Source organism: Candidatus Thiodiazotropha sp. CDECU1, assembly GCF_963455295.1.
Classification (GTDB): domain Bacteria; phylum Pseudomonadota; class Gammaproteobacteria; order Chromatiales; family Chromatiaceae; genus Thiodiazotropha.
In genome coordinates this window covers 2,882,065-3,343,437 of sequence record NZ_OY734020.1, presented here as the reverse complement: position 1 = coordinate 3,343,437, position 461,373 = coordinate 2,882,065, and the positions used below count along the sequence as shown (strand labels likewise).

Below are 461,373 nucleotides of genomic sequence, written 5' to 3'. Positions count from 1 at the left end.
ACTTCCTCCAGCTCTTCTTCGGCTGGGAGGCGGTGGGCCTGGTCTCCTATCTGCTGATCGGTTTCTGGTCGGTGCGGCCGACGGCGATCTTCGCCAATCTGAAGGCCTTTTTGGTCAACCGGGTGGGTGACTTCGGCTTCATCCTCGGTATCGCCGCCATCGCTATGTACACCAACAGCCTCGACTACGCCGAGGTGTTTGCCAAGGCGCCGGGACTGGCCGATACCCAGATCCAGATCTGGGGCGACAGCAACTGGTCGCTGATGTCGGTGATCGGCATTCTGCTGTTCATCGGCGCCATGGGTAAGTCGGCCCAGGTGCCATTGCATGTCTGGCTGCCCGACTCCATGGAGGGTCCCACCCCCATCTCCGCCCTGATCCATGCCGCGACCATGGTCACCGCCGGTATCTTCATGGTGGCACGTATGTCGCCCCTGTATGAACTGTCCGAGACGGCCCTTAGCTTCGTCCTGGTGATCGGTGCCACCACCGCCTTCTTCACCGGCCTTATTGGCATCGTGCAGAACGACATCAAGCGGGTGGTGGCCTATTCGACCCTGTCGCAACTCGGCTACATGATGGTCGCCCTGGGCGCCTCGGCCTACGCCGCCGGTATCTTTCATCTGATGACCCACGCCTTCTTCAAGGCGCTGCTGTTCCTGGCCGCCGGTTCGGTGATCATCGGTATGCACCATGATCAGGACATCCGCAACATGGGCGGGGTGCGCAAATATATGCCGGTCACCTACTGGACTTCGTTACTGGGCTCCCTGGCGCTGATCGGTTTTCCCTTCTTTTCCGGTTTCTTCTCCAAGGACGCCATCATCGAGGCGGTGCACCACTCCACCATCGGTGGTTCGACCTATGCCTATGTGCTGGTGCTGGCCGGTGTCTTTGTCACCGCCCTCTACAGTTTCCGCATGTTCTTTCTGGTCTTCCATGGGGAGGGCCCCAGGGACGAGCACGCCAAGGCGCATCTGCACGAATCGCCCAAGGTGGTGACAATACCGCTGATCCTGCTGGCGATTCCCTCGGTGATCCTCGGCTACCTGACCATCGATTCGATGCTGTTTGGCGACTGGTTCAAGGATGTGCTGTATGTCCTGCCCGAGCACGATACCCTGGCGGCCGTACAGGCGGTGGTGCATAGCGGCAATGGCATGCTGGCACATACCTATGCGAGCCCTGCATTCTATCTGGCCATGGCCGGCTTGGGTTTGGCCTTTTACATCTACATGATAAACCCGTCCATCGCCGACAAGGTCAAATCGGTGGCTTCACCGATCTATACCCTGCTGGATAAGAAGTACTGGTTCGACGAGGCCTACCAGGCAGTCTTCGCCGCCGGTAGCCGTGGGCTGGGCAAGTTTCTCTGGTTGGTGGGTGATCGTGGCCTGATCGACGGGCTGGCGGTCAACGGTTCCGCCTACTCGGTGGGTTGGATCGCTTCGGTGGTGCGCCATCTGCAGAGCGGCTACCTCTATCACTACGCCATTGCCATGATTCTGGGTCTGCTGTTGCTGTTGACCTGGTTCGTTTTTATTTAAAGGGTGTCTAGCATGATTGCCGATTGGCCCATCTTAACGCTTACGGTCTGGCTTCCGATCATCGGGGGTCTCATGGTGCTTGCCAGTGGCGACCGTGAGACAAACGCCACCAAATGGACCGCCCTGATCGTCGCCATCCTGACCTTCATCGTCAGTCTGCCGCTCTGGTTCGCCTTCGACAGTTCCACCTCGGCGATGCAGTTCGTGGAACGGGTTCCCTGGGTACCGAGCTTCGATATCGAGTACTACATGGGTGTGGATGGTATCTCCATGCCGCTGATCATCCTCACCACCTTCATCACCCCGTTGGTGGTGATCGCCGGTTGGGAGGTGATCAAGTACCGTCCTTCCCAATATATGGCCGCCTTCCTGATTATGGAGGGGGTGATGGTCGGTGTCTTCTCGGCACTGGATGCGATGCTCTTCTATGTCTTCTGGGAGGCGATGTTGATTCCGATGTTTCTCATCATCGGGGTCTGGGGGGGAGCGAACCGGGTCTACGCCACCATCAAGTTCTTCCTCTATACCTTCCTTGGCTCGGTGTTCATGCTGGTCGCCCTGATCTACATGTACTTCCAGTCAGGCAACTTCGATATCCTCGGTTTCCACACCCTCAAACTCGATCTGACCGAGCAGATACTGATCTTTATCGCCTTCCTCCTGGCGTTTGCGGTCAAGGTGCCCATGTGGCCGGTGCACACCTGGTTGCCGGATGCCCATGTGGAGGCCCCCACAGGCGGTTCGGTTATCCTGGCGGCGATCATGCTGAAGATCGGCGGATACGGTTTCCTGCGTTTCAGCCTGCCGATTACACCTGACGCCAGCCATACCCTGGATTGGCTGATCATCGGCATGTCCCTGATCGCGGTGGTCTATATCGGCTTTGTCGCCCTGATCCAGCAGGATATGAAGAAACTGATCGCCTACTCATCGATTGCCCACATGGGCTTCGTCACCCTGGGCTTCTTCATCGTCTTCATCATCAGCCAGAACAACGCCGGCAGCGGCGCGGCCCTGGGTATGGAAGGGGGCATGGTGCAGATGGTCTCCCACGGTTTTATCTCGGCAGCCCTGTTCCTCTGTGTCGGAGTGCTCTATGACCGGCTGCATAGTCGTGAGATCAAGGATTATGGCGGGGTGGTGAATACCATGCCCGTTTTCGGCGCCTTCATGGTCTTCTTCGCCATGGCCAACGCGGGCCTGCCCGGGACCTCAGGTTTCGTCGGCGAGTTTATGGTCATCCTGGCCAGTTTCCGCGCCGATTTCTGGTATGCCTTCCTCGCGGCCACCACCCTGATCATTGGCGCAGCCTATACCCTGTGGATGGTCAAACGGGTGGTCTTCGGCGATGTCGCCAACGAAGGCGTGGCGGCGCTGGAGGATATAAACCAACGTGAATATATCGTGCTGGGCACGCTGGCGGCGGCGGTGCTGCTGCTGGGTCTGTGGCCGGCACCCCTGGTTGAGGTAATGGATGCCTCCGTCAACAATCTGCTGCAGCATATTGCAGTGTCGAAACTTTAACTGACGGAGCCCGACTCGGTAGCGATCAAATGCAATTCGATTCAACACAACTGATCCCGGTCCTGCCGGAAATCTCCCTGCTGACCCTGGCCTGCGTGGTGCTGGTGGTGGACCTGTTCATTCGCGATTCGCAGCGTATCGTCAGTTACGGTATCGCCCAGGCCGGTCTGTTCCTCACAGCCGTCGTTACCCTGGCTGTCTCCCAACCCAGTACACAGATAGTCTTCGACGGCAGTTATATTCGTGACCCGATGAGCGACCTGTTGAAACTGGGGATCCTGGTTGTCAGTTTTCTCGCCTTTCTGTATGCCAAGGACTATCTGCGCGACCGGGATCTGTTCAAGGGTGAATTCTATACCCTGGGTCTGTTTGCGGTACTGGGTATGATGATCATGACCTCCGCCAACAGCTTTCTGAGCATCTACCTGGGGCTCGAGCTGCTGGCGCTCTGTCTCTATGCACTGGTGGCCTTCAACAGGAATTCACCCCAGGGAGCCGAGGCGGCAATGAAATATTTTGTCCTCGGCGCACTCGCTTCCGGCATGCTGCTGTATGGTATCTCCATGATCTATGGCGCCACCGGTACGCTACGCTTCGATGAGCTGTCGCAAGTGGTGGATAAGGGAGACATGAACCAGCTGGTGATGGTGTTTGGTATCGTCTTCCTGGTTATCGGCCTGGCCTTCAAGCTGGGTGCGGTTCCCTTTCATATGTGGGTACCCGATGTCTATCATGGTGCCCCAACGGCGGTTACCCTGTTTATCGGCAGCGCACCGAAGATTGCCGCATTCGCCCTGGCCATGCGCCTGTTGGTGGATGGGTTGGCCGAGCTTCACGGCGGTTGGGAGGGTTGGCAGGGGATGTTGATCATCCTGGCGGTACTCTCAATGGCCATCGGTAACCTGATTGCCATTGCCCAGACCAACATCAAACGCATGTTGGCCTATTCCACTATTTCCCACGTGGGTTTTATCCTGCTCGGTATCCTGGCTGGCACCAAAGAGGGGTATACCGCGGCGATGTTCTATACCCTGGTCTATGCGCTGATGTCTGCGGGTGGTTTCGGGGTGGTAATCGCCCTCAGCCGCAAGGGCTTCGAGGCCGAAAACCTGGATGACTTCAAAGGACTCAATCAGCGCAACCCCTGGTTTGCCGGCATGATGCTGTTGCTGATGTTCTCCATGGCCGGGGTGCCACCCACGGTCGGTTTCTTCGCCAAGTTGTTTGTGCTCGACGCTGTAGTCTCGGTGAGCCTGACCTGGCTGGCACTGGTGGGTGTCTTCTTCTCCATCATCGGTGCCTTCTATTACATCCGTGTTATAAAGCTGATCTACTTCGACCAGCCAGTGGATGATTCGCCCTTGACGATGGGCGTGGATACCCAGGTGGTACTGTCGCTGAATGGCCTGGCAATGCTGATTCTCGGCCTGTTCCCCGCCGGATTACTCTCACTCTGCAGCAGTGCTATCGGCAACTGAGATTTGTGCCGGAAAGGACTTGTCATCTGACTGTAAGACGGGTAGTATGCCCCCTCCTTGATGCGGGGTGGAGCAGTCTGGTAGCTCGTCGGGCTCATAACCCGAAGGTCGTTGGTTCAAATCCAGCCCCCGCTACCACATAAAAAATAGGAAAGCCAGGCACCAGCGAGCGCCTGGCTTTTTTATTTCTTTCGACCCCATCTCAATTGCCTAGCTTTGACCCATCTAGTCTTCAGCAAACTCGACTAAGTCACCGACCGGGCGCTCGAACAGCTTATCCATGGTTGCTATGTCTACTCTAGTGGCTGTCTTCTTGTGGAACAGGGTGTTGCCGCGCGGTTCCGCCTTCCTAGAGCTTAATATCCAGGATTGATGAACGGCCGTGAACTATATCAAAAACAACAATACGATCGTTGTTGGTGTCAGCGATGTAGAGTCTACCCTCATGTAAAGCCAATCCCCCCGGTTCGTTTAGCTGGAGTTGACCATCCACAGTACTCAAGAAACCTGGTTTGCCGTCTCCTATTATCGATTTCAATAGTGATGACTCAAGATCAAGCTTTTTGATTTTGTGGTTATAGGTGTCGGCCAGGTAGATGGATGCTGTGTCATCAACCGATATGCCGAGTACATGCTGTAACTTTGCACTCTCCAGGTCGCCATCCCTATCGCCAAAATCGAATAATCCGGTGCCTACCAGTGTTTCAACCATTTCATCCTGCAGATTGATCCGCCGAACTGACGAGGCCTCTGAGTCTGCAATATATAACCAATTACCATGAATACTTAATCCGCTCGGTTGGCTGAAAGTGGCCTGCTCCGCTTCACCATCGACGATTCCTTCACGTCCCGAACCGGCGTAGTTGCCAAGTTGTTTGCTGTTGATGTTGTAGACCCAGATCTGGTGGCTACCAGCCATCGCGATGAACAATCTGTCATCCAAAAGTGCGAGTGCCCAAGGTGAGGCCATGCCGATTGATGTAGCATGATATTGACCACTGCGTTTACGCTCCAGTGAGCCATTGCCTGCGATGGTGTCGACGGTTTTTTTGTTCAGGTCAATCAGTCTGAGCAGGTGGTTGCCAGTGTCCGCTATATAGATGCTATTGTCGTCAATGACCAGGCCTTGAGGTGAATTGAAGCTTGCTTTGTCAAAGTTACCATCCTGGCTGCCAAGGGCACCGGAGCCGATGATATGCTTAATTTTGCCACTGTGGTCGGTGACAATGACTCGATTATGGAGTGAATCGCTAATGACTATATGGTCAGGTGATAGCGCAATCTTTCCTGGTGCCGACAACAGCTTGGTTTCACTCTCTTCCCGTTCAAGTCGTAGTGGTATGGGTGAATGGTTGAGAACAGATTTGTGCTGTTCGAGTAGCTCGGCAATTTTTTGGTCTATCTGATCATATCGTCCTTCCCCTACCACTTTACCGAGTACCTCTCCCTTGGGGTCGATAAGTACCCGTGTAGGCCAGGCACGCATGCCGTAAACGGTCGCGAGTAATCCGTCGATATCGTTGACGACCGGATGTTCAATGTCATACCGGGTTACTATTTTCCTCAGTGTTTCAAGGTTTTTTTCGTTATCGAACTTAGGGGTATGGACACCGATGACCAACAACTGATGGCCATACTTTTGTTCGAGCTTTTTCAGATCCGCTAGCACATGGATGCAGTTGATGCAGCCATAAGTCCAGAAGTCGAGAATTACAACCTTACCCAATATATCATCGAATGTCAGAGGGCGTTCAACGTTCAGCCATGGCATTCCCGGGGCAAATTCGCTGTGTCGATCAATAGTCCTGTCGTTTGCCTTCTGCTGCTGTTCCTGTTGCGATGTTTCCGATGAGCAACTGTTGGTTAAGAGCGGCAACAGCAACAGCAGGAAAAGCCGTAAATCACGAAAAATAGATTCAGATATTTTACAACTCATAGTCATTTTGTTTCCAAACTCCAGGACCCTTATTTCAAGTAGAGCATAGGAAGGTTGGTATGTCTGTGAGAGAAATAAATTTGTTATGAAATTGTTATATTTAGTTAGCTATAACAGGTTTAAAACAGTCAATCCATGACTTGAAAAAGGTTTTTATGGTGATTGACTTGAGAACAAATTCTGCAAAGTGATTGAGTTGTGATGGCCGCAGGTGTATGCGCCGGGTTGCCACACCTTGAACAGGTAAATGTCTGTAGTTTCAGTATCTGCTGCGCCATCTGTGACCACTCCATGATAGTGATGGCTTGCCTGTCACATATATCTTGGCAAATAGCGCATCCTGTACAAGCCTGGGGCTTGATTCTGTACGATGCCTTATCATCCCCAGCTGTGAGTTCGATTGCATTGTGAGGGCAGGTGTTGACACAGGCGTCGCAGCCATCGCAATTGTTACTGTCGATTTTCGGTACATAGGGCCAGATCGATGACTCGCCCTGGTTGGGCAACAGCTCTCCGGGTGGTGGGTGAACGTCAGCTTCCTGCTCATTCAGTTTGAAGAGTGCGGATGTCGAGTCAATACCGCTGTCGAGCATCTCTGTCAAGAAAGCTCGCCGGCTGAGACTGGGCGATGGCGTTTTTTCATCCAGCCGCGATTGGATGCGTTGCCACTGTTTGCCCTCTATTTGGTGATATACAATGACCGGGTTTTGTTCCTCAATGAGTGCGCGATTGATCTGTTCAATACGCTCAAAGAGGGTGGTGCAGTGGCCACGTTGGCACTCGGCACAGCTGCCGGTTGTGGTAACCCATGTATAATATCCTTGCCGGTAGAGTTTGAGTATATCGCTCAGCCCAATGAGGTGGATGCAAGGTAGAGTGCTTTTGTTATCGCTTATCCCTGACTGCTCACATGCACAGAGTGCGACCTTTTCCTGTCCCAGGTCACCTATGAGTATGTCATACTGGATCGTGATCGCTCTCTGCGGACAGACGGGGACGCACAATCCACAGCCGTCACAAAGTGTTGTATCGAACTGCAATGCTTCATCATCCAGGAACCAGGCCTGCCTGGGACAGACATCTACACAAGATTTGCAGCTTGCGACCTCTATCAGGGTATGCACGCAACGATCCGAGATTACCGTCGGCAGTCTCTCTTCATGTCGTATGCGATTGATCAGTTCCTTTAGATGAGCCATGATCCTAAGCGCGAAATTCGGTTAGTGAATATCTACTGAATTACAATTATCAGATATAAGACAGAGATTGTCTCGTTGCCTTGATCTTCATCCCGGGAATGTTATTACTCCTTTTAGTATATAGCTATGTTAATGGGAAGCTGACAAGGCCTTTAGGATTGATTGAGGTCACGGTATGTCACCAAGGGTTGATTTGGATAGTGAGATGAGCCGGTTATGACATAACGGTATTCCAATCTATACTGCCGGGCCGATGCCGGGCATATAACTCAGAGGTACCTCCTGACTGACCGGCTTTGGCTTCATCCGCTCTGCTATCTCTTCCTGAGACGGCCTGGGTTGGTTGGTAGTCTTGGCTATAAGATCCCTCAGCTCCTCGCAATATGCCGCTGTCAATAAAGCAATACCTGAGAAATAGGGTGTGGCAGAACGATGTGCCACTCTTGTTGCAAATTGATCGAGCCAACGCAACAGGTGTTCATCCATGAAACGTGCTATAGCTTCCAGCTGTTTCAGGGGGTCGGCAATGGAAAACAGATGGGAGATGAACTGAAGTTGCAGCACCAGATCATCGTCTGGCCGGATACGCCAGTTTTCCGCCATCAGGCCATAATTTTCATACCAGGCTCTCACCTGAAACATACTTACCTGACATGTCAGCTTCTCTTCATCAATCCACACCGACTCCAGTGGTGATGCCTGCAGACTATGATTCAGATAGATGTCTGCAAAGTCGGCCGCCAGCATATCGAGAAACTCATCATCGAAGGTTTCCGGCAACGTCTCAACCACTCGGGCCATAAACTGAGTTGCAATATTGCCCTCTTCGCTTACCAGTTTAAGGCCCAGAGAGTTGGGAAATCCGCAGCTGACCAACGCCTCGAGGAGTTCGCTATCCGGCTCCTTGGCATGCAGCTGGACGAACATCTGCAGGTCATCGGCAACAGCAAGAAAAAAGCTTGTGATCTGCTCGTCGTTTGAGTTGTCGTTCTGTTCATCTGACAGATTCATTACTTGACCTTTCCTTTACTGTGCGCCACAAAACCGATGGAGGGCTTTGTCAACTCTATGTTAGCCATGTTCTTGACTTGCTTTGACACATCATCATTAGGTCCTACGGCTGCCGTCTGTAAACTGCCTCTCCAGATCTCATCGATGGAACCGATGTCCAGTACCCGCATCATGCAGGCCATGACACAATAGGGCTTGCGCCCCGCCTCGATCTCGTCTACACACATATTGCACTTTTTGACAATGTTGTCGCCTGGATCAAACTGTGGCGCACCAAAAGGACAGGCGGCTTCGCAACGCCGGCAGCCGATACACAGCGTGGAATCGATATCGACTATGCCATCTGCCTTACGTTTGAATATTGCACCAGTGGGGCAGGTGGGCAGGCAGGCGGGTGATTCACAATGGTTGCAGGACATGTTGACCTTGTAGGCATAGACGTCAGGGTAGTGACCTCCCTCGATATATTGAACCCGTCTGAATCTGGGCCCTGCGGCAAGTCCGTTTTTGTCTTTACAGGCGATTTCACATGCCCGGCAGCCGATGCAATCAACATTATTATGTACGAACCCCAACTGTTTGTCGGGCACTACCGGTGTATATGTTTCGCGTTTACGACGCTTTACTGCGGCTTTTATCCTGGTGCTGTCTTTTTTGCTTGTCATCGCTCTCTCCTCCAGGATTAAAGATCACGCCTAAAGACATGTGCTCGTGAAGTGGACAGCTGGTCCCAGCCGGGCCGATGCTCCAGATCTGTTTTCTTGATATTGCACAGTACGGTGTTGTAGGCGAATGATCCGGCAGGGCTGGGCTCATCCAGGGTTAACATGTCCGGATTTCCCGCCCGGTCAACGCCGTTTTCATCCAGATCAATCCACACCCCCTCGTGCAGTACCGCCACTCCCGGCATACAGCGTTCTGTAACATAGGTCGGTACCACAACCCGGCCACGCTTGTTCCAGATCTCAACCGTATCGCCGGTTTTGATGCCGAGTTTTTTAGCGTCCGAGGCGTTCACGGTCACTTCCTGTTCATAGGTCTCACGTAACCAGCTGCAGTTGTTGAATATGGAGTGGGTTCTCCAGCGTGGATGGGGCGAGATCAGATGAAATGGAAATTCACTGGTCTTTGGGCTGTTCAACGACTCCCAGGGCTCGATCCATTTAGGTATATAAGGGATCTCATAGCCATACATGGTTTTTTTCCAGTCGGTGATCTGTGCCAGTTGTGAGGCAAGAATTTCGATCTTGCCGGAGGGAGTCTGGAACGCTTTCCCATTCTCTATCTGCTCCCTGAAGGCGACGTGCGGTTGGTCGAGTTTGAATTTATAGACGCCTCGCTGTTTGAACTCATCCCAGGACATGTCCACATGCTGGTGAGCGATGACTTTCTGCTCCCACCACTCCCTGAGATAGGCTTCATCCACATTATCGTTGATATGGAAATAGTCCCTGTTTGCCTTTGGATTGAAGGCCTGGCCGAACACATCGCCACCGATTCTATAGGCAAGTTCCGTGAAGACCTGGAAATCGGTCTTCGACTCTCCCATCGGTTCTATGACCTTGGGGCGATGTATATAGTAGTGGCCTTTATACCAGGGCAGCGCCACATCATGCCGCTCAAAGTGCGTGGCAATGGGCAGCAGGATATCGGCATACAGTCCGGATGGGGTGATGGTCGAGTCCATGCAGACCACCAGTTCCAGCTTATTGATTGCCTCAATCTCTTTATTGATGTTGGTAAGCTGATTGAACCAATCGGACCCCTGCCAAAAGATGCCCTTGATATTGGGGATCTGTCCGTCCGTTTTGTCCTCTCGGGGCCAAAGCCCGATCTCTTCCCTTTTTACATTGGGATAGTTGAGGACGCAGTGAGCCCATCGATCTGATTTGATGGACTGAAACCAGATATTGGCGTATTGATCATAAGGGTAGGCCACCGCTTCTGCATGCCAGGCCTTGCCGACACCTTCAGCGCACCCACCCAGTATGCCGATATTACCTGTCATCGCCTGCAGGGCTGCGGCCATGCGGTTGTACTGCTCGCCATAGGCGTTTCTGCCCGGCGCCCAGGATGCCTTCAGTGCGGCAGGCTTGGTGCGGGCATACATATCCGCCAGTTTGATGATGTCTTTGGCCGACACACCGCAGATTTTCGATGCCCATTCCGGGGTTTTAGGCTCATTGTCGTATTTACCCAGAATATAGTCCTTGAAGTTCTCCTTATCCTTTGCCCATTCAGGCATGGTTCCGGCGTCCATGCCTTGGCAGAACTTATTGATAAAGTCCTGATCATGCAGGTTGTTGGTGAAGATATAGTGGGCCATGCCCGCCATCATTGCCGCGTCGGTATTGGGTCGGATGGGAATCCACCAGGCGTCGTAAGCGGCTGCAGAATCGGTGTATTGCGGATCGATCAACACAAACTTGCAACCGCGCTGTTTAGCCATGCGCATATACATGAAGGTGTTGCCGCCGTGGAAGGTGTAGGCGGGATTCCATCCCCACATGATCATTAGTTTCGAATGGGCGAAAGTATCATCTTCATTGCCATCTTCAATGGTGCCGAAGGTCATCCGCGAACTGAAGGTGGTTCCCTGGTAAGAGGGAACCGACCAGGAGTTTGTGCGACAGCCAAACATCCCCAGGAAGCGGCCCAGCAAGCCCTCGATCTGATCGGATTTATGCAGCACTCCATATGAGGCTCCGGCATAACTCTGATCCACCAGGGCAGTCGGACCATATGTGTCTTTGATCTCGACCATCTTGTTGGCCACATAACTCAGGGCTTCATCCCATGAGATGCGCTTGAATTTACCCTCACCCCGTTTGCCAACCCGCATCATCGGGTAGAGCAGGCGTTCAGCGGAATAGAGACGTTGCCTATAGGAGCGTCCACGCAGGCAGGCCCGCAGTTGTGGTTCTTCGTTACTATCCTTGCCGAAGTGGCCATCCCGCTGGTAGCGACCATCATCTGTGGAAAGACGCACAATTACATCTTTCCACTTGTGAGCGACCAGCATATGCCGCGAGCCACAGTTATGGGCGCAACTGGTCACCACTGTTTCGAGTTGATCGTCTGTCGGATAAGGTTCATAGGCAAATGCCTTGGCCTCCTTGGCGGTCTTCAGTTCCACCAAACCTCCGGCAGCCAAAGATGCGCTACCCACCGCTGCGGATTTCAAGAATGAACGCCGTGAAAGGTTCAATCGCTCATTCAGACTCTGTGTCAGTTTTTCTATACTCATCCGTTCCTCACACTGTCAGCTGTTGCTAGTTCGCAGCCTGCTGGATATCTTTGCGGAACCTGGGTTCCGATTCGGTTGGTCTATCTTTGGCCCAATCTGGAGTGACACTCGCCATGCCTTTCCAGGGATGTCGGGGGTAGGGGTAAGCAATGCGGTACCACTGACGACCGCCATGACAGCCATAGCATATGTCCGAATTCGCTTTACCCGCAGCCTCGATGGCCTCGGCTTTCAAATAGTTGACCTGGTGCCGCTCAGTGCGGATATAGGAGTGACAAAGAAGACAGTTGTTTTGATAGTTCTTGCGTGACTCCATCCAAGGAGCGGGAAGGCCCATCAGCTCGTAGGCATTGGCACCGTGACACATCAGGCAAATGTCCGGATTGACCGACTTGCGGAGTGTCATATCACGGTTGCTATGGTCTGGCGGGTTCACCGCCTCTTCTCTTAAATCGTTGCCCTGATGGCAGGTATTACATTTTAAGTCCATCAGCTCCGTTGCCAGCGGTGTCACCAGATGGCGGCGATGAAATGTCTCCTGTTCACCTTCATAGGTCGGTAGAGTTTGATACCAAGCCAGTGCCTCAGTCGAGGTGTTGCCAGCCGGTGCCTGAGCAAGCACCTTCCTGTCCAGAATCTCTTGATGGCAGCTGACACACTGTTCATCTTTTGCATTTTCTATATCAGGTTTGAAATGGATAGGGTGCCAACGTGATCGTTCATAATCCTCAGGACCAAGGTCACGGGCTAAAACCAGATCGGTCGATAGCAGCATCGACAATAACAGCGGAATAAAGGTCCTGATACATAAAATCATTACATCTTCCTCAGCTGATGCCCTAATAGAAAATATAAAGTTGGGAAGTTTTTTGGATTTGAGCGCGTCCCTGCGCTCTAGGAAGTGGTATTACCAGGTATTCCAGTTACCTATAGTCAATTAACGCCAACCACTCATTCCTGACATGCCGCCCATGCCGCCCATGCCTGACATGCCGCTCATGCCGCCCATGCCTGACATGCCACTCATGCCGCCCATGCCTGACATACCGCCCATCCCGGACATACCGCCCATGCCTGACATACCACTCATTCCTGACATGCCGCTAGCTGGATAGAAGAAGATCTGTCCCTGGGGGGTTATCTTGAAGTATCCGGACATGCCGCTCATGCCGCCCATGCCACTCATACCGGACATGCCGCCCATGCCGCTCATACCGGACATGCCGCCCATGCCACCCATACCGGACATGCCGCCCATGCCGCTCATACCGGACATGCCGCCCATGCCTCCCATACCGGACATGCCGCCCATGCCGGACATACCGCCCATACCGGACATACCGCCCATGCCGCTCATACCGGACATGCCTGAAGGTAACCATACCCATTGGCCGCCCATGCCGCTCATACCGGACATACCGCCCATGCCGCTCATACCGGACATGCCGCCCATGCCGCCCATACCGGACATGCCGCCCATACCGGACATACCGCCCATACCGGACATACCGCCCATACCGGACATACCGCCCATGCCGCTCATACCGGACATGCCGCCCATGCCGGACATGCCACTCATACCGGACATGCCACTAGCTGGATAGAAAAAGATCTGTCCCTGGGGGGTTATCTTGAAGTATCCGGACATGCCGCTCATGCCGCTCATGCCGCCCATGCCACTCATACCGGACATGCCGCCCATGCCGCTCATACCGGACATGCCGCCCATGCCACCCATACCGGACATGCCGCCCATGCCACCCATACCGGACATACCGCCCATGCCACCCATACCGGACATGCCACCCATGCCGGACATACCGTCCATGCCTGACATGCCACTCATGCCTGCGCTAGCGAGTGGGGCAACAGCAAGCGCCACGACCATCCCCATCGCTTTGATCACTCCTTTCAGATTTGGCATTCGAATAATTTTCATAATTTTTCGCCTCACTTTGTAGTAAATTTGATTACCCTACATAGACCCGTTCACTGCTCTTTATTTGTCACTTCAAGTGAACTCGGCCCCATTTAGATCCAACACTACTGATGCCATTGACGAATATCGTAAGGACCTCTCATACCCGGGCGGGTGAAAGGTGTGTACCAGTTACCCTGGTTGTCTAGGAAATAGAGACTCCTGGGATAGGGCTGTCGGACGCCAGTCAAGGCTGATTGATACCACGCCTTATCACGCGTTGATTGTTTAACGACCGGTGCATTCACGGGCCGTTTGGAAGGCTCTACACCAGCTACGGGATAGCCAGCCATGAGCTGTAACGGAAGTAAAACGAACAAACCGGTGCTGGCAGTAGCAAACAACCGCATCCCAAAACCCTCCTCAATTCGTCATTGTTATCAGTACGGGTTGGCGGAAGTTACAACGCAAGCGTTATGCCAGAGAGTTGTTTTGAGATATTTTTTATTGATTTATAAGGTTTTTTACGGTTGTGGGCCTATTTCCCTTTTTGTCGTTGAATCAGTTAGTCTGACGATTTGTCATGCGTTACAGCGCCGTGCCGAATTTGTTCCAGTTGCAATATCGGGCAGGGATCAGTTTGAGAGAGAATTTAGATATTATTTTCATTCGGTTAGAGGCTATTTAGAAATTGAATTTATAGATCCGGATGCAATTTTCATCGACTGACATTTCGTCATACCTCTGTTATCAGGTATTTGTCGCCAGATAGAAACCAGGGGGAGGAAGGGTGATTATCGCCCTTCACTCCCCAAGTTTGTCACAGGTTGTCTGTATCCATCACTACTCAATCAGGACCACCGCTGCGTCAGAAACACGCACAGCCAGTTGGTGCCGTAACGAATAGGGTGCCGATTCTTCAACAATACTAATCAGATAGATACGATTTATCTTACGTATGCGGCCTACCTGAAGCCCCTCTGTGCCAGAGTTGCTGAGCCACTGTTTTGCAATATCCTGCGCTTCGGACCATTGATCCACCGGCAGTGAGCCGGCGGTGAGTTGAAAATGATCAATTCGGCAATCCATTTGACGGTCATAGCCAGCGTCTGCCGACTGCTGCTTTTGGGTAGTTAAATCCACCGGACGGAACAGTAATGCACCCTGTTGATCCCGCTCGATGTGCCAGTAATCAAAACCGGTAAGGTCTCTTGGCAGTTCATCTGGTGTCTCGAGTGGATCGCTGGTGGATGGCCGTGGTGGTTTTTGGGTGGTTTCGGATATTGCCTTGGCAGTTTCAGGAATCAAAATTAATGTGTTATCCGCATCCCACTTGACCTGCCATCCTCGACCACGCAATGCATCCCCAAACTTACGCATATCCGATGCTTCAGTAACTACTGACTGAATGTCAGTAGCAGCCTCTTTTTTAGGTTGCCGATAGATAACGCTGCCATCCGCAGCGGTGTATTCCTGCCATCCCTGCTGGAGCAGGGAATCACGTAGTGATTCCCCAAGTGTATTGATCGGTTCCGCTAAGCCCGCGATTGGTAACCATAAAAAGCACCACAACAACTGAGCAGTGATGTGGAAATCGGAAATCTTGCTGTTTTTTCTCATTTGCTGCACTCCTCCGGATGGTATGGCGATCAGATTCCCAATTTATGAGCAAAACATAAGCCAAAATCCGAAATACAAGACATCGAGGATAAAAATTATGATTGGAATCAGCCCTGAAACATGACAAATTGTCAGAAAAAAGAGTTTTTTTTACTATTAAACTCAAATCAGCAGATCCTGAATAACTTAGTTGGTACAAGTGATGAAGTGGATAACCAACAGCCTGAATAGAAAATTCATCTTGGGCACCACATCAGGTCTTGCCATAAGCTCCCTGGTGTTTCTGTTGCTCTACATTCCGCTCTACCAGTCAGAGCTGGAGGGGGCAAGGGCGGATGCCGCCAACCAGGTCAACAATCTGCTGCAGGTTTCCTTGGAAAACGCCATGCTCAAGCGGGATCTTCCCGGGTTGAGCGAGATGGTCAACAAGCTGGGGGAGCAAGAGGGTATAATTGCGGTTTTTATCACAAATCCGGCTGGTGAGATCCGTTTCAGTAGCCGAGAAGGGGATTTTGGCAGGCAGCTGGAAAATCCCTACCAGGCCAAGGTACAAACAACCCATTTCGTGCAGGGTGAAGCACAGCAGGAGCTTCTGCGCAGTATCAATCCAGTACACAACAAGCCAGCCTGTAAAGAGTGTCACGGGACGGCTGAACAGAATCCGATCAACGGCATTCTCTATGTCGACTACGATGCTACACCCCTCAGGAGCAAAGTAGGCAATACCACCCTGATGCTGATGGGTGCTGGCTCCCTGATCGTGATTCTCAATCTGGCAGGAGGCTGGTGGTTCATACACACCAATATTCTCAGGCCTGTCAAACAGCTAACTAATGCAAGCCGGGACTTGACGGGTGGAAATTTACAGACCCGAGTTGCGATGCAGGGATCTGATGAACTATCCCGGCTTGGGGATACCTTCGATCTGATGACAGAGCGATTACGGGAGAAGTTGCTGGAGTTGGAGGAGCAGAGGGGATTCCTACAGGCACTGGTTGACGCCATACCGGACGGTATCAGGATCATTGATGAAAATTTCAGGGTCATACTGGTCAACAAAGCCTATTGCGAGCAACACAGACTGGAGAGCATGTCGGATGTGGGTGCCACCTGTTATGGGATCACGCACAATACCTGCAAGCCCTGTCCACCGACCCTGATTAACTGTCCGGTTCACGAAATATCGCATATCAAAAAACCGATCAAAGTGATGCATCAACACCACCGGTCCGATCGCACTACCTTCGAGGTCGAGATTTTTGCAGCACCCATGACAATCAAACAAGGCGGAGAGGAAAAGACCCTGATTGTTGAATCGATTCGCGATCTTGCAAAAGCGGTTAAATATTCACAGGAACAGAAACTCTCTGAATTGGGGCGTCTGGCCACAGGCGTGGCGCATGAGATTCACAATCCTCTGGCCTCGCTGAAGTTGGCGATGGACGCCACGAAGAATGAGATTGTTGCCAACAAAAGCTACACTGATTACATCAAGAAAAATTTCGAACTGATAGATGACCAGATCAGTTCATGCATCGAGATCACCGGCAAATTGTTGAAACTCGGTGCGCTGCCCCAGGAAAACCTTGAACTGGTCAATGTCAAGACTGCACTCCATGATACGCTGACACTGATAAGATGGCAGGCTGATCAGTCGAATATTACGCTTGAAGAGAATTATGAGGATGAGATGCTGCGGGTCCTGGCTTCAGACAGTGAAATCAGGATGGTAGCCCTCAATTTGGCGCAGAATGCATTTCACGCCATGCCAGATGGTGGCATCTTGACCGTTTCCTGCTCTGTTGAGGGGGATATGATCCAGGTTGTTTTCTCTGACACCGGTGCGGGAATTCGACCCAAGGATCTCCCCTATATCTTTGATCCGTTTTTCACTCGTCGTGCTGACGACGTCCCAGGGACAGGTTTAGGTCTCTCGATCTGTATGGCGATCGTTGAAAAGTATGGTGGGACCATGAATGTGGCCAGTGAGGTATCTGTTGGGAGTGTATTCACCGTAGCACTGCCGAATGCCCGGAATGAACTGGGGAGGAATAGATGAAAGCCAAAATAGTTGTTGTAGAGGACGACGATACGCTCAGAACCCTCATCATACAACACCTTTCAAAATTGGATTATGAGGTGGAAGGTCTGAGTCGCTGGGACAGCGTAATGGACTATCTGGAAAAGTATGAGCCAGCATTGATTCTTACTGATGCACGCTTACCTGATGCCAACAGTCTTGAGTATATTGAAAATCTGTCTGTTAACTACCCAGTGATCGTTCTGACCGCTTTTGGATCGGTACGCGATGCCGTGAATGCTATAAAAGCGGGAGCGGTGGATTACATTCTAAAGCCTGTCAGCCTGGATACACTGACAATTACTGTCGAGAGGGCGCTCGATAATGCAGCTCTGCGTAGAGACCATATGTTCTGCAAAAGACAGTTGGAGCAGAGCATTCAGCGCAATTCCTCATTGGTGGGTAACAGTACTGTCATGATTGAACTGAATCGGATGATCGGTGCCGTGGCGCCTAATGATATTACGGTACTGATACAGGGTGAGAGTGGTTCTGGTAAAGAGTTGGTGGCGCGTGCCATTCATGCGCATAGTCATCGTAAGAAACATAACTACGTTGCCGTCGACTGCTGCACACTACAAGAAAGTCTTTTCGAATCCGAGTTGTTCGGGCATGAGAAAGGCGCTTTTACAGGTGCTGACAAACAGAAAAATGGTCTGATCGAAGGGGCAGAGGGTGGCACTCTGTTTCTGGATGAAATCGGTGAAATAAACAGTAGCGGACAGGCCAAGCTTTTGCGTGTACTTGAAACGGGTCAATACCGAAGACTGGGCAGTACCAAGGATCTGACCGCAAATGTCAGAATTGTCGCAGCCACAAATCGTGATCTGGAAGTCATGTCATCTGAGGGTAACTTTCGTTCCGATCTGTTTTTCCGACTCAATGCATTCAACATCACCATACCGTCATTGCGGGACAGGCGTGACGATATACCTGAGTTGGCAGAACATTTTGTGAAAAATCACAATTTCTCAACACGCGTCAACAAGAGCCTGTCATCATCCGCGGTTCGATCACTGGTATCCTACGATTGGCCAGGTAACGTTAGGGAGTTAAAGAATGTGATTGAAAGAGCGATCATTCTCTCTGGTGACCGGCAGACAATCAAACCTGAGCATTTTTCATTTAGCCGGGTGCTTGGCAAGAGTGAGGGTGTAGTGACCATGAGCTTTGATCACGACCCTTCAATGGAGGAACTGGAAGCGCACTACTTGTCCTATCAGCTAAAGAAATACTCCGGGCGTAGGGGTAAAGTGGCCGAAGTGATGGGTATCAGTGAGCGCAGTATCTATCGTATGATTAAACGTTACTCGCTAGATGAGAATAATTACAAAGCAAGCTGAATGATGCGGCTACTGCTTGGCAAGCCAAGCTGCAATTATATGCATCTCTTCGTCACTGACAGCGCTCATGATACCTTTCATGACGATCGACATGCTGTTGGTCCTGCTGCCGTTTTTCAAGTCCCTCAGCTGATTGTAAATGTAAGCCTTGTTTTGTCCTGCAATGATTGGGTAGTAGGGAGTTGTCGGGGTGCGGCCATCGACCCCATGACAGCCTGCGCACGCTTTCGCAAAGTAGAGGTTGGCACTATCGATGTCCACATCTTCTGCATGAGCACTGGCTACCGCTATGGAGCTAATGAGTATAAATATAAATCTAACAAACTGGTTTGATTTTCTCATATCAACCTCTGAGACTAACGATAATCTGTCGAGTTGCTACACTTAATCGAACTCTGTTTCGTCGCTTTGAAACATTCTCGCGACTTCAAAACGAAGGCGCTTGTCAATACCTATTCCCTGCCAACCATGGCTATCGTTCAATACACCCAATGCCAGCGGCAGTCCCTTGTTGTCTCTGATCAGTAAGGTTTCAGTGGTACCATCAGAAACCTGGTTGACGATTTGACGTCCATACTGATCCTGGTAATCCACATCGCCCTCCAAGTCCCATAATTCACTCTGTTCATTATCAAGGGTTACCACTGCCAATGGACGTCCATCCATCATGTGAATGAACTGATGGATCTCATCCATGGTGTGAAGTCTGGATTCCTCAATAGGATCTTCGCTAAACTTCAATGTGTACTCAGGCATACGCTATCCTTGTTCGGTAACAAAGTGTGAGATTGTCATGACAGATCATAAACCCAAGGTCAAAAAAAGAGCGGGGAAGGTAGTTCACAGTGCTGTCTCGTTGCATGCCCGGGAAAAGGCAGAAGAGATTCGTGGCCGCTATCCTAGCGTGATTGATTACCAGACTGTGCTTAATATGCTCGAGGATCGCAAGTCCGTTCGTTACCCGGTGAAGATCAGGTTCGTCTCCGAGGGTATCGATCCCGGCATGTTTGCCAGGACAGAGCCGGTCTCTGAAAACCCTGAAGACGGCTACATTATCCTGATGCATAACTATTTTGAAAATCGACACGACGTTCTACCTATGCTTATTCTCTATCAGTTGGTACTGGTCAACTATGGTGATCTTGCCACTGCCAACGATGCAGAAATATTTGGTGCTACTATCCTCGGCATGGAGCGCGATGCCTATTACCAACAGGTCGCTGCTTTGGTTGATGCCGTCTGGGCCGGCTGACTCAAATCGCTGCACCAATTGGCTCGCTTTGGCTGAAAAAGTCATTCAGGTAGCGTTGCAAGCCATTTTGCCAGCACGGAAATCTCTTCATCGCTGATCAGGTGCATGACATTTGTCATGGCGACAGAATGTGCGTTCGACCGTGAACCGCTCTTAATATCCTTCATTTGTGCCAATAGATAGGCCTCAGCTTGCCCGGCTAACCTTGGATACTCATCCATAATCGGCTCTTTGCCCTGCTCTCCATGACAGGCAATACAGGTACGCTCGTAATACAGTGTCGCCGCATCCAGGGCCTGCGCCCTAACCGGTAATATAGTGATGGCGATAAATAGTGTTAGATTGATCAATCTGATTTGACTTATCATGCTGATATTCCCAAAAATTAGCTGCCTATGATTCACTCATGATCTACCTCAGCCTGTTTTGGACCATGGTGCATCCTTTCATGGTCCGCATTGGTCATCCCCTTGGGCAGATTGGGTGCCGGTTCCGGCCGCAGCTGGGCAAAGCCTGAGTTTCTGTTGTCTTGTTCAACATCGTGTGGGTTGTGGCATTCGGTACAGACCCACCAGCGTTTTTTACCCCCCTTGTCCCACATGCCGATTCGCTTGCCGTGAATCCCATTCCGCCAGGCACGATAGACCTGGCCATGGCATTTGCCGCATAGCTTCTGGGGCTGGTTGAAACTGATTGCGTAACCGAAATTGTCAATCAGTTTGGTACGCTCCACCAGATGATGACAATCCAGGCACCAGATGCCCCCTTTGCCATGTTTCAGGTTCATGGCATCGGGAACCGTATCCAGATGCATCTTCAGCGGTCGAGGCGTCTTGGTATGTGGTATAGGTACATAACTGCCGTCATGACAGGCCATGCTGCATATTGTCAGCAGTTTGTTTCTGTCGAGTTGTGGTTCACGGGGTTTTACGACCGCCTCTTCGTGTGTGTAGTCCCCTTCCACCTCCATATCACCCATAGGAATAGTGCCTTCGAATGGATCACCCCACCAGAGAACGCCCCCGGTAGTGGACGAACATTTAACATTCATCAGTTCAGGGCCGATTTCCTGAACCCTGACCTGTGACATACCATCCCGGCTCTCAAAACACTCCTGCTTGGCCTGTGTCTCTGTGGCGATTACCGGATTGGTGGATACAAAAAACAGCAGGCAAAAACCCAAGAGTGACTGATGATTTCGATAGCATGTCATGGTTTTTCTCCAAATCGATATTGCCTGTTCAAATCAAGCTTCATTCACTCAGATAGTCGCTTCGGCCTGCTGCTCTGCTATTGGTTGCTTATTTGTTTTGGTTTGGTATCGGACATCTCCCAGCAGTACGGCAACCGCACCTTTCAACATGAAGGTAAGCAGGAAGAAACCGATTGCCCAGATACCACCCACCACCATCAGTTCGATAGGGCTGGGGATGTACTCTGCAAACTCACCAACAGGGGTGGGGATTACACCAGGCAGCATCAAGCCCATGCCTTTTTCGATCCAGATGCCGATGAATGCGGCAATGCAGATAAACGGTAGCAACTTCAGGTTCTTCCTGATCCTCGGAATCAACAACAGTATGAAGGATCCCACCATCAGGGAGAGTGCAGTCCAAAAGTAGGGTACCAGGCTGTTAAGGCCATTGTGTCCGAACATCAGATATTGCAACCCCAGGGAGTGCTCGGTAGCGGGGTAGAGTTCGGTCACTATCTCCGACATCGTCAGAAACAGGGCGATACCCAGGCACCAGACAACGATCTGGGAGAGCAGATGAAAGGCCTCATCGGCTATTTTCATGGGGGTAAACCGACGCACCAGCAGAAACACCACGATGATCAGTGAAGGACCGGCGGCAAAAGCAGTGGTGATGAACTTGATCGGCATCATGGAATGGAACCACATGGGACGTGCCGGCATGGTATTGATCAGGAATGCGGTAACCGTATGAATACTCAGTGCCCAGACAATAGCGATATAGACAATCGGAAGATAAAAAGCCTTATTGACTTCGCCGCCGCTGTATTTTTTATACAGGTAGTAGTATCCGCCGATGATGTTAAGCAGCAGATAGCCGTTGAGTACAATCACATCCCAGGTCAAAATGGCGTGGGGCCAGTTGAAGATGCCGATGACTGGCAGGATATGCCATAGCCTGTCCGGTCTTCCCATATGCGCAATCACAAACAGCAGACACATCACTACGGCAGCGATGGCGATCATCTCACCCAGCACCACGATCCGGTGCAGCTCTTTGTGCTTATAGACATAGGCGGGAAAAACCACTGTCACCGCTGCTGCCGCCACACCCACCATGAAAACAAAATTTGCCAGGTAGAATCCCCAACTGACCTGGTCGTTGAGATTGGTGACAATCATGCCATTGGCAATCTGTACATACTCTCCGTAGCCCCAGAGCATTATGAAAAAAAGCAGGAACAGCATCCAGGCCCAGAACAGGATACCGCCGCTAAAGCCAGCCTTGAGGTAATCGAACACGAACTGAAGAAATCGCATTACGGGATCTCCAATTAATCCATGAAATAGAAAAACTTTGGATAGGTGTTGAGGTCGGCACGGAGACGAAACACCTTCTTATTGGCCAGCACAGTGCGGATCTCACTCTCCGGATCCAACAGGTTGCCGAACTTGCGGGCACCGACAGGGCAGACCTCGACACAGGCAGTCCAGCGGCCCTTACGGGTGCGTTGAACACAGAAGGAGCACTTCTCGACAACCCCTTTCATACGTGGACGATTGCCGAGATAGTGGGTGACAGGATTCATCTCTTCCTTAGGCAGATTGGGCTCGCCCCAGTTGAAGCGTCTTGCCCAGTAGGGACAGGCGCCGATACACATTCGGCAGCCGATACACCAGTTGTAATCAATGACAACGATACCGTCCGGATCCCGATATGTGGTGCGCACCGGACAGACCTTGACGCATGGCGGTTTCTCACACTGCATGCACTGCATGGGAAAATAGAAGGCATCCTTTTCCGGAACCTGTTCCGGCTCGTAATAATGTTGGCCTTCCAGTACCACCCCTGCAGGTTTGTAGGCGTTACCGCCCACCTGTACGCCAAAGGATTCCGGATAGCCGTGTTGATCCCTGTCGGCTTTGGAAAACTTTCCCTTCTCCATACGTAGCACCCGAATCCATTCGATCTGTTGTTCATCCCCACGGGACTGGTTATTCTCAGCCACACAGGCCTTAACGCATCGACGACAACCGATACACTTCTGAATATTCAAGGCATAACCGAATAGCACCCCCTCCATGGACGGGGAGCCATCGACTGTGACCTGTTTGCCAAACTCCTCGGAATATCTGGTTTCAAGGCGCTCGATGGCCTCCTGTTTCTCCTCGTCCGTCATCAGTCGATAGTTCTTTTGGAAATGCTCCTCCCAGGTAATATTCGCTTTTGCGGGTTTCGGGTCTGAGAGCAACATTGCCGCACCGGAGAGTGATGCCACTGTATAGTTTCCCGCACTGCGCAGGAAATCCCGGCGAGTGGTGAGTTTGTTATCTTTTGTTTTGCTCGGATCTTGTTTGGGCATGGCTGTCCTCTGATCGAGTGACTTTTTTTCAAATAGGCTTGAACAATCTCATGCTGTTCAGGTTTTGTGATCGTAGTTATTGATTAATGACTGCACCATGGCCTTCTTCTCCAGGTCGGTCATCACCACATATTCCCATTCTCTGAGTTCCGCTTCACCTTGCAGGGCATCTCGCCTGTATTTCTGTTTCAATTCGGGAGTGGGAACTCCATCGACAACAGTCTTGGCCAAGCCTGCAGTACCGGTGACACTCACAGCACCGATGGCTGCCTGCTTGAAGAGTCGTCTACGGGTGGGATTGGGTTCATCTGAAGCCTTCAGATTGGGCTTTTGCTGTTTTTTATAATCAACAAACAACCACTGCCCTAATTGAATGAGCCATCGTTTAATCATCTAGTTCACCCCATGGCCTGTGTCAGTTATCGATCGATTCCGTCATACGGATTTATGCCAGCCGGTTGATAGTATTGATTGCCAATAAGAAAGCCTGATTGGTACAACAGGCTGTTTTCTAGGTTTTTTATGGCAAACGCGCTAACGGATTCATGTAAAATAGCAATCCTTATGCCAGTTATGGAAATGAGTGGATATCCCCTTGAGTGCCATGAAAAAAATATAAGACTCGGGGAAGCTGATCGGCCCAAGAACATGACAAATTGTCGTGCCAATCCATGAGTGAATGGGTAACTAACTGTTACCAAAAGAAAAAAAATATGCCAATTTGGCGGGCCGGAAATTAGATATAAAACATTTGGTTGGAAGAGTGCAGAGCCGTAATCTGGCGGCGTTGTAGTATAAAGTTTGATACAGCCGAAAAAACTCCCTGACAGCCGCCACCAACATCCCTGTGCCTCGAGGCAGTAGTTATGCTGAGTGCCATCTCTTGGTAACGGACTGTTGAAGGCAACCCATGGCATAGGCTGCCTGTATCTCAGAAACAGGTCAATTTGTCATGTATGCGATGATTTCAAACAGAAGAGTATCAATAGTGGTCAGTTGTGACTGGTCGTCTGTATCCGTGGGATTGACTTGAGAATCAATCTATCTTGGAACGAATAATATCGATCCTGGTGTTTTCATCGGCCTTTATCCCGAGTGGCAGGGGTCGCTGAAACGGGATCTGGGGAACAACCGCTGGGATTGTAAGTGATTGATGACACATTAACCCGAGTTGAGAATCGGAACCAATATTTAAGCCTATGACTGTATAGATAATTTCGCTCCTGAACTGGTTGAATGTGACAAAATGCCTGCTGCAAAAGGCAGTTGCGTCTGAGGGAGCTATGTAACTGATAGTCATCAGTTTTATCCAGTCCGTCGAGAGTGACTTCTGGGCCTTGATTCGCTGCTGATTTTCTAAAGTTTTGAACGCCAAGTGCCGATAGATTAATTACTGTAAATCAACTATATACCTGATATTCCGGAGGGAAGTCGGTTTATTAAGATGTGATCGCGGAAAAGGGATGTCTACCGCTTAGGAAATCCTGACGGTGTTTAGGTTAATTCTCCATGCCCCATAACGAAACGCATCACCAACCCCAGAACTGTATTCGAGTATTGTTGGTTGACGATGATCTAGACGCAGCGGAGGAGACTGCCAAGATACTCTGTGGCATAGATTTCCCACAACAGATCGAATATAAGATTGTGGAGCTCTTGGCGGAGGCCCTCGTCGAGATCAGTCAGTCCATATATGACATCATTCTGCTGGATATAGGTCTGGCGGATATGCCGACGCCTGCCGCCATTCACTCCCTGCGTAATGCCTTCGCCTATGCACCCATCATTGCCACATCAAAATATGACGATCCGGAACTAGCCGCCATGTGGGTGGGAGAGGGGGCGGATGATTGCCTCTTCATGGGTGTGGTGACGGAGAAAATGCTTGCTCGGGTCGTAAATTATGCGATTAAGCGTTCTCACACCTATGGTGAACTGCACTACCGCAGTCGTACTCACCATATACTCAATAAGCTTCTGGGCCTCTCGTTGAAGGAAAAGCCTTTTGACCAACTGCTTAAGGAGTGTCTAGAAGTAATCCTCTCCGCCCCGTTCACAGAGATGCTGCATAAGGGCGGTATATTTATAGTTGAAAATAGCAGTAAACAGCTCAAATTGAGGGCTCATGTGAATCTTGATCAGGAAATTGTTGGGCTTTGCCATCAGGTTCCCTTCGGTCATTGTCTTTGTGGCCGTGCCGCACAAACGGGAGAACTTGTGTTTGCCGACTGCGTAGATGATCGGCATGAGAACCAAATGCCGGGTATGCAACCTCATGGTCATTACTGTGCACCCATTGTATCCCAGGGGGAAGTGCTGGGTGTGCTGGTACTCTATCTCAATGAGGGGCATATACGCAGAGATGATGATGAGATCTTTTTGCATGGTGTGGTCGATACCCTTGCGGGTATTATCGAACGGGCGCGTACAAGTGATCGGTTGGCGTGGGCGAATGAGCAGAACAGTCGTCTACTCTCTGCTTTGACCTCGATTCTTATCGGTGTTGATAACCAGGATTGTATTACTCATTGGAACGAAGAGGCGGCAAAGACCTTTAATCTGGAGGCCGAGCAGGTGCTGGGTAAGCCAATTATCTCCAGCCGCATTGGATGGGACTGGGAGCAGGTTTCAGACAACATTCTCAAGTGCCAAAATGACTGTGAACAGAACAATCGCTTCGAGGTGCGATTTAAACCGGAGAATGGCACCAATCGTTTATTGTCAGTCTGTGCAACCCCATTTATTGGTGAGAGTAGTAACCGTGATGGCTATCTCTTGATCATCGATGACGTTACCGAGCAGAGACAACACGACTCGGAGTTGCAGCAGATGCAGAAGTTACAATCGATTGGTCAACTTGCGGCGGGTATCGCTCATGAGATCAACACGCCGATCCAGTATGTCGGTGATAATGTGCACTTTCTACAGGAAGCATTTGAGGATTTAACAGACATTATCAGCGGCGAACGCGATGTGGTAGAGGCAGCACGTAGCGGTAGCGTCACCGTGGATGACTTCAAGAAACTGGACGAACAGATCGAAGAGATTGATTTGGAGTATATGCAAGAGGAGATCCCCAACGCGATAAAGCAGACCCTGGATGGAGTGGATCGTGTCGCTACAATAGTACGAGCAATGAAAGAGTTCTCACACCCGGGTTCGGATGAAAAGACTCTGACTGATATCAATAAAGCGGTGGACAGTACCGCAACTGTGGCGAGAAATGTCTGGAAGTATCATGCGGAGATGCAACTGGAGCTCGACGCTTCTCTGCCTCAAGTCTCCTGTATCCCCGGACCAATAAACGAAGTGATACTGAATATTATTGTCAATGCCGCACATGCAATCGCGGAGAGAATGAATGCCAGCGGTGAGAAGGGACTAATTCGCATTACCACGGGATGTGAAGGTGATTGGGGCGTGATCCGCATCGCCGACAGTGGTACCGGTATCCCTGAAGCGGCGCAGGAGCATGTGTTCGATCCTTTCTTTACTACCAAGGATGTCGGTCGTGGTACGGGACAGGGACTCTCACTGAGCCACAAGATCATTGTTGATCAGCACGATGGTGAACTGAGCTTCGAGACAGAGGAGGGTGTGGGTACAACTTTTATTATTAAACTGCCACTACAGGACAAGACATCTTGAGCGATTCAAACGATAAAAAAAAGATTCTGTTCGTCGATGACGAGCCGAATGTATTGTCCGGCCTCCGGCGTACACTGCGAACTCAGCGCAAGGTGTGGGAAATGGAGTTTGTCGCCAGCGGTCAAGATGCATTGGCAAAAGCAGCCGAATCCAGTTTCGATGCGGTGGTCACCGATATGCGAATGCCAGGTATGGATGGGGCCGAATTACTAAATCGTATCGCGAAAAACCATCCAGATACGATTCGCGTGGTACTCTCTGGCCAGTCTGATCAAGAGTCGGTGATGAAGACAGTGGGCCCGGCCCATCAGTATCTGAATAAACCTTGTGAGATCGATGCCCTGAAGACGACCTTGGCGCGTGCATTTTCACTGCGTGATCTTCTTGGTGAGAGTCGTCTCAAATCATTGGTGTCCGGTATGCGTAAGCTGCCAAGCCTGCCTGCACTCTACAATGAATTGATGATCATTATTCAGGACCCTAATGCTTCCGTCGCCGATGTGGGGAGGTTGGTAGCTAAAGATCCAGCCATGACGGTAAAGATTCTGCAGCTTGTCAACTCGGCCTTTTTTGGACTTGGCCGCCATATCTCCAATCCAGTGGATGCAGCCTCTTTGTTGGGGCTTGAGATACTTAAGCCCCTGGTGTTGTCGATTGGTATATTCAAACAGTTCGAGGCAGACAAACTCGATGTTAAGGGGTTTTCGTTGGATGCACTTTGGCTGCATAGTTCGCGGGTTGGTTCACTTGCCAAGCTGATCGCAAAAAAAGAGGGAATGGAAGCTTCCACTGTGGAGGACAGTCTGCTTGCCGGCATGCTGCACGATATCGGCAAGTTGATATTGGTAGTCAATCAACCTACCGAGTACTCACAATTGATGGAAATGCAGCTGGTCACGCTGGATCAGCGAGTCACCGCTGAGAAACAGGTATTTGGTACCACGCATGGGGTGGTAGGCGCATACCTTCTTGGACTGTGGGGATTACCTCAGTCAGTTGTGGAGGCAGTAGCGTTGCACAATCAGCCTGCAGCGCAGGGAGAGCGAGTATTCAGTGTCCTCAGCGTGGTTCATATAGCGAATGCACTGATGCATGTCGTGGACGAGGGGGCTGTGTTAGACGATTTACTGGATCTCGATTACACAGACTCCATCAAGCTGGCCGACCGTATCGATAGTTGGAAGGCGTTGACTGACAGCGCAGACTTCAAGAGTGATTAATCCCGTTCTGGTTAGTAAGCTCGGATATCAGTAGACTTGAACAGTATCGCCTCGAACTCATCGGGCACCACCGGTTTACTGAATAGGTAACCCTGATACCCATCGCACTGGCGCGCTTTCAGGAATCTTAGCTGCTCTTCCGTTTCCACCCCTTCAGCGATGGAACTGAAACCAAGGCGCCATGACATGGCGAGAATGGTTTCGACGATGGCATCGTCGTTGGGATCGATGCCGATGTCGCGTATGAAGGAGCGGTCTATTTTCACTACATCCACCGGCAACATTTTCAGGTAGGCAAGGGAAGAGTAACCGGTTCCGAAATCATCAATGGAAATATGGATTCCAAGTCGCTTCAGCTCCTCCATTTTCTTGCGTACATCATGGATATCCTCAACCAACGAGCTTTCAGTCAATTCGAGTTCCAGCCTGGTGGGATCTGCCTGCGTCGCTGCCAACGTTGTTTTGACCTGTTGAATGAAGTCCTTTTGTTGAAACTGTTTGGGACTGATATTGACTGAGATCCTGCCGAATGGCTTTCCATTGAAACGTCGCTCCCATACTTTGATCTGCGAACAGGCCTCGTGCAGTACCCACTCGCCCAATTGCAATATCAGACCGCTCTCTTCCGCAATGGTGATGAACTCACCCGGTAACAGCAGGCCCCGGGTTGGATGTTGCCAACGAATCAAGGCCTCTGCACCTAATATCTCCTCTTTCCTGGAGATTGTTATCTTAGGTTGATAGTGCAACACCATCTGATCCTGGGTGATGGCGCTGTGCAGGGCATTTTCCAGGTCCAGCCTTTCGGCGGCTAGCATCTGCATACTGGGTAGAAAGAAGCGGAAGTTGTTTCGACCGTGTTCCTTAGCCTGGTACATGGCGGCATCGGCTTGTTTGAGGATCTCACTGGCATCTTGCGAGTCGGGCGTTATCAGGGCAATGCCGATACTGGGAGTAGAGTGCAAGGTGTGATTGCCGATCTTATAGGGTTGGGAAAGGGTGTCCTGTATCTTTTCCGCCACATTCTGTGCTTCGATAGCAATAACCTCTGGATCGGTGTGCAGATCAGCCAACAGGATGATGAACTCGTCACCACCGAGTCTGGCAACCGTATCTTCCGCACGCAGCAGGAAGCGTTGTCGCTCTGATACCCGTTTCAGCAACTCGTCGCCTATACTGTGGCCCAGTGAATCGTTTATGTTTTTAAAACGATCCAAGTCGAGAAAAAGAATAGCCCCTGTGAGTTTGTGCCGCTTGGCGCTCTCCAGCCGTTGCTCCAGGCGATCCATGAAAAGCGCCCGGTTCGGCAGGTCTGTTAGAATGTCGTGTAGCGCCGAATAGTGCATCTTATCCGATTGGATACGCAGCAGCCGGATTCCGAGAAACAGGCCGATCATGCCAAGTATCCATAATCCCCCATGCCAGCCCACGATATTCAGTACACGTGCATCTGCGTTGGCTTGCAATAGATCCAGCGGAATACGCACACTGATACCGCCCATGATCTCTCCCGGTCGAGCACTCTCCTCTGGATGACAGGCCATACAGGATGCCTTCGCCAGTCTGGGTTTGATCATACGTAGATAGGGCTTGCCGTCGATCAATGTCTCTTCACTCCACTCAGGCAGGCCGCTACGCAGCTTTTTCAGGCCTCTCAGTTCCCAGCTGTCAGGTGCATTGAGAGGCCTGAGTGGATTCTCTTTAGTTGCATGGCCACGGATGCCATCCGGTGAAAGTATGGCCTCCTGGTCATGAACCAGGCGGGTGAAATAGGAGGAGTTAACCAGTGTCAGTACACGCCCGTCATTGGTGGTCACGTCCCGATCGGGTAGATGGGCTAGGTAGGGGTTGGGAGTGATCCCTTGGTCCACGGGCATATACACGCCGCCGACCCGGGAGACCACGCTACGATAGATCAGGTCTTTTTCGATGGCGCCACGTGCCTGGGCATTGGCCCGCTCAGGCACCATGCGTTGATTCTGTTTTAGATTCCATTCAAGCGAGAAGACGAAAACCGCACTCCACAGCAGGGCTGCCAGATATGTCCATAGGCTTAAGTTTTTGTTGTTAAACTTAAATCCCTGCTTCATATGGTGCCTGTCATTGCCTTGGTCCGTCCCTAGGGGATATCCGTAATCAATTTTTTAGGGTAACGGCAATCACACACGACACTTAAGGGATTGGCTGCTAGTTAATGGCAGGTATTTATCTTGAGTTGTTGCTTGATCCCGCTTGTTTACTGTTAGTTATTGAATTTGCAGGGATATGTGAGATTAGTGAGGGTCCTGGATGCTGGCGCTGCAGTGACATCCAGGCTCATCGATGACAGCCGGACAAGCCCGGCCATAGGGTTAAGAAAATGGTAATCAGAATCAATCGTATTTAATGTACTTGAAACGAGGATCATCCGGGGTGCCTTCTAGGGCGCCCCCATCGAGACCGGGCTGCCACATGATGACCTCTTCGATTTTGCGCGCCAGTTCGAAATCCTTGTTGGTGATGCCTTTGGCCGAGTGGGTGACCAGTTTGACGATGACGAAGGCATAGGAGACCGCCAGGTCCGGGTGGTGGAAAGCGGCCTCCGCCAGGTGGCCAACGGTATTCACCACCATCATGCTACCTTTCCAGCCACTGGTTTTGTATTTTCGCCTGATCCATCCCTTCTCCAGATACCAATGGGGTAACTCCGCTTTGAGACGCGCCTCGACCTCTTCATCAGTGTAGGTCTCATCGTGCTTGGGTTTTTGCAGTGCCACGGTCAACCTCCTGTCATATCTGTAATGATCACGCTCGTTATTGAGACTGTAGAACAAGATGGATTGGGTTTAACACTGAGGATTTGCGGGTTGTTCAAGAAGAAAAGCCAACCACATTGCTGTGGTTGGCTTTATCTTTGGCATTGCTCCTTTACAGCTTTAGTGTTCAGGAGCGATAAGGTTTACATCATACCTTTCTCTTTCCAGAACTTGATGGCGCCAGGATGCCAGGGAGTAACAACCCCCTGAGTCCCGGTGTCGAGGCTCATGTGCTTGAAGGTCTTTTTCTGTGCCTTCATGTGAGCCAGGCCTTCGTCGGTATACATGATTGAAAGCATATTGTAGACGGTGTCATCTGAGACCTTGGAATTGGCTACCCAAAGGGCTGAGTCCTGGAACGAGGGAGATTCAGTATCAACGCCACGATAGGTGCCGGCGGGTACGGCCAACTGGGAGAAGTAGGGGTATTTCTCGAAGAAGCCACTATCCTGAGCATCCTTACCCACATTGACCAATTCAATGTCATTGGTTTGGGCTGCCATGATTACAGCGCCACTGGGAAAGGCCGTGAACAGCCAGAAGGCATCCAGCTGATTATTACCGAATGCCTGTGCTGCGTCGTTATAACCCATGGCATTACGTTCGACACTATCCCATACGCCCATGTGGGTGAAGAAAAGCTCGCAGTTAGCGAAGGCGCCTGAACCGGCGTTACCAACACCGACCTTTTTGCCTACAAGATCCTTGGTGCTTTTGATGCCGGAACCCTTACGCGTCACCAGCTGGGCCGGTGCGCCGTAGAGCCATGCAACAGCCATGACATCCTCATACTTCCTGGTATCGTTTTTCATCTGTCCGTTGCGACCGAGGTAGACGTGGCCGGAATAGACCACACCCATCTGGGCCTTGCCCGAGTTTACCTTGCGCAGGTTTTCAACCGATCCGGCCGAGGACTGTGCCTTGACACGGAAGTCTTTCGAGGCCTTTATAGGTTTGTAAACCTGGACAGCGTTGGCGACGACCTGGAAGGTTCCGCCTGCCGGGCCACCACTGAAAACCACCCTCTCTTTGGCTGCCGCTGTGACAGGTATCATCATGCTGGCAGTGAGCAGGGCCGTTCCGGCGGCCAGGATTGATCTGCGTGTGATATTCATTAAGTATCCTCCGAGTTTTATGTTTTAAGTGAGAGATAGACTTCGCTGATTCATCGCGATAGTCGGAATATCAGCAAAAGCCAGGCCAGAGAAGATGTTGTTTTTTTACTTCAATCTAAGTTAATGATTGAATGAATAAATTACAAAATCTATCTATTGAGGGGTTTTCCTGGAGTGGGTGGAAATCCACCCATTTGCCATGCAGATTAGTGTGACATTCTGCCAAAAACCCTAGCTTATAATTTATTTATATCTGTGTTTGTCCAGGCCATATTTCTGCATCTTGTCATAAAGGGTTTTTCTCGGCAATCCGAGCAGCTCCATGGTCTGTTTTATCACCCCGTCAGATTCGGATAGGGCCTGCTCGATCATCGCCCGTTCAAAGGCCTCAACATGTTCAGGTAGGGTCATGGGGACGCAAGGAGACATAGCAGAGTTATCATCCAGTTGGAGGCCGCACTCATCGCCAAGCAGTACGAAGCGCTCTGCGGCATTGCGTAGTTCTCTCACATTACCAGGCCAATTGAAGGCCATCAGTTTCTGACTGATATTGTCCGGCATTGCAGGTGCTACCTTACCATAGCGTGCGGCAGCAACCAGTAGAAAGTGCTGGAACAGTAGAGGGATGTCTTCACGACGTTCGCGTAATGGCGGGAGTTCCAGGGTTACAACGTTTAATCGATAGTAGAGATCCTCCCTGAACTCACCCCGTTCAGCTGCGGCTTTAAGATCAACCTTGGTGGCTGCAATGATTCGGATATCCAGATCGATGCTCTCATTGGATCCTACCCGTTCCAGGGATCGTTCCTGTAGTACACGCAATAGTCGGACCTGTGCTGACAGGGGCATGGATTCAAGTTCATCCAGAAAAACACTACCATGATTGGCATATTCGAATTTTCCAATGCGTCGAGTTTCCGCACCGGTGAAGGCGCCCTTTTCGTGACCGAAGAGTTCACTTTCGATCAGATTTTCCGGGATGGCACCGCAGTTCACGGCTACAAAATTTTTATCTCTTCTTTTGCTGTGTTCATGAAGGGAACGTGCCACCAGCTCCTTACCGGTTCCCGTCTCGCCCATCAGCAAAATATCAGCAGCGGTATCAGCAAGTTGATAGATGGTGTTTTTCAGTGCCTTAATAGCCGGTGTCTTACCAATGATGCGAGGCCCTAGGGAGTTTTCCGCATCCAACTCGTTTTTTAATGTTCGGTTTTCAAGGATGAGTCTGCGTTTTTCCAGGGCCCTGCGCACAGTTTCCACCAATCGCTCTGCGGAAAAGGGTTTCTCAATAAAGTCATAGGCACCTTTCTGCATGGCATCCACCGCCATGGAAATGTCCCCATGACCCGTAATCAATATGATGGGCAGGGTTGTATCCACTTGTTGGAGTCTCTGCAGCAGCGTAAGGCCATCAATACCCGGCAATCGAATGTCACTGACCACGATGCCGCTGGTCTGATCATCGATCAGCTGCAGAACATCCTCGGCCTTTTCAAAAACCTGAACCTGGAAACCGGCCAGTTCAAGGGTCTGCTCATTGGCCAAGCGGAGATCGATTTCATCATCGATAAAATAGACATCAGGTCTGGTACTCATATTCCTTCATCCGAATCAGGTAGTGTTATGGTGAAGCGTGCACCACTTGGCTTTAAATTATTAACCGCTAATCCGCCATTCATGCTATCGATGATTCTGGCTGATATCGAAAGCCCAAGTCCAAGCCCAGATTCTCGTGTGGTGTAGAAGGGTTCAAAGATCATTTCAAGCTTCTGTTCATCGATTCCCGGTCCTGTATCATCCACATGAATCATAATCTGCCCTGTATCCTGCTCGGTAGTGATAGTAATGGTGCCTGGAGAATGAGTGCCGATCGCATAAATGGCATTGTTGATGAGGTTAATCAATACCTGCTCCAGTTGGATAATATCAACATGGGCAATGATGCTGCTGTCCACATTTTCAGTGTCGATGGAGATCGCCAACTGTTTAATCTGCGGCCGGGAAATCTCGATGGCAGTTTGTATGATTGGAGCGATATTGACTGATTCAAGCTGACCACTCGATTTACGGGAGAAAAATTTCAGTTGGGAGCTGATTCTTGACATGCGATCTGTCAGTTGGGCAATCCGCTGCAGGTTGTCATCCGCCTTCTCATGTTTATTGATGGATAGAAATTTACGTGCATTGTCAGCATAGCTGCGGATTGCCGCAAGTGGATTGTTAAGCTCATGGCTTATGCTGGCTGACATCTGGCCCAGGACGGCTAGCTTAGCGGTTTGAATCAGTTCCCCTTGTGTTTCACGCAGTGTCTTTTCAGTCTGCTTGTGTTCGTCAATTTCATTCTGCAGGTCGGTGGTTCTGAGCGAGACTTTCTTTTCCAGTTGTTTATGCGCTTCTTGATGAATTCGTTCACGCACTTGATGTCGTCTGATCCATTGCCAGACAAGCAGGCTGATCAGTAGCAAGGATAGAGCAATCAGCAGTATGGTGAATGCATTGATTAGACTTTGTTGCCTCAAATCCTCCAAGGGGGTCAGAATGCGAACTGACCAGCCTGCCGCCTGCATATCATAAAAGCTTGAAAGATATTCATCTGTTGTGTCTCCCGTATCGATCTGAATAATTAGGCTACTGTCAGATATCGTTGCCATATTCTTCAGCTTCAGTGCTTGGATATCCGAATCCTCGTAACGACGGCTTGCCTTGATGCGTTCCAGGGCTTTAGGGGGTAGAGGTACAATGCTCTTGTACAGCCAATCCAGGTTCGTGGTAATAAATATAATTCCATCCGGATCGCTGACAATGAACTGGGAATGTCTCTCGGACCAGTATTTTTCAATCTGCGAAAGATCCATCTTAACCACGATGACCCCGATCTTCTCAGCGTTGTATGTAACTGGGTAAGAGAAGTAATAACCGCGTTTCTTGGAAGTTGTCCCAAGGGCGAAGTAACGGCCGACTTTGCCCTCCATGGCTTCAGAGAAATAGGGGCGAAAACTGAAATTCTTTCCAACGAAGGGATTTTCATCAGCCCAATTGCTGGCTGCCAGGGTTAAGCCGGTTCTATCCATCAGATAGGTGTCGGAAGCACTGGTGATCTCATTAATCTCCCGCAGTAAGAGATTGACCACCTCCACCAGGGAGTCATTTTTCGGATCATTCAGCAGCTCAACCAACAGTGAATTTTTGGCCACTAACTGAGGCGTGAATTGATATCGGGAGAGTTGCGAATCAAGATGACTGGCGAACTGTTCAAGTTGCTGCCGGTTAGCGAAGCTCAGGGTGCGTAATTCGTTGCTCCAGATGACCCGATGGGAAACCCAAAACGTTACTGCAAGGGTGCCAATGATAATGATTCCAATCAAATAGCGATTTTTAAAAATCTCGGACATGGAAATGGGCCGGCTCGTTTATTCTTGGATGGTTGTCTGAATGGAATCAATCAGACATTCTAATCTGTAAGCATATGACATGGTACAGATTATTGAGATCCAGGGGAGCGGTTGGGCGACCAATTGCCAGACCTTAAAAAAATGACCGGGATCGCCGGGAGGGATAGCAATCGGGTCTATCAGGTATGCGAGCCCGGCCTTGCTGATGCAACGGCCGGGCCCGGCAGGTTAGGGTTGGTGGGGAGTGTTATGAATACGCGCGGGATACTAGGATCCGCACAGATATCAGCTCAGGTAGGCCTTGGCTTCCTCACCGGGATCGGGGAGTCCGGCGATGCGCCAGATGCTCAGGCAGCTACCGAACAGGCTGTGCACCTTCCAGCGCGGGATGCCGGTGGCGCGGCAGACCAGGCGCATGTTTGGCAGGGAGCCCAGGCTCAGGTAGCGATCACGGATATGCCGCAGCAGTTGCCAGTGCTGCTCGCTCAGATTGTCGACTCCCTCCTGCTGGGCCATATCCTGGGCAAGCTGTTCGGTCCATGTCAGGTGATCGATGAGAAATCCCTCCTCATCGAACAGCAGGGGCGGTGAAGCGGTGTTGGCGGATTGGGTTGCAGTCTGGGTCATTACCAGGCCTCCTCGTGTATTTAAAAATAAAAAATTGATTGCTGACTAGTATGGTTCGTAGTTTGAACTTAGGAAAAATGATAAATATTGATTTTGTATCACGAAAAATGATTAAGGGGCCTGATTCAGGGCCAAATCCTCTCCAGTACACGATTTATGCGGCCGAACAGAGATCAACAGGTTGATAAACCACAATAATTACCACGATGAACTATCTGGGAATTACGGTTATACATGCCCATATATAGAGTCAAGCAAGTTGATCAGGTAGGAGGCGTTAGTAATGGAGAAGTGGTTGGAAGGCAAGGTTGTGGAAAAACGGCACTGGAGTGACAAACTCTACTCCATTCGTCTCAAGGCGCCCGTGGATGGCTTTACTGCCGGGCAGTTCACCCGCCTGGCCCTGGAGATCGACGGGGAGCGTGTGGCGCGGCCCTACTCCTTCGTCAATCCGCCCCAGGATGAGCTGTTGGAAGTCCATTTCAACGAGGTGGAGAACGGCCCCTTGAGTCCTCGACTGGCGGCGCTGGAGCCGGGTGACCGGGTCTGGGTCTCAGCCAGGGCAAATGGCTTTTTCACCCTCGAGCAACTGCCCCAGAGCGAAAATCTCTGGATGATCGCCACGGGGACTGCGCTGGGGGTCTATCTCTCCATTCTGCGTACCGAGCTCCCATGGCAGCGATTCCAGCAGATCGTCCTGGTACACAATGTCCGTTACAAGGATCAACTCAGCTATGGTGAGGAGATCGCCACCCTGAAACAGGATTACGGCGAGCGCTTCCGCTATCTGCCGATCACCAGTCAGGAGCAGTTGCAGGACGCCCTGCAGGGGCGCATTCTCGCTGCCCTGGAGGATGGTCGTCTGGAGAGGCATGCCGGTGTCGAACTGACGCCGCAGAAGTCGCATGTGATGCTCTGCGGCAACATGGGCATGATCCGGGAGGTCTCAGCAGCCCTGGAGGCCCGTGGCATGCGTAAACATCGCAAGAAGGAGCCGGGGCACTTCACCACCGAGAAGTATCACTGATCTTTGAATAGGGCATTGATGCCGTAGGGCGGTGAGCGCCAATATTGAGGCGGTGCGCTGACCTGGTCACCCAGGGTGGCGGCGGCATGCCAGGGCCAGCGGGGGTTGTAGAGTATGCCCCGCGCCAGGGCCACCAGATCGGCCTGTTGCGTGGCGACAATGGTTTCCGCCTGCTCCGGCTCGGTGATCAGCCCCACCGCAATGGTGGGCAGGCCGCTCTCCCTGCGAATCTGTTCAGCGAAAGGGACCTGAAAGCCGGGGGCGGCGGAAATCTGCTGCAAGGGGGAGAGACCGCCGCTGGAGACATGAATGAAGGCGCAATCCCGCTGTTTCAACGCCTGGGCAAGGGCCAGGCTCTGCTCCATATCCCAGCCCCCCTCTACCCAGTCCGTGGCGGAGATACGCATGCCCACCGGCACTTTGGGAGGGAGTGCCTCCCGCACCGCCTGGAAAACCTCCAGGGGAAAGCGCAGACGGTTCTCCAGGGAGCCTCCATAGTTATCGTCACGCCGGTTGGAGAGTGGCGACAGAAACTGATGCAGCAGATAACCGTGGGCGGCATGGATTTCAATCACCTCTATGCCCAGTCGATGGGCGCGGGCGGCGGCGGTGACGAAGGCCCGGCGTATCTCGCGCATACTCTCCAGATCCAACCCGGCAGGCGAGCGTTCCTCCTCACCCCAAGCCAGGGGGGAGGGGGCGCAGGTTTGCCATCCTCCCTGTCCCAGGGGCAGTTGACTACCGCCCATCCAGGGTACAGCGGTGGAGGCCTTGCGTCCCGCATGGGCCAACTGGATGGCGATGGGCATGTTCGAATAGGCGCGCACTCCCTTGATTACCCGTCCCAGGGCGTTTTCGGTCTCATCCGACCAGAGACCGAGATCGCTGGGCGAGATGCGCCCCTGGGGTGTGATCGCGGTGGCCTCGATGAAGAGCAGGGCGGCGCCGGAGAGGGCAAGATGGCCGAGGTGGATCAGGTGCCAGTCGGTGGCCTGACCTTCAACTGCCGAATATTGGCACATGGGGGCGATAACGATACGGTTATCCAGGTTTTGTCCACCCAGGCTATAGGGGGTAAAGAGTTGGCTCATTCTGTCTGCTCTGTTGATGACAAATACTCACCAAGCACTCTACCCAGGAACCTGACAGGTGCCAAGAGATGCTCCCTTTGTTCATGGTGTCAGTTTTAGAATTCTGGCGGATAGGCATAAAAAGGAAATATGTCTGTCACATTGGGTGGATATGCTCCCACGGAACCAAGAAAAACGACCTATGGAGATTCGAATGAAGTTAACTGTCCTTGCCGCCTCACTCTGCCTTTCCTTTGCCGGTGCCCTGATTGCAGACGATGGGAAAATATCCGACCTCAATCTAAGCGTAGTCGGCCAATACCATACCGGGGTATTTGATGATGGGGCTGCGGAGATTGTTGCACACGATCCCCGTAATCAACGCCTGTTTGCTATCAATGCAAGTGCGCCGAGTGTGGATGTTCTGGATATCAATGATCCAATCAACCCGCAGCTGATCAGCACCATAGACGTGACTCAACTGGGCGCCGGCGCCAACAGTGTTGCCGTCCACAAAGGGATAGTTGCCGTTGCCATCGAGGCCGACGACAAACAGGCGCCGGGGCTTGTGGCATTCTACGATGCCCTCGACCTTACCCTGATCGATACAGTCCCTGTGGGTGCGCTTCCCGACATGGTGATCTTTACGCCTAACGGGAAATATCTACTGGTGGCCAACGAGGGTGAACCCAATGACGACTACAGCGTCGACCCTGAGGGCTCCATCAGCATCATCGATCTCAAGCACGGTGTGGCCCACGCCAAGGTGCGGACTGCCGACTTCAGCAAATTCAACGATCAAGTGGATGCACTGAGGGAGCAGGGTATTCGCATCTTCGGTCCCGGCGCCAGCGTGGCCCAGGACCTGGAGCCGGAATACATCACCGTATCGAAGAACTCACGCCGAGCCTGGGTCAGCCTGCAGGAGGCCAATGCCCTGGCTGTGATCGATATCCGTCGCGCAAAGGTAAAACGTTTGCTTCCCTTGGGCACCAAGGACCACAGCCTGCCGGAAAACGCCCTGGATGTTAGCAACAGGGACGACATGATCAACATCGCCAACTGGCCGATCAAGGGCATGTACCAGCCCGACGCCATCACCAGCTACAAATTCCGTGGCCGCACCTTCATCGTCACCGCCAACGAGGGTGACAGCCGTGACTATGACGGTTTCAGCGAAGAGGAGAGAGTAAAGGATCTGGTTCTCGATCCTGTCTCCTTTCCCGATGCGGTAACACTGCAGGCAGATGAGAACCTGGGTCGACTCAAGACAACCACCGTCAATGGTGATAGCGACGGTGACGGAGATTACGACGAGATCTACAGCTATGGCGCCCGCTCTTTCTCCATCCGCAATGCCCGCGGAAGGCTCGTCTACGACTCAGCGGACGATTTCGAGCGCATCACCGCCGAACTGCTGCCCGAAGACTTCAACAGCAACAACGACGCGAACGACTCCTTCGACAGCCGTTCCGATGACAAGGGACCGGAGCCGGAGGGCGTCACCGTCGGCAAGATCGAAGATCGCACCTTCGCCTTTATCGGACTCGAGCGGGTCGGCGGCATCATGGTCTACGACATCACAAACCCACACCAGGTGCGTTTCGTCGAATACCTCAACAACCGGGACTTCAGCGTGGATGCGGAACTCCCCGACGGCAGCACCAACCCCCTGGTCGGCGACCTTGGCCCCGAAGGGATAACCTTCATCGCCGAGGACGACAGCCCGGTTGACTCACCCTTGCTGGTGGTCGGCAACGAGGTCAGCGGCACCACGACAATCTACTCCATCGACGTTAGCGAAGACGAGGACGAAGATGATAGTGAGGATAAAAAATAGAGTACAACCACGACATATCCCATCCCCCAACCCCTGAATAACAGCCATCCACCCCCCTCTCCCCTCGCGGGAGAGGGGCCGGGGGAGAGGGGGATAAATCAAATGCATCCCCACTATGCAATCATGTGTGCGTAATTGCACCGGCATTTCACAACGAATACGCTTTCTCCCGGCCTGACACGCCGGATTTACAAAACCCCTGTTCAATGGGCGCAAACTGCCAACCAAACATCGCAACCCATATTGGTGGCTAAGAGCCTCTGGGCCTGCTGCCTGCACAACTGACGGGCTAGATACAGACATAAGACGCTTTTCCCGATATATCCGAAAATATTTTTTTACATATCCTGGTCGCATAGACTTGGCGACTGGTAATAACATGATTTTTGGTATAAAAATATGATAACAGGGAGGTTATATCTCTTCTTTATCACCTCCCATCTGCATCTAGATATAAGGCAATTCGCCCGTTTGTACGGGTACAAATGGCCTGCTAACCAGCGTAAATTGCGGGATAGTGGGAAGGTTGCACGTTGAAGTGGGTGTAATGAGGGGATATAAGGCAGTGTGCCTTTGAATACATGTTAGATTTTTGGAGAAATAATAAAAATGGAATATCTTTCAGTTTTAGGATTTTCAGAGTTTGATCAGCTTATGCTTTTGGTTTGCCATGTTTTTTCAATGATTGGCAGTTTGGCTCATATTTTTGTACTTGATAATGATTATTCTCATTCACCGAGGTTTAAAGACGGCAGAAAAATGAAAATATCAGAGTTTATAAACCCCTTCCTTGAAAGTGGTGGTCGTGGTTGGTGGGTTGTTGGTAGATTTATTATCGGTGCAATCATTGGTTTAGTTATAGCGCTATATTTCGTTGGCGCATTAACTCCAAATGCTTCCACGGTTGCAAGGGTTTTAGCTTTATGTGTTTTTGCCGGTTATCTGGCTCCGCAAATTTGGTTTTCACAAGAAAAAATAGTCATGAAGATAATCAATAAAAAAATTAAAGAACTAGATAAATTGAATGACTAATAATCTAACAAGTACAGGCAAGGGAAGTCAAAAAGTTACGCTCGTTCCTCGCTACACTTTTTGCCTCCCCTGCTGTAGGCGTTATGCAAATAAAATTAATTCCAAAGGAGCTTGCTAATGTCTTGGGATAGATTTCACTATTTATGCAGGAAGTATGAACAATCTAATCTTAATGGAACTGATTTCTCCAATACCGTTAACTCTATTGAGAGCCAAGAATCTACTGATTTATATGGCAGTCCCATAGAAAGTAATTCACTTGCTAATGAAATACTAAATACATTAAAAACATCAAAAGACCCCAGCTTAGTTAAGAATGCATCATCTGTATATGCAAAACTAAACTTCTCTTGCTGCATAGAAGAACCTATTCGCTTAAAACGAACAACAACATACTTGGTTCTTTTAACATTGATTTATTTATTTTTATCTACAATCTACCAGATATTTGTAGCGCCAGCTTTCTTATCCATGTTCGAGACACTTGAGGTTACTCCTCCTCAAACATTCAATTGGTATATTAATTATTCTTCATACTTAAGCACAATAATAATTATATTTTTAATATTACTAATATTCATAACCCATCAAATTAAACAATTATTTATGCTAAAAGTTTCCAAATCCAGCTCTTCTCTTTATAATCTATTGATCCCCTATACTATAAAAGATTGCTATATATCCATAATAGAAATAGTTACACAACCTGCATATAAATGCTTTTCTGAAAAACAGACTACTTTAAGTAAGATAGGTGCCCATCTACAGGAAGTTGAAGATTCTGGATCGAACACTATTCCAGAGATAGAAAATTTACTTAAAATAGAAAGCAGGAAACTCAGTGACAAAGCGGAAAGATTTATACTTATAATTATGTCTTTAATTTCTATAGTTATAGTAACATCAATAATAATATTTATAATTGGTGCCTATGCACCAATATTCATTATGGAGGATGCATTATGAATGCATATCGTGGATTTACTTTAATAGAGCTAATGGTGGTGGTTTCAATAATTGGAATTCTAGCAACCATTTCTATTCCACAATATCACAATTACATACAACGAAGCGAAATGGTTGAAGCTCTAAGTATGGCGAGCAATATTCGTGAAAAAATCACTAAATATTACTTAAAAAATCTTTCGTTTCCTTCAAATAATAGTGAAGCAGGTGTTCCGGAACCTAAATTTTTAATTGGTAATAGAATAACTAAAGTAGCTGTAGAGAATGGAGCTATACACATAACCCTTGGAAACAAAGCATCCAAGCCTCTCCAGGGTAAAACCCTATCATTTCGTCCAGCTATAGTTATAGACAGCCCTACCAGTCCTATTTCGTGGCTCTGCGGCTTTGATTATGCAGTTAAAGGAATGAAAGCAATTGGTGAAAATAAAACTGACCTAGACAACACAAGCTTGCCATCATCATGTAGAAAAGAAAATGCATAACAAGTCATTTAACACGGACCAACTAACCCGCCGCTACGCTATGCAATAAACCAGACACCCATTCCTAAAATATAACAGACAACAGAACGAGATGCTTGTGCCATCTAGTTACCCGCACTAAAGTCTTACGTCTTTTTCTGAGAAAACCACTTGATGGGTGTTAGTGCAATAAACCAGACACCCATTCCTAAAATATAACAGACAACAGAACGAGATGCTTGTGCCATCTAGTTACCCGCACTAAAGTCTTACGTCTTTTTCTGAGAAAACCACTTGATGGGTGTTAGTGATATGGGACTAAATATAGAAAACACGCAGAGTCGGCCGCAGTGATACCTCAACTTGCGCTGATGCAGTTGGTTTTGGATCGGTGAGTATTATTTAAGTGAGCAATAGACGCACAGCCCCGAGATTCGGCGTGCGCCGATACTCCAATTTCCGGCAGGTGGCCATGAGCCTGTGACTCATGCCGACCAGCCCCTTGAAGCGGCTCTCGAAATGCTGGGTCATGTAGAGCCAATGCTTGGTATCGATCTGTAACCGCTCAAGTATGGGCGGTTGGTTGTCAGCTATATAGCCGCGCTTGTTTTCCAGGATGGCGCGCCCTGTCCAATCGACCAGCGCAAGATAGTCAGTGAGCCGAAACGGCAGGCCCTTGGGCATGTCCTGGCGAGGGTAACCGACAAAGGGCGCCAGGCCGTAGGGTGTTTCATTATTGTCTGTGCGATCCTGATTGTGCTTGAGTTGATCTGTCCGTTCTGCAATGGAGGTGTAGTCGGATTCCTCCGGGGTCTGTGCCACCCCTGCCCTGACCGGATTGAGGTCCACATAGGCCATACAGGCCATCAGGGCCTTTTCATCCAGCAGGGCCTGGGATTTGTAGCGGCCCTCCCAGTAGCGTCCGGTGCAGTCGTCCTCTTGGTTGGCCTGACGGGCAATCGGTTCGTTGAGACAGCGCATGAACCAGCTGATGTCTTGCAGCCGTTTGCGCCATTTTGTCAGTAGTTCCGACACCGTTTCCTGCTCTGCACGGGTAATGGTGTCCTGAGAGAGATAACGTTGGACGAGTACAGGCAGCGAGAAGAGACGCTCCCAGCGTGTGATCACCTCCTGCTCGCTCCACTCGGCGGCACGTTCAGTATCGACGTGGAGGATGACATGGTAGTGATTCGACATCACGGCATAGGCGCAGAGGTCGATGGCGAAGATCTCCGCCAGCTGTTTCATGCGATCGACGATCCATTGGCGCCGATGTTCATAGCTTTTGCCGGTATGGGTGTCCACACCGCAGAGGAAGGCGCGGCGCACGCAGCGGGAGACGCAGTGGTAATAGGGGGTTTCTTCCAGTAGAACAAGGGCTTTCCTTGGCTTGGGCATCGTATCACTCCTTGATAGCTGATGTGGGTTAGAGATTGCCAGACTTTACGGTTTTTGGCAAATTATGGATGGATGTCCTATTTAAATCCCAGGCCGTAGAGTGTTTCATTATCGTCGAGAGGTTTCTGAACGCGTTTGAGTTGATCTGTCCGCTCTGCAATGGAGGTGTAGTCGGATTCCTCCGGGGTCTGTGCCACCCCTGCCCTGACCGGATTGAGGTCCACATAGGCCATACAGGCCATCAGGGCCTTTTCATCCAGCAGGGCCTGGGATTTGTAGCGGCCCTCCCAGTAGCGACCGGTGCAGTCGTCCTCTTGGTTGGCCTGACGGGCAATCGGTTCGTTGAGACAGCGCATGAACCAGCTGATGTCTTGCAGCCGTTTGCGCCATTTTGTCAGCAGTTCCGAAACCGTTTCCTGCTCTACACGGGTAATGGCGTCTTGAGAGAGATAACGCTGCACGAGCACTGGGAGCGAGAAGAGACGCTCCCAGCGTGTGATCACCTCCTGCTCGCTCCACTCGGCGGCACGTTCAGTATCGACGTGGAGGATGACATGGTAGTGATTCGACATCACGGCATAGGCGCAGAGGTCGATGGCGAAAACATCCGCCAGCAGTTTCATACGATCGACGATCCATTGGCGGCGATGTTCATAGCTTTTGCCGGTATGGGTGTCCACACCGCAGAGGAAGGCGCGGCGCACACAGCGGGAGACGCAGTGGTAATAGGGGGTTTCTTCCAGTAGAACAAGGGCTTTCCTTGGCTTGGGCATCGTATCACTCCTTGATAGCTGATGTGGGTTAGAGATTGCCAGACTTTACGGTTTTTGGCAAATTATGGATGGATGTCCTATTTATTCTTACGGTTTTTGGCAAATTATGGATGGATGTCCTATTTATTCATCCTATTTATTCACTCTGTAATAGCGAGTAAAATCAGTATTATCGACAGACCAGAAGAGATAAAAAATCGACTGGAAATTGGGCATTGGGAGAGCGATTCTATTGAATCCAAGGGTAGGAAGAGTGGGCTTAATGTACTACTCGAACGTAGCTCAAGACTCGCGCAGATTACGAAACTCTCATCAAAGAAATCCATAGACACTTTTCATGCAATTGAAAAAAGACTCTCCATTTTTCCAGATAAATATATTAAGTCTATTACGTATGATAATGGCCCTGAAAACGCCAGGCACCTTCAAGTGAATGAAGCTTTTAAGTGTGACTCATATTTCTGTCAGCCATACCATAGCTGGGAGAAAGGAGCGGTCGAACAGATAAACGGGTTAATACGTCGATATCTCCCAAAGGGTACTGATTTTTCTCAAATACATTACTCCAAGATAAAGGAGGTAGAATCAGCATTAAATAACCGTCCAAGGAAATGTTTAAACTTCAAGACACCAATAGAAGTCTATACTGAAAAGTGTGGTGTACTTTCACCTTGAAGCTGGGTTACGGTTTTTGGCAAATTATGGATGGATGTCCTATTTATTTCAATTATGGATGGATGTCCTATTTATTTCTTTATTTTTTAAAAACAGCAACTTGGAACACGTCTTTGGCGAGGTCTATGGTGATTGTGGTAATATTTTTCATGGTATGGGCTCCGTTGGTTTTGGTCGACCTGTCACTTTAGCGAGATTTCAGCTTAAGGTGGAGGAGTCCATACCATTGAGACACGGGGTCTCGTTAATAAAGCTGTTAGAAGGATAGGTTATGGGTAAAGATGAAATCGTTGCAATAGCAGTTCGATTGTTTTCAGTAGCTCTTGCAATATACGGCCTGAAAAACTTACCTGGCATGGTTGCTTATTTTAACCAGGAAGAAATGCAGGGAGCGGTATATGCGTTTACGGGGATAACAGTTCTAATATTTGTTATTGCATTATTACTATGGCATTTCCCACTGTCTGTCGCGAAGAAAATAATTCCAAAAAACAATTCAACTATCAAAGCTACCGAATGGAATAGTAATGAGTTATTGATCTGCGGCCTCATAATCTTAGGAGTATATTTTCTCTTTTATGTGGTATCTGATGCAATTTATTGGTTTTACGTTTGGAAATACTCAATATCATTTGAGGGTTCACGTATAGAGTTAAATATTGATCAAGTTGCAAGTATTTACGCAACAATAGGAGAGTTTGTGGTCGTGATTATACTATTACTAGGTTCTAGTGGAATTGCCAATTTAATTATGAAGTTGCGACATGCAGGAATAAATCCTTCTAACCAGTCAAATCCAGCCGTTGCCAAAAAGAAATAAACCAGACACCCATTCCTAAAATATAACAGACAACAGAACGAGATGCTTGTGCCATCTAGGTACCCGCACTAAAGTCTTACGTCTTTTTCTGATAAAACCACTTGATGGGTGTTAGTGATATGCGACGAGATATAGAAAACACGCAGAGTAGGCCGCAGTGATACCTCAGCTTGCGCTGATGCAGTTGGTTTTGGATCGGTGAGTATTATTTAAGTGAGCAATAGACGCACAGCCCCGAGATTCGGCGTGCGTCGATACTCCAATTTCCGGCAGGTGGCCATGAGCCTGTGACTCATGCCGACCAGCCCCTTGAAGCGGCTCTCGAAATGCTGGGTCATGTAGAGCCAATGCTTGGTATCGATCTGTAACCGCTCAAGTATGGGCGGTTGGTTGTCATCTATATAGCCGCGCTTGTTTTCCAGGATGGCACGCCCTGTCCAATCGACCAGCGCAAGATAGTCAGTTAGCCGAAACGGCAGGCCCTTGGGCATATCCTGGCGAGGGTAGCCGACGAAGGGCGCTAGGCCGTCGGGTGATTCATTATCGTCGAGAGGTTTCTGAACGCGTTTGAGTTGATCTGTCCGTTCTGCAATGGAGGTGTATTCCGATGTCTCCGGTGACTGTGCCAGCCCTGCCCTGACCGGATTGAGGTCCACATAGGCCATGCAGGCCATCAGCGCCTTTTCATCCAGCAGGGCCTGGGATTTGTAGCGGCCCTCCCAGTAGCGACCGGTGCAATCGTCCTCTTGGTTGGCTTGGCGGGCAATCGGTTAGTTGAGACAGCGCATGAACCAGCTGATGTCGTGCAGCCGTTTGCGCCATTTTGTCAGTAGTTCCGACACCGTTTCCTGCTCTGCACGGGTAATGGTGTCCTGAGAGAGATAACGTTGGACGAGTACAGGCAGCGAGAAGAGACGCTCCCAGCGTGTGATCACCTCCTGCTCACTCCACTCGACTGCTCGTTCTGTATCCACATGGAGGATGACATGGTAGTGATTCGACATCACGGCATAGGCGCAGAGGTCGATGGCGAAAACATCAGTCAGCAGTTTCATGCGATCGACGATCCACTGGCGCCGATGTTTATAACTTTTGCCGGTATGGGCATCCACACCGCAGAGGAAGGCGCGGCGCACGCAGCGGGAGACGCAGTGGTAATAGGGGGTTTCTTCCAGTAGAACAAGGGCTTTCCTTGGCTTGGGCATCGTATCACTCCTTGATAGCTGATGTGGGTTAGAGATTGCCAGACTTTACGGTTTTTGGCAAATTATGGATGGATGTCCTATTTATTCCCAGCTCGGGTGAGTGCTGTCGTTAGGAGTAAAAACAACGAGGAAATCACATGAAAAAAGAAGTATTGCTATCGGCTGCGCTTATAAGCCATTTATTGTTCGGTATCGCGCAAGCCGAAGATGATACTCGGCAACTGGTAGAGCTACCAGAAATGATGCAACAGCACATGATGTCAAATATGCGAGATCACTTGGTTGCAATAAATGAAATACTCGCAAATATGGCAAATGATGAACTCGACAAAGCGGCAGAAATAGCTGAATCACGTTTGGGTATGAGTTCTTTAGAATCCCATGGCGCTAGCCACATGGCTAAGTTCATGCCAGAGGGTATGCGTCATGCTGGTACAAGTATGCATAAAGCTGCAAGTCGTTTCGCAATAAAAGCACAAGAAGGAGAGGCTTTGCCTGCTTATAAAGCACTCTCTGAGGTAACGGCAGCTTGTGTTGCGTGCCATGCCGGCTATCGAATCCGATGAGTCAAATATCGCCTAACAAGCGACTGTGGCGTCAACCCTGCGATTAATGATCAGTAAGCCCAAGCAACTTGGTCCCTTACCATGGCATTCAACATGGTTACAAACTTACACATGCATGCCGTCAGAGCAACCTTCTTATGCTTGCCTTGATCAACGAGTTGTCGATAAAAAGCACGTAGGATTGGATTGCATTGGGTGGCACTTAATGTGGCCATATAAAGCGTTGTGCGAACACCAGCTCTACCGCCTTTGATGCGCCGCTTACCACGTGACTTTCCACTATCTCGGTTGATCGGTGCAACACCGACCAGGGCCGCTACCTGTTTGTTGCTTAGTGAGCCTAACTCTGGGAGATCGGCTAAAAGTGTATAGGCCAGCGTATCACCGACACCTGGCGCAGGAGTAAAGGAGACCCACATAAATCTTCTCGGCAGCAGGAGAAGAGCTGACACCGAGGCCAGCGTGCGGTGTTGCGTAGTTATTGTCTTGTCATGGCTTAGTGGGTATCAACCAGTTGGGTAATAGAGGCTTGAAGCGGCGGTCCAATAGATGGGTGTCCTCGAATATTCCCTCTCGAATACTATACTAGGATTGAATCTCCTGCGTGTTATTGCCATTTGTTCACCTGTTTATCGTCTGGAGTAATAATATCAACCCTAATCAGGTGGCCAAAATAACTATGCCACTACAGTGCAAGTGTTTTTTGACATAACCATGGGCTTTAATGGATATGTTAGGGCGTAAAAAATCATGATCTATGTAATCATAATATTTGGTTTACTGATACTTTTGGCCGGTATGATCATTTTGATCAATCCGGAAACCCTGTTAGGGCCAATCAGGGATAACTCCGACAAGCCTTTGCTTCAAGTAGTTGCCGTGGTTGTAAGATTGATCCTCGGTATCTTATTGGTATCCGAATCAGAATCATCCGGATATCCGATAGCCATCGAGATTCTCGGTTGGTTAGCAATTGTTGCTGCCATAACGCTAGCTTTGATGGGTCGCGAAAATTTCAAACGATTAATGTCATGGGCTCTTTCATTGATTGAGCCGTACGGACGTGTCGGGGGTGTTTTGGCGTCACTATTTGGGGCGTTTATTGTTTACGCTTTCATTTAGAGTTGATCATCGCAATCCTAACAATGTGTAAAGGAATACAATGAGTGCCTATATACCTGTAATTATTTGGCTTATCAGCGCAGTTATTTGCATCTACATCGCAAGAATACGTCATGTAAAGCCATCTTTTCCTCGGAATCTTGCTGTGGTTCTATTGGGGCCCTTTGCAATCCCCCTGGTGTTCCTTGCGAAACCGGAGGCAAGACTAGAATCAAAACAGTAATAGACGCAGATCTTTACAGTAGCGATGCCAATCAATACTCAGTTCCCGAGGATGACGAGCTGCCTCCAGGGATTGGACTGCTCTATCGTCTGCACGGTGTGGAGCAAGCACTGGCGAACTGGAACAGGCGCCAGACCGGTCCGGTCATTATTTAAGCTGAGTCTTTATGGCTGTGTACGGGTTGTTTTAGCAGTTCCGACGAGAGCCCCGCTGCTTGGAATTCTGCTGCAAGACTTCTGTTCCATGATGGTTGCAATATAATCAGCCCGCTGTCGGCGGAAGTACGTAGAATAAGATGGAAAAGAAGTGGAGCAGGCTACCAGCCATCACAAACAGATGCCACACCGCATGGTGGTAGGCGAGGCGTTTCCAGAGGTAGAAAACCACCCCCAGGGAGTAGCAGAGCCCGCCGGCCAGCAGCAGAACCAATCCGCCGGTGGCCACGTTATCGATCAACGGTTTGATGGCGATTATGGCCAACCAGCCAAGCCCAAGATAGAGGCTCAGAGATAGCCATTTGATACGCTGTTTGACAAGCGTCTCAAGTAGCACACCGAGGATGGCAAAACCCCACACCAGCCCAAACAGGGTCCAGCCCCACTCTCCGCGTAAATTGACCAGGGTATAGGGCGTATAGGTACCGGCGATGAGCATAAAGATGGCTGCATGATCGATGCGCTGCAGCACCCGCTTCACTCTCGGCTGGGGGATGCCATGGTAAAGAGTCGAGGCGGTATAGAGCAGAATAAGGGTGGCCCCATAGATACTGCTGCTGGTGATATGCCAGGCATTACCATATAGCGAGGCGAAGGCCACCAGAACCACAAGACCGGCAATGCTCAGTACAATCCCGATGCCATGGGTGACGGCATGGGCTATCTCCTCCCCAAGGCTGTAGGCGCTATCACTCAATTGGTTCACCATGGCCTCTCTCCTGGCTGCGTAAAGCGGCAAAGTGAGTCGATCCATACATTGCACGGTTGCCCGGTTTGCCCAGCCATCGCATTAGCGACTTTCTTAGTAGTTTTAAGTGTTGAGTCTTTAATTATTAATGGATGGGTTCGCTTCTTTCATGACTCTTTTGATTCTCTCATCATAATTCTTTTGCCACAGAAGACGCAACAAATGACCAAGGAACGAGAAGCGTGGTCTGGATAACTCAATGTTCAACACTAAAAAAACTTCTCAGTAACTTTCACGATTCTCATGTTCCCCTTCCCATGGCTGAGCCTGACAGGTGATCAGGCAGATTTGATATAGGTTCCCATCAGTACCGCCTCACCGATGACATGTCCTTTCATAGCGAGTTCCACCTCGACCTTGGTCGGTTTATCGAGACCTTGTAATACGCTGTCCAGGGCATAGAGTTTATGAAAGTAGCGATGACGGCCGATCGGTGGACAGGGGCCACCATAGCCGGTTCGGTTCCAGTCATTGATACCTTCACCGGTCCCGCTTGGAAGGGCGGCAGGCTTGATCGCTGTTGTCAACTCGCGGGTTTCGGGTGGCAGGTTGTAGAGCACCCAATGGACCCAGACCATTTTCGGCGCCATGGGATCGGGGGCGTCAGGATCGTCAACGATCAGCACCAGGCTTCGGGTATTCTCCGGCACCCCGCCCCATGCCAGCTGGGGCGATAGGTCGGCGCCTTGGCAGGTGTATTCGACGGGTATTCCATCACCGTCGGAGAATGCGTTGGAGATCAGAGTGAATGGCATTGCCATCTCCTTATGTCAATTCATGCTGGTGGGAATAAGTGTAGCCAATTCCCCTGGTAATGGGTACGCGTGGCGCGTTCAGATCTCTTCGGTGTCGGTGTCGGTGTCGGTGTCGGTTTCGGTATCACTGGCGATTGTCTGGGGGTTTGGGTGCCGGGTCCTCCATGCGACAACAGCAGGCAGGAGAGCCCCATCTATACCGATGGTGATCGACAGTATCCTCTATGGTCGCCCGATGGCAGCTGGATTACTGGGCCCTGTCTGACGCAGAGCAATATATCAATTAGATTGATATAACAAAATGCTCTATGCTCCGCTTTTCACTGATGTAAAAATATACAACTGTATTACTTAGGATTGGAGAAGGGGATTCGAGAGAGATGCCAATTGATTGTCAACCATCCGATGATTCAGTGGATTTTATAGAGCTTGACGAACTGCAGAACCAAGCGGACACTCCTTTGGGCGTGGCCTATATGGTCGGACGCCTGGATCGGGCATTGAGACGGAGTTTCCGCAAGGCGCTTGACCCGATGGGACTGACGATAGGGCAATATACCGCTCTCTCAGTTTTTTGCAGCAGCGGGAAGCTTTCCAACGCCAAGTTGGCCGAACGCACCATGGTTTCCCCTCAGGCTGCCAACGAGCTGATAAAGGGGATGGAGAAGAACGGTTGGATCATACGTAAACCCGATCCCAATCATGGACGCATCATCCATATCAGTCTGACCTCAGAGGGTAAGCGTCTGCTAGCCCGTTGCAACCAGGTGATCTCCCAGCTGGAGCGACAGATGCTTCACGGTCTCAATGACAAAGAGATCAAAGCACTACATGGGAAACTACGCAATGCTGTCGGTATATTGAGAGACCTCTAGGGCCTATCGGATTAGTGTTAACAGGCCCTAGTCCAAACAATCATCATTATTGGATCAAGAGATCACAGCTCGACTGATTCCCTCCATTCGTTGTCTTTGATTCTACATTCCGACATAGCATCTAATCCTCCCTTCCCCTATAGCATTGGTCAGTGGTGATGTGTATGGCACTTATCGGATAAACCAATTAGCGAGTCGTGGATACTAAGAGATTTGGTGAAGAGGTGTTTTGTCCTTGGTGTCGCTGGGTTTTAGACTTGTAAGTAGTTTATTTGTGTTTGCTACTCTCGAATGTGACTTGTGCTGTTTGGGCGCAGACGCTGACCGGTGGCTTGAAAGGCTTTGAAGGACAATCGGAGGCTTTTCACCAGCCGGTCAGCATCTGCATCGGGATGTTCCATATTTCTAACGAATCCATAGAAATATGAAATCTTGTCCACCCTTGTCTTTATAGCAAGAATTAAAGTCCCATCAAGGGCAGAAATGTAAAATTGTTATTATTACCAATGCCGTTGACAATCGGAATTATGTGGGATTTTGCGAAATGGCGCTGTCTGTCCGGTTTATGTGACGGTGATTTAACCCTTGCGACGGGGCCGTAGAGCAGTGTTGCTCACTATCTCGTATCCGGGATCCGAGCATTATCAGGCCGCTTCCTATCTCCTTTTCAAGCCTTTGAAGTAAGGAGTAGCGGTTTCGATACATGGATCGTTTCTTTGAGACGATGTTGCTCAAAGGTTTTCTTGGTGGTTTTAAGGGAAGTTCAAAAAAGGCATCATTACAGCGGATGCCGCTGCGATCAGACCAGACTTCATCATAGTTAACACTCGGTTCACTCATTTTGTCTTTCAAACAGTAAAAAGGATGCCTATGTTGCCTATGGGATTCAGACACGGCATATATTCTATTCACTCCAGACAATCGGCACAGCATCTGAAAAACCTCAATCATCAGGTCCCGCGGCCTGATGCCATAGGTTTTTTTTGTCATCTCCCGGTAGAGGTCTGTGATACCCTTCATACGCCGACCTTGTATGGCACCAATGATGGCGCAGACTTGTCCCTGTTTGTTTTTGTGAAACGAGAAGGCTATCGTGAAGACCCGATCATGACCGATAAATAGATTAAGGGTGATCATGCCCTCCCTCATGAATAGGTCATTTTTGTCAATTACTATACTAAGTCTAGGGTATATTTGGTGTCCATCTACGAGGACATGTTGACGGTTTGCTTTGTAATCAATCTCATACTTGAGCTCGGATAGGGTTACGAAGTGGTTATAGAGATGGTTGACTCTTGACGATATATTCCAACTCGAGCATTGATAGGGCCATAAGACACTAGGAATGGCTTCCGGGTGAGTCCTGATTAAGCTCTTGAATTGAGATAGTGTATCCCGCTCCATACGATAGATATCTTTGGAATTGAGGAGTGCCATGAAAAAGTAGAGACCGCGTCCTACGATAGGACCATATTTGAGGGGACTTAATTTTGCTTTTCGATGCTCTGGCCCAACAGTGATCTTTGAAGATGACTGCAAGATAAGAGATAACTGTTGCAACATTATTTCTGAATCCATTCAGCCGCATACCTTAGTATAATCATTCAATTCCTTATAGCACGGTATGCGTAAACTGAACTATGATACTCGCTATTTATGTGAATGAGTGCAAAATATCTGGTTTGTTAACATTTCGACTAAGGCCTGTTTTCAGTGGTTGATGCCAGCACCGGATGGTGGGTTCAGTTTGAGCAAAGTCGGAACTCCATAGCAAAAAAAATACAAAACGATGTTTAAAATATACAGTGACCATTTTTAGGAGTGTTTCCATGTATTTTGGATCGATTCGGATGCGCATAGCACTTTCCTGCTGTCTATCGATTTTTCTTTGCCAATCAGGTAAGGCCTTCGGTATCGATGCTGGTTACATAGATGCCGTCGAGGCTGATGTAGCAGAATTCACCACCAATGAGTTCAATCCGCCTGCCGACTCCAGCTGGTTGGGCAGTGCAGATAGTGAATCAACCAAGCTGATGGATTTGAATGGCTTTTCAGATCATTTACAGAACAAGTCTCCCGGTAGTTATATTTTCTATAAGAAGCTACCCGGCGAATACAAGGAGCGATTACTTAAGGACTATCTGGCAACAGGAGACCTGGAACGCGTCAAGCAGGATATCTTCAAATATACCCGTGAAGTGAAAAAGTAAGTCCCTGGGTGAGATAATCAGCTTGAATAAGTTATGGAGCGGAGTATGACAAAAAACAATCTCTCTTTGAATATCAGTGTCTTTGTATTCCTGTTTCTCGGATGGTATTCGGTCCAAACCCAGGCGGATGTGGATAGAAACCTTGCTTATCCGGCGGCCGATGCAGAACTGGATGCGGAAGATATTGCCAAGCAGGTCTATTTCGCCAATCACTTCTATGCCTTTTCTAACTTTTCCATCAAGCGCCGTGGTCGTACCCTTAGTGTACTGGTAAATAAGGCAGAAAATGGCAGCCCAATAACCATCGCAGTGGAGCGCCATCTGAACAATAATTATGACCAGGATGATGCCATCCGCTCCCGCGATCTGGCGATCTTCCACTCAGGAAATCTGCGTGGTACTGGCATGCTGGTCACTGAATACAAGAATGAAAAGAAGAGCAAGGATTATATGGTATGGCTCCCCAGATTGCGCAAGATCAGACGCTTCGCCCAGCCGCGTCAGGAAGATGCCTGGGGTGGCAGTGTCTTTACCTTTGGTGATGTGACACTGCGTAAGCCTGAGGATGAGACACATGAGCTGTTGGGCAGGAAAAAGATGCGCACCTGCCTAGGTATGATGGATGAGCTGGAAGGAAAATTATTTCGTTATACTGAACGTGTACCAGAGCGCAGCTGTCGTCAACTGGACAGAGAAGTCTTTGGGCTGAAGAGTACAACTAAATTTAAGAATTGGTGGTACGATTATCGGATCAGTTATGTGGATACAAATAGCTTTGCCGATTATCGGACTCTCTATTATAAGAATAATAGACTGATCAAGATTATCGACAGGGATTGGGGACTGGTAAATACAGAAGGGGAGGGTGACCCGAGAGCATTGTTCTGGAAGTATTGGTATGGCATCGATCTCAGAACAGGTCTGGAGAGCTTGGCCGTAATACCACGCAAAGTGGTAGAGATAAACAGCAATCGCAAAAATAGTTTCTGGACAGAGAGAACACTGCGCAAAATCAAACGCTAGGCCCGAGCATATCGAATAATAGATTTATGCGGCGACAAGCCTGCGTTTTGACGATTGTTGCTTTAATTGACGTGTCAATATGACTATCGCCAGTCTTCTCTTATTGTGTTGGGAAAAGTATTACTTCAACTCGCCTCACCACCTTTCTTGCGTCGATGCTCTCCAACCATGACGAGCCACTTTGGACTGACCCGACTGCCGTCACTTGAAATCGGTCATCAGCAATGCCGCGCAGTGTGAAATACTTTTTTACGGCCTCCGCTCGCTTTAATGAGAGGCGATAGTTGTAGTTTCCATTACCTTGAGAGTCAGCATAACCGGTGATTTTCAGGAAGCTGCTCGTCTCAAGCAACATTTTGTCACGGATCGATTTCAGCAGAGGTTGATATTCAGATGGTATGGCGGCTTTATTGAAGTCGAAATAGACTATGTAGCGTGTGGCCAGTTCAATATTCTCGTACGAGCTGACATCTGATTGTCCCACTTGCAATGATGATTCCTCAGCGACTAATGTATCACTTGCCTCGATTTCATCTTTCTGCTTCTTAACTTCAACCGTTTCTGCTTGTGGGGGTAATGGGGAAGTCTCCATATTTGACTTTTCATTAACTACCGTCAACGACTCCTTGGATAGATCTGAGGCTGGGTCTTTCTTGGGCGCCAATTCGGGTGGGCTATCCTGTGTTCCATTTTGTGGACTGATTAACTGTGGCTCCTGGTCATGTAAAAATGCTTTTAATTGATCGGGAACTTGTCTCATCATGAGCATTGCAATCAAACCGACGGTGACCCAAATGATCACATGCATGATTGATTTGAGTAAGGAATTTTTCTTGATTGTTGTTTGTTGAGGATGATCAGAGCCTTCACTGCGGGTTAAGATGATTTCAGGACAGTCATCAACCAATACTGAAGGTATTCGAAGGTTCTCGTCGACATTGATATTGTGTGTTGTATTCAGTATTGAAGCAGGCGGGAGTCTGTTTGTGGTTGTCGTGGAAGCATTACGATTTTGATTCCAGCCAGATGGCATCGACCGCTTTCCGCTGGACATAAACCATACTCCACCCCATCGATGATCACGATCTTCCGTAACTTGACTATTATCCAAATGGGTGGGTGATTGATAGATGGTTTCTTCAGCAGAGAAGGAAGATCTTTCCCGCTGATTGTCAGGAAAGAAGGATGTCATATCTACTGACTCCATTGAGCCATGCCAGATCTCGTCGGCATTGGGAAGCGTAAGTGCAGGTTCGTTATCCTGTTTGGTAGATTCTATCGTTGGTTCATCAAAAGGAAGCTGGTCGATGTCTGATGTGTCATCCTCTACTAATGCAGTGATGTCGGTGTCAATGTCAACAGGGTCTTCATCTCGCCATAGAAACCACTCGGAATCGGGTGATTCAAGCTTGGTATCGCTGTCGGGTGGAGCTAGATCGTTAGCTGGAGTTGGTTTTTCACTGATTGTACGGGGATGGTTATTGTAATCTGCCAGTTGTCCCTGATCCCAATGCTTGCCTTCATGGGTGGGTATCGCAACAGTCGCTTGATGGCCAACTGCATGGCTCAATACCTGCTGTTTTTGTTCATGATATTTACTAACAAAGTTTTGGAAGCTCTCCTCGCCGGCCAGAGTAATGCGCTCTTGATCAATCAATTCCTCTATGACCGTCAATGCATCTTCGTCGATCAGCTGATGTTTTTCTTCAAGATAGGCAAAGAGTAATAAATGACTCATCAAGTGGTTGATGTTTCTCGGTACACCTTGCGCCGCTAGGTGGAAGAGCCGGAAAATCTCATCCTCGATCTTGGGATCATCCTGCCAGTCAACGAGTTTCATTCGATGGGTAATATACTCTCTGGTCTGTTCTGGTGTCAGCGGCTCGATCTGGCAATTCGCAATGAGTCTCTGTTGGATATGTTCCATGTCAGGGCCGAGTAAGAGTCGCCGCAACTCATCATGGCCGACCAGTACTATTTGCAATAGGGAGTACTTCCCCTTTTGCAGGTTGGAAAGCAGTCGTAACTCCTCTAACCCGTTTACAGAGAGGTTTTGAGCCTCATCGAGAAACAGCACTGAGCGTTTTCCCTGCTCGTGCAAATCGGAGAGGTATTTGTTGATATTGGTGAGGAGTGTTGCCTTATTATAAGTCTCGGCAGGTAGTCCAAATTCGAGCGCCACCTTTCTCAGGAGTTCTTCCGCATGCAGTTGGCTGGTTACAAGGTTGAGGCAGTGGTATTTGGCTTTATCGAGTTCCGATATGACATCTCTGATCAATGTTGTCTTACCGGAACCAGGCTGTCCGGTTATCATGACAAAACCTTCACCCTGTTGCAGGGCATAGGCTAGATGAGCGGAGGCACGCAGATAATTATTATGGGCATAGCGGAACTTCTCGTCCGCACTCAATCTGAAGGGTGTATCTTTGAAGCCAAAAAAAGACTCATACATTTCGCTGGATTTCCACGAATGTTCCATCATTCTGCCAACCTGTGAGTCTACGTCATAGTGCAGATGCTTGAAAAGACCATGCCTGAGGAAAATTATAATTGGAATGTTAAATATATGCAGCGTTTTATGCAGCACATAAAGCTGCTGGTGCTGAGATGAGAAAGTATTATCAAGCGAGTCAAAGCGCTAGATCCCTAATCATAGTGATATATTTTGAGGTAAATCCCAAAAGTTGCGGTTATATAGAGGACGTTCAGTAGAGCCACAGATGTGACCAGGTGTACATGAAGAGAGTGTGTCAGTTAGGATTCAATAGTGTGATCACCTTCACAACATCTCAAGTACCCACTCTCCGGCAGCAGGGAATCGACAACAGACATATAACATTTATTTTTTTGCTTCTGCACCGTCAGATACTAATGTCGGTCTCCAGGTAGAGGGATTAGATCACTGCAAAGTGACGGTCTGTGTCAAGAGCAAATCAGTAGATTTCAATTCACCACTTCAGGTGATCAAAATGTCATTTCTTCACAATCTCCCTATAGAAATTCGCCTCTAAATCCTGGTCGGCTGATGCTGCTGGTGGCGCTCTTCGTCGAGCAGATGGTAATCTGGGTGCACCCAGGAGTCGACCCAGGAGATCGAGGCGAATATCAGGAGACGTCAAGCCGGGGCCAAATTTTTCCTCAACCGTACATACTAACCACCCGCTTACCCTAGCATGGATGGGCTGAAAATCACCCTATCCATCCAGGCGAGCACAACAAATCGACCAACCATAGGCCTCTAAAATGAATCCTCAATCCTATACAACCCTTAATCTCGAGTTGATCGAACCGGGCACCTATCTGCTGACCCTGAACAGGCCCGCCAGCCTGAATGCCCTAAACTCAGAAACCTTCAATGAGTTTGCCCTTGCACTGGAGGTTGTCGCGGACGATGTTGAGGCACGGGTGCTGTTGATCACCGGCGCGGGGGAGAAGGCATTTGTCGCTGGAGCCGATATCAGTGAGATGCAGGAAATGTCCCCTGTGGAGGGGATGGGGTTTTCCCAGACCGCCATGAATCTGTTTCGCCGCCTGGAGCTGTTGCCAATTCCGGTGATCGCCGTCGTCAACGGCTACTGTCTTGGTGGCGGTTGCGAACTGGCCATTGCCTGCGACTGGATCATCGCCTCGGAAAATGCGGTGTTCGGCCAGCCGGAGGTGAACCTGGGGATTACCCCGGGATTCGGTGGCACCCAGAGACTCGCCAGGCTCATCGGTCCCGCCAGGGCGATGGAGATGATTGTCAGCGGTCGTCATGTCAAGGCGGACGAGGCCCTGGCCTGGGGGCTGGTCAACCATGTCTATCCCCAGGATCGGCTGATGCAGGAGGCCCTTGCCATGGCTGAGCAGATTCTCCAAAAAGGTCCCTTGGCGGTTCGTTTGAGCAAACAGGCCATCGTCAGGGGCCAGGGCCTCGACCTGGACAGTGCCTGTCAGATCGAGAGCCAGTCCTTCGGTCTCTGCTTCTCCTCGGACGACCAGAAGGAGGGCATGGCGGCCTTTCTGGAAAAACGCAAACCCGAATTCAAAGGGGCGTAAAAATCCGCAAATCAACGTGTATGAATACAAATATTGTGTAGGGTGCGGCTTGCCGCACCGTTAAACCAAATGGATAGATCTGTGATGATGAAAGTATGATGGTGCGGCAAGCCGCACCCTACATATATAGAGTCATTAGCATCTATTTGCGGACAGTATTCTTTTTACAATCCTAGAAGATCCGGTTCAGGCCGTTGAGGGCCGCGACCCGGTAGGCCTCTGCCATGGTTGGATAGTTGAAGGTGTGTTCTGCGAAATAGAGCAGGCTGTTGGCCTCTCCCGGCTGGGCCATGATGGCCTGTCCGATGTGGACGATCTCGGACGCCCCTTCACCGAAGCAGTGGATACCAAGGATCTCCAGGGTCTCGCGGTGGAACAGCAGTTTCAGCATACCCACTTCGTGACCGGTGATCTGTGCCCGGGCAATGGTGCGGAAGCTGGCATGACCCACCTCATAGGGGACCTTTTGCGCAGTCAGTTCCCGCTCGGTGCGGCCGATTGAGCTGATTTCCGGCAGGGTGTAGATCCCCGCGGGAAAGTCATCGATGAGTTGCCAGTCGGCACTGCCGGTGGCGATTTGGGCGCCGACGAAGCGGCCCTGATCATAACTGGCGCTGGCCAGGGCAGGGGGGCCGACCACATCACCCACGGCATAGATATGGGGCTGAGAGGTGGCATAGGTCTTGTCAATCTCGATCTGACCTCGATGATTGACAGAGACACCGATCTCGTCCAGTCCCATGGCCTCGGTGTTGCCGCTGCGACCGTTGGCCCACAACAACACATCGGTCTTGAATTTTTTACCCGATTTGCAATGTAGCACCACCCCGTCATCCTGGGCCTCCACCCGCTCATACTCCTCATCGTGGCGGATCACCGTTCCTTGATTACGCATGTGGTAGCTAAGGGCATCGGTGATCTCATCATCCAGAAACGAGAGCAGGCGGTCGCGGGTGTTGACCAGATTCATCTTCACATCGAGATTGCTGAAAATGGAGGCGTACTCACAGCCGATTACCCCGGCGCCGTAGATGGTGATCGAGTCGGGAGTGCGGTCGAGACGGAGTACCGAGTCGCTGTCGAGTACGTTCGGATGGCTGAAGTCAACATCATCAGGGTGATAGGGCCGCGAACCGGTGGCGATGACAAAATGTTCCGCCTCGATCTCTTCGATACCGCCACCTTCCTGTAACACCTCAACCAGATTGGGGCCGCTGAAACGAGCGCGTCCATGGATCACATCCACCCGGTTGCGGGCATAGTGGCGCAGACGACTGCGCACCTGCTCGCTGATCACCCTGCCGGCGGCCTGAATCAAATCAGAATACTCAACCTGAACCTGGTCATGGGTGTGCTGAAACAGCGGATTGCGTCGAAAGTCCCGTAACATTTGGATATTGTGCCGCAGCGCCTTGGAGGGAATTGTACCCCAGTGGGTACAGCCGCCGCCGACCTTGTCGAAGGACTCGATGATCGCCACACGCTTGCCTGTTTTCACCAGTTTCATGGCGGCGCCTTCGCCACCAGGACCGCTGCCGATCACTACTACATCATATCGCTTGGCGCTCATTGACTCCCCATATCTCTGTTCTGGTTGGTTTAACAGGGCGCAGTTTAGCAGAAATCGATGGTGCATGGCGCAGGTGACGGGAATGAATGTGATGGATGGTGAAAGCTGAAAGGGTGAACTGAGAGAAGCGCTGATATCTGGAGTCGCATGCGGTTGAGCTTGTGGAACGTAGGGGGATAGTGACCGACTGCACCAGGAATCGTTCTAATGAATGTCGATAAGCAGGGAGTCTATGGATTCCTATATCAAGATAGCTATGGTTGAATGTGACGATAGCAGGCAACTTGAACGTTTTTTGCCGTGCAAAGTGCCTGTCACTTATGATGCCATGCCATTGGATGAAACAGCATGAATACGATTGAAGAAATATGGAATCATTACCACTCAAATCTGCTCGCTTTTATACAAAAGCGGGTCAATGATAAGACAGCGGCTGAAGATATTCTTCAGGATATCTTTGTCCGGATTCAATCGCGGATCGACACCCTTGAAAACCGGAGCAAGCTTGAAAGCTGGCTCTATCAAATAACAAGAAATGCCATCATTGATTTCTATCGTTCCCGGAAGCCTCTTGAAGAGCTGCCGGAGTAGCTAGAACAACCGCAGTTCAGCTCTCCAAGATCGAAGGGAGGACCCAAAAAGAGATAGCGGAAAAAGAAAGTATTTCACTTTCCAGGGCAAAGTCGCGTGTACAACGAGGCAGAGTGCTGTTGAAAACCATGCTTCATGACTGCTGTAAATTGGTAATTAACGCTATGAACCAAATAGTTGATTATGAGAAGAAAGATAACAACTGCAGGCAGTGTTAAAATGTTTCACTGATTTTGCGTCTTTCTCGTGATGTCTCCGTCTACCCGTATAGGAAGCAGAAATTGCTTTGTTTCAATTTCAATCATTAAAGGAGACACAGATGAAACAACTCAACAACGACGAAGTCTGCGAAGCGATACGTAGTCAATACGGCTACACAGCAGAGGGTTGCTGTGGAGGGCCGGCCCCGGAAGATGCAGACGCCTGCTGCGTGGCGGATGCTGAGGCAAAGGCGACAGGTGACGACGGCTGTGGTTGCAGCGCAGCACCGTCAAGTGATAACAACAGCGCACAAGGGGAATGTTGTAGCGCCACGGCACTTTTGATGGATGAGACTTCATAAGCACATTGCTGCAATTATGGGTCATTTACAGATGTTCACAGTTTGTTTTTGGCGTGTTCGGGGTATTTATTGGGCAACTGATATTATCGATTCATCAAAACAGGAAGTATGCCGCCATGTGACTACGGTTAACAAGCCATTCGAGCGGGACAGTCTGCGTCGTCACTTCGGCTGCCCCACATTTGTCTATATAAGATAATTCGATAGTCGAACTACTCAACTTACAATCCTTACAAGAAGTAGATTCCCAATAGTTCACCTACCAACAATTATAAAGCCGATTTATGAATAATAATAAACTGTTATTTATGTGTAACTCAGTGCGCTATTTAACATAGATCAAGGATGATGCCGACAGATCGTGTAAAGAGTCTATTGGTGATATGCGACCCGGTCAGTTCGACTATGTCTCAAAGGAAGTGCATATGTGTTGTCAAAAAATATATTATCTCATCCTGTTATGTCTATCTCTTTGTTTTCCAATCGGTGGTAGCGCAGAACCCATAGAGGATTATGCAGAGGCCATTAATCAGGCGGGACGCCAGCGCATGCTAAGTCAAAGGATGGTTAAGGCATTCGTCCAGATCGGTCAGCAGATTTTATTCGCCAATCCAAGAGAGCAATTGAATTCAGCCATTCGACTCTATCAAAAACAGTTGAACAACTTGAAGTCCTTTGCGAGTTCGGTAAATACAAAGCAAGCCTTAATGGAAGCGGAGAGTGTATGGGAACGTTACAGGCGTGTTGCGGGTGGGGCTGTCAATATAAAGAATGCAATAAAGTTGAACGGATTGAGTGAAGAGTTGCTTCAGGCGAGTCAGCAAGTCGTGCAGGCGCTGGTACAGGAGGCTGGAACGGAAAAGGCGCATATTGTCGACATTTCCGGACGACAAAGAATGTTGTCCCAACGGATGGCGAAATACTATCTATTCCTCTCTTGGGGAGTGGAAGATCCACAATTTCATAGTGAATTCAAGAAAGCAGAATTGGAATATTCCCAAGCATTAGCGGAATTAAACGGCTCATCCCTGAATACAGTGGAGATCAAGGAGGTTCTCGACAAAGTGAATAAACAGTGGCGTTTTTTCCAACTGACGAAAATAATGGATAAGGGTCAATATCTTCCATCAGTGGTTGCACGTACCACGGAGAAACTTTTACAAGATATGAATCAGGCTACTGGGATGTATGCGAAAGTATCAGTTATGTAACAATAGATGAGTTGGATGTATACGAGATAAAGGTGCGACACTCGGGTGTCGAGATGAATGTGAGTGATACGATCTGAAAGGCAAGTTGAAACTGACAGGTAGAAGCGTTCTAAATTGAAACCGTATCGGAGATTTTCGACTTGTTTAACCGATAAGCCGTGGGTACAGAAAAAGGTGAAATATTTTTATTATCAGACCATCCTTGTGAATTAACTGATTAAATCTTTGCCATACGGTGCCGCTCTATATCCATACAAAAATAGGTATTAATAGATGCGTTTTATAAGGGTCCGGGCCTATAGGAGCGAAAAACGAACTGTCCTGTAACGATTTCCAGGACAGACCTCTTAACATAGGAGTTAAGTGTGCCCCCTCAATTGCTGTGTGCACCGCCGATCATATCCAACTCGATATGAATGCCATGATAAACGACGGATGAGCAAGATGTGAGATCACTTTTCCACGATGTATCAGGAAAAATATTATGAAGATCACAGGTTATCTATTAACCCTCAGCCTAAGTATAATATTCAGCCTCTCATTTCCCACCTATGCAGCTGAAGTCGATCTGGCCGAAGCAGTAAACAAGGCAGGCAAGCAGCGAATGCTCTCGCAAAGAATCGCTAAGGCTTACTTTTTTCTAGGCGGACATGTGAGACGCGACAAGGCAAAACAACAGCTGCAAAGCAGTATTATCGAATTCAAAAAAAATCACTCTGAGTTAAAATCTGAAATAAAAAGCCAGGATGTGCAGAAGGTACTGGCTTTGCTGGATATTGTAATCGATGACTATGCCAAATTGGTAGGTCTCCCTTACAATCAGGATAATGCAACCATGGTACTTGACCTGAGCGAGACTATTTTAGAAGTCAGCCAGGATGTCGTGATGAAGATCGAGGCACTTTCCAAACTGGAAAAACCGAAGGTCGTCAACATTTCCGGCAGGCAGCGTATGCTCTCTCAACGCATTGCAAAATACTACATTGCCTATCAATTGGGTTTCCAAGATCAGGATTCAATCAATCAACTTAATAATGCAGTTAATGATTTTGAATCAGCAATGGTTATCCTGAAGACCGAAAATATCAATACTTCTGAGATCACTGCGGAGCTCATCAGTGTTACCCGCCTTTGGCGGGTTATCCGTCCATTTTTCCTGGATGTTGAGAAAGGGGGGTTGCCCGTCACCATATTTGCGACCACTGACCGTATCATGGACTACATGAACACCATTACCGGTATGTACGTGAACGCCACTGGCTAGCAAGGTTGGGAAGATTTATACCCTCCCTTCAATCTAAAATACCTGAGGTACTGGGTAACGCTTAGCTCGGTAAGACTTATGCAACGATGAGTGTTGTCGTTAGGTGATTTCGGTGTCTTCGGGATCTGTATATCGGTTAACAGCGGATACAGTTCATCTTACCCACGCACTGAGCACACTATGAGCAGTACGTATTAATCAGTGTCTACTATTTATGGGTACGACTAACTGTCTTGCCAAATATCTTTGCGCGATCATTGATTGACCCGCGCACCGGTTTTGGGTATTCCTTTCGATTTTTGATTGGTTTATAAGGGCCTGCTTTATTTTTAGCGTAGTTTGAAAAATATTTAAATGGCACCCATGAAAACACGGACAGCTCTTTTTTTCGATCACCGATATTGGAGATCGCGAATATTTCGGCATACTTTAGTTTAGTGGCGCTCATGTATAAATGAACATTCTCAGGTTTTTGCTGTATCCCCTTCCATGACAGCTGTTTCACTCCTAATACATCGGCAGTGAAAGGTATACGTCTAAGGCCTGATACATTCAGTTCGTAGAAGAACTTTTTCGAGTATCCTCCACAGAGTTTGGTCATATCCATTGATATGATGTATCCGCTGCCTAAAGCAGAGCTTTGATGACGTTCAACCATCTTGACCACCTTCCCGGTTCTGCACCATTCCATGAATTCTGTCTTTATTTGGCCTTTAGACCTATAATTCTTGGGCAGAAAGCCACCTGCATCCTCAAATTCACCTGGATTTCTGTTGGCAGTGCGATAAATCAACATCTTTGAAATACCTCTCCTTTAATTTAGTTTGCACCCACGGCCGGAGTAGGTGCCGGTATTACCATCCACATCACTCCATGAGCCGCTGACGATGCCGCTGGCTTTGTTCAGGGTGCCGGTAATGGTGGCGTCGACCACGTTGCCATCCATGATCTGTGCAAGCAGCGAGGTACCGGTGAGTGAGCCGGTAAAAGAAACGGTCTCGTTCTGTGTGCCATCCGAAGCATATACTGTATGCGCTATTCCCGTTACGTTGTCATTACTGTCGACATCGAAGGTGAACAGTCCGTTGGAGGTAACCGGCGAACTCACGTTGGATGAGAAGCTGCCGGTAAAGCGATAAGTGGCGTTTGCAGCACCTCCGATACGGCTGCCTGAGAAGGTGCCGGATTCCGCTGTAGCGGAGAGATTCCAGTTCCCGGCGAGGGTGTTGGGGCTGTTGAATTGACCGCTGAATGTGGCGCCGGAGGAGACATCGCCGCTGATGAAGGTGGCGCTCTGGTCGTAGCTCACCGAGGTGGACCCCGTCAGGACAAGCAGGCCATCGAAGGCACTGTAGGCAAATCCGGAAAGCAGGCCGTTGGAGGCATCGACCAAAACCCCGAAGGGACCACTGTCATCGCCCCCGAATGTGCCGCTATAGGCGCCGGCCCTGACGCAGCGCAGGGTCGATTCCAGGTGGCTCCGGGCCGTGGTGGCGTTGGGTAGTGTGTGGCTGGTGCCGTCAGCGGATGCCGTGTCGGAGATGATGGAGGAGAGTTCCGACTGCAGATTCGCGGTGGTGAAGTCAACCGCCGACCAGTTTTCGGCAACAGTCTGCACTGCCGACGATATGTTGATGCCGTTACTGGAATCGCCATCGTCATCGAGCATCAGCAGAAAGCGGACCAGGTTCAACACCTCGGTGGAACTACTGCTGCCCCCTGCAACCAGGTCGACCGGTGTAAGGACTGACCTGCCGGTGGCGCTCCCCAGGGTGACGTTGCCCAGATTGAAACTGACCTGTTGGCCCACCTCATAGATGAAACTACCGTCACTGCCCGTTGTGCCGCTCTGCGCACCCGAGGTATAGGTGATACCGGAAACGTTGTTGTCCTTGAACACGCCGGTTGCCGTTGTGGGATTGGAACTGCCACCACCACCGCCGCCGCCACCACAGGCAGCCAGCAAAAAGATTGACAAAAGTAATATCAGCTTTGTGGTAAATAGGGTTGTTCTAAAAGCCATAACCATCCTCCCGTTTTTTTCTACTATTCATATGGATAAGGATCTCGATGAGATACCATCATGACTGATCACTAAAGGATTCCCCCTGGTCAGTTAGTTGAGTGTAGTGTATGGAGTGGCTTTTGGATTAACGTGACGTCCGTAAAGATTGATCCAGGTCAATTAATCTGATCCCCTTTGATTCTGCTCTTTCAATGGTCTCGATGGATTTTCAGACTTGCTCGATATCACTGACTTCGCGGCAGCGAACTTGCTACCGGGTCACTACCTTATAAATCCTGTGGTGCTCATTTGCTGTTACTGATTACTATAATGAAACAACAGACAACATTCAGAAAAACGAGGTATAAAAATGATCAAATTCGTTATGTGCTTGACTCGACATCCTGATATGACGCGTGAGGAATTCAAGGATTACTGGATGAACAGACATGGCCCGTTCTTCATGAGCAACGCTGAAGCGATGGGCGCCAGAAAGTATGTGCAGGCTCACACGTTAGAGACCCCTTTGAACGAAGGTCTGAGAACGTCCAGGGGAATGCTGCCTGAATATGACGGCACTGCGGAGGTGTGGTTTGATTCGGAACAGGCACTTATGGAGGGGTTGAGTTCACCGCAAGGGCAGAAACTTGCGCCTGCGCTTACGAAAATGTCAAAGCAGTGGCGATTATTAAACTACAAGCACAATTATCAAAGTACAGATATTTTTGCGTTGTAAATGATCAAAGCCCTCATCACAATGATTTTGTTGTTATCGTCCTTCAGTATCTCTGCCGAAAGGCCCGATGGTTCTGTCTATCTTAATGGAGAGGGGAACGAAAGGGGTGTTAGCCGTATTTACCTGTTGGGCCACAGCATGGGAAGCCGTATGTCGAGTGCGTTTGTGTCGACGAATCCAGGTCATGATCTGGCTGGGCTGATTGTCATAGTTGCCAAATCTTGATAAAGAAAACAATTTCAACTAATAGATACCAGGTTGAAATACTCGAGTAAAAAAGTGAGTTATTCGAAAAAACTGGTAAGATAGTGATAAATAGTATAAAAAATAATTAAACAGGGAGGTTGCATACCTCAATCCCAGTCTCCCACATACATTTCAGAGTTAACTTGTACGATCTTTCCGCATAGGTACATCGTGCATACAGAAGGATGAGAATTTGTAGTCAGTTTATTCGTCAAGATAGTAATGTGTGAGGACTATGAGCTGCCTCTTATTTACATAAAAGTGATATATTTCAATAAGTTTAGAGAGCTATTTGTATGCAAAAGTGCTTCGTGATTTCCCCTTTCAAAGAGCCATTCAACGACTATTATAAAAAAATCTATAAGCCTGCTATAGAAAAAGCAGATCTTAAGGCTGAGCGAGGTGACGAAGTCTATAGTTCAAGAGCAATCATTGATGATATTTTTAACTCTATTATTGAAAGTGAAGTGGTGTTATGCGATGTAACAGGTATAAATCCAAACGTTATCTATGAATTGGGAGTGGCACACGCATTAAAAAAACCAGCCATAATATTGACGCAGAGTGTTGACCATGTTCCTTTCGATTTTCGTCATCTTAGGGTGATTTCATATGACACAAAACAGGTAAAGTGGGATATTTCCCTAGGTGATGAAATATCAAAAACAATTCTCTCTCTAAGAAGCGATCCTAAAAATGGTCTTGCATGGAATCCTCAGATAGACATCGATTCTGATTACGTGATGACTAATAAGGATCAAAATAATGAAGTAGATCAATGTTCCGCTGATTGGAAAATATATAAGAGAAAGAGTCGTAGAGAGGGTTCTGATATTTTTTCCGCTGATTCTTCTGATCTATATTTTCTTCTGTTATCAGTTCAGGATTGTGAGAGAAGTAGGATTCTCGTTGAAGATGTTCGAGCTGCAGATTTCTCAACTATTGCTATAGAGGCAATGTACGACTTAATGGGTACTTGGGATTTACTCATAAAGTTTCGCTCATCTATTGATCCAAATGAATTCAAAGAGAAGGTTCTTGAGAAGTTGATCGCGTCTAAAATGATGCAAGAATCTGAAGAAGAGATATTTGGTCATCGAAGGATGATCAATGTGGTTTCACAATCAATGGATCTAGCAGGCCTTCTAGAACCACGAGAAAATGAAACTATTTATCATACATTGTTACCCACAAGTGAAGAATATGATAGGTATAGAGCTTCTAGAGCTTTTTTGTTCTTAGAAGCACTCGGAAACCCAAAAGATGAACAGCGCAAGAATTATATACGTGAACTGTCGAAGGCAATGAATGGAAAATTAGGTGGTGATATAATTGAATCCGTTTGTGAAGGTGAGTCAGAAATTGTAATTGAGACCTTTTCAAGCTGTTCCCAGTCGAACCACATAAATCATGTAAATAAATCCGTCGAACGAGTGCTAACAACCCACGGGCTACAAAAATATACACTGACTTGCTATTTCTATGATGAAAATGGTCTTTTATCTCGCACATGAATATAAGCAGAGGCAATCTAGTGAAACAATTATTTTGCACTATTAATGATTCAAGCTCTGAATATGTATGGAATACATGGAGCGATGAAGCAAAATCTATGTTGAAGAATATGACTAACGAATTGTCAGGTATTGTAACGAAGGTAGAGCAAATTGAGCCCTCCGAACAGTATGGGTTAAGCTATATAGCTAATACTATAATGACCCCAAATTTAAATTCTTCTATTAAAGAAATTGCAAATTGCCTCTACATGTTTAAACCTAGTGAGGAAATTGTCTTATTACAAGACTTATTATTTGACGATTTTGGAGCATCAGAATTACACGCCTTATTCTCTTTGTTGTCTGCTGAGCTATGTAAAGATCGAAGTTGTACAATTTCTTTTCATTCACCAATAGAATCAGAAACAGCAGACCAAGGATTCCCTGTTCATGCGGATTTATTCTGCTCTCGTGTGTTATTCAATGTCATTAGTTTTATGGATGATAATGATGGTGGCGATATATTATTGTTGAGCAATCAGCAGTTACAAAAAGCAATGAAGGATTGCGAGGACATGCCAGCACGTGCTAAAAATATTATTATCAAACTCCTGACCAATAGATCACATAAAGATAAATTTAATGAGGTATTTGATTTAATGTATAGGCAGGATTCCTGGTCATATGAGCTCATTCAAAAAATTGATGAGAGGCTAATGCGAATTCCTACAAAAGTGGGGATGGGGTATCTTATTATCGATGGGTTGTGGTTACATGGACGATCAGCGATTCGAGGACCTGTCCACTCAAAAAGATTGCAAAGATTGGTATTCGACAATAAAACCACGTTGTCGTTTCCATATGTCAATCTTAGTGCAGCTGATAATGAGTATATTGACGAACTGTTGAAGAAAACACATAGGTTAAACAAAAAATCTAAGAGTAAAAGTCTTAGTTTTAAAGCAAAAAGCATCCTGCCGAATAGCAATATTAACTAACGATGAAATAATACGATAGTACGGAAAGCTCACAAAACAATCAGGTAATGGGTAATTGATGTTGCCAATACAATAGCTTTGTCAGCGGCTATCCACTACAAATAGCAGTAGTATTATGGCTTCTAAAACAAGTCTAAGAGTCGACAAAAGAATCGATGACGCCTATTTAGGTCTATGGCTATCCATACTAATAATGATATTTCCAATATTGTAAAATTAACCGATTTTATGATATCGATACAACTGAGATACTAAGTATTCATTATGGACTATGAGAGAAACGAAATATTTACTGTCAAACCCCAGAAAGCAATCGAGATAGCCCAAACCATGTTTGTCCAGAATGGCTATGAAATCGTGGATATTTCTGACTCAACAATTTCAGTCGAACACAAGGGTGGATTCATAAGAACACAGTCAGGAAACGCCATTTACGGCGCCTCTCCTATTAAGGTTTCCGTTTCAGGGAATCGCCTCTATGTCAGCGCCGGGTATGAAGGAATAGGCAAGGCAAAGCAATTTATTACAAGGCTTCTTATTGGATTGGCCATTGTTCTTGCACTCGGTATGGGAATCCCATTTGCGATCCTGTTTGAGGAGAGATGGCCCCTGCTGCTGGCGCTTGGCTTGGGTGTCGGCATTCCGTTGATCCAGCTCCCGATCCATCTCTACGTGACACCCGTGATAATGAGGAAGCGGGCGGATAAGGCCCTGGATACACTGATTCACAACATCACCATGCTGGCTCGTGGTTGATAAACCTTCATTTTATGACTTATCTTTCGGTCGATAGCAGTTTGCTCGACAACAGGCACATGGATTGTGATAATTATTAACAGCCGGGATCAGGGATAGTTCATACTGCAATGAACTATTGAACGTAATGTAGATATAGGATATTCAAGGATGAACCACACGCCCAAAAAACAACCATTTGCCCTACTGATTGTATCTCTTGTCCTGCTTGCCGCGGTTCTATCTTCCAATGCTGACGAAACTATAGAAGACAAGATTTATATTTCAGAATCGGAGAGCAAATTAAACGCTGTAATTGAGGGTGCGAACAGTACATCCATAAGGTTGAGGCCCAAAGAGAGTGTGTTAAAGGCAGACTCGAATGGTCACTTAGGCGCCGTACTGACCAATGACCGCTTCTATGTGGTGTCAACGACTTCTGGGTCATGGAAAGAGTTCCGCCTAAAACCGGAAGAGGCAGAAGTTGCGACTTTATCCTTATCCCCCTATATCGCTTTACTGGCGACTGGTGATCGTGCAATAGGCTACAATATTTCAACCAACAGCTATTTTGAAACCAGGCTGCCGATTCGCGAGGAGCTGATAGCCGCGGAATCGGGGAGATATGTGGCGGTTGTGGCAACGACGGGTAAGTTGTTCGGTATTAGAAAGGGTTCTTCATCCTTTACCGAAATCCGCATTGGAGTTCGTGAAATCGTTGAAGATATCGAGGTGACAGCAAATAAAGTGGTTGTTCGAACCTCCGATCGTTTACTAAGCTTCGTCGCTGATGATCCGATGTGGACGGAACACAGGTTAAACTAGAAGATCAGTGCTGAATAAATTGCCGCTATCCCTATTAAGATATAGCTGAGCTTTCAAACCCGTTCGACTACATTTCTATTTTTGGTTCACTATTGTTGCCGCTGTAATTCCTCTCGCCTCGCTTTGTCTGCCTGCAACAATGTTTGTTCCACACCTTGTGCTTTATCCAAAGTATCCTTGTATCCCTGAAAAACGCCAGGGTCGGTTTTCATGGGTTTATTGTTGTTCTCGTCTGATGAGCAGCTGGCAGTTAAACCTATGATCGAGACGATGAATAGGGTTTTTAGGGATAACGTGGGTAGTCTCATGGGCGTTCCTCGCATAACTTCTGGTAAGAAGATATCAAACCAGTCCCATCATGCAAGCGGAATGACAGCAATAATCGGCGATGAGGGGGAGTTGTAATTAGCCTCTGATATGCTCGATACAGGCATCCACACACTGCTTGTTCATGAGGATCTTCTTGTGCCCCAGCCCTTCGGTGGTCAGGAGCTGAATCTGCGGGGCTATTTGCTTGAGTTTCAGGGCGTGTTGGTAGGGGACATGGGTGTCTTGCTTGTCATGTATCAACAGCAGGTCGCCTGTTACTTTGTTGATGGTATTCACCGGTGAGAGATCCATCCAATCCCAGGGTTTGTCGAAATGATGGGCAAAGCGCTGGTTTGCTGTTTGACGCATGGCCTCGATGACGCCATCGCTGATTGCGAATGCCTTTGCGAACTGTTGCGAAATCCACAGGGTGTCGGTGAAGCAGCTGAAGAGTATGACCTTGTCCGAGGGTATCTGGTGACGGTCGATGGCAAGCAGGGCGATGCCGCAGCCGAAGGAGTGACCGATCACGGCACTGATCGGCGCCTCTCTCTCCACGATACCGGCAATGGTCTTGCTGGCCATCAACATGTTGGTGCGTATTCCCGATGAGTCGCCATGGGCAGGGGCGTCAAAGGCGATGGCGCGATAACCGGCTGCCACCAGAGCTTCGATAAGGGCGAAGAATTGGGTGCCGCGTCCCCCCCAGCCATGGCAGAGCAATACGCTGGGACCCTCTCCCCAGGTGCGCACCGCGATCTGTTCGCCATGAATTTCATACATGGTCAAACGGGCACTTTCACGAATCTTCAACTCCCTGCGCGGTATGGGAAACCTGGGTGGTGTCATGAACAGGCGCAGTGCCAAGACACCGGCCAGTCTGGGTGAAACCCTTCCTGTCACGTGGAAGGTCAGTTTTGCAGCATTCATGAACAGGCGTACGCCCAAGGGAAGTTGATGGTTGGTAAATGGGTTGTTTTTGACGACCAGGCCGTCACTGCTTTCGTTCATGAGTGTTCCCAGATCATTTGTCTTGTTCCACTGAAGTGCAGTATGCCGACTACAATGCATATCAACGAACTCAAGATTAGAAAAATATCGACCACCTGGGGCATGAATAAAGCCAGTGGCAACAGCATCATACCGCGTACAAGATAGATTGCGGTGATTATGACCAGGACTGATCTGAGCCAAGGTGGGCGACGTACCAGGCCAGCGCCGGCGAAGGCATACAGGCTCCATAGCATCAGCACAAGGGCAATCAGGGCGGTGATGGATCCCGCTATGGGTGAGCCCTGTTCCGCGAGTTGGGCAAACCCCTCTCCTGCGCCGAAAAAGCGGTACCAGGACGGACCGCCGACAATGATTGCGAGGTGCAGGAAAGCGGCTAGCAGGCTCATGCTACCGCCCCATATTAAAGGCTTGTTCAGTGCAGCCACTGATGTTCCATTTCTATACATGCGCCCATCTGCTCGAAGATTTGGTAGAGACCGAAGAAGGTCCGGTCGAAATAGATGAACTCGTTGGCGAGATCGTTGATCTTGTGAACTTTGCTGAGCTGTTTGAATGCAGCCCAACCCTCGGCGGTGTATGAGGCCTGCTGATTGGTGAAATCGAATCGTCCCGCCTTGAAGGGCTTGGTCAGCCAGTCACCGAAAGGCTGCAGGACTTGGTCGTAAAAGGATTGTTGTTCATCCCCCGACATTTCCGCAACCATGCCGAGTTGTTGGTAGGTCGAGATCACTTTTTCCGCATTCCGTTCCATGTAGGCATGCAACAATACCGGTATCAGGTTTACGAAATCCGACGAGTAGTAGCGGACACAACCAAAGTCCAGCAGGCCCAGGGTGCCGTCCTTGGCAAACAGGTAGTTGCCAGGATTGGGGTCGGCATGCAGGGCGTGCAGCCCGTAGAAGGAGTTGACGAATATATCGTATAACCGCTGCCCGAAGTGATCGCGCGCCTGCTGACTGGGATCGGTGCCTAACCAGGCCTCCAGATGAAGACCCCGCAACCGCTCGGTGGTCAGGATGCGCTTCGATGAGTAATCCTTGTAGACCGCCGGAATAATCACCCCAGGCAGTTGCAGTCGGCTTTTGAACCATTCGGTGTTTTCTGCCTCATGCAGGTAGTCCACTTCCTCATGCAGGCGCTGTTCAATCTCGTCGATGGAAGAGAGGAGCAGCTTGGCGTAGCGGGTGCGCCTGATGATGCTGCGCAGCAGTTGCAGGTCACTTTCGATGGTGACATCGATGCCGGGATATTGCAGCTTAACCGCCAGATCCTGGTCCTGACTGCCGACCGCGGCATGGACCTGCCCCAGGCTGGCAGCGGCAAAGGCGTTTGGGTCAAAGCGCGTGAATAGATCCTCGGGTGGCTTGTTGAACTCCTGCAGGATCAGTTTACGAATCAATGGTCGACCCAACGGGGGTACCTGGTGGTAAGACTTGCCCATCTCCTGACGAAACCAGTCAGGCATGAGATTGCTCTCCATGCTCAACATCTGGGCAATCTTCAGGGCGCTACCGCGCAGGCGGGAGAAGGCCTCGAACAGGATCCGCGCCGTTTCCTCATCGAGCTGCTGTTGTCGGTCAAGGCGCACCGACTCGCTCAGGAAGGGGCGTTTGGCGGCATGGGTGAGGCGCCTGCTTCCCGCCTTGAGTATGGCACTGCCGGCAATGCTGCTTCGGGCAAATTTGCCACTGGGGATAGAGTCACCCATTATCACCCTCCATGAAGCGACGTTTGGCCTGTTTCCAGGGGGCGGTATAGTCGCCCAGTTTCTCCAGATGGCGGCTTATCTGGCTGCGAAACATGAAAGAGAAGAGATCCAGGGCCTTGCCGATCATCGCTGTCTGCAACACCATTGCAATAATCTCCACGCTCCGATCAACCAGTTGAGTGGTATTGGCGTAATCCTCCGAGTCATCATGCAGCCAAAAGGCGAGGATGCCGGTGAAATAGTCCCAGTAGAGGGGGGCCAGCAGCTCCCGGTAGGGCTGGTCGGGGATCTCACCCACCTCGATCGCGGCATCGATCATATCCTCCACCATGCGATTGAATCGGCGCCGTGTCTCGGCCAGGTTGACGGCACCCGCGACGGGTGCGGAAAAGGTCAGGGTAAAGACCTCGGAGAGGAAATCCCGGTCCGGTAGCCAGAGGGCAAGCTCGGTCTCTGTCAGTTGCTGCAGCTGTTCCCTTAGGGTGTATTCATGAAAGTCATCGATCTGTTTCAGCGCTTCCGCCACCGCATGCTGTTTCTCCTCACAGTAGCCGTAGAGGAGACTCTCCTTGGTGGGAAAGTAGTTATAGATGGTGGCGTCACCCACCTCTGCGCGACGTGCGATTTCTCGCATAGAGGCGGATTTAAAGCCTTTTTCACTGACCACATCCGCGGCCGCCTTTAAAATGCGTTTGCGGGTCAAGGCCTTCTCTTGTTTGCTGACTTTCATGGTTAATAAGCCTTTAAAGTGAAAACGCTCTACAATAATTAAAAAATATACCTAATTAATGCGAAAATCAAGTAAAGCGCGCGTATCAAATGCCATTTCAACCTGTCGGCACCAGATGTCTATCAGTGACGCATCAGACCTGGCTATAGTTGTTCATCGAGTGCCCTTTCGTAGAGGGTGCGCAATCGCCGGTTGAAATCGTTGATCCTGTATTTCAACCAGTTGGCGTTATACCGCATGCCGCGCACAGAGTAGCTGCTGATCGATTCGTGATGGGTGGCGATTTCGGTGAGGGCCTCGCAAAGGCGTTCGCAGCGCCGGTTGAACTCGGTGAACTCATCGCAGTAGTGGTGCAGATCATCGGTGAGTGAATGCGGTTTCTTTTGTAATCCCTTAAACATGAGGCTATTTCCATTAATTCGACATGGCCGGGCGCGATCTGCCCGCCGCTACGGTTTGGATGTGAGACTGCTTCGGTTAGGTCTCCGGGTAGAGGTCCGGTCGTAATTCGTGTCGGGTAAGCTTGCCGTTGGAGTGGTGTTCCAGCAGGAGTACCAGACGTCCGCTGGGTTTACGGAAACCGGAGGCGATCTGGGTCAGATAGACATAGTTGGTTCCCGCCAGAAATGCCAATCGCCTGGCTGCGTCGCGACCTTCCGTTTCGATATACGTCTTCATATCCATGACAGGATTATGGTAGCGTCATGCTAATAAAATAGCAAGTTGCTCATGGCTGAAGTTATAGCAAATTGCTATGATTCTGGGATGGTAAATATCAGGACTATTCGCAAGGAGAATTTACTGGCACAGATAGCCCGTTTTGGTTCCCAGCGGGCGTTTGCGGATAAGGCGGGGTTGGCGCCTGCCCACGTCAGTCAGTTGGTCACCGATCGGAGAAATATGGGCGATGAAGTGGCGCGGCGGATCGAAAAAAATCTGAACCTGACGGATGGCTATATGGACTTACAACACCAGCAACGTAGCTATCCGCTTCACCTGCCCGCCAGCGGCCATAACCGCATTGCCGAGAATGATAGCGAGGCGCTCCAAGCCTTGTTGCTGAAGGTCGATCAGATGCAACAGCGGCTGACAGCCAAGACGAGAAAGGTCATTCTCAGGATCGAACGTGCCGCCATGGAGGGCCGGCTCTCAGATGCGGACTGGGAGATATTGGAGCGACTGGTAGACAGGTTTGAAAAAGAACTTTGAGTATTTTTTATGCCAGGGTTTCGAAAGGCTGGACGATCACCGTATCGCCGCATTCAATCCCGTCACAATCCTCCGGCAGTAGAATAAAACAGTTGCCTCGACTCATGGAGGTGAGGATGCCCGAGCCCTGACGGCCGACTGTATCGACTTGGTATGAGCCGTCCTCAAGACGCTGCATGAGTCCGCGAACGAATTCGTATCTGCCTGCTTTCTTACGGATGTTTTGCCCACTCAAGGCTTGTAGGGTAAATGGAGTATAGGGTGTTCCGGTGGCGAGATAGTGGAGTGCGGGCAGCACAAACTGGTAGAAGGTGACCATCACCGCCACAGGATTGCCAGGCAGACCGAAGAAGTTGCTGTCACCCAGTTTGCCGAACGCCAGGGGTCTTCCCGGCTTCATGGCGATCTTCCAGAACTGCATATCCCCAAGTTGTTGCAGGATCGTCTTGGTGTAGTCGGCTTCACCCACCGATACGCCCCCGGATGTGACCACCATGTCCGCTGCTTCGGCGGCTCTGTCGAAAGCCTGTCGCAGGGCGTCGGGGTCGTCACCTACCACCCCCAGGTCGAGTAGCTCCACATCAGCCTTCTGCAACATGCCATGCAGGGAGTAGCGGTTGCTGTCGTAGACCTCTCCTGCCGCGAGGGGCTCACCGATGGAACGCAGTTCATCGCCGGTGGAAAAGAAGGCCACACGGGGGCGTCTGCGTATTGTGACTTCTGCAAAACCGAGGGAGGCGAGGATACCCAGATCCGCGGGGGTCAAACGCCTGCCGGGTTTGAGCACCACGCTTCCTTGTGCGATGTCCTCGCCCGCCAGACGGACATTCTGTCCCGGGTGCTGGCCCTGAGAGATACGCACCAGTGACTCATTGACGAGGGTGGTCTGTTCCTGCATCACAACGGTATCGGTACCCGCAGGCATGGGGGCGCCAGTCATGATGCGAATGCACTCACCTTCACCACAGGATTGGTCAAACGGGGCGCCTGCGACTGCGGTACCTATCAGGTTGAAGTCCCGATAGGCCTGTTGCGGAAGATCGCTGCCTGCCATGGCATAACCATCCATGGCCGAGTTGGTATGACCGGGAACATCAATGGGCGAGACGATATCCTGCGCCAGGACAGCGTTCAGGGCATCCCGCAGTGGCAGCCTTAAATTCGTCTCAATGGGGGTGATGTTTGCGAGGATCGCCTCCCGGGCCGCGGCGACGGTGAGGGTTGACGGTGCCTCCGGGTCAGCACAACTGACGCTGGAGCCGCTGGCTTGGTCGGTCATTTAATCCGTTCTCTCCATATCGATGCATGTATTCACGTATGAACCCGGCTATTTCCTGCGGATCGTTTAGATTCAGTATCGGCAGGTGATGAGGGACACCGGGGATTGCCTCATCGGTGGCGAGCGCGATGATGTAGGGGTCAGTATGACACAAAAGGGGTTTGCCCAGGATAGGGCGGTAGAGCTCTATTTTATAGATCGCCTCGTTCTTGAACCCTTCCACCAGCACCAGATCCAGGTTGTTTGTGTCGAGATAGTCGAGCATCTGTGCCAGGCCGGGCTCCGGGAGTCTGGTATCGGATTCAGTGATCAAGGCCATGCGCCCGCGGGCGCTTACCAACATCTGGCTGGCCCCCGCCGTACGCAGCTCGTAACTGTCCTTGCTGGGATGATCAATCTCAAACAGGTGGCTGGCGTGTTTCACCACCGCGATACGCAGGTCCTGCTGTTTCAGGATCGGTATCAGCCCGGTCAACAGGGTGGTCTTACCGGTGCCGCTGAAGGCACTGAAACCCAATAACGGGACAGGATAGTCGATCATGCTACGCTCCCCTGGAGGTTGTCCCGCTCCTGCAGGGTATTGATATTGATGAAGGTGCGGGGGATATCGGAAAGGTCGGCATGGGCGACCCGATGCTGCTCGTACCAGAGGTCGATCTTACGGTCGCCCCCGTCCAGATAGCGCTGCAGACTGTCGGCCAATCGCTTGGGGATCAATGCGTAGACCGGTTGCAGACGTTTACCGTCATGGGCCACCGCGATCTCCGCATCTGCTGCTTGACGTGCCTTGCGCAGGCGCTCGACCAGGTCGGGTGGGACCAGGGGGCCGTCACAGGGGAGGGTGAGCATATCCTCGGTCTCGATCAGCTGCATGGCGGCGATAAAACCGGCCAGAGGCCCCTGATAATTGAGCAGTGAATCGGTAAATACCGGATAACCGAGCAGCTTATATCGATCCTGGTTGCGATTGGCATTGATCAGAATCGCATCGACCTGAGGTGCGATGGCTGTAGCGACATGTTGCACCAGCGGTTTGCCGTTCAGCTCTATCAGGCCTTTGTCCTCACCCCCCATGCGTCGACCACGCCCACCGGCGAGAATGACCGCGGTGACCGCTGGATAACCGCTCATGCCGTGCTCCTCAGGTTGCTATCTGTCTGGTTTGTTGGAATCGACATCAGCTTACTCTCCTCAATCTTCACCAAACGACCCTCATATAGATGCAGGTGGCGGTCAATCATTGCAGAGAAGTGGAGTGGATCATGGCTCGCGAGTAACAGGGCAATACCCTGTTTTTTGAAGGATTCAAGCAGATCCAGGGTACGCTCTCTCGCCTCCTGATCCAGGTTCGCAGTCGGTTCGTCCAGCAATAGGATTCGGGGATTTCTCAACCATGCCCTTGCCAGGGAGACCCGTTGTCGTTCGCCCCCGGAGAGTGACTTGGCGGGTGTGTCGTGCAGGTGGTGCAGTTCCGCCCAGTCCATGGCTGCATCGATCATACGATTGCGTAAAGGTTTATCCAAACCGGTGGTAAGGGCATAACCAAGATTGTATCTGACCGAGCCGTCGAACATATAGGGTTGCTGATGCAGATAGAGAATCTGTTTATGCAGATCACCCTTGCATCGGCGCCAGGATCTGGGTGAGTCAGATGCAATGGTAATCTGGCTGGTGTCCGGCCTTTCCAGCCCGGCAAGGATGCGCAGCAGGGTTGTCTTGCCGGCACCGTTAGCACCGCTCAACAGGGTGCACTCTCCCGCTTGCAGGGTCAGTTCGATACCGTCGAGCACCTCTCTCCTGCCAAAGCGTTTGTGCATCGTGGAAACATTGAGAATGACCGAATCGCTCATGTGGCAGGATGCCCCTTACCCTGGATATGTTGCAGCAAGGTATTGAGTGAGAAGGCGAGGGTCAATAGCACCAGGCCCAGGGCGATGCCTTGGGCAAACTCACCCTTGCTCGATTCCAGGGCGATGGCAGTGGGTATGTTGCGGGTGTAGTGCAGGATGTTGCCTCCGAGCATCATCGATGCGCCGACTTCGGCAATGATGCGGCCGAAAGCTGCCAGCAGTGCCGCCATGAGTCCGAAGCGTGCCTCTCGCATGATGGTCAACAGGGCCCGTGCCGGATTGGCGCCGAGGGTACGGGCGGTCTCCCAGGCGCGCACGTCTGAGGCCTGCAGCGCCGAATGCCCCATCGCCACCAGTATCGGGAAGGCGAGTGCTATCTGCCCCAATACCATGGCGGTTTGGGTGAACAGCAGTTTCCACTCACCCAATGGCCCCTGCCTGGAGAGCAGAATGAAGAAGGTCAGGCCCACCACCACGGCTGGGACAGAGAGGAATGTGGAGTTGACCGATATCAGCAGGCGACGCCCGGGAAAGCGCTTATAGGTCAGGAGGAACGCCACCAGCAGAGCCGGTGGTGTGGCAACCAGTATGGCGACGCCGGAGACGCGAAACGAAATCGCGATGATCTCCCACAACTCCCGGTTACCACTGACCAGGAGGTTTAACGCCGCTAAGGTGGTGTCGCCGAGTGATTCCATCAATAGGGTCGATCGAATGAGGCAAACGCTCCGGCATCGGCGGATGGGGTGAAGAGTTGATTCTCACCGATGCGAAAGTTGCCGATTCGCTCCTGACCGTCGGGTGATATCAGCCATTTGATCAAGGCATTGGCCCCAGCCAGATTGATATCGGGGTAGCGCTGGGGATTGACCGCGATGATGCCATAGGGATTGAACAGCAGCGGGTCGCCCTGAAAACCGATTTTCAGCGGCGACTTGGCCTGATAGGCCAGCCACGTGCCCCTGTCGGTCAGGGTGTAGGCATCCATTTCCGAGGCGATCTGCAATACCTTACCCATCCCCTGGCCCACTTCGAGATACCATTTGCCGGCCGGTTGGATAGCGCTTTTTTTCCAAAGTCCAAGCTCTTTTTTATGCGTACCCGAATCGTCTCCACGGGAGATGAAACTGGCCTCATGTGCGGCGATGCTCTGCAGTGCGCTGATGACATTCTCTGTTTTGGCAATACCGGCCGGATCATTCGCAGGTCCTACCAGGATAAAGTCGTTATACATCACTCCATAGCGCTTTACACCATGGCCCTCATGGACAAATGTATCCTCTGCCGCGCGGGCATGGACCAGCACCACATCCACATCGCCATCTCTTCCCATACGCAATGCCTTGCCCGTGCCGACTGCGATCACGTGGATCGGATAGCCGGTCGCTGCGGTGAATGCGGGTAGAATTTCGGCGAGCAGACCCGAGTTGTCGGTACTGGTTGTTGTTGCCAAGCGAATGGTCTGTTTTTGAACACTCTCCGCATAACTGTACCCAGTAGTTAGCAAAATACTAATGCAAACTATGCGAACCAGATGGGTAAAAAGACGCTTAAACATAGGGTAATTGCCTCAGTTTGTTGTTTTATCGTATCTATCGTCTGCAAAAGAGGTGCCATAATAAGTCATGGCCCGTCACAATGGCCAAATGCAGTAGTATGTGGATTTCTTTTGTCTACTATGTGAATGTTATCGGGAATAAAGAGACGTAATTGGCGTTCAAAAGCCAGTGGGAATTCCTAAAGAAGGAGGAGAGCCGTCTATTGTGCGACAAATGGTCGCAAAACGGCGGCACTAGGTTTAGTCATTTTGACCCATAATTGACCTGATCTCGCAGTACATATTTCAGGTATTGAGCAGCATGAAGACTGGAACAATACAATGAATACAAACGCAGAAGAACTAGCGGAGAGTATCGAGCGTAAACAGACCACCGGCAAGGAGGGATCCGCCGTGCGTATGGCATCCGTGCTCATCGTGGATGATGAGCCGGGAATACGCAGTTTTCTACAGAAGGGATTGCGCAAATACTTTGGACTGGTGGAAACGGCGGAAGATGTGGCAACCGCCGAAGAGCTCAGACGACACTGCCATTTTGATCTCATCATTACCGATATACGGCTCCCTGGACAGACCGGCGGCGTCGAATGGGTGAAGGAGTTGCGGGCCCAGGGGGGCGCCACCGGGGTGATCTTCATGACTGCCCATGCGGATATGGAGACGGCGATAGCCGCCCTGCGTGCCGGTGCCGAGGACTTTATCCTCAAGCCCTTTCGTATGGAGCAGATGATAGCGGCTGTGGAACGCTATCTTGTGCGGCAAAAGATGCAGCGCGAAAACTTCGTCCTGAAACGCCAGGTGGAGCAGATCTACGACAGCGCCGGGATGGTGGGAAAGTGTCAGCAGATGCAGTCCCTGTGCGGTGTCATCAAAAGGGTCGCGCCCATGCCCTCCACGGTGCTTGTCGAAGGTGAATCGGGTACCGGTAAGGAGCTGGCGGCCCGGGCGATACATGAGATGAGTGGTAGATCGGGGAGCTTTGTGCCGGTCAATTGCGGCGCCATGACCGCGGAACTGCTGGAGAGCGAACTCTTCGGTCATGTCAAAGGTGCCTTTACGGGTGCCCATCTTTCCAGGGACGGCCTCTTCACCTACGCCAGCGGCGGTACCCTGTTTCTGGATGAGATCGGAGAGATGCCGCTGAGCATGCAGGCACATCTGCTGCGTGCCCTGGAGGAGCGTACCATCCGTCCGGTGGGTTCCAACCGTGAGGTGCCGGTGGATGTGCGGATCATCGCCGCCAGTAATCGTGACCTTGAACAGGAAGTGCGCCAGGGTAAATTCCGTGAAGATCTCTACTATCGTCTGAACGTCCTCTCTCTACGCATACCGGCATTGCGTGAACGTAAAGAGGATATTCCCCTGTTGGTGGAACACTTCGTCGAGATCCTGTCGGCGGAACTGGGTATAGCGCCGCCACACCTGGGGGAGAGCGAACTGGTCAGATTGCTCGACTATGACTGGCCGGGCAATGTACGTGAACTGAAGAATGTGATCGAACGATGCCTGTTGCTCAACAAGTCTCCCAGTCTCTGCTTGCTGGGTTCCGAGGCGGTGGGGAGTCAGGCAACAGCCTTTGATCCGAGCAAGACCATGCTGCTCGAGGCGATCGAGAAACAACATATCCTAAAGGTTCTGGATCTTGAAGGCGGCAACAAATCCGCGGCGGCCCGGGTGCTTGGTATATCGCGCAAGACTTTGGAGCGAAAGACCCAGGCCTGGGGCGTCAACTAGGGCCTGTAAACAGGCCCTGAAATACGTTGATGTCGCTATTCAGGATCATCGATGCAATACGCAGCAGCTTGCGTTACAAGCTGCTGGTCCTGGTACTGTTTCCTATTCTCCTGATCATGCCTATCGCCCTGGGGCTGGCCATCTACTGGGGATCCCAGTTCAGTTACGAGCAGCTGTTCATCAAGGTCAACACCGATCTTTCTGTGGCGGAAGACAATTTTTACCGCCTGCAGGAGGACTATCTGAATACCCTGGGCCGTCTGGCGGAATCCCATGCCTTCTACACTGCTCTCGAGTCGAGGAGCGGCCAGGTAGTGAATCAGCAGTTGGAAGAGTTGCAGAGGGCAGCCGGTTTCAGTTATCTGCATCTGCTTGGGGTCCAGGGTAGGCATATGTTCCTGCCCTATGGTGCAGCTGAAAAACGCACTCATCCATCAGCCTCCCTATTGGCGGCGTTGCAGGGCAACCCCCGGGTGGAGATAGAGATCTTCAGCGCCGAGGCACTGGATGAACAGTCTCCCGGTCTGGCCAAGCAGATCGAGCTCTCGCTCCTGGATACGCCCAGGGCAAGACCCACCCAGCAGCGTGTGGAGGATCGCGGCATGATGATTCGTGCCCTCTATCCGGTTAAAAACTCCCGCGGACAGGTGGTCGCCGTGCTGGATGGCGGGGTGTTGTTGAATGCCAATTTCAAGTTCGTCGATACCATACGCGACCTGGTGTACGGTCCGGGCAGTCTGCCCAAGGGGAGCATCGGCACGGTGACCGTGTTCCTCAACGATGTGAGGATCACAACCAACGTGCCCCGAAGCCCCAACCAGCGGGCCCTGGGTACCCGGGTCTCCGATGAGGTGCGTACTCAGGTGTTGGATCATGGTGAGAAATGGATAGACCGGGCCTTTGTGGTCAACGATTGGTATATATCCGCCTATCAACCGATCATCGATGTGAATGGTGAACGGGTGGGCATGCTCTACGCCGGTTTCCTGGAGTCCCCCTCGCGCAACGCCCTGTGGCAGGCACTGGGTGTTCTGATCCTGCTGTTTCTGGCACTGATGCTGTTTTCATCGATTCTATCCATCAGTGGCGCCAAGTCGATCTTCAAACCCCTGGAGATGATGATGGCGGTGGTTCGCGCTACCCGTGAGGGTTATACCAAACGCATCGGCAAGATCTCATCCATGGATGAGATCGGTGTCCTGGCCAACGAGTTCGACCTCCTGCTCGACCTGCTGCAGGAGCGCAATCTGCAGGTGCAGCAGTGGGCCGACCAGTTGGAAGAGAAGGTGGATGAACGCACTGCGGAACTGAAGCTGAAGAATGAGAAACTGTTGACCACCATCCAAATCCTGCGTGAAACACGGGCCCAATTGATCGCTGCGGAAAAGCTTGCGGCATTGGGTGAACTGACCGCGGGGGTTGCCCATGAAATCAACAACCCCACGGCGGTCATGCTGGGGAATCTGGACCTGCTGGTGGAAGAGCTGGGGGATAGCGCGGCACCGGTAAAGGGTGAGATCGACCTGATCATCGAGCAGATCTTTCGCATCAAGGATATCATCAACAATCTATTGCAATATGCCCGTCCCGATCAGATTACCGAAGCCCTGTCGGTGATCGATGTCAACGAGGTGATACAACACACCTTGGCGCTGGTACGTTATCTGCGGAAACAGAAACAGTTTGAGATACGCCTGGACCTGAAGGCGACACGGCCGATCAAGGTCAACCCCCATGAGTTACAGCAGGTCCTGGTCAATCTGTTCGTGAATGCCGCGCATGCATTGGATAAGCGCGCGGGAATCATATCCCTTGGCACAGAAGACTGGGATGAGAAGGGTGTGGTGATCAAGATTGAGGACAATGGTGTCGGCATCGAAGAGGAGCAGATAGATCTGATATTCAATCCTTTCCACACCAGCAAACGTGTGGGTGAGGGTACCGGTCTGGGGCTGTCGGTCAGCTACGGATTGATAAAGAAGTATGGCGGGGATATCACCGTCAGTTCGGGTCAGGGTGAGGGATCTCTGTTCAGCGTCTGGCTGCTTCAGGAACCGGATTTGGTGGAAGAGGAGTCGGCACTGATGGAACAGTTACAATCGACGCAGGCAGCGGAGTCGTCATTCAGTCAAAGTAAGAGGAGAGCCTGATTGGGTAGCTGAGAACCATCATGGTTCTCCCATAAGCCAGCTACTGTAAGTGTTGATAAAGAGTTTTAGATTACGATGTCCATGTGGGTTTTAGTCGATGTCCAGCGTGTTATGGTGGGGCAGGGCCCCACCCTACACATTGGGGTAGAACGTAGGGTGGGGCCCTGCCCCACCAAATAAGGCTAAATTGAATTATGATCAATAGAGAAGAATGAACAGCCCGGAACTAAAACAACTGATAAAAACCCTGGCATTTGCTACTCAAAAGCATCGTCATCAGCGCCGTAAGGATATCGAGGCATCGCCCTATATCAATCATCCAATTACTCTGGTGGACATCCTTGTCAACGAGGGTGAAATAACTGATCTCGATACCCTGCTTGCCGCCTTGCTACACGACACCATCGAGGATACCGATGCCACCGTGGAGGAGATCCAGGCCGAATTCGGGCCCACCATCGCCAGCCTGGTGATGGAGGTGACCGATGACGGAACCTTGCCGCAGCTTGAGCGAAAGGCGTTGCAGATCAAACATGCACCGGACCTCACATACAAGGCAAAACTGATCAAACTCGCGGACAAGATCGCCAATCTGCGTGACATCGACAGAAGTCCCCCTGCCGGTTGGTCATTGCAGAGAAGCCAGACCTATTTCGACTGGGCCAAGCAGGTGATAGACGGCATACGAGGCAGCCATGAAATCCTCGAGACCCTCTTCGATGAGGTCTACAAAAAGAGGCCAAAGTGATAAGTTTGCAAATACACGCAACTGTTTTTATGTAGGGTGCGGCTAGCCGCACCATTTCCTCTAGCGTGTAGCCCAGCCCCACCAATCACCCCCCTATATATTTTCTAGTTCCAACGCAGTAGCGTGGGAACGAGTGTAAACAATCGAATGTATATATGGTGCGGCACACCGCACCCTACATTCTATTGGTTTTTCATCCGCGACAATCCAGCTAAAGTAGTGTGCTTACTCACGCCACCAAAGGAGATAACAGAAAATGAGTGAAGAACGAAAATTTATACCATTGAACATCGCGCTGCTGACCGTCTCTGACACAAGAACGGAAGCGGATGACAAATCTGGTCTCAAACTCAAGGGCCTGCTGGAGGATGCCGGGCACAGGTTGGCGGACAAGGTGATCGTTCCTGATGATATCTATCGCATCCGCGAAGTGGTTTCAAAATGGATCGCGGATGGCGATGTGCAGGTGGTGATCACCACCGGCGGCACCGGTCTCACGGGACGGGATGGCACACCGGAGGCGGTAACCCCGTTACTGGACAAGGTCATCGATGGCTTTGGCGAGATGTTCCGGGTGCTCTCCTATGAGACCATCGGCACCTCGACCCTGCAATCGAGGACGATTGCAGGTGTTGCCAATGGCACCTTTATCTTCTGCCTGCCAGGATCGACCGGCGCCTGTATGGATGGCTGGGGCAAGCTGATCTCGGCCCAGCTCGACTACAGAACGCGCCCCTGCAATCTGGTGGAGTTGATGCCGAGGCTGCATGAGAAATAGAAGCGTAGGGTGCGGCTTGCCGCACCGGGTATCTAAAGGTATAAAACTGCTATTTCACCTAATTTCCTTGCGGTTTATTGCTGGATGTTCTAAAAAGAAAGCCGGTTCAATTTCTCCTCGGTCACAGGGATGCTATTTCGAATGGAACACAAGAACAGGGTTGATCTAACGATACTGTATTCGCACGAGGATATCTCAAATCATGGGTCTGCGGAAAATCCTCTTATTTATGAGGCATACCGAACCACTATAACTGATTCATACAACAAATTAGATGGATGAATAACCAATATTAAAAATAGTTAAAAAATAGGGGACATCAACATGAAGTACCGTAGACAGTCATTAACATTCCTCTTGGATCGCATATCTCTCTCTCCTGCACTGCTCTTGGTTTTAACTATTGTCACTACATTACATTTAGGTGGGTGTGCTTCGACTAAAGAGACGGCTGTCGCATTTACTCCGACGATTGTCGAGCCCTCAAAGACTGTTATCTACGTTTATCGCGAATCCCGTTTTGTGGGAGCTGTAAACAAGGCGGAAATTTTCATCAACAATCAGTATGCCGGCCAACTCATCAATGGTAGTTATTGCACCTTTGTTACCGATCCGGGCTCCATTGAAATCAAGGCCCTCGAAAAAATACCGGAGATAATGGTTCTGCGTAGCTTGCTCAGTAAATTAGCGGGAAAACAGCCTCTCTTTGAATTTACAGCAGAACCTGATCGGGATTACTTTCTTGAATTTAACGTTGCCGGGTACAAGGTCAAGGAGGTTTTAGAAGACAAGGCTGTGGTTAAAATGGGTGGCTTGCAACCCGCGAAATTCAGCCCTGATCAGATAAAAAATGACGGGGGACGCTCAGGAATAGTAACAGATGTCCAAGGCTCTGGGCCGAAGTACCGAAAGTAGGCTGGAGATGCAGGACCAATATAATTCTTAGCATGCTAGAAAGAATACAAATCTCAAGCAGGTGAAAAAACTGAAACTAACTGTTGTATAACAATAGTCTCCATATATTCACGTTTACACGACGTGCTTGTGACTGGACGATTGCATTACAAAACATGGATGATCCTATCAAGAACAAACTCAATATATTGTCGGTCATTAAACATGCCATAAGTATTCCTATTCTAAGGTGGAAGACCTTATCTATGGCCCTGCTGCCATCAGGCATAGCAATGCTTGCACTCGATCTTATTTATGAGTATGGGTTTGTGCCCCATAACACTGTCACCGGTATCATCTATTTCCTTATATCCGGTATTTTACTTGTCATCTTTGCAATTACCTGCCATAGAAATATTCTTTTAGGTACAGGATCAACAACGAAATACGGAGTTTTGAAATGGAATTATAGAGAGTGGCGCTATGCAGGCTGGGCATTCATTGCATACTTTTATTTATATGTTTTCGCAGTGTTGGGAATGTTTTTAGCTGGTTCACTTACAGCACTTGTACCAGGCTGTAATAACTCTTATTATTTCATGGCATTATTGGGTATCACTGTGTTGCCCGGTATTTATGTGTTTGCAAGATTGAGTATTCTCTTTCCAGCTACTGCAATTGAACATGTAACAACTTGGAACTGGGCGTGGGATGTAACAGAAGGCAATGGATGGCGCCTTGTTATTATCGTTGGCTTTTTTCCGGCAATACTTTCTCTTGTGCCAATGTTTCTATCTGGGATAAATATTGTTTTGGATATTGTACTGCTTATTGCCAGCTTGATGCTGTTGGCAATAGAGATAATAGCGCTATCCGTTTCTTTTGATGAGCTAACTAAGGATCATGAACCATATATTACAACAACTGGCTAATTTAGACTTCAAGGGAGAAGACAATGATGAATAAGATAATACTAGTTCTCACGTTATCACTACTAACTCCATTGACTTCTTTTGCTGAAAACAATGACGCCATCTCGATAGTTACACGAGGACTCGAAGCGTATACCAAGGGTGGTGCAAAGGCAGCCATCGAGAGCTGGATAAAGGATAGCGGGCTTGAAGGCAGTAAAGAGGCGTTGGCTCAAGCAAATGTGCTTAGGCAGGTAGAGGATTATTATGGAGAATACGTAGGGTACGATATTGTAAAAGATCATCAGCTATCCAAGCGAGTGCACATGATAGTATTCGTGATGAATTACACTAAAGGACCATTGTTTGGGCGCTTTCAGTCGTACCGGTCCAATTCTGGTAAATGGGTGGCAACTGAGTTCAAATTTCATACTGAGGCAGTAATGGTTTTGCCAAAATCCATTGTTTTCGGAGAGTGAAATATAATAGTAATTAAATATGCTTTTAAACCTATTGACATCGATCAGTCGAATCGCAGCCGCCCTCATAGTCATTCTCGGCTTGCTATGGCTGCTTCTCGCTAGACCCAGTATTTCCTTCAAAGATGCATCAAAGGCCTCCCCTCAGCTGGTTGACCAACCTGCACTGAAAAAACACATATTGATGTTGTCCGAGGAGCTGGCACCAAGAGATTACACACATCCAGACAACCTGAACAAGGTAGCGAATTACATTGCGGATTCACTAAGATCCTCAGGTGCGCGCGTCAGTGAACAACTATTCGAGGTTGATGGGGTTGAGTACAAAAATATCATTGGGGAATATGGGCCACCGGACCAGGAAATCATCGTCATCGGTGCTCACTACGATGCCAAGGGGGAATTTCCGGGCGCGGATGATAACGCCAGCGGTGTGGCGGGGTTGCTCGAAATCGGCAGATTGCTCGCAGAAAAAGAGCTTAAAACAAGGATCGCACTGGTAGCGTTCACTCTGGAAGAGCCGCCTTTTTTCCGATCGGACAATATGGGTAGTGCGGTATATGCGAGGTCTCTCGCTGAGACTGGTGCTGCGGTCAAATTGATGATTGCGCTGGAGATGATTGGCTATTATTCGGAGGCAAAGGGAAGTCAAGACTACCCCATGCTGTTGTTGAACCTCTACTATCCCAGGATCGGAAACTATATTGCCGTGGTCGATAAAATGTTGTCTACCCAGGCCCAGCGAATGAAAACGGCTATGGCTCAGGTCATCGACCTTCCTGTGTATTCGATTAACGCCCCCACATTCATTCCGGGTGTGGATTTTTCAGATCACTTGAACTTCTGGCGCTATGGGTATCCGGCTGTGATGGTTACCGATACCGCATTTTATAGAAATCGAGCTTACCATTCGGAAGCTGATACAGCCGCGCGTCTTGACTATGGGAAGATGGCACAAGTCGTATACGGGGTTTTCGATTACGTGCTTAAACTTAGTGATGAAATTGAAAAATAGTCGTGGAGCACATTCGTACCTCACATCCTATATCTGACTGAACATGGTCATGAAGAAGAAGTAGACGACGAAGAGACCGCCAACGATAAGCCAAATCCTGTTCCACCTTTTATGGCGCAGTTTGAACTTGGTGGTCTGATCGTCGATGAGGGATCTGTCAGTTTCATCCAATTCTGGATCGATCCACACCCGGGTATGGTTCAGGTCATCCGCCTCGACGGCGGCGATGGCCTTATTCAGTTCGATACGATAGATATGGTTGTCCAGATCAACCAGGTTGTTATGCAGCATATTATGCAGATGCATCTGGCCCGCATCGATATCGTTGAAGCGGGCGATATAGCGTATTTGCGATCCGTGAGTGGCCGCTTGGGTGTTTGGCAGCTCATCCTTGACCAGGACGCGCACAAAATCCTGGTGTTCCGGGTGGGTCTCGAGGGTTAGATAGCCGGTCTTCATTGGTTAATCAGTTTACTCAGTTAACCCAACCATTATACAAGTTATGCTCTGCAGTTTTGAGTTTTGAGTTTTGAGTTTTGAGTTTTGAGTTTTGAGTTTTGAGTTTTGAGTTTTGAGTTTTGAGTTTTGAGTTTTGAGTTTTGAGTTTTGAGTAGATATTTCTTCGTGTGATTTTGTACTCTTATCGCAGTGGAATTGATAAGCGGCAAAGAAAAATAATCGTGGCCGAATAACTAAAAACTCAAAACTAAGAATTCAAAACTTCCCGGCAGCTTGCGATTTGCGCGCACTTTTCCAAGATTGGTTATTCTGGGTATTCAGGTGGGTTTGGGTAGATTACTCGTCCCCCCATACCAGCTCTCCCGCTTCTCGCAGGTCGTAACCGGTCAGTTGTTTGGCCATCACCGTGCATTCGGCTGAACGCAGGCGTCCGATGAGATCCTGGAACAGGCGCCGAAACCAGATGCTGCGGGGCAGGGTCAGGTCGAAGGACTCCCAGCCGAAGGGAATAAAACCCAGTCCATACTCATTGGCGGCGGCCCGTGCTCCCGGGGCCACATCCGCATGATCCATGGCGATGCTGGCGGCCGCCTCCCGTTCCGACAGGGCGGTGGTGACGCAATTCAACCTCTCCGTGCTGGTGCCGTAATCGCTGAGCACCTCCATCAGAAAACGTTGTGCACCGGCACCGCTCTGGCGCATGGTCCAACGATATCCCTGGTCGAAGAGGTGTTCCGGCTGCAGCCCCTGTTGTTCGATCTTGCGCTTCACCATCAATCCCTGTTCACGGCGAAACAAACGTATCAGCACCCAATGGCGAAACTGAGGATATTGACGCAGCAGCGCCGGATGGCGTGTATGGCTCTCCTGATTCGGTCCCCAGTGGATCCCGCAGGCGTCGATGCGGTTGGCCTGCAGCAGTTCCAGACCAAGGCGGGTGCCCGTGGGGGAGTAACTGATCAGGGCATGGGAGCCGGTCTCCTCGGCAAAGGTCATGATCAGGCGATAGAGCAGGGGATCGTCACTGCCGGCTATCACCAGCCTGTTGGTCATCAGGCCGCCGTGGGCGGAGTCGAGCATCCAGCGATCCACCAGCTCTCTCGGGAACAACCATTTGCCGGTGATCTTGGTGGCGGGGATACGCTCTTCGTTGACCAGGGAATAGATCTTCTTCTCATTCAGATGAAGATACTCCGCCACCTGTTTGACGTTCATGAAGACATGTTGATCCTGGGTCATCACTGCTACCATAACCTATCCCCCTTATCGGCTTTTGCTCTGACTGGCATGTCGTGACCCGGTGCTGCGGGGGCGAACCTCCGGCACTGCATCGAAACTTATCTGTTCCGCCCCGTTGTAGACCAGGAAGTGTCTGCCCTTGGCTCGGGCGATCAGGGTGACGCCGACCTTTTTCGCCAGTTCCAATCCCATCTGTGTTATGCCTGAGCGGGAGAGCAGGATCGGGATCCCCATCTGGGCGACCTTGATCACCATCTCCGAGGTGAGCCGACCGGTGGTATAGAAGAGCTTGTCGCTGCCGTCGGTCCCCTCGAGCCACATGTGACCGGCGATGGCATCGACCGCGTTATGCCGGCCCACATCCTCGATGAAGAGATGGATCTGCTCCTCACTGCAGAGGGCACATCCGTGCACCGCCCCCGCCCGTTGGTAGACTTGATTGTGTTCGTTCAGGGTGTGCAGGAGTCGGTATATCTCGGATTGGCGTATGCTTCTCCGTGGCAGCTCGATCTTATCCAGATCATCCATCAGGTCGCCGAACACCGTCCCCTGACCGCAACCGGTAGTGACCGTCTTGCGTGCCATCTTCTCCTTCAATCCCTGCACCCCCTGATAGGTGGTGATGGCGACGGAATCGGTCTCCCAATCGACCTGTATCGCCTTGATCTGCTCGATATCCTCCACCAGTCGTTGATTGCGCAGCCATCCCAGTACCAACATCTCCGGGCGGGTGCCCAGGGTCATCAGGGTCACCAGCTCCTGCTTGTCCAGATAGAGGGTGAGCGCGCGTTCCGCGGCCACATGGCCGTTTCTGATATCGCCATACTCATCAACCGCAACAGCCTCTACCGCGGCAGCCAGTCCCTCATCGCTCATGAGGGGTCGTTTTTGATGGTAGAGGGTATCCATGGGTATGGCCTATCCGCCGGTTACGTTCATATGGCGGAACAGCACCGGTTTGGCGTTTAGATCAAACTCGTGTCCCTTGGGTTTGATCGCCATGGAGTCGATGATCGCCTGGCGTAACGGTTCATCATCCAGCGGGTTGGCCCGCACCACGCGGCGCAGATCCACCGAGTGCTCCTGGCCGAGGCAGAGCAACAGACGCCCTTCGGCGGTGAGGCGTACACGGTTGCAGTGATCACAGAAGTTGTGGCTGTGGGGTGAGATGAAACCGACCCGGGTGTCACTGTCGTTGATACGGTAATAGCGGGCAGGCCCGCCGGTTGATTCGGTGGTGGCGATCAGGTCGTAATGGGGCTGCAGATCATGTAGTACCTCTTGACTGGAGTAGTAGAGCTCCCCCCGATCGTGATCCCCGGTCTCCCCCAGGGGCATCTCCTCGATAAAGCTGATATCCATGCCCCGTTGTTCGGCAAATGCGACCAGCGCGGGGATTTCGTCATGGTTGCGGTGTTTCATGATCACCGAGTTGATCTTGACCCGTTTGAAGCCGGCCTCGAGGGCGGCATCGATACCGGCCAGGGTACGCTTCACATCGCCGATCCTGGTGATCCTCTTGAAGCGCTCCTGCTGCAGGGAATCGAGGCTGATATTGACCCGGGTCACCCCGGCCTTTTGCAACGCCTTGGCATAGCGTCCCAGCAGGGTGCCGTTGGTGGTCAGGGTGAAGTCTTCCAATCCGTCCAACCCACCGAGGGCCTCGAACAGCTGCATGATGCCGCGCCGGGTCAAAGGCTCACCCCCGGTGATGCGTATTTTTCTCACCCCCATATCGACGAAGGATTTGCCGACCCGGTAGAGCTCTTCCAGGGTCAATAACTGGGATCGGGGTACGAACTGCATATCTTCCGACATGCAGTAGACACAACGCAGGTCGCAGCGGTCGGTGACCGAGATGCGCAGATAGTTGACCTGTCGATCGAAGCGATCCACGAGGGGGGATTGGGTCTGATTTTCCGGGCTCTCTCTATTCACACGCGACCTCACAGGCTGGTTATCCAGTTCGATACGCAAATACCGTACCCACTGATTTGAACAGGATTGTTGATGGACGGGTAAATACTCGGGTTTCGATCAAGGTTTGATACCTGTTCATCAGCGGGTCCATGGCAAACCCCTTGGTTACCAGGGTCTGGAGCCATTAGCGTTGGAAATGGAGGGGATTGGCCGGGGAAACAGAACAGTCCATCTCCGATCCCGAGGATGGAAAGGGATAGGCATCAGTGGGGACGATTATCTAAGCCTGATGCCCCGTGGGGGTGACAAATGGTGTGAAATGTCCCACTTCAGTGAGACTAAACGGGACATTTTGCCCTGTTTTTCTCCTCTTCCGTTTTTAAGACTATTTTCCCATTGCGACTCTTGTCTGATTTTTCTGCCCCGGCAGGGGTTTGGTATGCAACTTGCGGTAGCACAATTGGATAAGCTCAGGGTATTGAACCATGACAGCGACCAATAACGACCAGGCGAAGGCTGATAACCCTTCGAAATTCAATGTTTCTGTGATCATGCAGCAATCACCCAGCGATTCTCAATGGCTTGAGAACAACTGGGAGGCGGTTGGCATCATCAGCGACCTGGTCGAGGAGCGGGGCGACAGGGCCGCACCGAGCCTGATTCACCAGGAGGGTTCGGTGAATCGCTATCTCTATTCCGGTTTCACCCTGCGCCTGCATGAAGATGAGTGTGAAAGCTACTACTACAATCTGCTCTCGATTCAGCCCCACTGTTATGTGGTGGCGAATCTGGATGACCAGGGCAAGCCGGAGCCCTTCCTGGTCAGTCTCAGTTACGACGAGGCCCATGCCTACCTGGAAGGGGATGACGCGGTCTATACCGTGCCCCTGCCGGCCGAGCTCTATCGGTGGACAGAGGCCTTCGTGCTGAATCACTACGTGCCGCAGAAGCGCACCAAGCGCAAGCGCACCGACTGGAAATCGTCGACTCCGGGACCGGATGATCATGAAGCCTGAGGATTCGCCGGAGACAACCGTTCAGAGCGATGAGGGTTTCTACCGTCGCTGGTCCGAGAAAAAACAGGCCGCCCAGCAACCTGTGGTGGAACAGGAAGAACCGGTCGACGAGGAACAGCAGCCCAGCGACGCGGATATGCCGCCACTGGAGAGTCTGAATGAAGACTCCGACTACAGCGGTTTTCTCTCCCCCAAGGTATCCGAGCAGCTGCGCCAACTGGCCTTGGACAAGCTTTTCCACAGTGCCGCCTTCAATGTCTGCGACGGTCTGGATGACTACGCGGAGGATTTCACCAGTTTTGAGAAGTTGGGCAATGTGATGACCGCGGATCTGCGCCACAGGCTTGAGCAGGAAGCACTGAAAAAACAGGCCGAAGAGGATGAGCTGGCCCAGGCCCAGGCATTGGATAGGGATGGCGACGACCCTATGCCCAGCCGGGCGGTAGCTGCGGACGATGAGGCCGGTGATGAGCCGGCACCTCCCCTGACCGGGCAGCAAGAGGATCCAAGTGATGAGGTTGAAACATGAGTGAATCGAAGATATCCCCTGATACGATGGCCAACCGCCGGGCCCGGGACCAGGCACTGCATGCCATGCAGGGAATCCCTGTGGAGCCGACCAGTCTGGTGAACTATCAGTCCCGGGGTCGGGTGGCGGTAATCGGTGATCAAACGGCGCTGGAGATTGCGCCGCGGCTCAATGACAGACTGAGTCCGATCGTGGTCCTGACCGAAGGTGCGGAGGAGCCGGGAGCCCCGGTGGTGCCGGTGGGTGGCCGCACCCTGCGGTTAGAGGGTTATCTGGGTGACTTCAAGATACACCTGGGCGAAGCGGGCCGCGCCAATGGGGAGACCCTGGCGGTGGATCTGATTCTCGATCTCTCCCGGCAGCCGTTGATGAGCCGGGGTATGAACCCGCCCGGTTACTACCACTCCAGTATCGAGGAGGATCAGCTCGCAGCGGTGCTCGAAGAAGTGGCTCAGATGACCGGTAATTTCGAGAAGCCCCGCTATTTCGACTACGATCCGGCGATCTGTGCCCATGGTCGTTCGGGTAACACCGCCTGCACCCGCTGTATCGATGCCTGCCCCGCAGATGCGATCACCGGCCTGGCGGAAACCATCGAAGTGAACAGCTACCTCTGCCAGGGAGGGGGGGCATGCGCCAGTGTCTGCCCCAGCGGCGCGATTCGCTATGTCTATCCCTCGGTCAAAGACAACCTGCAGCGACTGCGCAAGCTACTGTCCATCTATCGGGAGCAGGGGGGCAGCTCCCCGGTGGTGGTGTTTCACGCTGCATCGGATCAAGTGTTGCCGGATGATATCCCCGCCCATTATTTACCGGTGATGGTGGAGGAGCTGGCCAGCATCGGCATGGATGTCTGGCTGACTTCCCTGGCCTATGGCGCCAGGCAGGTATTGTTGGCGGACGGCGGTGGGATACCGCCATCCGTGATGGGTGCTCTGCAGGAACAGTTGAGCATCAGTGGTGAAATCCTCACTGCCATGGGTTATCCCCAGGCATCGATTCGACTCATAGAGCATACGGAACTCGTGGAGGAGGCGGGGGATGGGATGCCCGAGATCGAGGCAGCGGCCTACTCGGGGATCGGCAGCAAACGTCAATCGATCTATCTCGCTCTCGATCATCTGTATGCCCAGGCAGAGCGGTCAAAACCCATGGCCAACCTCCCTACGGGTGCCCCCTTCGGTACGGTCTACGTGGAAGAGAAGGCCTGTACCCTGTGTATGTCCTGTGTCGGGGCCTGTCCCGGCAAGGCGCTGCAGAGCGGCAGCGAGGGTCTGCCACAGCTGCAATTCATCGAGGCCAACTGTCTGCAGTGCGGACTCTGTACCCGCACCTGTCCCGAGGATGCCATCTGGATTACCCCGCGCCTGTTGTTCGAGTCAGAGAGTCGCACCCAGACGCGCACCCTGCGGGAAGAGGAACCCTTTCGCTGTACATCCTGCGGTAAACCCTTCGCAACCCGTTCCGTGATCGACAAGATGCGCAGCAAGCTCAAGGATCACTATATGTTCCAGAGTGAAAGGGCACTCAAGCGCCTGACCCTGTGTGACGCCTGCCGGGTGGTGGATATCGTGCAGGACTCGGAAGCCATGGGGGGTGACCTGGATGGCCGGTTTCGACAGTAGCGCCGCATTTTGACCCCTTGTCAGATACAGGCCGGCACCGTTTGACAGGTGGGGAGGGCGGAGACTTGGTCGATATCAGTCCAATTTGTCATTTATTTCCCACCAGAGCTGGTCCATTGCTTGCAAACACTATTCAGCTGAGGAGAGTGTGATGACCGATTTGAACCAAGCTGTTCAACCCGACAATGAGTATCCAAAGAGCCAGCAGCCTGATGCAACGGCTGAGGCGGCTCAAGGCGTCGACCTGGACCAGGAACAGCACTATCGGATCGGTGCCTACGGCATGCTGGCGCAACTGTTGCGACAGGCCCCGGATCAATCGATGCTCGACCAGGTCGCCGGTTTCGCAGGCATAGAGCCAACCAAGGATGAGTTGGCATTGGCGATGTCGATGTTGGGACTCTCCGCTTCGGACTCTAAACCGCAAGCGGTGGATGTGGAGTTTCACGATCTGTTCATCGGCATGGGTCGCGGCGAGCTGGTGCCCTATGGCTCCTGGTATCTCACCGGCTTCCTGATGGAGAAGCCCCTGGGAAAGCTGCGGGACGACCTGGCCATGTTGGGATTCCAGCGCCAGGAGGGTGTTACCGAACCGGAGGATCATGTTGCCGCGCTGTGCGAAGTGATGGCGATGTTGATCACTGAGGGGGTCAGTTTCCAGCAGCAATCACACTTCTACGAATCACACATGGCTGGTTGGCTGGAGCGTTTTTTCGCTGATTTGAGTGAGGCGAAAACCGCTGTCTTCTATCGTGCGGTGGGGCGTTTCGGCGCCGCATTCGCAGCGATGGAGAAACGTTATCTGAGTATGCCTGTGTAACCTATTTTATCGATGATGCCATGACTGAACTGTGAATCCGACCGGAGGATGATTTCATGAAAAAACAGCATAAGCAGAAACCAGATCCGAAACGCAGGGCGTTTCTGCGTAGCACTGCGAGTGCCGGTGTTGGTGTCGCCGTCGCAGCCAGCCTGCCCGGTCTGACGACAGCTTCCGTGGATGAAACCGATAGCGAAACGCCAAAGGCGAAGAAGGGCTACCGTCTGACACCTCACATTGCGGCCTACTACAAGTCCACCCTGAGCTGAGTTTTTAGAGGATATCTGAATGAAACTGCATAAAACCTCCGATCTGGTGAACCACAGCAGTAGTGATTCGGTTTCACCCGAGAGAGCGTCCGCCGGTCAGAGCATGAGCCGTCGCGACTTTCTACGCAACTCCAGCCTGGTGGCAGGTGGCGCCGCATTGGCCAGCGGATTTACCCCGGGCATGATGAAAAAAGCCGAGGCGGCGACAACCGAAAAGGGCCAGGCGGAACAGATCAAGACCATCTGCACCCACTGTTCGGTGGGTTGCGGCATCATCGCCGAGGTCGAGAACGGTGTCTGGACCGGCCAGGAGCCGGCCTTCGATCATCCCTTCAACCTGGGTGCCCACTGCGCCAAGGGCGCCTCGGTGCGGGAGCACGGACATGGTGAGCGACGCCTGAAGTATCCCACCAAGCTGGTGGACGGCAAATGGAAACGCATCTCCTGGGAGCAGGCGATCAACGAGATCGGCGACAAGATGCTCGAGGTGCGCGAGCAGTCGAGCCCCGATTCGGTCTACTGGCTGGGATCGGCCAAGCACAATAACGAACAGGCCTACCTGTTCCGCAAGTTCGCGGCCTTCTGGGGCACCAACAATGTGGACCACCAGGCCCGCATCTGTCACTCCACCACCGTTGCCGGGGTTGCCAATACCTGGGGCTACGGCGCCATGACCAACTCCTACAACGACATCCATAACTCCAAGTCGATTCTGATCATCGGTGGTAATCCGGCGGAGGCCCATCCGGTCTCCCTGCAGCATGTGTTCAAGGCGAAGGAACAGAACAATGCCCAATTGATCGTTATCGATCCGCGTTTCACCCGCACCGCCGCCCATGCCAATCAGTTCCTGAGGCTGCGCCCAGGTACCGACGTGCCCGTCATCTGGGGCATGCTCTGGCACATATTCAAGAACGGCTGGGAGGACAAGGAGTTCATCCGGCAACGGGTCTACGGTCTGGAGGAGGTGAAGAAGGAGATCGCCAAGTGGACACCCGAAGAGGTGGAGCGTGTCTCCGGTGTCCCCGAGAACCAGGTCTATGCCGCCGCCAAGACCATGGCGGACAACCGCCCCGGCACCTTCATCTGGTGCATGGGCGGTACCCAGCATACGATCGGCAACAACAACACCCGCGCCTACTGCGTCTTCCAGCTGGCCCTGGGCAACATGGGTACCTCCGGCGGCGGCACCAATATCTTCCGCGGCCACGACAATGTACAGGGGGCCACCGACTTCGGCGTGCTATCCCATACCCTGCCGGGCTACTACGGTCTGTCGAAGGGTGCCTGGGGGCATTGGTCCAAGGTCTGGGGTGTGGATTACGACTGGGTGGCCGGCCGCTTCGATCCGGGCAGTTATGAACAATCCAAGGGCAAGGATGTGTCGCCCATGAATACCAAGGGTATCCCTGTCTCCCGCTGGATAGATGGTGTATTGGAAGAGAAGGGAAACATTGCCCAGAAGGATAACGTTCGGGTGATGGTCTTATGGGGGCATGCGCCCAACAGCCAGACCCGCGGCCCGGAGATGAAGAAGGCCATGGAGAAGCTGGATATGATGGTGATCATCGATCCCTATCCCACGGTCTCCGCGGTGATGCACGACCGGACCGACGGGGTCTATCTGTTGCCCGCCGCCACTCAGTTCGAGACCTATGGATCGGTCACCGCATCCAACCGCTCACTGCAGTGGCGGGACAAGGTCATCGAGCCCATATTCGAGTCCCTGCCGGATCACACCATCATGTATCGCCTGGCGAACAAGCTCGGTTTCGCCGATGAGCTGTTCAAGAATATCAAGGTGGAGAACGACGAACCCCTGATCGAGGATATCACCCGCGAGTTCAACAACGGTATGTGGACCATCGGTTATACCGGCCAGAGCCCCGAGCGGATGAAGAAACAGCAGCAGAACTGGGGTACCTTCGACTACACCAGCCTGTTGGCGGAGGGCGGTGCCTGCGACGGTGAGTACTACGGTCTGCCCTGGCCCTGTTGGGGCACCGCGGAGATGGCTCATCCGGGGACACCCAATCTCTACGATACCAGCAAGCCCGTGGCCAAGGGCGGTCTCAACTTCCGCGCCCGATTCGGTGTCGAGCGCAATGGTGAAAACCTCCTGGCCGAGGGATCCTACCCGGTGGGCAACGAGATCAAGAACGGTCATCCGGAATTCACCGCCGACCTGTTGAAGAAACTGGGCTGGTGGGATGACCTGACCCCGGAAGAGAAGCAACTGGCGGAGGGCAAGAACTGGAAGACCGACCGTTCCGGCGGTATCCAGCGAGTCGCCATCAAGCATGGCTGCGCGCCCTTTGGTAACGCCAAGGCCCGGGCCATGGTCTGGACCTTCCCCGATCCGGTGCCGGTACATCGGGAACCCCTGTACACCAACCGGCGTGATCTGGTGGAGAAGTATCCCACCTATGAGGATCGCAAGTCCTTCTATCGCCTGCCGACCCGTTACGCTTCGATTCAGGCCAAGGACTACTCCAAGGATTTTCCCATCATCCTCACCTCGGGGCGTCTGGTGGAGTATGAGGGTGGCGGTGATGAGTCCCGCTCCAATCCCTGGTTGGCGGAGCTGCAGCAGGATATGTTTATCGAGATGCATCCGCGGGATGCCAACAATGCCGGTGTCAGTGACGGGGAGGATGTCTGGGTGGAGGGCGCCGAGGGCGCCCGCATCAAAGTCAAGGCGATGGTGACCCGGCGGGTTGCTGCCGGTGTGGCCTTCATGCCGTTCCATTTCGGCGGCCACTTCCTGGGTAAGGATCTGCGCAGTAAGTATCCCGAGGGTGCGGATCCCTATGTTCTGGGCGAAGCCTGTAACACGGCCATGACCTATGGCTATGACTCGGTGACGCAGATGCAGGAGACCAAATGCAGTCTCTGTCGCATCAGTAAAGCGTAAACGAGTTTTAAACAGAGGATATCAACATGGCACGAATGAAATTCTATTGCGATCCTGAGCGTTGTATCGAGTGCAATGCCTGCGTTACCGCCTGTAAGAACGAGAACGAGGTTCCATGGGGCGTCAACCGCCGCCGGGTGGTGACCATCAACGATGGTGACGAAGGTGAACGCTCGTTGTCGGTGGCCTGTATGCACTGCTCGGATGCTCCCTGCGCCACGGTCTGTCCGGTGGACTGCTTCTATACCACCCAGGACGGGGTCGTTCTCCACGACAAGGATATCTGCATCGGCTGCGGCTACTGCTTCTACGCCTGTCCCTTCGGCGCACCTCAGTTTCCCGAGGATGGGGCGTTCGCCACCCGGGGCAAGATGGACAAATGCACCTTCTGCGCCGGTGGACCGGAGGCCGACAACAGCTCCGACGAGCACAGAAAGTATGGCTCAAACCGTCTCGCCGAAGGCAAGCTGCCGTTATGTGCGGAGATGTGCTCCACCAAGGCTCTGTTGGCCGGAGACTCGGATACGATTTCAGACATCTATCGCAAACGCGTCATCAATCGCAGTGCGAGTGTGATGGCGCGGGGTGTCTCCTATCGCGATGCCTCTTTCCGCGCACCCTCCAGTGGTGCCGGCAAGAGCAGCGCCAAAGAGTGAAGCAGCGCAATAGGGAGAGTTGGTTCGCTATGAACAGGTTCTGCAACCTATCTGCAGCTGGTCAGGGCAGTAACACCGCAGCATGGTTGTTGCTGTTGTGGTTGATTGTCCTGCCACTGCATAGCTTTGCCGAGTCCAAGGAGTCGAGAGGCCTGCCTTCAGTAGCGGTACTCAATCCCGCTGCGGAGTTGTGGCGGGATGTGCGCCAGCGGGATATGCCCGCATCCGGTACCACCCAGGTAAGGGGTGTGGACACGGGTGTGCTGATCAATGCCAATGGGGACAAGTGGCGAAAATTCCGTATGCAGCAGTTGATACCCATAGGTGGATACCTGTTGCTGGGCATAGGTATAGGTTTAATCCTTTTCTACCTGATCCGCGGCAAAGTGAAGATTGTCGGTGGAGAGTCGGACAGGAAGCTGCCCCGCTATACCAGTTATGAACGCTTGATCCACTGGTTTATGGCATCGATTTTCCTGTTTCTCGCCATTACCGGTCTGATCATTTTGTTCGGTCGACCAGTGTTGATTCCCCTCTTCGGCAAGGAGATCTTCTCGGTTATCGCATCGGCCAGCAAAGAGGGGCACAATCTGATGGGGCCCCTGTTTATGATTGCCCTGATCCTGGTGTTTATAAAATTCGTTCGCCGCAACATCTATCAGAAGGGGGATATGAGTTGGCTGTTGCGGGGGGGTGGCATCATCGGTAAAAAACATGTTCCGTCCAACTTTTTCAATATGGGCGAGAAGAGCATGTTCTGGATGCTGATAATCGTGGGTTCAGTGATTGTGGTGTCCGGTCTGGTATTGGTATTTCCCATATTCGGTCAGAGTCGGGAGTGGATGGAGCTGGCCCATGTGGGTCACGCCATCGGTGCGATTCTCATGATCGGTGTGATACTTGGTCATATCTATATCGGCAGCATCGGTATGCAGGGCGCCATCGAAGGTATGAAGTCAGGATACTGCGACCTGAATTGGGCCAAGGAGCATCACGATCTGTGGGCGACACAGATGGAAAAGCGGGGAGAGGCGATAGCCAACGAAGAAGTGAACCGGTTCAGCGACACCGATACCAACAGATCCCTCGGTCGAGAGCTTGGGGAGGCAGGCAAATGATCGCCCAGTTCATCGACGGGCCCTTGTGGATCTTTTCCCTGGGCGTGTTTGTGATCGGTGTTGTATGGCGTATCTTGATGATTCTCATGGCGGGCAATAGGACGGACCTTGCGACGCCAAAAGGCAGTGCAGCATCCGGCGCCATGCGGACTATCGTCAGCCGTTCCCTGTATGAGCGCACTGCCGCCACCCGTGGCAGACTGCTGCAGATCGCCGGCTATCTGTTCCACCTTGGGCTGTTTGCGCTGCTCTTCTTCGCCCAACCCCATATCGATTTCTACGCCGAGAGGATCACCGGATTCAGTTGGCCGGCCATGCCCCATTGGGCCTTTATCCTCTCCGCCGAACTGGCGTTTCTGGGCCTGCTGCTGTTATGGATCCATCGTCTGCTCAGTCCGGTGACGAGACTGCTCTCGGACCTGGATGATCATGTGGGGAGTGTCCTGGTATTTCTGGTGATGCTGACAGGCTGCCTGGCATTGGCGCAATCCTTCGAGGCGCTGCGCCTGATCCATCTGCTACTGGCCGAGTTGCTGCTGATCTATTTTCCATTCAGCAAGCTGATGCATACCTTTACCTTCGTTATGAGTCGCGGCTATACCGGCGCAACCATGGGACGCAAAGGTATCAACGCATAGGGGGCGGCATGAGTGAACAGTTTGAGCAGGGTGTAGAGGCGTTACGTCAACAGATCGATTCCCGCATCTCATCCTACTTCTCCAGTTGTGTCCACTGCGGGCTTTGCGCCGAGGCCTGTCTCTTCTATACGGAGACACATGATCCCCGCTATACGCCGATCTACAAACTCGAGCCGATGAAGAAGCTTTGGCGGCGCGAGCATACCTTCTGGGGTAAGTTGGGTTCAGTGTTCGGTCTGAGTGAGCCTGTAACCGAAAAAGATTTCGCCGATTGGGAGACCCTGGTCTACGACAGCTGCACCATGTGTGGTCGCTGTTCCATGATCTGCCCGGTGGGTAACGACATCACCTACATGATTCGTAAACAGCGGGAAGGCTTCTCCGTCGCGGGCTATGCGCCGGACGGCATGAAAGAGGCGACCAAGCGGGCGCTGAAGATCGGCAGTCCCATGGGAGTTACCTTCAGGACACTCCAGGCTGCCCTGGCCCATGTGGAGAAGGATAGCGGGTTGAAAATACCGGTGGACAAAAAGGGCGCCGACTACATGGTTCTCTTCTCCTCCATGGAGGTGGTCAATTTTCCGGAATTTATCGAGAGTATCGCGCGTATCTTCGATGCAGCGGGAGTCTCCTGGACAATCAACAGCAATGCCTTCGAGGCCACCAACAGCGGCATCCAGATCGGCAACAAGGAGGCAGCAGCGGAACTTGTGAATCGGGTTGTGATCGCCGCGGAAGAGTTGGGTGTCAAGACTGTCATCAGTCCCGAATGTGGCCACGCCTATACCGCTATTCGTTGGGAAGGACCGAACCTGATCGGTCGTCCATACTCCTTCGAGGTGGTGCATATCCTGGAGTTGCTGGAACAGTTAAAGGCGGAGGGACGCCTGCAGTTGGAGGGTAAGGATACAACCCCCATGACCCTGCATGATCCCTGTCAGATCGTGCGTCGCGGTGGTGTCGTCAACCAGCCACGGGAATTGCTCAACAGTGTGGCGGAAAACTTTGTCGAGATGAAGGACCATGGGGTGATGAACTGGTGCTGTGGCGGCGGTGGTGGCGTGAGTGCCAACGAGCGCGCCGAGCCGTTGCGCCTGCGAGTCTTCGAGCGTAAGAAACAGCAGTTACAGGAGACAGGAGTCAATACCATGGTCACGGCATGCGCCAATTGCCGTATCATCCTGGAAGAGGGGATAGAGCATAACGAAATGGATACCCAGGTGATCAGCCTGACCGAACTGGTGGCCGAGCATCTGGTTGCCAAGCCTAAGAAAAATTAAAAAGTCCGCAAATGAACGCAAATGAACGCTAATAAAATGCATTAATTTAAAAAGTCTGTAGGGTGCGGCTTGCCGCACCAGCTCTTTTGCGCAAGAAACGCACAATTGCTTGAGAGGAAAAATTACAGGCGCTGTATTGTTCTGCCAGGCAGGCCATAATCTCTCAAATCTGTTTACTATATGAGGCAATGTTTGGTGGGGCAGCTGTTGTTGACCTCAACATCGGTTAGCTCGATATAGGCTGTCTGGTTGGCGACGGCGAATGCGGCACAGTTGTCGGTCGCTGTCGATGAGGAATTGGTACTGAATCAGTCATAAGCTGACCTTTCCCAAGATCGGTATCCTTGAAATTCAGCAATAGGGAGTCAGTTGGATAGAGATCGTCTGTGCATGCGAAATGCCCTTTTTTAAAGGGTTATAGATATTCAATATGTGCTGTAATTAATGTGTCTTACACAATATGGGACTGCCCGGGTATTGTGCTGCTTGATGCTCCGGATGCCCTACACTCAAAATCCCAAATCTAACAACATCCTGGAGGTCCTTATGCCCTCTTTTATAAGAAGACTGATTTTCGCCATGCTGCTGCTTGGCTTTTATGCGCCACAGATCAATGCCGGCACCCCTGCGCCTGACGGCGTCAAACTGTATATCATTTCACCCATGAATGGTGAACAGGGAAGTGGTCCTGTTACTGTCCGTTTCGGTTTACGGGGGATGGGTGTCGCGCCCGCCGGGGTCGAGCGTGAAAAGACCGGACATCACCATCTGCTCATCGATGTAAACGAGATGCCGGCAATGGATAAACCCTTGCCTTCAGATGATAATCATCGCCATTTCGGTGGTGGCCAGACAGAGGTGACGCTCGATCTGGAAAAGGGCACCCACACTCTGCAGCTGGTGCTGGGTGATAAGGATCATATCCCCTTCGATCCGCCCATCGTCTCTGACAAGATCACCATCATGGTGAAATGAATGTAATAGGTAGGGTGGGGCCCTGCCCCACCATCAATGATGTTGAATCGGTCCCCGCTTGCGCAGATATTCAATCGCAATGCCCACCAATAATCCCAGCGCAACATTGAACAGCAGGCAGACAAGGCCGGTGATGATAATGACTGGCAAATTCTCCCGTGATCCATGCATCAGCTCTTTGCTCATAGCCAGATCGATACCGGCAAAGACCAATAGTGCGCCAACCGCCGCGAGGGGTATAAGTAGCAGGAGTTGTAACGCATTCGGTCCCAACAGGAGTCCGATCGACAGACAGGTGATACCGAAAATGGCAGGTGCCAATCCAGTGCGGGCACCGAAGCGGTGCTGCACCACCAGGCCGCCTGCGCCATGGCACATGGGAAAGGCGCCGAGTGGGGCCAGTAGCAGATTGAGCACGCCGGTGCTCATGCCAAGTTGATTCGGCGTGATCGATCTGTCCTGATCGACGAACAGGTGCCTTGCGATGGCGGCGGTTACGATCATTGCATTGGTCAGGGTCAGGGCGAGCTGTGGCAGCAGAATCGTTTCAGCCGATTTCCAGCCATCCGACCAGTCGAAGCTGACCCACTGGGGCAGATAGAATCCAATTGCTATCTCTGGAATTTGCACGGGTTGGCCAACGGCACTCCATACGGATGTGCCGAGAATGACCAGGATGGCACTGAAGGATTTGAAACGCGTTGGCAGCAGCAGGAGTAAAAGCACCATCGCCGCCAGGCCGGTAAGGGGATCCTGCAGCATCAGTTTTGCACCGGCCCATGCGAGGATCAGGCCGATACCTAGTTGTATCCCGCTGAGTACAGCCTGAGGTAATTTTTTGCCCAAATAGGAGGCAACGCCGGTGACGGTAAGCAAGAGAACCGTAATACCCAACAGCAGGCCGCTGGCGGCAATGGTGCCGGCACTGAGATTTTCTGCGATGACAACCGCAGCCACCGCTTTCATCGGCTGTACCGGGATCGGGCGGCGATAGATCGCCGCTACCGCAAGGGCGAACAGCCCGAAGCCGATAAACAATCCGGATGGATCGATCAGTTGCAGAGTGAGCACCGCAATTACGATGGGCAGGAAGGTGCCGAGGTCGGCAAAGGCGCCGGAGAATTCTCCAACTATCTGTTTTGTTGTATATTTATTCAAGGTCTTCTTATCGTAAACATATTATTATCATTGCATCACAAAAATGTAATCGTAGCAGTTGTGTGACTGAAACATAGCCTCATCAGAATGGCGCCGACTCAGGAAGAGTGGGGCGCAACGAAATGGACTGAATAAGCGCCGCATAAACACCGGAAGCTGTTGGCTGCAAAATGTCCGTCTAAGGCCAGTTCAAAGCTTCCCTCAAATACTAGATGAGGATGATCGTAAATGTTTCAACGCAAACTATTGACTATCGCGCTTGCGGCAACCGTGATGCTTACCGGTTCGGCAATTGCGGGTGGTATTAAAAGCTATAATTTCAAACCCCTTGAAGAGTCCGCCAATGCTGCTGACTGGGACGCAACCGCTCCCTGGAAAGTGCCAAAGGGCTTTAAGCAGTGGGTTGTTTCTGACGAGACCAATCTGAATATCTACGATAACGGACGTGATGACTGGCATGACATGAATACGGTCAATGAGACCGGACCCATGAAGGGCCGTTTCATGTACCGGACCCACGAACTGCGCAGCCCTGCCAACCAGCCGGAAGGCGGCTCTGTGAGTGTGGTTGATCTGCAGACCGGTGAAACCCGTCTGTTGGCCCAGGATCCCGGCTACGACGCCCTGGACGGTATCCGCTGGACACCTTGGGGCACTCTCCTGTTCGCAGAAGAGATCACTGGCGGTCGCCTGCTTGAGATCTACCTGGAAGACGATCTGATGACCGCCAAAGAGGTTGTCGACAGACCGGCTGTGGGTCGTCTTGCCCATGAAGGTATAGATCTCGACAGTGATGGTAATGTCTATGTGGTGGATGAGCATCGCGGCCGTACCTCGGGCTGCAGCGGTGTAGTCCCTTGTGGCGGTGGCGTCTATAAGTTCGTACCCGATGCTGCCGGTGATCTTTCGGCTGGATCTCTGTATGCGTTGAAGGTGAATGGTGCAGATGGTGTTGGCCAGGGCGAGTGGGTCGGTCCCATCGATCCTATGACCGCTCGTGAGTCCGGTAGCGCCGCCGGTGGCCAGAGCTACCAGCGTCCTGAGGATCTGGAAGTGATCGGAAATACCCTCTATGTGGCCATCACCGAAGGCCCGAGAGATACCAAGACCGATGAGAGCGGTGCGCTTGTTTTCACTTCGGAGCTCTACGAAGGTCGTGTCATCGCCATCAACCTCAACAGCATGATGGTAACCGACTTCGTCAAGCCGGGTGTGAATGTGCCGAAGGAGATCGGTAAGCCGGGTGAAGCGGGTCATCAGACAGGTTTCGACAGTGTGGACAACCTTGCTGAAGCGCCGAATGGTGACCTGGTGATGATCGAGGACAACAAGCCGTCCGATATCTGGTTCGCCAGTCAGGTGAGCAACGAGTTCGGTGCATCCCGCTATGTCTCCCTGTTCGCTTCCCTTTCCGACCCTGGCGCAGAGGGTACCGGTATCTATTTCAGCCCGGCGGACCGCAACATCCTGTATGTCAACATCCAGCATTCGGCTAACGACGACGGCGACGGCACCTGGGCCATCAGCCGTGAAGACCGTAAGGAGAACTACGCCGAGGACGACGACCGCGAGAACGATGGCCGTAAAAGAGATAGATAAGAGCAATTGACAGGGATGTGAATTCTTAATGGATTAAGAAACTCCCTTATCGAGGTGGCCTTCGGGCCGCCTTTTTTGCTTACTTAACTGTAAATAGACGTGAAACAACGCGAATACGCGCAAATATTAGCTGGACGATTAAAAAATCCGCTTATTAATAGTGACAGTCCAAGTTGGAATGAAGTCATGTAGCTAATCTTTTAGATTGCCCAGAGAATATGTGGGTAGACTTGACTGACCTCGTCGCACCGACTGACCTCGTCGCACCGACTGACCTCGTCATTCCGGCGCATGCCGGAATCCAGATGCACCACACGATTGTCGAGCGTCTGTTTTTCAAAAAAGAAAATATCTTAATAGACCAGGTCTGGATACAAATCACGCCAGCGAGGATTAAGTTCTTCAATCGTCTCATGCATCTCATACCAGACTAAAGTATGCACGATATATTTACTGGTAAAGCCTTCAACTAGATTATTCTTATGTTCCCAAATCCTCATTTGCAGGTTAGATGTAACACTCGTGTATAGGGTTCCATTCCACCTCCCTTGCCTAATCCCTGGATTCCGGCATGCGCCGGAATGACGCGGTTCTAAAAATGATGTGGTTCTAAAAATGGCGTGGTTCTAAAAATGACGTGGTTCTAAAAATGACATGATCAAAAAAATGACGTAGTCATAAGATATCAGCCTGTTTGTTACTTAGTAGCTTCAGTTATTCATAACTGACAATCAATAAGACATTCACTAATGAATCGTATTTTGTTATTTTATTTCAATAAGTTAATGTCTTTTATCATGTACTGCCGCCAACGAATTTTTCAAAGGAATTATATATATTACGTAGATTCGCGGTGATTTGCGTCCATTTGCGGATTATCTCTTCTCTGTTCTTCCTCCCTGATCTGAATTTCATATTTCTGTCATAAAGATATGGTACTTAGCCAATGCAGCAGCAGTCCGGCCATTGTGTCGATGGGCTTCCGATTGCGGTACCTGTATGCTGCGGCATATATTGATAAACAAAAACCTGAACATAATTTCTTACCGAGGGTTTCCTTTTGAAAGCGAAGATTGGCATAAACGGCTTTGGCCGCATGGGGCGTCTCGCGTTGCGAGCCGGATGGGATGCAGGATCATTGGAATTCTGCCGTATCAACGAGATTGCCGGCGATGCCAGCTGCGCGGCCCATCTGCTGCAGTTCGACTCGGTGCATGGCACCTGGGATGTGAATTGCGCTGCCCATGGCAGTGAGATCGTTGTCGGGGATAGTCGCTTGGCCTACAACGCGAATCAGGATATTGCCGCCACAGACTGGTCCGACTGCGATATCGTCATCGAGGCCACCGGCAAACACCATAAGAAACCGGACTCCCTGCAGGCCTATTTCGATCAAGGGGTGAAGAAGGTCATCGTTGCCGCTCCAACCGAGGGAGCATTGAACATCGTCTACGGCATCAACGACGACCGCTATGAGCCGGACAGGCACCACCTGATCACAGCAGCATCCTGCACCACCAACTGCCTGGCGCCTGTGGTGAAGGTGATGCACGAACAGGTCGGCATCCTGCAAGGCTGCATGACCACCATCCATGACATCACCAATACCCAGATCATCGTCGACAAGGGACACAAGGACCTGCGCCGGGCCCGCGCCTGCGGCCAGTCCCTGATCCCCACAACCACCGGCTCGGCGAAGGCGATCACCAAGATCTTCCCCGAGCTGGAGGGCAAGCTCAACGGCCATGCGGTGCGGGTGCCGTTGCTCAACGGTTCCTTGACCGACTTTGTTTTTCAGGCCGCCAGGGAGGTGACGGCGGAGGAGATCAACGGCTACTTCAAGGCGGCGGCGGAAGGTGAGCTGAAGAGTATCCTGGGCTACGAGGAGCGTCCCCTGGTCTCCGTCGACTATGTCAACGAAGCCCGCTCCTCCGTGATCGACGCCCCGTCCACCATGGTGGTGGATGGCTCTTTGGTCAAAATCTACGCCTGGTATGACAACGAGTGGGGCTATGTCAATCGCCTGGTCGATCTGACCCGCAAGGTGGTGGAACACCTGTAATGGATCAGGGTCTGCGCAACTACCTGGTGGTTACCGGGGGCTACTGGGCCTTCACCATCACCGACGGCGCCATCCGCATGCTGGTGGTGCTCTATTTCCACCTGCTGGGTTATTCGCCCTTCGAAGTGGCGATGCTGTTTCTCTTCTATGAGTTCTTCGGCATCGTCACCAATCTGGTGGGCGGCTGGCTGGGTGCGCGTATCGGCCTCAACCTGACCATGCATATCGGTATGGGGCTGCAGGTTGTGGCACTGGCATTACTCACCGTCCCCGATCCCTGGCTCTCCGTGGCCTATGTGATGTTTGCCCAGGCCCTGTCGGGGATCGCCAAGGACCTGAACAAGATGTCGGCAAAGGCATCCGTCAAGACCATGGTCAAAGACGGCAGCGAGACCACCCTGTTCAAGTGGGTGGCGGTGTTGACCGGCTCCAAGAATGCCCTCAAGGGCGGTGGTTACTTCATCGGTGCGGCGTTGTTGGAACTGATCGGTTTCCGTGGTGCCTTGGCCGTTCTGGCGGTGATGTTGCTGCTGGTCCTGATTGTTACCGCCATACTCCTGCCCACCGGCCTGGGTAAGATGAAGTCGAAACCCAAATTCACCCAGGTCTTTTCCAACATCCCGGCCATCAACTGGCTGGCAGCGGCCCGCTTCTTTCTCTTCGGTTCCCGGGATGTCTGGTTCGTGGTAGGTCTGCCGGTGTTTCTCTACCAAGTGCTCGGCTGGTCATTCACCCAGGTGGGGGGGTACCTGGCGCTCTGGATCATCGGCTACGGCCTGGTTCAGGCCAGTGTTCCCAGGCTGGTCCGGCGCAGCCATCACGGGCAGGGTCCGGGCGGAGGTACGGCAAGATTTTGGGCATTCCTGCTGGCCCTGTTTCCGATTGCCATCGCGTTGGGATTGCACATGGGATGGCCCGCCGACACTGTGCTGGTGATCGGCCTGATCCTGTTCGGTGTGGTCTTCGCCGTTAACTCCGCAGTCCACTCCTACCTCATCCTGGCCTACTCCGATCATGATAAGGTGGCCATGAATGTGGGCTTCTACTACATGGCCAATGCCGGCGGGCGCTTGCTGGGTACAGTGCTCTCAGGGCTGATCTATCAGCTCGACGGCCTTACCGGTTGTCTCTGGTGGTCGGCCGGGTTCGTACTGGTGGCGGCTCTGCTTTCGTTCGGCTTGCCGGAGGTCAAGCGGGAAGCGGTGACCCAGGAGTAGTGGTAGACTGGAAGCTCGGTTGAACGTTTGGTTATCTCTCATCGGATAATCAGCCAAGGGAAATTGCTTTGCTCTATACGCAAAGCTAAAGGAGACACAACAGTGTCAAGACAATCCTGGCTGCTCGCCGTCTTAGTGCTAACCATCCTTTCAACCAGCGTCAAAGCCGTCCACCTCAATACAGACGGCAGCGGTCAAATCGCGCTGCTGCCGTACTACACCGTCAACAACAACTTCATCACCAACCTCACCATCACCAATACCACGGAGCTTTATAAGGCGGTCAAGGTCAGGTTCCATGAATCGCGTATCGGTGCCGAGTATGGTGTTTGGACAGGTGTCCCGGTCATCGGCTTCTCCGCCATGGCGGCGGATCTGGGGCCATCCCAATTGGGTGAGGTGGTTGAGCTCTACCGTAGTGTCAACCGCAATTGATCCCGAAAAATTCAGATCAAAGTGTGACCATAATCCAAAGTCGTTTGCTGGCGGAATCTAAAGTACTCGGATGTGAGCAATAATTGATATCACGTCACTACTTGGTCATTGGTGTTTTACACTGATTATCTGGATGCCCTGTGCATTTTCGTTATGGCTTTGGTCTAAGATTCGTAATATGCAGATTGCATACCATGAACTTGATAGTAAGTAGATTCAAATAGGGGCAGATTAAAATGAGCCCAATTTTTCCATATGCCAATATTGTCGCTGCTGTGCACGCTCTGCTTTTGGCCTGGACAGGACCCATAGGCTAGTGATTGTGAAGCTATCCGTCGCAACATGGATGGTGGCCGTGGCCGCCACGGCTCAGAGAGTTACGATAACCCAGGGCATAAAGGCATATGTCTCGCTCATTTTATTACTATCTATTTCCGCTTGTTCCGATACCCCAAAAATCGTCCAGTACCCGGACTCTTACACCGGACATGGTGAAAACGAAGTCTATGTGGTCAGTCACGCATGGCATACCGGCTTTGTGATTCCCTCAACCAAGGTTTATGAGGCTGTTCCCTCATTGGAAGATAGATTTGGAGGTAGTGCCAATATCGAGTTCGGCTGGGGTGACAAGAAATTCTATCAGGCCAAGGAAATAACCGCTGGCTTGAAAATAAGAGCAATATTATGGCCAACTGAAACAGTGGTTCATGCAGTGGCAGTGCCGGGAAATGTGAGGGATTATTTCGCTAATAGCCAAATGGAACTGCTGTGTTTGAGTGATAAAGAGCTTACATCATTGGTAGACTTCGTTTCTAACAGCTTCAGAAAAAACAGATCGGGTGAGGTGGAACAGCTTAGCAAAGGTATTTACGGGGATAGTCAGTTCTACAAGGGAGCTGGCAACTACCATCTGTTGAACACATGTAATGAATGGACGGCAAAAGGCATAAAAAGTATTGGAATGGATATTTTTCCCGCCACCAAGTTCACGGCTGAAAGTATCATGACCTACCTTAGTGAGCACAATGTAAAGCGTAACAATAGAACAGTGTCGGGGATTGCCTCTGGGTGTGGGTTTAAGTAGGAGACTGGTAACGACTCCCCCCCGGGTGGAATCATCCCGCGTTGGTCGCCCCACAGCTATCAGAAACTCGCTGTAAACCCATCCCTGGGCGCTTGATGTCCGCGTCCCTGCGGACAACAGTTTCTGATAGCTGTGGGGCAACCAATGCTTACTTTGGTTATTCTTCGTACTTGGGCTGAATAGTTACAATTGGAGAAGCTGTTATTTTGGGTTGGCCTGATCCTCCGGCTGCAGATTTTTCTCATTGCAATGACTTGCAATTATCGCTTTCGCGGCGATTTTCAGGCGCACAGCCTCTGCCCAATCGTTTCCTTTTGGTACCAGTGGCGGCGCTACAATGATCCGCACTGCGCCATGCTGGGGAAAATTGGAATCGGACTGCAGGATGGCGCGGGTGCCCCTGATGGTGACCGGTACAACAGGTACCCCGCTTTGCACCGCTGCCACAAAGGCGCCCATGTGAAACGGCAACAGACCGGGTTCGGTACGGAAGGTGCCTTCGGGGTAGAAGGCCAGGGAGCGGCCGGCACCGATTTTGTCTGTGACCTCCTTGATTGCGTCGATGCTGCGACGCGTATCGAACCGCTCCACGAAGAGGGTGTCGAGCCGTTGCAGAAACAGCCTTGAGTGGAACCTCTCCGCCAACTCCTGTTTGGCCACATAGATAAAATCCCGGGGTATGCCATCGATCAGCGCCAGGGTATCGAGATAGCTGGCATGGTTGGCCACCAGGATGATGGGTCGGTCGGTGGATGGCAGATGCTCAAGACCCTCTACCTCCAGTGGCGTGGCGGTAAGGCCGCGCAGGATACGAATCGCCCAACGGATCAGACGCCAGCGCCAGGTGAGGCGCGGTAACAGCACCACGGAAAGCCATACCAGTGGGACCAGGGTATAGAAGGTGATCCAGGCATAGGCTGCAAAGAGGTAGCGTGCCGCACCCTGATGGATGCCGCGGAGCCGTTTTGCCGCGCCCGATAGCAGCAGGCTCAACACCTGCAGTGGCAGTGGGCGCTGGCCGCGTCCCAGGCGTCCCTGTTCATAGAGGGTGCGCACGGTGCCCCGCCGCAGTTTACCGCTGGAGGTTTTAAGCACTGTGTGCGGGGGCACCAATAGCAGATCATCCGGCGGTATCCCCAACAGATCGGTGGTCCGTTCCCGGATTATCTGCAGGAGTGCCAGTTTGCGTTCCTGGTCCGTCTCTCGACTCTCTGCCACAACGATCAGGCGTTCACTGCCGGTGGTGGGGTCGTTGCTGGGAAACACTGCCACGCAGCCCTTGCGTATACCCTGCAGCTCGCCTAGCTGCTGCTCCAGTTCGTAGGGGTAGATATTGCGTCCGCCACGGATGATCATCTCCTTGATGCGTCCCGTGATATAGATCTCCCCATCGGCGATGTAGGCCCGATCACCCGTATCCAGCCAGCCGTCGCGGTACAAGCGTGCCGTGGCTTGCGGATTGTCGAAATAACCGCTGGTGGCGGAGGGTCCCTGGAACTCCAACCGCCCCTCTCTGCGCTCGGGCAGAGGATTGGCGCTGCTATCCACTACCTGAACCCTGTAATCGGGCAAGGGTTGCCCGCAGGCTACGATATTGAGTGGATCAGGATCGCCCTCTGCCGCCGGTAGGGCCTCGCCGTTGAGCATGAAGCGTTCTCTGTTAACCCGGTCGATGACGGGTCCTCGCATTGGTGGTGGGAAGGCCAGGCCCACGGCCACCTCCGCCAGGCCATACACCGGGGCCAGGGCGCCTGCGTTCAGTCCGTATGGTGCAAAGCGCTGGGCAAATCCTTGCAGGGTGGCGGCGGTGACAGGCTCGGCGCCGTTGAAGGCGAAGCGCCAGGAGCTGAGATCGAGCCCGGCTATCTCCTCCTCGGGCACTTTGCTGAGACAAAGCTCGTAGCCGAAGTTGGGGGAGGCGGAGAGGGTTCCCCGGTGACGGTGGATGGCCCATAACCAGCGGGAGGGACGCGCCAGGAAGCGCAATGGGGACATCACCACCAGCGGCATCCCGTAGTAGAGACTGCCGAGCCAGGCACCGATCAGGCCCATGTCGTGGTAGAGAGGCAGCCAGCTTATGAAGACATCCTCGGGGGTGACCTTAACCGCTTCACCCATGGCGCGGATATTGGCCAACAGATCGGCGTGGCTGAGCACAACACCCTTGGGATCTCCGGTACTGCCCGAGGTGTATTGCAGAAAGGCGATATCCTCCCCATTCCTGGCGACGGATGGGGGTGTGCTCGGTCCGCTGTCGAGCTCGGCCCAGTCGAGGATATGTTGCAGGGAGGGCACTTGGGTCCTGAGCAACTGGGCGACCCTGTGCGCCTTCTGGAAGGTGATCAGTATGCGTACTCCTGCGTTCTGCAGGATACGTCCGTGGCGGCGTAGATGTTCCTCCAGCTGGGAGGGACGGGTGGGGGGGTAGATGGGCACCGGTACGGCCCCTGCCAACAGGATGCCGAAGAAGCTGAAGAAATAGCTCTCGCCGGTGGGTAGCATCAGCGCCACCCGGTCGCCCGGTCTTACCGATCGCTCCCATAAGCTCGTCGCCACCCGGGCTGCGCCCAGCCAAAGATCCTGGTAGCTCAGCTCATCGGGATCTTCATGGCTGCCATAGTGCAGTATATGTGCCCGTTGCGGCTGGTGATCCAGATGCCAGGCCAATACCTCCATCAGGGTCGAGGCCGCAGACGGAAGGGCGGCGACGCCACCAGGGAGTACCTGCCTAGTGGTGGTTTCTTCAGCTTCCGCTATGCCGGTTGTCTGCGCCAGTAGCGCCAACAGCGCACGGGGTGTTTCAGCGAGTAGTGCCTCGTCCGGCATGAGGATTGTGAATCGCTTGTTGATACGGGCCACCAACTCAGTCCGTGCAAGGCTGTCCAGGCCCAGGTCGTACTCCAGACGGCAGTCCAGATTCAACCCTTGCCGGTAGTGGCTGTTCGTGGGCATCTCATCGATCAATCCTTGAATCACACCCAATAGATCATCCGCCGTGATCTCGGTTTTTCGGGTATCCATCTCTTCAGGGAGTCGATTACCCATAGGTTTGTATCCTATAACCGTGCTTCACATAAGCTGTGACAACATAAAAGTATTTTAGGCGCACACGAATGGTATGTGATCATCCGGTGTTGCCAGTCATTTTTCTCAGGATGCAGATGCTTTACCCCGACTTCACTCCTACTTTGAAGTCTAGAAGAAAAAACAATTCCTCATACCCGTCCGGATGTGAGAGAAACCAGGCATTAACCCTATCGCCGAGGCCGTCGTTGGTATCGGTTACATCTTTTCTTCCGCACCGGAGAAGATCGCTTGTGCTACGATTTTTGCCACCCTGGTCAGGCTTTGGATGTGTATACTAGGGCCTGTTAACACTAATCCAATGCGCCCTGTTGAACCTGAAAAAGCGCCAATCAAGGCGCGAGGAGAGAAGTTTGGTCACTCCAAATGAACGACGAGCAACGCTGAGTGGCGCTTTTTCAGGTGCAACCCGAAGGGCTGGGGCTGTTTTTGCGCCCAGCAGCGTTATCATTCGCTCATGTAGCCGTGCTACACGACGCTCATTCTGCCTTGCTGGACACAAAAACAGCCCCAGCAGGACGTATTGGATTAGTGTTAACAGGCCCTAGGGCCTGTAACCATAGTTTCATGAAGCCTGATTGATACCGATGAATAAAAACAACTTCCCCTTTGTCGCCTTGGGTATCGGCCTGATTTTACTGCTGGTTGTGATGAAAGGGGGTGAAACCCGGGTTGATGGGGCTACGGCCATCCCCCTGTTGACGCTTCTCGTGGTGAGTGAGTTTGCTTTTTTTGTCACCGCCATCGGGGCCTATATAGGGATCAAACAGATTCTGGCGGTTGGATTGAAACCGCTGTATGCAGTTGTCACACTGCTATGCATGCTCCTGTCCGTCGGCTTTTTGTGGCATGGAATAGAGCTATGGCCCTTCACTACCTGACAGCTCTTGCCGGAGTTTGTCCCTGACCGCCATCAGTACCTTGCCAAAGGTGTTGTGGCCGCGTCCGTCACGGCCACAGCCCCAGAAGTAGTCGAATTGGCTGTTCTCGATGATCTTCTGCTCGTCGGTGGCTATCAATCTATTGGCCGCTTCCGCGTGGGTGCGGCATTTTATATAGATGCCGCGGGTCATGATCACTTCCTTCATCTTTTGCCAATCATTGCGTATGAGTTTTTTGTTTTGCTCAGCGAGTTTTTTTGCCTTCGCCGGATGGTCTGATTCCCGAATCGCATCGCGCAACTCGCCCGGCTCAAATTTCATGCCCTGGTAGTAGTGTTCCACGGAGGGCCAGGTGTCACCGTCAAGGTCAAATCCATATTTTGAGTAGCTGGAGAGTATATCGAGTGGGTCAGTGCGGGATACATAAAGCGGTGAGGATTCAGACCTTGAGAAAATCATCAGTTAACACCAGTAACCTTAGAATGAGTTATCATTGTCTCTCAACCTGACTCAGTATCCAAGTCGTGAAAAGAAGGGTTGATCGGCATGATGTTTTTCGGATCTAAGGATTATGGATTTTAGACAGAGGCTTGAATGCGTAGCGGGAAAAATCGACAACTATAAGGTTGAGGTATATGGGCTCAGGGATGCAGGGGTCTGGTATCAGCTTGGATTTGGTCTCCTGCTACTAATTCTGTTCCCCGTGCTCATTGTCGAACTGTTGCTTGTATTGTTGATTGGTAAGGATATCGGAGTTTTTGTACCGGCGACGGTTGTCGAGCCGCCCGTCTTGATCGAAGCTGAAGTACCTGAATCTCTGCGGGACCTGATACCCTTGGCCAGGAAGTTCGGAATCGGCTGTGACGCGGATAGGGGGGATATCATGAAAGCCGCTTCACTCGAGGAGCTTTCTGAATTAGAGAGTCGTGTCATGCCGCGACAGCAGGAGATTACAGACTGGTTGGATACATACCCAGAAACTGAGATCTCTGATACAGCGGCATTCTTCCTCTATCTGGGATCTGCTTGTGATGAGGTGCCACTGTATAGAGCCGAACAGGAACAAGGACAGATACAAGAAGAGTAGACGGCGCTCAATGCCATGGATTCGCGGCCAACAATCCGTCTCGCTCCTCTTGTCGAGATACTCATGGTTTAGCGCTGTTTGATGGTACCTCGCTTATCTTCAACTCTATTGTCGGATAGAACTGCCTGAAACGGTTTTTGAGATCGTCAGGTCTGGAAAGGATATTTCCGGTCGCTATACCATCGTCCTCATAGTCGGGGTGGTCACTAATCGCATAGCGGACCACATCGTCTATGAGGGTGTATATGAAGGTCAGGATCTCTGGATTGAATATGTCGTTATGACCTGCCATTACCGTTTTATCCGTCTTAATAAACTGGAGTGGATATTTCTCAGGGAGAGGGCCGATAGCCGGGTGCCCATCGAGCGTTGTCAATCCTTTTGGCACACACGCGTCCGGTAGCTCTTCGCAGCTGTGCAGAGTCGGTTCCGGTATCTCGCTGGAGGTATCCATTTTCAATCGGTGAGTCAAATAGGGTGCAAAGTTACCGGTGGTTGTGGCGTCGAGATGTTCTTCCCGCAGTATCAACGATTCCTGAGTCAGACGGTCGTGGTAGTAGGATCGTTGCAGATCCATCTGACGCCAGGTAAACAGCAGGCCGATGGTCTGGCCGACAGGAAAGACGTAGTGGGTTGCCCAATCCGCGTCAGTGCTGATTGAATAAAAGAGGGGATTGCTCGGGCCGGTGATTTTATTTTTTACCGCCGCCTCGACCATGTTCAATGTCTGGTTCGCTTCTATCGCCGGATTGAGCACGATTACCGCATCCCCAATCGTTCCGCCAGGTTCCTGTCCCTGTCTGTCATTGATTATGATTTCCGAGATGATTTCTGTTGCTGCGCTAACCGCAATCGCACCGCCGAAACTGTGTCCCACAATCGCCAATACATTAGTTGGATCTTTATGGTCGATCTTAGCCAGCTCCAGGAGTAGCTGAGTTACCCCACCCTTGCCGACCTCCTGTGCCACTGCCTTACGATCCCAGAACGTCACTTCCTTGAGCAGGGGCATTTCGATGCTGAGCCCCCGCCATCCTATGTAGACACCGACCAGGCGCCTGTTTATCAGCTGTGCGGAGGCTGATAACACTTCCAGGGTTTTTTTGAAGTCCCTGAGATTCTCATCACTTTCGTCGGCATTGTGTTTCCAGCCGTGAATGAAAACGATGGTCACTACGCCGTTCGTCTCCCGGCGCTCCTCTATTTTTGATATAACCTCGTGTATCCATTCATCATTGAAGGCATTGCCACGCTCGGTATATTCGGCGAACGCCAGATCATAATTCGGATACTCCTGATAATAACTCTGCTTGCAATCGCTGCTATTCGGATTGTTGCAGTTGCCTTCTTTCCATTCTTTGGAATGATAGGGGTTGGTGGTGGTGCACCCCGAAATTAATAACACGAGAATCAACAAACCGATCGGGCTCGATCTATTTACGCTACGCTGCTCCATCTCGATACCTCCCTGTAAATATATAATTTATAGTTGAAGTCGATGTTGGATTGGCTGTCTATACGACTACTGTGGTAACTGTAGGTCACAATTACCAGGCTTTCAAAGAAACGATTCCTGTCAGTTTGGCTGAATGGTCGATTGCAATAACACGATCAATTCAGTGGGCCCGTGCACTCCATATGCCAGGGTCTGCTGAATGTCCGCCGACTTGGAAGGTCCTGATATGAGCAGTGCATTGGTCGGCATCTGTTGCGCCCACTCTTCGGCCTCGACCGCCTCGGCAAAGTTGTTGTAAAGCTTTTCGCTATCCACCACAACGAAATGTACCGGCGGTACCAGGGACCAGGTGCGGGGTTCGAATTCGTCAGGCCATAGGATCAGGCTTCCGGTCTCTGCTATGGCGGCCCTGGCTGATGTGACTGCCGCATCGGTGTGAAAGAAGATCTCTTCTTTCCACTCATCCACCGGCCTCTCGTCACAAACAAGTTCGGGGAGAAGGGTATCTCCCCAGGCAGCCTCGATCCCTTGCGCCAGCGGCCCCTGTTTTGCGTATAGCAGGTTGTTGATCTGTTTATCCGCGAGCAAGCTTTTCAAGCTGTCGGTCCAGTTCTCTGGGTCGACCACATGGACCTCGGCACGCACTGATTCGAGCATCGATTTGAATTGGGCGATGCGTGCTGCCATCGGCCAGGTCGGATTGTCTATGTCTACGGGTTGACTCGGGGTGTCAAAGCTTGGCTGTTTCATGCGCAAACGTTGCAGAATGGCCTGTTTGGCGCTAGTGGTCATTGAATCCCTCCTCCCGCGCTCGCTCATGCAGGGTCTTGGGGGCGATACGTGGCGCCTCGCGCACCTGGGTCCAGGGGCCCAAACCCATGGGCAGTATCTTGCGTATACGGGTGGCAAAGGTGGTTGCCAGGCGATACAGACGCGGATTGCGATGCAGCCAGCTCCACCCTTGCCAAATCGTGGCTTCCATGAACTTGCGGCCGCTGCCCTGTCCATGGGTGGTGCCGTCCCGGTCTGCCCGATTGCGCTCGTATCGCAGCCGATTCAGGAGTTTGGGTATCGGAATCCGCACCGGGCAGACCTCGGCACAGGCGCCACAGAGGGTGGAGGCGACAGGCAGTTCCCCCAGATCATCCGCTCCCGCCTTCTGCGGTTCGAGAATCGAGCCGATGGGTCCGGGTATGGTGGTGCCGTAGGCATGGCCGCCGATGCGGGTATAGATGGGGCAGTGGTTCATGCAGGCACCACAGCGGATGCAACGCAGGGTGTTGACCAACTCGCTGTCTTCATAGATACGCGAGCGGCCATTGTCGAGCAGGATCAGATGGACCTCTTTGGGCCCATCCTTCTCTCCCGGCTTACGCGGGGAGTTGATCATGTTGAAGTAGGTGGTGATATGCTGCCCGGTGGCGCTGCGGGTGAGCAGTTTCAGCAGGGGAGGGATGTGGGCCATTTTCTCCACCACCTTTTCGATACCGGTGACTGCGATATGCACCGGCGGCACGGTGGTGCACATGCGCCCGTTGCCCTCGTTCTCCACCAGACAGAGGGTGCCGCTTTCGGCAACCGCAAAGTTGACCCCGGAGAGGCCCACCCTGGCGGCATAGAATTTCTTGCGCAGAATGCCCCGGGCGTTACGGGTCAGGGTGTCCACGTCATCGCTATAGGGGATGTCGGGAAACTTTTCATTGAACAGCTGGGCGATATCCTGGCGGGTCTTGTGGATGGCCGGCGCAACGATGTGTGAGGGGGGCTCGCCGGCAAGCTGCAGGATGTACTCACCCAGGTCCGACTCCAGGCACTCGATGCCGTGGGATTCCAGATACTGGTTCAGCGCCATCTCTTCCGAGACCATGGATTTACCCTTGATCAGCAGTTCGGCCTCATGGGCCCGCATGATGCCAAGGACGATCTCATTCGCCGCATCCACACTCTCGGCCCAGTGCACATGGATGCCGTTGCTGGTGCAGCGCTGTTCCAGCTGCTCCAACAGTTGCGGCAGTTTTGACAGGGAGTTGGCACGGATCTGGGCACCTCGCAGGCGCAGTTTCTCCAGGGCGTCGGCGTCGGGGAAACAGGCCTTGCGACTGGCCATCAATCCATCCATGGCGGAACGCAAGCTCGCTTTGAGCTGTGCATTGGCCAGGGCCTGTTCGACCCGGATATGAAAATCAGCGCTCTGTTGCATCGGTGCGTTCCCAGATGAAGCTGGCGATATGCTGGCTCTCGATCGATTCCTGCCGGTGTTCCAGATGACCGCCGATATTCATCAGGCAGCCACAATCTCCGCTGACCAAAACATCCGCCCCGGTGGCGGTTATGGCATTCGCCTTGTCATTCACCATCTCGGCGGAGATGGCCGGTTGCTTGACCGCAAAGGTGCCACCGAAGCCGCAGCACTCCGCTTTGCGTGCCTGCTCCACGAGCTCCACGTTCGACAGCTGCTGCAGGAGGACCTCATGTTCTTCCGCGACACCCATTTCGCGGCGTGCCGAGCAGGAGGTGTGGAGGGCGACTTTGACCGGTGAACCCAGATCCTTCAAGTCGATCTTGAGGACGTGCAGTAAAAACTCGGTAAGTTCGTAGACCCGTGCAGCGAAGGCCTCGACCCGGCTCTTTTCCTCGCTCTTCTCGAACATCCCGGGATAGTGGTAACGCAGCATCCCGGCGCAGGAGCCGGAGGCTACCACGATGGGATGGTCTTCACTGAAGCATGCCAGCTGTTGCAGCGCCACCGCTTTCGCCTCGCTGCGATAGCCGCTGTTCCAGGCCGGTTGTCCGCAGCAGGTCTGGTCCTGGGGAAAGATCACTTCCACACCCTCCCTGCGCATCAGCTGCATGCCGGCAAGCCCGGCTTCGGGGTAGAACAGATCCATCAGGCAGGTGGCGAAGAAATAGACCTTCTCGGGTTTGGCCGGGTATTGCTTTTGCTCTAACATCTCATCTCCCGGGAGTGGCTTTTCTCCATCCTATGACCTATGCAACTTCGAAAAAGCCATATTGGGTGGGCTTAGAATCTCTTTATAGTTAAACCCGGAATACAAATAAAGCCTACATTTTATCTGTCTAACGAGGCGCAACAATAGCTCGTCACTGTACTGCGGCCGCCAAACTCAAGCGTAATATGGCAGTTACTGAGAATCCATCAGGAGCTGTAAGAACAACCGTATCCAGATAGTAAAGATCAGTACATAGCTGAGAATGAAGGCATTTTTACGATGCAGGATATTGTTCGTACCCATATGTATCCATGCATGGAGGAAGCGACTGGCGATATATGCCCAGGCTATAGCTATATATGCCACGTCAGTCCGATTTTGCTGCAGAATAAGGATGAGAGAGAGATAGAACAGCAATGGGGTCTCTAGCAGATTATCGAAATGCTGGTTGATTTTGAGCAGATATTCAGGTTGTTTACCACCGCGATTGTATTTGAAATAGGAGATTCGCAATGAACCTTCGCGTACCGCCCTGTAGCGTGCGACAAGCATTGCGATGCCAACCAGGCCAGTGAACAGTACCAGGATTATCATGGGGTAGAGTATGTGATGCTGATTCATGTGCACTATCCTTGACAGCAGGGTGTGTCGTTTCGCCAATCCGGTTATCTTGAGGGCTATAGGTCTGTTCCAGGATAGTAGCGGGCATTAAAATATGATCAAGATCATATTTAACAACGAGGTTAAACTGCCTAACCATGCCTTACTCACCACAACATAAAGAAGAGAGTCGACTGCGGATACTCGAGAGCGCGGCCAAAAGCTTTCTGCACAAGGGTTATGAGCAAACGGGTATCAATGATGTCATGCGCGATGCGGGTATGACCCGTGGTGCCTTTTATGCCCATTTCAGCAGTAAGAGCGAACTCTATGATAAGGCGATGCTCTATGCAGCGGCACATGGCCGCTTGGCGTCACACAAAAATAGCGGGCAAAGGGGGTCTGAGTGGCTCATGACCATGCTTGAGGGCTATTTGAGTCTGGATCATCTGGCGGGGGAAGAGACGCCATGCCCATTGGCATTTCTTGTCACCGATATCGCCAACAGGGAGCCGCAAGTTCGTCAGACCTACACGCGCATATATCGGCGTATGAATAGCCTGATCGAACGTTACCGGGATAATCCGTCAAATCAGCAGAATGAGGAAGTCCTCGCCCTGACTGCCTTAATGGTTGGCGGTGTGGCCCTGAGTCGTGTGGTGGACGACGAGCGGCTTGCTGAAAGGATATTGACCAGCTGCCGGCAGACAGCGGCCGAATTATTGGATATTCAATAGAACATAATCCTGCTCAGCAATATCTTCTTAACTTTGTTAACATATTCGTCACAAAATTAAAAAACAACAGCCGCCCGGCAAACCCCAGACAGCTATTGGTTGTATGTCGGGCTAAACGACAACCAAGAACCTGAAGGATGGATCTGCAGGTTACCCATACCTGCAATACGCTATGTATATCTGCTTAATAAGCGTGCACGGTCTTATTCGAGGACACGACCTGGAGCTTGGACGCGATGCCGACACCGGGGGACAAACCAAGTACGTGGTCGATCTGGCCAAGGCACTGGCGGAGTTGGACGCGGTCACCCAGGTAGACCTGGTGACACGACGGGTGGTGGATCCGGACATCAGCGACGACTATGCCGAGCTGATCGAACCCATCTCTTCCAAGGCGAGAATCGTACGCGTCGATGCGGGTCCCGATGGCTATCTGATGAAAGAGACCCTGTGGGATCATCTCGACAGCTTCATGGATAACCTGCTCAACTGGCTCAACGATCAACCGCGTATGCCGGACATCGTCCACAGCCACTATGCCGACGCAGGCTATGTGGGGGTCCGGCTTTCTCACCTGCTGGGTGTCCCCCTGGTGCATACCGGCCACTCCCTGGGGCGTGACAAACGCCATCAACTGCTGGCTAAGGGACTGTCGGGGCGTGAGATCGATCAGCGCTACAACATGGATCGGCGCATCGAGGCGGAAGAGGAGTTGTTGGCGAATGCGGACCTGGTAATCACCAGCACCCATAATGAGATAGATGAGCAGTACAGTCTCTACAACTACTATCAGCCGGATAATATGGCGGTCATTCCGCCGGGTACGGATCTGACCCAGTTTTACCCGCCTGAAACGACCGCCAATGAGATTCCCTTTGCCAAGAGCCTGGGCCGCTTTCTACAGCAGCCGGATAAACCGATCATCCTTGCATTGTCACGCCCGGATGAACGCAAGAACATCCTCACCCTGCTGGAGGTCTATGGCGAATCCAGCCAACTGCAGAATGCGGCCAATCTGGTGATCGTGGCAGGCAATCGCGACGATATCCGGGATATGGAGAGTGGCCCGCAATCGGTGATGACCGAACTGTTGATGATGATCGACCTCTACGACCTGTACGGTCATGTGGCGATTCCGAAGCGCCACCTGGCCAAAGAGGTGTCGGACATCTACCGCCTGGCCGCGTTGTCAAAAGGGGTTTTTGTCAACCCGGCATTGACCGAACCCTTTGGCCTGACCCTGCTCGAGGCGGCGGCCAGCGGTCTGCCGTTGATTGCGACGGAGAATGGTGGGCCGGTGGATATCATCGGTAACTGTAACAACGGATTGCTGGTGGACCCTTTGGACAAGAAGGCCATTCGCAGCAGCCTGTTGAAGATATTGCACGACAATACGCTCTGGCAGAAGTTTTCCCGCAACGGTTTGAACGGGGTGCGCAAACACTACTCCTGGAAGGCCCATGCCCAGAAATATTTTTCCAGGATCGAACCGCTCCCGGCCGGGTACGATCGATTGCCCACCAAGCCGCCAAAACATGTCAAGCATCGTTATCGGGATCGCGCCATCTTTACCGATCTCGATCAAAATCTCCTCGGCAATCCCTCCGGCTTGAAAAAGTTTATCGAGGTTGTACGGCAAAACAGAAAATGCGCCACATTCGGCATCGCCACCGGCCGGCGCCTGGACGATGCCCTGACGGTGATGAAGAAGTTTTCCATACCCATCCCCGATGTATTGATCACCAGCCTGGGTACCAAGATTCACTATACCCAGGGCCTCTCCATCGATGACTTCTGGATAGAGCATATCGATCATCTGTGGCAACCGAAGAGTGTGCGCCGGGTGATGGCGAACCTGCCGGGGATCAAGGCGCAGTCGAAGCGGGAGCAGAGCTACTTCAAGATTGCCTATCACTACGATCCCAACAAGGCGCCCTCGGTGGATGAGATCAACACCCTGCTGCACAAGGAGGAGCTGACCTGTAATGTGATTCACGCCTTCGGCCAGTTCCTGGATATCCTGCCTTCACGCGCCTCCAAGGGGCAGGCGCTGCGCTACGTGGCCCAGCGCCTGGATATTCCGCTGGAAAACATTCTGGTGGCGGGTGGTTCAGGCGCCGATGAGGACATGATGCGGGGCAACACCCTGGCGGTGGTGGTGGCCAACCGTCATCATGAAGAGCTGTCCCACATGGTCGACCACGAACGCATCTACCTGGCCAATAGCTCCCACGCCTTGGGCATCCTGGAAGCCATCGATCATTACGATTTTTTTCAACGCTGTAACGTTCCGGAAGAGCAAGAAGAGCAAGAAGAGCAATGAGTGAAAGGTTATTAGTCTGCACAGATCTAGATCGAACCCTTATTCCCAATGGCCCGCAACCCGAGTCGGAGCAGGCCAGGGTAAGATTCAAACAGCTGTGTGACAGCGATGAGGTGCTGCTTGCCTATGTCAGTGGCAGGGATCAGTCGCTGGTGAGAGACGCAATCGCCGATTATACATTGCCGCAGCCGGACTATGTCATCGGTGATGTGGGCACCTCTCTCTACCATGTGGAGTCCGTGGATGATTGGCGTCATCAAGCGAATTGGCATCAACACATCAGTCAAGACTGGAACGGCAGGTCGCACCAGGATCTGAAACAGCTGTTTTCCGATATCCCAGGCCTTCGTCTGCAGGAGGATGAAAAACAGAACCGCTTCAAATTGAGTTACTACCTCTCACCTGACCAGGACCAGCAGCCGATACTCGAAGAGATGGGGTTGCGCCTGCAACGGGAGACGGTGGCCGCGAGCCTGGTCTGGAGTATCGATGAGACAGCCAACATGGGCTTGCTCGATGTGCTGCCTGAGCGGGCGACCAAGTACCACGCCATCGATTTTCTCAGGGAGTCCCTGGGCTATGGGCTGAATGAAACGGTCTTTTCCGGAGACAGCGGGAACGACATGGAGGTGCTGGTCAGCCCGATTCCCGCGGTACTGGTAGCGAATGCCCAGGCCGAAGTCAGACAGCAGGCGCAGCAGTCGGTGGACGCGAATGGCAATGGTGGCAGCCTCTACATGGCCAAGGGGGGATTCATGGCCATGAACGGGAACTACAGCGCCGGCATTATCGAAGGGGCCGCTCACTACCATCCGCAGTTGATCGCCCGGCTGTTGGCCGTGTGAGTCGGCAGGGTCATGAACAGACACGCCATTGCGGTCTTTGGTGAAGTGCTCTTCGACTGCTTTCCCGAGGGAGAACAGGTTTTGGGTGGCGCACCGTTCAATGTCGCCTGGCATCTTCAGGCATTTGGCCGTTCGCCGTTGTTTATAAGCCGTATCGGCAGGGATGACGAGGGTGATGTCATTCTGCGGTCCATGGACCAGTGGGGGATGCAGACTGAATACCTGCAACGGGATGAGCAGCACCTCACGGGACGGGTAGCGATTACCCTTGAAGCGGGGGAGCCCAGTTATGAGATTGTGGCCGATGTGGCCTATGACTTCATCGATGCGGCCAGTTTAGGGGAGGTTCAGGCGACCACTCTCTATCATGGCAGTCTGGGTTTGCGAAATCCGGTTGCCAGGGAGGCGCTGCACAGGTTGAAGGCAAACCACCCCCAACGCATCTTCATGGATGTCAATCTGCGTGACCCCTGGTGGCAGCGGGAGTCTGTGTTGAACTGGGTGGCCGAGGCCGACTGGGTCAAGCTTAATGAGGACGAACTGCTACAGCTCCATGGTGAGAGCGATGATCTGTTGACCACAGCAACCAGCTTCAGGCGTCAGTACAAGCTTGAGGGATTGGTGGTGACCCTTGGGGCGCGAGGGGTGCTGGCGGTGACCGCCGATGGCCGCTCCGCTCGGATTGAACCCGAGGTCAATCTGAACCTGGTCGACACGGTCGGAGCGGGGGACGCCCTGACCTCCGTGCTGATCCTGGGCCTGGAACTCGATTGGCCTTTACAACTGACCCTGGAACGTGCCCAGGGCTTCGCTTCGGCCATCGTGGGACAGCGTGGGGCCGTCGTCGATGATCCCGCCTTTTATCAAAGCTATATCGACGCCTGGCAGCTTGCCTGATCCCTCAGTTAGATTACAGTCTTGTGAAAATTACAGTGTCATATTGATGCGTGGCAGGGGTGAGTCTCAGTCTCAGCTCATGTCGCGGTGTGAACTGTATTCAAGATATAATCAGTGCATACGGATTAAGATGTGAGGTATCAATTACGAGGAGATACTAAATGGATAATTTGTATTACTCTCCAAGTGAAAAGATGGTCTTTTGGATCGCGGGTTACGTAGATTTTACAGGCACTTATCGAAATATACCGAATGTGATGGAGTATGCAGAGCAGTTTCAAAGAAAATTTGCAGCCAAAGAGGTTAAAACAAAAATAATAAAAAGTGCTGGTAACAAGGGAAAGCGTCTGTTTTTTGCATCGATCGACAGCCAACCGGTTGGTGCTTTTAATATTGGTGAACGACGCAATATGGATGAATGGCTCAGTCAGTAGCCTATCCAGTCGATACTGAATTGTAATACTTTGCTGTCAAGTCATATGTGGAAGGTTTAATGTCTGCATGCCCCGAAATCAGAAATGATACTTACCGGCTCTTCATATTATCTAATGACCTTGACACATAACATGATCTACACTGATGTCTCTTTTGATAAGAGGTTGATGGTTTATATTTGTTTATATTGATTGCAGCTAGATGAGTAATCATAAATCTTGGTTCTCGTGCCATTCGGCTCTGTCTGTCAAAAACTGTTTTCTTGCTAGTGTGTGATGACATGAAGAAGTGGTAATCGAAGCTATCGATTATCAAGCAATCAGCACTGTCTGTAACAGGAAGTTAATGACAAATTAATTAAACATATGGCGACGTCCACAAAAGCGCTCTTATCTTGGCTTTATCTAGTCACGACGGGACTTATTGCAGAGAAAATATGGGTATTGCCAGAGCAGTCAAGGGAGTCGAATCTGCCGGTGGTAACAGACAGTTTCGATGTTGCTCAATATACAGCTGGAGAATCAATTGAGGAACTCCTTAACCGCATCGATGCGGCCCTGTACAAAGCGAAGCAAAAGGGTCGCAATTGTGTCGTCAAGGCGGATTACCCCAGTACTGCATAGGCCTGCTTCTTGTATTCAGCTCGAGGTTACCGAACTATAATCTCTCCTCAACCCATATCTATCTTCTCTCGCTTAAGCGTGTAAACTCCTACAACTGGCAGCCGATACGGTATGTAGTCCATTTTCCAGGTTCGCAATCATGTATGAACAGGTCTCCCACTCCCTGCTGAATCAGATTCTCGACGAGATCAAGCCCGAGATCCGGGAGCGGGATCTGCGCCATTTCTATACCCGTCTCGGCGCCAATTTCTATGTCATCCACCAGCTGTTTCACTATCTCTACGGCAAGCGGGAGGACTTCAAGGAGCAGATGATCCACCTGGTGGAGGTGATGGCGACCCGTTACATCCAGCGGCATATCGCACTCAAGCAGCTCGACAGCGAAAGGGAGAAAGACCACAACTGGTTCCTCAGTCAGGAGTGGGTCGGCATGGCGCTGTATGCGGATGGTTTTGCCGATGATCTGCTGGGTGTGGAGAGCAAGCTGCCCTATCTGCAGGAGTTGGGCATCAATATGGTGCATGTCATGCCGGTCATGGTCTGCCCCGAGGGGGCCAGTGACGGCGGCTATGCGGTGAGTGACTTTCGCAACATCGACCCCCGGGTCGGCAACCTGGACGCCATCAATATCCTCTCTGCATCCGCGCGTAAACGGGGCATGCTGCTGATACTGGACATGGTGCTGAACCATACCTCGGATGAACATGAATGGGTGCAGCGGGCGCGCGCCGGTGAAAAGCGCTACCAGGACTATTTCTATATCTTCGACAACCGGGATGTGCCGGATATGTTCGAGGAGAACATGCCGGAGATCTTCCCTGAAACCTCTCCCGGCAATTTCACCTGGGATGAGACCATGCAGAAGTGGGTGATGACCGTCTTCAACCACTACCAGTGGGATCTCAACTACAGCAATCCCGCGGTGTTTATCGAGATGCTCGATAACAATCTGTTCTGGGCCAACCAGGGGGCGGATATCCTGCGCCTGGATGCGGTGGCATTCTTATGGAAAAAGATCGGCACCACCTCTCAGAACGAGCGCGAGGCGCACCTGATCCTGCAATTGATGAAGGATTGTTGCCAGGTGACCGCGCCGGGCGTGCTGTTCATCGCCGAGGCGATCGTGGCGCCGGTGGAGATCACAAAATATTTCGGTGAGGATGCGGTGATCGCCAAGGAGTGCGAGATCGCCTATAACGCCACCTTCATGGCGCTGTTGTGGGATGCGGTCGCCACCAAGAACACGCAGCTGCTCCGACAGGGTATTCAGAGCCTGCCCACCAAGCTGGATCGCGCCACCTGGCTCAACTACCTACGCTGTCATGACGATATCGGGCTGGGTTTCGACGATGCCGATATCGTGCGCGCCGGCTATCAGCCCGCTGCCCATCGCCAGTTCCTGGTGGACTATTTCACCGGTCAATATGCCGATTCCCCGGCCAGGGGTCAGCCGTTCGGGGTCAATCACAAGACCGGGGATGCGCGCATATCCGGCTCACTGGCCTCCCTGGTGGGGCTGGAGAGCGCCATCGACAGCAATGACGATGAGGCAATCGAGCGCTCGATAAAGATGATTCTGCTGGTGCACAGTATGATCTGCTCCTTTGGCGGCATACCCCTGATCTACTATGGCGATGAGATCGGCACCCTCAATGACCGCAGTTACCTGGAGGACGAGAACAAGGCCGGCGACAATCGCTGGTTGCAAAGACCGAAAATAGATTGGGAGAGGGCGGAGCGTCGGCATCAGCACGGCACCCCGGAGCAGCGGATATTCAGCGCCCTGAAGAAGATGATCGCCGCACGCAAGGGTATCCCGGCATTTGCCGACTTCAACAACCGGGAGCTGGTGGATGTGGAGAACCCCCACCTGTTCGTGTTTTGGCGCACCGACCCGTTTATGCCCCTGGGGTCGGTACTGGTGGTGTGCAACTTCGATGATTCACCCCAATACATGGAACTCTCCGCATTGGGCAACCGGGGCATGTTCGAGTATGGCAATCTTAAGGATATCTATTCAGGGGAGTCGCCCCGGCTGTTCAAGGACCAACTGGTTGTGCCACCATTCCACTTCTACTGGCTGACGGATGAGCGTCCGGATGTGGGATTTTAATTCAAATTCTTCGTCCGTGATCCATTTGTGAGATTTCCGTGAACCTTTCTCCATCGGTGTATGATGGAATCAGCATCAACACACGGGAAAATTGATTCTATGCAGCGCAAAGTACTTATCGTTGAAGACGAGCCCGATATCGCTCATCTGGTACAGACTCACCTGAACGATATCGGTTGTGAAGCCGACATCGCCGGCAATGGCGCCGCGGCGATGGGTCTGTTCAACAAGGGCGGCTACCAGCTGGTGGTCCTCGATCTGATGCTACCCGACACGGACGGTCTGACCCTGTGTCGTAAGATGCGTAGCGCGGGTGACTATGTGGCGATTCTCATGCTGACCGCAAAATCCACCGAACTCGACCGGGTGGTGGGGCTCGAGATGGGGGCGGACGACTATCTCACAAAGCCCTTCAGCGTGCCGGAACTCCTGGCGCGGATAAAGGCCCTGTTTCGGCGTATGGAGGCGTTGCAGAACAGTGGTGGCGAGAGTGGTGGTGAAGAGGTGATCGAGCGGGGCGGTCTGAGTATCGATGTGGCCAAACGGATCGTGAAGGTCGATGGCAAGTTGGCTGACCTGACGGCCAGGGAGTTCGACCTGCTGCTCTTTTTCGCCCGCCAGCCCGGGCGTGTCTTCAGTCGTATTCAACTGCTGGATAAGGTCTGGGGATATAACCATGACGGCTACGAACATACCGTGAACTCCCACATCAACCGCTTGCGGGCCAAGATCGAGGAGGATCCCGCCGCCCCCCGCTATGTACTCACGGTATGGGGTGTGGGCTACAAGTTCAGCGAGGATCAGGAATGAATCCGCCGCGCCGCCACTCATGACTCAACGATAGATCAGTCATATGTTGCATACACTCTACGCCCGTCTCTCGCTTGCCCTTATCGGTCTGTTCATGGTGACCGGGCTGCTCTACACCTTGATCACCTCGGCAATGACCGAGAGCTATCTGCAGGAGATCACCCAGCACTTCAATCGCGATCTTGCCAGCAGAATCGTTGCGGACCGGCTGCTGGTCATCGACGGCGAGATGGATGACAAGGCGCTGAAAAAGACCTTCAGCGTCTACATGGACATCAATCCCAGTATAGAGATCTACCTGCTGGACGAAGAGGGAAAGATCCTCGCCTTCTCCGCCGATCCGGGAAAGGTGAAACGTAAACGGGTCGATCTGCAACCCATTCAGGCCTTCATGGACGGGGAGGGCTTTCCTCTGCTGGGGGATGATCCCCGCTCCCATGAACGACGCAAGGCCTTCTCGGTGACACCAGTACCCGCCGGTGACATGCCGGCGGGCTACCTCTATGTAGTATTGAGAGGGGAGGAGTATGACAATGCGGAACAGGCGGTGCAGGAGAGCTATGCCCTGCGCTACAGCGCCAGCGCCGTGGCGGTGAGCCTGGGATTCGGACTCCTCACCGGCCTGCTGCTGTTCCATTGGCTGACCCGGCGCGTGCAACGCCTCTCCCAGGTCATGTCCTCCTTCCAGCAAAGCAACTTCACCGAGCACGAGCAGTTCGCCAAGGCCTACACGGGACCCGGTGGCGATGAGGTGGACCGCCTGGGCGAGGCTTTCGACGAAATGGCGAACCGCATCATCGATCAATGGGGCCAACTCAAGCAGCAGGATCGCCTGCGCAGAGAGCTGGTGGCCCAGGTCTCCCACGACCTGCGCACCCCACTCGCCGCGCTGCACGGTTACCTGGAAACGGTCAACATGAAGGCCGAGGACCTGGACGAGGCCCGCCGGGACGAATACCTGGCCATCGCCCTCAACCAGAGCGAACGCCTGAAACGCATGGTGGAAGACCTGTTCGAACTGGCCAGCCTGGATGCCCGGGAGACCCAACCGGTCTGCGAACCCATGCCCCTGGCGGAGCTGGTGCAGGATGTGATTCAGAAATTCCAACTCCGCGCCCAGCAGGCAGGGGTCGCCCTGGCCTGGCAGATCCCTGAATCCCCACCCTTCGTCAACGCCGACTACGCCCTCACCGAACGGGTCCTGGACAACCTCATCGGCAACGCCCTGGATCACGTGGAGCAGGGCGGCACCATCAAACTGGCGATCACCCGGCAAGACCAGGAGGCGGTGGTCAGCGTCACCGACAGCGGCAAAGGCATCGATGAAGAAGATCTACCCCACATCTTCGAACCCTTCTACAAAAACCGCCAGGCAGGCAAAGAGGGCGGCCATGCCGGACTAGGCTTGGCCATTGCTCAGCGCATGGTTGCGCTGCAGGGGGGGGAGATAAGTGTGGCCAATGGTGAGGGGGGTGGGGCTTGTTTTAGTTTTACCTTGCCGCTTACCGGGTCGTGATCTCATCCATACCTGAGTGATGTCTTTAAAGACCCGCTATTTATATTACAGTGTTAAAGGTGTGATTCACGCCACACTCTCATGTAGTTATTTTCTGAAATGAACTACTAGTCATCGATTACCTGTTCCATTGCCTGAGTAATTATCGTTAGTCTCTAACCACCCAAGGATGGGGTGTCAAAAAAGGTAATAAGGACATGATAAAGATCCAGAATAATTTTTTACTCAGTGTAACGACATGGTTGTTTTGATCACCTGATTATAGATGGATATTGCAGCATGAGTGGTGACAGATGGGTAAATGGGCCGAAGATTTTCATAATATATGAATGGTGGAATAGCGCGCATTTGTGTATGCGGCATTTCTTAGTGCGGCGGCCAATAGTGAAATAAAATATTGTTATCTGTTGAATGGCGTGCGCATGTGTAGTTAGGTTATGCATTCCAGCAAGGTTCTAAAAAGGGTTGTTTCAGGGAGCACTAAGCTGAAAAGGATTTAGTGGAGTGTTTGCAATTGTCAGTAAACGGTTTAAGTTAATTCAGGGATGATTTAAATATGTCTTCTAATATTCCTATCAATGGTTATTATCTAAGAAATATAGCCAAGTGCCTTAGCGGGTACTCCGTCCACTAATCAAACTATTTCACTTAATGTAGGATTTTTATACATAGGTGTTGTAGTGCGCTTACGATTGTAAATAATTTTATTTGGAGTCAATGTCTATCTGTTTCATGGGGTAGTGCTACTGATAAACAGGTATGGGCATTTTTGAATTGTATATATTTTGGAACAGTTAATGTGGTGTATGGATACATACAAGGGGAATCATATGATAAACATTCGTATTGCAGTCTTACTGGTACTATTATCCTGGGGGTCTTCCCAGGCTGCCACGGTCTCACTATACCCTGACAGCTCTACAGTAAATGTCGGCGATCTGTTATCAATCGATATTATCGGTAGTGAATTTATAGAACTTAATAGTGGATTAATCGATCTAGGGATGGATGCCGGTCTTCAAGTACACTCAGTTACTATTAATCCATATTGGGATCTTGCCGATTCCGGTTATGCTCAATCGCCTGCTATATGGTCCGATATCCAGTTTGATACATTATTGAATCCGCCAGTTAGTGGTGATGTTACAATAGGGACGGTCGTATTTGAAGCGCTGTCACCAGGCCACTCGGTCCTTTCAATTCTCAATAGTTCTGAGTTTTATAGCCCCTTTGACACTATTGTGCCTGACGCTAGTGATAGCCAAGTTTCAATCGCAGCTGTGCCGTTACCGCCGGCAGCCTTGTTGTTTGTGTTTGGTTTGGTGTGGATGTTTCGCTTATCGGGATCAGGCATTACTCGTTCCTAAAAAAATTCACTGTGTAACCAAGCATGACTTCATACTCATCAAGCGGATTTCAATTGGCTACATCAGACATGTATACGTAAAACACTTTTATTAGTGATAGGGAAAATTGTATGGATAGGGATACTCACAAGACATCGAATCGTTATTATTGGAACATTAAGGAGTTGGTGGCTTTCAGCCTTTTTACCCTTGGTTTCCTTAACCTGCCGCTTTATGCCTACGAATGCACCTATGATGAAGTAACAGTGAGTCCAACGGATTCCTATCTGACCTGCATAACGACCTGTCCAACCCAATTGCATTGGGTTCCGCCAAACAATATGCTCTCCTGTAATTTTCTGCATCAACAGAATTGGTGTCGTAGATACTGTGCTGATGCGGAAGAGGATGTTTGTGATGGTAATCCGGTTAAATTGTCCAGTGGGGCAAAACTCCAGTTTGAGACTGACTACCAAGGCACAGGTGAATTTCCACTGACATTAAAGCGTAACTACAGCTCTGGTTGGACCATGCCAGACGGTAGCTGGGGTGAAGGGTGGCTAGGAACAGATTCCGCTCGAATAGTCAGTGTCACAAACGCTAACGAGGGAGATACCTACACAGTAGTACGGCCAAATGGCGACTACTTGAAGTTTACATGGATCAGTGGGGGTGGAGGTACAACACAGCCGATAAAGCCGGATACCAAGGCATCTCTGACCCTATATAATTATCAGGATAGTCATATCTGGGTGTTGAGACTTCCCGACGGCATCCACGAAGTCTACGATTTCGACCAGCAAGCATTTATTGATGACCAGCGTTATACCTCCCGGCTGTTGTGGAAGAAGTGGCGTGGTGGATTGCAGCACGTCTATGCTTATGATAGTGATGGTCGGCTGGATACAATCACCCACACCAATGGCCAGCAACTACAGTTTCTTTATGACACGCATGGCCGGGTAGAGCAGGTTACTGCACCGGATGGACGGGCCTTTAACTATGGCTATGATACGACGGGTAATCTGGTTAGCGTTACCTATCCAGGTGCTGCCTCTGAAAGTGCCAGTGATACGGCTACCAAAACCTATCTTTACGAGGATTCCAGACATCCCCACCATTTGACAGGCATTCTCGATGAAAGCGGACAGCGTTTCGCAACCTATGCCTATGATGGTGAGGGTCGTACCATACTCAGCGAGCATGGCAATGGGGTTGAGCGTTTCGAGGTATTGCGATACGGCGAAAGCGTGCGTACACGTAATGCGCTTGGCAAAGAGACTGTCTATCGTTTCGGCACAAGCGGCAGCGGTGCGAGCACCATGCGTCAACTTCTGGAAGTGGATGGCGAAGCTACAGCTAGTTGTGCCGCATCGAACAGTAGCTATTTTTATGATGCGAATGGCAATAAGGACCTGATAAAAGACGAAAACGATTACTACACCGATCTCGACTATGACAGCAGAGGACAACTTATTCGCCGTACCGAAGCTTTGGTCATGGTGGATGACAACCTTGAACCAGTTCCCGAGACGCGAGTTGTCGAAATCGACTGGCTACCTGCGCCAGCCCTCAATCTACCGAGTGAACGACGTGAACCCGGTAAAACGACAAACTACAGTTATCAGAACGACCGTCTGACCAGCCGTATTGAAACGGATACCAGTCAACATACAGAACCCTACAGCACAAATGGCAACACCCGTGCCTGGACCTACAGCTATACATTTCACGATGTCGATGAACGCCAAATCGAGTCCCTGAGCATAGACGGGCCACTGCTGGGGGTAAGTGATTCTACAAGCTACAATTTCGATGCCCTGGGGAACCTCACAAGACTTGCCAATCCCTTGGGACATGTGATTCAACACAGCGCTCATACTGCACAGGGTCGTCCCGGTCGGGTAACCGATGCCAATGGGTTGATCACGGAGATGAGCTATAATGCCCTGGGCCTGCTGACTGAAGCTCGTGTTCTCACCCAGCAAGGCGCTGCAATAACCCACTTTACCTACCATCCAAACCGTCTGATAAGCCGGGTCACACTACCGGACGACAGTTACCTGTCATTTGAATATAACACTGCTCATCATCTCATAGCGATTGTCAACAACCAGGGCGAACGCATTGAGTACACACCCAGTCTCTTGGATGGTAAATGGACCGAACAGATCGTCCATTCCGGTGATGGAACGATTACCCAGACCAAGCGACGGGTGTACGATGAACTGGGCCGTGTTATCCGCCTGTTGGGAGCAGACACGCAGCAGACTGATTATCAATATGATCCCGCGGGCAATCGCATCAGCCAAACCGAACAGGGCGACGTCACCACGGCGGAGACTCTATTAAACCACGACGGTCTCAAGCGCCTCACTACCTTGACCAATCCCCTGCAACATCTTATTCAGTTCGAGTACGATGCCCAGGGCAACGTCAGTGCCGTTACCGATCAACGGGCCAATACCACAGGTTACGTTTATGACGGCTTCGATAACCTGATCCAGCAAACCAGCCCGGATAGTGGTACAACAACTTACTATTACGACGAGGCGGGTAACCGCTCCCGCCAGGTGGACGCACGCGGTGTGGAGATCATCTATGATTACGATCTGCTGAACCGGGTAACCGGTATCCGTTATCCCACCGACCCCGAGCAAAACGTCAGCTTTACCTATGACGAGGGGAGCAACGGCCTGGGTCGTTTAACGGCCATCAATGACCCCAGTGGTGTCACACGCCTGGCCTATGACGAACGTGGCAACATAGCGACCCACAGCCATACCCGTAACGGGGAAGTGTTGACCCTAGAGTATCGCTATGATCTGGCCAACAACCTGATTCAACAAACCTATCCCAGTGGTCGTATCCTTACCTACACCCGAGACGAGCAGGGCCGCATTGCAGCCATCACCACCCAGGTGGATGGAAGTACCCCAGAGCAAACCGTGGTCAGTGATGTGCTCTACCAGCCTTATGGACCCCTTGCCGGGCTTAGTTATGGCAACGGACTCACTTTCACTATTGATTACGACCTGGACGGTCGAATTACCGGCATGGAAACCCGAAACGGTCTCCTGATCCAGTCGGGATTCAGTTATGACTACAACCGTGTCAACGACATTACCGTGATTCTTGATGATATTACCCAGGAAAACCAGAGCTTCGACTATGACCTATTGCACCGGTTGACCCAGGCAAGCGGGCGCTATGGAACCGAAGGGTATGACTACGACCCGGTTCAAAACCGAACGCTCTTGCAACAGGATTCGGCCACCACGACCTACCTCTATGCCACTGACAGCAACCGACTGACCGGTATCAACAACGGTAACATCGGTCATGATGAAGCGGGCAATCGGATATCCCAGGGCCACAAAACCTTTACCTATGCCAGTAACGGCCGTCTGAGCGAGGTCAAGACCAGCGGGGCCAGTCTGGGGCGTTACCAGTATGATACATTGGGTCAGCGGCGTGAAAAGATCCTGGGCACCGGTCCGCAGACTCGCTATGTCTATGATTGGTATGGACGCCTGGTGAGCGAGATTCGTAACGGTCAGGTGACCGAGTATCTCTATCTGGATCAGCAGCCCATCGCAATCACCAAGGGAGGATTCATGGGATCGGCAGGTGATTGGGATAATGATGGCATACCCGATGATGAAGATAACTGCAGTGTCCTGGAAAACCCTGCCCAAATAGACAGTGATGGAGACGGCTACGGCAACCGTTGCGATACAGATCTGAATAACGACGGCATAGTCGACAATGCTGATCTGACGCTTTATCTGCAGACCCACAATACGAGATTGGTTGGCGGTCGGGATAATGGCAGACAATATAACCCGATGATGGACTTCAACAACGACCAAGCCATCAATGGATTGGACCTCTGGATCTTGAAGACCTGGTATTTCAGTAGTGAAGGCGCTGGACCAGGGGCACTGGATCAGACGGATGACCCGCAATTGGCATATATCCATTTTGAGCACCGTGGTGCGCCGGTTGCGGTGAGTGATGAGGCGGGAGAGGTGGTCTGGCAGGCCCATTACCAGCCGTTTGGTGAAGTGGAAGAGTTGACGGATGTGGATGGCGATGGGGAAGCATATACCTTGAACCTGCGTTATCCTGGGCAGTATTACGACGAGGAATCCGGGAGCTATTACAATTACTTCAGAGACTATGACCCTGCCACTGGAAGATATCTTCAATCTGATCCGATAGGCCTTAAAGGTGGCTTTAATACCTATGCTTATGTCTATCAGAACCCAATGATATGGACAGATCGTTTTGGTCTTTTTGGTGATGGCAGAACATATGGACCAGAACATAATTCACAAGGACATTGGGGGCATAGTGACTTCACTGATAGTAATAGATTTGACTATACACGAGAAGATCATGATCCTAGGACTCAGCCACTACCGACTTGGGATAATCCCACATTTGACCCTTCTTCTCATTTCAGACCAAGAGACAAAAGTTTGATAAAAGATCTGGGTGAAGCAATAGATAATTGTGATAAAGATATGTTCGAACGATATATGCATCAATTACAAGATACATACTCTCATTATGACGCAGGATATAGATGGCCATGGACATTGGGACATGCCTTTGGTGGCCAATGGCCTGACCGTAATGGACGGGCATGGCAAAATGCAGAAAAAGAAACAAAATATTGGGTAGAAGAATGGGATAAGAACTGTCCGTGTGTCAAGTAAATAAATATGAATCAAGTGAATGATCCAAAAGATATTGTGATAACTGTATTAGTTACTTTATTCAGAATAGGTGGTGTGCTATCAGGAATGGTCGTAGTGCTACTAGGCATAATGTTCATCATTGGCGGTCCTGATGGAAATGCACCCCTGGAATCACGGATAATTGGTGGCTTTTATTTTTTGTTTGGGCTTATTTGTATATTATGCTCAATCGCTAAGGTACGAATAATTCTACAAAATACAGTAAAGTTTATCGTCGTATATGCACTACTTACACTTCCCTTAGCATATATGCTAATAAAAGATCATGACGCAATTTCTAGAGTGCCTGGCCCCTTTATTGCTTATGCTTGTTCAATTGTTGTTTTTGTTTTGATTAAGTATTTCACGAAAGAAAAGGATGTTTATTCAGGTACGTAACCGTTGACTGTAGAGCGCAAAATTACCTGGGCAGTATCATGATCGGGAGTCGGGGTATTATTACAACTACTTTAGGGATTATTATATATAAGTATTTATTATATATAATATATATAAGGACAGTTAATATATACTAGTGTTTACCCACTTTGTACTTTTGTTGGATGACTCTGCCGGCAATCTTGTCAGACGTGTCGATGGACAGGTCGGTGGCGATACCGACAGCGGCCACGATGAGATCCTTGGGGTCCGATGCTGAAAGGAGGATTTCCCAACCGTAGCCGAAGCCTTTTTCCAGCCATCCGGTGTTGGGTTTACGCGACTTCAATTCAGCGAGTGCCGCGGTATAGGTCTTGTGTGCCTTCCTGCCGTCTTTTACCTTCGAGGCGAGTTCTATCGTCTTTTCGACGATCTTGAATTATGTATATATGGACTATGTATATATGTGTATATATGGACAGTCACCATTTGAAAAGAGCATTCAAGTGAGTTAAAGTCAGCCGGTACAAGGAATGTACTCAAAGCCATGGAGCCGGCCATGACGATATCGCGCAAGCAACAGATCTGTCTTGAAGAAACCCCCTATTACCACTGTGTATCGCGCTGTGTGCGCCGCGCCTACCTGTGCGGAGCGGATGAGTTAACCGGCCGTAGCTACGAACACCGTAGAGACTGGATAGTGGAAAAACTGAAGCAGCTGGATGGGGTATTCGCAGTCTCCATCTGTGCTTATGCCGTGATGCACAATCACACCCATACGGTGCTGAAGATCGACCGGGAAGCTGCTTTAAACTGGCATGATGAAGAAGTAATAGCCCGATGGACCAAGCTCTACAAACCAAGCCCTATCGTAGGCCGCTATCTGAGTGGCATAAAGCTAACAAAGGCCGAACTGGATGTGGTTGCCGAAGATATCGAAAAGTGGCGGCACAGACTCTACGATGTCAGCTGGTTCATGCGCAATCTCAATGAAAGTATCGCAAGACAGGCCAATGAAGAGGACAATTGTACAGGGAAGTTTTGGGAAGGCCGGTTCAAAAGCCAGGCCCTGCTTGACGATGCAGCCCTATTGACCTGCATGAGTTACGTTGACCTCAACCCGATACGGGCAAAGATAGCCGATCGACCGGAAGCATCAGACTTCACCTCCATCCAGGAGCGCATCAGGCATTATCAAAAAGCACGTGAGCAAAGAGGGAATCATGCAGAAGCCGCAACCACAGCACCAGCGCATCTAGTGCCGTTTGTGGGTGGCGAGCACCAAGACAAACCCACAGGCTTAAACTTTAGCCTGCCAGACTACCTGGCACTGACCGACTGGGCAGGACGAGCCATCAGAGATGATAAATCCGGTGCCATCCCCTCAGAACTGACACCAATCCTGGAGCGCTTGAATATCGCCCCGGAAGCCTGGCTGGATAGCGTCAAAAATTATGGCAAAAACTACAACACAGTCATCGGAACAAGGGAAGGGATCAAGCGGTTCACGCAAGCCATAGGTAGAGGTAGAAAGTGGTTCTGCGCAAGTGGGTTTTCGTTGCAGATCTATCAGACATCGCCTGCCTGATACCTTTCAAACACAGCCTGGGTCATGTAAGCCAATCAACGCGTATTGGCAGGAGTCTTCTTATTCCTTGTTCGGGAAAACCACATCTAGGCCACTCAATTAGAAGATGATGATCGGTTAAACCTCCTGGGTTAGTCGATGGCGGCAATAATTTTATTCCAACAGAAACAAATGGGAACTTGGGAGTCTATTTTCTTCTTTCAAATGATGCCTGTCCTGGTTACTCGGGAAGCTGCTTTGAACTGGTGTGATGATGAAGTCATTGCCCGATGGACCCAGCTCTACAAGCCAAGCCCTATCGTAGGCCGCTATTTGACTGGCATAAAGCTAACAAAGGCCGAATTGGATGTGGTTGCCGAGGATATCGAAAAGTGGCGCCACAGACTCTACGATATCAGCTGGTTCATGCGCAATCTCAATGAAAGTATCGCAAGGCAGGCCAATGAAGAGGACAACTGCACAGGTAAATTCTGGGAAGGCCGGTTCAAAAGCCAGGCCCTGCTTGACGATGCCGCCCTATTGACCTGCATGAGTTACGTTGATCTCAACCCGATCCGGGCAAAGATAGCCGATCGACCGGAAGCATCAGACTTCACCTCCATTCAGGATCGCATCAGACATTATCAAAAAACACTTGAGCAAAGAGGGAATCATGCAGAAACCGCAACCACAGCACCAGCGCATTTAGCGCCGTTTGTGGGTGGCGAGCATCAAGACAAACCCACAGGCTTGAACTTTAGCCTGCCAGACTACCTGGCACTGACCGACTGGGCAGGACGAGCCATCAGAGAAGATAAATCAGGTGCCATTCCTTCAGAACTGGCGCCAATCCTGGAGCGCTTGAATATCGACCCGGAAGCCTGGCTGGATAGCGTCAAAAACTATGGTAAAAACTACAACACAGTCATAGGAACAAGGGAAGGGATCAAGCAGTTCACGCAAGCCATAGGTAGCGGTAGAAAGTGGTTCTGCGCGAGTGGGTATTCGTTGCAGATCTATCAGACATCGCCTGCCTGATATCATTCAAACCCAGTCTGGGTCATGTATGCCAATCAAAGCGTATTGGCAGGAAGCTTCTTGTGCCTTGTTCGGGAAATCCTCATCTAGACCACTCAATTTGAAGATGATAATCGGTTAAACCTCCTGGATTAGCCGATGGCGGCCATAATTTTATTCCAACAGAAACAAATGGAAGCTGGGGAGTCCATTTTCTTCTTTCAAATGATGCCTTTCCTGATTAATGCTTTGACCAAAACGGGGTTAGAATACCTTATAACCCAGATAATGCTTCTCATAGTACAGGTGAAATTGTTATATGATTGATGTGCAGGAAAATGAAGTTCGACGAATTTGTAAAGAATTACTATCAGATTGTTATTTAACAATTGATTTTAATTCGATTCCATTTTCTGTAACTCTTGTGTTTATCTCAAATATTGAAAGAAAAAAAGTAGTAGTACAGTGTAATGCTATATCTTCATTTAGACTAGATAAAAATGCCGATGAATATCCTTTTTATTCAATATTTGAAACTAATTTAGATAAAAAAGATGGAGAGTGGATTATACATATACTACCTGAGATTGATCTGACCATAGTAAGTACTAAAATTACAATGTCTACAGGTGAATTGTCAGATAGCCAACTGATAGAGTATGGACTGCTAAAAAAAAGATTAGTAGAGTTAATTTATCTACTCGTGGCGGGGCCGTCTGGTCAGCGAGTTCCGCGACGACAGTGTTACCTAGTATCTGTTTCTGGAGGAGAAGCCGATAGAGGTCGTCACTGGTGGGTTTTTTTAGAGTATAGAGAAAGGACACTCTGAACCTTCCTTTATGCTACCATTTATCAAATCGTGATCTCATTTATAATTTGTGAAGTCTTTGAAGATCCGCTATTTATATTACAGTGTTAAAGGTGTGATTCACGCCACACTCTCATGTAGTCATTTTCTGAAAGGCGTTGCCGCTACTCGATTACCTGTTCCATTGCCTGAGTAAAAATAGTTAGTCTCTAACCACCCAAGGATGGGCTGTAACAAAAAGGTCATAAGGACATGAAAGACTCCACGGTTATTGTTTACTCGATGCTATTTTTCTTTACACTTTCAATGCAAGGATGCGGCGGCAGTGGTGGTTCCTCTGAAAATCCAACAGATGCAGGGGATCAGACTGCCAGCGATGAAGTTGTTGACAATGCTTCAGATAATTATACAGGTAGTGAGGGCCAGGCATTTATCGATGAGAATAACGCCAAGGACCTTGCCGTAACTGCTGTTTCCGGAATCATCCATGCGGTTGAGGAAAGCGATTATGCGTTTCCGATGCAATCCGCAGGGAAAAATCTCATCTCAAGCGCTTCAATTAATATGATGGGAACAGCTGATGCAAGTTCTGAAATGTGCATACATGGTGGCGAGGCGATTGTGGAGTATGATGATGACACCGGGCATATACATACATTCCATTTAACCAATTGCAGCTATGGTCAAGGAATTCATACCTATACCTTTACAGGTGTGATGTATCACTATGTATATGGTGATGACGTCTTAAGTCCATTTACTTTGATACATGATGGTTTAATAACCACCAGTGATGGAGTAACACGGGATATTTACCGTGTCTATGGTTGCGGTGATCAGAGGCAAAATTGCAATAATATTTCTGATTACATGGGTGACGATGGTCGTGCGTATCGTGTGACCGATGCTGAGGTTTCTGAGGATGGTAACTCAACTTATACGGCCTCTGGCAGAATTTACGATCCGAATTATGGTTACGTCGATGTGACCACCGAAATTCCCTTCACACTGGATTGTCCTAATGATCATCCGGGCTCTGGCAGGCTGCGTTTTACGGGCGCTAGTCAATCATCAGGGACCATTGAGTTTATTAGTTGTGATGAATATGTACTTACTACCAGTAACGGGACCTCGAATACTTATACATGGTGACCTGTCGAGTGTTTTCTGACACACATTGCATAGTCATTACAATAGCTGTCCGGTATCAAATGCATATGTCAAATGATACCTTGGAATAAGAGGTCAACATGAAGATTTATAAGCCTCGAAACAGGGAAGTAGGCCAGGCGATGCCCCTTGGTATAGCCTTTCTCATGTCTTCAATATTATTGTGCCTGGTGCTTTTCAATACCGGTCAGACGGCCTCAGAAAGATCGCGTCTTATCAATACAGCGGATGCGGCAGTCTATAGTGGCCTCATATGGCAGGCACGTGCCCTCAACTTCCAGGCCTATACCAATCGGGCAATGGTGGCCAATCAGGTCTCGATTGGGCAATTGGTGAGTCTGACCTCCTGGACACAATATGCGCATGTCCTTGCTCGGAATATCGATTACATAACTGAGTATTTCCCGGTTGTCGAGCCATACATCGAGGCAGCGGAGAGGATAACTGAATCAATCGATGATGTTATGGTGAATGTAGCTGAGACCTTTATCCCGGTCATCGACAGCATTAATGGTATATTGACCAGGATTCAGCAGGCAGTCTATGTGGCGAGCTTTGCTGCAACGCCTGCCATTGTAAGAGAGGTGGTCGAGGAAAATGATGAGCGTTACAACGTAACTACAGATTATGCGGTAATTGGTTTGGGCGAAAACATTGTCGCGTGGCAAAACCTGGTAAGGCACTATGAAGATGAGGATGGATTGCAGCGAAAAGCGGATGTTGTCAATCGGTCAAAAGATGAATTCACCAACGGAAGAGATCTTGGAACAAGTCAACTGCTACCTGAAACGCCAGATGTACTGAATCTTGGTGCAACGCGATTATGGTTAAGAAAAGAGGGTAGAACAAACTTGATATCAGAAGCCGAAGGCGGTTCTACACAATGGGAGTGGAAGGGTAAGGATACGTTTTCCCTGCATAGAGAAGACCTGAGGTTAACCCGTAGAGGTCCAAGGTGGGTTCATCGTGAAATTCCTCTGGGCTGGGGGTCTCGCTATGTCAACGGTGATTTTGAATGTGAACTAGAACAAGAAACAGGACGTTCGTGGCCGTGGCGCAATTCCTATGACGGCTGTCCGCGATATACCCGTGAAAATAGGCGGGCCGAGATGATGGCCAACCGGGCACAGGAAGAGCTGGATGCCGAGTATAACGGTATACGTGCCTACAATGACTTGAGAAACTTGAGTCGGCAGAATAGAGACCCCCGAGTAGCATTGCGCTTGGAAGTGGAACTACCCCAATCCGATATCAGAACTGCATCGAAGATCGATGGTTTGGGATCCGATTCCGTACCTGAAGAAGAATTGAGGAACGGAATTGGCGAAGGGGTGTTTGGCACTGAAGATCAGATGGCGGGTGAAGGTATGGCAGTAATCGCCAGTGGCGAGCTCTTCTTTCATCCTCCCGATGATTATATTCCAGCAAGAAGGCGAGGACGATATGAAATCGCAAATCTTTTCAGCCCCTATTGGGAAGTGCGTCTGACTGATACACCTATGGAACGAGTATTCATGTCCTGGGCATTACGAGATGAAAACCTGTTGACCGATGGTGCATCTGGCATATCGGCGGGTATCGAGCACTACTTTCACGAAAGGCAGGAGGAACTCACCCGGTTGAGAGATTTGGAACTCTCTCTCCAGGATCAGATGAATAATACAGTGGATGCAGACAGACGTGCAGAGTTGGAAGCTGAACTTGTTTCGGTCAATGATCAGATTTCACACCTGGAATCAACCACAAGTAACCCCCAGATGCTGCCCGAAGGCCTGCAACAAGAGATGAATCAGGGCACCGCACAAGCGGCGCAAGTTCAAGTCGACCAGTATGCGCAGTTGACCCAAGAGTATGCCGAGGAAGCGGGAGAAGTGACAATCGATCAATTTGAAGATGAGGTAGTTGATCAGATAACGGGACAGATGCAAGAGACGCTTGAAGCGGCTGTAGATAATGCCGTGGAGAGTGTGCGGAACTCATTATGGTAGTTTGGTTTCTATCAGAGATTTATAAGATCCTGTAAAGCATGGATCCGTCACCGATGAACCATGTGTTGGTCAAACAGCATCGGTTGAATTAGGAGTACCGGATGCAGATCAAAGGGAACTTGATCCGGCTGTTCAAGAGGCAGTGCGGTGTTGCAATGACAGAGCTACTGGTGTCACTACCGGCTCTGCTACTGATGGGCCTGGGTAGCCTTCAGACCGCCCTGCTGTTCGACGCCAAAATCATCATCAACAGCGCCACTTTCGAAGCGGCCCGCAAAGGTGCCGTCAACCATGCCCAGAGTGATGCCATGCGCCAGGAACTGGGCCTGCGTCTGGCCTCCCTGTTCGGCGGCGACGGCAGCGCAGAGAGGGCCATGTCAGCCATCACCCGCGCCAGCCTCGACGTGCAGGACAGTCGCTTCACCGAGATCGAAATCATCAACCCCACCATCGAGGCCTTCGATGAGTTCGGTCGTAATATCGTTGATCCCCGTAGTGGTGATGCCCACTTTGGCATCCCCAACAGTCACCTGCGCTGGCGCGATCCTGAGCCCGGCAGCAGCGGGGTCAACATCCAGGACGCCAACCTTTTGAAGATCAAGGTCACCTACGGCTACCAACTCAAGGTGCCGCTGATGGACCGGGTCATCCCCGCCGTGATGCAATTCTTCGATCCAGATAATTTCACCTACTATAACGCCCGGCGCTTACCGATCACCTCGGTGGCGACGGTACGCATGCAGTCGGATGCCTGGCGGGATGAGAACAATGTCCATATGGAGCCACCGGGTAGTGGCGGTACCCCGCCATCCGCAGAGGATGATTCGGAGTCAAGTGGTGCCACCCCAACTGACGAAGCGGGTCAGGGTGGTGACGATGAGGAGATGGATGATAGGGCTGATACAGAGGATACAGAAGATACGAATCCCCCATCATCTGGCGATACCCAAGCTGGTGACAATAGCGACAACAGTGATGGCGATGATCTGCCGCCAATCAGTGATAACGATGATCTGCCACCGATCAGTGATGGAGACGATCTCCCGTCAATCAGCGATGGTGATGATCACGGTCCAGCCATTTGTGAAATACCCGAGACACCTGAGGATGAAACCTTCAGCCCCACCTCTCAGACCAGCGGCATCGCCGGCAGCCACGAAGGCAATCCGATCCATGTGGTCACCGGCAATAAATACCAGCAAGAGCCTGATCTCAGCCCCTTGCCCGGCTCTCTGGGTCTGCTATTCAAGCGCCACTACAACAGCCACAGCAAATACAAAGGTCCCCTGGGCTACGGCTGGAGCCACAGCTACGACCTGAGTCTCCAATCGGAAGGTGAGGGCTACCGCTTGCGCCAGAGTGACGGCCGGGTGATCCATTTCCAACCCACTGAAAGCACAGATATGTTCACAGCCCCCCGCATCAGCGACGGCTGGCTGCGGGTCAATGAGCAACAGCTCACCTGGCACTGGCGGGATGGGCGGCAGCTCCAGTTCAGCCCGACGGGCCAGCTACAGCGTCTCGTACTGGCCAACGGTCAGACCCTGAGCCTCTTCTACAACCCTCAAGGGAAGCTCTTCCTGGTGCGTGATCCCCAAGGCCGGGAATTGAGCATGGATCACTACCCCAATGGCCGTCTCAAGGCCATGTATGATCCGAGTGGCAAGGCAACTCGCTACCGCTATGATGAGGTTGGCAACCTGCAACAGGTCACCAGCCACGACGGCGCCACCCGGGTCTACCATTACACTGATCCCCACGACAGCCACAACCTCACTGGCATCACCGATGAGCGGGGTGTGCGCTACGCCACCTGGGCCTACGACGCCAAGGATCGGGCGATCCTCTCCACCCATGCCGATCAGGTGGGCCAGATCAAACTCGACTTCAGTACCCCCGGCGAAACAAAAGTCACCGACAGCCAGGGCAAGGTCAGTACCTACAAGACTGAGATCAGAAACGGCGTGGCCCTGGTCACCGCCATTCATGGGCCCGGCTGCACCAGCTGTGGCCAAGGCAATATAAGCTACCGCTACAACGAGGGTTACCAGATCATCGCAAAGACCAACAGTGAGGGTACTACCCTGCACTACACACGCGATGAAAGGGGGCGTGTCACAGCGCTGACCAAATCGGTCGATGGCAAAGAGCAGCGGGTGGCAAGCATCAAGTATCTTGCGGAGCGGGATCTGCCGATCGAGATCAGTGTGCCGAGTGTAAAATCCGGTGCCGATTTTGTCAGGGAAATAGACTACAACGCTCAGGGTAGCCCGGAGAAAGTCCAGGAGAGCGGCTTTACCCCGCTGCCTGAAGGGGGATTCAAGCCGATTACACGTGCTGTGCAACTGGATTACGATAGTAAAGCACAGATGCACGCAATCGATGGTGTCTTGAGCCAGATAGAGGGCATCACCCAGATCGAAAGAGATTCCCTGGGACGCATGAAGACAATAACCAACCATGACGGCACCACCCAGCAGGTTTCATACAACGCATATGGCAAGATCGATGAGATAGTGTTTGACAGAGAGCATCCGGTAACGGTCTCCTACACAGCCGATCTCGCCATTGCATCGATAGAAAGTCAGGCTGGAACATTCAGCTATGAATACGATGCCGCGGGTAATCCGTTGCGCTACACAACCCCGGACGGAACCGAACTCCATATGGAATACGACCCGGCGGGGCGGATGATCAAGCGTTATAACGACCGCCTGGAAACCCGTTTCAAATGGACCGAGGACAACAGAATCGAGCAAAAATCCTGGCATGTCGAAGGGAGGCCCGTCTCCACGCTGAACTATCTTTATGACGATCAGAAACGCTTGCTCGCCCTGAAGAACCAGTCCGGCGAGATTGTTCGCCAGTTCGAGTATGAGGCAGGAAAAAAACTACCCAGAAGCATACAAGCGCCAGGCAAGCTGACCACCATCGAATACGACGACTTCGGCAAACTCAAGCGGCTCAAAACCTCGGATGGCTTAGTCCGGCGCTATGCCAGCGAAAGTCACGGCAAACTGATTGCCGTCACCAATGCACGCGGCAACACCACTCGCTACCGGTACGACGATTTCGGGCGGGTGATATTCACGCAAAGCCCGGACAAGGGGCTAATCACCTATCAATATGACGAAAAAGACAGACTGATCGCCAAAACCGACGCGGCGGGGCAGCGGGTAGGGTTTACATACAATACCGTTGGTAAACTGGCGAAGGTACGCTACCCGGACGAAGAGGTGACCCTGACCTACGGCCAAGGTCAGCTGCAATCCCTCAATCGCCACAAAGGCCACGAACAGTGGCAATATGATCCAAGTGGCCGCATGACTGTCTATACCCGAACCTATGCAGAACATGAATACACCACACGCTACTGGTATGACGAGGCGGGCCGTCTCGAAAAGGTTGGACTGCCGGGTGGGAAAAAGCTCAAATACCGTCAAGACTTGGCAAAAGATGAGATGAACCTGTCCCTTGACGGATGGTTCCGGGATACAGATATCCTCACAATAGAGGAGAACAGCAATGGATCGCGTCAAATGCGCTTCGGCAACGACGTGATCACAACCTACCGTTTTAATGGCGCGAAACTCAACAGCCTGCATACCGAAGGCATCTACGACTATCGCTACCAATACAACGACAGCGGCGCCATAATCGGCATCGACGATGGGGAACAGGCCTATGCCCGCTATCGCTACGATGACGCAGGCCGCCTCGACTTTGCCATGATGCCCTTCGGGCTCTACGGTTACCGCTACGATGAAAACGGTAATCGCACCGAAAAAATAGTCAATGGCACCCACATGCACTACCGTTATGCGGATCACAGCAACCATATAAGAAAGGCATCGCTCAATAGCCATGCGATACCGATGGTCCACGATAGCAGGGGCAACATCCACCAGAGCGCGGATGCCAAGATAGGCTATACCGCCAACGGCCAGCCCGAGCATATCTCGGTGGCGGACAAATTGATCGCCAGCTACAGCTACAACAGTCGCGCCGAACGAACCAGTAAGACAGTCTATGGCGAGGCCGGTCCGGTCACCACCCACTACCTCTACGAAAACAAGCGCCTGATCGCCGAGATGGACGAGCAGGGAGAGATCGTCCGCCAATACCTCTACCTGGGCTGGCAACCGGTGGCCCTGCTGGAAGGGGGAGAGATCTACACCATCCATAGCAACCACCTGAGTGCGCCGGTGGCGGTGAGCGACGCCAAGGGCCGGCTCGTCTGGCGCGCCCACTACGCCCCCTTCGGTCGCGCCCACATAGAGGACGACCCGGACGGTGACCAAGTGGCGTTCCAGCTCAACCTGCGGCTCCCCGGTCAATACGAAGACACCGAGACCGGGCTCCACTACAACTACTATCGCTACTACGACCCTGAGACAGGCCGCTACCTCAGCAGCGACCCGCTGGATCTGAACGCTGGTATGAACACTTACGCCTACGCAGCCAACGACCCGGTGCAAAACATCGACCCCACCGGCTTGCTGCTGTTCGCTTTCGACGGCACCGGCAACACCAATAACCGGAATGTTCTGAATGATCCCGACAGTCCGGGTGACATCTCCAACGTGGTGCGGTTCGCCGAGAGCTACCGCAGCGCCCCCGGTGAACTGCCTGCCACCCCCTACATCGACTGGGATGGCAGCACGGCATCCAGCCGGGATTTCTACTACATTACCGGCGCCGGCGTGGACGACCCGAATTTTGGCAGTGCGCCATCACCAGATGCAGCATTAGGCGTCAGCCTGCAACAGAGGGTCGCCCACATGGCCGACTATCTGGTGCAGTATATCGAACAGATGGAAGACCAGGGTGCCACCGACCCGGTGGAGATCGACATCGTCGGCTTCTCCCGCGGTGCGGCGGAGGCCCGCATGTTCGCCAATGTGGTGGATGACATCATTCGGGTCGCCCAGTCCGGCGCCGATTTCAGCGATCCGACAGCTGCCGAAGAACTCCGATATATCTACGAAAACCTGAGACGGGAACAGGATCCATTCATTGATACTGACACCGGATCAGCCATCGATGCCGACATGAACCGGCTGAGAGCGGCCCTCGACTACCTCAACCGGGACTGCAACGCGAGGATCGACCTTAACCTCAACTTCATCGGCCTGTTCGACACCGTGCCACACTATGGGGTTTTACAGAGCAACGATCTGCAGCAGTTGCGCCTGGGCATACCGGCAAGTGCCGACCATGCCGCCCACGCCGTGGCGGCCAACGAACACCGGTCCGACTTCGCGGGGGTCTCCATACACGATTCCCCGGCGACGGCCAACAGCGCCACCCGCATCGAGCGTGGCTTCATCGGCGCCCACTCGGATATCGGTGGTGGCTACGCGGAGGGCGACCTGTCGGATGTGGCGTTTATGTGGATGGTGCAGCAGGCGGAGAGTGCAGGGGTGGAGATGGATAGAAGCTATATATCTGGAATAGACTGGGATGTCGTGACCAATCCTATCGTCCATGACAGTGTGGATGTCTGTCCGTCATCACTACACTGTTTCTCCGGTCCCGATCGGACGTTTATGTACGCCAACAGCAGTGATATCGTCAACCAGCAGACATGGTCGGGTGCGGCCGGAGATGACAGCATGGACTATGCGGAGTCCCAACCGTTATTTGATGAGCAGTTTATGGAGGATGTTCCCTGTGGAGTAAGTGGGTATAGCACCTGCCGCGAAAAGGGGGTGGGTGAAGGTGGTGATCGAACTAAAGTAGGTGCAATCATCCTCGAAGATGTCAGCAACCCGACGGAAGCAATTGATACCTATAATGAATGGTTGTCCGTACACTATGGTCTTGACCTAGACATTAACCACAGCGATTTACGCCAATGAACATTGAACTGAGTGTCATGCACACCTACAGGTGGTACTTTCTATTCGGTATCACACTATTGAGTGCGCTCAGCATTATAACCTTGACCGGATGTACGAAGTTTTTATATTCGGTAAGGATGGCCAACTATGGGGATTATGGCGTCATGGTACTTTCGCCGGAGACAACAGTGGGTACCAGTCGAATACGGACGGGAATTCCGGGGGTTAGAGCCGATAAAATAGTCAAAGGCCGCTTTCCCGATCAACCACACTCTATACCGGACCGGGTTGTGGTGGAGTGGCAGTTGGCGGAGTTGAGTGATTGCAAAAGGATTATTACGCATAAGTCATTTGAATATAAAACAACGGATGAAAAAATATATACGCGAAAAGCAGGTTGTACTTGGACGCCCCTGAAAGACAAGGTCTTTCGCAAAGTATTTGATCTGAAGGAGATTCAAAAAAGCGAGCACGCAAAACGTGCGGGAGAGCGTATTCGTTTTGGCAGCAAGCGTGTCATGACCATTATGTTTATTTTTCGGGATGAGGAGGTGGAATTGCGTGTGGGTGGATTCGCAAGCAACCAACTTAGCTGATTGAATCAATAGTTATGTATGGTGTAAATCAGCCAATCCCAGGCATCAGTATGGCCTCCGCATATTTACTGGAAGTCTGGCTAATAAGTCGTATCTTAAATCAGTACGGCAAGCAGAATTAACTATCTGTTTTGAGAGTGTCGTAGTAATTGACTGAGGCTGTCTAGGGATGTAGTACCAGTCGGAGACATGTAATTTAGTATTTTTGAAAGGATTCATCATGTTATACAAATATCCAAGGTTTCTAATAATAATCCTCCTATCTGTGCTTTTTGTTTCATGTGGTGGTGGCTCTAGCTCCAGCCCGCAAGCACCTGTCACAAACAATGAAGAGAATGATACAGATAATACAGTTGTAGTGACGCCCCCTATTGGAGAGGAGATTACAGATATTCCTGCTGCAGGTCCGCCATCTGGTGAAGATGCGAATTTAATCCTGGGTCCACGTTATGGTGATGAACTTTCACTCTATCACGCTATATTAGTGATGAAAGTGCTCAGATTGATTAGTTTTGCTGAAAACGGATTTGCTGGACAGAGTGTCGGGATAGTTGTGCCGGGTATGACAGACTATTATGAAAAAATGGGATTAGATAACACGGTACCTAATGGTGAGAGCGTGCCTTGCTTTCGGGGTGGTGAGACGAATGGCACTAAATCAGTATCCTGGAATAACGGTGGTCACAGCTATCCCGCACAATACCTATCAACCAGGGGGTACAATAGCTGTAGGTATAGCGGATTGAATTTTGGGCGTTTTGAGCTTTATGACGGATTTGTACACCAATCCGGATCTGCTATGGATAGCGGTAGGCCTCATGGGATTCGATCCGGGAATATATATGCTGAACAATTGAAAATCACAGATATGCAAGAAGATGTCTCGATTACCCTTGATGGTAATATGACGTTCAATTTAGACAACACTATACCTTATACGATGGAAATAACAGAGATAGCAATGTCTATTCGTGAGGATAATAATTCTATGGTAAGTGCCGAGCCATATATCGAAGATATACTGGTGCACGATGGCTCAATTACTTTTGAGCAGTTGGTGCACGAAACCGATACCGGGACAAGTTATGTTATGGGAGTGAAAGAAGCATCTTTATTGATCAGTGTCGCAAACAATAATCATCAAAATATAGTCCTGTCAGTAACAACTGAAAACCCCGCAAGCAGCGATATAGTTTACAGTTTAAGGATTAAGAGGGGCGGGCATTCTGCGGTATCAAGGCCAACGGACCACGCTATTCTGATTGATCGTATAATCCCGTCATCTCAAACACCATATGTATATAATGTCTCAATAGATTTTAATCATAATGGTGTGATTGATAGAGAGGGTGTCTATCCACAAGAGTATTACGAGGAAGAGCCCCTTTTTCGAGATAGATGGGGTTATATATTAGGGTTGTAATCAAAATCAATACTGCAAAACACCTTGCTTAGGTGTCGATTGAGTGCTTTGGGTCAAACAGCACTAGGTTAACGCCTTCAACAGAACAAGGCCCCCAGTCAATGTGAGCCACATAATCACATTGCGGGGGATCTTCCGAAAAAGTGAACTGGTCGCTAATGGTCCGGTTTCTAGTGTTTACCCACTTTGTACTTTTGTTGGATGACTCTGCCGGCAATCTTGTCAGACGTGTCGATGGATAGGTCGGTGGCGATACCGACAGCGGCTACGATGAGATCCTTGGGGTCCGATGCTGAAAGGAGGATTTCCCAACCGTAGCCGAAGCCTTTTTCCAGCCATCCGGTGTTGGGTTTTCGCGATTTCAATTCAGCGAGTGCCGCGGTATAGGTCTTGTGTGCCTTCCTGCCGTCTTTTACCTTCGAGGCGAGTTCTATCGTCTTTTCGACGATCTTGTGCACTGCCTTTTCGAGCTTCTCGACCTGGCCTTTCCGTTTCGGCTTGAGCTGTTTTAGTTTTTCAGTCTCGGACAAGACCTTTTCCAGCTTTTTGGACAGTTCGTGCGACTTGACATCGATACCGTTGAGCTTGTCGTGAAACTGCCCATTCATCCTGTCGCATTCCGATATGGTTGACTGACTCGTGCCGAAAATCGTCCTTACGGCTTCGTAGTTCAACTCCGTCGCCATGACCGTCGCCTTCGATCTTCCTGGACCAACCTTCTTGCCCTTGATGATGTCCAGATAGCGGGCCTGGAGTTTCTCCAGCGACTTGATGATCTTTTTCTGCACCGTGTCGGCCGAAATAGCCAGGTTGTAAATATCCTTGCCCAGCCCAACCGATGATTTCAGGATGCCGATGATGCCCAATGTCAGGCTGGCCCAAGTCCCTACCGCTGCCGCGCCTCCCGATGCGACGGTAGCCACTGTCGAACCGATGGTCATGCCGACGCCGGTCGCCAGCCCGGCCGTACCGGCGGTGAGCTTCGCGCCGGCAACGATCTTGTATTTCCGGTACTCGGCTTTGGTCCGGGTTAGGGCCATCCACTCCTTTTCGGCTTGGCGAGCCGCCATGCTCGAGGCGGCGCGTGTGTACCCTTTGACTGTCTCCTGAAACTTATCCAGGATCTTGAGCATCTTCTCCATATCGTCGATCTTGGCCGCGTCAACCGCCTGGGGATCGAACTTTTTCACCACGTTGCCAATGTTCCTGACGACGTTTCCGGTCATATAGGCGCGGATCTTGTCCTGCAACTTCTGATACAGAAGTGGATCTTTTTTGAAAGCCGCCTGAAGCTGGGGATTGCTGGGAAATGTCACTTCGACCAAAATCTTGTCGATAGTCAACATCTTGGGCTTAAACTGCTCCTTGACCCGTGGCCATAGGTCCATCTGGAAGATCACGATACCGGACATAGACACCCCCTGTCGCTAAAAGGTCGAGGATAGAAAGATCATAGCCTGGAAGCCTCCTCGGGGACAGTTCTCTATTTTCAGGCAAGTTGTTATGTGGAGGATCCCGTTTGATTACATTAATTATAACCGGGTGGATTCGTTTTGAAATGAATCCGGCCGATCTTGGGGGTAGCACGATAATCAGCGTTTGGTCCTCTCCCGGATACTGGTGTGCAATATGTGGTCGACAACGACTTTCATGGTTGGACCTGTTCACAACTCTTAATATACGACACCCTTGGTGATAGAGCTTATCGGCTCAGGTGCCCTACAGGGATGAAACACGAATAGACGTCTACAATCTCATTGAGAGATTGTACTCGCGAACAGGCTTAACACGCATTTGTGATTAATTAATATGGACGGTCAAACAGTCGGGTTTATCGGTGGGGCATTAGGGGCGATCATTGGGTTGATGGGTGGAGCGGTCGGTACCTACTTTAGTATTACCAACACAGAGAGCCCCGCAGAGAGGGCCTTCATGATCCGAGTGTCGGTCTATGCATGGATCGCAATCATCATATTCCTGGCCTTGCTTCTATTATTGCCGAAACCATATAACTTCTACATGTGGGGGGTGTATGGTGTCTTTCTGCCATGGGGTATTCACTACATCAATAAAAATGTAAAGGCCATCCGCGAGGCGGAACAAAGCCATAACAATCTGTGATTTACCACGAGCCTGGGCTCGTCAAGTTGGCTCACAGGGCCAGGTGGTGGTTAAACGATGGGTTTTTGCCGGAACAGAAACCCTGTGATGCTTTTGTGATAACTCCGTGATTCCCTGCGGAAAATCCGCCCCTATACTTTGATCCATAAGCGATCGGGTTCATAGGTGTAATTGAAGATTTCCCCGTTTTTTCCCCTGTCTATGGTGGTGAATCTCAGCTTAGAATTCCTGTCAGATGTCCTATGCGATCCCTGTATTTCGGGGTCGTGCGTGTGAGGAGAAGAGTGATGAAGCGAAGAAGTTTGATTAAGCTGTTGGGTGCGGCGGCCTTGTTGCCGGTCGTGGGTCAGTCGGTATTAGCCAGACAGGATGAGAAGATGACGCAGATAGAAAAGTTGGATCTGACCGATGCACAATGGCGGGAGAGATTGACCCCTGAGCAGTATCATATCCTGCGGGAAGAGGGTACGGAGCGGCCGGGGACCAGTGAGTTGTTGAACGAGAAGCGTGAGGGTGTCTTCGCCTGCGCGGGTTGCGACAACCATCTGTTTGCCTCGTCCACCAAGTATGAGAGCGGCACCGGGTGGCCGAGCTTTTTCGATTATCTGCCTGGCGCCCTGGGTACCAAGAAGGATTACAAGCTGATCTGGCCCCGTACCGAGTACCATTGCGCCCGCTGTGGCGGTCACCATGGGCATGTGTTCAATGACGGGCCGGAACCCACCGGGCTGCGCTACTGCAACAACGGCATCGCCCTGAAATTCATACCCGCGAAAGCATGAACGGCTGGCGCGGCATGTTGCTGGGGGGTGGGCTGTTGATGGCCATTGTCACTCAGCCTCTCCAGGCCTTGACCCTGCAGAGTCCTGTGGAGCGGGTCAACCTGCTGGAGCTCTACACCTCCCATGGCTGCAGCAGTTGTCCCCCTGCGGATGCCTGGCTGCGGAAACTGGAGAGCCATCCGGGGTTGTGGCAGAGGCTGATCCCGGTGGCATTCCATGTGGACTACTGGGACAACCTTGGCTGGCCGGACCGGTTTGCCTCTCCTGCCTTCAGCAAAATGCAGCGGGATCATCAGAGACAGGGGGCCATCCGTTCTGTCTATACCCCGGGTTTTGTCCTTAACGGACGGGAGTGGCGTCAGTGGTTCTACCGGCCTCAACTCGACCTGCAAGCCAGTGAAGAGGTTGGTGCTCTGACCCTGCAGGTGGAACCCGGGACAGGGGCCACACTCCAGTTCTCACCCGAGCCCCATCTAAATGGAGTCAAACTGGAGGCCCATTTCGCGATCCTCGGGTTCGGCCTCTCCAGCCCCATTGGCGGGGGTGAAAACCACGGCAAGACCCTTAAGGAGAGTTTCGTCGTGCTGAGCCACACTCAAACGCCGCCGCAGCAGGGAGAGTGGCGGTTTCCCTGGCCACAACTCTCGGTCAACGATGCAGAGCGGCTGGCCGTGGTTGCCTGGCTCAGTCGTCCAGGCAACAGCGAGCAGGTACAGGCAGCAGGCGGTTGGCTCCCCTAGGTTTTCTCATCATGCCGTAATTGCGCAGGCTTGCGGCCTGTGCTATTCTTCGCGTCGAATTTGCGGTTGTGGATCGGCCTGAAACGCCTTGATCTGCCGCAATAACTATAATAAAGCCCCGACAGCGGGGTTTTTTTGTTTTCGAGCAAATACCCTGGCAGGGATCTGTATCCACCCGGGTATCGGTAATCGAAGACATCGGATGGGCCATGTGCCCATTTTTTATGCGGTGAAGAAATGCGATCGGCTCCGGAAAAATTGAAGTCACTGGTCCGTGCTGAAGTAGAGCTGCTGGGCTATGAGTTGGTTGGCTTGGAGATGACAGGGCAGGGCAAAGGCGGCGCACTGCTGCGGGTCTACATCGATCATGCCGATGGCATCGGTGTTGATGACTGTGTACAGGTCAGTCACCAGATCAGCGGCGTGCTGGACGTGGAGGACCCGATCAAGGAGCAGTACCAGCTTGAGGTCTCTTCACCAGGCTTGGATCGCCCCCTGTTTGAGCGTGAGCATTTTGAGCGATTCCAGGGAAACAAGGTGCGGGTTAAGACCCACACCAAAATTGAAGGTCGTCACCGTTTTAGCGGTGTACTTCGGGGCGTGGCCGAGAATCAGGTTCTGATCGAGGAAGATGGGAAAGTCCATGGGATAACGATTGACCTGATCGATTCGGCACGTTTGATACCGGATATTTAAATTGGGAAACAATTGATGAGTAAAGAGATATTGCTGGTCGTAGATGCGGTTTCCAATGAGAAGGATGTCGGAAAAAGGATCATCTTTGAGGCCATTGAAGCTGCTTTGGCATCCGCCACCCGTAAGCGTAACGGTGATGATATTCTGGTGCGTGTGGCAATCGACAGGACCACTGGCGATTACGACACCTTTCGTCGTTGGGAAGTGGTAGAGGCCTATTCGGAAGATGAGCCGGATGCGCCGCTGCGCCAAGTTATCCTGGATGTGGCAAAAGAGGAAAATCCCGATATCCAAGTCGGTGATTTCGTCGAAGAGCCGATCGAATCCATAGAGTTCGGTCGCATCGCCGCCCAGGCCGCCAAGCAGGTGATCGTACAAAAGGTACGGGAAGCCGAGAGGGCGAAGGTGGTCGAGGCCTATCAAGGGCGCGAAGGGGAGCTGGTTACCGGCGTCGTCAAGCGTATCGATCGCGGCAATATCTTTCTTGACCTGGGAGGCAATGCGGAGGCCTTCATCGGGCGTGAACATATGATTCCCAAGGAGTCGATCCGGGTGGGTGACCGTATCCGCGGATACCTCTATGAAATTCGCTCTGAGCCCCGGGGTCCGCAACTTTTCATCAGCCGTACCATGCCGGAACTGTTGATCGAGCTGTTCAAGCTTGAGGTGCCGGAAGTGGGTGAGGGGCTGATCGAGATCAAGAGCGCCGCCCGTGATCCCGGCCTGCGTGCCAAGATCGCGGTCAAGGCACACGATCAGCGTATCGATCCCGTGGGGGCCTGTGTCGGTATGCGTGGCTCAAGGGTACAGGCGGTCTCCAATGAACTGAACGGGGAACGTGTCGACATCATTCTCTGGAATGAGAACCCGGCACAGTATGTGATCAATGCCATGTCACCGGCGGACGTGGTCTCCATCGTCGTGGATGAAGACTCTCACACCATGGATGTGGCGGTGAGTGAAGAGAATCTCTCCCAGGCGATCGGTCGCGGCGGGCAGAACGTCCGCTTGGCAAGTCAGTTGTCCGGCTGGGAATTGAATGTAATGGATGAAGCCCAGGCGGCGGAGAAGAGTGAATCCGAAGCCAAGGGTTTCATGGATAACTTCATGGAGCAGCTGGACGTGGACGAGGATGTGGCTGCAATACTGGTGCAGGAAGGATTTACCAGTGTTGACGAGGTCGCCTACGTCCCGATCGAGGAGATGCTCACCATTGAAGAGTTTGACGAGGATCTGATCAACGAGCTGCGCAACCGGGCGAAGGATTTTCTGTTGACCCGGGCTATCGCCAATGAAGAGGCGTTTCGCGAACCCGCTGATGATCTATTGACCATGCAGGGCATGGACAAGCAGCTCGCGTTTAAACTAGCAGGTAAAGGTGTTGTCACCATGGAGGATCTGGCTGAACAGTCCATCGATGATCTGATGGAGATCGATGGTATGGATGAGGATCGCGCAGGAGAGCTGATCATGACAGCCCGTGCACCTTGGTTTGAAGAAGCGAAATAAGTGGTTGTGAATCCTTACACCGCATGAGAGTCCGGTATGTAGGTATAAATTTAGGAATAGATGGATAAGGCAAATACAAGAGGCCTGATGTATGAGTGAAGTAACGGTAGCACAACTTGCAAATGTCGTTGGTATCCCTGCCGATCGCTTGATGGAACAGCTGGAGGATGCGGGTATCCAGGCCAAAACGCCTGACGATAGGATATCCGATGAGGAAAAAGCCAAGCTGTTGCACTATCTGCGTGAAAGTCATGGCAAGCAAAAGAGTGCCGGTGTGACAGCACCAAGCAAGGTAACTTTACGTCGTAAAACCGTCAGTGAATTACGTCAGCCCACAGCTTCACGCAGTACCATGAGTCGCACATCGTCGACACCTGCCAAGACGGTCAGTGTGGAGGTGCGTAAAAAACGTACCTACGTCAAACGCGGCAACGTGGAAACTGACGAACGTAAGTCAAAAGAGGCGGAAGAGGCGCGTAAGGCCCTCGACGAGCAGGCAAGGGAAAGGGCTGCCGTGGAGGCTGAAATCGAAGCGCGCAAGGCTGCCGAGGCGGCAAAAAGGGCTGAAGAGGAAGCGGCCAAGAAGGCTGAAGAGGAGGCTGTGCAGAAGGCAGCTGAAGAGGAGGCTGCACGTAAGGCGGTGGAAGCGGAATTACTCAAAGCAGAAGAGCCTGCCAAGGCAGAGCCGGAAAAACCTGCGCCCAAACCGGAGTCCGGACGCGGCAAGAAGGGTCGTAAAGAGAGCAAGCGTGAGGGTAAGGAGCTCGAGGGAGAGCAGCGCTTGGAGCGTAAAGAGCTGCATGTGGCTGATGGCGCGAAGGGACGGCGTAAGAAAAAACCCGCCAAGCAGAGAAGAGCCACTGCCGCGGCCGGCAGTGACGCACAACACGCTTTTCAACGGCCCACCAGCCCGGTTGTCCACGAAGTCAAGATACCTGAAAGCATCACCGTGGCCGAGTTGGCCCAGCGGATGTCCATCAAGGCCGCCGAAGTCATCAAGGTGTTAATGAAAATGGGCATGATGGTGACCATCAATCAACCCCTGGATCGTGACACGGCAATTCTCGTGGTTGAGGAGATGGGGCATGTGCCGGTTCATCAGCGCGACGAAGATGTTGAAGCCGATCTGCTGAGCATGGAGGAGGAAGAGACGGTAGGTGAGGCTGTCGCTCGACCGCCTGTGGTCACTATCATGGGACATGTGGATCATGGCAAGACCTCACTCCTTGATTATATTCGCACCAGCCGTGTCGCGGCGGGTGAAGCGGGTGGTATCACCCAGCACATCGGTGCCTACCACGTGGATACCGACAAGGGCACTGTCTCCTTCCTGGATACCCCGGGACACGCCGCCTTTACCGCGATGCGTGCCCGTGGCGCCAAAGTGACTGACATCGTTATTCTGGTGGTATCGGCAGACGATGGTGTGATGCCCCAGACCAAGGAGGCGATTCAACATGCCAAGGCAGCACAAGTACCGCTGATTGTCGCCATCAACAAGATCGACAAAGAGGAGGCGAATCCCGACCGGGTCACTCAGGAGCTCTCCCAGGAGGAGGTGATACCTGAGGATTGGGGTGGTGACACCATGTTCGTGAAAGTCTCCGCCAAGACAGGCGAAGGTATTGACGAACTACTCGATGCCGTACTGCTGCAGGCCGAGGTGCTGGAACTGAAGGCGGTACAGGATGGCAACGCCACGGGATCGATCGTGGAATCCTCCCTGGACAAGGGCCGGGGGCCGGTTGCCACCGTGCTGGTACAGTCGGGTACGTTGAATCGTGGCGATGTCATCGTATCAGGTAAGGAGTATGGTCGCGTACGCGCCATGTTCGATGAGAACGGGCGTGCCATCAAAACGGCGGGGCCTTCCATACCGGTGGTGGTGCTCGGCCTCTCAGGCACCCCGGAAGCGGGCGATGATGTACGCGTGGTCAGCGATGAGCGACGTGCTCGGGAGATCGCCGAACTGCGCCATGACAAGCAGCGGGATACCCGTCTGGCGGCGCAGAAGGCAGCGAAACTGGACGAGATGTTCACCCAGATGGAAGAGGGTGAGACCCAGACCCTGAATGTGATCGTCAAGGCAGACGTACAAGGCAGTGTCGAGGCATTGAAAGAGGCATTGACCAACACCTCCACCGACGAGGTGAAGGTGGGCGTGGTCGCTTCGGGTGTCGGTGGAATCAACGAATCCGATGCCAACCTGGCGGTGACATCCAATGCCATCATTATCGGTTTCAATGTGCGTGCCGATGCAGGTGCGCGCCGGGTGGTTGAAGAGCAAGGCATCGACATGCGCTACTACGGCATCATCTACGAGATCATCGATGATGTGAAAAAGGCCATTTCGGGCATGCTCTCGCCGGAGATTCGCGAGGAGATCATCGGCCTGGCCGAGGTGCGCGATGTGTTCCGCAACTCCAAGCTTGGCGCGATCGCCGGTTGCATGGTCATCGAAGGTATGGTGAAACGCAACAACCCGATACGTGTATTGCGTGACAACGTGGTGATTTACGAGGGCGCCTTGGAGTCCCTGCGCCGCTTCAAGGATGATGTGGCTGAAGTGAAAAACGGCATGGAGTGCGGTATCGGTGTAAAGAACTACAACGATGTGCAGGTGGGTGACCAGATCGAGGTCTTCGAACGTACTGAAGTGATGCGGAACGTATAATTACTATGCCGCGTGATTTTAAACGAACAGACCGTATCGGTGCGGAACTGCAGCGGGAGTTGGCGGGGCTGATCAGGCAAGAGGTCAAGGACCCGGCTCTGGGACTGGTTACTGTCCAGGAAGCCCGGGTGGTTCGGGATCTCTCCCAGGCGAAGATTTTCTTCACCACCATGTCTGCGTCGCTTACTCAGAAAGAGAGCGTCGAACACCTGAACCAAATGGCCGGTCATCTGCGCTGGTTGTTGGGTCAGCACATGAAATTGCGTTCGATACCGAAGTTGAGCTTTGTCTACGATACCTCTGTGGAACAGGGGGAGCATCTATCCACCTTGATTGATCAAGCGGTGAAGGAAAACCACACCGACCTGGATTAATCCTATCTCACGAATTAGCGATAATTAGAGTAAATGTATGGGACGTCGTCGCAACAGAGGGCGCAATATCAGTGGTGTATTGCTGCTCGACAAACCTGCAGGTATGACATCGAACAAGGCCTTACAGGAGGTGAAGTTTCTGTATAAGGCCGCAAAGGCCGGACATACGGGCAGCCTCGATCCACTCGCCACCGGTCTGTTGCCGATCTGCTTTGGCGAGGCCACAAAGCTCTCTGCGTTTCTCCTGGATGCGGATAAGCACTACCGGGTGAGAGTCAAGCTGGGAGAGACCAGAACCACCGCCGATGCCGAAGGTGAGGTGTTGGAACAGGCCGATCCGAGTGGTGTCACGGAAACGATGTTGCGGGATACCCTGACTGACTTTCTGGGAGAGCAGCAACAGCTGCCGCCCATGTACTCCGCCATCAAGCATCAGGGCGAACGACTCTACAAGCTGGCGCGTAAAGGGCTGGAGGTCGAGCGCGAACCCCGTGCCATCAATATCCACGCATTGCAGTTGCTCGATTTCTCCCTGCCCGAGTTTGAGATGGATGTGCACTGTTCAAAGGGTACCTATGTACGTACCCTCGCCGAGGATATCGGTAAACAGCTGGGTTGCGGCGCCTATGTCAGTGGTCTGCGGCGTACCGGGGTCGGGCCCTACGACGATCAGTCGATGGTGACCCTGGATGAGGTGCGGCAGGCCTTCTCCGACAAGCTGTTTCAGGAGATGGATGATTGGCTGCTGCCCTTGGAGAGCGCATTGGCCGAGTGGCCCCAGGTGGAGCTGTCTGCGGATGCCACCTTTTACATGAAACAGGGCCAACCGATCCTGGTCCCGAATGCCCCCACCAGTGGTTGGGTGCGTCTCTATACCAATCAGACCGATTTTATCGGTGTTGGCCAGATTCTCGATGATGGCCGCGTGGCGCCGAAAAGGCTCATGCAGGTAACAAATTGAATTGCAGAAAGAAACTCTTCACAAACAGTGGATATTGGGTTGCTGTGGCGGCCCAGAACGCGCATACTACGCGATCTTTCCAGGCACAGCCTGGATAAAAACGATTTTTACACCGGTCCGGCCTGCCTGAACTCATTGTCGGGTAGGCCTTGAACAGGGCCAGTTTCATCGACGTAACCAAGAGGAGAAACGTCATGTCAATGAGTGCAGCAGAAAAGAAATCAGTCATCGAAGCCTACCAACGGGCCCCTGGAGATACAGGCTCCCCGGAAGTACAGGTCGCCCTGATGACCAGCCGCATTACTCAGCTCACAGAGCACTTCAAAGAACACAAACAGGATCACCACTCCCGTCAAGGTCTGGTGCGTCTCGTTAACTCCCGTCGCAAGCTTTTGGACTATCTGAAAAGTGAGGACCAAGAGCGTTACAAAGAGCTGATCAGCAGTCTTGGTCTGCGTCGCTAATCCGTCCTGCAACTTCAATTATCCAAGGATTCCAAAGTGACATTAATTAAAAAAGAATTTCAATGGGGAGACAATAAGGTCTCCATCGAAACCGGTGAGATAGCAAGGCAGGCCGATGGCGCAGTCATGGTTAACGTGGATGACACCGTGGTCCAGGTAACCGTGGTTGAAGCGCAGAGCAGAATCCCGCGGGACTTTTTTCCATTGACCGTGGACTATCAAGAGAAGACCTATGCCGCCGGCATGATCCCCGGCGGTTTTTTTCGCCGTGAAGGTCGTCCGAGCGAAAAGGAGATTCTCACCGCAAGACTCATCGATCGCCCGATTCGCCCGCTGTTCCCAAAAGGGTTCACCAGCGAGGTTCAGGTCATTATCACTGTGATGTCCCTGAACCCGGCGGTAGATCCCGAGATACCCTCACTGATCGGTACTTCCGCGGCCCTCGCGATCTCCGGTCTGCCCTTTCAGGGTCCGGTGGGCGCTGCCCGTGTCGGCTATAAGGATGGCGAGTACATTCTGAATACCGCCACCACCGGCATCAATCCCGATTCCGATCTGGACCTGATTGTCGCGGGTACGGAAGAGGCTGTATTGATGGTTGAATCCGAGGCGAATCAGCTCTCGGAAGAGGTCATGCTGGGTGCGGTATTGTTCGGTCATGAAAAGTCTCAGATCGTCATCCAGGCGATCAAAGAGCTGGCAGCCGAGGTCAACAAACCGGCAGCCGAGTTTGCAGCGCCGGAACAGGATGCGGATCTTACCGCCGCGATCGAGGCCGAGGCCGCCCAGGGCATCGGAGATGCCTATCGCATTGCCGACAAGCTTGATCGCTATGGGGCCATCGACGAAGTCGTGGCGGCGACGGTGGCGAAGCTCTGCCCGGAAGATGAGGCGGAGCCACGCTGGAGTGCCGACGATGTCAAAGGGGCCCTCGAGAAGCTGAAAAAGCGCCTTGTCCGGGGCCGTGTCCTGGATGGGGAACCCCGTATCGATGGGCGTGACACGCGTACGGTTCGTCCTATCGCGGTGCGTACCGGTGTTTTGCCAAGAACCCACGGCTCCGCCCTGTTCACCCGTGGCGAGACCCAGGCCCTGGTGGTTACCACCTTGGGCACGGAGCGCGATTCCCAGATCATCGATGCACTGGAAGGCTCCCGTCGTGAGCACTTCATGCTGCACTATAACTTTCCCCCATTCTGTGTGGGTGAGACAGGGCGTGTCGGTAGTCCGAAGCGACGTGAAATCGGTCACGGCCGTCTGGCCAAGCGCGGTGTGCTTGCCTGTATGCCCACCATCGGCGATTTCCCCTACGCGATTCGCGTGGTCTCGGAGATCACGGAGTCCAACGGCTCCTCCTCCATGGCTTCCGTGTGCGGCACCAGTCTGGCATTGATGGATGCGGGTGTGCCGATCAAGGCGCCTGTGGCCGGCGTGGCCATGGGTCTGATCAAAGAGGGAGACAAGTTCGCGGTATTGACCGACATCATGGGTGACGAGGATCACCTGGGCGATATGGACTTCAAAGTGGCCGGTACCGAGGATGGCATCAATGCCCTGCAGATGGATATCAAGATCAACGGTATCACCAAGGAGATCATGGAGATCGCCCTGGATCAGGCCAAAGAGGGACGTCTGCACATCCTTGGCGAGATGAACAGCGTCATCAACGCCCATCGTGACGAGATGTCTGAGCATGCCCCACGCATCATCGAGTTCAAGATCAATCCGGACAAGATACGCGATGTCATCGGCAAGGGTGGCGTGACCATCCGCTCCATCACCGAAGAGACGGGCGCCACTGTCGATATCACCGATGACGGTGTGGTCAAGATCTTCTCGGTGGATAAATCCGCCGGTGAGGAGGCGCGCAAGCGTGTGGAACTGATCACTGCCGATGTGGAGGTCGGTACCATCTATGAGGGCAAGGTAGCCAAGCTGATGGATTTCGGCGCCTTCGTCACCATCCTGCCCGGCAAGGATGGGCTGGTCCATATCTCACAGATCTCCAACGAACGTGTGGAGAAGGTCAGCGACAAGCTCTCCGAGGGGGATATGGTGAAGGTCAAGGTGCTCGAGGTGGATAAACAGGGCCGTATTCGTCTCAGCATGAAGGCGGTTGAAGAGGCCTGATCCGTACCAGGCAATAAAAAAGGGGCCGATCAGGCCCCTTTTTTTATGCTCGATGATTTAGATCCAAGCCTAAATCGTCTTGTATTCCTAATTCAGCCAATAATCCCAGATGATGAACATCAGTATCCCGCCGAGACTGCTCGAGATCAGGATGCTGCCCATGCCTACGAGCATCTCTGTCCCGGAGATAAACCAGGGCTGATCGGACCAGCGGTTGTGGACATGTGCCCTGTAGTGCCTGTCGAAGAGATATTTCCAACCAACCAGGTAATCGATATAGGTGGGATTCTTAAAGGGTCTCAAGGTGTGTGTGTCGCTGCGCATGGTCTTTTCCCCGCAATGGGTGCAGTTACCCTCAATGTGTCAACGACTCAAGAATGCCACGCTTATATTGCAGAATTATGACTGTTGCATGAATAATTTTCGGGAAGGATCTGCGAGGGGCGACACAGGTCGCTGAAGCAAAAACAGACCAAACTTGTCGGGTAATTGAATCCGATCCTCGATAGACCTCGTATAGATGTTTGAAAGCAGCAAATTACACTTTCCAACAACTTGACTATAAGAGGAATATTACAATGAAAATTCTATTAGCAACCGCAGCCATGATTTTGTCCGGCAACCTCTACGCCACCTCCTATGACGATCTGTACGGGGTCATCGGCAACAGTCACGACAGCTATATCGGACTGTCTAGCTCGAACACACTGCCGACGGCCATGCAACCCGGTATTGGTGATCAGTATGGGAGCTCCTTCCTCTACTCGGAAGGTTTCTCAAATGGCGTCCACAAGGAACAGCCTGGGTTCGGCGATGCATATGCAAGCACCCTGATCGATGTTGGTGCACAGGTAGATTGGTAGTGAGTAGTTCCTTTGGGCGGGGCCCTTTGCCCCGCCCAAAGCCTGGTCCCTGGTGGGATCACTGAAATTGTCCTACAGATTTAACAAGTTGAAATAATAGAAAAATACTAGCTGAAATGGGAGAAATCAGACTAGTGACAAAGGGGCAACAAAAGATCTAAACGCCGGTTCAACAGCAAATTGTTGAATTTACCTCTATGAATTGAATCCAATTTCCAATAACTGACGTAAAGGTTGTATAGGTGCGACTAACTCGCCATAAGGGATAAGGCTCAGTCGATTAGGTTGCTTGGTCCATATTTGATCAGATTGAGGTGATCTGTGCCGCCAATACTCCTGCCATTTCCAGCACTACTGATACTGCTGGTGCTCACATCCTGCGCCACCCTTGATCATCAGGCCGAACAGAACCGGCTCCTCCCCCAGGGCGATATGGCGGCAGTGCGGAGTGAGTCGATGAAATTGATATCCCGGTTGTTGGAGGAAGAGATAGTACCGGGATTGAGTATTGCTCTGGTCGACGGGCAAGGCCCGGTTTGGCTTGAAGGGTTCGGTGTCGCTAACAGCCGTACCGGAGCAGGGGTTGATATCGATACCCTGTTCAGGGTTGGGTCACTAACCAAGCCTGTCACTGCGATTGCTGTGCTGCAACTTGTTGCAGAAGACAAGATCGACCTGGATCTTGCGTTGCAGGACCAGCTGTCAGGTTTTTCCATACGTCATCACCAGCAAGATTCAACACCCCTGACACCCCGGCAACTGCTGTGCCATCGCAGTGGACTCCCCAGCGACCTGCGCAAAGGGATGTACACGGACACGCCCTTTACCCAAGTGACGACCCTGCTGCATGAAGAGTATGCCGCCTACGACCCGGACAGGATCTATAGCTATTCGAATATCGGTTATGACCTGTTGGGACACCTGATACAGGAGCGTTCAGGCCAGCGCTATGCAGACTTCATCCAGCGCGCCCTGTTTACCCCGCTGGGTATGCATAGCAGTGGTTTTGAGCTTTCAGCGGAGTTGAAGGCCAGACTATCTGAAGGACACCTGGACGGCAGCAGCAGGCCTCAACCACCCCTTAGAGATACTCCGGCACTGGGCCTCTATACCACTGGCGAGGATCTTGGGTTGCTGATGACCGCCCTGCTTGGATCCCATATCCCCGGTCTGCCGGATTCACTGTTAAAGCAGATGTTTCAGCCACAGACGGCGGCCGACCAGGTTTCATTGGGTGTATCACCGGGGTTCGGCTGGTTTATCGATCATCATCCTGTGGTTGGAAAGCGTGTCCGTCATGGTGGCACTACCCTGTTGTTCGGTGCTGAAATGATGTTGTTGCCGGAACATGGCTTGGGTATTGCTGTATTGGCCAATGGTGCCGATAGCAATCGGGTCGCAAAGGAGTTGGCGGCAGCCATTATTGTATTGGCGGCCTCTACACACGGTGTACTTCCCGAACAGTCGCAGCGCCGGATTGCCCATCACCGTCCTGCCAGCTATGACACTCCTCAGGGTGCCTACGCAACCGACCTGGGGCTGTTAATGGTCGATGCCGAACAACCAAGGCTGTGTGCCTGTATTATCGAACGCATTCTCGATCTGGTGCGCTTCGAGGATGGCAGTTTGGGGCTTACGCCGGAGAGTATCAGGCAATTGCCGGATGGTTACCGTGTGTTGGGCGATCTGCGATTACGTGAACGTGAGATCAATGGCATGGATGTGCTGGTGGCGGATCGGAACGGTAATGAGATCTTGTTGGGCAACAGGATCGAAACCGATCAATGGGAATCGGTATGGAGAAAACGATTAGGCAGCTATCGCACCATCAATCCGGATGGAGAGTTCTCGATTCAGGATCTTAAATTGAGTGATCAGGATGGTGTGCTCTGTCTCCACTATCGCGCACCCCATCTGAGTGACAACCTGATCAGAGTGCCATTGCAACCCGTATCTCCGACAGAGGCGGTGGTACAGGGATTTGGTCGCGGCGGTGGAGAGACGGTGCAGATAGTTGAGGTCAATGGCAAACAGTGTCTGAAGTTTTCCGGTTATATGGGAGAGCCGGAGGGACAGGAATAGGTGGATCTGTGTACAGTTTAAGCGCCCATCGTCAGACAGATTTAGACAATCTGTTTCAACTGAGTGCAGGGGTGTCAATAACACGGAGCAGGCAAGAGGAGTGTTTATTCCTCTTGCCGCCATGGCGCCAGGCCAGTAATCTTGTGGCTAGGGCCTGTTAACACTAATCCAATGCACTCTGTTGTGCCTGAAAAAGCGCCAATCAAGGCGCGAGGAGAGAAGTTTGGTGACTCCAAATGAACGACGAGCAACGCTGAGTGGCGCTTTTTCAGGCGTAACCCGAAGGGCTGGGGCTGTTTTTGCGCCCAGCGGCGTTATCATTCGCTCATGTAGTCGGGCTACACCACGCTCATTCTGCCTTGCTGGGCGCAAAAACAGTCCCAGCAGAGTGCATTGGATTAGTGTTAACAGGCCCTAGTTCACATCCCTTGGGGGGGTTCATGGCGCAGGGAGACACCGATCCACAGGAAGCCATACGCTTACGCAATCAGGAACTCGAAGGATTGCTTGCCGCTTGTGCCCTGAATGATCGCAAGGCATTTTCGCGTCTATATAGCATCACTTCGGCGAAACTATATGGCGTTGTGCTGCGTATATTGAATAGAGAGGATTTGGCGCAAGACTGTTTGCAGGACGCCTACATCAAGGTTTGGAACAATGCGGGAAATTATCGCTCGCATTTGGCAGCGCCCTTGACCTGGATGTCCGCGATAGCGAGAAACCAAGCCTTGGATCTGCTGCGCAAGCGTAAACGGGAGATCACGGAGAGCGACGACAAGGGTTTCCCGGAGCAGGTCGACGACAATCCGCTGCCGCTGGATGGACTTAGTCAAAGCGATGATGGAAGGCGTCTGGAGAAATGTCTGCAAGCCTTGAAAGAGCAGCAGCGACAGGTTATTGCTTTGGCCTATTTCAAGGGACTGACCCACGACGAACTGGCGGCCTATACAGAAACACCGCTGGGTACGATCAAGACATGGATACGTCGAGGTCTGGATCAATTGAGGAGGTGTCTTGATCATGATGCCTGAAAACGAACTTAAAGAGCTTAATGTCCTTGCGGGAGAGTATGTACTGGGTACCTTGCAAGGTCAGGAGCGTATCGATTTCGAACGCCGTCTGCAGACGGATATACAGCTGCAGGACGAGGTTGATGCCTGGCACCGCCGCCTATCACCGATGTTGGATAGCATCGAACCCGTTACACCACCAGAGGCCGTATGGGATCAAATCTCGAAACGAATAGAACCGGCTGAAACCAGAGTCGAGGCCACAACCGGATTTTGGAACAATCTCAGTTTCTGGCGCAATCTGGGCATGATCACAGCCAGCTTGGTTTTGGTCCTGGGTGCGGCACTATTGACCACCCGTCAGCAGGCGGTGGAGATGGATAGTATAATGGTGGTCCTCAACGATCAGTCAAAGCCTGGTTGGCTGGTGGGTGCCATGCACCACGAACCCTATCTGAAAGTGAAGGCTGTAGAGCCGACCCCACTACCGAAGGGCAAGGTCTGCCAGTTGTGGATAGAGGACGAGCAGGGTCATCTTCACCCTTTGGGCCTGTTGCCGCATGACGGCAGTATGCAGATGGATCTGCCGATCACCCTAAGCGATCAGCATCGCTTCAAGGTCTCTATAGAACAGACGGATCAGTTGCCGAAGCAGAAGCCGAGCAATGAAATTGTGTTCGAAGGCAGTCTGACGGAGATCTGATTGGTGGATCTCCGCCGGATCGGGCATCACTATCCGTCAAGATTCAGCTGACTCCCGGCTGCATTCGTCGGCAAATTCCCATATTATCAGTTTGGTATTATCTTTCATTAATGGCATACGCTTGACTGTATACGCTATGAATATTATCTGTTTCATGGCGTAGTTGTTGACACCCAATGTTCATCAGGCGGAGTCATAATGAATAGACATAACGCACTGAAATGAAAGAACTAATAAGAACTAGTGGATATGTGGAGCGTTAAAGATCTGAGACTTGATCTGGATTCCTATCGGGGCCGCTATACTCTGTTTTCCGTCTTGGTTGGCATGGCCTTGGTCACCTTTGCCTATCTCGGCTGGAACCTGGTAAATAGCACCAGTCAAAAACAGATTGACAATATAACTGCCAGAACAGTTGCTGCTGGTGTCTTGGTGGATGCCCAAATGCAACTCAATCGCCTGGAAAATGGCCTGCATAGAATTCTCAACGAGCCGTTAAAAATCAACTTGTCTCAAACAGAGAAAAGCTTACACAATCTGGATCAAGTACTCCTCGATTTAGTGGATTCCCTGCAGGTTCTGCCATCTGATGAGGGTGCACTGGCTGAGGGTCTGCTGGAGGAAAACCTTGTACTGGAGCGGGAGGTGCAAAATCTGATCGATGTGCGACGTGATGTGGAGAGCTGGTTTCCCGCCATGAATTTAATGCTGGAGGAGATGTACCCGCACAACAAGGGGATTCTCAGCGAACTTCAACTGCTACGCCAGGAGGTGGATTTGGGATTTCCCCTGGATCAGCAAGTGGATGCAATTAATGAGATTGCCACTTTGCAACGGCTATGGATGGGTATCACTGGCGAATTACGTCTCATGGTGGCTAATCAGTTTGGCCTGTTTGCCTCCAATCAGGATATCGAGCCGCAAGGGCGGAACGATACTATTAATGATTTTGGCGAACAATTCATCGTGCATGTAGAGAATCTGGAGAGCTATTTTGATCGCAATGAACAGGGATTCATTCTCTACCAGAGTCTGCTGGATATAAAGTCCCATTACAAATCATGGATGATGAACTACCAACAGGTATTGCAGTTCATGGATAAGCCAACCTGGCGCATGGATCTGCATATTGTGCGTGAAACGATCACCCCGCTTCTGGACCGAATACGTCAACGCTTTTCGCATATCGACCTTACCCTCGACACTCAGTCAGCGGATGGCATCACTCAGCTTACGACAACTGCAAAACAGCTGTCGTTATCGATTTTGGGGATGGCGATGTTGGGTTTGTTGATGCTGTTTCTAGCCTTTCAGTTCATCAAGCGAAATCTGTTGTTGCCTATCGGTCAGACGGTGGCGGCTTTAAAGCAGGAAGCGAGCGGGGGTTTGGAATCGAATGTGCCACCGAATAGCGGTTTGAGGGAGATACAGGACTTGGTGGATGCCTTCAGTGATATGCGTAATCAGGTGCATAATCGCCAACGCCATCTCGACCATGTGGCGCATCACGATGCCCTGACCCAGCTGCCTAACCGGGTACTGTTTCACGATCGACTTGAACATGCATTGGCGATTGCGCTCAGGGGGGATGGTCTGATCGGGCTGATGTTTCTCGATCTGGACCGCTTTAAACAAGTCAATGACAGTCTGGGGCATTTGGCCGGGGATGAGTTGTTGAAACAGATCGCTGAACGCCTGATATCCTTGGTACGAAGCTCTGATACCGTAGCAAGGTTGAGCGGCGACGAATTTGCTATTTTGATTGAGGGTATATCGAGTCGCGAAGACATGGTGCCCCTGGCCGAGAAGATATTGCATGCGGTTGAGCAGCCGGTTGTTGTGGCCGGGCAGGAGTTACGTATCTCTACATCCATTGGCATAGCGATGGCGCCTTTTGATGATGTTTCCGCTGACTATCTTATCCGCGATGCCGATACCGCCATGTATGAGGCGAAGCGACATGGACGCGCTGCCTATCGCTTTTTTAACGATGAAATGACACAACGGGCGACCAAGGGACTTAAACAGGAACATAAGGTTCGCCAGGCTGTGGAGGCGGGACAGTTCCGCTACCACTTCCAACCCATCCTTGAGTCGGTTAGTGGCAGGCTTTTATGTTATGAGGCGCTGCTACGATGGCATCACCCACAGCGTGGAATCCTTACTCCGGAACACTTTTTATCGGTACTTGATGATACAGGTCTGATCACGACGCTCTTCGAGCCGCTTTTAGAAGAAGCGATTCTCTTTCAGGCAGAACAGGACGAAGTGGGAGACAAGGTGACCATCTCCATCAACCTCTCCGCCAGGCTGCTGAATGACCCGGTTTTTTGTCGTAATCTGCTTGAGAACCTGGTTGCAGGAAAGATAGCGCCGCGCAGTCTGATCCTGGAGATAACCGAAGACACCCTTACTCAGGAGCTGGCTGAAGCTGACCAATTCCTGCAGCAGGCAAAGTTGCTGGGGGTCAGGATCGCATTGGACGATTTCGGCACGGGCCAGGCCTCACTCAGCCATCTACGCCAGTTTCCATTTGACCTACTGAAGATTGACCGGGAGTTTATCCATGGTGTCGTCGCGGATAGCAACGATGCCAGCCTGGTGCGAGCGATGATTCAGTTGGCGCATGCCTTCAATATCGCTGTGATTGCGGAAGGGGTCGAGAATGAGAGCCAGCTGAGCTTTCTTCAGCAACAGGATTGCGATTATATCCAGGGATATCTGCTCGGTACTCCCAGGCATAGGCTGCAACCCCCTGAGTCGCTACAAGCCGCGCTGTTGTTTGAAACCTAGGCGATCTCCTCTGCTATCCCATATTTCGGGCTATACAGGGCCTTGACACGGCACATAAAGTGCCGTAGATTTCGCGCTCCACTTTGCATGCGGCATCCGACGCTGGATTCCCGGCAGAGACCTGTCCCCATCGTCTAGAGGCCTAGGACACTGGCCTTTCACGCCGGTAACAGGGGTTCGACTCCCCTTGGGGACGCCATATTCCATACTGGTCGTCTGGCCCGGAATCCAAGTTGCCAGTCCGGTGACAGTTACTTCGATTTTTCCATCATGTTATCGATGATACTCTCACACTCGAACCAGTCCTCAACATCGTGGCCCGGTGCGAAGTTGCGTTGTTCGGCCCGATAGTAAGCCATGGTCGCGATCATCTCATAACGCTCCCTTGGGCTGATAGCGGCGCTGGTGCTGCTCTTTTTCGTGGTTTTCTTGGCGGTCGATTTCTTCGCCACTACTTTTTTCTTTGCTGCCTTTTTCTTACTCACCTTGGCCTTGGTCTTTTTCTTAGTTGTGGTGCTCTTTTCATCTTTGCTGGCCACGTTATTTCTCCCCATTGATCGAATAATAAATTGTAGTTTAATAAGTGTGCGTGACAGTCTCGCTACAGCTGCTTTATATGCGATTCACTATTGGGTTGTCTAGCTATTTCTAGGTGATCACGCTGGGTTTTGTGCGTCCTGTTCTTTTTTCAATTTCGGCCAGGTTCAGGGCGATATCCACCAGGGCGGTCATCACCGACTCGGTGGACTGTAGCTGTTTGGACGGGTCCTCCTCGTAGGCCTCCAGATAGACCCGCAAGGTCGCTCCCTCAGTGCCGGTTCCGGAGAGGCGGAAGACAATTCTCGAACCATCGGCGAAACCCACGCGAATGCCCTGGCGTTCCGAGACGCTGCCGTCCACGGGATCTGTGTAGGCGAAGTCATCGGCATATTCAATGGGATAGCCGTTCAGCGACTGACCGGGCAGTGTTGCCAGCTTATCCCGCAATGACGCCATCAGTGCTTCGGCATCTGTCTTGTCAATGGCTTCGTAGTCGTAGCGCGTATAGTAGTTCCTGCCGAAGGCCTTCCAGTGATCGGTGACGATCTTCTCCACAGACTGCTGTTTGACTGCCAGTAGATTGAGCCAGAACAGCACTGCCCAGAGACCGTCTTTTTCGCGGATATGATCAGAGCCGGTACCAAAGCTCTCCTCACCGCAGAGGGTGATTTTTCGAGCATCCAGCAGATTACCGAAAAATTTCCAGCCGGTGGGGGTTTCGTAGCAGGGGAGGCCAAGCTTGTCCGCCACCCGGTCCGCCGCCTGGCTGGTGGGCATGGATCGCGCCACGCCGCTGATACCGCCGGAATAGCCCTTGATCAGATGGGCATTGGCCACCATGATCGCCAGGCTGTCGCTTGGGGTGACAAAAAAATTGCAGCCTAGAATCATGTTCCTGTCACCATCACCGTCCGAGGCAGCAGCGAAGTTGACCGCATGGGCCCCTTTGGTGAGGGCAACGAGCTGATGCGCATGCACCAGGTTGGGATCGGGGTGACCGCCGCCGAAATCGGTCTTGGGTGTGCCGTTGATCACTGTTCCGGGTTCAGCGCCCAGTCTTCCCTCGAGAATCTCCGTGGCGTAGGGACCGGTAATCGCATGCATGGCGTCGAAGCGCATGGAAAACATGCCGGATTCGAAGAGCATCCTGATTCGATTAAAGTCGAATAGCGCCATCATCAGATCGGCATAGTCCTTGACCGGGTCTATGATTTCGATCTGGGTCTCACCCAGGGTGATGCTCCCCAGGATATCCAGGTCGATGGGTTTACTCTGAGCGATTTGATATTCGGCAATTTCAGTTGTCCGCTGGAAAATCGCATCAGTGACCGATTCCGGAGCGGGCCCACCGTTGGGGGTGTTGAATTTTATGCCGAAGTCTTCATCGGGACCACCAGGATTATGACTGGCGGAAAGGATGATGCCTCCATCCGTTTTATAGTGACGAATGAGGCAGGAGGCAGCGGGAGTAGAGAGCAGGCCACCTCTGCCGACCAAGACCTTCTTCACCCCATTGCCGCTGGCCATGCGCAGAATGACCTGGATCGCTTCCCGATTGTAGTAGCGACCGTCCCCGCCAAGCACAAGGGTGCCTCCCTTGAGGTCCACTTGAGTATCAAAAATGGCTTGGACAAAGTTCTCTAGATAGTGAGGTGTTTGAAAAACTTTGACTTTTTTTCTGAGGCCTGATGTGCCTGGGCGCTGATCATCGAAGGGTTGGGTAATGATTGTGTCAATATTCATTTGCTGCTCGTTTCGGCCGTCGTCGATTTTTTCTATATGTTGCGTTATTCGTACCCATATGTGAACCCCGGTTGACAACAGATGCCATTCTTCAGGTGATCTGGGTGCGTAAGTGGTATTAGTGTGTGAAAGTACATATAATCAATGGGTTATAGGGCTTTATTGGATCGGTGTTCAGTTCGGGATATAGGCAACTGAATTAGGCTGTTAAGGGGTTGGATGGGGATTCCTTGTTTGTGAGCGCTATTTCTCGACTTCTTGATTTATCCTGCGTATCTTATTTCGAACCTTGATCCAGGATGTTGCAGACATTCTAAATACAGATTGGTTTATACCAGATTTCGATTGATGAAGGATGTGAAAAATGATCATCAAAAAGCTGAATCATTTAGTCATGGAGCAGATCACTGGGGACAACTCCATTGTATTTGGTTGTCTTGCGTGTGGCATGGTCATAGCTGTGAATTCAAGCGCTGTCCATGCGGCCGATTGGGTAATCTCACCAAGTATCGGACTGAGTCATATATACACTGACAATGTAAATCTGACGAATGAGGATCCGGTCAGCGACAACGTCACGGTATTGAGTCCTACCTTGTCGATTCTCAAGGAGGGGGGCAGGGCATCATTGGATTTCAACTATGCACCTCAATACCGCCATTACAGGGATGGGACCTCCGATAATGAGGTTGTTCATTTTATGCGTACTGAGGGTAATGTTGAACTTGCTGAGAACCACCTGTTCATTGATGGTTGGTTGAGGGCTGATAGAACCAATATCACCAGTACCGGAAGAACGAGCATCGATGGCATAACCGGTGCCGAGGATGATACCGATTACTACACCCTGGGCATAAGTCCCTATTTGACTGGCAGATTAGGTAACTTTAGCGTGGTAGAGGCCAGGTTGACCGGAGATAAGGTCAACTATTCCGAAGAATTAGATAACGATAGTACCGGTAAGCGGGCAGAGATCGCCTTCGGTAGCGGTAGCATGTTTACAAACCAGATATGGGAACTGTTACTCCAACAGAGTGATGTGGAATATCAGAATCTGGATGTGAATAATGAAACCCAGATTATTCGTGCCGAATATATCCAGAAACTGACCCAGCAATGGGCGCTCTCTTTCTCCGTGGGTTACGAAAATTATGAATTGGCGGTAACCGAGGATAGAGATGACACAACATGGAGTGTGGGAGCGATTTACACCCCCAATCCGAGAACCAGTATCGCACTGGGTGTGGGTGAACGCTCATTTGGCGATGACTACTATTTTGATTTCAGTCATCGCTCAAGTAGAACCATATGGACAGCCAGGTATGAGCAGGATTTCATCAGTGCCCGAGAAGAACTGAGGACACAACCCCTGTTTGAACGTGTGGACGCATTCGGAGAAATGGTTAGGGATCCCATACTGGAATCATTTCCCGTCACGACCCGTGGTGCTTACAGTCCTACTATTACCGAGGATTACTACGAGAGTAAAAGGTTTTCAACCGAGTTCACCTATCAGACGGGTAGAACCTCTATCGGTTTGCAGGCCGTACTCCAGGAGCGTATCTATGATCGTGAAGGAAGAGACACGGAAGATATCGAAGTCGGGTTGTTGATTCAGCGCAGACTTTCACGGCTGATGAGCGGTTACATTCACGTTATAGGCGCCGATCATGAACAGGAGACCTTGACCTATGATCAATTGTCGACCTCCCTCGGCGTGAATTATCAGATCGGCCAAGACAGTAGAATTTCTCTGAGTCTTGCCCATTACGAGCGGGAAGCTGAGATGGATGACAACAGTTACGAAGAGAATAGAGCGAGTATCGGTTTCGTAACAGAGCTCTAATTTCACCAGAGGGCTTGAAAACGGCCTTTGAATCCCCATATCAAGCGATGGTTGATAGCTAACCAATTATCCTATCGTTAATCTAATCCGTTGGAGACCTAAGCTAAAGATGACTGTCGAAGCCCATAAGGAAACCCTTGAATTCCAAGCAGAAGTTAGCCAGGTACTCAACCTGGTAATCCGTTCGCTGTACAGCAACAAAGAGATATTTCTACGCGAGCTGGTCTCGAACGCCTCCGACGCAGCGGAGAAATTGAGATTCGAAGCCCTGACCGACGAAGCCCTGTTCGAGAACGATCCTGAACTCAGGGTCAGGGTGACTCTCGACCCAGAGGCGGGAACCGTCACTATCTCCGATAACGGTATCGGCATGAGCCGGCAGGAGGTGGCTGAAACCATCGGTACCATTGCCAGCTCGGGTACGCGTAAGTTCTTCGAAGCCATGTCCGGGGACCAGACCAAGGACAGCGAGTTGATTGGCCAGTTCGGGGTGGGCTTCTATTCCGCCTTCATCGTTGCCGATAAGGTGACACTGCTGACCCGTCGCGCCGGTTTGGGAGAGGAGCATGGGGTGCGCTGGGAATCTGGCGGGGAGGGTTCCTTCACCATCGAAAACCTGGATAAAAAGAGCCGCGGCACGGACGTTATTCTCCACCTGCGCGAGGATGAAAAGGAGTTCCTGGAGAGCTATCGACTGCGCTCCATCATCTCCAAGTTCTCCGACCACATTACCATTCCGGTGGAGATGGAGAAGGAGCATTACGCCGAAGACGAGGAGAAACCGGAGGCACCGGAGTTCGAGCGGGTCAATAAAGGCACAGCCCTTTGGATGCGCAATCGAAACGATATCTCCGAAGAGGAGTACCATGAGTTTTACAAGCACGTCTCTCACGACTTCGAGGACCCGCTGACCTATGTGCATAACAGGGTAGAGGGTAACAATGAATACACTGCTCTGTTGTATATACCTCAGCGGGCCCCTTTCGATCTCTGGGACCGGGATCAGAAGCATGGTGTGAAACTCTTCGTGCGGCGCGTGTTTATCATGGACGAGGCGGATAAGCTCATGCCCCGCTATCTACGCTTCGTGAAAGGCGTGGTGGATTCGGATGACCTGCCCCTCAATGTATCCCGTGAAATTCTGCAACATAACCGCAAGATCGACACCATTCGACAGGCCAATGTAAAACGTATTATGTCGGCATTGGAGAAGCTGGCGGAAGCGGATAAGGAGAAGTATCAGACCTTCTGGGATCAATTCGGCAAGGTGTTGAAGGAGGGCCCTGCAGAAGACTACGCCAATCGGGAGCGGATTGCCGGTTTGTTGCGATTCGCCAGCACCCATAACGAGACTGACGAAAAGAGTGTCTCATTGGCGGACTATGTTTCCCGCATGCAAGAGGGTCAAGATAAAATCTACTATATCACCGCCGATACCGCGGCGGCGGCGCGCTTCAGTCCACATCTTGAAGTACTCAAGAAGAAGGATGTTGAAGTATTGTTGCTGTCAGACCGGGTCGATGAATGGCTGGTGACAAGCCTGACAGAGTTTGACGGTAAAACCCTGCAATCGGTGGCCAAAGGCGCCCTTGACTTGGGGGACCTGGAAGACAAGGAAGAGAAGGAGAACAGCGAAAAAGAGTCGGAGGAGCACAAGGCGCTGTTGCAGCGCATGCAGGAGGTGCTGGGTGAGACGGTCAAGGAGATTCGTATCAGCCAACGCCTCACCGACTCTCCCGCCTGTCTGGTGGTGGAGGAGCACGATATGAGTGCCAATCTGGCCAGGGTCCTCAAATCAGTCGGACAGGACGCGCCTCAAACCAAGCCGATCATGGAGATCAATGCCTCTCATCCGCTGGTTGAGCGTCTGGAAACCGAACAGGATGGTGATAAATTCGGCGATCTGACCAAGGTGCTCTTCGATCAGGCTCAGCTTGCTGAAGGCGGGCAGTTGGATGATCCCGCAGCTTTTGTGCGGCGTCTCAATAGTTTAATGCTAAAGCTCGCATCGGGTTGATAGTATGTAGGGGAGATTTTTTCTTATCTCTTTGGATCGAAGGAGGAGGGACTCTCCTTCATAAACACCCTGTATCCACCTATTGATAGCCTCAACTGGTTCAAGCTGCCAGGGCGTGGCACACTGCCCCAATTCTTATAACAAACCAAAGGAGTATCATTATGCGCGTCATACTGCTCGGTGGGCCGGGAGCCGGTAAAGGCACTCAGGCCAACTACATCAAAGAGAAGTATCAGATCCCCCAAATCTCCACTGGCGATATGCTGCGGGCACACGTCAAGGCGGGAACAGAGCTTGGTGCTGCCGCCAAAAAGATCATGGATGAGGGTGGTTTGGTTTCCGATGACATCATCATGGGCATGGTCAAGGAGCGCATTGCCGAGGATGACTGCAAAAACGGCTATCTGTTTGACGGCTTTCCACGCACCATACCTCAGGCAGAGTCACTTAAAGAGGCAGGCGTGCCTATCGATGCCGTGGTAGAGATCGATGTGCCCGATGAGGAGATCATCAAGCGTATGTCCGGACGACGGGTGCATCTCGCCTCCGGTCGAACCTATCATGTTATCTATAACCCTCCAAAATCTGAGGGTAAAGATGACGTAACCGGTGAAGATCTCATTCAACGGGATGATGACCAGGAAGAGACAGTCAAAGCGCGCTTGAAGGTCTATCACGATCAGACCGAGCCGCTAATTAGCTTCTACTCCAAAGTTGCAGAGTCAGGTGGCTGCAAGTATTTGAAAATCAATGGGGTAGGTGGTGTGGATGAGATTCGGGAGCAGATTTTTCAAGGCCTGGGATAGGGCGATACGAAAGGTTTTCTGAGTCCGGTCATCAGCAAGGCTGCTCATGGGAGCGGCCTTTCAGAGAACTCAACTCATGCCTATACAACTCAGATTATTGTTATACCGGCAGCAGATTTTGAGTGACTCGATAGTATCGTCTGTTTGATTATTCCGAGAAGAATTAAATCGGCTATTCTGATAATATCCCATCAATTTTTTAGATTTCAGCAAGGGGCCGGAAAGTGGCAGTAGTAGAACTGACAAAAGATAACTTCGAATCGACAATTACAGAGAACGATTTTGTCATCATTGACTTTTGGGCTCCCTGGTGTGGGCCCTGCAGGTCTTTTGCGCCAACTTACGAGTCGGTGTCAGAGGATCACGATAATATCGTTTTCGGTAAGGTCAATACCGAGGAAGAGCAGGAACTGGCGATGCATTTTCAGGTGCGCTCGATTCCAACGCTGATGATTTTTCGTGACAATATCATCATTTTCTCCCAACCAGGCGCCCTACCGGAATCCGCCTTTCGTGAATTATTGGGTAAAGCAGGCGAGCTGGACATGAACGAGGTTCGCGCGCAAATCGAAGCGGATCAACAGAAGGGACAAAATGCCTGACTGAGTGTCTTACCGCATCCCGGGTGGTGGGATTTGGATAAGGTATACCGGCAATCAGCGCATCAGGAGACTTTAAGCCGCGCTGTGGAATGGTGAAAAGGGCTTCGCAAGTTGCATGGCGTCGCCCTGACCTGCTTTTTTGTTTGGTAACCCTGGATGAAGTTATCAATCCAGGGTTTTCTATTATTGACCCCGCACTTTTATATACCGGGTTGATAACTCGACCATCTACCGCCTCGCTTATACTATTGTCTACCCAGAGAAGAGGAAGTTGAATCCATTCATGTATAGAGCCAGTTACCCATGGAACATACGCAAGATGTTGAGCGCGAGACCAAGCGTGGGAATGGTGCTGGATCTGAGTGAGGAAAACTATGCATCGTTGATGCGCTTGGCACCGGCACTTGCCGAGATGTCAGGCAAGTATCAATCCAACCTTGCGCGGGGCATGGATCTCCACCTCGAGGCCCTGGAACAGACCCCCTATACCACGCTTGTCCACTTAACCTACTATTTCAGCCATGTTGTAGGTGACTACCCCGACCCTGATGCAACGCTTAGGGTCTATCACGATTCCAGGCAGATCGATGTGATGGATCTTAGACAGTCGAGTCTGCCCCTGCATCGATGGGGGGGCAATCCCACCCTCGAGCAACGTTGGCGAATCAACCTGTTTCTCTCCAAATGGTTGCACTATTGTGTTGCGCAAGGCCATGGATTTGATCTCAAAAATCACATGGTTACGGGTGAAATGCTGCTACCGGAATATAGTTGACAGAAGTGCTGAGGATTGAATATCTAATGACTTAGGGTACTCGCCGTAACCGGCGGTTTGGGGTACATTAGTACCGATATGTCGGTCTGCCGGGATGCTCTGGATGAGATAAAAGGAATGCAATTCCGGTTCGCAGAAATACACAAGAGGGACCTCATGAGATACAGAAATGATAAAAGTTCTACTGGTTGATGATCACGAACTGATTAGAACCGGTGTAAAAGGCATTTTGGACAAAGCACCCGATATCGATGTCACTGGAGAAGCGTCAAGCGGAGAAGAGGCGATTGAGCTGCTGCATCAGACTTCTCCGGACGTTGTGTTGATGGACGTCAACATGCCGGGTATGGGCGGTATTGAAGCGACCCGCAGGCTGTTGCGCATCAAACCTGACCTGAAGGTGATTGCCCTAACCGTTCTTGATGAAGATCCCTTTCCCTCGCGCCTGCATGAGGTGGGTGCCATGGGCTTTCTCACCAAGGGGTGCCCAGCCGATGAGATGCTGCGTGCCCTTAGGGCTGTGCATGGTGGTCATCACTACATCGCATCCGATGTGGCCAGGAAACATACCCTTACCGAGTGGCAGGGAAGCTCAGAGAATCCGTTCAAGGCCTTGTCATCCAGGGAAGTGCAGGTATTGCTACAGATACTCGAGGGACATAAGAACCTGGAAATATCCGATATCCTTTCCCTCAGTCCGAAAACCGTCAGCACCTATCGGCAACGTATTTACGATAAACTCGATATTAAAAATGATGTGGAATTGACGCGCCTTGCGTATCGACATGGAATCCTGAAAGACAGCGAAAACAACTCATGATCTTCGATGCCAAGTGTCGTAGTTGCCCGCGCTTGGTTGATTTTCTTGGCCAGGTGAAGGTCGATTATCCCGATTATCATGCCGCTCCAGTGGCCCCATTCGGTGCTGCCGATGCACAATTGCTGGTCGTCGGTCTGGCGCCTGGTATGCATGGCGCCAACGCTACCGGTCGACCATTTACCGGTGATCACGCCGGCATCCTGCTATATGACACGCTCTACGAATTCGGTTTTTCCAATCAACCCGAGGCCGTTTCCCGAAACGATGGACTAAAGCTGCATAACTGCCGCATCACCAATGCGGTGAAGTGTCTGCCGCCTCAAAACAAACCCGTGGGCAGTGAAATCAATAGTTGTAACGGCTTTCTGCGGAATGAATTGGATGCAATGCCGCACAACAGTATTGTCATCAGCCTGGGCTCGATTGCCCACCAGGCTGTAATCAAGGCCCTGGGGCTCAGGCAGAAGAGCTTCCCATTTGCTCACGCTACAGAACATCAGCTGAGTGAACGGCAGCTGATGATCGACTCCTATCATTGCAGTCGCTACAACACCCAGACCCGCAGGCTTACCCCAGCCATGTTTCAAAAGATCTTTCGGCGTGCCCGGGAACTGCTCGAGAGTCGATAGTCGATTCTGCGGAATAACCCCCCTATTTCTGACCCCATTGATTTCCGGCTGCCTGTCGTCATAAGGATAAAGCTTGGTAATATCATAAACAGATTAGTGTTAACACTTAGGGCCTGTTAACACTAATCCAATGCACTCTGTTGTGCCTGAAAAAGCGCCAATCAAGGCGCGAGGAGAGAAGTTTGGTGACTCCAAATGAACGACGAGCAACGCTGAGTGGCGCTTTTTCAGGCGCACCCCAAGGGCACTTCCTTCGGGGCGCAACCCGAAGGGCTGGGGCTGTTTTTGCGCCCAGCGGCGTTATCATTCGCTCATGTAGCGGTGCTACACCACGCTCATTCTGCCTTGCTGGGCGCAAAAACAGTCCCAGCAGAGTGCACTGGATTAATGTTAACAGGCCCTAGTACTGAATCATGCAGCAGAGGGAATTTGATCACACCGGCTATCTCAAGACCCTGACCACCAGGCCAGGTGTCTATCGCATGCTCAATGTGGAGGGCAAGGTACTCTATGTGGGCAAGGCCAAGAATCTGAAAAAACGGGTCTCCAGCTATTTTACCCGCAGCCTCAATCGACGCATTCAGAGCATGGTGGGGCAGATTGCCAATATCGAGGTCATCGTCACCCATACTGAAGCCGAAGCGCTGCTGCTGGAAAATCACCTCATCAAGTCTCTCAAGCCTAAATACAATGTGCTGTTACGGGACGACAAGAGTTACCCCTATATCTATCTTTCCACAGATCATACCTACCCGGCACTCTCGTTCCGGCGCGGTGCACGACGGGGCAAGGGTCGCTATTTCGGTCCCTATCCCAGTGCTGCATCGACCCGGGAGACCCTGCAGGTGTTGCAAAAGATTTTTCCCGTGCGTCAATGCGAGGAGAGTTTTTTTCGCAATCGCTCCAGGGCCTGTCTGCAATATCAGATTAAGCGCTGCAGCGGGCCCTGTGTCGGACTGACATCTGCTGAGGCCTATGCGGAGGATGTGCAGCATGCGGTGCTCTTTCTGGAAGGCAAAACAAGCCAGGTGATCGACGAGCTGGTGACGCTCATGGAGTGTGCCTCCCAGCAACTGGATTTTGAACAAGCGGCTATCTATCGGGATCAAATCAAACATTTAAGGCGAATCCATGAGCGGCAATATGTGAGTGGCGAGGGGGGGGACCTGGATATCGTTGCCCTGGCCAAGCAGGGAGGGAGTGTCTGTATCCAGGTGTTTTATATTCGCGCTGGTCGCAATCTCGGGAATAAGTCGTTCTATCCATCCGCACCCCGGGATGCTACCGAAGAGACCATCCTGCAGGCCTTTGTCTCCCAATACTATCTGGAAAAACCGGTTCCCAATGAGATCATCATCAATCAGCAGTTGGCGGAGCAGGGACTGCTGCAGGAGGTGCTCAGCAGACAGGCCGATCATCGGGTCCGTATCAGCAGCAGGGTACGTGGGGAGCGTGCCCGTTGGTTGAAAATGGCCCAGGGGAATGCGGAAATGGCCCTGCAGGCCAGACTCAGTGCCCAGGCCGGTATGGAAGAGCGCCTGCAGGCCTTGCAGCAGGCCTTGCAATTGCCGGCAATCCCGGAGCGGATGGAGTGCTTTGACATCAGCCACACCCGGGGTGAGTCGACGGTGGCATCCTGTGTGGTCTTCAATGAGCAGGGGCCGTTGAAGTCCGACTACCGGCGTTTCAATATCGAAGGCATCACCCCGGGGGATGATTACGCTGCCATGGCTCAGGCCCTTGAACGTCGCTATCGTAGGGTCAAGAAAGGGGAGGTGGCACTGCCTGATATACTGCTCATCGATGGGGGCAAGGGCCAGATCGGCGCTGTACATGATCGATTGCAGGATCTCGGTATCTCAGGGTTGACCCTGTTAGGGGTGGCTAAAGGTGTGGAACGAAAGGCGGGTATGGAACAGCTGTTCTTGTTGGGGCGCAGGGCACCCATTATACTGCCTGCTGATTCACCGGCACTGCATTTAATCCAACAGATTCGGGATGAAGCCCATCGATTTGCCATTACGGCCCATCGGCAGCGGCGTTCCAAGACCCGAAATCGCTCAGTTCTGGAACAGATACCCGGTATTGGTCCCAAGCGTAGACAGAGGTTGATGAAACAGTTTGGTGGTCTGCAGGAGCTGTCGAGGGCAGGTATAGAGGATATTGCCAGTGTCGAAGGTGTCAGTACAGCCTTGGCGGAGCAGATCTATCACGCATTTCATGATAAGGGCTAGTGATCAAAATGTGGAATATTCCTAACATTCTCACTCTGTTGCGAATCGTCTTGATCCCGGTATTCGTGCTGCTTTTCTATCTCCCCGTGGAGTGGGCCCGGCTCAGTTGTGCCCTGGTATTCTCCATCGCGGCGGTTACAGACTGGTTCGATGGCTATCTGGCCAGGCGTTGGGGCCAGGTATCTCCGTTTGGCGCCTTTCTCGATCCAGTGGCGGACAAGCTGATGGTGGCTGTCTCCCTGTTACTGCTTGTGCAGTCGGAACCAACCCCGGCATTCGCCATTCCGGCAGCAGTGATCATCGGCCGGGAGATCACCATTTCAGCCTTGCGCGAATGGATGGCCGAGCTCGGTGCCAGGGCAATGGTTGCGGTGTCGTTGATCGGGAAATTCAAGACCGCGGTGCAGATGATTGCCATCCTGCTGCTCATCTATAAAGAGCCCTTGTGGAACATACCCGTCTATACAGTCGGCTTCGTACTGCTCTATATAGCTGCCATACTCACCCTTTGGTCGATGGTGATCTATATTCGGGGTGCCCTGCCCAGCCTGCTGGGAGAGCGCCAGCTCGGTGGCTCGTTGGAGCGGAAATAGACATCCCCCCAGGGCCCAAAGAAGCTGAAAATGCCCCGGGTTGTGCATTTCCCAGGCAACGACTAAGGACAGGTTCCCAACCCGGTGAACTGCTAAGCTTAACAATATGAAACAGGAGTTTTGAGGAGGTTAATAATGAAAGGCTTGCTTTATTCAATCAGCGTGTTCTGCCTGACTCTGGCCGCTACCCAGCTCTATGCCCAACCTCCCGGCTACTATCATCCAGGTATGCCATCCAGCCGGGCCGCTGAAGCACCATCCTCTTTCCATGTACAACGACGGGTCAGATTCAGCCAGGATCAGGATGATTCGGGCTACCATCTGCGCATCTTCCTGCAAGGTTATTCACCCGAAGCCATTCAGGTGAGTGTGGAGGGTCGCTCCCTCCTGGTGCAGAACAAAGAGGCCCATCGGGTGGAGAATCGCAGCGAGCGCGGTCATAGCTTCGTCTCTTCCTCCTCCTCAATGCGGCGTCGATTCAGACTCCCATGGGATGCGGATGTGAGCGGCATGCAAAGGACCGAGAAAGAGTCTGAGATCGTCATCACGCTACCCTACCGGACAAATCCATAAATCCCGCCCAAAAGGCCCTGGCTGCCACTCTGCAGGGGTAGGAAAAGGTTGACAGACGAGGATCTGTAGCTACAATACGCCCTTCCTGAATTAAGCGGGAATAGCTCAGTTGGTAGAGCACAACCTTGCCAAGGTTGGGGTCGCGAGTTCGAGTCTCGTTTCCCGCTCCAAACGCTAAAAAGGCCTCGACACCACCGGGGCCTTTTTTGTGTAAGCATGCTTTGATTGAATCAGGGTTCGCTTTAATAAAATTCGATTCATCAACGATCGGTGATAGAATTAACAATTTGGGCTGAGTGGCAGAGTGGTTATGCAGCGGCCTGCAAAGCCGTGGACCTCGGTTCGATTCCGGGCTCAGCCTCCATCTCCTTGCCGTAACAGCTATCAAAACAGAACCACTCCGCCCGGGTGGCGAAATTGGTAGACGCAAGAGACTTAAAATCTCTCGACCTTAGGGTCGTGCCGGTTCGATTCCGGCCCCGGGCACCATCTAGTCATCCAATACCATCCAATAAAGTCCAGTTATCATCCTATGTACCAGTATTTACAGGCTTTATGAGTCTGTGTTGGTCCAATGTTGTCCATTGTAATCCAATTAATTAGGGGGTATCTTTGGGGGTATGATATTTAGCTCGCATAGACATACCCCCTAATGGCACGCCAAAGAACCTTCGGGAAATTACCAGAAACCAAGATTAGATCCGCTAAGGGTAAGGCCAGGCCTTATAAGTTGTCAGACGGCGGTGGCCTTTATTTACTCGTCAATCCAGACAATTCCAAGTATTGGCGGCTTAAGTACCGCATTGATGGTAAAGAAAAAGTTTTATCCTTGGGGGTATATCCGGTTGTAACCGCTGCTATGGCCCGTGATGAGGCTCTTGAAGCAAAGCGGAAACTGAAGAAAAGTGAAGACCCAGTGCATAGCCGAAGGATGGAGAGGATGGCTCGTTTAGGAAATTCATTCTACTCCGTTGCTGAGGAGTGGTTTTCAAAACAGAAGGGGCGCTGGACTTCTAATCATGCTAATCGTGTGTGGACCTCACTGGAGCAGGATGTCTTTCCAACCTTAGGCGGCCGGCCTATAGGAGATATCAAGACACTTGAATGTCTAGCTGTGATTCGAGCTGTAGAGGATAGGGGGGCTATTGATGTTGCAGGGCGAATCAAACAACGGATGAGCAGTGTCTTTCGATATGCCGTCCAGACAGCAAGAATTGAGTTCAATCCGGCAGATCAGCTTCACGGTGTCATTGCCACCAAAAAGGTCACACACCGGGCCTCATTGAAATCTGAGGCGCTTCCAGACTTCTTGAGGGCGCTGGATCGCTTCTCAGGTCAGGAACTCACCCGATTGGCCCTGAAATTACTTCTGCTGACCTTTGTCCGGCCTGGTGAACTCCGAGGCGCGAGATGGGATGAGATCCATACCAGATCCAAGCAGTGGCGTATACCAGCCGAGCGGATGAAGATGAAAGAGGAGCACATTATCCCTCTATCCAGCCAGGCCATTGATGTTCTCAAGCAGCTTAAGAAGCTCACAGGGAAATATGATCTGATTTTCCCAGGGGTGAGGAGTATTCGTCGACCGATGTCGGAAAACACGCTCACGAATGCGATCAGGAAAAGACTCGGTTTCAACGCCACGGCTCACGGCTTTAGGTCCACCGCCTCAACTGCTTTGAATGAGGCAGGTTTCAAACCTGATGTGATAGAGAGACAGCTGGCACACGCTGAGAGAAACAAAGTCAGAGCAGCCTATAACCGCTCCCAGTATGTCAAGGAGCGTTCAGAGATGATGCAGTGGTGGGCCGATTACCTGGAAGGCTTGAAGGGTGGGGCGGATGTGGTACCTATTAAATCTAGGCCGCGAAGCCAATGAAATATACCAAAGAAATATCAGATAGAGCTTCCTCTCTCCGAAAAGACTGGGAAAAGAGAAAGGATATAAGGCTAATAGCACTTGATGCTGCCTGGATGTATAGAGAGCAGCTTATGTATCTTGCTCAGCCCAATAGCCCGGATTTCGCGGTTTTTATTTTCAGTACTGCAGTCGCAGGGGCATCTCATTTAGTTTGTGTGCCGGACAAAGTGAATGTGGCCAGAATGAGAACGATAAGCCAAGAGGCCTCATCTCTCATTGATAGCCTCCAGAATGATACCTTATCTATGTTGTTACTCGGTGGGCCAGATGATCCTGATTATTATGAAAATTCTATTGTTCTGAATGACTTGCTGAGCAAGATACAATTTTATGCTGCTGAACTGTCAAGAGATGAGGCATTCTTAAGCCAGTGGTTTGTTAACACATCCCAAAAAGCGACTACAACACAAACATTTTCAATGTATATATGGCAACAACTGAATAGGCACTGTTCTGTTGATGTAAAAAAGTCACCAGTTGACAAATATTGCTGCGAAATAATTCGCGAAGTTTCCCGAGATTTACAGCTCAAATACCCAAATCTACCTGCAATAGAAGTACCGAATGAGAAGGCAATCAGAGGGTATTTTTCATACTCCAGGATTTAATTAAATAATCCTGCACATCAGATAATCCCATAAGGCTAATCTGTTTCTATCGTGCTAGTTCGCACTTAGTTAGATAGAGATAGTCAAATGAAGCAATACCTCTCCGTCAAAGACGTGTCACGCCGTTATGGTGTTGGTGTGTCCACTGTTTGGCAGTGGGTGAAAGATGGCCTGCTGCCTGCTCCTGTTAGATTTGGCCAGCGTTGCACTCGCTGGGACTGTGATGCTCTCAATGAGCATGACCAGAAAGTCAAAACTGCTGCTTGATTGGGGGTGATCTGATGAATGCGAAGATTACCCCGCCCGGTGTTGGCAGCGCCGGGGGAGCAGTTGAAGATGGGTTTGGAAACCTCGCCAAAGATTATAGCACTCCACGATTCTTTAATCACGATGCATCAAATGAAATCGACCGCCTTATCCAGGAAAACAAAAGACTCCAGGAAGAAGTTCATGATTTGAAGTCGGTGATCATGGGATTGCTCTCTGAGAATGATCAGGGAGTGTCATCATGAGCAAGGTCAATGTCTGGTGGCCGATGTACCCCGCCGACTTCACCATCGATACAGCCTATCTCACTAATGAAGAGGTTGGTGCTTACGTCAAGTTGTTAAACGCTGCGTGGCGACAGGATGGTTCAATTTCTAGCGACCAGAAGCAGCTTGCCAGGCTTGTTGGTGTGTCCCCTCAGAAGTGGAAGAAAATGAGCGGATCACTGCAATCATTTTTCACCGAAAATGGCGGAAAGTGGCGTAGTGACTGGCTTTCAGCGGAACTGGCGAAAGCTAAGTCAAACAGCGAGAAGAAAAGTCAGAACGCTAAAAAGCGGTGGCAAGATCGTAGTGAAATGGGTATGCAAATGCATAGCAAAAGCAATGCAAATGCATCCGATGAATCTATGCAAATGCAATGCCCTTCACCTTCACCTTCACCAATTTCTAGCCGTATAGAGGGGGCATCTCATAAAGATACACAAATCGATTTTGATGAAATAGCAGTAGGTAGTTTGGGGGGTGTTGCATGATTCGACTCAACACCACCGAAGATTATCTCGATCGGGCATTCAAAGACGCCGGAATCGTTGAACTCCGCCACCACAATGGACAGCACTGGGTCACGGGCTGGTTTGATCGTCCTGAAGCACTGTTACAGGTAGCCAGACAACGCTCTCGAGTGGGTAATCTCTATATCAGCCTGAACGCACCTAAACCCAGGTTCGTAAGCAACTCCATGGAGGGGAAGCCGGTTAGGGATGCTGATATCGGCTGGATAGTCCGGCTCCCCTTCGATTTCGACCCTGAAAGATCCACAGGTTGCTGTTCGACTGATGAGGAACTGGCCTTAGCCTGTGATAGACGAGATAGGTTTGTCGAGGCAATGGTCGGCCTTGGCTGGCCTATGCCGTTAAGGGCGAAGTCAGGGAACGGCTATCATGCTCTCTACCGCACCCGGCTGCCGGTGAATGACGAAACCAAGCAGATGCTAAAAGCCATCTACTACGGTCTTCATACTGAATTCGATACACCGGAAGTATCCTTTGACAGGTCGGTGCGAAATGCAGGGCGCATCTTCCGGCTCTATGGCTCAGTCAACCGCAAAGGCCCCAATACACCAGATAGACCACATAGGCAGTCAACCGTGTGGATTCCGAGAGATTGGCAACAGGTCAGCCAAAAACAGCTAGAAACCCTTGCGAATACTTACGAAAAACGCACACAGAGCCGCCCTGAGCAACGATCACCCCAAACCCGGCCCACCCCCAGGGGTACGGGTGACTATGCGAGCCTAGACGTCGTTTCCTGGTTTGAGTCTCACGGGCTTTATATCCGCCACATGGAAGGTAATAAGCATGCAGTGATATGTCCCTGGCAACATGAGCACACAACCGAATCACCCCCCCACGGCGGTGATGCCGTCATTTACGATACTGGCTATAAATGGCCGGGATTCAATTGTCTCCACAAGCACTGTGAAGAGCGCCGAATCTTGGATGTCATTACCTTACTCGGTGATGCGGATCAGTTCTGCACCCAATCCTGGAGAGCGGCACGATGAAGACACTGCGACCATTCCAGGAAGCGGTCATTGATGAACTCCGCTCCGGGTTTATTCAAAGTCATAAACGCCAATTACTTGCTCTAGCTACCGGGTCGGGGAAAACAGTCGTCGCAAGTCACCTAATCCACTGAGCAACCGAGATGTATCATAAATCACTATTCACCGTTGACCGCATCGAACTGGTTGACCAAGCTATCAACCATTTGAGTTCTATGGGACTGCAGGTTGGTGTGTATCAGGGTGAAAATAACCTAGTTCAAGCCTGAGATGAGGTAGTAGTCGCCAGTATCCAGACAATCCACTCAAGTGGTGTGATTCCATCAGGATTTGTGATTATCGATGAGGCCGAAATGCTCCTATGTCTCGGCGTGACACCCTGATAAATTATGCTGATGTCATGGAACTTAATACAATCTATTTGGCTGATATGGAGAATGCTAAATTTGTACCAGTTGTGGAAAGTTTAATCAACATGACTGCAAGAATAAGGCGTTGGCTTGAGTGATAAATCCCCCAGCAATGTCCCGTGTCGCAGTGAATTAGCGGCGATTGGGTCTTATTCTATACCTACCACTTTGTAAGAAGTGAAAGGCTCCTTCGGGGGCCTTTTTTATGTACTATTGACCTAACAGCGAAGCCTAGCGAAGAGGATTGGTTAGAGATTCGCTCATACCCGATTACATGTAAGCATGAACCTCCAATCACTAAATGGTGTTGAAGGTTAACCAAAATTGTCACTTGTTGAATGTGGCACTAGCCAAATATCAATTACTCAGGAACTGCGTGTTAGCAGCTTATTTACGCAGAACTTTTACCACCTTATCAATAGTTTTTTCGAAATCATCAGAGTCGATGGGGATTTTTGCAATCACTCTTGACCTTATCTGACTTGCCAAGTCATGCTTATCCGGGGCCCAATCCCCATACACAAAATCATCTAATGAGACTGGGATAAGGATTTCACAGCCGCCTTCTCTTGCTTCTCTCTCTAATACGTGCTCAAGCTCATTTAATACTCCTGGTCTAGTTAATGACTCTTTAGAGCACAATAACAAAACCCTATCGTATTCGTTTACACCATCATGCATCACCCTATGAAGTTTTGCGCCAGGGTCAGCATCATCCGGGAAAAACCATGTTTTTACACCTTTAGATTTTAAAGAACTATTTGTTTTTTCTGCTGCACTTTCATCAGGGCCACCATAGGATATAAAAACTGTCTTGTGCATTTTATTCTCGTCGACAATTTCAATTAGCGAATTTTCTTGACTAAATATTTCAAAAACCACATCTGGTGGTACTATCATTTTGTTTGTATACAAGATAGTACGCGGAGCATAGCTCATTTGATTGGTATCAATTGCTTGTGACAATGGATCGAGAACGGTATCTATTTTTATATATATAGATCCTTTAAGCTCTTCGAACCATTTATTCATTAATTTAGCTACAGTAGGAAGCTCACCGCGCGCACCCATATTTTCAATTGCGATTGCTCGTTGCATCACACCAGAACGAGGATCTTGCGCGACCATTGGCCAAACATTGGCCACAATACTTCCTTTTTCTTCACTTAGTGTTATCTCATTGTTTAGTACTACAGCAGATGGAAATCTTCGTTGAAGAAATGCATTTCCATTTTTATGCAATTTTGGCATATTTTATTCCAGCTTGGGGTGCTAACGCTCAGCGAACCGGCGTTGGCACGTCAGCGCCTGAGTCCGAGCCACGCTGCTGGTTGAGCGACTGATTTTAATTAGCATTTACTGATACCAATTAGTATAAATGCGGTCCCAAACAAGAAGGCCCATATTGGTATTGCGCGTAACATGATTATTTGAGCCTTAATCTTTCCTGGAAAGTCTTTAGTGCCACCTGCAATAGCTTGCTTCCATAAGCCTTTTATATTGAAAAATCTTGTATCTGTGTCCATTTCTATAGGCGATGTAAGCCTCCACATTACAAAGTGGTAAATATGAGCAATTGCCAAGCAGGACCACATTACAACTGGCAATATTTCCACGCCTAGTATTTTCGGATCTAAAGATGTAGACATAACTAGAACAAAAGCAAGTGACGTACTTAAAAGTACATTTCTTCGATACTGCTGAGCATCCTTTGTAAAGTCCGGTGGATCAGAAACATTAAGTTGCATTTGACCTTTTACATCTTCCAACTTTCCCGACATATTAATGACCTTATGTGTTACTTGTTGCCTAACCGCCTTAATCACCTGCAATTATAAGCTGCTTTTCAAGCAACGCTTATAATTGTTTGAGTTAATTTTCTTGTTAGCCCTGAATGCCATATTTATGCGCTAAATAAGCATTGCGTAATATTCTTTTATGTCCAGTACTAGCAAATATATGACTAGAAGTGTCATTTCCGTTTACATCGACTAGTTTAATACCATCATATAGCTTCATAAACCATATAGACATTTCAGGATAGTCTTTGCCTTGACGACCAATATAAGAAAAGCCGTTGTCAGCAAGGTTTGCTGTTACTACACCTAACTTTGATTCTCCAATAAACTGATTATAAAAGTTGTTGTAACCATGGTCTGTAACAGCGACTGCATTAACAAAGAATTCCAAGCCTAAAACAACATTGAAGTGATGATAGAGAAGGCCTTGTGCTATATATTCAAAAAGCCTGATAATGAATTTTTGTTCTATAGGCAATTGCATATTGTATGTATATAGTCCGTTTTCGTTCTGTGTCCATCTTTTAGATATTTTACTACTTAAATGGCGTTTAAGCTTTAAATTCTTTTTTAGCCTTTTTTCTGCTGATAATGTAAATATTTCTCTAGCTGAGGAATGGTTAGAACCGAAAGGAAGAACTGATGTTAAATAATGCTCAATTCTTGATTTCTGGTTATTACATGTAGAGCAAGATGGCACTTTAGGAAGATTTGCTCTTCTATTTATACCAAAGAACTCACGTGCTATGACATGATCAGCAGTAGATGATGGTCTTTCTGCGCAATAGACACATAACTTTTTTTTGTATTTCTTTGACATTTTCCTTTTGGCCTAACCACAGCCGTAACCGGCGCATATATTATAGGCACTGCGAACTAAAAATGCGTCCGCATTTACGGCATTGTTAGCAATATCTTGCTTCAAGGCTGGCTCTCCCTACAGGTTTTTGTTCAAGACCCTCATATTCCACTAAAGGATAATATTTTCTCGGCGAGATATATTTTGAATACCCATCTGGAATATTCTTAATGAGATTGTATTTTGTTATCAGCTTATCGTTATCTAACACAACCTTTGAGCCTTTTTCCCAATCCATACCAATATCAGACACTGAATTCCAGAAAAGCAACATTTGCTCCTGAGTTGAAAGCTGTGCTCTCATGGTTTTTATGTATTGATATTTCTCAATATAGCTGAGCGTTTCTGTATTTTGCGCGTTTATGTAGTTAACTGATTGAAAAAGATGCCTATAATAATGCCCCAACCTTGATTGGTGGCCGTCGAATATTTTGTAATGAAATGCATTTTTATCTACTGATTGCCGCCGTTCTTCAAAATTCTTAAAGAGATCGTTCAGAAATGATTCATTGAATTTTGATCCAAGGCGACTAGACAAGATAGATTTCGAGACATCTCCTACGGCACCATAGAAGAACGCCAAGTAGGCAATATTTGACGCATGAATGGTATCTACAGAGTGCGTTTTACATACAACAAGAGCAATATCGTAACTTTCGTACAGCTCACGCAGCAAGGTAATAAATACCTTTTTACCAGTCCTGTCTTCGATTTGGATTTGACCTGAGTTTTCCCTATGGATTGCTATTGAGGCTGTCGGAAAACCCCATAATCCGATAAAATCACATAGACAATAACGGTGCATGGAGAAAGGAAGATGGCACGTTATAAGGATTACAACTACGATCAGATGAAAATGCTGCCCGTGTCCTATGAGAAACAAATCCTGCCGGGCAGTTTCGAATACTCCCTCTCCTACCTGATCGATAACGAGCTTGATATAAGCGCATTTGACCAACAGTATCAAAACGACAGCACAGGCCGGCCTGCCTATGATCCCAAACTGCTGTTAAAGATCATCATTCTTGCCTATTCCAAGGGCATTACCAGCAGCCGTCAGATCGAACGCCTATGTCGCGAGAATATCGTGTTCATGGCGCTGTCGGCAGACCTGCAACCCGACCACAGTACAGTAGCAGATTTCATCTCCCGCGCCCCTGATACGATAGCCGACCTGTTTGGACAAGTCGTATTGGTGTGTGATCGGTTAGGCCTGATCGGTAAAGAGATGTTCGCCGTTGATGGCTGCAAGCTGCCCTCAAACGCGTCCAAGAGCTGGAGCGGCACACATGCTGAACTGAAGAAGAAACGACAGAAGATCGATCGCGCGGTGCGACGCATGCTGCAACGCCATCGTGAGCAGGATACAGCGGAACAACAACCGGATATCTACGAGCGAGAGCAAGAGCAGATCAAAAAGCTGCGAGCAGCCTCACGTAAGATCAAACAGCACCTGGACACCGAGCCCGAGCGCAAGGGCACAAGCGGGAAGAGGGTCAAAAGCAACATCACCGACAACGAAAGCGCCAAGATGAAGACCAGCCACGGGGTTATCCAGGGCTACACCGGCGTTGCCGCCGCCGACAGTCTACACCAGGTGGTCGTGCACGCCGAAGCCTTTGGGCAAGGCCAGGAACATGGTCTGCTCAAGCCCGTAATAGAAGGGATCAGGGAGACCTTCAAAGAGAGCAGCCCCAAAGAAGAGAGGAAACTGCAAAAGACCAAGATCACTGCCGACTCGGGATACCACAACCGGGATACCCTGGAATACCTGGAAGCCGAAGGCATAGACGGCTATCTGGCGGACACCGGCTTTCGCGCCCGCGACCCCCGGTTCAAGGATCACAAGGCATCGAAAGAGAGAAACAAGCGTAAAGAGAAGGAACGGTTCAGCCAGAGCGAGTTTAAGGTTGACCGCAATAACGAGACTTGCCGGTGTCCTGCCGGAAAGGCAATGTGGCTAAAAGCCCGTCGGGCAAGAATCGGCCATCACCTGTTCATGCAGTTCCAGGGCTACGAACAAGACTGCGACAACTGCGGCTTGAGGAAACGCTGCCTGAGAAACGAGGCCCAGCATACACCAAGGCAGATCAATGTCACACTGGATATCACGCAGGAACAGAAGGCGGGAATCCTCGAACGGATGAAGCGTAAGATCGATAGCCCAAGAGGCCGCCATATCTACAGTCAACGATTAGGTACGGTTGAACCGGTGTTTGGCCATCTCACTGATGCCATTGGGATCAATCGGTTCAGCTATAGAGGCAAAAGGAAAGTTGACGGTCAATGGAAATTGATGATGATGTTACACAATATCCTGAAGATCCACCGGTATGGATGGGAATGGACTTAGAATCGAGAATGAAACAAAGTTTGGTGCAACAATTAAAGAAGTTGATTAATCAGTAAAACAATGAAAAAGCTTTGTCAAAAATTGATCATAGGGAAATCTATTTTCCGAAATCAGGTTTTTCGACAGGCTCATTAGTTGAAAAAACCTATTCTCAATCTGCTGTTTAATGAATGCTTGCTTCGACTCAATAAGACTCGTTAACAGCAAGAGTACGCCCGCTAACGCAAAGAATGGGCCCACGACTCCCCCCACTAGACTTCCATAACTTGCGAAGATTTCAGGTGAAATTGATTCATCAATATCGATCGGTGTTGTTTTAAGAAGGAATAAAAAGAAAGCAGCAACACCTACGGCGATGCCAAAATAAATAGAGAAAAATGCAAACTTTCGTGCGTTCAATTTTTTATTGCTGACTTGTGATTATATTGCCGGCTCTTTAATTATCATTTTATACCACAACTCCACCAGGGGTACCGACTTCATGCCCTGGACTGTAAAGTATCTTATCTTAGTGTCAGATATACACTATCTACCCCTTGTGGTGTATGCTCAATTAAACAGATGTAATGAATTATTTGTTCGGTAAAAAGGAGCAATCATGGCTATGTGGTATCAACCGCCTTTCACAATCAGACAGCTTAAGGCCGCCCGAGGCTCTCTGGGGTGGGGACTAAGACAAACAGCCAAAGCCGGCAAGACGACTCCCCAGTCGCTTTGTAAGTTCGAGAACGGCGCAACTGTTCACCGATCTGTGTTAGAACCTGTCAGAGAAGCTTTAGAGAGTGAAGGAATCATATTCACCGAAGGCACAGAGAACAGCGCTCCAGGGATCGCGTTCAAGCACTGAATCAGAAAACACATGCGTTACAGTTTGTTGACACGATAAAAAAGGGGCTGAGTAATTACAGAGCCAGCAAGAAACCCGTCTCATACATGCGTGTGATTTACTTGCTCCTATAAAAAGGGACATGGTTGCACGCCTGTGTTGATTTCTGTAGTCCCTAAAAGTGAGGCAGGCTGATAAAATACCAAACGATGGGTTGTATATGGGTTTCTTTGACACGGTCTCAGAGTGTTTGATAACTGGTGACATGGTACGTTAAAGGCACAGCAAGGCCCTGTATTGCAGTGAATTTGCAGCAATTAGGTCTTACCCTATACTTACCCATTGACGAGAAGAGATAGCCCCCTTAGCGGGGCTATTCCGTGGGTGTATGGCGGTGTTTTTTTTAGTTCTATCTTCTATACAGCTAACCAAAGCCATTGCATTGAGAACAGCTCTTACTTTCGATTCTTTCAGTTCCACTACAGTTAGGACATTCTTTCCACTTATCATCATGATATAAATTCGAATGTTCCTCTACACCGTTCCCCTTCAGTACTGTTGTAGCATTGTTGTCCAGTATATCCAACATCGCTAGTGACCAAGCCGCATTTGCTACATCTAGCGGAAGGTTATTCCTTCTTACTAACCATATAATTATCCCCGTTCAAATAAATACTAGAGTCTAGAATGTCGCCCCTAATACCGCTCTAGTCATTGGTAGCTCTATCCCCCATTCCCCGGCTAGGTAGTAAGTCCACATCACGACAACAGCTATACCGATAGCAGTCAGTATTCTGAAAATTAGATACCTAATTCTTTCTACCATATCAGCCTTAGCTTCTTGTCTTCTTTCATCGACTAAAGCCTTATAAGCGGTATACATTGCTGAATATGAAACTCTGATATTTTCTAGATGGGGCTTAACTAAACGGTGTTTAGTATGTTCTAAAATGCGGTGCTCATCATCGCCATTATTAGTCATATCATGAGCATCTTTAGCAGTAGTTTCTAGGATAGTAACAATTTGGGTATGGAGTTGACTGGGTTCAGTTAATGATATGTCCCGATGAATCCAATCCCTGCTATTAATTTTTTTAATCCAATTATCTTTAAACATCTGTAAAATCCTATACTTTGTGCTGAAATCAAACCATGATTAATAAATACTACACAATACACATGGGAAGACCCAGAGGGCAATGGTGGCGGCGAGGACTGCCAACAAGCAGGTTGGAGGCAATCAAAATGCCTCTGCAAAATTGCAGACCCACTCCAGAAAACAAGCGATGGTATTAATGTAGATATCTAAATACTTATTATATAAGGGTAAGCAAATATTTTTTAAACGGAATCTGTATATATTTAATATCTTAATTTATACACTAAATAAAATCGTAAGGAACATAAATATGTTCAAAATATTGGGAATGACTTTCATATTTTATGGGCTTTACGTCCTCTTCACTGGTATTGATGCATTTGCGAAAGGCTATGGATTATTAATATTAATCCAAGCATCTGTTGCTTCATTTGTTGTTCTATTTGTGGGCTGGTGGTTTGTTAGTATACATGATGAACACATGATGTATTTAAAGCACAAGCGTGTTCAAGCATTAGTGGAAAGTAAGACACAAGCCATTCCCAGTAATCTTGTTATGTACTTGCGGCCTTTCGATTCTACTAATAAGTATTTTATCAACACAGAATGGATGAATATGTTCTCGGAAGTTGGATTTAGTTATGATGCGTCAGATGATATTGAAATGTTAATTTCTAAATCGCTACAAAGAAAATATGAATTTGTTGCACTAGGAAAGCCTGGCGAACATAGAGGGGCAGGTAGGATTCTAGTAGACGAAAATGAATGGAAAGCACAAGTTGAAAGACTTTCAATTGGTTCACTTTTTATTTTAATTATACCATCATATAAAGAAGGAACATTATGGGAAATAGAAATGATAATTAATAATGATTTGTTGTATAAGACTATATTTATAATCCCTCCTTTAGATGGAGTATTTTATACTTTCAAATCTAATGTAGAGTATTTGTCAAGGAAAAAGACGCAACAAGCTTGTGAAGAATTAGGGTTAAGACTTCCAATGACAGAACAAGTAGGGGGGATTTATAAAGTTGCGAAGAAAAATGGTCAAGATAAGCTTATTATAAAAAAATTTCCTAAGATATCTATTAAGCAATGGAGGAATACTATAATAGAAATATCAAATGATTAACTTAATCACGACAAAATATTGGAATATATATGGAAATAGAAGTTTGGGCTCTAGTTGTATCTTTTATTGCACTATTTGTATCTATAGGAATCCCAATATGGCAATGGAAAGTTAGCAACAAACAAAAGGAAGAAAATAAACGAACGGTGCTTCTGCAAAGAATACTTGAGGTAAAGACTATTCAGTACTTCAATTATATAGAATTACATAACCTATTGAGTGCATATGGAAAAGATATGAATATTGAAAAAAAAGAATTACTTAACAATACACTATTAAAAATGAAAAGAGAGGTCGATGAAATAGAGGGTCTACACGTTCACTGGTCTAACTACAACGATGGCAAGTCTCTATCAGAAATAGAGCAGGAAATATCGATAGTAGATTTGATGGTTAGTGAAGCAACAAGTATGACAAAAATTATTGAAACAGATCGAGATAATTTTGAGAAAAGAACAAACGTTTAAATTGATGATGGTAGTAGTTTCTGAATGAAGCGAGTAGTTTGGATAGGTAGAAACAGCATTCCTTCCATAGGTAAGAAGATCTCAACGGTGATATATTGCCATCTATAATGTTACATTAGTGGTTTCTAAAAGAATCAAGTAATTTGGAAAGATACGATACTGCGACTCTCTCATGTCTATGCCTATGGTTAGCATAATTCTTATCCTCATTTATTAGTGATTCTACATCTTCGTCATCTGAGATGTGATACCTCAATAACCATTTTAAAAAGTGGCCTTCTGGTTTTCCATGCCAGTAGTCTATTGTGAAGGTCTCGAGCTCTGTTTCTTTTACTACATCAATATAAGGTAGTGTCCCATTTCTAATCTTGGAAAAGCTACTTGGGAACATAACTTTGATAACGGACAAATACACAGCAATGACGTCATAATCACGCACAAGGCGACCTTCTGTTATGTTGTATAGTATCGCAAAGTTAGTAAGGCTACGCTCGATTTCACGAAATGACATATCATAGTGATCAATCAGTTGTGAAAATAAATCTACAGAGAGGCCGTCGTTGTCAGTGCTAAAATCATACCCCATTTTCGTTAAGCAGTGAGTTAAATAATATCTAGCATCATTACTATGTTGTTCTTTAGCTTTTGGTAGGCCTGTCCAAATATGAATGAATTTTTGTAGATATTTAGTTGAATCAATTCCTGAGCCATAGCGTGACTTGATTATTTCGGACATTTGGTCTTTATTCATAACAAGAATAAAAACAATATTAGGAATTGAAAATATATGCTTTATTTTTTCTAATAAATCTAAAGCAAAGGAAGGTTTACACCTATCAAGTTCATCAACGATGAATATCAGCTTAGTATTTTTATCTAGCGTATTAACAATTTTTTCAAGAACGATTTTAAAATGTTCAATTGCTGACTTATCTTTCTCTATATTGTCAATGCGTTCAGTTATATATTTGTCGGTAATGCTAGTGGCTTCTCCTTCTACGCCTGCGCTTTCTAATGCAGTATCATCTAGTACTCCGGCAGTGGCAGCCCTTAGACCAATGCGAATACTAGCCTTACCTATTGCTTTTAATACACCGACAGCTTTTGAATTGAATTCATCTTTGATCTCATTATCGAGATTTTCGATTAACACATTTATTTCACCTATGAGAGCTAAAAGAGGATCTTCAAAAAAATCATTCTTAAACGCATCAAAATAAATACTTTCCAGATTCTGATCATGAAGCATACCTCTCCACATTTTTACAAATGTGGTTTTGCCTTCACCCCAAGGAGCATCTAAGCCAACTACTAATTCATCATCTGTATTGCGGATAATTTCTGTTAGTTTCTTCGCATATTCAGCCCGGTTGAATATATCCCTTTCAGGTGTAAATCCATTAAAATCATTAATATCAACTCCGGGTGGAATTATTTTCATAGTTTATTTCAACTCCAAAAGTTTGGTCTAAAAGCATAAAAAACATGCAATAAATCAATGAGTAAAAAATAGTGTTTTACAAGATAATTTAGGTAATAGTATTGAGTGTGGCTTTGAATTACCGTCTTCAAAATGTGACTGGACAGCACCAGATAACATATCAGCAAACTGAACCGATTTCGAAGAGGCACTATCAAGGGGCATGGTGATAAGTGTTGTGGAAGAATTACAATCAAACCATATTGTAGTTTGCAGATAATCGTGTAGGCTATTTCCACTTTCAACTTTAATAGACCTAGGGTCAGGGGAAAAAGTCACTTGTTCAAAATTAATCATATCCTCGATTAGAAGTAACCGTATCATGTAATTATAAAGCTTATTACAGTCACCTCTGATGTGAGGTTGTACGTTTTTCTTTTCTACGGTGATTGTCTTTAGGTAAATATCAGGTTCTTTTGAACATAGGCTATGAGCCCTGGTAGCAAAACTAACTCTCTCGGTCTTATTCATAAAAAGCAGGGACACCCGTAAAAATTTTGCTAAAAAGTTACGGTCACGATAGGATTTAAAGCGCTCATCGAAAACAACAAGGAGGTTGTGATGACACGTGCACGAGAAACCCTAATCAGCCTGGAAGCCACCCCTTACTACCACTGTATCTCCCGCTGCGTACGCCGTGCCTGGCTATGCGGAGCAGATCCCTATACCGGCCAAAGCTTTGAGCATCGACGCCAATGGGTGCTGGATCGAATGAGAGAATTGGTGGAAATCTTCGCCATCGACATCTGCGCCTACGCCATCATGTCCAATCACTACCATGTTGTACTGCATGTGGACGCAGAGAGGGCCAAAGGGTGGACGGATAAGCAAGTCATTGAACAATGGATGCGGTTATATAAAGGCCATATGCTGGCAGATCGCTATCTGGCTGGTGACATGATGAGCAGAGCGGAATGGGCAGCACTCTCAGAGTTGATTGAAAAGTGGCGATTGCGCCTTTACGATATCAGCTGGTTCATGCGCTGCATGAACGAATACCTGGCCCAGCATGCCAATGCGGAGGACCAGTGCAAAGGCAGGTTCTGGGAAGGTCGTTTCAAGAGCCAGGCCCTGCTTGATGAAGGAGCACTGTTGACCTGCATGAGCTATGTGGACCTCAATCCCATTCGGGCCGGATTGGCAAAGACACCGGAGCGCTCGGACTTCACCTCAATCCAAGAGCGTATCGAGGCCTATGCTGAACGTCAGAACAGACACAAAGCCAAACAGGTACGAAAACAACCGACAACCCTTCATCCGTTTAAAAGAGCGAGAGGTAAGAAGACCGCGAAACATATCGAATTTGACCTCAAAGACTACCTGCACCTCGTAGATTGGACAGGACGCGCCATACGAGAAGACAAAAAAGGCGCAATCCCAAGTGATCTCGCACCTCTCCTGGAGAGAATCGGCTTGAATCCGGATGCCTGGCTAAAAAGCGTCAGTCACTATAACCGAAATTACTTCTCGGTATTGGGTGCAATCGATCGAATCAAAGCCTTTGCTCATGAACAGGAAAAAAATTGGCACCGAGGCCAACGGGCAGTTTTACGGAATTATCGTCTCGTTATGGCTTAATGATTATCAATAGATGCATTGTTATCGAGGCAGGAATTATTACATTAACGGGTTACAACTAACGGGTGTCCCGCCATATCCCACGGGTGTCCCGCCATATCCCATCGGCATTGGCTAACGGTAAAGGTTATTTTGGAAGCTCTCGATAAAGAGGCTGATTGGACTACCCAATTACAAGGCTCTTGGGTGACTCCATCAGGTGATAGTAAATCTTAGTGCTGATCTGCTCTAAGGGCTCCGCCCTGGCCGCGGGGCCATCCCGCCCTCGCCGGGTGGCAGATGGGCCAGCGAACTGTCCCATCCACAACAGGATATTCAACCCCTCCGGTTCAAGGACTACTCGCCGCCAGCGGCTGCGTTCCTCCTTGAGCCGAATGCCGTTTTGAAGTAGTGAAAAACAATAATGGGAGCAGCGTAGGTAAGTTCGCTACTGATCAGCGAGGCGAATTGGTGGGGCGTAACTTATTGAATTCATTGCGATGTTAATGGCCTGATCTGCGTAGCAGGCGAGTTCAGCATCCGGAAAAGTATAGATTTTATATCAGAGTTGATATTTATACTGGTATTGATATAAAATTTAAAAAATTAACGATGTAAGGTGATTTAGTGGCTGATATCGGCGATAAAAGTGTAGATGTTGATATGCAAGAGCGCTCGTCTTTGATGACTGAGCTCCAGGGTTATATTAGTCACCTGGAAGGAACACAGGCAGAAAAGGCTAACTCCTTGGCCATAACTCAGCCTAGGCTTAATGACTTGCTACGTGGCAGGGTAGAAAAATTTAGCCTAGATGCGCTGACAACAATTGCTGCACGTGCTGGCTTGCATGTCAGTGTAAGAGTTAGGCAGGTTAAGCCTCTTGAAGAATCAGGCGGTCCTTCCTTAACTCCAGGCCTAAGATTGAGCACTTCGCCTTTTCCGGTCAGAGAAGCTGAGCTTGGCAACCTAAGTCCTGGGCAAGCAACTGTCGTCTTTCGCGAGCTTTTAAGGTGCGAAGCATTTGCTACTGGCTTAAGTCCGAAGAATGTAGTGGTGTCTCTCAAAATCTCGATAAAAGACGGAGGCATTGATGCAAAAATTGGTGGCCTTGAAAGCTCAAACTCTTTATTTCTGAAAGAAGGAGAGGTTCATTATCAGATAAAAACTGGTAGTTCATTCAAGCCTTGGCAGCCTTCTAGCTTAAAAAAAGAATTGTTCGGAGAAAAGCGTAAACCTAATAAGCGTAACTTAGCGCCTGCTATCAAGGACTGCCTTGATGCTGAAGGTTGCTATACGATTGCAACATTCGGACATGATTTGCAACCCCACCAACACACAGCAGCAAAAAAAGAATTAGTCTCACTATTACAACAATGCGGCTATAAAAGCCCATCAGTAGAAGTAATGGGGCAAGGTCAGCTTGCTGGAGAGGTAGAGAAATATCCCTCTCTTTGTTTGAGCCTCTTTGGTTTCTCTGACGATGCAGTATATACGCTGAACGACTGGAAGGCAGAGGCTCTCATGCAGAATACTCTGCACCTTTCAGAGTCCCATGAAAAGATTATTAACGAGATACGCAGAACCGTACTTGATAATGACTTGCAATATGTGCGCGTTGTAGGTGAGCCAGGAATTGGTAAAACACGTGGCGTTCTTGAGGCAGTCTCTCATGCCGAAATAGCACCTACCGTGGTATATGTGCCAACAGGAGATGACTTTCAAAAAAGCAGATTGTTTAAAGAGTTAATTCGATCTGATAGGCCATACGCTATAACGGTAGTTATCGATGATTGCGAGGACATAGATCGCGCTTCGATATGGTCGAGCTTAAAGGGAAAACCTGAAATAAAATTGATCACTATCGATCACGGCCCTGCTCGATCTAACGATGTTGCAATGAGGACGATACATTTTCCAGTACTCCCAGATGAACAAGTTAAAGAAATTCTCACAGAGTACATTGGGAAGAGCTATGACGTGCAAAAGTGGGCTGAAGTTTGCGGAGGTTCACCAAGGGTAGCTCATGCTGTAGGTGAAAACCTAAAAAACTATCCAGAAGACATACTGCGACCACCTGCCACGGTCCCCCTATGGGAGCGATTTATAAAGGGAAGTAAAGCAGATAGTACTGAAGCTTCGCAGTATGGTGTTGTTCTCCGACATGTTGCGCTATTTCAAAAATTTGGTTTTGAAGCGCCTGTCAGCGATGAAGGTAGATTTATCGCTAGCCTGGTTCAGTCTGTAGACCCTTCTATCACATGGGGTCGATTCCAGGCGATTATTCAACACTTCAGGGCGAGGAGGATTTTGCAAGGAAATCATACGTTATTTCTAGTACCTAAGGCATTGCATATTTACCTCTGGAGAGACTTTTGGGACAACCATGGTCGAGGCTTTGATTTTTCTGATTTTCTGGAATCGCTGCCGTCGAGTATGCGTGATTGGTTTTTTAGCTTGTTCATATATGCGGATGAGCCACCAGCGGCAAAAGCTGTAGTTAAATCAGTATTAGGGCATGAAGGCCCCTTTGAGGATAAGAGTTTTTTAAGCTCTGAGTTTGGGCCGCGATTCATAAGATATCTTGCTGAAGCAGACCCAGAATCTACTCTTCAACTAATCGAGCGTACTTACGGTGATTGGCCGAATGACGCTTTGCTTAATTGGCAGACCGGCAGGCAAGACATTGTCTGGGCGTTAGAAATAATCGCCGTTTGGGAACATTTGTTCCAACGTGCCGCTACTGTTTTAATTCAAATGGCGCTTGCAGAAAATGCAACCAATTCAAATAATTCTAAAGGAACGCTAATAGGATTGTTTACGATTGGGCTTGGTTGGGCTCCAACCCAGGCTCCACCTGCCTTAAGGTTTCCTCTATTAAGGGCGATGCTTCAGAATACTGATGCTGATTGCCAAAAGTTAGGGCTTGAAATGGCAAAGGGCTGGTTATCGACATATGGAGGCTCTCGTGTTATCGGCCCCGAACATCAAGGGCTTAAGCCAACAATCGAGTTTTGGCGCCCTAGTGTTTATGGCGAAGTATTTGATGCTTGGCGCGACGTTTGGCGACTACTCATTGGCGAAATGTCTGGGCGCAATAAGGAGGATCGTCAACGTTATGCAGACACTTTAATAGAGTCAGCACATGGCCTGATGTCTTATGACGCCCTATCTAGCGAGATCATTGATACTCTGTTTTTACTCGTAGCAGACGAAGATTTGAATCGTAAAACACTAACCCATTTTGTTATCCGTTACTTGGGGCGGCGTGGAGAAAAGACGGATGAAAAAATTCTTGAAAGAATAATCGATCTCAACGAAAAATTGACTGGTTCAAGTCTATGGGATCGTATTGAAAGGTATGTGTTGCATAGTAACTGGGGCGAAGACTACATGCATGAGGGTGAAGAGCTAGTTGAGTCTGATGGCCCTAAGAAACAAGTTAAAGAGATAGCGGCAAAATTACTGGACGAAGAAAAAACATTTGCAGACAGCGTAGGCGCTCTGCTGCGGTCATCGGGCCATCGGCTGGCCAACCTAGGATATGAGTGCGGCCTAATTGCATTATCTGAACAGCTCGACCAAGTTATATTACAAGCTTTGTCAGGCTCCGAAAGAGACTCTAATGGAGAATTTATTGGGGGTTATCTAGCTGGCGTTAGAGAGATTGATGAGGGGCGGTGGGAGGGAATTACACGCCAACTCCTGATGCAGGATGAAACAAGAGATATTGGTGTTGAGTGCGTGTGGAGGTCTGGTCTATCTGAAAACCTAATTCAGGATATGCAACGGTTTTACATGGAAGATAAGCTGTCATCAAATGCGTTTAGTAGATTTTCGTTGCGTCTGGTATCACAAAAAATACCTGAACATACTTTTAAGTCAATGATAGAAACCCTGCTATCAAGGATTGATGATGGGGCAGCTCAGGCAGTCGTATTTCTAGTTTACGAATATTACTTCGAGCACAAGAAAGCCGAACCTTTTCCACAGGATTTGGTTTATAGGGTTCTAACGTGCCAAGTTCACGAAAATCAGAAGCACGACACTATGTATGGGTATTACTGGTATCAAGTTGGAGAAGAGTATATCGCTCAATATCCTGATGATTCGTTAAAGCTATTGGAAGCGCTACTGAGCAATTTTTCAAATTGGGATTTAAATCAAGGCAGGGATGATATTGAGAAGTTGGCGTCAAAGATAGTTGAAGATATGCCGGATCAATCATGGCAGATAATCTCAAAGTTTTTAGAGGGCAACGACACAAGATGCTTCCAGATTAATCATTGGCTTGGAGACCCCGCTTTTGAAGACAGGGGTGGTCATGGGCCAATTCGCCACATACCCGCTGAAAATATTATTGAGTGGATAAAAAATGATCCGGAAAATCGAGTTTGGAAAATTTGTCATGCACTTCCAAAAACGCTAGATGACGAATCCAATTTGACAGCGATTTTCATTGAGGAGTTTGCTGATGATCCGGATGTGGCAGGCAGCATCATGTCTCATTTTTATACTGGTGGCTGGAGTGGACCTGAGAGCGCCTATTTAGAGAATAAGCGGAATAAAGCACGTCATTGGAGTGGCAATACAGAATCAATCAAGATACGGCTATGGCTTGATAGGTATATTGATAGCCTTACTAGGCGAATAGATTCAGCAAGAATACAGGAAGAGCGAGAATTTTAACGCTGATAGCGGGTTGAATTTTGATTTATGTCAGATACTGATCTAGCAATAAATATACTTGGTGAAGAAAAAGTCTGCTGTTTAAGGAGCCTTTTTGAGGTACTGGATGGACTCCCGCCACAGGTGGGCAGGTTGAGATATCGAGCGGATAATAAATCAATGCTTGATACTCTCGATAATTTGGAATCCAGTGCACAGTTAATTAGGAGGGATGAGAAATCCGAGCATTACCGCTTGTCGCCTTATGCATTACCCTTGATTCAAAGTAAAAAATCAAAAAACCTAATTTCGCTGATGGAAGATATCTATGGTGTGCTTAAAGACATCTACATGGAGCGACTAACCGAGCCAGTTACATATAAGGAAATATCTAACCGACTGGACGCGTCTCCCCCGGAGCTAAGAGAAGCTGTTTACTATATGTGTGAAGCTCATGATGTTTGGTGCGGGAAGGATGGTAAGTTTCCATTTTCTGATGATTCGCATATCAATATATCTGAGTCTGTAATAAAGAAAGAAAAATTTATAAGCATATTGGAAGACTACTATCGCTGGAATGTTATTCCTACTGACAATCAAAATACCAATACCCCGCTCACCCCTTTTTTGAATAAGACTGATAGGAGTGAGCCCTTATTGCTTCATATTAAGAATAAGGCGTTTGATCATCCTGTTGTTGCAACCATCATCCTTTTTGGTACGGTACTGGCATTCTCTGTGGCTATCGTAAAAAATATTGCTGATATATTTGGGTGGTTAAGATAGATCGAAGTGCCCCAAAAAACTGAGCAATAAAGACGCTGAGGATAGCCGGATATAAGTTTAGATCGCAAACATAATGGACGGTAGTTCCCATACATATCCCTATGATTGAAATTCGAGTAATCACTAACTGAGTTCGAAGCGGATAAAAGACAAGTTGGGAGCCAATATCTCGCTTTAATTAGTGTTATTTCGCAACGAAGGACACGAATCTGAAATTATTTCGGTGCGGGTTCAAATCCCAAATATTAGGCTCAAATCTGTCGGTATTTATGACGGTATATCGGCAAAATTGAACCGATAAAATTAATTTAAAACAAATAGTTAGGATTTGATTCAATACCGGCCCCGCACCATCCACACCTGACCTTTTCAACTAAACCCAGCTGAACATCACTTAATCCATCAAATGGATTCAATATTCTCGGGCGAGTTGTTTTTAGGACTGTTCACCCTGCGGCTGACTGGATAAAGATGTATGTTATCCATCTCATTTGCTGACAACAGGGGTTTCAGGATTGCCGGATCTTGGGTCCCCTTATCGAGCCAGGCGTCATAATTGTCAGGGGAGAGTATCACCGGCATTCTGTCGTGGATGGTTGTGATCTCACCCCTGGCCTCGGTGACGATGATGGTACAGGAGTCGATCTCTTCACCCTGGGGTCCTTGCCAGTGTTCATACAGCCCGGCAAAGGCGAAGGGTTTGCCATCGTCGGATGTGATGCAGTAGGGTTGTTTCCCCTGGCTTGTCGCTTTCCACTCGAAGAATCCACTCGCGGGTATCAGGCATCTGCGATGCTTGAAGGCTGACCGGAATGAAGGTTTGCTCTCGACGGTCTCCGCCCTGGCATTGATGGTGTGGTATGCGAACTTCTTGTCTTTTGCCCAGGAGGGAATCAATCCCCAATGCAGCCTGACCAATTCCCTGTTTGCACCGGCTGATTTGATGGCTGCAATTTGCTGCGAGGGGGCGATATTGTAGTCAGCGCTGAGCTGCGGTGCGGACGCTAAGCCAAACGCTTCAAGCATATCTTCTGCTGTTACATCGAGATAGAACCTGCCGCACATAGATACACCATTGTCTCAGTGGATGGTTATACAGGATGCCGGTGTATCCCTGTTTAAACTGTGGAACCACTGGCGTGGATTTCAGTTAAGATCATGTAGCCGTTACGGTGGGGCATGGCCACACCCTGCATCCTGTCCCCCCAATATCCTATACCAATGGGTAGGGTGGGGCCATGCCCCACCGATCAAGGTTATTACTGGTGATACTATTTATAATAGAGTGGAGAGATCCCAGAGCCACTCAAACCATACATAAATAGAGGCTATGCAATTGATAGCTGACTATGACTAATCATCAGTTATCGATTTATTTATCAGAGGGGTTAGAGGCAGGCTCATGCAGGTAGAATTCCACCACAGCATCGATGAGTTGGAGCAGAGCGAATGGGATGCGTTGGTAGTCGACGCCAATCCCTTTCTGAAATACGCCTTTCATGCCGCGCTGGAGCATCATGACTGTGTGGGCAGCAAGTTCGGCTGGACACCCTGCCATTTGGTGATTCGGCAAGATGCACGGATGGTCGGACTGTCACCCCTCTACATCAAGAGCAACTCCTATGGGGAGTTTGTCTTCGACCATGCATGGGCGGATGCCTATCAGCGAAGCGGCCGGCGCTACTATCCCAAACTGGTGAGTGCGATTCCCTATACCCCCGCTTATGGTGAACGCCTGCTGGTCGATCCGAATGCGGATGTCATAGGGATACGTAAGCTGATGATATCAGCCACCAGGGAGATGGCGAAGGAGTCAGGCCTGTCATCAATGCACTGGCTCTTTACCACCGAGGAAGAGGGGGCGGTGTTGAAATCCATGGGCATGCTGGAGCGCCTGGGTGTGCAGTTTCACTGGCGCAACCAGGGGTATGAGAGTTTTGACCACTTTCTTGCCCAATTGACAGCCAAGCGGAGAAAAAACATCAGGCAGGAGCGTCGCAAGGTGGCGGATACCGGTATCCGGTTTAGGGTGCTGCATGGTAATGAGGTCAGCGATGATGAGTGGCAGCTGTTTGCCGACTTCTATACCAAGACCTTCGAGGAGCGCTACAGCCTGGCCACATTGAATGCGGGTTTTTTCCGTGAAGTGGGCCGCACCATGGGAGAGCAGGTAGTCCTGATCCTTGCCTATGAGGATCAGGCCTGTATTGCCGGGGCACTGCTATACCGTAGTCAGTCGGTACTCTATGGCCGTCACTGGGGGGCTTCCCGGCATCACGACAGTCTTCACTTTGAAACCTGTTACTACCAGGGGATAGAGTATGCGATCAGACATAAACTGCAGCGGTTCGAGCCGGGGGCACAGGGGGAGCACAAGATCTGGCGCGGATTTCTGCCTGCCAGGACACGCTCCTACCACTGGATCGGTGATCCGGAATTCAGTTTCGCCATACAGGAGTTTCTCTCCAGAGAGACGCCTGCGATCAAAAATTATCAGCAAAACCTGCTTTCAAGCTCGCCTTTTAGGGAAAATTCCCTGCCTATTTAATCATAACGAATTGAAAATAAAGCAATAATAATAAATACCCTAAATTTTACGAAATTTTTTCATGATAAAAGTTGACTAATTTACTTAGTTACTCTAGTCTAATTACCAAGTGATTTACTGGGTAATGCAATTTATACCACTGGAGAAAACCAATGAGATTGTCAACTAAAGGTCGTTATGCGGTCACCGCTATGCTGGATCTTGCACTGAACGGTAAAAATGGTCCGGTTACGCTGGCTGAGATTTCCGAAAACCAGGGTATCTCTCTCTCCTATCTGGAACAGCTGTTTGCCGCCCTGAGAAACAAGGATCTGGTAAGAGGTGTCCGGGGACCTGGTGGCGGATACTATCTGGGTAAAACTGCCGATGAGATATCCATTGCCAACATTATCTGTGCAGTGGATGAGTGGGTGGAGTTCACCCGCTGTGGCGGCAGGCAAAACTGCAGCGGCGGCGCCCGTTGCCTGACCCACACCCTGTGGGATGATCTCAGCAGTGAGATCTTCAATTTCCTGGCAAACATCTCTCTGGGTGATCTGGTGCGCAGAAACCTGAACAAGAGTGAAGAGAGTGAGGAGAGCGAGGAAGAGCAGCCACCACTGAGTGTGGTAGGCGATTCCAACTCAAGCTCACAAGCAGCCTGATTCGCAAGATGGCTTGGCAGATTGCGGGGTGGGGGCCTGGTTGGCCTGCCACCCCGCCGTCTATTGGGGCAGGAGCATATAACTTACTGGCTGAATAAGTTATGATTCACGGTTTTTCAGCCAGCTACTTCCGTGCAGACACTTATATCCATTGCCGACTTCATTCGCTGGGGTGCCAGTCGCTTCAGTGAGGCGGGTCTGTTTTTCGGTCACGGCACCGATAATGCCCTGGATGAGGCCGCGGCGCTGGTGCTGGGGGCCCTTCACCTCCCCCCTGATCTCCCTGCAAGCTGGTTTGGCAGCCGCTTGACCGCCCCTGAGCGTCAAAGGGTGCTGGATCTGATTCAGCGCCGGATCGATGAACGCAGGCCACTCCCTTACCTGTTGGGGGAGGCCTGGTTTGCAGGCATGAGGTTTCATGTCAACGAACAGGTATTGATACCCCGTTCACCCATCGCAGAGCTGATAGAAGCCGGGTTCGCGCCTTGGCTGGAGCCTTCCCCGGCGCCGCAGATCCTTGATCTCTGCTGTGGCAGCGGCTGTATCGGTATCGCCGCGGCCGCCTATCTTCCCGAAAGCAGGGTCGATCTGGTGGATATATCTGCCGATGTACTCCAGGTGGCAGAGCAGAATATTGCTGAATATGGCCTGCAGGAGCGGGTCACCAGCTATCCTTCGGACCTGTTCGAGGCATTACCGGATAATCGGTATGACCTGATCGTATCCAATCCTCCCTATGTAGGTCTGGCCGAGATGGAGGAGTTACCCCATGAGTACCGGCATGAGCCGGTATTGGCACTGCAGGCGAATGAAAATGGACTGGAGATTGTCCAACGGATACTGAAGCAGGCCAAGCGGTACCTCACCCCCCGGGGTATTTTGATTGTGGAGGTCGGCAATAGCGCCCGGTTGCTGGTGGACCGCTATCCGCAGATGCCGTTTGTCTGGCTCGATTTCGAGCGCGGCGGCGAGGGTGTGTTTCTGCTATCGGCGGCTGATCTGGCAGAATAGGTGAGAGTGTACGATCATAGAGAATGAAAAGAGATTAACAGCAAATGAGCTTACAACGTGCGCGCAGTGCGGAAGAGTATGTGGAGTGGGTCAAGCAGGCCGTATTCGAGGTGGACGATCTTCGAGACTGCTATGACTATCAGATGGATGAGATGGGCCGATATCCATCATTCCTGGAACCACTGGAGGAGGGCATCAAGACACTCTACCGGCAGATGCAGGAGGGCGAATACGGTTTCGGCCGTGAGGACCTCTCGTTCATGTCAGTGGTGAATCGGCATAGCGATGATATCCCCTTCGCCATATTGTTGCGCCAGATCAACGAAACCCACCGTAAGGGTATAGATGTGGAGGTTGAGTAGCCTATTGGTTACCACCTGTTCATCGATAACCAAATTTAATTAGAGAAAATCAATCCATGGATCATTCGACACAATTCGATCTCGAGCTGATCGCCAAATATGATCAGAGTGGCCCGCGCTACACCTCTTATCCCACCGCGGTCCAGTTTCATGACGGTTTTAACGAAGACGAATACAAGCGGGTCGCGAGAGAGAGCAACCAGACCGGTAATCCTCTGTCGCTCTATTTCCATATACCCTTTTGTGACACGGTCTGCTTCTACTGTGCCTGTAACAAGGTGGCCACCAAGGATCGCAGCATGGCTGCCGGCTATCTTGAACGGATCTATAAAGAGTTGCGCATGCAGTCCGAGTTGTTCGACTCATCGAGAGTGGTGACCCAACTCCACTGGGGTGGGGGTACACCCACCTTTATCAGCCAGGATGAGATGCGCAAACTGGTTGCTCAGACACGCAGAGCCTTCACCCTGCTGGATGATGATAGTGGTGAATATTCCATAGAGATTGATCCCAGGGAGGCGCAAGGGGATACCATCAAACTGCTCAGGGAGTTGGGATTCAACCGCATGAGCCTGGGGGTGCAGGATTTCGATCCGAAGGTACAGAAAGCAGTCAACCGGATTCAGAGTAAGGAGGAGACACTGGGCGTGCTGCAAAAAGCGCGGGACGAAGGCTTTCGCTCTACCAGCATCGATCTCATCTATGGACTCCCTTTTCAGAGTGTTGAGAGCTTCTCCAGCACCCTCGACCAGATACTCGAGGTCGATCCCGACCGCCTCTCGGTGTTCAACTATGCCCACCTTCCTGAGCGTTTCAAACCGCAGCGGCGCATCAATGAGGATGAGCTGCCGCCCCCCCAGGAGAAGCTGGATATCCTGCAGATGACCATAGACAAGCTGTCGGCAGCAGGTTACGTCTACGTCGGCATGGACCATTTCGCCAAGCCGAATGATGAGCTGGTGCTGGCGCAGCAGGATGGCACCCTGTATCGGAATTTCCAGGGCTATTCGACCCATGCCGATTGCGACCTGGTCGGCCTGGGAGCCACATCGATCGGCATGGTTGGTCCGAGCTATGCGCAAAACATGCGCAGTCTGGATGAGTATTACCAGCGTATCGACAGTGACAGACTGGCGGTCTTCCGTGGCGTGGAATTGACCAGCGACGATCTGTTGCGCCGGGATGTGATTACCCGTCTTATATGCCACTTTTCCCTGTCCCTGGCAGATGTTGAAAGGCGTTGGGGTATCGTGTTCAAGGAGTACTTTGGCAACGAAATCGAATCCTTGCAGGGGATGGCCGCGGATGGCCTGCTAAGCATCGATGATAGTGAGATCAAGGTTATGCCGAGGGGGCGCCTGTTGATCAGAAACATCTGTATGCAGTTTGATGCCTACCTCAGCAGCAAGCAGTCTCAAGGAAGTTTCTCCAAGGTGATCTGAGCGAATTATATGCTCCATGGTGGGGCAGGGCCCCACCCTACACTACGCAAAACTTCAGAATTCCCATAGGGTATAGGGTGCGACTTGTCGCATCGCTACGGGTGAGTGATAAGGTGTAGGGTGCGACTTGCCGTACCGTTGCAGGTAAGCTGAATCAGCTGCGATCAAGCATTGTTTATTGATTCGGAATCAGCGCCTTTCGCGCCTTTGGATTGCCTTGTGCCGCGGCCTGTTGAATCCAATGCATGGCCTGGCGCTCGCTCTTTTGAACACCCAAGCCATAGTAGAAAAGATAGCCCAGGGCATATTGGGCCTTGTCGTTACCGGCGGCGGCCAGGGGGAAGATCAATTGAAAAACCTTCTTGTAGGCCTTGATGTTATATGCCTTGTGGGCCTCTGTGAGAATGGCAGCGGTTTCGTCCATTTCACTGTCAGGGGTGGTGCTGCAGCCATTCAATGCAATCAGTCCTGGTAGCAGGCCGAGTAAGAACAGGGTCAATTTCAGTTGTGGATGGATTTTCATGACATCAGCCTACCAGTTGATTGAGGTCGAAGATAGGGAGCAGTATGGCCAGCACGATAACCAGTACAATACCCCCCATCACCAGGATCAGGATGGGTTCGAAAAGCCCTTGAATGGTCGAGACCAGGGTCTCGATCTCCCGCTCCTGGATATCCGCCGATCGTTCCAACATCCCTTCCAGGTTACCACTCGATTCACCGCTCGCAAGCAGACTGAGGGTCATGGGTGGGAAGTAGCCGGTCTTATCCAAGGCCTGGTAGAGGCTGGTACCCTCGCGTACCCGTAAGGTGGCTTCCTCAACGGCGTTGCGCATGGGCATGTTGGTCAATACCTGGGATGCGATACGCATCGAGTCCAGGATCGGTACGCTGCTGGCCGCCATGATACTCAAGGTTCGGGAAAAGCGGGCGGCATTGGAGGTGCGAACCAGGCGTCCCACCAGGGGGATGCGTAACATGGTTTTGTGCCACCAGCGTTTGGGGCCGGGTTTTCTCAACAGATAGCTGAATAAAAGTCCGAACAGCAGAACCAGGACAAAGATATAGATGCCGTAGCTGCGAAACACATCACTGGTAGTCATCAGGGCCCGGGTAATCCAGGGCAGTTCCGCCTGCATGGTTTCGAACACCCGTGTAACCTGGGGCACGATGTAGGTCAACAGGCCGACCACGATGAGAAAAGAGACGATAGTCAACAGTGCCGGATAGAACAGGGCGAAGATGGTCTTCTGGCGCATCTGCTGGCGCTGCTCGGTATAGTCGGCAAGACGTTCCAGTACCAGCTCCAGGTGTCCCGATTGCTCCCCTGAGGAGACGGTCTTGATATAGAGTTCGGGAAAGGTCTTGGGAAATTCATTCAAGCCATCCGCCAGGGTGCGACCCTCCAATACCTTGGCTCTGACCGCCAGCAGGGTGCGTTCCACGTGACGCTTGTCGGATTGGGATGCGGTTGTCTTGAGAACATGTTCCAAAGGCAGGCCGGACCTTAACAGGGTCGCCATTTGACGGGTGATCAGTGCCAGCTCCATGGCGTTGATCTGGCGTTGGAAGAGGCTGCTTTTTCGAGCCTGGGTGGCGCCGCTGGCCACATCGATGCTGAGGGGTGTAAGGCCCGACTCCCGCAGTTGCTGACGTACCTGTCTCGGGCTGTCACCCTCCAGTACGCCGCGTCGCTCCTTCCCTGTCGGGTCGAGTGCTACGTATTCAAAGGCGTCCAAGGTTGATCAACCCTCCTGGGTTACGCGAATGATCTCGTCGATCGTGGTATCGCCGTTGAGTACACGCTTCATGCCGTCCTTACGAATACTCTCGCTCATGGTTCGGGCATGCTCCAGCATTTCGATTTCACCGCTGCCCTTATGGATCAGGTTGCGCAGGGTCTCATCGATGGTAATCAGCTCATAGATGCCGGTTCTTCCCATGTAGCCGTGCTGGTGACACTTCTCGCAACCATTAGGCGTAAACAGGGTCACCTCTTCGGTTGTGGGGCGTCCCAACACCTTCAACTCCTCTTCGCTGGCGGTATAGGGTGACTTGCAGTGGGGACAGAGGGTGCGCACCAGGCGCTGCGCAAGTACCCCGATCAAGCTCGATGAGAGCAGAAAGGGTTCCACACCCATGTCGCGCAGACGGGTGATACTGCCGATGGCGGTATTGGTATGCAGACTCGACATCACCAGATGGCCGGTCAAACTGGCTTGTACCGCGATCTGGGCGGTTTCAAGGTCGCGGATCTCACCCACCATCACCACGTCCGGATCCTGACGTAATATGGCCCGTAAGCCGCGGGCGAAGGTGAGATCTACCTTGTTGTTGACCTGGGTCTGTCCAATGCCATCGAGGTAATACTCAATGGGATCTTCCACGGTAACGATATTCCGGCTCTGGGTGTTGAGTCGGCTCAAGGCCGCATACAGGGTAGTGGTCTTACCCGAGCCGGTGGGGCCGGTGACCAGAAAGATGCCGTGAGGACGTTTGATGATGCCCGGATCGACCTGGATCAGCAGCTCCTTTGCCATACCGAGCTGTTCCAGGTCGAGGCGACCCGCCTGCTTGTCCAGCAGACGTAAAACCACCCGTTCGCCATAACTGGAGGGGAGGGTGGAGACACGAACGTCCACCGGGCGATTACCTACCTTGAGTGAGATACGTCCGTCCTGGGGGATGCGCTTTTCGGCGATATCCAGTTGCGCCATGACCTTGATGCGCGAGACCAGAAAAGAGGCCACGGTGCGCGGCGGGGTGAGGACTTCGCGCAATACACCGTCCACACGGAAACGCACCACCAGGCGGTTTTCGTAGGGTTCGATATGGATATCCGAGGCCTGTTCCTTGATCGCTTCGGTAAACAGGGCATTGATCAATCTGATGATCGGGGCATCGTCGTCACTCTCAAGCAGATCTTCCGGCTGGTTTAACGCCCGCGCTGCATTGTCCAGGTCGATGTCGTCACCCATGGTCTCCATGATCTGACTCGACTGTTTCGAACCCGATTCATAGATCAGGGTGAGCTGTTTCTCCAGTGCCTCCTCTTCGACCTGGGTATAGATCAAGGGCTTTGAGAAGAGTCGGCGTACCTCATTCAGTACTTTCAGGGAGACGCCAGGTTTGTGTATCAGCTGCAGCTCATCCAGCTCATCGTCCTTGACGATGACGACACCATGTCGACGGGCAAAGGCATAGGGCAGTTGTATCGGTGTCTGGGTGACCTCATCCAGCAGCACCGATTCAACGTCGAGTTCGTCGACCATTTGCGATGAGGGTGTGAGGTTATCAGACATACGCCTTACCTCGCCGATCAGAGTTCGGGTTCCAGCTCTTCATCATCAAATGGGGGCGCGAGGGTGCCGAAGCGTGCTGGTAGTACCGGCGTCTCCTCATCCGACATCAGATTAACGCCCTGCTGCTTCATCTTGAGTTGCTGGGCGCGGAAGAAGTTGTACTTTTCGCTGGCAATCTGGGTGTTGACGGCATCATCCCGGATCACAACCGGACGTAGAAAGACCATCAGATTCCGTTTTACCTTGCTGGTTCTAGTGGAGCGAAACAGTGCTCCCAGGATAGGCACATCGCCCAGTATCGGCACCTTCTCTTCGACCTGTTGCAGATCCTCCTCGATCAATCCACCCAACACGATGGTATTACCATCATCAACCATGACCACTGTCTTGATGGTGCGTTTGTTGGTGACGATATCGCTGGTTCCGGTACTGGCAGAGCTATTGATACTGGAGATCTCCTGTTCGATCTCCAACTGGATCGAGTTGCCTTCGTTGATCTGCGGCTTTACCCTCAGGGTCAGGCCCACATCCTCCCGCTGAACGGTCTGGAAAGGGTTTACCGAGCTGCTGGTACCGCCGGTGGAACTAAAAGAGCCGGTGATAAAGGGCACGTTCTGACCGATCACGATCTCCGCTTCCTGGTTGTCCAGGGTGGTGATACTGGGTGTGGAGAGGATGTTGGTGGTGGAATCACTCTCCAGGGCCTGGATCAGGGCAGCGAAATTCAACCTGTCACTGTTGAATCTTCCAAAGCCGAGTGAGGTGCCTGGGCCGAGGGAAACCCCGCTTCCCGCTGCCGCAGCGGTGGCGATGTCCGAAATGGCCGGAGAGCCCAGGTTGATGACACCGATGGGCCCTTTGTCATCCGGTGTGCCGTCGACGATCCACTGCACCCCCAGCTGCTTTGCCTTGTCGTAGGAGACTTCCGCGATGATCGCCTCCACCAGGACCTGGGCGCGGCGGATATCGAGTTTACGGATAATCGCCTGCAGGGATCTGAACTGATCCGGCGGGGCGGTGATGATCAAGGCATTCGCAGCCTCGTCCGCCTGGATATTGGTCGGAACCTTGGGCTTACCCTTGGCGGTTTTGCCGCCTGCCTGTTCGCTCTTTTCCAGGTTTTCGCTGACACCGGTCAATACCTGTACCAGGTCGACGGCATTGGCATACTTCAGATAGATAACCTGGGCATTGCCTGCATTGTCGAACGGGGTATCCAGATGTTCGATGATCACCCGTGAGCGTAGCCTTGCCGTTGGATCACCGCTGATTAGAACGCTATTGGTGCGTTCATCGGCAACCAGTTTCGTCGCATTCTTTCTTGCCCCTTTGGCGGCCGGGGTCTGCAAGCCGTTGAGAATACGCACCACCTCGGCAGCGGATGCATGCTGCAGGGTGATCACCTCGATGGAGCTGTCGCTCACCTTGTCGATCTGATCGATTATCTTCATCAACCGGTCAACATTCTGACGCCGATCGGAGATGATCAGGACATTGGTGTCCGGATACGCGGCGAGATGACCCTCCTGGGGTATCAAGGGTCTCAGGATCGGTACCAGCTGCGCAGAGGTGACGTTCTTGACCTGGATGATACGGGTGACGATCTGATCCCCAGGAAGCTGGCCGAGTGCATTGACGGTGGGGATCCCACCCTGTTTGGCCTTCACATCGGGGACCACCTTGATCACATCCCCGCTGGGGATGGTGGAGAAACCATGCACTTCGAGTATGGAGAGAAAGACCTGATAGAACTCTTCCCGAGCCATGGGATGGGCCGAGATCACAGTCACTTTTCCCTTCACCCTGGGGTCGATGACGAAATTCTTACCAGTGTGTTCCGACACCGTCTTGATCAGTGCCTCGATATCGGCATTGTTCAGATTAAGGGTAATCTGCTCTGCATGGCCGAGCGGGATCCAGGCAAGATTAAGCATGGCAACGGTGTACAGCATAAGGGCCAGGCGTGAGATCGGGCCGGTGCGCGGGAGCTGTCTATCCATGAAAAGGGTTGGAAAAATACTCATAGTTGAATCGGTTCCATCGAAGTCTCGCACCCGAATCGTGGCACCTGCTGGTGGGAGATTTGGGGCAGTCTAATATGTTGATGGTGAAAATCTTTATTCATCATGGGTTTATGTTAAATATATAATGCATTATATATTAGCAGATGATGGGGCGTTGGCATACAGGCCTGTATTGGCCTGGTTAGTCGCTCCCGATCACAGAAAACATCTATAGACTACCGCTGAAACTGATACGATAACTACCATCAGGTTGGCTTTTTGCAACGGCCTTCAAAGCGTTGCTCAAACCGGGGTCAGACCCCGCGCCAGGTTTGATGGCGCCGCTCAGATTATAGTTTCCCTCGTTTGTGAGACTCAGTTCACCATCCACCGAGGTGCCTCCGCCCAGATCATTGATCTTGATATTTATATTGCCGTTATCGTCGGTTTTCACATCAGCTTTAAGATTGCCCTCTTTAAGACTGAATGGACTCAGCAGTGCGGGATTGAGCCACTGGATCTCTCCTTCTGCCGAGGTGACACGCTGTGTCTCTATGGCGATATGATCAAGATCGAGATCAACCTCACCATCAACACTGATCTGATTGAGCTTCGCCAGCTTGGCGATCATAGATGCCGGCAGTTGTCCCTCTACACTATTCAATAGCAAACTACCGCCAAGGGTGCGGGCTAAATTGACATCGACCTTGTGATTCATGTGCCGCAATTCAAGGTCGAAACCGATTCTACCGAGTAACAGGCCGCTGGGGGTGAAGCGCCATTTCAATTTGTCGAGGGGGGTTCCCTGGTAGTTAATGGCCTCCATTTTGCCTCGCCAGAGGCTCCCTTTGATACTGGTGTAGGAAAAGGGTAGTTTGCCGTTATCGGCCAGGGCCCAGCCCACGATGTGTTGTGCCGGTATCTCCACAAGCAGAAAAATCAGGTAACCACCCAGACCGATCAATAGATAACTCCACCAGCGCATCAGGATTCTCCCTCCCGCTGCAGCACCAGTCGTGCATTGACCAACCCCGATTTTTCTTGCCTGTCGATGGTCAGGGAGTCGATCTCGATGGCATGGGTCTGGGTCAGTTCTCCCAGCCATTTTAGGATGGTGTCGAATGGGGCCTGCTCGACCCACAATTGAACCCCATTGTCTCCCTGGGGTTTGATGCGCTGGATCTGCTGTCTGAGTTGAATCTTCTTTGCCGTTCTGTCGACCAATGTGAGCAGTGCTTCGTTGCTGCTGGCGCCACGACCCTTCTGTTCACTGCGCAGGCGCTTGACCAGACCGAGATTGTCCTGCATCCAGCTCAGGGTGACTTGCTGACTCTCCACCAACAGGGACTGCTTTTCCAGTGCCTGATTGAATGGCCGCCACATAAGCAGATAGACCAGTAGCAGTAAGATGGCTGCTGCACCGATGATCATGGCCATGTGCTCCTGGGGCGTTTTTGACTGCCACCACTCTTTCATGGACTTACTCCAGTGATTCGAATATGGGATGTGACCTGGTTTCCGGTGGCATTGGCCGAACGGATCTCTACCGCCAGTTTTTTGGCCTCGATGGTCTGTTTCAAATTCTCCAATGCCTGCAGCTCTTTGATGGTTAATTGCAGATCGAGCTTTCCATCCCGGAAGCTGATGCTTTCCAGGGTGGTATTGGGACTGCTTTTAATCACCGAAGCGGCAGGTACGAAAAGGCTGGCAAATTGAATGAAACTGCCGGACTCTCCGCGGCGCAGTTGCTTCAACTTCTGCTCCATCTGTACCTTGGGATCGACAACCCGTTTTACCTCTGGGAAGGCCTGTTGAAAGGTCTCTCTTATCTGCTTTTGCAGTGCAATGCTCTGTTGTTTGTTTTCGCGATATTCCTGAACGCTCAACAGCAGGCTGAGACCAATGAATATCGCCGCCAACACGGCAGCGGGAAGCCATCGCTTCCATTGCAGAGTCAGCTTGTCAACCCGTAGATAGTCGCCCTGGAGGAGATTGATCTGCTGTTTTTCGAAGAGATTGTCAGCCAGGAGGGCGGTCAGTTCGGTGGGTGAATCGAGTTGCCTGGTGTTGACTTCGTAGTCACCGTCAAGCTGGGATAGATCGATCAAATCCTGTGTGTCACGGAGATGGTAGAGATCGATTTTGCCGGGGGGTTGCACGCCCTCTTGTTGGAGCGCCAGTCTGAGCGTCGCCTCGCCGTTGATGGCGTCGACACTGAAGCCAGTCTCCCCATTGGTGCGGACATTCAGAATATGATTGTCCTGATAGAGGGTCCAGGCGTCACTCTCGTGGGGTAGTGAGAGCAGGTCGACGTAGATACCGATAGGCTGGATACCCGCTGTTTCAAGCATCCCCAACCAGTGTTCGAGCCTCTGTTTGGCGATCACCAGGACCGGGGTAATGTTCTCTTTGTTCATATTGCCGGCGGCAAAGTGAAGCTGAGCGATATCCTCGGTGAGTTCGTTCTCAAGCGAGAATGGGATCGCCTGAATAAGGCGTTGACGATTTTTGGTAGGGATCCTTACCTCTGTGATGAGCAGCTCGGTGGCGGGAATGATAACCAGGGTGCGCCTGCCCTTGGCCAGTTTCGCGGCTTCCACCAGGGTGCCTTCGGCTGGTTGCGGATTGATGCTGCCTTTGACCACCCAACTGACATTGCTGCAGTCACTGTCATGGCACTGAATTATCATGCGCTCAGCCATTAGAAAGCTCCGAGGGTACGGGAGATGACAATTACATCCTCATCACCCTTATACAACAGACTTACCAGTCGTTGGCTACTGCTTTCCATTCGAACAACCGTCTCCATTTGAAAATATTGACTCTCAACTGAGATTAGCGAGGTTATTTGATCAGATTTTACTTTATTTTCGTCCAAAAGTGCTTTTAGTTTTTGCACAAATGCATTTGGTTGCGTGAACGGTTCCTCTTCTCGCTCGCTTATCAACTGTTCTGCATCGGCTTGGTTCAGGTTTTCGGCCAATGCTTGAATGATTAGCGCATCTGCGGTATTGACATTGATCTTGGTCTGCTCGGGCAGGGTGGTGATATATGGGGCCAGCTTCTCATAGACCTCCCGGTCCACGCCCTTTATCAGCCTTAGTTCGGTTGGACTTGCCATGAACCCGTTCGCGGTACGGTAGGGTTGATCCAGATCGAGATACTCCAGATCTTCCGCGCCGTCAGGGTAGAGCGACTTGATATCCTCATCAAGCCAGTCGGCGGTTGCTTGAGCAATCGACTCCGGTAGCTCCAAGATCGCCAGTAATCGCTGGAACAGGGCCAGATTGTCATTCGCTACCTGTTTATCCGCATCACTGGCGTCTTCGTTCAAGTAGAGGTTGTTGAGGTTGAATCTGGCCTGTAGGCAAGTTGTAACGGCTTGTACCTGGCCACCCTCGACCGGGGTTGGTGGAAGCTCTTGGGCCCAGTCCTCATCAAGACCGTCATAGTTCCCGTCCTGCTTTTTGTTGTTCAGATCCCGGATCAGCATGCCACGTGACCAGGCTTCACTACCCAGGGTATAAAGATAGCCCTGGTCGGCAGCGAAAATATTACTGCTGCGGCGAATGTTCAACTGCAGTTCATGAGTCATGGCCACGGCGGCGATGGATGCTATCGAGACAATCACGATGGCGGTGATCAGGGCGACACCCCTTTCATGAATCGAACTGCGAATCGGTATACCTGACATTTGATTTTATTCGTCCGCTACCGGGATCGCCCGTGCCGCTCGAAACAGACGCCGAATCGTACCCCAGTCCTTGAGTTCCAGCTTGAGTTCGATGGAGACCGGTAGTGTGCTTGGATCTTCATCCTGGCCACCGCTTGTCCGGGGTGGCCATTCCCGTTTCTCCTGCAGCGCCTTATCGTAGAAAACCAATTCCAGGGATGCGATATCTCCGATCAGTTTCTGTCGGTAAGGTTCGCTCTCCTGTGATCTGTCCAGGGTTGGCCAGGTGAGTCTGTAGAGGGTGTTCTCCTCAAAGGTATAGCCGACACGCTGTAGATTGCTGCGTGGCAATTGCATCGGATTGGAAAAGCCGTCCCGCGTCAGCTCCAGCAGGATGTCTGAAATACCGCCACTCTTCAGGGCAGGCTGTTGATCACCGTATTCATCCCGCACCGGTCGAGCCACTAACTGCTCAATATCTCTCTGCATGAGATTGAGCCCGAGTTGAAGCTTGGAGATGCGTTGACTGTATTGACTGGTCTGATGCTCAGTGTCGAGGACAACCTTGAGGCCCGTATAGACGAATGTAGCCAGAATCGCGAAAATCATCATGGCGATCAGTAATTCGAGCAGAGTGAAGCCATGACAACGGGGAGGGTGATTTGGCATAACCCTATTCATATCGGTTGGGAGATAAAACTCACAAGCCGCGTTACAGCATCATCATCACCCCGCTCGCGAAATACAGCGATTTCCACCTTGCGTACGCGATCATCCGGGGTTTTGCTGACGCTTCTCTGCCAATGCCATTTGTGCAGACCCATCTCTTCGTCACCCTGCTTCTTGCCGATTGCCAGCCATTCGCTATTGATCTGCAGTTCGGTGATCTGGTTCATGGCTACCCAGTGTGCCAGGGTTTTATCTCTTAAGTAGCCAACGTTGACAGACTGGTTGGCAGCAACCGTGATGATTGAGGCGAAAGCAATAGCCAGGATGGCCAAGGCAATCAGGATCTCCAGGAGGGTAAATCCCTTTGATCTCAAGATGGTGGGCCGGGTCACACCGGTCCGGGGAAGGTCAATAGGGTGCGACATGATCAAGCACACGCTCCCCCATTTCGGTTCCGGTCAGCCGATAGTAACTATCGATCAGATCCGAACTGAGCTTTAATTCAAAGGGGGTCATCTCGCCGCTGTTGAGTAATATGATTTCGGGTACGTTCTCCTCTTCATCCTCACCCACTTGCTGGGTGGAGGCAATACTGAAGAGCATGCCTTCGGGCAACTGGCGTGAACGAAAAAGGTTATCGTCCATTGGTTGCCATACCCCCTCTTCCAAGCGCAGGAATCCATACTCCTCCTCACCGATATCGACCCCAATCAATACCGATCTCAGCAGGGCCTCTTCACTTGCCAGCCCGATCAGGCTGGATAGTCGCTGGGCCTCGGTCTTCAGCAGGTCCTCTGGAGTATTGCTTCTGAAAGAGAGGGTGACGTAGTTGATCAGGATACCGATGATGATGACCACTACCATCACCTCAATGAGCGTAAACCCTCGCTGGATGGAGCATGAGAAGGGTGAGGATTTAGCGCTCACTCCAGATTCCAGTTCCCAAGATCGTCATCGGCGGATTGGGGATCGAGCCCCGCCGAGTAGATATCGATCGTACTGTGTGTGCCCGGGCTGAGATACAGATAGGGATTGTTCCAGGGATCCATGGGCAACCGATCCAGGTAACCACCCTCTTTCCAATTCCTCGGTTCTGGGGAATCGGTTGGCTTGTTTACCAGGGCCTCGAGACCTTGGTCGGTTGTGGGATAGGTCATATTGTCAAGCCGATAGAGATTGAGTGCCGCTTCCAGGGCACGGATATCGCTTTTTGCCTTGGTGATTCGGGCCTGTTCCGGCCTATCCATGATTTTAGGGACAACAATTGCCGCGAGGATACTGAGTATGACCACGACGACCATCACTTCTATCAGGGTGAAACCTTTGTTTTTAAAACGATTTCCCTTTTTTCGTCTGGTCTCGGCGTGAGCCGGACAGGTGGATATTATTGTGTGTGCTGCTTTTTTCATAATGGTTTCGAACCCGTAGTATTTATCTCTGTTTGATGCTGGGCTATTATCGAGGGAATCTGCTATGGAATCTAGATTCATCTGCAAATCCGCCCCAAAGGGGTGATTCAGTTCACCATCCCATATAATATTGAGTATCCGTTGCTTACCCTAATCATCACAGTATTTGATAACCTATTGAATGACAAGGATTTCATCTAATCGTGCAGGATAGCTTTAAGTGAATGTGGTTACAGGTATTCAGGATAGTACGTACATCAATGTGGGTAAAAGTTCATTCTGCATGAAAGCGTAGGAATCTCCAGAGAGGATTAGCTGCTTGAGTATTGGAATCATCGGTTACGCCATATCGGCCACTCTTTTCCTGCTCTTCAGCGTGATGCTTGTTACCAGCTGGCGTGGACGAATAGAGGGAATCTATTTATTGACCGCTTCTGTGACGACAGCCTGCTGGGCGCTGAGCGCTGTTGCACTGCAGGTGGATGAATCCGAACTCACGCGAGCTACCTACCAAGTTGCTGAGATAGCAAGGAACATTGCGTGGTTTGCTTTCCTGTTTCGCCTCTTGGGGAACCTGGATAAGTCAAGCGGTTACCTGCGGCGGGAATTGGCCTTTATTCCACTTGTTATGCTCTTCAGCTCCATCATCTTGATATTGATCGAGCCGTTGACACAATTCATTCCCGCGCTGGGCGCAAGAGAGCGCTTTGCGAGCTTACCCTTAATTGGCTATCTCGGATTTGCCATCACCGGCTTGACTCTGATCGAACAGCTCTATCGCAGCACAAGGCCGGATATGCGCTGGGCTGTCAAATATCTCTATCTCGGAATGGGCGTCCTGTTTGTCTACGATTTTTTCCTCTACGCAGAGGCTTTGATGTTTAACAAGGTGGACGCTACGTTGTGGCAGGCGAGGGGCTTGACTAGCGCACTGGCCGTACCTTTCGTGGCGATTGCAGCAACCAGAAATCCCAGTTGGTCTGTGCGCGTCTTTGTCTCTAAGCAGGTGGTATTTCATGCTACCACTATCATAGCCGCAGGGGCCTATTTGGTGATCATGGCGGCAGTGGGTTATTACATCCGCTTTTACGGTGGGAGTTGGGGCAAAGCAACACAGATCGCCTTTGTCTTCGCGGCAGTCGTGTTTCTCGCTACCATATTATTCTCAGGGAATCTGCGCTCAAAGGTTAAGGTATTTGTCAACAAACACTTCTTCAGCTACAAGTATGACTGGCGGGATGAGTGGTTGCGGGTGGTTCAGACCCTCTCCGATGGTAGAGGTGGTAAGGCGATTCGCGTTCGGGTTATCCAGGCGCTCTCTGATTCGATCGATGCGGGTGGGGGTTATCTCTGGATGACGGACAATGTTGGCAGCTACCAGTGTGTCAGTCACTGGCAGACGTCGCCGATAACTATCTCATTTGATACTGATGACCCGTTAGTGACCTACTTCTCCAAGAGCGACTGGATCATCGATTTCGATGAATACAGAAAATTTCCAGAACGATATGAAGGTCTGAAACTGGGTGCTGAGATTGTTGCAATCGAAGGGGCCTGGTTAATCGTACCCATCAAACACCACGAGCAACTGCTTGGTTTTGTCTTGTTGACACAATCAAATCTATCCAAGTCGATCAATTGGGAGGATCGGGATCTGATCAAGGCTTCGGCAAAACAGGCCGCTAGTTATCTGGCGTTGCTGCAAACCTCGGAGGCATTGAATCAGGCTAATCAATTTGAAGCATTCAACAGGCTTTCAGCATTTGTGGTGCATGACCTGAAAAACCTGATCGCTCAATTGGAGTTGGTGGTGAAGAATGCCGAACGGCATAGAAATAATCCTGAATTCATGGATGATGCGGTTAAAACCATTGGCAATGCAGTCAGTAAAATGGGACGATTACTTACCCAGTTGAGACAAGGAAGATTCGAGTCAACGAAGACAAAGCAGTTTTATGTGGAAGAGTCAGTTGCGCAGGCAGTGAATGAGCTGTATGCATATTTACCCAAGCCGCGACTTAGTATCAATGCCAATTACCTGGAAATCATCGCCGACAAGGATCGCTTTACAGCCATTATGGTGCATATGATAAAAAATGCACAAGAGGCGTCGCAGGAGGATGGTCGGGTCGATGTAACGGTAGATCGTATCGAAGATAGTGCAGTTATTACGATTGAGGATAGTGGGATCGGCATGGACGAATCGTTCATCAAGGAAAAGTTGTTTCGCCCGTTTCAAACAACAAAAGGAAATGCAGGGATGGGGATTGGGGTTTATGAAACCAAGGAATACGTTAATTCCCTGAATGGCAGTATCAAGGTAGATAGCAGTATGGGAACTGGGACTAAATTCGAGATAATTATACCGCTTGAGGTCGCAAGACAGGCAACGGACACACACATATCTACCAGAGCAGAGGCGTAGTTGTGGCTAAAGCTAATAAAGATCTGAAATCACTTATAATAGTTGAGGATGATCCCGGGTTGCAAAGCCAACTCAAATGGAGTTTTGACGGTTATGATGTGCATATCGTCGGCGATAGGGTGAGCGCAATAAACTGTGTTCGCAAAACATCGGCACCTGTAGTTACCCTTGATCTCGGATTACCACCTGATCCCACCAATGTCAGCGAGGGATTTGCGGCATTGCAAGAGATTTTGAATTTAGTTCCACAAACAAAAGTCATTGTAGTCACTGGTAATGATGATCGTGAGAATGCGCTCAAGTCAATTGAATTGGGTGCCTACGACTTTTATCAAAAACCGATAGATCCTGATGTGTTGCGGGTTATTATCGAGCGTGCATTTAATGTTTATAGCCTGGAGGATGAGAACCGCAGGTTGCATAACATTCAGCGCAATTCACCGCTCGACGGTGTCATAGCAAATAGTCCGGAAATGCTGGAAATTTGCAGAATAATCGAAAAGATCAGCCCAACAGACATTACGGCATTACTTCTGGGCGATAGCGGAACCGGCAAAGAGGTGCTTGCCAGGTCAATCCATGCCCTGAGTGATAGAAAAAATGAAAAGTTTGCCGCGATAAACTGCGCATCAATTCCAGAAAACCTTTTAGAAAGTGAGCTTTATGGCTACGAAAAAGGTGCGTTTACCGGCGCCTCGAAAAAGACTATAGGAAAGATCGAGTCAGCAAACGGGGGCACTCTGTTTCTGGATGAGATTGGCGACATGCCGATTGGTTTACAGGCGAAGATGTTGCGATTCTTGCAGGAGAGGGTAATCGAGAGACTTGGTGGCAGGGAAGAAATTCCTGTGGATATCAGAGTTGTTTGTGCAACCAATCAGGACTTGGAAGAGAAAATTGCGCAAGGTGAATTTCGCGAGGATCTCTATTATCGGATCAGTGAGATTTCGATCAATATTCCCCCGCTAAGAGAACGTGCGGGGGATGCGGTCTTATTGGCTTGGTCATTTTTGAAGAAGTATGCAAAACAGAACTCTTCCAAAGTCAGCGGATTTACTGATGAAGCCTTGAAAGCCATCGAGGGTTATTCCTGGCCAGGAAATGTCAGGGAGCTGGAAAACAGAATCAAACGTTCCGTGGTTATGGCTGATGATCAATTGATCACTCCCAGTGAACTGCAATTGACTGAGAAGAGTGAAGATGTCATGCCGGTTAATTTGAGAGAGGTCAGAGAGCGGGCAGAGGCAACAGCGATAATTAGGGCGATGAGCTTCGTGGGTGGAAATGTTTCCAAGGCAGCAGATCTGTTAGGTATCAGTAGACCCACTTTATATGATCTGGTCAATAAATACGGTCTTAAATAGATCTGTCCTGGGGTTAACGAGTGGTAACAATATAGCTAGATAGTATGGTGGTTATGCAATGACAATGGCAGGGATTTACATTAAGCGGTTTAGCCTTTGGCTTTTTGTATTATGCATGTTCGCGCTTCAAATCACATTACCAGCATGCTCTGTCGGTAAAGATGATAAAGAGGCACTTACATCAGCTCAAACCAGTTTTGCAAATGGCAACTACTCGAAAGCGATGATAGAGCTCAAGCAGATACTACAGGATAACTCAGCTAATACGGAAGCCAGACAGTTGCTGGCCAGATGCTACTTGAAAAAAGGCGATGGATTTTCTGCAGAAAGGGAGATAAAGATAGTTTCGAGCGACAGGGCGCCAACAGCCGATGAGCAAACGATATTACTCTCTTCCTGGGAGTTGCAGGGGAAATACGAAGAAATCGTAGCGGCCTATGAACAGGATGGTTTGAATGACATTGAGCCTATGGCGATGTGGGCAGTAGTTTCGCATGCTTATATCAATGAAAAAAAGCTGGAGCAGGGAGCAGCCCTTGCCAGGAAGATGCTGGAAAAGGACCAGGACAGTGTCACCGCATTACGATCATTGGCTAAAGCGGCAAGAATACGGAATGATTATGCTGAAGCCATGGAATACCTGCTGCGTGCGATGGAGATAGATAAAGGGGACTACAAAGTATTGCGTGACTTGGCTGCTGTACATGTGCAGCTGGAAGATCATAACAAAGCGGTTGAGCTATTGGAGGGCGCGCTGTCACTGATCAACGAGAATGACCCTGAACAAGATGCATATCTCATCACAGTCAATCTTATCCACCTGTTTTTTCATCTGGAAAAGCTGGCTGAGAGCGAGCAATACATTCGAGACTTGGAGACTCGATACAAAAGTAATCCTTACGTAGATTATCTCACAGGTCTCTATAGCTACCTGAACAAGGATTATGAAGGTGCTGTCACCAAGCTGTCTCGGGCATATTCAGCTATGCCGAATCATCTGCCGACAGTCCTGTTGCTCGGTGCTCTGCACTTTTTCGAAAATAATCTAGAGCAGGCAAACATACTCCTTACGCGATATGTCAATCAGGTGCCTACCCATCTCCAGGCCAGAAAACTTCTTGGCGAAATCAAGTTGCAATTGGACAAGCCACGGGAGGTTCTGGCACTGCTTGAATCTGGAGCTGTCAATAGCAATGATGAACAGATTCTCACCATGATTGGCCGCGCAGCAAGTCAGTCTGGTGAGTACACACGAGGAATAGAGTTCCTTAAAAAGGCCGCCCATGACAATCCCAGCGATACCCGCATTCGTGAGGAGTTGGCTCGTCTCTATATTAATCATGGTTCTGTGGATGAGGCTATTACTGAATTGGAAGATGAGTGGGTAGGGGAGTCATCAAAGCGAGATACCCTGTTAATCCTCTCTTACATCAGGAAACAGGACTTTGATTCTGCACGCAAACTGTCTGATCAGCTATTGGATCGTGAAGGAGGGCGTCCAGTAGATCTCTATCTGCGGGCCATGATTGAGCTCTATTCGGGTAATAGAAATTCTGCAAGGCGGTTTTTTACTGACACAGTTAACAAAAATTCTGAATTTGTTCCCGCTCAATTGGCGCTTGCCAGAATGGACCTTGAGGACGGACGACTGATAGCAGGTAGCGACAGGCTCAATCTGGTTCTGGCTAGAGAACCAAAGAACGTTAATGCGATGATGCTTCTTGCTCAGATAAGCGAGCGTTCCGGTGGCCAGAAGGAGGCGCTGGCATGGTTGGAAAAAGCTGTTGAAACGGGTGACAATGCCTGGCTGCCACGGGTCATTTTGGCCAGATACTACCTAAGGCGCAAAGAGACGGAGAAGGCCGCAGCCTATCTTGACGACGAGGCGTTAAGGGAGAGCAGCAACCCTGCGGTCATATCCATGCTTGCCATGATTGATGAGCAGACAGGTAACTATAGCCAGGCAGAGTCAACAATTGGAAAACTGCTGGATAATAATCCGCAAAGTGAGATGGCCTATTTGCAACTGGCTAATCTGCAGACAAAGAGAGGCGATACGAAAGCAGCCAGGGTTACACTGCAAAGGTTGGATAAAGAGATACCCTCATCCCTTAAAGGCAAACTTTTACGATATAAACTGGAGATGCGGGAGCAAAACTATCAGCAGGTGGAGGTTGTTCTGGATCAGCTGATCAACGACGCTGAGACAAAATATGTCGGTGTGACCCTTCAGGGAAACTACTACGAGGCAAGGGGGAATATGGATAAAGCCATCAAGAGTCTTGAATCCTATGCCACACCTGAGGCGCCGTTTATGCTCATGCAGCAGCTTTCAGATTTGCATATTAAGAATGGGAATCCAGATAGTGCAATTAAATTGTTGACCAGTTGGAGAAAAGCTCACAAAAATAATCAACAGGCGCAGTTGGCACTGGCGATCGTCTATCAGACAATGGGGAAAGTTAATGCGGCTGTTAAGCTATATAATGATCTGCTTGAGGTTAACCCGCGAAACATCGTTGCCCTCAACAATTCAGCACTGCTAAATTTCGATCGGAATCCACGCATGGCGCTGGAACAGGCGAAACGGGCGTATGAAATTTCTGGCAATGCCTCCCCGTCGGTGGTAGATACTTTCGCCTGGCTGACACATAAATTGGGAGATACGGCGACGGCTTTGAAGATCTTGACCCCGATTATGGATAAGCACTCGGATCCGTCCATTCTTTACCACTATGCTGTTATGCTAGTGGGGTCGGACAAGGCAAATCAGGCACAGGATGTGCTGGTTAAAATCACCAAAGATCATAAGGATTTCCCCGAATCCGAGGCAGCTAAGAAGCTTTTGAGTGAGATCTCTCAAATTAAGGGTTAGAATAGTTGGAGTTAACATCGTTGAATATCAGGAATGCAATATGTTATCAATAGGTTACAAAAAAGCAGTGGTATGGATTTGGATCTTCTCGGCAAGCCTGCTGGCGGCATGTTCAAGTCCGCCTGAAATGACCTCACCTGCAAGTCAGGCCTCAGCCTCTGTGGCAGGGCCAGATTCACCGCTGTATGTCATAGGTCCTGGCGATACACTGAATGTTTTCGTCTGGGGAGACACTGAACTTTCAACCCAAGTGGTAGTTCGTCCAGATGGCATGATTACCACACCCTTGGTTGAGGACCTGCCTGCGAGCGGCAAAACACCGACTGATTTGGCCAGAACCCTCGAGGCAAAACTTTCCAAATTCGTCAAATCACCAAAAGTGACGGTCAGCGTGACAGAGTTCGTCGGTCGATATACAGAGCAGGTGAGGGTGGTAGGCCAGGCTTCGCAACCGCAGTCGATCAACTTCAGGGATGGAATGACACTGCTTGATGTCATTATTGCAGTGGGCGGTTTGACTGAATTTGCAGCGGGTAACAAAGCCAAGGTGGTGAGAAAGGTGAATGGAAAAACCACCGAGTATCGTGTCCGCCTGGACGATTTAATCAGAGATGGGGATATTTCTGCTAATGTTAAAATGATGCCTGGCGACGTTCTGATTATCCCGGAAACATGGTTTTAATACCCATCAGTTACAGGAAAGCGGTCTAGATGAGCAGCATTGAGAAAGCCATTGAAAGGTTAGCGAAAACCAAGTCGGATAAGAGCAAAGCGAATGATGCTATAAATCCAACTGGTACGGAGGCTCGTGAAAAAGCGGTCGATAGTAGCAAACCTGCAGTACACCAAACAAAGCCTGTCATGCAAGACGCTGGTGGGCAGTCTGCCAAGCCAACTATCCCCACCAGCAAGGAGTCTGTAAAGAGAGGTACGGCAAAAAAGATTCAACTGGACTACGAATCCCTGTCTCGAATTGGATATATCGTACCGCATGCTGGAAATAAGCAGCTCTCTGAAGAGTATCGAATCATAAAGCGCCCGATCATTATGAATGCACTAGGTAAAGGTGCGGCGCCTATTGAACATGGGAATCTGGTATCCATTTCCAGTTCACTGCCATCAGAAGGTAAAACATTTACCGCATTGAATCTGGCCTTGAGTATCTCTACAGAACTCGATTCGACCGTGCTCCTTATTGATGGCGATGTTTTACGTTACTCCTTGAGTAAACTGCTCGGTATAGAGGATGAAAAAGGTCTGATTGATGTCCTTGAAGATAAAAACTGTACCGTGGGTGATGTCATACTCGAAACACAGATTCCCAAGCTGAAGATAATAGCTGCAGGAAAACGTTCGGAAAAATCGACTGAATTACTTGCCAGTAAGGAGATGGAAGAGTTACTCAATGAGGTGGCGGTCAGGTACCAAGACCGAATCATCATTTTTGACTCTCCTCCACTGCTTTCAACCAGCGAGTCAATTGTACTGAATCAACACATGGGTCAGGTACTGGTTGTTGTGGAAGCCGGTGGAACACCAGTGGATGCGATAAAGGATACACTGAGCCGCTTGGACAGCGACAAGGCGATCGGCCTGGTACTGAACAAGAGCAGGGAAAGCCGTGGCGATAACTACTACGGTACCTACTATTAACGGCACCATCTAAAAGGGAAGCACCTAATCTAATTAAATTGCCGTCCCCCCTAAGCTCTCCTGTATAAACAGGTATGCCAACACCGTTGGCAGAGAAGTGGACCGTTTCTCACGGTAAACAATGATCAACTCAGTCCAGCGACTGATTCGATTTGCCTGCTCAATTACAAAAACATAAGTTGTGTTCACTGCTGTTTAACCGCAAAAGTCCTTACAAATTTAACCGAAAAATGTGAAAATATTCCCAAATATTACATTAATTTAACTATGGTTTTAGTTGGGTTTTGTTGTTCGTGGTCCCTAAACAACGAATTGTTTTGCTCCCATCTAAGGTTAGATAACTTACTGTTATTTAAGTGATAATAATATAGTTCACGGGGCTCGTGTCTATTTGAGTGCAGCATGATATGGGCGGGAATGGAGACATTTGGCTATTCTTGTGAATCAACCCATTAGGCTGGATAATGGGGCGCGCTTAACAGCGTACTATTACGATCTAAATTTGGCTGAGTAAAAAAAAGATGAAAATAGGCCTATTGAAAGAATCAGCGGTGGGGGAAAAGCGTGTCGCTCTCTCACCGGATATTGTCAAGAAACTGAGTAATAAAGGTTTCTCTATCAAGGTTACCGCCGGCGCGGGTGAAAACGCTGATTTCACTGATGATCAGTATCGGGATGCCGGGGCTGAGATTGTCTCGCCTGCAGAGGCATTGAAGGCCGATATTCTGGTGCGGGTACGTAAACCTTCAGCAAGCGAGGCCGATGAGCTACCCGAAGGTTCGTTATTGATTGCGCATATCGAATCCTGTGAGCTCGATGAGACCCTGAACACGCTCCTGGCCAAGCAGGTCATCTATCTCGCCATGGAGAGAATCCCCAGAATCTCAAGGGCCCAGGCAATGGACGCCCTCTCTTCTCAAAGTAATATCGCGGGTTATCGATCGGTCATCGAAGCAGCGCTCCACTACGGGCGTTTCTTACCCCTGATGATGACCTCGGCAGGCTCGGCCAAACCGGCGAGATTGGTGGTTTTGGGCGCCGGGGTTGCCGGCCTGCAGGCGATTGCAACCGCGAGACGTCTGGGGGCCGATGTGCTCGCCTATGACGTACGTCCGGAAACCAAGGAGCAGATCGAATCCCTGGGGGCCAAAGCCATAGAACTCGATATCGGTGAGAGTGGATCCGGTGAGGGAGGCTATGCAAAAGAGCTTTCCCAAGAGGCCAAGGCGAAACAGCAGCAAGCCCTTGCTGATGAGTTGAGCAAGGCGCATATCATTATCACTACCGCATTGATTCCCTGCCGTCCCGCGCCCGTGTTGGTTACCGAGGAGGTGATCAAAAACATGCGTGACGGTTCTGTAGTGATCGATCTGGCAGCGGCGACAGGTGGCAATTGTCCCTTGACCGAGGCCGACAAGGTGGTTGTAAAGCATGGTGTGACCATTGTCGGTCATACCAATTATCCCTCCATGGTGGCTTCTGATGCGAGTGCCTTCTATGGTGGAAATATCATGAACCTGCTGAATATCATGGTGGAGAAGGGTGAAGACGGCCTGTTGCTGAAGGATCTTGAAGAAGATGAGATCACCCAGGCTATGCGTCTGAGATCCGGGTCTTAAGTCAGCTCCATGTCACAAAAACAACCTATACGAGAGTGATCCCATGCCTGACACACTGGTTGCATTATACGTTTTCGTTCTTGCCTGTTTTATCGGTTACTGGGTGATATGGGGGGTAACCCCCTCGCTGCATACGCCTTTGGTTGCCCTGACCAATGCCATATCAGGCATTATCATCGTTGGTGCCCTGTTGGTGACCGGTCTGGAGACAGCGGGCACTGCCGCAGAGATTTTCGGTTTTGTCGCGGTATTGTTGGCTTCTATCAACGTTTTCGGTGGGTTCCTGGTAACCAACCGGATGTTGGCCATGTTCAAGAAAAAAGATAAGTGAGTGCCTGACCGATGGAGATTTCAGCAAATACCCAAGCGATTGCCTATCTGATATCAGCAATCCTATTCATATTCGCCCTCAAGGGTCTTACCCATCCGGCTTCGGCCCGCCGCGGCAATTATCTCGGCATGGCTGGTATGGCTATCGCCATCCTCGCCACCCTGTTCGGTAACGAAGTGCAGTCATACGGTTTCATCATCGTCGGTGTGGTGGTTGGTGCAGTGATCGGTACGGTCCTCGCCGCACGGGTGCAGATGACTGCAATGCCGCAACTGGTGGCGGCTCTGCATAGCTTCGTCGGTATGGCGGCGGTGTTGGTGGCTATCGGCACCTATCTCAATCATGATGCCGCGGGTACCCTCGATCCAGTCATGCTGGGTGAGTTATCGGCAGGTATCATTATCGGTGCGATTACCTTTTCCGGTTCGGTGGTAGCCTTCGCCAAGCTACAGGGATTGGTCAGTGGAGCGCCGGTTAAATTCAAGGGACAACATGCCCTGAATGCGGTTATCGCCATCGTCACGGTGTTGCTGGGGGTTCACTTCGGTATGACAGGGAGTATGATTTCCCTGGTGCTGATAACCCTGCTGGCATTCGTACTGGGCTTTACCCTGATTATTCCCATCGGTGGTGCGGATATGCCGGTTATCATCTCCATGCTCAACAGCTACTCGGGCTGGGCGGCGGCAGCGACCGGTTTTACCCTGGGTAATCTGCTGCTGATCATCGTGGGCGCCTTGGTCGGTTTTTCCGGTGCCATTCTCTCTTTTATCATGTGCCGGGCCATGAATCGTTCCATTATCAATGTGGTATTCGGTGGTTTTGGCAGTGAGTCGGACGGCGCTCCCAGTGCTGCCGGGGTGGCTGCGGAGAAGGGGGTCAAATCTGCCTCGGTGGACGATGCCATCTACTGGATGGAAGATGCCAGCAAGGTCATTATCGTACCGGGTTACGGTATGGCGGTGGCCCAGGCACAGCATGCCCTGAAGGAGATGATGGAGGAGCTTGAAGCACGGGATGTGACAGTGAAATTCGCCATTCATCCAGTTGCCGGGCGTATGCCGGGACATATGAATGTACTGCTAGCCGAGGCGGATATTCCTTATGACCATGTGATAGAGATGGATGAAATCAATTCTGAGTTTCCAACTGCCGATGTGACACTTGTGGTTGGGGCCAATGACGTGGTCAATCCGGCGGCCAAATCAGACTCCTCCAGCCCGATCTACGGTATGCCCATTCTGGAAGCGGCGAAATCGAGACAGGTCTATTTTCTTAAGCGCTCGATGAATCCAGGTTACTCGGGTGTCGATAATCTGCTTTTTTATCAGGACAACACCTCTCTCATCTTCGGTGATGCCAAGGATACGATCGAGGGTATGGTGACTACGCTCAAGGGTGGAGGGCATTGATCCTTACCTTATAAAGCGTATGCCGAATAGTTATCCAATCCACTTCTAATATGGTGCGGCAAGCCGCACCCTACATGTAATCGAAGCCTAGGGTGCGGTTTGCCGCACCGGAACCAGATTGTTTAGCCGTGATTGGTGGGGCAGGGCCCCACCCTACTGATCGGAACAGGGTGTAGGGTGGGGCCTGCCCCACCGAAATCTGGCTCTTAATCGGTGTGGTATATTGTTGGGTGATTGCAGAGCCAAGTACGATTCATATACAAGCATTGAACCCCCCTAAATTGTCACCGTGAGCGCGACTCTCAAAGATTTCCCCGATCCGCAAGAGATCAAGCAGTGCATGCTGCGGGATCGGCGCCGCCTGTTTCGACAACTGCGCAATCTGAGAAAGAACCAAGCCAGGGGTGGTGACTATTCACCAGGGCTGGTGAAGCTCTGGCACTCGATCCGGGATTCTCAGCAATGCCTTAAGCTGCGGCGCGAGAATCTGCCGCAAATCTCTTATCCCGATGTGTTGCCTATCAGTCAACGGGTGGATGAGATAAAGGCGCTGATTCAGGATAACCAGGTGGTTGTGCTGTGTGGTGAAACCGGATCGGGTAAATCGACGCAACTGCCCAAGATCTGTCTCGATCTCGGCCTGGGACAGTCGGGATACATCGGTCATACCCAGCCGCGACGGGTTGCGGCCAGGACCCTTGCAACACGGGTGGCGAGTGAACTGGGCTCTACCACCGGACAGGCGGTGGGCTATAAGGTGCGCTTCAACGACCGTGTCGGGCCGCATAGCTATATCAAGCTGATGACCGATGGGATACTGCTTGCAGAGATCCAGCAGGACCCCTATCTGAATCAATACGACACCTTGATCATCGACGAGGCCCATGAGCGTAGTCTGAATATCGACTTCCTGTTGGGTTACCTGAAACAGCTGAGGGTCAAGCGTTCCGATCTGAAACTGATCATCACTTCGGCCACCATAGATCCGCAACGCTTTTCCGAATATTTCAATGCTGCACCCATCGTGGAGGTGTCGGGTCGTACCTATCCGGTGGAAACGCGCTATCGACCACCGCTGGAGGGGGCTGAGAACGAGCGGGATGATCCTTTGCAACAGGCCATAGTGGATGCGGTGGATGAGCTGTCGCTGATCGATCGAGGCGACATCCTGGTCTTTCTCAGCGGCGAGCGTGAGATACGTGAGACGGCGGAGAACCTGCGTAAACATAAACTACCCGCCACGGAAGTGCTGCCGCTCTATGCGCGGCTCAGTATCGAGGAGCAGAACCGGGTATTCAAGTCCCACTCGAGCCGGCGCATCGTATTGGCCACCAATGTGGCTGAAACCTCCCTCACCGTACCGGGCATACACTATGTCATCGATACGGGATATGCGCGCATCAGCCGCTACAGTCACCGTAGCAAGGTACAGCGCCTGCCCGTGGAAAGGATCGCCCAAGCCTCGGCGGATCAACGCAAGGGCCGTTGCGGCCGGCTCGCGGCCGGGGTCTGTATCCGCCTCTTCACGGAAGAGGATTTCGAGGCGCGCAGACCCTTTACCGAACCTGAGATACAGCGCACCAATCTGGCCTCTGTGATCCTGCAGATGAAACTGCTCGGATTGGGAGAGATCAGTCACTTCCCCTTCATCGATCCCCCGGATCACCGCCTCATCAAGGATGGGTATAGGATCCTGGAAGAGATTGGCGCGGTTGCGGTTGACCATAAGGTGACCCGTCTAGGACAGCAATTGGCCAGGCTACCCGTGGATCCGCGCATCGGCAGGATGCTCCTGTCAGCGGCCCATGGCCACTGTTTAAGAGAGGTAATGGTGATCGCCGCCGCCCTGAGTGTGCAGGACCCGCGGGATCGTCCGGTGGAGAAGCAGCAGTTGGCGGACGAGGCCCACGCTAAATTTCGCCATGAGCAGTCCGATTTCCTGAGTTATCTGTCGCTCTGGGAGGAGGTTGAGGAGCAGCGAAAACATCTCTCGAAAAACAAATTTCACCGCTGGTGCAAGCGTCAGTTCCTCTCCTGGAACCGGGTGCAGGAGTGGCACGACATTCATCGCCAATTACGCGCCCAGTTGCATGAGATGGGCTTACGCGAGAATAGTGCCGAGGCGGGTTATGAGGAGATCCATCGAGCCCTTTTGAGTGGGCTGTTGAGTCATATCGGGCTAAAGAGTAACAGTCACGACTATCTGGGGGCGAGGAACACCCGCTTTTTTATCTATCCCGGCTCCGGGCTCTACAAAAAACAGCCTAAGTGGGTGATGGCGGCGGAGTTGGTGGAGACCAGTAAACTCTATGCGCGAACCTTGGCAGTGATCCAACCCGAGTGGGTTGAGAGAGCCGCGGGACATCTGGTAAAGCGAAACTACTCGGAGCCCCATTGGGAAAAGAAGCGTGGCCAGGTGGCCGGGTATGAGAAAGTCACCCTGTTCGGTATCACCCTGATACCCCGTCGCAAGATCAACTTCTCCCCCATCGATCCGGTGGTCGCCAGGGAGATCTTCATCCGCTCGGCCCTGGTGGATGGTGACTTCCATACCCGGGCACCCTTCTGGCGCCATAATCAGGAGTTGATCGAAGCCGTTCACGACCAGGAAGCCAAGTCGAGACGGCGGGATATCCTGGTGGATGAGGAGCGTATCTATAGCTTCTACGATCAGCGCATACCTGAAGATATCTCTACAGCCCCGGGATTCGAAAAGTGGTTGCGGCAACAATCCAAGCAGCAGCCGAAACTCCTGTATATGGATGAATCCGACCTGATCAGGGACGCATCACAACGGGTCTCCGGCGAACAGTTTCCGGATCACCTGGATATCAATGGTATGCGGTTACCCCTGGAGTACGAGTTCGAACCAGGCAGCGCAAAGGATGGTCTTACCCTGATCGTTCCCCAGGATGTACTGAATCAGATCACCGAGGCGCGTCTGCAATGGTTGGTGCCAGGCTTGTTGCGAGAACGGGTAATCTCTTTGATCCGGGGATTACCCAAAACCCTAAGACGTTCATTCGTCCCGGTTCCCGATTTCGCAGACGCCTGTCTCGCTGACCTGCCGAGTAGCGAAAGGCCCTTGATACAGGTGCTGGGGGAGCGATTGAAACAACTCAGTGGCGTCCATATCCCTGAGGATGCCTGGAGCGAAGCCGATATCCCCACTCACTTGCGCATGCGGGTGCGGGTGGTCGATCAAGGGGGTGCCACCCTGGAGCAGGGGCGGGATCTGGCTGGTATGAAACGCCGCCATGCAGGCCAGCCACAGGCTGAGCATCGACATCTCGATTCCCCCGGTTTTGAACGCAGTGGAGTGCGGGATTGGGACTTCGGTGAGCTGCCGAAACAGATGGGTGTCGAGCAGGGAGGGATTGCACTCCAGGGCTATCCCGCCCTGGTGGATGAAGAGGAGAGTGTAGCGATTCGTCTACTCGATGCCGAGAGCAGTGCCTTGCGTGCCCACAAAGCGGGTGTACGACGATTACTCATGCTCAAGATGCCCAAGGAGATACGTTATCTGCGCAAGAACCTCAACCAACTCGACCGTATGCGTCTGCTCTATGCCAAGGTGCCACAGGGCGATGCAGAGCAACCGGGTGTGGTTCAGCAGGATCTTGAAGATGAATTGGTTGCGTTTATCGTCGATCGCACATTTCTCAATCAACTCCCGGAGATTCGTGACCAGGAGGGCTTTGCGAAACGACTGCACAGCAAGCGGGGGATGCTGATGGAAGAGGCGAACAGGAGCTGTCAACAGCTGTTGCAGATTCTGCAGCTGAGCCATCAAACCAGACAAGCGATAGCTGCCGTCACCCAGGTGAATTGGATGAGTTCTGTATTGGATATGCAGCATCAGCTGGAGCGCCTGGTCTATCGGGGATTTCTACAGCAGGTGCCGGACGCACGGCTGAATGACTATCCCCGATATCTGCAGGGTATATTGAAACGGGTTGAAAAGTTGCCCCATGCTGCAGCTAGGGACCAGCAGCGGATGCGAGAGATGGCGGAACTGCAGCAGCGATGGGAACAGTGGGACGGGCAATATCAGCAGAGTGGCCGGATTGATGAACGTATAGAGGAGCTGCGCTGGGGACTGGAGGAGTTGCGGATCTCCCTCTTCTCCCAGGAGTTGGGGACTGCTTATCCCGTCTCCATCAAACGGCTGCAGAAGCGGATCGAAGCGATGGGGCTATGATCAAGGGGAGTTGCGCCTGCCCAGCTGGGACATCAGGCTGATCCATCCAGTGTCATCAAGCTGTCATGGGAGGTTGGTAGAGTTGACGGCGTAGGAATGATCTCAGGGAATGCCTATACCGGTTAATTGAATAGAGGCGGACTCAACATGGGATCACTCCGTTTTTCCAGTCTATTGCCTCGATGATAGAGGCCTCAAAGGTGGGTAAAACCCACCTTTTTTTCATTCCAGCCACAAAAATTCCAGATCAACAGCATCAATATCCTGAATATCCCGGACAGTCCAGGCCATATTACTCTGCCGCATACGGGGTAACTTATGCTGTGTTGAAACACCGGCAGTTTAACCTGGTCTTGGTGTTAATCAGACGCTATGTTATTGTTCCCAAATAATAATTATTCATGTGGAGGAGATCATGGCTGGATGTTACTGTGGATCCGGTGTCGCCTATGAGAGCTGTTGCGGGCCAATCCATGAGGGCAGGGTAAAGGCAGAGACAGCCGAGCAGTTGATGCGAGCGCGTTACAGTGCTTTCGGTGCCAACCAGGCGGAGTTCTTACATCAATCCCTGCACCCGGATCATCGGCATGATCATGATGTTCAAGCCACCAGGCGTTGGGCGGAAGATTCCCAGTGGCTGGGGCTGCAAATTGTCAATGTGCAAGGGGGAGGAGAGAGCGACGAAGAGGGCAGTGTCGAGTTCATCGCCACCTATAAAGAGCAGGGAATGGTGAGGCCGCATCATGAAATCAGCCGATTTCTCAAACATGACGGGGCCTGGTATTTTGTCGATGGCCAGCTCGTGGCGCCAAAAACCGAGAAACGGGATCAGCCGAAAGTCGGGCGCAATGAACCCTGCCCCTGTGGCAGTGGCAAGAAATATAAGAAATGCTGTGGTGCCTGAACCGGAGAATCATTTGATTTCAAGTTTCTTCGGTTTTTGCCGACAATTGCCTTAGGGCCTGTTAACACTAATCCAATGCACACTGTTGTGCCTGAAAAAACGCCAATCAAGGCGCGAGGAGAGAAGTTTGGTCACTCCAAATGAACGACGAGCAACGCTGAGTGGCGCTTTTTCAGGCGCACCCCAAGGGCACTTCCTTCGGGGCGCAACCCGAAGGGCTGGGGCTGTTTTTGCGCCCAGCGGCGTTATCATTCGCTCATGTAGCCGGGCTACACCACGCTCATTCTGCCTTGCTGGGCGCAAAAACAGTCCCAGCAGAGTGCACCCCAAGGGCACTTCCTTCGGGGCGCATTGGATTAGTGTTAACAGGCCCTAGTTGATTCGATATGGGCCGGGATTACGTGATATCAAGATCTATCAGCGCTAAACGCATTTTCAAACAGCTACTCCTGCTGGGAGTCTGTCTGTGCCTGCCTATGTCCGCCATGGCTGAGATATACAAATATCGGGGAGCGAATGGCAGCATCCATTTCACCGACAAACCGATGAAGGGTAACTACCGCCTATTGTGGCGTAGTGGGAAGAAAAAGCGTAACAGTCATAACAACTACAGTTTGGCACGGATGCGAAAAAACAAGGCCAGGTTGACACCGGTAATCGATAATGTCGCCGAACAGTTCCATCTCCACCCGGGTTTACTGCATGCAGTGGTGATGGTCGAGTCGGCCTACGATCCGAAAGCGATTTCCAAGAAGGGTGCGCGCGGATTGATGCAGTTGATGCCGGCCACCGCCAATCGTTACGGTGTAACCGATTCCTATGACCCAACCCAGAATCTTCATGGCGGTGCTCAATATCTGAAAGATCTTTTGTTGCTATTCGAGTTCGATATCAAGCTTGCACTGGCAGCCTACAACGCAGGTGAAAATGCGGTAGCCAAATACGGCAACAAGATCCCACCCTATCCGGAAACACAAAACTATGTGAAAAAGGTGCTTAACGAGTTCGAGCGCAACCGTTTGGCGATGGTTAACTAATCCCTTCTCGCCTTTCTAAAGACCCTAAGCAGTCCCTAGTTGGAATGCCAATCAAGAATCAGCTCATCGATAATCAATACATTCTCAGCATCGATATCAATGATGTGAAACCCGCTCCAAAAACTATCGGGTTGGGAGGCTTCGGTACACCATACCGCTTCCGCAGCGAATGCGACCTTCTCTTGACCACTCTTCGGATTTGGAAGAACCAGATTGAGTTGATAGACAGAGCCTGTAACCATCGGTTCATCGCTCAATAACATCAGTCCTTCAGCACTGATGTTGACCACCCGGCCGATCTGACTGCCTGTTATTTGATCTGCAATGATCAGTACTTCGTTAGCTACTTTACGTGGAGAATGACGTTGTTCTTGCATGTAATCATTTCCTATGTCCTTAACGGACCTCTTTACCCTCATTTTCCTCATCATCGTCGATGAGTTCGCTAGCTATATCATCAGTGGTTTTCAAGGAGCGTTGGAGCATACGTCTGATAGCATGCAATGTTCTCTCGACAAACGGATCACTGCTGTCTTCTAGAATGGTTGATTCACCTTTAAGAATCTCTTGCGCTAATGTTCTTAGTGGTTTGATAGCGGTTTGAACGCCGGCTCTGTCAACGAACATACACGAAGCAGTCAAGGGACTTAACCAGGATAATTTAACCTTTTGTGATTCTCCACTCTGTGCATCCCTGATTTCGAACCAGGTGCCGAACTTGATCTTGCGCAATTTTTCCATCATTGCTTCTTCATCTTCAGGAATATCCTCTTCCTCGGCCTCTTCTTTAGGCGATTCGATGGTGACTGGCTTGCTGGGCTCCGCTTCCACGACAGTCTTGTCGGTTATGGGTACCACCGTTTCCGAGGTTTGGGCAGATTTTATCGCTTGTTCAGTTGCTATGGATGCGGTTTCGGCATTGCTCAGCAGGCCAAACAGGGTCTGGCTCTTCTCCTGGTGAAATCCGCCCAGGGAGGCCAAGCCCTCCTCAATGGATTTCCTCAAATCTGGCAGTGTCCGCTCTAACTCTTCCCGTTCGCTCTGGTCTTTGGGTTCAAAGGTCCAGGCAATCTCATCTGCGATACGCAACGCCTCTTTCCAGTCGTCGCTCATTTCACCATCCGGATGGCGCAACAGGACAAATACAAGCTTGTCTACCCAGGTCTTCTCCAGGAAATCCTTGGCCGGTTGAGGAAGGTTTTCGCTGAACGAGCGTGCTCTCATCTCCTGGGAGGCACGCTGTCTGGCAATATTCAGCTTCTCTCTGCCTTTGATGGAATCCTGTGCACGCTTTTCGAGGATGTCAGACTTGCGCCTGAATTCATCCATACGTTTCTTGAATGCCTCCAAAAGTGTAGAAAACAGACCGACATTATCAGAAAATTCCTTCAGTACCCGGTCGATGACATTCTGCATGTCGGGGTAGATGCCCCGCTTGAGATTGCGCTCGTCTATCCAGTGGCTGCCAGCTTCAACCAGGGAATCGAGCAGTTGTCTTGCCTCATGATTGCTATCGGTGAGCAGCTTGCGGTCGATAATGGCGACCTTGAGGTAGGGGGTATGCAGATGGCTGATCAGGGCCTTGGCTACCGCCGGGAGCACAGGATCATTCAACATGTATTCGAACAGCATGCCCACTAGGTCGATGGTATCCTCATCCGCCGCTTCAAGGCGGTCCGCGCCAACCTCGGAATAGAGCTTGTGGCGCTCTTCGGCAAGGGTGTGCTTGACCCGGATAAGGAATTGCTCATCGATCTCGATGTTGGAAATTGCGGCACCGGGTGCGTTGACATCCGGAATCATGTCTGAGCGCTGAGCCGGTTGAATATTACTCAGGGCGGAAACCAGATTCTCTTGGGTGGCGGGTGGTACGCTTCCAAGCTGGCGGCCGGCCGCTTTTGCTGCGGCTTCCTTAGCGGCAACCTTCTCTGGCGAGGTGCGTCGCCGGCTGGCCATCATATCCAGAATCGAGCCGAACAGCTCCTCACCCAACTCTTCCTGAGTCTGTTCCTGCTGCAGCTCGGAGTGATCCTCGTCCTCTGCATCTGTCCTGCCTTTTGCATCCGGTGACTTCTGGATCGCCGGGCGTAAGTGGGGTAGAACACCAGCCTCCTTTAGGCTGTTGTTAAAGTCGTCATAGATCGAACCCAACTGCTTCAGCACATATTTATCGAACAGGGCGAGGATGATCACCTTGATCCGCGCTTCCAGACCCAATGCGTCGATTGCCTCGCTGAATGCATGGGCCAGGTGGTGGGGGCCGGAAGGGATCTTTTTATGTTTAACGCTACGTCCACCACTCACCACGCTCAGGCGCTGACCCAGTGCATAGAGCTGGGAACGATGGTGTCCCACCGTGCGACTGATCATGTTTTCCAGGGCGGTGGAGACATCCATCGATTCGTGATCGACGAGTTCCAGTTCCGTGTCTTCTTCGGAAAAACTATCTATCTCGGGTTGGTCTTTCCAGAACTTGTCGAAGCCCTCACTGAGTAATTCGCGAAATTCATGCTCCACCAGTCCATGTCTGTTGCGGATCATCGCCATCGCTTCGAAAAAGCGATTTTGTATCTCGTTGGTTTCGGCCTTTTGGGCAAAGCTGGTCAGCGCTTTATCTGAATTGTTGAAAAGCTCTGTGAGGAGGGCGTTTATATAGACGATTACAGTGTCTTTACAGCGATCCAGCACCGGCTGAAACTGACTCTGATATTTATTTCTTCTGTCCTGTATTGACACGTTTAAAGGATCCTTAAGTGAATCAGTGGCGATATCCAAATAGAGGTGATATTGCTAAAACTTGATTTTTCTAAGTATGTTGCAAGAGTAATAAGTAAAGAGTAGCACGAAGAATGCCTAAGATGAACAATCAGATGAGTGACTTATCGTAATGATTACAAGGTTTTTTTATCATAGCTTGGATTCCTGGCGCACACTCTGTTTGAACATATCTCTAACGTAGACACCATCTCAATCGTCTCCAATGATTTTATCACTGCTTTCTGTGGGTGAGAGCAGAAGCTCTCCCTGACCGACGCTATTGGCGAATACCATGCGATAGGTGGTACCGTCATCCTGGGTATGGGCGGCGCGAAGTTTTTTAACCTTTTCCTTGGCTGGCCTGTACTTCTCCTCATCCTCGAGATATTCCAGGCTGTTATCAGCAGATACTTTGAAAATGTAAAACGGCATGTTTACTACTCCGTCGATGTGGGGGCAGGTCAAGATTTCCAGAAAAATGTCGATAACAATAGATGTATACCATAGTTGTTTCTGGATACAAGCCCGCATACTAGCTGAGATTGATGCTGAATAATACGTCAATAACCTTTGTATATCAGTGATTTAAATCTTAACGACTAGGGACATTGAAGGTAGCCCTGAGGTGAGAGTCATGACTCCTCAACAACTTGTGATCGAGATTGAAAGCCTGGTTTCCCTGCCGGACGTCTGTGTCAAGGTGAACCGGCTGATCGATGCACCAAACTACTCGGCTGCAACCCTGGGCGATATTATTTCCCAGGATACCGACCTGTCAGCCCGCCTGTTGCGGCTGGTTAATAGTGCTTTTTTCAACGTAAAGGCGCCGGTGGAGACCATATCGAGGGCCATCACCGTGGTAGGTACCAGTGAGTTGCGCAATCTGGTGATGGCAACCACGGCGGCACGGATTTTTACCGGTATCCCCGGGGATCTGGTGGATATGGCCGAATTTTGGCGTTACTCGATTACAACTGGAGTGGTCGCGGGTGAATTGGCCAAGCGGTGTAACGTCCTGCACAGCGAGCGGCTGTTCGTGATGGGGATATTGCACGATATCGGTCGACTTGCGATCTATCTGAAAATGCCTCAAGAGGCGCGAGATATCCTGTTGATTACCGGCGGCGACGATACCCTGTTGCCGGATGCGGAAAATGATGTCCTTGGTTTTAACCATATGGATGTGGGTGAGGCCTTGTTAAGGAAATGGAAACTGCCTGAGAGCATCGTATCCGTGGTTGCCTACCATCATCTGCCGGCGGCCGCAAAGACTTATCAACTGGAGACCTCCCTGCTTTTTCTCGCTACCACATTAGCCAGTGCCGATCTGAGCGGTATCGAGTTGGATGAAACCATCGACCTGGTGGATCCTGTTGTCTGGAAAATGACCGGATTGGATGCTGCACAACTAGAGTCCGTCATGGAACGGACACCACACAAGGTCATGGAGATCATGGATGTGGTGTTGGGTCCGAAAGTCAGACCGCTACAAAGCCAGCCACATTAACGATTATCCACTGCCCATCTGTGATCAGACAGGCGCTATGCCCGGGGTGATGCGCTGTTTCATGATTGAGACTCAGTGATTGAGTCCCAAACAGGTTAGAATACGGCCTCATGTTGAGGCTCTACCAATCAAATCACCTCGAATCCCTCGCCGCGCGCCTGGCCACGCAACTCGCCCAACCGGCGGCTGAGCCGCTCCGCCAGGAGCAGGTCATCGTGCAACACCCGGGCATGGCGCGTTGGCTCTCACTACAGATCGCCAGCCACCTGGGTATTTGTGCCAACCTGACCTTTCCTTTGCCGGCGGCGTTCATTTGGCAGCTGTTCCACACCCTGTTACCGGAGGTTCCGGAGTGTGATCGCTATCAGCCACAGCGACTGGCATGGCGTATCTATTGCCTGTTAGAGGCCCTTGATGGGGAAGAAGTAGATCAATCGGTCAGCAACTACCTGGCAGGCGCGGACGATGTCAAGGGTTTTCAGTTGGCGCAGCAGCTGGCCACTCTCTTCGACAGATATCTGATCTACCGGCCAGACTGGATTGCCAAGTGGCAGCGGGGAGAGCCCGCTACCGAGGGCGACAGTTGGCAGGCCAGTCTATGGCGTCATCTGGTCGCGGAGGATGCAATCCATTGGGTGAGCCTGCAGCTACAGTTGGGCCAGATAGGGAAAGCCTCATTCAAGGAGACCCTGCCCCCAAGGATTTTCATTTTCGGTGTGCCGACCCTATCCCCCGGTTACCTGGAGATCATTCGACACATTGCATCGCTGATCGATGTGCATCTTTTTCTGCTCAATCCCTGTGAGGCCCACTGGGCAGATATCGTCTCACCCACCGAACAGGCGCGGCTGGCCCTGCGCTCGCGAGAAGAGGAGCTCTATCTGGAAGTCGGTAATCCACTGCTCGCCACAATGGGCCGGCAGGGGCGGGACTTCTTTGCCGCAATCAATGAGATGGATCCGGGTGGGGAAGAGCTGTACCAGCCACGGCAGGGTGATCTGCTGTTACATCAGTTGCAGGATCAAATATTGACCTTGAGTGAACCGAAACCGGTTGATTCCTCAGACAGCTCCATTAGCTTGCATCGCTGCCACAGCCCGATGCGCGAGGTGGAGGTGCTCTACGATCAACTGCTGGCGGCATTGGATGAAGTGCCGGGTCTGACAGCCTCGGATATCCTGGTGATGGCGCCGGATATCGATCGCTACGCGCCGCTGATCAAGGCCCACTTCTCATCCCCCGGCAGTCGTCCGAAGTTACCTTTCAGGATCAGTGGCGCCGGTCTGTTGCAGGGCAATCCCCTGGCAACGGCGCTGCTTGAGATAGTTCAATTGGCGGAGTCCCGCTACCCGGTCGGCGGCCTGCTCAACCTACTGGAATACCCGGCCATCCGTCGCTGCTTCGGATTGGATGAAGCAGGGATCGAACAGGTCACCCGGTGGTTGACCCAGGCGGCTGTCCATTGGGGGCGGGATGGGGACAGCAAGCGTTCCCTCGGACTGCCGCCCGACCCGGGTAATACCTGGCGGGAGGGGTTGTGGCAACTGGTACTGGGTTATGCGATGCCGGGAGATGCCGAACAGCTTTGGCATCGACACTATCCCCTGGATGCGGTGGAGGGTTCGGAGAGTCAATGGCTGGGTGGGATGTTGGCCTTCTGTGATGCGCTTTTCTCGCTCCAGGATGAGCTCGCGATCAGTCGTTCACCCCAGGCATGGATGAGGTTACTGATCGGTCTTACCGAGCAATTCTTCGCTGCCGATGAGGAGAGCGAGTCACTGCTCGAGTCGGTCAGAGAGACGATTCACGCATTGGTCCAGGAGATGCAACAGGGGGGAATCCAGCAGGAGCTGGCTTTCGCACCGATTCGCTATCGCCTGCAGGAGATGTTCAGCCAAGCAGTCGAGCGGGGCTTTCTCGGCGGCGGTGTCAATTGCTGCGCCCTCGCTCCCATGCGAAGTCTTCCGTTTCGTGTGATTGCCCTGATCGGCATGAATGACGAAGCCTTTCCCCGCCAGCAGCCGGAGCTGGGATTCGATCTGATGGGTAATGAGTTTCGTGCCGGGGACCGATCGCGACGCGCGGATGATCGCTACCTCTTCCTGGAGACCATAATCTCAGCGCGGGATCGTCTTATAATCAGTTATGTGGGCCGCAACCAGCGCGACAACAGTCTGCTCCCACCCTCTGTGGTGGTGGATGAGTTACGCGACACGTTGCAGCAGATGGTTGACGAGTCTGGCATGCAGCAGATCACCTTCGACCATCCCCTGCAGCCCTTCTCCCAGGACTATTTTATTGCTGACAGCGCTCTTTTCAGTTATTCGGAAGAGATGCGCGAGGCTGCACTGCGGGTCGGTCGCGGCAATCGTGATGACCTTCCTCTGGTGCCAGCCCCCCTGGCCGATACCGATGACGAAAAGCAGATCGATCTGCAGCAGTTGCTCCACTTCTTCACCAATCCGCTACGGGGGTTTGCCGAGAACCGCTTGAATCTGGAAATCAACCAGGCAGACCAGTTACCTGAGGAGCGGGAACAGTTCTCCCTTGATCATTTCGACCAGATGGGACTGGAACATGAGCTGGTGGAGGCCTTGCTGGCTGAGCAGACCCCTGAGGACCTTTATCAGCGATTACGTGCGCGTGGACGCCTGCCCCACGGGAAGGTGGGTGAACAGATATTCAGACAGATGCAGATGCGGGCCACGGCAATGGCTGAGCGTGTTCATTCCCTCGATAAGGGCGATTCACTGCAACCCCTGGAGGTTGATCTCCTTTTCGGTGAACAGCATCTGGTTGGCCATTTGCACGCTGTCAATCAGGGAGGGCTGCTGGTCTATAGCACGGATCGCCTCTACCCCTACCAGATGCTCAGGCATTGGATTCGGCATCTATTGTTGAACGCCCTCAACCCTCCCGACATCAAGCCGCTGACACGGCTGCTCGAGGGGGAGAGGAGCGGTCAATTCAGGCCGGCCGAGAGGGCCATGGATCACCTGGAGATCCTGTTGCAACGCTATCGTCAGGGGCTGCATCTTCCCCTGACGTTCTTTCCCGCAACGGCATGGATCTACCAGGAGAAGCTGCGGCAGGGTGATGAGGAGAAGGCCCGCAAGGGGGCGCAACAGCGCTGGTTTGGCAATCGGTTTCAAACCGGTGATGTGGATAAACCCTACCATCGCCTGCTGTTGCCGGACCGGCCTGCCCTGGATGAGACTTTTTTTGCCACCAGTAGTGAGATCCTGCAACCCCTCATGGAACATCTGGAGTGGCACGGATGAGCATGCAGATCGAATCGGTTGCCCTGCAGGGCTTCAATCTGGTGGAGGCGAGTGCCGGCACCGGCAAGACCCACACCTTGACCGGTCTCTATCTGCGCTTGCTGCTGGAACAGGACTATGGCCCGGAACGGATCCTGGTGGTGACCTACACCAAGGCGGCAACGGCGGAACTGAAAACACGCATCCGCCAGCGGCTGATCGAGGCCCGGTCGCTGTTCAGCGGCGCTGAATGCAAGGACCCCCTGCTGCAGGCCATCCATGACAAGATAGAGGCTAGGGAGCGGGCGCGCAGGCGCCTCGACCTGGCCATCGCCAGCTTCGACCGGGCGGCGATCTATACCATCCACGGGTTTTGCCAACGGGTATTGACCGAGCAGGCGTTTGAGACCGGGCAGGGATTTAACACCGACCTGGTGCCGGACCAGGCCGATCGGCTGCTGCAGATTGCGGACGATTTCTGGCGACGCGAGATCAACCGGCTGCCCGATCAGCTGCTTCAGGCCCTGCGCAACGCGATCGATAGTCCCGAAACATTGCTCTATCGCCTGGGTCCCGCACTGGGCAAGCCCTATCTGGGGGTCAGGGCCAGAGATTGGCCCGAAGGCTTGCAGGAACTGGAACAGCAGGCCCTTGAGCTGCGCTCCGAAGTCAATGCATTGTGGCAGGATCAACGCAATCGTATCCTCGCCCTGCTGGGCGACAGCCAGGTGATGAAGGGGAATGTCTACCGCCAGGTCTGGGTAGAGGGCTGGGGTGCGAAAATGGATCAATGGCTGCTGGGGACGCCCTATGCAAGGCCCTTCGATAAGGCCGAGCGGTTTACACCGGAGAGTATCGAGGCGGCGGTGAAACCAGGCCAGGTGGCCCCTCAACACCCCTTCTTTGCTCTTTTTTCCCGTTATCTTGCCAGCATAGAACAGTGCGCCGACGCCTTCGACAAGGTCCTGGTGGCCTGGCAGAAGTCATTCCATGACTATCTTCTGGTTGAGTTGCCGCGACGTCAGGCCGAGGCGGGGGAGTGGTCCTATGACGACCTGTTGCTGCAACTGCACGCCGCCTTGCAGGTGCAGAGTGGTGACCACTTGGCGGGCCTGTTGCGCAGCCGCTATGCCGCTGCCCTGGTGGACGAGTTTCAGGACACCGATCCGGTACAGTATCAGATCCTCAGTCAAATCTACCGCGACAGCCGGCAACCGGTGTTTCTGGTGGGGGATCCAAAACAGGCGATCTACAGTTTCCGCGGCGCCGATCTGTTCGCCTATCTGCGCGCCAGGGAGGAGACAGGCGCGACCCACCATACCCTGGACATCAACTGGCGCTCCACGCCCGGATTGGTACAGGCGGTGAATACCCTGTTCGGCCGATCCCAGCGGCCATTCTTCGAGCCGCGCATCGGTTTCGAAGCGGTCGCGGCGGCGGACCGGGAGCTGCCCCCATTGAAGATCAAGCACGGTAACCAGGCACCATTCCAGATCTGGCAGCTCGGCTTCGACCAACAGGCGGGGATCGAAGCGATCCGCCAGTCGGTAGCGGATGCCACCGCCGCTGAGATCGCCCGCCTGTTGACCTTATCTGCCCAGGATCAGGCGCATATCGGAGAGAGACCCCTGTGCGGCGGTGATATCGCCGTTTTGGTGCGTACCCATGATCAGGCCTCACGCATAGCACACGCCTTGCGGGTGTATGGCATACCCGCGGTTCACGGCAGTCAGCAGAGTGTCTACTGGAGTCATGAGGCAGAGCAGTTGCAACGCTTGCTGATCGCCCTGCTGGAGCCCCACCGGGGGCAGCTGGTTCGAGCCGCGCTGGCAACATCCATGTTGGGTTGGGACGGCGCCACCATCGATGAGTTGAACCGGGACGATGGGTTGCAAAACAGGATGTTCAACCGTTTCTACCACTATCACCGCGCCTGGCGGGACAAGGGTTTCATGGCCATGATCAGGGCCCTCTCCATTGATATGGGCATAGAGAACCGACTCCTCGAGTTCAGGGACGGAGAGCGCCGCCTGACCAACTTCTATCATCTCCTGGAACTGCTGCATCAACATGACACCACTGCCCATGCCGGCATGGAGGGGTTGGTGAAGTGGTTTGCCCGCCAGTGTCAGTCTCCATCCCAGGACGATGAGCGCCTGCTGCGATTGGAGAGCGACGGGGAGTTGGTGAAGATCGACACCCTGCACCATAGCAAGGGATTGGAATATGGCATCGTCTTCTGTCCCTTTGTCTGGGATGAGGGTGAGGCAAGGGCCGACGACAGACCCTTTCTCTTCCACGATCCGGAGGAAGACTATGCCGCGGTGCTGGAACTGGGATCAGATGCCTTTTATGCCAACCAGGCCTATTTCCGGGAGGAGGTGTTCGCGGAAAACCTGCGTCTGCTGTATGTGGCCCTGACCCGTCCCCGCTATCGCTGCTATCTGCCCTGGGGATGGTTGAAGCAGAGCCGGCCCTCGGCCTTCGCCTGGTTATTGCACACAACCAATCAAGCTGATTGTGCCCACTCCCTGGTGCATTGGCAGCAACAGCTCAAGAGATTCACTGCCGAGCAAGATGCGCAGCAGTTACAGGCCTTGGCCGCAGCCAGCCAGGGAAGCATCCATATCTCAGCCTTGCCCCAGCAGGGAGAGGCGGCACAACTCTGCCTGTCCCTGCCGCCGGAACTGTTGCCGCCGAGACGTTTTTCCGCATCCATCACCCCGCGGCGCAGTGTGGCCAGTTTCTCCTCCCTGGTGGCGGGACAGCATGAAGACAGACCCGATTACGATGCCCCGGCAGCGATCCTCAACCAGCCGCAAGATACCAGTCAGGGATTAAACGTACATGGCTTCCCCCGCGGCTCGAGGCCCGGCAGCTGCCTGCATGGGATCCTGGAGGAGCTGGACTTCACCCAGACCGGGGGGAAGACGGTGGAGGCCCTGGTGGAGGAGAAGCTGCTGCTGCATGCCATCGACAGCCGTTGGACGAGTGTGGTGGTGGCGTGGTTGAGAGAGGTCGTGGAGACACCCATCAATGTAGCAGGCTTGACCCTGAGTCGGATTGGATCGGAGCAACGGTTGAATGAGATGGAGTTCTATTTCCCGGCCCGATCCCTGCAGCCGAAGGCGATCGCGGCACTGGCGCAACAGCACCGTTTCTCCAATGTCGATGGACTGATCGACGGTCTTGGCAAACTCCACGCCACTGTGGTGGATGGTTATATCAAGGGCTATATCGATCTTATCTTCGAGGTGGATGGTTGTTTTTATCTGGCCGACTATAAGTCGAACTGGCTGGGCAAGGGTTACAGCGACTACCATCCCCGGGCCTTGATGGCGGCGATGATCGAGCACCACTATCCCCTGCAGTACCTGCTCTACACCCTGGCCTTGCATCGTTATCTCAAGCTGCGTCTTCCCGAGTATGAGTATGAGCGCCATTTTGGAGGTGTCTACTACCTGTTTCTGCGTGGCATGCAACCCCGTAGCGGGGCGCGTCTGGGCGTGGTGGCTGAACGGCCCTCAGTCGATTTCATAGAGGCCCTGGACCAGTTGATCGAGGCGCACAGCGATGAGTCGTCCTGATACCCTGTTACGCGCGCTGCACCGGCACAAGCTGCTCAACAATCTTGATCTGCATCTTGCCGAGTATCTGCTGTCAGAGGCAGCGGTCCCATCACAATCCCTCGCACTGGCGATCGCACTCACCAGCCGGGCCACCGGTGACGGGCATGTCTGTCTCGATCTGAACGAAGTTGCAGGGAACACGCTTTTCGATGATCCGGAGATAAGGATGCAGGCCCCAGGATTGGCGGAGTGGAAGGCCGAGTTGCATCAAAGCGGCATCATCGGTCAACCCGGTGCATGGCAGCCCCTGATTCTCGACACCCGGAACCGGCTCTATCTGCATCGTTACTGGGACTATGAGCAGCGTCTGGGGCATTCCCTGCTGCAACGTGCCAGAAGTGTCGCGCATGAGGTTGACCGGGAGGGGGCCAAGCAGGCCTTAGGGAGGCTGTTTCCTGACGGTCAGTCGGGTATCGATTGGCAGAAACTTGCCGTTGCCACAGCCATCCTTTGCCCCCTCACCATCATTTCCGGTGGACCGGGTACCGGTAAGACCACCACTGTGCTTCGCCTGCTGGCACTGTTGCGCCAGCTGCCAGGTGGCGAGGCGTTGCGCATCGCCCTGGCTGCGCCCACAGGCATGGCCGCGGCCCGCTTGCAGCAGGCGATCCAGCAGGCCAAGGTCTCAGTTCCCCTCTCACAACAGCAGTTGGCGTCGATACCGGAACAGGCATCGACCCTGCATCGACTGCTGGGCATGCATCGATCCGGCACCGGTTTTCGCCACCATCGGGAAAATCCCCTGCTGCTGGATGTGGTGATCGTGGATGAGGCATCCATGGTGGACGTGGCACTGATGACCAAACTGCTGCAGGCCCTGCCTGACACTGCGCGCCTGGTGCTGCTGGGAGATCGGGATCAACTGGCCTCGGTGGAGGCGGGGTCGGTGATGGGCGATCTGTGTGCCGGGTGCGATGGGCCGGATGATGACTTCGCACGACAATTGAGGGAGATCACCATGCAGCCGGTGAGGGTCGGGGAGGCGTCTACCAGTGAGCTGAGAAACAGTGTTATCGAGCTGAAACAGAGTTTTCGCTTCGATCCCGAGAGCCGCTTGGGACAGCTGGCCAAGGCGGTCAATGGAGGTGACGCGCCAGGGGCGCGACAGCTGCTACAGCATGGTGGTGATGAAGTAGGCCGGATAGAGCCCGGTACTGATGTGACCACCCTGGTTGCAACTCATTTTACCAGGCTGTTTCAGGCGGTCAGGGCGGGGGCGCCTGTGCACGCCCTGTTCGCCCTGCTGTATGAATTCCGCCTACTCTGTGTGCTGCGCGAGGGTCCGTTCGGCGTCAATGCTTTGAACAGCGCCATCACCCGGGAACTGATCAGGAGCGGGCATATCGAGGATCACAACGATTGGTATCCGGGGCGACCGGTGATGCTGTCGCGCAATGACTATCAGCTCAATCTCTATAATGGTGAGACAGGCATAGTCCTGCCCCATCCTGAACAGAAGCATGAGTTGGCCGTGGCCTTTCAGGGCAGTGATGGTCAGACCCGATGGATCTCACCCGCCAGGTTGCCCCATTGCGAGACGGTATACGCGGTAACGGTACACAAGAGTCAGGGATCGGAGTTTCAGGCGGTCGCACTGCAGCTACCGGATCAGTGGAATCCGGTGTTGTGTCGCGAACTGGTTTATACCGCGATCACCCGCTCGAAGCAGCGGTTCACCCTGGTCGGTGATGATGGGATCTTCGAAGCGGCGATCGCCCACCCCATGCAACGTAGCAGTGGGCTGCCCGATCTGCTTGCCGGCAAACCCGGTTAGTGTGCCACTTGCGGCTTTGGCGCGGAGGGAAGTATGCCAATCCTTGGAAAGCAGATATTTTACTGAGCACATAAAAAATTAATGGGGTTGGATAACTCCTCGTTGTGGTAGTGTATTGCCTGTTTGAAATATGCTCGGCACGAAGCATATCAAATATTATTAATAAAAACAGTTAGTTATTAGGTTTTTCCAAATTCCCTCATGAGCTTTTCTGCAGAAGCGGATGAGATAACTGACTCACTAGTAAAGGCTTAGGGCAGGCTTGGTACTCTCTGACTGGGCCGGTCAAACTGATTAAGCGATCAACGAAGGAGACGAAACGTCATGATCAACCCAGTCGGTTCCGCGGAACTACAACCTTTGTTTGTCTACGATCCCGATACCCATCACAAACTCACCCATGAGGCTGAATCCCTGCCGTCGGTGGTGATCAGCTCTCAGGCCGCCGGCAACGCGGTGATGATGGGGGCGGGGTATTTCAGTCCGTTGAAAGGTTACATGACCGTAGCCGATGCCATGGGTGCCGCGGAAAAGATGACCCTGACGGACGGCAGCTTCTTCCCGGTGCCTGTGCTCTGCCTGCTGGAGAGTACCGATGCCATTGGTGATGCCAAACGGATCGCCCTCAGGGATCCGAACGTGGAGGGCAATCCGGTATTGGCGGTGATGGATATCGAGGCCATCGAAGAGGTGAGCGACCAACAGATGGCGATCATGACCGACAAGGTCTATCGCACCGACGACAGCGAGCATCCAGGCGTGGCGGCATTCAACGGCCAGGGAAAGATCGCCGTCTCCGGTCCTATCCAGGTACTCAATTTCTCCTATTTCCAGAGCGATTTTCCCGATACCTTCCGTACCGCGGTGGAGATTCGCAACGAGATTCAGGAGCATGGCTGGAAAAAGATCGTCGCCTTCCAGACCCGTAACCCGATGCATCTGGCCCATGAGGAGCTCTGCCACATGGCGATGGATCGACTCGGCTGCGACGGCCTGGTGATCCACATGCTGCTGGGTAAGCTGAAGCCGGGTGATATCCCCGCACCGGTCCGTGATGCGGCGATCCGCAAGATGGTGGAGCTCTACTTCCCACCCAACAGCGCCATGGTCACCGGTTACGGATTCGACATGCTCTATGCCGGACCCCGTGAGGCGGTACTGCATGCCTACTTCCGCCAGAACATGGGGGCCACCCATTTCATCATCGGTCGTGACCATGCCGGTGTGGGTGACTACTACGGCGCCTTCGACGCCCAGACCATCTTCGAGGATGAGGTGCCTGCCGGCGCCCTGGAGATCGAGATCTTCAAGGCCGACCACACCGCCTGGTCGAAGAAGCTGGATAAGGTAGTGATGATGTGCGAAGCCCCGGATCACGAGAAAGAGGACTTCGTCCTCCTCTCCGGCACCAAGGTGCGGGAGATGCTGGGGCAGGGTAAAGCTCCACCCAAGGAGTTCTCACGCCCCGAAGTGGCGCAGATCCTGATCGACTATTACCAGTCAATCTAATAACGCATCGGGATCGAGAGAAAAGCCCGCCATTGGCGGGCTTTTTTTTTGTGCTTTTTTCAAGCTCACGAAATCCCTGCAGGGTAGCTTATCGACAACGATATTCGGGATGATGGATAGACTTGCATCCCTGGCTACCTATGCCAGCAGGATATATCAACGCTGATTTGCCAATTTTCGGATAAGACTGCGATGTCGCAGTTTAATATTCGTGGGTGGTGACATATAGCGGAATAGTCGAATCAAAAAGGTGTGCATCTGGGGCGAATTCCGTGCTTTGCTGTATGAATCCGGTTTCATGCGGCGCTTCCCATATTGCAATACCCCATGCTGCAGCTCTCCATCAATGATTGCTGTAATACCTTGTTCGCGCACTCTTTGCAGCGGCCGCAACAAGTGCCCACCTTGAGCTCATCGCTCAATGCTTCCAAGGATGAGATACCGTTTCCCGCTGCATTCCTGATGTCGTTATCTGTAATCGCGTGACAGACACAAATGTACATAAATTTAGCCTTTCCCGTTCGCTGATCCGTTATTTATTGCAAATACTAGTGCAAATCATTATCATTTACAAGAACAGAAATTCAAGCTGAGTCAGTACTGCAATTCTGAGTAGCATACTGATTTCTTTTCTCTCTCCATGAGCGTGTATAGATGAAAAGCAGGGGTAACTAATGAAGGTCGATCCGGTAATCAATCAAACACTCAATGCTGTATTGAATGGGCAGCTCACAACCATAAATCAGTTGTTTCTACATGCGCGCATGATCAAGAACTGGGGGCTGACTTCCCTCAATCAACACGAATACAAACTCTCCATTCAGGCGATGAAGCTGGCGGATGATCTGATTGAGCGGATACTGCTTTTGGAAGGACTGCCTAATCTACAGGACCTTGGCAAACTTTACATTGGTGAGGATGTACCTGAGATCCTGAGCAACGATCTGATGCTTCAGTCGGAGGTGCGAGCTGTGCTTGTGGAGGCCATTGGGACATGTGAAAAGGCCCAGGACTATGCCTCTCGAGAGATCCTCGAAAAGATATTGGAGGAGACAGAGGAACATATCGACTGGCTCGAGGCTCAGCAATGGCTGATCGATAAGAGCGGTCTGCAAAACTATCTTCAGTCACAAATCTAGCGGAGAGAATCCACATGAAAGGTAATCAAAAAGTAATTGCGCAGCTACAAAAATTACTGCGTGGTGAACTGGCCGCCCGAGACCAGTACTTCACCCACTCCCGTATGTACGATGACTGGGGACTCAGCAAGCTCTACGAACGGATCAACCACGAGATGGAAGATGAGACCCAGCATGCCGATGCATTGATCAAACGCTTGCTGTTTCTGGAAACCACCCCCGATCTCTCCGCACAGGACGGTCTTCGTATCGGCAGTGATGTGCCTTCCATGCTGAAATACGATCTGGATGTAGAGTATGAAGTCATCGCCGCCCTGAAAGAAGCGATTGCTGTCTGCGAAACAGAACGGGACTTTCAGAGCCGTGAGATCCTGGAGGTGATGTTGGAGGATACAGAAGAGGATCATGCATATTGGCTGGAAAAACAGCTGGGGCTGATCGACAAAATCGGCTTACCAAACTATCTCCAATCCCAGATGTGATTCGCATGCTGGATCCCTGCCAATGATTGTGGGGGATTTTCTGTTTACGCCAACTGTTTGGTCACTTTCTGCAATCCATTGAGAAGACTTGACACCCCCGAGCTTTGCAGCGGTACAAAGGTGGCATTGGTGCGTTTGCAACAGCGTTTTACCCGCAGGCAGGCGTCATGACTGACACAATCGATGGGGCAAAACACCATATCGGCGCCAGCTAACTTGCTGTCCAGATTGGCGCGGCTATCCTCAACCCCGCCGTCATGATGGATGAAGTCCCCCTGGCACCCCTCCACCAAGGAGCGTAGGTGGGGTGCCAGCGAGCGGCGCCCACCAATATAGACCACCCTGCGTCCTGCAAGGTTTGGCAGGCTCGGTGCCTGCAGGCGGTCATGTCTGAAACGCTCCATCAACTGAGCCAGGTTCTTCTCATTGACAGACAACTGCTCGCGACTCTCCTGTAACAGCTCTTGCATCGCCCTGACCCTTTCGCTCTCTTCATCGAGCTCCTGTCTGGTCGCTGCCAGAGTCTTGGTCAACCACTGGTTTCTACGCTGCTGACGCTGCAGTGTATCTTGCAATACGGACGATTCGGGATTGGTCTGTTTCGTCTCCCTGGCTGTCAACTCCTGACGCAACTTGGTGACCAGCTGTTCCAACTCTTTGATGCGTAGATCCCGTTCCGCCAGCTGTTCATCATTGATGGCGCGTTGTTTCTTCTGCATCTCCTCCAGGGAATCCCGTTCCGCCTCAAGCAGGGGAATTTGCGCCAGGGCCTTGCGATGGGAGCGGCCTGAAAGATGGGAAAGCATGTGAACCTCCCCATATACCTGGTTCGAGAGTGTCTTGGTTGAGGCGGGGTGGGTTACCAGCGCCCACAACATGCCCGGTATCTCATCATCTGCCAGGGCCTGTTCCCAGTGTGCCGCCAGTTCCATCTCGCAGTTCACCTTGGAGATGCTTTTGATATGACGAGTGAACCGTTTGTCCAACATTTTTTGCAGGTTCTTGGTTACACGTGACTTCTCACTTGCAGCATGGGCCAGGGTGACGTGATAGTCAAAATCGCTGGCTTTCGCCTCCATCGTCACACCGGATTGGCGAAACACCCGTTTCAGATCATCGATGCTGAGACAGGTGCCTATCACCGGGCAGTGGAGGCGCTCCTCGAGCTCCCACAGCTTACGCCGTCTTTGATTTGGAGGGGAATGACGTTTCGCTTTTAGGTAATCCAGGCACATATCTATTAGGCGGTTTCCACCAAAGCATGGGTTTCTCCAGCCAGCAAGCGCCAATGATTTAACGAACGGTGGTAGCCGCAATAGGGAGTGGTGGAGGAATCGAATTCAGGATGGTGACACAGTGCCTCTATGTGACGGACAACGGCACAGGCCATTCTCCTTGAACGGGATATTTGGTAACGCCATATGAGAAAGCCGATACGGGAGAGGAGGATCTCCGCATCAATTTGCAGATATATGTCGAGTAGAGATTCAACTTTCATTGCAGCCATACCTACCTCCATGCTGTAACACTGAGTCCAGTTTGGCTGGCTGCCTATCGATGGAAGGCTTATCGCTTGCTAATCCGGAGATTAATAATATTCAACTACCTGGTACTAGTTGATTGCCTTGATTCAATAACGATGACTTGTCCTGGACAGCGCAACAACGCTCAGAACCGGGTGTTGAGCTTACTGGCCCCGCGCTCAATGAATAACACTGTCGTCAGACATTTAAATACAAATAATAATCATTATCAATAAAAATTCAAGCAATAAACCAATTTCATTCTCCCGATGGCAACAAATTCGGATAAATTTGTTGACTTGCAAATAAAAATCATTATCATTCGCATTTAATTTAAGGCAACAAGGTGATTTCAGATGAGCTTTTCCAGTGGTGACTCCCCCACCAGGCCCATAAAAGCGGAGACTTCCAATCTTCCTATTCGGTTGAATAGTACCGACCTGTTTCAGGGGCAAAGTCGGTTAGTGATCATGCATAAGGGTAGTGAGTATCAGCTGAAGATCACACGATATGGCAAGTTGATCCTCACTAAATAGTTGCATCTACACATAGACATTAACGGTAAGCCAGCGTTACGCAAGCCAGCCCAGCACTTATCATTTCAGAGGTTATATGATGATGAAAACACTCCTGTTTCTGGTTGCGAGTATGGTCTTGGTTTCTCCTGCATGGGCAGCCCCCGATGAAAAGGCTGTACTGTCTCACTATGCCGACCTGGCCCATGCCATGTACCAGGACTCCTTGATCACCGCCAAGATACTGCGGAAAAGTGTCAATGAGTTGGTCTCCGAGCCCAGTGAGGCCAACCTCGCTGCTGCGAAGGAGGCATGGAAGAACGCTCGCATCCCTTATCAGCAGACTGAAGCCTACCGTTTCGGCAACCCCATCGTTGATGACTGGGAGGGCAAGGTCAACGCATGGCCGCTGGATGAGGGCCTGATCGATTATGTCGCCGCCAGCTACGGTGACGAATCCGACGAGAATCCCTACTACACCGCGAATATCATTGCCCATAAGCGGATCAAGGTGGGGGGCAGGGAGATCGATGCCACTAAGATCACCAAGCAGCTGCTGGCTGAGACCCTGCATGAGTTGGATGAGATCGAGGCCAACGTGGCCACCGGTTACCATGCCATCGAATTTCTGCTTTGGGGTCAGGACCTGAATGGCAACGGTCCCGGTGCAGGGACACGCCCCGCGAGTGATTTCGATAGCGCCAACTGCACATCGGGCAACTGCCAACGTCGAGCCGCCTATCTATCTGCCACAACCGAGCTGTTGATTGATGAGTTGAGTTGGATGACTGCCCAGTGGGCACCGGGTGGCGAGGCACGGAGCGCGCTCTCCAGGGGTAACCCCCTTAAAGGTATAGGCACCATCCTCACTGGCATGGGCAGCCTGTCCTATGGTGAGCTGGCGGGTGAACGCATGAAGCTGGGTGTGATGCTGCATGATCCGGAGGAGGAGCATGACTGTTTCAGCGACAACACCCATTGGTCCCACTACTACGATGCCCTGGGCGTGAAAAATGTCTACACCGGGAGCTATACCCGCATCAATGGCAGCAGGATCAGCGGACCAAGCATGTCAGACCTGGTGGCTGCTAAAAATCCATCCATCGATAAAGCGCTACAGGATCAGTTGGATCATACCCTGACCAGGATGCAGGCCCTGGTGGACAGTGCCGAGAAAGACGGGGTCGCCTACGATCAGCTTATCGCTGAGGGCAACAAGGCGGGCAACGCCAAGGTATTGGCTGCGGTCGATGCACTGGTTGCCCAGACCAAGGGGATAGAGAGAGCGGTTGCCGTACTCGATCTGACGCCGATTGCCTTCGAGGGATCCGACAGCCTGGATGCACCGAACAAGGTGTTTGAGTAGTCATCCATACCGCCCCTGTCGGCGATCTGTCAGCCAGGCCAATAGTGAAACCCAGCCAATACATGCTTGTTGCTCTCGCGCTGCTGATCTATGCAGTTGCCGCTGCCGGTGGTGTGGATCTGACCAGACCAACCACGGACTTTTCCAAGCCGGAAGTCGATGAGATCTATCCCGGTGGCGCCGCCACCCATTCCATGGCGGCGGATAAGCGGGCCTTCTCACATCCCTCGGCCAACATGAGTGTTGAGCGACGGCTCGACTTCACCCTGGGCAAGGCGATGTTTAAACGTCTATGGGTCTCCGCACCCACCGCCACCCAGGCGGCCGACGGACTCGGCCCCCTGTTCAATGCGCGTGCCTGCCTGCTCTGTCACAAGGGCAACGGCCGGGGACGCCCCCTGGAAGATGATGGTGGCAGCGCCAACTCCTTTGTGCTGCATTTGAGCGTCCCACCCCGGGATGAACTCCAGCGAACACAACTGAACAAGCATATGGTCAGTACCATTCCGGAACCCACTTACGGTAGTCAGCTGCAGAATTTCGCCGTCAGGGGACTCACGGCAGAGGGTCAGGTGAGAATCGACTATGAAGAGATCGAAGTCGTCCTGGCCGATAACGAAAAGGTATGGCTGCGTAAACCTAGTTACACCATTAGGGATCTGGGTTACGGCGCCATGCAGCCCGATACCATGATCTCTCCACGTATCGCGCCGCAGATGATCGGCCTGGGTCTGCTGGAAGCCATAAAGGTGTCGGATCTTGAGGCCAATGCCGATCCCGATGATCGGGATGGTGATGGCATCTCCGGCAGGCTGAACCGGGTCTGGAGTTTTCACTACAGCAGGGTGGTGCCGGGTCGTTTTGGCTGGAAGGCCGGCACCGCAACCGTGGATGAGCAGTCCCAGAGCGCCTTTTTCGCAGATATTGGTATCTCTGTCCCTTTGCACCGGGATGCATCCGGTGACTGTACTCAACGTCAGACGGCATGCCAGGAGGCGCCCAACGGCAACTCGGCCCAGTATGAAAACCTCGAAACCCCTTCTCAGACCACCGCTTGGACGGCCCTCTATAGCCGTAACCTGGCCGTCCCCCAACGGCGTGAAGCGGGAGCACCGGAGGTGCTCAGGGGCAAGCAGCTCTTCTATGAGACTGGCTGCATCGACTGTCACAAGCCGAAATATATCACTGCAGAAGAGACCATCGATCCGGAACATGCCGGTCAGCTGATATGGCCCTATACCGACCTGTTGCTGCATGACATGGGCGATGGGTTGGCGGACAGGCGTCCGGAAGGGGAGGCCGGCGGGCGCGAATGGCGTACTGCGCCGCTCTGGGGTATAGGCCTGAGTGCAACCGTGAACGGTAACCGTTACTTCCTCCATGACGGTCGTGCGCGGACAGTGTTGGAGGCGATCCTCTGGCATGGCGGCGAGGCACAGGCCTCCCGGGACAAAGTGGCGGCGATGAGCCGTTTGCAGCGTGCCGAACTGATTCGATTTATTCAATCCCTATAGAGACTGGGTATGTACCGAAATAGTTTTATTACACCCGTACTCCTCACAGGCGCATTGCTGGGATTGCTATTGAGCAGTAACAGCAGGGGTGCCGATACGGGTTGGCAGGCGGCCAACCGGGTAATCCTGGATCAACATCTGCTGCCCCGTTATGAACGTCTGGCCGAGAGCGGCAGGATGCTTTCGCGACGGGCCACCCGGTTCTGCAAGGCACCGGATTTGCAAGCGTTGGAGCAACTGCGCGGGGCCTACCATGCAGCCATGGATGACTGGATGGGCATCCAGCACATGCGTTTCGGCCCGGTGGAGATGTATCTGCGCTACAACCGTTACCAGTTGTGGCCGGACAAACACGGCACCGGCGCCAAACAGTTACGCCAGCTGTTGGCTAAACAGGATAGGGGAATATTGTTGCCGGATCGTTTTCCTCATATCAGTGTGGCGGTACAGGGTTTCACCAGCCTGGAGCGCCTGCTGTTTCCCGCCGAGTTGCAGCTGGCTGAGTTTACATCCGGCGATACAGCCAGCTATCGCTGCGAGTTGGTTATGGCCATTGCCCGGAATATCGCACACATGTCATCCGGCGTGGTCGAGGATTGGCTGCCGGGCGATGTGGCATATGCTGATCTGGTACTGGGTGCGGAGCAGGGCAATGACTATTTTGAAAGCAGCGAAGAGGTGAGCAGCCGCCTGCTCAACAATCTCCATACTCAGTTGCAGGTCATCGTCGACAACAAGCTGCTGCGCCCCATGAAGGGTTACAGGCTACGCCGCGCCGAGTCATGGCGCAGCCGTCGTTCATTGCGCAACATCCGGCTGAACCTTAAGGCCAGCGAGGAGTTGTATCGGGTCGGTTTCTCAGCGGCGGTGGCGGACAGGGTGCTGGATGCTGAAATTCGTAGTGGATTCAACAAGGCCTTACTCAGTGCGGAAAAGATCGAGCTGCCGCTCTATGAAATACAAAAAGGCTCGCAAGACCACGGCAGACTGCAGCAGTTGCTTGATGACAGTCGTGCCCTCAAACGTCTGATCGCCACCCGGCTGCCCAGGGCGCTGGGTCTATCCCTTGGCTTTAACAGCCTGGATGGTGATTGAGTAAATGCAGCTGCGACTTTATTTTTAAATTGAGGTGTCAGCGTGAAACGGCGTCGATTTCTCCAACTCACCAGCGGTCTGACCCTGCTCCCGATATTACCGGTTGTTGCCACCGGGTCGGGGCAGGCAAGTTATCTGAGTGCCCACGCCGATGGGGACGGCAACCACTATATCAGTGGCTTCAATGAGTACGGCTTGCAGCAGTTCAGGCTTGGCTTACCGGGTCGGGGTCATGCCATGGCCCTATCCCCCGATAGGCGGCAAGCCGTGGCAGTGGCGCGTCGTCCTGGCCAATACCTGCTTGTCATCGAGCTGAATACGGGCCGGTTGAGATACAGACTGGAGAGTCGAACAGAGCGGCACTTTTACGGCCATGGCCTGTTCTCCCCGGATGGCCGCTGGTTCTATACAACGGAGAACGATTTCGCCAACGGCAAGGGCGTGATCGGGGTACGGGATGTACAGCAGGGGTACCGGCAGGTGGATGAGTATCCGTCCTATGGCATCGGCCCCCATGAACTGGGCATGCTGTCGGATGGTGTAACCCTGGTGGTGGCCAACGGCGGTATCCGGACCCACCCGGATAGCGGGCGTGCCAAGCTCAACCTTGCGGATATGCAGCCATCATTGACCTACATCGACTCCCATAGCGGAGCGTTGTTAGAGCAGTGGTTTCTCGCCGATGGGCTGCACAAGAACAGTATCCGCCACCTGGCGATTACCCCGGATGACCAGGTCTGCTGCGTGATGCAGTACCAGGGCAGTCGTACCCGGCAGCCGCCATTGATCGGCATGCACAGACGTGGCGAGGCGATCCGCCTCCTGCATGCCCCGGCATCTGTACAAAGGCGCATGCGTAACTATTGCGGCAGTGTCTGTGTCGATAGTTCGGGGGTAGTGTTTGCCGTCTCTTCTCCACGGGGCGGCCTGGTGACTTTCTGGAGTGTGGATAGGGGAGGCTACCTGGGACAAGTGGATGTGACGGACGGCTGCGGTATCGCCGCAGGCACTGAGCCCGGTCAATTTATTCTTAGCAGCGGACAGGGTGGCGTGTATCGATACCGGATCGGTGAAGAGGAGATACATCCGCTGCCGTTGATCAAGGCAGGGGAGTCTCGCTGGGACAATCATATGCTGCGAATCTGACGGATTCATTTTGTTATTCGACGTTTCATTGGGAGAACAACGGTGCGATTAGGGTTACTGGCAACATCAATAGTTACATTCGCGGGCATCATGGTGACCCTGCCATCGATGGCCGCATTCGATAGTGTTGAGGCCTTGGGTCAGGCGCTCTTTTTCGACAAGAGCCTGTCCAAAAACCGCACCCAGGCCTGCGCCACCTGCCACTCGCCGGAGAGCGGATTTGCCGATGGTCGCGACAATGGTGTGGGGGGCGCGGTATCCCTGGGTGACGATGGCAAATCCTTGGGCGATCGGAATGCGCCCACTGCTGCCTATGCCGCTTTCAGCCCAGGCTTTCAGTTGAATGAAGAGGGTAAGTATGTGGGCGGTCAGTTTCATGACGGACGTGAGATGGACCTGGCAGGGCAGGCGGGTGGACCACCCACCAATCCCATCGAGATGGGCATGCCCGGCAAGGCCGCCGTAGTGGAACGACTGATGGAGAACAGCGCCTACACCACTGCCTTTGAGCAGTTTTACGGCAAGCATATCTTCAATGACGCTGAGCGGGCCTATGCCGCCATGGCGGAGAGTATTGCCGCGTTTGAGAAGACCGGGCTGTTTGCCCCCTTCGACTCAAAATATGACCGTTATCTGCGTGGCGAGTACGAACTCACCCTCCAGGAGGACCTGGGGATGACCCTGTTTTTCTCCCAGCAGTTCAGTAACTGCAATCTCTGCCATCAGCTCAAACAGTTACCCGGCAGCGAAGGCGAGACATTTTCCAACTACGAATATCACAACATCGGTGTGCCGGTGAATCGGGTCGTTCGAAAGCTGAACGGTGTTGCTGAAGACCATATCGATCACGGGCTGCTGGACAATCCCCAGGTCGATGATCCAAACCAGGATGGTAAGTTCAAGGTGCCGACGCTGCGCAATGTTGCAGTGACCGGGCCCTATATGCATAACGGTGTGTTTCAGGATCTGCGTACCGTTGTGGTGTTCTACAACAAGTACAACAGCCGTAGCACGAAACGCCAGATCAATCCGGAGAGCGGCAAACAGTGGGGAGCCCCGGAGGTGAATGAAAACATCTCGCTACAGGAACTGGAGACCGGTCCCGCTCTGGACGACAAGCGCATCGATGCGCTGGTGGCCTTCATGAAGATCCTTACTGATAAACGTTATGAACATTTACTCGAATGAGGGTTTATATTTAGGTTGTGAATTAACATCAATCGCCACGTATTGGATACAAAGGAGCGGTTGTGATGCCGGATGTCCCAGTGAGGACCAGTGAGGAACAATGCCTCAACTGCGTCCAGTCAGTCTCGATATCAGCGCCGCACCCAGAAAGAGGACCACTACTGATGCCAATACCGCCGATCCTAAAGCGGATAAGATGAGGTCGAGGTCCCAACTCAGGGGAAGAATGTCAAAGGGAGTGAATAGATCGACAAGGATAACGGCAACGAATGCGACTGCCAGGCTCGGGATCACTACCAGGATCCTGCCCACGATAAGCACAATACGTTCGGTTCGACCATACAGGCGCCTCAGGGCGACTCTTTTGGAGCGATCGAGAGAAGACAACCTGAGTTCCTCAGCCAAAGCGATCACCAGGTGCTCAAAGGGTTTGCGATCGTCCTGATCGTCGATCTCTTTGGGCAGACGGTGGATAGAGACTCCTCCGTCATCCCGGAGTGTGAGGAGCGCCTGAGATTCCTGCAGATGCACTTGCAACGCTTTGACGTCAATCAGCTGGGAAACCTGCTCTGGTAGAAACTCGTCCAGGTTGGTTCCTGGAGGAAGCCTCGGCACAACGAATGCGGTACGGTACAGCATGTTCATCCTATTAACCTGTTCCAGTTCCCAACCAAGATGCCCGCCTGGCGCCCAACGCATGAAAACCAGCGATGCCATGGAAAGGAGCTCCATGACCCTGTCACGCCACTCCGGATCGGAGACATAGAGCCGAAAAGCGCCCTGTGTCGGTAGTTTCTCACCCGGGCGGCCGATAGCAACGAAAAGGGCATAGTCACCGAGCCCCAGGGCGATCTCCTCTTCGTTCGACCAGCCCCCGGAGTCTTCGTGAAAGCGACGCAGATAGATAGCAACGGGGATATGGTAGCGCTTGGCGAGGTCCGAAATAGCATTCAGGTCACGGAACACGGGCGTCCTGCGCCTGGTTCCCTCTCTTCCAAGGAGATAGGCGGCAAAGCCGCAGCCGACGGCAGCGGCAAACTGGAGCAGATGGTCGGAAGAGCCCCAAAGCAGGCGCAGGCAGATGAGACCGGCCACCACGGAGAAGACCAGATAGATGAGGCCCGCTTGTTCTCGAGAAATCTTCATCAGACCGTGCGCATGATCCCTCTTGCTCTTTTCCAGGGTATGCTAATGTCGCAATTCACCTGATGCAAAAAGCGTAGCCAGGAACGAACGGCGCATTTTGCCATCCGTGCGAAATTGTCTTGTTATGAATTTTCATCTTCAGGGCCTACCCAGAACAACGGATTGTGGGCCACCTCCCAAAGATGGCCATCGAGATCCTTGAAGTAGCCGCTGTAGCCTCCCCAGAACACCTTCTGGGGCTTCTTGACCAAGGTTGCGCCTGCCGATACCGCCTGAGCAACCACCTCATCAACTTCTTTTTCAGAATCGACATTGTGGGCCAGCGTGAAGCCTGCGAACCCTGTGCCTTCTGAAGAAACCGTTGCATCTTCCGCCAATGCTTCACGCCCGTAGAGACCAAGCCATGTGCCATTGAGAGTGAAAAACGCCACTTCGGGCGGCGATTCCATTCGCGGGAAACTTAATCCTTTTTCGTAGAATTCAATTGCTGCCCCCAGATCGCGTACACCGAGTGTGATCATGCTAATTCTTGGCTTCATGGTTTGATAAATCCTTTATTGTCGTGTTTCAGCCGCGCGGTCTTTGCATCGGCTGAAAACGTATGGTTATGTGGCTGCCTAACATCATCATCGTGTGCCTACTCGTGACCCAAGGCAGAACAACAACTTTCACCAGATTGCTTCCCGGCCTGCTAACGACGCGTTCACCTGTGCGATGCTTTGTTAGCCATTATTTTCACGACGATTGGCCACCGTTAAATTGTGCCTTTCTTGAATTCGTCTCGTAGCATCAGAAAGTGGCTCAAGCCCTACTTTCTTGCGTATCGTTTCAACTTTTTCAGGCTCTTCAATTGGCAATGGATGGGCAATTCCATTTTCGTCAATATCATGCTGAGTGCCATATATTTGAGGCTTACCGGACATTGTAAGCATCCTGTCTTGAAGGTATGCCAGGCACCACCCTTCTGCCTCACCCTGATTTATTGCATCTTGTAATAGGGGTAAGCATTTGCCCATGAAATCTGTATCCAAAACCGCATGCTGAACTACTAACCAGGCAGCCTTTGATCCTTCTTTGCCGACTAAACTAAAACCCGGCCAACCATAGTGGCTGATAATTTCTTTGATGCGTGTGTTTTTCTTTTCATGTACTGCTTTCATTCTAGGGTGGTATTCAGTGGTACCCAACTCCCCGCTATCGATTAATTCCTGCAAAGCTCGTTGATCTTCCTGTTGCATCAACTGCAATTCATTTTTTAATTGCTGGTTCAACTCTATGATTCCTTGGATGGCCTATTTAGCGCTAAATTGGTGATGGTTTATATTTTTCAATTTCTATATCCTTAATTTTCCTTGTTTTATTACCTTCTATCTCAACAGTGCAGCACCTTTTCATGTCTAGGACAAGCCAATCTTGCTTACCTTTTTCTAGCTCTAGCTTTTGGATTATCTCAGTTACATTATTGGGCATATAAGTTGTTAATGCGCAAAGTTTCTTTGGGTTGCTACTTAGATTGATAATTGCGAACTTATGACATTTTCTTGTTTGAAAACCGCTTGGGATGAAAATTTCATTATTCTCACAGTACTCAACGAGCCTTTCTCCATATGTCTTTTTTAGTAGTGGGTCTATGTTGTTCATGTTGCGCGCTAACGCTCGGCCTCACAGGAGAGCGGAACGCAGTGTAGCGAATCCTTGTGAAGGCCATTGTTAGTGTGTTTTTTTAAGATTGTATGAAACATTGCCATCATTTATTTGAATATATTTCTGCTGACTCAGTGTGCTTACAACCTTCTGCATTTCTTCGTTATCAAGTTTCTTTGTAAATAGAGTATTAATAGTGTTTTGTAAAGTTTTGACTTTTCTTGGCCTTGCCTGGCCTCTGCTAATTAAATTTGTAACTATGGTAGAAATTTTCTCATCAGTGCTTGTGTCGCCAGACACCCTTAGAATGGGGATCTCCGCAAGATCACTAGACCTCTGCACTTTGAAACCCCTCGTTTTTAAATGTGCCACTAAAGGATCAAAACCTTTATCTTTTGAAATAATATTGAAGTGAGCACTTTGATCTTTTGACGCTAATTCGCCTATGTAAAATGCAATATGAAAATCTAATGCATTTGGTCCATTTCCAGCTATTTTTATGTATTTCGCGTCACTTCCCAGTGTTTGCATCGCAGAAGCTAGGTCAAAGGATACCTTAGTTTGATTTGCTCCTACGAAAACCAAGATTTTAAATGGGTGCCTTGAAAGAATCTCTAAATTCTTAGGTTGCACATTTTCAAAATCTATAAGTACGTAATTTACTTCCATTCGATCCTCAAATCCCAATAAACCGGACAACCATTGCTAATTTGCCAAAATTTAATAACTCTGGCAATCTCTAACCACCATCAGCTATCAAGGAGTGATACGATGCCCAAGCCAAGGAAAGCCCTTGTTCTACTGGAAGAAACCCCCTATTACCACTGCGTCTCCCGCTGCGTGCGCCGCGCCTTCCTCTGTGGTGTGGACACCCATACCGGCAAAAGCTATGAACATCGCCGCCAATGGATCGTCGATCGCATGAAACTGCTGACTGATGTTTTCGCCATCGACATCTGCGCCTATGCCGTGATGTCGAATCACTACCATGTCATCCTCCATGTGGATACAGAACGTGCCGCTGAGTGGAGCGAGCAAGAGGTGATCACACGCTGGGAGCGTCTCTTCTCGCTCCCAGTACTCGTCCAGCGTTATCTCTCTCAAGACGCCATTACCCGTGCAGAGCAGGAAACGGTTTCGGCACTACTGACAAAATGGCGCAAACGGCTGCACAGCATCAGCTGGTTCATGCGCTGTCTCAACGAACCGATCGCCCGTCAGGCCAACCAAGAGGACGACTGCACCGGTCGCTACTGGGAGGGCCGCTACAAATCCCAGGCCCTGCTGGATGAAAAGGCCCTGATGGCCTGCATGGCCTATGTGGACCTCAATCCGGTCAGGGCAGGGGTGGCACAGACCCCGGAGGAATCCGACTACACCTCCATTGCAGAACGGACAGATCAACTCAAACGCAATCAGGATCGCGCAGACAATAATGAAACACCCGACGGCTTGGTGCCCTTCGTCGGCTACCCTCGCCAGGACATGCCCAAGGGCCTGCCGTTTCGGCTCAATGACTATCTTGAACTCATTGATTGGACAGGGCGTGCCATCCTGGACAACAAACGCGGCTATATACCTGACAACCAACCGCCCATACTTGAGCGGTTACAGATCGACACCAACCATTGGCTCTACATGACCCAAAACTTTGAGAGCCGCTTCAAAGGATTTGTAGGTATGAGTCACAGGCTCACCGCAACATGCCGCAGATTGAAGTATCGACGAACGCCCAATCTCGGGGCTGTGCGGCTACTGCTTACGTAAATAACACTCGCCGACCTAAAACCGACTGCATCAGCGCAAGTTGAGGTACAACCCTGTCTGACACTGTGCGATCACAGTATAAAAATTACTATTCATCTCCGATTATCAAGCCGTTTCTCGCAAAAAAGCTGTATGACTTAAATATCAGTGACTAGATGGAGCAACCATCTTGCTCAGTGATGCGCCCCATACTCAAAAATGAAGGCTATTTTGAATGGGTGTCTCGTTTATCATTTATCATTTATACTCAAAAATGAAGGCTATTTTGAATGGGTGTCTCGTTTATCATTATCAAGGACGTTTACCTTTTTCTCGCCTAACGAGCCTGTCGAAAAACCTGATTTCGGAAAATAGATTTCCCTATGATCAATTTTTGACAAAGCTTTTTCATTGTTTTACTGATTAATCAACTTCTTTAATTGTTGCACCAAACTTTGTTTCATTCTCGATTCTAAGTCCATTCCCATCCATACCGGTGGATCTTCAGGATATTGTGTAACATCATCATCAATTTCCATTGACCGTCAACTTTCCTTTTGCCTCTATAGCTGAACCGATTGATCCCAATGGCATCAGTGAGATGGCCAAACACCGGTTCAACCGTACCTAATCGTTGACTGTAGATATGGCGGCCTCTTGGGCTATCGATCTTACGCTTCATCCGTTCGAGGATTCCCGCCTTCTGTTCCTGCGTGATATCCAGTGTGACATTGATCTGCCTTGGTGTATGCTGGGCCTCGTTTCTCAGGCAGCGTTTCCTCAAGCCGCAGTTGTCGCAGTCTTGTTCGTAGCCCTGGAACTGCATGAACAGGTGATGGCCGATTCTTGCCCGACGGGCTTTTAGCCACATTGCCTTTCCGGCAGGACACCGGCAAGTCTCGTTATTGCGGTCAACCTTAAACTCGCTCTGGCTGAACCGTTCCTTCTCTTTACGCTTGTTTCTCTCTTTCGATGCCTTGTGATCCTTGAACCGGGGGTCGCGGGCGCGAAAGCCGGTGTCCGCCAGATAGCCGTCTATGCCTTCGGCTTCCAGGTATTCCAGGGTATCCCGGTTGTGGTATCCCGAGTCGGCAGTGATCTTGGTCTTTTGCAGTTTCCTCTCTTCTTTGGGGCTGCTCTCTTTGAAGGTCTCCCTGATCCCTTCTATTACGGGCTTGAGCAGACCATGTTCCTGGCCTTGCCCAAAGGCTTCGGCGTGCACGACCACCTGGTGTAGACTGTCGGCGGCGGCAACGCCGGTGTAGCCCTGGATAACCCCGTGGCTGGTCTTCATCTTGGCGCTTTCGTTGTCGGTGATGTTGCTTTTGACCCTCTTCCCGCTTGTGCCCTTGCGCTCGGGCTCGGTGTCCAGGTGCTGTTTGATCTTACGTGAGGCTGCTCGCAGCTTTTTGATCTGCTCTTGCTCTCGCTCGTAGATATCCGGTTGTTGTTCCGCTGTATCCTGCTCACGATGGCGTTGCAGCATGCGTCGCACCGCGCGATCGATCTTCTGTCGTTTCTTCTTCAGTTCAGCATGTGTGCCGCTCCAGCTCTTGGACGCGTTTGAGGGCAGCTTGCAGCCATCAACGGCGAACATCTCTTTACCGATCAGGCCTAACCGATCACACACCAATACGACTTGTCCAAACAGGTCGGCTATCGTATCAGGGGCGCGGGAGATGAAATCTGCTACTGTACTGTGGTCGGGTTGCAGGTCTGCCGACAGCGCCATGAACACGATATTCTCGCGACATAGGCGTTCGATCTGACGGCTGCTGGTAATGCCCTTGGAATAGGCAAGAATGATGATCTTTAACAGCAGTTTGGGATCATAGGCAGGCCGGCCTGTGCTGTCGTTTTGATACTGTTGGTCAAATGCGCTTATATCAAGCTCGTTATCGATCAGGTAGGAGAGGGAGTATTCGAAACTGCCCGGCAGGATTTGTTTCTCATAGGACACGGGCAGCATTTTCATCTGATCGTAGTTGTAATCCTTATAACGTGCCATCTTCCTTTCTCCATGCACCGTTATTGTCTATGTGATTTTATCGGATTATGGGGTTTTCCGACAGCCTCAACGTTTAAGCTCAGCTGCGCCGCTTTTTGGCGTCAGCTGGAGTGCATTGTTAGATGATTCCTAATAATAATTTCGACCAGTTCGGCCTTTCCTCACAGATCAGCTTTCTTACGATTCGCTCTGCAATTAACGCGTAGCTAGTAAAAGACTCTCTGACAGCGTTAATTTTTTCCACATCATTTCCACATAACACTCCACTATGTGCAACTTGGCTTCTATAGTTATAAACATCTCTAAGTTCTCTATATATCGATAGTCGCTCAGTCTCATCGGCAGAAATAAGCCAACTCCCACGAAGTCTGAAGGTTAGTGAAAGTTGTTGGTTGTTTTTGTTATCTTCAAGTAAAGCCATCTCTAGAGCAATGCCTAAATCTAGTATTTTATCTTCAATTTGTTCTCTTCGTTTTGATTGGGAAAGTCGAGAAAGCACACGACTATACCGCGCTTTTTCTTTTTCAGACATACCCAACAATGATGATAGAACAGTATTAATACTATCCGACTGTTCTAATACGATCTTTGTTACTCTATGCCCAATTATATCGTGTAGAGGAGCGCCTCCTCCTGAGCCGCCAAACAATCCGATAGGCATGTTAGGTAATGTATATGCAGTTGAGAAATATGGAATACATGAAGTGTTTTCAATCGCATTTAATGCCAGCGATGCATCATAAAGTAACTTAGATGATTCCCAGAAATCCTTGTCTCTTTCGAAAGTGGTCGAAGGGTCGTCATCTTTATGAGATCTTGTTATTGTTGTCTGATACGTAATAGCAGCTTTGGGTTTTGGTTGTTGATGCCCTGTATCGTCAAAGCTGTGTTTTAGGTAATGTTCTTTCTCACGAGAATTAGGCATTTCCGATATAGGAGTTATACATAGACCATTTGTTAACTGGATAGTATCATCAACTTCAACTCCTAATACCCACAATGTATTAACAATTGGAATTTCATCAGAATCCAAAAATGCATTGAGACTTTTTTCAGCAACTTTTTGTCCAAATTCGTTTGTTGCCCATAAAAACCACATGGCAAGTACTTTGGTTTCAAATCCTGATGCACTTGAACCTTTGGAAATCATGTGACCTTCTAGATCTATTACTCTAGGGTCAGCTTCCATTGCGCTCAAAACCTGTTTACCTATATCTGTGTTTTCAATTATTTCAGAATATTGGAGATATAGGCGTGTTTGAATATCGTGTGTGAACGAGAATCTTTCAAGCTCAGGCTTTGGAATATTAAGATGTCCTATTTTCATGTTTGTCATCTAACAGCTTTATTAACGAGACCCCGTGTCTCAATGGTATGGACTCCTCCACCTTAAGCTGAAATCTCGCTAAAGTGACAGGTCGACCAAAACCAACGGAGCCCATACCATGAAAAATATTACCACAATCACCATAGACCTCGCCAAAGACGTGTTCCAAGTTGCTGTTTTTAATAAGTATGGTAAGAAGTTGATCAATAAGGGCATGAATTCGAAGCGATTAGTACAACTGGTATTGCAACATCCAGAAGCTTGTATCTATATGGAAGCCTGCGGATCAGCTCATTACTGGGGAAGACGTTTCACGCAATTAGGCTACAAGGCGCAGCTGATTCCACCCCATCTGGTTGCTAAATACCGTAGTGGCAACAAAAGTGACAAAAACGATGCCGTAGCCATTTACGAAGCATCCAAGAATCCCAATATCTACTTTGTTACCATACGTACCTTGGAGCAACAGGATCTGGCAATTCAGCATAAACTACGCAGTGGCTATATCAAACAAAGGACACAGTTAGGTAACCGCATCAGAGGCTTTGCCATGGAATATGGGATTAACTTCTCCAAGGGTTTACATCGACTGCGCCAGCAGATTACTTCAGCTTTAGAAGATGCAGAAAACGAATTAACGACCGTCGCAAGGAGCGCTTTGTGGCATTTATACAACCAGTTATTGGTCCTGGATAAAATCATTGAGGAGACGACCAGCACACTTGTCAATCACGCAAAGAAAATTGATGCCTGTGTACGACTCGAAAAGATACCTGGTGTCGGTTGGCTGGTAGCAAGCATGCTCTATGCTCGCTTAGGTGATGGCAGTGCCTTCCGTCGAGGTCGAGATGCCAGTGCAAGTCTGGGCTTGGTTCCATCCCATTCCGGAAGTGGTGGAAAGAATAGGCTTGGAAAAATCACTAAGCGGGGTGACAAGTATCTTCGCTGTTTGCTGGTGCATGGCGCGCGGTCTACCCTGCATAGAGTACACGGCAAGAAGGATGGATTGAGTGCTTGGGTACGCCAACAACTTTCTACAAAACATGCAAATAATACGGCTGTGGCATTGGCCAATAAGATAGTCAGAATGGCCTGGTCTATTTTAATCAGCGGGGATGAATATAGGGCGCCTGTCGCGCAGTAGCACTTCATTCATCTCAAAAGACACAGTTGTAGGCCGAGTTTAGGTAATGTACTAACGGAAACTGACAAAATAGTCAGCCGGATAAAACCTGGGTATAACGACGGCTCTTGAAGCCACCGTCTCGATAAGGCATCTGGCAAACGGTGTATTGTACCGTTGAGGTCAGGGGTAGCTCCCCATAAACAAGACCGGATATACGTGAACCAAACTATTTCGTTATTTTCCTGAAAATACATTGCTGAACAGGAGGAGTCCATATACGTTATACATGTTTATGCGTAGTATACAAATTCATTTTGGGTATAGTTTATTCATACATGAGTAAAATGGCTTAATGAGTTCAGGCTTACTTATAAAGTCTTTCGCAAAACCTTCAGCACCTTTTCTAATATCTAGTTCCATTGACTTTAAATGGATATGCACTCTATGTGTAATCTTACATTCCCATGGCGGATCATTCTTTATGACCCCGTCTTCTTTAATGATTCTTATGGAAGGACGTGTGCTATTTGCATATATCTTCCAGGTAAGCCTCCAGCCTTTGCTTGGTCCAGGTTTTTGATCAGTCCAAACTCCAGAAGCAATACCTCTATGAGCGACTGCATTCCTGAAGGCTTGGACGAGAATACGAATAGTTTCGCTGTTGTAGTCTGGTTGGGGCAAATAAATTGATGCCCAGCGATATACATCTTTCCAACCTAAACCGTTTACGCGACCCGTATACAATGCAGATAGGTACTCTAATGTTCCGCAGCAGGAAGCAAGTGCGGGGAAATAAGCATGTGTAGGTCCCGATCTGGTTTCAGACAGGATTGGGGTTAAACATATTTTCATGTCCTTTTTGAAACCAGCCATACGAGAAGTAACAAAATTCTCAGCGAATTTAGCTCTATCACCATTTGTTCCACGTTGTGGCAATCTACTGTTCATTGGTTACTTCTCTGAAGCATGATTATTGAGATGCATAACGTTTTGGGTAAGGGGCCGTAGCGTAGCGGAGGTCCCAGCGACCAAAGGGAGCGAACTTGACCTGCTTGTATGGTTGAATTCGAGCACTGATAGCCAATCCCTGCCTCTATGTGGAGAGCTGATAAAATGAAGCCCGTAACTTGTAGCAGCAAGTTACCGGTTCAGTAGCCCGATGACGCACAGATCCTAAAGATCGTTAACAAGCAGGGGCACTGAACCGACCCGATTTATCTCGAACAGTCGAATGGGCTTCAAGCCCGAATTTAGCAAGGGTGAGTGCAGATGACAAACCTTAAAAAGAGAAAATCCCGTGTAAATGTCGGTGTCGATGTGGGTAAATGGATGCTGGATATACACATCTATGAAAAAGACCTTCACTGGCAGGAGGAGAACAGTCCTGCAGGTATAAGCCGTATTCTCAAGCGCCTGGCGCACTATCGGGTAGAACGCCTGGTAATGGAGGCCACAGGCCGTTACCAGCTAGCCCTGGCAACAGCAGCCTACCAGAAGAGGCTACCTGTCTGTATCGTCAAACCCATGTCAGTACGTCGCTATGCCGGCGCCATTGATCAGTTAGCGAAAACCGACAAGATTGGTGCCCGTATTATTGCGGAGTATGCGGCAGTCATTCAGCCAGCAGCAACCCCAAAAGTCAGCCGTAACCTACTGATAATCAAAGACTTAATAGCTCGCCGTAGGCAGGTAATGGAGATGCGCACGCAGGAACTTAATCGGCTGCAGATCATGGGTAAGTCTTTTGAGGCATCCTGCCAGAGGATTCTACGGACACTGGATGCAGAGATTCAACGCATTGAAAAAATACTTAGCCAGGTCATCGAACAGCAGACGGAGTGGTCTGAGCGGAAGTCCATCTTAATGTCAGCTCCCGGCGCGGGTGAAACACTGGCCTACACGCTGCTGGCAGATCTACCGGAAATTGGCTCGATGAGTAACAAGCAGGTCGCTGCCCTTGTCGGTGTGGCACCAATCAATCGTGATAGTGGAAAATCACGGGGCAAACGTCGGATCAAAGGGGGTAGAGCCGGTGTGCGTACAACACTCTACATGGCGACCCTGAGTGCTACGCAATGTAACCCGATCATTCGTGCCTTTTATCGACAGCTTGTTGCCCAAGGCAAGCACAAGAAAGTTGCATTAACCGCCTGTATGCGAAAGTTTATTACCATGTTGAATGCCATGGTGAGAGATCAAGTTACTTGGGCTTATTGATCTCTTTATTGGTAGGGTTGACGCCACAGTCGCTTGTTAGAGCCTTTTGACACTATTAACCAGAGCAGAAACGTCCAGGCAAATACAACAAAAAATGCTTGGACCCAACCAATAAAGGATTGAGGCAATGCATCTCGATAGAGATAGCCCCAAAAATAATCGCATATACGGTAAACGCAATAGATACCGAAAGTAATCATTGCCCATTTATGTCCAGATTGGGCAAACCACGCCAGTATGCCACCCAGAATAAGAAATGCTGCCGTCACAACGGCGAAGATACTATAAAAGGATTGCATTTCTGGTGACACAAATAAAATAGAAATGGCGAAATTTATAATGCCTATTACAGCAAACAGCATATAAATTCTAAAAATACTTAGAGATTTGATTGTCTCCATATTCATTTGTGTGGCTCTAACGCCACGCATAACCGGGCGCAAAAAGCGAAGCGCAGCGTAGTTTTTTGCGATCCGTGTTTATGCGATTGTTATGTTCTTTCGATTGAAATGAATTCACTGCAATCCCCTAGCGATAGATCAACATATTCCTCTTTTCGCCCCACCAGCGAGATTTCTGTGAAGGCTAACCGATACTCTCGCTGATGAGCAAATTGTGAGCTTTTCTGAAACACATTGGATTGCCAAGGCAAAGCCTGCAATTGTTCTTTCGTAACTTCACGACCTCGATCGTACCTAACTTGCCCAATATGGGGGGCTAATTGCCACCCAGCATCTCGCGCAGTTTGAGCTATGCGCTTTGTGAAAAGCGAAACATCGGAAATATGACCGACAGTATCGTATTTGCCATCTAGCCCAAGCAAAGTTTTCCTGTCGGTATCAGATAAGGCTCCACACCAGACGTAAACTTCATTGACTGATCCAATCTCCATTGGATTTCCTTCCATGTGCCATTGACCATTTCCTTCGTTCACATCACCGATCTCTGGTAATTCGATTGCGCGATAGTAGCTGAGTGGGCGCAGCCGGATATTTCCTTCTTCAACCAGCTTTGTAGCCCATCCATTTTCCATAGCTTTCACTATAGAGCTTGGCGGTGGATATTCGAAATATTCGATGCCATCAACCACTACGGTGTTCATTTCAGTTCGAAAGATGTTGTTCACGTCTCTTTGAAAACATAACAGTCGAATTAAAAGGACAATGCCCTTTTAATACATATTAGCGGGATGTCCTTATTAATTTAATGAGTCATTCTCTCCAGTCCCTAAGTATAAGATATCCCTAACAATATTAATATATCAATAACAACACTGTTGATTAAAAAGGACATTGTCCTTTTTAATTTTCTTAAAAGGGGAGGGCGTACTGGCGAAGAGTGGGCGCAAACGGTGAACTGGCTGTGCTTATCTTATCGGCAAAATAGTCAACTGCGTTTATTAATTATCCATAGCTCGTTATTACTTATCTATTTAATCCTTTCAAGGCAGTTTCATACCTATTGATAATAGCGTCCACAGGTTCGATCTGATGGATCCCCGCAACACTCTTGCCTGCCTGCCAGAACTCCGTTTCACCCTTTTCATCAAGAGAGGATTTACGCAGTTGAAAGGCGGAACGCAGGGTGTAGAACATACGCATCCAGTGTTTGGTTTTACTTCCCTTTAACATCCAGCGGGCGAATGCACCCGCCTTGGTGCCGATTTTTTCGATGTAGGGGGTTTTGATGATGGAGACAGGTACCCCGGTTATTTTGTTACTGAGTACGACATCGCTCTCCATGGCATTCACCACCGCCTGTTTATAGGGCATGGCTGCGCTGCACTCCTCGGTGGCAATGAAACGGGTGCCTAGCTGGCAGCCTGCGTAGCCTTGTTTGATCGCTTCAGCGAATTGCTGCTCGGCGCCGATGCCTCCCGCGCAGATGAGGGGAACATTGAGGTCGCCAAGTTCATCCAGCAGTTGCAGCTGGGTCAGGGCGCCGGCGTGTCCGCCGGCCCGGTTGTTGACGGCTATCAGGCCGTCCACTCCACCATCGAGTCCCTTCAAGGCCCATTTGCGTTCGGTGACATCGTGATAGACGATGCCGTCATAGGCCTTGACCCGATCCACCACCCAGCGGGGATTGCCCAGGGATGTGATAAAGAACCGTACTCCCTCGTCCAATGCGATGGTGACCCACTCCTCCATCCGCTCATGATACTTTTTGGAGGATTTCTCGATCAGGGCATTCATGCCGATGGGTTTGTCGGTGAGGCTTTTTATTAACCTGATCCCTTCGCGAAAGTCGTGGCCATGGACAAAGGTCATGGAGACCGGCTGGACAATGCCGATGCCACCGGCTTCGGAAGCGGCGGCTACCAGTTCGGGATTGGAGCAGGGGTACATGGGTCCGCAGATGATGGGCACCCGAATCCCGGTATGTTGGGTGAATGGGGTCTCCAGGGGTGTGTCACCGCTCACGACATCTCCCTTGGACTCAACAGCCAATGGGCGGTAACAGTTGCGACGCTGTCACCCTCATAGTCCCAGATAGTGGCCTGGGCTTGCAGGGTTGTGGCTTCGCTGATCACATCCGGCACCTGGGCCTCACCCACCGCGGTCAGGTTGCCACGCGCCTTCTTGATATAGTCGATTTCGAGACGGGTCACGATACCTTTGGTGGATGTGGGCAGGGCGGCAATCACGGCCAGGCCACTTGCCAGCTCACCCACATTTGCCAGTGCAATGGCGTGGATGGAATTGAGATGGTTGCGCAATCCCCGTCTGTCTTGCAGGGTAACGGTAGCCCGGCCGGGAGAGATCTCTTCGATCAGGGGGTGGATGGAGCCGGTATAGGGCACCATGCGGCCGAACAGTATGCTGTAGATGCGTCGGCCTAGGGCGCTATTGCCGAAGCGTCGCCAAAGAGAGACGACGCGCTCTTCGGGGGTTGTGCCTGGACTGTTCATTGTCTCGCTGTTCATGCCGCTCACTCCTCTGACGAACCTGTTCAACATCCATTGATCGGAGAGGGTGTTGAACGCTACAAACACTGTCTTCGTTAGGTTGGTCTTGGTTGTTTATTCAGCGCTGTGGCAACTTATTATTTTCAACATCTTTCGAACAGGCCGGCGGCTCCCATCCCGGTGCCGATACACATGGTCACCATGCCGTAGCGCTGATGGGTGCGTTGAAGACCATGCAGCAGGGTTGCGGTACGAATGGCTCCTGTGGCACCCAGGGGATGCCCCAGGGCAATGGCGCCGCCGAGGGGATTGACCTTCTCCTGATCCATATTCAACTCCCGTATCACCGCAAGGGCCTGGGCTGCGAAGGCCTCGTTGAGCTCGATCCAGTCCACCTCATCGAGTTTGACGCCAGTCTGTCTCTCCAGTCTGGGTATGGCCTCCTTGGGGCCTATGCCCATGATCTCTGCCGGCACCCCGGCGACGCTGTAGCCCACAAAGCGTGCCAGGGGTTCGAGATTCAGGGCGCGCATTTTAGTTTCGCTCATCACCACCACGGCCCCGGCGCCGTCACTCATCTGGGAACTGTTACCGGCGGTGACACTGCCCTTGGCGGCGAATACCGGGCGTAACCTGGCCAGACCTTCGGGGCTCGAGTCGGGACGGGGACCCTCATCTGTTTCCACCAGGCGCTCAACGATCCTGATCGTGTTGCCTTGGTCCGGTAGATGGTGTTGCACCTGATAGGGAAGTATCTCTTGCTCGAAGTGGCCGGCGCCGATGGCCGCCAGTGCCCGCTGGTGACTGCGCAGGGCGAAGGCATCCTGATCTTCACGGCTGACCTTCCAACGCTCCGCCACGTTCTCCGCGGTGACGCCCATGCCGTAGGCGATGGCCACATTCTCATCCTCGAACACCGCCGGATTCATGGACACCTTATTCCCCATCATGGGTACCATGCTCATACTCTCCACACCGCCGGCGACGATGATGTCGGCCTCACCAAGGCGTATCCTGTCCGCCGCCATGGCGATACTCTGCAGACCGGAGGAGCAGAAACGGTTGATGGTGACACCCGGTACGCTGTCCGGTAACCCGGCTAGCAGGCTGGCGATACGCGCCACGTTCAGACCCTGCTCGGCCTCCGGCATGGCGCAGCCGATGATCACGTCATCGATCTGCTCTCCCTTGAGGCCGCCGCAATCACTGACCACACCCTGGATGACGTGGGTAAGCAGATCGTCGGGACGGGTCTGGCGGAATACCCCGCGAGGGGCCTTGCCCACGGGGGTTCGGCTGGCTGCCACAATATATGCCTGTTCACTCATCGCTATCTCCTCACTCAGTTGCGCAGGGGCTTGCCGGTGTCCAGCATATGTTTCACCCGGGCATGTGTCTTAGTGCTTTTCAATAGTGAACGGAATCCATCACGCTCATATTGCAGATACCAGCTTTCCGGGAGTTCCGTGCCGGCGTCCACCGGGCCGCCGCAGAGGGCGTTGGCGACGAAGTTACCAATCTTCATGTCGTAGTCCGAGATAAAGCCGCCGGCATGCATGTTTGTCATGGCGGCCTTAAAGTTGGCGATGGCGGCCCGGCCGCCAGCCCGTATCGGTTCCTCGATGGGTGGGCGATAGTTGGCGGCACTCAGCGCGCGCACCTGGGCGATGGCGGCATGCAATACTTCATGGCGATTCATGACCACGATATCGCTGTCCCGCAGAAAGCCATGGCGCTTGGCCTGCTCGGCACTGGTGGCCACCTTGCCCATGGCGACGGTTTCGAAGATATCCTTCAGGGCATCGAATGTGTCACCACCCGCTGCCTTGATACTGGCGCGCCTGGCCAGTTCCATGCAGCCGCTGCCGGCGGGTATGAGTCCCACTCCCACCTCCACCAGGCCGATGTAGCTCTCCATTGCAGCCACCACCCGGTCACACTGCATCATCAACTCACAACCGCCACCCAAGGCCAGCCCCTGAACGGCGGCAACCACCGGGATGTTGGATTTCCGCATGCGGATGCAACTGAGTTGAAACTTCTTTAACAGGTCGTCCAAGGCAGTGTTGCCTGGGAGTATGCTCTTCATGGCGACCGGCATGAACGACTTCAGATCGGCACCGACGCTGAAGGGCTCGTCCGGGTGCCAGATCACCATCCCGGTGAGTTGCTGCTCCGCCAGTTCTGCGGCCTGATTCAGGCTGTCCAGAACGTTATTGTCGATGGCGTGCATCTTGGTCTTGAAACTCAGCACACCGACATCCCCATCGGTCAGCCAGAAGCGTGCGGCGTCGTTTTCGAACAGCACCTCCTCTTGCATGGCCTGCTCGCCAACCAGCAGTTCAGGTCGGCGCTGACGTTGGTAGACCGGGAGTGTGGAGCGGGGATGGTAGCCACTGTCGGTGGGTGACCAGGAGCCCTGGGGTGTGTGGACCGCATCGATGTTCTTGACCCATGCAGGCAGGGGTTCGCTGGTTATGCTCTTGCCCGCATCGATGTCCTGTTGAATCAGATCCGCTATCGTCTGCCACCCGGCGTGCTGCCAGATCTCGAACGGACCCTGTTTCCAGCCGAATCCCCAACGGATCGCCATGTCCACATCCCGGGCATTATCGGCAATGGTATCCAGCAGGTAGGCGGCATAGTGAAAGGCATCCCGCTGAATGGACCAGAGGAACTCGGCATGGGGATCGTTGATGGCACGCAGTTTTGCCAGGCGGTCGGGGTTCTTGTAGTCCTTCAGGACCTTTTCCACCTTGCCGGGTATCTTCACCTTACGTTTTCTGTAGCTGTTGTCTTTGGGTTCATAGACCAGGATGTCACCATCCTGTTTTTTATATACACCCGCCTTGGTCTTGGCACCGAGGGCGCCGTTTTCGACCAGTGCGTCGAGCCAGGCCGGTATCTGGTAGATCGATACCCAGGGATCGTCACCGAGATTGTCCGCTGCATTGTTTAACACATGCCGCATGGTATCGAGCCCCACCAGATCGGCGGTACGCAGGGTGGCGCTCTTTGGCCGGCCAATCGACTTTCCGGTCAGGGCATCCACGGTCTCAAAGTTCAATGACAGCCGCTCTGCATGATGAAAGGTGGACATCATGGAGAAGAGTCCAAGCCGGTTGGCGATGAAGTTCACGGTATCCCTTGCCCTGACCACCCCTTTACCGAGGGTGGTTACGCAAAAGCTCTCAACCCTGTCGATGACCTCGGCCGCAGTCTGGGGTTGGGGGATCAACTCGATCAGCGGCATATAGCGGGGTGGATTGAAGAAGTGGATACCGAGAAAGCGGTGACGCAGGTTATCCGGCAGGCCTTTTGCCAGTTCGGTAATGGAGAGGCCGGAGGTATTACTGGCGAGGACCGCTTCGTCACTGAGATGAGGTGCGATCTTTTGATAAAGATCGGTCTTCCATTCGATCCTTTCCGCTATCGCCTCGATCACCAGGTCGCAACCGGTGAGTTTTTCCAGGTCCTCGTCGTAGTTGCACGGGGTGATCCGTGAGGCATTTCCAGCCACTGCCAGGGGCTCCGGTTTCTGTTTTGCAAGCGCCTTGATCGCCTGTCTTGCGATCGCACTCTTATCCTTTCCCTCCTTGGGCAGGTCGAACAACAGTGCCCGAATACCGGCGTTGGTAAAATGAGCCGCTATCTGGGCTCCCATAACACCGGCACCCAGCACCGCAACCTGTTTGTAGGTTGGTATGCGGATGGCTGCCTTAGTCACTTCAGCAGTCGTTAACTGAACGGTTGAATTCATCGGCCTCTCTCCTCCAGCGCTTCTCCTCTCTCAAGAGGATGGTCATCCAGTGATCTGGTGCAGATCATCTTGCTCGTGGTACGGCGTGCGGACCAGTTCTGATTCGTCAAAATCATCCACATGGATGATCGCCATCAAATGACGCTCAAAACGCCGCAGCTGTTCGGCTTCATGCTCGGTGATCATCGCTGCCTCGAGGGCGGCATCGGCCAGCTCTGTATCATCGGCTATTACCAGGTCCCCCGACTTCTGTGCCTGGTGCAGCTTTTTGATAATCGGCTGCAGGGTAAGACTCTCGAGAAATACCTGGTTGACCTCACCCAGGGGGTTGTTTGCAGCAACCTCCATGAACAGGCCGCTGGTCATCTTTTGTCGTGTTTCACTGTCAACGGTAACCAGTTTGACAATCGACTTTTCCAAGCTGTCTTTCGGGGCTGCGTAGCGACGGCCGATGGGGAAGGCGAGTCGTTTCAGCGCCAGGGGCACCAATCGATTCGGCCAGTTATCCATCAGCTGATCGAAGGCAACCTGATACTGGTAGAGAAGATGATCGAGGGCCCACTGCACCACCGGCCACTCCTCATCGGGATTTTGACTCTCTTCATGCTGCTTTATCACCATGCTGCCCAGGAACAGCATACTCAACAGGTCACCCAGTCTGGCCGAGAGCATCTCCTTGAATTTCAGCTTAGCATTCAGGTTGAGCAAAGCTACATCGGTGATCACGGCAAACAGACTGCTGAGCCGGTTGAAATGGCGATAATAGGGCAGCAGATGCTGAATATCGGTTACGGCTGCCTCTCTTGACAGGCCCAGCCCCATGATCAGCATACGTGCGAAGTTGCTGATCGAGTGGCCCATGTGGGCGGCCAGGGTGGTATCGAACTTGTCAGTGACATCCTGGCTATCCTCGGCATGGGCCAGGGTCATCTCCTGCATCACATAGGGGTGCGATCTGATCGCGCCCTGGCCGAAGATCATCAGGTTACGGGTGAGGATATTGGCACCCTCCACGGTGATTGCCACGGGTATCGACTCATACATGTCGGCGATATAGTTCTTCGGGCCTTTGACAACTGCCTTGCCGGCATGGATATCCATGGCATCGATGACACACTGTCTGGCCATTTCCGTGGTGTGGTATTTCAATATCGCGGATGCCACACTCGGTTTATTACCCTCCACGATGGATTGAATGGTCTGCAGACGCGAAGCATTGATGATGTAACTCAGACCGGCGATTCGCGCCAGTGGTTTCTGTATACCCTCGAACTGCGCAATGGGGATGCCGAACTGTCGGCGCAGGCTGGCGTATGCGCTGGTGCCGAGCAGGGAGCGCTTGCTGACTGCCACGGCGGTGGTGGGCAGGGTGACTGCGCGACCCACGGATAGGCAGTTGACCAGCATCCGCCATCCCTTGCCGGCCATTTCAGGACCACCGATGATAAAACTCAGCGGCACGAATACGTCATCACCTTGCATTGGACCATTCAGGAACACATCACCGATGGGCAGGTGGCGTCGGCCAATCTGCAATCCCGGTGTGTCATGGGGGATCAGCGCACAGGTAATCCCATAGTCTTTAACCTCGCCGATCAGGCCGTCCGGGTCCTTGAGTCTGAAGGCGAGCCCGATCAGGGTTGCGATCGACGTAAGGGTGATATAGCGCTTGGAGAAGTTGAGGCGCATGCCGATCACTTCCTCTCCCTGCCACTCACCCATGCAAACCGTACCGGTATCGGGTATCGATGTGGCATCAGAACCGGCGGTGGGGCCGGTCAGGGCAAAACAGGGAATCTCCTGGCCACTGGCAAGCCGGGGCAGGTAGTACTCCTTTTGTGCATCGGTACCGTATTTGATCAACAACTCACCCGGACCGAGGGAGTTGGGCACGCCCACCAGATAGCTGACACCGCTTCCGGTATTGCTCAGGCGTAACAGGATTTCGGATTGGGCAACCGGAGAAAATTCCAGCCCACCATAGCGTTTCGGGATGATCATGCCGAGAAAGCCATTCTCGCAGACATACTTGACGATCGATTCCGGCAGCCGGTTCAGTTGATGATTGATCTGCCACTTGTCGACCATGCGGCAAAGCTCGGTCACAGGGCCATCGATGAAGGCCTGTTCTTCCTCATTCACGCTGGGCTTGGAACCGGACAGCAGTTGCTGCCAATCGGGTCTACCGCTGAAGAGCTCCCCGTCCCACCAGACATTACCCGCATCGATCGCCTCCTTTTCCGTCTCTGAGAGCGGGGGCATCAAGCGCCTCACGACAGTCAGAATAGGGGTGGAGAAAATACGTTGCCGCAGGGAAGGGATAGTGAAAAGCAGACAGAGTAAGAATATGCCGGCAAACAACCAGGTCAGCAGGCCGAGACCGGTCGACATTGCGGATATCACTGTGATGGCACCCAATGAGGAGGTCGCCGTAGCGATATTGCTGCCGCGATAGGCCAGGAACAACAGCGTGCCTATTGCGATTGCGGCTAAAACAAGGTGAGTGATCATTGTTACATCTCCCGCCGGATACTGAGGAAAAACTGTAGGGTCATACCTAGAGTATGACTCAAAAAAAGAGCGAGCGTTCGTTTTTTATTAAATTAGTTGTGCTACAATTTCCTGTCAAGAACTATTTTCAATAAATGACCATTTAGTTTTTTATGACAATCGAGTTCGTACCTGAAAAGGTGTTGATATTTGCTGATTTCAAAAGGCGCTTCGACTATGACGAAGATAGGCTCTATGCTTTGCTATTCAAGCGAAATCAAGAGCTTATTGGCATAAGAAGAGAGAAGTTCGCGGTCAGGAATCTAAAAAAGATTTTTCGTGCCACCTTCAAACTGGTGCCAAAGATCGGGTTTCAGGCGATGTCCCTCAGAGACCTCCTGGCGGAGACCGGTCTGAGTATGGGGGGGGTCTATCTGACCATCACCAACAAGGACAATATCGCCATCATCGTCAAGGATGCGGTGACCCTGGTGTGTGAGGATATCGTGGAGCGGGCGCGTTCCGAATCGGATCCGGCCCTGGCATTGGAGATATTGGTCAAGGGTTATCTCTACTCATCACTGCTGCTGCAACCCTGGTTCCACTTCCTCTATTTTGAAACCCGCAGCCTGCCCCTGAAACACCAGGACGATTCCAAGAACCTGGAACGCTCCCAGGCAGCGGAACTTGAGCGACTGATCTCCCAGTTACAGGGTGAAATCGATCAGGACTACCCGGCCGATTTTCTCGCAACCATGGTGTTGACCATGGTCCAGGAGCGTTACTTGAAACCGTGGAAGTATAAACAGCCGGCATCGACTATTGATGAATACGCAGACAACTGTCTGCGACTGGTACACTGTTCTGTGTAGAATCGTTACTGCTCACAGCGAGTCATTCTCAGACTTGGCTGTGGATAGACTCCATATTCAATCGACATTCAATCGATTGAATTGCTACAAGCTGTCGTTCCTGATAATTCTCGGGTGATAAATAGTCTCGATGGGTGTCTATTTTAACTGCTGGAGTCAATAGTGGGTGTTTGAATGGGTAAGCTTACGCAACTCATGTTAGCCGCGTGGCTGGTTGTTGGTGCTGATAATGTCATTGGCTTTGATCATGGCGCCTGGGATGAGCTGCTGCGCCAACATGTGATCACAGAGAGAGGGGGAGTGGCAACCTCGGTGGACTACAGCGGTCTGATCGGGAAGCGAAGCCGCTTAAAGGAGTATTTGAATTCCCTGGCGGAAGTCGATCAGGCAGCATTCGAGGCTTGGTCCAAGCCAGACCAACTGGCATTTTTAATCAATGCCTACAATGCCTGGACCGTTGAATTGATATTGACCCGCTATCCTGATCTTGATTCGATCAAGGATTTGGGAGGGTTTTTCAGCTCGCCATGGAAAAAGGCCTTCATACCCTTGTTCGGTGAGAAACGCTCCCTGGATGATATCGAGCATGGCATGATACGCAAGCGCGGCAGTTACAATGATCCTCGCATACACTTCGCGGTTAACTGCGCCAGTATAGGCTGCCCGGCACTGCGCTCAGAGGCCTATAGCGGAGAGCGGCTCGATGAGCAATTGCAGCAACAGACGGAGTTGTTTCTTGCGGACAGAATGCGTAACCGTTATACAGGCGACCGTTTTGAGGTTTCATCTATCTTCAAATGGTATCGAGAAGACTTCGAACAAGGCTGGCTGGACATACACTCTGTAGCGGATTTCTTGTTGCGCTACAAAGCGTCCTTAGGTTTGACTGAAGCAGAGGCAGATCGACTTCGAAACAGTAACGCCAGCATCCATTTTCTTGATTATGACTGGCGCTTGAATGCCGCGCCTTGATCCTATCATCGGGATTGGCTGGCTTGGCCCTGAGCAGGCATAGGTTTGAGTCAATAACATGTCCACCGACGAACAGAGAGGCAGTAGGTTCAAGAGGAGATTGCTATCCTGGCTCATGCACATCGGCACGATCGTCATGGCCGTATATCTGATCCATCTCTGGCAGACCCGTGACCTGGTGGAGGGGGTTGCGCCAGCACTCTCCGGTGAAACCCTGCATGGTGAGCGGTTTGACCTGGGTAGACAGACGCAAGGGCCGTTGTTGGTCCATTTCTGGGCAACCTGGTGCCCGGTTTGTAAACTCGAATCGGGGGGGATTGCCTCCCTGTCCCGGGACTACCCGGTCGTTACTGTCGCCATGCAGTCTGGGAGCCAGAGGGATGTGAGAGAATTCCTCGATCAGCAAAAGTTACAACTCCCTGTGATTAACGATTCGGATGGCTCCCTTGCAGCTGCCTGGGGCGTCACTGGTGTGCCTACGAGTTACATTGTGGACGGTGAGGGCAGGATCAGGTTCACAAGTGTCGGATTTACCTTGCCTTTAACCCTGCGGATGCGTCTGTGGTTGACGGAAATCTGGTAGACTATAGATGTTTGTTGGCAGGCCCGAATGGCATGCCAGGCAGTCGCTGCCGTCGACTGAGTACAAGAAGCGCCTATTCTGAGGAGAAGTGAGCTATGGCGATAAGGCTGAGGTTGTTGTCTCTCATATTGGTGAGTTTGATCTATGCGGGTTGTGCATCGACACCGACACTCTCCACATCCCAGGTCTTCGAGGAATATGAACAGATTTCACTGCTCCAGTCCCGCCTGAATGAAGATAAGATGAATGACCTGTTTGATCTCGCGCCGGTGGGGTTCGCCGCTGCTCAATCCAAACTGGCGGAAGCAGTCGTACTCGGCCAGACCAGGAATGATACCGGGGTGGTGGAGAAGGTGGCCGAGGTGGTCCTGATCCTGGATAAGGCGGAGTCTGACGCAACCCTTTCCAAACGCCTCATGCGCGAGGTACTCGAGGCGCGCCAGTTGGCGGTGGCCGCAGGCGCCGACACCATGTTGCAGGAGCGTTTCGACCAACTGGATAAAAAACTACGCAAGGCCACCAGGCTGGTTGAGCAGGGTGAGATCGAGGATGCAAAGAAGTGGCGGCCGGAGATGTTACAGGGTTATTCGGATGTGGAGCTGGAGGCCCTGAAACAGGATGCCACTGAAAATGCCCGCCAGGATATTGCCCAGGCCACCGAGGGTGGGGCGGATGAATATGCACCAAAGACCCTGAAGCGCGCCCTCGAGGAGCTGGCCCTCTCGGTTGCGGTGCTGGAGACCAACAGAACGCAGCGGGAAAAGGCAAAAAATCATGCCTTGCAGGCGAGTAGACTGGCGAGCCGCAGTGTGGAAATCACGGAAATGATCAGGGACTTCAAACGCCGTGAATACACCATGGAGGATATCTTAATCTGGTATCAGAAACAGATCAGCCTGGTCAATGAACCAACGGGTGAGGAGCTGCCCTTTCACCAACCCAACCATGAGGTGATCTCTGCGTTGCGAAACAAACTGCTCAATTATGCCGAGATACAGCAGGCTGACCTGGCCACCCGAATGGATCTACAGAGCCGGCTCGAGGCAGTGGAGCGGGAGAATCGCGAGGCACAGGCACGCTTCGATAAAATACAGGATCTGTTTTCATCCGCTGAGGCCAATGTCTACCGGCAGGGACACAATGTACTGCTTGAATTGCGGGCGTTTAATTTTCCCAGCGGCGGGACGGATATCCAGTCGGAAAACTTCGCCCTGCTCGACAAGATAGTGACCGCTATCAAATCCTTTCCGAACCCGGATGTGGTTGTTTCCGGGCATACCGATTCGGTGGGAGGCGCAGAGATCAATCTACAACTCTCCCAGCAACGGGCAGAGACAGTGGCATCATTCCTGGAGAAAGTGGGCGGTGTTGATAGGAATCACCTGACCGCCATCGGCTATGGCGAATCCCGCCCGGTGGCCAACAACGAAAGTGAACGAGGACGCAAGAGCAACAGGCGAATCGAAGTGCTGATTATTAATGAATAACAACAACCAGGTTTCTCAGTCGAACAGCAGTTTTTCAGTTGCGATTACAGGTTCTGGAGGCAGTGGGGCGGTTACCGCGGGGCGAATTGTCTTAGAGGCTGCCGCGCGCTGTGGATATCAAGGCTTGATGACGCGATCGGCGGGGCCGCAGATTCGTGGCGGTGAGTCGGCGGCAATGATCCGTTTCGCCCCAGGTCCGGTGGAGTGCATGGGCGATCACTATGATCTGCTGGTCGCCCTCGATTGGCTGAATATCGAACGTTTTGCCGACGAAATACCGCTTACAGAGAAGAGCCTGATACTTTGTGATCCCGCCGCCGGGGATGTGCCTTCACAACTACGCAGCAATCGCGCGGAAATCCGTGAGGTCCCGTTCAAGGTGTTTGCCTCCGGATTGCCCGAGGGGCGGATAAACATGGTTGCATTGGGGGCCATGGCTATGCTCTGCGGTTTACAGCTCGAAGCCCTGGAAGCGAGTGTCAAGCAGGTATTGGAGAGAAAGGGTGAGCAGGTTGTCGAGTCCGCATTACGCGCCTTGAGTCTTGGTTACAATCACGACCGGCGTCCTATCCAGGCGCCGTTGTCACCCGGTGAGCAACGTGATATCTGGAGTATTACCGGCAACCATGCCTGTGGAGCCGGTGCCCTGCGTGGCGGGGTGAGGTTTGTTGCGGCCTATCCGATTACACCGGCCAGCGAGATGCTCGAGTGGCTGGCGCCGCGACTGGAAAAACTGGGTGGCTCCCTGTTGCAGGCGGAGGATGAATTGGCATCCATCAATATGATTATCGGCTCTTCCTTTGGCGGTGTACCTTCGCTCACTGCAACCTCGGGGCCTGGTTTGAGCCTGATGGTTGAGGGTTTGGGATTGGCCCTGGTCAGTGAAACCCCGGTCACGGTTGTGAACGTGATGAGGGGTGGACCTTCAACCGGTATACCTACCAAGTCGGAACAGGCCGATCTGGATATCGCCCTGTATGGTCTGCATGGTGATGCGCCGCATCTGGTGTTTGCACCCCTCTCGATACGCGATTGTGTCTTTACCACCCAATGGGCCGTCCAGTTGGCGGAGCATCTGCAGACAGTCGCCCTGGTGCTCACGGACCAATCCCTGGGTCAGTCCCAGGCAATCATCGAGGCACCGCCGATGGTGGAAATGCCCTGGCGGCGCGCACTTGAGGAGTCGCCCGCCAGCGACTACAAGCGCTATCAAATCACCGCGGACGCCATCTCCCCCATGACACTACCCGGTACGCCAGGTGGCATGTATACCGCCGACGGTCTGGAACACAATGAGCAAGGCACACCCTCGAGCATGGCCGCTGACCATCGTGAGCAGCTCAACAAGCGTTTGAAAAAGCTTGAGGGATTCGACTATGGGGATGACTGGGCAGAGATCGAGGGGGATGGGGATGAGTGCATCATCACCTGGGGATCGAGCGCTGGGGTCGTCAGGGAGAGCGCGCATAAACTAAAACAGCAGGGCAGGGAGATCCGGGTCATTGCCATCCGCCTGCTGGCCCCGTTGCAGCGACAGAAACTGAGCCAGGCCATACAGGGTGCAAACAGGATTCTTGTGGTGGAACAGAATCATGGTGGCCAGCTGTTTCACTATCTGCACGCTCAAGGTGTGTTACCCAAATATGCGGAGTCCCTGGCCCAACCGGGCCCGTTGCCGCTCAGGTCGGGACGCATCATCAGAGTCCTTTAATCCATTCCTATGAGGAGTGCGTGAAATGTCGGTACCAGCGTTAAAAGCGAAGGACTATAAATCGGGAATCAAACCGGTATGGTGTCCTGGTTGCGGTCATTTTGCGGTGTTGGCCGCATTGACAAGGGCCATGGCCCACCTCGGGCTCGAAAAAGAGAGTGTGGCGGTGGTATCGGGTATTGGCTGTTCCTCCCGCCTGCCCGCCTATATCGACAGTTATGGTTTTCATGGCATACATGGCCGCGCACTTGCGGCAGCCTCCGGACTCAAGGCGGCACGGCCCGATTTGACCGTGGTGGTTGCCGGGGGCGACGGTGATGGCTTCTCCATTGGAGGCAATCACTTTCTGCACGCCTGCCGACGGAATATGGATATGACCTACATCGTCATGGATAACGAGGTCTATGGGATGACCAAGGGCCAGGCCTCTCCAACCACCAGACCTACCTGGACCAACAGTAAAATGACTCCCCATGGCACCGGCATACCCCGTTTCAACCCGGCTGCCATCGCCCTGGCGGCAGGGGCCGGGTTCATTGCCCGGGGTTATTCGGGGGAACCGAAGGAGATGACCCGGCTACTGGTAGAGGCCATGCAGTATCCGGGGTTCGCATTCGTCCAGGTGTTGAGCGGTTGTGTCACATTCAGGCCTGACCAAAGGGGCTGGAAAGAGGTCGTTCATCCCTTTATCAACGATGTGCCGACCCAGGACAGGATTAAAGCGGCACAGATCATACAGGCGGATGAAGGCAAGGCGACAGGGGTTATCTACGCTTCGCCTTTCCCTGTCTGGCAACCTGAAAATGAGCAGGTTACAGAACTGAGTCTCCTGGAAGAGGAGTTTTGCATATGAGTGATGATCCAGATGTCGTGATCGATACGGTGGGTGAGTTCCTGGTGCATGCCCTTGAACTGGAGGAGGCCTCCAGCGACCATTACGATGAGTTGGCGGATAGTATGGAGATCCACAACAATCTGAAGGTTGCGGAACTGTTCAGGAAGCTGGGTGGCTATAGCCGGCAGCATGCGAAGGAGGTGTATGCGCGTACCGAGGGAATCGACCTGCCTACAATAACCCCATGGGATTTCAAGTGGAAATGCCCCTCATCGCCGGAGTCGTTCTGCATGGAAGAAGCGAGCTATATGATGACTATCGCCCAGGCCATGGAGATTGCCCTGTTCAACGAGATCCGCGGTAGGGATTTCTATCAGCAGGTAGCCGACAATACCGCAAATGATGAGGTGAAAAAGATTGCGTTGGAGATGGTCGAGGAGGAGGGGTGGCATGTTGAGATGCTGCGGGAGTGGCAAACCAGTTTGAAGGAGGAGCCGCCGCTGGATGATCTTGATCCGCCGAATATGCCTGAATAGGGGATTGGGCCGGTCACTCCGTTCACCGGCCCAACGATGACTAGCTGACTTCTATATGGGTGGAGCTGACAGCTTTACTCTCTCTCTCTTGCTGTTGTTTCTCTTCTTGCTCCAGGGTCTTCAACAACTGGCCGAAATAGTGGCTGAGATAAGTGGATGCGTTCAATGTAAACCATATGAAGACGAAGACCGAGGCATAGACCTGGACCTCGAACAGGGCGCTATCACTCTCCAATCTCAACAGTGTGGCCACACTCATGGGATCGACGAAGGTGAAGAAGATGATGGAGAGCAGACCGGCGGTGATGGCGCTGGTCCAAAGGTATCCTAACAAACACTTACATTTCAACAGACTGAGCATTCACTTTCCTCCAAGTGGTCATTGTGTTTCCCCGGCTTGGCCAGGTTTTTTAGTTATATTGTCTGTGCATAGAATAACAGCCAGACAGGACGATGATACCATTACATCTTTCATGGAATCGAACCCAGGTTTTTTTTACCGACCCTTAAGCCTGACTTAAGTATTTTTCGCTAGGATTTTAGCTATTATTCCCGGGTTGGTTGGATCCCCATTGTTAACTGGCGATGATTAAAACCTGAATGGAATAACAGAATACCGGTTATTACAGACTGGGAGAACGGCAGGGAGGGAGTTGGAGATGTTCAGTTTTCTTGAGAAAAATCTGCAGAAGAGGGTGCTTTTCAACTACCTGCTTGCTGTCGGTCTGGACCTGGATGAATTAAAACCTGGGGTAGTCAAACAGCTGCTGCGGGTAGTCCATCAACAGGTGCTGTCGGTATCGAGAAGATATAAAGAGCCACCACATATCGTTTCCGAGAATATCGTCTGCTCCGCCTCCTGGGGCATCGCCTACTGCCTGTTGGGTCCCAGTAAACTTTTAGACGTCTATCCCGAGTTCAAGGACAGAACGGAAGAGGCCGAAATGGAACTGCTGCTAATGAGGAATGGGGAAATGATGGATAGCAATATCTATCAACAGATATTCGCTGTTCTGCTGGAGACACCCCATTGCCATCCCGAGGTGAGGTCAATCTATGATCATACCTACCTGACGCTGGTAAAACCGATACAGACAATGCCTGAGAATAGTTGCATATTGGCCCATTGAGCAGTAGTCGGTGCCGCGAAGCATTGCATCACTTCCGATCAGGCTGTCATTGATCAGTACCGGATTATATCTTCCTCATAGTCACCAGTGGTGGGGTATTAAGCAGCGGCCGGCTGGCCAGGGTACCGGCGATTCCGACGCATAGGGCACCTCCCAGCAGGGCGGTGATCCACATGGATAAATTGAACTCCCAGGGTAGATTGAACACCGTATGGGCCAGGGAGTAGCTGATGCCGCTTGCCAATGCAGCCGAGATCAGGCCCGCCAATCCCCCAAGCAGGGCAAATTCCAGCAGGGTGGAGAGATAGAGCACACTGCGTTTGACCCCGAGTGTGCGCAATACGGCGGTCTCCTGCACCTTCAGCTCATGGCTTGCCTGAATGCCTGCATAGAGCACGATCAATCCAGCGGCAAGGGTGAACAGGAAGACCGCCTCCACCGCCAGGGCGCCGCGGTCCATGATGGCGCGAACCTGGGCCATGATGGCGGTGACATCCAGCGCCGTGATGCTGGGGAATTGCTGGATCAGGCGGTGTAACATCGGCCTCTTTTCGGCGGGCATATAGAAGCTTGTGATGTAGGTGGCCGGTCCCCGGGCAAGCAATCCCGGTGTGCCGATAACGAAGAAGTTGACATTGAACGAGTCCCACTCCACAGATCTAAGGCTTTCGACACGGCCCTTGACCCGGCTGCCGGCGATCTCGAACTCCAACTCAGCCTCGAGGGGTATCCCCAGGGTCTCCGCCAATCCCTGCTCCACCGAGAACCAGGCCTCGTTCAACTGGGCTTGCGACCACCAACGACCGGCGATGATCTTGTTGTCGGCCTGTGGCTGTAGCGCATGGCTGATGTTGAAATCCCGGGTTGCGAGGCGCTGGGCCCTGGGATTGTCATAATCATCGCGGCTGACCGGATGCCCATCAATGGAGACCAGACGGCCGCGGATCATGGGAAACAGTCCTTTGGTATCTATCTCGCCCAGGGCCAGCAGATCACGCACCCCTTCCACCTCGTCGGGTTGGATATTGATCAGAAACTGGTTGGGACTGTCGGCGGGAAGCGCCCCCTGCCAACTGGATAACAGATCGACCCTCACGATCGCCAGCAGCAGCAACACCGTAAAGCCCAATCCGAAACCGGTCAACTGAATGCTGGTTGTGGCGGGATTGCGGGAAAGGCTGGCCAACCCATAGCGCCAGGAACCCGCGGTGAGATGGCGCAAGGGTGCCAGCACATAGACCAGGAGGCGTGACAACAACAGCAGGATCGCCAGTCCGGCCAGAAGCCCGCCTATCAGGCGCAGGGCCATCCTGTCATCGCCGATCTGCCACACCAGCAGGACGCTCAGGGAGACCAGGGATACCAGGAGAAACAGCCGGTAGCTGATGGGGGGTGCCGCCAAGTGACGCCGGAAAACCCGCAGCGGGGGTACCTCGCCGAGGCGAATGACGGAGGGCAGGGAGAAACCGATCAGGACCAGAATGCCGGTGACCAGGCCCGATACCACCGGCCATGCCGTGGGCGCCGGGACCTGGCTGGTGAACCAGTGGCCGATCAGCTGAATAAGCAGGGTCTGTACACCCAATCCGATCAATACGCCCAGCAGGCTGGCGACCAGCCCCAGGCTCAACAGTCGCAGGATAAATATCCGGGTGACTTGCCGACGGCTGGCGCCAAGGCATCTCAGCAGCGCACTGCTATCCGATTGGCGTTCCACAAAACGGCGGCTGGACAGTGCCACGGCCACCATGCAGAGCAGGATGGCGGTGGCGGCGGCAAGCCGCAGGAAGCGTCCCCCCTGGTCCAGGGCGCTGCGCAGTTCCGGCCGGGCGGAGCGGATATCCTCAACCTGCAGACCTCTGATATTTTGCCCTTCCACCCATTCCCGATAGTCGCTCATCTGCGAGGGGGAGCCGGCCAGCAGCAGATAGTGTCTGACCCGGCTTGCGGGACCCAGCAAGCCGGTCTCCGGGATGTCGCCAATGGGGATCAGCAGCCTGGGGGCCAGGCGAAACAGATTTGCCGAACGATCCGGTTCATAGACAATGATGCGACTCACCCGGAAACTGCTCTTACCCACCTTGATCCGGTCACCGACATCTATCCCCAGCAGGGGTAGCAGGCGCTCCTCCAGCCAGGCCTCTCCGGACGCCGGGACAGCTTCCGCGACATGGTCGTCTCCAGTCACCCTGTCACGTACCCGCATCTGACCGCGCAGGGGGTAGGTATCGGAGACCGCTTTGACCTGGACCAGCTGGGTCGCCTCAGCATGCAGGATGACACTGGGGAAGCTTAGGGTCGAAGCTTGGGCGAGCTGCCGTCTCTCGGCTTCCTGGGTAAATGATTCGGGCAGTGGCTGATTGCTCTCGACCCTGATATCCGCCGCCAATACCTCACTGGCCTGGCGTGCCATGGCGCGCTCGATGCGGTCGGTAAAGAAACCCACCGAAGTCACCGAGGCCACCGCGATCACCAGTGCGGTGGCGAGCAGCCTGAGCTCCCCTGCACGCCAATCCCGGCGCAGCAAGCGCAGTGCAAACTGGAGTGAATTCAAGCCTCGCTCTCCAACATACCGTCACGCAGGTAGAGGCGGCGATCGCAGCGATCGGCCAGCATTTCATCATGGGTGACCAGAATCAGTACGGTCTGGCTCTGCTCCTGTAGCTTGAACAGCAGATCCGCCACCCGCTCTCCGGTGTGGGCATCCAGGTTGGCGGTGGGTTCGTCCGCAAACAGGACCTGGGGATCAGGGGCGAAGGCCCGGGCCAGGGCCACACGCTGCTGTTCACCCCCGGAGAGTTGGGAGGGGTAGTGGTGCAGGCGTTGTGCCAGCCCGGCCTCTGAGAGGGCGGCCTTGGCCGCTTGTTCCGGTTTCCCGTGTCCTGCCAGTTCCAGGGGCAACATGACATTCTCCAGGGCTGTCATGCCCGAGAGGAGTTGAAAGGACTGAAACACAAACCCCACCTTGCCGGCCCGCAGGGCAGCGCGACCATCCTCATCCAGACCGCTGAGCTGGGTACCGAACAGCCGGACTTCGCCGGACGAGGCCTGGTCCAGACCGGCCAGCAATCCCAGCAGTGTGGATTTGCCAGAGCCCGATGCACCCAGGATCGCCACAGCCTCACCGGGGGATACCCTCAGGTCGATCCGCTGCAGGATATCTATCCTGCCTGCGGCCGTGTCGACGAACTTCACCAGGCCGCTTGCGGTCACAGGGTGTTGATTGGATGATGGTTGCAACATGAAAAAGATCCTACTGCTGTTATTACTCTTATCTCTGGAATGGCCCATAGGGTCGAGTGCGGCCACGCCCAACCTGCTGGTTGTGGGTGACAGCCTGAGTGCCGGCTACGGCGTCGCCGCCGAGCAGCGCTGGGTGACACTCCTGGGACAGCGCCTGGCGCAGCATTGTGGCCCCTTCAGCGTCGTCAATGCCAGTATCAGTGGTGATACCAGCAAGGGTGGACTAAGCCGACTTCCAGCCCTGTTGGCCAATCACGGGCCCGACCTCGTGGTCATCGAACTCGGCGGCAATGACGGCCTGCGTGGTATCCCCATCAAAACCATGCGCCATAATCTGCAACAGATGGTAAGCCTGGCAAAACGGGCCAAGGCAGCGGTACTGCTGCTGGGTGTGCGTCTGCCGGCGAACTATGGCGAGGCGTTCGTGAATGCCTTCCATCAAGTCTATTATGATGTCGCGGAGGCGGAATCGGTTCCCCTGGTGCCTTTCTTTTTGCAGGACGTTGCCTTGGAAAAAGAGCTTATGCAGGCCGATGGCATCCACCCCAATGACAAGGCCCAGCCTATACTCCTGGACAATGTCTGGTCAAAACTGAGTTCCCTGATTCGCGATAGGGGCTTGGCGGCCGGCTGTAATGATTTAACACCAATCATTGCTAATTAGTGTCAGACCAGAAACAACGGGATTATTTTATTTCCTCCGGCGCCCCAATACGACTTCCGGGTCACGACGGGGCATACGAGGCTGCCAATAACGGCTGAGAATCCAATCGATAATCCAAAGGGACTAAAATATCGGGATCAAGCTTTAATGGCCCTGAATAATGGGTATAATCCCCAGCTCCTATGGCGGTAGGTATCGGTCCCCCCGCAACGAGAAGCTGTGAACCCCGTCAGGCCCGGAAGGGAGCAGCGGCAGCAGTGGCATCGTGTGCCGGGGTGTGGCTGATACTTCCCGCCACCATCTATTCCCCAGGATTCGTGGCTCAACCGATCACCCTTTGCCAGCGGTGATATAGGTCTGTTTGTAGTCGTTATACTCATCGACCACCCCCTGCATGACCTCATCCTGGTAGGGCTGCAGTCCTCTCAGGGCCATATGCTTGGTGCCGTGTCCAACCTCGATACCCGCTTCCATAAAGCGAAAATCGAGGCGCACCATGCCCTTTTTACCCTGCACATCCAAACTTGAGCCAGTGGATTCCAACTGGGGATCATTCAAGTCCAGGCGATTCAGGTCGATCTCCATGCTCTGGTAGATCACCAGTGGGCGGGCAGGGTTGATCATAACCCCCTCTGCGGCCATCAGTGGTACGAGGATGTGAGGGAAGGCCATACCTGAGAAGGCCACGTAACGGCTGGAGAGGTGATCGATCAGCAGTGGATCATGGGTGGTTTCACCTTCGCGCTCGATGGAGAGGTACTGTTTGCCCGCTTCATCAACAACCTGGATCAGCGATGCGCTACTGTCGGGGAAAATCACTGCCTGGTCTCTCACCATGCCTGAGAAGGTAAAATGCATCTGTTGGCTCAGTCCGAGATGGTTCAGGGCAACGGCAAAGAGCAGATCCCCGGGGACGCAAAACATCTTTGCTTCAGTGTTGTGTAACGGATTGAAATCGTTTGCAATCTCTTTTGCGAAGCGACTGGCTTGGTCGCGGGTGAACTGAACCTTGTTACCCTCGGCAGTAAAATAGTTGGCCAACACCATGGTAGCTTTCCCACTGTTTCAGACGTGCGCGATCATATCAGGAGCTGTTTGGTCAGCATAGCTGGTTTCCATTCAATAGTGTGATCCACATGGGAATATCGCCTCTATCAGCCAGCCAAGCGGGAGCCGTTATATCCGGCTTGGATCTGAACCACAGGCGAATATGATAAAGTAGCATCATCAAAATCACCGCGGAGTTGTCCCTGATGGCTAAAGATTTAGAGACTACAAAAGCAAAGTTCGCAGTCGGCGAGCTTGTCTACCATCGTCTGTTTGAATACCGCGGAGTGATTGTGGATGTGGACGCAAGATTCATGCTCAGTGACGAGTGGTATGAGCAGGTAGCCCGCTCCCGGCCACCCAAGGATCAGCCCTGGTACCGGGTGCTGGTCCACAGCTCCAATGACGAGACCTATGTGGCCGAGCGTAATCTGACATCGGATATCAATATCGAACCGGTGGAGCATCCCTTGATCAAAGAGTTTTTTCATGACTTCGTGGACGGCAGATACGTCACCGGCAGACGAGTCAACTGAGACTGGGGAACTAGGCTTTGTCACAAACGAAAAAAGTCGTTGTTGGCGTTCTCATTATTCTGGTCGCCGGCTATGTAGGCCTGCTGCAACGGCAACAAACCCCACCAGTAGTAGTTCCCGATGCAACCCCCCAGAGCGTTGGCGATGACCAGATCACGCGTGCCTACCGGCAACGGGCGAAAGATCTACAGGTAAGGGGTGATGGTGAGGTTGTGCGGTTGCTAGCGGATGATCTTGACGGCAGCAGACACCAGCGTTTCATTCTTCGCCTCGCTTCCGGACATACTGTTCTGATCGCCCATAACATCGACCTTGCGCCGAGGGTGGATGCCATTGATGTAGGTGACACTATCGGGTTTTCCGGTGTCTATGAGTGGAATGAGCGGGGGGGTGTGGTGCACTGGACCCATCATGATCCCCAGGGCAGGAGGCAGGGAGGCTGGATCGAGCACCGGGGCAGGCGCTACCGATGACCGCTATGGATGAATCCAGGCCGATGGTGATTCCACAACAGTCGGTCAGATGGCTTCGCTGGTTGCTGGTGATCTCCACAGGCCTGTTGCTTGCGGGTCTCTATCTGCCGATGCTGACCCTGACCAAGTTTCTGTTTATCGCAAACTCATTTTCCGTGATATCGGGGATATGGGAATTACTCCAGAGGGGGCACTGGTTCCTCTTCGCTGTGGTTGGATTGTTCAGTGTGGTATTGCCTATCCTGAAGATCCTGCTGCTGTTCCTGTTACTGCAACTGGGTGAAGTCAACTCGACACGCTATATCAAACTGCTGAAGATCATGCATGATTACGGACGCTGGGGAATGCTGGATGTGATGGTGGTGGCGGTGATGATCGTGGCGGTAAAACTGGACGTTATTGCCGAGATCGAACTGCATACCGGACTCTATCTGTTCGCCGCCGCGGTGTTGCTCATCATGTACATCACGCACCGTATTGCCGGCTATTCGCAAGCACCATGACACCGGCAGTCAACGCGGCAAAAAAAGCCGGGATAAAGTTCCGGACCCACGCTTACGAGCATGACTCGAAGCATCCGTCATATGGTCTGGAAGCGGCAGAAAAGCTCGGCATCACCCCACAGCGTGTGTTCAAGACCCTGGTGGTCCAACTCGATGCCAAGGAGTTGGCCGTGGCAGTGGTGCCGGTGGCATCCCAGCTGGACCTGAAGGCGTTCGCCAAGGCTGCGAAGGTGAAAAAGGTGGCCATGGCGGATGCCAGGCTGGTGGAGCGTAGCACCGGGTATGTACTGGGCGGTGTCAGCCCGTTGGGGCAGAAAAGGCGCCTGTTGACCTTGCTTGATCGTTCCGGGCTCGATTTTCCCACCCTCTATGTCAGTGCCGGGCGGCGTGGTTTGGAAATTGAACTGGCGGCCGGTGATCTGTTGCGGTTGTTGGATGGGCGCTTGGCGGATATTGCCAGATAGGGGGGTTAGTAGCGGCCAGCGGTAAGCGGCCAGCAGCCAGCGGTGCCACAATGATGTACAAGTTTTCACTGCTGTCCCGTTAACTTTCGTTTACTCCAGAACCAGTCCTAAACGCCCCTCTCCCTTGACGGGAGAGGGGTTGGGGAGAGGGTGTGCGTCAAGCGCTTGATAAAATTGAAGCGTAAACAGCATTCACCCATCAATACCTATGATGCTGATTATTGAAGCAGATGATGGTATTGATTATACCCCCTCTCCCCCGGCCCCTCTCCCGCCAGGGGGAGAGGGGGGTTACTCTCCCCGTGTATTTGCCACCCTGATGTATTTATGTTTTCTTCAGTCCATCATCTTGTCCTGCCTACTGTTTTTGATGTCTCAAACCTCACTCGACAAGAGAAATCAAGTAGGATTAACCTGTTAACACCATAATGGCCGAAGTTAACGGGACAGCATTGACAAGCTTTAGATGTCTTAGCTGAGTATAATGGTGTCAGTTTGCCACTATGTGAAAACCGAAAGCGCCATCCAGGGTATTTGTCATGACAGGTCAGCAACCGACAATTGATAGTCGTGTATCCAATATCCGGGTCTCCAGCACCCACAGACTGATTCGTCCCATTGATCTGTTACGGGAGATGCCCGTCAGTGATGCCGTCAATGAGCATGTGCTCAAGGTGCGCAACACCATTCATGACATCCTGACCGGTGCCGATCAACGTCCGTTGGTGATTGTCGGACCCTGTTCTATCCATGATCCGGCTGCCGCCATGGATTATGCGCAAAGACTCAAGCCAGTGGCGGATGCCCTCAGTGACCGGCTGTATATCGTCATGCGGGTCTATTTTGAAAAGCCCCGCACAACCATCGGCTGGAAAGGCTTGATCAATGATCCGGAGATGAATGGATCATTTGACATGGGCAAGGGCTTGCGCCTCGCCAGGCAACTGCTGCTCGATATCAATGCCCTCGGACTGGCTACGGCCACCGAGATACTTGAACCCTTCACGCCCCAATATATAGGCGATCTGCTCGGTTGGGTGGCGATTGGTGCACGTACCACCGAGAGCCAGACCCATCGCCAGATGGCATCCGGTCTTTCCGCGCCGGTGGGATTCAAGAATTCCACAGACGGCAATACCAAAGTCGCGGTAGAGGCCATGCTGGCCGCTGCCAGTTCCCACACCTTTCTGGGAATCAATGAACTGGGTGAGACATCCATCGTGGAGACAACGGGCAATAGGGATACTCACCTGATTCTGCGCGGCGGCAGTCGCGGGGCGAATTACGATCAGCAAGATGTATTCAAAGCGGCGGAGATGCTGCGATCGAAGCAGCTCAATCCAAGATTGATGGTCGACTGTTCCCACGCCAACAGCGGTAAGGATTACACGCGCCAGGTCATGGTCTGGGATAATCTTATGCAACAGATATGTCGGGCAAGAAACGACGCTGTCGAGTCCTATATTCTTGGGGCAATGCTGGAGAGTCATATCAATGCCGGCCGGCAGGATATCAATGCTGATCTGGCTTATGGTGTATCGGTTACAGACGCCTGTATCGATTGGAACACTACACAACAGCTATTACAGCGCGGCTATCAAGCGTTGGCCTGAGAGAAGACTCATCAAGGGGAGGCATCAGCCGTGGGGCAGACATTGGAGCAGGATTTGAAAACCCTGGCAACCGCAAGGGTGTTTTTTGGGCATCAATCCGTGGGCAAGAATATTATCGCCGGCATGGAAGATCTAATCGGGGACTATCCGGGGGTTGATCTTAAGATCACAACAGATAGCGCAGAGATCGGTGAGGCCTCCGGGTGTCTGCTGCACACGGCAGTGGGCAAGAACACGGAGCCACTGAGTAAATGTGTTGATTTTGCCAGGCTCATCGATCAGGAACTCGCCGGGAAGATCGACTACGCTTTGTTGAAATTTTGCTATATCGATGTCGACCGGGACTCAGATGTCCAGCAGTTGTTCACCGATTACAAGGGCATCATGGATGAGCTTATAAACAGGCATCCGGAGATTACATTCATTCATACTACAATGCCTCTCAGGCACACGCCTGGTGGCCTGTCGGTATGGATAAGAGAGCTTCTGGGCAGGCCGAACAACAGCAAACTGGATAATATCAAACGCAATCAATTCAATCAGTTGCTCCGTTCCAGTTTCAGTCATTCCCCAATCGTTGATATTGCCGCGAGCGAGTCCACCTATGCCGATGGCAAAAGGGAGTCGTTTAAAATGGACGGCCAGACCTACTATTCGCTGATCGGAGAATATACCAATGACGGCGGTCATCTGAATGAAAATGGCCGTGCCCGGGTAGCCGCTGCATTTGTCCGGGAACTTGCCCAGTCTATTCGCAATCATCCCTGAAACGGCCGGCCCCCGTTGTGCCTGTCGGGAGTGCGATGCAGCTCTCAATAAGAATGGGAATCCAGCCCCTGGATTGTTCAAGCAGGCCTGGCGTGTGCCGATATGCCTGAGTAAGCGTGTCGATAGGGTGGGCGAACTCAAACGACCAAGGAGCGTTCCCTCTATAGAGCAATAATCTCCCGGGTGGAGAAGGATAGACTGAATCATTCCCCGAGGTAAAAAATAGTTATGGCACCTGATCACGATGCTGATGCCTTGCAGGCCGATATCTCGTCACTGGAAAGCAAACGACAGATCCTCAAACAGATCGTCGATATCACCAAGGCGATTGAGAGTATGCAGGATAGTCTGAATGCCGTGCTGGTGCTCGGTGTGGACTCCAAGGACATACCGGAAGACGGGCTCAATCTCTACAGTTCCCTGAGTGATTCCCTGCGCAATCTGCCAGTCAGCAAAATCAAACAATATTTCAACAATCTCGAACTGATCGTTAAGGGGCAGCTGGAAAAGATCCTGCGCTACTCCGGTCTGGATTACAGCGGTGATGAGAGTATCGAGTTTATCTCGCTCTCCAGCGATGCGAGTGATGCCAATCCATTTGATCTGCTCGATGAGTTCAAACGTACGGCTCAAACCGCGGTTTCGTTAAGGGTATTGCTGCGCAAGCGTGGAGTCGCCACCCCTGGGTCGCCGATCCCAGTCTCAGCGTCACTCATCAAAGAGCAACTCCTGCATCTGGAGGCCCAGGAGGGCCAGCAGCGGGTCAGGGCCAAGGAGAAGATCGTCGAGATGCAGGACGATGTTAAGGCAATGCTTGAAAACCCGAACTATCCCGATGGCATGAAACAGGTGCTCAGGGGTGTGGTTGACAATCTGGAGCGGGATATCAAGCTGTTGGATAAAGGGGCTTCCCTGAATAAACTCAGCTTTGTGATGGAGTCGGAAGAGGTTCTCAGTGTGGAGGAGACGAACATTGAGGTGGCTGAGGTGGAGGCGATCGAAATTGGTGGTGTGGAAGATGAACAGACGGATATGAGTTTTTCCTCTGCTGCAAGCCGCTGGCTCAACAGCCCCTGGGATGTCTCCTGGGGTGATATCAACAATGATAAAAGTAAATAACCTGGGTCTTTTTTACATTCTGATGATAGGGATGTTACCGGGAGGCTAGGTTTGGCCTGGACTTTCCGTCTCTCTGCTGGTTTAATATTCGTTTATCAATAGTACTACAGTTGAGTATTGCTTCTATTAATGCTCACTATTGTGCATATATTGATTAACCCTCGGCTACACTCTACTGAATCACTGACCACCTGAATCGAGGACAACCACTCTATGCCTCATGAGTTGAGACAGGCAGCGCTCGACTATCATCGCTCACCAAAACCAGGCAAGCTTGAGATCAAGGCCACCAAACCGATGGCTAACCAGAGAGATCTGGCACTCGCCTATTCACCCGGTGTGGCCGTCGCCTGCGAAGAGATCGAAGCGGACCCCAATAAAGCGGCAGACTATACCGCCCGGGGAAATCTGGTGGCTGTGGTGACCAATGGCACAGCCGTTCTCGGTCTCGGCTCTATCGGCAGTCTTGCCTCCAAACCTGTCATGGAGGGCAAGGCGGTACTGTTCAAACAGTTTGCAGATATCGATGTCTTCGATATCGAAATCGACGAACAGGATCCGCAACTATTTATCGAGACCGTGGCGCGGCTTGAGCCAAGTTTTGGTGGCATCAATCTTGAAGATATCAAGGCGCCGGATTGCTTTATTATCGAACAGGCACTCAAGGAGCGCATGAATGTTCCGGTGTTCCATGATGATCAGCATGGCACCGCGATAGTGGTTTGCGCCGCTATTCTGAATGGACTCAAGGTGGTGGGTAAGGCTATCGAGGAGGTTAAGCTGGTTACCGCCGGTGCGGGTGCGGCTGCCTTGGCCTGTCTCGGTCTGCTGATCGATATGGGGATGCGGCGAGAGCATATCATCGTTACCGATATCAGCGGTGTGGTGTATAAGGGCCGCACCGGTGAGATGGACTCCTACAAGGGGGCCTATGCTGTGGATACCCCCCATCGTACCTTGGAACAGGCCCTGGAAGGGGCTGATATATTTCTAGGACTATCCGCCGCCGGCGTTTTGAAAGGGGATTGGCTTGCGAAAATGGCGCCTGATCCGCTTGTCCTGGCGCTGGCGAACCCGGTCCCGGAGATCATGCCGGAAGCGGCAAAGGCAGTCAGACCGGACGCGATCCTGGCGACGGGCAGAACCGATTATCCCAATCAGGTCAATAATGTTCTCTGCTTTCCCTTTCTGTTTCGCGGTGCCCTTGACGTGGGGGCGACCGAGATCAACAGTGCTATGAAATTGGCCTGTGTGCGCGCCCTTGCCGAGATGGCTCAAGCGGAGTCCTCGGATGTGGTGCGTTCCGCCTATGGCGGCCAGCAGCTGCAGTTCGGACCTGACTACCTGATCCCGAAACCCTTCGATCCCCGCTTAATGGAGAGCGTCCCCTACGCGGTGGCGATTGCGGCGATGGAGTCCGGGGTTGCGCAACGACCGATAACCGATTTGGAGAGCTATCGTAACCGCCTGCAGCACAGGGTTTTCCGTACCAGCATTCCGATGCGTCCGGTGTTTGAAAGGGCCAGTGAAGAGGTACGTCGGGTGGTCTATGCAGAGGGCCAGGAAGCGCGTGTCCTGGAAGTGGCTCAGCAGGCTGTGGATCAGGGTATCGCCATCCCCGTACTCATAGGACGGCGTGAAACCATTAACGAGCGTATTGCAGCCCTTGGGTTGAGAATGCGTGAAGGGGTTGATGTCGAACTCCTCGATCCCTTTGATAACCCCCACTTCGACCTCTATGCCAAGATCCTGTTAGAGCGGCTGCAACGGCGTGGCTATTCACCCAAGGAGGCACGTGAAAAACTGCGCCAAAACCACACTGTTCTGGCGTCGGTGGTGGTGGCATCGGGGGATGCGGATGCCATGATCTGCGGGACCGTGGGTCGGTATTGGACCCATCTCGATTATGTGCGCAAGATTATCGGTACCGAGAGCGGTATCAATAAGCTCACCTCCATGAATGCCCTGGTATTGCAATCCGGAACCCTGTTCATTGCGGATACCTATGTACAAGAGGATCCTTCGGCAGAGGATATTGCCGAGATTGTCTCGCTATGCGCTGAAGAGGTGTTATGGTTCGGTATTCAGCCCAAAGTGGCGCTGATCTCTCATTCAAATTTCGGTAGTCACAACTCCTCTTCAGCAATTAAGATGCGTGAGGCTTTGGGGATTGTGCGCAAGCGCATGCCGGATCTGGAAATCGAGGGAGAGATGCATGCCGATCTTGCCCTGTCGGAAGAGCTGCGTACTGCCCGTTTTCCCAATTCACAACTCAAGGACCGGGCCAATCTGCTGATCATGCCAAATCAGGATGCGGCAAACGTGGCCTTCAATATGATGAAAATGCTCGGCGATGGGATTGCGATCGGACCGATTCTCATTGGCAGTGCAAAATCGGCCCATGTGGTTACACCCAGCATCAGTGTGCGTGGATTGTTGAATATGACTGCACTCGCTTCGGTACGCGCCAGTTGTATGATGAACAAGGATTGAATTATGAGTGATTTTGTTTGGAGTGAGTCGCTTCAAACATAGGGCAGCTGATCCTCAGAGCCTTTAGCAGTTCGACTCTGATCTCGTTTAACATAAACAGTATTGGAAAAGAGAAACATGCAAGAGACTAACCCGAGACCGGTCTTTCTCAATCTTTTTAAGATACGCCTGCCAATGGCCGGTATCATGTCGATCATTCATCGCGCTACCGGTGTGGTGATGGTATTGGCGATCCCGCTTCTTATCTATCTACTCGATCTTTCTCTCAGTGGTCCCGATGGGTTTGCCGCTGCCAAGGGGCTATTCGCCAATGGCCTTGTGAAGTTGATCCTGTTTCTCTTTGTATGGGGGCTGATGCACCATTTCCTGGCGGGTATCCGCTATCTGTTGATAGACATCGATATCGGCGTTGAGAAACCTATGTTCCGTCAAACCGCATGGGCAGTGACACTGGTTGCACCTGTGTTGGCGCTGATTTTATTGGGAGGTCTGCTATGAGTCGTCGTGCGACTGGTCTGAGGGCCTGGTTTCTTCAGCGTGCAACCGCAATCTATCTATTGCTGTTCATTGTCTTTGTACTGCAGCAGATGATCTTCAATCCGCCGCAGGATTTTAGTGCATGGCAGGGATGGGTGGCTCACCCCTTGGTCGGGCTCGGTCTGCTGCTCTTTTTCGCCTCCCTGCTGCTGCATGCCTGGGTCGGTTTTCGTGATGTACTTATCGACTATATCCACCCCACCGCGCTACGCGTGACACTGCTGACGCTGGTCGGTTTCGTCCTGGTCGGCTGCGCGCTTTGGGTTCTGCAGATTATCTTTACGGCGGCTACCGCCTAAGAAAAAGGTTCACAACAAGATGGCACTGGAAAAGCAACGATTCGACACACTCATTCTCGGGGCAGGCGGTGCCGGTTTAAACGCCGCCCTGCAACTGGCCAATGCGAACCTCAAGGTGGCAGTGGTCTCCAAGGTATTTCCCACCCGTTCCCATACGGTGGCGGCGCAGGGGGGAGTGAATGCCGCCCTGGCCAATGTGCTGCCTGACAACTGGCATTGGCATATGTTCGATACCGTCAAGGGATCTGACTATCTCGGCGACCAGGATGCCATCGAGTATATGTGCCGTGAAGCGATACCCACGGTGTATGAACTGGAACACAACGGCGTACCATTCTCGCGTCTCGCCAATGGCAAGATCTACCAGCGGGCATTCGGCGGCCAGAGTCAGGACTTCGGCGGAGAGCAGGCGGCACGTACCTGCGCAGCCGCTGACCGCACCGGGCATGCGATCCTGCACACCCTCTATCAACAGAACATCCGCGCCAAGACCCATTTCTATGACGAGTACTTCGCCATCGACCTGATCAGGGATGGCGAGGGATTCGTATTGGGCGCCCTGGTGTTGAACATTGCAACCGGGGAGCCGCTGTTGATCGAGTCCAAGACCACGCTGCTGGCAACCGGAGGCTGCGGACAGGTCTTCAGGACCACCAGTAACGCCCATATCAACACCGGTGATGGCATGGCGATGGCATTACGTGCCGGCCTGCCGCTGATGGACATGGAGTTTTTCCAGTTTCATCCCACCGGCATCGCCGGCAAGGGCATGCTGATCACCGAGGGCGTGCGAGGCGAGGGGGGTTACCTCATTAACAAGGATGGTGACCGCTTCATGGAGAAGTATGCACCGAATGCAAAAGATCTTGCCAGCCGCGACGTGGTGGCCCGATCCATCGTCACTGAAGTGCGTGACGGTCATGGTGTCGGCCCGGAAGCGGATCACGTGTTGTTGAAGGTCAACCATCTGGGCGAGGAGGTTATCTCCAAGCGTCTGCCGGGTATCCGCGAGAGCTCCAAGATCTTTGCCGGCGTCGATCCGGTGAAAGAACCGATACCTGTGTTTCCCACGGCCCACTATGTAATGGGTGGTATCCCCACGGATCGTTTCGGCCGGGTGATGCCCAGCGCGGATGATAATGGGGATCATCTACCGGGACTCTATGCCGCTGGCGAGTGTGCCTGTGCATCGGTGCATGGGGCCAATCGGCTGGGTGGCAACTCCCTGCTCGATATCCTGGTGTTTGGCCGTCTGGCTGGGCACAACATCATCGAGTATGTGAAAGATAATTCAGGTCATCGCCCACTCGACGAAGCGAGTGTCGAGCAGTCCATGGCGCGGCTGCAGCGGTGGGATAGCAAGGGTGATGGTATCACCGTCAGTCAGTTGCGCAACGATTTCCGCAAGACCATGGAGGATCATGCCGGCGTATTCCGCGTCGAGGACATGATGGCGGAGGGGGTCGAGAAGGTGAAGCAGCTGCGGGAGAAGTTGAGTGAGGTTCGACTTACTGACCACTCCTCCACCTTCAATACCAATCGAACCGAAGCCCTGGAGCTGGAGAACCTGATCGATGTGGGTTTGTCGATTGCAGTGTCCGCATTGCACCGTAAGGAGAGCCGCGGCGCCCACTCAAGACCAGACTATCCGAAACGGGATGATGTGGAGTGGATGAAACATACCCTCTATTGGAAGGAGAACGACAAGCTCGATTACAAGGGTGTGCGGTCACAGCCTTTGACTGTTGAGAGCTTTCCGCCGAAGGAAAGGGTTTACTGAAGAGTTTTTAGTTATAAGTTTTTAGTTTTAAGTTGCGGCGAACACCATAACTCAAAACTCACTACTCAAAACTAAAAACTCGAAGCAACGAGGTTTTGAAATGAAATTCAGTGTCTACCGTTATAACCCGGATACCGACAACGAGCCCTATATGCAGGAGTTCGATGTCGAACCACGTCAGGGGATGATGTTGCGTGATGCCCTGCTGGCGATACAGGCCCAGGATGAGTCCTTTACCTTCAGGCACTCATGCGGTGAAGGGGTTTGCGGTTCCGATGGTGTGAATGTCAACGGCAGCAACAAACTCGCCTGTATTACAGCTGTGGCTGACTTGAAGGAACCGGTGGAGGTCAGACCTTTTCCAGGCCGCCCGGTGATTCGAGACCTGGTGGTGGATATGAGTCAGTTCTATGCCCAATACAAACAGGTTGACCCCTGGCTGATTCGCAAGGACCCATTGCCTGAGCAGGAGATTCTCCAGTCGCCTGAAGAGAGAAACAAACTCGATGGCCTGTATGAGTGCATCATGTGCGGCTGCTGTTCCACCTCCTGTCCATCCTTCTGGTGGAATCCGGATAAATTCCTGGGTCCCCAGGCACTATTGAGTGCCTGTCGGTTCCTGGCCGATAGCCGTGATCAGGCCAAGGAGGAGCGGCTCGACAAACTTGAGGGGCCGTATAAGCTGTTCCGCTGCCATACCATTATGAACTGTGTGGAATCCTGTCCGAAGGAGCTCAATCCCACCAAGGCGATTGGCCATATCAAGGCCATCATGCTGAAGGATGCCATCTGAGCCTGGCACATGATTATCGAGGATAACGATCTGGCGGATATCGAAAGACTGCGTTGGCAGTGCCGGCGCGGCATGCTCGAGTTGGATGTGCTGTTGGAAGCCTTTCTGGATCAGCACTATGCCGGACTTACGCCCCGCTTACAGCGACTCTTCATTCAGCTGTTGGGCTTTCCCGATCCCGTAATCCACGCCTGGTGTGTCGGCGGTGAAGCGCCGGAAGATGATGAGTTCGAAGAACTGATTGCCTCCATCAGGGAGACCCGCGTCGCGTGAGTTGACAAACAGCCCTGCTAGCGGCTGTGATTCCACTGCTGATTCGGGTTAAACTGCCCATCTTCAGTCCGCGGATGACGAATCGTTTAAATGTCTTATCAGGTACTTGCACGGAAATGGCGACCCCAGTTGTTCAGCCAGCTGGTGGGTCAGCAGCATGTGGTCAAAGCCCTCACCAACGCCTTGGAGCGGGAACAGCTGCATCATGCCTATCTGTTTACCGGTACCCGTGGTGTGGGCAAGACCACCCTGGCGAGAATCTTTGCCAAATCCTTGAATTGCGAAAAAGGGATCAGCGCATCCCCCTGTGGTGTCTGTGATGCCTGCCGTGAGATCGACGAGGGACGCTTTGTGGATCTCCTGGAGGTGGATGCCGCATCGAGGACCAAGGTGGATCAAACCCGGGAGCTGTTGGAAAACGTTCCCTATGCGCCGGTGCGCGGACGTTACAAGGTTTACCTTATCGATGAAGTCCATATGTTTTCCGCAAGCAGTTTCAATGCTTTATTGAAGACTCTTGAGGAACCGCCACCACATGTGAAATTCATTCTCGCCACCACTGATCCGCAAAAGGTGCCGGTGACCGTTCTCTCCCGTTGTCTACAGTTCAATCTGAAACGTCTCGACAGGGAGCAGATCGAATCCCAGCTGCGCCACATCCTGGAGCAGGAGAAGATCCTCTTCGATGAGCAGTCGATCTCCCTGCTCGCCCGGGGTGCCGATGGCAGTATGCGCGATGGCTTGAGCCTGCTCGATCAGGCCATTGCATTTGGCGGTGGAGAGGTCAAGGGGACCGATGTGGCTGTCATGATCGGTACTATCGGTGCCGATCAGATCTATCTTTTGCTCGAGGCATTGGCCAACTCGGATGGTCGGCGACTGATCTCCCTGGTGGCGGAGATGGCGGAGCGCGCGGCTGACTTCAGCAATGCCCTGCAGGAGTTGCTCGCCATGCTGCATCAGATAGGCATGCTGCAGATCGTGGCGGAGTATGAGCCTGACGAGGTCTATGATCCGGATCGTCTGCACGGGATTGCCCAGACCCTATCAGCGGAAGACGTGCAGCTCTTTTATCAGATCGTGTTGTTGGGACAGAAGGAGCTCGCCCTGGCACCCGATCCACGCAGTGGTTTTGAGATGGTGCTACTCCGGCTATTGGCATTCAGACCGGACCAACCCGAAGCGGCGCCGGGTGAATCATCCGGTTCGCAAGCCAAATCCCAGCCAGTAGAGGGTGTCAAACCGGTTGCTGGAAAAAGCACGGCCGTGAAGAGCGCCACCCAACCGACAGCCAAGCCATCCGCCACTGATGATCCCTCCGATTGGGAGGGCTTCGTCAACGCTATGCGGCTGGGTGGCATCACCAGCCAGCTCGCCCACAACTGTAGCTTTGACAGCTGGGATGGCCAGACCCTGCGTCTGACGCTGGATGCATCAATGAAGCAGTTGCGGGTCGGACAATCGGAAAAGCGCCTGCTGGAGAGTATTTCAAGGCTCCTGGGGAAAGAGATAAAACTCCTGATCACGGAAGCGGTACCCGAGGATGAGACACCGGCGATGCGTCAGAAACGGCAGCAGCAGGAGCGTCAGCAGGAGGCTGAGGCCAAGCTGAAGAGTGATCCATTGGTGCGTGAGATGGAGGAGCGGTTTTCGGCACACCTGCTGACCGATTCTATCCGGCCGATGGATGAGCCGGGAGGTTGATGTAGGCCAACACTGGATTGGCTTTTATGTTTTGCGGATTCTGATGACATTCCGGTAACGTGCTGATGTTTTTGGATGTTTGCAGGCATCTTAAAGTGAATCCTAGAATCTGTTTAACGATTTTCACAGCGAATCCCAAAGTCAGAAATTGGGGGACGACAAATGATTGAGATGAGGTTAGTTCCATGAAAGGTGGTTTAGGCAATTTGATGAAGCAGGCGCAGAAGATGCAGACCGAAATGCAGGAGGCGCAAGAGCGATTGGCCCAGGAAGAGGTTACCGGCGAGTCCGGGGGCGGTCTGGTCAAGGTGGTCATGAACGGCAAGCATGAAGTGCGTCGGGTTGAGATTGACGACAGCCTGATGTCGGATGACAAGGAGATGCTGGAGGATCTGGTGGCTGCGGCGCTAAACGATGCCGCGCAACGGGTCAGCCAGAAGATGCAGGAGAGCATGTCCGGGTTGACTGCCGGATTGGGACTGCCACCTGGGATGAAACTGCCTTTCTGAGACCCTATGTATTTATCGATCGGGAGCTGCCATGCCTAGCCCCTCACTGCTGCAGCAGTTGATCTCGGCCTTGAGATGCCTCCCCGGGGTGGGAGCCAAGAGTGCGCAGCGCATGGCCTATCATCTATTGGAGCGGGATCGTGAGGGAGGTAGGGAGTTGTCGAGGATCCTGGCGCAAGCCATGGATAGGGTTGGACACTGTTCCCGTTGCCGTACCTTGAGCGAGAGCGAGCTGTGTCAACTATGCGCCAACCCGGAGCGGGATCCGGCCCAGCTCTGCATCGTGGAGACACCGGCCGATCAGGCCATGATCGAACAGGCCATCGACTACCGGGGTTGCTACTTCGTGTTGGGCGGGCATCTCTCGCCATTGGACGGCATAGGGCCGAAGGAGATCGGCCTCGATCAACTGGCTGAGCGTTTTGCCGGGGGCGAGGTCAAAGAGATTATTCTTGCCACCAATCCGACGATTGAAGGGGATGCGACGGCCCAATATATTCACGATATGGCGGCAAGCCGGAATATAAAAACAACCCGAATCGCCCAGGGGGTTCCCATGGGCGGGGAGTTGGAATATGTGGACGGTGCAACATTGGCGCACGCCTTTCGAGGCCGATCAGAGTTTTGAGGAGAGAGTATGAGCGACTGCCTGTTCTGCAAATTTATCAGTGGTGAGATCCAGCCCGACAAGGTCTATGAAGATGAAGAAGTGCTTGCCTTCCGGGATATCAATCCACAGGCCCCAACCCATATCCTGATCATCCCCAAGCGGCATATCGCCACCCTCAATGAGCTGGAATCCGATGATCAGGCATTGATGGGTAAACTCATCCTGACCGCACAAAAAGTGGCAGAGGAGGAGGGTATCGATAGCGCGGGCTACCGTACAGTGATCAACTGTAACGAGGCCGCGGGCCAGTCAGTCTTCCATATCCATCTGCACCTGCTGGGTGGACGCACTATGCAGTGGCCTCCCGGATAGGGAAAAGGATAGAGGGCCATCCATAGCGCTGGGTGACCCTCACTAGCAAGCATGCATTCGCAACAGCAAGCTGACAGGGAGACGACCTCTCCCGCAGCAGCCTACCAATTGTCGATCACGGGCATGACCTGTCAGCACTGCGTGGCGGCGGTGGAAAAGGCTGTCGCCGGCGTGCCGGATGTAGCACAGGTTGAAGTCAGTCTCACATCCAACACGGCCCGGATCATCGGGGGGAATCCCCAACTGGCCATTGCGGCGATCAGGGAGGCCGGTTATGAGGCGCAATCCCTGAGCGAGACGCCTAGCCACTGTCCGCTGCCAGCCACCGATGTTCAGCAGGATACAGGCACAGCGGCGCTGACATTGACGGATGGCTATACCCTGACCATCGACGACATGACCTGTGCCAGTTGTGTGGCCGCGGTGGAGCGGGCCATCCGTTCGGTGGATGGGGTTTCGGAGGCGGTGGTCAACCTGGTGGAAAAACGTGCCCAGGTGATCGGGGGTGACCCCGACAAGGTGGTCGACCGGGTGATCGATCAGGGTTACGGCGCACACCTGGATAGCACCCACCGCGCACCGGATGAACTGCTGCTTGAGATCACTGGTCTTGCTCAAGATGCCCAGCGGCGGCAGCTGTCCCGGCTGTTGCGGACCCTGGATCCGGAAGCCGGCTTGGATCAAGAGAAGGGGGCATGGCGCATCCATACCGGGCTCCATCCCGCGCAACTCCTGATCGAGCTTGAGCATGCTGGCATATCGGCACGTCTGGTGGAGCCTTTCACCGATCCCTACGCGGAAGAGGCCGCCGCGGCCGCCGCTGAAGTCAGACGCTCCTGGCAGCGGGCACTGCTCGCGGGGGTGGTGGGGATCACCCTGATGATCGCTGAAATGAGCGGTAACACCCCATTAGTGAGTGAGTCCGGGGGTGAGAGTTTCTGGTTGGGCATCGCCATCCTGTGCCTGTTCGTGATGCGATTCAGCGGTGGCCACTACTATCTGGGTGCCTGGAAACAGGCCAAACATCTCTCCGCCAATATGGATACCCTGGTGGCATTGGGCACCGGCACAGCCTGGCTCGCCTCCCTGCTCATCGTCGTCCAGCCCCAGGGTCTGCTGCTGCAGACGGAGAAGCTCTATTTCGACGCATCGGTTTTGATCCTTGCCTTTCTCCAGTTTGGCCATGTGCTGGAGACCCGGGCCAAACGGACCACCAGCGAGGCGGTGGGTGCCCTGGTGGGATTGGCGCCAAAGATCGCCCAGGTCATCCATGGGGGAGAGGAGGTATCTGTCCCAGTCTCCCTACTGAGATTGGGTGACCGGATTCAGGTGCGACCCGGTGAGCGCATCCCCATCGATGGCGAGGTGGTGGAGGGTGAGTCGACGGTGGATGAATCGATGTTGACCGGTGAATCACTGCCTGTGAGTAAACAGCCGGGTGCCCTCGTTACCGGGGGCACCATGAACCGTAACGGCACGCTTCGATTTCAGGTGACCCGGCTGGGAGAGGAGACGACGCTTGCCCATATCATTGCCATGGTGCGCAAGGCGCAGATGAGTAAACCCCCCATCGCGCGGCTTGTGGACAGGGTTTCCGCAATCTTCGTACCGGTGGTTGTGGTGATCGCCGTGATCACCTTCATCGTCTGGCAGATAGTGGCGCCGCAACCCTCGCTACCCTATGCCCTGACCGCCAGCATCGCGGTGCTGGTGATCGCCTGTCCCTGTGCCCTGGGGTTGGCAACCCCGATTGCGATTATGGTGGGGACCAGCCGCGCCGCCCAGTTGAATGTCCTGATCAGAAACAGTGAAGGGCTGCAGCGGGCCAGCGGTCTGACCCACCTGGTGGTGGACAAGACCGGTACCCTTACCCGGGGATCTCCCACGGTCACCTCCCTCTACCCTGTAGCGGGAGTGGAGAGAAGAGAGCTGATCGCCCTCGCTGCCAGTGTTGAATCCCAGGCGTCGCACCCATTGGCGGAGGCGATAGTCGATTACGCGGGTCAGCTTGGGATTGACCTGCTCCCCGTAGCGGCGTTCAACTCCCACCCGGGACGAAGTGTGGAGGGGAGTGTATCGGGGATGACCGTGGAGTTGGGAGGGAATCAACTCCTGACCTCAAATCGTCTCGCCCCCCCTGCCGAACTGCTGGCACATGCCGAACGAGAGGCCGCACAAGCGGGCACACCGGTGTGGGTCATGGGGGAGGGGAGGTTCCTCGGGCTGCTGATTCTCAAGGATCCCCTGCGTCACGACAGTCAAACTGCCGTGGAGTCTCTCAGAGAGCATGGGGTTGAACTGGTCATCTGCAGTGGAGACAACCGCGCTACCGTAGAAGCGGTGGCGCGGGCACTGGGGGTTGGAGCGGTCCACAGTGAACTACTGCCGGCACAGAAGCTCGATATAGTGAAGGGATTGCAGCAGCAGGGCCATCGTGTCGGGATGGTGGGGGATGGCGTCAATGATGCCCCGGCCCTCGCCCAGGCTGACACAGGATTTGCCATCGGCAGCGGCACCGATGTGGCCATAGAGAATGCGGATATCACCCTGGTCGGCGATTCCCTGCTCAATGTCTCCACGGCGATTGCCCTCTCCAGGGCAACCTTGAGGAACATAAAACAGAACCTTTTTGGCGCATTTATCTATAATGTGATTGGTATCCCGATGGCAGCGGGTGTGCTCTATCCTCTCACCGGTTGGTTGTTACCGCCCATGTTTGCCAGTGCGGCGATGGCACTATCGTCGGTGACCGTTGTCACCAATGCCAACAGATTGCGATTTTTTCAGGCTTCAAAGGAGGCACCCTTGAGTATCACGCTGAAAGTCAGTGGCATGACCTGCCCACACTGTGTAATGAACGTCAGCAAGGCGCTGCAGGCCCAACCGGGTGTGGTGAATGCGGAGGTCAGTCTTGAAGAGGCACAGGCTGTCGTTACCGGTAGCGCGGACCAGGAGGCCCTGGTCAACGCTGTCGTCGAGGCGGGCTATAGCGTGGAATCGGTCTCCAGTTAAGGGTGTTTCGGCACAATACCTGGTTTGAGTAGCCAATGCAGATATCCCACTCTCTGACATTGCCATCCATGACCCTCTCGCTGGAGCAGCAGCGGGAGAGTGCTGCGCGGATGACTCAAACCCTCCCACTTGCCTCACTGGTCGGTGAGACCTCACCCACACTGCGCAGTGTGGAGCATGTGAAACAGGCAGAGCAGTTGCTGCAACGCCAGCAATCGAGACCAAGCTTCAGCCAGATTAATGACGATCCCAGCAAACAACGTGCGCTCGCCTCTTACCAGTCGGTACAGGCAGACCAGGAGCGAGACTACATCAGCGAGGTCCTAGGTATCGACGTCTATGCTTGAGCGCCAGGCCTGACATCCCTGTCTTGATAATCTGGCTCAGGAGGATGCAGGCTGCATCGCGTCGCGAATCTTGGCATGTGCCACGATGCTGTCATCCTGTCTCAGTGAGTATTCGATGATGTGTTCACCACTCATCACCCGCGGATTGACTCCGGTTGCCTTGACTGCATCATAGCTCTCATAGAAGCGCTTCCAGGTGATTTTACGCACTTGGAATTTGGCCCGAACTTCCGGATTGTTGGTTTCCAGAAACAGCCGGTCGATCTGCTTCCACTCCCGATACTGTTCCGGATAGGTCATGCCCAGCTTATCGAGCCGATGTTGGGCCTCCACATGGGTCATACCGCTGATCAGCTTTCCTTCCATGAATAGCAGACCCTGGCGTACTGTGGTGGTAGGTGGACGATTGTTCCACTCTGCAACCTTCGCCGGATCCTTGAACAACTCACGAATCAGATAATAGGCCATGGTCTGATTCATCTTGAATGAGTAGGGGATATTGAAGTGCTTCAGGATATCCACCTGCCTGCCGTCGGGCGGGGTGAAGAGACCGAGAATATTCATGGCCTGGCCCTTGGTCAGTTGCTGATTCAGCCAGATACCCCGATCGGCCATCTCTTGCAGCATGGCTTCCGTGGCGGGTTCATTTTGCCAATCATCAGCTGAATCCCGGGGAAGGGTCAGGGCAGTTTCGATCTGCTCCTGGAAGTTGTCGATGTTGATCCTGTTGTTCTTGGTTGGGTTGGACAGGGTGTGCTTATAGACATAAAACAGGCCGATCAGCACGAAGGCGGAAATGACGAAAAATAGCTCCATGGGTTTTCTCCCGGAATTGATTCTTTTTACAGCTCGGTTCTGTGTGGTCAGCGGTATGGGGCAATGAACCTTGAGTATCCGAATGGCCTCTCGCACCATTTTTGAGAACCACTACTCAAATTATGGTTATTTGTAAGATGCGGGAATTAAAGGAGTTTTTAGAGAAATCAATGACCTAAGCCAAATCGAAGAATGCCGTTCTTGATGGCCACGAACCACTAATTTCGCAGGCTGTGACGGTGATGTTTGGCTATTGGGAACCTGGGTATTGGCGCCGGGTGGGAGCGCTTCGCGAGCTACCAATCAGCCAGGTATAAACCGGTCAGGCGCAAAGTTCAGGGTGGCGAAGAGGTCGTCCACGCTCTCTTCGCGACGAATCAGATCCACACTGCCGTCGCTGCGCAGCAGCAGCTCCTTGGGTCTGGTCTTGCCGTTATAGTTAAAGCCCATGGCATGGCCATGGGCGCCGGTATCGTGAATCAGCAGGATATCCCCATCCTGGATGGCCGGCAGGGGGCGTTGGATGGCGAATTTGTCATTGTTCTCACACAAAGAACCCACCACATCCACCGTCTCCTGCTCACCCTCCTTGCCGAGTACCGATAGATGGTGATAGGCATCATACATGCCCGGCCTCATGAGAGACGACATGCATGAGTCGACACCCACGTAGGTGCGATATATCTCTTTGCGGTTTATGGCGCGGGTAACCAGTACCCCATAGGGTCCGGTGATATAGCGCCCACTCTCGAGAATAAGTCTGGGGGCATAACCGTGATGCGCCTTGAAGCTACGGAACAACTCGGCGATCTCCTTGCCCATGCTCACGATATCGAGGGGCCTTTCCTGGGGACGATAGGGGATCCCGAGACCACCGCCGATGTTGATGAAGTCAAAACGTATATCGAGCTTTTCGGAGAGCCATACAACCCTGTCCAGTAACATCCGCGCGGTCTCGACCATATAGGCATGATTGAGTTCATTGGATGCCAGCATGGTGTGCAGTCCGAAGCGACGGGCACCCCGTTGCATCGCCTTTTTGTAGGCATCCAGCAGCTGATCGTGAGCCACACCGTATTTTGATTCGAGAGGGTTGCCGATGATGCTGTTGCCGCTGCGCCGTTCCCCCGGGTTGTAGCGGAAACAGATCAGTTCCGGCATCTGCGGCACCTTGTCGATCAGGGAGATGTCGTCAAGATTGAGCACGCAGCCACCGTCGGCCTCTGCCACAGCGAACTCAGCCGGGCTGGTATTGTTGGAGGTGAACATGATCTGTTCACCGCTGGCGCCGACCTGCCGGCTCAGCAGCAGTTCTGTAATGGAACTGCAATCGAAGCCGAATCCCAGCTCCTGCATGATCTTCATGATGCTGGGGTTCGGCAGTGCCTTGACGGCAAAATATTCACGAAATGAATCAACCCCGGCAAAGGCCCGGATGAGGGCTTCGCCGTTCTCTCTGATACCCTTCTCATCATAGATATGAAAAGGAGTGCCAAAGTGCTCGACGATATCCTCCAGGGATCCCTCAAGACGCTTGGCAAGATCTGCTGAGATGGGCACTATAGGGCTCCGCTGATTCTGTTCATGGCATCCTGTACATTCTCAAAACTGTTGAAGGCGCTGATACGAATATAGCCCTCACCGCATTTACCGAAACCTGCGCCCGGGGTACAGACCACACCCGCCTTGTTGAGCAGCATATCGAACAGATCCCATGAGTCACCCTTGGCGTCGATCCATATATAGGGTGAGTTCTCACCGCCAATGCAGTTATAACCCAGGCCCTCCATCTGTTCGCGGATATATTTCGCATTCTTCAGATAGTAACTGACCAGTTCGCTGATCTGGGCGCGCCCCTGCTCGCTGTAGACCGCCTCGGCGGCCCGCTGCACAGGATAGGAGACACTGTTGAACTTGGTCGTATGGCGGCGGTTCCACAGGTCCTGGATCGAGACCGCCTCACCGGATGCGGTATAGGCTTTGCAAGCCTTGGGTACCACGGTATAGGCGCAGCGTGTCCCGGTGAAGCCGGCGGTCTTGGAGAAACTGCGAAACTCCACGGCAACCTCCTGAGCTCCCTCGATCTCGTAGATCGAGCGGGGCAGGGTCTCATCCTGGACAAAGGCCTCGTAGGCGGCATCGAACAGGACCAGGGCCTTGTTGGCCTTGGCATAGTCGACCCACTGCTGCAACTGCGCCTTGGTGGCGGTGGCCCCGGTGGGATTGTTGGGGAAGCAGAGATAGATCAGATCCACCGGCTCACTGGGCAGGCCGGGTATAAAGCCGTTCTCCCGGGTACCTTCCAGGTAGGTGAGACCCGTGTAGCGTCCCGCTTCCGCCTCACCGGTGCGTCCTGCCATCACGTTGGTGTCCACATAGACCGGGTAGACAGGATCCGGAATGGCAACCCGAATATCGTTGGCGAAAATCTCCTGAAAGTTGCCTGAATCGCATTTGGCGCCATCACTGACGAAGATCTCATCGGCCTCGATGCTGCAGCCACGGGATTGGAAATCCCCCTTGGCGATCGCCTCGCGCAGAAAATCGTAACCCTGTTCAGGGCCATAGCCATGGAAGGTGGAGTCATTGGCCATTTCGTCAACGGCTGCATGAAAGGCCTTGATGCAGGCATCCGGCAGGGCGCGGGTGACATCACCTATGCCCAGACGGATGATGTGCTTTTCCGGGTTGGCCTGCTGAAAAGCGGCAACTCGCTTGGCGATGTCTGAGAACAGGTATGAGGCCTGGAGTTTCTTATAGTTCTCATTGATTTTGATCATGCTACACCTCAGGAAACCGAAAAACGGGCCATTATACAGAGATTGTGTGAGAGTAGGAGAGTAAGATCCTAACCCTTGAGTTTTGAGTTTTGAGTTTTGAGTTTTGAGTTTTGAGTTTTTAGTGGATGGGTTCGCTTCGCTCACGTCTGATTAGATTCTCAATCCTATTTATCTGCTGAAATTGGCGCAACGTTGTCTTCCCAGGGTTGGCATGATGGGTAGTCAGACAGTGCATTGAGCAGGCTCTAACCGAATAGTTCGGAATAGAGTTCCTCCTTGAACCCGACATGCAGGGTTTTTCCAATCTGGAGTACGGGTCGTTTGATGATTGAAGGGGTCTCAAGCATGACCCGGATGGCGCTCGCTTCATCGATTTCAGCCTTTACCCTGTCGTCCAGTTTTCGCCACATCATACCGCGACGGTTGAGCAAGGTTTCCCAGCCAACCTTCTCGACCCACTGGCGCAACAGCTTTTCCTCAATCCCAAGTTTTTTATAGTCATGAAATTCATAAACGATATTCCTCTCATCCAGCCATTGACGGGCCTTTTTCATCGTGTCGCAATTGGGTATGCCATACAGCCTGAGCATGGTGATATCTCTCTTTTACAGTAAAAACAGTACATTGAGTGGAGCAGTCTAGGAACTAAAAGTGCATGCCAGTATAAAATAGGCAGAACCTATCAACCAGTGGCATTCGGTAGGGTTTTTACGTCTGTTCAGCTTATCCACTTTTTACTACCGTTAAGGATATTAACCACCGTTTTGCCACCCGCTTGTGGATGGTTTGGTGGTAATATCTTTACATACACTTTTGTAATGTTAATTTCGAAAAAGGACAATTTCGATGATTCAGTTCAGCGATAACCAAGATGATTGGGACATAGATGCCAACCTAAATCTGATCAGCCACAGCTGTGGTTTTGAAGCTGAATTCAGAGGCAGTGAGATCTACGGCATCAAGCACTTTCCTATTGAAGCAACCATCCTTGATATCAGGCGTATGGTCGTCAAGGCAGAAGAGATTCTCACCCAATCATACAATCACTCCATGGGTAGTCAGGGTTCCGATTCTTTCATGGTAATGAAATAGATCCTATATTGATCCACCGGTTCTATCTCAGGGCCTTCTCGGTGTCACCTGCGGAAATTGCCCCAGGTATTCAGTCTTCCACCAATTACCGTTCTGCTCCCTCTCCTGGGCAGTGGTGAAACTGTATTTAAAACTGTCCACCCGCAGATAGCGCGGGGGGGTATCGGGGAAGGGGTTGTGGTCCAAGAGTGCAGAAACCGTTGCAGATCCCTGGTGTAAGCGTTGTAAGAAGCGACCGAACCACTCCATTTGCAGCCCTTGTTGGGTGGGGACGAACCAGACCATCCAGTCAAGTCGTGGCTGATGTGGAATGATCATCGCCGGGGCTTGGGATGGATCGCCGGGTTTATAGCCGAACTCGTAGACTTGCCAGGTTTTACCATCATTCGATCCTTGGATTACCAGCTCCTGTCTCTGAGTCTGCATGGTGGGAAAGACGTGGAAGATATGGCCGATACCCAGTCGCTGTACAGATTGACTGAAGCCTAGCAGCGACTGCGGCAGAACAGGGGGACGGAGCAGATAATTGGTGAAGCTGATCAGACTGGCGGGGAGGATCAGCAATGTAACGATGACGATCACTCCTGTCCTCAGTCGGCCTGGGGAACTCTCAGGTGTTTCAATCCGATTCAAGAGCCGGGTAGGAACCACCCGTTTCAGCAGTGGATCATGGAGCAGAAAGAGACAGAGTATGATGGTCAGCAGATTGATGAAATTGTGATTGCTGGTGGCGATAATCAGCAGTTGCATCAGGAGGGTGATCGCCGCAGCTGTATAGCGGAAACGGCGGGGAAAAAAGATCAGAAAGGGTACCAGCAGCTCACTGAACAGGGTCAGTATCACCCCGGCCTTGAGCAGCAGCTCCGGCAGCTGATGAGCGTACCAGGCACCGATATGGGGTAGGGGCTGGGTTTCAAAGTAGTGGTTAAGCGCGGTCAAACCGGACCAGGATGGATCGCCGCTGACCAACTTGAATACACCGGACATGAAGCGCAATCGAAACAGCAGCCAATCGAATAGGAAGATCAGTAACAGGTTGCCACCGCCCACCAGGAATATGGCGAGAAATCCTGCTTCCAGCAACAGGGTGTCCCATTGAAAGTTGGTGAATATCTGTCCCGCGTGATAGAGGGAGAGATAGAGCAGAAACAGCAGTATCAGATTCAGCCTCTCCCTGTGCCCCAACAGCAGCAGTAAAGAGAGAAGAATCCCCAGCAGACTCACCCCCTTAAGCGCCAGATCACTGGCCCCGGTAATCCAGAAAATGGAGGGAAACCAGACCCAGGCGCCCTTCCCATAGTGTTCTGCCGCCAAGCTGAAATGTTCATCCAGGGGAAGGATGCCGGTTTCACCAACCAAGCCTGTGATCTGGACCGATAAGGAGGCAAAAGCCGCCAGGTAGACCAGGGCCAGCAGACGCAGAAACAACCAGCTGACCAAGCGTTGATCTGCAGCGGGCTGGAACAGTCTGTGTAGGGCTGATTTGAAATGATTCATACGTCCATAGAACCATTGATGGGCACACTCTGAATTCTAGCAACCATCTGAATGAGCCACTAAGGTTCGCAAAGGAGAAAAATCACTTTGTATGTTTTAAATTTCGTGACATGCTTTAGACAAACCGAGTATTGAGGTTTTACAAGCCCTGTCAATCAAGTCATGTCTGGTTACGTATAGTTACAATGAAAATAGAGATCACACCCTTAGAGGCACGCGTTATAGGTTGCCTGCTGGAAAAAGAGGTCACCACCCCTGACCAGTATCCACTCTCGCTCGCCGCTTTAACCAATGCCTGCAACCAGAAGAGCAGTCGGGACCCTGTACTGCAGCTGCAAGAGGAGGAGGTACAAAATCTCTTGGATGAGTTGATGAAAAAGCACCTTGTCAGCGATCGTACCGGGTTTGGCAGTCGCGTGGCGAAATATCAACATCGATTTTGCAATACGGGTTTTGGGGCGCTTGAGTTTTCACCCCAGGAACGGGGAATCGTCTGTGTGTTACTCCTCAGGGGGCCTCAGACACCGGGGGAGCTGCGCAGCCGGACAAATCGATTGTGCCAATTCTCCGATGTGCATGAGGTGGAATCGGTCCTGCACGGATTGATGCAACGGGAGGACGGACCCTTTATGGTGCGTCTGGCGCGTGAACCGGGACGACGGGAATCCCGCTATGCACATCTGTTTTGTGGCGATGTGGAACAACAGATTGAGCTAGACCAGCCGGATATCACGGAAGCGGGTCTGGCATCAGGCCAGCCCTCACGCATCGAGCAGCTGGAATCGCTGGTGAAAGAGATGGGTAGTGAGATAGACGATCTCAAGGCACGGATAGACGAGCTGGAATCACAACTCAACTGAATCATCCATCGCCATGACTACCAATCTATGGCCTCCCCAAAGCGGAAAAAACCGCCACTCGGTCCATCCTCCCCCAGGGTGGCCGCCCAGACTATACCCTTTGCACCTTCTGTTACGGGCAGGTCCGCTTCCTTACCTCCCATATCCGTGCGTACCCAGCCGGGGCAGACGGAATTGATCTTTATCCGGGTCTGTTTCAGCTCCTGGGAAAAGATCCTGGTCACCGCATTCAGGGCGGTCTTGGATAGACGGTAGGATGGGCAGCAGCCGTCCATCTCACTGAGCTGGCCCATGCCCGATGAGACATTGACCACGCAACCCCTACCCTCCATCAACGGGATAAGTGCCTGGCAAAGCCGCAACGGACCAAGGGTATTGGTCTCAAAGCCCTCGAGAATGGTCTCACTGTCACAGTCGAAGATGGTGCTCTCCGATTCCCATGGGGCAGGGTCGGGAAAGATGCCGGCATTATTCACCAGCACCTGCAGGCGTGCGTGATGTTGCCGGAAATGTTGTGCCAGAGCCTGGATGGAGGCCTCGCTGCGCACATCCAGGGGGTGGTAAGAGACATCCAGGCCTTCGTTTAGCAGCAACTGCTGCGCGGCCTGCCCGTCCACCTCATTACGACTGGTCAGTAGCACATGATAACCAAGCCCGGCCAACTGCCGGCTGGTCTCCAAACCGAGCCCACGGTTGGCGCCGGTCACGATTGCAACGGAATGATCTGACATGATCTCTCTCCACACGGGTTGATGCGACTCCCAATCACCCCAGACTGGACGATTGGCTTAAGATTCCCAACCCTGGGGTGGGATTCCTTAAAGTTGTTTCCAGAGCTTTCAATATCTGGCGCTAAGGCGCAAAATTTATCATAGATGACAGGCCAGCTTCAGGAGCTAAGTATGATTCCCATTAATTACCAGGTTACCGGTGAAGAAGAGTATTCATTTCATATAGAAATTGACGAAAATGGAAATTATACGGTACATACAGGTACTTATACGACACAGAAGCCGCGAACGGGAACACTTACGGCAGATCAGGAGTCGGCGCTTCGGCATGCGCTCGGATCCCTGAGTTCACTCACTGAGCATCCGAAGCCGGGGGATGGGCAGGCGTTTCAGGCCAAGCTGGTAGTGGGTGAAGGCGAGCAGCAGATCGTCTACACATTCTGGGAGGGCGCTTTGGAGGAGGACGAACAGCTGGCGTCATTGGTACGGCAGCTGGAAGTTATCTGATCCGTCTCTGCCATGGAGGGTAAATCTTTGAGATTGTGAATTTTTATTGCAACCACCTGGGTGAATGGGCCGAAATGGACAGATATTGTCCAAATGGGAAAAAGTTGGACTTTTTTGAAATAACTGCTAGGAAAATATTTATCGCCCAACAGTCACAATCTATGTGACAAATTTATTCAAATAATGTCCAATTTCCCGTTCGGCAGATGTTAGGAAGTAGTGATGCGTAGTGCAGACAATATACCCAATGGCACGATCGAGGATATCGATGGCAAGACCTGTATCTTCTATGACGGATACTGGATAAAGCACTACGTGCCAATGGAAGATAGTCTGGAGACGAAAAAATATCTGATCGAGGCCCTTACCCGTCGACTCTTCAATCATGTCGAACATGGGATCAACATGCCGGGGGACAGACTGGACGAGGCCAGGAAGGCGTACGAGGAGGAGAGCGACCCGGATCTGAAACGGGTCAAGGGCGCTATGCTGGCCGGTGCCCTGTTCAATCGAGGTACTGACATATTCAGAGATTTGGTAAAACTGGAGGATGTGAATATAAAGAGCGGCAAAGGCAGGGAGATGCTGCATGAGTGTGGTCAATATCTGCTGGAGGCCCTTGAACTTGGTGGCCTGGTGAAGCATCGCAGCGGAGAGGAGGGCATCGATGAACTCTGGGGAGAGCCCTTTCGCGCATTTACTGTTCCGATAGAGTCGTTTTATGAGAGTCGATACATAAAGATCGCTCAAACCATGCACGATATCGATATTATCTCGGAAGCGATAATCGAGGCATTTCAGGATAGTCACTTCTTCAAGGGTGTCGCAGAGGCAACGCGGCAATTTGCAGGTGCGGCCAAGCTCAAGTGTGAAATCCTGCGTACCGATCCGGTGATATTCGATGTCTGGCCCAAGTTTGCAGTTGCCGGTGAAAAACTCACCCAAATCGGACCGGTAGAGAAACACAATGAATCTTGCCTGGCCTGTTGGGAAGCCGATGAGGGACATCGCCTGATCAAGGACGGAGCAGATCTTATTACCCATATCGCCCGGGCCAGGGTGCCTATGCCGAAAAGCACCACTGCATTTATTGATCGTTGCCACTCCTATTTGGCCTGTCGGGGGAGTGCGCCTGGACTCTCCCGCGTCGAACTGAAGTCCCTTTGACAACTTTCAAACGACTCCACTGCAGCTAAAGAGACTTGATAACGCACTCTCTATGGCTTTCTGGCAGTGTGTGGAACACGAATAAACTATATCGTCATGTGTCCCAAAGCAGATACTGATACTATTCGATATGAGTGGATGACCGGACAAAAATAGAAACGGATATGTCAGACTGTATATCAGTGACTTTCTGCTATACGATCATGTTGTTAATTGAACTTAAATAGCCATTAAATGTTTGAGTCGTATTACAAATTAGACGCGAACCCATTTCGGTTGAGCGCGGATGAACAGTTCAGGTTTGCCCACAAGCACTACCTGAAGGCCTGGTCATATTTGCGATACGCCCTGGAACAGGGTGAAGGCTTCATCATGGTCACAGGCTGTCCCGGTTCAGGCAAGACCACCCTGATTCGTGACATCCTATCCGAAGTTGATCAATCGAAGATTCTCGCGATCAACCTGGTAACTAATCAATTACAAGCCGAGGAGCTACTGCGAAAGGTGGCCTTGGAATTCGGCCTGAAGGCGGAGACCTATAACAAGGCCACGCTCCTGACCAGAATCGAAGATTTCGTCACCAAGGAGTACAACGCGGGCAGGCGGGCTGTGATCGTCATCGATGAGGCGCAGAATCTGACCTTGAATGGGCTTGAGGAGCTACGCCTGCTTTCCAATCTGCAGGCCGGGAGTCATCCGCTCTTCCAGATATTCCTTATCGGCCAGGACCAACTTCGGACGCTTATTCTAAGCCCGGGAATGGAGCAGATTCGCCAGCGGTTGATTGCCAGCTGTCAAATAGAGTCCATGGACGTAAAGCAGACAGAGGGGTATATCGAACATAGACTCGGTATCGTCGGCTGGAACCATGATCCCGAGCTGGATGATGCAATTTTTCCGCTTATACACTACTTGTCTCAGGGTGTACCGAGAAAGATCAATCACATTGTAAGTCGGCTACTCCTGTATGGCGCCTTGGAGGAGAAGCATGGATTCACGGAAGAGGATGTGTGGATCGTTGCCAGGGAGTTGTTCGATGAAGAGCGCCTTTCCATACAATCTGGAGATTCCTTCACCACATTCAAGCATAAATATGAGCAGGGACCGGAGATCCTGCCGGAGACCCATACACCTGACTCCGTAAGCGAAGGCCTTGAACATCCTCAAGGTGTAGATGCTGAGAGTATCAGTACAACCGAACCTGATGCCGCGTTGGTCGGGGAGGGTGAAGCTGAGACTGATGTGGTGTCTGAGCCTGAGGCACAGGTAGAAGTAGAAGCGGAAGCAGAACCAGAGGCAGAGCCAGAAGGAGAGGCAATAGCAGAAGCAGAAGCAGAGGCAGAAGCAGAGGCAGCGGCAGAAGCAGAGGCAGCGGCAGCGGCAGAAGCAGAGGCAGCGGCACAAGCAGAAGCAGAAGCAGAAGCAGAAGCAGAGGCAGAAGCAGAGGCAGCGGCAGAAGCAGAAGCAGAGGCAGCGGCAGAAGCAGCGGCAGTGGCAGAAGCGGAGGCAGCGGCAGAAGCGGAGGCAGCGGCAGAAGCAGAGGCAGAGGCAGCGGCAGAAGCAGCGGCACAAGCAGCGGCAGAGGCAGCGGCAGTGGCAGAAGCGGAGGCAGAAGCGGAATTAGCGTCGAGGTCTGAGGCTGAGTCGCCAATCGAACCAGTCACAGATGAAGCGTTGCACGAATCTGAGTTTTACCCCTATGGAGAGGGTCTGGTTGATTCTGACAACCAGTCCATAACGGAAGAGTCATCTTTCGAGGATTCCGATGCCGCAGTCTCAAGCGATGCAACAGAGCGCCTTGCCCAGCCGTTAACCCCTGAGCAGGCATCGACCGCATCCAGAAAGACCTATATCGATGAAACGGAATTGGATGCCTTGACATCGACGCTGGTCCACGAAGGTGTCACCATTGAAGAAACACCTACCGAAACCAATGAAAGCAAACCGGAGGATATCCTCAATCTGCCGTCCATGCAGGCGGAGAGACGTAAACACGAAATTGACGAAAGAGGGGGCTTCATAAACACAGCTGAGACTGTCGAGGTTGAAGAGCTCTTCTCCGGTACGTTTAGCAAGTCTTTGCGCAATATCATGTTGTTTGTCATCGCGGGCCTGTTCTTCTTGGCGCTGTTTGTGATTGAACCGGAACGCATCGATCAGACGATGTCGGAAGTTGGCGACAAGTTGCAGTCGATGATCCTCCCATCCAGAGACAAGGGTGATAAGAAAACGTCTGCTAGTGGAAATCTACAGCAAAAACCCGACACGGAAACCAGTCAAATCACCCAGGAAGATGAAGTTGTAAGCGCTGAGCCCCCTAAAGAGCAAACAGTCAAATCATCAGAGCAGGAAAAAGTTGAGGTTGACGTGGTACCGGATGCGGTAGTCACAGAAGAGGATAGTCTCGAAACAGCAGTCACCCCCATGGATGGTGCAATATCAACAGACGAGACGGATATCGTGGAGAGGGCCAGCAAGGACTATATTGCAACCCAGTCGAAATATCAGAAAGTTGAAATAGTCGAGAAGACAGAGGAAACCATTGTCACAACCCCCACCGCGAGGGAGTTTCAGATCTACTTTGAATTTGATAATCCCAATATTCCGGAACAATTCAAGGAGATGTTAAACGATCTCTATATTGTCCTCTCTATCAATAAGAAGACTAATATGACAATTACCGGTTATACGGATGCAAGTGGTGACCCCATCTACAATATGCGCCTGTCCGAAGAGCGTGCACAAGCGGTATTCCGCTACTTCACCGATAAGGGTATCAGCCCGGAACGCATACAAGTGGAAGGGCGGGGGCCTGTACCAAAATCCTCGGTTGAGGAGCGTGAGACCCTGGAGAGACGGTTTGGCAACAGGCGGGTCGAGATCATACTGCGTGAAAGCATTGAATAGGCTTCTGATAAAAGGCTGAGCCCACCTATACCCTGATGTTTGTATATCATTCCCACACGTCTGCGTGGGAGTGCATGGGATAGTTGAATCAAACCACCATCGTCGGGATTACATCGAGTGACTCCAGTGATTCCAGAAGAGAATCGACACACTCCTCGATCTCTCTATTCTCCGTGTCGATTACTATTTCAGGATTTTCCGGTATCTCATAAGGTGAGGAGATACCGGTGAAGTTTGGTATCTCACCCGCTCTTGCCTTTTTATAGAGCCCTTTGACATCCCGGGATTCACAGGTCTCGATGGAGGCCTTGACATAGACTTCGATAAAATCATCCGATTGAAAAAGTCGACGGACATTGTCTCTGTCTTTACGTATGGGAGAGATAAACGCGGTCAGGGCGATGATTCCCGCATCCACAAACAACTTCGACATCTCACCGATGCGGCGAATATTTTCAGTCCGGTCCTCGATACCGAATCCAAGATCCCGACAGAGACCATGCCTGACATTGTCCCCGTCGAAGACATATGTCCTGCAACCCCGTTGATGAAGACGCTCTTCCAAAGCATGGGCCAGGGTGGACTTGCCGGAACCGGATAGTCCAGTAAACCAGAGCAGTTTGGCCCTGTGCAGATTCATCTTTTCCCGCCGATCGCGGGTGACGGTGGCATGATGCCAAAAGACATTGTCATCCATGTTGATACACCTTAACTTCAGTATCTCGATATTGATTAGCGTCAAGCTTGCAGGGAACCATGATCAGTAGGCGTTTTTACTTTTCAGGGCGAACACAGTCCTCACCAAGATGCTCAGATCAAGCCATAGGGACCAGTTGTTGATATATTCCAGGTCATATTTGACCCGGGTTTCCATCTGCTTGAGGTCCTTGGTCTCGCCGCGCAACCCCCTAATCTGTGCCAACCCGGTAATACCGGGTTTGATGCGGTGGCGTGCCAGATAGGCCTCGATCCGCTGTGAATACTCAAGGTTGTGCTGCAGGGCATGGGGCCGGGGACCGACCAGGGACATCTGCCCCGCCAGCACGTTGAAGAGTTGCGGCAGCTCATCGATACTGGTGCGGCGAATGAAGCGGCCGATACGGGTGACGCGCGGATCTTCCCTGGTAGCTTGTTTGACAACCCCATCCTCCTCCCTGTGCAATTGCATGCTGCGGAATTTCCAGATGTTGAAATTCCTTCCATCCCAACCGGTACGTACCTGTCTGAAAAACACAGGCCCGGGGGATTCGGCCTTGATCATGATTGCGGTGATCAACATGATCGGGCTGACCAGGATCATCATCAGAAATGCCAGTACCCGGTCTTCGATCGTCTTGATCAACAGGTGAGAACCGATCAATGGTGTTTCTGAAAGGGTGAGAATCGGTATCCCCGCCAACTCCTTCACACTGTGGTTGATCAGGTTCAAGGCAAAGATATTGGGGGCCCAATGGATATTGACATTCTCGTTCAGCAGATCGAAGTAGATCTGCTGAATCATCGGCGAGCTGTCCAGGGATACGGCAATATAGATCGTCTGGATGTCATGAATCTTGATCAGCCTTTTTATATCCTCCAGCTTGCCAAGGATAGGTAAGTCCGAACTGCTTGATGGTTCTGTTACATTTTCATTGTCAACGGCTGACACAGCGCCAATAACATCTTCTGGCATCCACGGGTTATTATTGATCCGGTCGTACAAATGGTTGGCCAAAGCGCCTCTGCCGATAATCAGCGCCTTGGTGTTGACTTCATTGGAGATCATGTGTCTCTGTAACAGTCTGACACCAAAATGCAGGCTGACCTGAGAAAAGTACCCGATCACAAACAGGAGCAGTACCACGCTCCTTGAGTAGGTTTCGGTATATTTTGTGACGAATGCCAAAAGAAGCAGAAAGGCGAAGGCACTGCTCCAGGCCTTGAGCAGCTTAAAGGCCTTCTTTGTCATGGTGCCGTGATGACGATAGATGTTCATCCTGTCATAGATCACGGACATACTGCCCAGCAGGGCCAAGGCCAGAATGATGTAGTGAGAGCTCAGCTCACCGTGAAAAACAAGGGGCAGGGCGAGTATCAGGATTATTACGGCGAGGCCATCGAGAAAGGCCTGCAGGGATGTAGTCAGGCTATTCCTGCGCTGTAGTAGTGATCGTTCTGTTTGGTTGACCTCGAGCAAGTCCTTTTCCTCTAGAGCTACATGGATCTCATGAGTTTCCTGATGAAGGATTATGGGCTAAACAATCTTTCAAGGAAAGAGGGCAAGGAGTGACTTAAGAATAAAATGATAAAACGGTGACAGCGGTCATTATTTTCATCGTATCGAACAGTTTGTGAATTGATTTTCAGTTTCCACATCAATCACAGGCAAGAGTGAATTGATGCATCTATGGTCAAATTCAGACATCATTCTAGACTCGTTTGGAATATCTCAGTGCAGGCTAAGGATTTTTGCACCATGGAAATGCAATATTCTTAGCAGAACTCTGGATCGTCGATATTTTTAACAGTTTCTAAGTTAAAGCAGCATCCTATAGATGAATTAAATAGCTGAACCACCTGGTGTTCCTGATCTCTGTTTTGATTATATGGCCAGCAGAGCGCAAATTGCATGAACTGAGCGAACAGGGACTATCGGGTATCTATTTCAGTCTAATTTTTATGAGCATCCTTGTGAATAAAGTAACTCATTGTTTATCTGTTAAGAATCGAATGTAAACTTTAATTGGTAAATGTGAACTATGCATAAAACCAGTGCTTTATAAAATGCACACAAAGGCACTATCTAAATAATGTTTAATAAATGGTGAGTTGTCGAGAAAATTGACAGTCCACATTGATAGAGATGATGAATGCGGTTAATGCTATGAATTCAGCCTATTCGGTTCAGCAGTATTTCAACAAGTTATGCGCGTGAATAGATAAATAGGTATGTTTATTGCAAATCATACCCGAGACAAGGATCACTTTACATATATATTTGGATACTTGTGGTCGTACCACTCTCTGGGGATCAGTCAGTGTACAACCCATTAGGGATGATTATTTACTGGAATGCCCTTGAGGTAAGTTAGGAAGCTTTTAAAATTGAGGCAGTAAGATGAATGTGTATAAACGGATATCAAATCTGATAATTGGGTTACTGGTGCTGGTTGGTTCCAGTAATGTGCTGGCGCTTAATCACAACTATTTTCTGACACTTGACCAACCTACGACGTATAACCATATAAACGATTCTGCCAGTATATTCGTTGATACGGGTACCTTCACACTTACCGCTGATACTCCAATCAGTGTATCGATAACTGACAATGAAATCGGTAGTACATTCGGCCCCATACTCGATGTGTTGTCGTTAGTCGTAGTGAGTTCCAGTGGCTTTAGCACGTTGTTTAGTGACCTTACCAGCCATACTTTTTCACTAGGAACATTATCTGCGAATACCTATACCCTTACTTTCATCGGTGAGATAAATGGCCATGCCGGTGCGGTATACGATGTAACAGTCAACACCATCCCGCTTCCGGCAGCCACATGGTTGTTTGGCACAGCACTGATTGGATTTGCAGCCTACAGCGCCCGACGGTCTGTTTAAGCCTGATAATCAGTTAGACTGCTCCAAAGATGGACTTTCTAAACATCAGTTCCGCTGACAGTCCGGTCTAACACAACCCTATTTCTGGTTATACAGCCAGTTTCCATTTCACCCTCTCTGCTTATCTATCTCATTTAGAAGTGTGGGCGATAAGTTAGAGATGGATGGATATTCCATTTCTAGACAGGGCAGGATATACCTCACAAAAATCGCTTTGGCAAATTCGGAATCGAGGTCGCAGAATATTAGATTTTTCTTCTAAAGTCTTCTTGCTATGGTACAATTTTGCACTCTGGTAAATCGGAAGTGACAGGGATAATGGAAGAGGAAGAGTTACTCGGAATCGGCGACTATATCGCCATTCTTAAACGACGGAAAATGCAACTGATCGTCCCTGCTACGATCATTCTGCTTTTGAGCATAGGCCTGGCACTCGGGTTGCCATCCATCTACCGTGCCGAAGCCACCATTTTAATTGAACAGCAGGAAATTCCCAGTGAACTGGTCCGATCCACCGTAACATCCTACGCCGGTGAGCGTATCCAGGTGATCAGCCAGCGAGTGATGACGACTGAGAACCTGGGCAAGATCATCGATAGTTACGGGCTCTATAAAGATAAGCGAGATGACACCAGTATTACATTACTGGCTGAAGAGCTGCGCGAAGATATCGAACTGGAAATGATCAGCGCCGACGTGGTCGATCCACGCAGTGGCCGGCCCACCACCGCGACAATCGCATTCAAACTCTCATTCAGCAATAAGCAACCCCGGATTACCCAGAAGGTCACCAATGAACTCGTTTCGCTCTATCTCGACGAGAATCTCAGACAGAGAACACAATCCGCATTGGAAACCTCGACTTTTTTGAGTGCAGAGGGTGAAAAACTCAACCAAGAGATAAGCGAGTTGGAGAGACTGCTGGCAGAGTTTAAAGAGAAACATGTCAATAATCTGCCCGAACTTCAACAGCTCAACATCCAACTCATGGAGCGCAACGAACGGGAGTTGTCTACGACTATTCAACAGATTAGAAACCTGGAAGAGCGAAAAATCTACCTGCAATCAGAGTTGGCCCAAGTCAATCCGACCACAGATATCTATAATTCCAGTGGCAATAGAATTATGGGTACAGAAGATCGTCTCAGGGCGCTACAGACAGAATATCTGGCACTGGCAACACGTTATACTGACAATCATCCCACTTTGATCAAGATTAAGGGAGAGATTGAGGTGCTTGAAAAAGAACTCGGCGCCAATCCAAGCGAGAAAAGTAAAACCCAATCCGACAATCCCGCCTACCTTGCACTGGAAACTCAGCTCCAGGCAGCGGAGAGCGAATTAACATCACTAATAATTTTAAGAGAAGATCTTAAGGTGAAGATTAAGGATTTTGAAGATCGGTTGATGCAAAGTCCGCAAGTTGAGCGTGAATATAGAAATTTAACGCGTGATTACGAAAATGCTTTGACCAAGTACCAGGAGGTCAAAGCGAAGCAACTCGAAGCTCAACTTGCGGAGTCATTGGAACGTGAACGTAAGGGTGAACGGTTTTCTCTCATAGAACCTCCTCAGTTGCCCGAAAATCCCGATAAACCAAATAGAGTTGCAATACTATTTCTTGGTATTATTTTTGGTATAGCGGGTGGTTTAGGTAATGTTTCTATAAAAGAAAATATGGACGATGCTATATATGACATTAAAGATGTTATGGGCATTACTAAGTCACCCCCATTAGCTGTAATACCATATATTGAAACTAGTGATGGCCTCAGGTGGCGTATAACTGATAGCAAAGCTATATCTATGGGTTTGATCGCAACACTTGTTTTAAGTATCACCGCAATACATTATTTGTATAAGCCTATTGATGTTATTTGGTATATGTTGCTACGAATACTGGGTATTGAGATTGGGCAGTGATACAAGTCGTTTTACAAACATATTTACTGTATTCATTAGATTAGTAATCGTTTCAATATGCATAAGCATGAAAATTTATGGAAAAATTAAAAAAAGCACTTGATCGAGCGCGGGACCAAAAAAATACAACATTGAAAGACGCTCGCCACACAAAGCCAGTTAGTCAATCATCAGATTATCTGGATTTAACGCAAATCAACTATACACACACAAAATCAATTACAATACCGAATGAAATACTGAGAGAAAAGCGAATATTATCTGGTAATACAAATGATCCAATTATCGATCAGTATAAGGTTCTACGCACTCATGTTTTGCAGCGATTAAAGTCTAATAAATGGAATTCACTAGCTATTACTAGTCCTGATGAAGGCTGTGGGAAAACCCTAACTGCAATAAATCTTGCAATCAGTATTGCTCGTGAAGTTAATCATTCAGTAATACTTGTAGATATGGACTTAAGAAGGCCTAGCATTCAGCGCTACTTCATAGATGAGCAGCTACCTGGTATTAGTGACTACATAACAGAAGATAAAGAATTAAGTGAAATACTATTTAATCCTGGACTAGACAGAATTGTTATACTGCCAGGTAACAAGCCAATTGAAAATTCATCTGAGATGTTATCTTCACCAAAGGTAGTTCGGTTGGTAAATGAGCTAAAAAATCGCTATCAAAATCGTATAGTCATTTTCGACATGCCACCACTTTTATCATGTGACGATATGATGGCGTTTTCACCCTACGTTGATGCGGTTATGTTGGTAGTGAGTGAAGGTGGTACGCAAAAAAAAGAGCTTGCACGTTCCTATGAATTATTAGAAAGATTAAATGTTATTGGAACGGTATTGAATAAATCAAAAATAGCAAGTTTACGATCAGGATATTATTGAAAGATGGTTATTACATAGAGAATGAACAAATTAGCCTGCGTAATTCTAGCATGCTATGTAGAGTTTTATTGTTTGTAGTTAGTTGGCTTTCAGGAAGATGACCTATATGCAGATGCAAAGACACATAACACCAATTGTGGGGTCCCTTTCTGCTCGAACCTGGATCGCTTAAACTGAAAGAAGTTGTGTCATAAATGACAAATGTTCTATTTAGCTAATAGGTGTACAAAAAAATCTGACAACTTATTGATTTGGGATATACGATTGTCCAGTAGTGTTCCAGTAATAATATGTACAGAGCATTGTTCTTATACAAAGAACTCTGTAAAAAATATATGAGAGAAATGGAGATCAAGCGAAAAGCAGGTGTAAAAAAACAGATTACATGGGGTGTAATCGGCCAGCTGACCTATATCATTGGTCAGTTTGTGGTTCTGTCAGCACTTGCGAGGTTTGCGTCACCGGAAGACGTTGGCAGATTTGCACTCGCTGGTGCAATTATAATGCCAGTATTTGCGTTCTTCAATCTTGGTTTAAGATTCAATCAAGCGACAGATATAGTACAGGAAAGCACTCTTCCTGAGTTTATCGGGCTCAGAGTTCTTACCACTACCTTGGGATTCCTAATTATTCTGTGTGTTGGCTTTCTCTTGATAGACGATGATTCAACCCGTTTGATACTAATAATATTTGGTTTGGCTAAAGCAGTAGAAACCTTCTCAGACTTGTTTTACGGAGTGTTCCAAATTGCACGAAGAATGGAGTTGGTAGCCAGATCACAAGTGGCACGGAGTCTATTCAGTTCACTTTTGTTTTGCGGAATATTGATAAATACAGAATCGGTTGAAATTGCATTTACTGGCCATCTTGTGAGTTGGTTGTTAGTTGCTGTTCTATTTGATTATAGAAAGGCAAAGCGGGTTTCACCGAGTACTGAGCGAACAGTATCCCTCATATCTTTACTTGCTATAGCCCGACAGTCTCTGCCTCTAGGATTAGCTGGTTTTCTATCTATGTTGAACGCCAGTGTACCGAGACTGGTTATAGAATCTTTCATGGGATTAGCGGCTCTCGGTTACTTTACTGTGATCGCCTATGCCCTTCAGGCGGGTATCACGATCGTTTTGGCGATCAGTCATTCGATTACCTCAACGCTTGCGGGTTATTCAGCTGAAGGTAATAAACGAGCCTTCAGGCTACTCCTGACTAAGATTGTTGGACTGTTTACCGCACTTGGTATCCTTATGTTACCTATCGCCTATTATTTTGGTGATTACTTGATAGTTCTGTTGTTCGGGGAAAAATATCAGGGACTTAATATCGTCTTTACCCTCATCATGGTTGTTTTAATCGTGAGCACCTGGAGCAATATATTTCAGATTGGTGTAATCGCGAGAAGAGAGTTTATTAATCACGCAATAAGCCGGCTGTTGCTGCTGGTACTTATGCTTTCATTTACCATACCTGGTGTGTTTTATGGCGGTTTGGAGGGCGTTGCCATAGCCATGGCGTTTGCGCATGCGGGGCAGGCAGTTTATTTATACTGGTTGTTGTTCGGCACTCATAACCAGCTCGGTGATTTTGAAAAGGGAATCAACAGTATTTGAATGCGTATTATTACCTTAGAATTGAATACTACTATTAACTGGCTAATCGTATAACGTTGACAATATACAAAACTTAACCTTAATTTTATATTAGAAAATAATCTTATTTCTTATGTTTGCGAAATCATTAATAAGAGCTAGTGTTCTGTATTTAACATTTATAATAAATGTAATTCATGCGGATTATTTACCGGAAGGTACCTATTATGAAGAAGGTAATCATAAGCGCGTCCTCAATATACGAAAGGCACCATTTTTCGCGAAGGGCGATGGCAAGACAGATGATACAAAAGCATTCATCCATGCATACGATTTTATATTGAATGAGATCGATAAAAACGGGTGGATTAAGGGAAAGCCTTCATCGTCTACTTCTTCATATATAATCTATGTTCCTAATGGTCATTATCTGATTTCAGATACAATTATCTACTCTGGTAATCTCCGTTTATATGACCTGAGAGAGTATAGGAGGAATAATCAAGTAAATCATAAGTTTCCAGGTGTTTCTGAGGCAGTAGTGTGGATTAGAATACAAGGTGAGGACAAAAATAGAACTATAATAAAATTGAAGGATTACGCAAATGGGTTTGCTGAAGCCAATACCAAACCAGCCATATCATTTGGGAAAACCGAGTTTAATAATTTAACGGCTCGGAATAAGATATCTGATCTAAGTATCCATATAGGAAAGGGTAATCCTGGTGCTATAGGACTTCTCTTTGCCGGTGCAAACAATGCATTTATGAGCGAGTTAAATATTGTAAGTGAAGACTTAAAGGGTAATAGTGGAGTAGTGCTTCCTATACCGCCTTCAATGGGATGGCATAATGATATTTCAATAGAAGGATTTGATTATGGAATACGCTTATCAGCATACCACGCAAGTCACAATAGCTTCGAAGATATTAAGTTAAACAATCAAAATATTGCAGCTGTTTATCTTGAGAATGGATCTGCTTCATTTGAACATCTTTTAATTAGGAGCAGAAACTCGGCAGCAATTCTCCAAAATAATTCAAAAAGTCTTATGACTATAAGTAATTCCAACCTTATATGTAGTGGTGCCTGTCGAGTTGGTATAAATAGCATTAACGGTCAAATGCTGATAAAGGATACAAATATCCATGGATATGAACTACCCGTTGATACTAAACATGCCAAGTCTGATAGTACTCATATTTCAACAATGACGATAAATGAGAATAGTGATATTCTAAAAACGAATGAAGTTTTGCCATTTATGATAGGGAAAACACCCCCCATAATATTTAAGTCAAATAATAGCAGTGACTGGATAAGTCCTGATACATTCAGTTATGACAAAGAAGGAAATTTGTCTAATGCAAACAAATTACAATTAGCAGTGAATTCTGGAAAGCCCATAGTCTACTTACCATTTTCAGAATATGTTTTAGATTCACCTGTTCATATCCCCTGCAGTGTAAAAAGGATTTCAGGACTATATTCAACAATAAAGATTAGCAAAAAATTTATTGGAAATGCTGCACTAATAGTGTCAGAAGAATGCACAGAACCATTGACAATTGAGGAGATAGATTACGCTGGCAAGGGTACTTTTATTGGACATAGTTCTAAAAGAGCTCTGTACTTACGCGCTCTAACAACACAACAACGTCTTTACGAGAATCTAAATTCAGAAACTAGAAAAGAACTATATCTTAGCAATGTTAATGGTTGGGGAAAATCAAAGCTCTCATGTATCAATGAAAATGTATGGGCTAGGTTTATCAATACAGAGTCGCCTGGGAAGTATAATTTTTATTTAGATGATTGCCATTTGTGGCTCCTAGGTTTTAAAACAGAAAAATTAAATACAAATTACATTCTAAGAAATGGATCTGTACTAAAGATACTTGGTGGTGTGGTTAATCAATTTGATAACACAAGGAAAAAAGGAGCTATGTCAGAGTTACCATTGATTGACAGCTCAGATTCTGAATTTTCTGTGACGTTGGTAAGCACTGGACCCAAAAAGAAATCACATGGTTTTAGTATATTTGCGGCAGTAAAAAATGGGAAAAATAATTATAAGATACTGTGGGATGAGTTTTCTAAAAGGGAGAAGGCCTGGCGGCAAATAATAGTACCTCTATATCAATATAAGAATTCTGAAAATTAGAGGAGCAAAGACAAAGCTAGGAGTTAAATAGACAAAATTGTATTAGATTCGAGAGTATAGAAAAACTAATGAAAAAACAACGTACTGATATGACGTCCCAATAATATTTACAATGTGGCTATAACATTGAGTACTTTTATTTTATCCATTGCACTGTTAACGGGAGGTATTAGCTGGGTACCAATTATTGTGTATTGGGGTATAAATATTGATGTTGATAATCTAGGGCGATTATTTACGATCGCAATGTTGCCATTACTAATTTTTCAAAATGGTTTCAAAATACGTATAGATTCTATATTAATAGTGCTATTTTTGTGGGTCGTTTGGACAGCTGTTCTAATGAATGCACGCACGGGTACAGATGGCATAGAGATAATAAGGATGTGGCTTGTTGAAACTGTGTTTGCATACACAATACTAAACTGTAATATTAAATCAATTATTTCATTGAAGGTGATATCGATATTGAGTGTTTTTGTTCTATCACTTGTCTTTGTTAGTTCTGCTTATTTCGCAGGAATAGATCTAATAGGTGATACGCTTAACTATATATTAACGCAAGATAGATCACATTTCTTATACTATACACTTAAGAGTACATTCAATGCATTTTCTCCTTTTGTGACAGATATTGATGAATACAACAGTGCTGTAATCAATAAACTGGCTGCATCGTATTCATTACTTTACACTGTTCTATTATTTATGCCGAAATCTAATTCGTCGATAATCAATAAAATGAACACTGTTGCAATAGGCTTGTCAACAGTGTTTATACTCTTATTATTTTCAACCTCAAGTGTATTGATGTTCCTATTTTCTACGCTGATATATGCAAAGCTTAGATTAAAACAAAATAAATTGGGCGTGATTATAATAATGGCAATCATTGGGTTTGTGTTGACTAGTATCATTATTGTATTTGCGGGTAGTGATATCGTAGATTACATACTGTATCAGCTTGATTCTGATATAGGTAGCCGCCAAGGAAGAATTTTGCAATATACTGGTGCTTTGAGATATATCCAACAGTCTCCAATATTTGGTATCGGATACGTAACATTTGACGGCAGTGCCGTGCATAATTGGCTACTATTTTCGTGGATAGCAGGTGGTATTGTGTCAGTACTGTTATCAATTATTGTGTACTTTTTAATTACAGCGAAAGTTGTATCGATCAAAAATAAAATATCTAAATATGAAAAGTATAATTTTGATCTTATTTATTTATTAACAGCATTATCATTTATATTTTTCGTCAGGACAATGGTTGGTGGGGCAGGTGGCGTGGCTAGTGGTGCGGGTATGTTTGCACTCGCTATATTTCTGCTTCTTTCAAAAACAGGATATGTTTTCAAGTCAAATAACACTCAAGCAAGAGCATCATCGTGAAGTGGCAAATCATTGTGCCACTTATTTTTAGTAATGCAGACTTCAATAGACGCTGCACATTAATAAAGATGAGGGCTTCCGGTTTACAGGCACTTGAAACACCCTTTCTATGGTAGCAGTAGGCGGTGAAGCCTGTTGAATGATGAAGGCTGGGACTTTAAATTTAAATATAAGCGGATTCATCAGATTGTCCAACAATTGGATTAACGGCTCTGAAACATTGGAAGGATTTAAAAAGACAGCTTAGATTACATATTGGAGCATATAGGTCAGAAAAACCAAATGGTATTCCTCTGCATCTAATAGACTATATACTGCTTGTTTTTATAATCTAGTAATTAATTTTATACAATTCGGTTTTGAAAATATGAAAAATGACGTCATAGCAGTACTGTATTTGTTTCAATTTGGTGAATGGTTTGGTGGTGTTAACGCTTCACTAGAAGCATTTATGAGCCAGAAAAATAATAATTTACATATTTATAATATTTTTTTTGAATCGGGTGACGCTATTGCACGTTTTAAACCTTACGCAAAAAATCAAGAAATTATTAAACCAACTGATGACTTTATTTCTGCCAAGCGGACGTCGACCTCTGTCTTATCTTCGGCGCGAATTTTATTTAGTAATATTCATTTACTAAAGAAAATAATAAATTATATTGAAAGAAACAAGATTGATGTGGTGCATTCTAATAATCTTAAGACAGTTTTGATAGCTTGTGCAATTAAACCGTTTGTGAATGTAAAAATTGTTTCACATATACGTAGTGCTAGTCCTTTGGGCATTAGAGGTAAGTTCATTGAAGTGATGAGTGACAAAATAATAAGTGTATCAAGTGCAGCTCAGAAAAAGAGCTTTGGAAGGATTATACTTCCGCACAAGCATTGTATCCTTCACAATGGAAGAAACCCTGAGTCATTTGCAAAGTTAAAAAAAATTTATGATTTATCGAACCGAAAATACAATGTAATATTTGTCGGCGCACTAGTTAAATGGAAGCGGCCTCACTTATTCCTTCAGATCGCGCAGTCGCTAAGCAGAAAAAGATCTGACATATGCTTCCATGTTTTTGGAGACTATGGGTTTGGTGAAGAAGACTATAAGGAGGAGTTAGAGAAAATGAAGGATGCATTGTCGCCTGAAGTTGTAAAAATGCACGGTTACGTAAAAAACATTTATGATTACATGTTGTCGTCTGATGTGCTGGTTGTGACTTCTGATTCAGAACCTTTAGGAGGGACATTAATTGAAGCGATGTTCTGTGGTCTACCGGTTATAGCTCACAATAGCGGAGGTAATTGCGAAATTATAACTAATATGAAAACAGGTATTTTAGTTGGAGTTGCTGAACCTGAGTATTTTGTCGATGCTATAGAAAAAATTATTGACGATTCGGAATTTCACGATAAATTGAGAAAACAATCTTTGAAAATATCTCCGAAGCGCTTTGATATAAAGATAAAAGCAGAGCAACTCTTCAATGTTTACAAAAGTGTGATTCAATAGTTGTTTCGGTTAGTTGGCTTTCTTGGTCACTTGTAAGATAAGGGTGCATAAATGTCTATTTTGGTTACATCAGAGGCATTTGGTGGCGGTATAGAGTCACACATTAATTCACTTTCTGAGTGCTCCTTTTGGAACCGCTGTTCATTTCTATTATTGAAGCGGGACGATCAATCATTAATTTATGAGTCAAGTGAGGATGTTTCAAAATATTATAAAAAAAAGCTCACTAAGATAGGGCTCGTAAATAAAATATTATATGTTTATTGGTTAATCAAGGAAGTGAATAAAAATAGGGAAAATATTAAAATTATACATGTTCACGGAACCATCGCATTTTATGCCATCGCGATTATTTGTAAGGTATTTAAATGTAACAAAGCGATTTATACATTGGTAACATTGCATGGCGGGGTTTTACATAAAGTAGGTATTGAGCGTTATGTTCATTTTCTTTTTATCAAATACTTTCAAAAAGAGATTTCCAAGTTTGTATGTGTCTCAGACTATGATAAAAGTTTGCACCATCAGGTAGGTATAGATTTGAAAAAATGTGTTGTTATAGAAAATGCAATAAATCCAGTATTTTTTGTAGAGGATATTTCTGCTAGTGAGCGTGCTGTACGAAATGATGCAAGAAAGGTCATAAAGATATTATCTACTTTGTATCCCACAAAAGGAGTTAGTGAATTCTTTATGCTTCTAAAACGCACAAAATGTCTTGATCCGTCTTTGCATGCTGTTGAAATCGGAGGCGACGGGCCATGCTACAGTGGTTTGCTTAAAATGGTTACGAAGTCAGACTACCTATCAAGTTTAGTGTCATTTAAAGGCCATGTATTCAATGCCAAAGAATACATAGAGTCAGCAGATGTAATGATCTTTCCTTCTACAGCAGAAACATTTTGCCTTGCTATCCGTGAGGCGTTGTGCCTTGATAAAGTTTGTGTATGCAATAATGGAGGATGGATTGGAGAAAGTGAAAGAAAAAGGGTGGTTCTGTATGAGAATAGTAACAGTGAGTCTTTTCGAAGAGCAATGAATTTAGCGATGAAGTTGGTTAAAACAACTATGCGCGACGATGATGGAAAGTATAGAACGCTTCAAAACAAAAACTATGAAATGTTCATAGCTAAGATGGAAAAATTATACGATGCTATCTGAAATAAAAGCAGATCTAAATCGTTATATTGGGAGAGATCGTGGAATTATATCTTTCATCGGTGTGCTTTTATTTGAAACTGGATTTCAGTGTACGTTGTTTTATAGAGTTTCTTTTGAATTGGCAAGGATGGTTCGTGCCAAGACATGGTTAAGAAAACCTTATAATTATTTTATGAGGTTTTTTTTTAATTGTGAGATAAGTTTAGATAGTGTCATCGGTGGTGGCTTGTATTTACCGCATCCATTGGGAATTGTTATAGGTGGAAACTCTAGAGTCGGATTAAACTGCACAATTTATCAGATGGTTACATTGGGGCGTTTAGATTTGTTGGTACCTGAATATCCGACGATCGGTAATAATGTAACGATATGTAAAGGCGCCAGTGTACTTGGGGCTGTAGTTGTCGGGGAAGGGTCAACAATTAATTTGGATAGAAAAGTATTTGTTAAAGAATGAGAATATTTTGGTCTCATTACCGTTTGTTTTTGCAACATTTAGAATTGGCATGCATGCGGTGCGTGTTAGATCAGGTGTTTTTTTAAAATCTGCTTTTTTTATTGCAGCGCAATATTCCTTCTTTACTATTATTCAAGATCTTTGATGTTGTTAATTGGTGGTTTTTACGATTGTTCCAAAATATTTTGAATACTGAAGATTTAATGGTTGGAACTACTTGCATGTGTTGATCCTGACTCTTTTGTGGTTGGTTGTTTTTCCAATGGTTATCGTATTAAAACAAATATCGCAGAAAATGAGGTGGGGATTATCTTTTTGTGTTGGATTAATCGTTAGTGCTTGGATAAGTGGTATTATGCTACGAGTATTAACTAGGTGTTATTTGCAAAGCAATAATCTTGCAGATAGAAATATTTAAAATTTATCATGTGTTTGCACTCAGGCTTGACAACACAATGATAGGGAATTATGTGTTTGTATGGTTCTTTTGTTCATCATAGTGGCGTTACCTAATGGATTAAAATTGAATGGAGGGTATCGATGAAATCGAATCTCTTTATAGTGGGGTGCGTTAAGGGGGGTACAACATGGCTTTTTAGAGAATTGACAAAAATGAGCGCATTCGTTGGACTAGAGTGTAAGGAACCGCATTATTTTTGTGGGACGCCGCCTTCTAGATTGCATTACAAAGTCATTAGCGACTTTAATCAATATCAACGTTTGGTCAATGATGCCGATAAGAAGAGAAAGAAAGGTAGTTATATAGTAGACGCAAGTGCGACATATTTGACGGCGCAAAAGGCACCGGAGAGAATTTTTAATTATAATAAGGAAGCGAAAATTATCATTTTGCTTCGCAATCCAATATATAGAGCATTCTCGCAATATCTGATGGATGTTAGAGAAGGAGTGGCGGATAGTAATAAATCATTTATAGATACATACATTTCTGATAAAACCGTTCATAGACGCAGCATCCCATTCAGTAGGTTGTATTATGAATTGGGTCTGTACTCGACCGGTATAATGGCATACCGCAATTTATTTGGCTCTGATGTAGGCGTGTTCGCGTTTTCTGATTTAGTAACTAACCCAGCCGGGTTTATAAATGATGTTTGGGAGTTTTTGGGAGTAGAGGGTGATTTGAATGAGGTTAATTTTAAAGGAGAAAATTCTTTTGCGGTACCAAGGAATAAAGCTGTAATGCGAATATTGGGTAACGATTACATTAGAAAGTTATCTATTTACTTGGCTCCAATGGGTGTTAGAAGGATAGTAAAAGAGCGTTTTTTGATAAAAAAAGATCTTGAAAAGCCAGTACTGTCCGAAGTGGATTATGATACTGTCGAAAAAGATTATGAAGAAGAGCTTGACCAGTTGAAGAGTGTATTAGGAATTTCTCTTTATAAGAAGGTGATGCGTAAGATATAATGGTTTACGTGGGCGCTTTTTATGGCGGTATTTGGCGGAAGTGGTATGGACTCCATTTGGAGTTATTGTCAAATCTGGTGTTTAGATCTCTAACTCATGCAGCGACCTGACTCGCAGATGTCACCTCGATACAGAGGTAGACTTAAAAAAAAATGGACAGCACGATAAGTGCACCCTCGAGTAATTAAGGACGATGGTGACAACAAGAATCCCTAAAGGATGGCGGAACTCTCCACTGATTTGGGGAATGATCGGCATTTCCGCCATACTCTTAATCTACGGATTCTGGGGCGGCATTATCGATATGCTCGACCGCTGGGGCAACAAGGAGGAGTATGGCTATGCCTATTTTCTGCCCTTCATCGCAGTGTATCTAATCTGGCAACGGCGAGATCGTCTAGTAGCAGCAGAGTTTAGCCCATCCTGGTTTGGTGTGGTTATTGTACTAGTGGCAGGCTGTCTCTTCTTTATAGGGGAAATTGCAACCACTTTTACCCTGATACAGTATGCCCTCGTTCTTATTGTCATGGGCTTGGCCTATGCGCTCTTGGGTTGGCAAGCATTTAAGATTATCTCCGGACCGCTTTTGTTGCTTTTTTTCATTGTTCCCCTCCCACCCTTTATCTACAACAATCTCTCAGGAAAGCTGCAACTCATCTCTTCCCAGCTGGGTGTTGAGGTCATTCGGTGGTTTGGTATCAGTGTCTACCTTGAAGGAAATGTGATTGATTTGGGCGACTACAAGCTCCAAGTCGTTGAAGCATGTAATGGGCTGCGTTATCTCTTTCCCTTGGTCAGTCTGGCCTTTCTTGCTGCCTATCTCTATCGGGTTGAGTTCTGGAAACGGGTGGTGGTTTTTCTCTCCAGTATTCCTATCACTGTGTTGATGAACAGTTTCCGTATCGGGGTGATCGGTGTGTTGGTGGAAAACTGGGGACAGAAGCAGGCCGATGGCTTTCTGCACTATTTCGAGGGCTGGGTCATTTTTATGGCCTGCCTCCTGATCCTGTTAATGGAGATGGCGTTGCTGGCCAGGATCGGCAGACCCAAGCGGCGTCTCAGGGACGTATTTGGGTTGGAGATGCCGAAGGCACTGCCAAAAGGAATGGAGTATCGCACCCGTCCTGTTTCCCCCGTCCACTATGCAATCCTTGCCTCGGTTGCATTGATTGCTGTGAGCTCTCTCTATGTGCAGACCCAGCAGGAGATTCTGCCCGAGCGTCAGGTCTTCAGTGGCTTTCCCATGCAGATCGGCAATTGGCGGGGAGATGAGGATAGGCTGGAGGAGATCTATCTGAAATCCTTGAAGCTGGACGACTACCTGATCGGTAATTATGCCGATTCATTGGGGTCGGTGGTGAACTTCTACATCGCTTACTATGCCTCCCAGCAGGCAGGTTCCGCTGCCCATAGCCCCCGTTCCTGTATCCCCGGTGGGGGATGGGAGATTGAGCGGGTGACCCAGGTCGATGTGCCTGAATTACAGATCAACGGAACACCACTGAATGTCAATCGCCTGGTCATTAAGCGTGGCGAATTCAAGCAATTGGTCTACTACTGGTTTCAACAGCGCGGGCGTGTGATTACCAATGAATGGCTGGTAAAGTGGTATCTTTTTCTCGATGGTCTGACCAAGCATCGAACCGATGGCGCTTTGGTCAGATTATCCACATCGATTGGTATGGGTGAGGAGTGGGCGGATGGCGATAAGCGTCTGATGGAATTTGCCGAGAAGGTTGTACCCCTACTGGATGACTATATCCCCAACTGACAAGAAGTAGATGAAGTATTTATGTGGAAATGGATGATCGGGCTTTTTAATTAAGCGCTGATCATTATGTGTAAATCTTATGTTAATGGAATCACAAACAGCTCAATAATTTTATGAATTAATAGTATTAATTTGGATAATCTGTCAGGAATGTATGACCGATGGATTGTTGCTACGCAACTAGGACAGGTGCATGAAGACCAATCTGAACTTTCAGTTCTCAATCTATAGATTCTCTCTTTTGTTTTTCATCAGTTTAACGTTGATCCTTGTTTCCGCCTGTGCGGACAAGCAGGAGAGCAAACAAAAATATTTCGATCGAGGCATGGAGCTGTTTGACCAGGGTAACTTCACCAAGGCGCGCCTGGAATTCAAGAATGTGTTGCAGATCGATCCGAAGGATGCCGATGCCTATTTCATGTTCGGGCAGATTGAGGAGAAGGATGAGAATTGGTCCAAGGCCTATGCGCTCTTTTTGCGGGCCACTGAACTCGATCCCATGCATGTGGATGCACAGGTGCATCTTGGCACCATCTTCGCTTTGGCCGGCGAAACCGAGAAGGCCCTCACTGCCGCCGACAAGGCACTGGAGGTTAAACCCACCGATGCCTCTGCAATGGTGCTGAAGGGTTTTGTCAAGGCAAAGATGGGGGAGAAAGACGCCGCCATCAGTGATGTCCTTACTGTCATCGAGTCGGATTCGAGCAATGTGGAGGCCTCCTCGCTGCTCGCAGCGCTGTATGCGGATCAGGGTGAGATGGAGCGTGCGATTAACATCGCTGAGGAATCCCTGGAACAGCATGCCGATAGGGCTGCCTCTTACCTGCTGCTCGCACGTCTCTATGCCCAAGCCGACAAGCACGACCGGGTGGTGAAGGTCCTCTCTGATCTGATAAGGACCAAGCCTGACGATCTGCAAAACCGGCTGCACCTTGTGACATATCTGCAAAAGCAGGGGGAGAACGCAAAGGCTGTGGAAGTCCTGCAGCAGGCGATTGTGGATCTGCCTGACAAGATGGATGCAAAGCTTGCCCTGATCGCCCTGCATAAAAATCAGGGAGCCATGGATCAGGCAGAGGCCCTCCTGGAGCAGTATGCCAACGATGACCCGGAGCAAACCGGACTGAAACTCGAACTGGCGAGACACTACCTGGCCGGGGGTCGCAAGGATGAAGCGAACAAGGCCCTTGGGGATGTCATTGAACTGGCAGGTCCTGGGGAGGATGGGCTTACTGCCAAGTCCCTGATGGCGAGCATCCTGATCAAGGAGAAGTCCTTCGGAGAAGCGGGAGCCTTGTTGGAAGAGGTCCTGGAGGCCGATCCCAAATTCAAGGATGCCCTGTTGATTCGGGCCGGTTTGGCCCTCGTGAGTGACGACCCCGACAAGGGGATTGCGGATCTGCGCACCCTGTTGGCGGAGCACCCCATCTATGTCAAGGCGCATCGACTGAAGGCCCGGGCCCATCTGAAGAAGGGGGAGATAGAGCTGGCGCGCCAGAGCCTCGAGGATGCGATCAAGATCCAGCCGGAAGAGGCGGCAGCCAATTTCGAATTGGTGCAGTTGCTGATCAACACCCGGGAGTTCGATGACGCGGTTGAGGTATTGCAGAAGCTACGCCGCTTCGCCCCCGCTGATCTCAAGGTGCTGCAAGCCCTTGCGATGGTCCAGGAAAAGCTCAAGCATTGGGCCGAATTGGGGAAGGTCGCCGACACATTGGTAAGCAAACACCCTGACAATCCCCTTGGTTACTACTACCGGGGGGTATCCCACTTGAACCGCAACATGGCTGTCTCAAGTCTCGAGGATTTTGAGCAGGTGCTCGAATTGAAGCCCAACTCCATCGAGGCCCTGGTTGGATTGGCCAAGGGGCTGTTCACTTTGAAGAAGCCGAACGATGCCTTGCAGCGGATCGAGAAGGTGGTGAAAGCCAATCCCGAACACTTTACCGCCTTGAATCTCAAAGGTGAGGTGCTTCTGTCTCAGCAGCGGTGGGAACCGGCTGAGGAGGCCTTCAATCAGGCCCGGGGCCTAAGCCCCCAATGGGCGGCACCCTATCGAAACCTGGTAAAACTCAACATCCTCAAGGGTGACCGGGATGGTGCCATGGGATTGTTGAAAGAGGGCTTTGCAAAGACGGGAGACCCGGTACTGGGGGTCGATCTGGCTATTAACCACACCCGTGCCGAGCGCATGCAAGATGCCGTTGAGGTCTATGAACAGATCCTGGAAAAACACCCTAGGCATCTGCTGGCCTCCAACAATCTGGCCATGCTTCTACTCAAGGACCAAGTGGACCAGGGGGGATTGGACAAGGCGTTGCAGTTGGTTGAAGGCTTCGAGTTGTCTGAGAATCCCATCATTCTGGATACCCTGGGGTGGGTGCATATCAAGCGGGGCGAGATCGACAGGGCGCTGCCGATCCTGCAGCGGGCGGCAAGAAAAGGCTCAGGGCTCCCGGACATCGATTATCACCTCGGGATCGCCTATTACCAACAGGGCAAGATGGAGAGTGCCAAGCAGCATATCAGCACCGCATTGGCTGCAGAGAAGCCCTTTGATGGCATCGAGGATGCCAAGGCCCTGCTGTCGAAGATTCAATAATTATCCGGATACTGCCCACTATGGGTACTATTCCGATCGCAAATAATAATTATCAAAAAAAACATTGTGTTAGCAATGCCCACACTCTGTATAATGCCGCTTTGATACTCTCTGGGCATTTAGCCTAACTAATTGTATTTATTGGCAAATATAGAATGCAGACGATAATTGTGACCGGAGGAGCCGGTTTCATAGGTGGAAATTTCGTACATCACCTGCTGACCAAGGAGGCTATTCAGGTGGTGAATCTCGATGCACTCACCTATGCGGGCAACCTGGATACGCTCCAGACAATCATGGAGGATCCCAGGCACCAATTCGTAGAGGGACAGATCCAGGACAGGGAGTTGATCACGGGTCTATTCGAGCGCTTCAGACCGACGGCAATTGTAAACTTTGCCGCAGAAAGCCATGTGGACCGTTCCATAGACGGACCGGCCGAATTCATCGATACAAATATCGGCGGCACCTTTAACCTGCTGGAATGCGCCCGGGCCTACTGGGCTGGGTTGCCGCCGGATGAGGCGGAGGCGTTTCGCTTCCTGCATGTCTCCACGGATGAGGTATACGGCTCCCTGGGCGACGAAGGTATGTTTACTGAAACCACCCCCTATGCGCCGAACTCACCCTATTCTGCTTCCAAGGCGGCTTCAGACCATCTGGTGCGGGCCTGGCATCACACCTATGGCCTGCCGGTGCTCACCACTAACTGTTCCAACAACTACGGCCCCTACCAATTCCCTGAAAAGTTGATACCGCTATTCATACAAAAGGCGCTTGCCGGGGAGGCGTTGCCGATATATGGGGATGGCAGTAATGTTCGGGATTGGCTCTATGTGGAGGATCATTGCAGTGCCATCTGGCGGGTGCTCGAGGCGGGTAGGCCGGGTGAGGTCTACAACGTGGGCGGCAATAACGAAATGAGCAATCTCGAGGTGATTGACATGCTCTGTTCCCTATTGGACGAGATGGTGCCTGATTCACCCTTTAAGCCGCATAATCGATTGAAAAAATTTGTCAAAGACCGACCAGGTCACGATCAGCGCTATGCCATCGATGCTACAAAGCTGGAACATGAGTTGGGATGGACGCCGGATGAGACCTTTGCCACCGGTCTGAGAAAGACCGTCACCTGGTATCTCAGCAACGAGACCTGGTGTCAAAGGGTGATGGATGGCAGTTACCGCGGTGAGCGGTTGGGGCAGGGATAATGTCACACAAAAAGGTTGAAAAGGGCATTATTCTCGCCGGTGGATCGGGTACCCGTCTGCACCCGCTTACGCTCACCATCTCGAAACAACTGCTACCCGTGTATGACAAGCCGATGATCTACTATCCGCTGACCACACTCATGCTGGCGGGTATTCGAGAGATTCTGATCATTACCACACCCCAGGACGCCGCCCTGTTCAAAGGGCTGCTGGGTGATGGGAGTCAGTGGGGTTTGAGCATCGAGTATGCCGTCCAACCGGAACCCGGCGGTTTGGCCCAGGCCTTTATCATTGGCAGGGAATTCATTGCAGGTGAGCCCTGCTGTCTGATTCTTGGCGACAACATCTACTATGGGCAGGGCCTGGTGGACTCACTCAAGCACGCCGCTTCGATGACTTCCGGGGCGACCGTCTTCGGTTACTGGGTGAAGGATCCGGAGCGCTATGGCGTGGTGGAGTTTGATCAGCAGGGCCAGGTGATTGGAATCGAAGAGAAGCCGGCTGAACCGAAATCCAACTATGCGGTGACCGGACTCTATTTTTACGACGAGCAGGTCACTGAACTGGCGGCTTCGCTGAAGCCATCCGCGCGAGGTGAGTTGGAGATAACCGATCTCAACAGGCTCTATCTCGAACAGGGGTCGCTGCAGTTGGAGAAGATGGGACGCGGCATCGCCTGGTTGGATACCGGCACCCATGAAAGTCTTATTCAAGCGAGTAACTTTATCGAGACCATTGAATTGCGCCAGGGTTTGAAGATCGCCTGTCCCGAAGAGATAGCATTCATCAATGAGTGGATCGATATCTCGGCGTTGAAGCAGATGGGTGACGCACTCAGCAAGAATGGCTATGGACAATACCTGCTCAGCTTGTGTGAGAGAAAGAGATAGCCATGCTAGTGACACCCACAAATATACCTGATGTGCTGTTACTGACGCCCCAGCGTTTCGGTGATCAACGGGGATGGTTCATGGAGAGCTGGTCGGCTGAGCGTTACCGGCAACTGGGCATACCCGATGGATTTGTACAGGATAACCAGGCGTTTTCGCAAAAGGGTGTGCTGCGCGGCCTGCATATCCAGAATCCCCATGGCCAGGGTAAGCTGGTTCAGGTTATCCGTGGCGAGGTTTTCGATGTGGCCGTGGATGTGCGGCATGGATCACCCTGGTTCGGTCAATGGGTGGGTCTCAATTTGTCGGAAACGAATTTTCAGCAACTCTATGTGCCGGCCGGGTTTGCCCATGGCTATCTGGTATTGAGTGAAGAGGCGATCTTTACCTATAAATGTACCGACTACTATCATCCGGAAACCCAGTTTTCAATCCGTTGGGATGATCCGCAAATCGGTATCGAGTGGCCGGCGCCGCTGAATCCCGTCCTTGCGGAAAAGGATCGTGATGCGCCTCTGTTGAGGGAAATCCCAGTTGAACGTTTGCCCTGTTATGAATCCACCGAGGATGCAACGGCGTGACAGCGAGCAACCCTAAGGTGCTGCTGCTGGGTAGCGATGGCCAGGTGGGTTGGGAGTTGCAGCGTACCCTGAGTGTCATAAGCGAGGTTGTCAACACAACCCTGAGCGGACAGGGGGGATTGCCACTGGATCTCCTGGATAGGGATGCCGTGGCTGCAACTGTGCGACAGGCACGCCCAGACTTCATTATCAATGCGGCTGCCCATACCGCGGTGGACAAGGCTGAGACCGAGGTTGATCTCTCCCGTCGGCTGAATGCGGATGCCCCGGAACTGCTCGGCCAACTGGCTGCAGAGCTGGGCGCGACGGTGATCCACTATTCAACCGATTTTGTCTTCTCCGGCGATAGGGACCAGCCCTACAAGGAGGAGGATGAGACATCACCGCTGAGTGTCTACGGTCAAACCAAGCTGGAGGGAGAGCAGCGCCTGCTGGCGACAGGTGCCGATGCCCTGGTACTTCGAACCAGCTGGGTATACGGTAACCATGGCAACAATTTCATGCTGACCATGATGCGTCTGTTCAGGGAGAAGGGACAGCTTTCGGTGGTGGATGACCAGGTCGGCGCGCCTACCTGGAGCCGCATGATTGCAGAGGCAACCGCACAGATCGTGCATCAACTGGGCATGGCTACCGATGAATCAGCTCCACCCTTGGGAACCTACCACCTGACCGCTGCCGGTGTAACCAGTTGGTACGGATTTGCTACCAGGATCCTGGAACTGATGGGAGACACATGCAAGCTTCAGCCGATACCAACGGCTGAGTATCCGACCCCCGCGAAACGTCCAGCCTATTCTGTGCTCGACAACACAAAACTGAAAAGAACATTCGGCCTGCAGCTACCTGACTGGAAGGACTCATTGCAGCAGTGCATGGCCGATCGGGCAAGCTGAGCGGCCATTAGGGAGTCCCTACCACCGCCTCATGCGCTAAATCCCCCCGATGTTTGTAGATTGGTTGAATAATTCATAAAATCATAACCTTATTCTACAGTATCGGGATCGTCCCAATATATTTAAATCATTGCCCGGGATTGTCATGGCATGAGACAATGGGCCGACCACAGCTTGGTGGCAAATGGTATGGACAGGGGTTGCGAAACGGATGTATGAGAAGTTTTACGGATTAACCGAGAAGCCATTCAGCTTGCTCCCGGATCCGGATTTTCTAGTTTTAGGGAAAAAGCACAGCGCGGCTTATACAGCATTGGAGTATGGTCTGGTCAGCCAGGCCGGTTTCACCGTGGTCACAGGAGAAGTGGGTAGCGGTAAGACGACGCTGATTCGCCATCTGCTCAACCGGCTGGATGATGATATCACGGTCGGACTCGTCAGCAGCAGTCATCACGAAATGGGTGAGCTGTTGCAGTGGTTACTCTACGCATTCAACCTGGATTACAGGGAAACGCAAAAGGTAGGCCTTTACGATCTCTTCACCCAGTTCCTCATCGATCAATATGCCAATAACAAGCGCACTGTACTGATCATCGATGAAGCGCAGAATCTTCAACCTGAAGTCCTGGAAGAGTTGCGTCTGCTATCCAACATCAATGCAGACAAGCACCAGGTTTTGCAGATAGTCCTGGTAGGACAGCCGCAGCTCCGGGAGCTACTCAGACATAGGGACCTACTCCAGTTTCAACAACGTATTTCGGTGGACTTCCATCTTAGTGCACTCGATGCTGATGAGACGCGATTCTATATATTTCAACGTCTCATTTTGGCGGGACGCGACAAGCCGCTTTTTACCAGAAAGGCCATAAATCTCATTTACCAGGCCAGCGGTGGCATACCTCGTGTCATCAACACCCTCTGCGATACCGCGCTTGTGTATGGTTTTGCCGATCAGAAACCGGTTCTAGACAATGGGGTGATGGTCAAGGTGTTGAAAGACAAGCGCGCTGCTGTAGATTATTCATCGGATGACCAACAACCATCCATGGCATCCGGGCAACAACATGTCGCCGATGCGAACAAGCAGAAAATAACCGACTTTAACCGCGAATCGGCAAAATTGCTGTTTAAAAAATACTACAACGAGAAGTAGCACAGACCACAGATTACCTATCCCATATCCCTGAAAATCACCTAAAATTCCTTACTCGTGTTCTCAATCAGACTGAGTAGCCATCGATTGCAATGAATATGAATAACCTATCTATCGCCACACTGATGGAACAATCGGGTGTGAAGTTCGGTACCAGTGGGGCCCGTGGTCTGGTGGAAGCCATGACAGACCGGGTCTGTTTTGCCTACACTCATGCATTTCTTGATTATCTTCATGCAGCAGGGTTGATTGAGAAGGGCGATGCCGTTGCCTTCGCCGGTGATCTTCGTCCAAGTACACCGCGCATAATGGCCGCTGTCTGCAAAGCGATCATTGAGTGTGGATACACCCCGATTAATTGTGGCTTTATACCCTCGCCGGCAGTGGCGCTGTTCGGTCTGAAGCAGGGTATTGCAACCATCATGGTCACCGGCAGCCACATCCCGGATGACCGCAACGGTATCAAATTCAACAGACCGGATGGTGAGATTCTCAAACAGGATGAAGCGGGGATTCGTCAACAACGGATTGAGCTTGATGAGACTCTATTTGATGGGGAGGCCTTTTCAGAGTCCCCACAATTACCGGCAGCAGATGGTGGGGCCAGGGCACTCTATATTAGACGCTACCTGGACTGCATAGGGAGCGATGCCCTGTCAGGTGTCAGCATCGGTGTCTATGAACACTCCGGTGTGGCGCGTTCAATCCTGGCGGAGATCCTGGAAGCTGTGGGAGCAAAGGTCGTCCGCTTGGGTTTTTCCGATACCTTTGTACCCGTGGACACGGAAGCCATCAGGCCCGAGGATGTCACCCTGGCCAGCGAATGGTCCCAGGCGCACAATCTGGATAGTATTGTTTCCACCGATGGGGATGGCGATCGTCCCCTGATCAGCGATGAGCGAGGCCAATGGCTGCGTGGCGATGTGGCCGGTATCCTGTGTGCCGACTATCTCAATGCCCGTTGGATTGTAACCCCGGTGAGCTGTAACAGTGCGCTGGAGTTGTCGGATAAATTTGCCGGCGTGATACGTACCCGAATAGGCTCCCCTTTCGTAATCGAGGGGATGCAGTCACTGCTGCAGCAGGGTCGGACCGCGGTGGCAGGCTATGAGGCCAATGGTGGATTTCTCACCGCTGATCGGCTGCTGTTGAATGGGAGCGAACTCGATCCCTTGCCGACACGGGATGCCGTGATTGTGATTTTGGCCATTCTGATGCATGCCAGGGGCCAGGGTCTGAGTATATCTGAGCTGGTGCGCCAACTTCCGCCACGCTTTACCTATAGTGATCGGTTAAAGGCATTTCCCACGCAGCTCAGCCAGCGCATGTTGGCCCGTTTTCAGACCGGTGACCCAACTGAAGATGGGCGGGCCGTTGAGCATGAGTTCAATAAGGTTTTTGGCCGGGTTGCAAACATCGATCATACCGATGGTGTTCGTATCACCTTTGCCGAGGGTGATATCGTACACTTGCGGCCATCGGGAAACGCGCCGGAAATGCGCTGTTATACTGAATCTGTGAGTGAGGCGCGAGCACAAGAGATGAATAGAGTCTGTATTAACCTACTTGAGGGTTGGAGAACAAAATGATTGTCCCTGTCATATTATCAGGTGGATCGGGAACCCGGCTGTGGCCCCTCTCAAGAAGCGCCTATCCCAAACAGTTTATTCCGCTTACGGATGAGAAATCCCTGTTCCAGCAAACCCTGCAGCGTATATCCGATATACCTGAGGCGGGGGACGCACTGATTGTATGTAATGAAGAACATCGGTTTATGGTTGCCGAACAGATGCGCCAACTCGATAGGGATTCACTGGGTATCATGCTGGAGCCGGTGGGTAGGAATACCGCGCCGGCCATCGCCTGTGCCGCCTTGCATGCCCTGTCCCTGAACCAGGACGCAGTGTTGCTGGTAACCCCTTCCGATCATGTGATAAGGGATAATGAAAAATTTGTTGCGACCATGTTACAAGGCCTCGACAGCGTCGCTGACGGTAGCCTGGTCACCTTCGGCATAGTGCCGGATAAACCGGAGACTGGTTACGGTTATATCCGTAAACAGACGAACTCCATATCACCCGGGGTATTCCCCGTGGCTGAGTTCGTTGAGAAACCCGACCTGGAAACGGCGCAAACCTATCTCGATTCTGGTGATTTCTATTGGAACAGCGGGATGTTCGTATTCCGGGCCGATGCCTATCTGCAGGAACTCAAACAGTTCCATCCAGAAATCCTGCAGGCCGCCGGCAAGGCCTGTGAGTTAATCAAATCCGACATGGATTTTCTGCGTCTCGATAAGGAGGCGTTCACCGCCTGTCCCTCGGAGTCGATCGATTACGCGGTGATGGAGAAGACAGAGAAATCGGTGGTTGTTCCCATGGATGCCGGTTGGAGTGATGTTGGCTCCTGGTCGGCTTTGGCGGATGTCACTGTGGAGGAGGGCAACGGCGGCAATGTGGTGCAAGGGGATGTCTTGATAAAAGGGGTCAGTAACAGCTATTTGCGCAGTGAAAATCGTATGATCGCCGGGGTCGGCCTGGATAACCTTATCGTGGTTGAAACAGCCGACGCGGTATTGGTGGCGGACAAGGCCCATGTGCAGGATGTTAAAGAGATCGTCGAGGAGCTGAAATCCTCAGGAAGATGTGAACACATCAGTCATGTCCGGGTCTATCGGCCATGGGGCAATTATGAAACGGTCGATGAGTGTGATCGATTCAAGGTCAAGCGTATCGTGGTCAATCCCGGCGCCAGTCTCTCGCTGCAGCAACACCATCATCGGGCCGAGCACTGGGTGGTGGTGAAGGGAACGGCGCAAATCACCAAGGGTGAGAAGGAGATCATGCTGACAGAGGATCAGTCGGTGTATATCCCTTTAGGCACCAAGCATCGATTGACCAATCCTGGTTTGATTCCCCTGGAGATCGTCGAGGTGCAGACCGGTAGTTACCTGGGGGAGGACGATATCGTGCGTTTTTCGGATGAGTACGGCAGGGACAACTGCTGACCTGGTTGGGTATATTTCAGCCAGTACCAATTTGTGAAATAAATCACAAAAATCCTTTTTTACCACAACACCGAGATTGGATCTTCAGCAACTCTTAAGCTTCTTTAGGTAGTTTAATTCCCGCATAGTGGGCTATAACAGGCTACCTGGAGGCGAATATGAATTTCGTAAAGCTCTTCACTATCTCTTCCGATGATCGACGCGATTACTATAAAAAGAAGATCTCAGAACACACCCCGCCGGTCAACGAGCATGACCGAGAGATGATTCGCATGTATCAGCGTTTTCTTGATGTGAACAAGATGGATAATGTGCTGATCACTCATCATTGAGGCACAATCCCTGGACGTCGCATCGTACAGTCCCGTTTGCTGTACGGTCGACAGATTTCATCTGTCGGAGAAATTTATGCAGGATGGGTAAAGCGGGGTGTGCCTATCATCATCAGCATAACAATATGGAATTTGGTGGAGGCGGGCGGATTTGAACCGCCGTCCGCGAGTCCTCCACCTAGAGTTCTACATGCTTAGCCCTATCTATTATGTTTAACCGGTCACTACCCGATGGGCAGGGTATGCGACAAGCGATCCCGGTAAGGTTTTAACATATCCGCCCCGGACGAGCTTCAATGCGATCCCATGAGATATGACGCCTGAAAAGCTGGACGCATAGGCACGGCTCCAGTCAGACGGCACCCTACTGGGTATTAAGCAGCGAGTGCGTAGTTGTCGTCGTTGGCAACTATAAGTTTGCAGTTGGTTTTACGAGGTACTCTGCCCCTCGGCATGCACTATAGGTTTTGCAACCCCCGTCGAAGCCTACGTCGCCCCCAAAACGGTAAGTGAATAGACATTATAGGTGAGTGGTTGGTTCCTTACCACTAGCCCTTCTTGAACAGGCGTTCCTTCTCCCGTTTCCAGTCACGATCCTTATCGCTGGCACGCTTGTCGTGCATCTTTTTACCCTTGGCGAGCCCGATCTCCAGTTTTGCCATGCCCTTTTTCCAATACATGGCGGTGGGAACCAGGGTGTAGCCCTTGCGTTCCACCAGGCCGATCAGTTTGTTCAGCTCACTGCGATGCAGCAGCAGCTTGCGGGTACGGGTTGGGTCGGGGTGGACATGGGTGGAGGCGGTGCTGAGGGGGACGATGTGGGCGCCGAACAGGAAGGCCTCGCCATCTTTGAGGGTGACGTAGCTCTCCTTGATTTGCGCCCGTCCGTCACGCAGGCTTTTCACCTCCCAACCCTGCAGGGCAATGCCTGCCTCATAGCGATCTTCGATAAAAAAGTCGTGGTTGGCTTTTTTGTTTAACGCAATCGTGGCGCCGCCGGCATTTTTCTTTTTCGATTTTTTGGCCATCCGACCATTTTAATCGCCTCAGGAGCTTCTCACCAGAGGCGGCTTGTTAAACGGGGGTATTTTACGGAAAATGGTCGACTTTCATGCTTACAGCATGGTGTTGATGCGTTATCCGATATAGAAGGCGGGTTTCATGGCTGAAAGACAATCCATCCATGGTCAATGGTCCTCGAGACTGATATTCATTCTTGCCGCAACCGGCTCGGCCGTTGGCTTGGGTAATGTCTGGAAGTTTCCCTATATCACCGGTGAAAACGGTGGTGGCGCCTTCGTCATCATCTATCTGCTGTGTATCGCGGTCGTCGGTATCCCCATAATGATGGCGGAGATCATGCTCGGTCGGCGGGGCAGGCAGAGCCCGATCAACACCATGACCGCCCTGAGTGAGGAAGAGGGTGCCAGCAGGGAGTGGTCGTTGGTGGGATGGAGTGGTGTATTGGCCGGTTTTTTGATCCTCTCCTACTACAGCGTGATAGCCGGATGGGCGCTGGCTTATGTGGTCAGGGCGGCCTCGGGGGTATTCGAGGGAGTGGATGCTGGGGGCGTTCAGAGCCTGTTCAATGGCTTGGTCGGGGATCCCGAGCGGCTCATGGCCTGGCATACGCTGTTTATGCTGATGACCATGTTCGTGGTGGCCAAGGGGGTCAAGGCCGGTCTGGAAAAAGCGGTGACCTACCTGATGCCAGCGCTGTTTGTTTTGTTGGTTGTGCTGGTCGGCTATGCCATGAATACCGGCTATTTTATACAGGGTCTCGATTTTCTGTTTACCCCGGACTTCTATAAATTGCTGCATAGCTGCGAGGTTGTGGATGGTTTGGAGCAGTGTGAGGTAAGCGGCAGTCCGATACTGGTCGCCATGGGACATGCCTTTTTCACCCTCAGCCTGGGTATGGGGGCGATCATGGTGTATGGCTCATATATGCCGAAAAAGTCCTCGATTGCCGGCTCGGCGATCCTGATCGGCCTGCTCGATACCCTGGTGGCGCTGGTGGCCGGGATGGCCATATTCCCCATCGTGTTCGCCAACGGTTTGGAGCCGGGAGCCGGTCCGGGATTGATCTTTCAGACCCTGCCGATTGCCTTTGGCGCCATGCCCGGGGGGCAGTTTTTCGGCACCCTCTTCTTCGTCCTGCTGGTATTTGCAGCCTGGAGCTCGGCTATCTCCCTAATCGAACCGGCAGTCGCCTGGCTGGTGGAGAACCGCGAGATGACCCGCATCAGGGCCGCTGTATGGTTGGGACTGGTGACATGGATTCTGGGGCTTGGCACGGTCTTCTCCTTCAATATCTGGTCGGATTTCAAAATCTTCGATAAGACCTTCTTTGATCTGCTCGATTACCTGACAGCCAACATTATGCTGCCCCTGGGTGGTTTACTGATAGCCCTATTCAGCGGTTGGTTGATGAAGAAGGAGTCCAGCAAGGATGAGTTTGCAATGCGGCCTATGGCTTACCAGGTCTGGTGGAATCTGATTCGATACATTTCACCCTTCGCGGTGATCGTGGTCTTTCTCCATGCCATAGGAATAATCTGAAGGTGCCGGTGGTCAAAAAGAGTGCGCTGGTGCTCCACTCGGCGAAAGAGATGTATGATCTGGTCTGTGATTTCGAATCCTATCCGGATTTTCTGCCCTGGTGCAGCGACAGCCGCTTGCTATCCCATACCGGGGAAAAACTCTGTGGTGAACTCGAGGTCTCCCGGATAGGCATTCGACAACGCTTTGCCACCTGTAACCAACTGGTGGAAAACGAGAGGATGGATATTGAGTTACTCGAAGGCCCGTTTAGCAAACTGCACGGTGGCTGGCAATTTACCGAGTTGCAGCCCGGGGCCTGCAAGGTGGAGCTGTTGCTGGAGTTCGAGTTTGCGGGAAAATTGATCGATGCCGCTTTCGGCCGTGTTTTCAGTCAGGTTGCCAATACCCTGGTGGATGCCTTCTGTAAACGTGCCGACGAGGTCTATGGAGTGGGTACCAAATGAGATTTGAAGTTGCTTTCGGCAGGCTTGATGAGCAGGCCCTATTGACGGTCGAGTCGGCCGAGCCGTTAACCGCGAAACAGGCCATTGAGGCCTCTGGAATCCTGGAGCGGTTTCCGGAGATAGATCTCAGCGCCAACAAGATCGGCATCTTCGGCAAGGCTGCAAAACTAGATGCTCTGCTGGCAGAGGGTGATCGGGTGGAGATCTACCGGCCCTTGATCGCCGACCCGAAAGAGGCGCGTAAGAAGCGTGCCGCGGAGGGGAAGACGATGCGTAAAGGTGGTGGAGAAAAAAAGTAGTGGCTGCCCGCAGACCTCAGACTAATCGTCCTTACCGAATCCCAGGGAATACCAGAGTCTTTCCAATATCCCCAGATCACCATCATAGTCGGGCACGCTGACCAGCAGCTCTTTTTTCTCCTGGCTGGAATCGATGTCTGTGGCGGGCTCGATCTCTCCACCGAAACGGGCCAGACGATCGCCATCAAAATAGAGACTGTAGCGCTTGATCTCCATGGGTTCGTTGCGCCGTTTGACGCTGAATAGATAATCCCAGCGCTGTTGATGGAAGACGTCGATCAACATCGGACTACCGAGGGCGAAGCGTACCTGGCGTTTACTCATGCCGGGTTCCAGCAGGGCAACCATCTCAGGCGTGATGATATTGCCTTGCTCGATGTCCGGTGAGTGGACCAGGGAGAAATCCTCCCAGGAACTGCAGCCAGTGAGCAGGGGCAGGAGTGTTAAAATGATGATGAGAATCTTTTTCATTACAAGTACAATCTAGAATCAATCGCAATAGTAACTCATTCACAGCTATTCAGCAGCCCCGTTTTTAGAGGCTGGAGAGAACTTGGATGGATAACCAAGATATTCGCAAAGCCGGACTCAAGGTCACGCTTCCCAGGGTCAAGATCCTGGAGCTGCTTGAGAACTGCAATCAACGCCATGTCAGCGCGGAAGACGTCTATAAAATGCTCCTGGACAAGGGTGAGGAGATCGGCCTGGCTACGGTATACAGGGTTTTGACCCAGTTTGAGAGCGCTGGTTTAGTCACACGTCACAATTTTGAAGGCGGCCACGCGGTTTTTGAACTGGACCGGGGAGGGCATCACGACCATATGGTCTGCGTGGTCTGCGGCAAGGTGGAGGAGTTTATCGACCCCACAATCGAGAAAAGGCAGCGGGAGATAGCCAAACAGCATGGCTTCGAGATGGTGGACCACTCGCTGATTATCTATGGCCACTGCAGCAATCCCAAGTGCAGCGTGGGATGAAGCGCTAGTTTTCATCCGCAACCAACAAGTATTTTATCTACACGTCGGCGCCTGACGGTTGTCTTTCTTCGACGCCCCAACACGACTTCCTGACGTGACGGGGCTTACGCGGCATCCCTGCCGCTACTACGAAAGACAACCGTCAGGCGCCTACCAACGTTCATTTATTTCCTGAATAGCTGGGGTAAAAATGTCAACAGGCCCTAGTTGGGGCTGGATGCCAGATTGATCATCTCTTGGGCGTGGGCCAGGGTCTGTTCCGTGATCTGTACCCCGCCAAGCATGCGCGCGATCTCCTGAATCCGCTCCTCCTCCTGTAGTTTTGCTATCGCGGTCCAGGTGGTCTTTTTCTGGGTTGTCTTCTGCACCTGGAAATGGTGCATGGCCTGCGCGGCGACCTGAGGCAGATGGGTGACACAGAGGATCTGCCGATTGGCGGCAAGGGTGCGTAACATTTGACCCACTATCTCCGCGACACCACCCCCAATACCCACATCCACTTCATCGAATATCAGGGTGGGGGTTGAACCGTAACGGATGGTTGCGACCTGGATGGCGAGGCTGATCCGGGATAACTCGCCACCGGATGCGACTTTGCTCAATGGCTGTAGCGGCATGCCGGGATTGGCGGATACCATGAATGCCACCTGTTCGAAGCCATGGGCATTGGCCTGATCCAGCTCCAGGGTCTGCAGCGATACCTTGAAAATACCTCCCGGCATCCCCAGTTTCTGCATCGCCTGGGTAATCTCGTCACTCAGGCGCTCTGCGACCGTTGTGCGTTTTGTGCTGAGTTCCTTTGCCAGTCCCAGATAGGCAGCCCGTTGTTGCTCCACGACCTGGGTCAGATCGGCCAGTTCAACCTCACTGTTTTCCAGTTGTTTCAGGGCCTGCTCGATCTCCGATTGTTTGTCTGTCAGCTGTTCCGGTTTGACTCTATATTTGCGCGCCATATCGTGAATCGTCGTTATTCGCTCCTCCACTTGCTGCAGGCCGGCGGAATCGAGTTCCATGTCATTCAGATAGTTACGCAGAGAAGTTAAGGTTTCATCCACCTGGATCAAGGCACTGTCGAGCATCTGCTGCGGCTCGTTGAGGGACTCATCCAGTTGCGCCGCTTCGCTGAGATGCTCCACATAGCTGGCTAGCCTGCTGCGTATGGCCTGCTGCTCTTCATCCAGGCCGTTGATAATGGCCCTGCAGGTGTCGCCCAATTGTTCCTGGTGACTCATGCGCCTGTGTTCCTGCTCCAGGTTGCCCCATTCGTCACTGGAGAGATCGAGGCGCTGCAATTCATTCGCCTGGTACCTCAGCAGGTCCAGACGGGATGCCCGTTCCTCTGCCGAGGCGGTCAGGGTATTGAGGTTGTTTAGTTCCGTTTCATAGCGCCGATACTGCTGGGCCACTTGTTGTGCCAGTTCCAGAAGTCCGCCATAGGCATCCAGTAGTCTGCGTTGATGGCTGCTCTTGAGCAGGGATTGGTGGGCATGCTGGCCATGTATCTCCACCAGATGAGCGCCTAACTCCTGTAACTGTTGCAGGGGAACGGTGCGGCCGTTGATATAGGCCTTGGAGGGTCCCTGCCGATTGAGGCTGCGGCGTAAGATGCACTCGTCCGCTTCATCCAGCTCCTGTTGCCGCAGCCATTCGGTCGCCTCCGGAAGGCTGGTTAAGTCGAAGACAGCGGTTACTTCGGTGCGATCACTGTCGGCTCTGATCAGGTTGTTATCCGCACGCTCGCCCAAAGCCAGCCCCAAGGCATCGATCAATATGGACTTGCCGGCCCCTGTTTCACCGGTGAGCGCGGTCAAGCCGTCCTGCAGTTCCAGCTCCATACTGGAGACTATCGCCAGATTACGGACCTGAATCTCTATCAGCATCGATTATTTTTTGGGTTTTCCGACCAGCCTAATTTGGCTCGCAGAATACTGTAATAGTCGTAGCCTTGGGGATGAATCAGGCGTACCTGCGCCTCAGCCTTGCGAATCCGGATCACCTCGCCGGGCATCGCGGGAAAAGTTGCCTGGCCGTCGCAGGTGATCTGTACATCCTCGGCGTGGGCCGGATGGAGGTGGATTTCAATCGTGCTGTCTCCATCAACCACGATCGGACGATTACTCAGGGTGTGGGGGCAGATGGGCACCATCACTACGGCATTCAGTGTGGGATAGAGCAGGGGGCCGCCGCCGGAGAGCGCGTAGGCAGTGGAACCGGTCGGGGTGGAGACGATGAGTCCGTCTGAGCGCTGGTCGTTGACCAGTTGATCATCCACATAGGTCTCGAACTCGATCATGCGGGCGATATTCCACTTGTGCAACACCACGTCGTTGAATGCGAGGATCTTCTGTCGGGATGAGGATTCGTCTCCCATGCTGACTTCGAGCAGGAAACGGCACTCCTGCTCATATTGACCGTTCAGAATCTCCTCAAGCCGGCTCGTCATCTGGTCGGGTGACAGGTCAACCAGAAATCCAAGACGGCCTAAATTAATGCCCAGTAAGGGAATATTCTGGCTGGCAAGTACCCGGGCTGCATGCAACAGCGTACCGTCACCACCCACCACGATGACCAGGTCGCTGTGGGTGGCCAGTTCAATTTGTGGCACGCTGGTGAGAGGTTTACCTTTCAGCAGGCGACAGGTGGCCTCTTCAAATACGACCTCCCGCTGTTGAGATAGGAGAAAATCGTAGAGCCTTAGCAGCGTCTCTTTCACCATCGGGTCGCCGTGCTTGCCGATTAAGCCGATCTTTTGGAAGCGTTTATGCATGCTGTGTGGTATTGAATCCCCTTGAATATCCAACGTTAGCATGCTGATTAGGGCAATCCAAGCATCCCATCCGCTGCATCATAGTGCTTGACTAGGCAGAAGCGAGTTGCTAGCTTTCCATTAATTGGCACTCGATTAAATAGAGTGCTAACAACCATTCCGGAGATTCCCTCAGGTGGAGAAGAAGTCGGTTAGCGATACCGTTGTGAATGAGCGCGCCCAGCACTTTCTGAAAGCGCTGATCGAGCGCTATATCCGCGATGGACAGCCGGTGGGTTCGCGCACCCTGGCAAAAGATACCGGTCTTGATCTGAGTCCTGCCACGATCCGCAATGTGATGGCGGACCTGGAGGAGATGGGTCTGGTCTCATCCCCCCACACCTCTGCCGGCAGGATACCCACCATAACCGGATATCGGATGTTCATCGACTCCTTGTTGACGGTGCAAAACCTGAACAAGCAAGAGGTTGAGAAGATTCGAAAGGAACTCCTGCTGGGCGGTGAAGGGAGCGGTGATGTGTTGAAATCCGCTTCCAAACTGCTTTCCGGCGTCACCCATATGGCAGGTGTGGTGACCTTGATCCGCCGGGACAAAAACAACTTTCGCCAGATTGAGTTTCTGCCTCTCTCCGATCGTCGGGTGCTGGCAATCCTGGTCACTGAAGATGGCGAGGTACATAACCGGATTCTGCACACCCACCGGGATTTCACCCGCGCTGAACTGGATCAGGCGGCCAATTTCCTCAACAAATCCTTCGCCGGGCACGATATGGAAATGGTGCGTCAGCGGGTATTGCAGCAGCTGAATGAGGCGCGGGATCATTTTGACCAGGTCATGACCCAGGCACTGACCATGGCAGGTGAGTTGGTCAATGCCAGTGAATCCAAAGAGGACTTTGTCATCGCCGGTCAGACAAATCTGATGGAGTTTGAGGAGCTCTCCGGTCTTGAGCAGTTACGCAAGTTGTTCGATGCCTTCACGGAAAAAAGAGAGATATTACACCTACTGGATCAGTTCCTTGATGCCGAAGGGGTACAGATTTTTATTGGCGAGGAGTCAGGGTACCAACTGCTCAATGGCTGTTCAGTGGTTACCGCCCCCTACCAGGTTAATGAAGAGGTGGTTGGTGTCTTGGGAGTCATCGGCCCCACCCGCATGAATTACGAGCGTGTGATTCCGGTGGTGGATATCACGGCAAAAATTCTCGGCGCCGTCTTGAAAAAATCCTAATCATCCCCATCTATAGAAGATTGTACGCAGCAGGCGTAGTTCTACCTATTTATTCAGAGGTCAAACGAAGTGAGTGAAAAGGATCAAGCGCAAAACCAGGCACAAGCCATCGACGAGGCGGATGCGGCTGAAATAGAGCCAGCAGGTGAGAATGAGGTCGCTGATGAGGCGGATAGCAGTCAAGAGGATCAACAGGAGCTGACTAAATTGCTGGAGGATGCGCGGGCCAAGGCAGATGATCACTGGGATCAGCTGATGCGAACCCGTGCGGAGCTGGAGAATCTCCGCAAGCGAAATCAACGGGACCTGGAAAATGCTCACAAGTTCGCACTGGAGAAATTTTCCATGGATCTGCTTCAGGTCTGGGACAGTCTCGAGCTTGGCCATCAGGCGGCCCTGGATGAGCAGGTCGATGTGGACAGACTGCGCGAGGGCACCGAGCTGACCCTCAAGCTGTTGGTCGATGTTATGCACAAGCATGGTGTCGATCAGGTCGATCCTGACGGAGAACCATTCAATCCGGAATTTCATCAGGCAATGTCGATGCAGGAGCGTGATGATGTGGCCCCCAACACCGTGGTGGCCGTGATGCAAAAAGGCTACCTGCTGAACAGCCGCTTGTTGCGTCCGGCAATGGTGATGGTCTCCAAGGCCGGATCCGGGGCGGCAATCGATGAAGAGGCTTGAATCACAGGTACTTGACCCCACATTAGGGACAGTTAGCAAAGAATTGCATATTTTTTCAGACAAGATTCGGAGATAGAAACATCATGGGTAAGATCATCGGTATCGACCTGGGAACCACCAACTCCTGCGTGGCAGTGATGGAGGGGAGTTCCACTAAAGTGATTGAAAACAGCGAGGGTGACCGCACCACGCCCTCCATCATTGCCTATGCCAATGATGGTGAGATCCTGGTCGGTCAGTCCGCCAAGCGCCAGGCGGTGACCAATCCGCAGAATACCCTGTTTGCGATCAAGCGCCTGATTGGACGCATGTTTGACGATGATGTGGTGCAGCGCGACGTGGACATGGTGCCCTACAAGATCGTCAAGGCCGACAATGGTGATGCCTGGGTAGAGGTCAACGGCAAGAAGATGGCACCGCCTGAGATCTCTGCCAAGATCCTGCAGAAGATGAAAAAGACCGCTGATGACTATCTCGGCGAAGAGGTGACCGAGGCGGTTATCACCGTACCGGCCTACTTCAACGACTCCCAACGTCAGGCGACCAAGGATGCCGGTCGTATCGCCGGTCTGGATGTGAAACGCATCATCAACGAGCCGACCGCCGCGGCACTGGCTTACGGCATGGACAAGAAGCGGGGTGATCAGACCCTGGCGGTCTATGACCTGGGTGGTGGTACCTTCGATATCTCCATCATTGAAATCGCCGAGATCGATGGCGAGCATCAGTTCGAAGTACTCTCCACCAATGGTGATACCTTCCTCGGTGGTGAAGATTTCGACATGCGTATCATCGATTATCTTGTTGACGAGTTCAAAAAGGATCAGGGTTTCGATCTGCGCAACGATCCGCTGGCCCTGCAGCGCCTGAAAGAGGGTGCCGAGAAGGCCAAGATCGAACTCTCCTCCAGCCAGCAGACCGACATCAATCTGCCCTATGTCACGGCGGATGCCAGCGGTCCCAAGCATCTGAACATCAAGCTGACCCGTTCCAAACTGGAGTCGTTGGTGGAAGATCTGGTCGTGCGTACCATCGAGCCCTGTAAAACAGCCCTCAAGGACGCCGGCATCGATGCTTCCAAGATCGATGAGGTGATCCTGGTCGGTGGTCAGACCCGGATGCCGAAAGTGCAGGAGGCAGTGAAGGGATTCTTCGGCAAAGAGCCGCGTAAGGACGTCAATCCGGACGAGGCTGTGGCCATCGGAGCGGCGATTCAAGGCGGTGTATTGGGTGGTGATGTCAAAGATGTCCTGCTGCTCGATGTGACCCCGCTTTCGCTGGGTATCGAGACTCTGGGTGGCGTCATGACCAGGCTGATCGAGAAGAATACGACCATTCCCACGAGTGCTTCGCAGGTCTTTTCCACCGCGGACGACAACCAGACGGCGGTGACCGTGCATGTCCTGCAGGGTGAACGTGAGCAGGCCGGGGCCAACAAGTCCCTGGGCCGTTTTGATCTGAGCGACATACCTCCCGCACCTAGGGGTGTACCGCAGATCGAGGTCAGCTTCGACATCGATGCCAACGGTATTCTGAATGTCTCCGCCAAGGACAAGGCCACCGCTAAGGAGCAGTCGATTGTCATCAAGGCCTCTTCCGGTCTCAGCGACGATGAAGTCGATCGGATGGTCAAGGATGCGGAGGCCCATGCAGACGAAGACCGTAAGTTCCATGAACTGATCGGCGCCCGCAACCAGGCGGACAGCATGATTCACGCCACCAAGAAGTCGATGGAAGAGCTCGGTGAGGAGAAGCTTGAGGCGGGTGAAAAAGAGGCCATCGAGAGCGCCATCAAGGATCTCGAGGAGGTCATGAAGGGCGACGACAAGGATGCCATCGAGGCCAAGACCAAGGTCCTGGCGGAGGCTTCTGGTAAGATGGCGGAACGGCTCTATGCTGAGAAGGGTGCCGATGCTGAAGCCGCTGCCGCGGATAGCGGTGCGACCGGATCGGATAGCGCCTCGGATGCGGGCGGAGATGATGTGGTCGATGCCGAGTTTGAAGAGGTCAAGGACAATAAAAACTAGTCAGGGATACTAGTCTCAGAAACCGTGCATCGGCATCTCTGCCGATGTGCGGTTTTTGGCATTCTGCGAGCGGGAAAGTGTTACCTGCATTGGTGCAGTTGGATGGATGATGAATGTGGACAGATAACGGTAGTAAAAGATAACAACCATGGCTAAACGCGATTATTACGAAGTTCTGGGCGTCAACAAGAACGCCAGTGAGGCCGATATCAAAAAGGCCTATCGACGCCTGGCCATGAAATACCATCCGGACCGGAATACCGGGGATACCGGGGATGATGCGGAAGTGAAATTCAAAGAGGCCAAGGAGGCCTATGAAATCTTGACCGATGCGCAGAAGCGGGCAACCTATGACCAGTTCGGACACGCCGGTGTCGATCCCAGCATGGGTGGCGGCTTCGGTGGCGGCAATGCCAATTTCTCAGATATCTTCGGTGATGTGTTCGGGGATATCTTCGGTGGCGGACGGGGAGGTGCCGGTGGCTCGCGGGTGCACCGTGGCGCCGATCTGCGTTACAACCTGCAACTCTCCCTGGAAGATGCGGTAGCGGGTACCACTGTCAAGATCAGGGTGCCGACCCTGGTGAAGTGTGATGTCTGTGCCGGGAGTGGCGCACGCAAGGGAAGCTCCCCCAAAACCTGCGATACCTGTGGCGGTCATGGTCAGGTGCGCATGCAGCAGGGCTTCTTTTCTGTCCAGCAGACCTGCCCCCGCTGCCATGGCAAAGGGACCATGATCGAGGATCCCTGTCCCAGCTGTCATGGGCAGGGACGAATACAGGAGCACAAGACACTCTCGGTCAAGGTGCCGCCCGGTGTCGATTCCGGTGACCGCATCCGCCTGGCCGGTGAAGGGGAGGCTGGGGAGCATGGCGGTCCGCCCGGGGATCTCTATGTACAGGTCGCCGTCAAGCCCCACGACATCTTCAGTCGCGAGGATAACCATCTCTATTGTGAAGTGCCGATAAGCTTTGCCATCGCGGCCCTGGGTGGTGAGTTGGAGGTGCCTACCCTGGACGGTAAAGTGATTCTGAAGATTCCCGCGGGTACCCAGACGGGGCGCCTGTTCCGGATGCGTGGCAAGGGTGTCAAACCGGTGCGGGGTGGCCCGATGGGCGATCTGATGTGCCGGGTGTTGGTCGAGACGCCGGTCAAGCTGACGGGTGAGCAGGAGGAGCTGATCAAGCGCCTTGACGAGTCCATGAAGAAGGGCGGCGCAAAACACAGCCCGCACTCCACCAGCTGGGTTGATGGAGTGAAAAATTTCTTTGAAAACATGGGTTTTAAATAAGGGGCGAATGGGATGACAAGAATCGCAGTGGTTGGCGCAGCGGGACGCATGGGCAGATCCCTGGTAGCGGCTGTAAATGAGACAGAAGGGCTGGTACTGGGTGCGGCGACCGAGCGCCGGGAGAGTCAATTCATCGGCCAGGATGCGGGTGTATTGGCGGGTGTCGGCCATCTCGATGTCCCCCTGGTAGCGGATCTGGACACTGTGGTTGATGATTTTGATGTGGTGATCGACTTTACCGCTCCTGCAGCCACCCTGACCCATCTGGGTATATGCCGTGAGGCGGGCAAGCGCATGGTGATTGGCACCACCGGCCTGAATGAGGATGAGAAACAGGTCCTGGGCAGTGGCGCCGATGAAATCGCAATCGTATTTGCTCCGAATATGAGTGTTGGGGTCAACCTCAGCTTCAAACTGGTGGAAATGGCGGCCAAGGTGCTGGGGGATGATGCGGATGTGGAGATTATCGAGGCCCACCATCGGCACAAGGTCGATGCACCATCCGGTACCGCATTGAGACTGGGTGAAGTGGTGGCGGATGCTCTAGGTCGGGATTTGCATGAGTGTGCCGTCTATGGCCGGGAGGGAAAGACCGGTCCCCGGGATGGCAAGACCATCGGCTTCGAGACCATCCGTGCAGGGGATGTGGTTGGTGAACACAGTGTCTGGTTTGCCATGGAGGGAGAGCGGATAGAGGTTGTACACAAGGCCTCGAACCGGATGAATTTCGCCCGTGGCGCAATGCGTGCTGCCGGATGGGTGGTTGACCAGCCCCGGGGACTTTTCGATATGCAGGATGTGTTGGGCCTGAGATAGCCCATGGCCATCTCGAATCTATCCCGCGGCAGCACCTTTCTACTCCTGTTCACGCTGTTCGTTGCTGGTTGCAGTGACCGGCCGTTGAGTCCGGAGGAGCAGCTTCGGAACATACTGAGTGAGGCGGAGAGCTATCTGGAAGCCCGTGATCTCTCTTCCGCAATGGGGTTCGTCGATCCCGCTTATGAGGATAGGAGCGGACGCGACTTCAGGGCGCTCAAGGCGATGCTGCTAGGCTATTTCATGCGCCACAAATCGATCCATATTATCTCCAAAATCGATCAGATCGATCTGCGAGCTGAAAATGAGTCAGAGGTTGTGCTCTTCGCCGGACTCGCTGGCTCTCCTCAGGAAGCGGAGATGGCACCGGCACAATGGCGTGGGGATTTACTGCGTCTACAACTGCTGTTCAAACGCGGTGATGGTGACGATTGGCGGTTACGGATGGCGGAGTGGCGCCGGGCAACACCGCAGGATTTTGCCTTTTAGATCAGACATCCCAGATCGCTGCGGTATCTAAACCTGACCGCTCAGGCTTGGCACTCCTTTCGCAATGCTTATTGAAAAAAATCCACCCAGAGCCAGGAACAGCCTGGATCCTGGCCCGGAATCTGCATTCATATTGTCGACTGAAAGCGACAACTACAGGTTTAGCCATGGTACAGATAGCACTCATGCCCCAGGTTCAGGGGGACAAGCTTACATCCGCAACCCCTGGTAAAGGGGGTGATCTCATCGCTCAGGTCACGGCAAACGGAGAGATTGTCGGGGCTACATTCGACCAAGCCCTGCAGGAGTTGCTGATGACTCAGGGTGAAGAGGGCGTGGTGTTACTGTCACTTGCTACGGGGGCGGCAGATTCCCTGCAGACCCAGGCGATCACGGTTCAGCATGGCAGTCCATTGCCGCTGCAACTCCACCTGGACGGCAAACCCTTGCCGCTTTTGCTATCCCAGCAACAGGCCCTATTGAGTGGACCGGCAATGGAGGGGGCGGCGCTTGCAAAGCCCCTGCAGACCCAACCCCAACTGATGCAACCTGAGTTTCTGGTCCAGCGGCTGATCGAGAATGGTCAACCCCAGCCGCTGAAAATTGAACTCAGTGAACTGGGTAAGCAGTTGTTGGAATCGGCTAGACCGGTTGAAACCACAGGACAGTTAACCGCGGTTTCACTGCAACCATCGGTCAATTCATCCTCCGGTATCAGGCCATCGATTGTGATGCCTCTGGATATCCCGGTCGGTCAGGCGGGATGGGACAGGGCGGTGGGTGAACGTATCCAATGGATGGTGGGTCAGAACATCCAGCAAGCGGAAATCAAGCTGAATCCTCCCCATCTGGGGCCGCTGGAGATAAAGATTTCCCTGCAAAACGATCAGACCAGTGTCACCTTTGTCGCCACTCAAGCCCCCACACGTGATGCCATTGAGGCATCGATACCACGCCTGCGGGAGTTGTTTGGTGAGATCAACCTCAACCTTGCCAATGTGGATGTGGGTCAACAGCAGGCAGGTGAGTCTGCCCGCGACAGGGGGGCCGAGTCTGATGCTAACGGCAGTTCCGGGGGTGATCTGCCAACCCAGGAAACAGCCGCTGTAGAGAGTCGAACATGGATAATGGGTGGCGATGGTCTGTTGGATACCTACGCCTAGGGTTGGCTAAAATCACCCGACCTCAAAATCCCTCCTCGAGCGCCTTCCTTGACAGGCTGTAAACCGGAAAATATTGGGTTTCAGCCTGTGAAAACATTTGTGACCTGGCCGTAAACTCCTTCATCTATTCCCAAGTTCTGCCATTTTTGCTATTTCAAACTGGACGGCAGTAGGCGAGAATGGTTTCCTGAGAGGAGGAACTACGGAACGTCTATGCGATTCATAAAACTCTTTATTGTCATCCTGATCATGCTGCTGGGTGCAGTCTTCACTGTCCTCAATGCCGATCCTGTTGAGGTCAACTACTATTTTGGCCGCCGGGAGATTCCTTTATCGTTGATACTGACCATCGCCTTGGGGTTTGGTGTGGTATTGGGTGTCTTGGCCGGAATGGGCAAGGTATTGGGACTCAAGCGGGAAATCCACAAGCTTAAACGGCGCAGTCAACTGGTGAGTGAAGAGGTCAATAATCTTCGTGCCCTACCTTTGAAGGAGCAGTGAGCGTTGCAATGTACTTTAGGCCCTATCAAGGTTGCTCAATTTGTGTGGTTACCGAGGTGACAGGTGGTTGAGTTATTGCTTTTATTGCTACCTGTAGCTGCTGCCTCCGGTTGGTATACGGCGCGGCGCGGTATGGCCAGTAAAACGCAGAAGCAGCCACCACAGATAGCCCCGGTCTATTTCAAGGGTCTTAACTATCTGCTAAATGAACAGCCTGACAAGGCAATCGATCTGTTCATCGAATTATTGGACGTGGATAGCGATACGGTCGAAACCCACCTTGCCCTGGGTAACCTGTTCCGGCGGCGGGGTGAAGTGGATCGGGCCATCCGTATCCATCAGAACCTGATAGCCAGGCCCAGCTTGAATCGTGAACAGAGAGCGCAGGCCTTGCTTGAACTGGGTCAGGACTATATGCGCGCCGGTCTGTTTGATCGTGCCGAAAACCTGTTCCTCGAATTGACCGAACTGAAACTCTATAACGAGCAGGCCTATATCTACCTGTTGGAGATTTACCAGCAGGAGAAAGAGTGGCAGCGCTGCCTGGATGTGGCTGAGAAGATATCGGAATCCCACTACCCCTCACGACCTAATGCGGTTGCCCATTTCTATTGTGAACTGGCTGAGCAGATGTTGAGCCAGCAGAATGTATCGGCTGCGGAGGGTTATCTCAAACGTGCCCAGCAGGTACAGCGAAGCAATGTGCGGGCGTTGCTATTACAGGCCGAGATCGAATATACCCGGGGAGACTGCCGATCGGTGGTCAAATTGTTACAGCAGGTTGAGGACAACGATCCCATCTATCTTTCCGAGGTGCTGCCCAGGCTGGTTGAATGCTATAAAAAACTTGGCAGACAGCCTGAGCTGTTCGAATATCTGCAACAGCTCTATCAACGTCACCATTGCACGGAAGCGATGATGATACTCTCCGAGATGATTGTCGAAAAAGAGGGTGAGGGGGCGGCTGTGGATGCCTTGCTCAGACATCTGGAAGAGACACCTGACTTAAAAGGCCTGGAGCGCCTGGTCAGATTGAATCTGCAGAGAAGTGAGGAGAGTCCCAAGGAGGCCCTGGAGGTGCTGCTGATATCGGTGATGAAGCTACTTGAAAAACAGCCCGCCTATCAGTGTGATCACTGTGGTTTTACAGCGAAAAAACTACATTGGCACTGCCCCAGTTGCAAGACATGGGGTGAGATCAAGCCGCAGCAGGGATTGACGCGCAGCTTTAAGGCAAATGCGCTGACGTGATGATCGATCCGAATTCTCGGATCCCAACTACAACAGAATGGTGGAAACAACATGAATACCAGTGATTCAAGGGTCATTGTTGCACTTGATTATCCAAATCAGGATAGGGCCCTTGCGCTTGTGGATCGCTTGGATCCCTCACTTTGTCGGCTCAAGGTTGGCAAAGAGATGTTTACCCGTCTCGGTCCCACTTTTGTCGAAGTGCTTAGAGGCCGCGGCTATGATGTTTTTCTCGACCTGAAGTTTCATGATATTCCCAATACTGTAGCGGCGGCCTGCGATGCAGCGGCTGATCTCGGGGTATGGATGATGAATCTGCATGCATCCGGCGGTCGCAGGATGATGGAGACAGCTCGCGAACGCCTGGAGGCCAGGAACACTCGCCCGCTTCTGGTCGCAGTTACCATTCTTACCAGTCTGACCGGTGAAGAGATCGAGGATATCGGTTTTTCCGGGGACCCAGCGCAGAATGTCTCACGCTTGGCCAAGTTGACACAGCAAGCGGGGCTGGATGGTGTTGTCTGCTCCCCCAGGGAGGCTGAAATGCTGCGTAGCGAGCTGGGTGATGCGTTTCTTCTGGTGACTCCCGGTGTACGGCCTAAACAAGCGGCTCAGGACGATCAGCGCCGTGTGATGACACCGGCCGATGCGATACATGCTGGTTCCAGTTACCTGGTGGTGGGAAGACCGATTACGGCAGCGGCCGACCCTATCGTGGCACTGCAGTCGATCAATCAGGAGATTGCATCCAGCTTGTGACTGTAAGGGACCTCATTCGAAGAACTCTGTATGATATGGGTTGCGATACTTGGGGTGTTGAGTCACCTGAATGCGGGTAATTGAACGGCCCGATGTGTACAAGGATTCAGAGGAGTGGTAATGAAAAAGATACGTAAAGCGGTTTTTCCTGTAGCTGGGATGGGCACCCGTTTTTTACCCGCAACCAAGGCCAATCCCAAGGAGATGCTGCCGGTAGTAGACAAGCCTTTGATTCAATATGCCGCCGAGGAGGCGGAAGAGGCGGGTGTGACATCACTGGTATTTGTCACAGGTAGAAACAAACGCTCTATTCCCGATCATTTCGACAAGGCATACGAATTGGAGAGTGAACTGAAGGAGGCGGGAAAGACTGAGCTGTTAGAGAAGGTACAGAACGTCCTGCCCGCTGATGTGAGCTGTATCTATCTCAGGCAGGCGGAAGCCCTGGGGCTTGGCCATGCTGTGCTCTGTGCGGAATCCGTGGTGGCGGACGAGCCATTTGCGGTAATCCTGGCGGATGATCTGATCTCTGGTGAAGATGGTGTAGGCGCCATCGCTCAAATGGCCGAGATCTATGAGCGTTATCAGTGCAGTGTGATACTGGTAGAGGAGGTTCCGCGCGAGGAGACTGGCAAGTATGGCATCGTGGAGGTAGAGGAGGACGATGGCGAAACTGCCATCATGACATCCATCGTCGAAAAGCCGAAACCGGAGGATGCGCCATCCAATCTTGCGGTGGTCGGACGCTATATCCTTACGCCGCGTATCTTCGACTTGATCAAGAAGACTGGTGAGGGGGCCGGCGGTGAAATCCAGCTGACTGATGCCATTGCCGAGCTGTTGAAGTTTGAAAAGGTCCGGGTCTATCGGGTGAAAGGCAAACGCTATGATTGCGGAAGTAAACTCGGGTATCTTGAGGCAACCGTCGAATATGGTTTGTCACACAATGAGCTGGGGGAAGAATTTCGTAATTATCTCAGCGAGTTATCAAAGGACCTATAAGAATAAAGGCCGCTATCCAGCGGCCTTTTCACTAACTGGTACTCCCTAGGGGACTCGAACCCCTGTTACCGGCGTGAGAGGCCAGCGTCCTAACCACTAGACGAAGGGAGCAGTTTCTCACGAAAGGCGGTATTATACTGACTTGGTTGCCAGGCTCAATCACCTGGTTAAAAAAATAGTTCAGTGGTCGTACCCTTGAAACAAACTGCCAAGTGGCTGAAATCGAAATTCTCCGGATTGATCAGCAATTCTACTCCCCCAGCCGGATCGGATAGAAGAGGCTCGGTGATGCCTATTGTCATTGCCCGGGACAGTCATACCATATCCCGGGCGAATATCAGCCGCAACGCCATAAGAGTCCTGACTCAGTTACAAAATGCCGGTTACGAGGCGTACCTGGTAGGCGGGGGTGTGCGCGACCTGCTGCTTGGCCGTGAGCCCAAGGATTTCGACGTGGCTACCAATGCCTTGCCGGAGGAGGTCAAGTCGGTTTTTAAAAACTGTCGCTTGATAGGCCGGCGCTTTCGTCTCGCGCATGTCTACTTCGGTCGCGAGATTATCGAAGTTGCCACATTTCGCAGTAACCGGCAGCCTGAGCAGGATGGGGAGCGCCACGCAGAGAACGGCATGATACTGCGTGACAACGTCTACGGTACCGTTGAAGAGGATGCCCAGCGCCGGGATCTCACCATCAATGCGCTCTACTATGATGTGGGGGATTTCACGGTCATCGATTTCGCCGACGGTATGTCGGATCTTCAAAACGGGGTGATACGCCTGCTGGGTGATGCGGAGAGTCGCTACAGGGAAGATCCGGTACGACTTCTGCGGGCGATACGTTTTGCCGCCAAGCTGGGATTTATCATCGATCCGGAAACGGAATCGCCAATCCAGAGTCTTGCTCCGTTGCTCAGCGATGTGCCTTCCGCCAGGCTCTATGAAGAGGTGCTGAAGCTCTTTCTTGGCGGTTCTGCATTGGCATCGTTCGAGAAGCTGCGCCACTATGGTCTGTTTGGGCAGCTCTTTCCCGCTACCGAAGAGGCGCTCTCCCACGAAGACCATGATTTTCCCATAACCTTCGTCAATCGGGGTTTGAATAACACCGATACGCGTCTGCAGCAGGATAAATCGGTTACCCCTGCATTCCTTTTTGCGGTGTTGCTGTGGGAGCCGGTAAGGCTTGGTTACGAGGCGCAGCTGACACAGGATCTCCTTCCCGCGGAGGCGCTACAGACAGCGGCCAATGATGTCTTGAGAGAGCAAATCAAGCATGTATCGATTCCGAAACGATTCAGTTATCCGATGCGCGATATCTGGCAGTTGCAACCACGCTTCGAGCAACGCCAGGGTAAGCGGCCCTATCGACTCTTGAGTCACCCCAGATTCCGTGCCGCCTACGATTTTCTCCTGCTGCGTGCGGAGGCGGGTGAAGTTGAGCTCGAACTGTCGAAGTGGTGGACCGAATTCCAACATGCCAACAGTGAGCAGAAGCAGAACATGTCAGGGCAGGGACGTCGTGGCAGAGGTCGTCGCAGGAAAAGGCGAGGCAAGAATAGCCAGAGTAACAAGCCGAGCGATGAGTAAGGTTCAATCGGTAATTGCCTATATCGGTTTAGGCAGCAATCTGGAAAATCCCATTCAGCAGGTTGAAACAGCGCTCCAGGAGCTGACTGAATTGAAGGATTCATCCCTGCTTGTGCAGTCGTCGTTGTATCGAACAGAACCGATTGGTCCGCAACACCAGCCAAGCTACATCAACGCCGTTGCTGCGTTGATTACCGTGTTGGATGCGGAGGGGTTGCTGGAACAATTACAGGCTATCGAACTGGCCCACCGGCGGGTTCGTGAAGGTGAGCGATGGGGGCCGCGTACCCTCGATCTTGATCTGCTGATGTATGGCAGGGCGACGATCGATACACCAGGTCTACAGGTCCCGCATCCAGAGATGGCAAACCGGGCATTTGTTCTAATACCGCTGAGTGAGATCGCCCCGATCGATATGGATATCCCTGGCATGGGCAGGTTGCAGGATCTGTTGTTCAGCTTGTCTGGAGAGGGTGTTGAACGGTTGGTCTGAGAAGCCAAACTTTATCGTTGTGGAAGGGCCTGTCGGGGTTGGAAAAACCAGTCTGGTACAACGTTTGGCAAACCATTTCGGCAGTGATGTGTTACTTGAGGGAGCGGAAGAGAATCCCTTTCTACAACGTTTCTATCAAAATCCGCGGGAAGCCGCATTGCCGGCGCAACTCTTTTTTCTGTTTCAGCGCAGTCGTCAGTGGAACGATCTGTCTCAGGGCGATATGTTCCGACAACACCTGATTGCAGACTTCATGCTTGAAAAGGATCGCCTGTTTGCACAGATCAATCTTGATCCTGATGAGCTGCAACTCTATGAGCAGGTCTATGATCGTCTGACACTGGACGCGCCACCGCCTGAACTGGTGGTCTATCTTCAAGCGCCCGTCGATGTGCTGATGAAGCGTATAAAACAACGTGCCCGGCCAGTGGAAAGAAAAATCGAAACAGACTATCTACAGCGGCTGTGTGATGCCTATGCCGATTTCTTTCACCATTATGATCGTTCTCCGCTCCTCATCGTAAATGCGGCAGAGATCAATCCTCTGCAAAGGGAACAGGATTTTCAATTGCTGTTAGAGCATATCTGCGATGGCGGTGCTGAAAGGCGCCGTTATCTGAATCTTAGCGGGTTTTCCCTCTGAACCTGTTTCTTGGCAAGGAAATAGCGGATTTCGGTGCCGCAGGCAGCACCCTACGCCTTGAATAAATGTAGGGTGCGGCTTGCCGCACCGTACAACAGTAAACCCTTCGCGAACAGTGTTAACAGCCTATATACTGTGCCAGAATTCCCGGTTGGCCGCAGATTCAACGCATCGAGACACTATGAGTAAAAAAACTATTACCGTCAGAAGTTTGCTTGAGATGAAATCCGCTGGTGAGAAGATATGTGTATTGACCAGCTACGATGCCAGCTTCACTCGCCTTGTTGAAGAAGCTGGTGTCGAAGTGATTCTGGTGGGTGACTCTCTCGGTATGGTGATCCAGGGGCAAGAGAGTACCTTGCCGGTAACCCTGGATGAGATGATCTACCATACCCGCAATGTTGCAAGAGCCAGGGATAATTCTCTGCTCATAGCAGATATGCCGTTCATGAGTTACCGTTCGCCAGGGCTGGCCATGGAATCGGCGGGCAGGCTGATGAAAGAGGGTGGCGCCCACATGGTTAAACTGGAAGGCGGAGCGACTCAGCTGGAGGCGATTCGCCAGCTTGCATCACAGGGAATCCCGGTGTGCGGACACCTTGGACTGCTGCCGCAATCTGTACATAAGCTGGGTGGTTATCGCGTCCAGGGACGTGAAAAACGGGATGCGAGCCTGATCCGCGAAGATGCCCGGTTACTGCAGGAGGCTGGTGTCGATATGCTGGTGCTGGAGTGCGTGCCGGATCAGTTGGCGGCACAGGTCGCCAAAGAGTTGAGCATACCTGTGATCGGCATTGGTGCCGGACCCGATTGCGATGGACAGGTACTGGTGCTGTACGACATGTTGGGAATCAACCCCCGTCCACCCCGTTTTGTGAAGAACTTTCTGCAATCCGGCAGGACCATCCAGGAGGCACTGCATGCCTATGTGGATGCCGTGAAGTCCGGTGAATTCCCAACTGCCGAGCACAGTTTCAAGTGAGCAACGGGATGGAGACGGTTTCTGACATTGAACGGCTACGTCAGCGCATCGGTAGCTGGCGCAAGGCGGGGGAGAGGATCGGTTTTGTGCCAACCATGGGTAATCTTCATGCAGGACACCTGGCGTTGGTGGATGCTGCCAAGGGGCAGTGTGAAAGAAGCGTGGTCAGCATCTTCGTCAATTCCATGCAGTTTGGTGAGGGAGAGGATTTCGATAGTTACCCGCGTACCCTGAAAGAGGATCAACACAAGCTGGAGCAGGCCGGTGTCGATCTGCTTTTCGCTCCTTCGGGGACGACGATCTACCCCCAGGGCAATCAAGCGCAAACCCGGGTGGAAGTGCCGGAACTCTCCGATATTCTCTGTGGTGCCAGCCGCCCGGGTCATTTTGTGGGCGTTGCAACAATTGTTTGCAAACTCTTCAACTATGTACAACCGGATTTGGCAGTGTTCGGTGAGAAGGATTATCAGCAGTTGATGGTGATCCGGCGCATGGTTGCGGATTTAGCTATACCCATAGAGATCGTCGGGTTACCCACTGTCAGGGAGGCGGATGGACTGGCGAAGAGCTCTAGAAACGGCTATCTGTCAGTGGATGAGAGGAAACAGGCGCCAAAACTCTATGAAATCCTCAATATCACTGCTGAGTCATTGAGGAGTGGTGAACGAAATTATGCTCTTTTGGAGTCAAATGGCGCCGATATGCTTCGATCTGCAGGATTTAAGCCGGATTATTTTAGCATTCGTCGGGCTCATGACCTGGCTCTACCAGGCCGGGAAGATCAACATCTGGTAATTCTCGCGGCAGCCTATATGGGAACTACACGACTGATAGATAATCTAAATGCTGCATAGCAACAATTCCTTATTGATAGGCAGGACAAGATCGCGGATAATCCACCGTTACCTTGTTTGGTAGATCCCGGGTCGATCTGAACCGGGACAATGGTTAACATAGACATTCATCCAAGATAGGGCACGAAATCCATGCAGCTGACAGTACTTAAGTGCAAGCTACATCGAGCATGTGTGACTCACTCCGAGCTTGATTATGAAGGCTCCTGTGCCATTGATGCCGATCTTATGCGGTTGGCAGGTATCCATGAGTACGAACAGATCCAGATCTATAACGTGACCAATGGGGAACGTTTCACGACCTACGCCATACTGGCAGAGGCGGGATCGCGGGTGATTTCGGTCAATGGTGCAGCCGCGCATAAGGCCGAGCCAGGGGATAGAGTCATCATCTGTGCCTATGCAGGACTGGACAGTGAGGAGATGGCGAGCTTCAAACCCTCGCTGGTCTATCTCGATGAGGAAAACAAGGTAATCGGTACTGGCAATGCGATACCGATTCAGGCCGCATAAAGAGAGCAGATAGTTATCGGCTATCTACAGACCCGGCTCATCCATGGCTGTCTGGTAGAGTTCCAGATAGTGCTGGGCGCTGGCTTCCCAGCTGAAATCCTGTTGCATGCCGGTTCGGGCAAGTATCTCCCAGTCTGTTGAGGATCGACGATAGAAATTAATTGCGTGCTCAACCGCTCCCCACAGACTGCTTGCATCCGCATTCTCAAATACGAACCCGGTCGCACTGCCGTTGGCGAGGGTCGATGGATTTACATCGACCACTGTATCCGCCAGACCACCGGTGCGTCTTACGATGGGTACGGTGCCGTATCTCAGGCTGTACATCTGGTTCAATCCACAAGGTTCGAAGCGGGAGGGCATAAGAAAGCAGTCGCACCCGGCCTCGATACGATGTGACAAGCTTTCATCATATCCGATATAGACACCAACCCGGCTGTGGTAACGGTTACTGATTTTTTCCAGGGCGTGTTCAAGATCCTTATTACCCGATCCCAGCATGACCATTTGCACGCCAGCATCCATGATCCCGGGGAGAATCTGCAGGATCAGGTCGACACCCTTCTGATCAACCAAGCGGCCGATGTAGCCTAATAGCTGAATGTGTTCATCCTCGGGTAGCCCATATTCCCGTTGTAATGCCAGCTTGTTTTTGCGTTTTTCACTAAAACGTTCAACGGAAAAGGGTGTATAGATATGCTTGTCAGTAAGTGGATCCCATGCGTGATAGTCGATCCCGTTGAGAACGCCGGTGAAATGGTCTTTACGATGGTTCAACAGACCCTCTAGGCCATATCCGAACTCGGCTGTTTTGATCTCAGTTGCATAGCTAGGACTGACTGTATTCACACGATCGGAGAGGGCAATCCCCCCCTTGATGAATGAGAGCTGACCATGAAACTCCAAGTGATGGTATGACCAAAGGTGGTCGGGGAGTCCAAGACGTTGGAAAGTGGCCTGATCGTAGAGTCCCTGATAGGCCAGATTATGGATCGTGAACAGGGTTGCAGGCCGCTTCTTCTCCATGGAGAGGAGTGGGGCGATAAGACCGGTTTGCCAGTCATTCGCATGCACAACGTCAGGCACCCAGTCGTGTTCTATCCGGTTGGTCGCCAACTCGGCGACAGCGTGACAGAAGAGGCTGAACCGTTCCGCATTATCGGGCCAGTTCACACCCTCTGGGGAGAGATAGGGATTCCCCGGACGCTTGAACCTATGGGGTGCGTCGACTACATACAGCGGTACCTTATGCGGACCACTGCTACCCTTTAAGAGATGTACAGGCGATTTTTCGCCGGCAATTTCCAGGGTTGCCAGTTTTGTCAGGTTTTCTGCTTTTTCCAGAACATCTGGATAACCTGGAAGAATCAAGCGACAATCCTGGCCTATATGATTGAGTGCAGTGGGTAAGCTACCCGCAACATCCGCCAACCCACCAGTTTTAATCAACGGCGTGGCTTCGCTGCTGGCAAAGAGGATTTTCATGGGTTTTTCTTATCCTTATTCTTTACAAAACTGTTACCAGGCCCGAGCGAGAATGAGCAGATTCTGGTCCGGTATATGTTGTTGATGCCCTATTTTATCATTTAGCTTCATAACTGTACGATATGTCTTATGTTATCTTGCTACACTTGCTGCCAATCCCATGAAAACTGTAACTTATATTCAAATAAAACGCATTTAGAACATGACCGAGATAAATCAGACAGATGAATGGATGGCCCTTGAGCAGCATTGGGCCGAGGTCGAGCCACTCCAGATGCGTGACCTGTTTCAACAGGGCCCGGAGAGGGCTGAGCAGATGTCCATCAGGCAGTGTGGGATCATGCTCGATTATTCGAAGAACCGTATAACGACCAGATCTATGAATCTTCTGCTGGCCCTGGCTCAAGCAGTGGATGTTGACGGTTGGCGGCGTCGCATGTTTTCCGGCGAACGCCTGAACATCACCGAGAACAGGGCTGTTTTACATGTGGCGTTGAGGAATCGCTCCAACCATCCCGTCTGGTTCGATGGCGAGGATGTGATGCCCGGCATCAACGCGGTTCTGCAGAAAATGGAGGTATTTTCCGAAGCGGTGCGTTCAGGGGAGTGGAAAGGCTATACAGGGAAGCCGATCAGCAACGTGGTGAATATCGGTATTGGTGGTTCCAATCTAGGTCCTCTCATGGTCTGCGAGGCGCTTAAGTCCTATCAAAAACCGGGCTTGAATATGCATTTCGTCTCGAATGTGGATGGCAGCCATATTATCGACACGCTGGCTGGATTGGATCCTGAAACCACCCTGTTCATCATTGCGTCGAAGACCTTTACCACCCAAGAGACCCTGACCAATGCCCACACCGCGCGACAATGGCTGCTGGATGAACTGCATGATGAGCAAGCCGTGGCACACCATTTTGTGGCAGTTTCGACGAATGCGGAGAAGGTTTCAGAATTCGGCATCGATACGGCCAATATGTTCGAGTTCTGGGACTGGGTGGGTGGGCGCTATTCACTCTGGTCGGCAGTAGGTTTGCCCATCGCCATTGCCGTCGGTATGCAGAGTTATTATGAACTGCTGCAAGGCGCGCATGATATGGATGAGCATTTTCTGCATGCCGATCTATCGGAGAACATGCCGGTGATCATGGCGTTGCTGGGTATTTGGTATGTGGATTTCGCCAAGGCGCATACCCATGCAATTCTTCCCTACGACCAGTATCTCAGGTATCTGCCCGACTACCTGCAACAGGCTGATATGGAAAGCAACGGTAAACGTGTCACCCGCTTCGGCCGGCCGGTCGACTATCCCACCGGCCCTGTTATTTGGGGATCCGCGGGCACCGACGGGCAGCATGCCTATTATCAACTCATCCATCAGGGTACACAGCTCATTCCCTGCGATTTCATCGTGCCGGTCAACAGTCAGAATGAGACCGGGGATCATCATGAAAAACTCTTCGCCAACTGTCTGGCGCAGAGTGAGGCATTGATGCGTGGCAAGACACGTACTGAAGTGCGTGAGGATATGCAGCAGGCGGGTCTGGAACCTGAGCAGATCGTGGACCTGCTGCCGCATCGAATCTTTCCTGGAAATAGACCCTCAAATACCCTGTTGCTGGATAAGATAACCCCATCACGTTTGGGATCGCTGATCGCCTTGTATGAGCACAAGATCTTTGTGCAGGGCATTATCTGGCGGGTCAACTCCTTCGACCAATGGGGGGTGGAGCTGGGTAAGCAGCTGGCGGGGGTTATCCTGCCGGAGCTGATGGATGAGCTGCAGGTCTCCCCACACGACAGCTCAACGCGAGGATTGATCACCTATTTTCATCGTCATCGCAAGCGCTAATCCTCGCATTGGAGGCCATCGGGTGCTTGGAATCACCCGTCTTGTTTGCGCAGCAGAATGGCTCCCAATGGGGGCAGGGTGAGTGAGATAGACTGGTCACGTCCCATCCAGGGCGACTCCTCGGAGACCAAACCGCTGCCATTGCCCAAATTGCTGCCCCCATAGAACTCCGAATCGGAGTTGAAGACCTCTAGATAGACCCCGGGCTGGTTGACGCCTATGCGGTAGTTGTCCCGTGGTACCGGGGTAAAATTCAGGATGATCAGCAGTTCATTGCCGTTGCGGTCTTTCCGCACATAGCTGAGTATCGATTGTGAGCTGTCATGACAATCGATCCAGTCGAATCCCGGATACTCGAACTCTATTTGGTGCAGTATCGGCTGCTCCTTATAGAGCTTGTTGAGATCGGTCAGCAGCGTCGTTATGCCTTTATGCGAGGGGTGGTCCTGAAGGAACCAGTCCAGGGCCTCACTATCGTCCCATTCACGACCCTGGGCGAATTCACAGCCCATGAAAAGCAGCTTCTTCCCTGGATAGGTGAACATATAGGTGTAGAGAAGCCGTAGATTCGCAAATTTCTGCCACTCGTCACCAGGCATTTTGTCGATCATCGAGCCTTTGCCGTGCACAACCTCGTCGTGGGAGAAGGGCAGTACGAAATTCTCGGTGAAGGCATACAGAAGCCCGAAGGTGAGTAAATCGTGGTGATAGTGACGGTAGATTGGGTCCTGAGAGGTGTAGGAGAGGGTATCGTGCATCCAACCCATGTTCCACTTCATGCTGAAGCCCAGGCCTCCCAGCCAGGTCGGGCGTGATACCTGTGGCCAGGCGGTGGACTCTTCCGCGATCATCAATGTGCCCGGGTGGAAGTCATGGGTGACAGAATTGAGTTCTCGTAAGAAGTCGACCGCCTCAAGGTTCTCCCGTCCCCCATACTGATTGGGGACCCAGTCTCCCGGATCCCGGGAGTAGTCGAGGTAGAGCATGGATGCGACCGCATCCACCCGTAGGCCGTCGATGTGGAACTCCTCCAGCCAGTAGATGGCACTGGAGATCAGAAAATTACGTACCTCATTGCGACCAAAATTGAATATCAGGGTACCCCAGTCCCGATGTTCCCCCTTGCGCGGATCCTCGTGCTCATATAGCGCAGAGCCATCGAATCTGGCTAGCGCATAACGATCCCGGGGGAAATGGGCGGGCACCCAGTCAAGGATAATGCCAATCTGGTTTTGATGCAGGTAATCGATGAAGTAGCGGAAGTCATCGGGGGTGCCAAAGCGACTGGTAGGGGCGAAGTAGCCGGTTGTCTGGTAGCCCCAGGAGCCATCCAGGGGGTGTTCGGTGATGGGTAACAGCTCAATATGGGTAAATCCGACCCTTTTGACATGCTCGGTAAGCTGATGGGCGAGATCACGGTAGTTGAGGAAACCTCCTTGATCGTCCCTGCGCCAGGAACCGAGATGGACCTCATAGATGGACATCGGCTCCTGCTGCCAGTTGGAGGTGGCTCGGTTACCTATCCATTCGCCATCAGCCCATCCATAGTCGCTGTCTGAGACCACGATGGCTGCTGTTTCGGGCCGGAATTGGAAGTGATTACCATAGGGGTCTGTACGTAGGGATATATCCCCGTTCTGGGTGCGGATTTCGAATTTGTACAGATTGCCGCTATCCAGCGCTGGAATGAACAGCTCCCACACACCTGTTCCCCCTCTTGAACGCATGGGGTGAACCCGTCCGTCCCACTGGTTGAAATTGCCTACTACCGACACCCGGGCAGCGTTTGGCGCCCAGACGGCAAACAGCACCCCAGCGATTCCGGCGGTTTCATAGGGGTGAGCGCCAAAGAAGCGATAGGCATGGCGATGCTTGCCTTCGCTGAACAGATGCAGGTCAAACTCAGGCAATAGGGGTGGAAAGCTGTAAGGGTCGTAGGTTTTTTGGATCAACCCCGATTTGTCCTGCCACTCCAGAAGATAGTGATCACTGACCTTGTCGACCGTCGTCTCCAGCTCAAATAAATCGGTGCCCTCAATGCGTCTGAATGGCTGTTTATCACTCTCCAGAGCGACTTTCTCCGCTTGTGGCATGAATACCCTAACGCGACAGTCATTGCCATGCACATGTCTGCCGAGTACCTCGAATGGATCATGATGGCTGGCATCGATGATCCGTCGCAGTGCCGCTGGAATTTTACTCTTCATAAATATTAAGAAACCTGCTTTGAGTGGTACGCCTTGAAGGGAACATGATGTTAACATACCAACACTCCCGTCTCATGAACAGGTTCGCCCTCAAATGAAAACGGATAACAATATAAATCTATTTACTTGCGCGTAGAATTTGCAGTGATTTTTTAGCCTGCTTTGGCTATGGAGGTTTGATCGATGACTGACCAGAGTCCGCGTTTCGTCAGCCGGTTGACTCGCAATACACTTGCCTTGATATTGGCTGGTGGGCGCGGTTCCCGACTTAAACACCTGACAAAGTGGCGATCTAAACCTGCGGTACCCTTCGGAGGGAAGTTCAGGATCGTCGATTTCCCACTTTCCAACTGCATCAATTCCGGCATTCGCCAGGTGGGTGTACTGACACAATATAAGGCTCACTCGCTGTTGTTGCATATTCAACGCGGCTGGGGGTTTCTTCGGGGTGAATTCGGTGAATTTGTCGAGTTGCTGCCGGCACAGCAGCGTATCGAGAGCAGCTGGTACGAGGGTACAGCGGATGCGGTCTACCAAAACCTGGATATTCTCCGCAGCCACAATCCTGACTATGTGCTGGTTCTGGCTGGAGACCACATCTATAAGATGGATTACGGTACCATGATCGCCGAACATGTGGAGTCTGGTGCCGATATGACGGTTGGTTGCCTCACCGTCGATCTGGAGAGTGCCAAAGAATTTGGCGTGATGACCGTGGATAGCGACGACTGGGTGGTCGACTTTCATGAAAAACCGGCCAATCCAAAGCCGGTCCCTGGCAAGGAGAATGAGGCCCTGGCCTCCATGGGAATCTATGTCTTCAATCGTAAATTTCTATTTGAACAGTTAATCAAAGATGCGGATACGCCCAATTCATCCCACGATTTCGGCAAGGACCTCATACCCAAGGTTATAGAACGATACCGGGTGATGGCCTATCGCTTCAGAGATGCCACCAGCGGCAAGCAGGCCTACTGGCGTGATGTGGGTACCATCGATGCCTTCTGGACGGCCAATCTGGAGCTGATCGGTGTCACGCCACCCCTAAATCTGTACGACCATAGCTGGCCGATCTGGACCTATCAGGAGCAGCTGCCCCCCGCCAAGTTCGTATTCGATGACGATGAACGCAGAGGCATGGCGGTGGACTCCATGGTTTCGGGGGGGTGTGTCATATCGGGCGCCAAGGTGACCAACTCACTGCTTTTTTCCAACGTGCGTGTCAACTCATACAGCGAAGTCACCGAAACCGTTGTGTTACCGGATGTAAATATCGGACGTAACTGCCGCATAACCAAGGCTGTGATCGATCGTGGCTGCGATATTCCGGAGGGCACCATCATCGGTGAGGATCCCGATCAGGATGGGGAACGTTTCTATGTCAGTGAAAAGGGTGTCGTGCTGGTGACACCTGAAATGCTGGGTCAGGTTATACACCATGTCCGATAAGTCCAATCCTGACAACCGTCTGCAGGTTGTCTTATGCTGGCACATGCATCAGCCCTACTATAAGGGGCCAGAGGATAGTGACTACCTGTTGCCCTGGGTCTATCTGCACGGCATCAAGGACTATGCGGATATGGCTGCCCATCTGGAACACACACCGGATGCCAAGGCAGTGGTGAATTTTGCCCCGGTGTTGTTGGAACAGATCGATGATTATGCCAGTCAGATAGATGCTTGGCTGAACAGGGGCAGTCTGATTCGAGATCCTCTTCTGGCGGCACTCGCCGGACCGGGTCTTCCCGTGGATACGCCATCCCGAAAGGCGATCATCTCCGCTTGTCTCAAGGCAAATGAGAATCGCCTGATCAGTCGTTTCAAGCACTTCAGTGAGTTGGCCGCCTTGGCTAAGCATGCCTTGGAAAACGAGGCCATGATTGCCTATTTCAATGATCAATATCTGGTCGATCTCTTGATCTGGTACCATTTGGCCTGGGTTGGCGAGTGTCAGCGTGTGAACGATATTCGAATGCGATCCCTGCAGGCAAAGGGGCATGGCTTCGACCAGGATGACCGGCGCCGCATTATGGAAATGATCTGGGAGATTTTAAGCAATCTCACCCAGCGTTATGCAAAGCTCGCAGCGAATCACCAGGTAGAGCTTTCGGTGACGCCCTATGCCCACCCGATCATCCCTTTGCTAACCGATATGAATTCTGCCAAAGAGGCCTTGCCGACGATTACCATGCCCAAGCTGGAGGAGTATCCCGGGGGTGAATCCAGAGCCCGTTGGCATATGCGAAAAGGCATCGAGGTATTCAAAGATCATTTCGGTTTTAAGCCTACAGGGTGTTGGCCCTCAGAGGGTGGGGTCAGTGAGGCAACCTTGAAGATGTTGGAAGAGGAGGGATTTGAGTGGGCCGCCACCGGGCAACAGGTTTTGAGCAATAGTCTGATGGCAGGTGGCGGCGATTCACAGCTTCCTGATAACTGGGTCCACTCGGCCTATTGTGTTCAGGAGGGTCATCTGAACATGTTCTTTCGGGATGATGGGCTCTCCGATCTGATCGGATTCACCTATGGTGAGTGGCATTCGGACGATGCTGTGGGGGATTTGATCAACCACCTGGTGAACATCGCCGATGCATGCCAGGACAATCCGGATGCGGTGGTCTCGATAATCATGGATGGTGAGAACGCCTGGGAGTACTACCCCTATAATGGCAGCTACTTTCTTCGGGCAATGTACGAACGTCTATCCCAACATCCCCGTTTAAATCTAACCACCTTTTCCGAGGTGCTGGGACGACGGCAGCAGCCTTCTCCCAGGCTCTCGAAGCTGGTGGCCGGTAGCTGGGTTTACGGTACCTTTACCACCTGGATCGGGGACAAGGACAAGAACCGCGCCTGGGATCTGCTGGGTGAGGTGAAAAAGGTATACGATCGGGTAGTGGCTGAGAAAAAGTTCAGTAAGCGAAAGTTGGCGGAGTTGGAAAAACAGCTGGCGATTTGTGAGGGCTCCGATTGGTTCTGGTGGTTTGGCGATTATAATCCAGGGGAGACCGTCAGCGATTTTGAACAACTGTTTCGCAGTCAGCTTTCCCATCTGTTTGACCTGCTGGGCGAACCCAAACCCGACTATCTTTCTCAAGTTTTTGCCGTAGGTAGCGGCAAGCCATCCCTGGGTGGGGTAATGAAAAAAAATGATTGATGTGATGAGAAACGAGGATGGATAGTGCCGCCGAGGAAGCTTATCGGGCAGTCCATCAGATTTTGACCCGTCGCCGGGCAGGCATCCTGTTACATATCACATCCCTTCCCGGTCAGGGTGAAGTCGGGGATCTGGGTAGTGATGCCTACCGTTTTGTTGATTACCTGGTCTCTACAGGCATGAGTGTGTGGCAGATTCTGCCAATCGGCCCCACCATGCACGACAATTCGCCCTATCAGAGCAGTTCTGTCTATGCCGGTAATCCCCGCCTGATCAGCCTGGATCTGCCGCTGCAAAAGGGATGGCTTGAAGCGATGCCGGAGAGCGAAGCCACACTCGCCGACGGGGTAAAAGGTTATGCCATAAAATTGGCCTGGGAGGGTTTCAAGGAGCGTGCCGATGAGGGTGACAGGGATGCATTGCAACGTTTCATAGCAGAGCAGAAGCATTGGCTTGAGGATTATGCCCTGTTCCAGGCGTTACGCCAGGAAGAGGGTGGCTGTTGGTGGGAGTGGCATACCCCCATGAGAGATAGGGAGCCACAGGCGATCGCCGAGGCGAGGGCACGCTTCACTGAAGTCATCGATGTTATCCGGTTTGAGCAATTTCTGTTTTTTACAGAGTGGATGAATCTCAAACACTATGCCAATGAGCGTGGGGTGCTGTTGTTTGGTGATGTTCCCATCTTCGTGGCCCATGACAGTGCTGAGGTGTGGGCCCATCGTCAGTTTTTCGATCTGCTGGCGGATGGTCATCCGAGGGTGGTGGCCGGGGTGCCTCCAGACTATTTTTCCGACACCGGTCAACGCTGGGGTAATCCCCTCTATTGTTGGGAAAGGCTGGAAGCGGAAGACTTTTCATTCTGGATAGAGCGCCTCAGGGCTCAATCAACCCTGTTCGATTTTCTGCGCATCGATCATTTTCGTGGATTTGAAGCCTTTTGGGAGATACCGGCTGAGGAACAGACGGCGGTGAATGGTAAATGGATTGAGGCGCCGGGTGAAAAACTGTTTGAACATCTCTATCGGGCGCTGCCGAGTTTAGAGCTGGTGGCAGAGGATCTGGGTGTTATCACACCGGAGGTGGAGGCGCTGCGTAAGACCTACCACCTGCCAGGCATGAAGATCCTGCAGTTTGCTTTCTCCGGGGGGGCGGAGAATCCCTATCTGCCTTTCCATCACACCCGGGATTCGGTGGTCTATACCGGCACCCATGATAATGACACCACCCTAGGCTGGTACAAGGGGCTTGATGATGGAACCCGTGAATTTGTCGATGATTATTTAGGCAAGCCCCGTGAGGCCATGCCATGGCCGATGATCCGTGCAGCTTTGGCTTCCAGGGCGAATCTGGCGATTCTCCCTTTCCAGGATGTGTTGGGCCTGGACAGTGCTCACCGGATGAACACACCGGGAACAACTGAGGGGAATTGGAATTGGCGATTCGAATGGGAACAGATAAAGCATGGTACGGATAAACGCCTGTTACGCTCTATTAAAATGTATGGCAGGTAGCGGATAGACCCTGTTTCACAAGAGTGGCTCCTCTGGCCGATTGATCAAAAAAAAACCACTTCGACAGCAGGCCGAAGTGGTTATACCAAAGGAGGATGGAGGAGATAAGCCGCCATCACAATGCTGTTCTGGCTGACTTGGTGCTATTCCACCATCCATGGACTTTTGTTGCATTGAGAAATATCAATCTTATTGAATGTGACTATTGGTGGAGCTGAATCTTAGTCATCTTTTGTTGGATCGTCTGCGGATGATGATTTGTGGCTTTTGCCTGCGAGAAAGAGCGCAGCCACACCCAGTACCAGCAGTATGATCAGTGAAATGGCAATCAGGATATTACTCATGGCTTACGGCTCTCTTAATTGGTGGTTTTCGAGTATCATTGTGTTTTTTATGATCTGCAGGATCCAGTCATGTTGATTCTCCGTGGCGCACCCGCCCTCTCTGAATTCCGGCTAAAGAAACTCACCCTACGCCTCTCCAGTTTATGTAACGGAAAAGTGGGGATTGTTTCGGAGTATCTCCATTTCGCCGATGTCAACCAATCTCTCGATGAAACAGAGAGGGCCGTACTCGAAAATCTGTTGCGTTATGGCCCCGCCATGCCTGAAATAGAGCATCAAGGCACACTTTTACTTGTGGTCCCACGACCGGGTACTTTATCACCCTGGTCCAGCAAAGCCACCGACATCGCCCACCATTGCGGGTTGCAGAAGATTCAACGGCTGGAACGTGGTTTGGCCTACTATCTGACCATCGATGGAGAGGAACTGGATAGCAGGCAGTATGTGATCGCGACGCAACAGTTGCATGATCGCATGACCGAGACTGTGTTGTCGGATGCGGAGGATGCGACTTGTCTGTTCAGTCGGGCCGAGCCCAAACCCTATATCCAGGTGGACACCCTGGGGGGTGGAGAAATGGCGTTGCGCAGCGCCAATACAGAATTGGGCCTGGCCCTGTCTGATGACGAAATCGAATATCTGGTGGAGAGCTTTCAATCCCTGCAACGCAATCCCACCGATGTGGAATTGATGATGTTTGCCCAGGCCAATTCAGAGCACTGCAGACATAAGATCTTCAATGCCGACTGGATCATCGACGGGGTGAATCAGCACCACTCCCTGTTTGAGATGATTCGCAATACCACCAACACTTCGCCTACTGATGTGCTTTCGGCCTACAAGGATAATGCCGCTGTCATTAGTGGTCCGTGCGCAGAGCGCTTCGTCCTCGATCCGGGTACCAATATCTACGGCTTCGGCCAGGAGGATATCCATATCCTGATGAAGGTGGAGACCCACAATCATCCAACAGCGATCTCCCCCGATCCGGGTGCAGCGACAGGGTCCGGCGGCGAGATTCGTGACGAAGGGGCAACGGGTAAGGGGGCCAAGCCAAAGGCCGGCCTGTGCGGTTTTTCGGTCTCGAACCTACGCATTCCCGGTTGGGAGATGCCCTGGGAGGTCGACTACGGCAAACCCGATCGTATCGTCTCCGCGCTGGATATCATGCTCGAAGGCCCCATTGGCGCCGCATCCTTCAATAACGAATTCGGCCGGCCCAATCTGAATGGTTATTTCCGCACCTATGAATCCCGGGTACCGGGGCCGGATGGAGAGGAGCTGCGTGGTTATCACAAACCGATAATGCTGGCCGGTGGCTTGGGAAATATCCGCGCAGATCACATTGAAAAGGGTGGTTTCCCACATGGATCGCCCTTGGTTGTTCTAGGTGGTCCAGCGATGCTGATCGGTCTCGGCGGTGGCGCGGCTTCCAGCATGGCTAGCGGCACATCCGCTGAGGATCTCGACTTTGCATCAGTACAACGCTCGAACCCGGAGATGCAGCGTCGCTGCCAGGAGGTAATCGACGTCTGTTGGGCACGGGGCGATGCCAATCCTATTCTGTTTATCCATGATGTGGGGGCGGGCGGACTCTCCAATGCCTTGCCGGAGTTGGTTCACGATGCGGCGCTGGGCGGACGTTTCGAGCTGCGTACAGTACCCAATGATGATCCCGGGATGTCACCGATGGAGATCTGGTGCAACGAGTCCCAGGAACGCTATGTGATGGCCATCGATACGGGCAAGCTGGATGAGTTCAAGGCGATCTGTGAACGGGAACGCTGCCCCTATGCCGTCGTCGGTGAGGCGATGGATGAGGAACACCTGGTCCTGGGGGATGCCCATTTCGACAATAATCCCATCGATATCCCGATGAGCCTGCTGTTCGGCAAACCACCCCGTATGCTGCGGGATGTGCGCAGCAAGACCTTTAAGAAACAGGAGCTCGATTTCGCTGCTGTCAACATCAGACAGGCGGCACTGCGGGTGCTGCGCCTGCCCACTGTGGCCAACAAGACCTTTCTGATCACTATCGGGGATCGCTCAGTGACCGGCATGGTGAGTCGAGATCAAATGGTGGGGCCCTGGCAGGTACCGGTTGCCGACCTGGCGGTGACCACCTCCGGGCTTATGGGCTATACCGGTGAGGCCATGGCTATGGGAGAGCGGACCCCGCTGGCGCTACTGGATGCCCCCGCATCCGGGCGCATGGCGATCGGCGAGGCGATTACCAACATCGCGGCGGCGAGTATCGAGAAACTGTCGGATATCAAGCTCTCTGCCAACTGGATGGCGCCGGCGGGACACCCCGGTGAGGATGTGAAGCTGTATGAGACTGTGAAAGCGGTGGGTATGGAGCTATGTCCCGCGTTGGGTATCGCGATCCCTGTGGGCAAGGACTCCATGTCGATGAAGACCGTGTGGCAGGCAGGTGATGAGGCACTTGCCGTGACTGCGCCACTCTCCCTGATCGTGTCTGCCTTTGCGCCGGTAAAGGATGTCAGGTTGACCCAAACACCGATGTTGCGGAATGATGCCGAAGATTCCGATCTGATTCTGATCGATCTGGGGAAGGGGAAGAACCGCTTGGGTGCAACCGCACTGGCCCAGGTCTATCAACAAATTGGTCACCACGGTGCCGACCTGGAAGATCCCGAGGCACTGGGACGCTTCTTTGCACTGGTCCAGGAGCTCAACCAAAGCAATCTTCTATTGGCCTACCATGATCGTTCGGACGGCGGACTTTTCACCACCATCTGTGAAATGGCCTTCGCGGGCCGATGCGGTGTGAGCGTGGAGATCGATGACCTTGGGGACGACGACCTCGCCATACTCTTCAACGAGGAGTTGGGGGCGGTGATCCAAGTGCGTCACCTGGATACAGATGAAGTATTGAAGATGCTGAACGATGCAGGATTGGGACGATGCAGTCACGTTATCGGAACCCTCAACAGTGATGACCGGATCGAGTTCAAACGGGCCGGGAAAGAGGTGCTGAGTGCCACCCGGGTTGAATTACAACAGGCCTGGTCGGAGACGACACGTCAGATGCAGGCGTTGCGTGACAATCCTGCCTGTGCCCAGGAGGAGTATGACCGGGTCGCTGCGGCGGATCCGGGTATCCAGGTAACATTGAGCTTTGATCCCGATGAGGATATCACCACACCCATGATCGCGACCGGGGTGAGACCACCCATGGCGATCTTGCGGGAACAGGGGGTCAACGGTCAGCTTGAAATGGCAGCGGCCTTCCATCGCGCCGGATTCGAATGTGTGGATGTGCATATGTCGGATATCATCGAGGGGCGCATCAGTCTGAGCCGTTTTAGAGGCTTGGTGGCCTGTGGTGGATTCTCCTATGGGGATGTATTGGGTGCGGGAGAGGGTTGGGCAAAGTCCGCCCTGTTCAACAGCCGTGCACGGGATGAGTTCGAGGCCTTTTTCAAGCGCCAGGATAGCTTCGCCCTAGGCGTCTGCAATGGCTGTCAGATGCTATCCAATCTGCATCAACTGATTCCGGGTGCCGATCACTGGCCCCACTTCGTTCGCAACCGTTCAGAACAGTTTGAGGCGCGACTCGTCACTGTCGAGGTCTGTGAATCACCATCGATTTTGCTGAATGGCATGAGCGGTTCGAGACTGCCCATCGTAGTGGCCCATGCTGAGGGCCGCGCCGAGTTCAATGATCAGCAGCATCTGCAGGGTGCCGATGAGCTGACGGTGTTGCGATATCTGGAAAATAACGGTGAATTGGCGAGTCGCTATCCGGCCAATCCAAACGGCTCTCCTGACGCTATTGCGGGTCTCTGCAACAGGGATGGTCGGGTGACGATAATGATGCCCCATCCGGAGCGCGTCACCCGAACGGTTCAACACTCCTGGCATCCGGATGATTGGGATGAGGATGCCCCCTGGATGCGACTGTTCCGCAATGCCCGCGTCTGGGTGGATTGAGTTTCAGAGGGAACTTTCGTCTCCCAGCTCCCGTGCTTCCCTATGGGTCAAACCCGGATGATTCTTCAACGCATACCCGGCAAAGTGGAGATTTAAGATCGCCTCCTGCAGGCTATTACGCAGGGCGGGGTTCGGTGAGTCCAGGTGTTGCGCCAAAGCCTTCAATGGAACCTCCAGGTGATGTTTATGTACCGCCACTGGGAGATTCAAGCGGCCGGCGAGATTCAGGAAAGGATCGAGCGGGGCAACATCAGGTTGGCTATGGTGATGTGTCCTGGCTGAGTAGACGAGTTCCACATCCTGGGGTATGAGTTTCAGATGATCCCGGTAACTATCTGCAAGGGATTCGCTGATTTCGCTCTCACCGTTGATGACAGCACGGACAATCTGGGTTATGCCACGGGCAGATTTCAGGTCCGGCTCAAAAGCGAGTATTGCGGCCATCAGATGTCTCTGGGTTTTGCTTAGATTGTTGGCCTGATAACCGGACATATTGAACTGGCGTTGATCCGCGAGGTTTCTCAAAAATGCCTGGGTACAGGCAAAGTACCTAGATGTGTAGTGGAACAACTCTTCGGCACAACCACCCCAGCCGGCGTGAAATTCCGGATAGTACAAACCATCTACACATTTCAAGTTGCTATTCATAACGCCTGATAGTTCGCGATAAAGAGCAATTTGACGGATGATTTCTGCAGAGATCTCAATCAGATATTCGAGGTATGGAGGTCACAACAGGAAATGATCCCGTCACATCTCTCATAGCATAATATAGCTCAATTATCGGCCTAAAACCCCTCGGAAAATGCATGTCATACCGAGAAAAAACGAAATAACTAATTGAAATAAAAGGCTTAATTGATGTATCGACAGGCATTTTACCAGCAGATGTCAGGGCCTAATCCAGGCCATGGATTGGGCGCCATTTAATAATCGGGCGAGCCGTTGAACCAGCCGGGACAGGGGGAATCTAAAAACTGGATATGCTGGGTTGGAGTATATAGACTAAGCCGGAATAATCCTGGGATAGTTGTTTATCAAGGAAACATTACTGCATATATCAGGCGTGGATATGGAATCGGCTATTATTGGTTTAAGCATTAGGCATATTCAAACAGATAAATGAACGAAATTATTTTACAGATCAAGAACTACATTCGATCGGCCTGGCGGTTTAGATGGCCGGCGGTAATGCTCGCCTGGGTTGTTGCCTTGATTGGCTGGGCTTCAATATTTGTCATGCCTGACAAATATGAATCAGAAGCGAAAGTGTATGTGGACACAGAGAGTGTGCTAAGACCTCTACTCGAGGGATTGGCTGTGCAGAACGACATGAAACAGAGACTGCACCTGATGACAAGGACTCTGCTCAGTCATGAAAATCTGCAAAAATTGATCCTCCAAACTGACCTCGACCATCTGGCTACTAATCGACAAGAGCGTGAGCAACTGATTAGTAGGCTCCGCAATACAATTGTTGTCGATGTTAATCGAAGAACCATTCCAGGTACCCGCGGCGAGACAGAAAATTTCTATACCATCAGATATACTTATAAAGACCGTTTTATGGCACAAAAGGTGGTAAAGGTGTTGTTAGACATCTTTGTCGAGAGTGCTTTGGGTGATACTCGCATCGAGTCGGATGCGGCACAAAAGTTTCTGACACAGCAGATTCGAGAGTATGAGGCCAGGCTTACAGAGGCAGAGAATAAACTAACTGAGTTCAAGCGGCAGAATGTTGATACATTGCCTCGCGAAGGGGGTGGCATTTTCCAGCGGCTTGAAACAACGAAGACAGGGCTTGAGGATATTCAGCTAGAACTCAAAGAGGCCCGGATTCGTCGTGATGAGCTTAAGCGACAATATTCCAGGACGCTTGCGGAAGAGGAGAGGAGAAGGGCCAGTATGGGGGTATCCGCGAATGCGGATTCGCCTACCGCACAGCGCTTACTCGCGATGCAGACCCGCCTGGATGAACTGCTCCTTCGGTATACCGAACAACATCCAAATGTTCAAGAGATCAAGCAGACCATTGCGGATTTGAAAAAACAGGCAGAAGATTCACCACCTGTTGTAATGAGCACGACAACTTCATCAAACAACGTATCCTCGGCGTTGGAGCAATTGAAGCTCGCGTATCGTGAATCGGAGGTCGAATTAAGGACGGTTCGGTTACGTCATGATGAATATCAAGCCCGGGTCAATGAGCTTAAAGAAAAATTGGATACCATGCCTAAGGTTGAAGCAGAATTGACCCGCTTAAATCGTGACTACAGTATCAATAAGGAGAATTATCAGGAACTGGTACAGCGATTGGAATCGGCGAAGATGTCGGAACAGGCTGATGAGGCCGGTGACAATCTCAAATTCAGAATCGTCGAGCCGCCGAGTGTGCCAATACTACCCATTGGTCCAAAGCGTCTCCTGTTGACCGCCCTTGCACTGTTCATGGCACTCGCCATAGGCGGGGGCCTGGCATTTTTACTGTCCCTTTTGAAACCAGTCTATTTTGACATGCGCACACTCAGGACCGAGTTGGAATTTCCTGTGCTGGGTCAGGTCACACGCGTCATGACGGATGATGTGAAGATGAAGCGGCGCCTTGAAATCAGTGGCTTCGTATCCGTCGTAGTACTACTGATTTTACTCTTTATCGGCATTGTGCTTATCCACGTAATGGGGATGAGGGAAGACATTATTCTGCTGATCAAACAATCGGGTATCCTCTCTCTATTCCGCAATGGTTCTTAAAACCGCCCGATAGGGATGGCCTGAACTGTCAGGTCATCGAATAGCACAGGACTCAGACGCCATATTTTGCTATATTTCCGCCCTTCCACTATGGCCGGAGAGATCGAGATGTTCAAAAAAAGCATGCAAATTCAGGGTTATGACGACGAACTTTGGGCAGCCATAGAGGCGGAGGAGCGACGTCAGGAAGAGCATATCGAGCTGATTGCGTCGGAAAACTATACCAGCCCCAGGGTTATGCAGGCCCAGGGTGGGGTGATGACCAATAAATATGCCGAGGGGTATCCCCACAAGCGCTATTACGGCGGCTGTGAATATGTGGATGTCGCCGAGCAATTGGCCATCGATCGTGCCAAGGCGCTGTTCAATGCTGACTACGCCAATGTACAACCCCATTCCGGCTCCCAGGCCAATGCCGCGGTCTATATGGCGTTGTGTGAACCTGGGGACACCATCCTTGGTATGAGCCTGGCCCATGGCGGACATCTGACCCATGGCGCCAAGCCCAACTTCTCCGGAAAGATATACCATGCGATCCAGTATGGATTGAATCCCGATAGTGGTGAAATCGACTACGATGAGGTCGAGCGCCTCGCCAAAGAGCATAAACCGAAAATGATCGTGGCAGGTTTCTCTGCCTATTCGCGTGTGGTCGATTGGCAACGTTTTCGCGATATCTCAGATGAGGTGGGTGCCTATCTGTTTGTGGATATGGCCCACGTGGCCGGTCTGATAGCCACTGGACACTATCCCAGTCCAGTGCATATTGCGGATGTCACCACCACCACAACCCACAAGACCCTGCGCGGACCCCGTGGCGGACTGATCCTGGCCAAGGCCAATCCGGAGATCGAAAAGAAGCTGAATTCATTGGTCTTTCCAGGCACCCAAGGCGGCCCGCTAATGCATGTCATTGCGGCCAAGGCGGTGGCCTTCAAAGAGGCGATGGAGCCTGAATTCAAGGCCTATCAACAGGATGTTATCGAGAATGCGCGAGCCATGGCCAAGGTCTTCATGGAGCGGGGATATGATGTGGTGTCCAAGGGCACCGATGACCATCTTTTCCTGGTCAGTTTCATAGAGGCGGGGTTGACCGGCAAGGATGTGGACGCCTGGCTTGGCGCGGCGAACATCACGGTGAATAAAAATGCCGTACCCAATGATCCTCAATCGCCATTCGTCACCTCCGGGATCAGGGTCGGGACCCCAGCGGTTACAACCCGTGGCTTCGGTGAGAAGGAGTGCGTGGAGCTGGCGGGTTGGATGTGTGATGTCATCGATAGCCGGGGCGACCAGACGGTCATTGACTCGATTAAGACAAAGGTGCTGGAAATCTGCGCCAAATATCCCGTCTACAGCGGTTAATTTTTAAAAAATGCGTTGTCCATTCTGCGGGGCCCAGGATACAAAAGTTATCGACTCCCGATTCGCGGGAGAGGGCGATCAGATCCGCCGGCGTCGCGAGTGTACGGTCTGCAAGGAACGTTTCACTACCTATGAGACAGCCGAACTCAATCTGCCCTGGGTGGTGAAACAGGACGGCAGCCGGGTCCATTTCGATGGTCGAAAGCTGCGTGCAGGAATGACTCGCGCCCTGGAAAAAAGGCCAGTGAGTGCCGAGCAGATGGACGCTGCAATCAATCACATCACGCGTAAATTGATGGCTGGCGGTGAGCGGGAGGTGGCGTCGCTGGCGATCGGTGAACTGGTGATGGATGAGTTGAAGCGGTTGGACCAGGTCGCCTATGTCAGGTTTGCATCCGTCTATCGTAAGTTTGAGGATGTGAATGCCTTTCGCGAAGAGATCGAGAGATTGGAACAACAACCCAGCCCGGAAGAGCTTCGGCGACAACTTGATCTGTTGCGTGAAGAGGAAAAAAAGCGTTGAACAGCGCCCTCGACCAGGGTTACATGGCGCGGGCGATTCAGCTTGCCAAACGCGGTTGGTATAGCACCCACCCCAATCCCCGTGTCGGCTGCCTGATCGTCAAGGATGGCGAGGTCATTGCGGAGGGTTTTCACCGACGTGCCGGGGAACCCCATGCGGAGCGAAATGCCTTGGCCGACGCAGGTGTAGCTGCCAGAGGGGCGACACTCTATGTGACCCTGGAGCCTTGCTGCCATCAAGGCAGGACACCGCCATGCACCGATGCCCTTATCGAATCAGGTGTAAAACGGGTCGTAGTGGCGATGCCTGATCCCAATCCCCTGGTGGCTGGGCGCGGCATGGAGCTGTTACGTCAAGCCGGTATTCAGGTCACTGAAGGGGTAATGCGATCCCAGGCGGAAGCACTGAATCCCGGTTTTATCAAGCGCATGACCCGTGGACTCCCCCTTATCCGATGCAAAATGGCGATGAGTCTGGATGGCCGTACCGCCATGGCCGATGGCGAGAGTCAGTGGATAACCTCGCCTGCTGCCCGGGCGGATGTGCAAAGGTTACGTGCCCAGAGCGCGGCCATACTCACCGGTGTCGGTACCTTGTTGGCCGATGACCCCGGCATGAATGTCCGCCTGTCCGGGAGGGAACTGGGTCTTGATCAAGATGTCCCGGTTCCACATCCGGTGCGGGTGGTATTGGACCCTGAACTCGCCACCCCGGTGGACGCTAAGATGTTAGGCCTGCCAGGCCCAACGCTGATTATCTGTAGTGGCGAACAACCCCTTCACGGTGCTGCATTGGAGAGCGCAGGCGCGCAAATTGTAAGGCTGCCGGGTGACGAGCAGCGGCTTGATCTGCAGCAGGTAGTGCGTTATCTGGGGGAACAGGAGATCAATGAGGTGCTATTGGAGTCAGGGGCGACCCTGGCTGGTGCGATGCTGGAACAGGGCTTGGTGGACGAGCTGATTGTCTATCAGGCGCCGCACCTGATGGGAAGCAAGGGGCGCGGTCTGTTCCTGCTTCCGGATATATCCCGAATGGCCGATCGAATCCCACTGCGGGTTACAGATTTACGCCAGATCGGTCCGGATATCCGGATAACCGCAAAACTTAGTGGACCAGGGGACTGATCATGTTTACCGGTATTATCCAGGCAGTCGGATCGATCGCTGGCATAGAGCCAAGACAGGGTGATCTGCGCTTGACGATCGGGGCTGGTCAGCTCGATATGAGCAACGTGGTATTGGGCGACAGCATTGCCACCAACGGCATCTGCCTGACAGTGATCGACTTGTCAGGGGAGGGCTTTAGTGCAGATGTTTCGCGGGAGACCCTCTCTCTCACCACCCTAGAGAAACTGCGACCGGGCAGCCCGGTGAACCTGGAGAAGGCGTTGACCCTGAGTACGCCCCTGGGAGGGCACTTGGTCAGCGGGCATGTGGATGGGGTGGGCCGGGTGGCGGAACGGCGGGATGATGCCCGATCGATACGTTTCAGGATCGAGGCGCCGGCTGCTTTGGCACGCTATATCGCACCTAAGGGATCGATCTGTGTGGATGGTGTGAGTCTCACGGTGAACGGGGTGGATGGGGCTTGTTTCGATTTGAATATCGTCCCCCACACCCTGCAGCAGACCATCATGGAAAACTACCGGGTCGGCAGCGAAGTCAATCTGGAGGTCGATCTGGTCGCCCGCTATCTGGAACGCTTGATGTTGGGCGAGCTGGAAACGAAAAACAGTGCCTCGGGGGTGACCGAGACACTGTTGAAAGAGCACGGTTTTATACGGAATCCTTAGCCAATCTATAATCTAATCGTCTTCGTTGACACGGATTACCAAACGCGCCACAGGCCCCTGCCAGGTATGTACCCTGGCGTCCAGGTCGCTGTCACCACCCGTTGGGTCACTATCTCCCGTTACGCCCCGATGGATATGCACGGCCGGATTGTGATCCGCTGCCACTGTGGGACTACCGCCACTACCGGCATTACCACCTGGGTCGGCTGGAATCCCTGGTGCGCCAGGGGCACCACCACCGGTGATGATTTCATCATTCGCCTCGGTGCCGGCATCATAACCGTGCAGATAGTAGGTGTATGTCCCCTTCTTCTTGGGAACCCTCAAACTGTCGAGGCCGACAAACCCATCATTGGTGGGAAGCAACATTCCCACCACCGAGAGAAATCGGTTTCTTTTTCTGGGTCTTTCGATGACTGCCTCAGCGGTGGCGCCCGGCGCCAGCAGGCCGGAGGCCGGGTTGGCAACGTATTCGCCACCTGAGGCTTCGACATCAGCGATCAGGCCATCGATGTTGCCGCCCTCGGCCATCGCTTGCAGGTTGGCCGATGCCGCTGTGCCAACCTCGAACAGGTCGGTATGGCGATTGTGGGTGGCCACCAGCAGGGGGGTAAAATATATGGCGTTGGTCAGATTGGTGATCTCCACACTTATTTCACGGTCACTCGCCAAACTGTTTGCCGAGAAAAGTAAACTCACAGATGCTGCCAATACGGTCAGGCTCTTTTTCATGATCATCTCCTCACTTGGGTATTACGGTTGGTGATTGTTACTGTGTATGAGAGTCTGAACCGCCAACCTCCCTTTCAGATCACGAAATCTTCACAAATGCATCACGCTGGACAGGCGTGGCATCGGCAGGTGAATTTCGGATGCCCTGAACATATTGCTCTGTTAGAATAAGTGGTTAACTTTGAACAAAATTCATGGGTAGTACATGGCGCTTAACACCACACAAGAGATCCTTGACGACCTTAGGCAGGGTAAGATGGTCATTATCATGGACGATGAGGATCGTGAAAATGAAGGTGACCTGGTCATGGCGGCGGAGTGTGTAACACCCGAAGCCATCAACTTCATGGCCCGTTATGGGCGCGGTCTGATCTGCCTGACATTGACCAAAGAGCATTGCAGCCAACTGCGACTGCCATTGATGGTCACCACGGATGATGAGCTTTCGGCAACCAACTTTACCGTCTCAATCGAAGCGGCAGATGGCGTGACCACAGGTATCTCAGCGGCCGATCGATCCACTACCATACTCGCTGCCGTGGCCCCCGACGCCAAGCCCCAGGATCTGGTCCAGCCAGGACATATCTTTCCATTGATGGCTCAGCCCGGTGGTGTGTTGGTGCGTGCCGGGCATACCGAAGCTGGATGCGATCTGGCGCGTCTTGCGGGCCAATCGCCGGCGGCGGTGATTGTTGAGATCCTCAACGAAGACGGCACCATGGCGCGTCGGGCAGACCTGGAAAAATTTGCCGAGGACTTCGACTTGAAGATCGGCACCATTGCCGATCTGATCCACTATAGAGTGAAGAATGAGACCACCATCGAGCGGGTGAGTGAATGCAACTTCCCTACTCAGTATGGTGATTTCCGCCTGGTTGCCTACCAGGATGTGGTGGACAACGAACTCCATCTGGCGGTGGTCAAGGGTCATCCCTCAGCAGATCGACCCACTCTGGTAAGGGTGCATATGCAGAACAGCCTATGTGATCTGTTTGAAGCAAAAATCGGTGAATGTGGATGGCCGTTGCGCAGTGCCATGAGTATGATCGGCAAGGAGGATGAGGGTGTCATCGTGGTACTGAGAAATCACGATACGGCTCGGGAGATCGTACAGAGGATGATTGACATGCAAGCTGTGGATGATTCACAGAAAAAGTTTGTCAAGAACGACAATAGCAAGGAGCTGCGAACCTATGGTGTGGGGGCGCAGATTCTATTCGATCTCGGGGTAAGAAAGATGCGGGTATTGAGTGCACCCAAGAGTATTCATGCCCTGTCCGGATTCGATATGGAAGTTACCGAGTATGTGGCGGGAAAGTGAGCCGGTAAGGTCAAGTGCTTAAGAATATGCGGTGTATTGAACGGACACTGACTATAGTTAGGTGTGAAGAGTAAGTATCAGTTGTTTAAATTTCAGGGTAGTAATAGATGAGTATAAAGACAATCGAAGGGGCAATGACTGTCAAAGATGCACGCTTCTGTCTGGTGGTTGCGCGCTTTAACAGCTTCATTGTTGAGAGTCTGCTGGATGGGGCCGTGGATACCCTGAAGCGACATGGTGCCAATGAAGACGACATTACCCTGGTGCGGGTGCCGGGTGCTTTTGAGATGCCGCTGGCGTTGGAGAAGCTGGCGGCGAAGGGTGAATACGATGCTATCATCGCGCTGGGTGCCGTGATACGTGGGGGCACACCTCATTTTGAATATGTTGCCGGCGAATGCGTGAAAGGCATGGCACAGGTGACTTTGAAACATGGTGTCCCGATCGCGTTTGGCGTTCTCACCGTGGATACCATTGAACAAGCCATTGAGCGTGCCGGGACCAAGGCTGGAAACAAAGGCGCAGAAGCAACCCTGTCTGCGATTGAAATGGTTAACCTGTTACGCCAGATCGGTTGATGAGTGAAAAACGCAGCCAAGCGCGCAAACATGCTGTTCAGGCGATCTATCAATGGCAGATAGCCGGACAGGATGTGGCTGATATCATCAATCAGTTTCTCGAGGAACAGGATCTCAAGAGTTTCGAAATTCCCTACTTTCAGGATCTGATGAAGGGTGTGCCAAGCCATCTGGTGGAACTGGATGAACTGCTCAAACCCTCCCTGGACCGGGCCATCGAGAGTGTGGACCCGGTAGAGCGTGCCATTCTGCGTCTGGGTGTCTACGAATTAAGCCACAAGCCGGAGATCCCCTATCGCGTGGTGATCAACGAGGCGGTGGAACTGGCCAAGGTGTTTGGTGCGGAACAGGGTCATAAATTTGTCAATGGTGTACTCGATCAGGTGGCAAAGAAGGTACGTACTGTGGAAGTGAAAGTGGGTCGAAGCTAGGGCCTTCAGTCAGCTATTCCTTAACTAGTACAGTCCCTGGTCACTACCACTTCCCATCTTCTTTGAGCTTGGTACTGGTGTAGCAAAGCACCCTCTTTTTCTTCAATCGCTTGAAAGTTACACTGGCAGTTTACTGGAGATAACAGCCACCCTAATGAGCAAGCGTCACCCTATCGCTGAATTCGACCTTATCAATGACTATTTTGCCGACATGACATCGCAACGCGGTGATGTGGTGTTGGGTGTGGGTGATGATGCTGCACTGCTGCGGGTGCCTCAGGGGATGGATCTGGCGGTGAGTGTGGATACCCTGATCGCCGGTGTGCACTTTTTTCCCGATATCTCGCCGGTGAATCTTGGCTATAAGGCCCTGGCGGTCAATCTCAGTGATTTGGCTGCCATGGGTGCTGAACCAGCCTGGTCCACCCTGGCGCTGACACTCCCCGAGGTGGATGACTTTTGGCTCAGGGAGTTCTGCCGGGGATTCGCCGAGCTGGCAGGGCAGTATGAGCTGCAACTGGTGGGGGGGGACACCACTTCCGGACCATTGAGCATCACAGTCCAAGTGCATGGTCTGTTACCCATGGGTAAGGGCCTGACCCGTGGCGGTGCGCGAGTGGGAGATGAAATCTATGTGACAGGTACCCTTGGTGATGCTGCAATGGCCCTGGATTGTAAGCATGCATGGGCTGACCGGAGTGATCTGCTGCCGCTTATAGAGCGCCTCGAAAGGCCGACTCCAAGGGTCGAGGCAGGTCTGGCCCTGCGTGGGCTTGCCAGCAGTGCAATCGATATCTCTGATGGCCTGCTGGCGGATCTGGGGCATATTCTGCAATCGAGTGGGGTAGGTGCCAGCCTGGAACTCGATAAGATCCCCTTGTCGTCTCCGGTTGCCGCCAATCTCCAGGGGGGAGAAGAGTGGGAGATCATAATAGCGGGTGGTGACGACTATGAGCTCTGTTTCACCCTGCCAGCGGAACATCGCGACCAGGTGGCCGCGATCTCGCGGCGAAGCGGTGTCAATATGACACCCATTGGTATCATTGAGGCGCAGCGGGGATTGCGCTGTCTCCAAGAGGATGGATCTTTATGGACGACTGAGCGTACGGGTTACGAGCATTTCTCGAGCCGGGGCGGAGAAACCTGAGTATGTTTCAGACGCTGGCACCAGGGATGGATCTTATCCATGCATGAAGAAGAAGTGATGCCTGACATGCGCAAGCCGGTCCATCTGCTTGCGTTCGGATTTGGCAGCGGTCTGCTGCCCAAGGCGCCTGGCACCTACGGTACCCTGGTCGGGATACCACTCTATCTGTTACTCCAGCCCCTCTCATTGCTACTCTACTCACTCCTTGTTCTGCTGGCATTCGTCGCCGGTGTGTGGATCTGTCAGCGAACTTCTGACGATCTGGGTGTACATGATCATAGCGGCATCGTATGGGATGAGATCGTCGGCTACCTGGTTGCGATGGCAATCGCTCCGGCTGGCTGGGCATGGATTGCGATTGGGTTTTTGCTGTTTCGAGGGTTTGATATCCTTAAACCCTGGCCTATTCTCTGGATTGACCGGAGAGTGAAAGGCGGATTGGGTATCATGCTGGACGATGTTGTGGCAGGACTCTTTACCGCAGGCACTATCTTGCTACTCAACCTGACAGGATGGTTCTCATGAGAAAAGGCTGTTTCATGTTACTGCTTTTGGCTGCAATCTATCCTGCCCAGGTCTTTGCTGTCGATCAGATCGTGGTGGAGGCGTTGTTCACTGACAAGGCAATGGTAACCATTGACGGTGTCAGAAGGCTGCTGAAACTCGACAAACCATCCCCTGAGGGGGTACGGCTGATCTCTTCAAACAGCAAGGAGGCGGTGATTGAGGTGGAAGGAGAGCGTAGAACCTATCCCCTTGGCGGGCATATCACCACCCGCTTTTCCAAACCTGATCTGGTGACCGCCAAGGTATGGCGAAACCAGGCCGGGGCCTATACCACGGTGGGCACGATCAATGGCAGGACGGTCAATTTTATGGTCGACACCGGCGCTACAGCTGTCGCCATGCATGCCAATCAGGCCAAGCGTCTGGGTATATCCTACAAGCTGGATGGCAAGCGTATCATCGTGAATACAGCGAGTGGTACTGCAAATGCATATGATGTCACTCTCGACAGAGTGCAGGTAGGGGAGATCACCCTGAATAATGTGAGAGGGTTCGTGATCGATACCAACGGTCCTGCCCGCGTGCTGTTGGGGATGAGCTTTCTCAACCGGGTCAAAATGGAGGACCAGGGGGCAGTGCTGCTGCTGGAAAAACGTTTCTGACTTACAGCTATGCTTGACGCTGTGCGGTGGGTGCGGCGAGCCGCACCCTACACGAGTGAAGGGCGGCCGATCGGGATTACACGGGATCGGTCGTCTTGTCCCTTTCGATCAAGGCATAGGCCGAGTGGTTGTGGATGGATTCGAAATTCTCCGACTCCACCACATAGGCGCTGATACGATCTTCACGATTCAATTGCACGGCAATGTCCCGCACCATGTCCTCGACGAATTTCGGATTGTCATAGGCGTGTTCGGTGACGAACTTTTCATCCGGTCTTTTCAGCAGGCCGAAGAGTTCACAGGAGGCCTGTTTCTCCACCATGTCAATAATCTCTTCGATCCAGATAAAGCCGACGGTGCGTGCCTGCACAGTGACATGGGAGCGTTGATTGTGCGCGCCGCGGTCGGAGATCTTCTTCGAACAGGGGCAGAGGCTGGTTACCGGAACCACGACCTTGATGTCAATGATGGGTGTACCCCCATGGATCTCGCCAATCAGGGTTACATCGTAGTCAAGCAGGCTCTTTACACCTGAAACCGGTGCCGTCTTATTGATGAAGAAGGGGAAATTCATCTCGATATGGCCCGACTCCGCCTCCAGTCGATCAGTCATCTCCGCCAGCATATCCTTGAATGATCCCACCGTAACCTCAGTCTCATGGCTGTTCAGGATCTCCACGAACCTGGACATGTGGGTGCCCTTGAAGTTATGCGGGAGATTGACGTACATATTGAAGTTGGCAATCGTGTGCTGCTCGCCCTCGCTGCGGTCCCTGATTCGCATGGGGTGGCGAATGTCTTTGATACCCACCTTGTTTATGGCTATTTGGCGTGTATCGGCACTGTTCTGCACATCGGCTATTTGTGAACCGCTGAGCGGTGTCTTGTCGAGCATGTTATTTATTCCTGCCCCACCTTCTGGTGCGGACGTGTGAAAAACATTGATTCAAGGTTATCGTCACCACAGCTCGGGGACAACTGATAGAACATCAGGTATTTACAGCTGAATCATCGTATTCAGGACTGGATTGTGATCGTTCCCCAGGAATCATCCGGGTCGAACGAACAATTATCTCTAAAACCACTATCTGGAGTCAAACCGTCAGGATTTAATGGGATGCCATCACAAATCTTATTTAGCATTTATAAAACAATTGGTTAGCAATTCAAGTGTGATTTCGCGATGGTGCCGTGCTGAAGGCGGGCAGCTATTACAGTTTGAGTTTTTAGTTTTAAGTTTTGAGTTTTGAGTTATTTGAGCCAGGTTTGTGTTTATTTGGTTAGTTTTAGCCACATGGGAAGTTTAACAAGAATACTTTAGAGAGCAGTGAGCGAAGTGAACTCATCCACTCAAAACTCAAAACTTTTATATGTCTAATAGAATAGTTTTATAATTCAGTAGGTTCTGGCTGTTATGTAGTGTGCAATCCAGCGCAGGGGATCGGCCTCGCTGTCGAAGTCATCCAGGCTGTGCAATGCCTCCTGTATGAGAGTTTGTGCTTTCTCCTTCGAACCACTGAGCCCGAGAAGTGAGGGATAGGTCGGTTTCTCCTGGGCCAGGTCCTTGCCTTTGGTCTTTCCCAGGGTCTCGGTATCGCCCTCCACATCCAGGATATCGTCCTGAATCTGGAAAGCCAGTCCAATGCATTTGGCATAGTGATCCAGATGCTGAGTGAGCTTTTTATCGGCGCTTGGATCGAGCAGCGCACCCAGACGTACCGCAGCCCGAATCAATGCCCCGGTCTTGTGGATATGCAGATTCTCCAGTTCCGCCAGGTTGAGATCCCGCCCGACCGCCTGCAGATCGATGGCCTGACCCCCGGCCATGCCGCGAGAGCCGCTGGCCCGTGCAAGTGCCTCCACCATTGCGAGCCTGATCTGGGCATCTGCCTGCATGCAGGGATCGCAACAGAGGGATTTGAAGGCCAGGGATTGCAGGGCATCCCCAACCAGGATCGCTGTGGCCTCGTCATAGGCGCGGTGACAGCTGGGTTGATTACGTCTCAGGTCGTCATCATCCATTGCCGGCAGATCATCATGTACGAGTGAATAGGCGTGGATCAATTCAACAGCACAGGCAGGGGCGTCAAGCCTCTCCCTGCTGACATGCAACGCCTGTCCGGCTGCGAACACCAGGATCGGCCGGATACGCTTGCCACCATTGAGGGTGGCATATCGCATGGCCTCATGCAGACGCGTAGGCAGGGTGGTGGATGGGGGGAGAAGTCGCTCCAGGGCCTGCTCGACACGCTGTTGGCACTCGTCGGTGAAGGCCTTCAGGCCGTCATTCATGGTCATCGGAGAAGGATTCCAGTTCGGCGTCCTGGGTCTCACCGTTAAGGATGCGAACCTTCTGTTCAGCCTCCTGCAATGACGCTTGGCAGATTCGGGTCAGGGCAACCCCTCGTTCAAACGATTTCAAAGACTCCTCGAGGGATAAATCGCCCTGTTCCAGAGATTCTATGAGGCCTTCCAGCTCCTTCATCGCCTCTTCGAATGGGGGTGTTTTCTGTTTTCTTGCCACTTTTGCTATCACTGTAATATACGGCTTCCGCGGAAGCTTTGGTCTCAAGGGTAAACTTACCTACCCCAGATGCAGTGGTCAATGATAGCGACCAACTCATCCTCCGCCGACAGGAGGGGTAACTCATCATCGAGACTCGCCAGCACTCTCCCAGGTGTGTAAACTCCGGCCGTTGAAAACCATTTGCATAGGATCGACAAAGTAAGATGAGTGGTAGCTACGACGCTTCTGATATCGAAGTCCTCAGCGGCCTTGAACCGGTGCGCAAGCGACCTGGGATGTACACCGATACCACCCGGCCCAATCATCTCGCCCAGGAGGTTATCGACAACAGTGTGGACGAAGCGGTTGCCGGCTTTGCCAAGTCGATCGAAGTCACCCTCTACAAAGACGATTCCCTGGAGGTGGTGGATGACGGTCGCGGGATGCCTGTGGATGTCCATCCCCAGCAGGGAGTGCCGGGGGTCGAGGTGATCCTCACCAAACTCCATGCCGGCGGCAAGTTTTCCAATAAAAGCTATCGCTTTTCAGGTGGCCTGCATGGGGTCGGTGTATCTGTTGTCAACGCCCTTTCCAAACATCTGGAGGTATGGGTACGACGGGATGCCAAGGAGTACAACATGGCCTTTGCCGATGGGCATAAGGTTTCTGACCTGGAGATTGTGGGTAAGGTGGGACGTAACAACACCGGCACTCGCTTACGCTTCTGGCCGGATCCGGGCTATTTCGACTCCTCTCGTTTCTCCACTCGCCAATTGCGCCATGTTCTGCGGGCGAAAGCGGTACTCTGTCCCGGCCTGAAGGTCTCATTCTTCGATGAGAAAAGTGGCGAAAAGGAGTCATGGGTCTACCAGGATGGCTTGAGAGACTACCTGCTGGATGCCTTACAGGGGCTGGAGAAGATCCCTCAAGAGGGGTTTGTCGGAGAGATGTCAGGGAACACCGAAACCGCTGCCTGGGCGGTCGTCTGGCTGCCTGAGGTGGGCGAGCTGGTGACCGAGAGCTATGTCAATCTGATTCCCACCTCCCAGGGAGGAACCCATGTGAACGGCCTGCGCACAGGCCTCACCGATGCGGTCCGAGAGTTCTGCGAATTTCGCAATCTACTGCCCCGCGGAATCAAGCTGACCCCGGAGGATGTATGGAACCGGGTTTGCTATGTACTATCCGTCAAGCTGCAGGATCCGCAGTTTTCCGGCCAAACCAAAGAGCGTCTATCTTCCAGGGAGTGTGCTGCCTTCGTATCCGGGGTGGTCAAGGACTCGTTCAGCCTGTGGCTGAATCAGCATACGGATGTGGGTGAGCAGATTGCCGAGATGGCGATTACATCCGCACAGAGTCGCATGCGTGCCGGGCGCAAGGTGGCCAGAAAGAAGGTGACACAAGGGCCGGCGCTACCGGGCAAGCTGGCCGATTGCAGCTCTGTGGATCCGAGCAGAAGCGAGCTGTTTCTGGTAGAGGGCGATTCAGCCGGGGGATCGGCAAAGCAGGCGCGGGACCGGGAGTTCCAGGCGATCATGCCGCTGCGGGGTAAGATCCTCAATACCTGGGAGGTGGAGCATGGCGATGTGCTGGCCTCACAGGAGGTGCATGACATTTCCGTTGCCATCGGGGTTGAGCCCGGCAGCAGTGACTTGTCGAATCTAAGGTTCGGTAAAATCTGTATCCTGGCCGATGCGGATTCCGATGGGCTGCATATCGCAACCCTGTTGTGTGCGTTGTTTCTGCGTCATTTCAAGCAACTAGTGGAACAGGGACATGTCTATATAGCTATGCCGCCGCTGTACCGAATTGATGTGGGAAAACAGGTCTTCTATGCATTGGATGATTCGGAAAAGCAGGGAGTGTTGGACCGCATTGAAGCGGAGAAATTACGCGGTAAGATCAATGTGCAACGCTTTAAAGGTCTGGGTGAGATGAATCCATTGCAGCTAAGGGAGACGACGATCCATCCTGATACCCGTCGCCTGATCCAGTTGACCATAGAACATGGAGATAGCACAAACCGTGTCATGGATATGATGCTGGCCAAGAAAAGGGCGTCTGATCGTAAAAAATGGTTGGAAGACAAAGGGGATTTGGCAGAGATATAACGATTATTTTGAGACCGAGAGATGACTTTGAATAGACAACAATTTTTTGGCAAGAATAATTTACAACTGCGCAACGTTCTGTTGTTTCTTGCCCTGGTCTTCGCCTGTGGTTGGTTAAAACCTGCATACACGGCTGATTTCGAACCGCTTGATGAGATGGCCCTCATGAGTCTGAAAAAGCACTCGAAGGCCATGCAGCAGTTGGCACCGCAACTACGGGTTCAATTAAGAAGCGTGCGTATGAATATGAAGTTCGATGTCAGGGAGATCCACAATATCGAGCGCAGCATTGGAAAGGCGCTAAGCGATGTCGAGCGTATGCTCGCAATGCATAATACAGATCGTGTCAACTCAATCAGAGCCCGATTTCTGGTAGATGATCTTCGCCGTAAAGCCGCAGCCCTGACCCAAGGCCTGGCACACGTAACCCTGCGGGTTGCGAAAAAATACGGCGTTACGGACCAACAAGAGATCAACGACATTCAGCTGAGTGAGGAAGACGCTCAGCTGCTATCCCTGCTTAGGGACTATAGCCAACTGGTCAACCAGAGTTTGCAATTGGTGTCGGGTATGGTCGAGGAAGAGTCACTACAACCGACACAGTGACCATCCAAGCGTCGATTCGGCTACCAAAGGGCAGTGATTTGCCATATATCAATGCTCGCCTTGTGAACACCATGCATCATTGCGTCCTTTAGCTGCCACATCATCGTGATGAACCGGCGGCAGATGACCACAGCATTCGGGTGATAGAGTTTTTTAAAATGCAGAGAATAGGACTTTATTTGGCCATCGTAGCGGCGGGTGGTGTGCTCGCATGGCTACTTTTGTTCTGGAACCCCGTCACTGATGAAGGGCATGTTGCAATCAACCCAACACTTGCCACAGAGCCAAAAGGAGGGGATTTTTCCTTAATATCTTCCCGCGGACCTGTCGCATTGAGTGATTACCGCGGCAAGGTGGTATTGCTCTACTTTGGCTATACCTGGTGTCCTGATATCTGCCCAACCAATCTTGCCTTGATAAGTACCACCTTGTCTGCCATGGATGATAGGGAGCGTGAACAGATACAGCCACTGTTTATCAGTGTCGATCCTGATCGGGATACACCGCAGCGCCTGAAGGAGTATGTGGAGTATTTCCACCCTTCACTGATGGGTCTGACCGGCAGCGCAAGTGAGATCGATGAGATTGTCGCACGCTATGGTGCTGCCTACCGTATCGTGGACAAAAAGGTTGATGGACCCTATGTGGTCGATCATACGGCGGATACCTACATTATCGATAAACAGGGCAAACTGGTACGCAGGATGGCCCACGGATCCAGTGCCGAAGAGATACTCGGCGCACTGGGTCCGCTGCTTCAGGAAAACCTGAGTAGATAACCCGCGGACTCCAGATAGCTGGCTTCCTGCTCCAGCTCCTTTCTCGTCAATGGATGGTGAGCGATCCACTCTTCGGGAAAAACCAGGGATATCTTGTGATCTTCGACCTCAAGTCTGGGTATGGGCTTGGCAACCGTGGAGCGTGCCCGATGGGTCAATACCGAGAGTCTGAGCAGAATGCAGAGCAGTTTGGTACAGCTCACCACATCTTTTGGGAGTGCCTCGAATATAGCTGTCGGAAATTTTCGCCGATGTCCTCTGACCAGGGCCGCGAGAACCTTTTGCTCTTGCAGGGAAAAGCCGGATAGATCAGATTTTTCCAGTAGATAGGCGCCGTGTTTCTGGAATTGGCTATGGGAGACGGTCAGACCTATCTCATGTACTTTCGCCGCCCAAGATAGCATCGCTTCATAGCGCGGTTCCTCTAGATTCCAGGCCCGTTTGGCCTGTTCGTGGAGGGCCAGGGCGGTTGCTTTCACCCGCTCAACCTGATCCTCATCCGCGTCATAGCGGCGCATCAGGGTTTTCAGGGTGCGCTCACGGGCGTCCTCCTCCTGGCCGCGTCCGACCATGTCGTATATCAAGCCTTCCCGCAAGGCCTCGGAGGAGACTTCCATATGTTCGATGCCGATCTGCTCGAAGACGGCCGAGAGCACGGCCAAGCCACCGGCAAAAACCGGTTTTCTCTCTTCAGACAACCCTTTCAATGAGAGCTTGTCGATGTTGCCTGCATCGATCAATGCCCGTTTCAGTCGTTGCAGGGATTCGCAGCAGATCCCGGTCTTGTTCCAACCCTGCTGCAGGATCACGTTACCAATCGATTTTATACTGCCCGAACTACCGATTGCCCGGGTCCAATCCCCATCTCTGAATTCATATCTCACCGGCCGGATTTCCAGGCTACAGGCAAGCTCCGCATCACGCATGGCCTGTGCTGTTATATTACCGTCAGCAAAGAATCTACGGCTTATACTGACACACCCCATATGCAGACTCTCCCGCTCATGAGGTTGATAGCCCTGGCCGATGATCAGCTCGGTACTGCCGCCACCGATGTCCACGACCAAGCGTGTTTCATCTCCTGCAGCAAGTCCATGTGCCACCCCAAGGTAGACCAGCCGTGCCTCCTCCCGTCCGGCGATAATTTCTATAGGATGCAGCAAGGCCTTTTCCGCAAGACCGTGAAAATTGTCATCCGCATGGATCTGGCGCATGGTGTTTGTGCCGACGACACGAATATTTTCAGCCGGCAGGGGACGCAAGCGTTGTGCATATCGCCCTAAACACTCAAGGGCACGCTCGGCTACGTGGGGTTTGAGGCGCTTGTCTGCAGTCAGGCCCTCGCCGAGTCTGACGGTATCTTTCATTCTGTCGATGATCTGCAGATGGCCCTCGATGACCCGTGCAACGATCAGGTGAAAACTGTTTGAACCGAGGTCAATGGCTGCAATCGCTTCATCAAGATTGGCCTCTGGGATCTGTTCCTGCATCTTCTATGTTGACTCCAAATACTCTGAAAAAGGATCTTTAGCGTTTTTATAGGGTCCGACATCATATCAGGAATCGGTGGCAGGAGCCTGTTACAGCCCAGGCGTGATACGCACCTGGACGCCGCTTCCAACAATCGGTGACAATAGCGACTGGCGAGTCGATAGGATCTAAATAATGAAGTATTGCAGCCACTGCGGCTCAGAGGTGGAAGTCAGGGTTCCCGAAGGTGATAACAGGCCAAGACATGTGTGTGATACGTGCAGTACCGTTCATTATCAAAATCCCAAGATCGTGGTCGGCTGCATACCCGAGTGGGAGCAGCAGATTCTCTTATGTCGGCGTGCCATCGAACCCCGCTATGGCTTGTGGACTGTACCGGCAGGTTTTATGGAGAATGGGGAGACGAGTCAGCAAGGGGCCGCACGGGAAACTCTGGAGGAGGCTTGTGCCAGGGTAGAAGTGGAGGGACTCTACACTCTCTTCAATCTTCCACATATCAATCAAGTATATATGTTGTTTCGCAGCCGGCTGCTCGATCTCGATTATGCCGCAGGTGATGAGAGTCTCGAGGTCAGGTTGTTCGCTGAATCGGAGATACCCTGGGATAAGCTTGCCTTTCCGGTGATAAAAGAGTCGCTCAAGCTCTACTATGCAGACCGCCAAGCGGGGAGATATCCGTTGCGTGGTGGTACCATCGTGCGTGCCGCAGGTTCAACCAGAGGCTACCAGACCATCCTTGATCCTGGATAGCCCATTCACATCCCCAAGCGATTGCTGTATCCCCATCGTTACCGGTGATGGATGATGAATGCCGGGCATTGGCGTGATGTGTCTGAAGGGCTAGAGTCCCGTTCCGCCAAAGCTCGGTACCAGGCGTACGTTATTGGCCACATAACCGTCATCCTTGTCACTTTGTTGGATATAGAACTCGAGTATGGAATCCCGGTTCGACATCACCTCATCTGTGACTTCGTCGGCCAGTTCATTGGCGTGGCAAAAGACGCTTTCGTAGGGGGAGCCCTCTTGACGGGGATCGATAATCCACATATTCGGATCGATGCGTTTGAGAAAACGTAAAAAACCGTAGCCTTTTTCTGGAAACCATTTTGCGCACACACCACGCACGCAGGAGCCAGGCTCTCCCCACTCGTTGCGGGGCTCATAAGAGATCGGTAACAGATCGGGGATCAGGAAACCCGAATAGTAATCGTCCACCAGCCTGCGCAATTCCTGTGAGACATTTCTGAATCCGAGCAACTCTACCCGACAACCACGATCTTGCAGGGCGGTTACCACCTGCAGAAAATCACCATCACCGGTGACCAGCAGCAACAGATCGAGCTTCTCCGCTTGCAGCATGGCGTCAACGGCCATATCCAGGTCTGCATTCGCTTTGGTAGTGACATTCCCCTCTTCGTCCGTATAACGGCGCACATTCTTCACGATAATCTTCCAGCCATATTCCCTGACCATTTGCTGATAGGTCATTGCACGACGACGATATTCAGGATCTTCCTTGGCCCGCTCCTGGTCGAAGGCTATATAGGTATTTAGTCTGAGCAGGGATCCGCCATAACGCCCTGCAAACATTCTTAGGATGTCGTAACGTAATTGGTATCCGCCGTTATATCGAACATTTTCAGCGTCGACAAATACGCCAATTTTAATATCTTGATGCAATGTGTTGTTCCTGAAGTATTAAAAGGGATAAAAAAACAGTGTTAAAGCATTGTGTAATGAAGCGATGTTCCCATTGATTGAGGGTCTTTGACGATATATGCATCCTTGCAAGTTGTATGGCTTTTGTATGCCGATTCTGTACTCAATGGGTCGAAAAGCTTGATCAGTGGCCTGTTTGTGCTAATGATGAAAATCCAACCAAAAATAATATAGATAATTATAGGGTGAAAATCGTTTCATTCACCTTTGTTATAAAAGTAGATTAATTATACAACGGATTTAAGAATATTTTTAATGGCGAGCTTAAGACCCATATAAAATTGGGATATTTGGCCCTTCGCCCTGACTTATCAATTATATGCCGCTATAAAAAAACACCTGATGCGGATGGATTTCAGATTATCGACTTCTCACTGGCGGCATTATGCATTATTGTCGGTATTGGTGAGTGGGCATGCTATAAAATAGATACAAAACAATAACAGAAACCCAAAGGCGGGTAATATGACGGCCACCGATATTCCGATAGCTCAACATTTTAACCTCGGCGAACTGTTTCTTCAGGCAGATCGATTAGAGCCGTGTGTATTGGTGATATTCGGCGCAGCTGGTGATTTGACTCAGCGCAAGCTTATTCCCGCACTCTATAACCTGGCGCGTGAACAGGCAGTGGATGAACGCTTTGCCGTTATCGGTTACAGTCGTAGACCGCAAAGCGATGCGGAATATCGTAACATCCTGTTTGACGGACTACAGGCCTACTCACGATCCCAACCCATTGATGATACGGTCTGGCAGGCGTTCAGCCAGCGTATCAGTTATGTGGAAGGCAATTTTGAAGACCCGGAGGGTTATGTTGCCCTACGCAAGGCGTTGGAAGCCGTCGAACAACTCATCGGCAGCGAAGGAAATCGTCTCTTCTACTTCGCCACTCCCCCCTCTGCCGCACCCGTAATACTGCACCGCCTTAGTGAGGCTGGTTTACTCCAATCCGGTGGCGCCGAAACACCCTGGACCCGGGTCATTATGGAAAAACCCTATGGCCGTGATCTCGAGTCGGCGAGCGACCTGAATCGGATTGTCGCCGAGGTGCTGCAAGAGGATCAGGTCTATCGCATCGATCACTATCTGGGCAAGGAGACGGTGCAGAATATATTGGTGGCTCGTTTGGGCAATACCATATTCGAGCCCCTTTGGAATCGAAAATATATCGATCACATCCAGATCACCGCCGCCGAGTCGATTGGCGTGGAAGGTCGGGGGAGGTTCTATGACAAGACCGGTGTGATCAGGGATATGGTACAGAGTCACCTGCTTCAGGTACTCTCACTCTGCGCCATGGAGCCGCCGGTCTCTTTCGCCGCTGATGATATTCGGGATAAACGGGTCGAGGTGCTGCGTTCCCTGCGCCAGTTCACCTCCCAGGAGGTTTTGGAGCATGTGGTCTTTGGTCAGTATCGCGGCTACCGTGATGAGGACAACGTGGAGCCGGATTCGCGCACCCCAACCTATGCCGCCATCAAATGCTATATCGATAACTGGCGCTGGCAGGGTGTGCCTTTCTTTCTCCGGGTAGGCAAGCATCTGACCAAACGGATAACCGAAATCTCGGTGGTTTTCCGCCCTGTCCCCCTGTGTCTGTTCGGGCGCGATGATGTGTGTCAGGATTTGGAGCCGAATGTATTGACCATCCGTATCCAACCGGATGAGGGTATGGCCCTGAAAATATCCAGCAAGCGCCCCGGGGGTGAGATGGAGGTGGGTTCGGTGGAGATGGATTTCAGCTACTCCGAGACCTACACACATCCCATCAAAGACGCCTACGAACGACTCTTGTTGGATGCCGTGAAAGGGGATGCCACCCTGTTTGCGAGGCGGGATGAAGTGGAGTTTGCCTGGCGTTTCGTAACCCCTATTCTGAGTCACTGGGAAGGTGCGAAAAGACGACAGCCCGTATTCTATGCCGAGGGCAGTGAAGGCCCTGTGGAAGCCGAAAAACTGATGGACCGCTACAGCCGTCAATGGCGGGAGATCTAATGGAACGTTTCATTGTCGATCCAATCGAGTTTAATGCACAGGCTGAACGGTGGATCTGCAACAAGATCCGGCTGGTGCTTGAGTCGTCACAACGTTGCCATCTGATGTTGGCCGGTGGGGCGACGCCCCTGCCTGTCTACCAACGCCTGGCATTACGCAATGACATCCCCTGGTCCCAAATCAATCTCTACTTCGGTGATGAGCGCTGCGTGCCGGTGAATACCCCGGAGAACAACTACTCCACGGTGATGAACAGCCTGTTTCCTGATGGTGACCGTCCGGAAGGCATGCATGTCTACCGCATGTGCGGTGAAGAAGAGCCCGATAAGGCAGCGGAGGTATACGAGCTGGTACTGCCGGAGAGGATCGACATCCTGCTCCTCGGTGTGGGTGATGACGGCCATACGGCATCGATATTTCCCGGATCGGCCGCGCTGGATGAAGATAAGCGAAGGGTGATGCCGAGCATCGCTACAAAACCGCCGCTACAGCGTTTGACAATTACGCCACCCGTTATCCAAGGCGCCAGGCATCTGTTGGTAATGGTCCAGGGTGGGGGGAAGGCCGATGCCGTTCGTCGGGCGCTGGTGGATCACAACGTGCCCGCAGCCATTGCCCGGGATGGGGATTGGATGATGGATATCCAGGCGGCCCGTTCATTGCCGGAGGATCAGCGACTGGGGCTATTGATTTAGTATTAAAAGGTCTTAACTGACAGGAATAGAGTATGCCTGAAATCGAACAGTTTCATATCGGCCTGATCGGGCTGGGTGTCATGGGCCGCAATCTGGCGCTGAATATGGAAGAGAAGGGCTTTCCGGTTGCGGTATGGAACCGGCGCAGTGGAGCAATCACCGAGTTTTTGGGTGAAAATCGGGATAAGCGGTTTGGCGGCGATCCGGATATGGCTCGGTTCATAGCCCTGCTGGAGCGACCGCGGCGGATTCTGTTGATGATCAAGGCGGGAGATCCGGTGGATCAGGTGATCGAGCAGTTGATCCCGTTGCTGGAACCTGGCGATATCATCATGGATGGCGGCAACTCCTGGTTCGAGGACACCCGGCGTCGCGAGCGCTATCTTCGCGACAAGGGGCTGCATTTCGTCGGTGTCGGTATATCCGGTGGCGAGGAGGGGGCGCGTCATGGTCCATCCATGATGCCGGGTGGCTCCAGGGACTCCTACGCAGAGGTGAGTGCGGTATTTGAGGCGATCACCGCCCAGACCGAAGCGGGTGCCTGTGTTACCCATGTCGGCCCTGACGGCGCCGGTCATTTCGTCAAGATGGTGCATAACGGTATTGAATATGCCGATATGCAGCTGCTCGCGGAGGTCTATGACCTGATGCGCCGGGGCCTGGGCCTAAAGGAAAATGAGATGGCCCGGCAGTTCGATGCGTGGAACCAGGGACCGATGGAGTCGTTCCTGGTGGAGCTGACGGCCCAGGTGATGAAGGTGGTTGATCAAGATAGCGGTGAACACCTGGTGAGTCTGGTGATGGACAAGGCGGGACAGAAGGGGACCGGCCGTTGGACGGTACAGGCCGCCCTTGAGCAGGGTGTGGCGGTGCCTGGTATCGCTGCCGCAGTGGATGCCCGGTTGCTCTCTTCCATGAAACAGCAGCGGGTGGCGGCATCTCCCTTGCTACAGGGACCGGAGGCCGTGGATAGCGCTGACAGGGAATCCCTGCTGGCGGATCTCCATGGCGCCATCTACGCCTCAAGGATCACCGCCTATGCGCAAGGGCTGGACCTGATTCGAAATGCTTCGGAGCGCTATCATTGGTCCATCGATCTGGCGGAAACCGCGCGTATCTGGAAGGGAGGGTGCATTATCCGGGCGCGTCTGCTCGACCCAATCCGTGAGGCCTATTCCACTGATTCGAAACCGATCAATCTGATGCTGGATCCCGCACTGGCTGTCCAGTTGCAGGGGTTGCAGGGTGCCTGGCGCAGGGTGATCGGTTTCGCCACCCATGCCGGGATACCGGTTCCGGTGATGAGCGCCTGTCTCAACTATTTCGACAGTTACCGTACCGAGCGATTGCCGCAAAACCTGATCCAGGCCCAGCGGGATGCCTTCGGTGCCCATACCTATGAGCGCGTGGATCATCCGGAGTGGGGTTTTGTTCACTCGGATTGGTAGCAATCCGTTGTAAAAAGCAAAACGCAAATAGCCGCAAATTTATATGCGTCCGCAAATGAACGCGAATCTTGCTTTTTGAACCTATTGGCCTGGGTAGTACTGTATTATTTGGCTATTCGGTTATGCTAAAGAGCGTAGGATCGGATTCGTGTTGTACCATATTGGACAGTAAATCGTTCCATTTGCGTTTATTCGCGTTCATTAGCGGACTGATTTTGTAACAAGACCGATGTGGAACTGAGTTGGCGCTACAGATCCTGCCAGCCAGTCAACAACAGGCCTGATGCAACACCGGCCAGGCCCGCCCCGAGAACGCCTCCCAGGATAGCGCTAGGCAGGTTGGCGTGGATGACCTCCAATGCAGCGGAAAGCGGTCCGGCCACGCTGTCGTCGATGCTACTGATCATGACGAAGAAACAGAGTGCTATAAAACCCGAAACCCCGACCCCTACCATCAAACCATCGCCAACCGGTGGCAGCAAGTTGTCATAGAGTTTGATAAAACCGGGGACCTGGGCCACATAGAGGATACCGGTCAGCGGGCAGAGCAGGGCGACTATCGTGCTGATCGAAATCGGTGCAGTGAGATTCACGACCAGTAGATAGGTGAGTGATGCCAGCCAGCCGGCACTGAATCCAGCCAATGTTTTCGCATCCGCACGGTTGACCCGTGAGCCCATGGAGAAGCTGCCATAGAGGGCGCCGACAACCGCCCCCACTGCAGAGACCAGGATCACTAGAAACAGCAGATCCACCGGATGATCGGAGAGGATGAAATAGAATATGGAGATGGGTGAAATAATGGTGGTCATCAAGACCGCAAGCCGCATACTGCTGTAGATCAGTGCACCTAGGGTTCCGGCGAGTACACCCGCGAACAGATTGGGATCGATCGGCAGCTGCCAATGGTCGGCGAATGCAGCCAGGAAAACAAACAGCATGGCGTAAAGCAGGCCGATAAAGGCCCAGATAGCGCCCCTGATCAGGGCCTCTATAAGTCGTTGCCGGGAAATGGATGACGGTTGTTGAACTTGCATGATGCAGGTGTTTATTCAGTATTCATTCACCCCTACATCATGTCATTGATTCATGCTATATGCCAGATTGTTAATGCAAATAAAAAGGCTCTGTGATGGCATCCATTCCATACTATAATTAGCTTGTCTTATGAAAAGCATCTATGTAACGCGCGCTGCGCGCATTCCCGATCCGCTCCGCATCAGTCGATACCAGAAAAGCCCTGAACTCGGCCCAAGGATACTCTTCTTCAGTGGAGGCAGTGCCCTGAATGACGTGAGTCGGGTGCTGAAGAGCTACACTCACAATTCAATCCACCTGGTTACCCCCTTCGACTCCGGTGGCAGCTCTGCTGAACTGAGACAGGCATTCGATATGCCTTCAATCGGTGATCTGCGCAGTCGAATGGTAGCCTTGGCGGATGAAACCGTGACTGGTCACCCGGAGGTGTTTGATCTGCTGACCTACCGCTTTCCCCTCAAGGCGGGGAAGGGTGAGTTACTGGATCAACTCGAGTCTATGATCCGAGGCAGGCACCCACTGGTGGACCCGGTGAATAACCCGATACGGCGTATTATTCGCAATCAACTGGGTTATTTCTACGATGCCATGCCGGCCAAGTTCGATCTGCGCGGTGCCAGTATCGGTAATCTTATTCTCAGTGGCGGCTATCTCAATAACCATGAACATCTCGACCCGATCATCTTTCTGTTTGAAAAGATGGTGGGGGTGCAGGGGATCGTGCGCGCAGTGGTGAACGACAATTACCATCTCTCCGCTGAGCTGGTAGATGGCAGTCGTGTTATCGGTCAGCATCTGTTGACGGGCAAGCAGGTGGCCCCCTTGGAGAGTCCGGTGAAACAGCTCTCCCTGTCAAAGGGATTGGACAAGTACACCCCGGTTAAGACCCAATTGCGCAAAAAGAACCACAAGCTGATCCAAACCGCGGAAATGATCGTCTATCCGCCCGGCAGCTTCTACTCCAGCATCGTCGCCAATCTGCTGCCACGGGGTGTCGGGGCCGCGATAGGGGAAAATGCCTGTCCCAAGATCTATGTGCCGAATCTGGGATCAGACCCGGAACAGCTGGGGATGGATCTGAACGATTCGGTGCAGCAGTTGCTCTCCTATTTACACCAGGATTTACCAGGCGCCAGCAGCAAAGGAAGGCTGCTGAATTTCATCCTCCTCGACAGCAAAAACGGTGACTACCCATCGCGACTCTCCAGCAAGCTCCTGGAGGGGTTGGGTATTCAGGTTATCGACACCCCGCTGATCAGCTCAAGCAGTGCTCCCTACTACGATTCGAGGCTGTTGGTCTCAGCCCTGCTATCACTCACCTAGGGCTCAGCCAGTGAGTGGCCGATTAGATGCAAGCCAGAGAGTAGCGTATATACTGTGAGGATAATCTCGCTGCATGCGGTATCCGGCGATGATCCATCTCTGTATTGGGGTAGCCTCGATCAATGATTCGTTTGCCGTTTTCCAAAAGGCATGATTACCAGCAGGATTTTTTATGATACTCAATGGTTTATTCGATTTTTCTCTAGCCGACTTTATTATTCTGACCCTCCTCCTTACCCATATCACCATCGTTTCGGTGACCGTCTTTCTGCATCGCCACCAGGCCCATCGGGCACTGGAGCTTCATCCGTTACTGAGCCATTTTTTTCGTTTTTGGCTCTGGTTGACCACCGGTATGGTGACCCGGGAATGGGTAGCCATACACCGCAAGCATCATGCGATGTGCGAAACAGAGAGTGATCCCCACAGTCCCCAGACCAGGGGGCTGAGTAAGGTATTGTGGCAGGGTGCGGAGCTATACAAACAGGAGGCGAAAAATCAACAGACCCTGGAGCGCTACGGCAAGGGCACACCAGACGATTGGCTGGAGCGCCATCTCTATACACCTTACAACTTTACAGGCATCATCCTGTTGCTGGTTGTTGAGTTCATACTCCTAGGGCCTGCTGGTATCACGGTCTGGGCTGTGCAGATGATCTGGATACCTTTCTGGGCTGCGGGTGTGATCAACGGTATCGGTCACTACTGGGGCTATCGCAATTTCGAGATACCCAATGCGGCCACCAACATTGTTCCCTGGGGTATATTTATCGGGGGAGAGGAGTTGCACAACAACCATCATGCCTTCGGCAGCTCTGCCAAGTTGTCAAACCGGTGGTGGGAGTTCGATCTGGGCTGGTTCTATATCAAACTGTTCACTTTTTTAGGCTTGGCGAAGGTGCTCAAGATTGCGCCCAAACGCGCCTTGGTTGCCGAACGTCCTCAACTCGACATAGATGCGATCAAGGCGCTCACGGTGAATCGGCTGCAATTGCTGAGCGACTATCGCCGCAAGGTATTGAAGCCGGTGTTTCGGGATGAGATCAGGCAGGCCAAACGCCCGCTGCGTCATCTCTACCGCAGCGCTCAACGGCTGGTGCGCCGGGACAGTATGCTCCTGAGTGACAGCGACTTGGTACAGCTGAAAGAGATTCTCGACACCAATGCGGCCCTGGACAAGGTCTATCAATTCAAATTGAAGTTGCAGGCGATCTGGGAGCAACATGCCTCCAGTCATGAAAAACGTCTCGAGGCCTTGAGTCAATGGTGCGCCCAGGCAGAGGCGAGCGGGGTGGAGGCTTTACAGGAGTTTGTCTCAATCCTCAGGTCCTATGGGATGACACCGGTACGCTGATTTCAAGACAGGATCAAGATAACCTGAGATAGTAAATGGCTGACTCACTCAATAAACTTTGGTTAAAAGGGCAGGCGGAAGAGGATATCTATTTTGCCAAGCGTGAGCGTGAACTGATCGAGGCAATAAGGAAAAAGAGACAGCGTGAAAAGCTGCAAGATTCCCACAGGAAAGCGCTTGATCAGGAAAAGAAACGAGAGGATCGATAACCTAACCCTGACTCAACAGACTCCTCAGGTCGATCACCGCCGCATTGGCGCGTGAAATGTAAGAGGCCATCACCAGGGAGTAGTTGGCGAAGATCCCCAAGCCACTGCCATTCAATACCATCGGGCTGCTGATGGGACCCTGGGTGGCTTCCAGTTCGCGGATGATCTGGCGCAGGCTCACCAGGGCATTCTTCTTGCGCAATATATCCTGAAAGTCGATCTCCACTGCATGCAGGAAGTGGATCAACGCCCAGGTGGCGCCGCGGGCCTCGTAGAAGACATCGTCGATCTCCAGCCAGGGGGTTTGTACACTGACATGGTCCGAGGTGGTGGTGGATTGTGCGGCAGCGGGATCGCCGGCCAGGTCGGTATTGATGCGCTCCTGACCCACGCTGGCGCTCAAGCGCTGTGACAGACTTCCCAGGCGTTTTTCCACCACCGCCAGCCAGTCACGCAGATTATCGGCGCGGGCAAAGAACTGGGTGCTCATCTCACCCTGTTGCGAGAGGCCGTTGAGATAGCGTCTCAGTGCCTTCAGGCCTGTGCGGTACTCCCCCTCGGTAGAAGGGAAGATCCAGGAGTCGTTACTGTAGTTGAATTGGGGTTCGGCGATGGCCAGGTCTTCGTTTTCCAGTGACTGGGACTGGGAGCGGCTCATATCGTTTCGCAGTGACCGGGCCAGGTCGCGGATCTGGGTCAGTGCCCCAAACTCCCAATTCGGGATGTTGTCCAGAAACACACTCGGCGGCATGATGTCATTGCTCAGATAGCCCCCGGGTTTTTCCAGCAGGGTCTCCATGACAGTGATCAGTGCGGCGGTGGTGTAGGAGCCGGTAACAGGCTCCATGTCCATCTCCTGCAACATGCCGCGGGTGTTGTCGCGTACATCGAAGGGCTCGGGCACACTGCTCCAGTAGAGACCGAGCATAAAAAGGATGATGGCAAGCGTGACGATGCCGAGCATACTGCCCCAAATCCAACCCTTCTCCCGCAATGTCTGAGGATGATAGAGCCGGGCGATTCGGTTTATGAGAGAGGTAGTATTACGGATTAGTTTTTCGAAAAGTGCTTTCATCCGTTGATTCCCGGCCTTGGTAAGGTCTCTAACACAGTAATATAGGGTTATGTTACTCCTAAAACACTATCTAACGAAGCAGAGTCAACGCAAGCTTTTACAATAGTGTAGGGTGGGGCCCTGCCCCACCAATCAATCCATTATTAACAACATTCGGTGGGGCTGGGCCCCACCCTACACTTCTATCTGACGAAGCTGGGTCAACGCAAGCTTTAAGAATATCGTAGGGTGCGGCTTGCCGCACCGTAACCGATCCGGGTTTTGCGCGGGATTAAAAAAAAACAGGAATATCTCAGATTTTACCCTTTTTGGTTCGTATGCAGGGCAATCGGTGCGGCAAGCCGCACCCTACACTACGAATAGGGTCTCAGGGCACGATTTTCATCGGTTAGACTGTGCTACCCGATGCCAGGAACAGGCTCAAATAGTGATCCGCCAGCAGCAGGGTGAAGAGCAGGCTGAGGTAGAGAATCGAAAACGCGAAGGTCTTCATGGCGTGGTCGCGTCCTTCACTCTGCAACAGCTTTACCGCGTGGTAGACAAAGACACAGCCCAGCACGAACGCCCCGATCAGGTAGAGATAGCCGCTCATCTGGATGGCGAAGGGCAGCAGGGAGACCGCCAGCAGCATAATGGCATAGATCAAGACCTGCTGCTTGGTGAAGTCGATCCCGTGGGTGACCGGCAGCATCGGCACATCGGCCTTGGCGTAATCATCCCGGCGATGGATCGCCAGGGGCCAGAAATGGGGTGGTGTCCAGACGAAGATAATCAATAACAACAGAAATGGTTCCATAGTGACCTCACCGGTCACTGCACACCAACCCAGCAGTGGTGGTGCTGCCCCGGCCAAACCACCCCAGACGATGTTTTGCGGGGTATTGCGTTTTAAATAGAGGGTGTAGATCACGGCATAACCGATCAGGGCGAAAAAGGTGAGCAGGGCGGTCAGCGGGTTCACCAGAAAATAGAGCAGCAGCATGGAGATGCCACCCAGGAGCAGGGCAAAGGTGATTGCATGGGGGGTGTCCATATGACCGCTGGGAATGGGGCGCCAGCTGGTCCTGTCCATCATGGCATCGATGCGCTGATCGATGACATGGTTGATCACAGCGCCTGAGGCGGCCGCGAGGGAGATGCCGAGCAAACCGAACAGCAATGGTTGCAAGGGTACCAGGCCATCCCGCGACAGCAGCATGCCAACCAGGGCGGTAAAGGCGATGAGCAGTACGACCTTGGGTTTGGTCATCTCATAATAGTGGCGCCAGGCAAAGCTGACCGCCTGCTGTGTGGAAATATTACTGATGGCCATAGCGACCTCCTTGAGCCCAGTTTTGCGAGGCTTCGAGTAGTTTTTCAAGATCCTGCAGAATCTCTTTGGTGCCGATCTTGGTGGTATCGTGCTTCATCATCAGGTCACCCCGGGGATCGATGAGAAAGATGGGGATTGCCTGCTCCGACAGCTGTAGAGGAAACAGGGATTGGATGCTGGCGCGTTGACTGTTATCCGCGATCAGCAGCTGGGTGCCTTCAAGGCCACCCATATTCGGCAGCTCCAGACGACCATTTGCGTCGGGCATGAGAATCAACAGGCGGGCGATGCGCTGACGATTCGCGGCAGTGGCGCGGCGGATCTGACGCGCCATGATCAATATCTCGATGCAGGCGGCGTCACAGCCCCCTTCGCCGACCAGGGTCATACTCCACATATCCTGCAGCGACTGCCAGTCGAACAACTCACCATCCGCAGTCTGCAAACGCAGTGTCTGGACAGAACGGGGTGGATCGATCAACTCACCATTGTTGCTGCGTCCGGTGGGTAGCCATTGAGGGTTTAGGAAGAATACCCAGGCAGCGATCATCGGCAGGGCAAACAGTGCGATCAATACCCATAGGGAGGCAAGACTGCGTGGCTTGAGGTTATTGTCGGCAACACTTGTCATAGTGCGACTCCGCTTTCATCGCGCTTGTGCAGTGACAACCGGAGCCAGATCAACAGGGTGATGATGGCGAAGGCAAACCATTGTATGGCATAGCCGATGTGCATCATGTCGCTGACCCGGGGGTGAGGCCATTGGCGGACGAAACCATGTTCGTCCTGAGCCGATTGCAGCACTATGAAGGGGAGGATCTCCAGGCCTGACCAATCACTGAAATGGTCCAGGGTGAGGAAGGGCCAGCGGGGCGGTGTGTCAGTTTTCGCCGTAGCCTGTTGTTTAAGTTCGATGGCCGGTGGCTGTGGGATTCTTACTTCGCCGCTGATGGTCAGTGTTTCACCCTTGTCAACTTCGGCCAGGGCCTGATCGATTTGATCATGGGTGATCCAACCCCGATTGACCAGTAGCACTGTATTGCTATCCAGGAGTTGCAGGGGTGTAATCAGATGGAAGCCGGTTTTACCCCGATGCTTGCGGTTTTCAATCAGCACGCTTTTATCGCTAAGATAGCGCCCTTGCGCCTCAACCCGGCGGAACAGCAGTTGTTCGGCATCGGGGTGGGGCCCGGTCAGCGATAGTGGCGGCTGCTTGCGCCGCAGTTCCAATGAGGCGCCCTGATTGCGTTTCTGTTCGGCACGATCGAGCTGCCAGATACCGAGGCCGAAAAAGAGGGGCGCCAGGATTACCATAATTACTGTAGGGATTGCCTGGGCGCGAAATTGACGGGTGCTGCTGGTCATAGTGACTATAGTGAAATTATCTGTTTCTGCTATTGTGGTAGCGGCAGGCATAGCATATCAAGTCCGGATTGGGAGCGATCATGGATATCATATACAAACTACCTGTGTTGCTGGTCCTGGGATTCATCCTCTTCAGCCTGTTTCAGGGGATGTACTATATGGCCAAGGACGATGGCAAGAACGACAGTACCCGCGTGGTGCGCGCCTTGACCCTAAGGGTAGTACTATCGCTGTTGCTGTTCATTCTACTCATGGCAGGATATTTCTTCGGTCTGCTTCAGCCTCATAGTCTGCTGCCTCAATAGTGGCCTTAGAGCCAGTAGACGAATATAAAGAGACCCAGCCAGACCACATCAACAAAATGCCAGTACCAGGCCACCGCCTCAAAGGCGAAATGGTTATGGGCGCTGAAGTGGCTCTTCATGCTGCGGCCGAGTATGGCCATCAACATCACCGCACCCATGGTGACATGAAAGCCGTGAAATCCCGTCAGCATGTAAAAGGTGGAGCCATAGGCGCCCGTTTCCAGGGTGAGATTCAGCTCGGAGTAGGCGTGGATATATTCATAGGCCTGGAGTGCGACGAACAGCAGACCCAGGGCAATGGTTGCAATCAGACCCCAAACCAGTTGTTTCTGATTATCGAGTTTTAATCCCCAATGGGCCCAGGTGATGGTGACGCCACTGGTGAGCAGGATCAGGGTATTCATGGCGGGAATGCCCCACGCGCCCATCGGTTGGAAGGCACCCCCCAGCTCACCGGGGCCGTGGGATGGCCATGCTGCCTCGAATCCGCTGTAGAGGATCTCATTCGACATGCCCAGGTAACCCTCTCCACCGAGCCATGGCAGGGCAATGTTGCGGATATAGTAGAGCGAGCCGAAAAAGGTGAGAAAGAAAAACACCTCCGAGGCAATGAACCAGAACATCCCCATGCGGAATGAGGTATCGACCTGTTTGTTATAACAGTCGTTCAGGTTCTCTCCGATGACATCCCGAAACCAGCCAAACAGCAGAAAGAAGAAGAGCAGCAGGCCGGCGAAGACTATGTAGCCGCCGATGGAGACCCCGTTCATGGCCAGTGCTGCGCCGAACAGGGTAGTCAGCAGGGATGCCATGCCAATGATGGGCCAGGGACTGGGATCGGGTATGAAATAATCCCCGCTGTGTTCCTTTACCGACATGCTGATACTCCTCTCGATATTGATCTTGTTGTCATAGTCATGGTGTTTGCTTGATCTGGTCTGTTAGCTATTGATCGGGGGTTGCCGCAATCATGGGCGGAAGTTCACTATCCTGATCGTTCTTTTTGTCCTTTTGCTCCTCTTTCAGGCGCATGAAACTGTATGAGAGCGTCAATGAGTTGATCTCATCAGGCAGTTCCGTCGACACCATGAACTGCAACGGCATGGTGGTCTTCTGGCTGCCGTCAAGCTTCTGCTTGTTGAAGCAGAAACACTCAAGTTTGCTGAAATAGGGTGTTGCCTGCCATGGCGCCACACTGGGTATGGCCTGCCCGGTGACGGCGCTGTGGCTGCGGTTTCGCGCGAGGAAATTGACCTCGTAGATCTGCCCCGGATGGACACGCATCTTGGTGGTTTCGGCCACGAACTCCCAGGGCAGGTTCGGGTTTACCGTGGTGTCGAACTTCACCGTGACCCAGCGGGTTTGGTCTACCCGGTCAGAAGTTGCAGCGACCTGGCCGATGGCGCTGCGTTGAGCGAGGGATTGGGTCCCCGTAATCTGGCAGAACAGGTTGTATAAGGGTACCAGGGCAAAGCCAAAGCCAAACATCGCCAGCACCAGTCCGGACAACATCAAGGTCGTGCGGCGGTTCTTGCGCTGATTGTCTGATACCTGTTGCTTCATTGCGTAGCCTGTGTGCCGACTATCCGGAAGATGCCGGACCAGAAAGGGAAAGAGGTCACAAGGAAGAACAGGGCCAGTCCGGCCAAGCCCCAAGCCAAGCGCAGGTTCTTGCGTCTCAATTCCGCGGTTTGATATGCAGGTATTCTCATCGTCCTCTAACTCCTACTTGATCTGGGGGGCGACAGTCCAGGTGTGGAAGGCCGGTGGAGAGTCCAACTCCCATTCCAGGCCTTTGGCGCCTTCCCAGGCCCTGCTTTCAGCCTTCTTGCCACCACGGATGGTCTTGATGACGATATACAGCAGCAGCAGATGGCTGAGGCCAAAGACTATCGCTCCGATACTCGACACTACGTTGAACTCAGTGAACATCATGTTGTAGTCGACGATGCGTCGCGGCATTCCCGCCAAGCCGAGAAAGTGCTGCGGGAAGAATGTGATGTTGAAGCCGATGACATTGGTCCAGAAAAAGAGTTTCCCCAGCTTCTCGTCATACATATGTCCGGTCCATTTCGGCAGCCAGTAGAAGACCCCGGCAAACAGGCCGAATACCGCACCCGGCATCAGCACATAGTGGAAGTGGGCAACCACGAACATACTGTCGTGATACTGCATGTCAGCGGGTACCACCGCCAACATGACGCCGCTCAAACCCCCGAAGGTGAACATCAGGACGATACCTACCGCGAACAGCATCGGGGTCTCAAAGGTCATGGCGCCCCGCCACATGGTAGCGATGAAGTTGAATACCATCAGGCCCACCGGTATGGAGATCAGAATGGTGCCGATCATAAAGTAGGTGACCGCTCCCAGGGACATACCGATGGTGTATTGATGGTGCGCCCACACCACCATGCCGATGGTGGCCACGGCCAGCATGGCGCCGACCATCGATTTGTATCCGAACAGCGGCTTACGCGCAAAAGTCGGAATTACATGGGCAAGTACCCCGATGGAGGGCAACAGCAGGATGTAGACCTCGGGATGACCGAAGAACCAGAACAGGTGTTGAAACAGGACTGGATCACCACCGCCGGCTGCATCGAAGAAACTGGTGCCGAAATGACGGTCGAACAGCAGCATGGTGACACCGCCTGCGAGTACCGGCACCACCAGGATCAGCAGGAAGGCAGTGACCAGCCAGGTCCAGCAGAACATCGGCATCTTAAACATGGTCATGCCCGGCGCACGCATATTCAGCAGGGTGACGATGATGTTGATCGAGGCCAGCACCGAGGAGATACCCAGCAGGTGGATGGCGAAGATCAGGAAGTCCATGGACATGCCGACCTGTACCGACAGCGGGGGATAGAGGGTCCAGCCGGTATTGATCTGGGTGCCGCCGCCGGGGAAGAAGGGCACCACGAAGGAGAGGATCAGCATGGTCGCGGCCGCCGGCAACACCCAGAAGCTGAGGTTATTCATACGTGGCAGGGCCATGTCCGGTGCGCCGATCATCATCGGGATCATCCAGTTGGCCAAACCCGCGGCCGCCGGCATCACCCCGCCGAAAATCATGATCAAGGCATGGTTGGTGACCAGGTTGTTATACAAATCGGGATCGAGAAACTGGATGCCCGGTTGGAACAGCTCCATACGGATCAACATGGCACTGGCGCCGCCCAGGAACAGCATGGCCAATGCAAACAGCAGGTAGAGGGTGCCGATGTCCTTGTGGTTGGTGCTGAACAGCCAACGGCGCCAGCCCTTCGGTGCCTCGTGATGATGTGCCTCATCATGGGTCAGAGTGGTTGTACTCATGTTCGAATTCTCCTCTATCTGGCCTGTTTGACGTCTGCAGGCTGCACGACATCACCCGTGTTGTTATCCCAGGCATTGCGTTCATAGGTCACGATCGCCGCGATCTCCAGATCGTTGAGCGAGCCCCAGGGCTGCATGGCGGTCCCCTCTTTACCCTTGATGACGATATTCAGGTGATCGGCAATTGCCCCGGTGGCAATGGCGGAGCCCTTGAGGGCGGGGAAGGCGGGTGGCAGGCCCAGGCCTGTAGCCTGATGGCAGGCCCCGCACTTGGTATCGTAGAGGGGCTTACCCTTAGCCATCAGTTCGTCCAGGCTCCAGGTCTTGTCGGCGCTTGCCTCAGCCGCGGCAGCCAGCTTGACCGCCTTTTGATCGTCTACCCAGGCCGCGAACTTCTCCTGTGAAACCGATTCCACCACGATGGGCATGCGGGAGTGCCAGGTGCCGCAGAGTTCGGCGCACTGACCGCGAAATACACCTTCACGGTTGAGCTCGGCCCAGGTCTCGGTGACATAACCGGGAATGGCATCCTTTTTCACTGCCAGTTCAGGTACCCAGAATGCATGCAGGACATCCGCGGAGGTGTGGAGAAAGCGGATCTTGACCCCAGTGGGCAGCACCAGGCGGTTGTCGACCTCGCGTAAATAGAGATCGCCGGACTCCTCCTCCGGTACATAGCGGCTCTCCACTTTGATATTGTGATCCAGATAATCGAACTCCCACCACCACTGGTGGCCGGTTACCTTCACATCCATGATGTTCTCTTCCTTTGGCACATCCCAGACCATTTTCAGCACCGCATCCGCCTTGCCCGCGATGGTCAGGTCCACGCCCAATACCATCACCGGCACGATGACCCAGGACCAGTTGCCAAACCAGGAGTTGTGAAACTCCTGGTCGGCTGGATAACCACGGCTCTTACGATGAAAATAGAGCGAATAGAAGACAAAGGCGAAGACGATGATCAGCAGCACAGTGGCGATAGTCATGGTCATCATATGAATATCGAATATCTGCTGGGCGACTTCAGCTGCGGGTTCGGGGAAGTTGACACCGTACTCAGCCGCAGCACTTCCCGTGGCTCCGGACAAAGCTGCCAATAGCCAGAAATTGCGCCTTGGCGAACGGTTGGCCTGTTTCAGGTTAAAACGAGAGTTGGTGTTGGAATCTCGTGTTTCTGTCTTGTGATTATTATGCATGCCGATCAGAAGCCCTCGATTGCGTTTCTAAGATTGTTGGCGAGCATCTCTCGCTCCTCTTCCAAAAGATTTTTGCCTATTTCTATGAATTCGCCATGGGACCCGATCATCAGACGGCTTGGATACCAGCCTTTGGGATCATGGTTTTGAATGATTTTCAGCCAGGCCTTGTGAAAACATCTCTCCGCTTTAGGACGGCGATTGTCACTAACCCTCACATGGGTCGCATCGATATGGATGATCTCCTGGGTATGGGCACAACAGCTCTGACAATAGATGGCGATGCCGACGATGATGATCTCCAGTCCGGTGAAGGGTAGGACCAGCCAGGCGCCGAGGGAGAGAAAATAGAGACTGACCAGACCGATACAGGCAGCAAAAAACAGGAACAGCCACTTGGACTGACTCCAGGTCAGGTTTCTATTGGGTTGGACGACGAGTACAGCTTCATCATCGTTACTAGTTCGGGGCGCCCTAAAGACCATTTGAGATCCTGCAGTTAGCTCTGACTGCCGATACTGCATGGCGTCGTTTTTTTGATCTAGATCAGTTGTTTTATTGATCTGGGTCAAGAGAATATGACAAAGTCGGGGCGAAACGCAATAACTAAGTTTATTTATCAGCTATTAAATAAGGTATTGAATATAAATTAGAATTATTGAATATATCTATTTTTTTACTTACTTTTGGTGGATTATTGTCAATTTGGCATGGATCAAGCCGCCATTGAGACAATCCTGATTTTCTGTTGATGGAAACCACCCTTGGTGGAAGCTGGGGCTCAGGTCTCAGTCAGCTGGACATTCGGAAAGGCCTGCTCGAGATCGAGTGACCAGATCTTCTCCGTCATGCTCTTTTTAAGGATTTCCAGACGTTCATGATGCTCCTCGTCAGCCTGATTCCGGTTGATCTTGTCGAGCAGTCCCAGGAACTCGGGTGACACAATACCTTCAGCCAGTGTTAACTGTAGTGCTTGGTTGCCGTCACTTACCTTCCAGCTGTACTCCATGTCACTCACGCAACGGGCCTCGGTGGTGCCGCAGGTCAATAGATATCGACCGGTGGAGACGCAGCCAGTGACATACTCGATGGTATCTCTCACTCCCGGTCCCGGGTGCCCGCTCTCAATGGTGAGTTTTTGCCGCTCCCAGGTCTTCTCGCGGGAGAGCAGCTTGGCGGCATATTGCAACATCCTGAAGGCGAGTGCACAGCCCCAGTAGGCATTGCCCTGATGGAATTCCAGCGCGCCCTGGTAGCTTAGTATCAGGGGTATACCCTTGTCATTTATATGGATGTCTGTGGATGTCATCAGCGTCTCTACCTCCATTGAATCTATTATAATTGATGTAGGTCGTTTAACTGTGTGAACTCGGGTGCAGGCAGGTCTGGCGATGACTATCTTGGTTTGGTGGTGTATTGAATTCTATCTCCCGTTAAACTATTCAGCATCCAAGCGGATGGTGAAAAAAGGGGGACAATAGAACGGTGTTCACTCCTGAATCCCCTCAAGACTCAAATCCCACACCTTGGCATACAGTCGATATGCAAACCCTGTTTCGCCGTGTCGACGGTGATGATGGTGGATTGTCGAAGCAAGAAGCGACTCTCCGTTTGCAGAGATTCGGTCCCAATCGTTTGGCGGAGCCCCAGACGCGCCATCCATTGGTGCGATTTCTCTATCAGTTTCACAACGTCCTTATCTATGTCCTGATTATCGCCGGGGTGGTTACCTCACTGCTGCAACACTGGCTGGATGCCAGCGTTATTTTTGGCGTGGTGTTTATTAATGCCCTGATCGGCCATATTCAGGAAGGCAAGGCAGAGAACGCCTTAAAGGCTATCCGGCAGATGCTGTCGTGCCGGGCAATGGTCCTGCGTGATGGGAAACAGATATCCATCGATGCTGAACAGCTGGTTGTGGGGGATGTGGTTCTACTCCAGTCAGGGGACAGAGTGCCGGCGGATCTGCGCCTGATTCAGGTCAAAGGACTACTTATACAGGAGTCTGCATTGACCGGTGAATCGACGGCAGTGGAAAAGAATGCCTTGCCACTCTCTCCTGAAGTAATGTTGGCGGATCGATCGAACATGGCCTATTCCGGAACCCTGGTGACCCACGGCAAGGGAAATGGTGTAGTGGTGTCCACTGGCGCCGATACGGAGATAGGCCGCATCGGTTCTCTGGTCATCGAAGTAGAGCAGGTTACCACACCACTCCTGCGCCAGGTGGCCCAATTCGGGCGTTGGCTGACAGTAGGTATTCTGGTGATCGCACTGTTTACCTTTTTCTATGGTGTGGTATTTCGGGACTACAGTATGACCGAGATGTTTCTCGCCTCTGTCAGTCTCGCGGTTGCGGCAATACCTGAGGGGTTGCCCGCTATCATGACAATTACATTGGCCATCGGTGTGCAACGCATGGCGCAACGAAACGCCATCATCAGAAAGCTACCGGCAGTCGAGACCCTGGGTTCAGTAATGGTGATCTGTACCGACAAGACCGGCACCCTCACCCGCAACGAAATGACGGTGCGAAGCATGGCAACCGCCGAACAGATCTATCAAGTGACTGGAACCGGCTATGATGCCCATGGGGCCATCGTCCTTGATGGGCATGAAATTGGCTCTGACGAGCAGTCCATGCTCAGTATGATGAGCCGCGTGGCTGTTCTCTGCAACGATGCATCCCTTGAGCTGCACGATGGAATGTGGCGAATACACGGCGACCCTATGGAGGGTGCTCTGTTGATCGCCGGTTTAAAGGCCGGGTTGGATATCGACATGGCCAATAAACAATACCCGCGCAACGATCTCATACCATTTGAATCGGAACACCGCTTCATGGCGACGCTTCACCATAGTCATTCCGGGAGCGCTTTTATAATGCTCAAAGGTGCACCGGAGCAATTGTTGAAACGCTGCAGCCAGCAAAAATCTTTGGCTGGAGATTGCCCCCTGGATCTGAAGCGTTGGACAGAATGTATTGAAACCATGGCGGGACAGGGTCAGCGGGTGCTGGCGGTAGCGGTGAAACCGGTTTCCCATGACAAGATGGAACTGAACTATGAGGATGTTGAAGATGACATGATTCTATTGGGTTTGTTCGGTTTGATCGATCCACCCAGGGATGAGGCTATCAGTGCGGTAAAGGTCTGTGCCCAGGCCGGTATCAGGGTAAAGATGATTACCGGAGATCATAGCATCACCGCCCTGGCTATCGCCCGTCAACTGAATCTGGTGAATACCGATCAGGTGTTGACCGGCCAGGCATTGGACGCAATGGATGATGACACCTTACGTGGTTGCGTTGCCGATATCGATGTCTACGCCCGGGTCACTCCGGAGCATAAGTTGCGTCTTGTCACCCAGTTGCAGGCAATGCGATGGGTTGTGGCCATGACCGGTGATGGTGTGAACGACTCGCCGGCATTGAAACGGGCGGATGTGGGTACCGCGATGGGATTGAACGGTACAGAGGCGGCAAAGGAGGCCTCTGAAATGGTGCTCGCGGATGACAATTTCGCTGCCATTGTGGATGCCGTCAAAGAGGGACGCACCGTCTACGATAACCTGGTAAAAGCGATCCTCTTCATCTTGCCGACCAACGGTGGCGAGGCATTGATCATCCTGTCTGCAATCGTGCTGGGATTTCATCAACTGCCCCTGACACCGGTACAGATCCTATGGGTGAATATGATTACGGCGGTGACCCTGGCCCTGGCATTGGCAATGGAGCCTTCGGAAGCGAATGTTATGCGTCGTTCACCACGGAATTCCGACGCACCCCTGCTTACGGGTCGTCTGTTGTGGCGTATTGCCTTTGTCTCAGCGATCTTGACGGTGGGTACCATTGGTCTTTTTGGCTGGGCGCGAGAGCAGGGTATGAGTATCGAGCAGGCAAGAACTGCTGCGGTGAATACCCTTGTCATGTTCGAGATATTCTATCTCTTCAACGCCCGATATATGACCGCATCGGTACTTAATCTGAAGGGCTTGGTGGGAAACCGCTACGTACTTTTTGCCATTGGGTTGCTGTTGCTTTTCCAGATGGCCTTCACTTATCAACCCCAGCTGCAGATGTTGTTCGGGACCCAGGCGCTCGATATATCAGTCTGGCTCCGAATCGTCATGATCTCTGCTTCTGTGCTGTTTCTGGTGGAGATCGAGAAAGCGATTATTCGCTATCTGGCTGCTAGGAGAAATCCCGCGGTGGCGGAAGGAGGGGAGTGATGCCCTCTGTCTTGGTGGGTCTACCAACCAAGACAGAGATATATCGAAAGCTGCCTAGTGGCTATGGATTATGCTTAGGCAACAGCTTTCGTTTTGCTTCTACGCCGGCGTCGGGTCTTTTTATCAACCGCTTTTTCGAGTGATGCGGCCACTTTTTCATACTCTTTAACCATCTTGGCGCGCGATCTCTGCATAGCCATATAGAGACCTTTTGCAAGCCGCTGGGCTTTGCGCTGATCAGCCATAGCCGCCGTACGGGCCGCTTTGACCTCTTTCACTTTGGCCTGGGCAGCGCTTAGACGCTGTTTTGCCTTTTCCTTGCTGGCTGGGGTTCTTGCTTTGGCAACGGCAGCACGTGCTTTGGTTACCCTTTCACCCGAGCTATCCATCAACTTTTCCTGGCGAGCGACAGCTTTATCAGCAGCATTCAATCTGCTCAGGGCACGTTTGTTGGAAGGTGATAAGCTTACTTCAGCTTGTAAAGCTTCGGCTATTGTCTCCATGGAGATAACTTTTCTTTTTGCTCTACGACGCTTTTTCACAGTTTTCTTTAAGGCCATTGGTACTCCTTAGTGATTGAATGAACATGCACAATATAGTTGCAGTTGCGGATAAGAACAACTCTTATAGCTTTTTTTATGTATAAAATTACTATTTTCTTCGCATTTTTTCTCAATTTAATAGTATTTGATCGAAATGTAGCGGCCAGATGAAATAATTTTAGAGATGTTTTAAAAAAAAATTAATGTTGGGTATTCAATCGAACATGGTATTGGGATGGAGTTTTTTACAAAGGTTATCTATATATTGCACCTATGTTCGCCAAAAAAGGCTTAATCCATGTTAGAGAATGGAGCGACAAATCCGCACACCCTTTCGGTCTTAACGCTCACAGTTGTTGCATTAATACTTTTTAGTCGTGAGAAGATTCCGTTAGAGACTTCTTCACTATTTGTACTGACACTGCTTGCAGTAGGATTCGAGCTGTTTCCCTATCAGGGGGTATCTGGTGAAGTGGTTGGTGCAATCGATTTTTTTCGGGGCTTTGGACACGAGGCCTTGGTCGCCGTCTGTGCATTAATGGTGGCCGGGCATGGCCTGGTGCGTTCCGGGGCGCTGGAACCGGTGGGAAGAACGCTGGCGAGATTGTGGAGTGCCAGTCCCAGTCTCTCGTTTTTGGCAACCCTGCTGATTGCAGGAATTCTCAGCGCATTTATCAATAATACCCCGATTGTCATACTATTGCTGCCGATTCTGGTCAGTGTTTCATTGCAAACGAAGTCCAATGCATCCTCTCTACTCATGCCGATGGGCTTCGCAACCCTGATCGGTGGTATGAGTACTACGATTGGGACCTCGACCAACCTGTTGGTGATAGGTGTCGCGGCTGACCTTGGATTGCGTAAGATGGAGATGTTTGATTTCATCGTGCCCGCACTGATTGCCAATGCCTTGGGACTGATCTATCTGTGGCTGATCGCGCCACGAATCCTGCCCAGACGTGAGCAGGTTCTGGCGGATAGTTCTCCGCGGATATTTACCGCCCAGCTGGTCATCAAGGAGGAGAGTTTGGCGGTGGGAATGACATTGTCTGAAGCGATAGCACTCACCCACGATGCCATGCATGTCGACAGGATTCGACGCAGTGAGACCACCTATATAATGCCCCTGCCGGATGCGGTGATCCATTCTGGTGACAGACTCCTGGTCCACGATACCCCTGCACATCTGAAAGAGTTCGAACAGCAGCTTGGCGCAACCCTATATTCCGCAGGTGACGAGGTCGACGAGGACCATCCGTTACAGGCCCATGATCAACAACTCGCAGAGGCGATCATATTCAGGGGATCACCGTTGCAGAATAGGACCCTGAATGAGATCAGGTTTGCCGATAGCTATCAACTGGTGGTGTTGGCGATTCACCGAGCCAATGAGCGGATCAAGACGATGCCGCAAGGTCTGGGTAATCTCAATCTCAGGATCGGTGACGTCTTGTTGGTACAGGGCAAGCGCAGCCAGATCAATGAGCTGAAACAGCAGTCTATCGTGATGGTGCTCGATTCTACCACCGATCTGCCCCATACCAGGAAGGCGCCTTACTCTCTGATGATCATGCTGGGGATCATTCTCTTCGCCGCATTCAACATTCTGCCCATCTCCGTGAGTGCGGTTGGAGGGGTTTTGTTGATGCTGTTTTGTGGATGTCTCTCATGGCGAGATGTCAGTCGTGCCCTGAATGCCCAGGTCATTCTGATCATCGTCGCCAGTCTGGCATTGGGAAATGCCTTGCTGATGACCGGGGGTAGTGATTTTCTGGCACAGCTGTTTCTCGATATCACCTACGGTGCTTCGTCAACTGTGGTGCTCAGTGCTTTGATTTTGGTGATGGCAGTGTTGACGAATGTGGTATCCAATAATGCTGCCGCCGTTATCGGCACCCCTATCGCCATCAGTATTGCACAATCGCTTCAACTGCCAGCGGAGCCTTTCGTACTTGCAGTACTGTTTGGTGCCAATATGAGCTATGCAACACCAATGGCCTATCAGACCAACTTGTTGGTCATGAGTGCGGGTAACTATAAATTTTCCGACTTCGTGCGCGTGGGGTTGCCGCTGATTTTTATCATGTGGCTGGCCTACAGTTGGTTACTGCCGACCCTGTACCATATTTGAGGCGCACTTATTTTGACGAATATCGGTAATGCCCGGTAATCGGGTAGCGAAAGAGAATATCCTCCAACCTGGGACCTTTACCGATGTTGTGGACGATTAGAGGGGACCCTGTAGGTTGATTGAATTTATCGGTAACGATACCAATATGTGGCAGGTTTCCGGGCAACATCCAAGTCACGATATCGCCAGGTTTGTAATCACTGGCATGGCGGGTAACAGCCAGGCTCGTTCCGTGTCGGGTGAAAAAACGCTGCAGATTCGGTACCCGTCGGTGATCGATATTTCTGTCGGGTTTTGTCAGGCCCCATATACGCCGCGATGGGTAGAGGTCAAAATGGGAGACCATATCCTCATGCACCAGACGTTGAAGATCAATGCCAAGTGCACGATAAGAGCGGATTAAAACATCAGTACAGACGCCAATATTGTTCGGTACATCACCGCCAGGGTAGGCGATTGGTATGTAGGATCCGTCATATCGAACCGAATGTTGGGTGCGATCCAATGACGCGGCAACAAGCCTTTCCTCGAACTGTCCTGCCAGGCAGAGGGCAGATAGCAGCAGTAAATGGAGGGTTAGTAGTGTTTTCAGCATGGGGTAAAGATATCAAATCACCTCTGTCGGTCCCACACATCATACCCCGTAAGAGTTCATGATGTGTTACTGATCAAACTGCTGAAGCGTTCAGCGGTCATGTTCAGAAAGTGCTTATTCATAGGTATCAGCTCATTCAAGATAGATTTTACCGTGTGTGCGTCCCTATCTCTGATAGCAATGTCCAATTTCCCTGTCATTTCTGGATTTCTCAGCTCATACCATATGCTGTACATCTGCGAAATCTCCTCCAGCTCAGTCTTCGATGAGAAGAGTGACTTCAACGATTCTTCGTCACTCACGCCACGCGAATCAGCATCGTGTTCGATTCTCTGCAAAGCATTATCAAGGCCAATAATATCATCCTCATTGAGGTCGATTGGGGCATACTTTTCGAGAATCTCCCAGCGAAAGCGGAAAGCGTAGCGGAGTGTGGTCGCCAGGGCTGAAAGTGCGGTCGGTATTTCAGCGGCATTGATTGCACCAACCTCTTCGATGAAACCGATCTGGAAGGTGTCGATTTTTCCCTTTCTTCCCAATCGATCGATGGCGCAGACGACAGGTTTGTAGATTTTTTCCGCCGCCGTATTGAATACCGCTTGAACCTGCTCGAATCTTCGACCTGAGCCTATTTTACGAACAACATGGAAGAGTTCATTCTGCCAGCGATCGTCATTTGAGAACTTCTCGATGACCTCTACAAGATCACCCCATGTGTCAGGTTGGTCGAGGAAGTCGAATAGATCCAGTGCATCCCTATTGGCATACCGAATGACAGCACGGTTGAGGTCTTCCATCTGCATCATGTTTTGAGGATCATCCACGCATATTTCAACCCATGGCATCAACGGTTGTTTAAACAGGTTCTTGCGGGGAGGGCTGATGGCTTCAACAATCTTGTCGGATATTTCCGACAGATTATCTGCCAGGGCCGGATTTACCGGGTCCAGGCCATAGAGTGGATTTTCATTGACAAAGACCATGCGCAGGAATTTCTCGACCTCGGACGGTATTGCGGCCACAGCATGATAGCCGTCAATAGGATCGGGAACTGCAATGTCGGGGTGGTGTAGACAGATCAGCCGATCGGCTGATGATTGCTGACCTTCGAAAATACCGGTTTCAAACAGGCACCAGTCCCAGTCATCACTCGGATCCGGCAGGAGTAAAATAAACCAGTTTGCCTTGCAGATCTCGGTTGTGATCTTGTCACGCCAGGGTTTACCTGAAATGTTTTCAGTGAAATCAGCCTGATAGGTGATGGAGAGTTTACCGGCCGATTTTTTACGCAGAATGTCAACCACCGCTTTTGCAGTATTTTCATCCTTGGCTTTGTAGGAGAAGAAAACATTGATAATTTTATTAGACAGGGCAGGTAGCAGTTTATGCAGTGATTTCAATCCATCCACTTCGTTTGCGAGCAGATCGGCGGCGCGCCGGATATGTTCGGCGACACTCTGGTGGCTATTGAGATAGTCGGTTATCTCAGGATCCTGAAGAAGATCGGTACCAAGCGAGGCGGGGTGAAGCGATATATTTGATCCGGTATGGACTTGATGGCTGTTTCCCGTCATGTTCAGTGCCCTCCAATGCAGTTTTCATTGCACTGGGACTCATCCCTAGTGTGAGTTGATTATAGATAGGGCAGCGGATAACACAATTGTGAATATTACCGAATACCAGCTACAGCCAAAGACAGGTATCGGCGTTGGAGAGATTTCATGTGTCAGGCTACAGGCTCGAATGAATCCCGCATGTAACCTGACGCATGGGGGGAACTATTTTTTGATCAGTCCGACAATAAACAACAATATTGCAGCACCTGCAACTGCGGTGATCAATGAACCGACCAGTCCGTTGACCGAGAGTCCAAGCAGGCCGAATACCCATCCACCTATAAATGCTCCAACGACACCAACTATTATGTTACCTAGCAGTCCGAATCCACCGCCTTTCATGAGGGTGCCTGCCAACCATCCAGCTACTGCACCGATTGCGAGAAAAATTAATAGAGATGTCAGGTCCATGATAGGCTCCCAATAGAACAAATACCCAGTAACCAATTCTATCAATCGGGCTCGCATGTAAGCAGGATGCAAATGACAACTATTGTAAAATCAGGGTTATTCTCAATCGTCAGCCTAACCTCCATTGTCATCGGGATTTTGTCAGATCGAAACCCGATCCGGAAAGAGCGTATCGTATTTGAGATTAGCCTTGGCGCTATAATAATCAGAGGTTAGAGGTCAACTCGGTTAGTGGATTCTCATGTACGACACAGAAATAAGCCAGATCATAGAGTTTTGGTTTTCCGATCGGGTCAAGCCGCTGCATTTCAAGTCGACAGCGGCATTTGATCAGGAGGTAAAGGATTGTTATCTGGGACTCTGGCAATGCGCGCAAACGGGTGGGCTGGATCGTTGGATGGAGAGCAAAGAGGGTTGTCTTGCCTTGGTCATATTGCTCGACCAATTTCCCTTGAATATGTTCCGTGACCAGCCTGAGGCCTTCGCCACCGAGCAGCAATCCCGTGAGGTGGCCGGAATTGCCATCGATGCCGGTTTCGATCAACAGATGCCCGCCCCATGGCAGGTGTTTCTCTACCTGCCGTTCATGCATAGCGAATCCCTCTCCGATCAGGAGAGATCGGTTTCGTTATTCGAATCGGCGGGCTTGCAGGCGAATCTCAAATGGGCGAAACACCATCGAGAACTGATTCGGCGCTTCGGTCGTTTTCCTCACCGGAATGAGATATTGGGCCGTACGAGTTCCGCCGACGAACTGGCCTATCTGAAATCGGATCAGGCCTTCACGGGTTAGGTTGCGATTGGCGAGGAATGCCTATCGCCCCAAGGCCTTCATGATCGCTGCAGGCACCGCAGCGAAATGGTCGATCTCCATGGTGAATGATCCGCGGCCATGGGTTGCGGAACGTAGCTCCGTGGCGTAGCCGAACATCTCTGAAAGTGGGACCTGATTGCGAATCGCCTTGATCTGTCCCGGCCGGTCCGAGACGCCATCTATTTCAGCGCGTCGATTGGCCAGTTGTGCCAGCACATCGCCCAGGTGTTCTTCCGGTGTGAGCACCTCGGATCGTACGATCGGTTCCAGCAATACCGGTACTCCTTGCTCCAAGCCGCTGCGTAGCGCCATGCCTGCGGCAATCTGGTAGGCCATTTGATTGGAGTCCACGCTGTGTTCGGAACCGTCGATCAATATCACTTTGATGTCGGTAACGGGATAACCGCCGATGACACCGCTTCGGGCCGCCTCGTGGATGCCCTTCTCCACCGCCGGGATATAAGCGGCTGGTATAGCGCCAGCGCTGATGCGGTTTTCGAAAAGCAGGCCTGACCCGGTCTCCCCCGGCGTTATATCGATCACAACATGGCCATACTGTCCATGCCCCCCGGTCTGCCTGACAAATCGACCTTCAACACCCATTGCTGGTTGAGTGATGGTCTCCTTATAGGCAACCTTGGGCTGTCCGGTTCGTACATTGACGCCTTGCTCTCGTTTCAATCTATCCAGCACTACCTCGAGATGAAGTTCCCCCATACCCGAGAGAATCGTCTGTCCGGTCTCATCATCGGTTTCCGCTCTGAAGGTGGGATCGTCTTCCGCAAGGTGGTGCAATGCATCCGCCAGGCGGTCATTATCCTGCGCAGTGATCGGCGCCACTGTGATCTTGATGACTGGTTCGGGAAAGCTGATCGATTCCAGGAGTAATGGATGCTTGGGATCGCAAAGTGTGTCGCCGGTTATCGCATCCTTCATTCCCAACAGGGCGGCGATATCCCCGGCTTGAATGGCCTGTATATCCTCCCGGCGCTCGGCATACATCCGCTCCAGGCGTCCAATGCGCTGGTTTCGCTTGTGGCGGGGGTTGAGCACCATGGCACCCGATTGCAAGCTGCCGGAGTAGACCCGCACGTAACAGAGACGACCTGCATAGGGATCGGTGACGGTCTTGAACAGGAGTGCAGAGAGCGGGGCGTCAATACTGGGAGTGCGTAGCTCCGGTTCACCATTCTCCGGATGAACACCCGGGGTCTCGCCGATATCGAGGGGAGAGGGTAAATAGCGGATCATCGCGTCGAGCAGGGGTTGAACGCCCCTGTTTCGCAGTGCGCTGCCGCAAAGCACCGGCACAATCCCATTGCTAAGGGTAGCGCGACGCAGGGCGGCATGGATCATCTCCTCATCGGTATCACCACCTTCCAACCAAATTGAGAGCAGGGTGTCATCCACTTCGGCGATCTGTTCGATCATTGATGTACGGGCAGCTTGCGCATCAGCCAGGTGTTGCCGGGGTATCTCCTCATACTCCCTATGCGCACCCAATTCATCCCGCCAGCGGATGAGCTGCATGCGGATCAGGTCAATCACACCTGCGAATTCCGCTTCTGCCCCCAGGGGCAGTTGCAGGGGGACGGGATTGGCACCGAGCTGATCGCGAATGGTTTTGAGGGCGTGTTCGAAGTCGGCGCCGACGCGATCCATCTTGTTTATAAAACAGAGACGCGGAACCCGATAGCGGTCCGCCTGGCGCCAGACTGTTTCACTTTGGGGCTCCACACCCTGGGAGGCATCGAATACCACCACCGCCCCATCCAGCACCCGTAGGGCTCTCTGTACCTCTGCTGTAAAGTCGATATGTCCGGGTGTGTCGATGAGATTGATCTGATGATCATCCCAAAAGGCAGAGACAGCTGCGTCGACAATGGTGATACCGCGCTCACGTTCCTGGTCCATCCAATCGGTGACCGTGGTGCCACTGTCAACCGAGCCCAACTGATGGGTGCGGCCCGCATAGTAGAGTATGCGCTCGGTGGTGGTGGTCTTACCGGCGTCGATATGGGCAATCAAGCCAATATTGCGCACGCGCTCAATAGGAACGGCTTTGGCAGTCATAGATTAATGTCTTATTGTTGTTGCAATGTGCGAACACAACACATTCTAGTCTACTCGGGTATCTATGCGGTAACGCCTGAGGGAGAAACAGACACTTGGCCGGTGTCTGTCGTATGGCAGCTGGCTGGTTCATCACAATAGTTGATGAAAATAGTAAGTTTAGATCGCTAATGGTATGGTGAAGATTGACCCCTGCTCAAGAATTTTCTATATTTTTCAGTTAAATGTAGCAAAAACTTAAGATGTTTTTATAATGGCCGTAAGATAAGTATGGGATTTAGGCTGTATTTGAATATTGGGAATTGCCTGCACAGGGATTTGGTAAATCTCTTACTGATTCATATTTAAAGTAAACTGTTTTCCAGGTAGGTGACTATGACTGCCAAAGGGGACTCAAACAGCAAACACTTGCTGCAGCAATTCCCAGAGATCCTGACCCATATCCAGGCCAATTGGCCTGTGCTGCCCTCGGGGATGTGGAATGCCACCGGTGTCAGGTCGGTTTTGCGTTACCTGAATGATCTGACACGAAAGAGTCGACAGGCGGGCCTGGTCAATATCCACCAACTCTCTCAAGCCATCGACAAGGTGATCAACGATATCTTCCAGGAGGATGCCCAACCCGATTCGGAAGAGCTTGACCGCCTCAATCACCTGCTCGAAAAACTTAAACAGGCTATTGCTGCATCTCAGTCCGCCAATGCTGAGAGTGGTGCTGTCTCTTCATCCTACGACCTAATCTATCTGCACAAAAAGGATAGCGCAAAGGATCAAATTACTAGCGCGAGCGAGAATAATGGATGGCGTGTTCTTAGTCTCGACCATGTGGATGATCTGCATACCGCACTGGTCGACGGCAAGGCGAAGGTGATGCTGGTCGATACAGACTATATTCAGGAAATGGGTGAGGTGAACCAACTCCTGGAAGAGTTGCGCTCGCAGAAAAAGAGACGACCGGAACTGATATTTCTCTCAGATCGGTGCGATATAGAGATTCGTCTCGAAGTATTGCGAACAGGTGTCACTCAGTGCTTCTCGAATCCAATCAATATCAATGACCTGATGTTGAGTATCAAGCAGGTCATCGCTCCGGAAGTAATCCCTCATTATAGGGTATTGGTGGTTGAGGATGATGAGTCTCAGGCAAAATTCGCCTGTGCCCTGTTACGTAAAGGGGGAATGGAGTGCCTGGCGATCACCGATCCTCTGAATGTGATGGAGGCAGTGGATCAGTTCCAGCCTGACCTTATCCTGATGGATCTCTATATGCCGGGTGCAAACGGGATCGAACTGACCCAGGTGATTCGTGAAAGGGATGAGACGTTGACCATCCCCATCGTCTTTCTCTCCGGCGAAGATGACTTGGAAAAGAAGTTGTTGGCACTTCACTCCGGGGCGGATGATTTTTTGACCAAACCGGTAAGACCGCAACATCTGTTGGCTACTGTTAAAACCCGAATCAACAGGGCCAAACAGATATTCACAGCAGGTAGTAGAGGACTTATCGATCACTCCACGGGACTACGCAACCGAAGGGAGCTGTTGCAGCAACTGGATATAAGTCACCAGGTGATGCAAAACGGAGTGACTGTTTATGCACTGTTTTCCATCACCCTTGCCGATCATGAGCAACATCCTCATATCGATGAGAGCGAGGAGCTTAACGATGTAGTATTGGATGTCGCGGACCTGGTAGGTGCGTTGATCAGCAAACGAGATATCATTGCCAGGACTACGGGTCACAGTCTGGGTGTTTTGATCCAATGCAGTACAGAAGCTGAGATCGAAGCGATTGGCAAATCCTTCTACGAGCAACTCGATGAGGCCCTGGTCGCTGGCTCCGAGGCAGCCGATAAAAATCGCTTCGGAATCGGTGTAGAGCTGATCGATGACAATCAGTTGGATGCCTATCTCCATCTGAAGCGTGCGGAGACCGCCTCACTACAGGCCTATCAACAGGGTTACGAAGGTTTTCTCCACTACAAAGAACAGGCTGCAGACGCCGAAACCAGCCAACACGCCGCCGACGATTTCCAGAAGCAACAGTTGCTTAACGCCCTGAAAACGGGGCTAATAGAGTTCCAGGAGCAACGCTTCAGTGCATCCTTTGATGTTGGCAAGGTGGTTATGGAGCAGTTGCCTGTGCCTGCGCCAGCAACCGATATTGTTTTGATTTCCGATGATATCCATCTTACCGCCGAACGATATGGAATCAGTGATCTGCTAGATCAGTATATCTGCAAGCATGCAATAAAGAGGCTAGGGGATTATGCACTGCAGGGTGAGGCAACCCAATTGATCGTTCACTTATCCGCCCATGCCGCCAATGATGAGACTATTCTCGAGTGTTTAAAGTCCGAATTGCGTAGACTGCAACTGGTAGGCACAGGCTTGATGGTAGAGTTCAATCTCCCCTCATTGGCCTCTAACCTAAAACAGGCACGTCACTTTCTCGGTGAACTCTCGGCCATGGGTATTGCCACCCTGCTTGGTAATTTCGCCTGTAATGAGACCGCCTATAAAGTGCTGGCCTATCTGAAAGCCGATGGGGTGCGTCCCCATGTATCCCTGATGCAGACAAATGCGGAAAAGATTCAGGATATCGCCACACAAGTGCACTCTCTGCATGCAAAGATTATACTCCCGGCGGTGAAGCGATTCGGCCAGATCAGTTTGCATTGGTCCGAGGCGGCGGATTACGTACAGACCGATTATAGTGAGCTAGGTTAGTCAGCGCGCCAAGTCAGAAACTTCCGCAGTGACTATCGCTCACTAGCTCCACCAGGGTTTCACCCGATACCTTGTCAATCGCCAATAGCAGTTCACAGTATTCTGTCTGTATATCCAAGGGTGTTGGATCATCGGCGCAACTACAACCGGCAATAATCCCGCTATAGATGATCGAGACCTTGCAGCGAATGGTGGCTGAAGTCTCCATGCTATCGATGACAATGGCATTGAATGGCTCGGGGCTGACCATGCTACTCAGGGTCAGGCCTTGTTGCAGGGGGAGCTCTCCCGGGTCGATGGCTTCCAGCTCATCCTTCAGGATGGTATTGAAATCGTCGTGATTCCAGGCAATCCGTGCTTTAGGCAGGTGAATCATCTCGGCTCCATGGCTGTTCTAGGGACCTGAATCTAGAACGAGGTACACTAGGGTCGGTTTCTAACGTATTCTAGTCGATCAGGATTATGTCTGAAGATTTCCAGCAACGTCTAGCGTCATGAAAGAGCAACAGGTTCCCACATCACAAAAGCGCATCCTACGGCTCCTGCTACTGATAGCGATTGTGTTTGTCGCCCTGTTGGCACTGTTACTCATTCTACAGCTAACCGAATCCGCGCTCAGCATTTGGCAGATACTCGATCAGCTCTCACCGGCGCTACTGGTTCTCTATGCCATAGGCTTGTTCGGCTTTGCCCTGCTGGTTTCAATCCTGAGTTGGTTGTTGTTACGGCCGGCGAGGCGGAAACCGGTTGATCAGGGATCGAGGGATCTTCTGCCGGAGAACAGGGATGCATTGAGCGAGGCGTTACAGCAAGCGGATGCCAAAGGGGTCGATACCGCGGAGGCACGGCAAGAGTTGCAGGAGCTCGATCAACGGGCTGCGCAACTGACGTTCTACGTGGCCTTTTTCGGTGCCGTATCCGCCGGCAAGAGTGCGCTTATCAAGGCGATTACCGAGGCCGAGGAGATTGAAGTCGATCCCCGCGCCGGCACTACCAGGCAGGTTGCTCACTACCACTATACGGATGGTGAGGATGTGGATCTGCAACTGACCGATGCACCGGGCATACTCGATCCCAACCCCGAGCATGGACGCATTGCCCGCGAGGAGGCAAGACGGGCTCACCTCGTGATCTATGTCTGTGACGGGGAATTGACCCGTGATCAATATCTTGAGCTGTTAGAGCTTCAGGCCCACGAACGCCCCCTGATACTGGCCTTGAACAAACAGGATCGCTTTAGCGAGGAGGAGCTCAAGGCCATCTCGACCAGGATCAGTGAGCGAGTGCCGGAGATTGAGGTAATACCGGTTCAGGCAGGTGGAAAGGAGGAGGTCACGCGTATCGATGCCTCGGGTAGAGAGTGGCGGGAACTGCGTGACAGGGAGGCAAGGATTGAGGGGCTTATGAGTGCGATTGTGCTCCGTATCACCAGGGAGCGGGAGCGGCTGGAAACACAGCGGGATGAGAGCCTGGTACGCTTGGGTGCAGAGAAGCTTCACCTGGCGACCCAGGCCCATCGCCAACAACAAGGGGAGAAGCTGGTGAGACAATACACCGGCAAGGCGATGATGGGAGCCATGGCGGCAATCAGTCCTGGCACCGATATCCTGATCCAGGGCTACCTCGGGGTGCAGATGGTGAAGGCACTGACCTCCCTGTATGAGGTCAAGGCGCGAGAGGTGGATGTTGAACATTTTATCGACCTTGCGAGTCAGAATGTGGGCAAACGCATGACCCTGCTGCTGGCACTGACAGGCAATGTATTAAAAGCCTTTCCAGGTGTGGGCACAGTGACAGGGGGATTGATCCATGCCGTCGCCTACGGCCTGATTTTTGAGGGCCTGGGCAAGGCCGTGGTTAAGACCCTGCATGAGAGCGGTACCCTCAAGACCGTTCAGGCACTGGACTATTTCGAGGAGGCGCTGAGTGGAAATCTGGAAAGCCGTGCAAAACATTTTGCCCGGCTGGCTGTGGAAGAGTACAGAAAAAGAGAGTGATTCCAATCCAGGGCCCCAAGGGGAAGAACATCTCCAGTTGGCGCGGGAGAATCTACGCGAGCTGTTAGAGGATGAACGCCTGCCTAATGGTGTGCGCGACAGCCTGAAAGATGACTTCATGCAGGTCGAGGCGATGCTCGACAAGCTGGAGCACGGTCACCTGCATATTGCTGTATTCGGCCGGGTCAGCGTGGGTAAATCGGCGCTGCTGAACGCCCTCTTGGGGGAGGAGCGATTTGCGGTCAGCGCCCTGCACGGTGAGACGCGGCATAGCGACATGGCGCCCTGGCAGGAGGTTGAGGCTGGCGGGGTCTATCTTATCGACACGCCAGGTATCAATGAGATCAGTGGTGAGGCGCGTGAGCGGATGGCCGAGGATGTGGCAGGTCGTGCCGATCTGGTGCTGTTCGTGGTGGATGCCGACCTGACCCAAACCGAGTTGCAGGCCATACGCTCCCTGCATCAGCGCAACCGGCCGATCCTGGTGGTGCTCAACAAGTCCGATCGCTATACCGATGATGAGTTGAAGCTCTTGCTCGCCAGTCTGCAGGAGAAGCTACAGGGGCTGGTCGCTGCTTCCTTTATCGTGCCGGTGGCAGCTCATCCCGCGCAACGAATCTATCTGCAAACGGATGACAAAGGTAGAGAGCAGGAGATCCGCAAACGCCCTCTGCCCGATGTGACCCAGCTGGCTAACAGTCTATGGCAGCTGATCGAGCGCGAGGGTATGGTGCTCTCTGTACTCAATGCCAGCCTGTTCGCCGGTGAGCTCAGTGACGAGGTTGCCAGTCGAATCGTGAAGGTGCGTCAGGAGGTGGCGGAGCGGGTAATAGGTGGCTATTGCCTGGGTAAGGGTGTTGCGGTTGCACTGAATCCGATACCGGTTGCCGATATCGTGGCTGCCCTGGCGCTGGATGCCTCGATGGTCATGCATCTGGCTCGTGTCTACGGCATGTCCCTGTCCCGGGGTGAGGCAGGAGAGCTGATAAAAACCATCGGTGCCCAGATGGCACTGCTGATGGCCACCGTATGGACAGTGAATGTGGCCGCCAGCGCCCTCAAGGCAGGCAGTGCAGGCCTCTCGACCCTGGTGACCGCAGCGGCCCAGGGGGCGATGGGCTATTACACAACCTATGTCGTGGGTAAAGCGGCCCAGCGTTATTTCGCCCAGGGGCGCTCATGGGGGAGTGGCGGACCCAAGACCATCGTGCAACAGATCCTGGAGTCCGTGGACAAGGATTCCATCCTGCAGCAGGCGCGGGAAGAGATCCGCCAGAGGCTGCGCGTCTAAGCTGAGCTATTCAGTCCACAAATAAAGGAAAATTCAAGGTTACTCAAAGGGAATTGGTGGGGCAGGGCCCCACCCTACCTATCCAATCAGCGTGTAGGGTGGGGTTCTGCCCACCGAAACACAAGCATCACCAAGGCACCGAAATATCTGGAGGGTTCAACGGTGCGGCAAGCCGCACCCTGCACCTGAGGGTCACATGGGCACTTTGTGTGCACATAGCTCTAACGCCTTTGATCCTCAGTAATTGACCTCTACCGCGGCACAAAGATAGCGCATCAGGGAGTCGGTCTGTTTGAAACCTCTGGCCACGAAGTTACTAAACGAGGTCTTGAGGATCTCTTCACTATCGAAGGGTTTGAGGGCGATGAAGTCCTTGCGTTTCAGATCCTCCAGCAGCGGATGGTCGGGGGGAAAGCCCCTCGGCGGTCTGATCAAGCTGTCCCCGGCAAGTTGAAAGTGCCTGCGGAATGGATTCTCTTTCAGTGCCGCCTGCCAGGCTGCGGGATTGTCAGTGATGAAGTTTCTGATTTTGGCCAGGGTCTTGGACTCCGGGTGCCAGATTCCCGCACCGAGGAAACACTCACCGGGCTCGATGTGGAGATAGAATCCAGGGGCATGCACATCCTTGCCCAGATTGTGTCTGAACTGAATCCCGATATTGTTTTTATAGGGGGTCTTGTCCTTGGAGAAGCGGGTATCCCGATAGACGCGCATCAACGAACCGCCGGTTTTTTTGGCGATGGCGCGAAACTCGGTTGAGATATCCCTCAGTTTTGGCGCCATCTCTTCGATAAATGCGAGAGCCGGTTCTCTGACACTGGATTCGTATTGCTGTTTGTTCTCGGCGAACCATTCGCGATTATTGTTGTGTGACAGTGCTACCAGGAAAGGGAGGGTCTGCGGTGGAAAGCCTTTGAACCTATCCATGTATCTACAGGATCAGACGCCGTATTTACTGAAAATGGCGTGTCTAACCGGGCAGGTGCATACCACCTGATTACCCAATTTGGAACTGTAGGGGCAGCCTTTACCCTTACCGCAAACCATTCGCGATGTATTGTCGGTGGTTAATCTGATACCACACAGCTTGTAATCACTTTCTGTGAGACAGGCATGATTTTTGGTGCACTTTTTCGCCTCTAACAAGGTTTCCAGTGGTATATTGAAACGTCTGGGACTATGCATTGATCTAGATTATCGTTATTTCCCCTAACCTTGCCAGTGTATGCAGGGGGAATGCAATTGGGGATTACACCCAAGTTGGCACCTCACTGAGTGTTAAATACCACCGATCAGTGAGGCATGCACGCCACTACGCTTGAAGTGTGAGAGCAGGTCCCTTGAATGAATAGTCTGTGGATCGTAATCAACCACCATCAGGTGAGGTGTTTTGATGTGAGCGCATGCGCTGACAACACCCCTCACCCCGGAGAGATTTTTTTCTATATTTTGTATCTGTTCTTGAGATAAGGATTCATTGATATGAACCACCGCATTGGCGTCGAAATTGATCATTTGCTCCTCCCAACATTATAAATCCGTTAAGATTGAAATTAGCGTAGATGGCTAGGATTACAATGCGGGGAAATCCCAACACTTTATAGGGTTAAATCCTTATCCTGCTTAGTCTGATAGGCGGGTAATTCACAATATCACCCGTGAGTTGTCTGTTTAAGCATGGGCAGTGTGCGGTATGTTAGACATAGAATAACGAATAGTGACGAGGCTCTATGCATCTCGATACATTTCTGTTTTCAGCGTTGCTTTTGCTGATCGCAACCTCGGTTGCCGTGGCGCTGTTCAAGCATCTGGGTCTGGGCTCCATATTGGGTTTGCTGGTGGCCGGCATAATTGTCGGCCCGTATTCCCCCGGCCCGTATGTGACAGAGCATGTGGAGGATGTCAGACACTTCACTGAGCTGGGTGTGGTTTTATTGCTCTTCATCATTGGCCTGGAGATGAGGCCGCGTCGCTTGTGGGCGATGCGTAGAGAGGTGTTTGGCCTGGGACTGCTGCAGATTCTTGTGACCGGCCTGATATTGGCATTTTACTTCAATCAATGGCAGACATCCTGGCTGCTATCCCTGCTGATAGGGCTTACCTTTGCGCTCTCTTCAACCGCCTTTGTGATCCAGATTCTGCAGGAACGAGGGGAGATTGCCAGCCCCCACGGCACGACCGCCTTTTCAATCCTGTTGATGCAGGATCTGGCCATCGTGCCCCTATTGGCCCTGGTACCGATCTTTTCCGAGACAGGCGGGGTCTCCGCCGAGATCCCCGTATGGCAACAGCTGATGATCGAGATCGGGATGATTGCCATGGTTGTGGTGGTGGGTCGTTATGTCCTGCCGTTCGTGCTCAATCAGTTGGCAAAACAGGGCAACAGAGAGGGCTTTCTGTTGGTCGTCATGTTGGCTGTATTCCTGGCTGCCTGGGTCATGGATCAGGTGGGTCTGTCCATGGCCCTTGGGGCCTTTGTCATGGGTATGCTGTTATCGGGATCGAGCTACCGATTACAGATTCAGGCCTTCGTCGAACCCTATAAGGGTTTGCTGATGAGTCTGTTCTTTGTCGCAGTCGGTATGTCGATCGACTTTGCCGCTATCTCTAGCCACTTTGGGATCTTTATTCAGCATATTCTTGTCATTGTATCGATCAAGTTTTTGGTGCTGTTTCTGCTTGCCCTCGGTTTCGGCTATTCAAAAAAGATTGCGATGCGGGTGAGTTTCTTTCTTGCCCAGGGCGGTGAGTTCGGATTTGTTCTGTTCGCTGCGGCAAAAGCCCTGAACGTGGTGGACGATGCCACCTTCGTCACAGCCGTGGGTGTGATATCCGTGAGTATGTTGTTGACCCCCTTACTGATTGGCGTCAGTGATCAATTGGCAAAGCGATTGGACAGCAGCGGCGCCAAAACCGATGACTTGCGCTATCCATCGGATAAAGGCGGGGAGAGTCGACGGGTGATTATCGGCGGATACGGTCGTGTGGGACATACCGTTGCGGTGCTGCTGCATAGCAGTGGCGTGCCGATCGTTGTGTTCGATACCCATCCGGACCGTGTCGCTCAGGGTAAGAAGGATGGCCTGCCGGTCTACTATGGGGATATCAGCGATCCCGATCTGCTCGATGCCGCCAATGTTGGCAACGCCTCTTTGGTGGTATTGACCGTGGACAGCGGTACTGTCGCCTTGCGCACTACTTCCCATGTGCGCAACACCTACCCTCATGTTCCGGTGGTCTCAAGGGCGCGTGATCTCGAGGCCTGTGGCCACCTGGTCAGTGCGGGGGCAAGTCATGCCTTTCCTGAGGCACTGGAGAGTAGCCTGCGCCTCGGGGCTATCGCACTGCAGATGGTTGATGTACCGAATGACAGTGTCGACCTGCTGCTGCAGGGGGTGAGACAGGACAACTATACATTGGTGAAGTCGGATGATGATGTGGTGCGGAAAAAATAGTGATTTTATAAGAATCCAGGGATATCACCGAATCAGTCAACTAGGGTATCCAAGCCAATACGTAATTATTATCAATAAGTTGCGTTATAAATGTGGAGCATTATCTAGGTGTATTAACATAGTTTAACACTCGGGTATTACATTTGTAATATTTCTCGTCTAAGCTAGCTCATACAAGGTTAGATCCTATAAAGACGAATGTATAAAACGACAAGGGCAGAGTCAGAAGGAAGACTGCCTCCATGTCAGTCAAATTTGATATCAGGTAACTGCAGGTTAGGTTTGCATGTATGGGACTCGGGGAGAGATGAAATGCCAAAGTTGACCAGTGGTATTACACAAAAAGAACGGCTAAAAGTAATCCAATCCATAGATATGATCAAAGCAGCACGAAACGATCATGAGAAACAGATATTGCAGCGCTATCGGGATATGGTTGCCAGAGAGTTCAATGATGTCCAGACACTTGCAGTGAGCGGTGAATAGATAATTCAATCTTCCAGGCTAGCTTTTATCAACTTGGGTTACTGCTTGCGCAGACAATGCTTGACCATTAATCTCCTTGCTGTCCGGTCCCATTAGATAGAGATAGTTATTCATTATCTGATCAGGCAGAGGTAAGCTGGTGGGATCCTCACCGGGATAGGCCCAGGCGCGCAGGGCCGTCTGTGTCGGACCCGGGGCGATGCTGTTGACCCGAATCTGACTGCTTTCCAATTCTTCGGCCAGTGTCTGCATCAATCCTTCGATGGCGAATTTGGATACCCCATAGGCACCCCAGTAGGCCCGGCCTTTTCGGCCCACCCGATCCGATGTGAATAGGATAGAGGCGTCATCCGCCTTGCGCAGCAGTGGCAGACAGGCCTGGGTCAGCAGGAATGCAGCGTTCAGATTGACTTGGATGACGCTGTTCCAGGTTACCGGATCGAAATCGTCGATACGACTCAAGAGTGCAAGTTTGGCAGCATTGTGGAGCAGGCCATGTAATTGACCGAACTCCTGATAGAGGCTCTCGCCCAGGGCATAATAGTCCTCGGTCGGTGCCTTCTCCAGGTCGAAGGGTATAAGCGCCGGTGTGGGCCATCCGGCCGCTTCTATCTGGTCGTAAGTCTGCTCCAGTCTGTGCTCATTGCGTCCCAGTAGCACCACTGTTGCACCATATTCGGCAAATTTTTTAGCCGCCGCCTGGCCGATTCCGCTGCCGGCTCCGGTAACCAGAATGACGCGTTCATTGAGCAGGTCTTTGTCGGGATTGTAGTCTTGCATGGAGTAGGTTGGTTCTTGTCGGGGGGTGCATTATAGCCGCGCGCCGTCAGCAACGATATTGAAAATTCTCATAGCAAGGAAAATTTTCAGAGGTAACTGATATTTGCGGCCTGATCAATCAACCCACTTCAATATCTCCATGGGGTGGCTGATCTGCCCATCCGCCCGCCATGCCAGGGGGTCGTCGTTTTCGTCAAGATAACCGAACAGGGCCACCAGGGTCTTGGTGCCTGCGTTTCGGCCAGCTTCGATATCCCGTACCGCGTCACCCACATAGATAGCCTGCGACGGATCTATACCCGTCTGTTGGCAGGCATGCAGAATGGGTAGCGGATGTGGCTTGGCATGGGGCGTTGTGTCACCACTGACAATGGCACTGGCACGATTGTCCAAGCCCAGTTTTTGCATCAAGGCGTCTGTCAGCCAAGCGGGTTTGTTGGTCACGATACCCCAGTGAATGCCTCGTACCTCGAGCTCCTCGATGAGTGTTTCCATGCCGTCAAATGGCTTGGTGAGTACTGCAATATTGTTGGCGTAGATACGCAGGAACTGCTGTTGCAGTTCAGTGTATCCGGGATCCTCAGGTTCGATATCGAACGCCACTTTCAACATTGCCCGGCTGCCATGGGAAACAGCAGGCCGCACCTTCTCGAATGGGATCTCTTCCCGACCTTCCTGGGTCAGTACCTGATTCAGTGCGGAATGGAGATCAGCAGCGGTATCGGCAAAGGTGCCGTCGAGATCGAACAGGACACATTTAACGGTCATTGGTATCAGCAGTCAGCGGCTGGGGAGCGTCATATCATTACGCTTCCCTGGTTGCGGCAACCAGATAGTTGACATCCACATCGCTGCTCAGTTTGTAGATTTGAGTGAGCGGATTGTAACTCATTCCGGTCATGCCCAGGGTGGTCAAACCGGCCTCCCGCAACCAGCCTTGGAGTTCGGAGGGACGGATGAACTTGGCATAATCGTGGGTACCTTTGGGCAGTAGCTTCAACACATACTCGGCACCAACGATGGCAAACAGATAGGATTTGGGGTTACGGTTGATGGTGGAAAAAAAGAGATTACCGCCCGGCTTGACCAAACGGGCGCAGGCATTCACCACCGAAGCGGGATCGGGCACATGCTCCAGCATCTCCATGCAGGTCACGACATCGAATTGTTCCGGCTGCTCCTCCGCCAGGCGCTCCACCGGAATGCGTTCATAGTTGATCTCCAGGCCAGACTCCAACAAATGGAGTCTGGCAACCTGAAGGGGGGCTTCACCCATATCGATACCGGTCACCTGGGCACCATTGGCCGCCATGCTTTCGGATAGAATCCCGCCACCGCAGCCT

At 51.6% G+C, this 461,373-nt stretch carries 411 protein-coding genes, 6 tRNA genes, 2 other RNA genes and 2 pseudogenes (2 of these 421 cut by a window edge); 265 read left to right on the top strand and 156 right to left on the bottom strand.

Translation table 11 applies throughout. The features are described from left to right. The 4 genes from nuoL to R2K28_RS15155 form a co-directional block, all read left to right on the top strand. A protein-coding gene (gene nuoL / locus R2K28_RS15170; protein ID WP_116444786.1) for an NADH-quinone oxidoreductase subunit L crosses the window boundary here: on the top strand, window positions 1-1,547 show its 3' portion. The gene continues 442 nt to the left of window position 1, outside the view; the window shows 1,547 of its 1,989 coding nt (coding positions 443-1,989); the start codon falls outside the window, past its left edge; it ends in the stop codon at window positions 1,545-1,547. A 12-nt stretch (window positions 1,548-1,559) separates the two neighbouring features. Next, window positions 1,560-3,071, top strand: coding sequence for an NADH-quinone oxidoreductase subunit M (locus tag R2K28_RS15165; protein WP_316365677.1), 1,512 nt, complete (start codon window positions 1,560-1,562; stop codon window positions 3,069-3,071). A 29-nt stretch (window positions 3,072-3,100) separates the two neighbouring features. Continuing rightward, window positions 3,101-4,549, top strand: a complete 1,449-nt coding sequence (gene nuoN, locus R2K28_RS15160; RefSeq protein ID WP_316365676.1) for an NADH-quinone oxidoreductase subunit NuoN — start codon at window positions 3,101-3,103, stop codon at window positions 4,547-4,549. A 61-nt stretch (window positions 4,550-4,610) separates the two neighbouring features. Then, window positions 4,611-4,687 (top strand) — tRNA-Met (locus R2K28_RS15155). A gap of 211 nt (window positions 4,688-4,898) precedes the next feature. Here R2K28_RS15155 and R2K28_RS15150 read toward each other — a convergent pair. The 7 genes from R2K28_RS15150 to R2K28_RS15120 all read right to left on the bottom strand — a co-directional run bounded on the left by R2K28_RS15150 (window position 4,899) and on the right by R2K28_RS15120 (window position 13,881). Continuing rightward, window positions 4,899-6,485, bottom strand: a complete 1,587-nt coding sequence (locus R2K28_RS15150; RefSeq protein WP_316365674.1) for a thioredoxin-like domain-containing protein — start codon at window positions 6,483-6,485, stop codon at window positions 4,899-4,901. 128 nt (window positions 6,486-6,613) lie between these two features. After that, complete coding sequence (locus R2K28_RS15145) at window positions 6,614-7,684, bottom strand: ATP-binding protein (protein WP_316365672.1); 1,071 nt, start codon at window positions 7,682-7,684, stop codon at window positions 6,614-6,616. Window positions 7,685-7,921: 237 nt separating this feature from the next. Next, window positions 7,922-8,695: a TorD/DmsD family molecular chaperone gene (locus tag R2K28_RS15140; RefSeq protein ID WP_316365671.1), complete on the bottom strand. Its 774-nt coding sequence runs from the start codon at window positions 8,693-8,695 to the stop codon at window positions 7,922-7,924. Continuing rightward, complete coding sequence (locus R2K28_RS15135) at window positions 8,695-9,360, bottom strand: 4Fe-4S dicluster domain-containing protein (protein WP_316365670.1); 666 nt, start codon at window positions 9,358-9,360, stop codon at window positions 8,695-8,697. The genes R2K28_RS15140 and R2K28_RS15135 overlap by 1 nt, the downstream gene beginning before the upstream one ends. Before the next feature lie 17 nt (window positions 9,361-9,377). Next, the gene (locus tag R2K28_RS15130) at window positions 9,378-11,942 is read right to left on the bottom strand and encodes a molybdopterin-dependent oxidoreductase (protein ID WP_316365667.1); all 2,565 of its coding nucleotides are present in this window, start codon (window positions 11,940-11,942) and stop codon (window positions 9,378-9,380) included. 25 nt (window positions 11,943-11,967) lie between these two features. Beyond that, the gene (locus R2K28_RS15125) at window positions 11,968-12,759 is read right to left on the bottom strand and encodes a hypothetical protein (RefSeq protein WP_316365666.1); all 792 of its coding nucleotides are present in this window, start codon (window positions 12,757-12,759) and stop codon (window positions 11,968-11,970) included. Between the two features lie 120 nt (window positions 12,760-12,879). Continuing rightward, window positions 12,880-13,881: a hypothetical protein gene (locus R2K28_RS15120; RefSeq protein ID WP_316365664.1), complete on the bottom strand. Its 1,002-nt coding sequence runs from the start codon at window positions 13,879-13,881 to the stop codon at window positions 12,880-12,882. 330 nt (window positions 13,882-14,211) lie between these two features. Between R2K28_RS15120 and R2K28_RS15115 the strand changes: the two genes are divergently transcribed. Then, window positions 14,212-14,589: a hypothetical protein gene (locus tag R2K28_RS15115; protein ID WP_316365661.1), complete on the top strand. Its 378-nt coding sequence runs from the start codon at window positions 14,212-14,214 to the stop codon at window positions 14,587-14,589. A 114-nt stretch (window positions 14,590-14,703) separates the two neighbouring features. Here R2K28_RS15115 and R2K28_RS15110 read toward each other — a convergent pair whose 3' ends face one another. Further along, on the bottom strand, window positions 14,704-15,480 hold the full coding sequence (locus R2K28_RS15110) for a hypothetical protein (RefSeq protein ID WP_316365660.1): 777 nt from the start codon (window positions 15,478-15,480) through the stop codon (window positions 14,704-14,706). A 202-nt stretch (window positions 15,481-15,682) separates the two neighbouring features. Here R2K28_RS15110 and R2K28_RS15105 point away from each other — a divergent pair, with 202 nt between their 5' ends. After that, window positions 15,683-17,539, top strand: coding sequence for an ATP-binding protein (locus R2K28_RS15105; RefSeq protein WP_316365658.1), 1,857 nt, complete (start codon window positions 15,683-15,685; stop codon window positions 17,537-17,539). Then, entirely contained in the window at window positions 17,536-18,903 is a 1,368-nt protein-coding gene (locus R2K28_RS15100) for a sigma-54-dependent transcriptional regulator (protein ID WP_316365655.1), read from the top strand. The genes R2K28_RS15105 and R2K28_RS15100 overlap by 4 nt, the downstream gene beginning before the upstream one ends. 9 nt (window positions 18,904-18,912) lie before the next feature. Here R2K28_RS15100 and R2K28_RS15095 read toward each other — a convergent pair whose 3' ends face one another. Both R2K28_RS15095 and R2K28_RS15090 read right to left on the bottom strand, forming a co-directional pair. Beyond that, entirely contained in the window at window positions 18,913-19,164 is a 252-nt protein-coding gene (locus R2K28_RS15095; protein ID WP_316365654.1) for a c-type cytochrome, read from the bottom strand. Between the two features lie 123 nt (window positions 19,165-19,287). Beyond that, entirely contained in the window at window positions 19,288-19,659 is a 372-nt protein-coding gene (locus R2K28_RS15090) for a hypothetical protein (RefSeq protein ID WP_316365653.1), read from the bottom strand. Between the two features lie 37 nt (window positions 19,660-19,696). Between R2K28_RS15090 and R2K28_RS15085 the strand changes: the two genes are divergently transcribed. Beyond that, window positions 19,697-20,155: a hypothetical protein gene (locus tag R2K28_RS15085; RefSeq protein WP_316365651.1), complete on the top strand. Its 459-nt coding sequence runs from the start codon at window positions 19,697-19,699 to the stop codon at window positions 20,153-20,155. Window positions 20,156-20,196: 41 nt separating this feature from the next. Here R2K28_RS15085 and R2K28_RS15080 read toward each other — a convergent pair whose 3' ends face one another. From R2K28_RS15080 to R2K28_RS15060, 5 genes are read right to left on the bottom strand one after another with little or no spacing between them, the layout of a single operon-like run. Further along, the gene (locus R2K28_RS15080) at window positions 20,197-20,523 is read right to left on the bottom strand and encodes a c-type cytochrome (protein ID WP_316365650.1); all 327 of its coding nucleotides are present in this window, start codon (window positions 20,521-20,523) and stop codon (window positions 20,197-20,199) included. A gap of 32 nt (window positions 20,524-20,555) precedes the next feature. Further along, window positions 20,556-21,368 (bottom strand): hypothetical protein, encoded by an 813-nt coding sequence (locus R2K28_RS15075; RefSeq protein WP_316365648.1) that lies wholly within the window; start codon window positions 21,366-21,368, stop codon window positions 20,556-20,558. Between the two features lie 48 nt (window positions 21,369-21,416). Then, complete coding sequence (dsrP, locus tag R2K28_RS15070; protein WP_316365647.1) at window positions 21,417-22,670, bottom strand: sulfate reduction electron transfer complex DsrMKJOP subunit DsrP; 1,254 nt, start codon at window positions 22,668-22,670, stop codon at window positions 21,417-21,419. A gap of 14 nt (window positions 22,671-22,684) precedes the next feature. After that, window positions 22,685-23,713 (bottom strand): 4Fe-4S dicluster domain-containing protein, encoded by a 1,029-nt coding sequence (locus tag R2K28_RS15065; protein ID WP_316365646.1) that lies wholly within the window; start codon window positions 23,711-23,713, stop codon window positions 22,685-22,687. Between the two features lie 57 nt (window positions 23,714-23,770). Then, window positions 23,771-24,106: a hypothetical protein gene (locus R2K28_RS15060; protein ID WP_316365644.1), complete on the bottom strand. Its 336-nt coding sequence runs from the start codon at window positions 24,104-24,106 to the stop codon at window positions 23,771-23,773. A 1,116-nt stretch (window positions 24,107-25,222) separates the two neighbouring features. Here R2K28_RS15060 and R2K28_RS15055 point away from each other — a divergent pair. Both R2K28_RS15055 and R2K28_RS15050 read left to right on the top strand, forming a co-directional pair. Continuing rightward, entirely contained in the window at window positions 25,223-27,361 is a 2,139-nt protein-coding gene (locus tag R2K28_RS15055) for an ATP-binding protein (RefSeq protein ID WP_316365643.1), read from the top strand. Further along, entirely contained in the window at window positions 27,358-28,581 is a 1,224-nt protein-coding gene (locus tag R2K28_RS15050; protein WP_316365641.1) for a response regulator, read from the top strand. The genes R2K28_RS15055 and R2K28_RS15050 overlap by 4 nt, the downstream gene beginning before the upstream one ends. An 11-nt stretch (window positions 28,582-28,592) precedes the next feature. On the opposite strand, the gene R2K28_RS15045 is transcribed toward R2K28_RS15050, so the two are convergent. The 6 genes from R2K28_RS15045 to R2K28_RS15020 form a co-directional block, all read right to left on the bottom strand. Beyond that, the gene (locus R2K28_RS15045; RefSeq protein WP_316365638.1) at window positions 28,593-30,671 is read right to left on the bottom strand and encodes an EAL domain-containing protein; all 2,079 of its coding nucleotides are present in this window, start codon (window positions 30,669-30,671) and stop codon (window positions 28,593-28,595) included. Window positions 30,672-30,953: 282 nt separating this feature from the next. After that, on the bottom strand, window positions 30,954-31,337 hold the full coding sequence (locus R2K28_RS15040; protein ID WP_316365636.1) for a 4a-hydroxytetrahydrobiopterin dehydratase: 384 nt from the start codon (window positions 31,335-31,337) through the stop codon (window positions 30,954-30,956). A 182-nt stretch (window positions 31,338-31,519) separates the two neighbouring features. Beyond that, a complete protein-coding gene (locus R2K28_RS15035; RefSeq protein ID WP_316365634.1) occupies window positions 31,520-32,491 on the bottom strand; it encodes a TAXI family TRAP transporter solute-binding subunit in 972 nt (323 codons plus the stop codon). 243 nt (window positions 32,492-32,734) lie between these two features. After that, window positions 32,735-34,087: a sigma-54-dependent transcriptional regulator gene (locus R2K28_RS15030; protein WP_316365633.1), complete on the bottom strand. Its 1,353-nt coding sequence runs from the start codon at window positions 34,085-34,087 to the stop codon at window positions 32,735-32,737. Beyond that, entirely contained in the window at window positions 34,084-35,883 is a 1,800-nt protein-coding gene (locus tag R2K28_RS15025; protein WP_316365632.1) for a sensor histidine kinase, read from the bottom strand. The genes R2K28_RS15030 and R2K28_RS15025 overlap by 4 nt, the downstream gene beginning before the upstream one ends. Before the next feature lie 285 nt (window positions 35,884-36,168). Further along, window positions 36,169-36,510: a TusE/DsrC/DsvC family sulfur relay protein gene (locus R2K28_RS15020; RefSeq protein ID WP_316365631.1), complete on the bottom strand. Its 342-nt coding sequence runs from the start codon at window positions 36,508-36,510 to the stop codon at window positions 36,169-36,171. A gap of 283 nt (window positions 36,511-36,793) precedes the next feature. On the opposite strand from R2K28_RS15020, the gene R2K28_RS15015 reads away from it, so the two are divergent. Beyond that, window positions 36,794-37,537, top strand: coding sequence for a ferredoxin--NADP reductase (locus R2K28_RS15015; protein ID WP_316365629.1), 744 nt, complete (start codon window positions 36,794-36,796; stop codon window positions 37,535-37,537). Here the strand turns inward: R2K28_RS15015 and R2K28_RS15010 are convergent. Next, a complete protein-coding gene (locus tag R2K28_RS15010) occupies window positions 37,531-38,628 on the bottom strand; it encodes an NADH:flavin oxidoreductase/NADH oxidase (protein WP_316365627.1) in 1,098 nt (365 codons plus the stop codon). The two genes, R2K28_RS15015 and R2K28_RS15010, sit on opposite strands and share 7 nt — an antisense overlap. A gap of 193 nt (window positions 38,629-38,821) precedes the next feature. Between R2K28_RS15010 and R2K28_RS15005 the strand changes: the two genes are divergently transcribed. The 4 genes from R2K28_RS15005 (at window position 38,822) to R2K28_RS14990 (ending at window position 42,930) form a co-directional block, all read left to right on the top strand. After that, window positions 38,822-40,447 carry a choice-of-anchor I family protein gene (locus R2K28_RS15005; RefSeq protein WP_316365625.1) on the top strand — a complete coding sequence of 542 codons (1,626 nt, stop codon included), beginning with the start codon at window positions 38,822-38,824 and terminating at the stop codon, window positions 40,445-40,447. 609 nt (window positions 40,448-41,056) lie between these two features. Then, the gene (locus R2K28_RS15000) at window positions 41,057-41,479 is read left to right on the top strand and encodes a hypothetical protein (RefSeq protein ID WP_316365623.1); all 423 of its coding nucleotides are present in this window, start codon (window positions 41,057-41,059) and stop codon (window positions 41,477-41,479) included. A gap of 117 nt (window positions 41,480-41,596) precedes the next feature. Further along, window positions 41,597-42,445 carry a hypothetical protein gene (locus R2K28_RS14995; protein WP_316365621.1) on the top strand — a complete coding sequence of 283 codons (849 nt, stop codon included), beginning with the start codon at window positions 41,597-41,599 and terminating at the stop codon, window positions 42,443-42,445. Next, complete coding sequence (locus tag R2K28_RS14990) at window positions 42,442-42,930, top strand: pilin (protein ID WP_316365619.1); 489 nt, start codon at window positions 42,442-42,444, stop codon at window positions 42,928-42,930. Before R2K28_RS14995 ends, R2K28_RS14990 begins: the two co-directional genes overlap by 4 nt. 381 nt (window positions 42,931-43,311) lie before the next feature. On the opposite strand, the gene R2K28_RS14985 is transcribed toward R2K28_RS14990, so the two are convergent. Continuing rightward, complete coding sequence (locus R2K28_RS14985; RefSeq protein WP_316365618.1) at window positions 43,312-44,307, bottom strand: transposase; 996 nt, start codon at window positions 44,305-44,307, stop codon at window positions 43,312-43,314. A 137-nt stretch (window positions 44,308-44,444) separates the two neighbouring features. Continuing rightward, a pseudogene (locus R2K28_RS14980) lies at window positions 44,445-45,080 on the bottom strand (transposase); the annotation flags it as partial. A gap of 21 nt (window positions 45,081-45,101) precedes the next feature. Between R2K28_RS14980 and R2K28_RS20485 the strand changes: the two are divergent. Then, window positions 45,102-45,755 (top strand): IS30 family transposase, encoded by a 654-nt coding sequence (locus tag R2K28_RS20485; RefSeq protein ID WP_442871403.1) that lies wholly within the window; start codon window positions 45,102-45,104, stop codon window positions 45,753-45,755. 271 nt (window positions 45,756-46,026) lie between these two features. Beyond that, window positions 46,027-46,575, top strand: coding sequence for a hypothetical protein (locus tag R2K28_RS14975; protein ID WP_316365616.1), 549 nt, complete (start codon window positions 46,027-46,029; stop codon window positions 46,573-46,575). A 209-nt stretch (window positions 46,576-46,784) separates the two neighbouring features. Here the strand turns inward: R2K28_RS14975 and R2K28_RS14970 are convergent, their stop codons facing one another. Further along, a complete protein-coding gene (locus tag R2K28_RS14970) occupies window positions 46,785-47,249 on the bottom strand; it encodes a hypothetical protein (RefSeq protein WP_316365614.1) in 465 nt (154 codons plus the stop codon). Window positions 47,250-47,345: 96 nt separating this feature from the next. After that, the gene (locus R2K28_RS14965; protein WP_316365612.1) at window positions 47,346-47,780 is read right to left on the bottom strand and encodes a hypothetical protein; all 435 of its coding nucleotides are present in this window, start codon (window positions 47,778-47,780) and stop codon (window positions 47,346-47,348) included. Window positions 47,781-47,917: 137 nt separating this feature from the next. On the opposite strand from R2K28_RS14965, the gene R2K28_RS14960 reads away from it, so the two are divergent. After that, window positions 47,918-48,346 (top strand): hypothetical protein, encoded by a 429-nt coding sequence (locus R2K28_RS14960; RefSeq protein WP_316365610.1) that lies wholly within the window; start codon window positions 47,918-47,920, stop codon window positions 48,344-48,346. 50 nt (window positions 48,347-48,396) lie between these two features. Here R2K28_RS14960 and R2K28_RS14955 read toward each other — a convergent pair. After that, window positions 48,397-48,738 (bottom strand): annotated as a pseudogene (locus R2K28_RS14955) (transposase); the annotation flags it as partial. 358 nt (window positions 48,739-49,096) lie between these two features. Here R2K28_RS14955 and R2K28_RS14950 point away from each other — a divergent pair. Further along, window positions 49,097-49,468 carry a PigN domain-containing protein gene (locus tag R2K28_RS14950; protein WP_316365608.1) on the top strand — a complete coding sequence of 124 codons (372 nt, stop codon included), beginning with the start codon at window positions 49,097-49,099 and terminating at the stop codon, window positions 49,466-49,468. Window positions 49,469-49,952: 484 nt separating this feature from the next. Here the strand turns inward: R2K28_RS14950 and trhA are convergent, their stop codons facing one another. Both trhA and R2K28_RS14940 read right to left on the bottom strand, forming a co-directional pair. Next, entirely contained in the window at window positions 49,953-50,615 is a 663-nt protein-coding gene (trhA, locus tag R2K28_RS14945; RefSeq protein WP_316365606.1) for a PAQR family membrane homeostasis protein TrhA, read from the bottom strand. 317 nt (window positions 50,616-50,932) lie between these two features. Beyond that, complete coding sequence (locus R2K28_RS14940) at window positions 50,933-51,409, bottom strand: YbhB/YbcL family Raf kinase inhibitor-like protein (RefSeq protein ID WP_316365604.1); 477 nt, start codon at window positions 51,407-51,409, stop codon at window positions 50,933-50,935. A 69-nt stretch (window positions 51,410-51,478) separates the two neighbouring features. On the opposite strand from R2K28_RS14940, the gene R2K28_RS14935 reads away from it, so the two are divergent. Together R2K28_RS14935 and R2K28_RS14930 are read left to right on the top strand one after the other, a co-directional pair. Further along, entirely contained in the window at window positions 51,479-51,706 is a 228-nt protein-coding gene (locus R2K28_RS14935) for a hypothetical protein (protein ID WP_316365602.1), read from the top strand. Between the two features lie 83 nt (window positions 51,707-51,789). Then, window positions 51,790-52,284 (top strand): MarR family winged helix-turn-helix transcriptional regulator, encoded by a 495-nt coding sequence (locus R2K28_RS14930; RefSeq protein ID WP_316365600.1) that lies wholly within the window; start codon window positions 51,790-51,792, stop codon window positions 52,282-52,284. A 525-nt stretch (window positions 52,285-52,809) separates the two neighbouring features. On the opposite strand, the gene R2K28_RS14925 is transcribed toward R2K28_RS14930, so the two are convergent. Beyond that, complete coding sequence (locus R2K28_RS14925) at window positions 52,810-53,688, bottom strand: DUF535 family protein (RefSeq protein WP_316369752.1); 879 nt, start codon at window positions 53,686-53,688, stop codon at window positions 52,810-52,812. Window positions 53,689-54,113: 425 nt separating this feature from the next. On the opposite strand from R2K28_RS14925, the gene R2K28_RS14920 reads away from it, so the two are divergent. Both R2K28_RS14920 and R2K28_RS14915 read left to right on the top strand, forming a co-directional pair. After that, window positions 54,114-54,494 carry a hypothetical protein gene (locus tag R2K28_RS14920; protein WP_316365598.1) on the top strand — a complete coding sequence of 127 codons (381 nt, stop codon included), beginning with the start codon at window positions 54,114-54,116 and terminating at the stop codon, window positions 54,492-54,494. Between the two features lie 45 nt (window positions 54,495-54,539). Next, the gene (locus tag R2K28_RS14915; protein ID WP_316365595.1) at window positions 54,540-55,517 is read left to right on the top strand and encodes an outer membrane lipoprotein-sorting protein; all 978 of its coding nucleotides are present in this window, start codon (window positions 54,540-54,542) and stop codon (window positions 55,515-55,517) included. A 100-nt stretch (window positions 55,518-55,617) separates the two neighbouring features. On the opposite strand, the gene R2K28_RS14910 is transcribed toward R2K28_RS14915, so the two are convergent. Continuing rightward, window positions 55,618-57,999 (bottom strand): AAA family ATPase, encoded by a 2,382-nt coding sequence (locus R2K28_RS14910; RefSeq protein ID WP_316365593.1) that lies wholly within the window; start codon window positions 57,997-57,999, stop codon window positions 55,618-55,620. A 761-nt stretch (window positions 58,000-58,760) separates the two neighbouring features. Here R2K28_RS14910 and R2K28_RS14905 point away from each other — a divergent pair. Continuing rightward, entirely contained in the window at window positions 58,761-59,555 is a 795-nt protein-coding gene (locus R2K28_RS14905; RefSeq protein WP_316365591.1) for an enoyl-CoA hydratase-related protein, read from the top strand. Between the two features lie 172 nt (window positions 59,556-59,727). Here the strand turns inward: R2K28_RS14905 and sthA are convergent, their stop codons facing one another. Next, window positions 59,728-61,125 carry a Si-specific NAD(P)(+) transhydrogenase gene (gene sthA, locus R2K28_RS14900; protein WP_316365589.1) on the bottom strand — a complete coding sequence of 466 codons (1,398 nt, stop codon included), beginning with the start codon at window positions 61,123-61,125 and terminating at the stop codon, window positions 59,728-59,730. Window positions 61,126-61,473: 348 nt separating this feature from the next. On the opposite strand from sthA, the gene R2K28_RS14895 reads away from it, so the two are divergent. From R2K28_RS14895 to R2K28_RS14880, 5 genes are all read left to right on the top strand, one after another. Further along, window positions 61,474-61,716 (top strand): sigma-70 family RNA polymerase sigma factor, encoded by a 243-nt coding sequence (locus tag R2K28_RS14895; RefSeq protein ID WP_316365587.1) that lies wholly within the window; start codon window positions 61,474-61,476, stop codon window positions 61,714-61,716. Window positions 61,717-61,745: 29 nt separating this feature from the next. Then, window positions 61,746-61,934, top strand: a complete 189-nt coding sequence (locus R2K28_RS20480) for a hypothetical protein (protein ID WP_442871445.1) — start codon at window positions 61,746-61,748, stop codon at window positions 61,932-61,934. A 101-nt stretch (window positions 61,935-62,035) separates the two neighbouring features. After that, on the top strand, window positions 62,036-62,278 hold the full coding sequence (locus tag R2K28_RS14890; RefSeq protein ID WP_316365585.1) for a hypothetical protein: 243 nt from the start codon (window positions 62,036-62,038) through the stop codon (window positions 62,276-62,278). A gap of 383 nt (window positions 62,279-62,661) precedes the next feature. Next, complete coding sequence (locus tag R2K28_RS14885; protein WP_316365583.1) at window positions 62,662-63,489, top strand: type IV pili methyl-accepting chemotaxis transducer N-terminal domain-containing protein; 828 nt, start codon at window positions 62,662-62,664, stop codon at window positions 63,487-63,489. Between the two features lie 484 nt (window positions 63,490-63,973). Further along, window positions 63,974-64,753 carry a type IV pili methyl-accepting chemotaxis transducer N-terminal domain-containing protein gene (locus R2K28_RS14880; RefSeq protein ID WP_316365581.1) on the top strand — a complete coding sequence of 260 codons (780 nt, stop codon included), beginning with the start codon at window positions 63,974-63,976 and terminating at the stop codon, window positions 64,751-64,753. A gap of 208 nt (window positions 64,754-64,961) precedes the next feature. Here R2K28_RS14880 and R2K28_RS14875 read toward each other — a convergent pair whose 3' ends face one another. After that, window positions 64,962-65,549, bottom strand: coding sequence for a hypothetical protein (locus R2K28_RS14875; RefSeq protein ID WP_316365578.1), 588 nt, complete (start codon window positions 65,547-65,549; stop codon window positions 64,962-64,964). An 18-nt stretch (window positions 65,550-65,567) separates the two neighbouring features. Further along, entirely contained in the window at window positions 65,568-66,776 is a 1,209-nt protein-coding gene (locus R2K28_RS14870) for a hypothetical protein (RefSeq protein ID WP_316365575.1), read from the bottom strand. 352 nt (window positions 66,777-67,128) lie between these two features. Here R2K28_RS14870 and R2K28_RS14865 point away from each other — a divergent pair, with 352 nt between their 5' ends. The 5 genes from R2K28_RS14865 (at window position 67,129) to R2K28_RS14845 (ending at window position 71,794) form a co-directional block, all read left to right on the top strand. Beyond that, window positions 67,129-67,494, top strand: a complete 366-nt coding sequence (locus tag R2K28_RS14865) for an EthD domain-containing protein (protein ID WP_316365572.1) — start codon at window positions 67,129-67,131, stop codon at window positions 67,492-67,494. 542 nt (window positions 67,495-68,036) lie between these two features. After that, complete coding sequence (locus R2K28_RS14860; RefSeq protein WP_316365569.1) at window positions 68,037-69,254, top strand: hypothetical protein; 1,218 nt, start codon at window positions 68,037-68,039, stop codon at window positions 69,252-69,254. A gap of 20 nt (window positions 69,255-69,274) precedes the next feature. After that, entirely contained in the window at window positions 69,275-70,234 is a 960-nt protein-coding gene (locus R2K28_RS14855; protein ID WP_316365565.1) for a hypothetical protein, read from the top strand. Window positions 70,235-70,498: 264 nt separating this feature from the next. Beyond that, on the top strand, window positions 70,499-70,990 hold the full coding sequence (locus R2K28_RS14850) for a hypothetical protein (RefSeq protein WP_316365563.1): 492 nt from the start codon (window positions 70,499-70,501) through the stop codon (window positions 70,988-70,990). A 150-nt stretch (window positions 70,991-71,140) separates the two neighbouring features. Continuing rightward, entirely contained in the window at window positions 71,141-71,794 is a 654-nt protein-coding gene (locus R2K28_RS14845; RefSeq protein ID WP_316365561.1) for a hypothetical protein, read from the top strand. 89 nt (window positions 71,795-71,883) lie between these two features. Here R2K28_RS14845 and R2K28_RS14840 read toward each other — a convergent pair whose 3' ends face one another. From R2K28_RS14840 to R2K28_RS14810, 7 genes are all read right to left on the bottom strand, one after another. Then, the gene (locus R2K28_RS14840) at window positions 71,884-72,102 is read right to left on the bottom strand and encodes a hypothetical protein (protein ID WP_316365559.1); all 219 of its coding nucleotides are present in this window, start codon (window positions 72,100-72,102) and stop codon (window positions 71,884-71,886) included. A 97-nt stretch (window positions 72,103-72,199) separates the two neighbouring features. Further along, the gene (locus R2K28_RS14835; RefSeq protein WP_316365556.1) at window positions 72,200-73,114 is read right to left on the bottom strand and encodes an alpha/beta fold hydrolase; all 915 of its coding nucleotides are present in this window, start codon (window positions 73,112-73,114) and stop codon (window positions 72,200-72,202) included. After that, window positions 73,111-73,503, bottom strand: a complete 393-nt coding sequence (locus R2K28_RS14830; RefSeq protein ID WP_316365554.1) for a hypothetical protein — start codon at window positions 73,501-73,503, stop codon at window positions 73,111-73,113. Before R2K28_RS14830 ends, R2K28_RS14835 begins: the two co-directional genes overlap by 4 nt. 26 nt (window positions 73,504-73,529) lie before the next feature. After that, window positions 73,530-74,825 (bottom strand): ABC1 kinase family protein, encoded by a 1,296-nt coding sequence (locus R2K28_RS14825; RefSeq protein ID WP_316365552.1) that lies wholly within the window; start codon window positions 74,823-74,825, stop codon window positions 73,530-73,532. Continuing rightward, window positions 74,818-75,555 (bottom strand): TetR/AcrR family transcriptional regulator, encoded by a 738-nt coding sequence (locus R2K28_RS14820; protein ID WP_316365551.1) that lies wholly within the window; start codon window positions 75,553-75,555, stop codon window positions 74,818-74,820. Before R2K28_RS14820 ends, R2K28_RS14825 begins: the two co-directional genes overlap by 8 nt. Window positions 75,556-75,698: 143 nt before the next feature. Further along, window positions 75,699-75,956 carry a hypothetical protein gene (locus R2K28_RS14815; protein ID WP_316365548.1) on the bottom strand — a complete coding sequence of 86 codons (258 nt, stop codon included), beginning with the start codon at window positions 75,954-75,956 and terminating at the stop codon, window positions 75,699-75,701. A gap of 76 nt (window positions 75,957-76,032) precedes the next feature. Continuing rightward, complete coding sequence (locus R2K28_RS14810) at window positions 76,033-76,239, bottom strand: hypothetical protein (protein WP_316365546.1); 207 nt, start codon at window positions 76,237-76,239, stop codon at window positions 76,033-76,035. Window positions 76,240-76,320: 81 nt separating this feature from the next. Between R2K28_RS14810 and R2K28_RS14805 the strand changes: the two genes are divergently transcribed. Next, window positions 76,321-76,764, top strand: a complete 444-nt coding sequence (locus R2K28_RS14805; protein ID WP_316365545.1) for a helix-turn-helix transcriptional regulator — start codon at window positions 76,321-76,323, stop codon at window positions 76,762-76,764. 7 nt (window positions 76,765-76,771) lie between these two features. Here the strand turns inward: R2K28_RS14805 and moeA are convergent, their stop codons facing one another. The 6 genes from moeA to R2K28_RS14775 are packed head-to-tail and all read right to left on the bottom strand — an operon-like array spanning window position 76,772 to window position 81,346. Next, window positions 76,772-78,043, bottom strand: a complete 1,272-nt coding sequence (gene moeA, locus R2K28_RS14800; protein ID WP_316365543.1) for a molybdopterin molybdotransferase MoeA — start codon at window positions 78,041-78,043, stop codon at window positions 76,772-76,774. After that, entirely contained in the window at window positions 78,003-78,584 is a 582-nt protein-coding gene (gene mobB / locus R2K28_RS14795) for a molybdopterin-guanine dinucleotide biosynthesis protein B (protein WP_316365541.1), read from the bottom strand. Before mobB ends, moeA begins: the two co-directional genes overlap by 41 nt. After that, window positions 78,581-79,174: a molybdenum cofactor guanylyltransferase MobA gene (gene mobA, locus R2K28_RS14790; RefSeq protein ID WP_316365538.1), complete on the bottom strand. Its 594-nt coding sequence runs from the start codon at window positions 79,172-79,174 to the stop codon at window positions 78,581-78,583. Before mobA ends, mobB begins: the two co-directional genes overlap by 4 nt. Then, a complete protein-coding gene (locus R2K28_RS14785) occupies window positions 79,171-79,893 on the bottom strand; it encodes an ABC transporter ATP-binding protein (RefSeq protein WP_316365537.1) in 723 nt (240 codons plus the stop codon). The genes mobA and R2K28_RS14785 overlap by 4 nt, the downstream gene beginning before the upstream one ends. After that, window positions 79,890-80,591 (bottom strand): ABC transporter permease, encoded by a 702-nt coding sequence (locus R2K28_RS14780; protein ID WP_116447811.1) that lies wholly within the window; start codon window positions 80,589-80,591, stop codon window positions 79,890-79,892. Before R2K28_RS14780 ends, R2K28_RS14785 begins: the two co-directional genes overlap by 4 nt. Next, window positions 80,591-81,346 (bottom strand): substrate-binding domain-containing protein, encoded by a 756-nt coding sequence (locus R2K28_RS14775; RefSeq protein WP_316365534.1) that lies wholly within the window; start codon window positions 81,344-81,346, stop codon window positions 80,591-80,593. The genes R2K28_RS14780 and R2K28_RS14775 overlap by 1 nt, the downstream gene beginning before the upstream one ends. A 426-nt stretch (window positions 81,347-81,772) precedes the next feature. Here R2K28_RS14775 and R2K28_RS14770 point away from each other — a divergent pair, with 426 nt between their 5' ends. The 8 genes from R2K28_RS14770 to R2K28_RS14735 all read left to right on the top strand — a co-directional run bounded on the left by R2K28_RS14770 (window position 81,773) and on the right by R2K28_RS14735 (window position 90,160). Next, window positions 81,773-83,185 carry a sigma-54-dependent transcriptional regulator gene (locus R2K28_RS14770; RefSeq protein ID WP_316365532.1) on the top strand — a complete coding sequence of 471 codons (1,413 nt, stop codon included), beginning with the start codon at window positions 81,773-81,775 and terminating at the stop codon, window positions 83,183-83,185. A gap of 29 nt (window positions 83,186-83,214) precedes the next feature. Next, a complete protein-coding gene (locus R2K28_RS14765; protein WP_316365531.1) occupies window positions 83,215-85,335 on the top strand; it encodes a sensor histidine kinase in 2,121 nt (706 codons plus the stop codon). Between the two features lie 211 nt (window positions 85,336-85,546). Continuing rightward, window positions 85,547-86,083, top strand: a complete 537-nt coding sequence (locus R2K28_RS14760) for an HD domain-containing protein (RefSeq protein WP_316365530.1) — start codon at window positions 85,547-85,549, stop codon at window positions 86,081-86,083. A gap of 256 nt (window positions 86,084-86,339) precedes the next feature. Next, window positions 86,340-86,861 (top strand): molybdenum cofactor biosynthesis protein B, encoded by a 522-nt coding sequence (moaB, locus tag R2K28_RS14755; protein ID WP_316365529.1) that lies wholly within the window; start codon window positions 86,340-86,342, stop codon window positions 86,859-86,861. A gap of 324 nt (window positions 86,862-87,185) precedes the next feature. Then, entirely contained in the window at window positions 87,186-87,776 is a 591-nt protein-coding gene (locus R2K28_RS14750; RefSeq protein WP_316365528.1) for a DUF2846 domain-containing protein, read from the top strand. A 155-nt stretch (window positions 87,777-87,931) separates the two neighbouring features. Next, window positions 87,932-88,687: a hypothetical protein gene (locus R2K28_RS14745; RefSeq protein WP_316365527.1), complete on the top strand. Its 756-nt coding sequence runs from the start codon at window positions 87,932-87,934 to the stop codon at window positions 88,685-88,687. 23 nt (window positions 88,688-88,710) lie between these two features. Further along, window positions 88,711-89,145 carry a hypothetical protein gene (locus R2K28_RS14740; protein WP_316365526.1) on the top strand — a complete coding sequence of 145 codons (435 nt, stop codon included), beginning with the start codon at window positions 88,711-88,713 and terminating at the stop codon, window positions 89,143-89,145. Window positions 89,146-89,164: 19 nt separating this feature from the next. Next, a complete protein-coding gene (locus tag R2K28_RS14735; RefSeq protein ID WP_316365523.1) occupies window positions 89,165-90,160 on the top strand; it encodes a M28 family peptidase in 996 nt (331 codons plus the stop codon). Between the two features lie 27 nt (window positions 90,161-90,187). Here R2K28_RS14735 and R2K28_RS14730 read toward each other — a convergent pair whose 3' ends face one another. The 4 genes from R2K28_RS14730 to moaA all read right to left on the bottom strand — a co-directional run bounded on the left by R2K28_RS14730 (window position 90,188) and on the right by moaA (window position 93,796). Further along, window positions 90,188-90,619: a hypothetical protein gene (locus R2K28_RS14730; protein ID WP_316365521.1), complete on the bottom strand. Its 432-nt coding sequence runs from the start codon at window positions 90,617-90,619 to the stop codon at window positions 90,188-90,190. Window positions 90,620-90,955: 336 nt separating this feature from the next. After that, window positions 90,956-91,870 (bottom strand): helix-turn-helix transcriptional regulator, encoded by a 915-nt coding sequence (locus R2K28_RS14725; protein WP_316365519.1) that lies wholly within the window; start codon window positions 91,868-91,870, stop codon window positions 90,956-90,958. Between the two features lie 12 nt (window positions 91,871-91,882). Further along, window positions 91,883-92,767 (bottom strand): formate dehydrogenase accessory sulfurtransferase FdhD, encoded by an 885-nt coding sequence (locus tag R2K28_RS14720; RefSeq protein WP_316365517.1) that lies wholly within the window; start codon window positions 92,765-92,767, stop codon window positions 91,883-91,885. A gap of 9 nt (window positions 92,768-92,776) precedes the next feature. Next, window positions 92,777-93,796: a GTP 3',8-cyclase MoaA gene (gene moaA, locus R2K28_RS14715; RefSeq protein ID WP_316365514.1), complete on the bottom strand. Its 1,020-nt coding sequence runs from the start codon at window positions 93,794-93,796 to the stop codon at window positions 92,777-92,779. Between the two features lie 467 nt (window positions 93,797-94,263). Here moaA and R2K28_RS14710 point away from each other — a divergent pair, with 467 nt between their 5' ends. The 11 genes from R2K28_RS14710 to R2K28_RS14660 all read left to right on the top strand — a co-directional run bounded on the left by R2K28_RS14710 (window position 94,264) and on the right by R2K28_RS14660 (window position 105,618). Then, a complete protein-coding gene (locus R2K28_RS14710; protein ID WP_316365512.1) occupies window positions 94,264-94,794 on the top strand; it encodes a DUF3305 domain-containing protein in 531 nt (176 codons plus the stop codon). Continuing rightward, window positions 94,784-95,323 carry a DUF3306 domain-containing protein gene (locus R2K28_RS14705; RefSeq protein WP_316365509.1) on the top strand — a complete coding sequence of 180 codons (540 nt, stop codon included), beginning with the start codon at window positions 94,784-94,786 and terminating at the stop codon, window positions 95,321-95,323. Before R2K28_RS14710 ends, R2K28_RS14705 begins: the two co-directional genes overlap by 11 nt. Beyond that, the gene (locus R2K28_RS14700) at window positions 95,320-96,948 is read left to right on the top strand and encodes a 4Fe-4S binding protein (RefSeq protein WP_316365508.1); all 1,629 of its coding nucleotides are present in this window, start codon (window positions 95,320-95,322) and stop codon (window positions 96,946-96,948) included. The genes R2K28_RS14705 and R2K28_RS14700 overlap by 4 nt, the downstream gene beginning before the upstream one ends. A gap of 151 nt (window positions 96,949-97,099) precedes the next feature. Further along, entirely contained in the window at window positions 97,100-97,768 is a 669-nt protein-coding gene (locus R2K28_RS14695) for a TorD/DmsD family molecular chaperone (protein ID WP_316365506.1), read from the top strand. Between the two features lie 56 nt (window positions 97,769-97,824). Further along, window positions 97,825-98,037 (top strand): formate dehydrogenase, encoded by a 213-nt coding sequence (locus R2K28_RS14690; RefSeq protein WP_116447073.1) that lies wholly within the window; start codon window positions 97,825-97,827, stop codon window positions 98,035-98,037. Between the two features lie 103 nt (window positions 98,038-98,140). Beyond that, window positions 98,141-100,951, top strand: coding sequence for a formate dehydrogenase subunit alpha (locus R2K28_RS14685; RefSeq protein WP_316369750.1), 2,811 nt, complete (start codon window positions 98,141-98,143; stop codon window positions 100,949-100,951). Between the two features lie 26 nt (window positions 100,952-100,977). Then, entirely contained in the window at window positions 100,978-101,607 is a 630-nt protein-coding gene (gene fdh3B / locus R2K28_RS14680) for a formate dehydrogenase FDH3 subunit beta (RefSeq protein ID WP_116447075.1), read from the top strand. Window positions 101,608-101,636: 29 nt separating this feature from the next. After that, complete coding sequence (locus R2K28_RS14675) at window positions 101,637-102,725, top strand: formate dehydrogenase subunit gamma (protein ID WP_316365503.1); 1,089 nt, start codon at window positions 101,637-101,639, stop codon at window positions 102,723-102,725. Next, complete coding sequence (locus R2K28_RS14670; RefSeq protein WP_316365502.1) at window positions 102,722-103,363, top strand: hypothetical protein; 642 nt, start codon at window positions 102,722-102,724, stop codon at window positions 103,361-103,363. Before R2K28_RS14675 ends, R2K28_RS14670 begins: the two co-directional genes overlap by 4 nt. 8 nt (window positions 103,364-103,371) lie before the next feature. Further along, complete coding sequence (locus R2K28_RS14665) at window positions 103,372-104,643, top strand: (Fe-S)-binding protein (protein WP_316365500.1); 1,272 nt, start codon at window positions 103,372-103,374, stop codon at window positions 104,641-104,643. Window positions 104,644-105,189: 546 nt separating this feature from the next. Continuing rightward, window positions 105,190-105,618 carry a DUF4399 domain-containing protein gene (locus tag R2K28_RS14660; RefSeq protein ID WP_316365499.1) on the top strand — a complete coding sequence of 143 codons (429 nt, stop codon included), beginning with the start codon at window positions 105,190-105,192 and terminating at the stop codon, window positions 105,616-105,618. 33 nt (window positions 105,619-105,651) lie between these two features. On the opposite strand, the gene R2K28_RS14655 is transcribed toward R2K28_RS14660, so the two are convergent. Next, window positions 105,652-106,776 carry a putative sulfate/molybdate transporter gene (locus R2K28_RS14655; protein ID WP_316365497.1) on the bottom strand — a complete coding sequence of 375 codons (1,125 nt, stop codon included), beginning with the start codon at window positions 106,774-106,776 and terminating at the stop codon, window positions 105,652-105,654. 228 nt (window positions 106,777-107,004) lie between these two features. Here R2K28_RS14655 and R2K28_RS14650 point away from each other — a divergent pair, with 228 nt between their 5' ends. The 5 genes from R2K28_RS14650 (at window position 107,005) to R2K28_RS14630 (ending at window position 113,173) form a co-directional block, all read left to right on the top strand. Next, entirely contained in the window at window positions 107,005-108,375 is a 1,371-nt protein-coding gene (locus R2K28_RS14650) for an alkaline phosphatase PhoX (RefSeq protein WP_316365496.1), read from the top strand. A 1,060-nt stretch (window positions 108,376-109,435) separates the two neighbouring features. Next, window positions 109,436-110,437, top strand: coding sequence for an ArsJ-associated glyceraldehyde-3-phosphate dehydrogenase (locus R2K28_RS14645; protein WP_316365495.1), 1,002 nt, complete (start codon window positions 109,436-109,438; stop codon window positions 110,435-110,437). Then, window positions 110,437-111,654 carry an organoarsenical effux MFS transporter ArsJ gene (gene arsJ / locus R2K28_RS14640; protein WP_316365494.1) on the top strand — a complete coding sequence of 406 codons (1,218 nt, stop codon included), beginning with the start codon at window positions 110,437-110,439 and terminating at the stop codon, window positions 111,652-111,654. Before R2K28_RS14645 ends, arsJ begins: the two co-directional genes overlap by 1 nt. 102 nt (window positions 111,655-111,756) lie before the next feature. Then, a complete protein-coding gene (locus R2K28_RS14635) occupies window positions 111,757-112,089 on the top strand; it encodes a hypothetical protein (protein WP_316365493.1) in 333 nt (110 codons plus the stop codon). Between the two features lie 322 nt (window positions 112,090-112,411). Continuing rightward, on the top strand, window positions 112,412-113,173 hold the full coding sequence (locus R2K28_RS14630; RefSeq protein WP_316365492.1) for a TIGR02117 family protein: 762 nt from the start codon (window positions 112,412-112,414) through the stop codon (window positions 113,171-113,173). A 201-nt stretch (window positions 113,174-113,374) separates the two neighbouring features. On the opposite strand, the gene R2K28_RS14625 is transcribed toward R2K28_RS14630, so the two are convergent. After that, complete coding sequence (locus R2K28_RS14625) at window positions 113,375-116,218, bottom strand: AMP-binding protein (protein ID WP_316365490.1); 2,844 nt, start codon at window positions 116,216-116,218, stop codon at window positions 113,375-113,377. Window positions 116,219-116,844: 626 nt separating this feature from the next. Between R2K28_RS14625 and R2K28_RS14620 the strand changes: the two genes are divergently transcribed. Further along, window positions 116,845-117,138 carry a hypothetical protein gene (locus tag R2K28_RS14620; RefSeq protein ID WP_316365488.1) on the top strand — a complete coding sequence of 98 codons (294 nt, stop codon included), beginning with the start codon at window positions 116,845-116,847 and terminating at the stop codon, window positions 117,136-117,138. Here the strand turns inward: R2K28_RS14620 and R2K28_RS14615 are convergent. Then, window positions 117,118-117,597, bottom strand: coding sequence for an NADAR family protein (locus tag R2K28_RS14615; protein ID WP_116445834.1), 480 nt, complete (start codon window positions 117,595-117,597; stop codon window positions 117,118-117,120). The two genes, R2K28_RS14620 and R2K28_RS14615, sit on opposite strands and share 21 nt — an antisense overlap. A gap of 112 nt (window positions 117,598-117,709) precedes the next feature. Between R2K28_RS14615 and R2K28_RS14610 the strand changes: the two genes are divergently transcribed. After that, the gene (locus R2K28_RS14610; RefSeq protein ID WP_316365487.1) at window positions 117,710-118,225 is read left to right on the top strand and encodes a hypothetical protein; all 516 of its coding nucleotides are present in this window, start codon (window positions 117,710-117,712) and stop codon (window positions 118,223-118,225) included. A gap of 61 nt (window positions 118,226-118,286) precedes the next feature. On the opposite strand, the gene R2K28_RS14605 is transcribed toward R2K28_RS14610, so the two are convergent. From R2K28_RS14605 to R2K28_RS14585, 5 genes are all read right to left on the bottom strand, one after another. Continuing rightward, window positions 118,287-119,681, bottom strand: a complete 1,395-nt coding sequence (locus R2K28_RS14605; RefSeq protein ID WP_316365486.1) for a hypothetical protein — start codon at window positions 119,679-119,681, stop codon at window positions 118,287-118,289. Window positions 119,682-119,801: 120 nt separating this feature from the next. Continuing rightward, window positions 119,802-120,473 (bottom strand): LutC/YkgG family protein, encoded by a 672-nt coding sequence (locus tag R2K28_RS14600; protein WP_316365485.1) that lies wholly within the window; start codon window positions 120,471-120,473, stop codon window positions 119,802-119,804. Beyond that, on the bottom strand, window positions 120,463-121,881 hold the full coding sequence (locus tag R2K28_RS14595) for a LutB/LldF family L-lactate oxidation iron-sulfur protein (RefSeq protein ID WP_316365484.1): 1,419 nt from the start codon (window positions 121,879-121,881) through the stop codon (window positions 120,463-120,465). The genes R2K28_RS14600 and R2K28_RS14595 overlap by 11 nt, the downstream gene beginning before the upstream one ends. Beyond that, window positions 121,865-122,632 (bottom strand): (Fe-S)-binding protein, encoded by a 768-nt coding sequence (locus R2K28_RS14590; protein ID WP_316365482.1) that lies wholly within the window; start codon window positions 122,630-122,632, stop codon window positions 121,865-121,867. The genes R2K28_RS14595 and R2K28_RS14590 overlap by 17 nt, the downstream gene beginning before the upstream one ends. Window positions 122,633-122,824: 192 nt before the next feature. Then, the gene (locus tag R2K28_RS14585; protein ID WP_316365480.1) at window positions 122,825-123,253 is read right to left on the bottom strand and encodes an MAPEG family protein; all 429 of its coding nucleotides are present in this window, start codon (window positions 123,251-123,253) and stop codon (window positions 122,825-122,827) included. 137 nt (window positions 123,254-123,390) lie between these two features. Between R2K28_RS14585 and R2K28_RS14580 the strand changes: the two genes are divergently transcribed. The 12 genes from R2K28_RS14580 to R2K28_RS14530 all read left to right on the top strand — a co-directional run bounded on the left by R2K28_RS14580 (window position 123,391) and on the right by R2K28_RS14530 (window position 140,021). After that, on the top strand, window positions 123,391-123,969 hold the full coding sequence (locus R2K28_RS14580; protein ID WP_316365478.1) for a TetR/AcrR family transcriptional regulator: 579 nt from the start codon (window positions 123,391-123,393) through the stop codon (window positions 123,967-123,969). A 172-nt stretch (window positions 123,970-124,141) separates the two neighbouring features. Beyond that, window positions 124,142-126,292, top strand: coding sequence for an HAD-IIB family hydrolase (locus R2K28_RS14575; protein WP_316365477.1), 2,151 nt, complete (start codon window positions 124,142-124,144; stop codon window positions 126,290-126,292). Further along, window positions 126,289-127,137, top strand: coding sequence for an HAD-IIB family hydrolase (locus tag R2K28_RS14570; RefSeq protein ID WP_316365475.1), 849 nt, complete (start codon window positions 126,289-126,291; stop codon window positions 127,135-127,137). The genes R2K28_RS14575 and R2K28_RS14570 overlap by 4 nt, the downstream gene beginning before the upstream one ends. A 12-nt stretch (window positions 127,138-127,149) precedes the next feature. Further along, window positions 127,150-128,034, top strand: a complete 885-nt coding sequence (locus R2K28_RS14565; RefSeq protein WP_316365474.1) for a carbohydrate kinase family protein — start codon at window positions 127,150-127,152, stop codon at window positions 128,032-128,034. A gap of 161 nt (window positions 128,035-128,195) precedes the next feature. Beyond that, on the top strand, window positions 128,196-128,468 hold the full coding sequence (locus tag R2K28_RS14560; RefSeq protein WP_316365473.1) for a hypothetical protein: 273 nt from the start codon (window positions 128,196-128,198) through the stop codon (window positions 128,466-128,468). A 366-nt stretch (window positions 128,469-128,834) separates the two neighbouring features. Beyond that, window positions 128,835-129,092, top strand: coding sequence for a diguanylate cyclase domain-containing protein (locus R2K28_RS20360; RefSeq protein ID WP_335342910.1), 258 nt, complete (start codon window positions 128,835-128,837; stop codon window positions 129,090-129,092). A gap of 139 nt (window positions 129,093-129,231) precedes the next feature. Then, a complete protein-coding gene (locus R2K28_RS14555) occupies window positions 129,232-131,205 on the top strand; it encodes an alpha-amylase family glycosyl hydrolase (RefSeq protein ID WP_316365470.1) in 1,974 nt (657 codons plus the stop codon). Window positions 131,206-131,304: 99 nt separating this feature from the next. After that, window positions 131,305-132,015 (top strand): response regulator transcription factor, encoded by a 711-nt coding sequence (locus tag R2K28_RS14550; protein WP_116445847.1) that lies wholly within the window; start codon window positions 131,305-131,307, stop codon window positions 132,013-132,015. Window positions 132,016-132,058: 43 nt separating this feature from the next. Next, window positions 132,059-133,531, top strand: coding sequence for a sensor histidine kinase (locus tag R2K28_RS14545; RefSeq protein ID WP_316365467.1), 1,473 nt, complete (start codon window positions 132,059-132,061; stop codon window positions 133,529-133,531). An 830-nt stretch (window positions 133,532-134,361) separates the two neighbouring features. Continuing rightward, entirely contained in the window at window positions 134,362-134,898 is a 537-nt protein-coding gene (locus tag R2K28_RS14540; RefSeq protein ID WP_316365465.1) for a hypothetical protein, read from the top strand. A 110-nt stretch (window positions 134,899-135,008) separates the two neighbouring features. Further along, a complete protein-coding gene (locus tag R2K28_RS14535) occupies window positions 135,009-139,601 on the top strand; it encodes an RHS repeat-associated core domain-containing protein (RefSeq protein ID WP_316365462.1) in 4,593 nt (1,530 codons plus the stop codon). A 6-nt stretch (window positions 139,602-139,607) separates the two neighbouring features. After that, window positions 139,608-140,021 (top strand): hypothetical protein, encoded by a 414-nt coding sequence (locus R2K28_RS14530; RefSeq protein WP_316365461.1) that lies wholly within the window; start codon window positions 139,608-139,610, stop codon window positions 140,019-140,021. Window positions 140,022-140,154: 133 nt separating this feature from the next. Here R2K28_RS14530 and R2K28_RS14525 read toward each other — a convergent pair whose 3' ends face one another. Then, window positions 140,155-140,349: a hypothetical protein gene (locus R2K28_RS14525; protein WP_316365460.1), complete on the bottom strand. Its 195-nt coding sequence runs from the start codon at window positions 140,347-140,349 to the stop codon at window positions 140,155-140,157. A 210-nt stretch (window positions 140,350-140,559) separates the two neighbouring features. On the opposite strand from R2K28_RS14525, the gene R2K28_RS14520 reads away from it, so the two are divergent. From R2K28_RS14520 to R2K28_RS14485, 8 genes are all read left to right on the top strand, one after another. Then, window positions 140,560-141,588, top strand: coding sequence for a transposase (locus R2K28_RS14520; protein WP_316365457.1), 1,029 nt, complete (start codon window positions 140,560-140,562; stop codon window positions 141,586-141,588). A 237-nt stretch (window positions 141,589-141,825) separates the two neighbouring features. Next, window positions 141,826-142,605, top strand: a complete 780-nt coding sequence (locus R2K28_RS14515; protein ID WP_316365455.1) for a transposase — start codon at window positions 141,826-141,828, stop codon at window positions 142,603-142,605. A 298-nt stretch (window positions 142,606-142,903) separates the two neighbouring features. Continuing rightward, window positions 142,904-143,413, top strand: a complete 510-nt coding sequence (locus R2K28_RS14510) for a hypothetical protein (protein WP_316365452.1) — start codon at window positions 142,904-142,906, stop codon at window positions 143,411-143,413. A 231-nt stretch (window positions 143,414-143,644) separates the two neighbouring features. Beyond that, complete coding sequence (locus R2K28_RS14505; RefSeq protein WP_316365451.1) at window positions 143,645-144,544, top strand: hypothetical protein; 900 nt, start codon at window positions 143,645-143,647, stop codon at window positions 144,542-144,544. Window positions 144,545-144,642: 98 nt separating this feature from the next. Then, window positions 144,643-146,550, top strand: coding sequence for a Tad domain-containing protein (locus tag R2K28_RS14500; protein ID WP_316365450.1), 1,908 nt, complete (start codon window positions 144,643-144,645; stop codon window positions 146,548-146,550). Window positions 146,551-146,651: 101 nt separating this feature from the next. Next, window positions 146,652-152,411: a phospholipase effector Tle1 domain-containing protein gene (locus R2K28_RS14495; protein WP_316365449.1), complete on the top strand. Its 5,760-nt coding sequence runs from the start codon at window positions 146,652-146,654 to the stop codon at window positions 152,409-152,411. Then, on the top strand, window positions 152,408-152,989 hold the full coding sequence (locus R2K28_RS14490) for a hypothetical protein (RefSeq protein WP_316365446.1): 582 nt from the start codon (window positions 152,408-152,410) through the stop codon (window positions 152,987-152,989). Before R2K28_RS14495 ends, R2K28_RS14490 begins: the two co-directional genes overlap by 4 nt. A gap of 220 nt (window positions 152,990-153,209) precedes the next feature. Further along, the gene (locus R2K28_RS14485; RefSeq protein WP_316365443.1) at window positions 153,210-154,412 is read left to right on the top strand and encodes a hypothetical protein; all 1,203 of its coding nucleotides are present in this window, start codon (window positions 153,210-153,212) and stop codon (window positions 154,410-154,412) included. A 170-nt stretch (window positions 154,413-154,582) separates the two neighbouring features. Here R2K28_RS14485 and R2K28_RS14480 read toward each other — a convergent pair whose 3' ends face one another. Continuing rightward, window positions 154,583-155,824, bottom strand: a complete 1,242-nt coding sequence (locus tag R2K28_RS14480; RefSeq protein ID WP_316365442.1) for a hypothetical protein — start codon at window positions 155,822-155,824, stop codon at window positions 154,583-154,585. Window positions 155,825-156,221: 397 nt separating this feature from the next. Here R2K28_RS14480 and R2K28_RS14475 point away from each other — a divergent pair, with 397 nt between their 5' ends. From R2K28_RS14475 to pnp, 10 genes are all read left to right on the top strand, one after another. Beyond that, on the top strand, window positions 156,222-156,533 hold the full coding sequence (locus R2K28_RS14475) for a hypothetical protein (RefSeq protein WP_316365441.1): 312 nt from the start codon (window positions 156,222-156,224) through the stop codon (window positions 156,531-156,533). A gap of 287 nt (window positions 156,534-156,820) precedes the next feature. Beyond that, window positions 156,821-157,315 carry a peptide-methionine (R)-S-oxide reductase MsrB gene (msrB, locus tag R2K28_RS14470; protein ID WP_316365440.1) on the top strand — a complete coding sequence of 165 codons (495 nt, stop codon included), beginning with the start codon at window positions 156,821-156,823 and terminating at the stop codon, window positions 157,313-157,315. Then, complete coding sequence (locus R2K28_RS14465) at window positions 157,312-158,055, top strand: DUF1223 domain-containing protein (RefSeq protein WP_316365438.1); 744 nt, start codon at window positions 157,312-157,314, stop codon at window positions 158,053-158,055. The genes msrB and R2K28_RS14465 overlap by 4 nt, the downstream gene beginning before the upstream one ends. A 237-nt stretch (window positions 158,056-158,292) precedes the next feature. Further along, window positions 158,293-158,751 (top strand): ribosome maturation factor RimP, encoded by a 459-nt coding sequence (gene rimP, locus R2K28_RS14460; RefSeq protein ID WP_116444737.1) that lies wholly within the window; start codon window positions 158,293-158,295, stop codon window positions 158,749-158,751. A gap of 15 nt (window positions 158,752-158,766) precedes the next feature. After that, the gene (nusA, locus tag R2K28_RS14455) at window positions 158,767-160,260 is read left to right on the top strand and encodes a transcription termination factor NusA (RefSeq protein ID WP_316365437.1); all 1,494 of its coding nucleotides are present in this window, start codon (window positions 158,767-158,769) and stop codon (window positions 160,258-160,260) included. 91 nt (window positions 160,261-160,351) lie between these two features. Beyond that, complete coding sequence (gene infB / locus R2K28_RS14450) at window positions 160,352-162,934, top strand: translation initiation factor IF-2 (protein WP_316365436.1); 2,583 nt, start codon at window positions 160,352-160,354, stop codon at window positions 162,932-162,934. Between the two features lie 5 nt (window positions 162,935-162,939). Continuing rightward, the gene (gene rbfA / locus R2K28_RS14445) at window positions 162,940-163,308 is read left to right on the top strand and encodes a 30S ribosome-binding factor RbfA (protein WP_116444734.1); all 369 of its coding nucleotides are present in this window, start codon (window positions 162,940-162,942) and stop codon (window positions 163,306-163,308) included. 37 nt (window positions 163,309-163,345) lie between these two features. Continuing rightward, window positions 163,346-164,269, top strand: a complete 924-nt coding sequence (gene truB / locus R2K28_RS14440; protein ID WP_316365433.1) for a tRNA pseudouridine(55) synthase TruB — start codon at window positions 163,346-163,348, stop codon at window positions 164,267-164,269. Window positions 164,270-164,463: 194 nt separating this feature from the next. Continuing rightward, window positions 164,464-164,733 (top strand): 30S ribosomal protein S15, encoded by a 270-nt coding sequence (gene rpsO / locus R2K28_RS14435; RefSeq protein ID WP_116444732.1) that lies wholly within the window; start codon window positions 164,464-164,466, stop codon window positions 164,731-164,733. 36 nt (window positions 164,734-164,769) lie between these two features. Beyond that, window positions 164,770-166,863, top strand: a complete 2,094-nt coding sequence (gene pnp, locus R2K28_RS14430; protein ID WP_316365429.1) for a polyribonucleotide nucleotidyltransferase — start codon at window positions 164,770-164,772, stop codon at window positions 166,861-166,863. 87 nt (window positions 166,864-166,950) lie between these two features. On the opposite strand, the gene R2K28_RS14425 is transcribed toward pnp, so the two are convergent. Beyond that, window positions 166,951-167,187, bottom strand: coding sequence for a hypothetical protein (locus R2K28_RS14425; RefSeq protein ID WP_316365428.1), 237 nt, complete (start codon window positions 167,185-167,187; stop codon window positions 166,951-166,953). Between the two features lie 254 nt (window positions 167,188-167,441). On the opposite strand from R2K28_RS14425, the gene R2K28_RS14420 reads away from it, so the two are divergent. The 6 genes from R2K28_RS14420 to R2K28_RS14395 all read left to right on the top strand — a co-directional run bounded on the left by R2K28_RS14420 (window position 167,442) and on the right by R2K28_RS14395 (window position 174,513). Further along, window positions 167,442-167,726: a hypothetical protein gene (locus tag R2K28_RS14420; RefSeq protein WP_316365426.1), complete on the top strand. Its 285-nt coding sequence runs from the start codon at window positions 167,442-167,444 to the stop codon at window positions 167,724-167,726. 321 nt (window positions 167,727-168,047) lie between these two features. Then, window positions 168,048-169,808: a serine hydrolase domain-containing protein gene (locus tag R2K28_RS14415; protein WP_316365424.1), complete on the top strand. Its 1,761-nt coding sequence runs from the start codon at window positions 168,048-168,050 to the stop codon at window positions 169,806-169,808. 440 nt (window positions 169,809-170,248) lie between these two features. Beyond that, a complete protein-coding gene (locus tag R2K28_RS14410; protein WP_316365422.1) occupies window positions 170,249-170,839 on the top strand; it encodes a sigma-70 family RNA polymerase sigma factor in 591 nt (196 codons plus the stop codon). Further along, window positions 170,829-171,521, top strand: a complete 693-nt coding sequence (locus R2K28_RS14405) for an anti-sigma factor (protein ID WP_316365419.1) — start codon at window positions 170,829-170,831, stop codon at window positions 171,519-171,521. The genes R2K28_RS14410 and R2K28_RS14405 overlap by 11 nt, the downstream gene beginning before the upstream one ends. A 249-nt stretch (window positions 171,522-171,770) precedes the next feature. After that, window positions 171,771-174,314, top strand: coding sequence for an EAL domain-containing protein (locus R2K28_RS14400; protein WP_316365418.1), 2,544 nt, complete (start codon window positions 171,771-171,773; stop codon window positions 174,312-174,314). Between the two features lie 123 nt (window positions 174,315-174,437). Then, window positions 174,438-174,513 (top strand) — tRNA-Glu (locus R2K28_RS14395). A gap of 52 nt (window positions 174,514-174,565) precedes the next feature. Here R2K28_RS14395 and R2K28_RS14390 read toward each other — a convergent pair. Then, window positions 174,566-174,853 carry a DUF2934 domain-containing protein gene (locus R2K28_RS14390; protein ID WP_316365417.1) on the bottom strand — a complete coding sequence of 96 codons (288 nt, stop codon included), beginning with the start codon at window positions 174,851-174,853 and terminating at the stop codon, window positions 174,566-174,568. A 109-nt stretch (window positions 174,854-174,962) separates the two neighbouring features. After that, the gene (locus tag R2K28_RS14385) at window positions 174,963-176,597 is read right to left on the bottom strand and encodes an alpha-D-glucose phosphate-specific phosphoglucomutase (protein ID WP_316365414.1); all 1,635 of its coding nucleotides are present in this window, start codon (window positions 176,595-176,597) and stop codon (window positions 174,963-174,965) included. Window positions 176,598-176,961: 364 nt separating this feature from the next. Between R2K28_RS14385 and R2K28_RS14380 the strand changes: the two genes are divergently transcribed. From R2K28_RS14380 to R2K28_RS20475, 20 genes are all read left to right on the top strand, one after another. Beyond that, complete coding sequence (locus tag R2K28_RS14380; protein ID WP_316365412.1) at window positions 176,962-178,443, top strand: TIGR03016 family PEP-CTERM system-associated outer membrane protein; 1,482 nt, start codon at window positions 176,962-176,964, stop codon at window positions 178,441-178,443. Window positions 178,444-178,552: 109 nt separating this feature from the next. Then, window positions 178,553-180,460, top strand: a complete 1,908-nt coding sequence (gene htpG, locus R2K28_RS14375) for a molecular chaperone HtpG (protein WP_316365410.1) — start codon at window positions 178,553-178,555, stop codon at window positions 180,458-180,460. Between the two features lie 161 nt (window positions 180,461-180,621). After that, window positions 180,622-181,266, top strand: coding sequence for an adenylate kinase (gene adk, locus R2K28_RS14370; protein WP_316365408.1), 645 nt, complete (start codon window positions 180,622-180,624; stop codon window positions 181,264-181,266). A 224-nt stretch (window positions 181,267-181,490) separates the two neighbouring features. Then, window positions 181,491-181,868, top strand: coding sequence for a thioredoxin (gene trxA, locus R2K28_RS14365; RefSeq protein WP_316365407.1), 378 nt, complete (start codon window positions 181,491-181,493; stop codon window positions 181,866-181,868). A 283-nt stretch (window positions 181,869-182,151) separates the two neighbouring features. Next, the gene (locus tag R2K28_RS14360) at window positions 182,152-182,643 is read left to right on the top strand and encodes a DUF1249 domain-containing protein (protein WP_316365406.1); all 492 of its coding nucleotides are present in this window, start codon (window positions 182,152-182,154) and stop codon (window positions 182,641-182,643) included. 169 nt (window positions 182,644-182,812) lie between these two features. Further along, window positions 182,813-183,463, top strand: a complete 651-nt coding sequence (locus R2K28_RS14355; protein ID WP_316365403.1) for a response regulator — start codon at window positions 182,813-182,815, stop codon at window positions 183,461-183,463. Beyond that, on the top strand, window positions 183,460-184,092 hold the full coding sequence (locus tag R2K28_RS14350; protein ID WP_316365402.1) for a uracil-DNA glycosylase: 633 nt from the start codon (window positions 183,460-183,462) through the stop codon (window positions 184,090-184,092). The genes R2K28_RS14355 and R2K28_RS14350 overlap by 4 nt, the downstream gene beginning before the upstream one ends. 413 nt (window positions 184,093-184,505) lie before the next feature. Further along, window positions 184,506-186,326, top strand: a complete 1,821-nt coding sequence (gene uvrC, locus R2K28_RS14345) for an excinuclease ABC subunit UvrC (RefSeq protein ID WP_316365400.1) — start codon at window positions 184,506-184,508, stop codon at window positions 186,324-186,326. Between the two features lie 8 nt (window positions 186,327-186,334). Beyond that, the gene (pgsA, locus tag R2K28_RS14340; RefSeq protein ID WP_116446938.1) at window positions 186,335-186,919 is read left to right on the top strand and encodes a CDP-diacylglycerol--glycerol-3-phosphate 3-phosphatidyltransferase; all 585 of its coding nucleotides are present in this window, start codon (window positions 186,335-186,337) and stop codon (window positions 186,917-186,919) included. Between the two features lie 135 nt (window positions 186,920-187,054). Then, window positions 187,055-187,492 (top strand): Hsp20/alpha crystallin family protein, encoded by a 438-nt coding sequence (locus tag R2K28_RS14335; RefSeq protein WP_316365395.1) that lies wholly within the window; start codon window positions 187,055-187,057, stop codon window positions 187,490-187,492. A gap of 94 nt (window positions 187,493-187,586) precedes the next feature. After that, a tRNA-Gly gene (locus R2K28_RS14330) sits at window positions 187,587-187,662 on the top strand. Window positions 187,663-187,782: 120 nt separating this feature from the next. Beyond that, window positions 187,783-187,856 (top strand) — tRNA-Cys (locus R2K28_RS14325). A gap of 38 nt (window positions 187,857-187,894) precedes the next feature. Then, window positions 187,895-187,981 (top strand) — tRNA-Leu (locus R2K28_RS14320). Window positions 187,982-188,144: 163 nt separating this feature from the next. Further along, window positions 188,145-189,371, top strand: a complete 1,227-nt coding sequence (locus R2K28_RS14315) for a tyrosine-type recombinase/integrase (RefSeq protein ID WP_316365393.1) — start codon at window positions 188,145-188,147, stop codon at window positions 189,369-189,371. Continuing rightward, the gene (locus R2K28_RS14310) at window positions 189,368-190,021 is read left to right on the top strand and encodes a hypothetical protein (RefSeq protein ID WP_316365390.1); all 654 of its coding nucleotides are present in this window, start codon (window positions 189,368-189,370) and stop codon (window positions 190,019-190,021) included. The genes R2K28_RS14315 and R2K28_RS14310 overlap by 4 nt, the downstream gene beginning before the upstream one ends. Window positions 190,022-190,108: 87 nt before the next feature. Further along, on the top strand, window positions 190,109-190,288 hold the full coding sequence (locus R2K28_RS14305; protein WP_316365388.1) for a helix-turn-helix transcriptional regulator: 180 nt from the start codon (window positions 190,109-190,111) through the stop codon (window positions 190,286-190,288). A 14-nt stretch (window positions 190,289-190,302) separates the two neighbouring features. Continuing rightward, window positions 190,303-190,533 (top strand): hypothetical protein, encoded by a 231-nt coding sequence (locus R2K28_RS14300; RefSeq protein ID WP_316365387.1) that lies wholly within the window; start codon window positions 190,303-190,305, stop codon window positions 190,531-190,533. After that, complete coding sequence (locus R2K28_RS14295; protein ID WP_316365385.1) at window positions 190,530-191,042, top strand: YdaU family protein; 513 nt, start codon at window positions 190,530-190,532, stop codon at window positions 191,040-191,042. Before R2K28_RS14300 ends, R2K28_RS14295 begins: the two co-directional genes overlap by 4 nt. Next, window positions 191,039-192,073 carry a hypothetical protein gene (locus tag R2K28_RS14290; RefSeq protein ID WP_316365383.1) on the top strand — a complete coding sequence of 345 codons (1,035 nt, stop codon included), beginning with the start codon at window positions 191,039-191,041 and terminating at the stop codon, window positions 192,071-192,073. The genes R2K28_RS14295 and R2K28_RS14290 overlap by 4 nt, the downstream gene beginning before the upstream one ends. Beyond that, window positions 192,070-192,207, top strand: coding sequence for a DEAD/DEAH box helicase family protein (locus tag R2K28_RS20475; protein WP_442871402.1), 138 nt, complete (start codon window positions 192,070-192,072; stop codon window positions 192,205-192,207). Before R2K28_RS14290 ends, R2K28_RS20475 begins: the two co-directional genes overlap by 4 nt. 663 nt (window positions 192,208-192,870) lie before the next feature. Here the strand turns inward: R2K28_RS20475 and R2K28_RS14285 are convergent. From R2K28_RS14285 to R2K28_RS14270, 4 genes are all read right to left on the bottom strand, one after another. After that, on the bottom strand, window positions 192,871-193,734 hold the full coding sequence (locus R2K28_RS14285; protein ID WP_316365381.1) for a toll/interleukin-1 receptor domain-containing protein: 864 nt from the start codon (window positions 193,732-193,734) through the stop codon (window positions 192,871-192,873). A 98-nt stretch (window positions 193,735-193,832) separates the two neighbouring features. Next, the gene (locus tag R2K28_RS14280; RefSeq protein ID WP_316365378.1) at window positions 193,833-194,315 is read right to left on the bottom strand and encodes a hypothetical protein; all 483 of its coding nucleotides are present in this window, start codon (window positions 194,313-194,315) and stop codon (window positions 193,833-193,835) included. Between the two features lie 52 nt (window positions 194,316-194,367). Next, the gene (locus R2K28_RS14275; RefSeq protein ID WP_316365376.1) at window positions 194,368-195,102 is read right to left on the bottom strand and encodes an HNH endonuclease signature motif containing protein; all 735 of its coding nucleotides are present in this window, start codon (window positions 195,100-195,102) and stop codon (window positions 194,368-194,370) included. Between the two features lie 85 nt (window positions 195,103-195,187). Beyond that, a complete protein-coding gene (locus R2K28_RS14270) occupies window positions 195,188-195,946 on the bottom strand; it encodes a putative phage abortive infection protein (RefSeq protein WP_316365373.1) in 759 nt (252 codons plus the stop codon). 12 nt (window positions 195,947-195,958) lie between these two features. On the opposite strand from R2K28_RS14270, the gene R2K28_RS14265 reads away from it, so the two are divergent. Further along, window positions 195,959-197,494, top strand: coding sequence for an IS1182 family transposase (locus R2K28_RS14265; RefSeq protein ID WP_316365261.1), 1,536 nt, complete (start codon window positions 195,959-195,961; stop codon window positions 197,492-197,494). A gap of 45 nt (window positions 197,495-197,539) precedes the next feature. Here the strand turns inward: R2K28_RS14265 and R2K28_RS14260 are convergent, their stop codons facing one another. Both R2K28_RS14260 and R2K28_RS14255 read right to left on the bottom strand, forming a co-directional pair. After that, entirely contained in the window at window positions 197,540-197,893 is a 354-nt protein-coding gene (locus R2K28_RS14260; RefSeq protein ID WP_316365371.1) for a hypothetical protein, read from the bottom strand. A gap of 1,109 nt (window positions 197,894-199,002) precedes the next feature. Continuing rightward, window positions 199,003-199,437 carry a hypothetical protein gene (locus R2K28_RS14255; RefSeq protein WP_316365370.1) on the bottom strand — a complete coding sequence of 145 codons (435 nt, stop codon included), beginning with the start codon at window positions 199,435-199,437 and terminating at the stop codon, window positions 199,003-199,005. A gap of 292 nt (window positions 199,438-199,729) precedes the next feature. Here R2K28_RS14255 and R2K28_RS14250 point away from each other — a divergent pair, with 292 nt between their 5' ends. Both R2K28_RS14250 and R2K28_RS14245 read left to right on the top strand, forming a co-directional pair. Further along, complete coding sequence (locus R2K28_RS14250) at window positions 199,730-200,554, top strand: hypothetical protein (protein WP_316365368.1); 825 nt, start codon at window positions 199,730-199,732, stop codon at window positions 200,552-200,554. A 29-nt stretch (window positions 200,555-200,583) separates the two neighbouring features. Beyond that, window positions 200,584-201,021, top strand: a complete 438-nt coding sequence (locus tag R2K28_RS14245; RefSeq protein ID WP_316365366.1) for a hypothetical protein — start codon at window positions 200,584-200,586, stop codon at window positions 201,019-201,021. A 115-nt stretch (window positions 201,022-201,136) separates the two neighbouring features. On the opposite strand, the gene R2K28_RS14240 is transcribed toward R2K28_RS14245, so the two are convergent. Next, complete coding sequence (locus R2K28_RS14240; RefSeq protein ID WP_316365364.1) at window positions 201,137-202,462, bottom strand: KAP family P-loop NTPase fold protein; 1,326 nt, start codon at window positions 202,460-202,462, stop codon at window positions 201,137-201,139. Between the two features lie 600 nt (window positions 202,463-203,062). On the opposite strand from R2K28_RS14240, the gene R2K28_RS14235 reads away from it, so the two are divergent. From R2K28_RS14235 to R2K28_RS14225, 3 genes are all read left to right on the top strand, one after another. Next, window positions 203,063-204,079: a transposase gene (locus tag R2K28_RS14235; RefSeq protein WP_316365362.1), complete on the top strand. Its 1,017-nt coding sequence runs from the start codon at window positions 203,063-203,065 to the stop codon at window positions 204,077-204,079. Window positions 204,080-204,685: 606 nt separating this feature from the next. After that, complete coding sequence (locus tag R2K28_RS14230) at window positions 204,686-208,744, top strand: helix-turn-helix domain-containing protein (protein WP_316365360.1); 4,059 nt, start codon at window positions 204,686-204,688, stop codon at window positions 208,742-208,744. A gap of 27 nt (window positions 208,745-208,771) precedes the next feature. Further along, window positions 208,772-209,509, top strand: a complete 738-nt coding sequence (locus tag R2K28_RS14225; protein WP_316365359.1) for a hypothetical protein — start codon at window positions 208,772-208,774, stop codon at window positions 209,507-209,509. A 402-nt stretch (window positions 209,510-209,911) separates the two neighbouring features. On the opposite strand, the gene R2K28_RS14220 is transcribed toward R2K28_RS14225, so the two are convergent. After that, window positions 209,912-210,574 (bottom strand): SOS response-associated peptidase, encoded by a 663-nt coding sequence (locus R2K28_RS14220; RefSeq protein WP_316365358.1) that lies wholly within the window; start codon window positions 210,572-210,574, stop codon window positions 209,912-209,914. A gap of 337 nt (window positions 210,575-210,911) precedes the next feature. Between R2K28_RS14220 and R2K28_RS14215 the strand changes: the two genes are divergently transcribed. The 5 genes from R2K28_RS14215 (at window position 210,912) to hemN (ending at window position 215,516) form a co-directional block, all read left to right on the top strand. Next, window positions 210,912-212,057 (top strand): GNAT family N-acetyltransferase, encoded by a 1,146-nt coding sequence (locus R2K28_RS14215; RefSeq protein ID WP_316365356.1) that lies wholly within the window; start codon window positions 210,912-210,914, stop codon window positions 212,055-212,057. Between the two features lie 152 nt (window positions 212,058-212,209). Beyond that, window positions 212,210-212,701 (top strand): Rrf2 family transcriptional regulator, encoded by a 492-nt coding sequence (locus tag R2K28_RS14210; protein WP_316365354.1) that lies wholly within the window; start codon window positions 212,210-212,212, stop codon window positions 212,699-212,701. A 132-nt stretch (window positions 212,702-212,833) separates the two neighbouring features. Continuing rightward, a complete protein-coding gene (gene prmB, locus R2K28_RS14205; protein ID WP_316365352.1) occupies window positions 212,834-213,712 on the top strand; it encodes a 50S ribosomal protein L3 N(5)-glutamine methyltransferase in 879 nt (292 codons plus the stop codon). Between the two features lie 44 nt (window positions 213,713-213,756). Continuing rightward, on the top strand, window positions 213,757-214,074 hold the full coding sequence (locus R2K28_RS14200; protein WP_316365351.1) for a hypothetical protein: 318 nt from the start codon (window positions 213,757-213,759) through the stop codon (window positions 214,072-214,074). Between the two features lie 56 nt (window positions 214,075-214,130). Further along, window positions 214,131-215,516, top strand: coding sequence for an oxygen-independent coproporphyrinogen III oxidase (gene hemN / locus R2K28_RS14195; protein ID WP_316365350.1), 1,386 nt, complete (start codon window positions 214,131-214,133; stop codon window positions 215,514-215,516). Window positions 215,517-215,691: 175 nt separating this feature from the next. Here the strand turns inward: hemN and R2K28_RS14190 are convergent, their stop codons facing one another. The 12 genes from R2K28_RS14190 to gspG all read right to left on the bottom strand — a co-directional run bounded on the left by R2K28_RS14190 (window position 215,692) and on the right by gspG (window position 226,464). Beyond that, complete coding sequence (locus tag R2K28_RS14190) at window positions 215,692-216,039, bottom strand: SEL1-like repeat protein (protein WP_116446934.1); 348 nt, start codon at window positions 216,037-216,039, stop codon at window positions 215,692-215,694. 4 nt (window positions 216,040-216,043) lie between these two features. After that, window positions 216,044-217,255, bottom strand: coding sequence for a type II secretion system inner membrane protein GspF (gene gspF / locus R2K28_RS14185; protein WP_316365348.1), 1,212 nt, complete (start codon window positions 217,253-217,255; stop codon window positions 216,044-216,046). 6 nt (window positions 217,256-217,261) lie between these two features. Then, window positions 217,262-218,818: a type II secretion system ATPase GspE gene (gene gspE / locus R2K28_RS14180; protein ID WP_442871401.1), complete on the bottom strand. Its 1,557-nt coding sequence runs from the start codon at window positions 218,816-218,818 to the stop codon at window positions 217,262-217,264. Between the two features lie 17 nt (window positions 218,819-218,835). Next, window positions 218,836-220,842, bottom strand: coding sequence for a type II secretion system secretin GspD (gspD, locus tag R2K28_RS14175; protein ID WP_316365346.1), 2,007 nt, complete (start codon window positions 220,840-220,842; stop codon window positions 218,836-218,838). 208 nt (window positions 220,843-221,050) lie between these two features. Continuing rightward, on the bottom strand, window positions 221,051-221,806 hold the full coding sequence (locus R2K28_RS14170; protein ID WP_316365344.1) for a type II secretion system protein N: 756 nt from the start codon (window positions 221,804-221,806) through the stop codon (window positions 221,051-221,053). Next, entirely contained in the window at window positions 221,806-222,297 is a 492-nt protein-coding gene (locus R2K28_RS14165; RefSeq protein WP_316365342.1) for a type II secretion system protein M, read from the bottom strand. The genes R2K28_RS14170 and R2K28_RS14165 overlap by 1 nt, the downstream gene beginning before the upstream one ends. Next, on the bottom strand, window positions 222,294-223,523 hold the full coding sequence (gene gspL / locus R2K28_RS14160; protein ID WP_316365340.1) for a type II secretion system protein GspL: 1,230 nt from the start codon (window positions 223,521-223,523) through the stop codon (window positions 222,294-222,296). The genes R2K28_RS14165 and gspL overlap by 4 nt, the downstream gene beginning before the upstream one ends. Beyond that, window positions 223,523-224,515 carry a type II secretion system minor pseudopilin GspK gene (gene gspK / locus R2K28_RS14155; protein ID WP_316365338.1) on the bottom strand — a complete coding sequence of 331 codons (993 nt, stop codon included), beginning with the start codon at window positions 224,513-224,515 and terminating at the stop codon, window positions 223,523-223,525. Before gspK ends, gspL begins: the two co-directional genes overlap by 1 nt. Before the next feature lie 6 nt (window positions 224,516-224,521). Further along, the gene (gene gspJ / locus R2K28_RS14150; RefSeq protein ID WP_316365335.1) at window positions 224,522-225,163 is read right to left on the bottom strand and encodes a type II secretion system minor pseudopilin GspJ; all 642 of its coding nucleotides are present in this window, start codon (window positions 225,161-225,163) and stop codon (window positions 224,522-224,524) included. Between the two features lie 8 nt (window positions 225,164-225,171). After that, the gene (gspI, locus tag R2K28_RS14145; protein ID WP_316365332.1) at window positions 225,172-225,588 is read right to left on the bottom strand and encodes a type II secretion system minor pseudopilin GspI; all 417 of its coding nucleotides are present in this window, start codon (window positions 225,586-225,588) and stop codon (window positions 225,172-225,174) included. Continuing rightward, window positions 225,572-226,090 (bottom strand): type II secretion system minor pseudopilin GspH, encoded by a 519-nt coding sequence (gene gspH, locus R2K28_RS14140; RefSeq protein ID WP_316365331.1) that lies wholly within the window; start codon window positions 226,088-226,090, stop codon window positions 225,572-225,574. The genes gspI and gspH overlap by 17 nt, the downstream gene beginning before the upstream one ends. After that, complete coding sequence (gene gspG / locus R2K28_RS14135; RefSeq protein ID WP_316369747.1) at window positions 226,087-226,464, bottom strand: type II secretion system major pseudopilin GspG; 378 nt, start codon at window positions 226,462-226,464, stop codon at window positions 226,087-226,089. Before gspG ends, gspH begins: the two co-directional genes overlap by 4 nt. Before the next feature lie 427 nt (window positions 226,465-226,891). Between gspG and prsK the strand changes: the two genes are divergently transcribed. From prsK to R2K28_RS14080, 11 genes are all read left to right on the top strand, one after another. Then, window positions 226,892-228,997 (top strand): XrtA/PEP-CTERM system histidine kinase PrsK, encoded by a 2,106-nt coding sequence (gene prsK, locus R2K28_RS14130; RefSeq protein WP_316365329.1) that lies wholly within the window; start codon window positions 226,892-226,894, stop codon window positions 228,995-228,997. Between the two features lie 23 nt (window positions 228,998-229,020). After that, complete coding sequence (prsR, locus tag R2K28_RS14125) at window positions 229,021-230,361, top strand: PEP-CTERM-box response regulator transcription factor (RefSeq protein WP_316369746.1); 1,341 nt, start codon at window positions 229,021-229,023, stop codon at window positions 230,359-230,361. A gap of 58 nt (window positions 230,362-230,419) precedes the next feature. Then, window positions 230,420-233,236 carry an XrtA/PEP-CTERM system TPR-repeat protein PrsT gene (gene prsT, locus R2K28_RS14120; RefSeq protein WP_316365327.1) on the top strand — a complete coding sequence of 939 codons (2,817 nt, stop codon included), beginning with the start codon at window positions 230,420-230,422 and terminating at the stop codon, window positions 233,234-233,236. Between the two features lie 40 nt (window positions 233,237-233,276). Continuing rightward, complete coding sequence (locus tag R2K28_RS14115; RefSeq protein ID WP_442871444.1) at window positions 233,277-233,918, top strand: XrtA/PEP-CTERM system exopolysaccharide export protein; 642 nt, start codon at window positions 233,277-233,279, stop codon at window positions 233,916-233,918. A 29-nt stretch (window positions 233,919-233,947) separates the two neighbouring features. Continuing rightward, on the top strand, window positions 233,948-234,889 hold the full coding sequence (locus R2K28_RS14110) for an XrtA-associated tyrosine autokinase (protein ID WP_316365324.1): 942 nt from the start codon (window positions 233,948-233,950) through the stop codon (window positions 234,887-234,889). A 521-nt stretch (window positions 234,890-235,410) separates the two neighbouring features. Next, complete coding sequence (locus tag R2K28_RS14105; RefSeq protein ID WP_316365321.1) at window positions 235,411-236,508, top strand: Re/Si-specific NAD(P)(+) transhydrogenase subunit alpha; 1,098 nt, start codon at window positions 235,411-235,413, stop codon at window positions 236,506-236,508. Between the two features lie 43 nt (window positions 236,509-236,551). Further along, entirely contained in the window at window positions 236,552-236,839 is a 288-nt protein-coding gene (locus R2K28_RS14100) for a proton-translocating transhydrogenase family protein (RefSeq protein ID WP_069121713.1), read from the top strand. Between the two features lie 11 nt (window positions 236,840-236,850). Continuing rightward, on the top strand, window positions 236,851-238,251 hold the full coding sequence (locus tag R2K28_RS14095; protein WP_316365318.1) for an NAD(P)(+) transhydrogenase (Re/Si-specific) subunit beta: 1,401 nt from the start codon (window positions 236,851-236,853) through the stop codon (window positions 238,249-238,251). Window positions 238,252-238,540: 289 nt separating this feature from the next. Next, window positions 238,541-242,452, top strand: coding sequence for an ATP-dependent RNA helicase HrpA (gene hrpA, locus R2K28_RS14090; protein ID WP_316365315.1), 3,912 nt, complete (start codon window positions 238,541-238,543; stop codon window positions 242,450-242,452). A 415-nt stretch (window positions 242,453-242,867) separates the two neighbouring features. Next, complete coding sequence (locus tag R2K28_RS14085) at window positions 242,868-243,356, top strand: YchJ family protein (protein ID WP_316365313.1); 489 nt, start codon at window positions 242,868-242,870, stop codon at window positions 243,354-243,356. A 401-nt stretch (window positions 243,357-243,757) separates the two neighbouring features. After that, complete coding sequence (locus tag R2K28_RS14080) at window positions 243,758-244,393, top strand: lytic transglycosylase domain-containing protein (RefSeq protein WP_316365311.1); 636 nt, start codon at window positions 243,758-243,760, stop codon at window positions 244,391-244,393. A 35-nt stretch (window positions 244,394-244,428) separates the two neighbouring features. Here the strand turns inward: R2K28_RS14080 and R2K28_RS14075 are convergent, their stop codons facing one another. From R2K28_RS14075 to R2K28_RS14065, 3 genes are all read right to left on the bottom strand, one after another. After that, on the bottom strand, window positions 244,429-244,770 hold the full coding sequence (locus tag R2K28_RS14075; protein ID WP_316365310.1) for a PilZ domain-containing protein: 342 nt from the start codon (window positions 244,768-244,770) through the stop codon (window positions 244,429-244,431). Between the two features lie 19 nt (window positions 244,771-244,789). After that, window positions 244,790-247,129 (bottom strand): DUF1631 domain-containing protein, encoded by a 2,340-nt coding sequence (locus R2K28_RS14070; protein WP_316365308.1) that lies wholly within the window; start codon window positions 247,127-247,129, stop codon window positions 244,790-244,792. 231 nt (window positions 247,130-247,360) lie between these two features. Continuing rightward, window positions 247,361-247,582: a decarboxylase gene (locus R2K28_RS14065; RefSeq protein WP_116446970.1), complete on the bottom strand. Its 222-nt coding sequence runs from the start codon at window positions 247,580-247,582 to the stop codon at window positions 247,361-247,363. A gap of 202 nt (window positions 247,583-247,784) precedes the next feature. Here R2K28_RS14065 and R2K28_RS14060 point away from each other — a divergent pair, with 202 nt between their 5' ends. From R2K28_RS14060 to sat, 5 genes are all read left to right on the top strand, one after another. After that, entirely contained in the window at window positions 247,785-248,657 is an 873-nt protein-coding gene (locus tag R2K28_RS14060; RefSeq protein ID WP_316365305.1) for an HDOD domain-containing protein, read from the top strand. 110 nt (window positions 248,658-248,767) lie between these two features. Then, entirely contained in the window at window positions 248,768-251,938 is a 3,171-nt protein-coding gene (gene recC, locus R2K28_RS14055; RefSeq protein ID WP_316365302.1) for an exodeoxyribonuclease V subunit gamma, read from the top strand. Further along, window positions 251,935-255,504, top strand: coding sequence for an exodeoxyribonuclease V subunit beta (gene recB / locus R2K28_RS14050; RefSeq protein ID WP_316365300.1), 3,570 nt, complete (start codon window positions 251,935-251,937; stop codon window positions 255,502-255,504). The genes recC and recB overlap by 4 nt, the downstream gene beginning before the upstream one ends. Continuing rightward, window positions 255,491-257,320 carry an exodeoxyribonuclease V subunit alpha gene (gene recD, locus R2K28_RS14045; protein ID WP_316365298.1) on the top strand — a complete coding sequence of 610 codons (1,830 nt, stop codon included), beginning with the start codon at window positions 255,491-255,493 and terminating at the stop codon, window positions 257,318-257,320. The genes recB and recD overlap by 14 nt, the downstream gene beginning before the upstream one ends. A gap of 324 nt (window positions 257,321-257,644) precedes the next feature. Beyond that, a complete protein-coding gene (gene sat / locus R2K28_RS14040; RefSeq protein WP_316365296.1) occupies window positions 257,645-258,829 on the top strand; it encodes a sulfate adenylyltransferase in 1,185 nt (394 codons plus the stop codon). 296 nt (window positions 258,830-259,125) lie between these two features. Here the strand turns inward: sat and R2K28_RS20470 are convergent, their stop codons facing one another. Then, window positions 259,126-259,332, bottom strand: a complete 207-nt coding sequence (locus R2K28_RS20470; protein ID WP_442871400.1) for a (2Fe-2S)-binding protein — start codon at window positions 259,330-259,332, stop codon at window positions 259,126-259,128. A gap of 171 nt (window positions 259,333-259,503) precedes the next feature. Between R2K28_RS20470 and bfr (R2K28_RS14035) the strand changes: the two genes are divergently transcribed. Then, window positions 259,504-259,968: a bacterioferritin gene (bfr, locus tag R2K28_RS14035; protein ID WP_316365292.1), complete on the top strand. Its 465-nt coding sequence runs from the start codon at window positions 259,504-259,506 to the stop codon at window positions 259,966-259,968. Window positions 259,969-259,982: 14 nt separating this feature from the next. After that, window positions 259,983-260,450 carry a bacterioferritin gene (bfr, locus tag R2K28_RS14030; RefSeq protein ID WP_316365289.1) on the top strand — a complete coding sequence of 156 codons (468 nt, stop codon included), beginning with the start codon at window positions 259,983-259,985 and terminating at the stop codon, window positions 260,448-260,450. A 44-nt stretch (window positions 260,451-260,494) separates the two neighbouring features. Here bfr (R2K28_RS14030) and R2K28_RS14025 read toward each other — a convergent pair whose 3' ends face one another. Next, on the bottom strand, window positions 260,495-261,685 hold the full coding sequence (locus tag R2K28_RS14025; protein WP_316365287.1) for a DUF2325 domain-containing protein: 1,191 nt from the start codon (window positions 261,683-261,685) through the stop codon (window positions 260,495-260,497). Between the two features lie 5 nt (window positions 261,686-261,690). Beyond that, a complete protein-coding gene (locus R2K28_RS14020; RefSeq protein WP_316365285.1) occupies window positions 261,691-261,957 on the bottom strand; it encodes an ATP dependent RNA helicase in 267 nt (88 codons plus the stop codon). Between the two features lie 372 nt (window positions 261,958-262,329). Between R2K28_RS14020 and hemP the strand changes: the two genes are divergently transcribed. From hemP to R2K28_RS13990, 6 genes are all read left to right on the top strand, one after another. Beyond that, window positions 262,330-262,509: a hemin uptake protein HemP gene (gene hemP / locus R2K28_RS14015; RefSeq protein WP_316365283.1), complete on the top strand. Its 180-nt coding sequence runs from the start codon at window positions 262,330-262,332 to the stop codon at window positions 262,507-262,509. Window positions 262,510-262,585: 76 nt separating this feature from the next. After that, window positions 262,586-263,854: an imelysin family protein gene (locus R2K28_RS14010; RefSeq protein WP_316365282.1), complete on the top strand. Its 1,269-nt coding sequence runs from the start codon at window positions 262,586-262,588 to the stop codon at window positions 263,852-263,854. A 62-nt stretch (window positions 263,855-263,916) separates the two neighbouring features. Further along, window positions 263,917-265,368 carry a di-heme oxidoreductase family protein gene (locus tag R2K28_RS14005; protein WP_316365281.1) on the top strand — a complete coding sequence of 484 codons (1,452 nt, stop codon included), beginning with the start codon at window positions 263,917-263,919 and terminating at the stop codon, window positions 265,366-265,368. 9 nt (window positions 265,369-265,377) lie between these two features. Then, window positions 265,378-266,463 carry an imelysin family protein gene (locus tag R2K28_RS14000; protein ID WP_316365279.1) on the top strand — a complete coding sequence of 362 codons (1,086 nt, stop codon included), beginning with the start codon at window positions 265,378-265,380 and terminating at the stop codon, window positions 266,461-266,463. 42 nt (window positions 266,464-266,505) lie between these two features. Further along, window positions 266,506-267,609: a DUF1513 domain-containing protein gene (locus R2K28_RS13995; RefSeq protein ID WP_316365277.1), complete on the top strand. Its 1,104-nt coding sequence runs from the start codon at window positions 266,506-266,508 to the stop codon at window positions 267,607-267,609. Between the two features lie 42 nt (window positions 267,610-267,651). Beyond that, the gene (locus R2K28_RS13990; protein WP_316365275.1) at window positions 267,652-268,797 is read left to right on the top strand and encodes a cytochrome-c peroxidase; all 1,146 of its coding nucleotides are present in this window, start codon (window positions 267,652-267,654) and stop codon (window positions 268,795-268,797) included. Between the two features lie 105 nt (window positions 268,798-268,902). Here R2K28_RS13990 and R2K28_RS13985 read toward each other — a convergent pair whose 3' ends face one another. From R2K28_RS13985 to R2K28_RS13965, 5 genes are all read right to left on the bottom strand, one after another. Continuing rightward, window positions 268,903-269,943, bottom strand: a complete 1,041-nt coding sequence (locus tag R2K28_RS13985; RefSeq protein ID WP_316365273.1) for a hypothetical protein — start codon at window positions 269,941-269,943, stop codon at window positions 268,903-268,905. Between the two features lie 122 nt (window positions 269,944-270,065). Continuing rightward, complete coding sequence (locus R2K28_RS13980; protein WP_316365271.1) at window positions 270,066-270,482, bottom strand: VOC family protein; 417 nt, start codon at window positions 270,480-270,482, stop codon at window positions 270,066-270,068. Between the two features lie 183 nt (window positions 270,483-270,665). Beyond that, window positions 270,666-271,214 (bottom strand): DUF6624 domain-containing protein, encoded by a 549-nt coding sequence (locus tag R2K28_RS13975; RefSeq protein ID WP_316365269.1) that lies wholly within the window; start codon window positions 271,212-271,214, stop codon window positions 270,666-270,668. A gap of 31 nt (window positions 271,215-271,245) precedes the next feature. Beyond that, window positions 271,246-271,584 (bottom strand): hypothetical protein, encoded by a 339-nt coding sequence (locus R2K28_RS13970; protein ID WP_316365267.1) that lies wholly within the window; start codon window positions 271,582-271,584, stop codon window positions 271,246-271,248. Window positions 271,585-271,653: 69 nt separating this feature from the next. Then, window positions 271,654-272,256, bottom strand: coding sequence for a PIN domain-containing protein (locus R2K28_RS13965; RefSeq protein ID WP_316365264.1), 603 nt, complete (start codon window positions 272,254-272,256; stop codon window positions 271,654-271,656). A gap of 102 nt (window positions 272,257-272,358) precedes the next feature. Here R2K28_RS13965 and R2K28_RS13960 point away from each other — a divergent pair, with 102 nt between their 5' ends. Further along, the gene (locus R2K28_RS13960) at window positions 272,359-273,354 is read left to right on the top strand and encodes a transposase (protein WP_316365263.1); all 996 of its coding nucleotides are present in this window, start codon (window positions 272,359-272,361) and stop codon (window positions 273,352-273,354) included. Window positions 273,355-273,805: 451 nt separating this feature from the next. Here the strand turns inward: R2K28_RS13960 and R2K28_RS13955 are convergent, their stop codons facing one another. After that, window positions 273,806-275,341 (bottom strand): IS1182 family transposase, encoded by a 1,536-nt coding sequence (locus R2K28_RS13955; RefSeq protein WP_316365261.1) that lies wholly within the window; start codon window positions 275,339-275,341, stop codon window positions 273,806-273,808. A 118-nt stretch (window positions 275,342-275,459) separates the two neighbouring features. Beyond that, complete coding sequence (locus tag R2K28_RS13950) at window positions 275,460-276,668, bottom strand: HEPN domain-containing protein (protein WP_316365259.1); 1,209 nt, start codon at window positions 276,666-276,668, stop codon at window positions 275,460-275,462. A 118-nt stretch (window positions 276,669-276,786) separates the two neighbouring features. On the opposite strand from R2K28_RS13950, the gene R2K28_RS13945 reads away from it, so the two are divergent. Continuing rightward, window positions 276,787-277,812, top strand: a complete 1,026-nt coding sequence (locus R2K28_RS13945) for an IS110 family transposase (RefSeq protein ID WP_316365258.1) — start codon at window positions 276,787-276,789, stop codon at window positions 277,810-277,812. Window positions 277,813-278,103: 291 nt separating this feature from the next. Here R2K28_RS13945 and R2K28_RS13940 read toward each other — a convergent pair whose 3' ends face one another. Then, a complete protein-coding gene (locus R2K28_RS13940) occupies window positions 278,104-278,742 on the bottom strand; it encodes a hypothetical protein (RefSeq protein ID WP_316365257.1) in 639 nt (212 codons plus the stop codon). Between the two features lie 321 nt (window positions 278,743-279,063). Between R2K28_RS13940 and R2K28_RS13935 the strand changes: the two genes are divergently transcribed. Then, a complete protein-coding gene (locus R2K28_RS13935) occupies window positions 279,064-280,011 on the top strand; it encodes an IS110 family transposase (protein ID WP_316365255.1) in 948 nt (315 codons plus the stop codon). A 5-nt stretch (window positions 280,012-280,016) separates the two neighbouring features. Here the strand turns inward: R2K28_RS13935 and R2K28_RS13930 are convergent, their stop codons facing one another. From R2K28_RS13930 to R2K28_RS13900, 7 genes are all read right to left on the bottom strand, one after another. Continuing rightward, window positions 280,017-280,418: a hypothetical protein gene (locus R2K28_RS13930; protein WP_316365253.1), complete on the bottom strand. Its 402-nt coding sequence runs from the start codon at window positions 280,416-280,418 to the stop codon at window positions 280,017-280,019. Window positions 280,419-280,501: 83 nt separating this feature from the next. After that, window positions 280,502-281,137 carry a hypothetical protein gene (locus R2K28_RS13925; protein WP_316365251.1) on the bottom strand — a complete coding sequence of 212 codons (636 nt, stop codon included), beginning with the start codon at window positions 281,135-281,137 and terminating at the stop codon, window positions 280,502-280,504. 298 nt (window positions 281,138-281,435) lie between these two features. Beyond that, entirely contained in the window at window positions 281,436-282,434 is a 999-nt protein-coding gene (locus R2K28_RS13920; RefSeq protein ID WP_316365249.1) for an NAD(P)H-dependent flavin oxidoreductase, read from the bottom strand. After that, complete coding sequence (locus R2K28_RS13915; RefSeq protein ID WP_316365246.1) at window positions 282,431-282,937, bottom strand: hotdog fold domain-containing protein; 507 nt, start codon at window positions 282,935-282,937, stop codon at window positions 282,431-282,433. The genes R2K28_RS13920 and R2K28_RS13915 overlap by 4 nt, the downstream gene beginning before the upstream one ends. A gap of 125 nt (window positions 282,938-283,062) precedes the next feature. Continuing rightward, window positions 283,063-284,247 (bottom strand): acetyl-CoA C-acyltransferase, encoded by a 1,185-nt coding sequence (locus R2K28_RS13910; RefSeq protein WP_316365244.1) that lies wholly within the window; start codon window positions 284,245-284,247, stop codon window positions 283,063-283,065. A 14-nt stretch (window positions 284,248-284,261) separates the two neighbouring features. Then, a complete protein-coding gene (locus R2K28_RS13905) occupies window positions 284,262-286,679 on the bottom strand; it encodes a 3-hydroxyacyl-CoA dehydrogenase/enoyl-CoA hydratase family protein (protein ID WP_316365242.1) in 2,418 nt (805 codons plus the stop codon). A 42-nt stretch (window positions 286,680-286,721) separates the two neighbouring features. Next, the gene (locus tag R2K28_RS13900) at window positions 286,722-289,190 is read right to left on the bottom strand and encodes an acyl-CoA dehydrogenase (RefSeq protein WP_316365239.1); all 2,469 of its coding nucleotides are present in this window, start codon (window positions 289,188-289,190) and stop codon (window positions 286,722-286,724) included. Window positions 289,191-289,342: 152 nt separating this feature from the next. Between R2K28_RS13900 and R2K28_RS13895 the strand changes: the two genes are divergently transcribed. The 7 genes from R2K28_RS13895 (at window position 289,343) to R2K28_RS13865 (ending at window position 296,165) form a co-directional block, all read left to right on the top strand. Then, on the top strand, window positions 289,343-290,041 hold the full coding sequence (locus R2K28_RS13895; protein ID WP_316365238.1) for a TetR/AcrR family transcriptional regulator: 699 nt from the start codon (window positions 289,343-289,345) through the stop codon (window positions 290,039-290,041). A 174-nt stretch (window positions 290,042-290,215) separates the two neighbouring features. Next, window positions 290,216-291,013 (top strand): DUF547 domain-containing protein, encoded by a 798-nt coding sequence (locus R2K28_RS13890; protein ID WP_316365236.1) that lies wholly within the window; start codon window positions 290,216-290,218, stop codon window positions 291,011-291,013. A 58-nt stretch (window positions 291,014-291,071) separates the two neighbouring features. Next, entirely contained in the window at window positions 291,072-291,596 is a 525-nt protein-coding gene (locus tag R2K28_RS13885; RefSeq protein ID WP_316365235.1) for a protein disulfide oxidoreductase, read from the top strand. Between the two features lie 95 nt (window positions 291,597-291,691). Then, window positions 291,692-293,083, top strand: coding sequence for an OmpA family protein (locus tag R2K28_RS13880; RefSeq protein ID WP_316365234.1), 1,392 nt, complete (start codon window positions 291,692-291,694; stop codon window positions 293,081-293,083). Then, window positions 293,076-294,794 (top strand): 2-oxoacid:acceptor oxidoreductase subunit alpha, encoded by a 1,719-nt coding sequence (locus R2K28_RS13875; RefSeq protein WP_316365233.1) that lies wholly within the window; start codon window positions 293,076-293,078, stop codon window positions 294,792-294,794. Before R2K28_RS13880 ends, R2K28_RS13875 begins: the two co-directional genes overlap by 8 nt. Window positions 294,795-294,819: 25 nt before the next feature. Continuing rightward, a complete protein-coding gene (locus R2K28_RS13870) occupies window positions 294,820-295,647 on the top strand; it encodes a 2-oxoacid:ferredoxin oxidoreductase subunit beta (RefSeq protein ID WP_316365231.1) in 828 nt (275 codons plus the stop codon). Next, window positions 295,644-296,165 carry a ferritin-like domain-containing protein gene (locus R2K28_RS13865; RefSeq protein WP_316365229.1) on the top strand — a complete coding sequence of 174 codons (522 nt, stop codon included), beginning with the start codon at window positions 295,644-295,646 and terminating at the stop codon, window positions 296,163-296,165. Before R2K28_RS13870 ends, R2K28_RS13865 begins: the two co-directional genes overlap by 4 nt. 40 nt (window positions 296,166-296,205) lie before the next feature. Here the strand turns inward: R2K28_RS13865 and R2K28_RS13860 are convergent, their stop codons facing one another. Then, complete coding sequence (locus R2K28_RS13860) at window positions 296,206-296,526, bottom strand: hypothetical protein (protein ID WP_116445944.1); 321 nt, start codon at window positions 296,524-296,526, stop codon at window positions 296,206-296,208. Between the two features lie 298 nt (window positions 296,527-296,824). On the opposite strand from R2K28_RS13860, the gene R2K28_RS13855 reads away from it, so the two are divergent. After that, window positions 296,825-297,295 carry a hypothetical protein gene (locus tag R2K28_RS13855; protein ID WP_316365226.1) on the top strand — a complete coding sequence of 157 codons (471 nt, stop codon included), beginning with the start codon at window positions 296,825-296,827 and terminating at the stop codon, window positions 297,293-297,295. 64 nt (window positions 297,296-297,359) lie between these two features. Here R2K28_RS13855 and R2K28_RS13850 read toward each other — a convergent pair whose 3' ends face one another. Together R2K28_RS13850 and R2K28_RS13845 are read right to left on the bottom strand one after the other, a co-directional pair. Further along, entirely contained in the window at window positions 297,360-299,849 is a 2,490-nt protein-coding gene (locus R2K28_RS13850; RefSeq protein WP_316365224.1) for an ABC transporter permease, read from the bottom strand. Then, on the bottom strand, window positions 299,846-300,538 hold the full coding sequence (locus tag R2K28_RS13845; RefSeq protein WP_316365223.1) for an ABC transporter ATP-binding protein: 693 nt from the start codon (window positions 300,536-300,538) through the stop codon (window positions 299,846-299,848). The genes R2K28_RS13850 and R2K28_RS13845 overlap by 4 nt, the downstream gene beginning before the upstream one ends. Here R2K28_RS13845 and R2K28_RS13840 point away from each other — a divergent pair. Together R2K28_RS13840 and ffs are read left to right on the top strand one after the other, a co-directional pair. Next, window positions 300,537-301,202, top strand: a complete 666-nt coding sequence (locus R2K28_RS13840) for an arylesterase (RefSeq protein ID WP_316365222.1) — start codon at window positions 300,537-300,539, stop codon at window positions 301,200-301,202. The genes R2K28_RS13845 and R2K28_RS13840 overlap by 2 nt on opposite strands. Before the next feature lie 193 nt (window positions 301,203-301,395). Continuing rightward, window positions 301,396-301,492: signal recognition particle sRNA small type (ffs, locus tag R2K28_RS13835), an RNA gene on the top strand. A 40-nt stretch (window positions 301,493-301,532) separates the two neighbouring features. Here the strand turns inward: ffs and R2K28_RS13830 are convergent. Next, window positions 301,533-302,249, bottom strand: coding sequence for a DUF3581 family protein (locus R2K28_RS13830; RefSeq protein ID WP_316365219.1), 717 nt, complete (start codon window positions 302,247-302,249; stop codon window positions 301,533-301,535). Window positions 302,250-302,455: 206 nt separating this feature from the next. On the opposite strand from R2K28_RS13830, the gene hspQ reads away from it, so the two are divergent. The 19 genes from hspQ (at window position 302,456) to R2K28_RS13735 (ending at window position 320,454) form a co-directional block, all read left to right on the top strand. Next, window positions 302,456-302,785, top strand: a complete 330-nt coding sequence (gene hspQ / locus R2K28_RS13825; RefSeq protein WP_316365217.1) for a heat shock protein HspQ — start codon at window positions 302,456-302,458, stop codon at window positions 302,783-302,785. Between the two features lie 17 nt (window positions 302,786-302,802). Next, window positions 302,803-303,258: a DUF3465 domain-containing protein gene (locus R2K28_RS13820; protein ID WP_116445956.1), complete on the top strand. Its 456-nt coding sequence runs from the start codon at window positions 302,803-302,805 to the stop codon at window positions 303,256-303,258. Then, window positions 303,255-303,761: a paraquat-inducible protein A gene (locus R2K28_RS13815; protein WP_316365214.1), complete on the top strand. Its 507-nt coding sequence runs from the start codon at window positions 303,255-303,257 to the stop codon at window positions 303,759-303,761. Before R2K28_RS13820 ends, R2K28_RS13815 begins: the two co-directional genes overlap by 4 nt. Beyond that, window positions 303,758-304,225 carry a Cys-tRNA(Pro) deacylase gene (gene ybaK / locus R2K28_RS13810; RefSeq protein ID WP_316365213.1) on the top strand — a complete coding sequence of 156 codons (468 nt, stop codon included), beginning with the start codon at window positions 303,758-303,760 and terminating at the stop codon, window positions 304,223-304,225. Before R2K28_RS13815 ends, ybaK begins: the two co-directional genes overlap by 4 nt. A gap of 539 nt (window positions 304,226-304,764) precedes the next feature. Then, a complete protein-coding gene (locus tag R2K28_RS13805; RefSeq protein WP_316365211.1) occupies window positions 304,765-305,838 on the top strand; it encodes a 3-deoxy-7-phosphoheptulonate synthase in 1,074 nt (357 codons plus the stop codon). Window positions 305,839-305,868: 30 nt separating this feature from the next. Continuing rightward, window positions 305,869-306,606 carry a hypothetical protein gene (locus tag R2K28_RS13800; RefSeq protein ID WP_316365209.1) on the top strand — a complete coding sequence of 246 codons (738 nt, stop codon included), beginning with the start codon at window positions 305,869-305,871 and terminating at the stop codon, window positions 306,604-306,606. Window positions 306,607-306,834: 228 nt separating this feature from the next. Beyond that, window positions 306,835-307,725, top strand: a complete 891-nt coding sequence (locus R2K28_RS13795; RefSeq protein ID WP_316365207.1) for a hypothetical protein — start codon at window positions 306,835-306,837, stop codon at window positions 307,723-307,725. A gap of 213 nt (window positions 307,726-307,938) precedes the next feature. After that, window positions 307,939-310,218, top strand: coding sequence for an NADP-dependent malic enzyme (locus R2K28_RS13790; RefSeq protein ID WP_316365206.1), 2,280 nt, complete (start codon window positions 307,939-307,941; stop codon window positions 310,216-310,218). A 117-nt stretch (window positions 310,219-310,335) separates the two neighbouring features. Then, window positions 310,336-310,716 carry a succinate dehydrogenase, cytochrome b556 subunit gene (gene sdhC / locus R2K28_RS13785; protein WP_316365205.1) on the top strand — a complete coding sequence of 127 codons (381 nt, stop codon included), beginning with the start codon at window positions 310,336-310,338 and terminating at the stop codon, window positions 310,714-310,716. Further along, entirely contained in the window at window positions 310,713-311,054 is a 342-nt protein-coding gene (sdhD, locus tag R2K28_RS13780; RefSeq protein ID WP_116445963.1) for a succinate dehydrogenase, hydrophobic membrane anchor protein, read from the top strand. The genes sdhC and sdhD overlap by 4 nt, the downstream gene beginning before the upstream one ends. A gap of 19 nt (window positions 311,055-311,073) precedes the next feature. Next, a complete protein-coding gene (gene sdhA, locus R2K28_RS13775; protein WP_316365203.1) occupies window positions 311,074-312,834 on the top strand; it encodes a succinate dehydrogenase flavoprotein subunit in 1,761 nt (586 codons plus the stop codon). A 100-nt stretch (window positions 312,835-312,934) separates the two neighbouring features. Further along, entirely contained in the window at window positions 312,935-313,627 is a 693-nt protein-coding gene (locus R2K28_RS13770) for a succinate dehydrogenase iron-sulfur subunit (protein WP_316365202.1), read from the top strand. A gap of 9 nt (window positions 313,628-313,636) precedes the next feature. After that, on the top strand, window positions 313,637-313,900 hold the full coding sequence (locus R2K28_RS13765) for an FAD assembly factor SdhE (protein ID WP_116445966.1): 264 nt from the start codon (window positions 313,637-313,639) through the stop codon (window positions 313,898-313,900). 90 nt (window positions 313,901-313,990) lie between these two features. After that, entirely contained in the window at window positions 313,991-315,604 is a 1,614-nt protein-coding gene (gene dnaX, locus R2K28_RS13760; RefSeq protein ID WP_316365199.1) for a DNA polymerase III subunit gamma/tau, read from the top strand. 185 nt (window positions 315,605-315,789) lie between these two features. Beyond that, window positions 315,790-316,113 (top strand): YbaB/EbfC family nucleoid-associated protein, encoded by a 324-nt coding sequence (locus R2K28_RS13755; RefSeq protein WP_116445968.1) that lies wholly within the window; start codon window positions 315,790-315,792, stop codon window positions 316,111-316,113. A 31-nt stretch (window positions 316,114-316,144) separates the two neighbouring features. Next, the gene (gene recR / locus R2K28_RS13750; protein ID WP_316365196.1) at window positions 316,145-316,741 is read left to right on the top strand and encodes a recombination mediator RecR; all 597 of its coding nucleotides are present in this window, start codon (window positions 316,145-316,147) and stop codon (window positions 316,739-316,741) included. Window positions 316,742-316,750: 9 nt separating this feature from the next. Next, on the top strand, window positions 316,751-317,095 hold the full coding sequence (locus tag R2K28_RS13745; protein ID WP_316365195.1) for a histidine triad nucleotide-binding protein: 345 nt from the start codon (window positions 316,751-316,753) through the stop codon (window positions 317,093-317,095). A 51-nt stretch (window positions 317,096-317,146) separates the two neighbouring features. Then, on the top strand, window positions 317,147-320,107 hold the full coding sequence (locus tag R2K28_RS13740) for a heavy metal translocating P-type ATPase (protein ID WP_316365193.1): 2,961 nt from the start codon (window positions 317,147-317,149) through the stop codon (window positions 320,105-320,107). Window positions 320,108-320,142: 35 nt separating this feature from the next. After that, window positions 320,143-320,454: a hypothetical protein gene (locus R2K28_RS13735; protein WP_316365192.1), complete on the top strand. Its 312-nt coding sequence runs from the start codon at window positions 320,143-320,145 to the stop codon at window positions 320,452-320,454. Between the two features lie 36 nt (window positions 320,455-320,490). Here the strand turns inward: R2K28_RS13735 and R2K28_RS13730 are convergent, their stop codons facing one another. The 4 genes from R2K28_RS13730 to R2K28_RS13715 form a co-directional block, all read right to left on the bottom strand. Further along, window positions 320,491-321,270, bottom strand: coding sequence for a hypothetical protein (locus tag R2K28_RS13730; RefSeq protein ID WP_316365191.1), 780 nt, complete (start codon window positions 321,268-321,270; stop codon window positions 320,491-320,493). A gap of 303 nt (window positions 321,271-321,573) precedes the next feature. Further along, on the bottom strand, window positions 321,574-322,830 hold the full coding sequence (locus R2K28_RS13725; RefSeq protein WP_316365190.1) for a diaminopimelate decarboxylase: 1,257 nt from the start codon (window positions 322,828-322,830) through the stop codon (window positions 321,574-321,576). Beyond that, window positions 322,830-324,050, bottom strand: a complete 1,221-nt coding sequence (locus tag R2K28_RS13720; RefSeq protein WP_316365188.1) for an LL-diaminopimelate aminotransferase — start codon at window positions 324,048-324,050, stop codon at window positions 322,830-322,832. The genes R2K28_RS13725 and R2K28_RS13720 overlap by 1 nt, the downstream gene beginning before the upstream one ends. 245 nt (window positions 324,051-324,295) lie before the next feature. Continuing rightward, window positions 324,296-324,640 carry an ArsC family reductase gene (locus R2K28_RS13715; protein ID WP_316365187.1) on the bottom strand — a complete coding sequence of 115 codons (345 nt, stop codon included), beginning with the start codon at window positions 324,638-324,640 and terminating at the stop codon, window positions 324,296-324,298. Window positions 324,641-324,896: 256 nt separating this feature from the next. On the opposite strand from R2K28_RS13715, the gene R2K28_RS13710 reads away from it, so the two are divergent. Next, window positions 324,897-325,142, top strand: a complete 246-nt coding sequence (locus R2K28_RS13710; protein WP_316365186.1) for a hypothetical protein — start codon at window positions 324,897-324,899, stop codon at window positions 325,140-325,142. A 27-nt stretch (window positions 325,143-325,169) separates the two neighbouring features. On the opposite strand, the gene R2K28_RS13705 is transcribed toward R2K28_RS13710, so the two are convergent. Then, complete coding sequence (locus R2K28_RS13705; protein WP_316365184.1) at window positions 325,170-326,639, bottom strand: lipase maturation factor family protein; 1,470 nt, start codon at window positions 326,637-326,639, stop codon at window positions 325,170-325,172. 185 nt (window positions 326,640-326,824) lie between these two features. On the opposite strand from R2K28_RS13705, the gene R2K28_RS13700 reads away from it, so the two are divergent. Next, window positions 326,825-327,499 (top strand): YceH family protein, encoded by a 675-nt coding sequence (locus R2K28_RS13700; protein ID WP_316365181.1) that lies wholly within the window; start codon window positions 326,825-326,827, stop codon window positions 327,497-327,499. Between the two features lie 17 nt (window positions 327,500-327,516). On the opposite strand, the gene R2K28_RS13695 is transcribed toward R2K28_RS13700, so the two are convergent. Continuing rightward, the gene (locus R2K28_RS13695) at window positions 327,517-328,230 is read right to left on the bottom strand and encodes an SDR family oxidoreductase (protein WP_316365179.1); all 714 of its coding nucleotides are present in this window, start codon (window positions 328,228-328,230) and stop codon (window positions 327,517-327,519) included. A gap of 171 nt (window positions 328,231-328,401) precedes the next feature. Here R2K28_RS13695 and R2K28_RS13690 point away from each other — a divergent pair, with 171 nt between their 5' ends. From R2K28_RS13690 to R2K28_RS13680, 3 genes are all read left to right on the top strand, one after another. Then, entirely contained in the window at window positions 328,402-328,737 is a 336-nt protein-coding gene (locus R2K28_RS13690) for a hypothetical protein (protein ID WP_316365178.1), read from the top strand. Window positions 328,738-328,959: 222 nt separating this feature from the next. Continuing rightward, window positions 328,960-329,904 (top strand): hypothetical protein, encoded by a 945-nt coding sequence (locus tag R2K28_RS13685; protein WP_316365177.1) that lies wholly within the window; start codon window positions 328,960-328,962, stop codon window positions 329,902-329,904. 234 nt (window positions 329,905-330,138) lie between these two features. Beyond that, on the top strand, window positions 330,139-332,811 hold the full coding sequence (locus R2K28_RS13680) for an AAA family ATPase (RefSeq protein WP_316365175.1): 2,673 nt from the start codon (window positions 330,139-330,141) through the stop codon (window positions 332,809-332,811). An 88-nt stretch (window positions 332,812-332,899) separates the two neighbouring features. Here the strand turns inward: R2K28_RS13680 and cysC are convergent, their stop codons facing one another. Beyond that, a complete protein-coding gene (gene cysC / locus R2K28_RS13675; RefSeq protein ID WP_316365173.1) occupies window positions 332,900-333,508 on the bottom strand; it encodes an adenylyl-sulfate kinase in 609 nt (202 codons plus the stop codon). Between the two features lie 63 nt (window positions 333,509-333,571). Further along, complete coding sequence (locus R2K28_RS13670) at window positions 333,572-334,987, bottom strand: undecaprenyl-phosphate glucose phosphotransferase (RefSeq protein WP_316365171.1); 1,416 nt, start codon at window positions 334,985-334,987, stop codon at window positions 333,572-333,574. Between the two features lie 921 nt (window positions 334,988-335,908). Between R2K28_RS13670 and R2K28_RS13665 the strand changes: the two genes are divergently transcribed. The 20 genes from R2K28_RS13665 to R2K28_RS13570 all read left to right on the top strand — a co-directional run bounded on the left by R2K28_RS13665 (window position 335,909) and on the right by R2K28_RS13570 (window position 361,369). Continuing rightward, window positions 335,909-336,403 (top strand): VPLPA-CTERM sorting domain-containing protein, encoded by a 495-nt coding sequence (locus tag R2K28_RS13665; RefSeq protein WP_316365169.1) that lies wholly within the window; start codon window positions 335,909-335,911, stop codon window positions 336,401-336,403. A 318-nt stretch (window positions 336,404-336,721) separates the two neighbouring features. After that, the gene (locus tag R2K28_RS13660; protein ID WP_316365166.1) at window positions 336,722-338,326 is read left to right on the top strand and encodes a GumC family protein; all 1,605 of its coding nucleotides are present in this window, start codon (window positions 336,722-336,724) and stop codon (window positions 338,324-338,326) included. Between the two features lie 77 nt (window positions 338,327-338,403). After that, the gene (locus tag R2K28_RS13655; RefSeq protein ID WP_316365163.1) at window positions 338,404-339,222 is read left to right on the top strand and encodes a CpsD/CapB family tyrosine-protein kinase; all 819 of its coding nucleotides are present in this window, start codon (window positions 338,404-338,406) and stop codon (window positions 339,220-339,222) included. A gap of 290 nt (window positions 339,223-339,512) precedes the next feature. Continuing rightward, window positions 339,513-340,829, top strand: a complete 1,317-nt coding sequence (locus R2K28_RS13650; RefSeq protein WP_316365162.1) for a lipopolysaccharide biosynthesis protein — start codon at window positions 339,513-339,515, stop codon at window positions 340,827-340,829. A 112-nt stretch (window positions 340,830-340,941) separates the two neighbouring features. Continuing rightward, the gene (locus R2K28_RS13645; protein WP_316365161.1) at window positions 340,942-342,972 is read left to right on the top strand and encodes a glycosyl hydrolase family 28-related protein; all 2,031 of its coding nucleotides are present in this window, start codon (window positions 340,942-340,944) and stop codon (window positions 342,970-342,972) included. 126 nt (window positions 342,973-343,098) lie between these two features. Then, a complete protein-coding gene (locus R2K28_RS13640) occupies window positions 343,099-344,367 on the top strand; it encodes an O-antigen ligase family protein (RefSeq protein ID WP_316365159.1) in 1,269 nt (422 codons plus the stop codon). A 367-nt stretch (window positions 344,368-344,734) separates the two neighbouring features. Next, a complete protein-coding gene (locus tag R2K28_RS13635) occupies window positions 344,735-345,877 on the top strand; it encodes a glycosyltransferase family 4 protein (protein WP_316365157.1) in 1,143 nt (380 codons plus the stop codon). 51 nt (window positions 345,878-345,928) lie between these two features. Continuing rightward, window positions 345,929-347,038 (top strand): glycosyltransferase family 4 protein, encoded by a 1,110-nt coding sequence (locus R2K28_RS13630; protein WP_316365155.1) that lies wholly within the window; start codon window positions 345,929-345,931, stop codon window positions 347,036-347,038. Continuing rightward, window positions 347,028-347,495, top strand: coding sequence for a serine O-acetyltransferase (locus tag R2K28_RS13625; RefSeq protein WP_316365152.1), 468 nt, complete (start codon window positions 347,028-347,030; stop codon window positions 347,493-347,495). Before R2K28_RS13630 ends, R2K28_RS13625 begins: the two co-directional genes overlap by 11 nt. Before the next feature lie 540 nt (window positions 347,496-348,035). After that, window positions 348,036-348,926, top strand: a complete 891-nt coding sequence (locus R2K28_RS13620) for a sulfotransferase family protein (protein WP_316365150.1) — start codon at window positions 348,036-348,038, stop codon at window positions 348,924-348,926. A 247-nt stretch (window positions 348,927-349,173) separates the two neighbouring features. After that, a complete protein-coding gene (gene xrtD, locus R2K28_RS13615; protein ID WP_316365148.1) occupies window positions 349,174-350,697 on the top strand; it encodes a VPLPA-CTERM-specific exosortase XrtD in 1,524 nt (507 codons plus the stop codon). A 193-nt stretch (window positions 350,698-350,890) separates the two neighbouring features. After that, complete coding sequence (locus R2K28_RS13610; protein ID WP_316365145.1) at window positions 350,891-353,299, top strand: tetratricopeptide repeat protein; 2,409 nt, start codon at window positions 350,891-350,893, stop codon at window positions 353,297-353,299. Between the two features lie 155 nt (window positions 353,300-353,454). Further along, entirely contained in the window at window positions 353,455-354,510 is a 1,056-nt protein-coding gene (rfbB, locus tag R2K28_RS13605; protein WP_316365143.1) for a dTDP-glucose 4,6-dehydratase, read from the top strand. Continuing rightward, window positions 354,510-355,400, top strand: coding sequence for a glucose-1-phosphate thymidylyltransferase RfbA (gene rfbA, locus R2K28_RS13600; protein WP_316365141.1), 891 nt, complete (start codon window positions 354,510-354,512; stop codon window positions 355,398-355,400). The genes rfbB and rfbA overlap by 1 nt, the downstream gene beginning before the upstream one ends. 2 nt (window positions 355,401-355,402) lie before the next feature. Next, the gene (gene rfbC / locus R2K28_RS13595; RefSeq protein ID WP_316365138.1) at window positions 355,403-355,981 is read left to right on the top strand and encodes a dTDP-4-dehydrorhamnose 3,5-epimerase; all 579 of its coding nucleotides are present in this window, start codon (window positions 355,403-355,405) and stop codon (window positions 355,979-355,981) included. Continuing rightward, window positions 355,978-356,877: a dTDP-4-dehydrorhamnose reductase gene (gene rfbD / locus R2K28_RS13590; protein ID WP_316365137.1), complete on the top strand. Its 900-nt coding sequence runs from the start codon at window positions 355,978-355,980 to the stop codon at window positions 356,875-356,877. Before rfbC ends, rfbD begins: the two co-directional genes overlap by 4 nt. A 211-nt stretch (window positions 356,878-357,088) precedes the next feature. Further along, window positions 357,089-358,030 carry an ExeA family protein gene (locus tag R2K28_RS13585; RefSeq protein ID WP_316365135.1) on the top strand — a complete coding sequence of 314 codons (942 nt, stop codon included), beginning with the start codon at window positions 357,089-357,091 and terminating at the stop codon, window positions 358,028-358,030. 98 nt (window positions 358,031-358,128) lie between these two features. Then, entirely contained in the window at window positions 358,129-359,619 is a 1,491-nt protein-coding gene (locus R2K28_RS13580; protein WP_316365134.1) for a phosphomannomutase, read from the top strand. Then, a complete protein-coding gene (locus tag R2K28_RS13575) occupies window positions 359,616-361,037 on the top strand; it encodes a mannose-1-phosphate guanylyltransferase/mannose-6-phosphate isomerase (protein WP_316365132.1) in 1,422 nt (473 codons plus the stop codon). The genes R2K28_RS13580 and R2K28_RS13575 overlap by 4 nt, the downstream gene beginning before the upstream one ends. 158 nt (window positions 361,038-361,195) lie before the next feature. Continuing rightward, window positions 361,196-361,369, top strand: coding sequence for a hypothetical protein (locus R2K28_RS13570; RefSeq protein ID WP_316365130.1), 174 nt, complete (start codon window positions 361,196-361,198; stop codon window positions 361,367-361,369). 133 nt (window positions 361,370-361,502) lie between these two features. Here R2K28_RS13570 and ssrA read toward each other — a convergent pair. Then, window positions 361,503-361,868: a transfer-messenger RNA gene (gene ssrA, locus R2K28_RS13565) on the bottom strand. 49 nt (window positions 361,869-361,917) lie between these two features. Then, a complete protein-coding gene (smpB, locus tag R2K28_RS13560; protein ID WP_316365127.1) occupies window positions 361,918-362,397 on the bottom strand; it encodes an SsrA-binding protein SmpB in 480 nt (159 codons plus the stop codon). 133 nt (window positions 362,398-362,530) lie between these two features. Here smpB and R2K28_RS13555 point away from each other — a divergent pair, with 133 nt between their 5' ends. From R2K28_RS13555 to R2K28_RS13545, 3 genes are read left to right on the top strand one after another with little or no spacing between them, the layout of a single operon-like run. Beyond that, the gene (locus R2K28_RS13555; RefSeq protein WP_316365125.1) at window positions 362,531-363,931 is read left to right on the top strand and encodes a sodium-dependent transporter; all 1,401 of its coding nucleotides are present in this window, start codon (window positions 362,531-362,533) and stop codon (window positions 363,929-363,931) included. 2 nt (window positions 363,932-363,933) lie between these two features. Further along, on the top strand, window positions 363,934-364,377 hold the full coding sequence (locus tag R2K28_RS13550; RefSeq protein ID WP_316365123.1) for a type II toxin-antitoxin system RatA family toxin: 444 nt from the start codon (window positions 363,934-363,936) through the stop codon (window positions 364,375-364,377). Then, window positions 364,374-364,676 (top strand): RnfH family protein, encoded by a 303-nt coding sequence (locus R2K28_RS13545; protein WP_116446785.1) that lies wholly within the window; start codon window positions 364,374-364,376, stop codon window positions 364,674-364,676. The genes R2K28_RS13550 and R2K28_RS13545 overlap by 4 nt, the downstream gene beginning before the upstream one ends. 21 nt (window positions 364,677-364,697) lie before the next feature. On the opposite strand, the gene R2K28_RS13540 is transcribed toward R2K28_RS13545, so the two are convergent. Further along, a complete protein-coding gene (locus R2K28_RS13540) occupies window positions 364,698-365,147 on the bottom strand; it encodes an outer membrane protein assembly factor BamE (RefSeq protein ID WP_316365120.1) in 450 nt (149 codons plus the stop codon). Window positions 365,148-365,233: 86 nt separating this feature from the next. Here R2K28_RS13540 and fur point away from each other — a divergent pair, with 86 nt between their 5' ends. Continuing rightward, the gene (fur, locus tag R2K28_RS13535) at window positions 365,234-365,653 is read left to right on the top strand and encodes a ferric iron uptake transcriptional regulator (RefSeq protein WP_316365117.1); all 420 of its coding nucleotides are present in this window, start codon (window positions 365,234-365,236) and stop codon (window positions 365,651-365,653) included. A gap of 203 nt (window positions 365,654-365,856) precedes the next feature. On the opposite strand, the gene recN is transcribed toward fur, so the two are convergent. Together recN and R2K28_RS13525 are read right to left on the bottom strand one after the other, a co-directional pair. Further along, a complete protein-coding gene (gene recN, locus R2K28_RS13530; protein ID WP_316365115.1) occupies window positions 365,857-367,533 on the bottom strand; it encodes a DNA repair protein RecN in 1,677 nt (558 codons plus the stop codon). Next, complete coding sequence (locus tag R2K28_RS13525) at window positions 367,527-368,420, bottom strand: NAD(+) kinase (protein ID WP_316365114.1); 894 nt, start codon at window positions 368,418-368,420, stop codon at window positions 367,527-367,529. The genes recN and R2K28_RS13525 overlap by 7 nt, the downstream gene beginning before the upstream one ends. A gap of 175 nt (window positions 368,421-368,595) precedes the next feature. Between R2K28_RS13525 and hrcA the strand changes: the two genes are divergently transcribed. From hrcA to galU, 11 genes are all read left to right on the top strand, one after another. After that, window positions 368,596-369,651: a heat-inducible transcriptional repressor HrcA gene (gene hrcA, locus R2K28_RS13520; protein WP_316365110.1), complete on the top strand. Its 1,056-nt coding sequence runs from the start codon at window positions 368,596-368,598 to the stop codon at window positions 369,649-369,651. Window positions 369,652-369,720: 69 nt separating this feature from the next. Then, a complete protein-coding gene (gene grpE / locus R2K28_RS13515; RefSeq protein WP_316365107.1) occupies window positions 369,721-370,338 on the top strand; it encodes a nucleotide exchange factor GrpE in 618 nt (205 codons plus the stop codon). A gap of 83 nt (window positions 370,339-370,421) precedes the next feature. After that, window positions 370,422-372,365 carry a molecular chaperone DnaK gene (gene dnaK, locus R2K28_RS13510; RefSeq protein ID WP_316365106.1) on the top strand — a complete coding sequence of 648 codons (1,944 nt, stop codon included), beginning with the start codon at window positions 370,422-370,424 and terminating at the stop codon, window positions 372,363-372,365. A 148-nt stretch (window positions 372,366-372,513) separates the two neighbouring features. Continuing rightward, window positions 372,514-373,656: a molecular chaperone DnaJ gene (dnaJ, locus tag R2K28_RS13505; RefSeq protein WP_316365105.1), complete on the top strand. Its 1,143-nt coding sequence runs from the start codon at window positions 372,514-372,516 to the stop codon at window positions 373,654-373,656. A 12-nt stretch (window positions 373,657-373,668) separates the two neighbouring features. Continuing rightward, a complete protein-coding gene (gene dapB, locus R2K28_RS13500) occupies window positions 373,669-374,472 on the top strand; it encodes a 4-hydroxy-tetrahydrodipicolinate reductase (protein ID WP_316365103.1) in 804 nt (267 codons plus the stop codon). Window positions 374,473-374,475: 3 nt separating this feature from the next. Beyond that, window positions 374,476-374,961, top strand: a complete 486-nt coding sequence (locus R2K28_RS13495) for a hypothetical protein (protein ID WP_316365101.1) — start codon at window positions 374,476-374,478, stop codon at window positions 374,959-374,961. A gap of 167 nt (window positions 374,962-375,128) precedes the next feature. Next, window positions 375,129-376,124: a flagellar hook-length control protein FliK gene (locus tag R2K28_RS13490; protein ID WP_316365099.1), complete on the top strand. Its 996-nt coding sequence runs from the start codon at window positions 375,129-375,131 to the stop codon at window positions 376,122-376,124. A gap of 213 nt (window positions 376,125-376,337) precedes the next feature. After that, window positions 376,338-376,625 (top strand): LapA family protein, encoded by a 288-nt coding sequence (locus R2K28_RS13485; protein WP_116447535.1) that lies wholly within the window; start codon window positions 376,338-376,340, stop codon window positions 376,623-376,625. A gap of 63 nt (window positions 376,626-376,688) precedes the next feature. Next, complete coding sequence (gene lapB / locus R2K28_RS13480; RefSeq protein WP_316365097.1) at window positions 376,689-377,876, top strand: lipopolysaccharide assembly protein LapB; 1,188 nt, start codon at window positions 376,689-376,691, stop codon at window positions 377,874-377,876. Between the two features lie 51 nt (window positions 377,877-377,927). Then, window positions 377,928-378,635 (top strand): orotidine-5'-phosphate decarboxylase, encoded by a 708-nt coding sequence (gene pyrF / locus R2K28_RS13475; RefSeq protein WP_316365095.1) that lies wholly within the window; start codon window positions 377,928-377,930, stop codon window positions 378,633-378,635. Window positions 378,636-378,755: 120 nt separating this feature from the next. After that, window positions 378,756-379,637: a UTP--glucose-1-phosphate uridylyltransferase GalU gene (gene galU / locus R2K28_RS13470; protein ID WP_316365093.1), complete on the top strand. Its 882-nt coding sequence runs from the start codon at window positions 378,756-378,758 to the stop codon at window positions 379,635-379,637. Between the two features lie 36 nt (window positions 379,638-379,673). Here galU and R2K28_RS13465 read toward each other — a convergent pair. Next, window positions 379,674-379,748 (bottom strand) — tRNA-Glu (locus R2K28_RS13465). A 177-nt stretch (window positions 379,749-379,925) separates the two neighbouring features. On the opposite strand from R2K28_RS13465, the gene pcnB reads away from it, so the two are divergent. The 6 genes from pcnB to panD all read left to right on the top strand — a co-directional run bounded on the left by pcnB (window position 379,926) and on the right by panD (window position 384,706). Further along, window positions 379,926-381,221 (top strand): polynucleotide adenylyltransferase PcnB, encoded by a 1,296-nt coding sequence (gene pcnB, locus R2K28_RS13460; protein WP_316365092.1) that lies wholly within the window; start codon window positions 379,926-379,928, stop codon window positions 381,219-381,221. Beyond that, window positions 381,214-381,714, top strand: coding sequence for a 2-amino-4-hydroxy-6-hydroxymethyldihydropteridine diphosphokinase (gene folK, locus R2K28_RS13455; RefSeq protein WP_316365090.1), 501 nt, complete (start codon window positions 381,214-381,216; stop codon window positions 381,712-381,714). Before pcnB ends, folK begins: the two co-directional genes overlap by 8 nt. After that, window positions 381,698-382,357: a deoxynucleoside kinase gene (locus tag R2K28_RS13450; RefSeq protein WP_316365088.1), complete on the top strand. Its 660-nt coding sequence runs from the start codon at window positions 381,698-381,700 to the stop codon at window positions 382,355-382,357. The genes folK and R2K28_RS13450 overlap by 17 nt, the downstream gene beginning before the upstream one ends. Before the next feature lie 181 nt (window positions 382,358-382,538). Next, entirely contained in the window at window positions 382,539-383,339 is an 801-nt protein-coding gene (gene panB, locus R2K28_RS13445; RefSeq protein WP_316365086.1) for a 3-methyl-2-oxobutanoate hydroxymethyltransferase, read from the top strand. After that, on the top strand, window positions 383,336-384,193 hold the full coding sequence (gene panC, locus R2K28_RS13440; protein WP_316365084.1) for a pantoate--beta-alanine ligase: 858 nt from the start codon (window positions 383,336-383,338) through the stop codon (window positions 384,191-384,193). Before panB ends, panC begins: the two co-directional genes overlap by 4 nt. A gap of 132 nt (window positions 384,194-384,325) precedes the next feature. Then, a complete protein-coding gene (panD, locus tag R2K28_RS13435; RefSeq protein WP_116449046.1) occupies window positions 384,326-384,706 on the top strand; it encodes an aspartate 1-decarboxylase in 381 nt (126 codons plus the stop codon). A 24-nt stretch (window positions 384,707-384,730) separates the two neighbouring features. Here the strand turns inward: panD and glgA are convergent, their stop codons facing one another. Continuing rightward, window positions 384,731-386,191, bottom strand: coding sequence for a glycogen synthase GlgA (glgA, locus tag R2K28_RS13430; protein ID WP_316365083.1), 1,461 nt, complete (start codon window positions 386,189-386,191; stop codon window positions 384,731-384,733). Between the two features lie 202 nt (window positions 386,192-386,393). Between glgA and pgi the strand changes: the two genes are divergently transcribed. Then, on the top strand, window positions 386,394-388,040 hold the full coding sequence (pgi, locus tag R2K28_RS13425; protein ID WP_316365081.1) for a glucose-6-phosphate isomerase: 1,647 nt from the start codon (window positions 386,394-386,396) through the stop codon (window positions 388,038-388,040). A gap of 32 nt (window positions 388,041-388,072) precedes the next feature. Here pgi and glgB read toward each other — a convergent pair whose 3' ends face one another. After that, window positions 388,073-390,247 carry a 1,4-alpha-glucan branching protein GlgB gene (glgB, locus tag R2K28_RS13420; RefSeq protein WP_316365079.1) on the bottom strand — a complete coding sequence of 725 codons (2,175 nt, stop codon included), beginning with the start codon at window positions 390,245-390,247 and terminating at the stop codon, window positions 388,073-388,075. A 183-nt stretch (window positions 390,248-390,430) separates the two neighbouring features. On the opposite strand from glgB, the gene glgC reads away from it, so the two are divergent. Genes glgC through malQ form a run of 3 tightly spaced genes read left to right on the top strand, consistent with a single transcriptional unit; the run spans window position 390,431 to window position 394,915 of the window. Beyond that, a complete protein-coding gene (gene glgC / locus R2K28_RS13415; RefSeq protein ID WP_116476127.1) occupies window positions 390,431-391,696 on the top strand; it encodes a glucose-1-phosphate adenylyltransferase in 1,266 nt (421 codons plus the stop codon). Beyond that, window positions 391,686-393,401 carry a glycoside hydrolase family 57 protein gene (locus R2K28_RS13410; RefSeq protein WP_316365077.1) on the top strand — a complete coding sequence of 572 codons (1,716 nt, stop codon included), beginning with the start codon at window positions 391,686-391,688 and terminating at the stop codon, window positions 393,399-393,401. Before glgC ends, R2K28_RS13410 begins: the two co-directional genes overlap by 11 nt. A gap of 17 nt (window positions 393,402-393,418) precedes the next feature. Continuing rightward, complete coding sequence (gene malQ / locus R2K28_RS13405) at window positions 393,419-394,915, top strand: 4-alpha-glucanotransferase (RefSeq protein WP_316365075.1); 1,497 nt, start codon at window positions 393,419-393,421, stop codon at window positions 394,913-394,915. 221 nt (window positions 394,916-395,136) lie between these two features. Here malQ and R2K28_RS13400 read toward each other — a convergent pair whose 3' ends face one another. Further along, window positions 395,137-395,259: a single-stranded DNA-binding protein gene (locus R2K28_RS13400; RefSeq protein ID WP_116447664.1), complete on the bottom strand. Its 123-nt coding sequence runs from the start codon at window positions 395,257-395,259 to the stop codon at window positions 395,137-395,139. Window positions 395,260-395,328: 69 nt separating this feature from the next. Between R2K28_RS13400 and purL the strand changes: the two genes are divergently transcribed. Next, window positions 395,329-399,216, top strand: a complete 3,888-nt coding sequence (purL, locus tag R2K28_RS13395; RefSeq protein WP_316365073.1) for a phosphoribosylformylglycinamidine synthase — start codon at window positions 395,329-395,331, stop codon at window positions 399,214-399,216. Window positions 399,217-399,219: 3 nt separating this feature from the next. On the opposite strand, the gene R2K28_RS13390 is transcribed toward purL, so the two are convergent. Continuing rightward, on the bottom strand, window positions 399,220-399,864 hold the full coding sequence (locus R2K28_RS13390; protein WP_316365069.1) for an endonuclease: 645 nt from the start codon (window positions 399,862-399,864) through the stop codon (window positions 399,220-399,222). A gap of 474 nt (window positions 399,865-400,338) precedes the next feature. Between R2K28_RS13390 and R2K28_RS13385 the strand changes: the two genes are divergently transcribed. From R2K28_RS13385 to R2K28_RS13365, 5 genes are all read left to right on the top strand, one after another. After that, entirely contained in the window at window positions 400,339-401,967 is a 1,629-nt protein-coding gene (locus R2K28_RS13385) for an XrtA system polysaccharide chain length determinant (RefSeq protein ID WP_316365067.1), read from the top strand. 108 nt (window positions 401,968-402,075) lie between these two features. Beyond that, window positions 402,076-403,332: a serine hydroxymethyltransferase gene (gene glyA / locus R2K28_RS13380; RefSeq protein WP_316365065.1), complete on the top strand. Its 1,257-nt coding sequence runs from the start codon at window positions 402,076-402,078 to the stop codon at window positions 403,330-403,332. A gap of 10 nt (window positions 403,333-403,342) precedes the next feature. Beyond that, complete coding sequence (gene nrdR, locus R2K28_RS13375; RefSeq protein ID WP_316365064.1) at window positions 403,343-403,855, top strand: transcriptional regulator NrdR; 513 nt, start codon at window positions 403,343-403,345, stop codon at window positions 403,853-403,855. Continuing rightward, entirely contained in the window at window positions 403,852-404,979 is a 1,128-nt protein-coding gene (gene ribD, locus R2K28_RS13370; RefSeq protein ID WP_442871399.1) for a bifunctional diaminohydroxyphosphoribosylaminopyrimidine deaminase/5-amino-6-(5-phosphoribosylamino)uracil reductase RibD, read from the top strand. Before nrdR ends, ribD begins: the two co-directional genes overlap by 4 nt. A gap of 2 nt (window positions 404,980-404,981) precedes the next feature. Continuing rightward, on the top strand, window positions 404,982-405,647 hold the full coding sequence (locus tag R2K28_RS13365) for a riboflavin synthase (protein WP_316365063.1): 666 nt from the start codon (window positions 404,982-404,984) through the stop codon (window positions 405,645-405,647). A 12-nt stretch (window positions 405,648-405,659) separates the two neighbouring features. Here the strand turns inward: R2K28_RS13365 and R2K28_RS13360 are convergent, their stop codons facing one another. Beyond that, complete coding sequence (locus R2K28_RS13360) at window positions 405,660-406,379, bottom strand: spondin domain-containing protein (protein WP_316365062.1); 720 nt, start codon at window positions 406,377-406,379, stop codon at window positions 405,660-405,662. Between the two features lie 205 nt (window positions 406,380-406,584). Between R2K28_RS13360 and ribBA the strand changes: the two genes are divergently transcribed. The 6 genes from ribBA (at window position 406,585) to R2K28_RS13330 (ending at window position 411,025) form a co-directional block, all read left to right on the top strand. After that, window positions 406,585-407,700, top strand: coding sequence for a bifunctional 3,4-dihydroxy-2-butanone-4-phosphate synthase/GTP cyclohydrolase II (ribBA, locus tag R2K28_RS13355; RefSeq protein WP_116445374.1), 1,116 nt, complete (start codon window positions 406,585-406,587; stop codon window positions 407,698-407,700). A gap of 107 nt (window positions 407,701-407,807) precedes the next feature. Continuing rightward, window positions 407,808-408,278: a 6,7-dimethyl-8-ribityllumazine synthase gene (gene ribH, locus R2K28_RS13350; RefSeq protein ID WP_116445375.1), complete on the top strand. Its 471-nt coding sequence runs from the start codon at window positions 407,808-407,810 to the stop codon at window positions 408,276-408,278. Continuing rightward, window positions 408,278-408,709: a transcription antitermination factor NusB gene (gene nusB / locus R2K28_RS13345; protein ID WP_316365060.1), complete on the top strand. Its 432-nt coding sequence runs from the start codon at window positions 408,278-408,280 to the stop codon at window positions 408,707-408,709. The genes ribH and nusB overlap by 1 nt, the downstream gene beginning before the upstream one ends. 154 nt (window positions 408,710-408,863) lie before the next feature. Further along, on the top strand, window positions 408,864-409,856 hold the full coding sequence (gene thiL / locus R2K28_RS13340) for a thiamine-phosphate kinase (protein ID WP_316365059.1): 993 nt from the start codon (window positions 408,864-408,866) through the stop codon (window positions 409,854-409,856). 39 nt (window positions 409,857-409,895) lie between these two features. Next, a complete protein-coding gene (locus tag R2K28_RS13335; RefSeq protein WP_316365058.1) occupies window positions 409,896-410,381 on the top strand; it encodes a phosphatidylglycerophosphatase A family protein in 486 nt (161 codons plus the stop codon). Continuing rightward, window positions 410,378-411,025 (top strand): retropepsin-like aspartic protease family protein, encoded by a 648-nt coding sequence (locus R2K28_RS13330; RefSeq protein WP_316365056.1) that lies wholly within the window; start codon window positions 410,378-410,380, stop codon window positions 411,023-411,025. Before R2K28_RS13335 ends, R2K28_RS13330 begins: the two co-directional genes overlap by 4 nt. 76 nt (window positions 411,026-411,101) lie before the next feature. Here R2K28_RS13330 and folE2 read toward each other — a convergent pair whose 3' ends face one another. The 3 genes from folE2 to R2K28_RS13315 all read right to left on the bottom strand — a co-directional run bounded on the left by folE2 (window position 411,102) and on the right by R2K28_RS13315 (window position 413,549). Beyond that, the gene (gene folE2 / locus R2K28_RS13325; protein WP_116445378.1) at window positions 411,102-411,920 is read right to left on the bottom strand and encodes a GTP cyclohydrolase FolE2; all 819 of its coding nucleotides are present in this window, start codon (window positions 411,918-411,920) and stop codon (window positions 411,102-411,104) included. A gap of 500 nt (window positions 411,921-412,420) precedes the next feature. Continuing rightward, complete coding sequence (gene ispA, locus R2K28_RS13320) at window positions 412,421-413,323, bottom strand: (2E,6E)-farnesyl diphosphate synthase (RefSeq protein WP_316365053.1); 903 nt, start codon at window positions 413,321-413,323, stop codon at window positions 412,421-412,423. Next, entirely contained in the window at window positions 413,310-413,549 is a 240-nt protein-coding gene (locus R2K28_RS13315) for an exodeoxyribonuclease VII small subunit (RefSeq protein ID WP_116445392.1), read from the bottom strand. Before R2K28_RS13315 ends, ispA begins: the two co-directional genes overlap by 14 nt. Before the next feature lie 206 nt (window positions 413,550-413,755). Here R2K28_RS13315 and parE point away from each other — a divergent pair, with 206 nt between their 5' ends. From parE to R2K28_RS13300, 3 genes are all read left to right on the top strand, one after another. Beyond that, a complete protein-coding gene (parE, locus tag R2K28_RS13310; protein WP_316365049.1) occupies window positions 413,756-415,642 on the top strand; it encodes a DNA topoisomerase IV subunit B in 1,887 nt (628 codons plus the stop codon). 27 nt (window positions 415,643-415,669) lie between these two features. Further along, the gene (locus R2K28_RS13305) at window positions 415,670-416,248 is read left to right on the top strand and encodes a hypothetical protein (RefSeq protein WP_316365047.1); all 579 of its coding nucleotides are present in this window, start codon (window positions 415,670-415,672) and stop codon (window positions 416,246-416,248) included. A 332-nt stretch (window positions 416,249-416,580) separates the two neighbouring features. Further along, complete coding sequence (locus R2K28_RS13300; RefSeq protein ID WP_316365045.1) at window positions 416,581-417,027, top strand: SCO family protein; 447 nt, start codon at window positions 416,581-416,583, stop codon at window positions 417,025-417,027. On the opposite strand, the gene ppx is transcribed toward R2K28_RS13300, so the two are convergent. Beyond that, window positions 417,006-418,517, bottom strand: a complete 1,512-nt coding sequence (gene ppx / locus R2K28_RS13295) for an exopolyphosphatase (RefSeq protein ID WP_316365043.1) — start codon at window positions 418,515-418,517, stop codon at window positions 417,006-417,008. The genes R2K28_RS13300 and ppx overlap by 22 nt on opposite strands. 175 nt (window positions 418,518-418,692) lie before the next feature. Here ppx and R2K28_RS13290 point away from each other — a divergent pair, with 175 nt between their 5' ends. Further along, window positions 418,693-419,268, top strand: a complete 576-nt coding sequence (locus tag R2K28_RS13290; protein WP_116445384.1) for an NUDIX hydrolase — start codon at window positions 418,693-418,695, stop codon at window positions 419,266-419,268. A 90-nt stretch (window positions 419,269-419,358) separates the two neighbouring features. Here R2K28_RS13290 and R2K28_RS13285 read toward each other — a convergent pair whose 3' ends face one another. After that, the gene (locus tag R2K28_RS13285; RefSeq protein ID WP_116445385.1) at window positions 419,359-420,198 is read right to left on the bottom strand and encodes a LabA-like NYN domain-containing protein; all 840 of its coding nucleotides are present in this window, start codon (window positions 420,196-420,198) and stop codon (window positions 419,359-419,361) included. A 504-nt stretch (window positions 420,199-420,702) separates the two neighbouring features. Here R2K28_RS13285 and zwf point away from each other — a divergent pair. From zwf to gndA, 3 genes are read left to right on the top strand one after another with little or no spacing between them, the layout of a single operon-like run. Further along, window positions 420,703-422,235, top strand: a complete 1,533-nt coding sequence (zwf, locus tag R2K28_RS13280; protein WP_316365042.1) for a glucose-6-phosphate dehydrogenase — start codon at window positions 420,703-420,705, stop codon at window positions 422,233-422,235. Continuing rightward, window positions 422,235-422,930 (top strand): 6-phosphogluconolactonase, encoded by a 696-nt coding sequence (gene pgl / locus R2K28_RS13275; RefSeq protein ID WP_316365039.1) that lies wholly within the window; start codon window positions 422,235-422,237, stop codon window positions 422,928-422,930. The genes zwf and pgl overlap by 1 nt, the downstream gene beginning before the upstream one ends. Window positions 422,931-422,962: 32 nt before the next feature. After that, window positions 422,963-424,378 (top strand): NADP-dependent phosphogluconate dehydrogenase, encoded by a 1,416-nt coding sequence (gndA, locus tag R2K28_RS13270; RefSeq protein WP_316365037.1) that lies wholly within the window; start codon window positions 422,963-422,965, stop codon window positions 424,376-424,378. Between the two features lie 248 nt (window positions 424,379-424,626). Here gndA and R2K28_RS13265 read toward each other — a convergent pair whose 3' ends face one another. After that, window positions 424,627-425,415, bottom strand: coding sequence for a hypothetical protein (locus tag R2K28_RS13265; RefSeq protein ID WP_316365035.1), 789 nt, complete (start codon window positions 425,413-425,415; stop codon window positions 424,627-424,629). 130 nt (window positions 425,416-425,545) lie between these two features. On the opposite strand from R2K28_RS13265, the gene R2K28_RS13260 reads away from it, so the two are divergent. The 3 genes from R2K28_RS13260 to R2K28_RS13250 all read left to right on the top strand — a co-directional run bounded on the left by R2K28_RS13260 (window position 425,546) and on the right by R2K28_RS13250 (window position 428,302). After that, window positions 425,546-426,739 carry a GAK system CofD-like protein gene (locus R2K28_RS13260; RefSeq protein WP_316365034.1) on the top strand — a complete coding sequence of 398 codons (1,194 nt, stop codon included), beginning with the start codon at window positions 425,546-425,548 and terminating at the stop codon, window positions 426,737-426,739. 172 nt (window positions 426,740-426,911) lie between these two features. Then, window positions 426,912-428,093, top strand: coding sequence for a DesA family fatty acid desaturase (locus R2K28_RS13255; protein WP_316365032.1), 1,182 nt, complete (start codon window positions 426,912-426,914; stop codon window positions 428,091-428,093). Window positions 428,094-428,128: 35 nt separating this feature from the next. After that, the gene (locus tag R2K28_RS13250) at window positions 428,129-428,302 is read left to right on the top strand and encodes a hypothetical protein (protein ID WP_316365031.1); all 174 of its coding nucleotides are present in this window, start codon (window positions 428,129-428,131) and stop codon (window positions 428,300-428,302) included. Between the two features lies 1 nt (window position 428,303). Here R2K28_RS13250 and R2K28_RS13245 read toward each other — a convergent pair whose 3' ends face one another. From R2K28_RS13245 to R2K28_RS13230, 4 genes are all read right to left on the bottom strand, one after another. Further along, window positions 428,304-429,377 (bottom strand): DUF2333 family protein, encoded by a 1,074-nt coding sequence (locus R2K28_RS13245; RefSeq protein WP_316365029.1) that lies wholly within the window; start codon window positions 429,375-429,377, stop codon window positions 428,304-428,306. A gap of 388 nt (window positions 429,378-429,765) precedes the next feature. After that, window positions 429,766-430,683, bottom strand: a complete 918-nt coding sequence (cyoE, locus tag R2K28_RS13240; protein ID WP_442871443.1) for a heme o synthase — start codon at window positions 430,681-430,683, stop codon at window positions 429,766-429,768. After that, the gene (locus tag R2K28_RS13235) at window positions 430,676-431,320 is read right to left on the bottom strand and encodes a hypothetical protein (protein WP_316365027.1); all 645 of its coding nucleotides are present in this window, start codon (window positions 431,318-431,320) and stop codon (window positions 430,676-430,678) included. The genes cyoE and R2K28_RS13235 overlap by 8 nt, the downstream gene beginning before the upstream one ends. Continuing rightward, window positions 431,317-432,054, bottom strand: coding sequence for an SURF1 family protein (locus R2K28_RS13230; RefSeq protein ID WP_316365025.1), 738 nt, complete (start codon window positions 432,052-432,054; stop codon window positions 431,317-431,319). Before R2K28_RS13230 ends, R2K28_RS13235 begins: the two co-directional genes overlap by 4 nt. 80 nt (window positions 432,055-432,134) lie before the next feature. On the opposite strand from R2K28_RS13230, the gene R2K28_RS13225 reads away from it, so the two are divergent. Continuing rightward, window positions 432,135-432,359 (top strand): twin transmembrane helix small protein, encoded by a 225-nt coding sequence (locus R2K28_RS13225; RefSeq protein ID WP_116447123.1) that lies wholly within the window; start codon window positions 432,135-432,137, stop codon window positions 432,357-432,359. Window positions 432,360-432,364: 5 nt separating this feature from the next. Here the strand turns inward: R2K28_RS13225 and R2K28_RS13220 are convergent, their stop codons facing one another. The 7 genes from R2K28_RS13220 to R2K28_RS13190 all read right to left on the bottom strand — a co-directional run bounded on the left by R2K28_RS13220 (window position 432,365) and on the right by R2K28_RS13190 (window position 438,188). Further along, complete coding sequence (locus R2K28_RS13220) at window positions 432,365-433,237, bottom strand: cytochrome c oxidase subunit 3 (RefSeq protein ID WP_316365022.1); 873 nt, start codon at window positions 433,235-433,237, stop codon at window positions 432,365-432,367. Between the two features lie 67 nt (window positions 433,238-433,304). After that, entirely contained in the window at window positions 433,305-433,922 is a 618-nt protein-coding gene (locus tag R2K28_RS13215; protein WP_316365019.1) for a cytochrome c oxidase assembly protein, read from the bottom strand. After that, on the bottom strand, window positions 433,919-434,071 hold the full coding sequence (locus tag R2K28_RS13210) for a hypothetical protein (protein WP_316365017.1): 153 nt from the start codon (window positions 434,069-434,071) through the stop codon (window positions 433,919-433,921). Before R2K28_RS13210 ends, R2K28_RS13215 begins: the two co-directional genes overlap by 4 nt. Before the next feature lie 13 nt (window positions 434,072-434,084). After that, window positions 434,085-435,680: a cytochrome c oxidase subunit I gene (ctaD, locus tag R2K28_RS13205; RefSeq protein ID WP_316365015.1), complete on the bottom strand. Its 1,596-nt coding sequence runs from the start codon at window positions 435,678-435,680 to the stop codon at window positions 434,085-434,087. 14 nt (window positions 435,681-435,694) lie between these two features. After that, window positions 435,695-436,879, bottom strand: coding sequence for a cytochrome c oxidase subunit II (gene coxB, locus R2K28_RS13200; RefSeq protein ID WP_316365013.1), 1,185 nt, complete (start codon window positions 436,877-436,879; stop codon window positions 435,695-435,697). A 5-nt stretch (window positions 436,880-436,884) separates the two neighbouring features. Further along, entirely contained in the window at window positions 436,885-437,364 is a 480-nt protein-coding gene (locus R2K28_RS13195; RefSeq protein WP_316365012.1) for a DUF2244 domain-containing protein, read from the bottom strand. A gap of 296 nt (window positions 437,365-437,660) precedes the next feature. Next, a complete protein-coding gene (locus tag R2K28_RS13190; RefSeq protein WP_316365009.1) occupies window positions 437,661-438,188 on the bottom strand; it encodes a hypothetical protein in 528 nt (175 codons plus the stop codon). Between the two features lie 233 nt (window positions 438,189-438,421). On the opposite strand from R2K28_RS13190, the gene R2K28_RS13185 reads away from it, so the two are divergent. Next, on the top strand, window positions 438,422-441,109 hold the full coding sequence (locus R2K28_RS13185) for a cation-transporting P-type ATPase (RefSeq protein WP_316365006.1): 2,688 nt from the start codon (window positions 438,422-438,424) through the stop codon (window positions 441,107-441,109). A 74-nt stretch (window positions 441,110-441,183) separates the two neighbouring features. On the opposite strand, the gene R2K28_RS13180 is transcribed toward R2K28_RS13185, so the two are convergent. Further along, complete coding sequence (locus R2K28_RS13180) at window positions 441,184-441,669, bottom strand: hypothetical protein (protein WP_116447116.1); 486 nt, start codon at window positions 441,667-441,669, stop codon at window positions 441,184-441,186. Window positions 441,670-441,949: 280 nt separating this feature from the next. On the opposite strand from R2K28_RS13180, the gene R2K28_RS13175 reads away from it, so the two are divergent. Continuing rightward, window positions 441,950-443,782 carry an SLC13 family permease gene (locus R2K28_RS13175; RefSeq protein ID WP_316365002.1) on the top strand — a complete coding sequence of 611 codons (1,833 nt, stop codon included), beginning with the start codon at window positions 441,950-441,952 and terminating at the stop codon, window positions 443,780-443,782. Between the two features lie 7 nt (window positions 443,783-443,789). Here the strand turns inward: R2K28_RS13175 and R2K28_RS13170 are convergent, their stop codons facing one another. The 3 genes from R2K28_RS13170 to R2K28_RS13160 form a co-directional block, all read right to left on the bottom strand. Continuing rightward, entirely contained in the window at window positions 443,790-444,377 is a 588-nt protein-coding gene (locus tag R2K28_RS13170; RefSeq protein ID WP_316364999.1) for a DUF1287 domain-containing protein, read from the bottom strand. A gap of 56 nt (window positions 444,378-444,433) precedes the next feature. Next, complete coding sequence (locus R2K28_RS13165) at window positions 444,434-445,951, bottom strand: hypothetical protein (protein ID WP_316364997.1); 1,518 nt, start codon at window positions 445,949-445,951, stop codon at window positions 444,434-444,436. Window positions 445,952-446,155: 204 nt separating this feature from the next. After that, a complete protein-coding gene (locus R2K28_RS13160; protein WP_116446633.1) occupies window positions 446,156-446,404 on the bottom strand; it encodes a GlsB/YeaQ/YmgE family stress response membrane protein in 249 nt (82 codons plus the stop codon). 241 nt (window positions 446,405-446,645) lie between these two features. Between R2K28_RS13160 and R2K28_RS13155 the strand changes: the two genes are divergently transcribed. Continuing rightward, on the top strand, window positions 446,646-447,197 hold the full coding sequence (locus R2K28_RS13155; protein WP_316364993.1) for a DUF924 family protein: 552 nt from the start codon (window positions 446,646-446,648) through the stop codon (window positions 447,195-447,197). Window positions 447,198-447,218: 21 nt separating this feature from the next. On the opposite strand, the gene fusA is transcribed toward R2K28_RS13155, so the two are convergent. Continuing rightward, entirely contained in the window at window positions 447,219-449,291 is a 2,073-nt protein-coding gene (gene fusA, locus R2K28_RS13150; protein WP_316364992.1) for an elongation factor G, read from the bottom strand. Window positions 449,292-449,666: 375 nt separating this feature from the next. Here fusA and R2K28_RS13145 point away from each other — a divergent pair, with 375 nt between their 5' ends. Further along, window positions 449,667-452,021, top strand: coding sequence for a response regulator (locus R2K28_RS13145; protein ID WP_316364990.1), 2,355 nt, complete (start codon window positions 449,667-449,669; stop codon window positions 452,019-452,021). Window positions 452,022-452,034: 13 nt separating this feature from the next. Here R2K28_RS13145 and R2K28_RS13140 read toward each other — a convergent pair whose 3' ends face one another. Continuing rightward, the gene (locus R2K28_RS13140; RefSeq protein ID WP_316364988.1) at window positions 452,035-452,397 is read right to left on the bottom strand and encodes a hypothetical protein; all 363 of its coding nucleotides are present in this window, start codon (window positions 452,395-452,397) and stop codon (window positions 452,035-452,037) included. 118 nt (window positions 452,398-452,515) lie between these two features. Here R2K28_RS13140 and R2K28_RS13135 point away from each other — a divergent pair, with 118 nt between their 5' ends. Next, window positions 452,516-454,018 carry an Era-like GTP-binding protein gene (locus R2K28_RS13135; protein ID WP_316364987.1) on the top strand — a complete coding sequence of 501 codons (1,503 nt, stop codon included), beginning with the start codon at window positions 452,516-452,518 and terminating at the stop codon, window positions 454,016-454,018. After that, a complete protein-coding gene (locus R2K28_RS13130) occupies window positions 453,948-455,309 on the top strand; it encodes a GTP-binding protein (RefSeq protein WP_316364986.1) in 1,362 nt (453 codons plus the stop codon). The genes R2K28_RS13135 and R2K28_RS13130 overlap by 71 nt, the downstream gene beginning before the upstream one ends. 237 nt (window positions 455,310-455,546) lie before the next feature. On the opposite strand, the gene R2K28_RS13125 is transcribed toward R2K28_RS13130, so the two are convergent. Both R2K28_RS13125 and R2K28_RS13120 read right to left on the bottom strand, forming a co-directional pair. Then, window positions 455,547-456,236 (bottom strand): DUF2461 domain-containing protein, encoded by a 690-nt coding sequence (locus R2K28_RS13125; protein WP_316364985.1) that lies wholly within the window; start codon window positions 456,234-456,236, stop codon window positions 455,547-455,549. Between the two features lie 351 nt (window positions 456,237-456,587). Further along, entirely contained in the window at window positions 456,588-456,824 is a 237-nt protein-coding gene (locus tag R2K28_RS13120) for a hypothetical protein (protein ID WP_316364983.1), read from the bottom strand. Window positions 456,825-457,039: 215 nt separating this feature from the next. Between R2K28_RS13120 and R2K28_RS13115 the strand changes: the two genes are divergently transcribed. Together R2K28_RS13115 and R2K28_RS13110 are read left to right on the top strand one after the other, a co-directional pair. Continuing rightward, window positions 457,040-458,764, top strand: a complete 1,725-nt coding sequence (locus R2K28_RS13115; protein WP_316364980.1) for a cation:proton antiporter domain-containing protein — start codon at window positions 457,040-457,042, stop codon at window positions 458,762-458,764. A gap of 312 nt (window positions 458,765-459,076) precedes the next feature. Continuing rightward, window positions 459,077-459,250, top strand: coding sequence for a hypothetical protein (locus R2K28_RS13110; RefSeq protein WP_316364977.1), 174 nt, complete (start codon window positions 459,077-459,079; stop codon window positions 459,248-459,250). Window positions 459,251-459,268: 18 nt separating this feature from the next. Here the strand turns inward: R2K28_RS13110 and R2K28_RS13105 are convergent, their stop codons facing one another. The 3 genes from R2K28_RS13105 to ubiG form a co-directional block, all read right to left on the bottom strand. Then, a complete protein-coding gene (locus R2K28_RS13105) occupies window positions 459,269-460,030 on the bottom strand; it encodes a YciK family oxidoreductase (RefSeq protein WP_316364975.1) in 762 nt (253 codons plus the stop codon). 114 nt (window positions 460,031-460,144) lie between these two features. Then, window positions 460,145-460,798 (bottom strand): HAD family hydrolase, encoded by a 654-nt coding sequence (locus R2K28_RS13100; RefSeq protein ID WP_316364973.1) that lies wholly within the window; start codon window positions 460,796-460,798, stop codon window positions 460,145-460,147. Window positions 460,799-460,835: 37 nt separating this feature from the next. Further along, window positions 460,836-461,373: the 3' portion of a bifunctional 2-polyprenyl-6-hydroxyphenol methylase/3-demethylubiquinol 3-O-methyltransferase UbiG gene (gene ubiG, locus R2K28_RS13095; RefSeq protein WP_316364970.1), read on the bottom strand. Its footprint extends 173 nt past the window's final position; 538 of the gene's 711 nt are visible here — the last part of the coding sequence; the start codon falls outside the window, past its right edge; its stop codon occupies window positions 460,836-460,838.

Excerpts from the sequence above, each read along its gene's own strand:
- R2K28_RS20485 (WP_442871403.1), top strand. The coding sequence starts at position 45,102 with ATGTGGGTTAGAGATTGCCAGACTTTACGGTTTTTGGCAAATTATGGA.
- R2K28_RS13705 (WP_316365184.1), bottom strand. The coding sequence starts at position 326,639 with ATGAATCATTTCAAATCAGCCCTACACAGACTGTTCCAGCCCGCTGCA.
- R2K28_RS14550 (WP_116445847.1), top strand. The coding sequence starts at position 131,305 with ATGCAGCGCAAAGTACTTATCGTTGAAGACGAGCCCGATATCGCTCAT.
- R2K28_RS13210 (WP_316365017.1), bottom strand. The coding sequence starts at position 434,071 with ATGAGAATACCTGCATATCAAACCGCGGAATTGAGACGCAAGAACCTG.
- R2K28_RS13860 (WP_116445944.1), bottom strand. The coding sequence starts at position 296,526 with ATGCTCAGTCTGTTGAAATGTAAGTGTTTGTTAGGATACCTTTGGACC.
- R2K28_RS14905 (WP_316365591.1), top strand. The coding sequence starts at position 58,761 with ATGAATCCTCAATCCTATACAACCCTTAATCTCGAGTTGATCGAACCG.
- R2K28_RS15130 (WP_316365667.1), bottom strand. The coding sequence starts at position 11,942 with ATGAGTATAGAAAAACTGACACAGAGTCTGAATGAGCGATTGAACCTT.
- R2K28_RS15065 (WP_316365646.1), bottom strand. The coding sequence starts at position 23,713 with ATGCCCAAACAAGATCCGAGCAAAACAAAAGATAACAAACTCACCACT.
- R2K28_RS13790 (WP_316365206.1), top strand. The coding sequence starts at position 307,939 with ATGCCTCATGAGTTGAGACAGGCAGCGCTCGACTATCATCGCTCACCA.
- R2K28_RS14165 (WP_316365342.1), bottom strand. The coding sequence starts at position 222,297 with ATGAAAGAGTGGTGGCAGTCAAAAACGCCCCAGGAGCACATGGCCATG.
- gspG (WP_316369747.1), bottom strand. The coding sequence starts at position 226,464 with ATGGTCGTCGTGGTCATACTCAGTATCCTCGCGGCAATTGTTGTCCCT.
- R2K28_RS13290 (WP_116445384.1), top strand. The coding sequence starts at position 418,693 with ATGAAGTATTGCAGCCACTGCGGCTCAGAGGTGGAAGTCAGGGTTCCC.
- malQ (WP_316365075.1), top strand. The coding sequence starts at position 393,419 with ATGGATAGTGCCGCCGAGGAAGCTTATCGGGCAGTCCATCAGATTTTG.
- R2K28_RS13110 (WP_316364977.1), top strand. The coding sequence starts at position 459,077 with ATGCCAAAGTTGACCAGTGGTATTACACAAAAAGAACGGCTAAAAGTA.
- trhA (WP_316365606.1), bottom strand. The coding sequence starts at position 50,615 with ATGGTGAACCAATTGAGTGATAGCGCCTACAGCCTTGGGGAGGAGATA.
- R2K28_RS14880 (WP_316365581.1), top strand. The coding sequence starts at position 63,974 with ATGAAGATCACAGGTTATCTATTAACCCTCAGCCTAAGTATAATATTC.
- galU (WP_316365093.1), top strand. The coding sequence starts at position 378,756 with ATGAAAAAGATACGTAAAGCGGTTTTTCCTGTAGCTGGGATGGGCACC.
- rbfA (WP_116444734.1), top strand. The coding sequence starts at position 162,940 with ATGCCGCGTGATTTTAAACGAACAGACCGTATCGGTGCGGAACTGCAG.
- R2K28_RS13215 (WP_316365019.1), bottom strand. The coding sequence starts at position 433,922 with ATGAAGCAACAGGTATCAGACAATCAGCGCAAGAACCGCCGCACGACC.
- recB (WP_316365300.1), top strand. The coding sequence starts at position 251,935 with ATGAGCATGCAGATCGAATCGGTTGCCCTGCAGGGCTTCAATCTGGTG.
- R2K28_RS13960 (WP_316365263.1), top strand. The coding sequence starts at position 272,359 with ATGCCCAAGCCAAGGAAAGCCCTTGTTCTACTGGAAGAAACCCCCTAT.
- R2K28_RS14540 (WP_316365465.1), top strand. The coding sequence starts at position 134,362 with ATGATAAACATTCGTATTGCAGTCTTACTGGTACTATTATCCTGGGGG.
- R2K28_RS14785 (WP_316365537.1), bottom strand. The coding sequence starts at position 79,893 with ATGAGCGATTCGGTCATTCTCAATGTTTCCACGATGCACAAACGCTTT.
- R2K28_RS13795 (WP_316365207.1), top strand. The coding sequence starts at position 306,835 with ATGGCACCTGATCACGATGCTGATGCCTTGCAGGCCGATATCTCGTCA.
- sdhA (WP_316365203.1), top strand. The coding sequence starts at position 311,074 with ATGGCACTGGAAAAGCAACGATTCGACACACTCATTCTCGGGGCAGGC.
- rfbC (WP_316365138.1), top strand. The coding sequence starts at position 355,403 with ATGCTAGTGACACCCACAAATATACCTGATGTGCTGTTACTGACGCCC.
- R2K28_RS14835 (WP_316365556.1), bottom strand. The coding sequence starts at position 73,114 with ATGAACGAAAGCAGTGACGGCCTGGTCGTCAAAAACAACCCATTTACC.
- uvrC (WP_316365400.1), top strand. The coding sequence starts at position 184,506 with ATGCAGCAGAGGGAATTTGATCACACCGGCTATCTCAAGACCCTGACC.
- R2K28_RS14845 (WP_316365561.1), top strand. The coding sequence starts at position 71,141 with ATGAACCACACGCCCAAAAAACAACCATTTGCCCTACTGATTGTATCT.
- arsJ (WP_316365494.1), top strand. The coding sequence starts at position 110,437 with ATGGATCAGGGTCTGCGCAACTACCTGGTGGTTACCGGGGGCTACTGG.
- R2K28_RS13765 (WP_116445966.1), top strand. The coding sequence starts at position 313,637 with ATGATTATCGAGGATAACGATCTGGCGGATATCGAAAGACTGCGTTGG.
- hspQ (WP_316365217.1), top strand. The coding sequence starts at position 302,456 with ATGGCTAAAGATTTAGAGACTACAAAAGCAAAGTTCGCAGTCGGCGAG.
- R2K28_RS14665 (WP_316365500.1), top strand. The coding sequence starts at position 103,372 with ATGAGTGAACAGTTTGAGCAGGGTGTAGAGGCGTTACGTCAACAGATC.
- smpB (WP_316365127.1), bottom strand. The coding sequence starts at position 362,397 with ATGGCCAAAAAATCGAAAAAGAAAAATGCCGGCGGCGCCACGATTGCG.
- R2K28_RS14410 (WP_316365422.1), top strand. The coding sequence starts at position 170,249 with ATGGCGCAGGGAGACACCGATCCACAGGAAGCCATACGCTTACGCAAT.
- R2K28_RS14315 (WP_316365393.1), top strand. The coding sequence starts at position 188,145 with ATGGCACGCCAAAGAACCTTCGGGAAATTACCAGAAACCAAGATTAGA.
- R2K28_RS14495 (WP_316365449.1), top strand. The coding sequence starts at position 146,652 with ATGCAGATCAAAGGGAACTTGATCCGGCTGTTCAAGAGGCAGTGCGGT.
- R2K28_RS13870 (WP_316365231.1), top strand. The coding sequence starts at position 294,820 with ATGTCGGTACCAGCGTTAAAAGCGAAGGACTATAAATCGGGAATCAAA.
- R2K28_RS14555 (WP_316365470.1), top strand. The coding sequence starts at position 129,232 with ATGTATGAACAGGTCTCCCACTCCCTGCTGAATCAGATTCTCGACGAG.
- R2K28_RS14860 (WP_316365569.1), top strand. The coding sequence starts at position 68,037 with ATGCAAAAGTGCTTCGTGATTTCCCCTTTCAAAGAGCCATTCAACGAC.
- R2K28_RS13555 (WP_316365125.1), top strand. The coding sequence starts at position 362,531 with ATGGCTGAAAGACAATCCATCCATGGTCAATGGTCCTCGAGACTGATA.
- R2K28_RS14170 (WP_316365344.1), bottom strand. The coding sequence starts at position 221,806 with ATGCGCTGGTGGAGTTATCTATTGATCGGTCTGGGTGGTTACCTGATT.
- R2K28_RS13655 (WP_316365163.1), top strand. The coding sequence starts at position 338,404 with ATGGAAAAATTAAAAAAAGCACTTGATCGAGCGCGGGACCAAAAAAAT.
- R2K28_RS13735 (WP_316365192.1), top strand. The coding sequence starts at position 320,143 with ATGCAGATATCCCACTCTCTGACATTGCCATCCATGACCCTCTCGCTG.
- R2K28_RS14400 (WP_316365418.1), top strand. The coding sequence starts at position 171,771 with ATGTGGAGCGTTAAAGATCTGAGACTTGATCTGGATTCCTATCGGGGC.
- R2K28_RS13105 (WP_316364975.1), bottom strand. The coding sequence starts at position 460,030 with ATGCAAGACTACAATCCCGACAAAGACCTGCTCAATGAACGCGTCATT.
- sdhD (WP_116445963.1), top strand. The coding sequence starts at position 310,713 with ATGAGTCGTCGTGCGACTGGTCTGAGGGCCTGGTTTCTTCAGCGTGCA.
- R2K28_RS14590 (WP_316365482.1), bottom strand. The coding sequence starts at position 122,632 with ATGTTAGAGCAAAAGCAATACCCGGCCAAACCCGAGAAGGTCTATTTC.
- R2K28_RS14490 (WP_316365446.1), top strand. The coding sequence starts at position 152,408 with ATGAACATTGAACTGAGTGTCATGCACACCTACAGGTGGTACTTTCTA.
- pcnB (WP_316365092.1), top strand. The coding sequence starts at position 379,926 with ATGCCTATTGTCATTGCCCGGGACAGTCATACCATATCCCGGGCGAAT.
- R2K28_RS13895 (WP_316365238.1), top strand. The coding sequence starts at position 289,343 with ATGACAATCGAGTTCGTACCTGAAAAGGTGTTGATATTTGCTGATTTC.
- R2K28_RS14620 (WP_316365488.1), top strand. The coding sequence starts at position 116,845 with ATGAATAAAAACAACTTCCCCTTTGTCGCCTTGGGTATCGGCCTGATT.
- R2K28_RS13845 (WP_316365223.1), bottom strand. The coding sequence starts at position 300,538 with ATGTTGCAACCATCATCCAATCAACACCCTGTGACCGCAAGCGGCCTG.
- R2K28_RS14225 (WP_316365359.1), top strand. The coding sequence starts at position 208,772 with ATGTCAGATACTGATCTAGCAATAAATATACTTGGTGAAGAAAAAGTC.
- R2K28_RS14995 (WP_316365621.1), top strand. The coding sequence starts at position 41,597 with ATGTCTTGGGATAGATTTCACTATTTATGCAGGAAGTATGAACAATCT.
- R2K28_RS13930 (WP_316365253.1), bottom strand. The coding sequence starts at position 280,418 with ATGAATATGGAGACAATCAAATCTCTAAGTATTTTTAGAATTTATATG.
- R2K28_RS14520 (WP_316365457.1), top strand. The coding sequence starts at position 140,560 with ATGACGATATCGCGCAAGCAACAGATCTGTCTTGAAGAAACCCCCTAT.
- pgi (WP_316365081.1), top strand. The coding sequence starts at position 386,394 with ATGACCGAGATAAATCAGACAGATGAATGGATGGCCCTTGAGCAGCAT.
- R2K28_RS13955 (WP_316365261.1), bottom strand. The coding sequence starts at position 275,341 with ATGGCACGTTATAAGGATTACAACTACGATCAGATGAAAATGCTGCCC.
- fdh3B (WP_116447075.1), top strand. The coding sequence starts at position 100,978 with ATGGCACGAATGAAATTCTATTGCGATCCTGAGCGTTGTATCGAGTGC.
- R2K28_RS14760 (WP_316365530.1), top strand. The coding sequence starts at position 85,547 with ATGAACAGCCCGGAACTAAAACAACTGATAAAAACCCTGGCATTTGCT.
- R2K28_RS14305 (WP_316365388.1), top strand. The coding sequence starts at position 190,109 with ATGAAGCAATACCTCTCCGTCAAAGACGTGTCACGCCGTTATGGTGTT.
- R2K28_RS14780 (WP_116447811.1), bottom strand. The coding sequence starts at position 80,591 with ATGGAATCACTCGGCGACACCACCTTAGCGGCGTTAAACCTCCTGGTC.
- R2K28_RS13625 (WP_316365152.1), top strand. The coding sequence starts at position 347,028 with ATGCTATCTGAAATAAAAGCAGATCTAAATCGTTATATTGGGAGAGAT.
- dapB (WP_316365103.1), top strand. The coding sequence starts at position 373,669 with ATGACAAGAATCGCAGTGGTTGGCGCAGCGGGACGCATGGGCAGATCC.
- fur (WP_316365117.1), top strand. The coding sequence starts at position 365,234 with ATGGATAACCAAGATATTCGCAAAGCCGGACTCAAGGTCACGCTTCCC.
- mobB (WP_316365541.1), bottom strand. The coding sequence starts at position 78,584 with ATGATCGACTATCCTGTCCCGTTATTGGGTTTCAGTGCCTTCAGCGGC.
- ribH (WP_116445375.1), top strand. The coding sequence starts at position 407,808 with ATGAGTATAAAGACAATCGAAGGGGCAATGACTGTCAAAGATGCACGC.
- R2K28_RS13365 (WP_316365063.1), top strand. The coding sequence starts at position 404,982 with ATGTTTACCGGTATTATCCAGGCAGTCGGATCGATCGCTGGCATAGAG.
- ribBA (WP_116445374.1), top strand. The coding sequence starts at position 406,585 with ATGGCGCTTAACACCACACAAGAGATCCTTGACGACCTTAGGCAGGGT.
- R2K28_RS13185 (WP_316365006.1), top strand. The coding sequence starts at position 438,422 with ATGCAAACCCTGTTTCGCCGTGTCGACGGTGATGATGGTGGATTGTCG.
- R2K28_RS15020 (WP_316365631.1), bottom strand. The coding sequence starts at position 36,510 with ATGACCCAGACTGCAACCCAATCCGCCAACACCGCTTCACCGCCCCTG.
- R2K28_RS13730 (WP_316365191.1), bottom strand. The coding sequence starts at position 321,270 with ATGGAGCTATTTTTCGTCATTTCCGCCTTCGTGCTGATCGGCCTGTTT.
- gndA (WP_316365037.1), top strand. The coding sequence starts at position 422,963 with ATGCCTGAAATCGAACAGTTTCATATCGGCCTGATCGGGCTGGGTGTC.
- R2K28_RS13485 (WP_116447535.1), top strand. The coding sequence starts at position 376,338 with ATGCGATTCATAAAACTCTTTATTGTCATCCTGATCATGCTGCTGGGT.
- recC (WP_316365302.1), top strand. The coding sequence starts at position 248,768 with ATGTTGAGGCTCTACCAATCAAATCACCTCGAATCCCTCGCCGCGCGC.
- prsT (WP_316365327.1), top strand. The coding sequence starts at position 230,420 with ATGACAATGGCAGGGATTTACATTAAGCGGTTTAGCCTTTGGCTTTTT.
- R2K28_RS14275 (WP_316365376.1), bottom strand. The coding sequence starts at position 195,102 with ATGTCAAAGAAATACAAAAAAAAGTTATGTGTCTATTGCGCAGAAAGA.
- R2K28_RS14705 (WP_316365509.1), top strand. The coding sequence starts at position 94,784 with ATGAAGCCTGAGGATTCGCCGGAGACAACCGTTCAGAGCGATGAGGGT.
- R2K28_RS14875 (WP_316365578.1), bottom strand. The coding sequence starts at position 65,549 with ATGTTGATTTATCGCACTGCCAACAGAAATCCAGGTGAATTTGAGGAT.
- R2K28_RS14735 (WP_316365523.1), top strand. The coding sequence starts at position 89,165 with ATGCTTTTAAACCTATTGACATCGATCAGTCGAATCGCAGCCGCCCTC.
- thiL (WP_316365059.1), top strand. The coding sequence starts at position 408,864 with ATGAGCAAGCGTCACCCTATCGCTGAATTCGACCTTATCAATGACTAT.
- parE (WP_316365049.1), top strand. The coding sequence starts at position 413,756 with ATGAGTGGTAGCTACGACGCTTCTGATATCGAAGTCCTCAGCGGCCTT.
- R2K28_RS15165 (WP_316365677.1), top strand. The coding sequence starts at position 1,560 with ATGATTGCCGATTGGCCCATCTTAACGCTTACGGTCTGGCTTCCGATC.
- R2K28_RS14850 (WP_316365563.1), top strand. The coding sequence starts at position 70,499 with ATGGACTATGAGAGAAACGAAATATTTACTGTCAAACCCCAGAAAGCA.
- pgsA (WP_116446938.1), top strand. The coding sequence starts at position 186,335 with ATGTGGAATATTCCTAACATTCTCACTCTGTTGCGAATCGTCTTGATC.
- R2K28_RS14025 (WP_316365287.1), bottom strand. The coding sequence starts at position 261,685 with ATGTGCCTGGATTACCTAAAAGCGAAACGTCATTCCCCTCCAAATCAA.
- R2K28_RS13230 (WP_316365025.1), bottom strand. The coding sequence starts at position 432,054 with ATGACCAGCAGCACCCGTCAATTTCGCGCCCAGGCAATCCCTACAGTA.
- R2K28_RS13940 (WP_316365257.1), bottom strand. The coding sequence starts at position 278,742 with ATGAACAGTAGATTGCCACAACGTGGAACAAATGGTGATAGAGCTAAA.
- R2K28_RS14300 (WP_316365387.1), top strand. The coding sequence starts at position 190,303 with ATGAATGCGAAGATTACCCCGCCCGGTGTTGGCAGCGCCGGGGGAGCA.
- R2K28_RS13865 (WP_316365229.1), top strand. The coding sequence starts at position 295,644 with ATGAGTGATGATCCAGATGTCGTGATCGATACGGTGGGTGAGTTCCTG.
- R2K28_RS13980 (WP_316365271.1), bottom strand. The coding sequence starts at position 270,482 with ATGAAGCCAAGAATTAGCATGATCACACTCGGTGTACGCGATCTGGGG.
- R2K28_RS13855 (WP_316365226.1), top strand. The coding sequence starts at position 296,825 with ATGTTCAGTTTTCTTGAGAAAAATCTGCAGAAGAGGGTGCTTTTCAAC.
- R2K28_RS13710 (WP_316365186.1), top strand. The coding sequence starts at position 324,897 with ATGATTCAGTTCAGCGATAACCAAGATGATTGGGACATAGATGCCAAC.
- R2K28_RS13610 (WP_316365145.1), top strand. The coding sequence starts at position 350,891 with ATGAAGACCAATCTGAACTTTCAGTTCTCAATCTATAGATTCTCTCTT.
- R2K28_RS14675 (WP_316365503.1), top strand. The coding sequence starts at position 101,637 with ATGAACAGGTTCTGCAACCTATCTGCAGCTGGTCAGGGCAGTAACACC.
- hemP (WP_316365283.1), top strand. The coding sequence starts at position 262,330 with ATGAGCTTTTCCAGTGGTGACTCCCCCACCAGGCCCATAAAAGCGGAG.
- R2K28_RS13545 (WP_116446785.1), top strand. The coding sequence starts at position 364,374 with ATGAGATTTGAAGTTGCTTTCGGCAGGCTTGATGAGCAGGCCCTATTG.
- recR (WP_316365196.1), top strand. The coding sequence starts at position 316,145 with ATGCCTAGCCCCTCACTGCTGCAGCAGTTGATCTCGGCCTTGAGATGC.
- R2K28_RS14295 (WP_316365385.1), top strand. The coding sequence starts at position 190,530 with ATGAGCAAGGTCAATGTCTGGTGGCCGATGTACCCCGCCGACTTCACC.
- glyA (WP_316365065.1), top strand. The coding sequence starts at position 402,076 with ATGTTCAAAAAAAGCATGCAAATTCAGGGTTATGACGACGAACTTTGG.
- R2K28_RS15120 (WP_316365664.1), bottom strand. The coding sequence starts at position 13,881 with ATGAAAATTATTCGAATGCCAAATCTGAAAGGAGTGATCAAAGCGATG.
- R2K28_RS14310 (WP_316365390.1), top strand. The coding sequence starts at position 189,368 with ATGAAATATACCAAAGAAATATCAGATAGAGCTTCCTCTCTCCGAAAA.
- R2K28_RS13970 (WP_316365267.1), bottom strand. The coding sequence starts at position 271,584 with ATGAACAACATAGACCCACTACTAAAAAAGACATATGGAGAAAGGCTC.
- bfr (WP_316365292.1), top strand. The coding sequence starts at position 259,504 with ATGAAGGTCGATCCGGTAATCAATCAAACACTCAATGCTGTATTGAAT.
- R2K28_RS14865 (WP_316365572.1), top strand. The coding sequence starts at position 67,129 with ATGATCAAATTCGTTATGTGCTTGACTCGACATCCTGATATGACGCGT.
- R2K28_RS14405 (WP_316365419.1), top strand. The coding sequence starts at position 170,829 with ATGATGCCTGAAAACGAACTTAAAGAGCTTAATGTCCTTGCGGGAGAG.
- R2K28_RS14600 (WP_316365485.1), bottom strand. The coding sequence starts at position 120,473 with ATGACCACTAGCGCCAAACAGGCCATTCTGCAACGTTTGCGCATGAAA.
- R2K28_RS13695 (WP_316365179.1), bottom strand. The coding sequence starts at position 328,230 with ATGTCAGATCATTCCGTTGCAATCGTGACCGGCGCCAACCGTGGGCTC.
- R2K28_RS15025 (WP_316365632.1), bottom strand. The coding sequence starts at position 35,883 with ATGTCCGAGATTTTTAAAAATCGCTATTTGATTGGAATCATTATCATT.
- dnaX (WP_316365199.1), top strand. The coding sequence starts at position 313,991 with ATGTCTTATCAGGTACTTGCACGGAAATGGCGACCCCAGTTGTTCAGC.
- R2K28_RS13840 (WP_316365222.1), top strand. The coding sequence starts at position 300,537 with ATGAAAAAGATCCTACTGCTGTTATTACTCTTATCTCTGGAATGGCCC.
- xrtD (WP_316365148.1), top strand. The coding sequence starts at position 349,174 with ATGATCGGCATTTCCGCCATACTCTTAATCTACGGATTCTGGGGCGGC.
- R2K28_RS14255 (WP_316365370.1), bottom strand. The coding sequence starts at position 199,437 with ATGTTTAAAGATAATTGGATTAAAAAAATTAATAGCAGGGATTGGATT.
- R2K28_RS15005 (WP_316365625.1), top strand. The coding sequence starts at position 38,822 with ATGAAGTTAACTGTCCTTGCCGCCTCACTCTGCCTTTCCTTTGCCGGT.
- ppx (WP_316365043.1), bottom strand. The coding sequence starts at position 418,517 with ATGCAGGAACAGATCCCAGAGGCCAATCTTGATGAAGCGATTGCAGCC.
- nrdR (WP_316365064.1), top strand. The coding sequence starts at position 403,343 with ATGCGTTGTCCATTCTGCGGGGCCCAGGATACAAAAGTTATCGACTCC.
- R2K28_RS14690 (WP_116447073.1), top strand. The coding sequence starts at position 97,825 with ATGAAAAAACAGCATAAGCAGAAACCAGATCCGAAACGCAGGGCGTTT.
- R2K28_RS20470 (WP_442871400.1), bottom strand. The coding sequence starts at position 259,332 with ATGTACATTTGTGTCTGTCACGCGATTACAGATAACGACATCAGGAAT.
- R2K28_RS14925 (WP_316369752.1), bottom strand. The coding sequence starts at position 53,688 with ATGGAGCGGGATACACTATCTCAATTCAAGAGCTTAATCAGGACTCAC.
- R2K28_RS13360 (WP_316365062.1), bottom strand. The coding sequence starts at position 406,379 with ATGAAAAAGAGCCTGACCGTATTGGCAGCATCTGTGAGTTTACTTTTC.
- R2K28_RS13945 (WP_316365258.1), top strand. The coding sequence starts at position 276,787 with ATGAAAAATATTACCACAATCACCATAGACCTCGCCAAAGACGTGTTC.
- R2K28_RS14265 (WP_316365261.1), top strand. The coding sequence starts at position 195,959 with ATGGCACGTTATAAGGATTACAACTACGATCAGATGAAAATGCTGCCC.
- R2K28_RS14770 (WP_316365532.1), top strand. The coding sequence starts at position 81,773 with ATGAATACAAACGCAGAAGAACTAGCGGAGAGTATCGAGCGTAAACAG.
- adk (WP_316365408.1), top strand. The coding sequence starts at position 180,622 with ATGCGCGTCATACTGCTCGGTGGGCCGGGAGCCGGTAAAGGCACTCAG.
- R2K28_RS14380 (WP_316365412.1), top strand. The coding sequence starts at position 176,962 with ATGATCATCAAAAAGCTGAATCATTTAGTCATGGAGCAGATCACTGGG.
- gspD (WP_316365346.1), bottom strand. The coding sequence starts at position 220,842 with ATGAGTATTTTTCCAACCCTTTTCATGGATAGACAGCTCCCGCGCACC.
- R2K28_RS14065 (WP_116446970.1), bottom strand. The coding sequence starts at position 247,582 with ATGCCGTTTTACATTTTCAAAGTATCTGCTGATAACAGCCTGGAATAT.
- R2K28_RS15090 (WP_316365653.1), bottom strand. The coding sequence starts at position 19,659 with ATGCCTGAGTACACATTGAAGTTTAGCGAAGATCCTATTGAGGAATCC.
- R2K28_RS13490 (WP_316365099.1), top strand. The coding sequence starts at position 375,129 with ATGGTACAGATAGCACTCATGCCCCAGGTTCAGGGGGACAAGCTTACA.
- R2K28_RS15085 (WP_316365651.1), top strand. The coding sequence starts at position 19,697 with ATGACAGATCATAAACCCAAGGTCAAAAAAAGAGCGGGGAAGGTAGTT.
- R2K28_RS14890 (WP_316365585.1), top strand. The coding sequence starts at position 62,036 with ATGAAACAACTCAACAACGACGAAGTCTGCGAAGCGATACGTAGTCAA.
- zwf (WP_316365042.1), top strand. The coding sequence starts at position 420,703 with ATGACGGCCACCGATATTCCGATAGCTCAACATTTTAACCTCGGCGAA.
- R2K28_RS14885 (WP_316365583.1), top strand. The coding sequence starts at position 62,662 with ATGCGACCCGGTCAGTTCGACTATGTCTCAAAGGAAGTGCATATGTGT.
- htpG (WP_316365410.1), top strand. The coding sequence starts at position 178,553 with ATGACTGTCGAAGCCCATAAGGAAACCCTTGAATTCCAAGCAGAAGTT.
- R2K28_RS14505 (WP_316365451.1), top strand. The coding sequence starts at position 143,645 with ATGAAAGACTCCACGGTTATTGTTTACTCGATGCTATTTTTCTTTACA.
- pgl (WP_316365039.1), top strand. The coding sequence starts at position 422,235 with ATGGAACGTTTCATTGTCGATCCAATCGAGTTTAATGCACAGGCTGAA.
- R2K28_RS13330 (WP_316365056.1), top strand. The coding sequence starts at position 410,378 with ATGAGAAAAGGCTGTTTCATGTTACTGCTTTTGGCTGCAATCTATCCT.
- R2K28_RS14215 (WP_316365356.1), top strand. The coding sequence starts at position 210,912 with ATGCAGGTAGAATTCCACCACAGCATCGATGAGTTGGAGCAGAGCGAA.
- R2K28_RS13250 (WP_316365031.1), top strand. The coding sequence starts at position 428,129 with ATGGCTGACTCACTCAATAAACTTTGGTTAAAAGGGCAGGCGGAAGAG.
- R2K28_RS14610 (WP_316365487.1), top strand. The coding sequence starts at position 117,710 with ATGGATTTTAGACAGAGGCTTGAATGCGTAGCGGGAAAAATCGACAAC.
- R2K28_RS13660 (WP_316365166.1), top strand. The coding sequence starts at position 336,722 with ATGGAAGAGGAAGAGTTACTCGGAATCGGCGACTATATCGCCATTCTT.
- R2K28_RS13680 (WP_316365175.1), top strand. The coding sequence starts at position 330,139 with ATGTTTGAGTCGTATTACAAATTAGACGCGAACCCATTTCGGTTGAGC.
- R2K28_RS20475 (WP_442871402.1), top strand. The coding sequence starts at position 192,070 with ATGAAGACACTGCGACCATTCCAGGAAGCGGTCATTGATGAACTCCGC.
- R2K28_RS14710 (WP_316365512.1), top strand. The coding sequence starts at position 94,264 with ATGACAGCGACCAATAACGACCAGGCGAAGGCTGATAACCCTTCGAAA.
- R2K28_RS14220 (WP_316365358.1), bottom strand. The coding sequence starts at position 210,574 with ATGTGCGGCAGGTTCTATCTCGATGTAACAGCAGAAGATATGCTTGAA.
- R2K28_RS13745 (WP_316365195.1), top strand. The coding sequence starts at position 316,751 with ATGAGCGACTGCCTGTTCTGCAAATTTATCAGTGGTGAGATCCAGCCC.
- recN (WP_316365115.1), bottom strand. The coding sequence starts at position 367,533 with ATGCTGATAGAGATTCAGGTCCGTAATCTGGCGATAGTCTCCAGTATG.
- sdhC (WP_316365205.1), top strand. The coding sequence starts at position 310,336 with ATGCAAGAGACTAACCCGAGACCGGTCTTTCTCAATCTTTTTAAGATA.
- R2K28_RS14360 (WP_316365406.1), top strand. The coding sequence starts at position 182,152 with ATGTATAGAGCCAGTTACCCATGGAACATACGCAAGATGTTGAGCGCG.
- R2K28_RS13570 (WP_316365130.1), top strand. The coding sequence starts at position 361,196 with ATGAATTTCGTAAAGCTCTTCACTATCTCTTCCGATGATCGACGCGAT.
- cysC (WP_316365173.1), bottom strand. The coding sequence starts at position 333,508 with ATGGATGACAATGTCTTTTGGCATCATGCCACCGTCACCCGCGATCGG.
- gspL (WP_316365340.1), bottom strand. The coding sequence starts at position 223,523 with ATGGCTGAGCGCATGATAATTCAGTGCCATGACAGTGACTGCAGCAAT.
- R2K28_RS14500 (WP_316365450.1), top strand. The coding sequence starts at position 144,643 with ATGAAGATTTATAAGCCTCGAAACAGGGAAGTAGGCCAGGCGATGCCC.
- R2K28_RS13905 (WP_316365242.1), bottom strand. The coding sequence starts at position 286,679 with ATGAATTCAACCGTTCAGTTAACGACTGCTGAAGTGACTAAGGCAGCC.
- R2K28_RS15105 (WP_316365658.1), top strand. The coding sequence starts at position 15,683 with ATGAAGTGGATAACCAACAGCCTGAATAGAAAATTCATCTTGGGCACC.
- R2K28_RS14570 (WP_316365475.1), top strand. The coding sequence starts at position 126,289 with ATGAGTGAAAGGTTATTAGTCTGCACAGATCTAGATCGAACCCTTATT.
- R2K28_RS14335 (WP_316365395.1), top strand. The coding sequence starts at position 187,055 with ATGAAAGGCTTGCTTTATTCAATCAGCGTGTTCTGCCTGACTCTGGCC.
- R2K28_RS14960 (WP_316365610.1), top strand. The coding sequence starts at position 47,918 with ATGAAAAAAGAAGTATTGCTATCGGCTGCGCTTATAAGCCATTTATTG.
- hemN (WP_316365350.1), top strand. The coding sequence starts at position 214,131 with ATGGATCATTCGACACAATTCGATCTCGAGCTGATCGCCAAATATGAT.
- R2K28_RS15150 (WP_316365674.1), bottom strand. The coding sequence starts at position 6,485 with ATGAGTTGTAAAATATCTGAATCTATTTTTCGTGATTTACGGCTTTTC.
- R2K28_RS13235 (WP_316365027.1), bottom strand. The coding sequence starts at position 431,320 with ATGACAAGTGTTGCCGACAATAACCTCAAGCCACGCAGTCTTGCCTCC.
- R2K28_RS14695 (WP_316365506.1), top strand. The coding sequence starts at position 97,100 with ATGACCGATTTGAACCAAGCTGTTCAACCCGACAATGAGTATCCAAAG.
- dnaK (WP_316365106.1), top strand. The coding sequence starts at position 370,422 with ATGGGTAAGATCATCGGTATCGACCTGGGAACCACCAACTCCTGCGTG.
- R2K28_RS13165 (WP_316364997.1), bottom strand. The coding sequence starts at position 445,951 with ATGACGGGAAACAGCCATCAAGTCCATACCGGATCAAATATATCGCTT.
- R2K28_RS13140 (WP_316364988.1), bottom strand. The coding sequence starts at position 452,397 with ATGATTCACCTGCCTAAAGCACGGATTGCCTGGAATCACGACGATTTC.
- R2K28_RS13495 (WP_316365101.1), top strand. The coding sequence starts at position 374,476 with ATGGCCATCTCGAATCTATCCCGCGGCAGCACCTTTCTACTCCTGTTC.
- R2K28_RS13645 (WP_316365161.1), top strand. The coding sequence starts at position 340,942 with ATGTTTGCGAAATCATTAATAAGAGCTAGTGTTCTGTATTTAACATTT.
- R2K28_RS14010 (WP_316365282.1), top strand. The coding sequence starts at position 262,586 with ATGATGATGAAAACACTCCTGTTTCTGGTTGCGAGTATGGTCTTGGTT.
- R2K28_RS13575 (WP_316365132.1), top strand. The coding sequence starts at position 359,616 with ATGATTGTCCCTGTCATATTATCAGGTGGATCGGGAACCCGGCTGTGG.
- R2K28_RS15055 (WP_316365643.1), top strand. The coding sequence starts at position 25,223 with ATGCCCCATAACGAAACGCATCACCAACCCCAGAACTGTATTCGAGTA.
- R2K28_RS14615 (WP_116445834.1), bottom strand. The coding sequence starts at position 117,597 with ATGATTTTCTCAAGGTCTGAATCCTCACCGCTTTATGTATCCCGCACT.
- R2K28_RS14765 (WP_316365531.1), top strand. The coding sequence starts at position 83,215 with ATGTCGCTATTCAGGATCATCGATGCAATACGCAGCAGCTTGCGTTAC.
- R2K28_RS14485 (WP_316365443.1), top strand. The coding sequence starts at position 153,210 with ATGTTATACAAATATCCAAGGTTTCTAATAATAATCCTCCTATCTGTG.
- R2K28_RS13720 (WP_316365188.1), bottom strand. The coding sequence starts at position 324,050 with ATGATCAAAATCAATGAGAACTATAAGAAACTCCAGGCCTCATACCTG.
- glgC (WP_116476127.1), top strand. The coding sequence starts at position 390,431 with ATGACTGACCAGAGTCCGCGTTTCGTCAGCCGGTTGACTCGCAATACA.
- R2K28_RS13525 (WP_316365114.1), bottom strand. The coding sequence starts at position 368,420 with ATGCATAAACGCTTCCAAAAGATCGGCTTAATCGGCAAGCACGGCGAC.
- R2K28_RS15075 (WP_316365648.1), bottom strand. The coding sequence starts at position 21,368 with ATGACATGCTATCGAAATCATCAGTCACTCTTGGGTTTTTGCCTGCTG.
- R2K28_RS14535 (WP_316365462.1), top strand. The coding sequence starts at position 135,009 with ATGGATAGGGATACTCACAAGACATCGAATCGTTATTATTGGAACATT.
- gspK (WP_316365338.1), bottom strand. The coding sequence starts at position 224,515 with ATGTCAGGTATACCGATTCGCAGTTCGATTCATGAAAGGGGTGTCGCC.
- R2K28_RS13400 (WP_116447664.1), bottom strand. The coding sequence starts at position 395,259 with ATGAGTAATATCCTGATTGCCATTTCACTGATCATACTGCTGGTACTG.
- rimP (WP_116444737.1), top strand. The coding sequence starts at position 158,293 with ATGCGATCGGCTCCGGAAAAATTGAAGTCACTGGTCCGTGCTGAAGTA.
- R2K28_RS14805 (WP_316365545.1), top strand. The coding sequence starts at position 76,321 with ATGGTAAATATCAGGACTATTCGCAAGGAGAATTTACTGGCACAGATA.
- R2K28_RS14060 (WP_316365305.1), top strand. The coding sequence starts at position 247,785 with ATGACTCCTCAACAACTTGTGATCGAGATTGAAAGCCTGGTTTCCCTG.
- folE2 (WP_116445378.1), bottom strand. The coding sequence starts at position 411,920 with ATGCTCGACAAGACACCGCTCAGCGGTTCACAAATAGCCGATGTGCAG.
- R2K28_RS14285 (WP_316365381.1), bottom strand. The coding sequence starts at position 193,734 with ATGCCAAAATTGCATAAAAATGGAAATGCATTTCTTCAACGAAGATTT.
- R2K28_RS13170 (WP_316364999.1), bottom strand. The coding sequence starts at position 444,377 with ATGCTGAAAACACTACTAACCCTCCATTTACTGCTGCTATCTGCCCTC.
- R2K28_RS14115 (WP_442871444.1), top strand. The coding sequence starts at position 233,277 with ATGTTATCAATAGGTTACAAAAAAGCAGTGGTATGGATTTGGATCTTC.
- rfbA (WP_316365141.1), top strand. The coding sequence starts at position 354,510 with ATGTCACACAAAAAGGTTGAAAAGGGCATTATTCTCGCCGGTGGATCG.
- R2K28_RS13890 (WP_316365236.1), top strand. The coding sequence starts at position 290,216 with ATGGGTAAGCTTACGCAACTCATGTTAGCCGCGTGGCTGGTTGTTGGT.
- R2K28_RS13770 (WP_316365202.1), top strand. The coding sequence starts at position 312,935 with ATGAAATTCAGTGTCTACCGTTATAACCCGGATACCGACAACGAGCCC.
- R2K28_RS14100 (WP_069121713.1), top strand. The coding sequence starts at position 236,552 with ATGCCTGACACACTGGTTGCATTATACGTTTTCGTTCTTGCCTGTTTT.
- R2K28_RS15080 (WP_316365650.1), bottom strand. The coding sequence starts at position 20,523 with ATGATAAGTCAAATCAGATTGATCAATCTAACACTATTTATCGCCATC.
- R2K28_RS14815 (WP_316365548.1), bottom strand. The coding sequence starts at position 75,956 with ATGTTTAAGGGATTACAAAAGAAACCGCATTCACTCACCGATGATCTG.
- R2K28_RS15140 (WP_316365671.1), bottom strand. The coding sequence starts at position 8,695 with ATGAATCTGTCAGATGAACAGAACGACAACTCAAACGACGAGCAGATC.
- rfbB (WP_316365143.1), top strand. The coding sequence starts at position 353,455 with ATGCAGACGATAATTGTGACCGGAGGAGCCGGTTTCATAGGTGGAAAT.
- mobA (WP_316365538.1), bottom strand. The coding sequence starts at position 79,174 with ATGAGCGGTTATCCAGCGGTCACCGCGGTCATTCTCGCCGGTGGGCGT.
- R2K28_RS13155 (WP_316364993.1), top strand. The coding sequence starts at position 446,646 with ATGTACGACACAGAAATAAGCCAGATCATAGAGTTTTGGTTTTCCGAT.
- R2K28_RS13715 (WP_316365187.1), bottom strand. The coding sequence starts at position 324,640 with ATGCTCAGGCTGTATGGCATACCCAATTGCGACACGATGAAAAAGGCC.
- folK (WP_316365090.1), top strand. The coding sequence starts at position 381,214 with ATGAGTAAGGTTCAATCGGTAATTGCCTATATCGGTTTAGGCAGCAAT.
- R2K28_RS13935 (WP_316365255.1), top strand. The coding sequence starts at position 279,064 with ATGACAAACCTTAAAAAGAGAAAATCCCGTGTAAATGTCGGTGTCGAT.
- R2K28_RS14990 (WP_316365619.1), top strand. The coding sequence starts at position 42,442 with ATGAATGCATATCGTGGATTTACTTTAATAGAGCTAATGGTGGTGGTT.
- truB (WP_316365433.1), top strand. The coding sequence starts at position 163,346 with ATGGGACGTCGTCGCAACAGAGGGCGCAATATCAGTGGTGTATTGCTG.
- R2K28_RS14355 (WP_316365403.1), top strand. The coding sequence starts at position 182,813 with ATGATAAAAGTTCTACTGGTTGATGATCACGAACTGATTAGAACCGGT.
- R2K28_RS15135 (WP_316365670.1), bottom strand. The coding sequence starts at position 9,360 with ATGACAAGCAAAAAAGACAGCACCAGGATAAAAGCCGCAGTAAAGCGT.
- R2K28_RS14200 (WP_316365351.1), top strand. The coding sequence starts at position 213,757 with ATGAGCTTACAACGTGCGCGCAGTGCGGAAGAGTATGTGGAGTGGGTC.
- R2K28_RS13805 (WP_316365211.1), top strand. The coding sequence starts at position 304,765 with ATGACAGGTCAGCAACCGACAATTGATAGTCGTGTATCCAATATCCGG.
- R2K28_RS13830 (WP_316365219.1), bottom strand. The coding sequence starts at position 302,249 with ATGGTGTTGGCCAACTATTTTACTGCCGAGGGTAACAAGGTTCAGTTC.
- R2K28_RS13390 (WP_316365069.1), bottom strand. The coding sequence starts at position 399,864 with ATGAATAGCAACTTGAAATGTGTAGATGGTTTGTACTATCCGGAATTT.
- R2K28_RS13690 (WP_316365178.1), top strand. The coding sequence starts at position 328,402 with ATGATTCCCATTAATTACCAGGTTACCGGTGAAGAAGAGTATTCATTT.
- R2K28_RS14480 (WP_316365442.1), bottom strand. The coding sequence starts at position 155,824 with ATGTCCGGTATCGTGATCTTCCAGATGGACCTATGGCCACGGGTCAAG.
- R2K28_RS14700 (WP_316365508.1), top strand. The coding sequence starts at position 95,320 with ATGAGTGAATCGAAGATATCCCCTGATACGATGGCCAACCGCCGGGCC.
- R2K28_RS13630 (WP_316365155.1), top strand. The coding sequence starts at position 345,929 with ATGTCTATTTTGGTTACATCAGAGGCATTTGGTGGCGGTATAGAGTCA.
- R2K28_RS13195 (WP_316365012.1), bottom strand. The coding sequence starts at position 437,364 with ATGGTCTTTAGGGCGCCCCGAACTAGTAACGATGATGAAGCTGTACTC.
- msrB (WP_316365440.1), top strand. The coding sequence starts at position 156,821 with ATGAAGCGAAGAAGTTTGATTAAGCTGTTGGGTGCGGCGGCCTTGTTG.
- moeA (WP_316365543.1), bottom strand. The coding sequence starts at position 78,043 with ATGACCGACCAAGCCAGCGGCTCCAGCGTCAGTTGTGCTGACCCGGAG.
- ispA (WP_316365053.1), bottom strand. The coding sequence starts at position 413,323 with ATGACCATGAATGACGGCCTGAAGGCCTTCACCGACGAGTGCCAACAG.
- recD (WP_316365298.1), top strand. The coding sequence starts at position 255,491 with ATGAGTCGTCCTGATACCCTGTTACGCGCGCTGCACCGGCACAAGCTG.
- R2K28_RS14085 (WP_316365313.1), top strand. The coding sequence starts at position 242,868 with ATGGCTGGATGTTACTGTGGATCCGGTGTCGCCTATGAGAGCTGTTGC.
- R2K28_RS13260 (WP_316365034.1), top strand. The coding sequence starts at position 425,546 with ATGAAAAGCATCTATGTAACGCGCGCTGCGCGCATTCCCGATCCGCTC.
- R2K28_RS13875 (WP_316365233.1), top strand. The coding sequence starts at position 293,076 with ATGAATAACAACAACCAGGTTTCTCAGTCGAACAGCAGTTTTTCAGTT.
- R2K28_RS13635 (WP_316365157.1), top strand. The coding sequence starts at position 344,735 with ATGAAAAATGACGTCATAGCAGTACTGTATTTGTTTCAATTTGGTGAA.
- R2K28_RS13120 (WP_316364983.1), bottom strand. The coding sequence starts at position 456,824 with ATGATCAATTTCGACGCCAATGCGGTGGTTCATATCAATGAATCCTTA.
- R2K28_RS13540 (WP_316365120.1), bottom strand. The coding sequence starts at position 365,147 with ATGAAAAAGATTCTCATCATCATTTTAACACTCCTGCCCCTGCTCACT.
- R2K28_RS14270 (WP_316365373.1), bottom strand. The coding sequence starts at position 195,946 with ATGCACCGTTATTGTCTATGTGATTTTATCGGATTATGGGGTTTTCCG.
- panB (WP_316365086.1), top strand. The coding sequence starts at position 382,539 with ATGAGTAAAAAAACTATTACCGTCAGAAGTTTGCTTGAGATGAAATCC.
- R2K28_RS14565 (WP_316365474.1), top strand. The coding sequence starts at position 127,150 with ATGAACAGACACGCCATTGCGGTCTTTGGTGAAGTGCTCTTCGACTGC.
- R2K28_RS15145 (WP_316365672.1), bottom strand. The coding sequence starts at position 7,684 with ATGGCTCATCTAAAGGAACTGATCAATCGCATACGACATGAAGAGAGA.
- gspE (WP_442871401.1), bottom strand. The coding sequence starts at position 218,818 with ATGTCTGATAACCTCACACCCTCATCGCAAATGGTCGACGAACTCGAC.
- pyrF (WP_316365095.1), top strand. The coding sequence starts at position 377,928 with ATGAATACCAGTGATTCAAGGGTCATTGTTGCACTTGATTATCCAAAT.
- R2K28_RS13900 (WP_316365239.1), bottom strand. The coding sequence starts at position 289,190 with ATGATCACTCACCTTGTTTTAGCCGCAATCGCAATAGGCACGCTGTTG.
- R2K28_RS14950 (WP_316365608.1), top strand. The coding sequence starts at position 49,097 with ATGATCTATGTAATCATAATATTTGGTTTACTGATACTTTTGGCCGGT.
- R2K28_RS13180 (WP_116447116.1), bottom strand. The coding sequence starts at position 441,669 with ATGGCCTTAAAGAAAACTGTGAAAAAGCGTCGTAGAGCAAAAAGAAAA.
- R2K28_RS15125 (WP_316365666.1), bottom strand. The coding sequence starts at position 12,759 with ATGATTTTATGTATCAGGACCTTTATTCCGCTGTTATTGTCGATGCTG.
- R2K28_RS14020 (WP_316365285.1), bottom strand. The coding sequence starts at position 261,957 with ATGGCTGCAATGAAAGTTGAATCTCTACTCGACATATATCTGCAAATT.
- R2K28_RS14830 (WP_316365554.1), bottom strand. The coding sequence starts at position 73,503 with ATGAGCCTGCTAGCCGCTTTCCTGCACCTCGCAATCATTGTCGGCGGT.
- R2K28_RS14730 (WP_316365521.1), bottom strand. The coding sequence starts at position 90,619 with ATGAAGACCGGCTATCTAACCCTCGAGACCCACCCGGAACACCAGGAT.
- gspJ (WP_316365335.1), bottom strand. The coding sequence starts at position 225,163 with ATGCCAAATCACCCTCCCCGTTGTCATGGCTTCACTCTGCTCGAATTA.
- R2K28_RS13665 (WP_316365169.1), top strand. The coding sequence starts at position 335,909 with ATGAATGTGTATAAACGGATATCAAATCTGATAATTGGGTTACTGGTG.
- coxB (WP_316365013.1), bottom strand. The coding sequence starts at position 436,879 with ATGCATAATAATCACAAGACAGAAACACGAGATTCCAACACCAACTCT.
- R2K28_RS13225 (WP_116447123.1), top strand. The coding sequence starts at position 432,135 with ATGGATATCATATACAAACTACCTGTGTTGCTGGTCCTGGGATTCATC.
- R2K28_RS14625 (WP_316365490.1), bottom strand. The coding sequence starts at position 116,218 with ATGGGTAATCGACTCCCTGAAGAGATGGATACCCGAAAAACCGAGATC.
- bfr (WP_316365289.1), top strand. The coding sequence starts at position 259,983 with ATGAAAGGTAATCAAAAAGTAATTGCGCAGCTACAAAAATTACTGCGT.
- R2K28_RS15110 (WP_316365660.1), bottom strand. The coding sequence starts at position 15,480 with ATGAGAAAAAACAGCAAGATTTCCGATTTCCACATCACTGCTCAGTTG.
- glgA (WP_316365083.1), bottom strand. The coding sequence starts at position 386,191 with ATGAAAATCCTCTTTGCCAGCAGCGAAGCCACGCCGTTGATTAAAACT.
- R2K28_RS14190 (WP_116446934.1), bottom strand. The coding sequence starts at position 216,039 with ATGAAAATCCATCCACAACTGAAATTGACCCTGTTCTTACTCGGCCTG.
- R2K28_RS14530 (WP_316365461.1), top strand. The coding sequence starts at position 139,608 with ATGAATCAAGTGAATGATCCAAAAGATATTGTGATAACTGTATTAGTT.
- R2K28_RS13815 (WP_316365214.1), top strand. The coding sequence starts at position 303,255 with ATGACCGCTATGGATGAATCCAGGCCGATGGTGATTCCACAACAGTCG.
- nusB (WP_316365060.1), top strand. The coding sequence starts at position 408,278 with ATGAGTGAAAAACGCAGCCAAGCGCGCAAACATGCTGTTCAGGCGATC.
- R2K28_RS15030 (WP_316365633.1), bottom strand. The coding sequence starts at position 34,087 with ATGAGTACCAGACCTGATGTCTATTTTATCGATGATGAAATCGATCTC.
- R2K28_RS13135 (WP_316364987.1), top strand. The coding sequence starts at position 452,516 with ATGAAAGAGCAACAGGTTCCCACATCACAAAAGCGCATCCTACGGCTC.
- R2K28_RS13755 (WP_116445968.1), top strand. The coding sequence starts at position 315,790 with ATGAAAGGTGGTTTAGGCAATTTGATGAAGCAGGCGCAGAAGATGCAG.
- R2K28_RS14475 (WP_316365441.1), top strand. The coding sequence starts at position 156,222 with ATGGACGGTCAAACAGTCGGGTTTATCGGTGGGGCATTAGGGGCGATC.
- moaB (WP_316365529.1), top strand. The coding sequence starts at position 86,340 with ATGAGTGAAGAACGAAAATTTATACCATTGAACATCGCGCTGCTGACC.
- R2K28_RS14910 (WP_316365593.1), bottom strand. The coding sequence starts at position 57,999 with ATGATGGAACATTCGTGGAAATCCAGCGAAATGTATGAGTCTTTTTTT.
- R2K28_RS14840 (WP_316365559.1), bottom strand. The coding sequence starts at position 72,102 with ATGAGACTACCCACGTTATCCCTAAAAACCCTATTCATCGTCTCGATC.
- fusA (WP_316364992.1), bottom strand. The coding sequence starts at position 449,291 with ATGACTGCCAAAGCCGTTCCTATTGAGCGCGTGCGCAATATTGGCTTG.
- R2K28_RS13950 (WP_316365259.1), bottom strand. The coding sequence starts at position 276,668 with ATGAAAATAGGACATCTTAATATTCCAAAGCCTGAGCTTGAAAGATTC.
- R2K28_RS13915 (WP_316365246.1), bottom strand. The coding sequence starts at position 282,937 with ATGAACAGCGAGACAATGAACAGTCCAGGCACAACCCCCGAAGAGCGC.
- R2K28_RS14940 (WP_316365604.1), bottom strand. The coding sequence starts at position 51,409 with ATGCCATTCACTCTGATCTCCAACGCATTCTCCGACGGTGATGGAATA.
- ybaK (WP_316365213.1), top strand. The coding sequence starts at position 303,758 with ATGACACCGGCAGTCAACGCGGCAAAAAAAGCCGGGATAAAGTTCCGG.
- sat (WP_316365296.1), top strand. The coding sequence starts at position 257,645 with ATGATCAACCCAGTCGGTTCCGCGGAACTACAACCTTTGTTTGTCTAC.
- R2K28_RS13910 (WP_316365244.1), bottom strand. The coding sequence starts at position 284,247 with ATGAGTGAACAGGCATATATTGTGGCAGCCAGCCGAACCCCCGTGGGC.
- gspI (WP_316365332.1), bottom strand. The coding sequence starts at position 225,588 with ATGTCGCACCCTATTGACCTTCCCCGGACCGGTGTGACCCGGCCCACC.
- R2K28_RS13985 (WP_316365273.1), bottom strand. The coding sequence starts at position 269,943 with ATGAAGATTTCTCGAGAACAAGCGGGCCTCATCTATCTGGTCTTCTCC.
- R2K28_RS14110 (WP_316365324.1), top strand. The coding sequence starts at position 233,948 with ATGAGCAGCATTGAGAAAGCCATTGAAAGGTTAGCGAAAACCAAGTCG.
- R2K28_RS14465 (WP_316365438.1), top strand. The coding sequence starts at position 157,312 with ATGAACGGCTGGCGCGGCATGTTGCTGGGGGGTGGGCTGTTGATGGCC.
- R2K28_RS13385 (WP_316365067.1), top strand. The coding sequence starts at position 400,339 with ATGAACGAAATTATTTTACAGATCAAGAACTACATTCGATCGGCCTGG.
- R2K28_RS14250 (WP_316365368.1), top strand. The coding sequence starts at position 199,730 with ATGTTCAAAATATTGGGAATGACTTTCATATTTTATGGGCTTTACGTC.
- R2K28_RS13265 (WP_316365035.1), bottom strand. The coding sequence starts at position 425,415 with ATGCAAGTTCAACAACCGTCATCCATTTCCCGGCAACGACTTATAGAG.
- R2K28_RS13740 (WP_316365193.1), top strand. The coding sequence starts at position 317,147 with ATGCATTCGCAACAGCAAGCTGACAGGGAGACGACCTCTCCCGCAGCA.
- R2K28_RS14725 (WP_316365519.1), bottom strand. The coding sequence starts at position 91,870 with ATGGTAGCAGTGATGACCCAGGATCAACATGTCTTCATGAACGTCAAA.
- R2K28_RS13175 (WP_316365002.1), top strand. The coding sequence starts at position 441,950 with ATGTTAGAGAATGGAGCGACAAATCCGCACACCCTTTCGGTCTTAACG.
- R2K28_RS14720 (WP_316365517.1), bottom strand. The coding sequence starts at position 92,767 with ATGGATACCCTCTACCATCAAAAACGACCCCTCATGAGCGATGAGGGA.
- R2K28_RS14810 (WP_316365546.1), bottom strand. The coding sequence starts at position 76,239 with ATGGATATGAAGACGTATATCGAAACGGAAGGTCGCGACGCAGCCAGG.
- R2K28_RS14005 (WP_316365281.1), top strand. The coding sequence starts at position 263,917 with ATGCTTGTTGCTCTCGCGCTGCTGATCTATGCAGTTGCCGCTGCCGGT.
- R2K28_RS13100 (WP_316364973.1), bottom strand. The coding sequence starts at position 460,798 with ATGACCGTTAAATGTGTCCTGTTCGATCTCGACGGCACCTTTGCCGAT.
- glgB (WP_316365079.1), bottom strand. The coding sequence starts at position 390,247 with ATGAAGAGTAAAATTCCAGCGGCACTGCGACGGATCATCGATGCCAGC.
- R2K28_RS13965 (WP_316365264.1), bottom strand. The coding sequence starts at position 272,256 with ATGGAAGTAAATTACGTACTTATAGATTTTGAAAATGTGCAACCTAAG.
- R2K28_RS15045 (WP_316365638.1), bottom strand. The coding sequence starts at position 30,671 with ATGAAGCAGGGATTTAAGTTTAACAACAAAAACTTAAGCCTATGGACA.
- R2K28_RS14240 (WP_316365364.1), bottom strand. The coding sequence starts at position 202,462 with ATGAAAATAATTCCACCCGGAGTTGATATTAATGATTTTAATGGATTT.
- R2K28_RS14245 (WP_316365366.1), top strand. The coding sequence starts at position 200,584 with ATGGAAATAGAAGTTTGGGCTCTAGTTGTATCTTTTATTGCACTATTT.
- R2K28_RS14105 (WP_316365321.1), top strand. The coding sequence starts at position 235,411 with ATGAAAATAGGCCTATTGAAAGAATCAGCGGTGGGGGAAAAGCGTGTC.
- sthA (WP_316365589.1), bottom strand. The coding sequence starts at position 61,125 with ATGAGCGCCAAGCGATATGATGTAGTAGTGATCGGCAGCGGTCCTGGT.
- R2K28_RS14210 (WP_316365354.1), top strand. The coding sequence starts at position 212,210 with ATGAGATTGTCAACTAAAGGTCGTTATGCGGTCACCGCTATGCTGGAT.
- R2K28_RS14095 (WP_316365318.1), top strand. The coding sequence starts at position 236,851 with ATGGAGATTTCAGCAAATACCCAAGCGATTGCCTATCTGATATCAGCA.
- R2K28_RS13410 (WP_316365077.1), top strand. The coding sequence starts at position 391,686 with ATGTCCGATAAGTCCAATCCTGACAACCGTCTGCAGGTTGTCTTATGC.
- R2K28_RS15000 (WP_316365623.1), top strand. The coding sequence starts at position 41,057 with ATGGAATATCTTTCAGTTTTAGGATTTTCAGAGTTTGATCAGCTTATG.
- R2K28_RS14930 (WP_316365600.1), top strand. The coding sequence starts at position 51,790 with ATGCCAATTGATTGTCAACCATCCGATGATTCAGTGGATTTTATAGAG.
- R2K28_RS14385 (WP_316365414.1), bottom strand. The coding sequence starts at position 176,597 with ATGAATATTGACACAATCATTACCCAACCCTTCGATGATCAGCGCCCA.
- R2K28_RS14985 (WP_316365618.1), bottom strand. The coding sequence starts at position 44,307 with ATGCCCAAGCCAAGGAAAGCCCTTGTTCTACTGGAAGAAACCCCCTAT.
- R2K28_RS15100 (WP_316365655.1), top strand. The coding sequence starts at position 17,536 with ATGAAAGCCAAAATAGTTGTTGTAGAGGACGACGATACGCTCAGAACC.
- R2K28_RS15060 (WP_316365644.1), bottom strand. The coding sequence starts at position 24,106 with ATGATTAAACGATGGCTCATTCAATTAGGGCAGTGGTTGTTTGTTGAT.
- R2K28_RS14870 (WP_316365575.1), bottom strand. The coding sequence starts at position 66,776 with ATGGCTTTTAGAACAACCCTATTTACCACAAAGCTGATATTACTTTTG.
- R2K28_RS14975 (WP_316365616.1), top strand. The coding sequence starts at position 46,027 with ATGGGTAAAGATGAAATCGTTGCAATAGCAGTTCGATTGTTTTCAGTA.
- R2K28_RS13335 (WP_316365058.1), top strand. The coding sequence starts at position 409,896 with ATGCATGAAGAAGAAGTGATGCCTGACATGCGCAAGCCGGTCCATCTG.
- R2K28_RS14425 (WP_316365428.1), bottom strand. The coding sequence starts at position 167,187 with ATGCGCAGCGACACACACACCTTGAGACCCTTTAAGAATCCCACCTAT.
- ctaD (WP_316365015.1), bottom strand. The coding sequence starts at position 435,680 with ATGAGTACAACCACTCTGACCCATGATGAGGCACATCATCACGAGGCA.
- dnaJ (WP_316365105.1), top strand. The coding sequence starts at position 372,514 with ATGGCTAAACGCGATTATTACGAAGTTCTGGGCGTCAACAAGAACGCC.
- R2K28_RS13880 (WP_316365234.1), top strand. The coding sequence starts at position 291,692 with ATGGCGATAAGGCTGAGGTTGTTGTCTCTCATATTGGTGAGTTTGATC.
- R2K28_RS14585 (WP_316365480.1), bottom strand. The coding sequence starts at position 123,253 with ATGAATCAGCATCACATACTCTACCCCATGATAATCCTGGTACTGTTC.
- R2K28_RS13125 (WP_316364985.1), bottom strand. The coding sequence starts at position 456,236 with ATGGATAGGTTCAAAGGCTTTCCACCGCAGACCCTCCCTTTCCTGGTA.
- R2K28_RS13700 (WP_316365181.1), top strand. The coding sequence starts at position 326,825 with ATGAAAATAGAGATCACACCCTTAGAGGCACGCGTTATAGGTTGCCTG.
- R2K28_RS14290 (WP_316365383.1), top strand. The coding sequence starts at position 191,039 with ATGATTCGACTCAACACCACCGAAGATTATCTCGATCGGGCATTCAAA.
- R2K28_RS13255 (WP_316365032.1), top strand. The coding sequence starts at position 426,912 with ATGATACTCAATGGTTTATTCGATTTTTCTCTAGCCGACTTTATTATT.
- R2K28_RS13585 (WP_316365135.1), top strand. The coding sequence starts at position 357,089 with ATGTATGAGAAGTTTTACGGATTAACCGAGAAGCCATTCAGCTTGCTC.
- R2K28_RS14970 (WP_316365614.1), bottom strand. The coding sequence starts at position 47,249 with ATGGCCTGCATGGCCTATGTGGACCTCAATCCGGTCAGGGCAGGGCTG.
- R2K28_RS14605 (WP_316365486.1), bottom strand. The coding sequence starts at position 119,681 with ATGGAGCAGCGTAGCGTAAATAGATCGAGCCCGATCGGTTTGTTGATT.
- R2K28_RS14920 (WP_316365598.1), top strand. The coding sequence starts at position 54,114 with ATGTATTTTGGATCGATTCGGATGCGCATAGCACTTTCCTGCTGTCTA.
- R2K28_RS14595 (WP_316365484.1), bottom strand. The coding sequence starts at position 121,881 with ATGCAACAGAGCGCTGATTTTCATATCCGGGTCGAACAGGCCCTGGCC.
- R2K28_RS13145 (WP_316364990.1), top strand. The coding sequence starts at position 449,667 with ATGACTGCCAAAGGGGACTCAAACAGCAAACACTTGCTGCAGCAATTC.
- R2K28_RS14660 (WP_316365499.1), top strand. The coding sequence starts at position 105,190 with ATGCCCTCTTTTATAAGAAGACTGATTTTCGCCATGCTGCTGCTTGGC.
- R2K28_RS14000 (WP_316365279.1), top strand. The coding sequence starts at position 265,378 with ATGTACCGAAATAGTTTTATTACACCCGTACTCCTCACAGGCGCATTG.
- R2K28_RS14510 (WP_316365452.1), top strand. The coding sequence starts at position 142,904 with ATGATTGATGTGCAGGAAAATGAAGTTCGACGAATTTGTAAAGAATTA.
- R2K28_RS14560 (WP_316365473.1), top strand. The coding sequence starts at position 128,196 with ATGGATAATTTGTATTACTCTCCAAGTGAAAAGATGGTCTTTTGGATC.
- R2K28_RS13245 (WP_316365029.1), bottom strand. The coding sequence starts at position 429,377 with ATGAAAGCACTTTTCGAAAAACTAATCCGTAATACTACCTCTCTCATA.
- R2K28_RS14820 (WP_316365551.1), bottom strand. The coding sequence starts at position 75,555 with ATGAAAGTCAGCAAACAAGAGAAGGCCTTGACCCGCAAACGCATTTTA.
- R2K28_RS14670 (WP_316365502.1), top strand. The coding sequence starts at position 102,722 with ATGATCGCCCAGTTCATCGACGGGCCCTTGTGGATCTTTTCCCTGGGC.
- R2K28_RS14750 (WP_316365528.1), top strand. The coding sequence starts at position 87,186 with ATGAAGTACCGTAGACAGTCATTAACATTCCTCTTGGATCGCATATCT.
- R2K28_RS14420 (WP_316365426.1), top strand. The coding sequence starts at position 167,442 with ATGAAAATTCTATTAGCAACCGCAGCCATGATTTTGTCCGGCAACCTC.
- R2K28_RS13115 (WP_316364980.1), top strand. The coding sequence starts at position 457,040 with ATGCATCTCGATACATTTCTGTTTTCAGCGTTGCTTTTGCTGATCGCA.
- R2K28_RS14915 (WP_316365595.1), top strand. The coding sequence starts at position 54,540 with ATGACAAAAAACAATCTCTCTTTGAATATCAGTGTCTTTGTATTCCTG.
- dsrP (WP_316365647.1), bottom strand. The coding sequence starts at position 22,670 with ATGCGATTTCTTCAGTTCGTGTTCGATTACCTCAAGGCTGGCTTTAGC.
- R2K28_RS13220 (WP_316365022.1), bottom strand. The coding sequence starts at position 433,237 with ATGTCGGTAAAGGAACACAGCGGGGATTATTTCATACCCGATCCCAGT.
- R2K28_RS14685 (WP_316369750.1), top strand. The coding sequence starts at position 98,141 with ATGAGCCGTCGCGACTTTCTACGCAACTCCAGCCTGGTGGCAGGTGGC.
- rpsO (WP_116444732.1), top strand. The coding sequence starts at position 164,464 with ATGTCAATGAGTGCAGCAGAAAAGAAATCAGTCATCGAAGCCTACCAA.
- R2K28_RS14350 (WP_316365402.1), top strand. The coding sequence starts at position 183,460 with ATGATCTTCGATGCCAAGTGTCGTAGTTGCCCGCGCTTGGTTGATTTT.
- nuoN (WP_316365676.1), top strand. The coding sequence starts at position 3,101 with ATGCAATTCGATTCAACACAACTGATCCCGGTCCTGCCGGAAATCTCC.
- R2K28_RS13685 (WP_316365177.1), top strand. The coding sequence starts at position 328,960 with ATGCGTAGTGCAGACAATATACCCAATGGCACGATCGAGGATATCGAT.
- R2K28_RS20360 (WP_335342910.1), top strand. The coding sequence starts at position 128,835 with ATGGCGACGTCCACAAAAGCGCTCTTATCTTGGCTTTATCTAGTCACG.
- R2K28_RS13650 (WP_316365162.1), top strand. The coding sequence starts at position 339,513 with ATGTACAGAGCATTGTTCTTATACAAAGAACTCTGTAAAAAATATATG.
- R2K28_RS15115 (WP_316365661.1), top strand. The coding sequence starts at position 14,212 with ATGAGCTGTAACGGAAGTAAAACGAACAAACCGGTGCTGGCAGTAGCA.
- infB (WP_316365436.1), top strand. The coding sequence starts at position 160,352 with ATGAGTGAAGTAACGGTAGCACAACTTGCAAATGTCGTTGGTATCCCT.
- R2K28_RS14580 (WP_316365478.1), top strand. The coding sequence starts at position 123,391 with ATGCCTTACTCACCACAACATAAAGAAGAGAGTCGACTGCGGATACTC.
- R2K28_RS13190 (WP_316365009.1), bottom strand. The coding sequence starts at position 438,188 with ATGACATCCACAGACATCCATATAAATGACAAGGGTATACCCCTGATA.
- R2K28_RS14575 (WP_316365477.1), top strand. The coding sequence starts at position 124,142 with ATGTATATCTGCTTAATAAGCGTGCACGGTCTTATTCGAGGACACGAC.
- R2K28_RS14745 (WP_316365527.1), top strand. The coding sequence starts at position 87,932 with ATGGATGATCCTATCAAGAACAAACTCAATATATTGTCGGTCATTAAA.
- R2K28_RS13885 (WP_316365235.1), top strand. The coding sequence starts at position 291,072 with ATGTCCACCGACGAACAGAGAGGCAGTAGGTTCAAGAGGAGATTGCTA.
- R2K28_RS14825 (WP_316365552.1), bottom strand. The coding sequence starts at position 74,825 with ATGGGTGACTCTATCCCCAGTGGCAAATTTGCCCGAAGCAGCATTGCC.
- R2K28_RS14235 (WP_316365362.1), top strand. The coding sequence starts at position 203,063 with ATGACACGTGCACGAGAAACCCTAATCAGCCTGGAAGCCACCCCTTAC.
- R2K28_RS14650 (WP_316365496.1), top strand. The coding sequence starts at position 107,005 with ATGTTTCAACGCAAACTATTGACTATCGCGCTTGCGGCAACCGTGATG.
- R2K28_RS14075 (WP_316365310.1), bottom strand. The coding sequence starts at position 244,770 with ATGCAAGAACAACGTCATTCTCCACGTAAAGTAGCTAACGAAGTACTG.
- R2K28_RS14740 (WP_316365526.1), top strand. The coding sequence starts at position 88,711 with ATGATGAATAAGATAATACTAGTTCTCACGTTATCACTACTAACTCCA.
- R2K28_RS13160 (WP_116446633.1), bottom strand. The coding sequence starts at position 446,404 with ATGGACCTGACATCTCTATTAATTTTTCTCGCAATCGGTGCAGTAGCT.
- panD (WP_116449046.1), top strand. The coding sequence starts at position 384,326 with ATGCAGCTGACAGTACTTAAGTGCAAGCTACATCGAGCATGTGTGACT.
- R2K28_RS14545 (WP_316365467.1), top strand. The coding sequence starts at position 132,059 with ATGTTGCATACACTCTACGCCCGTCTCTCGCTTGCCCTTATCGGTCTG.
- nusA (WP_316365437.1), top strand. The coding sequence starts at position 158,767 with ATGAGTAAAGAGATATTGCTGGTCGTAGATGCGGTTTCCAATGAGAAG.
- R2K28_RS15035 (WP_316365634.1), bottom strand. The coding sequence starts at position 32,491 with ATGAATATCACACGCAGATCAATCCTGGCCGCCGGAACGGCCCTGCTC.
- R2K28_RS13620 (WP_316365150.1), top strand. The coding sequence starts at position 348,036 with ATGAAATCGAATCTCTTTATAGTGGGGTGCGTTAAGGGGGGTACAACA.
- R2K28_RS15015 (WP_316365629.1), top strand. The coding sequence starts at position 36,794 with ATGGAGAAGTGGTTGGAAGGCAAGGTTGTGGAAAAACGGCACTGGAGT.
- R2K28_RS14895 (WP_316365587.1), top strand. The coding sequence starts at position 61,474 with ATGAATACGATTGAAGAAATATGGAATCATTACCACTCAAATCTGCTC.
- R2K28_RS15010 (WP_316365627.1), bottom strand. The coding sequence starts at position 38,628 with ATGAGCCAACTCTTTACCCCCTATAGCCTGGGTGGACAAAACCTGGAT.
- purL (WP_316365073.1), top strand. The coding sequence starts at position 395,329 with ATGTTGATTCTCCGTGGCGCACCCGCCCTCTCTGAATTCCGGCTAAAG.
- R2K28_RS14965 (WP_316365612.1), bottom strand. The coding sequence starts at position 47,780 with ATGCCCAAGCCAAGGAAAGCCCTTGTTCTACTGGAAGAAACCCCCTAT.
- R2K28_RS13580 (WP_316365134.1), top strand. The coding sequence starts at position 358,129 with ATGAATAACCTATCTATCGCCACACTGATGGAACAATCGGGTGTGAAG.